This is a genomic window from Spirosoma aerophilum, assembly GCF_054782495.1.
Genome location: NZ_BAAGSJ010000013.1, coordinates 980,418 through 1,441,790 on the forward strand (window position 1 = coordinate 980,418; position 461,373 = coordinate 1,441,790).

The 461,373-nt window shown below is 49.5% G+C and carries 366 protein-coding genes, 6 tRNA genes, 1 other RNA gene and 1 pseudogene; 174 read left to right on the plus strand and 200 right to left on the minus strand.

The features are described from left to right. Nucleotides 1-122 precede the first annotated feature (122 nt). Complete coding sequence (locus tag ACYVK4_RS15530; RefSeq protein ID WP_461128436.1) at nt 123-1,706, plus strand: serine hydrolase; 1,584 nt, start codon at nt 123-125, stop codon at nt 1,704-1,706. Nucleotides 1,707-1,717: 11 nt separating this feature from the next. Here the strand turns inward: ACYVK4_RS15530 and ACYVK4_RS15535 are convergent, their stop codons facing one another. Continuing rightward, nucleotides 1,718-2,803 (minus strand): tetratricopeptide repeat protein, encoded by a 1,086-nt coding sequence (locus ACYVK4_RS15535; protein ID WP_461128437.1) that lies wholly within the window; start codon nt 2,801-2,803, stop codon nt 1,718-1,720. Between the two features lie 28 nt (nt 2,804-2,831). Between ACYVK4_RS15535 and ACYVK4_RS15540 the strand changes: the two genes are divergently transcribed. Next, nucleotides 2,832-3,080 (plus strand): hypothetical protein, encoded by a 249-nt coding sequence (locus ACYVK4_RS15540; protein WP_461128438.1) that lies wholly within the window; start codon nt 2,832-2,834, stop codon nt 3,078-3,080. Between the two features lie 189 nt (nt 3,081-3,269). On the opposite strand, the gene ACYVK4_RS15545 is transcribed toward ACYVK4_RS15540, so the two are convergent. Then, nucleotides 3,270-4,214, minus strand: coding sequence for a hypothetical protein (locus ACYVK4_RS15545; protein ID WP_461128439.1), 945 nt, complete (start codon nt 4,212-4,214; stop codon nt 3,270-3,272). A 271-nt stretch (nt 4,215-4,485) separates the two neighbouring features. Between ACYVK4_RS15545 and ACYVK4_RS15550 the strand changes: the two genes are divergently transcribed. Together ACYVK4_RS15550 and cobA are read left to right on the plus strand one after the other, a co-directional pair. Next, complete coding sequence (locus tag ACYVK4_RS15550; protein ID WP_461128440.1) at nt 4,486-6,645, plus strand: nitrite reductase; 2,160 nt, start codon at nt 4,486-4,488, stop codon at nt 6,643-6,645. 60 nt (nt 6,646-6,705) lie between these two features. Beyond that, entirely contained in the window at nt 6,706-7,464 is a 759-nt protein-coding gene (gene cobA / locus ACYVK4_RS15555; RefSeq protein WP_461128441.1) for a uroporphyrinogen-III C-methyltransferase, read from the plus strand. 57 nt (nt 7,465-7,521) lie between these two features. On the opposite strand, the gene ACYVK4_RS15560 is transcribed toward cobA, so the two are convergent. Continuing rightward, nucleotides 7,522-8,739 (minus strand): PQQ-dependent sugar dehydrogenase, encoded by a 1,218-nt coding sequence (locus ACYVK4_RS15560; protein WP_461128442.1) that lies wholly within the window; start codon nt 8,737-8,739, stop codon nt 7,522-7,524. 246 nt (nt 8,740-8,985) lie between these two features. Here ACYVK4_RS15560 and ACYVK4_RS15565 point away from each other — a divergent pair, with 246 nt between their 5' ends. Together ACYVK4_RS15565 and ACYVK4_RS15570 are read left to right on the plus strand one after the other, a co-directional pair. Continuing rightward, nucleotides 8,986-10,593 carry a Na+/H+ antiporter gene (locus tag ACYVK4_RS15565; protein ID WP_461128443.1) on the plus strand — a complete coding sequence of 536 codons (1,608 nt, stop codon included), beginning with the start codon at nt 8,986-8,988 and terminating at the stop codon, nt 10,591-10,593. A gap of 363 nt (nt 10,594-10,956) precedes the next feature. After that, complete coding sequence (locus ACYVK4_RS15570) at nt 10,957-12,051, plus strand: SDR family oxidoreductase (protein WP_461128444.1); 1,095 nt, start codon at nt 10,957-10,959, stop codon at nt 12,049-12,051. Nucleotides 12,052-12,398: 347 nt separating this feature from the next. Here ACYVK4_RS15570 and ACYVK4_RS15575 read toward each other — a convergent pair whose 3' ends face one another. The 11 genes from ACYVK4_RS15575 to dnaK all read right to left on the minus strand — a co-directional run bounded on the left by ACYVK4_RS15575 (nt 12,399) and on the right by dnaK (nt 28,312). Further along, nucleotides 12,399-13,796, minus strand: a complete 1,398-nt coding sequence (locus ACYVK4_RS15575) for an alpha-L-fucosidase (RefSeq protein WP_461128445.1) — start codon at nt 13,794-13,796, stop codon at nt 12,399-12,401. 54 nt (nt 13,797-13,850) lie between these two features. Then, the gene (locus ACYVK4_RS15580; RefSeq protein ID WP_461128446.1) at nt 13,851-15,362 is read right to left on the minus strand and encodes a sulfatase; all 1,512 of its coding nucleotides are present in this window, start codon (nt 15,360-15,362) and stop codon (nt 13,851-13,853) included. A 22-nt stretch (nt 15,363-15,384) separates the two neighbouring features. Next, nucleotides 15,385-17,058 (minus strand): alpha-L-fucosidase, encoded by a 1,674-nt coding sequence (locus ACYVK4_RS15585; protein WP_461128447.1) that lies wholly within the window; start codon nt 17,056-17,058, stop codon nt 15,385-15,387. 46 nt (nt 17,059-17,104) lie between these two features. After that, nucleotides 17,105-19,387, minus strand: a complete 2,283-nt coding sequence (locus tag ACYVK4_RS15590; RefSeq protein ID WP_461128448.1) for a glycosyl hydrolase family 95 catalytic domain-containing protein — start codon at nt 19,385-19,387, stop codon at nt 17,105-17,107. Between the two features lie 104 nt (nt 19,388-19,491). Beyond that, nucleotides 19,492-21,228, minus strand: coding sequence for an alpha-L-fucosidase (locus tag ACYVK4_RS15595; RefSeq protein ID WP_461128449.1), 1,737 nt, complete (start codon nt 21,226-21,228; stop codon nt 19,492-19,494). A gap of 36 nt (nt 21,229-21,264) precedes the next feature. Continuing rightward, complete coding sequence (fucP, locus tag ACYVK4_RS15600; RefSeq protein ID WP_461128450.1) at nt 21,265-22,539, minus strand: L-fucose:H+ symporter permease; 1,275 nt, start codon at nt 22,537-22,539, stop codon at nt 21,265-21,267. Beyond that, nucleotides 22,536-22,883: an L-rhamnose mutarotase gene (locus ACYVK4_RS15605; protein ID WP_461128451.1), complete on the minus strand. Its 348-nt coding sequence runs from the start codon at nt 22,881-22,883 to the stop codon at nt 22,536-22,538. Before ACYVK4_RS15605 ends, fucP begins: the two co-directional genes overlap by 4 nt. Nucleotides 22,884-22,915: 32 nt before the next feature. Then, nucleotides 22,916-23,680 (minus strand): SDR family NAD(P)-dependent oxidoreductase, encoded by a 765-nt coding sequence (locus ACYVK4_RS15610; protein WP_461128452.1) that lies wholly within the window; start codon nt 23,678-23,680, stop codon nt 22,916-22,918. After that, nucleotides 23,680-24,969, minus strand: a complete 1,290-nt coding sequence (locus ACYVK4_RS15615) for an enolase C-terminal domain-like protein (protein ID WP_461128453.1) — start codon at nt 24,967-24,969, stop codon at nt 23,680-23,682. Before ACYVK4_RS15615 ends, ACYVK4_RS15610 begins: the two co-directional genes overlap by 1 nt. A gap of 27 nt (nt 24,970-24,996) precedes the next feature. Beyond that, the gene (locus ACYVK4_RS15620) at nt 24,997-25,875 is read right to left on the minus strand and encodes an AraC family transcriptional regulator (RefSeq protein WP_461128454.1); all 879 of its coding nucleotides are present in this window, start codon (nt 25,873-25,875) and stop codon (nt 24,997-24,999) included. A gap of 505 nt (nt 25,876-26,380) precedes the next feature. Continuing rightward, nucleotides 26,381-28,312, minus strand: coding sequence for a molecular chaperone DnaK (dnaK, locus tag ACYVK4_RS15625; RefSeq protein WP_461128455.1), 1,932 nt, complete (start codon nt 28,310-28,312; stop codon nt 26,381-26,383). 272 nt (nt 28,313-28,584) lie between these two features. Between dnaK and ACYVK4_RS15630 the strand changes: the two genes are divergently transcribed. Then, entirely contained in the window at nt 28,585-28,923 is a 339-nt protein-coding gene (locus tag ACYVK4_RS15630) for a YrdB family protein (RefSeq protein ID WP_461128456.1), read from the plus strand. Between the two features lie 119 nt (nt 28,924-29,042). Here ACYVK4_RS15630 and ACYVK4_RS15635 read toward each other — a convergent pair whose 3' ends face one another. After that, nucleotides 29,043-29,582 (minus strand): hypothetical protein, encoded by a 540-nt coding sequence (locus ACYVK4_RS15635; protein WP_461128457.1) that lies wholly within the window; start codon nt 29,580-29,582, stop codon nt 29,043-29,045. A gap of 138 nt (nt 29,583-29,720) precedes the next feature. On the opposite strand from ACYVK4_RS15635, the gene ACYVK4_RS15640 reads away from it, so the two are divergent. Beyond that, nucleotides 29,721-30,149, plus strand: a complete 429-nt coding sequence (locus ACYVK4_RS15640) for a nuclease A inhibitor family protein (protein ID WP_461129607.1) — start codon at nt 29,721-29,723, stop codon at nt 30,147-30,149. Between the two features lie 97 nt (nt 30,150-30,246). On the opposite strand, the gene rplT is transcribed toward ACYVK4_RS15640, so the two are convergent. The 8 genes from rplT to ACYVK4_RS15680 all read right to left on the minus strand — a co-directional run bounded on the left by rplT (nt 30,247) and on the right by ACYVK4_RS15680 (nt 37,469). Beyond that, complete coding sequence (rplT, locus tag ACYVK4_RS15645) at nt 30,247-30,591, minus strand: 50S ribosomal protein L20 (protein WP_461128458.1); 345 nt, start codon at nt 30,589-30,591, stop codon at nt 30,247-30,249. Nucleotides 30,592-30,759: 168 nt separating this feature from the next. Continuing rightward, nucleotides 30,760-30,954 (minus strand): 50S ribosomal protein L35, encoded by a 195-nt coding sequence (gene rpmI / locus ACYVK4_RS15650; RefSeq protein ID WP_097125602.1) that lies wholly within the window; start codon nt 30,952-30,954, stop codon nt 30,760-30,762. Nucleotides 30,955-31,253: 299 nt separating this feature from the next. Then, a complete protein-coding gene (gene infC, locus ACYVK4_RS15655) occupies nt 31,254-31,811 on the minus strand; it encodes a translation initiation factor IF-3 (protein ID WP_461128459.1) in 558 nt (185 codons plus the stop codon). A 195-nt stretch (nt 31,812-32,006) separates the two neighbouring features. Beyond that, a complete protein-coding gene (gene thrS / locus ACYVK4_RS15660) occupies nt 32,007-33,950 on the minus strand; it encodes a threonine--tRNA ligase (protein WP_461128460.1) in 1,944 nt (647 codons plus the stop codon). Between the two features lie 153 nt (nt 33,951-34,103). Next, nucleotides 34,104-35,393, minus strand: coding sequence for a tetratricopeptide repeat protein (locus ACYVK4_RS15665; protein WP_461128461.1), 1,290 nt, complete (start codon nt 35,391-35,393; stop codon nt 34,104-34,106). Beyond that, complete coding sequence (locus tag ACYVK4_RS15670) at nt 35,390-36,283, minus strand: class I SAM-dependent methyltransferase (protein ID WP_461128462.1); 894 nt, start codon at nt 36,281-36,283, stop codon at nt 35,390-35,392. The genes ACYVK4_RS15665 and ACYVK4_RS15670 overlap by 4 nt, the downstream gene beginning before the upstream one ends. A gap of 76 nt (nt 36,284-36,359) precedes the next feature. Next, nucleotides 36,360-36,782 carry an EVE domain-containing protein gene (locus ACYVK4_RS15675; protein WP_461128463.1) on the minus strand — a complete coding sequence of 141 codons (423 nt, stop codon included), beginning with the start codon at nt 36,780-36,782 and terminating at the stop codon, nt 36,360-36,362. Between the two features lie 111 nt (nt 36,783-36,893). Continuing rightward, nucleotides 36,894-37,469, minus strand: coding sequence for a DinB family protein (locus tag ACYVK4_RS15680; protein WP_461128464.1), 576 nt, complete (start codon nt 37,467-37,469; stop codon nt 36,894-36,896). A gap of 370 nt (nt 37,470-37,839) precedes the next feature. Between ACYVK4_RS15680 and ACYVK4_RS15685 the strand changes: the two genes are divergently transcribed. Further along, nucleotides 37,840-38,100 (plus strand): hypothetical protein, encoded by a 261-nt coding sequence (locus ACYVK4_RS15685; protein WP_461128465.1) that lies wholly within the window; start codon nt 37,840-37,842, stop codon nt 38,098-38,100. 60 nt (nt 38,101-38,160) lie between these two features. Beyond that, nucleotides 38,161-39,372: a capsule assembly Wzi family protein gene (locus tag ACYVK4_RS15690; RefSeq protein ID WP_461128466.1), complete on the plus strand. Its 1,212-nt coding sequence runs from the start codon at nt 38,161-38,163 to the stop codon at nt 39,370-39,372. A 151-nt stretch (nt 39,373-39,523) separates the two neighbouring features. On the opposite strand, the gene ACYVK4_RS15695 is transcribed toward ACYVK4_RS15690, so the two are convergent. The 9 genes from ACYVK4_RS15695 to ACYVK4_RS15735 all read right to left on the minus strand — a co-directional run bounded on the left by ACYVK4_RS15695 (nt 39,524) and on the right by ACYVK4_RS15735 (nt 49,131). Further along, entirely contained in the window at nt 39,524-40,111 is a 588-nt protein-coding gene (locus ACYVK4_RS15695; RefSeq protein WP_461128467.1) for a CAP domain-containing protein, read from the minus strand. Nucleotides 40,112-40,427: 316 nt separating this feature from the next. Then, nucleotides 40,428-41,132 carry a SanA/YdcF family protein gene (locus ACYVK4_RS15700; protein WP_461128468.1) on the minus strand — a complete coding sequence of 235 codons (705 nt, stop codon included), beginning with the start codon at nt 41,130-41,132 and terminating at the stop codon, nt 40,428-40,430. Between the two features lie 4 nt (nt 41,133-41,136). Next, complete coding sequence (locus tag ACYVK4_RS15705) at nt 41,137-41,445, minus strand: VOC family protein (protein WP_461128469.1); 309 nt, start codon at nt 41,443-41,445, stop codon at nt 41,137-41,139. 75 nt (nt 41,446-41,520) lie between these two features. Next, nucleotides 41,521-44,238 carry a DNA gyrase/topoisomerase IV subunit A gene (locus ACYVK4_RS15710; RefSeq protein ID WP_461128470.1) on the minus strand — a complete coding sequence of 906 codons (2,718 nt, stop codon included), beginning with the start codon at nt 44,236-44,238 and terminating at the stop codon, nt 41,521-41,523. A 149-nt stretch (nt 44,239-44,387) separates the two neighbouring features. Beyond that, the gene (locus tag ACYVK4_RS15715; RefSeq protein ID WP_461128471.1) at nt 44,388-45,320 is read right to left on the minus strand and encodes a D-2-hydroxyacid dehydrogenase; all 933 of its coding nucleotides are present in this window, start codon (nt 45,318-45,320) and stop codon (nt 44,388-44,390) included. Between the two features lie 121 nt (nt 45,321-45,441). Beyond that, nucleotides 45,442-46,737, minus strand: coding sequence for an acetylxylan esterase (locus ACYVK4_RS15720; protein ID WP_461128472.1), 1,296 nt, complete (start codon nt 46,735-46,737; stop codon nt 45,442-45,444). Between the two features lie 68 nt (nt 46,738-46,805). Next, complete coding sequence (locus tag ACYVK4_RS15725; RefSeq protein WP_461128473.1) at nt 46,806-48,095, minus strand: Lnb N-terminal periplasmic domain-containing protein; 1,290 nt, start codon at nt 48,093-48,095, stop codon at nt 46,806-46,808. Beyond that, nucleotides 48,055-48,795, minus strand: coding sequence for a 16S rRNA (cytidine(1402)-2'-O)-methyltransferase (rsmI, locus tag ACYVK4_RS15730; RefSeq protein WP_461128474.1), 741 nt, complete (start codon nt 48,793-48,795; stop codon nt 48,055-48,057). Before rsmI ends, ACYVK4_RS15725 begins: the two co-directional genes overlap by 41 nt. A 93-nt stretch (nt 48,796-48,888) precedes the next feature. Next, nucleotides 48,889-49,131 (minus strand): 4a-hydroxytetrahydrobiopterin dehydratase, encoded by a 243-nt coding sequence (locus ACYVK4_RS15735; protein WP_461128475.1) that lies wholly within the window; start codon nt 49,129-49,131, stop codon nt 48,889-48,891. 643 nt (nt 49,132-49,774) lie between these two features. On the opposite strand from ACYVK4_RS15735, the gene ACYVK4_RS15740 reads away from it, so the two are divergent. After that, entirely contained in the window at nt 49,775-49,978 is a 204-nt protein-coding gene (locus tag ACYVK4_RS15740; protein WP_461128476.1) for a hypothetical protein, read from the plus strand. Nucleotides 49,979-50,186: 208 nt separating this feature from the next. Here the strand turns inward: ACYVK4_RS15740 and ACYVK4_RS15745 are convergent, their stop codons facing one another. Then, nucleotides 50,187-50,459, minus strand: a complete 273-nt coding sequence (locus tag ACYVK4_RS15745; RefSeq protein ID WP_461128477.1) for a hypothetical protein — start codon at nt 50,457-50,459, stop codon at nt 50,187-50,189. Nucleotides 50,460-50,936: 477 nt separating this feature from the next. Here ACYVK4_RS15745 and ACYVK4_RS15750 point away from each other — a divergent pair, with 477 nt between their 5' ends. Then, a complete protein-coding gene (locus tag ACYVK4_RS15750; RefSeq protein ID WP_461128478.1) occupies nt 50,937-51,185 on the plus strand; it encodes a hypothetical protein in 249 nt (82 codons plus the stop codon). A gap of 43 nt (nt 51,186-51,228) precedes the next feature. Here the strand turns inward: ACYVK4_RS15750 and ACYVK4_RS15755 are convergent, their stop codons facing one another. After that, the gene (locus tag ACYVK4_RS15755; RefSeq protein WP_461128479.1) at nt 51,229-51,540 is read right to left on the minus strand and encodes a hypothetical protein; all 312 of its coding nucleotides are present in this window, start codon (nt 51,538-51,540) and stop codon (nt 51,229-51,231) included. A gap of 137 nt (nt 51,541-51,677) precedes the next feature. Here ACYVK4_RS15755 and ACYVK4_RS15760 point away from each other — a divergent pair, with 137 nt between their 5' ends. Beyond that, on the plus strand, nt 51,678-51,926 hold the full coding sequence (locus ACYVK4_RS15760) for a hypothetical protein (RefSeq protein WP_461128480.1): 249 nt from the start codon (nt 51,678-51,680) through the stop codon (nt 51,924-51,926). 34 nt (nt 51,927-51,960) lie between these two features. Here the strand turns inward: ACYVK4_RS15760 and ACYVK4_RS15765 are convergent. The 8 genes from ACYVK4_RS15765 to ACYVK4_RS15800 form a co-directional block, all read right to left on the minus strand. Then, nucleotides 51,961-52,047 (minus strand) — tRNA-Ser (locus tag ACYVK4_RS15765). 34 nt (nt 52,048-52,081) lie between these two features. Continuing rightward, a tRNA-Ser gene (locus ACYVK4_RS15770) sits at nt 52,082-52,171 on the minus strand. Nucleotides 52,172-52,237: 66 nt separating this feature from the next. Further along, complete coding sequence (locus ACYVK4_RS15775) at nt 52,238-53,350, minus strand: asparaginase (RefSeq protein WP_461128481.1); 1,113 nt, start codon at nt 53,348-53,350, stop codon at nt 52,238-52,240. Nucleotides 53,351-53,383: 33 nt separating this feature from the next. After that, nucleotides 53,384-54,190 carry a TatD family hydrolase gene (locus tag ACYVK4_RS15780; protein WP_461128482.1) on the minus strand — a complete coding sequence of 269 codons (807 nt, stop codon included), beginning with the start codon at nt 54,188-54,190 and terminating at the stop codon, nt 53,384-53,386. A gap of 144 nt (nt 54,191-54,334) precedes the next feature. Beyond that, nucleotides 54,335-55,366 carry a glycosyltransferase gene (locus tag ACYVK4_RS15785; RefSeq protein WP_461128483.1) on the minus strand — a complete coding sequence of 344 codons (1,032 nt, stop codon included), beginning with the start codon at nt 55,364-55,366 and terminating at the stop codon, nt 54,335-54,337. After that, nucleotides 55,353-56,000, minus strand: coding sequence for a polysaccharide deacetylase family protein (locus ACYVK4_RS15790; RefSeq protein ID WP_461128484.1), 648 nt, complete (start codon nt 55,998-56,000; stop codon nt 55,353-55,355). The genes ACYVK4_RS15785 and ACYVK4_RS15790 overlap by 14 nt, the downstream gene beginning before the upstream one ends. A gap of 89 nt (nt 56,001-56,089) precedes the next feature. Next, on the minus strand, nt 56,090-57,211 hold the full coding sequence (locus tag ACYVK4_RS15795; RefSeq protein ID WP_461128485.1) for a glycosyltransferase family 2 protein: 1,122 nt from the start codon (nt 57,209-57,211) through the stop codon (nt 56,090-56,092). After that, a complete protein-coding gene (locus tag ACYVK4_RS15800; RefSeq protein ID WP_461129608.1) occupies nt 57,211-58,170 on the minus strand; it encodes a lysylphosphatidylglycerol synthase domain-containing protein in 960 nt (319 codons plus the stop codon). The genes ACYVK4_RS15795 and ACYVK4_RS15800 overlap by 1 nt, the downstream gene beginning before the upstream one ends. Before the next feature lie 45 nt (nt 58,171-58,215). Between ACYVK4_RS15800 and ruvC the strand changes: the two genes are divergently transcribed. After that, complete coding sequence (gene ruvC / locus ACYVK4_RS15805; protein WP_461128486.1) at nt 58,216-58,821, plus strand: crossover junction endodeoxyribonuclease RuvC; 606 nt, start codon at nt 58,216-58,218, stop codon at nt 58,819-58,821. Between the two features lie 8 nt (nt 58,822-58,829). Here ruvC and ACYVK4_RS15810 read toward each other — a convergent pair whose 3' ends face one another. Further along, nucleotides 58,830-59,654: a toxin-antitoxin system YwqK family antitoxin gene (locus tag ACYVK4_RS15810; protein ID WP_461128487.1), complete on the minus strand. Its 825-nt coding sequence runs from the start codon at nt 59,652-59,654 to the stop codon at nt 58,830-58,832. 135 nt (nt 59,655-59,789) lie between these two features. On the opposite strand from ACYVK4_RS15810, the gene ACYVK4_RS15815 reads away from it, so the two are divergent. Continuing rightward, nucleotides 59,790-60,215 (plus strand): secondary thiamine-phosphate synthase enzyme YjbQ, encoded by a 426-nt coding sequence (locus tag ACYVK4_RS15815; RefSeq protein WP_461128488.1) that lies wholly within the window; start codon nt 59,790-59,792, stop codon nt 60,213-60,215. Nucleotides 60,216-60,272: 57 nt separating this feature from the next. Here ACYVK4_RS15815 and ACYVK4_RS15820 read toward each other — a convergent pair whose 3' ends face one another. From ACYVK4_RS15820 to ACYVK4_RS15830, 3 genes are all read right to left on the minus strand, one after another. Next, a complete protein-coding gene (locus ACYVK4_RS15820; RefSeq protein WP_461128489.1) occupies nt 60,273-61,148 on the minus strand; it encodes a hypothetical protein in 876 nt (291 codons plus the stop codon). Nucleotides 61,149-61,348: 200 nt separating this feature from the next. Next, nucleotides 61,349-63,403 (minus strand): thioredoxin domain-containing protein, encoded by a 2,055-nt coding sequence (locus ACYVK4_RS15825; RefSeq protein ID WP_461128490.1) that lies wholly within the window; start codon nt 63,401-63,403, stop codon nt 61,349-61,351. 70 nt (nt 63,404-63,473) lie between these two features. Next, nucleotides 63,474-65,120 carry a T9SS type A sorting domain-containing protein gene (locus tag ACYVK4_RS15830; protein ID WP_461128491.1) on the minus strand — a complete coding sequence of 549 codons (1,647 nt, stop codon included), beginning with the start codon at nt 65,118-65,120 and terminating at the stop codon, nt 63,474-63,476. 95 nt (nt 65,121-65,215) lie between these two features. Here ACYVK4_RS15830 and ACYVK4_RS15835 point away from each other — a divergent pair, with 95 nt between their 5' ends. The 5 genes from ACYVK4_RS15835 (at nt 65,216) to ACYVK4_RS15855 (ending at nt 69,479) form a co-directional block, all read left to right on the plus strand. Further along, nucleotides 65,216-65,704, plus strand: a complete 489-nt coding sequence (locus ACYVK4_RS15835) for a hypothetical protein (RefSeq protein ID WP_461128492.1) — start codon at nt 65,216-65,218, stop codon at nt 65,702-65,704. Nucleotides 65,705-65,824: 120 nt separating this feature from the next. Continuing rightward, complete coding sequence (locus ACYVK4_RS15840; protein ID WP_461128493.1) at nt 65,825-66,712, plus strand: alpha/beta fold hydrolase; 888 nt, start codon at nt 65,825-65,827, stop codon at nt 66,710-66,712. Between the two features lie 107 nt (nt 66,713-66,819). After that, complete coding sequence (locus ACYVK4_RS15845; RefSeq protein WP_461128494.1) at nt 66,820-68,133, plus strand: MFS transporter; 1,314 nt, start codon at nt 66,820-66,822, stop codon at nt 68,131-68,133. 37 nt (nt 68,134-68,170) lie between these two features. Continuing rightward, a tRNA-Val gene (locus ACYVK4_RS15850) sits at nt 68,171-68,248 on the plus strand. Between the two features lie 316 nt (nt 68,249-68,564). Further along, nucleotides 68,565-69,479, plus strand: a complete 915-nt coding sequence (locus ACYVK4_RS15855; protein ID WP_461128495.1) for an oxygenase MpaB family protein — start codon at nt 68,565-68,567, stop codon at nt 69,477-69,479. Here ACYVK4_RS15855 and ACYVK4_RS15860 read toward each other — a convergent pair. Together ACYVK4_RS15860 and ACYVK4_RS15865 are read right to left on the minus strand one after the other, a co-directional pair. Continuing rightward, nucleotides 69,439-70,395, minus strand: coding sequence for a glycoside hydrolase family protein (locus ACYVK4_RS15860; RefSeq protein ID WP_461128496.1), 957 nt, complete (start codon nt 70,393-70,395; stop codon nt 69,439-69,441). The genes ACYVK4_RS15855 and ACYVK4_RS15860 overlap by 41 nt on opposite strands. A gap of 62 nt (nt 70,396-70,457) precedes the next feature. Continuing rightward, nucleotides 70,458-71,936, minus strand: coding sequence for a glycoside hydrolase family 30 protein (locus tag ACYVK4_RS15865; RefSeq protein ID WP_461128497.1), 1,479 nt, complete (start codon nt 71,934-71,936; stop codon nt 70,458-70,460). Between the two features lie 373 nt (nt 71,937-72,309). On the opposite strand from ACYVK4_RS15865, the gene ACYVK4_RS15870 reads away from it, so the two are divergent. The 4 genes from ACYVK4_RS15870 to ACYVK4_RS15885 all read left to right on the plus strand — a co-directional run bounded on the left by ACYVK4_RS15870 (nt 72,310) and on the right by ACYVK4_RS15885 (nt 75,561). Then, on the plus strand, nt 72,310-73,521 hold the full coding sequence (locus ACYVK4_RS15870) for a THUMP-like domain-containing protein (protein ID WP_461128498.1): 1,212 nt from the start codon (nt 72,310-72,312) through the stop codon (nt 73,519-73,521). Nucleotides 73,522-73,572: 51 nt separating this feature from the next. Next, nucleotides 73,573-74,256: a hypothetical protein gene (locus tag ACYVK4_RS15875; RefSeq protein ID WP_461128499.1), complete on the plus strand. Its 684-nt coding sequence runs from the start codon at nt 73,573-73,575 to the stop codon at nt 74,254-74,256. A 491-nt stretch (nt 74,257-74,747) separates the two neighbouring features. Continuing rightward, the gene (locus tag ACYVK4_RS15880) at nt 74,748-75,164 is read left to right on the plus strand and encodes a hypothetical protein (RefSeq protein WP_461128500.1); all 417 of its coding nucleotides are present in this window, start codon (nt 74,748-74,750) and stop codon (nt 75,162-75,164) included. 115 nt (nt 75,165-75,279) lie between these two features. Next, a complete protein-coding gene (locus ACYVK4_RS15885) occupies nt 75,280-75,561 on the plus strand; it encodes a hypothetical protein (protein WP_461128501.1) in 282 nt (93 codons plus the stop codon). Between the two features lie 22 nt (nt 75,562-75,583). Here ACYVK4_RS15885 and ACYVK4_RS15890 read toward each other — a convergent pair whose 3' ends face one another. Together ACYVK4_RS15890 and corA are read right to left on the minus strand one after the other, a co-directional pair. Continuing rightward, nucleotides 75,584-78,079 carry a bifunctional UDP-N-acetylmuramoyl-tripeptide:D-alanyl-D-alanine ligase/alanine racemase gene (locus tag ACYVK4_RS15890; RefSeq protein ID WP_461128502.1) on the minus strand — a complete coding sequence of 832 codons (2,496 nt, stop codon included), beginning with the start codon at nt 78,077-78,079 and terminating at the stop codon, nt 75,584-75,586. 8 nt (nt 78,080-78,087) lie between these two features. Beyond that, entirely contained in the window at nt 78,088-79,170 is a 1,083-nt protein-coding gene (gene corA / locus ACYVK4_RS15895; protein ID WP_461128503.1) for a magnesium/cobalt transporter CorA, read from the minus strand. 333 nt (nt 79,171-79,503) lie between these two features. On the opposite strand from corA, the gene ACYVK4_RS15900 reads away from it, so the two are divergent. Together ACYVK4_RS15900 and ACYVK4_RS15905 are read left to right on the plus strand one after the other, a co-directional pair. Then, nucleotides 79,504-80,556, plus strand: coding sequence for a glycoside hydrolase family 18 protein (locus ACYVK4_RS15900; RefSeq protein ID WP_461128504.1), 1,053 nt, complete (start codon nt 79,504-79,506; stop codon nt 80,554-80,556). 214 nt (nt 80,557-80,770) lie between these two features. Then, a complete protein-coding gene (locus tag ACYVK4_RS15905; RefSeq protein ID WP_461128505.1) occupies nt 80,771-81,409 on the plus strand; it encodes a DNA-3-methyladenine glycosylase family protein in 639 nt (212 codons plus the stop codon). A 5-nt stretch (nt 81,410-81,414) separates the two neighbouring features. Here the strand turns inward: ACYVK4_RS15905 and ACYVK4_RS15910 are convergent, their stop codons facing one another. The 5 genes from ACYVK4_RS15910 to purL all read right to left on the minus strand — a co-directional run bounded on the left by ACYVK4_RS15910 (nt 81,415) and on the right by purL (nt 87,253). Continuing rightward, nucleotides 81,415-82,809 carry a DUF4403 family protein gene (locus ACYVK4_RS15910; RefSeq protein ID WP_461128506.1) on the minus strand — a complete coding sequence of 465 codons (1,395 nt, stop codon included), beginning with the start codon at nt 82,807-82,809 and terminating at the stop codon, nt 81,415-81,417. A 51-nt stretch (nt 82,810-82,860) separates the two neighbouring features. Further along, nucleotides 82,861-83,016, minus strand: coding sequence for a FeoB-associated Cys-rich membrane protein (locus ACYVK4_RS15915; protein WP_461128507.1), 156 nt, complete (start codon nt 83,014-83,016; stop codon nt 82,861-82,863). A 133-nt stretch (nt 83,017-83,149) separates the two neighbouring features. Next, nucleotides 83,150-83,686 (minus strand): YfiT family bacillithiol transferase, encoded by a 537-nt coding sequence (locus ACYVK4_RS15920; RefSeq protein ID WP_461128508.1) that lies wholly within the window; start codon nt 83,684-83,686, stop codon nt 83,150-83,152. A gap of 289 nt (nt 83,687-83,975) precedes the next feature. After that, nucleotides 83,976-84,776, minus strand: a complete 801-nt coding sequence (locus ACYVK4_RS15925) for an inositol monophosphatase family protein (RefSeq protein WP_461128509.1) — start codon at nt 84,774-84,776, stop codon at nt 83,976-83,978. Between the two features lie 212 nt (nt 84,777-84,988). Further along, nucleotides 84,989-87,253, minus strand: coding sequence for a phosphoribosylformylglycinamidine synthase subunit PurL (purL, locus tag ACYVK4_RS15930; RefSeq protein ID WP_461128510.1), 2,265 nt, complete (start codon nt 87,251-87,253; stop codon nt 84,989-84,991). A gap of 177 nt (nt 87,254-87,430) precedes the next feature. On the opposite strand from purL, the gene ACYVK4_RS15935 reads away from it, so the two are divergent. From ACYVK4_RS15935 to ACYVK4_RS15945, 3 genes are all read left to right on the plus strand, one after another. Continuing rightward, nucleotides 87,431-87,515 (plus strand) — tRNA-Ser (locus tag ACYVK4_RS15935). A gap of 130 nt (nt 87,516-87,645) precedes the next feature. After that, nucleotides 87,646-90,831 (plus strand): HD domain-containing protein, encoded by a 3,186-nt coding sequence (locus tag ACYVK4_RS15940; RefSeq protein WP_461128511.1) that lies wholly within the window; start codon nt 87,646-87,648, stop codon nt 90,829-90,831. A gap of 421 nt (nt 90,832-91,252) precedes the next feature. Continuing rightward, nucleotides 91,253-91,675 (plus strand): hypothetical protein, encoded by a 423-nt coding sequence (locus tag ACYVK4_RS15945; RefSeq protein ID WP_461128512.1) that lies wholly within the window; start codon nt 91,253-91,255, stop codon nt 91,673-91,675. 51 nt (nt 91,676-91,726) lie between these two features. On the opposite strand, the gene ACYVK4_RS15950 is transcribed toward ACYVK4_RS15945, so the two are convergent. The 3 genes from ACYVK4_RS15950 to ACYVK4_RS15960 all read right to left on the minus strand — a co-directional run bounded on the left by ACYVK4_RS15950 (nt 91,727) and on the right by ACYVK4_RS15960 (nt 96,182). After that, nucleotides 91,727-92,773, minus strand: coding sequence for a DUF2278 family protein (locus tag ACYVK4_RS15950; RefSeq protein ID WP_461128513.1), 1,047 nt, complete (start codon nt 92,771-92,773; stop codon nt 91,727-91,729). A gap of 232 nt (nt 92,774-93,005) precedes the next feature. Continuing rightward, nucleotides 93,006-94,220 carry a DUF5009 domain-containing protein gene (locus tag ACYVK4_RS15955; RefSeq protein ID WP_461128514.1) on the minus strand — a complete coding sequence of 405 codons (1,215 nt, stop codon included), beginning with the start codon at nt 94,218-94,220 and terminating at the stop codon, nt 93,006-93,008. Nucleotides 94,221-94,325: 105 nt separating this feature from the next. Next, nucleotides 94,326-96,182, minus strand: a complete 1,857-nt coding sequence (locus ACYVK4_RS15960; protein ID WP_461128515.1) for a M61 family metallopeptidase — start codon at nt 96,180-96,182, stop codon at nt 94,326-94,328. A 176-nt stretch (nt 96,183-96,358) separates the two neighbouring features. On the opposite strand from ACYVK4_RS15960, the gene ACYVK4_RS15965 reads away from it, so the two are divergent. The 4 genes from ACYVK4_RS15965 to ACYVK4_RS15980 all read left to right on the plus strand — a co-directional run bounded on the left by ACYVK4_RS15965 (nt 96,359) and on the right by ACYVK4_RS15980 (nt 102,819). After that, nucleotides 96,359-99,430: a tetratricopeptide repeat protein gene (locus ACYVK4_RS15965; RefSeq protein ID WP_461128516.1), complete on the plus strand. Its 3,072-nt coding sequence runs from the start codon at nt 96,359-96,361 to the stop codon at nt 99,428-99,430. A 109-nt stretch (nt 99,431-99,539) separates the two neighbouring features. Continuing rightward, nucleotides 99,540-101,222 (plus strand): TonB-dependent receptor, encoded by a 1,683-nt coding sequence (locus ACYVK4_RS15970; protein WP_461128517.1) that lies wholly within the window; start codon nt 99,540-99,542, stop codon nt 101,220-101,222. A gap of 20 nt (nt 101,223-101,242) precedes the next feature. Continuing rightward, entirely contained in the window at nt 101,243-102,409 is a 1,167-nt protein-coding gene (locus ACYVK4_RS15975) for an HU domain-containing protein (RefSeq protein WP_461128518.1), read from the plus strand. 65 nt (nt 102,410-102,474) lie between these two features. Continuing rightward, the gene (locus tag ACYVK4_RS15980) at nt 102,475-102,819 is read left to right on the plus strand and encodes a hypothetical protein (RefSeq protein ID WP_461128519.1); all 345 of its coding nucleotides are present in this window, start codon (nt 102,475-102,477) and stop codon (nt 102,817-102,819) included. 228 nt (nt 102,820-103,047) lie between these two features. Here the strand turns inward: ACYVK4_RS15980 and ACYVK4_RS15985 are convergent, their stop codons facing one another. The 5 genes from ACYVK4_RS15985 to ACYVK4_RS16005 all read right to left on the minus strand — a co-directional run bounded on the left by ACYVK4_RS15985 (nt 103,048) and on the right by ACYVK4_RS16005 (nt 108,693). Next, nucleotides 103,048-103,911, minus strand: coding sequence for a sigma-70 family RNA polymerase sigma factor (locus tag ACYVK4_RS15985; protein WP_191040105.1), 864 nt, complete (start codon nt 103,909-103,911; stop codon nt 103,048-103,050). Nucleotides 103,912-103,986: 75 nt separating this feature from the next. Continuing rightward, nucleotides 103,987-106,113 (minus strand): polyribonucleotide nucleotidyltransferase, encoded by a 2,127-nt coding sequence (gene pnp, locus ACYVK4_RS15990; protein ID WP_461128520.1) that lies wholly within the window; start codon nt 106,111-106,113, stop codon nt 103,987-103,989. A 149-nt stretch (nt 106,114-106,262) separates the two neighbouring features. After that, a complete protein-coding gene (gene rpsO, locus ACYVK4_RS15995) occupies nt 106,263-106,538 on the minus strand; it encodes a 30S ribosomal protein S15 (protein WP_012926579.1) in 276 nt (91 codons plus the stop codon). Nucleotides 106,539-106,661: 123 nt separating this feature from the next. Beyond that, the gene (locus ACYVK4_RS16000; RefSeq protein ID WP_461128521.1) at nt 106,662-108,158 is read right to left on the minus strand and encodes an LptF/LptG family permease; all 1,497 of its coding nucleotides are present in this window, start codon (nt 108,156-108,158) and stop codon (nt 106,662-106,664) included. A 142-nt stretch (nt 108,159-108,300) separates the two neighbouring features. Beyond that, complete coding sequence (locus ACYVK4_RS16005; protein ID WP_461128522.1) at nt 108,301-108,693, minus strand: START-like domain-containing protein; 393 nt, start codon at nt 108,691-108,693, stop codon at nt 108,301-108,303. Nucleotides 108,694-108,809: 116 nt separating this feature from the next. On the opposite strand from ACYVK4_RS16005, the gene ACYVK4_RS16010 reads away from it, so the two are divergent. Beyond that, nucleotides 108,810-108,883, plus strand: a tRNA-Met gene (locus ACYVK4_RS16010). 141 nt (nt 108,884-109,024) lie between these two features. On the opposite strand, the gene ACYVK4_RS16015 is transcribed toward ACYVK4_RS16010, so the two are convergent. Next, nucleotides 109,025-109,420: a hypothetical protein gene (locus ACYVK4_RS16015; RefSeq protein WP_461128523.1), complete on the minus strand. Its 396-nt coding sequence runs from the start codon at nt 109,418-109,420 to the stop codon at nt 109,025-109,027. Between the two features lie 492 nt (nt 109,421-109,912). Then, nucleotides 109,913-110,179, minus strand: coding sequence for a hypothetical protein (locus ACYVK4_RS16020; protein ID WP_461128524.1), 267 nt, complete (start codon nt 110,177-110,179; stop codon nt 109,913-109,915). A 458-nt stretch (nt 110,180-110,637) separates the two neighbouring features. Between ACYVK4_RS16020 and ACYVK4_RS16025 the strand changes: the two genes are divergently transcribed. Together ACYVK4_RS16025 and ACYVK4_RS16030 are read left to right on the plus strand one after the other, a co-directional pair. Continuing rightward, the gene (locus ACYVK4_RS16025; RefSeq protein WP_461128525.1) at nt 110,638-111,201 is read left to right on the plus strand and encodes an RNA polymerase sigma factor; all 564 of its coding nucleotides are present in this window, start codon (nt 110,638-110,640) and stop codon (nt 111,199-111,201) included. Between the two features lie 237 nt (nt 111,202-111,438). Further along, complete coding sequence (locus tag ACYVK4_RS16030) at nt 111,439-112,107, plus strand: TetR/AcrR family transcriptional regulator (protein WP_461128526.1); 669 nt, start codon at nt 111,439-111,441, stop codon at nt 112,105-112,107. Between the two features lie 127 nt (nt 112,108-112,234). Here the strand turns inward: ACYVK4_RS16030 and ACYVK4_RS16035 are convergent, their stop codons facing one another. Both ACYVK4_RS16035 and ACYVK4_RS16040 read right to left on the minus strand, forming a co-directional pair. Beyond that, nucleotides 112,235-112,852, minus strand: coding sequence for an arginine-tRNA-protein transferase (locus tag ACYVK4_RS16035; RefSeq protein ID WP_461128527.1), 618 nt, complete (start codon nt 112,850-112,852; stop codon nt 112,235-112,237). A gap of 137 nt (nt 112,853-112,989) precedes the next feature. Continuing rightward, a complete protein-coding gene (locus ACYVK4_RS16040) occupies nt 112,990-114,195 on the minus strand; it encodes a DUF6371 domain-containing protein (protein ID WP_461128528.1) in 1,206 nt (401 codons plus the stop codon). Nucleotides 114,196-114,284: 89 nt separating this feature from the next. Here ACYVK4_RS16040 and ACYVK4_RS16045 point away from each other — a divergent pair, with 89 nt between their 5' ends. Further along, a complete protein-coding gene (locus ACYVK4_RS16045) occupies nt 114,285-116,639 on the plus strand; it encodes a hypothetical protein (protein WP_461128529.1) in 2,355 nt (784 codons plus the stop codon). Nucleotides 116,640-116,857: 218 nt separating this feature from the next. On the opposite strand, the gene ACYVK4_RS16050 is transcribed toward ACYVK4_RS16045, so the two are convergent. Further along, nucleotides 116,858-117,028 (minus strand): hypothetical protein, encoded by a 171-nt coding sequence (locus tag ACYVK4_RS16050; RefSeq protein ID WP_461128530.1) that lies wholly within the window; start codon nt 117,026-117,028, stop codon nt 116,858-116,860. Nucleotides 117,029-117,278: 250 nt separating this feature from the next. Beyond that, complete coding sequence (locus ACYVK4_RS16055; protein WP_461128531.1) at nt 117,279-117,917, minus strand: deoxynucleoside kinase; 639 nt, start codon at nt 117,915-117,917, stop codon at nt 117,279-117,281. 210 nt (nt 117,918-118,127) lie between these two features. Between ACYVK4_RS16055 and trhO the strand changes: the two genes are divergently transcribed. From trhO to ACYVK4_RS16070, 3 genes are all read left to right on the plus strand, one after another. Then, the gene (gene trhO, locus ACYVK4_RS16060) at nt 118,128-119,093 is read left to right on the plus strand and encodes an oxygen-dependent tRNA uridine(34) hydroxylase TrhO (protein ID WP_461128532.1); all 966 of its coding nucleotides are present in this window, start codon (nt 118,128-118,130) and stop codon (nt 119,091-119,093) included. Between the two features lie 303 nt (nt 119,094-119,396). Further along, nucleotides 119,397-120,050, plus strand: a complete 654-nt coding sequence (locus ACYVK4_RS16065) for a glycosyltransferase family 2 protein (protein ID WP_461128533.1) — start codon at nt 119,397-119,399, stop codon at nt 120,048-120,050. Between the two features lie 11 nt (nt 120,051-120,061). Continuing rightward, on the plus strand, nt 120,062-120,817 hold the full coding sequence (locus ACYVK4_RS16070) for a hypothetical protein (RefSeq protein ID WP_461128534.1): 756 nt from the start codon (nt 120,062-120,064) through the stop codon (nt 120,815-120,817). Between the two features lie 87 nt (nt 120,818-120,904). Here ACYVK4_RS16070 and ACYVK4_RS16075 read toward each other — a convergent pair whose 3' ends face one another. Then, a complete protein-coding gene (locus tag ACYVK4_RS16075) occupies nt 120,905-121,891 on the minus strand; it encodes a phytanoyl-CoA dioxygenase family protein (RefSeq protein WP_461128535.1) in 987 nt (328 codons plus the stop codon). 156 nt (nt 121,892-122,047) lie between these two features. Here ACYVK4_RS16075 and ACYVK4_RS16080 point away from each other — a divergent pair, with 156 nt between their 5' ends. The 3 genes from ACYVK4_RS16080 (at nt 122,048) to ACYVK4_RS16090 (ending at nt 125,505) form a co-directional block, all read left to right on the plus strand. After that, nucleotides 122,048-122,893: an AraC family transcriptional regulator gene (locus ACYVK4_RS16080; protein WP_461128536.1), complete on the plus strand. Its 846-nt coding sequence runs from the start codon at nt 122,048-122,050 to the stop codon at nt 122,891-122,893. Nucleotides 122,894-123,069: 176 nt separating this feature from the next. Beyond that, the gene (gene surE, locus ACYVK4_RS16085; protein ID WP_461128537.1) at nt 123,070-123,846 is read left to right on the plus strand and encodes a 5'/3'-nucleotidase SurE; all 777 of its coding nucleotides are present in this window, start codon (nt 123,070-123,072) and stop codon (nt 123,844-123,846) included. A gap of 114 nt (nt 123,847-123,960) precedes the next feature. After that, nucleotides 123,961-125,505, plus strand: coding sequence for a GH3 family acyl-acid amido synthetase (locus ACYVK4_RS16090; protein WP_461128538.1), 1,545 nt, complete (start codon nt 123,961-123,963; stop codon nt 125,503-125,505). Between the two features lie 80 nt (nt 125,506-125,585). Here ACYVK4_RS16090 and ACYVK4_RS16095 read toward each other — a convergent pair whose 3' ends face one another. Next, nucleotides 125,586-126,224, minus strand: a complete 639-nt coding sequence (locus tag ACYVK4_RS16095) for a LysE family translocator (protein ID WP_461128539.1) — start codon at nt 126,222-126,224, stop codon at nt 125,586-125,588. A 96-nt stretch (nt 126,225-126,320) separates the two neighbouring features. After that, a complete protein-coding gene (locus ACYVK4_RS16100) occupies nt 126,321-126,869 on the minus strand; it encodes an NUDIX domain-containing protein (RefSeq protein ID WP_461128540.1) in 549 nt (182 codons plus the stop codon). Between the two features lie 292 nt (nt 126,870-127,161). Between ACYVK4_RS16100 and ACYVK4_RS16105 the strand changes: the two genes are divergently transcribed. The 3 genes from ACYVK4_RS16105 to ACYVK4_RS16115 all read left to right on the plus strand — a co-directional run bounded on the left by ACYVK4_RS16105 (nt 127,162) and on the right by ACYVK4_RS16115 (nt 131,115). Continuing rightward, nucleotides 127,162-127,995, plus strand: coding sequence for an alpha/beta hydrolase (locus tag ACYVK4_RS16105; protein WP_461128541.1), 834 nt, complete (start codon nt 127,162-127,164; stop codon nt 127,993-127,995). 109 nt (nt 127,996-128,104) lie between these two features. Beyond that, nucleotides 128,105-129,916 (plus strand): M61 family metallopeptidase, encoded by a 1,812-nt coding sequence (locus tag ACYVK4_RS16110; RefSeq protein WP_461128542.1) that lies wholly within the window; start codon nt 128,105-128,107, stop codon nt 129,914-129,916. Between the two features lie 188 nt (nt 129,917-130,104). Beyond that, complete coding sequence (locus ACYVK4_RS16115; RefSeq protein ID WP_461128543.1) at nt 130,105-131,115, plus strand: cation diffusion facilitator family transporter; 1,011 nt, start codon at nt 130,105-130,107, stop codon at nt 131,113-131,115. Nucleotides 131,116-131,684: 569 nt separating this feature from the next. On the opposite strand, the gene ACYVK4_RS16120 is transcribed toward ACYVK4_RS16115, so the two are convergent. Next, nucleotides 131,685-134,795 carry a PD-(D/E)XK nuclease family protein gene (locus ACYVK4_RS16120; protein ID WP_461128544.1) on the minus strand — a complete coding sequence of 1,037 codons (3,111 nt, stop codon included), beginning with the start codon at nt 134,793-134,795 and terminating at the stop codon, nt 131,685-131,687. Nucleotides 134,796-135,045: 250 nt separating this feature from the next. Continuing rightward, nucleotides 135,046-135,642 (minus strand): MiaE family protein, encoded by a 597-nt coding sequence (locus ACYVK4_RS16125; protein WP_461128545.1) that lies wholly within the window; start codon nt 135,640-135,642, stop codon nt 135,046-135,048. A gap of 187 nt (nt 135,643-135,829) precedes the next feature. Here ACYVK4_RS16125 and msrA point away from each other — a divergent pair, with 187 nt between their 5' ends. From msrA to ACYVK4_RS16160, 7 genes are all read left to right on the plus strand, one after another. Beyond that, nucleotides 135,830-136,519: a peptide-methionine (S)-S-oxide reductase MsrA gene (gene msrA / locus ACYVK4_RS16130; protein ID WP_461128546.1), complete on the plus strand. Its 690-nt coding sequence runs from the start codon at nt 135,830-135,832 to the stop codon at nt 136,517-136,519. 179 nt (nt 136,520-136,698) lie between these two features. Beyond that, nucleotides 136,699-137,418: a hypothetical protein gene (locus ACYVK4_RS16135; protein WP_461128547.1), complete on the plus strand. Its 720-nt coding sequence runs from the start codon at nt 136,699-136,701 to the stop codon at nt 137,416-137,418. A gap of 102 nt (nt 137,419-137,520) precedes the next feature. Next, entirely contained in the window at nt 137,521-138,534 is a 1,014-nt protein-coding gene (locus ACYVK4_RS16140; RefSeq protein WP_461128548.1) for a hypothetical protein, read from the plus strand. 104 nt (nt 138,535-138,638) lie between these two features. Then, complete coding sequence (locus tag ACYVK4_RS16145; RefSeq protein ID WP_461128549.1) at nt 138,639-139,697, plus strand: hypothetical protein; 1,059 nt, start codon at nt 138,639-138,641, stop codon at nt 139,695-139,697. A gap of 142 nt (nt 139,698-139,839) precedes the next feature. Continuing rightward, entirely contained in the window at nt 139,840-140,343 is a 504-nt protein-coding gene (locus ACYVK4_RS16150) for a hypothetical protein (protein ID WP_461128550.1), read from the plus strand. 149 nt (nt 140,344-140,492) lie between these two features. Further along, the gene (locus ACYVK4_RS16155; RefSeq protein WP_461128551.1) at nt 140,493-141,125 is read left to right on the plus strand and encodes a hypothetical protein; all 633 of its coding nucleotides are present in this window, start codon (nt 140,493-140,495) and stop codon (nt 141,123-141,125) included. After that, a complete protein-coding gene (locus ACYVK4_RS16160) occupies nt 141,079-142,752 on the plus strand; it encodes a S8 family serine peptidase (RefSeq protein WP_461128552.1) in 1,674 nt (557 codons plus the stop codon). The genes ACYVK4_RS16155 and ACYVK4_RS16160 overlap by 47 nt, the downstream gene beginning before the upstream one ends. Before the next feature lie 72 nt (nt 142,753-142,824). Here the strand turns inward: ACYVK4_RS16160 and ACYVK4_RS16165 are convergent, their stop codons facing one another. The 4 genes from ACYVK4_RS16165 to ACYVK4_RS16180 all read right to left on the minus strand — a co-directional run bounded on the left by ACYVK4_RS16165 (nt 142,825) and on the right by ACYVK4_RS16180 (nt 145,485). Continuing rightward, entirely contained in the window at nt 142,825-143,730 is a 906-nt protein-coding gene (locus ACYVK4_RS16165; RefSeq protein ID WP_461128553.1) for a carbon-nitrogen hydrolase family protein, read from the minus strand. Nucleotides 143,731-143,864: 134 nt separating this feature from the next. Then, nucleotides 143,865-144,131 (minus strand): DUF983 domain-containing protein, encoded by a 267-nt coding sequence (locus tag ACYVK4_RS16170; protein ID WP_461128554.1) that lies wholly within the window; start codon nt 144,129-144,131, stop codon nt 143,865-143,867. 330 nt (nt 144,132-144,461) lie between these two features. Further along, nucleotides 144,462-144,866, minus strand: a complete 405-nt coding sequence (locus ACYVK4_RS16175; protein WP_461128555.1) for a hypothetical protein — start codon at nt 144,864-144,866, stop codon at nt 144,462-144,464. Nucleotides 144,867-144,945: 79 nt separating this feature from the next. Next, complete coding sequence (locus ACYVK4_RS16180; RefSeq protein ID WP_461128556.1) at nt 144,946-145,485, minus strand: NUDIX hydrolase; 540 nt, start codon at nt 145,483-145,485, stop codon at nt 144,946-144,948. Between the two features lie 65 nt (nt 145,486-145,550). On the opposite strand from ACYVK4_RS16180, the gene ACYVK4_RS16185 reads away from it, so the two are divergent. After that, entirely contained in the window at nt 145,551-146,453 is a 903-nt protein-coding gene (locus tag ACYVK4_RS16185; RefSeq protein ID WP_461128557.1) for a DUF2911 domain-containing protein, read from the plus strand. A 291-nt stretch (nt 146,454-146,744) separates the two neighbouring features. After that, on the plus strand, nt 146,745-147,146 hold the full coding sequence (locus tag ACYVK4_RS16190) for a hypothetical protein (protein ID WP_461128558.1): 402 nt from the start codon (nt 146,745-146,747) through the stop codon (nt 147,144-147,146). Between the two features lie 80 nt (nt 147,147-147,226). Here ACYVK4_RS16190 and ACYVK4_RS16195 read toward each other — a convergent pair whose 3' ends face one another. Continuing rightward, entirely contained in the window at nt 147,227-148,930 is a 1,704-nt protein-coding gene (locus ACYVK4_RS16195) for a sodium:solute symporter family protein (RefSeq protein WP_461128559.1), read from the minus strand. Nucleotides 148,931-149,442: 512 nt separating this feature from the next. Between ACYVK4_RS16195 and ACYVK4_RS16200 the strand changes: the two genes are divergently transcribed. From ACYVK4_RS16200 to ACYVK4_RS16215, 4 genes are all read left to right on the plus strand, one after another. Continuing rightward, nucleotides 149,443-149,748, plus strand: a complete 306-nt coding sequence (locus tag ACYVK4_RS16200; RefSeq protein WP_461128560.1) for a hypothetical protein — start codon at nt 149,443-149,445, stop codon at nt 149,746-149,748. A gap of 303 nt (nt 149,749-150,051) precedes the next feature. Beyond that, the gene (locus ACYVK4_RS16205; protein ID WP_461128561.1) at nt 150,052-151,032 is read left to right on the plus strand and encodes a c-type cytochrome; all 981 of its coding nucleotides are present in this window, start codon (nt 150,052-150,054) and stop codon (nt 151,030-151,032) included. A 157-nt stretch (nt 151,033-151,189) separates the two neighbouring features. Beyond that, the gene (locus tag ACYVK4_RS16210) at nt 151,190-152,227 is read left to right on the plus strand and encodes a sensor histidine kinase (protein ID WP_461128562.1); all 1,038 of its coding nucleotides are present in this window, start codon (nt 151,190-151,192) and stop codon (nt 152,225-152,227) included. A gap of 107 nt (nt 152,228-152,334) precedes the next feature. After that, nucleotides 152,335-153,843: a M28 family peptidase gene (locus ACYVK4_RS16215; RefSeq protein ID WP_461128563.1), complete on the plus strand. Its 1,509-nt coding sequence runs from the start codon at nt 152,335-152,337 to the stop codon at nt 153,841-153,843. Nucleotides 153,844-153,994: 151 nt separating this feature from the next. Here the strand turns inward: ACYVK4_RS16215 and ACYVK4_RS16220 are convergent, their stop codons facing one another. From ACYVK4_RS16220 to ACYVK4_RS16230, 3 genes are all read right to left on the minus strand, one after another. Continuing rightward, nucleotides 153,995-155,359, minus strand: a complete 1,365-nt coding sequence (locus ACYVK4_RS16220; RefSeq protein WP_461128564.1) for a coiled-coil domain-containing protein — start codon at nt 155,357-155,359, stop codon at nt 153,995-153,997. Between the two features lie 215 nt (nt 155,360-155,574). Next, a complete protein-coding gene (locus ACYVK4_RS16225; RefSeq protein WP_461128565.1) occupies nt 155,575-157,587 on the minus strand; it encodes an SUMF1/EgtB/PvdO family nonheme iron enzyme in 2,013 nt (670 codons plus the stop codon). Nucleotides 157,588-157,682: 95 nt separating this feature from the next. Then, nucleotides 157,683-158,318, minus strand: coding sequence for a TetR/AcrR family transcriptional regulator (locus tag ACYVK4_RS16230; RefSeq protein WP_461128566.1), 636 nt, complete (start codon nt 158,316-158,318; stop codon nt 157,683-157,685). Between the two features lie 153 nt (nt 158,319-158,471). On the opposite strand from ACYVK4_RS16230, the gene ACYVK4_RS16235 reads away from it, so the two are divergent. The 4 genes from ACYVK4_RS16235 to ACYVK4_RS16250 all read left to right on the plus strand — a co-directional run bounded on the left by ACYVK4_RS16235 (nt 158,472) and on the right by ACYVK4_RS16250 (nt 165,543). Beyond that, nucleotides 158,472-159,542: an efflux RND transporter periplasmic adaptor subunit gene (locus ACYVK4_RS16235; protein WP_461128567.1), complete on the plus strand. Its 1,071-nt coding sequence runs from the start codon at nt 158,472-158,474 to the stop codon at nt 159,540-159,542. Next, nucleotides 159,539-162,643, plus strand: a complete 3,105-nt coding sequence (locus tag ACYVK4_RS16240; protein WP_461128568.1) for an efflux RND transporter permease subunit — start codon at nt 159,539-159,541, stop codon at nt 162,641-162,643. Before ACYVK4_RS16235 ends, ACYVK4_RS16240 begins: the two co-directional genes overlap by 4 nt. Next, nucleotides 162,640-163,977: a TolC family protein gene (locus ACYVK4_RS16245; RefSeq protein ID WP_461128569.1), complete on the plus strand. Its 1,338-nt coding sequence runs from the start codon at nt 162,640-162,642 to the stop codon at nt 163,975-163,977. The genes ACYVK4_RS16240 and ACYVK4_RS16245 overlap by 4 nt, the downstream gene beginning before the upstream one ends. 174 nt (nt 163,978-164,151) lie before the next feature. Continuing rightward, on the plus strand, nt 164,152-165,543 hold the full coding sequence (locus ACYVK4_RS16250; protein WP_461128570.1) for a chloride channel protein: 1,392 nt from the start codon (nt 164,152-164,154) through the stop codon (nt 165,541-165,543). Between the two features lie 11 nt (nt 165,544-165,554). On the opposite strand, the gene ACYVK4_RS16255 is transcribed toward ACYVK4_RS16250, so the two are convergent. Continuing rightward, complete coding sequence (locus tag ACYVK4_RS16255) at nt 165,555-166,817, minus strand: cation:proton antiporter (protein ID WP_461128571.1); 1,263 nt, start codon at nt 166,815-166,817, stop codon at nt 165,555-165,557. A gap of 92 nt (nt 166,818-166,909) precedes the next feature. Between ACYVK4_RS16255 and ACYVK4_RS16260 the strand changes: the two genes are divergently transcribed. Further along, nucleotides 166,910-168,307, plus strand: a complete 1,398-nt coding sequence (locus ACYVK4_RS16260; RefSeq protein WP_461128572.1) for a TIGR00341 family protein — start codon at nt 166,910-166,912, stop codon at nt 168,305-168,307. A gap of 228 nt (nt 168,308-168,535) precedes the next feature. On the opposite strand, the gene ACYVK4_RS16265 is transcribed toward ACYVK4_RS16260, so the two are convergent. Together ACYVK4_RS16265 and ACYVK4_RS16270 are read right to left on the minus strand one after the other, a co-directional pair. Next, nucleotides 168,536-170,740, minus strand: a complete 2,205-nt coding sequence (locus ACYVK4_RS16265) for a bifunctional alpha,alpha-trehalose-phosphate synthase (UDP-forming)/trehalose-phosphatase (RefSeq protein WP_461128573.1) — start codon at nt 170,738-170,740, stop codon at nt 168,536-168,538. Nucleotides 170,741-170,882: 142 nt separating this feature from the next. Beyond that, nucleotides 170,883-172,046 carry an alpha-amylase family glycosyl hydrolase gene (locus ACYVK4_RS16270; RefSeq protein ID WP_461128574.1) on the minus strand — a complete coding sequence of 388 codons (1,164 nt, stop codon included), beginning with the start codon at nt 172,044-172,046 and terminating at the stop codon, nt 170,883-170,885. 582 nt (nt 172,047-172,628) lie between these two features. Between ACYVK4_RS16270 and ACYVK4_RS16275 the strand changes: the two genes are divergently transcribed. Both ACYVK4_RS16275 and ACYVK4_RS16280 read left to right on the plus strand, forming a co-directional pair. Then, the gene (locus ACYVK4_RS16275; RefSeq protein ID WP_461128575.1) at nt 172,629-172,877 is read left to right on the plus strand and encodes a hypothetical protein; all 249 of its coding nucleotides are present in this window, start codon (nt 172,629-172,631) and stop codon (nt 172,875-172,877) included. 384 nt (nt 172,878-173,261) lie between these two features. Beyond that, the gene (locus tag ACYVK4_RS16280; protein ID WP_461128576.1) at nt 173,262-175,220 is read left to right on the plus strand and encodes a KUP/HAK/KT family potassium transporter; all 1,959 of its coding nucleotides are present in this window, start codon (nt 173,262-173,264) and stop codon (nt 175,218-175,220) included. A 130-nt stretch (nt 175,221-175,350) separates the two neighbouring features. On the opposite strand, the gene ACYVK4_RS16285 is transcribed toward ACYVK4_RS16280, so the two are convergent. Continuing rightward, on the minus strand, nt 175,351-177,153 hold the full coding sequence (locus tag ACYVK4_RS16285) for a thiamine pyrophosphate-dependent enzyme (RefSeq protein WP_461128577.1): 1,803 nt from the start codon (nt 177,151-177,153) through the stop codon (nt 175,351-175,353). A 264-nt stretch (nt 177,154-177,417) separates the two neighbouring features. Between ACYVK4_RS16285 and ACYVK4_RS16290 the strand changes: the two genes are divergently transcribed. Then, complete coding sequence (locus tag ACYVK4_RS16290; protein WP_461128578.1) at nt 177,418-179,985, plus strand: GH116 family glycosyl-hydrolase; 2,568 nt, start codon at nt 177,418-177,420, stop codon at nt 179,983-179,985. Between the two features lie 81 nt (nt 179,986-180,066). Here ACYVK4_RS16290 and ACYVK4_RS16295 read toward each other — a convergent pair whose 3' ends face one another. From ACYVK4_RS16295 to ACYVK4_RS16310, 4 genes are all read right to left on the minus strand, one after another. Beyond that, nucleotides 180,067-180,267 carry a DUF6132 family protein gene (locus ACYVK4_RS16295; RefSeq protein ID WP_461128579.1) on the minus strand — a complete coding sequence of 67 codons (201 nt, stop codon included), beginning with the start codon at nt 180,265-180,267 and terminating at the stop codon, nt 180,067-180,069. Continuing rightward, nucleotides 180,251-180,496: a hypothetical protein gene (locus ACYVK4_RS16300; protein ID WP_461128580.1), complete on the minus strand. Its 246-nt coding sequence runs from the start codon at nt 180,494-180,496 to the stop codon at nt 180,251-180,253. Before ACYVK4_RS16300 ends, ACYVK4_RS16295 begins: the two co-directional genes overlap by 17 nt. 84 nt (nt 180,497-180,580) lie before the next feature. After that, nucleotides 180,581-181,234: a Crp/Fnr family transcriptional regulator gene (locus ACYVK4_RS16305; RefSeq protein ID WP_461128581.1), complete on the minus strand. Its 654-nt coding sequence runs from the start codon at nt 181,232-181,234 to the stop codon at nt 180,581-180,583. Nucleotides 181,235-181,274: 40 nt separating this feature from the next. Continuing rightward, complete coding sequence (locus ACYVK4_RS16310; protein ID WP_461128582.1) at nt 181,275-181,868, minus strand: methyltransferase family protein; 594 nt, start codon at nt 181,866-181,868, stop codon at nt 181,275-181,277. Between the two features lie 206 nt (nt 181,869-182,074). Between ACYVK4_RS16310 and ACYVK4_RS16315 the strand changes: the two genes are divergently transcribed. From ACYVK4_RS16315 to ACYVK4_RS16335, 5 genes are all read left to right on the plus strand, one after another. Further along, on the plus strand, nt 182,075-182,749 hold the full coding sequence (locus ACYVK4_RS16315) for a response regulator transcription factor (protein WP_461128583.1): 675 nt from the start codon (nt 182,075-182,077) through the stop codon (nt 182,747-182,749). A 2-nt stretch (nt 182,750-182,751) separates the two neighbouring features. After that, nucleotides 182,752-184,140: a sensor histidine kinase gene (locus tag ACYVK4_RS16320; RefSeq protein WP_461128584.1), complete on the plus strand. Its 1,389-nt coding sequence runs from the start codon at nt 182,752-182,754 to the stop codon at nt 184,138-184,140. An 84-nt stretch (nt 184,141-184,224) separates the two neighbouring features. Then, the gene (locus ACYVK4_RS16325; protein WP_461128585.1) at nt 184,225-185,664 is read left to right on the plus strand and encodes a TolC family protein; all 1,440 of its coding nucleotides are present in this window, start codon (nt 184,225-184,227) and stop codon (nt 185,662-185,664) included. 10 nt (nt 185,665-185,674) lie between these two features. After that, nucleotides 185,675-188,938, plus strand: a complete 3,264-nt coding sequence (locus ACYVK4_RS16330) for an efflux RND transporter permease subunit (protein ID WP_461128586.1) — start codon at nt 185,675-185,677, stop codon at nt 188,936-188,938. Between the two features lie 14 nt (nt 188,939-188,952). Then, nucleotides 188,953-190,086, plus strand: coding sequence for an efflux RND transporter periplasmic adaptor subunit (locus ACYVK4_RS16335; RefSeq protein WP_461128587.1), 1,134 nt, complete (start codon nt 188,953-188,955; stop codon nt 190,084-190,086). 85 nt (nt 190,087-190,171) lie between these two features. On the opposite strand, the gene ACYVK4_RS16340 is transcribed toward ACYVK4_RS16335, so the two are convergent. Next, nucleotides 190,172-191,104, minus strand: a complete 933-nt coding sequence (locus ACYVK4_RS16340) for a LysR substrate-binding domain-containing protein (protein WP_461128588.1) — start codon at nt 191,102-191,104, stop codon at nt 190,172-190,174. 119 nt (nt 191,105-191,223) lie between these two features. Here ACYVK4_RS16340 and ACYVK4_RS16345 point away from each other — a divergent pair, with 119 nt between their 5' ends. The 3 genes from ACYVK4_RS16345 to ACYVK4_RS16355 all read left to right on the plus strand — a co-directional run bounded on the left by ACYVK4_RS16345 (nt 191,224) and on the right by ACYVK4_RS16355 (nt 193,917). Continuing rightward, the gene (locus ACYVK4_RS16345; RefSeq protein ID WP_461128589.1) at nt 191,224-192,468 is read left to right on the plus strand and encodes a flavin-dependent oxidoreductase; all 1,245 of its coding nucleotides are present in this window, start codon (nt 191,224-191,226) and stop codon (nt 192,466-192,468) included. Nucleotides 192,469-192,493: 25 nt separating this feature from the next. After that, nucleotides 192,494-193,381: an alpha/beta hydrolase gene (locus ACYVK4_RS16350; RefSeq protein ID WP_461128590.1), complete on the plus strand. Its 888-nt coding sequence runs from the start codon at nt 192,494-192,496 to the stop codon at nt 193,379-193,381. A 74-nt stretch (nt 193,382-193,455) separates the two neighbouring features. Continuing rightward, entirely contained in the window at nt 193,456-193,917 is a 462-nt protein-coding gene (locus ACYVK4_RS16355) for a DUF3237 domain-containing protein (protein ID WP_461128591.1), read from the plus strand. A gap of 73 nt (nt 193,918-193,990) precedes the next feature. On the opposite strand, the gene ACYVK4_RS16360 is transcribed toward ACYVK4_RS16355, so the two are convergent. The 4 genes from ACYVK4_RS16360 to ACYVK4_RS16375 all read right to left on the minus strand — a co-directional run bounded on the left by ACYVK4_RS16360 (nt 193,991) and on the right by ACYVK4_RS16375 (nt 201,393). After that, entirely contained in the window at nt 193,991-196,924 is a 2,934-nt protein-coding gene (locus tag ACYVK4_RS16360) for a PQQ-dependent sugar dehydrogenase (protein ID WP_461128592.1), read from the minus strand. Between the two features lie 12 nt (nt 196,925-196,936). Then, a complete protein-coding gene (locus tag ACYVK4_RS16365; RefSeq protein WP_461128593.1) occupies nt 196,937-197,911 on the minus strand; it encodes a sugar phosphate isomerase/epimerase family protein in 975 nt (324 codons plus the stop codon). Nucleotides 197,912-198,127: 216 nt separating this feature from the next. Further along, entirely contained in the window at nt 198,128-198,727 is a 600-nt protein-coding gene (locus ACYVK4_RS16370; RefSeq protein ID WP_461128594.1) for a YceI family protein, read from the minus strand. Between the two features lie 59 nt (nt 198,728-198,786). Then, nucleotides 198,787-201,393, minus strand: a complete 2,607-nt coding sequence (locus tag ACYVK4_RS16375) for a TonB-dependent receptor (protein WP_461128595.1) — start codon at nt 201,391-201,393, stop codon at nt 198,787-198,789. Between the two features lie 44 nt (nt 201,394-201,437). Here ACYVK4_RS16375 and ACYVK4_RS16380 point away from each other — a divergent pair, with 44 nt between their 5' ends. From ACYVK4_RS16380 to ACYVK4_RS16410, 7 genes are all read left to right on the plus strand, one after another. Beyond that, nucleotides 201,438-201,632, plus strand: a complete 195-nt coding sequence (locus ACYVK4_RS16380) for a hypothetical protein (RefSeq protein ID WP_461128596.1) — start codon at nt 201,438-201,440, stop codon at nt 201,630-201,632. A 14-nt stretch (nt 201,633-201,646) separates the two neighbouring features. Then, nucleotides 201,647-202,714 carry a sensor histidine kinase gene (locus ACYVK4_RS16385; protein WP_461128597.1) on the plus strand — a complete coding sequence of 356 codons (1,068 nt, stop codon included), beginning with the start codon at nt 201,647-201,649 and terminating at the stop codon, nt 202,712-202,714. Beyond that, nucleotides 202,711-203,484 (plus strand): LytR/AlgR family response regulator transcription factor, encoded by a 774-nt coding sequence (locus ACYVK4_RS16390; RefSeq protein ID WP_461128598.1) that lies wholly within the window; start codon nt 202,711-202,713, stop codon nt 203,482-203,484. The genes ACYVK4_RS16385 and ACYVK4_RS16390 overlap by 4 nt, the downstream gene beginning before the upstream one ends. Nucleotides 203,485-203,697: 213 nt before the next feature. Beyond that, a complete protein-coding gene (locus ACYVK4_RS16395; protein ID WP_461128599.1) occupies nt 203,698-204,099 on the plus strand; it encodes a T9SS type A sorting domain-containing protein in 402 nt (133 codons plus the stop codon). A gap of 470 nt (nt 204,100-204,569) precedes the next feature. Further along, nucleotides 204,570-205,364 (plus strand): hypothetical protein, encoded by a 795-nt coding sequence (locus ACYVK4_RS16400; protein ID WP_461128600.1) that lies wholly within the window; start codon nt 204,570-204,572, stop codon nt 205,362-205,364. A gap of 553 nt (nt 205,365-205,917) precedes the next feature. After that, entirely contained in the window at nt 205,918-206,400 is a 483-nt protein-coding gene (locus ACYVK4_RS16405) for a hypothetical protein (protein ID WP_461128601.1), read from the plus strand. A 915-nt stretch (nt 206,401-207,315) separates the two neighbouring features. Next, nucleotides 207,316-207,504 carry a DUF4177 domain-containing protein gene (locus ACYVK4_RS16410; protein ID WP_461128602.1) on the plus strand — a complete coding sequence of 63 codons (189 nt, stop codon included), beginning with the start codon at nt 207,316-207,318 and terminating at the stop codon, nt 207,502-207,504. Between the two features lie 506 nt (nt 207,505-208,010). Here ACYVK4_RS16410 and ACYVK4_RS16415 read toward each other — a convergent pair. The 6 genes from ACYVK4_RS16415 to ACYVK4_RS16440 form a co-directional block, all read right to left on the minus strand. Next, the gene (locus tag ACYVK4_RS16415) at nt 208,011-208,946 is read right to left on the minus strand and encodes a phosphatase PAP2 family protein (protein WP_461128603.1); all 936 of its coding nucleotides are present in this window, start codon (nt 208,944-208,946) and stop codon (nt 208,011-208,013) included. Nucleotides 208,947-208,976: 30 nt separating this feature from the next. Beyond that, on the minus strand, nt 208,977-210,272 hold the full coding sequence (locus ACYVK4_RS16420; RefSeq protein ID WP_461128604.1) for a DUF4833 domain-containing protein: 1,296 nt from the start codon (nt 210,270-210,272) through the stop codon (nt 208,977-208,979). A gap of 19 nt (nt 210,273-210,291) precedes the next feature. Then, on the minus strand, nt 210,292-212,769 hold the full coding sequence (locus tag ACYVK4_RS16425; protein ID WP_461128605.1) for a DUF5686 and carboxypeptidase-like regulatory domain-containing protein: 2,478 nt from the start codon (nt 212,767-212,769) through the stop codon (nt 210,292-210,294). An 86-nt stretch (nt 212,770-212,855) separates the two neighbouring features. Then, nucleotides 212,856-213,233 (minus strand): GtrA family protein, encoded by a 378-nt coding sequence (locus tag ACYVK4_RS16430; protein WP_461128606.1) that lies wholly within the window; start codon nt 213,231-213,233, stop codon nt 212,856-212,858. A gap of 4 nt (nt 213,234-213,237) precedes the next feature. Further along, the gene (locus ACYVK4_RS16435; RefSeq protein ID WP_461128607.1) at nt 213,238-213,699 is read right to left on the minus strand and encodes a phosphatidylglycerophosphatase A family protein; all 462 of its coding nucleotides are present in this window, start codon (nt 213,697-213,699) and stop codon (nt 213,238-213,240) included. A gap of 196 nt (nt 213,700-213,895) precedes the next feature. After that, a complete protein-coding gene (locus ACYVK4_RS16440; protein ID WP_461128608.1) occupies nt 213,896-214,516 on the minus strand; it encodes a TetR/AcrR family transcriptional regulator in 621 nt (206 codons plus the stop codon). Between the two features lie 283 nt (nt 214,517-214,799). Between ACYVK4_RS16440 and ACYVK4_RS16445 the strand changes: the two genes are divergently transcribed. Then, a complete protein-coding gene (locus tag ACYVK4_RS16445) occupies nt 214,800-215,678 on the plus strand; it encodes a PfkB family carbohydrate kinase (protein ID WP_461128609.1) in 879 nt (292 codons plus the stop codon). 286 nt (nt 215,679-215,964) lie between these two features. After that, entirely contained in the window at nt 215,965-217,197 is a 1,233-nt protein-coding gene (locus ACYVK4_RS16450; protein WP_461128610.1) for a TlpA family protein disulfide reductase, read from the plus strand. Between the two features lie 91 nt (nt 217,198-217,288). Here ACYVK4_RS16450 and ACYVK4_RS16455 read toward each other — a convergent pair whose 3' ends face one another. Beyond that, nucleotides 217,289-217,507, minus strand: a complete 219-nt coding sequence (locus ACYVK4_RS16455) for a VF530 family protein (protein ID WP_461128611.1) — start codon at nt 217,505-217,507, stop codon at nt 217,289-217,291. A 409-nt stretch (nt 217,508-217,916) separates the two neighbouring features. Here ACYVK4_RS16455 and ACYVK4_RS16460 point away from each other — a divergent pair, with 409 nt between their 5' ends. From ACYVK4_RS16460 to ACYVK4_RS16470, 3 genes are all read left to right on the plus strand, one after another. Next, nucleotides 217,917-220,595, plus strand: coding sequence for an MGH1-like glycoside hydrolase domain-containing protein (locus ACYVK4_RS16460; RefSeq protein WP_461128612.1), 2,679 nt, complete (start codon nt 217,917-217,919; stop codon nt 220,593-220,595). A gap of 182 nt (nt 220,596-220,777) precedes the next feature. Next, on the plus strand, nt 220,778-221,770 hold the full coding sequence (locus ACYVK4_RS16465; protein ID WP_461128613.1) for an aldo/keto reductase: 993 nt from the start codon (nt 220,778-220,780) through the stop codon (nt 221,768-221,770). Nucleotides 221,771-221,840: 70 nt separating this feature from the next. Next, on the plus strand, nt 221,841-222,761 hold the full coding sequence (locus tag ACYVK4_RS16470) for a helix-turn-helix domain-containing protein (RefSeq protein WP_461128614.1): 921 nt from the start codon (nt 221,841-221,843) through the stop codon (nt 222,759-222,761). Between the two features lie 137 nt (nt 222,762-222,898). Here the strand turns inward: ACYVK4_RS16470 and ACYVK4_RS16475 are convergent, their stop codons facing one another. Beyond that, nucleotides 222,899-224,200, minus strand: a complete 1,302-nt coding sequence (locus ACYVK4_RS16475) for an amidohydrolase family protein (protein ID WP_461128615.1) — start codon at nt 224,198-224,200, stop codon at nt 222,899-222,901. Between the two features lie 92 nt (nt 224,201-224,292). After that, entirely contained in the window at nt 224,293-227,367 is a 3,075-nt protein-coding gene (locus tag ACYVK4_RS16480; protein WP_461128616.1) for an amidohydrolase family protein, read from the minus strand. Nucleotides 227,368-227,530: 163 nt separating this feature from the next. Here ACYVK4_RS16480 and ACYVK4_RS16485 point away from each other — a divergent pair, with 163 nt between their 5' ends. The 4 genes from ACYVK4_RS16485 (at nt 227,531) to ACYVK4_RS16500 (ending at nt 234,374) form a co-directional block, all read left to right on the plus strand. Continuing rightward, nucleotides 227,531-228,277, plus strand: a complete 747-nt coding sequence (locus ACYVK4_RS16485; protein ID WP_461128617.1) for a hypothetical protein — start codon at nt 227,531-227,533, stop codon at nt 228,275-228,277. A 127-nt stretch (nt 228,278-228,404) separates the two neighbouring features. Continuing rightward, nucleotides 228,405-228,800, plus strand: a complete 396-nt coding sequence (locus ACYVK4_RS16490) for a hypothetical protein (RefSeq protein ID WP_461128618.1) — start codon at nt 228,405-228,407, stop codon at nt 228,798-228,800. Between the two features lie 545 nt (nt 228,801-229,345). After that, nucleotides 229,346-232,597 carry a SusC/RagA family TonB-linked outer membrane protein gene (locus tag ACYVK4_RS16495; protein WP_461128619.1) on the plus strand — a complete coding sequence of 1,084 codons (3,252 nt, stop codon included), beginning with the start codon at nt 229,346-229,348 and terminating at the stop codon, nt 232,595-232,597. A 94-nt stretch (nt 232,598-232,691) separates the two neighbouring features. After that, nucleotides 232,692-234,374: a RagB/SusD family nutrient uptake outer membrane protein gene (locus ACYVK4_RS16500; RefSeq protein WP_461128620.1), complete on the plus strand. Its 1,683-nt coding sequence runs from the start codon at nt 232,692-232,694 to the stop codon at nt 234,372-234,374. Nucleotides 234,375-234,471: 97 nt separating this feature from the next. Here the strand turns inward: ACYVK4_RS16500 and ACYVK4_RS16505 are convergent, their stop codons facing one another. Both ACYVK4_RS16505 and ACYVK4_RS16510 read right to left on the minus strand, forming a co-directional pair. Then, complete coding sequence (locus ACYVK4_RS16505; protein WP_461128621.1) at nt 234,472-235,581, minus strand: Gfo/Idh/MocA family protein; 1,110 nt, start codon at nt 235,579-235,581, stop codon at nt 234,472-234,474. Between the two features lie 91 nt (nt 235,582-235,672). Further along, entirely contained in the window at nt 235,673-237,148 is a 1,476-nt protein-coding gene (locus tag ACYVK4_RS16510) for a DEAD/DEAH box helicase (RefSeq protein WP_461129609.1), read from the minus strand. Between the two features lie 251 nt (nt 237,149-237,399). Here ACYVK4_RS16510 and ACYVK4_RS16515 point away from each other — a divergent pair, with 251 nt between their 5' ends. The 9 genes from ACYVK4_RS16515 (at nt 237,400) to ACYVK4_RS16555 (ending at nt 249,993) form a co-directional block, all read left to right on the plus strand. Continuing rightward, complete coding sequence (locus tag ACYVK4_RS16515) at nt 237,400-238,497, plus strand: L-dopachrome tautomerase-related protein (RefSeq protein ID WP_461128622.1); 1,098 nt, start codon at nt 237,400-237,402, stop codon at nt 238,495-238,497. 133 nt (nt 238,498-238,630) lie between these two features. After that, nucleotides 238,631-240,745, plus strand: a complete 2,115-nt coding sequence (locus ACYVK4_RS16520) for a TonB-dependent receptor (protein ID WP_461128623.1) — start codon at nt 238,631-238,633, stop codon at nt 240,743-240,745. A 108-nt stretch (nt 240,746-240,853) separates the two neighbouring features. Continuing rightward, entirely contained in the window at nt 240,854-241,489 is a 636-nt protein-coding gene (locus tag ACYVK4_RS16525) for an ABC transporter ATP-binding protein (RefSeq protein WP_461128624.1), read from the plus strand. An 8-nt stretch (nt 241,490-241,497) separates the two neighbouring features. Then, entirely contained in the window at nt 241,498-242,556 is a 1,059-nt protein-coding gene (locus ACYVK4_RS16530; RefSeq protein ID WP_461128625.1) for a hypothetical protein, read from the plus strand. Between the two features lie 167 nt (nt 242,557-242,723). Beyond that, nucleotides 242,724-243,965, plus strand: a complete 1,242-nt coding sequence (locus ACYVK4_RS16535) for a saccharopine dehydrogenase family protein (RefSeq protein WP_461128626.1) — start codon at nt 242,724-242,726, stop codon at nt 243,963-243,965. Between the two features lie 248 nt (nt 243,966-244,213). Continuing rightward, the gene (locus tag ACYVK4_RS16540; RefSeq protein ID WP_461128627.1) at nt 244,214-244,786 is read left to right on the plus strand and encodes a gluconate 2-dehydrogenase subunit 3 family protein; all 573 of its coding nucleotides are present in this window, start codon (nt 244,214-244,216) and stop codon (nt 244,784-244,786) included. Between the two features lie 39 nt (nt 244,787-244,825). After that, a complete protein-coding gene (locus ACYVK4_RS16545; RefSeq protein WP_461128628.1) occupies nt 244,826-246,535 on the plus strand; it encodes a GMC oxidoreductase in 1,710 nt (569 codons plus the stop codon). 54 nt (nt 246,536-246,589) lie between these two features. After that, complete coding sequence (locus ACYVK4_RS16550) at nt 246,590-248,767, plus strand: alpha-amylase family protein (RefSeq protein ID WP_461128629.1); 2,178 nt, start codon at nt 246,590-246,592, stop codon at nt 248,765-248,767. A gap of 83 nt (nt 248,768-248,850) precedes the next feature. Continuing rightward, complete coding sequence (locus ACYVK4_RS16555; protein WP_461128630.1) at nt 248,851-249,993, plus strand: glycerate kinase; 1,143 nt, start codon at nt 248,851-248,853, stop codon at nt 249,991-249,993. Nucleotides 249,994-250,371: 378 nt separating this feature from the next. On the opposite strand, the gene ACYVK4_RS16560 is transcribed toward ACYVK4_RS16555, so the two are convergent. The 3 genes from ACYVK4_RS16560 to ACYVK4_RS16570 form a co-directional block, all read right to left on the minus strand. Beyond that, nucleotides 250,372-251,346 (minus strand): Gfo/Idh/MocA family protein, encoded by a 975-nt coding sequence (locus ACYVK4_RS16560; protein ID WP_461128631.1) that lies wholly within the window; start codon nt 251,344-251,346, stop codon nt 250,372-250,374. Between the two features lie 311 nt (nt 251,347-251,657). Beyond that, nucleotides 251,658-252,974: an aminotransferase class V-fold PLP-dependent enzyme gene (locus tag ACYVK4_RS16565; protein WP_461128632.1), complete on the minus strand. Its 1,317-nt coding sequence runs from the start codon at nt 252,972-252,974 to the stop codon at nt 251,658-251,660. Nucleotides 252,975-253,227: 253 nt separating this feature from the next. After that, nucleotides 253,228-257,304: a putative Ig domain-containing protein gene (locus tag ACYVK4_RS16570; protein WP_461128633.1), complete on the minus strand. Its 4,077-nt coding sequence runs from the start codon at nt 257,302-257,304 to the stop codon at nt 253,228-253,230. Nucleotides 257,305-257,883: 579 nt separating this feature from the next. Between ACYVK4_RS16570 and ACYVK4_RS16575 the strand changes: the two genes are divergently transcribed. From ACYVK4_RS16575 to ACYVK4_RS16615, 9 genes are all read left to right on the plus strand, one after another. Continuing rightward, nucleotides 257,884-258,897, plus strand: coding sequence for an FHA domain-containing protein (locus ACYVK4_RS16575; protein WP_461128634.1), 1,014 nt, complete (start codon nt 257,884-257,886; stop codon nt 258,895-258,897). A 150-nt stretch (nt 258,898-259,047) separates the two neighbouring features. Continuing rightward, nucleotides 259,048-260,499: a PP2C family protein-serine/threonine phosphatase gene (locus ACYVK4_RS16580; protein WP_461128635.1), complete on the plus strand. Its 1,452-nt coding sequence runs from the start codon at nt 259,048-259,050 to the stop codon at nt 260,497-260,499. Then, nucleotides 260,499-262,055 (plus strand): serine/threonine protein kinase, encoded by a 1,557-nt coding sequence (locus ACYVK4_RS16585; protein ID WP_461128636.1) that lies wholly within the window; start codon nt 260,499-260,501, stop codon nt 262,053-262,055. Before ACYVK4_RS16580 ends, ACYVK4_RS16585 begins: the two co-directional genes overlap by 1 nt. 6 nt (nt 262,056-262,061) lie before the next feature. Then, nucleotides 262,062-263,357 carry a serine/threonine protein kinase gene (locus tag ACYVK4_RS16590; protein WP_461128637.1) on the plus strand — a complete coding sequence of 432 codons (1,296 nt, stop codon included), beginning with the start codon at nt 262,062-262,064 and terminating at the stop codon, nt 263,355-263,357. A 22-nt stretch (nt 263,358-263,379) separates the two neighbouring features. Further along, nucleotides 263,380-267,351, plus strand: a complete 3,972-nt coding sequence (locus tag ACYVK4_RS16595) for an FtsW/RodA/SpoVE family cell cycle protein (protein WP_461128638.1) — start codon at nt 263,380-263,382, stop codon at nt 267,349-267,351. A gap of 26 nt (nt 267,352-267,377) precedes the next feature. Further along, nucleotides 267,378-268,265 (plus strand): FHA domain-containing protein, encoded by an 888-nt coding sequence (locus tag ACYVK4_RS16600; protein WP_461128639.1) that lies wholly within the window; start codon nt 267,378-267,380, stop codon nt 268,263-268,265. Between the two features lie 74 nt (nt 268,266-268,339). Beyond that, complete coding sequence (locus tag ACYVK4_RS16605; protein ID WP_461128640.1) at nt 268,340-270,121, plus strand: DUF885 domain-containing protein; 1,782 nt, start codon at nt 268,340-268,342, stop codon at nt 270,119-270,121. 333 nt (nt 270,122-270,454) lie between these two features. Then, entirely contained in the window at nt 270,455-271,531 is a 1,077-nt protein-coding gene (locus ACYVK4_RS16610; protein ID WP_461128641.1) for an SMP-30/gluconolactonase/LRE family protein, read from the plus strand. A gap of 339 nt (nt 271,532-271,870) precedes the next feature. Then, nucleotides 271,871-273,265, plus strand: coding sequence for an acyltransferase family protein (locus tag ACYVK4_RS16615; RefSeq protein WP_461128642.1), 1,395 nt, complete (start codon nt 271,871-271,873; stop codon nt 273,263-273,265). A 456-nt stretch (nt 273,266-273,721) separates the two neighbouring features. On the opposite strand, the gene ACYVK4_RS16620 is transcribed toward ACYVK4_RS16615, so the two are convergent. The 6 genes from ACYVK4_RS16620 to ACYVK4_RS16645 form a co-directional block, all read right to left on the minus strand. Then, nucleotides 273,722-275,104, minus strand: coding sequence for a RagB/SusD family nutrient uptake outer membrane protein (locus ACYVK4_RS16620; RefSeq protein ID WP_461128643.1), 1,383 nt, complete (start codon nt 275,102-275,104; stop codon nt 273,722-273,724). An 8-nt stretch (nt 275,105-275,112) separates the two neighbouring features. Further along, nucleotides 275,113-278,313, minus strand: a complete 3,201-nt coding sequence (locus ACYVK4_RS16625; RefSeq protein WP_461128644.1) for a SusC/RagA family TonB-linked outer membrane protein — start codon at nt 278,311-278,313, stop codon at nt 275,113-275,115. Nucleotides 278,314-278,525: 212 nt separating this feature from the next. After that, nucleotides 278,526-278,912 (minus strand): hypothetical protein, encoded by a 387-nt coding sequence (locus ACYVK4_RS16630; RefSeq protein WP_461128645.1) that lies wholly within the window; start codon nt 278,910-278,912, stop codon nt 278,526-278,528. A 1,227-nt stretch (nt 278,913-280,139) separates the two neighbouring features. Continuing rightward, entirely contained in the window at nt 280,140-281,180 is a 1,041-nt protein-coding gene (dinB, locus tag ACYVK4_RS16635) for a DNA polymerase IV (protein ID WP_461129610.1), read from the minus strand. A 115-nt stretch (nt 281,181-281,295) separates the two neighbouring features. Further along, nucleotides 281,296-281,730, minus strand: coding sequence for a response regulator (locus ACYVK4_RS16640; RefSeq protein WP_461128646.1), 435 nt, complete (start codon nt 281,728-281,730; stop codon nt 281,296-281,298). A gap of 77 nt (nt 281,731-281,807) precedes the next feature. Next, on the minus strand, nt 281,808-284,606 hold the full coding sequence (locus ACYVK4_RS16645; protein WP_461128647.1) for a PAS domain-containing sensor histidine kinase: 2,799 nt from the start codon (nt 284,604-284,606) through the stop codon (nt 281,808-281,810). Nucleotides 284,607-284,994: 388 nt separating this feature from the next. On the opposite strand from ACYVK4_RS16645, the gene ACYVK4_RS16650 reads away from it, so the two are divergent. Then, nucleotides 284,995-286,086 carry a DNA topoisomerase IB gene (locus tag ACYVK4_RS16650; RefSeq protein WP_461128648.1) on the plus strand — a complete coding sequence of 364 codons (1,092 nt, stop codon included), beginning with the start codon at nt 284,995-284,997 and terminating at the stop codon, nt 286,084-286,086. A 64-nt stretch (nt 286,087-286,150) separates the two neighbouring features. Here the strand turns inward: ACYVK4_RS16650 and ACYVK4_RS16655 are convergent, their stop codons facing one another. Further along, nucleotides 286,151-286,843, minus strand: coding sequence for a DUF421 domain-containing protein (locus ACYVK4_RS16655; protein ID WP_461128649.1), 693 nt, complete (start codon nt 286,841-286,843; stop codon nt 286,151-286,153). A 77-nt stretch (nt 286,844-286,920) separates the two neighbouring features. Further along, on the minus strand, nt 286,921-288,309 hold the full coding sequence (locus ACYVK4_RS16660; protein ID WP_461128650.1) for a TolC family protein: 1,389 nt from the start codon (nt 288,307-288,309) through the stop codon (nt 286,921-286,923). Nucleotides 288,310-288,415: 106 nt separating this feature from the next. Here ACYVK4_RS16660 and ACYVK4_RS16665 point away from each other — a divergent pair, with 106 nt between their 5' ends. Beyond that, nucleotides 288,416-290,062, plus strand: coding sequence for an amidohydrolase (locus ACYVK4_RS16665; protein WP_461128651.1), 1,647 nt, complete (start codon nt 288,416-288,418; stop codon nt 290,060-290,062). Nucleotides 290,063-290,113: 51 nt separating this feature from the next. Here the strand turns inward: ACYVK4_RS16665 and ACYVK4_RS16670 are convergent, their stop codons facing one another. Together ACYVK4_RS16670 and ACYVK4_RS16675 are read right to left on the minus strand one after the other, a co-directional pair. Further along, the gene (locus tag ACYVK4_RS16670; RefSeq protein ID WP_461128652.1) at nt 290,114-290,578 is read right to left on the minus strand and encodes a 3-oxoacyl-ACP synthase; all 465 of its coding nucleotides are present in this window, start codon (nt 290,576-290,578) and stop codon (nt 290,114-290,116) included. 51 nt (nt 290,579-290,629) lie between these two features. Further along, entirely contained in the window at nt 290,630-292,996 is a 2,367-nt protein-coding gene (locus ACYVK4_RS16675; protein WP_461128653.1) for a TonB-dependent receptor domain-containing protein, read from the minus strand. A gap of 521 nt (nt 292,997-293,517) precedes the next feature. On the opposite strand from ACYVK4_RS16675, the gene ACYVK4_RS16680 reads away from it, so the two are divergent. Next, nucleotides 293,518-294,615 (plus strand): GntR family transcriptional regulator, encoded by a 1,098-nt coding sequence (locus tag ACYVK4_RS16680; protein ID WP_461128654.1) that lies wholly within the window; start codon nt 293,518-293,520, stop codon nt 294,613-294,615. A gap of 135 nt (nt 294,616-294,750) precedes the next feature. On the opposite strand, the gene ACYVK4_RS16685 is transcribed toward ACYVK4_RS16680, so the two are convergent. Further along, nucleotides 294,751-295,206, minus strand: a complete 456-nt coding sequence (locus ACYVK4_RS16685) for a RidA family protein (RefSeq protein WP_461128655.1) — start codon at nt 295,204-295,206, stop codon at nt 294,751-294,753. A 44-nt stretch (nt 295,207-295,250) separates the two neighbouring features. After that, nucleotides 295,251-296,162 (minus strand): alpha/beta fold hydrolase, encoded by a 912-nt coding sequence (locus ACYVK4_RS16690; RefSeq protein WP_461128656.1) that lies wholly within the window; start codon nt 296,160-296,162, stop codon nt 295,251-295,253. A gap of 176 nt (nt 296,163-296,338) precedes the next feature. On the opposite strand from ACYVK4_RS16690, the gene ACYVK4_RS16695 reads away from it, so the two are divergent. Continuing rightward, nucleotides 296,339-296,728, plus strand: a complete 390-nt coding sequence (locus ACYVK4_RS16695) for a hypothetical protein (RefSeq protein WP_461128657.1) — start codon at nt 296,339-296,341, stop codon at nt 296,726-296,728. A 255-nt stretch (nt 296,729-296,983) separates the two neighbouring features. Here ACYVK4_RS16695 and ACYVK4_RS16700 read toward each other — a convergent pair whose 3' ends face one another. After that, entirely contained in the window at nt 296,984-298,258 is a 1,275-nt protein-coding gene (locus ACYVK4_RS16700) for a M20/M25/M40 family metallo-hydrolase (RefSeq protein WP_461128658.1), read from the minus strand. A 225-nt stretch (nt 298,259-298,483) separates the two neighbouring features. On the opposite strand from ACYVK4_RS16700, the gene ACYVK4_RS16705 reads away from it, so the two are divergent. Together ACYVK4_RS16705 and ACYVK4_RS16710 are read left to right on the plus strand one after the other, a co-directional pair. Beyond that, the gene (locus ACYVK4_RS16705) at nt 298,484-300,028 is read left to right on the plus strand and encodes a S10 family peptidase (RefSeq protein ID WP_461128659.1); all 1,545 of its coding nucleotides are present in this window, start codon (nt 298,484-298,486) and stop codon (nt 300,026-300,028) included. 174 nt (nt 300,029-300,202) lie between these two features. Further along, entirely contained in the window at nt 300,203-301,342 is a 1,140-nt protein-coding gene (locus ACYVK4_RS16710) for an amidohydrolase (RefSeq protein WP_461128660.1), read from the plus strand. A gap of 61 nt (nt 301,343-301,403) precedes the next feature. On the opposite strand, the gene ACYVK4_RS16715 is transcribed toward ACYVK4_RS16710, so the two are convergent. Then, nucleotides 301,404-302,906 carry a DUF952 domain-containing protein gene (locus tag ACYVK4_RS16715; RefSeq protein WP_461128661.1) on the minus strand — a complete coding sequence of 501 codons (1,503 nt, stop codon included), beginning with the start codon at nt 302,904-302,906 and terminating at the stop codon, nt 301,404-301,406. A gap of 158 nt (nt 302,907-303,064) precedes the next feature. Between ACYVK4_RS16715 and ACYVK4_RS16720 the strand changes: the two genes are divergently transcribed. The 4 genes and pseudogenes from ACYVK4_RS16720 (at nt 303,065) to ACYVK4_RS16735 (ending at nt 307,942) form a co-directional block, all read left to right on the plus strand. After that, nucleotides 303,065-304,954, plus strand: coding sequence for a CocE/NonD family hydrolase (locus ACYVK4_RS16720; protein WP_461128662.1), 1,890 nt, complete (start codon nt 303,065-303,067; stop codon nt 304,952-304,954). A 69-nt stretch (nt 304,955-305,023) separates the two neighbouring features. Next, nucleotides 305,024-306,082: pseudogene (locus ACYVK4_RS16725) on the plus strand (purine nucleoside permease). Between the two features lie 36 nt (nt 306,083-306,118). After that, nucleotides 306,119-306,871, plus strand: a complete 753-nt coding sequence (gene bla, locus ACYVK4_RS16730; protein ID WP_461128663.1) for a subclass B1 metallo-beta-lactamase — start codon at nt 306,119-306,121, stop codon at nt 306,869-306,871. A gap of 159 nt (nt 306,872-307,030) precedes the next feature. Continuing rightward, entirely contained in the window at nt 307,031-307,942 is a 912-nt protein-coding gene (locus ACYVK4_RS16735; RefSeq protein ID WP_461128664.1) for a nucleoside hydrolase, read from the plus strand. A 92-nt stretch (nt 307,943-308,034) separates the two neighbouring features. Here ACYVK4_RS16735 and ACYVK4_RS16740 read toward each other — a convergent pair whose 3' ends face one another. The 3 genes from ACYVK4_RS16740 to ACYVK4_RS16750 all read right to left on the minus strand — a co-directional run bounded on the left by ACYVK4_RS16740 (nt 308,035) and on the right by ACYVK4_RS16750 (nt 311,952). Next, on the minus strand, nt 308,035-310,161 hold the full coding sequence (locus ACYVK4_RS16740) for a S9 family peptidase (RefSeq protein ID WP_461128665.1): 2,127 nt from the start codon (nt 310,159-310,161) through the stop codon (nt 308,035-308,037). Between the two features lie 121 nt (nt 310,162-310,282). Continuing rightward, a complete protein-coding gene (locus ACYVK4_RS16745; protein WP_461128666.1) occupies nt 310,283-310,606 on the minus strand; it encodes a 2Fe-2S iron-sulfur cluster-binding protein in 324 nt (107 codons plus the stop codon). Nucleotides 310,607-310,950: 344 nt separating this feature from the next. Further along, on the minus strand, nt 310,951-311,952 hold the full coding sequence (locus ACYVK4_RS16750) for an NAD(P)/FAD-dependent oxidoreductase (protein ID WP_461128667.1): 1,002 nt from the start codon (nt 311,950-311,952) through the stop codon (nt 310,951-310,953). A 305-nt stretch (nt 311,953-312,257) separates the two neighbouring features. On the opposite strand from ACYVK4_RS16750, the gene ACYVK4_RS16755 reads away from it, so the two are divergent. The 6 genes from ACYVK4_RS16755 (at nt 312,258) to ACYVK4_RS16780 (ending at nt 321,757) form a co-directional block, all read left to right on the plus strand. Next, a complete protein-coding gene (locus ACYVK4_RS16755) occupies nt 312,258-312,650 on the plus strand; it encodes a hypothetical protein (protein ID WP_461128668.1) in 393 nt (130 codons plus the stop codon). Between the two features lie 167 nt (nt 312,651-312,817). Continuing rightward, nucleotides 312,818-314,404 (plus strand): glycoside hydrolase, encoded by a 1,587-nt coding sequence (locus ACYVK4_RS16760; protein ID WP_461128669.1) that lies wholly within the window; start codon nt 312,818-312,820, stop codon nt 314,402-314,404. Nucleotides 314,405-314,638: 234 nt separating this feature from the next. Further along, nucleotides 314,639-316,534 carry a 3-keto-disaccharide hydrolase gene (locus ACYVK4_RS16765; protein WP_461128670.1) on the plus strand — a complete coding sequence of 632 codons (1,896 nt, stop codon included), beginning with the start codon at nt 314,639-314,641 and terminating at the stop codon, nt 316,532-316,534. Between the two features lie 28 nt (nt 316,535-316,562). Then, entirely contained in the window at nt 316,563-318,725 is a 2,163-nt protein-coding gene (locus ACYVK4_RS16770; protein WP_461128671.1) for a plastocyanin/azurin family copper-binding protein, read from the plus strand. 158 nt (nt 318,726-318,883) lie between these two features. Next, nucleotides 318,884-320,686, plus strand: a complete 1,803-nt coding sequence (locus ACYVK4_RS16775; protein ID WP_461128672.1) for a glycoside hydrolase family 9 protein — start codon at nt 318,884-318,886, stop codon at nt 320,684-320,686. Between the two features lie 222 nt (nt 320,687-320,908). Further along, on the plus strand, nt 320,909-321,757 hold the full coding sequence (locus ACYVK4_RS16780) for a DUF2971 domain-containing protein (RefSeq protein WP_461128673.1): 849 nt from the start codon (nt 320,909-320,911) through the stop codon (nt 321,755-321,757). A 202-nt stretch (nt 321,758-321,959) separates the two neighbouring features. Here ACYVK4_RS16780 and ssrA read toward each other — a convergent pair. Continuing rightward, nucleotides 321,960-322,333: a transfer-messenger RNA gene (ssrA, locus tag ACYVK4_RS16785) on the minus strand. A gap of 174 nt (nt 322,334-322,507) precedes the next feature. Between ssrA and ACYVK4_RS16790 the strand changes: the two genes are divergently transcribed. Beyond that, a complete protein-coding gene (locus ACYVK4_RS16790) occupies nt 322,508-323,149 on the plus strand; it encodes a hypothetical protein (protein WP_461128674.1) in 642 nt (213 codons plus the stop codon). Between the two features lie 97 nt (nt 323,150-323,246). On the opposite strand, the gene ACYVK4_RS16795 is transcribed toward ACYVK4_RS16790, so the two are convergent. The 3 genes from ACYVK4_RS16795 to ACYVK4_RS16805 are packed head-to-tail and all read right to left on the minus strand — an operon-like array spanning nt 323,247 to nt 325,252. Beyond that, nucleotides 323,247-324,224: an alpha/beta hydrolase gene (locus tag ACYVK4_RS16795; protein WP_461128675.1), complete on the minus strand. Its 978-nt coding sequence runs from the start codon at nt 324,222-324,224 to the stop codon at nt 323,247-323,249. Between the two features lie 36 nt (nt 324,225-324,260). After that, the gene (locus ACYVK4_RS16800) at nt 324,261-324,923 is read right to left on the minus strand and encodes an SdpI family protein (RefSeq protein ID WP_461128676.1); all 663 of its coding nucleotides are present in this window, start codon (nt 324,921-324,923) and stop codon (nt 324,261-324,263) included. Between the two features lie 14 nt (nt 324,924-324,937). Then, nucleotides 324,938-325,252: an autorepressor SdpR family transcription factor gene (locus ACYVK4_RS16805; protein ID WP_461128677.1), complete on the minus strand. Its 315-nt coding sequence runs from the start codon at nt 325,250-325,252 to the stop codon at nt 324,938-324,940. 271 nt (nt 325,253-325,523) lie between these two features. Here ACYVK4_RS16805 and ACYVK4_RS16810 point away from each other — a divergent pair, with 271 nt between their 5' ends. Further along, entirely contained in the window at nt 325,524-326,066 is a 543-nt protein-coding gene (locus ACYVK4_RS16810; protein ID WP_461128678.1) for a DUF6580 family putative transport protein, read from the plus strand. A 9-nt stretch (nt 326,067-326,075) separates the two neighbouring features. On the opposite strand, the gene ACYVK4_RS16815 is transcribed toward ACYVK4_RS16810, so the two are convergent. After that, the gene (locus ACYVK4_RS16815; protein ID WP_461128679.1) at nt 326,076-328,445 is read right to left on the minus strand and encodes a PAS domain S-box protein; all 2,370 of its coding nucleotides are present in this window, start codon (nt 328,443-328,445) and stop codon (nt 326,076-326,078) included. A 663-nt stretch (nt 328,446-329,108) separates the two neighbouring features. Between ACYVK4_RS16815 and ACYVK4_RS16820 the strand changes: the two genes are divergently transcribed. Next, on the plus strand, nt 329,109-329,393 hold the full coding sequence (locus ACYVK4_RS16820; RefSeq protein ID WP_461128680.1) for a hypothetical protein: 285 nt from the start codon (nt 329,109-329,111) through the stop codon (nt 329,391-329,393). A gap of 37 nt (nt 329,394-329,430) precedes the next feature. On the opposite strand, the gene ACYVK4_RS16825 is transcribed toward ACYVK4_RS16820, so the two are convergent. Further along, a complete protein-coding gene (locus ACYVK4_RS16825) occupies nt 329,431-330,186 on the minus strand; it encodes a response regulator transcription factor (protein WP_461128681.1) in 756 nt (251 codons plus the stop codon). Nucleotides 330,187-330,466: 280 nt separating this feature from the next. Beyond that, on the minus strand, nt 330,467-331,249 hold the full coding sequence (locus ACYVK4_RS16830) for an NUDIX hydrolase (protein WP_461128682.1): 783 nt from the start codon (nt 331,247-331,249) through the stop codon (nt 330,467-330,469). A 168-nt stretch (nt 331,250-331,417) separates the two neighbouring features. On the opposite strand from ACYVK4_RS16830, the gene ACYVK4_RS16835 reads away from it, so the two are divergent. Then, the gene (locus tag ACYVK4_RS16835; RefSeq protein WP_461128683.1) at nt 331,418-331,801 is read left to right on the plus strand and encodes a hypothetical protein; all 384 of its coding nucleotides are present in this window, start codon (nt 331,418-331,420) and stop codon (nt 331,799-331,801) included. Between the two features lie 121 nt (nt 331,802-331,922). Here ACYVK4_RS16835 and ACYVK4_RS16840 read toward each other — a convergent pair whose 3' ends face one another. Together ACYVK4_RS16840 and ACYVK4_RS16845 are read right to left on the minus strand one after the other, a co-directional pair. After that, nucleotides 331,923-334,586, minus strand: a complete 2,664-nt coding sequence (locus tag ACYVK4_RS16840; RefSeq protein ID WP_461128684.1) for an MGH1-like glycoside hydrolase domain-containing protein — start codon at nt 334,584-334,586, stop codon at nt 331,923-331,925. Between the two features lie 139 nt (nt 334,587-334,725). Next, nucleotides 334,726-335,535: an SDR family oxidoreductase gene (locus ACYVK4_RS16845; protein WP_461128685.1), complete on the minus strand. Its 810-nt coding sequence runs from the start codon at nt 335,533-335,535 to the stop codon at nt 334,726-334,728. A 454-nt stretch (nt 335,536-335,989) separates the two neighbouring features. On the opposite strand from ACYVK4_RS16845, the gene ACYVK4_RS16850 reads away from it, so the two are divergent. Further along, nucleotides 335,990-336,595 carry a T9SS C-terminal target domain-containing protein gene (locus ACYVK4_RS16850; protein ID WP_461128686.1) on the plus strand — a complete coding sequence of 202 codons (606 nt, stop codon included), beginning with the start codon at nt 335,990-335,992 and terminating at the stop codon, nt 336,593-336,595. Between the two features lie 146 nt (nt 336,596-336,741). On the opposite strand, the gene uvsE is transcribed toward ACYVK4_RS16850, so the two are convergent. Then, on the minus strand, nt 336,742-337,638 hold the full coding sequence (uvsE, locus tag ACYVK4_RS16855) for a UV DNA damage repair endonuclease UvsE (protein WP_461128687.1): 897 nt from the start codon (nt 337,636-337,638) through the stop codon (nt 336,742-336,744). A 151-nt stretch (nt 337,639-337,789) separates the two neighbouring features. Here uvsE and ACYVK4_RS16860 point away from each other — a divergent pair, with 151 nt between their 5' ends. Then, the gene (locus ACYVK4_RS16860; protein ID WP_461128688.1) at nt 337,790-338,182 is read left to right on the plus strand and encodes a hypothetical protein; all 393 of its coding nucleotides are present in this window, start codon (nt 337,790-337,792) and stop codon (nt 338,180-338,182) included. Nucleotides 338,183-338,246: 64 nt separating this feature from the next. Here the strand turns inward: ACYVK4_RS16860 and ACYVK4_RS16865 are convergent, their stop codons facing one another. Further along, complete coding sequence (locus ACYVK4_RS16865; protein WP_461128689.1) at nt 338,247-338,699, minus strand: FKBP-type peptidyl-prolyl cis-trans isomerase; 453 nt, start codon at nt 338,697-338,699, stop codon at nt 338,247-338,249. A gap of 314 nt (nt 338,700-339,013) precedes the next feature. Between ACYVK4_RS16865 and ACYVK4_RS16870 the strand changes: the two genes are divergently transcribed. Further along, nucleotides 339,014-339,412, plus strand: a complete 399-nt coding sequence (locus ACYVK4_RS16870; RefSeq protein WP_461128690.1) for a PadR family transcriptional regulator — start codon at nt 339,014-339,016, stop codon at nt 339,410-339,412. A 38-nt stretch (nt 339,413-339,450) separates the two neighbouring features. Next, nucleotides 339,451-339,975, plus strand: a complete 525-nt coding sequence (locus ACYVK4_RS16875) for a hypothetical protein (protein ID WP_461128691.1) — start codon at nt 339,451-339,453, stop codon at nt 339,973-339,975. 95 nt (nt 339,976-340,070) lie between these two features. Here the strand turns inward: ACYVK4_RS16875 and proS are convergent, their stop codons facing one another. Further along, nucleotides 340,071-341,543: a proline--tRNA ligase gene (gene proS / locus ACYVK4_RS16880; protein WP_461128692.1), complete on the minus strand. Its 1,473-nt coding sequence runs from the start codon at nt 341,541-341,543 to the stop codon at nt 340,071-340,073. A gap of 317 nt (nt 341,544-341,860) precedes the next feature. Between proS and ACYVK4_RS16885 the strand changes: the two genes are divergently transcribed. Continuing rightward, nucleotides 341,861-343,174, plus strand: coding sequence for a hypothetical protein (locus ACYVK4_RS16885; RefSeq protein WP_461128693.1), 1,314 nt, complete (start codon nt 341,861-341,863; stop codon nt 343,172-343,174). 173 nt (nt 343,175-343,347) lie between these two features. Further along, entirely contained in the window at nt 343,348-344,928 is a 1,581-nt protein-coding gene (locus ACYVK4_RS16890) for an OmpP1/FadL family transporter (protein WP_461128694.1), read from the plus strand. A 60-nt stretch (nt 344,929-344,988) separates the two neighbouring features. Here ACYVK4_RS16890 and ACYVK4_RS16895 read toward each other — a convergent pair whose 3' ends face one another. The 3 genes from ACYVK4_RS16895 to ACYVK4_RS16905 form a co-directional block, all read right to left on the minus strand. Beyond that, nucleotides 344,989-345,495, minus strand: a complete 507-nt coding sequence (locus ACYVK4_RS16895; RefSeq protein WP_461128695.1) for a shikimate kinase — start codon at nt 345,493-345,495, stop codon at nt 344,989-344,991. A 101-nt stretch (nt 345,496-345,596) separates the two neighbouring features. Then, the gene (locus ACYVK4_RS16900) at nt 345,597-346,739 is read right to left on the minus strand and encodes a BT_3928 family protein (RefSeq protein ID WP_461128696.1); all 1,143 of its coding nucleotides are present in this window, start codon (nt 346,737-346,739) and stop codon (nt 345,597-345,599) included. Nucleotides 346,740-346,824: 85 nt separating this feature from the next. After that, a complete protein-coding gene (locus ACYVK4_RS16905) occupies nt 346,825-347,364 on the minus strand; it encodes a DUF1599 domain-containing protein (RefSeq protein WP_461128697.1) in 540 nt (179 codons plus the stop codon). A gap of 84 nt (nt 347,365-347,448) precedes the next feature. On the opposite strand from ACYVK4_RS16905, the gene folP reads away from it, so the two are divergent. From folP to aac(6'), 9 genes are all read left to right on the plus strand, one after another. Then, nucleotides 347,449-348,309 (plus strand): dihydropteroate synthase, encoded by an 861-nt coding sequence (folP, locus tag ACYVK4_RS16910; protein WP_461128698.1) that lies wholly within the window; start codon nt 347,449-347,451, stop codon nt 348,307-348,309. A gap of 61 nt (nt 348,310-348,370) precedes the next feature. After that, a tRNA-Lys gene (locus ACYVK4_RS16915) sits at nt 348,371-348,443 on the plus strand. 733 nt (nt 348,444-349,176) lie between these two features. Further along, a complete protein-coding gene (gltB, locus tag ACYVK4_RS16920; protein WP_461128699.1) occupies nt 349,177-353,751 on the plus strand; it encodes a glutamate synthase large subunit in 4,575 nt (1,524 codons plus the stop codon). Nucleotides 353,752-353,766: 15 nt separating this feature from the next. Continuing rightward, on the plus strand, nt 353,767-355,257 hold the full coding sequence (locus tag ACYVK4_RS16925; RefSeq protein ID WP_461128700.1) for a glutamate synthase subunit beta: 1,491 nt from the start codon (nt 353,767-353,769) through the stop codon (nt 355,255-355,257). A gap of 281 nt (nt 355,258-355,538) precedes the next feature. Then, complete coding sequence (locus ACYVK4_RS16930) at nt 355,539-356,027, plus strand: hypothetical protein (protein WP_461128701.1); 489 nt, start codon at nt 355,539-355,541, stop codon at nt 356,025-356,027. A gap of 39 nt (nt 356,028-356,066) precedes the next feature. Further along, the gene (locus tag ACYVK4_RS16935; RefSeq protein ID WP_461128702.1) at nt 356,067-356,816 is read left to right on the plus strand and encodes a helix-turn-helix domain-containing protein; all 750 of its coding nucleotides are present in this window, start codon (nt 356,067-356,069) and stop codon (nt 356,814-356,816) included. A gap of 24 nt (nt 356,817-356,840) precedes the next feature. Beyond that, entirely contained in the window at nt 356,841-357,650 is an 810-nt protein-coding gene (locus ACYVK4_RS16940) for an FAD-dependent oxidoreductase (protein WP_461128703.1), read from the plus strand. 54 nt (nt 357,651-357,704) lie between these two features. Then, nucleotides 357,705-358,001: an FAD-dependent oxidoreductase gene (locus tag ACYVK4_RS16945; protein WP_461128704.1), complete on the plus strand. Its 297-nt coding sequence runs from the start codon at nt 357,705-357,707 to the stop codon at nt 357,999-358,001. Between the two features lie 208 nt (nt 358,002-358,209). Further along, a complete protein-coding gene (gene aac(6'), locus ACYVK4_RS16950) occupies nt 358,210-358,650 on the plus strand; it encodes an aminoglycoside 6'-N-acetyltransferase (RefSeq protein WP_461128705.1) in 441 nt (146 codons plus the stop codon). Between the two features lie 13 nt (nt 358,651-358,663). On the opposite strand, the gene ACYVK4_RS16955 is transcribed toward aac(6'), so the two are convergent. The 4 genes from ACYVK4_RS16955 to ACYVK4_RS16970 all read right to left on the minus strand — a co-directional run bounded on the left by ACYVK4_RS16955 (nt 358,664) and on the right by ACYVK4_RS16970 (nt 362,022). Then, nucleotides 358,664-359,656, minus strand: a complete 993-nt coding sequence (locus ACYVK4_RS16955; RefSeq protein WP_461128706.1) for a glycoside hydrolase family 43 protein — start codon at nt 359,654-359,656, stop codon at nt 358,664-358,666. A 153-nt stretch (nt 359,657-359,809) separates the two neighbouring features. Further along, nucleotides 359,810-360,094, minus strand: coding sequence for a hypothetical protein (locus tag ACYVK4_RS16960; protein WP_461128707.1), 285 nt, complete (start codon nt 360,092-360,094; stop codon nt 359,810-359,812). Nucleotides 360,095-360,265: 171 nt separating this feature from the next. Further along, nucleotides 360,266-360,976, minus strand: a complete 711-nt coding sequence (locus ACYVK4_RS16965; protein ID WP_461128708.1) for a DUF2461 domain-containing protein — start codon at nt 360,974-360,976, stop codon at nt 360,266-360,268. A 110-nt stretch (nt 360,977-361,086) separates the two neighbouring features. Next, nucleotides 361,087-362,022 (minus strand): AraC family transcriptional regulator, encoded by a 936-nt coding sequence (locus tag ACYVK4_RS16970; RefSeq protein WP_461128709.1) that lies wholly within the window; start codon nt 362,020-362,022, stop codon nt 361,087-361,089. A gap of 117 nt (nt 362,023-362,139) precedes the next feature. On the opposite strand from ACYVK4_RS16970, the gene ACYVK4_RS16975 reads away from it, so the two are divergent. The 6 genes from ACYVK4_RS16975 (at nt 362,140) to ACYVK4_RS17000 (ending at nt 365,466) form a co-directional block, all read left to right on the plus strand. Further along, a complete protein-coding gene (locus tag ACYVK4_RS16975) occupies nt 362,140-363,654 on the plus strand; it encodes an aldehyde dehydrogenase family protein (protein ID WP_461128710.1) in 1,515 nt (504 codons plus the stop codon). A 108-nt stretch (nt 363,655-363,762) separates the two neighbouring features. Beyond that, nucleotides 363,763-364,071, plus strand: a complete 309-nt coding sequence (locus ACYVK4_RS16980; RefSeq protein WP_461128711.1) for an EthD family reductase — start codon at nt 363,763-363,765, stop codon at nt 364,069-364,071. Between the two features lie 22 nt (nt 364,072-364,093). Further along, nucleotides 364,094-364,483, plus strand: coding sequence for a DUF779 domain-containing protein (locus ACYVK4_RS16985; protein ID WP_461128712.1), 390 nt, complete (start codon nt 364,094-364,096; stop codon nt 364,481-364,483). Nucleotides 364,484-364,597: 114 nt separating this feature from the next. Further along, complete coding sequence (locus ACYVK4_RS16990; protein WP_461128713.1) at nt 364,598-365,032, plus strand: DoxX family protein; 435 nt, start codon at nt 364,598-364,600, stop codon at nt 365,030-365,032. A gap of 36 nt (nt 365,033-365,068) precedes the next feature. Further along, nucleotides 365,069-365,263, plus strand: a complete 195-nt coding sequence (locus ACYVK4_RS16995; RefSeq protein ID WP_461128714.1) for a hypothetical protein — start codon at nt 365,069-365,071, stop codon at nt 365,261-365,263. Between the two features lie 20 nt (nt 365,264-365,283). Beyond that, nucleotides 365,284-365,466 (plus strand): hypothetical protein, encoded by a 183-nt coding sequence (locus tag ACYVK4_RS17000; protein ID WP_461128715.1) that lies wholly within the window; start codon nt 365,284-365,286, stop codon nt 365,464-365,466. A gap of 36 nt (nt 365,467-365,502) precedes the next feature. Here ACYVK4_RS17000 and ACYVK4_RS17005 read toward each other — a convergent pair whose 3' ends face one another. The 11 genes from ACYVK4_RS17005 to ACYVK4_RS17055 all read right to left on the minus strand — a co-directional run bounded on the left by ACYVK4_RS17005 (nt 365,503) and on the right by ACYVK4_RS17055 (nt 378,117). Then, a complete protein-coding gene (locus ACYVK4_RS17005; RefSeq protein WP_461128716.1) occupies nt 365,503-366,555 on the minus strand; it encodes a spore photoproduct lyase family protein in 1,053 nt (350 codons plus the stop codon). A 111-nt stretch (nt 366,556-366,666) separates the two neighbouring features. After that, on the minus strand, nt 366,667-367,509 hold the full coding sequence (locus ACYVK4_RS17010) for a sulfate/molybdate ABC transporter ATP-binding protein (RefSeq protein ID WP_461128717.1): 843 nt from the start codon (nt 367,507-367,509) through the stop codon (nt 366,667-366,669). Further along, nucleotides 367,506-368,171: a molybdate ABC transporter permease subunit gene (gene modB / locus ACYVK4_RS17015; RefSeq protein WP_461128718.1), complete on the minus strand. Its 666-nt coding sequence runs from the start codon at nt 368,169-368,171 to the stop codon at nt 367,506-367,508. Before modB ends, ACYVK4_RS17010 begins: the two co-directional genes overlap by 4 nt. A gap of 9 nt (nt 368,172-368,180) precedes the next feature. Next, nucleotides 368,181-368,924, minus strand: a complete 744-nt coding sequence (gene modA / locus ACYVK4_RS17020) for a molybdate ABC transporter substrate-binding protein (RefSeq protein ID WP_461128719.1) — start codon at nt 368,922-368,924, stop codon at nt 368,181-368,183. A 106-nt stretch (nt 368,925-369,030) separates the two neighbouring features. Continuing rightward, complete coding sequence (locus ACYVK4_RS17025; protein WP_461128720.1) at nt 369,031-370,311, minus strand: sensor histidine kinase; 1,281 nt, start codon at nt 370,309-370,311, stop codon at nt 369,031-369,033. After that, nucleotides 370,308-371,693, minus strand: a complete 1,386-nt coding sequence (locus tag ACYVK4_RS17030; protein WP_461128721.1) for a sigma-54-dependent transcriptional regulator — start codon at nt 371,691-371,693, stop codon at nt 370,308-370,310. Before ACYVK4_RS17030 ends, ACYVK4_RS17025 begins: the two co-directional genes overlap by 4 nt. 104 nt (nt 371,694-371,797) lie before the next feature. Continuing rightward, nucleotides 371,798-372,952 carry an ABC transporter permease gene (locus ACYVK4_RS17035; protein ID WP_461128722.1) on the minus strand — a complete coding sequence of 385 codons (1,155 nt, stop codon included), beginning with the start codon at nt 372,950-372,952 and terminating at the stop codon, nt 371,798-371,800. 102 nt (nt 372,953-373,054) lie between these two features. Further along, entirely contained in the window at nt 373,055-374,302 is a 1,248-nt protein-coding gene (locus tag ACYVK4_RS17040; RefSeq protein ID WP_461128723.1) for an ABC transporter permease, read from the minus strand. 104 nt (nt 374,303-374,406) lie between these two features. After that, on the minus strand, nt 374,407-375,069 hold the full coding sequence (locus ACYVK4_RS17045) for an ABC transporter ATP-binding protein (protein WP_461128724.1): 663 nt from the start codon (nt 375,067-375,069) through the stop codon (nt 374,407-374,409). Nucleotides 375,070-375,162: 93 nt separating this feature from the next. After that, nucleotides 375,163-376,608: a TolC family protein gene (locus ACYVK4_RS17050; protein ID WP_461128725.1), complete on the minus strand. Its 1,446-nt coding sequence runs from the start codon at nt 376,606-376,608 to the stop codon at nt 375,163-375,165. Nucleotides 376,609-376,857: 249 nt separating this feature from the next. Then, nucleotides 376,858-378,117 (minus strand): efflux RND transporter periplasmic adaptor subunit, encoded by a 1,260-nt coding sequence (locus ACYVK4_RS17055; protein WP_461128726.1) that lies wholly within the window; start codon nt 378,115-378,117, stop codon nt 376,858-376,860. 400 nt (nt 378,118-378,517) lie between these two features. Between ACYVK4_RS17055 and ACYVK4_RS17060 the strand changes: the two genes are divergently transcribed. After that, nucleotides 378,518-380,806 (plus strand): GH92 family glycosyl hydrolase, encoded by a 2,289-nt coding sequence (locus ACYVK4_RS17060; protein WP_461128727.1) that lies wholly within the window; start codon nt 378,518-378,520, stop codon nt 380,804-380,806. Between the two features lie 59 nt (nt 380,807-380,865). Here ACYVK4_RS17060 and ACYVK4_RS17065 read toward each other — a convergent pair whose 3' ends face one another. Then, a complete protein-coding gene (locus ACYVK4_RS17065; protein ID WP_461128728.1) occupies nt 380,866-381,843 on the minus strand; it encodes an NADPH:quinone oxidoreductase family protein in 978 nt (325 codons plus the stop codon). Nucleotides 381,844-382,111: 268 nt separating this feature from the next. Here ACYVK4_RS17065 and ACYVK4_RS17070 point away from each other — a divergent pair, with 268 nt between their 5' ends. Next, nucleotides 382,112-382,756: an SDR family NAD(P)-dependent oxidoreductase gene (locus ACYVK4_RS17070; RefSeq protein ID WP_461128729.1), complete on the plus strand. Its 645-nt coding sequence runs from the start codon at nt 382,112-382,114 to the stop codon at nt 382,754-382,756. Between the two features lie 88 nt (nt 382,757-382,844). Here ACYVK4_RS17070 and ACYVK4_RS17075 read toward each other — a convergent pair whose 3' ends face one another. Genes ACYVK4_RS17075 through ACYVK4_RS17085 form a run of 3 tightly spaced genes read right to left on the minus strand, consistent with a single transcriptional unit; the run spans nt 382,845 to nt 384,676 of the window. After that, a complete protein-coding gene (locus tag ACYVK4_RS17075; RefSeq protein WP_461128730.1) occupies nt 382,845-383,789 on the minus strand; it encodes a winged helix-turn-helix domain-containing protein in 945 nt (314 codons plus the stop codon). 15 nt (nt 383,790-383,804) lie between these two features. Next, on the minus strand, nt 383,805-384,230 hold the full coding sequence (locus ACYVK4_RS17080) for a hypothetical protein (RefSeq protein WP_461128731.1): 426 nt from the start codon (nt 384,228-384,230) through the stop codon (nt 383,805-383,807). Between the two features lie 35 nt (nt 384,231-384,265). Continuing rightward, on the minus strand, nt 384,266-384,676 hold the full coding sequence (locus tag ACYVK4_RS17085) for a hypothetical protein (RefSeq protein ID WP_461128732.1): 411 nt from the start codon (nt 384,674-384,676) through the stop codon (nt 384,266-384,268). A 160-nt stretch (nt 384,677-384,836) separates the two neighbouring features. Between ACYVK4_RS17085 and ACYVK4_RS17090 the strand changes: the two genes are divergently transcribed. Further along, a complete protein-coding gene (locus tag ACYVK4_RS17090; RefSeq protein WP_461128733.1) occupies nt 384,837-385,355 on the plus strand; it encodes a heme-degrading domain-containing protein in 519 nt (172 codons plus the stop codon). Between the two features lie 6 nt (nt 385,356-385,361). On the opposite strand, the gene ACYVK4_RS17095 is transcribed toward ACYVK4_RS17090, so the two are convergent. Beyond that, on the minus strand, nt 385,362-386,282 hold the full coding sequence (locus ACYVK4_RS17095; RefSeq protein WP_461128734.1) for a pirin family protein: 921 nt from the start codon (nt 386,280-386,282) through the stop codon (nt 385,362-385,364). A gap of 198 nt (nt 386,283-386,480) precedes the next feature. Here ACYVK4_RS17095 and ACYVK4_RS17100 point away from each other — a divergent pair, with 198 nt between their 5' ends. Further along, nucleotides 386,481-386,984, plus strand: coding sequence for a heme-degrading domain-containing protein (locus ACYVK4_RS17100; RefSeq protein WP_461128735.1), 504 nt, complete (start codon nt 386,481-386,483; stop codon nt 386,982-386,984). Nucleotides 386,985-387,123: 139 nt separating this feature from the next. On the opposite strand, the gene ACYVK4_RS17105 is transcribed toward ACYVK4_RS17100, so the two are convergent. From ACYVK4_RS17105 to ACYVK4_RS17115, 3 genes are all read right to left on the minus strand, one after another. After that, nucleotides 387,124-390,366 (minus strand): efflux RND transporter permease subunit, encoded by a 3,243-nt coding sequence (locus tag ACYVK4_RS17105; RefSeq protein ID WP_461128736.1) that lies wholly within the window; start codon nt 390,364-390,366, stop codon nt 387,124-387,126. 119 nt (nt 390,367-390,485) lie between these two features. Further along, nucleotides 390,486-391,604 (minus strand): efflux RND transporter periplasmic adaptor subunit, encoded by a 1,119-nt coding sequence (locus ACYVK4_RS17110; RefSeq protein ID WP_461128737.1) that lies wholly within the window; start codon nt 391,602-391,604, stop codon nt 390,486-390,488. A gap of 65 nt (nt 391,605-391,669) precedes the next feature. Then, a complete protein-coding gene (locus ACYVK4_RS17115) occupies nt 391,670-393,010 on the minus strand; it encodes a TolC family protein (protein WP_461128738.1) in 1,341 nt (446 codons plus the stop codon). Between the two features lie 386 nt (nt 393,011-393,396). On the opposite strand from ACYVK4_RS17115, the gene ACYVK4_RS17120 reads away from it, so the two are divergent. Continuing rightward, a complete protein-coding gene (locus ACYVK4_RS17120) occupies nt 393,397-395,109 on the plus strand; it encodes a glutamine--tRNA ligase/YqeY domain fusion protein (protein WP_461128739.1) in 1,713 nt (570 codons plus the stop codon). A 203-nt stretch (nt 395,110-395,312) separates the two neighbouring features. On the opposite strand, the gene ACYVK4_RS17125 is transcribed toward ACYVK4_RS17120, so the two are convergent. Further along, a complete protein-coding gene (locus tag ACYVK4_RS17125) occupies nt 395,313-395,798 on the minus strand; it encodes a YybH family protein (protein WP_461128740.1) in 486 nt (161 codons plus the stop codon). 415 nt (nt 395,799-396,213) lie between these two features. Here ACYVK4_RS17125 and ACYVK4_RS17130 point away from each other — a divergent pair, with 415 nt between their 5' ends. Continuing rightward, complete coding sequence (locus ACYVK4_RS17130) at nt 396,214-397,806, plus strand: serine hydrolase domain-containing protein (protein WP_461128741.1); 1,593 nt, start codon at nt 396,214-396,216, stop codon at nt 397,804-397,806. A 111-nt stretch (nt 397,807-397,917) separates the two neighbouring features. Here the strand turns inward: ACYVK4_RS17130 and ACYVK4_RS17135 are convergent, their stop codons facing one another. Genes ACYVK4_RS17135 through ACYVK4_RS17145 form a run of 3 tightly spaced genes read right to left on the minus strand, consistent with a single transcriptional unit; the run spans nt 397,918 to nt 401,713 of the window. Beyond that, the gene (locus ACYVK4_RS17135) at nt 397,918-400,164 is read right to left on the minus strand and encodes a xanthine dehydrogenase family protein molybdopterin-binding subunit (protein WP_461128742.1); all 2,247 of its coding nucleotides are present in this window, start codon (nt 400,162-400,164) and stop codon (nt 397,918-397,920) included. After that, the gene (locus tag ACYVK4_RS17140) at nt 400,161-401,177 is read right to left on the minus strand and encodes an FAD binding domain-containing protein (RefSeq protein ID WP_461128743.1); all 1,017 of its coding nucleotides are present in this window, start codon (nt 401,175-401,177) and stop codon (nt 400,161-400,163) included. The genes ACYVK4_RS17135 and ACYVK4_RS17140 overlap by 4 nt, the downstream gene beginning before the upstream one ends. Next, nucleotides 401,174-401,713: a (2Fe-2S)-binding protein gene (locus ACYVK4_RS17145; protein WP_461128744.1), complete on the minus strand. Its 540-nt coding sequence runs from the start codon at nt 401,711-401,713 to the stop codon at nt 401,174-401,176. The genes ACYVK4_RS17140 and ACYVK4_RS17145 overlap by 4 nt, the downstream gene beginning before the upstream one ends. Nucleotides 401,714-401,938: 225 nt before the next feature. Between ACYVK4_RS17145 and ACYVK4_RS17150 the strand changes: the two genes are divergently transcribed. After that, nucleotides 401,939-402,904, plus strand: a complete 966-nt coding sequence (locus ACYVK4_RS17150; protein ID WP_461128745.1) for a YihY/virulence factor BrkB family protein — start codon at nt 401,939-401,941, stop codon at nt 402,902-402,904. Nucleotides 402,905-402,910: 6 nt separating this feature from the next. Here ACYVK4_RS17150 and ACYVK4_RS17155 read toward each other — a convergent pair whose 3' ends face one another. Next, nucleotides 402,911-403,954: a sialidase family protein gene (locus ACYVK4_RS17155; RefSeq protein ID WP_461128746.1), complete on the minus strand. Its 1,044-nt coding sequence runs from the start codon at nt 403,952-403,954 to the stop codon at nt 402,911-402,913. 273 nt (nt 403,955-404,227) lie between these two features. Here ACYVK4_RS17155 and ACYVK4_RS17160 point away from each other — a divergent pair, with 273 nt between their 5' ends. After that, the gene (locus tag ACYVK4_RS17160; protein ID WP_461128747.1) at nt 404,228-405,154 is read left to right on the plus strand and encodes a hypothetical protein; all 927 of its coding nucleotides are present in this window, start codon (nt 404,228-404,230) and stop codon (nt 405,152-405,154) included. A 6-nt stretch (nt 405,155-405,160) separates the two neighbouring features. Here ACYVK4_RS17160 and rhaM read toward each other — a convergent pair whose 3' ends face one another. From rhaM to ACYVK4_RS17185, 5 genes are all read right to left on the minus strand, one after another. Then, a complete protein-coding gene (gene rhaM, locus ACYVK4_RS17165; protein ID WP_461128748.1) occupies nt 405,161-405,475 on the minus strand; it encodes an L-rhamnose mutarotase in 315 nt (104 codons plus the stop codon). A 96-nt stretch (nt 405,476-405,571) separates the two neighbouring features. Further along, nucleotides 405,572-406,705: a glycoside hydrolase family 88/105 protein gene (locus tag ACYVK4_RS17170; protein ID WP_461128749.1), complete on the minus strand. Its 1,134-nt coding sequence runs from the start codon at nt 406,703-406,705 to the stop codon at nt 405,572-405,574. 24 nt (nt 406,706-406,729) lie between these two features. After that, a complete protein-coding gene (locus ACYVK4_RS17175) occupies nt 406,730-408,142 on the minus strand; it encodes an FGGY-family carbohydrate kinase (RefSeq protein ID WP_461128750.1) in 1,413 nt (470 codons plus the stop codon). A 105-nt stretch (nt 408,143-408,247) separates the two neighbouring features. After that, on the minus strand, nt 408,248-409,522 hold the full coding sequence (locus ACYVK4_RS17180; protein WP_461128751.1) for a sugar isomerase: 1,275 nt from the start codon (nt 409,520-409,522) through the stop codon (nt 408,248-408,250). A 105-nt stretch (nt 409,523-409,627) separates the two neighbouring features. Continuing rightward, a complete protein-coding gene (locus ACYVK4_RS17185; protein WP_461128752.1) occupies nt 409,628-411,733 on the minus strand; it encodes a bifunctional aldolase/short-chain dehydrogenase in 2,106 nt (701 codons plus the stop codon). A gap of 203 nt (nt 411,734-411,936) precedes the next feature. On the opposite strand from ACYVK4_RS17185, the gene rhaT reads away from it, so the two are divergent. Next, the gene (gene rhaT / locus ACYVK4_RS17190) at nt 411,937-412,974 is read left to right on the plus strand and encodes an L-rhamnose/proton symporter RhaT (RefSeq protein ID WP_461128753.1); all 1,038 of its coding nucleotides are present in this window, start codon (nt 411,937-411,939) and stop codon (nt 412,972-412,974) included. Between the two features lie 347 nt (nt 412,975-413,321). Beyond that, entirely contained in the window at nt 413,322-413,999 is a 678-nt protein-coding gene (locus ACYVK4_RS17195; protein ID WP_461128754.1) for an START domain-containing protein, read from the plus strand. Nucleotides 414,000-414,075: 76 nt separating this feature from the next. Here ACYVK4_RS17195 and metF read toward each other — a convergent pair whose 3' ends face one another. The 10 genes from metF to ACYVK4_RS17245 form a co-directional block, all read right to left on the minus strand. Further along, nucleotides 414,076-415,035, minus strand: coding sequence for a methylenetetrahydrofolate reductase [NAD(P)H] (gene metF / locus ACYVK4_RS17200; protein WP_461128755.1), 960 nt, complete (start codon nt 415,033-415,035; stop codon nt 414,076-414,078). Nucleotides 415,036-415,085: 50 nt separating this feature from the next. Further along, on the minus strand, nt 415,086-415,937 hold the full coding sequence (locus ACYVK4_RS17205; RefSeq protein ID WP_461128756.1) for a phosphatase PAP2 family protein: 852 nt from the start codon (nt 415,935-415,937) through the stop codon (nt 415,086-415,088). A gap of 30 nt (nt 415,938-415,967) precedes the next feature. Then, nucleotides 415,968-419,327, minus strand: coding sequence for a UvrD-helicase domain-containing protein (locus ACYVK4_RS17210; protein WP_461128757.1), 3,360 nt, complete (start codon nt 419,325-419,327; stop codon nt 415,968-415,970). Between the two features lie 157 nt (nt 419,328-419,484). Further along, nucleotides 419,485-420,015, minus strand: coding sequence for a hypothetical protein (locus ACYVK4_RS17215; protein WP_461128758.1), 531 nt, complete (start codon nt 420,013-420,015; stop codon nt 419,485-419,487). A gap of 81 nt (nt 420,016-420,096) precedes the next feature. Continuing rightward, nucleotides 420,097-421,242, minus strand: coding sequence for a histidinol-phosphate transaminase (gene hisC / locus ACYVK4_RS17220; RefSeq protein WP_461128759.1), 1,146 nt, complete (start codon nt 421,240-421,242; stop codon nt 420,097-420,099). 104 nt (nt 421,243-421,346) lie between these two features. Further along, complete coding sequence (locus ACYVK4_RS17225; RefSeq protein ID WP_461128760.1) at nt 421,347-422,129, minus strand: LytR/AlgR family response regulator transcription factor; 783 nt, start codon at nt 422,127-422,129, stop codon at nt 421,347-421,349. Next, complete coding sequence (locus ACYVK4_RS17230) at nt 422,126-423,292, minus strand: sensor histidine kinase (protein WP_461128761.1); 1,167 nt, start codon at nt 423,290-423,292, stop codon at nt 422,126-422,128. The genes ACYVK4_RS17225 and ACYVK4_RS17230 overlap by 4 nt, the downstream gene beginning before the upstream one ends. Before the next feature lie 149 nt (nt 423,293-423,441). Next, nucleotides 423,442-424,575, minus strand: coding sequence for a sensor histidine kinase (locus ACYVK4_RS17235; protein ID WP_461129611.1), 1,134 nt, complete (start codon nt 424,573-424,575; stop codon nt 423,442-423,444). A gap of 219 nt (nt 424,576-424,794) precedes the next feature. After that, nucleotides 424,795-425,232, minus strand: a complete 438-nt coding sequence (locus ACYVK4_RS17240) for a hypothetical protein (RefSeq protein WP_461128762.1) — start codon at nt 425,230-425,232, stop codon at nt 424,795-424,797. Between the two features lie 120 nt (nt 425,233-425,352). Beyond that, complete coding sequence (locus ACYVK4_RS17245; protein WP_461128763.1) at nt 425,353-426,144, minus strand: hypothetical protein; 792 nt, start codon at nt 426,142-426,144, stop codon at nt 425,353-425,355. Between the two features lie 344 nt (nt 426,145-426,488). Here ACYVK4_RS17245 and ACYVK4_RS17250 point away from each other — a divergent pair, with 344 nt between their 5' ends. Beyond that, nucleotides 426,489-427,835, plus strand: a complete 1,347-nt coding sequence (locus tag ACYVK4_RS17250) for a sensor histidine kinase (RefSeq protein ID WP_461128764.1) — start codon at nt 426,489-426,491, stop codon at nt 427,833-427,835. Here ACYVK4_RS17250 and ACYVK4_RS17255 read toward each other — a convergent pair. From ACYVK4_RS17255 to hisG, 7 genes are all read right to left on the minus strand, one after another. Beyond that, nucleotides 427,825-428,373 carry a GNAT family N-acetyltransferase gene (locus ACYVK4_RS17255; protein WP_461128765.1) on the minus strand — a complete coding sequence of 183 codons (549 nt, stop codon included), beginning with the start codon at nt 428,371-428,373 and terminating at the stop codon, nt 427,825-427,827. The two genes, ACYVK4_RS17250 and ACYVK4_RS17255, sit on opposite strands and share 11 nt — an antisense overlap. After that, nucleotides 428,373-428,873: a peptide deformylase gene (locus tag ACYVK4_RS17260; protein ID WP_461128766.1), complete on the minus strand. Its 501-nt coding sequence runs from the start codon at nt 428,871-428,873 to the stop codon at nt 428,373-428,375. Before ACYVK4_RS17260 ends, ACYVK4_RS17255 begins: the two co-directional genes overlap by 1 nt. A 104-nt stretch (nt 428,874-428,977) precedes the next feature. Further along, complete coding sequence (locus ACYVK4_RS17265) at nt 428,978-429,652, minus strand: hypothetical protein (RefSeq protein ID WP_461128767.1); 675 nt, start codon at nt 429,650-429,652, stop codon at nt 428,978-428,980. 77 nt (nt 429,653-429,729) lie between these two features. Then, nucleotides 429,730-430,914 (minus strand): aminotransferase class V-fold PLP-dependent enzyme, encoded by a 1,185-nt coding sequence (locus ACYVK4_RS17270; protein WP_461128768.1) that lies wholly within the window; start codon nt 430,912-430,914, stop codon nt 429,730-429,732. 35 nt (nt 430,915-430,949) lie between these two features. Further along, nucleotides 430,950-431,129 carry a PIN domain-containing protein gene (locus tag ACYVK4_RS17275; RefSeq protein ID WP_461128769.1) on the minus strand — a complete coding sequence of 60 codons (180 nt, stop codon included), beginning with the start codon at nt 431,127-431,129 and terminating at the stop codon, nt 430,950-430,952. A 206-nt stretch (nt 431,130-431,335) separates the two neighbouring features. Further along, nucleotides 431,336-432,625: a histidinol dehydrogenase gene (gene hisD / locus ACYVK4_RS17280; protein WP_461128770.1), complete on the minus strand. Its 1,290-nt coding sequence runs from the start codon at nt 432,623-432,625 to the stop codon at nt 431,336-431,338. Between the two features lie 141 nt (nt 432,626-432,766). Further along, on the minus strand, nt 432,767-433,627 hold the full coding sequence (hisG, locus tag ACYVK4_RS17285; protein WP_461128771.1) for an ATP phosphoribosyltransferase: 861 nt from the start codon (nt 433,625-433,627) through the stop codon (nt 432,767-432,769). A gap of 427 nt (nt 433,628-434,054) precedes the next feature. Here hisG and ACYVK4_RS17290 point away from each other — a divergent pair, with 427 nt between their 5' ends. The 6 genes from ACYVK4_RS17290 to ACYVK4_RS17315 all read left to right on the plus strand — a co-directional run bounded on the left by ACYVK4_RS17290 (nt 434,055) and on the right by ACYVK4_RS17315 (nt 442,047). Further along, complete coding sequence (locus ACYVK4_RS17290; RefSeq protein ID WP_461129612.1) at nt 434,055-434,639, plus strand: 7-carboxy-7-deazaguanine synthase QueE; 585 nt, start codon at nt 434,055-434,057, stop codon at nt 434,637-434,639. Beyond that, nucleotides 434,594-436,570: an OmpA family protein gene (locus ACYVK4_RS17295; RefSeq protein WP_461128772.1), complete on the plus strand. Its 1,977-nt coding sequence runs from the start codon at nt 434,594-434,596 to the stop codon at nt 436,568-436,570. Before ACYVK4_RS17290 ends, ACYVK4_RS17295 begins: the two co-directional genes overlap by 46 nt. A 156-nt stretch (nt 436,571-436,726) precedes the next feature. Further along, nucleotides 436,727-437,692 (plus strand): thioredoxin-disulfide reductase, encoded by a 966-nt coding sequence (gene trxB, locus ACYVK4_RS17300; RefSeq protein WP_461128773.1) that lies wholly within the window; start codon nt 436,727-436,729, stop codon nt 437,690-437,692. 144 nt (nt 437,693-437,836) lie between these two features. After that, nucleotides 437,837-438,907 (plus strand): peptidoglycan DD-metalloendopeptidase family protein, encoded by a 1,071-nt coding sequence (locus tag ACYVK4_RS17305; protein WP_461128774.1) that lies wholly within the window; start codon nt 437,837-437,839, stop codon nt 438,905-438,907. 210 nt (nt 438,908-439,117) lie between these two features. Beyond that, on the plus strand, nt 439,118-439,714 hold the full coding sequence (locus ACYVK4_RS17310) for a hypothetical protein (RefSeq protein ID WP_461128775.1): 597 nt from the start codon (nt 439,118-439,120) through the stop codon (nt 439,712-439,714). Nucleotides 439,715-439,833: 119 nt separating this feature from the next. Next, nucleotides 439,834-442,047, plus strand: a complete 2,214-nt coding sequence (locus ACYVK4_RS17315; protein ID WP_461128776.1) for a B12-binding domain-containing radical SAM protein — start codon at nt 439,834-439,836, stop codon at nt 442,045-442,047. Nucleotides 442,048-442,110: 63 nt separating this feature from the next. Here ACYVK4_RS17315 and ACYVK4_RS17320 read toward each other — a convergent pair whose 3' ends face one another. The 4 genes from ACYVK4_RS17320 to ACYVK4_RS17335 all read right to left on the minus strand — a co-directional run bounded on the left by ACYVK4_RS17320 (nt 442,111) and on the right by ACYVK4_RS17335 (nt 449,006). After that, nucleotides 442,111-442,668 (minus strand): hypothetical protein, encoded by a 558-nt coding sequence (locus ACYVK4_RS17320; RefSeq protein WP_461128777.1) that lies wholly within the window; start codon nt 442,666-442,668, stop codon nt 442,111-442,113. Nucleotides 442,669-442,711: 43 nt separating this feature from the next. Beyond that, the gene (locus ACYVK4_RS17325; protein ID WP_461128778.1) at nt 442,712-445,108 is read right to left on the minus strand and encodes a TonB-dependent receptor; all 2,397 of its coding nucleotides are present in this window, start codon (nt 445,106-445,108) and stop codon (nt 442,712-442,714) included. A 206-nt stretch (nt 445,109-445,314) separates the two neighbouring features. Continuing rightward, on the minus strand, nt 445,315-446,349 hold the full coding sequence (holA, locus tag ACYVK4_RS17330; RefSeq protein ID WP_461128779.1) for a DNA polymerase III subunit delta: 1,035 nt from the start codon (nt 446,347-446,349) through the stop codon (nt 445,315-445,317). A gap of 119 nt (nt 446,350-446,468) precedes the next feature. Beyond that, entirely contained in the window at nt 446,469-449,006 is a 2,538-nt protein-coding gene (locus ACYVK4_RS17335; protein ID WP_461128780.1) for a serine hydrolase, read from the minus strand. Between the two features lie 237 nt (nt 449,007-449,243). On the opposite strand from ACYVK4_RS17335, the gene ACYVK4_RS17340 reads away from it, so the two are divergent. From ACYVK4_RS17340 to ACYVK4_RS17355, 4 genes are all read left to right on the plus strand, one after another. Beyond that, on the plus strand, nt 449,244-450,308 hold the full coding sequence (locus ACYVK4_RS17340) for a DUF1611 domain-containing protein (protein ID WP_461128781.1): 1,065 nt from the start codon (nt 449,244-449,246) through the stop codon (nt 450,306-450,308). Next, entirely contained in the window at nt 450,298-451,365 is a 1,068-nt protein-coding gene (locus ACYVK4_RS17345; RefSeq protein ID WP_461128782.1) for a mandelate racemase/muconate lactonizing enzyme family protein, read from the plus strand. The genes ACYVK4_RS17340 and ACYVK4_RS17345 overlap by 11 nt, the downstream gene beginning before the upstream one ends. Nucleotides 451,366-451,404: 39 nt before the next feature. Further along, nucleotides 451,405-452,325, plus strand: a complete 921-nt coding sequence (locus tag ACYVK4_RS17350) for a heme-dependent oxidative N-demethylase family protein (protein WP_461128783.1) — start codon at nt 451,405-451,407, stop codon at nt 452,323-452,325. 89 nt (nt 452,326-452,414) lie between these two features. After that, nucleotides 452,415-453,800 (plus strand): APC family permease, encoded by a 1,386-nt coding sequence (locus ACYVK4_RS17355; protein ID WP_461128784.1) that lies wholly within the window; start codon nt 452,415-452,417, stop codon nt 453,798-453,800. A gap of 227 nt (nt 453,801-454,027) precedes the next feature. On the opposite strand, the gene ACYVK4_RS17360 is transcribed toward ACYVK4_RS17355, so the two are convergent. Genes ACYVK4_RS17360 through ACYVK4_RS17370 form a run of 3 tightly spaced genes read right to left on the minus strand, consistent with a single transcriptional unit; the run spans nt 454,028 to nt 455,627 of the window. Then, entirely contained in the window at nt 454,028-454,477 is a 450-nt protein-coding gene (locus ACYVK4_RS17360; protein WP_461128785.1) for a rhodanese-like domain-containing protein, read from the minus strand. Beyond that, nucleotides 454,474-455,094, minus strand: coding sequence for an acyl carrier protein phosphodiesterase (locus ACYVK4_RS17365; protein ID WP_461128786.1), 621 nt, complete (start codon nt 455,092-455,094; stop codon nt 454,474-454,476). Before ACYVK4_RS17365 ends, ACYVK4_RS17360 begins: the two co-directional genes overlap by 4 nt. Further along, nucleotides 455,091-455,627 (minus strand): deoxycytidylate deaminase, encoded by a 537-nt coding sequence (locus tag ACYVK4_RS17370; RefSeq protein WP_461128787.1) that lies wholly within the window; start codon nt 455,625-455,627, stop codon nt 455,091-455,093. The genes ACYVK4_RS17365 and ACYVK4_RS17370 overlap by 4 nt, the downstream gene beginning before the upstream one ends. 242 nt (nt 455,628-455,869) lie before the next feature. Between ACYVK4_RS17370 and ACYVK4_RS17375 the strand changes: the two genes are divergently transcribed. Further along, a complete protein-coding gene (locus ACYVK4_RS17375; protein WP_461128788.1) occupies nt 455,870-456,892 on the plus strand; it encodes a Gfo/Idh/MocA family protein in 1,023 nt (340 codons plus the stop codon). Between the two features lie 105 nt (nt 456,893-456,997). Here ACYVK4_RS17375 and ACYVK4_RS17380 read toward each other — a convergent pair whose 3' ends face one another. Next, nucleotides 456,998-458,323: an ABC1 kinase family protein gene (locus ACYVK4_RS17380; RefSeq protein WP_461128789.1), complete on the minus strand. Its 1,326-nt coding sequence runs from the start codon at nt 458,321-458,323 to the stop codon at nt 456,998-457,000. A 68-nt stretch (nt 458,324-458,391) separates the two neighbouring features. Further along, on the minus strand, nt 458,392-459,048 hold the full coding sequence (locus tag ACYVK4_RS17385; protein ID WP_461128790.1) for a TetR/AcrR family transcriptional regulator: 657 nt from the start codon (nt 459,046-459,048) through the stop codon (nt 458,392-458,394). A gap of 145 nt (nt 459,049-459,193) precedes the next feature. Between ACYVK4_RS17385 and ACYVK4_RS17390 the strand changes: the two genes are divergently transcribed. Further along, nucleotides 459,194-459,715: a hypothetical protein gene (locus tag ACYVK4_RS17390; protein ID WP_461128791.1), complete on the plus strand. Its 522-nt coding sequence runs from the start codon at nt 459,194-459,196 to the stop codon at nt 459,713-459,715. Nucleotides 459,716-459,878: 163 nt separating this feature from the next. Continuing rightward, nucleotides 459,879-461,324 carry a tetratricopeptide repeat protein gene (locus ACYVK4_RS17395; RefSeq protein WP_461128792.1) on the plus strand — a complete coding sequence of 482 codons (1,446 nt, stop codon included), beginning with the start codon at nt 459,879-459,881 and terminating at the stop codon, nt 461,322-461,324. The last annotated feature ends 49 nt before the right edge of the window (nt 461,325-461,373 follow it).

Genomic DNA, 461,373 nt, shown 5'->3' on the forward strand with positions numbered 1-461,373 from the left:
ATTTTATTGAACTATACCTGTAGTTATAGTTCAATACTTTTACAAGTATATATTTTACAGAACGCTACAACTCATTCAATTCATTAAAACAGTTTCTTTGTTTTTCTGTCTGTCAAGAAACCATGAAAAAGCATCTCATACCCCTCCTCACGGCTATCATCTTCGTGTTTACTCATTTCACTTGTGCGATCTACGGGCAGGTAATAACGCCCGGTCAGATTGACGCCGTTGTTGAACGAACGCGAACGACGTTCGATGTGCCGGGCATTGCCGTGGCCATCGTGAAAGACGGGAAGGTCATTCATGCCAAAGGGTATGGCATACGGTCATTAAAATCAGGGCAGAAAGTGGATGAAAACACCCGCTTCGGGATTGCCTCCAACAGCAAAGCGTTCACCGCTGCCGCACTTGGTATATTGATGGATGAGGGAAAGCTAACCTGGGATGATAAAGTGATCAAGTACATCCCGGAGTTTCGGATGTATAATGATTACGTAACGGAGGAGTTCACCATTCGGGACTTGCTCACGCACCGCAGTGGCCTCGGTCTGGGTGCCGGGGACCTGATGTTCTGGCCCGATTCGAGCACCTTTACCATCAAAGACGTAATCCATAATTTACGGTATCTAAAACCAGTTTCCGGTTTCCGGACCAAATATGATTACGATAATCTGCTGTACATGGTGGCCGGTGAAATCATCGAACGGGTGAGCGGACAAAGCTGGGAAGCCTTTGTTGAGGACCGTATAATGAAACCTCTGGGTATGCTCCATAGCGCAGGCACATACAGTCGTTTGACAGATAAAGTTAATGTGATCGATGCCCATGCCCCCGTAAACGGGACTGTTCAGGTAATTAGCCGGGATATGTTCCGTTTTGGCAATTCGGCAGGGGGTATCAATTCCAGTGTCTCGGATATGAGCAAATGGGTTATTGCACAACTGAACAAGGGTAAGTTTGGCGAAAACCTCAACAAACAACTGTTCAGCGAGAAAGTCCATGCCGACATGTGGAGTGCGCAAACCATTTTACCGGTTAGCCCTACCCCAACGCCCCCTTACCATACTCATTTCTCTGCCTACGGACTGGGCTGGGGACTCAGCGATGTGAAGGGGTATAAACAGGTAACTCATACCGGTGGACTGGCTGGAATGGTTACGCAGGTGACGCTGATTCCTGAACTCCAGTTGGGCATTATCGTGTTCACCAACCAACAAGTCGGGGCCGCTTTCAGCGCCATTACCAATACCATTAAAGACAGCTATTTAGGGCTTCCCCCAACCGACTGGATAACCGTCTATCACGAACGGGTAAAAGCGGGCCTGGCCGAAGCGGAAAAAATCACCAGGGAAACCTGGGATACAATCGAGAAAGTGCAGAAAACCAGCCCTGCCAAATTTGATCAATCCATGTTTACCGGAACCTACCGGGACAATTGGTTTGGGGATGTTCAGATTACACAAAAAGACGGTACCCTCTGGTTTCACGCTGTTCGTTCGCCGAAGCTGACGGGCCAGATGTATGCTTATAAAAACAATACATTTATTGTAAAGTGGAACAACCGAAGCTTCGACGCCGACGCATACGTTAATTTTCACCTCAACAGCAGCGGAAAGCCAACCTCTATTGATATGAAACCAATTTCTCCCCTTACCGATTTTAGCTTCGACTTTCAGGATCTGAACTTGGTGCGAGTAACGAACTGATCGGAGTTAACCTACCGACAATGGGTAGCCCGTTCACGTTTAGCCAGGGCATCACCGGCGGTTTCGCCCCGTTGCCAGGCCTCGCAAGCTTTGTCATTATGCCCTAGTGCGGCCTCGGCGGTACCGATGTAATAATAAAGTTGGTCTACCGAAGAGTTTAGGGTTTCTGCCTGGCGAAATTCAACCAGTGCCTTATCATACTGTTTCTGATTTAAATAATAAAGACCGAGCGTTTGGTGCGCCCAGGCATTCCGGTCGTCACGCTGGAGTGATTCCTGAATGAGTGGTAAAGCATCGCTCGGTTGGTTTAGTTTCAGCAATAAGAATGCTTTGTTATTCAGGTAATAGGGTTGACGGGGTTGAATAGCCAGGGCCCGCTCTACATACTTGAGTGCTTCTGCATAATTGCCATCGTGAGCCAGTAATAAACTCTGGTTGTTCAGGGCTGCATCCTGTTTAGGATTTAATTGCAGGGCTTGCTGAATATCCTGCTTTGCCTGGTCATACATTTTTTGGTTATAATATAGAGCCGCGCGATTCGTCAATGCCTCCACATTTTTGGCATCGAGTTGTAAAGCCCGGTCGTAAGCAGCCTGTGCCGGAGCCAGCTTATTCAATTGCACATACGCATCGCCCAACCGGGTCTGGTAGAACGTTGAATCCCGGTATTGCTTTTCGATCCGCTGTAGATCAGCCACACTGCCTGCAGCATCCCCCGTTTCTAAAAGAACTTCAGCCCGATTAAAATAGGCAGTACCGAAATCAGGGTCCAGTTCAATGGCACGGGTATAATCGATTAATGCTCCTTCCCGGTCATCGTTGCGAAATTTGGCCAACCCCCTGTTATTATAGGCATCGGCAAAGTCTGGTTTTTTGGTAAGTGATTCCGAATAAAAACGGATGGCTTCTTTATATTCGCGTTTCTGAAGCTGAACATTACCTCTCAGAAAAAACTGAGCCGCTTCTTCCGTGTTCGTGTCCCCACAACTTTCCAGCGAAACAGATAATAGACAACCAAAGAATACCCAAGTCAGGTATTGATACTGGGAGTTACTTACCTTTAACACCTTTAATAGTCTTTTCAATAAATTATTCATTCAGTATACATTATCTAAGAACGTTAACATGCGATTTGTTCAGGATATTCCCCATCCCCAGTTTCGAATAGGTTTGTATGCCTGGAATGGCAAATATATTGTCAAAATTGACGCTGGACCGTATGAGCAAACCTATAAGGTTAGTGAAATGGACCTCATCGACCCCGAAAACGTCCCTAAACTGCTGGATGAATCGTTTCTAAGCCGGGTCGCACTCCGCTTTCAGGAGATGGATTCGGACTGGCAGGCAACGGGTGATCGGAATGACATCTTTTAAATACATTCTTTCCCATACGCCGGTTTCGATCCGTCTGTTTAAAGCAAGGCGAAGCACTTTAATGATGCCGTTTTGCTGGTCACTTCAACCATCCGCAAACAAAAAAAACGAAGAAGCCGCGAAGCCTGACACTTGAGCCTGATGGTTTTGTGCATAGTGTGCCAGACATTGACCGGATTAATTTTCGACTCAGAAAGAGGCTGGTCTACGGTTAAATGTCGGTCTACCAAATAGATAGCAAAGCAGAAAGAAAAATAGCGGAACAACGACTTTCCAATAATCTGCCACGAAATCGCTGGACATATAATCATCGACCGACGAATCATATAAAGCGCTCAGGTTATCTCCGGGCTTTAGGGCAGTAAAGTCATCCTCGCTGATGGGAATGACCCGCTCCTTTTGCTGATGCACAATCGTCGCCCGATAGTCATACCAATGTGCTTTTGAGCTTCGTCCCTGTGAAATCCGATCGGTATTTACGACGCGTACCTTAACTTCTTTCCCCTCATGTTTCAGATGGTTGTAATACCTAATGTAGGCCCAGACATCATACGAAAAGAAAACACCACCCAGCAACAGCACAAAGACAAACAATAAACGAGCCATATTTGACAGAAGAGAAATAGGTATTACAGATACGATCACCCCGGAAATAAAGAAAAATGAAGCTGTCGTCAGCAGCAGGCATAAGAACAACAATCGATGAAGATTAGTAAAATCACGAATCGACGTCCAGTCGATTAACCTGGACGTCCGGGTTGATCGGTCAAATTTTACTTCCGAGTCCGGTTGGCGAAGTTTATCGTAGCCCGCATGGTACAACATGGCGACCCGATCGCCGTTCCCTACGTAGGTACTATCCATCACATATCGGCTAGTGTACGTCTTTCCAGCATAGGTTATGGTAAGATAGGCGCTATTGGCCAATATGTCACGCCATGATCGCTGGGTATGATCAGCTTCGGATACGCGTACAGACACAAGTTTGCCTTCCTTCACAAATTCGCTCTGCAGCACTGACTCCTGGTAATACTGCCAGCTTACCCAGGTTGACACCCCCAGAATGACCGCGACAATCAGTGAAATAAGGAAATTGTACATACGGCTGATCACCGCAAAAAAATTTTGGAGCATCAGGAAATTGGCTACAGGAAATGTAATATACACGGCTGAAGAGGACCTTCGGCAAGCCACTTCGTAAACGGTACGATTTTAGGTTGTGTAAAAGCTAGGTGTCAAATTTCCATAACCTGTTATTATCCACCATAACGATATGTTGGGCATAGGACGAACTAACTCAGCCGTAAAAACACTTATACTTGCATAGAAAATAAGACGCCGGGAGAAACCGGCGTTTAGTTTTAATAGATTAGTTGATAAAATCTATAGACTATAAGCTTTCACTATGTCTATCCAATTGACCGACCAAGTTAGCCAGGCCGCCCGGCGCGACATTCTGGACTTAGAGCAGAAAATCAGTTCTTTTCGCTCGGGCGATATAGCCGATGAGGCTTTCCGCAAATTCCGGCTCACTCGGGGTGTATATAGCCAGAGGCAACCTGGGGTGCAGATGATTCGTATCAAGCTGCCGCACGGCCGCATTACAGCCGATCAACTGGTGCGCATTGCCGACTTATCGGATAAATACGCCACGGGAAATCTGCATGCCACAACCCGTCAGGACATTCAGCTGCACTTTGTCAAACTAGCCGATTCTCCTCAGCTCTGGGCCGACCTGGAAGATGCCGGTATTACATTGAAGGAAGCCTGTGGCAACACGGTTCGGAACGTGACGGGTTCTGCCCGGGCGGGTATCGATCCGCTGGAGCCGTTCGATATTACAGCCCACGCCTATCATATTTTTGACTACTTCCTGCGGAACCCTATTTGCCAGGATATGGGTCGGAAATTCAAGATTTCGCTTTCATCGAGTGAAAAGGATTCGGCCTATGGCTACATGCATGATGTCGGCCTGATAGCCCGGGTGCAGGATGGCAAGCGTGGTTTTAAGGTGATGTTGGGCGGTGGCCTGGGTGCCCAGCCGTTCTCGGCTCAAACCGCCTTTGAATTTTTAGAAGAGGAGCGCGTCATTCCGTTTATTGAAGGGGTGATTCGGGTGTTTGACCGGTACGGCGAACGCCAGAAACGTCATAAAGCCCGGATGAAATATCTCCTCAACGACATCGGCCTGGAGGAGCTGTTGCACCGGGTAGAGGAAGAAACGCCTGCCCTTAAAAATAAACTCGTCACGGTAAACGAAGCGACGGCCTTCAGTAATGAGACCTACGCTGACCGGCCTGAAGTAAGTGGCTTTCAACTGAACACTGACAACGCAAAGCTAAAAACCTGGTTCAAAACCAATGTTTTTGAGCAGAAACAAGCGGGCTGGTATGCCGTTCAGCTGCGCGTATTACTGGGTGACATGCACTCTGACACCGCTCGCGCACTGGCACAAATTGTGAAACAATACGCGGCTGATGATATTCGTGTGACGGTGAACCAAGGCTATCTGCTGCGTTTTATCCGGCCGGAAGATCTACCTGCCGTTTTCGACGCCCTCGACGCCTTGGGTCTGGCCAATCCGGGTTTCGATACTACCGCCGACATTACGACCTGCCCCGGCACGGATACCTGCAACCTGGCCATTTCCAGCAGTTACGGCATCACCCGGGCGCTGGAGACGATGATGCACGAGGAATTCCCGGATCTGGTGTTTAATGATGACATCAAAATAAAGATTTCGGGTTGTATGAACGGTTGCGGCCAGCACTCGGTAGCAAACATCGGGTACCACGGCTCCTCGCTCAAGAATGGAGCCTATGTACTACCCGCCCTGCAGGTGTTGCTGGGTGGCGGTTTCAACGGTAAAGGCGAAGGTCTGATTGCGGATAAAGTGATCAAGATTCCAGCCAAACGCGGTCCACATTCGCTTCGGGCCTTACTTCGCGATTTTGAAGCCAATGCATTCGATGGCGAATACTACAGTGATTATTACGCTCGCCAGGGGAAAAACTATTTTTATCAGTTACTGAAACCCCTTGCCGATCTGAAAACACTGGTCGACAGTGATTACATAGACTGGGATCATACAGAACAGTATGTAACGGAAGTAGGGGTTGGCGAGTGCGCGAGTGTGCTGATCGATCTGGTGGCCACGACTTTAACCGAGGCTACTGAGAAATTAGGCTGGGCGCGGGAAGCCCTGGCCGATGGTCGTTGGGCCGATGCCCTCTATCACGCGTACAATGTATTTATTACGGGTGCCCGCGCGGCCCTGATGAGTCGTGATGTACCAACCAATACGCAACACGGAATTGTCAGCGATTTTGATAAGACCTTTGCGGGCAGTCCGGCAATCGGAGCGTATAGTTTCCACGAAGCCGAGGGCGATTTCAAGACGCTGGTGTTCAGCATAAATAAACAAGAACCCTCCGAAGCCTTTGCGCTACAGTTCGTTGCCCAGGCCGATTCGTTCCTGCAGACCGTACAGGCTTTCCGAAATCAACAGATTGATCAGGATGGCACTCCGGAACTCCAGGAGCTAACCCAGGCACAGGATAGTTAAACTATGTATGCTGTATGGTATATGTTATCGTATACCATACAGCTTTTCCTATACATCAGTATGAAATTGACACTAGTAGGAGCCGGGCCGGGCGATCCGGATTTAATAACGGTAAAGGGCATTAAGGCATTGCAACAGGCCGACGTGGTCATGTATGACGCGCTGGTGCATCCCGAGCTTCTTGATTACTGCCGTCCTGATACCCTGAAGGTGTACGTTGGAAAACGGCGGGGTGCCTACTCCTGCATGCAGGAAGACATCAACCCACTTATTGTCCATTATGCGCAGCAGTATGGTCACGTGGTTCGGCTGAAAGGTGGTGACTCCTTTGTTTTTGGGCGCGGCTATGAAGAAATTGATTTCGCCCGGCAGCATGGTATTGAGACGCACGTCATTCCTGGTCTTTCAAGTTCCTATGCTGTACCGGCCTCGGCCAATATCCCCCTAACCACCCGGGGTGTTTCTGAAAGTTTCTGGGTAGTAACGGGGACGACAAAAGCGGGGCAGCTTTCCAATGATCTGCAGCTGGCGGCTCAGTCGACAGCCACGGTAGTTATCCTGATGGGTATGCACAAACTTGCTGAAATCATGGCCGTTTTTACCCGGTTCGGCAAAGAACAAACGCCCGTTGCTATCATTCAAAATGGAACCCTGGCCGAACAGCAGCTTGTTACGGGTCGCGTTCAGAACATTTTTGAAAAAGTAACTGAATCCGGTATAGGCAACCCCGCCATTATCGTCGTGGGCGACGTTGCCGGTCTTTCTTTGACCGAGATTCAAACGGCACAAGCCCTAACAGAAAAGACGCTCATTGAATAATGAACGTCTTTTCTGTTAGGTAAATTAGTGTTCAATGCGTGCTTACGGGCAAAGCGTTTATTTTTTAAACACCCGATACAGTCTCCCCTGGTCGGTAACGGCATACAGAGCGCCATCTTTACCCTGGGTTATGTCGCGAAAACGCTGATAATCATTTGACAGCAAGCGTTCTTCCCCTACTACTTTACCATCTTTAATAACAAGCCTGAGGATGTGCATGCCGCTCAGCGCGCCAATAAACAGGTTATTCTTCCACTCAGGAATGGCATCGCTGTTGTAGAACGTCATACCGCTTGGCGACACCACAGGATCCCAGTAATAGACGGGTTGTTCGTATCCCTCTTTTTGTTGAATACCCTCCCCTACTTTTTCGCCACTGTACTCGATACCGTATGTAATGGTGGGCCAGCCGTAGTTTTTACCGGGTTTGATATGATTCAGTTCATCGCCCCCTCTTGGGCCAAATTCACCCTCCCACAAATCGCCCGTTACAGGATCGATGGCCAGACTTTGTACGTTGCGATGGCCATAGGAGTATAACTCCGGGCGGGCGCCGGCCTGACCTGCAAACGGATTGCCAGGAGCGGGTTTACCCTCTTTCGTAATCCGAATCACTTTTCCCAGCCCAGAAGTAAGCGACTGAGCCTGTGGGCGGGTTACTTTGTCCGACCGCTCACCTGTGCTTATCAGCAGATTACCATCGCTGGCGACCAGAATCCGCCCACCGTAATGAAGGTTTCCTTTATAGGCCGGTGTGGCGCGATAAATAACCATTGCCCCCTCGATCTTCTTCTCATCAGCCGATAGTTTACCTTTAGCTACCGCCGTAAGATTACCTTCTGCGCTGGGTTCCGAGAAAACCCAGTAGACCATCCGGTTCGTCTCAAACGCAGGATCGACTCGAATGCCTAACAAACCGCCCTGACCCGATGGATTGACTTTGGGAATGCCCGTAATCGCGTCGCTCACCTTACCAGCGGTGGTGACAATCCGCATCGTTCCTTCTTTTTCAGTAATGAGCAGGCGCCCATCCGGAAGGCTGGTAATGCCCCATGGACTTTTCAAGGCTTCGGTTAACACTTTACCCTCATAGGGAGTTGACGACTGTATACCTGCTATTCTGGTCTGGCCCGGAAAGGCCGGACGGTAACTGGGTGAATTAGGTTCTTTTGTTTCTACCGGCGAAAGGCTGGCTGTCTGAGCCATCGTCAGTTGGCTGAAAGAAGCCAGCAACAGCGATGTACCGGTAATGATTGAAGGTAATCGGGTCTTCATTTTAAGTGGTTATTTAGCTTTGAAACGCAAATTCAGTGTCAAAGATACATGCACTTATCGGTCTAATCCATATCATTGACTCTGCATGTCGGCATGGGTCCAGCAAACAGAATTAGAAGGGTTCCCGGTGCATGCCAGAACAAAACTATCCGGTATGCATGACCTATATATAGAATACTGCGGTAAGCTGGCGACCTTGCCGGAACCCATCTACTGATTTTCGTTTTTTTCACCGCGTCATTGACTATGCAGGGGTTATTTATAGAATATATTTTTCTCATCCTGATTATATTGGGACTGGTCATGCTGGCCAACAAGCTCCGGCTGGCCTATCCGATCGTTCTGGTGGTAGGTGGGCTGGCACTCAGCTTTACAGACGAGTTTTCATCGATCACCATCGACCCTGACCTGGTTTTCTTTATATTCCTGCCTCCTCTGCTGTTTGAGGCTGCCTGGCAAACATCCTGGAAAGAATTCTGGAAATGGCGACGCGTCATCACTAGTTTCGCTTTCCCCATCGTGATTCTTACTTCCTGCATAATTGCCGTAGTTTCACATGCCCTGATTCCGGGTTTTACCCTAGCATTGGGTTTCCTGCTGGGTGGGATCATCTCTCCGCCCGATGCCATTTCGGCGACAACAATTATGCGGCAGGTCAACGTACCCAAGTCGCTGGTGAGTATTGCTGAAGGCGAAAGTTTGCTCAACGACGCTTCCTCGTTAATTGTCTTTCGCTTTGCGTTAGCTGCGGTCATTACGGGTCATTTCAACTTTCAGGAAGCCGCCACCAGTTTCGGTTTGGTGGTTATAATGGGTATCGGCGTCGGCCTGTTGATCGGGGTCCTTTTTTATGCCATCATTCGCTGGCTACCCACCACACCCAGTATCGAAATCGTGCTCACACTGGTAACGCCATATTGCATGTATTACGGTGCCGAGCACTTGCACTACTCGGGGGTGCTGACAGTGGTCAGTGGCGGGCTGCTGCTGTCCAACAAGCGACAAAGTATGCTGTCCTATCAAAGCCGGATACAGGGCGTAAACGTTTGGACCAATATCGTTTTTGTGATGAATGGGCTGGTCTTTTTGCTCATTGGTCTTCAATTGCCGCCGGTCGTTGCCCAACTGGGAACGGTTAGCATCAGTAGTGCCATTGGCTATGGGCTGGCCATTTCGCTGGTACTGATACTGACCAGGCTCATCTGTACCTACGGCGCTGCGCTCTTTACCCGTTTCGCCAGCCGGTTCATTACGGTGGCCGACCCCAACCCTGATTGGCGGGGGCCACTCATTCTGGGTTGGGCCGGCATGCGGGGTGTTGTTTCACTGGCCGCTGCCCTGTCCATACCGTTGATTCTCAAGGCCGGTCAGCCCTTTCCTCACCGCAACCTGATTTTATTTATTACATTCATTGTCATTCTGGTGACCCTGGTCTTTCAGGGATTAACCTTGCCCTGGTTGATAAAAAGAGTAGACGTTAAAGCGTTAGCGAGTGCGATTCCGGAACAAAAACAGGAATTGCTTATTCAAAAGGCTATTTCCCAGACCTCCCTTGCGTTCTTAGAAAAGAATGAATCTCCCAACGAACATATCGCCAACCTCCACGAACGATTTACGATCGATCTACGCCTGATCAATCAGGAACTGTCCGAAACGAATGCCAAACGCACGAATGCCATTGTAACATTTCAACATACATACCTGGACTTGCTTCAGCAGCAGCGAGGTAAATTGATGGAAATGAATCACAAAATGGAGTTAGACGAAGAATTAATTCGAAAATACCTTTCGTTAGTGGACCTGGAGGAATTTAAAATTCGGGAAAAACTGGTACAGGAAACCGAAACGAAGTGAGTAGTAAACTAGACCTGTCATCCCACCAATAGGTGCCCAGGCAGCAGTTTATTCAGTAGAATGAGTCTCCGGTACTTTATTCCTGCCTTGACTTCAACAAACAGCCATCAGAAGCTGCTTAAATCCGCCATTTTCCCTTTTTTTAACCCGAGTTTAATTGGGTAGCCAGGTACATTCAATGTCTGGCGAATAAACTTGTCTGGCGAACGATCGTTTAGTGTTTAGTCAGGAGGCAGCGAATAATCCGTCAGCAGGACATTCTGTTTTTAGACGTCAGTTTCTACCAGTAGAGGTAATAGAAACACTTAGCGTCATTTGCGGATACCTTTTCAGCCCCAGATGGGACTTAACACATGTTTAAAAATGTCTAAAATTGCTTTAGTTGTTGGTGCCAGCGGAATCACAGGCAGCAACCTTGCCCAGGAATTAATTAATCAGGGATGGTTGACTTACGGGTTGGCCCGAAATCCCAATCAGGAAATAAATAATTTACAGCCCGTTGCCGCCGATCTGTTAAATCCCGATAGCCTTCAGGCCGCTCTTTTGCCGATCAATCCCACCCATGTCTTTTTCACAAGCTGGATGCGTAATGAAACCGAAGCCGAAAATATTCGGGTAAACGGTGCCATGGTTCGCAATCTGCTGACGGCTTTATCGCCTAAAAAATCAGTTCAGCACGTCGCACTCGTCACCGGGCTGAAACATTATCTGGGGCCATTCGACGCCTATGCGAAAGATGGCTTTTTGCCTGAGACTCCGTTGCGGGAAGAGCATCCACGCCTGGATATCGAGAATTTCTACTACGCCCAGGAAGATGAAGTGTATGCCGCTGCTGCTCGGGACGGCTTCACTTGGAGCATTCACCGCCCTCATACCGTCATTGGGAAAGCGGTTGGGAACATGATGAACATGGGCACTACGCTGGCTGTATATGCAACCCTGTGCCAGCACAGCGGGCGGCCTTTTCGATGGCCTGGCTCCAAAGCACAATGGAATGGTTTATCTGATGTGACCGATGCCCGGGTGTTGGCCAAACACCTGGTGTGGGCAGCGACAACCGAAGTAGCTCGTAATGAAGCCTTCAACGTAGTTAACGGGGATGTCTTCCGGTGGAGCTGGCTTTGGAAGCGGATTGCCGACTGGTTCGGGATTGAGGCCGTTGGTTTCGAGGGTAGCATTCATCCACTGGAAATAGAAATGGCTACCGATGGAGCCCTCTGGGAAAAAATCGTTCAGGAGCATAACCTCGCAGAACCCGATCTGAACCGGTTGGCCTCCGCCTGGCATACAGACCTTGATCTGGGAAGACCCATAGAGGTTATGACAGACATGTCGAAGAGCAGGAAACTTGGCTTCTCGGTCTTTCAATCAACAGAAGAGTCATTTTTTGACCTTTTCGAACAACTGATAGTTGATCGTCTGATTCCATCCGACGCTCATTCAAATAGGACCGTGTAACTGTCAAAACGTACGATTTGAACAAACAGTCCTACTGCTCATTTTATTTATTTAGTACGCGGATCAAAATGAAATCAGCGACTCGGTTCGCCTGGTGTTTAACGGGCAACCCGTTGAAAGATAAAGGTATCCAGTTGCTTAAACAAACCGCAGGTTACTCTCCTAAAGGTCAAATTCCTTTAGGAGAGTAACTGAATAGGTGAATTTATTAGGCTGAGGTTTCTTGTGAAAAGGTTCGGTGTGCGTTTTATTGATTCTGGGATTTTCCCTATCATAGAACCTTTAATAAAGAATTTTAAAACAGAGAAATACATTGCATCAGACTCATTCTATCACCTAAAGTGCGATTACCGAGTGGATGCCACATCATAAACAGCCACGTTTTTCAAGAGTGGCGGGGCGATGCTTTGTGTAATGGTAAGACGGAATTTTGCACCCTCAATCGGAACAACGGGCCGAATATGTTTGTAGCCGATTGTGGTTCCTTCGGCGATGGTTTTCCATTTTTTATCCCTTTCTAACTCCATCTTAAACCCCCTCACCCGCTCACCCTGGGTAATATCCTCTTGCAAAACGATGTAGTTGACGGACTGCTTTTTGTCTAATGTCAACTCAAAAACAGTACCTTCTCCATGGGCCGTTTTGAGGGGATTGGAAAAGAGGCTTTTGATTTCGCGCCCCCATTCGGATAGGCGTTGTACATCGGCTTCCGGCAGCAGGCCTCGGTCGTCGGGCGTTAAACCGATGATCAGGGTCGAATTATGCCCCACCGACCGCTCGTACATATCCATCAGATTTTTTAACGGGAAAATATGCGCGTCGTCATCGGGCTCCCAAAACCATTCATGGCGGCCCTTATACCCTCTCAGCGGTGCGTCCGACATGGCGGGCATCCAGTATTTCCCGTCTTTGTCGCCTTCTCTCAAGAGTTTAAAATCGTCTTTAAAAACAATTTCCTTCTGCGCGGCATGTGAAAACGGAAACGGAAACGTAGCCCAACACGGGTAAGGCACGGTGCCGGATTCGGAGCCCCCCCAGCGAAAATCGGCCCGCTGCGCATTGTGATAAAACAGACATTTGGGTTGGTATTTCTCCACAATCGGCAGTACATCCGCGCCGTATTTAGTGGGGTCGTCGGCACCGCCGTCAAACCAGATCATAAACAGATCGCCGTAGCGTGTACAGAGCTCTTTGACCATGCCTTCACACATTTTTTTGTAGGCCATTTGCCGATTTTTTACCAATGGACTTTCGCCGTCAATCCTGAAATCATGGACGCCCAAAAACGAATTCCACCGGATGCCCAGGTAAATACCGGGGGCAATGCCATATTTCCGACAGGAGTTAACAAAGTCCCGCACCAAATCTCCCTTTCCCTCCTGAAACTTCAGGGCCTTCATGCAATAGGGATTTACGTCGCTTTGATACAGCGCAAAGCCCGTTTCGTGGGTGGCCGTCAGAATGGCAAATTTCCCGCCCATTGCCTTCACGGCTTTGATCCATTGATCGGTATTCAGTTGGGTGGGGTTAAAAATAGTTATGTCTTCAATGGGCGTGATACGATTATAGGCCTGATTGTACTTTTTGCCGTCAAAAACGTGCAGATCATAATGAAAAACGGCCCCCAGCTCCGCTTCATGCCAGGCCATTTGCGAAGGTGTTGGTTTCGGATAATCATGAGCCTGAGCCTTAACGTTTACCGCTAAGCCCCAACTAATAAGAAGGAAAAGTAGACCATTTTTCATTGACTCGTGGCTAATTGGACAAAATGACGCTTACATTAAGAGCTATTTCAGGCTTTACTTCACTTCGTCAGGATATGGGATGGGTTGCCCTGTAGCTTTGAAAGCAGGAAGGTGCGCATTCCGTTTTTTGAGTTCATCGGTAAACAGGCGGGCCATTTGTTTCAGCTTGGCGGGCTGAGTTTTGGCCAAGTCGTTCAGCTCACCGATATCGTCCTTCAAATTGTACAATTCTACGGTTTGGGTTTTGTGCAGATAGACCAGTTTCCAGTCACCCCGGCGCATGGCGCTCCCCCACGAGGTGCCTTTAAACTGTACGTTGGTCCAGTTATTGGGATAATGCCACAGCAGGATTTTTTTGTCGTCACGTTTGTCCTTGTTTTCCATAAACGGCAGTAAATTTTTGCCATCTACCGTTTGGAGGGTCGTGTACCGAGCCACGCCGGCCATGCCTAATACCGTGGGAAAAAAATCGTCAATGCCTACGTACTGACGGGAGAGGCTGTTTGGCTCGATCTTCGGCCCCGACACCAGCATCGGTACCCGAATACCGCCCTCATACAGCGAGCCTTTCCCCTGTTTCAGGGGTAGATTTTGGGTATGTACCTCCCCGCTGCGTTGGTGAAGGCTATAGCCGCCATTGTCGGAAATAAATAAAATATACGTGTTTTTATCCAGGTTATTTGCTTCCAGGTAATCCATGATATCGCCCAAACTTTTGTCCATTCCCTCCACCAACGCCGAGTACCGTGCCTCGGTATCGGTCAAGCCCATGTCAAGGTATTTTTGGTAAAAACGGGCGTCTTTGTCGAAAGGTAAATGAACGGCATAATGCGACATGTACAGAAAGAAAGGCTTCTGACTTGGCTGATTTTCTTTAAGGGCAGCAATGGCTCCCAAGGTAAGGGCTTCGGTCAGGAATATGTTTTTTCCGTGGTATTTCTCTAAATCACGTACGCCCCAGGTGGTGTCGTTGGGGGTACGTCTGAAACTTTTTTCCCCCAAAAAACTACTTGGATGGCCCGCTGCCGTACCGGCAATGTTTTTCTCAAACCCAATGGCGAGTGGATTGGCCGCCGGGGTTCCGTAAGAGGCAAAGTGTGCCTTGCCGCAGTGGAGCGTAACGTATCCTGCCTGCCGCAGCAATTGAGGTAAAGGCGTAGCATGAACGGTGTTGGCAATACCCGCCACGGGACTCATGCCATTGTGATTCCAGCCGGGAGGACTCAGCAGACTGTCGGGGTAATCGGTCGGGGTGTTTTTTTGGGTGTTTGTCCAGTTGGTCACATTGTGTCGTACCACGTTCATACCGGTCATGAGGCTTACCCGCGACGGGGTACAGACGGGGTTGGCGTAGGCATTGGTAAACTTCATCCCTTTACGGGCCAGTCGTTCCATGTTGGGCGTATGGAAGCGCCGGTTAATGGCGGTCTTTTCCTGCCAAAAGGGGACGGATGTATCCTGCCAACCCATATCGTCCACCAGAAAAATGATGATATTGGGCCGCCTTTGCGCCATGACGAACTGACCACAGGCAGCCAATCCCAGAAGTATTAATAATCGTACCATTGCTGTTCAATGCCGACGTCGGCTACCGTTTTTTGATTTTTACAAACCCTTTATTCTGAAATGAACTGTTGTCTGAACTCATTACAACGTTCAGGACTGAACTTGTACCCTTATCAATCTGCCCGGTACGATTGATGAAAAACACATTTTCCTTCGGTTTTCGCTGAATGAATTCCTGAAGTGTATTGGGGTCTTTATCAAAAACGATTACGGCTTTTTCTACCCACATCCCGGTCACGCTGACCGCATTGGTAAAACTCACTTCGTATTGACCGGGGGCGGTAATAAAATTCCCTAAATCAATGCTCATTTGACCCTTGCCATTGACAAAATTTTTGGTGTCCCATTCCTGCACGATCGTGTACTCTTTGGCTTCTTTTTCGGATTTGGGGAGTTCGAACCCACTGACGTAATAGGCCGTCATGCTCCTGATGAGGGGAGTGCCTTTGGTTTCGGTGACTTTTAACTTCAGGGCCGTAAGTTCAACATCCTCAAAATAATCTATTTTGGTGACCCCTACCGAGCTGCCGTCGGTCAATTTTTCCCACTTGTTTTTTGTCAGCCCCCACACTTCGTATTTTCTGATCCGGTGCCCCTGCCGATAGTCTTCTTTCAGGATGAGGTGGTTTATCTTGGTTGGTTTTGTAAACGTCAATTCCACTTCATTGGAGGTTTTGTTTTTTACTTCAGCCAAAGGTTGCTTGAATCTTCGGTTGATCTCTGCCCCAAATTCGGCGTATCTTTTTACATCTCCCGCCGGGATAAGACCGGTAGTATCGGGGTTGGAATTGAGCAGCAGCGTGCCTCCATGCCCGACCGATTTGTAATAGATCTCCATCAACTCGTTCACTGAACGGCGTTTGGCTTCATTTTTAGGCGACCAAAACCAATTGTGGTTGTACAGCGTAACATCCGCTTCCAAAGGAGCCCAGACATCGCCGTCGGGATCATCATCGTATTGGGTCGCTACCCCTGACTTCAGCACCTCCCCTTTGAGCGAATTCCAAACGGGATAATGGAGAATGCCGCTTTCCGTACCGGGCCAGCGAATCGTGGCGTCTGAGCCTTGGAAGATGACGGCCTTAGAAGCATATTTTTGCAGTATATCACTGACCGGCACCTTGCAGGAGCCGTCAAACCACACTTCGAGCATGTCGCCATAGTTAGTCAACACCTCGGTGAGCTGCTGTCTGAAAATTTTATTGTAAGCCTCCTGTTTGGAAGGGTCTTTGGTGATCCCTCCGCTTCCGAGGCCCGCACCCCATTTGATATCGCCGGGATAAATATACACCCCAAGGTTCAGGCCCGCTTTTTTGCAGGAAATTGCCAGGTCTTTTATGACGTCGCCTTTACCGTTTTTCCAAGGGATATTTCTGACGCAATACTCCGTGGTGTAGGTGGGCCACCAGCAGAAACTGCCGGCATGTTTGGCCACAAAAATGATTTCTTTGGCCCTCCACGACTTGGCCACGCGGCACCATTGGTCGGTGTCAAGCTTGGTAGGATTCATTCTCGACATGTCAAACTCCCCTGTTTCGTCGTACTCCCGGCCGAGCCAGGTAGCCACCCCGAAATGAACAAACATGATACGGCCCTGCTCCTGCCATTTGTACTGAACAGCCGAGGGTTTAGCCAATTGTTGACCTGATGAATGCAGATAGGCCAGCAGGCAAACGATAAAAAGAATTTTCTTCATTGGTACAGGAATGATGGGTCAGTTAACGAATCCGAGAAGGGAGCACTTACTTTCCGGCGTCAATTTTAATTTTTCCATTTTTCTCAAAGGCCAACTCCATGTATTCGGAGTTTTGCGCCATTATTTTTACTCCTTTTTGAAACCCGACGGAAGGGGTTTTAAACGGCAGTTTTACTTTTGTTTTTCCGCCTTTCACGGCCGTTATCTCAATACTCGCCACCAAGCCGTTCGTTTTTTGGGCACTCACCAAAAATGCTCCTTCGGCCCGTAAATCTTTGAAAGAAACCTGCTGCCATTTTGGAGGAATGGCGGGAAAAACCTCAATTTGTCCTGCATAGCTTTGCAGGAGCATCTCCTGAATGCCCGCGGCATAGGCAAAATTTCCTTCCAGCGTAAAGGGGCGATAGGTCATGTTCGATTTACCGGACTTGGTTTGGTCGCCGTTGAGGTGAAAGGAGTTGACGGAGCAAAAGGCGGTGGCAAAATCGGTCAATGCAGCCGCTGCTCCTTCGCCGTCTTTGGCGCGGGCTTTTAGGTTGCCCTCCCACGCATACGAATAGCCGCACCACCAGGCAGGGCCGACTTTATCCAATAATTTAAGCGAATTGTTAATGATCTCTTGGTCTTTTGCGCCATTCTCCCAACGAATTTCACCGAGTGGATGGATGGCCATCAGGTGCGAAAAATGACGGTGCGATTGGTTGTAGGGAAGGTCTTTTGAAAATTTAAGTTCTTGATTATCCGACAAATGATACCCCTGAAATTGCTTTAGAATCTTCGCATAATGCTCAGCTTCGGCGGGCCGGTTCAGTTCCAGCGCCAATTCGTTGGCTTTGGCAAACAAAAACCGCATCAGCGACAGATCGTAGTTGGTATTTTCTGTAAACCAGGCGGATTTTTTATTGTCATTGATTTCAGGACTTGAACTTAAGGGCAACTGACGGTGGCCATTTTTATCAATGTAGGTGATCGTTTCGAGGTGTTGGGCTACTTCTTTAAACCAGGGATAGGCACGCGTTTTCAGGAAATCTTTATCCATACTGTACCGCCAGTGTAAATAATAATGCTGCGCCAACCAGGCCGATACCGTGGGAGAAAGCGAATATTGAATCCATCCGCCCATTTCCTCGCCCACAAGCGTAGTGACGCCGGGCACATTGAGACCGCCGGAACCAAAATACCACTGCGTATATTTTTTATACTGTTCCCGGTTTTGGTCAAGGTGGTTGAGATAGCCCATCGCTTCATCCAGGTGGTTGGCACTGTAGGCGGGCCAGTAGCTGAGCTGGGTATTCAGATCATGGTGAAAATCCCCTTTCCACGGGGGAATGCGCCCATTGTCGGCCGTCCAAACGGCCTGCAATGAAATCGGGGGAGTATTGCTTCGGGCTACACTTCCAAACTTATACAGCTCCAGATAATAGTGTTTTTCCAATACCGGATCAGGCAACGATACCGACGATTTAGCCCAAAAGTTGGCCCACCAATTTTGATGCGACTGTCGGGCCGCGCTGTAACTTAGGGCTGATGTTACTTTTTTATAGGCTTCGGGTTGGGGCTTGTTGGGATAATAGGCTGAGATAGCCCACTTTCCCTCAATCGTTTTGGCATCAGTTTTATTCCACTTCACATACACTTCATAATAAAACCCTCCCCATCCCTGCTGAATGTAGCGATAGGATTGGCCGCTTTGGGTTACTTCTCCCTGCTTATAGCCCAGCCTTGCCAGATCATCGCCGTCGACCGGACCGCCGACGGTACTGCCGGAACCGCCCTCGTACTTGGGAGCCAATAACGTAAGTGTCAGATCCGTAAGATTCTCAAACCTGAAGTACCCAATGTTTTGTTTGGCATGCACAAACGATGTCATTTTGACACCGTTTTGCCAGACAATGGCCGCTTCCGCCGTTTCGATATTGAGCGAGGTCTGTTTGACCCCACCCCACGCTTTGACCTCAAATTCAAGGGCAGCGCCGGGTATTTTGGTAGGTGCCGGCTCGCGGTCGTAGGGATGGTCGCCTATTTTCTGTACGGCCCCATAATTGTCGGCAAGCACCTGTTCTTTGACCCAGGCATAATTGAAGCCGGGGGTGTGCAGGTCTTTCATGGGACGCATATCCCAAAGCTCGGCGTGATCGAGCGAAAAGCGCAGTTTATCTTCTTTTTGCCAGATCAATTCGCCGATAAGGCCATTGCCCAGGGGCAGGCCTTCATCCCAGCGGGTAGGTATCTTATCAAATTGAAGCCCGATCTGATTGCGTTGAACTTGACCAAACGAATTCGTTAAAATTAAAATCTGTAGCGAGATGAATACAATTGTCTTTATCATACATGAGGACTAAATAATCGAAGCGATCCCTGCGCAATTTTTCTGGCTCTATCCTTTAGGTGGGCGTATAAGCTACCTTATAAGGGAGCAGACAGGCCAATCAATCAGCGATCACCGAACAACTGAAATTCCCGGATTCCGGGCAGACCCCTCGAATCTTCAATAAGCAATCGGAACTTGCGGGCCTTTATCGGACTGATGACTTTCGACCAGTTGCCCATTGCGGTATCCTGAGCTACCGTTATCCAGTTGCCAGCCTGTTCGTACTGAACTGAAAAGGCATTTATTTTTGACTTTTGGTATGGGAGCTCATGAACGACCAAACGGTTCACGGTTTGTTCTCTCCCCAGGTCAACTTCCAGCCAGCCGCTATGCTGAAACAAATTCATACAGGTATCCGACAGATAGTTCATTTGGCTACCGTAGTAGGTATCGAAGTTTACGTCGGTTCGGCGACCCATTTTCCAGTGCGTATTCGGATTGTCATCGACGGCCGCTGTGGCATCGTGCAAAAATTCACCCAACGCACTCGACGCCCGAACTTTCTGACCGTATGACAGGGCATGGCTCGTTGAAAACGGGATGATCGGTTTCAGTGTAGCGGCTGGTCTGTCGAGGGTTAGAGCTACAACCGTGGCCACAGAATCACGACTTTCCGATGGCAGGTCGATAAAAAGCCCATCAGCTTTCTGGGCCACATTTACCACCTTCCCGCTAAGCAGCCGGGCAGTTTTTACAGTGGCGGGCAGTACCGGCAATCGAATGCTGGCCGGGGCTGACGGGAATAGATACAGGTATACGGTATTTCCCCGGTAAGCACTAACATAGTCATTCCCTGGGGTGTAAGGTCCACCCCGTGTTTCGTACATCGCTTCACTATGTCGATTGATCCAGGCACCCATTTCGTTGGTACGCGTAACAAACGAAGGCGGGAACACACCGGTGCTGTCGGGGCCGATATTGAATAGCAAATTTCCATTGCCACCAATACACCGAAGCAGGGTTTGCATACATTCGGGAAGCGGGCGGGGCGTATCACCGAATTTCCAGGCCCATTGATGCCCCATATTGGTGCAGGTTTCCCAGGGTACGGCGCCGTAACCGGCCACGAAGCCTTCGGGCGTAGCGTAGTCAGAGTACGGACCTACCCGGGCGTGCGACTCATCGGGGTTGAATGGCTCCAGGCGGTTGTTAATGATGATTCCAGGCTGTAAACGGCGAGCCAGTTCATACACGGGTTTGGGATGCGTAGGGCTGGGTGCCCCTTCATAATCGATCCAGAGTACACTGATTTTACCGTAGTTGGTCAAAAGCTCACGCAGCTGATTCATCATACGTTCCACAAACACCCCGTTGGTTTTTGAATTCCGGCAGTCAGGGTCTTTCCAGTCGGCAACGGAGAAATACCACCCGATAGGTAAGCCCGCTTCGTGGGCAGCCTCGGCCAGTTCCTTGCAAACATCCCGGCCAAAAGGCGATTGCATGACGTTGTAGGATATGGTTTTGGTGTTCCAGAGGCAAAAGCCATCATGATGCTTAGCCGTCAGCACAATTTGTTTGAAGCCATTGTCCTTAGCCATCTTCACCCACTGACGGGCATTGAATTGGGTAGGGTTAAATTGCCGGTAAAGCGAATCGTAGCGGGCCGGGCCGTAGGCCTGCCGCGACCAGCTTATTTCCTTCCCGATTCGACTGACAGGTCCCCAATGAACAAAAAGACTAAGGCGGGAGTCGCGCCACCATTGCAGCCGCTGATCGGTAGAAATTGGTTGTTGAGCCAGGACCTGACAGGCGAACAAGCAGCCAAGAAAGACTATAAATGAGGTGCGAAAAGTAGCCATAAAGGTTTTTATAATGAGTTAGTGTCTGAAAGTCGTTTAATTGACAACTGAACGAACAGCAAGTCCGGGGCCGGAGGCTGATTGTACCTGGTGCCCTCGCCAACTATAGTATATGACGTAGCCATAGCACAGCACTGGAATAACAAAAGCCAGCCGTATACCCTGGGTGTCTGACAGCAAGCCCATGATGGGCGGAATTACAGCCCCACCTACCACACTCATGATGATGAGTGAAGAGCCCGTTTTGGTATGTGGGCCCAGATTTTTGATGCTTAACGTGAACAGAATGGGGTACATGACCGACGTACATAACCCAACAGAGGCCAACGCATACATAGAGTCGTATCCGCTTGTCAGCATAGCGACAACAACCAGCAAAGCTGCACCGCTGGCGCAGGTCGTGAGCAAACGTGATGGATTAAGCCGCTGCAAGAGCCAGGCACCTGCCAGGCGCCCCGTCAGCACCAGTGCCATAAACAGGGTAATGAACAGGGCTGCTTTCTGTTCAGTTAAGCCCGGAAGTTGCTGCGCTTTGGCGTAACGGATCAGAAAACTGACAATACCTACTTCGGCACCCAGATAACAAAAGACGCCCAAAGCGCCGAGCACCGTGTGCCGGAATCTAAAAATATCGGTCAGCCGAATACTGGCTTCATCAGGATCGGCAATTGTCGGGAGTTTCACTACCAGCAGCCAAAGTCCCAGCAGCACAAATACACCCGCCAATGTCAAATAGGGGCTTTTGACCAGTTGAGCTTCATGTTGAAGAAAAGTTTCCAGCTGCGCCGGGCTGAGCTGGGCCAGCGTCGATTCGGGCGTATCCTCAGTGTGGAGCAAAAATCGGGCACCCAGATATGGGCCGAGCGTAGCACCGATCGAACCCACCGCCGACGCCAGACTAAGTCGGCTCGACGCCCGTTCGGGCGCTCCCAACACCGATATGTAGGGCGTGGCCGTTACCTCCAGAAACGTAAAACCAGCGGCCATGACAAAGAGCGCTCCCAGAAACAACGGGTAATATCGGGTGTCCGCAGCGGGAAAAAACAGCAATGCACCCATCGCAGCCATCAGCAGGCCGGTAACCATGCCTGCCCGGTAACCAAAACGCCGGATAAACTGACCCACTGGCAAAGCCAGTAAAAAGTAACCGCCAAAAAACGCTGACTGCACCAGCGAAGACTGCAAGTCGGAAAGCTGGCAGGCCCGTTTCAGGTGCGGTATCAATACATCATTTATATTTCGGCTGAGGTTCCAGATAAACATCAGACTCATGACCACAAGCAGTGGCACAACAAAGCGGGATGATTTCATTTGACATGATCGGAAAGCAAAAAAACAGGAGTCATTTCAGCCCAGTGTTCTCCCGGCTGGGATTCGGGAAGGCGCTGCTGAAACTGCCCGATAAAATCGGCCCATTCGGCCTGACGGGGCAATTCCCCAATGCGTCGAAAGGCATCGGCGACCGTAATTCCGTCGGGCGTCTCCACAATCATAAAAAGATGATTACCGATGCGGTAAATCTGCATATCAATCACGCCCCCCGCCCGAATGCCCGCCGGAATCTCGATCCAGGCATGTTCAGGTTGATGAAAGTATTCGTACTGGGCAATTAAGTCGGGGTCGTTTTTCAGGTCAAGAGCTAAACAGGTACGCATACGTATCAGCGTCATTCAGACAGGTTTATCGGTTATCGTTTATACCCTAATTCAGCACCTCCACCAACCGGCATAATACAGCCGGTGATGAAACGGGCTGCCTCCGACACCAGAAAGACAGCGGTATCGGCAACAACGTCGCCTTCGGGGCAGTAACCCAACGCATGAATGTTATCCAGGTACGTGTCAATCAGGGCAGGGTCGGGTTGTTCGGCGGCCCAACTGCGTAACATGGGCGTCCAGACACCAGCCGGGCAGAGGGCATTGACCCGTATGCCAAAGGGGGCATAATCAAGTGCCATGGCTTTGGTCAGCGCATTCATGCCGCCCTTTGTTGGCACGTAACCCGCATGAATCGTTTGCCCCATCTCGCCAACCAGGCTGCTGGTGTTCAAAATGCAGCCTCTCGTTGCTTTTAGGGCATCCAGACCAAACCGGGTTGTCCAGAAAACGCTCTTTAAATTAACACTGAATAGCGCATCCCATTCCGCTTCGCTGGTTTCATGCAGGGGCAGCGAGGGATTGGCAATGCCCGCATTATTATGAATCACGTCCAGTTTGCCAAACTGTTCAAGGGCTGCGGCAATGGCTGTTTCTACGTCGGCACCTAGCTGCACATGGCCCACACAACCGCCGTGGCCTTCGCCCAACCGGCTAAGCAGCATCTGGAGGCTTTTTTCGTCTCGGTCCATTACGAACACCCGGGCCCCGGCTTGGACGTAGGCTTCGGCACACGACGCCCCGATGCCCGATGCGCCCCCGGTTAGAAAGATAACCTTATCGTGCAATGTATACATTAGCTGGTCGCGATTAAATCACTGCTGCTGCCCGGTTCCTGCGGCACCTGATAATATCCATCGACAATCTGAGCGGGCTGCCGGAAATAGTTCCGAAGGTGCGGAATATGCTCCAGAAACAGATTCTCGTGGTTTATGGCGATGTGGTTGAACAAGACCAGATGCTGATGAATCTGGCCCATGTCGCCCACATGAGGCACCACCGGAACGCCAAAGTGTCGGGCCAGTAAGCTAATGGTCAGGAATTCGGATATCCCCCCTACCCGCACGGCATCGACTTGACAGAAGGCCATAGCTCCTGCCTGTAAAAAGTTCTTAAAGATGACTTTGTTCGGGATGTGTTCGCCAGTCGCCACTTTGTAGGGGGCCAGGGCCTCGGCAATGGCTTTATGGCCCTGCACATCATCGGGATGGGTAGGCTCTTCGATCCAGAATGGGTTGATGCTACTCAGCTGAGGACAGATAGCGAGTGCCTGAGGTACGGTCCACCGCTGATTGGCATCGAGCATGAGGGTGGCCGAATCGCCTGCCGTTTCCCGGATCAGCGCTGCCCGCCTAAGATCCCGATTCGGATCATCGGAGCCTACCTTTAGTTTCATGGCCGTAAAGCCATTTGCCATTGCCTTTTTGGTGTTTGACACAAGCTGATCATCCGCGTAATTAAACCAGCCAATCGAGGTGTCGTAGCCCCGGTAACCCGTCTGAAGCACACCTGCCCGGTTGTGGCGGGTTGTGTATTCCTGCGCTAGCATTTCAATGGCTTGCTGCCGATTCATGACTTCATCCAGGTAGCTTAAATCCAGGGTGTTGACCAGTTCCTCGGGCGTGAGGTCAAGCAGCAGTTTCCAGAGGGGCACCTGCCGTGATTTAGCCCACAGATCAAAACAGGCATTAACTATAGCGGCCAATGCCAGATGGACCACCCCTTTTTGCGGACCCAGCCACCGAAGCGAAGGGGAATCGGCCATACTACGGTAGACAGGTGCAAAGTTGGCCATCAACTCTTCGATGTCGCGCCCGGCAAGCGGTTTGGCCAGGTAGTCAATAGCCCGACAAACCAGGTCATTTCCTGCGCCCAGGGTAAAGGCAAGTCCAACACCTTCGATAGCCGATCCCGTTTTTAACACACACACGGCATACGAATACTGGGGCGTTTGGTGAATGGCATCAGTACCCACCCCTTCGCCCAGCGAGAAACGGCGGTCTTGCGTCGTTACCCTGGTGATGTACGTACTGGCCGGTTGAGCCGCCAGGCGGGTTGCAGCCCGAAAAACTGGATTATTCATCATCGGTTTACTCTGAACGATTGTCTGTTTTTACGGAAATTCATTGAGTTGCTGACGGTAGTCGCGGGGGGTTAGGCCTTTGGTGCGTTTAAATAACCGATTGAAGTGGGTAATACTGTTAAAACCACTTTCAGTGGCCAGAACGTCAATGGTATGTTTCCGTTCCTGCATCAGTTTGCAGGCGTACCCTATGCGGAGTTCGTTCACGAATTGGACAAACGGTTTCTGGGTTCGGCTTTTGAAGTACCGACAAAACGAAAACTCGTTCATGTTGGCTAGAGCGGCAATTTCGCTTAATGGAATATCGCGTCTGAAATTGGCAATAATGAATTGAAACAGACGCTCCATACGCTGCTGGTCATTCTCGGAATAACTGTTTACGTACTCGGGACTCGATAAAAATCGGCAATCCGTAGCCTCCATCAAGCCATTCAACAAGTGTAGGAAGGCCACCAGCTTACCCATTCCTTCCTGCCGAAAGAGGGCCTTAAAGCGGTTGATAAGCTCGGTTTTAACAGCCCCTGCATAAACGATACCCCGGCGTGAGTTGGCCAGCCACTGTTCCAGCGCTTTTTTGCCGCCGAAACCCGCCAACGAATCCACCAGCTGGTCGGGGTCGATATACAGGGCCAGTGTATGAGCGCGCAACTGCTCACTCCCCTCGAAGTATTTTTTGTCATTGTACCAAACATGTGGCACTCCCGATCCCAGGAAAACCAATTCGCCATGCTCAAAGTATTCAACGTTGTCGCCAACGATCCGCTGTCCTGAACTGGCTACGATATAGGTCAGCTGGCATTCGTGGTGGAAATGAAACTCGGTCGAGTAATACGGCTGGACGATTTCCCTGGTCTGGAAAACCCGGTTTTCCGATGCGTTAATACCAAGTATTGCCTGAACAGGTTTCATGAAACAGAATTAATTGGACAATTTTAGGCTTATACAATTCCCTTATTGTCGTATTTATACAAATATATCCTTGATATCAACCTAAAATTTGCCTAAATTTGGCTAATATCAGTGCATTATTGACATTTCAGAAATTTAAACGGTTGAAATTGGGGGATAGAAACACGAATAATAAAAATGCCCTCAACTGTAGGATGAGGGCATTGGTGAAATTTACCTTGTAGTTTGCCTGAAAGCGGATTCAGAAAAAAGGGTATTATTATTCTTGAACGGGCGGTGTTGCCCTTAAAGCATTGGCCCACCATCCACCCCGTACAAGTGCCAACTTGACATTAACAGGAAGTTGATCACCCTTGTCGAACCAGCCGGACACTCCGACATACCCCACCAGGGCTACTTTCTCGAACCTGTTGTTAGGTTGTGGTCAATACAAACGAAGCCCCTGCTGGAAATAGCAGGGGCTTCGTTTGTATTGACTATGGAATAAAATCAGCAAATCCCGATTTTACTTCACTTCTTCGTAAGGCACATCCGAGACGTTGTCACCGGCGGGCTGACCCTGACCGTTGGCAGCGCCATCACCGTTTCCAGCGAAGCCGGCACCGTCCATTGGGTTGGCACCCGCGCCGTTGGTGGCATTGTACATTTCGGTCGAAGCCGTTGCCCAGGCTGCGTTCAGTCCTTCCAGTGCGCTATCAATGGCAGCCGCGTCACGAGCACCGTGGGCAGTACGCAACGTAGCTAAGGCTGTTTCAATAGCCGACTTGTTGCCTTCCGACAATTTGTCGCCGTATTCTTTCAATTGTTTCTCGGTTTGGAAAATCATCGAGTCCGCAGCGTTCACTTTTTCGACCGCTTCACGTTCGGCTTTATCGGCCGCTTCGTTGGCTTTCGCTTCTTCACGCATGCGGTTGATTTCCGCTTCGGTCAAACCGCTAGATGCTTCAATCCGGATCTTCTGCTCTTTACCAGTGCCTTTATCTTTGGCCGTTACGTGCAGGATACCATTGGCATCAACGTCGAAGGTTACTTCGATTTGGGGAACACCACGGGGTGCCGGTGGAATATCCGACAGGATGAACCGGCCTAGCTGACGGTTCTGGGCAGCCATTGGGCGCTCACCTTGCAGGATGTTGATTTCGACGCTTGGCTGGTTATCTGAAGCCGTCGAATACACTTCCACTTTCTTACTCGGAATGGTCGTGTTGGCGTCCACCATTTTGGTAAATACGCCACCCATTGTTTCGATACCCAGCGACAGCGGGATAACGTCGAGCAGAAGAACGTCTTTCACCTCACCCGTTAATACACCACCCTGAATAGCAGCACCAATGGCTACAGCTTCGTCGGGGTTAACAGCTTTGGATGGTTTCCGTCCGAAAAGTTTTTCTACTTCTTCCTGTACTTTCGGAATCCGGGTTGAACCACCGACCAGGATCACTTCATCGATCTGGCTGGCCGATAATCCCGAATTCTTCAGGGCCCGACGGCAGGGCTCCAAGCTGCGCTGAATCAGCGAATCCGATAATTGCTCGAATTTCGACCGGCTCAGTGTTCGCACCAGGTGCTTAGGAATACCATTTACAGGCATGATATAGGGCAGGTTGATTTCCGTGGAGTTTGAGCTCGACAGTTCAACTTTAGCCTTTTCAGCAGCTTCTTTCAACCGTTGTAGGGCCATTGGGTCCTGACGCAGGTCGATCGCTTCATCTTTCTTAAACTCATCAGCAAGCCAGTCGATGATTACCTGGTCAAAGTCGTCACCTCCCAGGTGGGTATCACCATCGGTTGATTTTACTTCGAACACGCCATCACCTAACTCCAGAATCGAAATATCAAACGTACCACCACCTAGGTCAAATACGGCGATTTTCTGATCTTTATTTGTTTTGTCCAGACCGTAGGCCAGCGCGGCAGCGGTAGGCTCGTTAATGATCCGTTTAACGTCCAGACCGGCAATGGCACCGGCTTCTTTGGTCGCCTGACGTTCTGCATCATTAAAGTAAGCAGGCACCGTAATTACGGCCTCTGTCACGGTCTGACCAAGATAATCTTCGGCCGTTTGCTTCATCTTCTGAAGAATCAGTGCCGACAGTTCCTGGGGAGTATATTGCCGATCTCCGATGCGTACGCGGGGCGTACTGTTCGGGCCGTTTTCAACATCGTAAGCGACGTTTTTAATTTCGTTTGTCACCTCGTTATAGCGTTTTCCCATGAAACGCTTTATAGACGAGATCGTATGTTTCGGGTTGGTGATGGCCTGGCGTTTAGCGGGTGCGCCTACTTTGCGTTCGCCGTTGCCGTTATCCATAAATGCGACCACCGAGGGGGTTGTCCGCGCTCCTTCGGAGTTGGGGATCACGACCGGCTCGTTGCCTTCCATCACGGCCACGCACGAGTTCGTGGTGCCTAAGTCAATACCAATTATTTTTCCCATGATTGGATTTAGTTTCTTTAAATGCTGTGGTTGTAAACTGACAGACACAACCTATCTAACAATACAAATGCCAGCCCGAAAGATTGTTCGATTTGCTGTCAGATTGGCAGAAGAATACAATTATATGGGCCAAAATGACGTCTATCGTCGGAACCACGCGCAGAAGTTGGCAGAGTTTTTTGGCTCGGAATCATTAGAAATAGGAGAATCGAGCCTCTGGACAGGAAAGCAAATTATTACCTGATTCGTCTCTTTCCGTAATTAACCCCGCTATGCTAGTTATCAAAACAGCTCACCAACTAGTCGCTTTTTTATTGGAAATTGCCATGCTGATCGTCATAGGTATGTGGGGTTTTCAACTTCGGCAGTCAACGATCGAAAAATACCTGATTGGCATTGGGCTTCCACTGCTGGCAGCCTGTCTTTGGGGTCTTTGGGCGGCCCCCCGATCCGCCTACCGGCTGGAACTGCCTTATCGTGTCTTGTTCAGTTCGACACTTTTTGGCGTAGCCGCTTTTTTACTACATCGCCTTGGTCATACAACACTGGGTATTTTATTCGCCCTTATTGCCGTTGTGAGCGCAATCCTTGAATTGATTTTCGAGCGGTAAACGGAGTCGGTAACGGATATTCCCGAATCCTCCTGTCGATTTGCTTTTTACACTGGGTAAAATAACGGAGGCAGGTCCATTATGGACCTGCCTCCGTTTAAACATGTATTGCTAGAAGCTTATTTGCCGCCGAACAGACCGCCCAGCATACCTCCTAAGCCACCGCCACCCTGCTGACCCGCTACGCGCAGCAAATCATTCATATCTAATTTTCCATCGGCCATGGCTGATCCAGCCATACCCATCCAGTCAATACCCTGTTTCCCCGTTGCTGCGCCCAGAATCGAGTTACCATCCACAGAAGGGTCATTCGGATCAGATGCTTTATTCATCAACTTGCCTAAAACCATAGGAACCACTGCTGATGCCACAGACATGGCAACTTGTGGCGAAATACCTAATTTTTCCATCAGGTTCTGCTCCACATGTTGCTGTACCCCCTGCGTTACAGGACTGCTTTGAACATTTCCACCGCCATTGACAACCATACCGAGCAAATTACCCAAACCACCACCCTGAGCCTGTTGACCCAGACCGCTCATGATGCTACCGGCAACGGTTTGCATAACGCTATCGTTCTGGCTGTTAGGGATAGCCGGATTGTTGATGACAGCCTGACCCGATTGCTGCTGAACCAGATTCATTAATGTTTCTAACATGGTTTTTTTGTATTTAAAAAGTAAATAGGAATAGGTTTGTAGGACGCCGTGCCTCAAAAGTAGACAAAATCGACAGCAAACTTTAGCTGGAATCGCTTAATTTTAAGCCGAATCTATTTTCCTCCTATGACGAACGAAATGCCAATAAGTAGCGGTGAAGAGCCTAAAGATACCCTTTTGAGTGAACAGCTAACCCCGTTGTTAACTGATTTGTTTTATCCAAGTGAATCCGATGAACCTATTGAACCGGTTACGTGCTATTTAAAACAGCCTGAACCACTTATAGTTAGCCAAATAAAAGATTGGTTAATGCTCCCGCCCTCCATTTATGTAGAAGAAACCCCTGAGAACGACTTTTGGCAGCCCGTTGTCCAGGACGAAGATTGGTTTACGGACGAAGAGAAAGCCCGGACGACTAAATTCCGGGTTGTGAAAGAACTTCTGGAGAAAGAATTAACGGTACGGCAGGTTTTCAAGGTGGGTGAGTCCGAAATAGACGTATACCTCCTCGGCCGTCAGGCGGACGGACAACGGACAGGCCTCAAGACAAGGATCATTCAGACCTAACCCACGTCACAAAAAGGAGCGGGGAGTAAGTAACAGGAGACCAACATGCGTCAGTCCCTCCTGTTACTTACTCCCCGCTCCTATTACTTATTTCTGTTTACTTCACTTGACCCACAACGGCGGCAAATGCTTCCGGATGGTTCATGGCCAAATCGGCCAGTACTTTGCGGTTGAGTTCGATGCCCGATTTGTGTAGAGCACCCATGAAAGCCGAGTACGACATTCCATGTAAACGCGCACCCGCGTTGATCCGCTGGATCCAGAGACCCCGGAAATCACGCTTCTTGGCACGGCGGTCGCGGTACGAATACCCTAAGCCTTTTTCGACAGCATTCTTAGCTACTGTCCAAACATTTTTACGCCGACCAAAATACCCTTTGGCCAACTTCATTACTTTCTTCCTACGCGCCCGTGAGGCTACGTGATTGACGGAACGTGGCATTGTATGTTACTTGTTTTTTGACGATCGGCGGAATTAAACGTGAAAAACGTCGAATGAAACGTGTAAAATAAATTAATCCTATTCATTCATAATTCTTCAATCTTCATTCGCTTTTTGGGCCGGGCATCGGGTGAAACTTAAACCAGACGCAACTGCGTCTTTTTTGTCTTAGACGTTCAATAACGCCTTGATGCGTCGCTCGTCTGGACCATCAACAAGAGCAGCATGCACCAGATTGCGCTTCTGCTTCGTTGACTTTTTCGTCAGGATATGACTGTGGAAGGCGTGCTTCCGCTTGATTTTTCCAGTGCCGGTCAGCTTAAAACGCTTCTTGGCCGCTGAATTGGTTTTTACTTTTGGCATTATAGTAAACCGCTTTGTATGGAAAATTAAGTAAACAGGCCGCAAAGATACAAAAAAAAGTAATACCCAGTGAGTGTATAGCTTAAATACCAGAGGTTTTACGTTTGAACAGGCAATCGGTCTGGCCATTGATTAAAAGAACACCTTAATCCACCAGACAACCGAATCCATATGAACTGGCAGTAACAAAAACTCCCTGAAAATATAGCCAGCTGGACTATTTCTTCAGGGAGTTTTACTCGTGGCCGATTGGAAGGAATGCGCCGTATCAGGAAACATCCAACCGGTTAATCACCACTTTATTTTTTAGGAACAACCACTTTCGGCGACAGGAACATACTCATCCGTTTACCCTCCAGTTTTGGTTCCGATTCGATCTTACCGTAATCTTCCAGTCCTTTGGAAAAACGTTCGAGTAGCTGAAAACCCCGATCTTTGAAAACGATAGCCCGTCCAACGAATTGAACATAAGCTTTCACTTTCGCTCCCTCTTTCAAAAAGTTGATGGCGTGTTTGAGTTTGAACTCAAAATCGTGATCATCGGTATTCGGGCCGAAGCGAATTTCTTTTATGACAACTTTCGTGGCATTCGCCTTGATCTCTTTCTGCTTTTTCTTCTGCTCGTATTTGAACTTGGAGTAGTCCACAATGCGACAGACGGGCGGCACGGCGTTAGGAGACACCTCAACGAGGTCAAGGTTTTGCGCTTTAGCCATGGCTTGCGCTTTGTTTGTCTCGTAGATTCCCTGCTCTACATTCTCACCGACCACACGCACTTCGCGAGCCAGGATACGCTCATTAACTTTGTAGGGTTCTTCAACCACGCGACGGGGTGGTCTCCGCTGGGGTAATGCCATAAATTGTGTTTAGTGTGCTATTTTATTCGTTTTGAAAACGTACTGTGGCTCAAAAAGTTCGGGAATCTATCGAAAATACTCGTCCGGTGCAAGTTTAATTCAGAAGTTGTAACTAGTAAGTTCATAAGTAGCAGGTACCGACAGAAAAGTATTACCAGGCACCTTGCCCTTATGAACGTACTACCTAAACGACGGCTACACCATCACTTCGGCCTGAAAGGTCTTAATGAATTCGGCAACCGGCATGCTGCCTAAGTCTCCCTGGCCCTTGCGTCGAACGGAAACCGTGCCTTCGGCAGACTCTTTATCGCCAACAATCAGCATGTAAGGCACTTTATTGACTTCGGCATCCCGAATTTTACGGCCAATTTTTTCGTCACGGAGGTCAACGAATCCACGAATGTCATTCTCCTGTAAGCTGAAAAACAGGTCGTTGGCATAATCTTCGTATTTTTCTGAAATCGGCAGTATGGCAATCTGATCGGGAGAAAGCCAAAGCGGGAAATTTCCACCCGAGTTTTCGATCAGGATAGCAATGAACCGTTCCATCGAGCCAAACGGTGCCCGGTGAATCATTACCGGACGGTGCTTTTGATTATCAGCTCCGATATACTCCAGTTCAAACCGGTTAGGCAGGTTATAGTCTACCTGAATCGTTCCTAATTGCCATTTACGCCCAATAGCATCGCGCACCATAAAGTCGAGCTTGGGACCATAAAAAGCGGCCTCGCCCAACTCCGTTACTGTTGGCAATCCTTTTTCGGCAGCGGCTTCGATAATAGCGGATTCGGCCTTCTCCCAAAGGTCATCAGAACCAATATATTTGGTTTTATTTTCAGGATCACGAAGGGAAATCTGGGCGCTATAATCTGAAAAACCCAGTGTATTGAACACGTAGAGTACCAGATCAATCACTTTCATGAACTCCTCTTTAACCTGGTCGGGGCGGCAAAAGATGTGCGCATCATCCTGCGTAAAGCCCCGTACACGGGTCAGTCCATGCAATTCGCCCGATTGCTCATAGCGATAAACCGTTCCAAACTCAGCCAGCCGAAGGGGTAGATCACGGTAAGAGCGCGGTTTGGTTTTATAGATTTCACAATGGTGCGGGCAGTTCATGGGTTTCAGCAGAAACTCCTCGTTCGGGTCGGGCGTTTTAATAGGCTGGAACGAGTCTTCGCCGTATTTATCCCAGTGCCCCGAGGTGACGTAAAGCTGCTTGCTGCCAATGTGGGGAGTCACAACGGGTGAGTAACCGGCACGCACCTGCGCTTTCCGCAGGAAGTTCTCCAGCCGTTCGCGCAAGACAGTTCCTTTGGGCAACCACAAGGGTAGCCCCGCTCCTACCTTTTCCGAAAACGCAAACAGTTCCAGCTCTTTGCCCAATTTACGGTGGTCACGTTTTTTGGCTTCCTCGAGCAGAAACAGATACTCGTCGAGTTCTTTCTGTTTGGGGTACGTAACTGCGTAAATCCGGGTTAACTGTTTATTTTTTTCATTACCACGCCAGTAGGCACCGGCTACGTTCATCAGCTTAGCCGCTTTGATAAACCCTGTGTTTGGAATATGGGGTCCGCGACAAAGGTCGGTAAACTCACCCTGGGTATAAAACGTAATCGTGCCATCAGCCAGGCCTTCCAGCAGATCAAGCTTATACGGGTCGCCCTTTTCTTCAAAGTAGGCGATGGCATCTGCTTTGCTCATGGGTGTCCGGATATAGGCCTGTTTCTGGCGAGCCAGTTCAAGCATTTTATCCTCTACCTTTTTAAAATCTTCCTGCGAGAACGGTTGTCCACCCAAGTCGACATCGTAATAAAATCCGGTTTCTATGGCCGGTCCAATGCCAAATTTCACACCCGGATAAAGCGCTTCGAGGGCTTCGGCCAGTAAGTGAGCGGAAGAATGCCAGAACGTCGCTTTCCCTTCGGCATCGTTCCAGGTCAGCAGCTGCACATTGGCATCTTCATCAATTGGCCGGGTAGCATCCTGCACGACCCCGTTGACTTTGGCAGCCAGCACATTACGAGCCAGACCTTCACTAATTTTTGTGGCAATATCCAACCCGGTGCTTCCCTTGGGATATTCCCGAACGCTGCCATCGGGCAACGTTACGCGGATTTGTTCGTCCTGCGCAATCATACGTTTACTAGTTAGTTAATGGGTACCCGCAGCTCACCTACAACTGTAAGCCACTTAATTTTATGTATGATGTATAGTTTAATGTCGTAAGATACTGAATCAGCATTTACCACATACATCATTAATCAACCATCATACATACAACATCCTGCATCAATTAATCGGTTTCACCGTTCGCTGGAGCGAATCGCCGGAACTGCTTGTTACACGGGCTTTCGGCTGAAGGGTCGAAATGTTTACCCGGGTGGTGTCAATTACGGTTCGGTTGCGCGCCTGCGATACAGGTTTGGCAACCGTATCCGGCAAAAATAAGGAGTTATACGAATTTTGTGCGTACTGTCTTCGTTGTGAGCGCCATAAACCGGCAGCAGCCTGCTGATCAGCCATATTTTGCTTCGTTGCTTTTGTATAGGCGGCAATGGCCAGATCGAATTGACCCATCTGCTCATGGCAGTAGCCTACATACGTATCAATACGCGGAAACTGGGGCCTAAGCTGCTGAACACGCTGATAATTAGCCAGAGCCGCATAATAATTACGAAACTTCTGATTGATCAGTCCCATTTGAAAATGCGCCTGGTAATAGGTCGGCTGGATCGCTATCGTCTGTTGGTAATACGTCATGGCACTATCGAGCTGCCCAACGGTATGATAAATCAACCCTCGCCCATAGGAAAGCCGGGCATTATTGGGAAAATAGCGAATGGCTTGTTGATTATAAGCCAAAGCCGAATTGAGATCGCCGAGTGTTCTGTATACCGAGGCCAGTTGATTATACGTTTCCAGATAACGGGGCTTTAAGCGAAGTGACTGCTGGTAAAGGTTTATCGCCTGTGCTGTATCTCCCTGGCGGGCTGCCATGAGGCCATTAAAAAAATAAGCTTCTCCGTCGTAGGGAGCCATTTGCAGGGCTTTTGCTACGTAAAGTTTCGCTTTATCAAACTGATTTTGCTGTTGCAGTAAATCGCCCTGTAAGGTATACAACTCAGGCGTATCAATACCCAGTATTTCGGCTCGCTGAGCGTTTTGCAGGGCTTTGGCGGGTTGTTGTAATGACCGCAGAATCTGGGCCTTGGTCAGGTAGTACGCGCCGGCATTGTCGTTCCGGCTGAGGGCTTCATCAATATCATCCAGTGCCTCCGTCAATCGGCCCATCGATAATAGAATAACAGCCCGCTTGGCATAAGCCGACGCGGGTGAGGATTGATTGATGGCGAGTGTCAGGGCACGTAGAGCCCCCTCTACCCGACTTTTATCGCCGGGTTTTGGAAAATCGGGAATATGAGCGGTCTGCCGGTCATCGCTGGTACAGGAAACCAAAAAGAGCGAAAGACTGAACAGAAAGACGAAAGAGGGCAAGAGCGAAAGAGCGAAGGAGCAAAATCCAGTTGAAGCAGGACGCTCTTTCACGATTTTACTCTTTCGCTCTTTTATACTTTTCATGACGAAAATCGATAGAATACCCCCAAAGGTAGCCTTTTTTGAAAGCTGTCCTGCATGGCTAATTCCCCCCATTCAGGGTTAGGTACTTCACCGAAAACCTGGCCGATAAGGTTATCCAGAATTAATGAGGAGAAACCAAGGGAATATAGATTAATGATAAAAAAGAAGTCAGTCCGGTCGAGTAAGTCAGCGCATGATTTCAGCAAGTCATTCAACTGCTCTTCCAACACCCATTTCTCCCCATCGGGTCCGCGGCCATAGGCGGGTGGGTCAAGAATAATGCCATTATAATGGTTTCCCCGACGTACTTCCCGCCGAACAAATTTTACGGCATCCTCTACAACCCAGCGAATGTTGTCCAGTTCACTGTGATCCATATTTTCCCGAGCCCAGCTAATGACGGGCTTAACGGCATCGACATGCGTTACATCGGCTCCGGCCTGCCGGGCAGCCAGCGATGCACCTCCCGTATAGGCAAACAGGTTCAATACTTTCGGCCGGGTCCCTTCGGCGGATATAGCCTTTATTTTTTCGTGAATATAAAGCCAGTTGTTAGCCTGTTCTGGAAAAAGACCAACATGCTTAAACGTAGTTAGGGCCAGTTTAAATTTTAACGCCAGTCCTTCCTGCTTGAACGACACATACCAGGGGTCTCGCATGTCGGATGAAATCTGCCAGTCGCCCCGTTCGGGCGATTGACGGTCCCGGCGAAAAGTAGCGTGTGCCTGATGAGCCCATTCATCTTCGGAAAGCGACTTGTCCCAGATTGCCTGGGGTTCAGGGCGGGACAAAATGTAGTCACCAAATCGTTCGAGTTTTTGAAAATTACCCGAATCGATCAATTCATAGGCGTCCCATTTTTCAGGGGTAATCAACTGAATATCATTCATAGTAGTGTATGAAGAATGATGAGTAAAGATTGAAGAGTCGGTGAGATTTTACTCTTCATTCTTCATGGAAGCGTATTCACCCTTCACTGTCTTTCTGTCCCATTTTTAAAATTAGCTCAAATTCGTCGACCCGAACGGGCATTACCGACAGCCGCGATTGTTTGATGAGGCTAATGGTAGATAACAGGGGCTCTGCCTTTATCTGCGCCAGTGTAACCGGCTTTTGCAGCGGCATAACCGGCTCCAGTTCAATGGCTACCCATCGGGTATCATCCGGTATGGTTGGATCAGGGTACGACTCCCGTACAACGGAAGCCAGACCTACAACGCAAGGATTTGTGACGCTATGGTAAAACAAAACCTGATCACCCAGACGCATGGCCTGCAAGTTGTTACGCGCCTGATAATTGCGAACACCGTCCCAGACAGCCCGTCCCTGTTCAATAAAATGATGCCACCCGTACGTTTCGGGTTCCGATTTAACCAGCCAGTAATTCATGTAGTGTAGTGGGTAAACGTAATTAAATGAGTGGAGTTACACGGAACATGACGTTGGCCAAGGGTTGAACGTCACTCCTTCCAATCCACTCACTCTGCAGCGGTCTTACCCTCAATAATAGTCGTCATGTTCGCTGCTGCTGCCAAAGGGTGAGCCGTATTCATCGATATCATCATCATCATACCGGGAACCAGCGCCTTTAACCGCCAACGCTTTCTGGATAATCATAATCTGACCGGTATGATACATGTCGTGGTTAATAATGCCATGCAACATATCGTAGTACGTATAGGTACGACCTGGGACAATGTCTTCCAGAAACTCATCATCATCCCGTTTATCGAGCTCGTTAATCAGTTCCTCCTGGCTTAGGCTCAACTCCATTTCCAGAGCTTCCCACTCAAAGTCATCAATTTTGTCGGGTAGCGCGCCAAAATCCTTGTTGGGGGTGGTAATATCAAACAGTTCATCACCCTGCATTTTCTTGACGCAAAAAATTCGCCAGCTGGTCATGTGAAAAACCAACTCGGCAATGCTATGCGTAGACGGAGCCAGTCGGCGACCCGCCATTTCGGGCGTTACGCCCCGCAACACATCAACGACTGACGGGCCATGCCAGGCCTCTTCCCCTTCATACGTCGTATTTAGTAAATCAATGATGCGGATGAGTTCATCGTTAGGGATCATAATCGATTCGGGTAGTATTGCCGTCAACTTGTCTGGTTAGTATCATAGGCTACCAGATCCGTTCGACGACTTAGGTCATCTAATTAATAGTTCGATAAATATTCCGGAACTGAATCAAAAATTGTGCTGCAATTGCTTCTCGACTTGTGGTTACATACCGACAGTTTTTTGAAGCAGAACCGTAAATAAGCAACAAAGTTAAGGTAATATCTTAGGGCTACCGAAAAAACCGGGAACACTTTACTTGAAAGTGCGGGAAGGGGGTTCAATGTAAAGAGGCTTACGAATATGCAGTTCAAAATGGCATGTTTTATGTAGTAAACAGTTTTATAACTTATGCTTACCAAAGCGTGACTATAAAACATTCGTCATGTCGGAAGTAAGGAATGTAATCCAAATGTGCCGATATACGCCTTACTATTTCTTCTTCATTACTATTCTGCTCGTTACAAAAGGATTGGGGCAGGCAGTCAAGCCGCTTCGTTACCGGACTGAACTCGGCAGCTACTTTGCGGCTTCTGGTGAAACACCCTTCTGGCTTCGTGCCAATCAATATGGTATTGTTCCACAGGAATCCGCCTTACTGTCTCTTCGGCATAGTATGCGGGTCGATTACCACGATACCCCTTAAACTAAACTGGATAGTCTGCGGGCAGTCAACCGTCGTGTTGACTGGGGTTGGGGAGCCGAAGTGGTTCTGAATGCCGGGTATAGCTACCAACTCTTAATTCCAGAAGCCTATGTTAAAGTTAAATTTGGACAAGCCATTGAAGTGTGGGCGGGTCGACGTCGGGAAGTAATTGGTCTGGTTGACTCGACCCTTAGTTCGGGCTCTTATAGCTGGTCTGGCAATACGTTACCAATGGCTAAAATCCAGGTAGCCATACCGGAGTATTTTCCGCGAAATAGTTTGTTTAGCTTCAAGGGATTTTATGCCCACGGCTGGTTTGAAGAGGATCGATTTATAAAAAATGTCTTACTACACCAAAAAGCCCTGTATGGCCGTTTCGGTAAACCGGGATGGCGTCTTAAACTCTATGGCGGGTTCAATCACCAGGCCATGTGGAGCGGCAATACGGAGCGGTTACCGGGAAGTGTTATAAAAAACAATCAACTGCCCAATCGATTCAGCGACTACCTCGATGTGGTTACGGCCAGTTCTCTGGGCAATCGAACAGATCTGGATACCAATCGAATCAGTAGCTTTGACCGGCAGAATCGGATAGGCAATCACCTGGGTTCTTTTGATGTTGGATTCGAGTACACTGCACGGAAATTTTCCGTTTTTGCTTACCGCCAGAGCGTCTATGAAGATGGCTCCCTATTTTATCTGACGAACATTCAGGATGGGCTTAATGGGCTGCGAATTCGGAATCTTCGGCCTGTCAATCCACATGGTGTTCAAATCCAAACAATCTTATTGGAATATTTGTACACACAGAGCCAGGGTGGAAAATTATTTCTGGAGAACGATCAACAACGCGGACGAGACAATTACTTTAACCATTCGCAATATATGGACGGTTGGTCGCGGTATGGATTAACCATGGGAACGCCTTTTATCACGCCATCGTCCGACAGTCAGGGGGACTTACCTAAATACGGATTCACCAATAATAACCGGGTGGCGGTAATGCACGTTGGGTTATCGGGCCAGGCCTATGATTTTTTGCGTTTTCAGCTCAAAGTTTCCTACAGTCAAAACGTAGGCACCTACGAAGTACCTTTTGAAAAACCCGTTCATCAATTCTCATCGGCACTTAATTTAACAGCGCCATTGCCTATCCTAAACGGGATTACGGCCACGACAGCCCTAGCCACTGATATAGGTGGACTGTACACCAACAATGTTGGGTTTTATGTAGGCTTTCGGAAGGAGGGGCAAAGCCGTAAACGTAATTAACCAGCCGCCCGGTCGTTTACAGGCAGCTGGTTAATTAAAATGGTTCTCCCCTATCGGCTAAGCTAACCATCCGTCTGATTATCCAAGTATTCGAACTTGAGGCCTCCCTAATACCTTTAAGGAGTAATCCATTTTGGGCAGGCCAGACTCGTTACCGACGAGTACCGAAATCCGTTACCCAGTAATGCTTGTATGTGCTGGTAGTGCTGTAACCATATCCGACGCCAACGTTTTTAAAATTGGCACTCATAATATTAGCGCAGTGACCCGGTGATTTAAGCCAGCCATCTACCACAGCCCTTGTCGTTGAGTACCCGGCAGCGATGTTTTCACCGGCAGCCCGCCATACGTACCCCTCTCGTGTCATTCGATCCCAGGGCAATGAACCATCCCGACCGGTATGGCTGAAATAATTGTATGTAGCCAGATCGACGGCAAATTTATTCGAAGCTGAATTGAGTTGCGTATCCAGCGTTAAAGCTGGTACGGCCGGATATACTTTTGTACCACATAGACAGGATTTCGACCGAGCCTGATTGATATATGTGAGTACTTCCTGCTGTTGAACAGTAGTGGCTAGCCTCGCTCCTGATGGATTGGGGGATAAACTTGACGGGCCAGTTCCCCCTTCCTTATAGACTGACGACATAACGGGCGCTGGCGTCTGGACGTTGTCTTTTTCTACCTGACACGAAATAAAGGCCCCAACCATAGCAGCGCAGCCCAATAGCTTTTTCATACTCATTTCTATATCTGATTATTTTTGATTGAACAATATCATATCTACCATTTTTGTAAATATAAGAATATATTATTAAACATATTATTTACGTTATTCTTAAATTGATAACTATATGCATAATAATATGTATATAAGCACTAAAAAATATTAATCTCGTTTTTAATGATCTTCACCGATTTAAGCCAAAATCAACTGCCTGATCGATTCAATTTCTACTTCACAGTATACTAGCATTACCGGGGGGGATAGCTTGGATACAGGTAATCCCTTTCACGAATTTGTGAAGAGGGATTACCTGTTAGACGCTGTATAATCAGGAATTTCGTTTGCGCTCCCAATTACCTTTTTCTGGCTTGGGGCGAATAAGGTAAACATCCAGCAGTGCATATGGGCGTGCCAAATACTCTCGAATCAGTGTGCGCAGAGAATATCCGTCCGGAACGTCCTGAGCAGCAAACGCAATGGCCTCCATTCCTTCGTGATTGCCAATATAGAGCGCGCGGGCGTTGTGGAAATTTTGAGAAATGATCGTGATTTTTTCCTGGTTGAAAACGTCTTTACAACGCACAACTGAATCAAAGGTCCGATAACCGGCGTAATCCAGTGTCATCACCGAAGCCGGAATACCAAGTTTAATCAGCGCGCGCTGCATGTCGACGGGCTCATTATAATACTCTGAGTCATTATTTCCGCTCAGAATTAAATACTTCACTTTACCTTCTTTCCAAAGTCGGGCGGTAGCCTCCATCCGGTACCGAAAAAACAGGTTCTCTTTTCCCGTTCGTACGAATTTGCTGGTACCAAGCACCAGACCAACATCATTGGCGGGCAACTCGTGAATATTAAAATAAATCTGATTCCGCGTATTATAAACAACCCAATAGTTACTAACTAACACGACCGTAGCACCGCCAAACAACAGGGCGATAGTCAGTTTAATGGTCCACTTTACGGCCCGGACTCCTGCCGCTTCGCGGGTTGAATCTTTGCTGTAGTCTGAAGCCAAGGTCGTGTTCATTTTGTTAACGGCTAAAATGCGGGTTTTCGATCAGTCCAACCACATTACCAAAAGGATCTTTCAGAGATGCCACGTAAATACCATCGCCCACAGCCTCCACCGGAGCCAGCAGAGTAGCACCCAAATCCAAAAAATGCTCAACTGACTTCTCTATGCTGGCAACACCCCAATAAGTCAGAGTGCTACCAGCAGCGATCTGTACGTTGGGGTCGAGCCCCAGTTCATAGCCCCCAACGTTAAAACCAACGTAAAATGGCTGGTCAAAATACGGTTCAATACCCAGCGCTTTCGAGTACCAAACTTTGGTTTGCATTAGATCCGGGGCGGCATAGATTACCGTTCTCAAGCCCAACAGTTTAGTCTCCATCATAAGCTATACCAATCAACTTCAGGAAAACAACCCTAGCTGGATTGACTCTTTTTCCTCCACATCCGTTGGCACAAGTGCAATTGGCTCGGCAGCAGGCGTACTCTTAATGGTTTCCGCTACAATTTTCGGTGCCAGCAACTTTACCTCTTTTACTTTTGCAAAAGGCAGTTTATTGCCTAATGCCTTCCAGCCCCGCACGTCAATAAATCCTTCAGGCTCTAAAATCATCTTTTCCAGCGGTCCCCGATCCTTTACCTGATGTATGATTTCGATACGCGGGTACCGGTCGTTGGTAACGACAAGATTTTTTGACCCTTTTATATCGCCGATAAAGCTGAATTTCTTGTCCAGCGATGTGGTCTCCACCTTAAACCGTTTCACATACCAGGCTTTTTGATTCGCTTCGTAATAGATGCATGACAGTACGGTTTCCGGGTCGAATTTCTGCAACAGGGTTATTTCACCCGGTTCATACCGGTTGGTCAGATCAAAACTGGTTAGTTCATACTGGCCTTCTTTATAAACGACGAGGATACTGTCTTTCGCATCGAAGTTACCCAGTAAACGACCTCGCTCATCCCGATTCAGCCTGCCCAGGTGCTCGTCGTACCAGATATCAACTCCACCGAGCGTCGACACACCGCCCGTTTTTTGAGTGATTTTCCTGACCGGATATTTGGTCAGGATATTTCCCTGTGCCGACCGGTTTTTAATGCCAACCGACGCAAAATCGTAATCGAACTGCTTGATCTTAGCCGTACACTGTGCCGTTAGGTTAATGGTGATCACCTCGGCTTCGCCGTTATCATTGGCACTGAAATAGGTCATCTTCGACTTGGGATTCCCCATCGTCAGATCGTATTCCCGATCGCGGGTGACCCCCGTTACGGGGAAACGTTTGGCCATCGAGATACCCGACTTACCATCCAGGTACACCAGGTTATAAATCTTGCGCTCGTCGTTTTTCTTGAATACCGATACGTATACAATATCCTTGCCGACAAACACCTTCTCAGCAACTTTTACGACCATGCACTTACCATCCCGCCGGAACACGATAATATCGTCGATATCCGAGCAGTCGCTCACATATTCGTCTTTCTTCAATCCATACCCAATAAACCCACCTTCGCGGTCGACGTAAAGCTTCTGGTTAGCCGCGGCCACCACACTGGCTGCAATGGTATTGAACGCCCGGATTTCCGTTTTACGCTCGCGGCCTTTGCCGTACTTCTTCTGCAGATCTTTGTAGTAGGCAATGGCAAAGCGGGTGATATTTGCCAAATTATCTTCCGTTTCGGCCAGTTCCTGCTCCAGCCGACGCATCAGCTCTTCGGCTTTGAACCCGTCGTACTTCGAAATCCGCTTTATCTTGATCTCCGTCAACCGGATAATGTCATCTTCGGTAATCTCCCGATAAAACAGTTTCCGGTGGGGTTTGAGAGCTTTGTCTATCGTGGAAATAACGGCTTCAAATGTTTCGCATTCTTCGATCTTTCGGTAAATACGGTTCTCGATAAATATCTTTTCGAGTGAGCTATACAGCAAGCGCTCCATCAACTCACTACGCCGGATTTCGAGTTCGCGTTGCAATAGTTGAACCGTCTGGTGCGTATTTACCCGCAGAATGTCGGTAACACTCACGAAATGAGGCTTGTCGCCAATGATTACGCAGGCATTGGGCGATATGGACACTTCGCAATCCGTGAAGGCATAGAGCGCGTCAATGGTGACATCGGGCGAAACACCCGGCTGTAGATGCACCAGAATTTCGACATCCTTTGCCGTATTATCGACCACGGCGGCTGTTGTCCGGTTGGGGGCCTTGATACGGATTTTACCCAACTCTGCCGCCTTCACAATCGAATCGATCAATTGGGAGGTAGTTACGCCAAAGGGCACATCCCGAATCGCCAGAATTTTCTTGTCGACTTCTTCAATTTTAGCCCGAACCCGAACCTTTCCGCCCCGGTGGCCATCGTTATAATTGCTTACATCAATATGGCCACCCGTTTGAAAATCGGGATACAGCGTAACGGGCTTATCCTTTAAAATATTGATGGATGCCTCAATCAGTTCGTTGAAGTTATGCGGCAAAATCTTGGTCGACAATCCGACCGCAATACCTTCGACACCCTGGGCCAGCAACAGTGGAAACTTGACAGGCAGGGTAACCGGCTCTTTTTTACGGCCATCGTACGACAATTGCCACTCGGTCGTTTTGTCATTGTAGATCGCATCGAGAGCGAACTTCGATAACCGAACCTCAATATACCGCGGAGCAGCGGCTCCGTCGCCGGTTCGAACGTCCCCCCAGCTACCTTGTGTATCGAAGAGGAGTTCTTTCTGACCAATATTTACCAGGGCCTCTCCAATTGATGCATCACCGTGAGGGTGAAACTGCATGGTTTGCCCGATCACATTGGCTACTTTATTGAAACGACCATCATCCATCTCCTTCAACGCGTGTAAAATTCGGCGCTGAACGGGTTTTAAGCCATCTTCTACGGCGGGAACGGCCCGTTCGAGAATAACGTAGGATGCGTAATCCAGAAAATAGTTTTCGTATAAGCCTGACACAACGGTTTGTTCGTGCAGGACTTCGCTGTTGGTGTTTTTAGGTGGCTCGTCCAGATCGAGAGATTCGATAGATTCAGTGCCTTCTCCAGTAAAACTGGCGTCTGGCAGCTGGTTGTCGTCCTCCTCTAGTGGCTGTTCATTTTCTTCGTTTATCATTGACTTGTTTCAGGAACTATTCCAGTGGATACGTACACAGGTTTACCGAGCGATTGTCATCATATTCGGCTCCTTAAATATACAAAGAAAAGTTGAAAATCGGTCAAATTGACCGGTAAAAGGCGTTTAAGCCGGTAAGGTTTTTTCGCTCAATAACCCCGTCCCAGTTCGACTTCGTTTTCCAATGGAAGCCCGGATCGGAAACGCTCCAGATTACGCAGGAGCTGATCCACTTTCCCGGCGTCTTCATCCGGTTGTCCGCCCCCCGTATGCTGGGTCAAAATCACCGTTGGCAATGTCCATAAAGGGCTGTCGGTTGGCAGCGGTTCCTTGGCTGTAACATCCAGCACTGCCCCCCCTAAATGATTGGATTGCAGGGCACTGATCAGGGCTGGTTCGTCGGTAGTAGTGCCCCTGCCTACGTTGGCGTATAAACTGCCTGGTTTCATGGCGGCAATCAGGTCAGCAGCAAAAAAACCGGTTGCCGTACCGGGCAGGCAGTTGATAACAATATCGGTTTGCGGCAATACCGCCTTTAGTTCATCGACCGTGTGCAGATCAGCTTTAGGATCCGTTCTGGCCAGCATTTTTATAGGGCATTCGAAACCTGACAGCATTTGTCGGACGGCGTGTCCGATGGTACCTGTCCCAAGTATAACGACGCTTTTCTGCCAGAGCGAACCCGTCCTCGCGCGAATAGGAGCACCCACCCATGTAGACTGGCTTTGTAGCGTTGTCAGCTCAGGAATGCATCGATAAAAAGCCAAAATGCCAGCCATCATCGTTTCCGCACAGGGACGAGCGAAGTAATCGCCCATATTGGCGATCTTAGCCTGTACCTGCACCTGCCTGAAGCCATCGAAACCGGCTGAGTCTAACTGCCAGAATTTAATCATTGGCAGTGGTTCAGAAAACCAGCTGACGGGAGGATTACCCAGCACAAAATCAGCCTGCCGAAAGGCGACCTGCTGCTCACCTTCCGGCAGGTCGTACCGAAAAATGGGTTGTACATCTGCTGGTAGTCGCTGTTTAAGTTCAGCTTTGAGCGTATCGTTGAGCGGGGGATTAATAAATAGCTGCATAAGTAAATTCTGACATGATTAATCGCAAAGAACGTAAGGTTAGCATAAAGTCCACTAGTTAGGCCGTTTGTTACCTACGGCTTACTTAGCGGACTTTATTATCTGCGTAAAGTGCCTCCCTTTATTTACTGCCCCCTTTCAGCTGACCCATCAGCCAGGTGGTCATTTTCTCCGTTTGTTCAGGATAAGTCCAATGCCCTGTATCGAGGACCAATTCCAGCCTTTTAGGGCCGGGAATAACGTTGTATGCAGCATACATGGACGTTGGCGGACAGGTTTCGTCGTTGAATCCCCAGGAATAGTAGCCAGGCACGTTTACCAGTCTGGCGAAATTCACGACATCGTAATATCCGGTGGTTTTGATGCGGTCAGGCTTATTGTTATAAGCGAGATTATCGCCCGCAAACAAATGCGGCCATCCACCCGCCCGGCCGCTTAGGTAGCCGGCTACATCAGCTAAAGCCGGATAATAGGCACCAAGCAATTTGATCCGGGAATCGAGTCCAGCGGTTACAATGCTCAGCGCTCCTCCCTGACTCCCACCGGTGACAGCCAGATTCTGTCCGTCATACTGCGGCATGCTGGTCAGGTAATCGACAGCCCTCAGGCATCCGAGATAAACCCGTTTGTAATAATAGCGGTCCCGGTCGTCGAGGTTCGCTGCCTGGTAGCCATTCAGGGGTCCCCGGCTCAGGTTATCGTAAACGCTGGCATCCATCGTTACCGGAATGCCATGAATGCCCACCTCCAAGGTAATAAATCCTTTGTCAGCCTCAGCTATCATGCCATTGTAAGGGCGAACACCTGCGCCGGGCACGCGTAGAATGGCCGGATATTTACCCTCTTTCTTAGGCACGCATAAAATACCGTAGAAACGGGAATTATTGATGTTCTGTACATTGAGCTGGTACACATTGGTCAGTTCCGTGCATCGCTCCGGCAACAATGTCATGCGGGCGTCGATGGGTACTTTGGCCAAGTCAGCCTTTGCATTGTCCCAGAATGCCTTAAAGTCGGCAGGATTGGCCACGGTAGGTTTGATGCTCGATGGATCAAAACCAACGGTTGTTAATCCTCGATATTCCTTACCGTCAACTTCCGCCGTGGCGATGCACCGAAGAAACCCGGCGGTCTTCAACGTACCGGCATCCAGGCCCAGTGTTCCGTCTTTTAGGGTAACGGTTTCCTTTTTGGTGGGCTCCATCTTTTCCGGACCTATTTCATACCGAAGCTTAACACCGCGCATCAGCACATTGCTTCGGAATACCGAGATGGTAAATTTGACAGGTTCGCCCGGTTTGTAGAGCCAGTCGGCATGGTCGGGGGAAACGATCACTTTAACGAGCCGCTCAACGGGTTGAGCCAGCGCGTTTGTTACCCAAATCAGCAGGAGTCCTGGTATAAGAAGTTTCTTCATGGATTTTAGAGCACAAATTTGATCTATCATCCAGACAAAGCAACCTGTTGCAGTTTTATAACCGGTCTTTATTCTGCAACTCTGGCCAGTGATTGCTGGCCTCGCCGAACGGTCTGTAGATTTACGATACACCGAACCAGCAATGTGAGTGGAAATACCACATCGAAACCGCCGGGCACTCTGGAGAGGAACATACCAATAATCAGCAGCAAAGCCGTGATACCAAAGTAAAGCGTGCGTTGTTTGGCCGTCACCGTAGACCTCGTTGCCCAGTAGATCAACGGCAGGTGGAACGGCATCAGGAATAACAACGAAGGATTCCAGGCGGTCACGCCATCATCCCTTATCAGCCAGAGAATCAGCAGAAACCAACCCATAAATCCGCAAATACCAAATAACAACCGGTCGAGCCAGCGATCAACTTTCCCATTAATTACATACCTGCGAATGGTAAAAGCGGCTACTAAAAAACCAAAGATTGTGAACACCACATCGGGATCGAAAAAGAATGGTACCTGTTTACGAAAGGTTTTTTGAGCTGCAAACAAGACCTGATCACTTTGCACCAGCGGAATCGGTTGACCATTTGCCTGAAGTAAGGTAGCCTGAGCAAACTGGTCGTGAACCTGATCGGGCAAATACATGGCTCGCCACCCATCAGTTTGCTCGTTGGCCGGCCAGCCAATGGCAATATTCATACCCAGCTGGTACCAGGGTTTTTCATTAAGGTAGTCATTCATCCAATCGCGGTAAGATTTACCGGTCATCCGTGAACGCGAAGGTATTACAAGACTGTCTCCACAAGCTTCAACGATCATATCGCGGGGGCGGGTGGCGCAGTTATCGTAATAGAATTTATACCGGTAGTTCCGGTTTTCGGGCAGATAATTCTTTTCAAGAGCGGCAAAAATACGCTGCCGCTGGGCAGGCGTCAGATTTAGCTGTTGCTCCCGAATGCTGCGGTTGGTCTGCTGATAGTAGTACGCCACCTGATACAGGTTGTGAACAGACAAGAAGTAAGGGAGCGTACCACGCAAAAATTTTAGGATGAAATAATCAGCCCGGTAGTCAAATCCGCCATAACTATAATCCCGATCGAGGCCCAGCGCCGGGTCGACGATGCGAATTTCGGTATGTCCGAACGACGAAGAAATGTCGTCGTCGCCTGGCCCATAGGTGATTAGGCTGATTCGTGCCGCCGGGGATAGTGTTTGACTAAAAGACGAAAGGGGGATAGTTAGCGATGCGATAAGCACCAACAACACGGTAATGGCCCACGGCTTACCGACTCGTTCCAGGCCACATACCTGCCGAAAATTATTCATCTTCCCCATCTTCTTCTGTATCATCCTCATCATTTGTGTACACTCGCTTAGCCTTACCCCGACTCGGCTCTTTTCCCTGTACGCAGATGACAATTTCACCTTTAATTGTTTTTTGAGAAAAATAAGCAATTAATTCCGCCAAAGTGCCCCGCTGATTTTCTTCAAACAGTTTGGTCAGTTCTCTCGACACACTCGCCTGTCGTTCTGCCCCAAATACTTCGGTAAATTGCTGAAGGGTTTTAAGGAGCCGATGGGGGGATTCATAGAACACCATTGTCCGCTCCTCCCCTGCCAACTCGGTCAGCCGGGTCTGGCGACCTTTTTTATGCGGTAAAAATCCCTCAAATGTAAACCGGTCGTTTGGCAACCCCGAGTTAACCAGAGCGGGTACAAAAGCGGTCGGGCCCGGCAAACATTCAACGAGGATATCGTTTTTTATACACTCCCGCACTAACAGAAAGCCAGGGTCTGATATGCCCGGCGTACCCGCATCAGACACCAGTGCCAGCGTTTTTCCTTCTTTCAACTGGTTTACCAGCCGCTGAACAGTTTGATGTTCATTGAAAATATGGTAACTGTGAAGGGGCTTGCTGATGTTCAGGTGCCGCAATAAAACGCCTGACGTACGGGTATCTTCGGCCAGGATCGTATCGACGCTTTGTAGAATTTTAATGGCCCTGAGGGTAATGTCGTCCAGATTTCCGATGGGCGTCGGCACGAGGTACAGTTTCATGTCGCAAGTTAACGCTTAGTATCTATCTGTACCAGCAAATGAGCAGCCCATTCGGCGTATTACCCAGACGATGTCGCTTAAAAGGGTTTCACTTTACCACTTTTCACCTACCAGTTTATCAATGGCCCCGGCCAGCTTACGGTCTTTATCTGTAATAGTATTACCTGAATCGTGCGTTGAGAGTTTAATCGATACCCGGTTATAGACGTTCGACCACCAGGGATGATGATCCATTTTCTCGGCTATCAGCGCCACCCGGGTCATAAAGGCGAAAGCTTCATTAAAATCGGCGAACTGAAATTCGCGGGTGAGTTGGTTTTCCTGCTCCTGCCACATAAAACGGTTATTTGGTGGTTTATTCTCCTTTAAACAGCATCGCGTTTAAAGAGTTTCAGTATGTTCAACCAGCTTTTACCCAATTTAAGTCGTTCTTTCTGATATAAATCTAAATTGATTAGTACACCGTATATACGAACAGGTATAGTTTTATGGATGATTAACAAGTGCCGGGCTACTTTGCATCGGCATTTGTGTTTTCATGAAGTCAACCTGATTTCAATAAATATATTTTAATTAAATGCATAGTTTAGCTTGACCATAAGGGCTTCAGATTACATACAAGACATTTTTGAGCCGATTATTGAATTATAACTGCGTGGTGATTAAGGTAAACTGTTTTAAAATAAAGAAACATAGTAAATTATTTTGCATAAAATTACTATATCAAAATACCACATTTAGGTTACTCTTATAGTCAATTTCAACTATTATCAATGGCAATAATTACTCATTATACTTTATATAAATTTTAAAAATTTAATTTTAACATACAACCTGTTTTTAGAAATATAAGGTATATTAGCACTCCAATTACATTATACAATTTTCCGTAACTTATATTTAACGAAATATGTTTTTGACTTTTACTTCCGTAGATATACTTGGAATCGAGAAAAAGTACTCATGGTGGTTTAATACCATGGAATATGCATTGGATGTGTTGAGCAACCTTACTGTTTCAGGCAGATGTATTCTTTCTGCGCAATTAATTGACAATAACAATTGCATACAGTTGCCTCTTGAGGCTTTTGATGGTTACTGCATGTCGGGATCAATCCGTGAACTGGAAATGCAGTGGCAGTTCTTGCTGAGCGAACCTGTTCAGTCCGAATTTATTGCTTAATTAAATGTTTATTTAGTCGGATCCTCAGTTCCTACTACAAGAACTACGGTCTATTCTAAAGACTGTTTAGAATTCATTTACACAACTTTTTTTTGCTTTTGCCTATAAATTAGGTGTGTTTGTCCTATAGTTTCGGTACAAGAACCATGACAAACACGCCTATTGTGATCAATACATTATTTGTGTCATTTGGTGTTAGATCGACTAGTTACTTCAGCAGAGGAAATTCAGGACGGTTCTGATCGAAAAAATCCTCCTCCTGATCAATTGCGATCAGGTGATTAAACGCGTCTTTACGATTCTCAACATCCGCTGAATCGAAACGCTTGTATGTTGTCCAGTCAACATAAGCGGTGTTGGTATTGATTATAAGATAGCCACCTCCCTCCAACTTTTTGTTATCCAAAGAAGGTATATATACGACTGTCAGAGTAATTGACTGACCCTCATATTTTGGGTAAAATGTCCAGGTAAGTGTCATCTTAATTAAATAATTAACCTCAATACTCAATATATCTGTACTGGCAAATATAAACTCTGTAAAATAAATTAATTTCCAAATAGTAATAAGCTAAGGAGAAAAATAAATATACATTTATGCGTTTAAAACTTACTAAATTTTCGCATGAAGTTAATAGTTTTATACTTTTCTAATATTAATTAAAAATAAATAAACTATTTATTAAAATAATATTTGGATTTTTTGGAGTCTAATTATTTAACACCATACTTTATAGACCTAAAAATGCAAATACTGCTTTATTCCCTATAAAAATACCCCCAATTTAACTACTTACCGAGATTGTACATTTTCAATACTTGTATGCTTAACACGTGGGTTGATTGGTTGCCTAAGCCAGCACTTTCGACCTGATTTGAATCTCGTTGTGGTATCTGAAGCAAGTTTTAATAGTCAATATTAGTTAAGTCAATTTTAATAAATAGTTTATATACGGTTATGAAACAACTCAACATTTTCTGTCTGAAAGGCCAACAAATCGCCTGCGGTATCTGGGAGGACAACAAGCTCGTGAATATTTTTGATCTAAAGGGAAACCAGATTGCTTACGGGATCTGTAACGATGGAAAAACTATTACCCTCTATAGTGTCATTGGTGAGTATATACAGTATGGCATAAACAAACAAACGGGTCCCATACACTTTTATACAGTCACCGGCGACTATATCTCATACGGTATAATGTAATGCCCCTGTTATACTCTCTATTTTCGGCAAAACCCGTCAAAATCTAAGCAGCCGGGACAAGATAAAGCGTCAATGTTGGCGTATACACCTCTTTTTTATCGGGATGTGGCATGTGTTCCAGAAAGGGTGGTTTGTCAACGACAACTCTATAGGAAGTAAACTTACCGTTTTCATTCACCATGGATACCCTGTGCTCTGTACCCATTTGAAAATCAGGCCCAAAAGCTGTATCAAAATTAATCCAGGCAGCCGGAGCAAACTGAGTGACTGTCTGTCTGCTCTGGTCCGTGTATAACATAAGCCGTAAAAGAACTTCTGGTGTCAAAAGGGATGCATTACTTGTAAAGCCGCTCATATAGTATAGTTATTATACAGTGCGACAAGTAAAACATAATTTGTGTGAAAAGCAAATGATTAATCAATAGACTTGCTCCATCTCCCGATTGGACACCTACAAATGAAAGAAGTCCGCACAACACGGTGCGGACTTCAATGCAGAGAGGAAGCGATTCGAAGTCGGGCGCGACCCCGGCTCGATTCGTTGGCCCACAGACACGCTTTCCCAGCGAACGCCTTCTCCCGATCGGACGCCCACAAATGAAAGAAGTCCGCACCGTATTGTGCGGACTTCAATGCAGAGAGGAAGAGATTCGAAGTCGGGCGCGACCCCGGCTCGATTCGATGGCCAATAGACATGCTTTTCTAACGAACGCCTTCTCCCGATCGGACACCCACAAATGAAAGAAGTCCGCACAACACGGTGCGGACTTCAATGCAGAGAGGAAGAGATTCGAACTCTCGATACGGTTGCCCGCATACACACTTTCCAGGCGTGCTCCTTCAACCACTCGGACACCTCTCTAAAAACGAAGTCAGCAAACCAACTTGCTGACTTCTGGCAGAGAGCGAGGGATTCGAACCCCCGGTACCCTTGCGAGTACTTCTGATTTCGAATCAGACCCATTCGACCACTCTGGCAGCTCTCTGTGTTTGGGAGTGCAAAGATGCACGATTGATACTAAAAACGCAACTCCCGCCTATCAAAAAAATTGCTATTCACTCATTTCACCGCTAATTGACTGAGCCATAAGCTCCCGAATTCGTGCTGGCTCGTTCTCTTTGCCGAGTAGTATCATCAGCTTCGTAATGGCTGCCTCGGTAGTTATATCGGCACCACTTACCACACCGATATGCAACAGCTGTTTACTCGTCTGGTACTGTCCCTGCGTAACGCGCCCGCCCTCGCATTGCGATACATTTACAATAACGACACCTCGATCAATTGCTTCTTTTAAGGTGTTCAGAAACCACTCATCCGTTGGTGCATTACCTGCTCCGAACGTTTCCAGAACCAAACCCCGTAGATTTTTAATGTTTACAATTGATTCGACAACGGGTTGCTGGATTCCGGGAAAAAGCTTTAAAATCGTAACGTTCGTATCAAAACTTGTACAAAGGGTAAGTGCCTGACGGTCTTGATAAGGACGTATATAAGGCCTGTTATAATCAATACTTACACCGGCGGTGGCTAAGTGAGGATAATTCTCCGAAGCAAATGCATTGAACTGAACACTCTCCTGCTTGGTTGACCGATTTCCCCTCAACAACAACGAATTAAAATACACGCAAACTTCCGGAACGATGGGCTTACTATTTTCTTTGGCTTCGTCCACGGCGGCCGAATCCACGGCGGCCGAATCCACGGCGGCAGCAATCTCCAGGGCGGTAATGAAGTTTTCCCGGGCATCGCTGCGCGCTACTCCTATGGGCAGCTGAGCCCCCGTCAGGATCACAGGCTTGTTCAGGTTAATCAGCATGAAACTTAACGCAGAGGCTGTGTACGACATGGTATCGGTTCCATGAAGTATGACAAAGCTATTATACTGCGCATAATTTACCTGGATGATTTCCGCTAACTCAACCCATATTTCGGGTTTCATATTCGACGAATCGATGATTTGCTCCAGGGTAATCAGAGTGATGTCAAAATCGAGTCGATTTAGTTCCGGCAACCGATCAAGCACCCGATCAAAGTCGAAAGGAACGAGCTGGCTGGCTTTGGGATCATATTCCATACCAAAAGTGCCCCCTGTGTAAATGACTAAAACAGATGCCCTTGCTTTTGGCGGGAAAACTGGATTTAAGTGTAAGGTTTTGTATGTCATGAAGTGTATAAAAGGTATACCCTGTACTGTTCACTACCCAGGAAGCAGGTTAGCGTACAAAACAGGCAATAGAGAAAGGGCGTTCGCGGTTGTATGACGCGCCACGTCATCCCGGTTAATATGCATTAAATCGGCTACCCGTTGGGCAATTAGCTGAAGATAAGCGGGCTCGTTTCGTTTGCCCCGGTACGGAACAGGCGCCAGATACGGGCTATCCGTCTCGAGTACCAGATGCTCCAGACTAATATGCGGAAGCACTTTATCCAATCCACCGTTTTTAAAAGTTGCTACGCCACCAATACCTAGTTTGAAGCCCATGTCAATGGCACGTTTGGCTTCGTCAAGGGAGCCGACAAAACAATGGAAGATTCCGGTTAATCCGGGCAACGCGAGTTTTTCAATTAAATCGGCGGCTTCCATAAACGCATTTCGGTCATGACCGGAACGTGTGTGCATGGAAACCGGTAATTTTTGCTCGGCAGCCCACCGCAATTGTGTCTCGAACGCAACGAACTGCTGGTCAACATAAGTCATATCCCAGTAAAAATCCAGGCCAATTTCACCAACAGCCATAAACGCATGTCGATTCAGATTATCTTCAACAGCTATCAACTCCTCATCGACGGTGTCATTGACATAGGCCGGGTGTAAACCCATCATCGGCAAACAACGATCCGGATATTGATCTGCGAGCGACATCATACCGGGTATGGTTTCGCGGGCACAGTTGGGCATCCAGATCTGACTGATCTGTTCCTGCTCGGCCTGACGGAGCATCTTATCCCGATCTTGCTCAAACTGTTCGTCGTAAATATGAGCGTGTGTATCTATTAAAGTCATTTTTGTAAGTGATAGTGGTCAGGTAAGTTGGTAAGTCGGTAAGTTAGTAAGTCAGTAAGTCGGTAAGTCAGTGAGCACTTTTTGCGTCAGCCACTTACTGACTTACCGACTTACCTGACTTACTGACTTACCTAACTTACCGACTCATTCATAACTCCTTCCTTTCCACTCAATTTTGATGGGCAATAAATAAAAAGCCACCGAAAGGGGGCCGATGATTAGTTGATAAACCTCAAAAAACAACGCGTAAGGCCATAACTTGGTTTGGTTCAGCCGACTTAATCCAAAGGAAAGGACCATTGTCTGGATAAGAAGTTTGATGATATAGACGCCAATTGCCAACAGGGGCGAGACCAGCCCAACCAGAATCAAAAGGGGACCGGCGAGGTATTGCGCATAGAGTCCGATGACCATCCAAACTGGTAGAGCGGAGGCCCCCCTCATCCAACGCTTACGTTGCTGCAGAAACGCAGATAGGGAATGAACAGGCAATGTTTCAGCTAACACACTCTCCGACAAAAGATTACCGAATCCAAAGCCTTTAGCTATAATAGTCTGAAAGAGTGTGTAATCTTCAACTACCGAAAATGGTATAGTTTCATATCCACCGACAGCATCGTAGGCTTCCCGTGAAACGGCCATGTTGTTGCCCATAGCGGTAACCGGTATTCCCAGGATGCCTAAAAGGTGAGTCAGCGTTAGGTTGTATAGCCAGTCTATTCCCTGTAGCTTATCAAAAAAGCCTGATCCTACCGGTAGCGTAACCCCTGTAACGATGCCTACTTTTTCGGTGAACTGTCGACTCATGTCCAATAGCCATCCGGTTGGAACCTGGGTATCCGCATCAGTGAAAAAAAACTGTTGCCCCTTCGCCTGTCTGGCCAACTGGGCCAACACATTCGCCTTCCCCCGTAGTTCGGTTACCGGCGAGGTTATATCAATTAAGCGAAAGTTGGATTTGTCGGCGATAAAGGCAGACACAATAGCTCGGGTATGGTCGGTTGACTGATCATTCCCAATGAGTACTTCGTAACATCCGAATGGATAATCGAGGTTTATTAAGGCGTTCAGGCAATCGTTTATCGTTTTTTCTTCGTTCCGTACGGCAACAAGAATGCTGATAAACGGATTGATGTCTGTGGCCGTCCGGGTATCAGGTGCATCAAAACCCAGCATACACAGGTTGTGGGACGGCCCGAAATGAGTAGCCACGGTTGGCAAAATAAGCGAGCATCCGGGGCAGCACATACCGCATGGTGGGCCAGGCTTTTAAACTATCGTGAAAAACCACAATGGACCCAGGCTTAGTGTATTGAATTGTCTTGCGAAGGCACACATCAGCCGGTAGGCTTCGGTCAAAATCGCCCGTTAGCACGTCCCACATGACAATCGAATAATTTTCCAGCACTTCTGCCACCTGTGTCTTCTTGATACGACCGTATGGCGGACGAAATAGCGACGTTTCAACGCCTAACTGTGATTGACATTTTTGGATATTTTCCAGATATGCCTTATCGTCAGTTTTCCAGCCATTGAGGTGATTGTAGGTATGATTTCCCACCATGTGACCAGCCTCCAATACGTTAAACAATATGTCCTTATGTTTTCGGACATTGTCTCCAATGCAGAAAAAAGTGGCTTGTGCGGCAAACTTATCTAATTGTTCCAGCACAAATTCCGTAACGTCCGGAATGGGACCGTCATCAAATGTCAGATAAATCGTGGGTTCAACCGCTTCATCAATCTTCCACCAGAACTCAGGATAGACCGTTCGGAGTAAAAAGTTAGACTTATGCAGAAAAAAAGGCAAGTTGCTAAACGTTTATGAAGTGAGTATATAATATTGGGTATATAATGTATCCGAAGGCAGGCTAGTTAACCTATATCCAACATCATATATCAATTAAGGTCTCGTCCTTTCCATCGGTAACCCTTCCCCTGCGCAACGATCCCGAAGAAAAGCACATAGAATGGGTATAAGAACTGGGTAAGTGGAATTACGCTCACTGACGATTTTTTTTGTAAAAAAACAAGAATCTGTCGTAAAAACAAAAACTCTGGCAGAAGCTTTAAACCAATAACGATTAGCGCAGCCTTTCCGTTTAAATTACCAATCAGCCAGCTTAATACGGCCAGTATCGGCACAGCATTACTTAGAAAAATAAAAACTGCCAGTAAAGACGGCAGATAGTTATCATACGCCCGCCATTTGCTGGCCCAACGTTTTCGTTGGTGAAAAAAGCCCTGCCATGACCGATGCGGATTGGTATGCACAATAGCTGACGAACTTTTCAGAAACTGTACCCCCTGCGGGTAACGAGCCGCAATCTTGTGCATCAATAACTCATCATCGCCCGAGGCCAGATGGTCGATACCAGAAAAACCATCTACTTCCAGAAAGACCCTCTTTTCATAACAAAGGTTGGCACCGTTACACATGGTCGGCCTACCGAGGGCTAAGGTACAGGCTCCCGTACCGATCAGGCTGGCAAATTCAACGATTTGAAGCGCATCGAATAGTGAATCGCCCTCCGTAAAGGTGACGGGACCGGAAATCAGCTTTGCCTTTGTCTGATGATAACAGTCAGCAATTGTTTCCAGCCACTTTGCATTTACTCGACAATCGCCATCGGTCGTCACGATCAATTCACCTGTCGATAGGGCTATGCTTTGGGCGATTGCCCGCTTTTTGGGCGACGTGGTCCGCGCATTGGTCAACGCCAACGGGTGAAGGGCAAACGGTGCTATCCGTGCATACTGTTGAACCACGGCCAAGGTTGTATCGGTCGACGAATCATCGGCTACAATCACCTCAAAGTGCTCGTAGGTTTGCTGGCTCAGGTCATCCAGCAGATTACCGATATTTTCGGCTTCATTCCGGACGGGAATAATAACGGTTATTTTGGGACCAGTTCCCCCTCGATTCTTGGTCCGAAAGGTTGGCATTCGCTGCCAGGTAAGCCCAAGCGTGATTGTGAAAAGAGCATATAACCCGCTGATCACGAGCAGAAAAATTGTCATCAAGCGGTTAATTTTAATTTATAAACCCAAATCAAGCCAACCAAAACAGGTGTCAACACATTTGCAAACCAAAGTAACAGGGTCGCTGTCAGCACGACGGACACTTCTACACCATAGGGTGAAAACACCCATAAAGAAGCCGCTTCCCGAACGCCCAGATCACTCAAAAGATTGAAAGCCGGGGTAATAGTTTTGGCGAGAAAAACCAGGCCAATCCCAGCGAAGGCTCTTACGGGTGGAATATCAAGTCCAACAACCTGCATCGCGATATAAAACTGCCCTGAAAAAATGAGGTAGCGGACGGCAGCTGCACCCAGCGCCAGGCTTATTTCCCGATCCGTGTACTCTCCGGCTACCCGTATATACTGACTGACTCGTTTACCGAAAGATCGACTGGCTAGAAATGAAATCACTCGCTGGCGAGTCGCACCAAGCAAAACGCCCGCCAGAGATAGTCCCAACAGAACACCGAGCAGCAGCATACCGGATTGCGTCTTTCGCTCGGGTACTTCCATCAGGTGATACAACCAGGCTAAGGTGCCAAAAATAATAGCGACATAAAACTGCATTCCTCCAGACATCAAGGATGCACCAATTGCACCAGCCCGGTTTCTTTCCAGCGACATGACGCGACCGGCCGTATCACCGAGTTGCGCCGGCAGGGCAAAGCCAAGCGAAACGCCCGCCAGGACCCCTTTGTAAGCAGCCCAAAAGGGTATAGGGTTCACCCGCCAGAGAAGTATCTGCCATTTCAGGGCTTCGAGTCCCCAATTTACCGGTGTCAGCAAAAACAGACAGGCGGCCCATCTTTCCGGATGTTCAACTTTTTTAAGTTGCTCTTTGAGAGCTGGCCAGTTGACTGGTTTTTGCGTCAAAACATAACCTATATAACAAAGCAATGCCACCAAAACTGCAATTTTGGCCCAAAAAATGATTTTTTTATGTGGTTTAAGCGACAAAACAGAGGAGAACACGTTACTTTGCAATAGACCCAACGCCCAATCATGCTGATCAATCCTACTTCATCCATCGTTACCCCGGACAACCGACTTCCTGAGAAAGTTATTCTGGGAGTCGATCCCGGTACACAGGTTGCCGGTTACGGCATCATATCGGTGAAGGGCGGAGTTATGACCATGATGCAGTACGGTGTGGTTCAGTTGAGCAAATATACAACCTACCAGCTGAAGCTCCAGAAACTCCACGAAACCATGCTTCGGCTGATTGACGAGTATCACCCTGATGAGATGGCTATTGAAGATCCATTTTTTGGCAAAAACGTACAGTCAATGCTTAAACTGGGCCGGGCGCAGGGGGTGGTTATGGCAGCGGGTTTATCGCGTAATATCCCCATTGTGGAGTATGCACCCCGCCGGATCAAGCAATCAGTTACCGGCAACGGGAATGCTTCCAAAGAGCAGGTGTCGCAAATGGTTGGTCACTTGCTGAAAGAAACACTTGATCCCAAGTTTTTTGACGCTACAGATGCCCTGGCCATCGCTATTTGCCATCATTTTCACGAAAACGCCTTGCCGACGGTCTCCACAAAAAAGACGAAAAAAGGAGCCTGGGGCGCCTTCGTCAGCGAGAATGCCAATCGGGTTATGTAGTCAGGCAGTTATAGCTGGAATGACAGCCGATATTGCAACTGTCCATACAGTTTATAAACCCAAAGCACGCAGGTAGATGAGGAAGCAATACCGTCATTCATGGCTGGTTTCCAGTTTAATTTATCGGTTGACCATTCGGGCATTGTTCGGATAACATTCTGAACATAATTAACGGCTTCCGGCATTTGTCTGCTTTCGGCCAGACTACCGTTCACCAGGGCTTTCACCATAACCACCTGCCCTATTTCGTTGATCGTGATGGCTGCCGATACGCGCCTGACTCGTTCACCGTCGATAACGGTATTTAATTTTTGTTTTAGATAGGCCGACAGCTCTTTGGACTCACCCTGAAACGCAGCTGCCTGATAAAACGGTGCACAGACCTGTTTCGTCCCATCCGGTGTGTAGCATTCGCTCTTACTCAACCGTCCCCCCCGGTAGTATTCACGTCGTTTGGTAGCCCCATCTTCATAAAGAACCATAAATGGGCCATTGAGCATGTTATCCTTGTACTCGCAGCTTATGTACACTTTACCGTCAGGGTAATAAATTTTCGTTGGGCCGTTCCGGATAATGCGGCTTAAACTGTCGAGCTGAAAACCATTCGGCAATGTTTGCGGCAGCAGCGTATAGGTATCCAGGCGAAATACCGCGCCACTTTTAAGCAAGGTACGAACCGTAAAGTATTGGTTTCGTTTCCCAAAAAACAGAATCTCCTCGTCATAGTCCGCATACCGGCGTCGTTTCAAATGCTCGTTATCGGTCGCGTTGTTCTGTGCCAGTACAGGCAGACTGGTCAGTAACACAAGCAGGAAAGCGTAAAGAGTATTCATGAGACTGTTTCACTACTCAAGTTCCTAAAGATTCTAAGAATTAATGCACTACTTGTGCAGTAACACCCAAAACGGAATTGTACCTAAGATAGTTATTTCTCCATATATCTTTACAGTTGCCCTTGATTTCGTTTTATGTCCATTTTCCAGCATACCCTGCACTTACCTGCCTATCCGCGGGGTTTTCATCTGATCACTTCACTGGTTGAGCGTGAGTTTACGGACCTTCGCCGAATCCGTACTGGCTTACTTCAGGTTTTCATTCAGCATACGTCTGCCAGTTTGACGATCAATGAAAATGCCGACCCGACCGTTCGAGGGGACTTCGAACGGTTCTTCAACCGGACAGTACGCGAAAATGAACCCTATTACCAACATGATTATGAAGGTTCCGATGATATGCCCGCTCACCTGAAAGCAGCCTTGCTTGGTCACTCGGTTACCATACCCGTCACCAACGGTCGCCTGAACCTGGGTACCTGGCAAGGTATTTATCTGGGAGAACACCGCAATAACGGGGGGCGCCGAACCTTAATCCTTACGGCCTGGGGAGACGAATGATGTATTTTCTGCCCATTCATTAAACCATAACTAACTCCCTAGACCAAAACACATTAACTAAAATGTTTCATACGCAAAGTGCAGGGTCTCAGTTACAGTACCGCCCCGGGTTGTGGTTCGACTGGTAGGCAGATTATCGCTATTATACGTGTAAGCAAATGTGCTGTTACCGTCAGAAAGTACATTATTCTTACTAAGCGTTAGCAGATTAGAAATCCCTCCGTAATACGTGTAATACGAAATAAGGGCGGAGGTAGGTATAAAGGCAAATACGGAGGGGGTGGGAATGACATAAACACCGTAGAACGGGTTTACCTGATTATCGTAGGTGAAGTTATCAGTGCGATTACCTGTTAGGACAGTTTGTTTCACATTTGCTGTTCCTGTCATCGTGGCCGTGGTTAAATCATCCCCGGTAAACGTATAAGAATCGGTCTCATGCGTTGTCAGACCACCCGTGTCAAACGATTTCTTGGCACCGGTCAACCGGTTTGTTGCATCGTACTCTGGGTTAACCAACCAGACTCCACCATTCCCATTATTGTTGGTATACCTGATCTGAGCAACCTGTCCTGCGGCATTATAGCTATAAGTGTATAGCTCCGTGTTGGTCCCGAATTGGCTTGCCCGACGGATTATATCCCGTTTAAGTTCGATGAGTCGATTTTGAGCGTCATATTGGTAAACGCTCCTCTCTACCTGGGCTGCGGTACTATCGGGCGTTTCGAAAGCCAGTATCGTGCTCAGCCGACCTTGCGTATCGTACTGAAACGCACTCACCTTAGCGGTGTTGTTCGGTTGATCCTGCGTAATGGATTTTATCCGAAGTTTATTTACACCCGGCGTCACTTCCGGAACCCGATGATCTGTGCATTGAAAAAGCCCTACCAGCAGCAAGCTGAAATGCCACAAGTACAATTTTCTGAGTTTCATTGCTTTATCCTGTTTTAGGGTGTGTGTAGACTTACCAATAATGAATCATTAGGTTTACTTAAATTAAGCAATAAACTACTTACGTATAAATAAACCAACATTTCAATATTGTTCCGTAAAATTAGTATTATCTAAACGAGAACACGATAAAACAAGTAAAATCCAAGATATTTTATGACTATATTGATTACTCGGTAATTCTACTTTACCAGTCGCCAAACTTCAGCTATACTTGTAACGGGCAATTGACAGGCGCGGTTGTAGCACACATATACTGCCGTTTGGCCATTTATCTGACTACGGTGCTGCAAAAGGGGAATGTCACTTTTATCGACCGTTCCACACATCACTTTGTTCGGAAAGAACTCAGCGTCGACCTGCGACCGAAACAGCTCAACATCAGGACCAACGATGGCTATTTCGGCAGTGGGACGGGCGCGGAGTGCTAATATTGATGCCCAGTTAGATAGATAATCTGTGTTTTGCTGCACTAAGGGTTGCACGCGGCCCAGCATCTGATCGGCCCGTTCAGCATAAGCTGGCCGTTCGAGCAATAAACTTAAAACATGAAGATTTTCGGCCATCATCGAATTTGATGATGGGATTACATTATCAAAAAGCTCTTTTCGCCGAGCTATAAGCTCCTCGCCATTTTTATCTGTAAAGAAAAATAGAGGGTCCTGATCCCCCGTTTCCTCTGGCTTATCATCAGCGAAATTTGTCAGCACATACTGCATCAGCTGGTCAGCTTCGATTAACCAGCTTTCCGTGAACGTTGCCTGATATAGACACAGCAATCCATCGATCACAGCGGCATAGTCATCCAGAAAACCGGCCTGCCGTGCCCTTCCCAATTTGTACGTGTGCCATAGTCGACCGTTGCGGCTGTCGCGCATTTTCTTCAGTAAAAAATAGGCAAGACGCAGGGCAAGGGTCAGAAACTCGGGCTCACCAAAAACGCGGTAGGCCGTTGCCAGACCTTTCAGCATAAGACCATTCCAGGAGCAGAGGATTTTATCATCCAGCCCCGGACGAATCCGCTCATTCCGTACCCGCATTAACCGAGTGTGTGTGGCATCCAGACGAACATTCAGATCGGCCATAGACCAGCCCATCCGTTCGGCAAATGACTCGTCGGATTCCACCCTGTGCAGGATATTCCGACCATGCTCCCAATTCCCGGTTTCAGTAAGATTATATAGTTCAGCAAACCAGCCATAATCTCCCCCCAGAATATCCTGAAGTTCGGGGGTAGTGAAGGTGTAAAACTTACCTTCTTCACCTTCGCTATCGGCATCAAGCGCCGAATAAAAGCCCCCTTCCGAACTCAAGAGCTCTCGTTGGGCAAAGCCAATTGTTTGATAGACAACGTGTTTGTATAACTTACTTTTAGTTAAACTGTAAGCTTCAGCATAAAGAGTTAAAAGCTGTCCATTATCGTACAGCATTTTCTCAAAATGAGGGGCAAACCAGTCAACATCGGTCGAATAGCGGGCAAAACCACCCCCTAATTGATCGTAGATACCGCCGAGTGCCATCCGGTCAAGCGTCAGTCGAACCTGATGAAGCGCGGCCTCATTCCCGGCGGAGTTCGACAGTGTCACATCGTAATAGTGCAGTAGAAACCGCCATACACTAGGCATTGGGAACTTTGGGGCCCTCCGTAACCCTCCTTTCTCGTCGTCAGACTTAACCGCAACTTTTCGGTAGAGAACATCGAGCGTTTCGGGAGCATATAACGGGTCGTTCTGGGTTAGTCCATATCGTTCAGCATCCGTCAGATTCAGTTCCCGGGCAAATCCCTCGGCCGATTGAGCCAGGTCGGCTCGTTGTGCGTCAAAAGCCGCCCGGATACTGTCCAGCAGGTTTATCCAGTTTCTCTGAGGCAAATAAGTTACCCCATAAAATGGTTTGGCATCGGGCATTAGAAATACATTGAGTGGCCAGCCACCCTGCACTCCCATTGCCTGGACCGAATCCATGTAGATCGCATCGACATCGGGACGCTCCTCACGGTCGACTTTAATGCACACAAAATGATCGTTCATCACCTGAGCCACATTTTCCTTCTCAAATGACTCCCGCTCCATTACGTGGCACCAATGGCAGGCCGAATAGCCAATACTGACTAAAATCGGTTTGTCTTCTTCAACCGCTTTTGTTAGAGCTTCCTCCCCCCAGGGGTACCAGTTTACGGGGTTCTCGGCATGTTGAAGCAGGTAGGGGCTGGTTTCGTATTGGAGTTGATTAGGCATAAGTGGTTTGCTATTGTTTACCGGAGATACACGGATAAACTAAAAACTCTATGTATCTCTGTGAAACAACTCATTTTGTGATAATGATTTTTTTAGTTTGAATGCCGGTTTCGTTTTGGAGACGGAGAATGTACAGCCCGGCTGGCAGCTGCTCTATATTTATCTCCTCCTTAACACTGTTAACCGGCCTACTGATAACGTATTGGCCTGTTTCATTTATTAAACTAAGTTCGGTTGCTGATGTAGGAATTTGGTTAAAAGTAACCGTAAGGGTCGTTTTAGATGGGTTAGGATAGATAGTTACACCTGCAAAAGCGGGTTCATTTGCGGTTACTGTTCCCATATCAAAACGGCACAAATAGACTTCTCGACCAGTCAATTCAATAACCTGCTGCCAGGATTTATAGCGGACAGTCAGGCTTGTTTTCTGCCCCTCGGCTGCATACGAATTCTGAGCCGCAATCAGGATTTTATTCTGGTTGACAACGCCCCGCCAAACGGGCTGCTGTTTATCCATCAGCTCTCGGGCGGGCGTAGTTAGAACGAGCTCATAGGTACCCTGAAACATATCGGCAAACCGTGACAGTCGGTAAAGCCCATGCGTAAAATGTTCATAAGCCGCATAGACGTCTGAACGGTTCGACGAAAGCGTTGGATCTTCCCACAGCCATAAACCAGCAGCTCCTGAAAAGAAGGGAAAGATCGCCGTTGCCTCCGCCATAAACGGCTGGATAAAATTCGGGTAGCTGCTGGAACTATCATGAAAGCGTAACCATACCCAGGGAACCACAGGCTTGTTGCTCCACGCCCGGTTCACTTCCACCTGAAAGAGTAAATAAGGCAGGTAATCTTTGGCCAGGGGACTTGGGTAATCATAAAAATAATATGCCGATGGCGACAGAGCATCCAACTGTTGGTAGTAAGGACCGCCAATCCCACGCCCTGTTGAATCCTGCACCAGATAGTTTGTTCGAGCCAGATTGGTGGTCCAGTCTGACCAGCTGAACGTGCCAACGTTCAGGTACGTGTTCAGCACGGGTGTATCCGCGTAACTGCTCAGGCTGATACCCGTAAGGTCGGCATGCTGACGAATATATCGGGCAGCTTCCGTGTACAGATTTCGAATGGCTAACTTATAAGCGGCAATAAAATCGGCATTCGGTAACTTCCGATAGTTCTCCGGTACCCGGTTATCCTGTTTAATACTCAGGATGCGATTATCCGTTTCAAGGATACGTTCATAGTCGAGCACCAGTCGGTTAATGGGAAGAATGTACAGACCGGCAGCATTTTTCTGCCCCCCTGCTATCCCCGAAAGGAAGCTGTCCCATTTGGCACGGTAGGCCCCGAGGTCATTGGCCCATGGACTTTCGATAGTTTCCCAAGGCTGGTTTAATCCCGTAGCAATGCCATAATAAACAACTGCGCGCTGCCTGGGCTGAACAAGGGTGCCAAACTCTGAATTGTTTATATCCACAAGGTGGCTAAACCCATGCCGCAAAGGACTAGCCTGATTGTCGGAAAAGCGAGGCCCACCGTAGATGATGGGAAACGGCAGGGTAAAATCCGGAAATTTACTCCATTCAATCAGATTGGGTTGGCTAACCGGCGTGAAAGTAAGTTTATCGGCACATTGCTGTTGAGCCGTTGCTTCCGGATAGCCATTCCCTAAAAATACCCCTATCCACACGAAGAAAATGCCAAATAGAACACGCATTGCTTGAAGTTTCGTCAAAACTACGGAATTTTAAGGGCGTAAAGCAGTCCTTATGGTAAACGAATACCTGATGGGAGTTCGTTACCATCCAGAATATGACAAACCCTAATCAACCCGATATTTCGATGAATACGCACCGGCTTTTTTTAGTCCTTTTCCTTTTTCTGGGTGCCTTTGCTGGCTGCAAAAGCGATGAAACAACGGACCCCACCCCTACGGCAACCTCTCAAACGGATTTGCTGGTAGCCACAAACTGGCAGATCTCCAGCATTACCACTGCCGATGGCCAGCTTATTAACCCGAGCCGACTCAATCTCGTCAGTCAGTTACTTCCCCAGTTAAAGTTTCAGTTCAGGGCTGACAACAGCGTCCGTGCCCTTGATCCGGCACAATCCAATTCGGTTAAAAATGCCGGAACGTGGTACCTGGCGCCAGACAATAAGTCGATGGATGTCGATGTGACCGGCTTTAAAGGGAACTTCCCGATTATTCAATTAACAAAAAACAAACTTATCCTTCGGCAGATTGCGCCCATCGATGGTAAAAATGCCGACATTAACCTGGTCTTCGATCCTACTTTATAAGAGATTGAGTTGCGGAGTCGGTGATGTAGTTGAATGGGTTGAGTAGAGTCATTCCAACTCTGTACGAATACCCCAACTTCATTCACATCATCATTTTACCCTTCCACAACGCCATACCGTATGAAATTTGAGACGGAACCGGGCTTCTTTATTGCGGCCGATACCTGGGGCGATCCGGCACTGCCACCCGTGATTCTGTTGCACGGGGGCGGCCAAACCCGGCACTCCTGGGGCGATACGGCTCAGCGGCTGGCCGATGCCGGTTGGTATGCGATCACCCTCGATGCCCGCGGACATGGCGACAGCGATTGGTCAACAGAAGGGCATTACAGTTTGGATTACCTCGCCAGTGATCTTCGCACTATCTCGGCAACACTTGCTCAAAAACCAGTCCTGATCGGCGCGTCGATGGGCGGCATGACGGCACTCATTGCTGCAGGTGAACAGTCTGTTGCCTCCGAGCCAATTTGTTCAGCGATTGTGCTGGTCGATATTGCGCCCAGAAACGAACAAAAGGGTATTGAGCGCATTTTTGCGTTTATGAGTGGTAATCAGCATGGATTTGGCTCCCTTGATGAAGCGGCAGAAGCCGTAGCGGCTTACCTGCCCAACAGACCACATCCATCAGACAATAGCCGGTTAGAAAAAAACCTTCGCCTTCGAAAAACCGTAAACGGCGAGGAGCGCTACTTCTGGCATTGGGACCCCACAATGCTGGCCCTTTGGCGTAACCATACCAGCCCGGAACAGCAACAGTATAATGAAGCCCGACTTTATCAGGCCGCCCGATCCCTGACCGTTCCAACCCTTATTGTTCGCGGAGGGATTAGTGACGTCGTGAGTGAAAAGGTCATGGTCGAGTTTCTGGATGCCGTTCCGCATGCCCAGAGCGTTAGCGTTGCCGATGCCGGCCATATGGTTGCGGGGGACTCCAATCATGCCTTTACGAATGAAGTAGTCAAATTTTTACGGGGAGTAAGTACGAGAAGTGAGTCGGTTAGTAAGTAAAAAGTGCAGCAAGTGATGTAAGTTTGTCTACCGCAAATAAGTACCTTGCTGACATTCCTGTACTTATTCAACTATCTACACCTACAGCACTTACCTGATCCTTTTCAATGAAAAACTCCCCCCGTATACTTACAGCCTGGACGTATTATGACTGGGCTAACTCGGTACACGCATTGGTTATTGTATCGAGCATCTTCCCGGTTTACTTCTCGGCAACTGCGCTCAATGAAAACGGTGGCCCCATCATTAGTTTTCTGGGGATGTCAATCAAAAACTCGGTTTTGTTTTCCTACACTATTTCAGCAGCTTTTTTATTCACTGCGCTTTTGTCGCCGATCTGTTCAGCCATTGCCGATTATAGTGGCCGCAAAAAGACATTCATGAAGGCTTTTTGCTATCTGGGAGCCATTAGCTGCAGTTTGCTCTATTTCTTTACGAAGGAAACCACCACGTTCGCGGTGATCTGCTTCTGGCTGAGCCTGATTGGCTGGAGCGGCAGCATCGTTTTCTACAATTCCTATCTGCCCGACATTGCCACCGAAGATCAGTTCGACCGGGTGAGTGCGCGTGGGTTTTCAATGGGTTACCTGGGTAGCGTTCTCCTGATGATTTTTAACCTGCTGGTCATTTTAAAACGCGAGTGGTTCGGCAACATTTCTGAGGGACTGGCCTCCCGTATTGCGTTCCTGACGGTTGGCGTCTGGTGGATAGCATTCGCCCAGATTCCCTTCAGCCGCTTACCGGATGGCGTCATAAAGGCCGGTCGAACCTCCGGAAACTACCTCCTGAATGGATTTAGAGAGTTGCGGGCAGTTTGGCATGATCTACAGGCACAACCCCTCGCCAAGCGTTTTCTGGTGGCTTTCTTCGTCTATAATATGGCCGTGCAAACGGTCATGTATGTGGCAACTTTATTTGGAAGGGACGAATTGAAACTACCCGGTGATAGCCTGATTATTACGATACTGCTTATTCAACTGGTTGCAATTCCGGGGGCTTATGGTTTTTCACGGCTGTCGGGTTGGTTAGGCAATACCTATGGGCTGATGGTTGCCGTTATTATCTGGATCGTTGTTTGTGCCGGAGCCTATTATGTCCAGACCCAATCACAATTTTTTATCCTGGCCGGGGTTGTCGGTTTGGTTATGGGCGGCATTCAGTCCCTGTCCCGGTCAACGTATTCCAAACTGATTCCACCCACTACCGATACGGCCTCGTATTTCAGCTTTTATGATGTTACCGAAAAAGCATCCATTTTTTTTGGCACGCTGATCTACGGGTTAATCGAACAAATTACCGGCAGCATGCGAAATTCAATACTCGCTCTGTTAGTGCTGTTTATAGTCGGATTGATGCTTTTGTGGCGAATTCCTTCACAAAAAGTTTATCATACCCATTTGGAAACAGAGGAAGTTTTGTAAGTTTGCAACCCAGTCGACGATCAATGGCCGGGCTCAAAGGAGGTTAGCTCAGTTGGTTCAGAGCGCTGCTTTGACAGAGCAGAGGTCAGCGGTTCGAGCCCGCTACTTCCTACCACTTAATTACAAAACCTCGAAAACCAGTCGTTTTCGAGGTTTTTTTATGCTTACAGCAACCGTTTCTAAAAACTTCATACCGCTGACAAGTTGATTGTATAATCGACGGTTAACGCTGATGATCAGCCACGCCCTGGTTGATTTACCTTTTTTCACTTCCGATCAGGCCGGTACGCACCGATTGATTTTCTAAAGTGTTGCGAAAAAAGGTGATCTGATAGATTTAGGGGCAGTATACATCGTAATGGAATGATCTGGCCTTAACTTTAAGCAACGTTTTGGACAACTCTTTTTAACGAAACCGACTTCATTCGCCAATGTCTACCCCCTATCGTAAACGCTTTGGCTTATTCCGCAACCCGGCCGTTCGGCAGGAGTTGGAGCGGCTCGATCCCATGCGCGACAACCAACGGATGGTCCACTTGCTATCGGCCTATGAATTTCCTTTCGATATTACCCGGGCGCTTGAATTAGCCCTTTTTCATACCTATGCCAGTCCACGGGTATCGGGTTTGCTGGCCCGAACGGGGGAGTTTGAACGACACGGGCAGAAACGCTACGATGACACCAGCCGTCTGATTGCCGAATTTCTGGAATCAGGCTACGACAGTGAAAATGGGCTTCGGGCAATCAGCCACATGAACCATATTCACGGCCATTACAAAATTGATAACGCTGATTTTCTATTCGTACTGGCCACATTTGTGTTCTATCCGATCGACTGGATACGGCAATATGGCTGGCGAAAATTGACGAAATCTGAGGAGCTTGCCTTCTTCTATTTCTTCAGGGAAGTGGGCCGCCGAATGCATTTACAGGACCTCCCCAACAATCCAGGCGAGTTGCAGCAGTTTACGGACGCCTATGAGGAGAAGTATTTCCGATTCACCGAAAGCAACCGGCGAATTGCCGATGCTACCGTAAAGATCGTGCAGGGATGGTTCCCGGGCTTTCTGCACCCCTTCGTCCAGCCTGCTTTTGCAGCCCTTATTAACGATAAGCTCCGGATGGCTTTCGGCTATAAACGGCCCGCAGGTTGGTTTATAGGGTTAACAAATGGCGCATTGTGGATTCGCAAATGGCCCCTTCGATGGATTACATGTAAACCTTATCCATCGATGATCGAAAAAACTAACTTTCGTTATTACCCCAAGGGGGTACCCGAGATTGAAGCCGTTGGCCCCGACCATATCAGGGCTTCCCGGCCGTCTCCCCCGGGAAATACACACTAACAGAGGGATGCATGGTGTACAGCCGAAACTGCCGACCTTCATTCACCACAATACCGCTTGATTTATTCTCTTTTACGAGGGGATTTTTGTCGTACTTGGTCCAGTGAATCAGATCGGTCGACCGGGCAATGTTCGTTGACCACTCGCGCCAGTCGGCAAAGGCAGATGCGTGGTAGTAGGCATAATAAACCCCTTTGTAGCGAATTACCTGGTTCATAGCTATGGCAAAGCGGTCATATTCGGCCGGGCCTTTTTCCAGTACCGGCTCATCCTGAACATTCGTCCATACCCTAAGGTCTTTCGAGGTCGCCAGCCAGACCGCCTGATCTTTCCGTTCATAAAACAGATACCAGCCATTCTTTTCTTTCCAGATCGTTGGTGTGCCGTAGGGTCCTTTGCTAAGGGGTTCGTGGTTAGTGTATCGTATATCGAGCGGTCCCTCCTCTTTCCAGTTTATTCGATCGGTAGAGGTCAGAAGATGAGCCACATCATCTTTCCCTTCAGCAAACATGTAATACGTGTTTCCATCCTTTACCACGCTCATATCCTCCACCCAGGTCGAAGCATGAATAGGATTCCCCTTATAGCGTGTCCAGATCAGGCCATCGACCGAGGTAGCATAGCCTAAGGAGCGAGTTTGATCGGCCCCTTCCCGGTAGCCGGTATACCACATGTGATACCCCCCTTTTTCCCGCAATATGTAACCCCGCTCCCGAATCTTCTGATCCCAGGTATTGCCTCCCGTTCCGGTAAATACGGGATTGGCGGCATAGGGTTTGAAGGTCGTTAGCTCAGTTGGAAATCCAGGCTCAACCGATTCAAGACGAGAAGATTTATCGGGTGAGGGCAAACGCACCTGTATCAGAGGCAGCATACCAGCGATCAGAATGGCAACCAGGGACATTGTACGGATCATTCGTCTACAGGATTCAGGGTAAACTTTATAGTTGTCAGACAACTTTAGCCCGGTTCGTTCGCTTATTTAAACACATAGGTTCCAACAGCGCCAGCCGGCAAAATAGCTTTTGCCTGATTGCCGGAATTTTCGATCACGAATCGTTGGGCTGACGAACTGTCATTAAGTACGATCAGGACAAGTTGACCGGCAGGTGTTTTAAACGCAACGTTGGGCAACGATTTGGGCAGGTTAGTGTCGATACGAACCGAACCCGGCCGCACGAATTTCGACGCAACCGCCACGTTATAATACCCCGGATTCCGCTGAACTGCGTTCCCGTTGATGGTTAGCGCCCCTAAACATTGATCGCAGCCACCGGGCGTATGCGGTTTCTGCTGCGGATCGGCGGCCATATTCCACTGTAATACCGTACGACTCCAGTTTCGGGTGGCTCCAATGATCAGTTCCCGGACGTGCCAGGCCAGGTCACCCTTCAAATTACCGGGAGCGCCAATCCACTGCTCGGTGAAGTACAAACTTTTGTCAGGGAAGGCATTATGAACCTCCGATAGGGCACTGATAGGCCCGGCATATAGGTGAAAAGCCGACCCATCCACATACTTGCGGGCCTCCGGATCATTCAGCACTGAGAGGGGGTAATCGGGACGGTCGGCATTATGGTCGTAAAGAATAATTTTGGATTTGATACCAGCCTTTTTGAACGCAGACCCTAGATTCTGTTTAATAAAAAGTGCCTGTTCCGCTGGCAGCATCAACAGGCTCGGATTATTTCCAGGATGAAGCGGTTCGTTCTGGATGGTAATGGCGTCGATGCGAATGCCCTGTTTCTGCATTCCCTGAATGTATTTAACAAAATAGCGGGCATAGGCATCGTAGTATTCAAGCTTAAGGCTCCCTCCTTTTGAATTTCCGTTAGACTTCATCCAGGTGGGTGGCGACCAGGGAGACCCCAGTATTTTTATAGCCGGATTAATGGCTAGAATCTGTTTTAAAATCGGAATTAAATGCTCCTGATCGGGGGCCAGGCTAAATTTTGCCAGCGTCGGGTCAGTCTCTCCCGCGGGCAGATCATTATAAGAAAATACACGCTCATCCAGATCCGAGGCCCCGATGCTAACCCGCAGGTAGCTAACACCAATTCCGTTTCCTTCCGTCGAGAACAATTCCTGCAGTAACACCTTACGGGCTGCAACGTCCATACGGTTAAGCAGCATGGCACTGCCCCCTGTCAGTGTATAGCCGAATCCGTCGATGGTCTGGAAGGTTTTTGATGCATCTACGTGAATGGTAGCGTTTGCATTTGCACTTGCATCCGACGAGAATTTAAGTGGGGCTTGCCTGACAAATAAGGCCAATCGATTTCCAGGATCCGTAAGCCAATAATCAATTTGGTCGGGGTCGGTTAAGCCTGACCCAGCTTTTATGTTGTTTTCCGGTTTCCCAGTCACTTTTTTTGTACTGGGTTGACCTTGACTGCCTGCTGCGCAGATCAAAACCAGTAAACTGATTAACGTACAATTATAAAACTGATAGACCATTCTGATGCCTGTCTGATTACTGTGTCTATTTACTGGATACTTTACACTGATACAAACGGAACAGACTATGTTAGAAAATAGCCTTTATTCATTTATACTGCCTATCCAGGATAATTGCCTACAACGGTAAGGCTTACGGAAAAGCGTCATTAACTTGCCACTTTACTGTATGATGTGCGATTAACCTTATTTCAGGGGCCTTTACAGCCAAATCAGCTCACTCTCTGCCTGATTCACTAATTTATCATCAAAAACCATAACCTTTCGATCCCGCTATAATCAAGCACCATATCATCTCTTTTTTTAGTCTAAACCGACAGGCTGTTTTTAGGTACTAGTGATAATGGATTAAAAATTAACTGATACTTACCTTGTGATCACACTTTCTTTAGCCGAACGTGAATTTGTACGTACTCACTTGTCCGATGACGCGCGGGAATTAATGCTTCGTACCCCACCTGCTGGATTGGATATAAAAAAAGTAGTTGCCCAGATTCTGGCCAGACAAAAAGCCAAAGAGAAACTGCCTGACTGGTATGCCAATTCAGCCCTTATTTTCCCTCCGGCCTTATCTGTCGAACAGGCCTCGTCCCAATTAACGGCAGAGTACAAGGCGTCACTTGTTAGCGGTATGCAGTTAGTAGATTTGACTGGTGGCATGGGTGTGGATACCCAGGCCTTTGCCTATCGGATGGAACAGGTTACGTACATAGAGCGTAAGGAAGAACTTGTTGAGTTGGCTGCTTATAATTTACCTCAACTAGGGGCAACTAACGTCACCTTTCTTTGTGGAGATGGGATGGCTTTACTCAAAAATCGGGATGAACCCGATGAGCAGATCGACTGGATTTACCTGGATCCCCACCGACGGGATTCTACCGGGGGGAAAGTGGTGAGACTTGAAGATTGTGAACCCGATGTATCTGAATCGGGCGTATTGGCCTTCTTACAAAATAGAACGAAGCATATCCTGTTAAAGACTTCCCCGTTGCTGGACATTGATCAGGCCATCAAACAGCTTCAGAATACCGTTGAATCTGTACATATCGTCGCCGTTCAGGGCGAAGTGAAAGAAATTTTACTCATCCTTGGTAATCAGCTGGTTAGCAAAGAAGATATTCGATTTAACACTGTTAACCTATTGAATAAACAGACTGTTTGCTTTTCTTTTGACTGGCACGAAGAACGGCAGACTTCTGTTACGTTTGGTAACCCGGGGAAGTACCTTTATGAACCGAACGCGGCCGTTCTAAAATCAGGTGCTTTTCGGCTGGTGGGTTCTCGATTTAACCTCAAAAAACTAGCTCCCAATAGTCATCTGTACACAAACGACACGGTTGAAACGAGTTTTCCAGGGCGCATTTTCTCTGTAATTGAGATAATCAAGCCAGAAAGTAAAGCTTTGAAGGCCAGCGTTCCGGATTTAAAAGCGAATCTCACCGTTCGTAACTTCCCCCAGACCGTTGCAGAGCTCAGGAAGAAATTGTCATTACGCGAAGGGGGCACAATTTTTATATTTGCGACAACGCTACTAAACGGTGAAAAGAGGTTAATCATCACAAAAAAGATTGAAGCGCCCACTTAAGTAATAATTTTGCTACATTTCGACACAACACTATATTACACGAAAACACAGATGAGAAAATCAGCAGCTATCGTATTGATTTTTTGGCAGTTAATACCCAGCCTTTCAACTTTTGCTCAAACTGTTTATGCCGGTGAAAATACCATAGATAAAGCCAAGCTCCCCGGGCTTTACGTGACAATTCCGGGTGATGGGAAGCAGGTTGAGAAAGAGTGGGCTGCTCAACTTCAAACATATGGCCGATCAATATCTTCCCGGGGAACCTACCGGGTTTCTAATGCGAGCATTCCATCAATTTCGTCAGAGCCGATCAACCTGGTCAGCACGGTAAAATCGTCCCGAACATCCTCCACCATTTTTGCTTCTTTCGATTTGGGAAACGGCACCTTTGTTACTCCCGGCGGCACCGGCTATTCAGCGGCAGAAGATCTTTTGAAGAATTTTGCCGGTAATACACTATACAACCAGGAGGTCCGTACGGTTGAAACCAGTTTCGATGAAGCCCAAAAAAACCACCAGAAACTAGTTCGGAATGGAGAACGCCTTCAACGCGAGATTGACCAAAATGCGAAAGAAAAAGAACGGCTTTTGAAACGTATAGACGATAATGCCAAAGAACTTGAGCAATTGACTAAAGACATTGCTACCAACAAAACCGATCAGGAAACCGCGTTGACCGAATTGGAAAACAGAAAAAAGAACGTGGAGGCTGTTAAACTAAAGAAGAGCAACTAACGCGACGAGTAACATAAATGAAACTATCATCGCATTTTAGATTATTTATTTATTCCTGATATTTCAAATCAATTCGTTTACGACAATTATTTTTTTTACTCTACTAATTTTATAGCTTATCAACTTATACTCAGGCAACAGCGGTCAGTTTTGCAGAAAAAGACTTTGTAATTTTTTTTAATAATGCAACAAATTGTCTTAACAGCCCGTTGAGGTCAATAGAGGGCGGTTCGCTGCCCTCGTAGGGGTTTTTTCAAGTTAGCTTGATGGACTCCTAGGTGTGGATAGAAAGCGGAAAGCCTGGTTACCTTGTAGCCGGGCTTTTTTGTTTGAGGTCCCTTTCACTTCCTCACCTATCCAACCGTTAACCGTAAATCAGTTTATAGGTGCAGAGCTTACAGTTTTGAGGACAAGTAGTATATTTAGTCAGGAATAAGCCTCTGAAATTTACGACCGTAAGGGTTTATCTTCACTCCCAATTGTAGACTTTATTGTTTAATCTGCGTAAAATGAGACGTATACTCTTCGCTTTTATTATAATTGTGGGGTTATCAACGGTTGGAGTTGCTCAATCCGGCTCAGTCGATAAAGAGAAATTCGTTCTGCTCAACAATGGAGCCACGGTAGGCATGATTATAAAATCGGCCCTTAAGGCCGACAAACAGCGGTTGTCATTAACAGAGCAACAGCTGCCTCAGGCCAGGGAAATTATTACCACTGCAGCTGTGAGTTTTAACGAGGGCGTTAAAAAGCTAAAAAAGGCCGGAATGAGTAATCAGAAATTGAGAGCCTTGGCCGTTGTGGTTGAAACTGATAAAGTCCATGCTTACAAAGCTATACTAACCCCAAAGCAATATGCTACGCTGGTTGCCAGTCACCTTAAAATTTATCCTGAAAGCAAAGTCTAATCGAGTACCCGCTATCAAGTAATCAGGCAACTGGCTCACCGGAGGGTACAGGACAGTATTGAGGTAAAACCAATTGAAATTTATCTGGTCACGAATTAACTAAAATCGAAATCCCATGGATGCAATTCTCTTAGTTATCGTCCTGCTAATTCCCCTGATCTGGTTCTCAACGGAAAAGATTCAGGCTAACCGCAAGGTAGTTGATACCCCCGGCGACTACATGGGATTTACGTTTGATTCCCCTACTGGAAATAACACTGACAACCCTGAAACCGATACAATAAGCCAATCTTCAAACAAACACGCACCTGATTACACAGGCAGGCTCTATTACAGCATACCGGGCAGGAGTTTTATCGGATACATCTACAACGGTCGAATATTGAGACGAAAATAGCTCAGCTTTTAACGTTCGCTGGCTAGTTGCCCTCCTTATAAAATATTCGTTTAACCCGTTCGCTTACACCAGTCAGGATTTCGTATGGGATCGTGTCGATTCGCTGAGCCAGCTCGGTAATGGGCAACTCAGCCCCAAAGATAATCACTTCGTCTCCTTCACTGGCCGAAGCGGCAGTAACGTCGATCATTGTCATGTCCATACAAATGTTCCCAACCGTCGGACATCGGGTGCCATTGACCCACACCTCCCCTACACCATTTCCCAGTCGGCGGTCATATCCATCGGCATAACCAATCGCCAGGGTAGCAATGCGGGCTTCATGATTTAAAATACCCCGTCGACTATACCCAATCGACTCACCGGCACTCACTGTTTTTATCTGGCTGATAACGGTGCGCAGTGTACCCACCGTTTGCAAGGCCGACTGGTCCGTTTGTGTCGCTTCTACCCCATACAGGCCAATACCCAACCGAACCATATCAAGTTTGTATTCCGGAAAACGAACGATGCCAGCCGAATTGAGCAGATGGCGCGTTGGCCGATAGCCCAGCTCCGATTCGAGTAAATCAGTAGCCCGGATAAACGTGTCATATTGCTGCCGGGAGAATAAATTGAACTGCGCATCGTCGGCACCTACCAGATGACTGAATACAGTCGCCACTTTCATTTCCGAACGGCCGGTCAAAAAATCGGCCACCCCTAACAGCTCATTTTCCAGAAAGCCCAGTCGGTGCATCCCCGTGTCAATTTTCAAATGCAGGGAGTGAGGTCCTGCTTTCGACGCGCTTCGCTCCTGCATGAAATGGCCCCATTCGTGAAGCAGGCGCATGCTGTAGATTTCCGGTTCGAGTTTGTACTCAAACAGCGTGGCAAAGGTTTCGGGCGCGGGGTTCATGACCATAATGGGCAAATCGATGCCGTTTTGCCGGAGAGATACCCCTTCATCGGCATAGGCGACGGCCAGGTAATCGACCCGGTGAAACTGAAGGAGTTGTGCCACTTCAGCACTTCCGCTCCCATAGGCAAAGGCCTTAACCATAACCATCAGTTTCGTGTCGGATGGAGGGTCGTTGCGGCTGATTCGTTCCCGGTAATAGTTTAAATTATGGGTCAGCGCATCCAGATTTACTTCGAGCACAGTGCCATGCACTTTACGCTCCAGCCGATGAACAATTCGCTCGAACGAGAATGGGCGTGCCCCTTTGACCAGTACCGTGCTATCGCGCAGGGAATTAAACGGGAATCGGGCCAGAAACTCATCCGTGGTTTGATAAAATAAACTTGTGTCCGAAAAATAGTGCGCGTTTCGGCTCAAAACGGGGCCAATACCAACGAATCCTTCCACTTCGTTCGTCTGCATAAGCCGACCAACCTGCGCATATAATTCATTTTCTGGCTGCCCAGATTGCAGGACATCCGACAAAATGACAACCCGGCGGCTTCGTGTACTTTGCTGGTTCAGAAACCGAAGGGCCAGTTGAAGCCCCACCATATCATTGTTGTAGGAGTCGTCAATGAGCACACAGTTGTTGATCCCCTCTTTCTGTTCCAGCCGCATGGACACGGGCCGCAACCTGTTTAACCGACTTTGTAATTCAGTGAATGTATAGCGCTGAAGCGACAGCATGGTAACGAGACAATGCATCAGATTTTCTACCGATGCCGGATCCGCAAAGGGTAGTGTCAACGGCTGTTCAAAGGCAATGTTTCGGCCCGTCAACTTTAACTGATTGCCGTTTACCCGCCCCTGATACAGGGCATCATGGCCATTGATGGACCAGGTAATCAACCGCATATCCGGATTGACGGCTTTAAGCAGCATGTTAACTTCTTCGTCGATATCTGGATAATCCGTGCTGTAGATCAGGGATGATGCATGGATAAAGAGCCGTAGTTTTTCGGCAACTTTTTGTTTACGGGTTCGAAAGCCTTCGTCGTGTGCCGTTCCGATATTGGTAAAAATTCCAATATTGGGCCGGATAATGGCTTCGATGGCCTGCATCTCCTGCGCTTTTGAGATACCAGCCTCGAAAATGCCAAGTGTATGACTTTCGGTCAACTCATGAACAGACAGGGGAACGCCTAGCTGGGAATTATAGCTTTTAGGGCTTTTCGCAATTACATACTCATCCGCCAGCAATTGTGCCAGCCACTCCTTCACGATCGTTTTCCCGTTGCTCCCCGTAATGCCAATGACGGGAATACGAAACTGTCGACGGTGCTCGGCGGCTAACGCCTGCAGGGTTTTCAGGCTACTGTCGACCTCAATGAATTCTGCATCCAAATAAGTGGCCAGTTCATCCCGACGTGCGGGACTGATTGCTGACCGTTCGACAACAAACTGGCGAACTCCTTTTTGATAAAGGTAGCCGATGAAATCATGTCCGTCGTGGTGTTCGCCCTGTATGGCAAAAAAAACAGCCTCTTTTATCTGCTCAGCTGATAGCAGGGCGGCAACCAACCTTGAATCGGTAAACCACTGTTTATTTATTAATTGACTCGTCTCTGTTACCATACTATTAACTACATCCACCGTCGCCGACGAAAGTAGGTTATCATTCCTACTGTAACCAAAATCATTACCCCCCACACAACAAAATAACCGTTGCGGGATTTCAATTCAGGCATATTCTCAAAATTCATTCCGTAAACCCCAACGATAAACGTAAGGGGCATAAAAATAGCCGAAAAGATGGTCAGCGTCTTCATGACCGAGTTCATCCGATTGTTGACGATGGAATAATACACATCCATCAGTCCGGCCACCAATTCGCGGTAGGACTCCAGCGTTTCAATGACCTGATTTACATGATCGGCAAGGTCCCGTAAATACGGTATGGTTGTGTGCTGGATCAAGTCAGACTCTCCCCTGAGCAGCGTACCCACAATGTCGCGAAGCGGATTGATTGTCCTTCGTATAAATGACAGTTCACGCTTTAGTTTATATAAGGTCGCCAGCGTCTGCTGGGTCGCTCTTTCCTCAACAATCTCTTCTTCCAATTCATCCATTTTCTCCCCGATTCGCTCAGTGATCAACAAATAGTGATCAACGATAACGTCCAGCAACGCATACAGGAGGTAGTCGGAGTCATTGCGTCGGGTTTTTCCTGCCGACGCTTTGATTCGGTCGATGACGGGCTCAAAAATGTCATTCGTACGCTCTTCCTGAAATGAAATAAGGAATTTTTTACCCATTACCAGGCTAACGTGTTCTACCTCTATCTCTTGCCGCTGGCGACTGTGATGAAGATTTTTGAGAGTAACAAACACCAGCGTATCGTCGTAGAGATCTATTTTAGGTTTCTGTTCTGTATTGACGACGTCCTCCAGCAAAAGCGGGTGCAAATGAAACTGCTGGCCAATAGCAGCTACAACTTTAGGCTCATGAATACCATCTACGTCGATCCAACTGACGAATGGGGCTTCGGTAGCTGGAATTTTGCAGGCACTCAGCTTCGTGCTTTCATCAACATGGTAATCCGTTGCGTTGTAGTCGATCCGCTTGATTTTGGTAGCGTGTTCAATTTCCTGTCCAACATACAGAAGAGTCCCAGGCGACGTGCCGAGGAGTTTCTCGGCGGAGCGATTGTGTCGGTGTCTCGACATAAAATAACTAAATAGACCATCCATCGGATGGTATTGTTTAAAGCAAAGATAAGTTAAGTTAACTACAGCAGCTGTCGCTGATTGTTCACAAGATCATACTCCCCCCTTCCCCAAAGTGCTCATAGAGTAAAATCGTTACTAATATGCCACAAACGGCATTAAACGTTCATTTACACCATCATCTAACAACGTCCTCTCCTTATATTTGCTTTCTGCCAACACGTTCGCTACGACAAATTCATGCAAACTATCGTTTTACGCACTGCTTTTCTTCTCTGTTTTTTCGGCAAGAGTCTTTTCGCCCAGTCAACCAAACCATCCCATCCATACGTAATGATTGGATACGTCACCGGAAATGGCTGGACAAAAGATCAGATTGAGGCCCAGAAGCTTACCCATATCAATTATGCCTTTGGCGTGCCCGACAAAAATGGGGTTATTGCTCCCCTGACGGCTAAAGATGGTGAAAACCTGGCAAAGCTTACTGCACTTAGAACGGTCAACAAAGACCTCAAGATTTTGCTGTCTATTGGGGGCTGGGGCGGCTGCAAGTACTTCTCTGACGCGGCTTTATCAGACGCTTCACGCCGTAAATTCACGGAAAGCGCCGTTGACCTGCTCAAAAAACACAAGCTGGATGGTATCGATATTGACTGGGAATACCCGGCACAGATCGGTGCAGGCAATATATTTCGCCCCGAGGACAAACAAAATTTCACGCTGTTTCTGAAATCTCTTCGCGATGGACTGGATGCACAGGGGAAACAGGATAAACGTACCGGTAAGAATCACTATCTGCTGACTGCTGCCACCGGGGGCGATACCGCTTTCGTAAACCATACCGAACTAGGCAACGCGCAGAAATACCTGGATTACGTCAATATCATGACGTATGACCTGTACCACGGCAATGATAAAGTGACCGGTCACCACAGTCCCCTCTATCAATCAGCCAAAGGCGACCATTCGCGAAATAGCTCTGCCGATGCCGTTGATGGTCATATTCGGGCGGGAGTGCCTGCCAGCAAAATAGTATTGGGGCTCCCCTTTTACGGCCGCGGCTGGGCAGATGCCCGCGATCAGGACAATGGTCTGTTTCAACCGGCTCCGGGTGCTCATTCGTTCATTAGTTATGATGAACTTATGGCGAAGTTCATCAACAAAAACGGCTTTACCCGGTACTGGGATGCAGATGCCAAAGCCCCTTACCTCTGGAACCCCACATCACGAACTTTCATTTCCTACGCTGACCCTGAATCGTTTATCTATAAAGTAGCCTACGTTAAGTCGAAGAAACTGGCAGGTGTCATGTTCTGGGAATACATCTATGACCTTCAGCAGAAAAGCGCGTTGCTAAATTCGTTGGTAACGGAGTTAGGGAAGTAAAAATAGTTATTAAGTCAGGGGCTCCAATAGTACCTAATATGGGTTGACGATAGTTTAGTTAGAAAAGCTATCTGTCCAATTATTTCCTATCGGTTAACGTACCCTCGTTTGAGTCTTCAAAAACCGCGATGTCTAAAGCTTTAATAATACGTTCAATGAACACTATAAACGAGGATACAGCCGGCTCAACTCAAAATCTACCAGATAATCAGCTATGATCGACTCTCACTCCCCTGCCCTGATTCATCTTTCCCAGGACCCGGTGATGGCGCGAATCATTGCTGAAACGCCAGTTCCCAAAATCTTTTCTGATTATGCCGATGATTTGTATTTAGCCTTGCTGGAAAGTATTGTTTCTCAGCAAATTTCGGTGAAAGCGGCCGATGCCATCTTTGGGCGTTTCCGGGCACTTTTCCCCAACAATTATCCGGCTGCCGACGCGTTGTTGCTAAAAACAACGGAGGAACTGCGAAGCGCCGGACTTTCCTTCCAGAAGATCAAGTACCTGCAAAGTGTGGCAGAGTTTTCATTAGAAAAGTCGGACGCAGCTCCGGCGCTGAGCCGGGCGAAGGTCGATGCGATGTCGGATGAAGAAATTGTACACTATTTGCTCCCCATTAAAGGCGTTGGCCGCTGGACAGTCGAAATGCTGCTGATGTTTGTTCTGGATCGCCCTGATGTGTTTCCTATCGACGATCTGGTGATTCGCCAGCGGATGATGCGGGCTTATCCCGAACAAACTAATGGCTTGACGGGCAAAGCCTTATACAAAGTGCTGCACGCCATCGCCGAACCCTGGCGCCCCTTTCGCACCACGGCCAGCCGGTATCTGTGGCGGTGGCAGTCAACCTAAAGCGCTTATAGCTTTTTGACTTTTACGGCCACTTTTGACTGCACTTTTATTAACACCTGGATGCCATCGGGCCGAACAACAATTCGTTGTGGTGTTAAGCGGAAGGTATCCAGATTCAAATCGGTCTTCTGACCAACTTTGGCTTTGGCAAAGGCCGTTTCTATTTTATCCGGAATCGATGTGATTTGCTGTCGTAACGGAATTACCATGGCCGCCTGAATCGTGTCGCGAAGGTGGTCGTGGAGTAGCCAGTCGGCCGTGGCAAACAACCGCTCTTTTGTATCGACATCAAAATCGACATTCTTTATCCGCAGCGTATTGGTTAACGTATCGTACTGTGGGCTGCCATGAAAGTACAGGTTTCCTTTTACCTTGCCGCCTACCTCCGCTTTTAAAATGATATTCCGCCCGCTCCCATAAACGGACGCATTCTTTATGGTGATATTGCCGCCAGCCAGGTCCAGCTTTTGTTTGATCAGCGTTCGAGCCAAAACCGTGTTGACCTCACTGTACGGAATGAACGCCAGTACTTCAATACGTGCCGAATCGGGGAGATTATTCCGGCGTAATAAACGAGGAAGCATGATCAGCGTATCCACCATAGGTCTGGGCCCCAGTTTCGTTTTCACCCGAAAAGCAATTTGCAGCGGAACGGTAATTTGTTTTTTGTTGCCATAAACGGGAGCCACCGCAATACTGAATGGACGGGGCATTAACCAGATGTTTTCGGGCACTTTCGCTATACGCAGGGGATTCTGCATATCCCGCCAGACTTTACTTACCTCCCGATCGAGTCGTAAACCGTCGTGTACGGCCTTGTCGATCGCCTGCTCAATATCAGCTTTTCGTTTATCCAGTATTTTTTCTGCCAGTTTTTTAACGTTTAGCTTTATACCCAGCAGCTGCACTTTGGGTTCCTGGGTCCACTGGTAGTTCTCGAAGGTAGACTTAGTCGCTAAACGCCAGTTTGTGCCAACCCCAACGGGACTGTTGAACGTGACAGATAGGGCACAGAGTGTACGGCGCGGGCGTTTGGCTCGCTTACGAAGACCAATTGGATTAGTATACCAAACTTGCAGGGGAGCTGAAAAATAAACCCGCCGGTTGGCGTACCGGATACGAATGGGGCCGGTACGTTCGACCCGGAACCGCCAGGCTTCTCCTTTACGCCCTTCAAAGGTTTCTTCAGGAACGAGAACAACCTTCAACGACTTGTTGATTTTCGTCTCCAGATCACTAATGTTGAAAGTGAGATTCCCGGCTACGAAGGAGACAGGATCGGTGATGGCAGGTTCAAACTCTTCCCGCTCGGGTGCTGCGGGCCGAACCCGCTTACACGCGTCCAGACTGACAACAAAAACGAGAAGGCACAAAAATCCGATGGTTCGCAGGGCATTCATTGTAACAACAAACTTCCTGCCTGCCAAAATGTTATTGGCAGGATCCTATTTTCATTTTGCGGTAGGTTTCACCGATAGTTTTGTGTCCGTAGCACAGCCGCAGCCTTTGCCACAACCTGCTTTTTTAGCGGAGAAACTTTGGTAGGCCCGATTACCTAAATAGGCCAATGCAACCGCAAAAACGAGGAAAATAATAAATTCCTGCATGAGACGAATTGTGTGATGTATTCATTAGGATGCAGGTACTTTGATGTTGATAAACGCTAACCGGCCGAAAGCCTGAACCTTTATCATACATCCAATATCCTACATCATACATCTCTATTTATTATACATCTTTTTAAACCCATCCGTTCCGTTCGGCCAGTCGAAAGGCGTGTTGGTAATGGTGTTCGCCATGCCAGGCATATATGGCCGCCACTTCCCGCAACGCTACTATTTTTTTACTACCGGGATGGTAATACGTTCGGGACAACTCGGCGTCGGTTAGGGAGGCCAGCACGGCCACCCAGCGCTGGTGCAGATTACGGAGAATGACCAGCGAGGGGGCAATATCAAGCATCGAATCCGGGAGTTTGGCCCACTCTCCTTCCTCATACGGAGATATGGTTGGATTCGTTTCTGTCAAAGCCAGTTTTGTCCGGACATACGCGTTGATGTGGCTGTCAGCCATGTGATGCACCAACTGCCGTACTGTCCAGCCCTCCGGTCGGTAGGGTGTATCCAGTCGATCGTCGCCCCATTTGCCAACCAATTCGGTTAGTTTGATCGGCAGTTCGTCGATGGCAACGATGTGTTGTTGAGTTTGGTCAGCCGTAAAAGTCTGTTCATAAATGAAATCGCCGATAGGGTAGCGAAGTGAATCAAGATCCTGCATGGTTTAGTAATTAGTTGAACACGCTTTTTTGAACAGCTTGTCCAAAATTTGCTCTCTCAACGGTATCCTGCAAAGATTGTTTTTTACAATCGTTATTAACCATCCGATTTTAAGAATACGGGTAGTCCGGAGTGATTACCTTCTGGCGAAACGTTGTTCCGCCCCTAACAGGAGTGACCATCCCCAACCCCCTCCTAAAACAGGAGGGGACTTTTTAACGGGGTACCCTTCTTTGAGCCCCCTCCTGTTTTAGGAGGGGGTTGGGGGTGGTAACTCCTGTTAAAGATATTTATTGCCAATACTGCTGAACCACCCTGATAAGCTCCGGATGCACACCCGAGCCAGCAATTACATCGCCCCGGAACAGGAATGCGTCGCCACCGTCGAAGTCCGTCACGACGCCCCCCGCTTCCCGAACGAGCAATACGCCGGCGGCCATATCCCAGGAGTTGAGGTTGTATTCGTAAAACGCATCGAAGCGTCCGCAAGCCACATACGCCAGATCAATAGCGGCCGACCCCATCCGGCGCAGTCCATGCGTTTGCTGCATGAGCGACTCCAGAATATGCAGATAAGGCTGCATTTTGTCGAAGGTATAATAGGGAAAACCGGTGGCGATCAGGCTTTCGCCCAATTGGGTTGCCAGCGAAACAGAAATGCGCTTGTCATTGCAGAAAGCTCCTCCCCCCTGCCAGGCCGAGAAGCACTCATCCCGGTTAGGATCATAGATAACCCCGGCAATGGGTGTATTACCCTGCGCCAGGCCGATACTCACGGAAAAGACGGGCAGGTCATGAATGAAGTTGGCGGTACCGTCGAGGGGATCGATGATCCAGTTCAAGGCCGACTGATCGGCGTCCTGCCCCGTTGTGCCCTCTTCGGTGATGAAACCGGCTTCGGGTAGCAGCTTACTCAGTTTGGTAACCAGTTGCTTTTCGGTCTCCTTGTCGACGTACGAGACGAGGTTGTTCAACCCTTTGTATTCAATGGCATCGCGGTCAAAGCGGCTGCGTTCCTGTAATAAAAACGCACCGGCCTCCCTGGCAATCGTGCCTATTTCGCTGGTAACTGCGGCTAAGTCAATGGCCATATAATGTTGATTCAGGTAAAACGGCCGATGAGAAACCATCAGGCAAAGCCTGGCGAATCATCGGCCGTTGAATTGGTTTTACAGTATGAGTTGACGTCTATGCTTTGGGCAAACAAATAGTTAACCACAGAGGCACGAAGGTCAAGTAGATGAAAGTTGTTGCTGGCGCGGAATAATGTATCACAAGCGACTATGCCGCACCAGTCTATTTCTTAGGCCATTATTTTGCCTAATGCATTATCGTACAGGCCTTTTGCTTCGTCCAGGGTCATCACCGTTGTGTTGTCGACAACAAACGCGGGCGATGCAGCCGTTACCGTACCCAACAGCATGAAGGGCATGATGGTATCGTGCAGATAGCCTTCCACTGTTTTCTGATGCTCAGGCGAAACGGTTACGACAACCCGGCTCTGGCTCTCGCCAAACAGGAATGAATCCAGCCGGTGCCGATCATCGGAAACGATCTGGAAACCGGTGTTACCCGCCATTGCCGACTCGACCAGAGTAACGAACAGGCCACCATCCGACACGTCGTGCGCTGATTCGATCCAGCCATTGCGAATCAGGGTTTTGATGCCTTCCTGCACGTGCCATTCATCGTCAAACTCAAAATAGGGCGCGGGCGACTCTTTAATTTCCAGGTAGGAATAGAGATACTCGGAAGACGCGATGTCGTTGGTCGACTGTCCGATCAGATAGATCAGGTCGCCGTCATTTTTAAAGTTGAGCGTCATCTGGTGGGCCGGATTTTCCATAAGACCCAGCATACCAATGGTTGGCGTCGGGAAAACGGGGCCGTGGTCTGAGCTTTGGTTGTAGAAACTCACGTTACCGCCCGTTACCGGGGTGCTGAACCGACGGCAGGCTTCACCCATGCCCTGAACGGCTTCGACAAAGTGCCAGTAAACTTCCGGTACGTAAGGATTACCAAAGTTGAGGTTGTTGGTAACGGCCAGCGGCTCACCACCCGTGCAAACGATGTTGCGGCAGGCTTCGGCAACGGCAATCATGGCACCCGTGCGTGGGTTGGCGTTTACATAGCGGCTGTTGCAGTCGACGGTAATTACAATGGATTTATCGGTGGCAGGAATGCCGGGGCCTTTTACCCGAACAACAGCTGCGTCCGAGGGTGCGTTGGTACTGCGGTTGCCGGTGCCCACCATCGAATCATACTGCTCATATACCCACTTCCGTGAACAGATATTAGGATGCGCCAGCAGGTGCTCGGCAATTTCCCGAATATCGCTCAGCTCAATGTCGTCAACGTCTGTAATATCAAATTTAGCAAACTCCTTAATATAAGCCGGTTCGGTGTATTCCCGGTGATAGACAGGGGCGCCCCCGCCCAATACCAGATCGTAGGCCGGTACATCGGCAACGAGTTCGCCGTAGCGGTAGAAATGCAGACGGCCGAGGTCATTTTCGCCTTTTGGCGTCACCTCACCGATCTGTGCACAGTTCAGGTCCCACTTATCAAAAATTCCCTGAATGATGTGTTCTTTACCTTTTTCGATCACCACCAGCATCCGTTCCTGTGATTCAGAAAGCAGAATCTCGAACGGAGCCATGTTGGGTTGACGGGTTGGGACATTGTCGAGGTCGATGATCATACCGTGTTCACCCTTCGCACTCATCTCTGAGGTTGAACAGATGATACCAGCGGCACCCATATCCTGAATACCGATCACGTAGCCTGTGGCAATGATTTCGAGCGTCGCTTCGAGCAGGAGTTTCTCCATGAACGGATCACCCACCTGTACCGCCGGAAGTTTGTCGGTCGATGCGGCCGATATATCTTCAGAAGCGAAGGTAGCGCCGTGAATACCGTCTTTACCCGTTGCCGAGCCGACGATGAACACCGGGTTGCCTACACCAAAGCTGGTGGCTTTGGCCGATTTGCCGACCTCAACGATACCCGCCGAGAAGGCGTTGACGAGGGGGTTGGTGTTATAACAATCATCGAAGAACAGCTCACCGCCCACGGTCGGAATACCGAAGGCATTGCCATAATCGCCGATACCCTTTACCACACCGCGCAACAGACGACGGGTTTTAGGCAGTGTCAAATCGCCGAAGCGCAGGGAGTTTAACTGCGCAATGGGCCGGGCACCCATGGTGAAAATATCGCGGTTGATACCACCCACGCCCGTAGCTGCGCCCTGGTAGGGTTCCAGCGCCGAGGGGTGGTTGTGCGACTCGATCTTGAAGGAGCAGGCCAGCCCATCGCCGATGTCTACCAGACCCGCGTTTTCGTCCCCAGCTTTCGCCAGCATACGGTCCGAATCGCGGGGCAGCGTTTTGAGCCAGACAATGGAATTCTTATAAGAACAGTGTTCCGACCACATCACCGAGAAGATACTCAGTTCAGTAAAATTTGGCCGACGCCCTAAAATTTCGGCGATGCGATCAAATTCTTCGGGTAGCAGGCCCAGTTTGCGGGCGGTTTCAAGCGAGGGTAGCGATTCGGTTGCGTCCATGTTAGCGAATTGTGACTGAGCGAATTAAGGAATAAGAAAACGGGAGGCTACACCTTCCGCTTATTCGTTGACTCACTTGTTCACTCATTGAAGAATGCTCAAAATTACGGTTTTTGGCTGAAACCGGGCTTTAAAGGTTGACAAATATCGAATCATTCGTATATTTGCACCCAAGAAAGAGAGATGGCAGAGTGGTCGATTGCGGTGGTCTTGAAAACCACTGACTGTAACAGGTCCGGGGGTTCGAATCCCTCTCTCTCTGCAAAAAAATATTAAAAGCGCTCAAAAATTTGATTTTGAGCGCTTTTTTATTTAATTTTTTTGAGAAATTTCTAATTTGAATGCTTTACGTCATGCTATGTTTTTATCACACCTAAACCTTCAATCTTAACATGTTAACTTTAGAACAACACCTAAATAATACTAGTATTAATAACGACTTTGAACTCTTAAAATCAATTTGGATATTAAACAAAAAATATTTAAAAAATGCTCAAAACGCAATTATATTTAACTTTCCTCACTACAGTTTACATGAAAGTAGTCATTCAAATACTATTATAAGAAATATTGAATCATTTCTTGGCGAAGAGCGAATATCGCAGTTAACCCCGACTGATACGTGGCTTATCCTCATGGCGGCACACACACATGATTTAGGGATGGTTATATTCAACAATGTATTAGAAAAGAAATGGGCTGGTGATGAATTTCAAAAATATCTAAAATTCTTAAGTAATAAATCAAGTGATAAAGATTTACGCGAATCTGCTCAACTGTTATCCAAATTAAATGATGTAGAAAATCATATTCCTAAAGATAATTTAACGATTGCCCTACAAATACGAAAAGCTGTTATATTAGTAACAGCTGATTTTTTTAGAGTAAATCATCATGTGAGAAGTAAAGAAATCATATTAGGTGAGGATATTGAATTTAATAAATATTTAAATGGTTTTAGTCTTACAGGAATCCCTAATCGATTTATTGTTGTATTAGCAGAAATAGGGTTTGGCCATGGCGTTAATTTCTATGAGGTTTTTGATCGTTTAGAATTTATTGCAGATGGATTTGGGGGCGATAAAATGCATCCAAGATTTATAGCTTACCTACTAAGACTAGGTGACTTACTTGATGTAGACGATAAAAGATTCAGTATTTTTAATGAAAAAGTCCTTGCAGATTCACTTCCAAATACATCAAAACTTCATAAGGAAAAACATGCATCTATTAAACATTTATTAATAGCACCAACGTCAATCGAAGTTACTGTTGATTGTATGAGTGACGAAGTTTATAGAATAGCTAGAGGCTGGTTCGATTGGCTTCAAGACGAAGTTAAAGACCAAAGTAAGGAGTGGGCAAATATAGCCCCAAAAAATCTTTCTGGCTTACCGCCAACAATTTCAAGGGATGGAATAAAAATTTTATATAAAAGTTCTGAGCCAAAAATTGGGTTAATGAATCTTCGTTTTGAAATTTCAAACAAAAAAGTATTTGAAATGTTCGAAGGTTCAGCAATTTATGAGTACACTGGTCTAGTCTTTATAAGAGAAATTGTACAAAACGCCATTGATGCTTCAAAAATTCAACTTTGGAAATTGGTTGAAAATGGATATTATGATAATTTAATTCGACGCGATCTAAAGTTATCTTGGGATTTATTACATGACGATTTAATTAATAATATTAAATTTTATTTTGATTTACCACTAGAAATATGGAGTAACTTTTTAATTGATCTTAATTTTTATTGGGATGGTGAAAGTTTAAGAATTACAATTCAAGATAATGGAACTGGAATTTCAGAAGAAGACTTAATAAGAATGACAAAAAAAGTTGGCGAAAGCAGGAGTTCTGACGAAAACTTCCAAAAACTTAAAAAGCAAATGCCTTTTTGGTTAAAACCCACAGGTGCTTTTGGAATAGGCTTACAATCTCTTTTTTTAGTTTCAAATACATTTATTATCCAAACAAAGAGTGAGTATGAAGAGGGGAAAGAAATACAGTTCTTTTCTGCTAAAAATGGCGAGTATTGTAGAATAACGCCAACTAAGATAGAAATGCGTAGAGGGACTAAAATTATAATAAATATCAACAAAGATGATTTTGATAACATTTTTGAAAATAAATTTCCTGTTCAAATAATAAATAGCTACGATTGGTTTGATGACGATTATAAAAATGTTCATATTCATAGATTAATCGCCTATGTATTGGAAGAGTTCCAGTACATTGATTTGTTAAATATATATGTAAACAATAAGCAAATAAAAAAATCAACCTTTTTGGAAGAGGATTACTTGGAAATACAAAGTTCAATTATATGCAAAAGAGAAAAAGACATTTCCGCGTATTTATACAAAAGAAACAATAACAGGCAATACAATCATTTTCGTTTATTTGAAGACTTAGGCATTGGCTCTGACTTTAGTATATTTTTTTACAACTCCCTGATTCAAGATGGGCAAAATCGACGTCATAGCTCTGGCCTTATAAATAAACAATTGGTCAGAGACATACCTTTAGAAGAGTCACCTCCTTCTTACTATAAAACATCATACTTCAAATATATATGGAACTTTGAAAGTCCTGAATCAGATAAAATATTAAATATTTCTCGAAGCAAATTCATAAAGAAGACAAAAAAGAAATTTGACAATATTTTTTTAGAGAAAGTCTTACCTAAATCTTTAGAATTAATAGTTAAATTATTTGAAGAAAATATTTTACCTGGAGAGGAAAATACTGCCATTGAATATTTTCATGTGCATCTGACTGCATCAATGAATAAAGTTACTATAAATCAGCCTGAAATTTTCTACAAGGACTTTAAACTTCCAAATTCATTTGCTACTAAGCATGATCTAAGTGAAGTTAAATATATAGATTTTTTTAAGGCCAATCGCTTACTATCAATAAGCGCTGATTATAGAGATCCAATTCTTAATATTGTTGGTGCAAAGCATGATACTTACAAAGAAATTACAATTACAAACAATTACGATATTGATTTAATATTATGGGATTTTGAATATTTTAGTCCATACCTTAAAGTTTTAGGGTTTAAAAAAGTGGAATATTATATATATGATTCCGATAAGCAATCGGTATCTATAAGTATTTTCGAAAAAAGTGCAGCTTATGTTCCTTTGAAATGTAATGAAGCATCTATTAAACAATTATTAACAAATTCTATTTATTCTTCAGAAGCTCACAAGAGGAGAGATGCGATCCCTCCCTTAGAGAAATATTGGAAGCAGCTTTCAGTGAATGAGTGGTTTGATGGATTTCTTTTTCATGACAACTTTACCGATAATTTAATCATTTCTCCATTTAGAAATTCTCAAGAATTAAAGTCTATTTTGAGCCAGATTGACTCCTCTGGAACTTTTGATACAAATGACCTATTAAGAGATAAATATTTATCAAGTTTAATTCCTAATTCTTTACTAGAATATGTTATCTCCAAATCACCATTTACAGATGTCAAGCGAAACCCCGAATCTGTAATGGAATCTTATTATTCGCTTATTTTAGATATAATCTCTGCAAACCGATCAAAAAATCTTCAATAAACTGATTACTAATTGGTTTACTAAGATTACATCTAATTTTAAAAGTCTCTGTACTGAGAGTGGCATTATCTTATGGAAAACCTACTACACCGAATCAAAAACGCCCCCTATACTAGCCACGGCAAGCCTATTAGTCATCGGTTGGATTATATTATTTAATTAATGACTTCTGATTTGACTCGTCGAAGAATGCTGGCGGTTCATGAAGACATATACGATATGGATTAGTGAACCTTCATTACTTTCGACGCTCAATTAGGCAAAATGTATATCTGGTTTAATGAATCGACATAAAAAGTTTGTAGTGTTTACTACTTCTCCTTCGCCACTTAAACCACCATTAAAAACACTTTTTATACGTTCATCCTTCCAACCTTTTATGTAGAATTGGGTCTTTAACTCTTACCGAAAAAGCTGCATCATGAAAAAGGTTGAGTTCGTTCTATACTTTTTTGGGGTTGCTCTCTTATGTGCGCTGATAAGTACAGACGCCTACGCACAGGTAAACCGCCCGGTTACCCGGATACATCTATTCAATGTACAGAACGGTTTTAGTTTAGCCGTAAAGACCACTACCACCGCGAATAGCCCTATTCAGATTAAGCGAAGGACCTGGGCTATCATTCAAACGACAGCCGATAGCGTTGGCTTTATCGTAAACAACAAGCCTTATTATGTTCACTTTAGCCCCGGCAAGCAACATTATTTTATAGCCACCCTGGGCAGTCTGCCCGGTTCCTATACGGTGGTGTCTGAAACGAATGAGCAGGAGTTTATTATGACAGTTTCCATTAACAACGCCAGAGGCCCGGAGGAGTACAATCTGGATAAATTGAATAATTGACTGATTTAAACCTATAAGGTTTTTGAAACCTTATAGGGCTTATCGAACTTCTTAAAACTGGATAACTTTTCCTTCCTCTTTAGCCTGCTGTTTGGTATACTGCACCCCGCTGGTCTTTATGCCTTTGCTATTTAGCAGGGAAATGGTACCGCCGTTGTTGCTCAGGTTAAAATTGCTGCTGCCCGTAATCTTTATCTCCACGGTACTGCTGGCGCCCATAGTTGTGCTCCTGATCACAAATTCATGTCGGTTGCGGTCAACCAGCTTCCATCCGTCAAGGGAAACGGCTTCGTCCAGGGTGTTCATCAGGATAACTTTTTCTTTCCCCGTTTCATTGCCTTTGGGGTTCACCAGCGCACCAACGATAACCACCTTGCCATCCACGGGTTTATTTCCTCCCTTGTCATCATCCTTGCCGGAGATGCGGTTGCCTGTCTGGTCATCCGTATGCAGCGTGGTTGGGTTCAGCGTGTTGAATTGGGTTTGGAACGCCAGTAATATGGCCGTCCAGCGATTCAGACTGGGGTAATAAATTAATAAGCCGCCGTCCTGAAAAACGCCATTATCCTGCTCATGAGAGCCCTTCGGGTTGCCCTGATTCATGTGAATATCATGCAAACCCTGATCCTTTATCTCCGGAAAATATTTGTCTTTATTGGCTGTTCCGGGCCACTTTTCGCCGAAAGCGAAGATACGGGCGTTGGGATCGACTTTGGATTTATCCAGTGCGAAGGTCAGCTTTTCCTCCAGATCGTTATCCAGCCCGGGCAGGTTATTGGGAAGCGGAACCATTTTGTTAAAATCTCCAATCAGGTTTCGCCGTAGGAAATCGAGCCCAAACTGTTGTCGATCAGCCCTGTCGTTGAGGTTAAAAATGCCGTTTTGCGGGAATGCGTTAAGCAAACGATCTAGCAACTCGTGCTGAAAATTCTCGTCAATAAACGTCATCAGCATGGAGCCATCCTGCGACCGGACATTGACGGCGATCCGGTAAAAATCGCTGCCGGTGTTAAGTTTTATCTCAAAGTGATTGGCATCGGATGCCATCAGACCGCGATCGTATCGGCCTGCAAACAGGTGGTAGTTGGAAAGTGACATGAGTATGGCGTTGATAGTTAACCCGACAAAGATGGATTGAACAACCCACCAACAACCTAAAACCCTATTAAGCGTGTATGACTTTTATCGAGTGGGAATAGACCCCACCCCAAACCCCTCCCCCAAAAAAAGGGGAGGGGCCAGAAAAAGGGAATGTTGTTACGTGCCCCTCCCCTAAAAAAAGGGAGGGCCGCGACGGCATACCGTTTGGGGTAGGTTGATTCTTCTCACTCTACAATTTCAACCGCACCCCTCTCCGATTCAGCAATCGGGTGATCCAGACGCACAGGAGCGCGAACAGGAAGGATTTTATCAGACCGATACCGCCCGTTAATAACCAATCAGGCAAATGAAGATCCAGAAGCGTAGTAAACGCATAGGCAAAATACGGGATCAGGTAGCAGAGCAGCGTATCGGTTCCAGCCGGTTTAATGGCCGCAAACCAGTTGGCTTTACCCGCCATATCCACCACCCAATAGATAGCCATGAAGACCAGAATCGTTAAGGCGCTGCACAGAAATAACCAGGCCGGTGTGGCCGCCAGTTTGCTCAGTCCCCAAAACGGTCGGGTATACATCGATAAGCCGATCAGCACCAGTGAGATGACAATAAAAACCAGTGTCATGCGCTGATTTTCTCCGCGTTGACGGTAATATTGGAACAGCGTCGCGATAACCACCCCTCCCATTGTCAGACCCACCATGGTGCCGTGGCTGATGGCTGAGGGGATATAAGAAACAGCACCAGGCAATAGCTTCGCGGCAGCCACCATGCTGAGGGCGCTGAAGCCAATCCAGGCCGCAACCAGTACCCAAATTCGGTTACGGGCCAGAACAGTCACCAGCGCAGCCGCCAGATAAGACCAGCCAATAAGCCCTAATATTCCCCACCAGTGGGTAGCAAACCGGCTTTCTTCTTCTCCCCGATAGATAACGGCCATGGTAATAAGCAAACCGATGGCCAGCAGCTTAGCGCCCAATACAACCCGTTTATTAGCAGCCTTCGGATAAGCGTTCCAGATCAGGATAAACCCACAGCAGGCTAGCACATTCCAGACCAGCCGGTACATACCCGTTGCCGTTTCGTTGATGGATTCGCCATTGACCAGAAAAACGCCCATCACGAGCAACGCCACCGAGCGCATGAGGCTATGACCAACAAGCGCCAGATCTGAATCCCCTTTTAAACGACGGGCATTTATCGCAAAGGGCAGCGACATGCCAACGATGAACAGAAAAGCGGGGAATACCCCATCGGCCAACCCCATTCCATCGACGCCACCGGGCACATGCTCCAGCCAGAGCGGTATATCGGTCAACGACCATAGATCATTGACAAAGATCATCAACACCATCGTCAACGCCCGAAGTACATCAATGGAGTCAACCCGGGTGGGTATTGTTAGGGGTCTTGTGCTGGCGGCAGCGACGGGTTCAGGCTGATTCATGGCAGGGGCGTAAAGGTCTGGCAGTAAAATTAAAAACAAAGCAGGCCCGATAATCTACCGGGCCTGCTTTTAGGAAGGGCAAAAGAAATGCCGCACTCTATCCGTTTACTTTATGTACAACCACTTGTTGTAAAGTGCTTTTTGGGCAGCAGTTGGGTTATCCACTGGCTCCAGTCGGTAGCTGGCGAGTGGGTTCTGGGTCAGGGTGACGGGAATTTCACGCAGGAAACCAGCCCGGTTAACCAGCACATTGATCTTGTCGCCAACTCGCCGACCACTCACAAACCGCAGAAGGTCATCGCCAACCCGAACGCCATCGATCGAAATAACCTCGTCGCCAACGTTCAGACCGTCTGTATAGGCGGCTGATCCACGGCGAACACTGGTAATAGTTGATTTTCCGTTGGCCGGTGATGAAGCCGCCCCCAGAAAACCATCTTGTGTTTTAGCCGCTACGTTCACCAATTTAACGCCTACTGGCTCAAAATAGGCATTGTAGTTAATGGGCTCTGCGGTGTTGACGCCAATGTTAAAAAAGTCATCGAGTTTGCGGCCCGCCACCTGCTCGGCCGCCTTCCGAAACTCATCGTCTGTAAAACCACGCTTCTGTTTTTTGTAGTATTCAGCATACAGGAGCCGGAGCAAATCGTCCATGCTGCGTTCGCCGTTGCTTCCGGCCAGTATCGCCAGATTTAACAGTGAGCCCAGAACGCTGCCCTTGCTATAGTACGAAATGGTTGTGTTAGCTGAATTTTCGTTGGGCCGGTATCCTTTGATCCACGCATCCCAGCTCGACTCAGCCGCCGACTGTACGCGGGTACCCGGCTGGTTTTCAATATCGGTAATGCTGCTGGCGACAAGGTTCAGGTAAGCCTCCGGCGAATGAAACCCCGCTCTCCGCAGGATATATTCCTGGTAGAACGACGTACAGCCTTCCGACAGCCAAAGCATGTGCGTGTAGTTTTCGTTCTCATAGTCGAACGGCCCGAGGGCTACGGGGCGAATGCGCTTCACATTCCATAAATGGAAATATTCGTGAGCTACTAGTGACAGAAAGCGTTTGTAGTTCGCTTCAGTAGCATAGGCGTTGCGCGTCGTTTCGAGGGTTGTAGAGTTTAGGTGCTCAAGTCCGCCCCCTCCCGGTGGGATATGGTGAACGATAAACGTATAGTGTTTGCAAGGATGTTCGCCAACCACCGAAGCGGCTGCTTCACACACCCGCTTGTAATCGGTGGCCAGCCGTTGCTCGTTATAGTCTACTTCGCCAAACATAGCTACCGTGTGCGGTATGTTGGACGCCGTAAAGGTAAACGTCTTGTGATTGCCGATCTCGATGGGCGAATCGACCAGCAAATCGAAATCAGGGGCTTCGTACGTGTAGGCTTGCCCCTCTACCGGATCGAGTCCCGTGGCCACGTTTTTCCAGGCTTTGTAGGGTTGAACTACCAGACGAAGGGGAATATTTTTCAGTGCATCGTGGTACATGAACATACCGGCCGGGGTTACGTAGCCGTGGTCGGCATCCACGAAACTGGTCCGTACGGTAAGTTCATTGGCATATACCCGGTACCGGACGGTTACGTTATCGTCGGATGTAAAGACCCGCCAGGCATTCTTGCGGATTTTATCACTGACAACGGTCTTACCACCGGCAGTCGCGGTAAAGCCTTCAACATTTTTGGCGTATTCGCGAATCAGGTAAGAGCCCGGTGTCCAAACGGGCATTTTGATGTCCAGATAGCCATTTTTTTTCGCATTTGTGGCAGCTGCCACATTTTTCAATTGCATTTCTACCTCAAAATAGTGGGTCTGTGGCTCGGGCATCGAGAGCACATACGTTACCGTTGGTGAGGGTGCCGGAGGGGTTTCCTCGTCGGCCGGGAGAGGGGTAGCAGTTGATGAAAATGGAATAAAAAATGTCCAGACAGTAAGTAAATACAGAAGCCGGGCGTTTTTTTTCATACGGAAACAGGAATACCTTCGTTTTTTGTCCAGAATTGACGTGATATTTGTCAATTTATCAGCGAAACTACGACGCATTCCAGACAAAAAGTAGTTTCAGGTTTAATGTTTCGTGTTTTTACCGGTACGGCAATTCATGGAACCAGTCCCCTGGAACATTGACAAATTATTTCTCTATGCCCTATTCATCCACCCAACCGGGTCATTATACCTTGCTCCGCCCCTCCTTCAGTCGGCTGCTCTTTTCCCTGACCCTTGGGTTGCTTACTATCCTGCCGGCTTTAGCCCAGCGTACGCAAAGCCATTCAGAACCTGATTATCATTATCGGAATGGCCTCGAGCTTTTTGAAAAGGCTAATTACGCAGCCTCGCGTTATGAGTTCCGGCAATACCTGGAACCCCGTCGGGGCGATGGCTCTCAAACGCTGCTCAACACAGGCGACCAGAATGCGGTGGAAGCCGAATACTATATTGCCCTGACCAGCCTGTATATCGATGAGCCGGGAGCGGAGCTGCTTGCCGATCGTTTTGTTAAAAACCACAGTCAGCATCCAAAAGCCGGACAGCTTTACGGGGATCTGGGTACGTACTATTATACCCGGCAGGATTACGCGAAAGCCATCGACTTTTTGGAAAAAGCAGTCGCCCAGGGAGGCAGCACGACTCAGCAAACGGCCTATAAATATCAGTTAGCCCTCTCCTATTACAATACTCAGGATTTACAGAAGGCCCTACCCTTGCTGAATGCGGTGAAAGTAGACCCTTCGTCGCCCGATGCGCCAGCGGCATCGTATTATGCCGGGGTGATCAACTTCCGCAACCGAAACTATAACGAAGCGGTTGCTGATTTCCGGCGGGTCGAAAACAATCCTATTTACCAGAATCAGGTACCGGGCTGGATTGCCCAGGCCCTGTACCGGCAACGTCGGTTCGATGAGCTGCTGAGCTACACCGAACCCCTGCTCAAACGGAACAATGGCGCTGGCATGAACGAAGTGGCCCTGTTTACCGCCGAAGTTTTTTACCAGGAAAACCAGTTTGCGAAAGCGATTCCGTATTACAAACAGTACATTAATTCTGCCGGGGCCAAAACGCCCGGCGCTGTTAAGTTCCGATATGGACAGTCACTCTTCCGCACCGGGGCCTACAATGACGCCATCACCCAGCTTAAATCGCTCTCGGGCGGCAAAGACACCACGGCGCAGTACGCGGCCTACACGCTGGGCGTGAGCTACCTGCAAACGCAAAATCCAACGTATGCGCTAACCGCCTTTGATCAGGCTGGTCGGCTGTCGTTTAACCGGGAAATACAGGAAGAAGCCCGCTTCAACCACGCCAAGCTTCAACTGGACCAGAATAACGGAGCCGAGGCCGTTAAAGAACTGACCGCTTTTCTGAAGCAGTATCCAGATAGTAAGTTTGAGAATGAAGCCAACGAACTGGTTGGAGAAGCGTATTATGCGTCCAATAACTACCCGGCCGCCATCGCCTACATTGAAGGCCTGAAACGCCGAACACCAAAGATCAACGCAACCTATCAGCGACTGACCTACAACCAGGGTGTCAATGATTACAATGCCGAGCGCTACCCGCAAGCCGTGGCAAATCTGGATAAGTCGCTAAAATTTCCCGTCGACAACGAGTTGCAACAGGCGGCTCAGTTCTGGAAAGCCGAAGCCTACTCGGCAGGAAAGCAATTCGATACGGCCATTCCGCTCTATGCGAGTATTGCCAAATCGGGCTCGGGAAACTACGCTACCAAAAGCCTCTACGGCCTGGGCTATGCCTACTTCAACAAAAAGGATTACACGCGGGCCATGCCATATTTCCGCGATTTTGTGAGTCGCGGAGGCACTTCCGACTGGCAGGCACAACTTTATGATGCAACGATCCGGCTTGCCGACACGTATTTTTCGGCCAAGCAATATGAAAACGCCCTCCGGAGTTACGATCAGGCTATCGCGCAGAATGCCCCGGACAAGGATTATGCTTCCTACCAAAAAGCGGTGATTCTAAGTTACGTTGGTCGCGATACCGAAGCAAAAGCGCAGTTTGATCAGGTACAGCGGCAATATCCGAACTCACGCTTCGTCGATGAATCTTTGCTTCAAAAAGCAAATGTCGACTTCGAGAAAGGGTCGTATCAGCTGGCCATTCAGGGATACACTAAACTCATTCAGGACAAACCCAACAGCGCGCTCATACCGGCAGCCTTGCTGAAACGGGCTATTGCTTATGGTAATGTTCAGCAATACGATCCGGCAGTGGCTGATTACAAGCGTATTCTGGACAATTACGGCAATTCTGATCAGGCACAGAGTGCGTTGCTTGGCATTCAGAACACCTTAAATGATGCCGGACGGCCAGAAGAATTCTCGCAGGTACTGGGCCAGTATAAAAAGGGTAACCCGGGTAGCACGGACGTTGAGCGTGTTCAATTTGATAACGCACGCGATATCTATTCAAACGGCAAGTACCAACAGGCCATTCAGTCGTTCCTGGCCTTTATGCAAGAATACCCAGCGAGCCCAAGCATCAATGAAGCCCGTTATTACCTGGCTGAATCATATCGCCAAACCGACGATGCCCCCAACGCACTCCGCTACTACAATATGGTGGTTGCCGACAACAAATCGGACTACCTGGTTCGGGCAGCTACCCGGGCAGCAGACCTGGAAGTAAAACAGAAAAATTACCCCAGAGCGGTTCGCAACTACCAGATCATTCAGAGCCGAGCCAGCAACAAAGCCGAACAGGTTACCGCCCAGTTGGGTCTAATGGATACGTACTATTTGTTTCCTAAACTCGATTCTGCCGCCACGATTGCCCGGGATATTGCTGCCGGGGGTAGTGTCGTTCCGGGTGCTCAGAACCGGGCACAGCTGATGCTGGGTAAAGTAGCGCTGGCTAAGAACGACTATAAAACAGCTCAGGCTGATTTTGAGAAAACTATTGCTCTTGCCAAAGACATTAGTGGTGCCGAAGCGCAATATTATCTCGGTGATATTTTGTACCGGCAGAAAAAGTACAAGGAGTCCGTCACGACCCTGCTCAAGTTCAACGAGCAGTTCAGCGATTTTGAATACTGGAAAGGCAAAGCCTTCATTCTGGTGGCTGACAACAACGTCGCCCTGAATGAACCCGCTCAAGCCAAAGCCGTTCTTAACTCCATTATCGAAAACTCATCCGACCAAACCATCGTTGCCGAAGCCAAACAAAAGCTGGCCACGCTGGAGTCTAAAAATTAATGAAGAGTGAAGAATGACTAATGACGAGTGGCCAGGTAGTCAATTTATTCAAGGGCTATTTATTTCACACTCTACAGGCTTCATTCTTCACTACTTTTCACGCTTCACTATGATCGTACGCCCCTTACTTACCCTCAGCCTGCTTTCCTGTTCGACGCTCTTGTTCGCTCAACAGCCAAAGCCAACACGTCCTGTTAAAGAAGGCGAGGTAGATAATCAGGAAATTACCGTTGAAAAGAGCCGAAAAATAGAACTGGCTCCCGCCAATCGGATTTTCAATAAAATACCTTCGATAAAACAATCGGCCGACCAGCGGAAATTGACCTATGAATTTGAGGATCGAAAATTAACCATCGGCGATCCTAAAATTACGCCCGGCGTATTGGCCCCGTCCACCACTCAACCGGACGAAACACCAGCCTACAATAATTACGTAAAGCTGGGTGCTGGTAATTACAGTTCGTTCCTGGGCGAAGGGTACGTCGGCATCAACAACTTATCAAATCTCGCCCTGGAAGGGTCCGTCCGTCACTTGTCGTCGGCCATTGGCCCGGTCGACGGAAAAAATTCGGCACAAAGCGATACGCGGGTGCGGGTAACGGGCAAGTACCTTGCCGATGCCTTCAAATTACAGGCGGATTTGGGTTTCGACCGGAACACCTATAATTTTTACGGATACAGCCGGGAATATGCCGCTCAGCCATCGTTTAACCCCGATCTGATCAAGCAACGACTCAATACGCTTAATGTCAAGCTGGGCATAGAAAATGCTAATTCGGAGAATGCAATCGACTATTCGCTTAAAACAGGCATCACCTCGCTGAGCGACCGCTTCAATGCATCCGAAACAGATTGGGGAACCAACCTGAACGCATCTGTAGGTATTTCGGATAACTTTTTTGCACTGATAGCGGCCGATGCTTACGTTACGCAGCGTTCTGACGGGTCCATCGTAGACAACCGGAACCTGTTCCGCGTGAAGCCCACGTTTAAGTACACATCCACCTTATTCACCATCACAGCGGGTATCAACGCGGTAAACCAAACTGACCAGCGCCAGAATATAAATGACACACGGGCTTTTCCGGTTCTCGATATTGATGTAGTGCCGACCGGAAACATTCACATTTTTGCCGGTGTTGATGGTGATATCAACCGAAACACACTCCGCACGTTACTAACTGAAAATAAGTGGCTTGGCCCGCAAGTGTTATTGGTTAACACTGTTAAGTCATGGGATATTTACGGTGGTTCTAAAGGTAATCTGGGTGGTGGATTCTCATACGAAGGAAAAGTTTCTTACGCTCGCTACCGTAACTTCTCGACCTTCAACAACACCTACCCGGACACGACAAAATTCTTCGTTTTGTATGATGGCGGCATTTCAAATGTCCTGACCGTATCGGGTCAGCTGGCTTATGCCCAAAAAGACAAATTTCGTTCGGCGTTGAAAGCTGACTACTTTACGTATGGGCTCGGCCGGCTTGAGGAAGCCTGGGGCCGTCCACAGGTAGCCGCTACCTGGAGCAATTCGTACATTTTGAACAAAAAATTATTTGTCACTGCTGATTTGTATTTTTATCAGGGGATAAAAAACAAGAATTTCACGTCTGGGGTTGTCTACACGCTAAAACCCATTTACGACGCGAACGTCAAAATTGACTATTTCTTAGGAAAACAGATCTCAGCTTTCGTTTCGCTTAATAATATCTTCGGGCAGAATTACCAACGGTATTTGTATTATCAGACACAAGGGCTTAACTTTCTCGGAGGAATCAGTTATTCGTTTTAATCTCACCACCGAAGCACACTATGGCTGCCGTAAAAGACTACCTCAAAAAGTTGCTGTATCAGTATGACTGTGTGGTTGTTCCTGAATTGGGAGCTTTCCTGACACATTACCAGCCAGCGTCTTTTACGGAATCCAACGCTCTGTACCTCCCCCCCCGTAAACGAGTTGCCTTCAATGAAGCTCTTCGTTTCGACGATGGTATTCTGTCGAATTATATCATGCTTCATGAGCCCGTTACCCGCGAGGCAGCTCAGAAACATATTAGTCAATTTGTGACAGAACTACGGCAGAACATTTCAGTGGAGGGCCGTTTTGATTTGGATGGTATTGGTACATTTAGCTACAATGACGAAGGTCGTTTACAGTTCGATCCCAGTCTTCGGCATAACTTTTTTGGCGAAGCGTATGGTATGAGCGCGTTGACTGCTCAATTAGTCAATCAGCAACCTAAGCTAGAACCATCGCTTGACGCCGTTCCGGTGACCGCCCTTGGCCCCGTTTTGGTTCGTGATGAAGACACAACCTTGACACCCTATCGTCCGGCGCGACCTTACTGGCGTGTGGCAGCCGCTGCGCTTTTGATCGGTTCGCTTGGTGTTTTCAGTTACTTTTCGGTTATTAATCCGGGGCAACCCCTCCAAAGCAGTCTTGATCCAGCCAATCTCTTTCATATTCCTGCTTCATTCTTTGCGAAGTCGGCACCTGTGGAGCAGATTAGCAAACCGGAGGCCGTTTCGATAAAACCACCTGTTGAGGCCGTTGAAGTGGTCCAGCCAGCAACAAAACCGGTGACTTCACTCCCTGCTCCTGTAGAAATACCAGCAGAAGCCGTTGCATCACCAACCGTAGAAAGTAAAACGAAGACCGAAGCAGCGCCTGTTTTAAAATTGGAAGCTGTTAAAGCAACATCCCCTGTTAACAAAGCAACCCCCGCTGTAAAGGCAGTTCGTACAACGCCCTATTTTACAGTTATTGCTGGAAGTTTCTCCAGCAAGCGGAATGCGTTGGGTTTACGTAGAAAATTAAAGAAGGCCGGTTATACGGACGCTTTTATTATCATGCCTGAGCAAAAAGGTCAGTTGTATAAGGTTGCTGCTTCCGGCTCTGCCGTACGGGAGGAAGCCGTTGCCAGTATGACGACCATCAGCGAGTTGATCGGTTCTGAGGCTTGGATCTATAAGAACTAATCTCTTTTTCCTATAAAAAAAGGACAGCTTGAGCGGCTGTCCTTTTTTGTTGTGTCGTTATCCGAATGAACTATTCAAAAATACTTACCGCAATTTTACTCTTCCTGATTGGGTCTGTTGGCCATTGGTACATCATGTACTGGCAATTTAAATCCGATAAATGGATTCGTTCCCCTATTCCTTATCTGCTGGCCATCGGGTGTACCTGGCTCTGGATAACCGCATCGAAGTATGGTGTGGAAGGGTTCAACGGTTCCATGTGGTCCAATCGGTTTTTGTTCTTCGTAACCGGTGTTTTTGTAGGGGCCATTTTATACCCGATTCACTTTGGTCAGCCCTTTACCGGTAAAGTGGCTGTTCAGCTACTACTGGCGATTTCAATTATTCTGGTATCAGTATTGTGGAAATAGAGCGGCTTTAACCTGAATGCCAGGGAAGGCAGTGAAGATTTGAGAAAAAATAATTTAACCAAAGAGGCACAAAGAGCACAGAGCTTAAATTTCGACAAATCAATCTTTTAAGCTATGTGTTCTTTGTCCCTCTTTGGTTAAAAACTATTTCTAATTCTACTTAAGCATTTAAAACAAAAAGGCTCCAACTTTCGAAGGAGCCGTTCTGCACACATACAAACAGGAATCTTAACCCAAATACGTCTTCAACGCTTTCGACCGTGAGGTGTGGCGCAGGCGACGAATGGCTTTTTCTTTTATCTGCCGAACCCGTTCGCGGGTTAAATTAAACTTTTCCCCAATCTCCTCAAGCGTCATAGCGTGCTCGCCATTCAGACCAAAGTAGAGGGTAATCACGTCAGCCTCACGCTGGGTCAGTGTGGAAAGTGCCCGTTGTACTTCCTTCCGCAATGAATCGTTGATCAGACCGGAATCCGGTTTGTCTTCGCCATCATTCTCAAGTACATCAAGCAGACTATTTTCTTCACCCTGCACAAATGGGGCATCCATCGACACGTGACGACCGGATATTTTGAGCGTATCAACAACTTCTGCTGCTGAAATCTCAAGAACGGCAGCCAGTTCTTCGGGGGATGGCTCCCGCTCAAACTTCTGCTCCAGATCCGAGAACGTTTTCGAAATCTTGTTCAATGAACCTACCCGGTTCAGCGGCAGACGAACAATACGGGACTGTTCGGCCAGCGCCTGTAAAATAGACTGGCGAATCCACCAAACAGCGTAAGAGATAAATTTAAATCCACGCGTTTCGTCAAATCGCTGCGCAGCTTTAATCAGGCCCAGGTTCCCTTCGTTGATCAGGTCGCCTAGTGAAAGCCCCTGGTTCTGATACTGTTTAGCTACGGATACGACGAAACGTAAGTTTGCTTTTGTTAATCGTTCCAGCGACAATTGGTCACCGTCCCGAATTTTTTGGGCCAGCGTTACCTCCTCATCGGGGGTAAGCAAGTCCACTTTACCAATCTCCTGCAAGTACTTGTCTAACGACTGGCTCTCGCGGTTGGTTATCTGTTTTGAAATTTTTAGCTGTCTCATAATCCGTTGTCCCCGGTGGAGTGACTATATAACGCAGTCGTATGACGTGGCATTACACGAAAAAGTAACAATGACTTACGCATTTTTGTTCTCTGGCTTCGGCAGCAAAACTTTACGCGATAAACGGTACTTTCCGGTCTTTTTGTCCACATCGATCAACTTTACAGTTATCTCCTCACCTACCTGCAAGACGCCATCCATGGTTTCAAGGCGCTCCCACTTAATCTCGGAAATGTGCAAAAGTCCGTCTTTACCCGGCATGAATTCAACGAAGGCACCAAAAGGCTGAATCGTTTTCACTTTGCCGACATACGTTTCGCCAACTTCCGGTACAGCCACGATACCTTTTACACGAGATACCGCTTTGTCCATGCTTTCTTTGCTGGTAGCAAAGATGCTGACCCAACCGGCATTGTCGTGCTCGTCGATGTTAACAACAGCACCCGAATCTTTCTGGATATCCTGAACAACCTTACCACCGGGTCCGATAACGGCACCGATTTGGTTAGTGTCAATCTTGATCACCATAGCACGTGGTGCATGTGGTTTCAGGTCAGCACGAACGTCAGCAATACCCTTTTTCATTTCGCCCAGGATATGCAACCGGCCAACACGGGCCTGCTCCAGTGCCTGTGCCAATACTTCATACGATAGACCATCTACTTTAAGGTCCATCTGGCAGGCAACAATACCTTTTTCGGTTCCTGTAACTTTGAAGTCCATATCGCCCAGGTGATCTTCATCACCCAGAATATCCGATAGAACGGCATATTTGTCTCCGTCAGAGATCAATCCCATGGCAATACCGGCAACGGGGGCTTTGATCTTGACACCGGCATCCATGAGGGCCATGGTACCAGCACAAACCGTAGCCATCGACGACGAGCCGTTCGACTCCAGAATGTCGGATACAATCCGGATGGTATAAGGGTTTTCTTCAGCCGGTGGCAACACCTTCTTCAGAGAACGGTGGGCCAGATTACCGTGACCAATTTCGCGCCGACCCGCCCCACGGTTTGGTTTAACCTCACCGGTTGAAAAGCCTGGGAAATTATAGTGCAACAGGAATTTGCTGTATCCCTGGAACATTGTCTGGTCAACAATCTGCTCGTCGGTTTTGGTACCCAGCGTAACGGTCGTCAACGATTGTGTTTCACCCCGAGTGAACAGAGCTGAACCGTGAGGGCCTGGCAGGTAACCAACTTCAGCCGAGATCTGACGAATCTGATCCAGCTTACGGCCATCCAAACGTGTGCGTTCATCCAGTACCAGACGGCGGGAAGCTTCCCACTCCAGATCGTGGAAGTACGTCTTGATCAAACCTACGTTTACTTCGGCTCCTTCAGGAAACGACGCCAGGTATTCATCACGAACGGCTTTGAATCCGTCCGAACGGCCTTTTTTGCTTGGATTTTGCCGAAGCGCTACCTCATATATTTTGTCGTACGTAGCGGCCCGAACAGCAGCCCGCAGATCTTCGTCGTGCGTTTCGTGGTTGTACTCCCGCTTTTCCGTCTTGCCAACTTTGGCTTCAAGCTCTTTCTGAGCCTGGCATTGTACTTTAATGGCTTCGTGCGCAACTTTAAGTGCTTCCACAACTTCGGCTTCTGAACATTCGTCCATTTCACCTTCCACCATACAAATATCTTTTGCTGTAGCGGCCACAATCAGGTCGATCGTTGCGCGTTCCAGTTCAGATGTTTTTGGGTTGATCTTGTACTGCCCATCAATTTTGGCTACGCGTACTTCGGAGATCGGTCCGTTAAATGGGATATTGGATACGGCAAGTGCTGATGAAGCGGCCAGGGCAGCCAATGCATCAGGCTGAACTTCGGGATCGGCCGAAATCAACGTGATCATCACCTGCGTATCGGCATGGTAATTATCGGGGAAAATGGGCCGCAAAGCGCGGTCAACCAGGCGACTAATCAGAATTTCGTGATCGCCCAGGCGACCTTCGCGACGTTGGAAGCTGCCCGGAATACGGCCAGCTGACGCAAATTTTTCCTGATAATCAACGGATAACGGGAGAAAATCAACGCCTTCCTTGGCGTCTTTACTGGATACTACTGTGGCTAACAGCATGGTGTCGCCTAAGCGAACAACCACCGCTCCGTCGGCCTGGCGGGCCAGTTTGCCGGTTTCGATGGTAATTTCCCGCCCGTCGGGCAGCGCAACGGATTGCGTGGTGATTTCAAACATACAGCAGATTTTGAATACGTCCTCTTACAGCTTTAAACCGCTCGGTAGCCTGTAAGCTTACCTTTGTTTATTTGTTATTTCTCTAGATAGAAACAACAAAAATGAGGGAATCTACTGTTAGCAGATTCCCTTTTTGTGGGGTTACCCAATTACTTCCGGAGACCCAGCGCGGCCAGAATAGCCCGGTAACGTGTGATATCCTTTTTAAGAAGATAGTTCAGCAGGCGACGACGCTTACCAACTAATTTCAAAAGACCCAGTTGAGTGCCGTAATCGTGCTTGTGAACTTTAAGGTGCTCAGTTAAATGACTGATCCGATAGGTAAAAAGCGCGATCTGGGATTCGGCCGACCCGGTGTCAGTAGCACTTTTGGCGTGACCCGAGGTGGAGAATATCTCCTGTTTTTTTTCGGTCGTTAGATACATCTGCAGACAGCTTATTGTTTAAATTAATGAATTCGGGTGCAAAGATAGTTAAAAATGTTTAAAGTTCGCAAGTTAGTCGGTTAGTGGCTGTAGTCTGGACTGCTCATGTACGTCAGCCACTTTCTAACTTGCCAACTTTCCCCCCTTGTCAAATCTTTTTTTCAATAGTTCCCAGGCGATAACATAGACATCTTTATCAAACAGCCGTGAATCGTGTCGGGCGCGCTGCATCAACAACAATCCGAGGGGAAACAGGATAATATTTGCCAGCCAGGCTCCAACAGGCACCCACAACAAACCATCTTTAGCGTATTTATCGCCAGCAATGGTTAGTACGTACAGGAAAATAAAGAAGACGATAGCAATCAGGACTGGTAGTCCAAATCCGCCTTTTTTGATGATGGCACCCATCGATGCGCCAATCAGAAACATGACGAAGACCGATATGGCCTGAGTGAACTTATGATGGCTTTCCAACTGATACCGCCATACGTTCTTTTCCTTTTCGTTAAGATACGTTACGTTGGACGTTGAATAGGATAGAATATTTTGTGCCTGACTCAGGGCGGCCTGTGCCAGTTCGGGCGTGCTGAATGTCTGCTTACTGAGCAGTGAGTCCAGCCATTTACCAGCCGTTACCTTCTCTTGTTTAAGGACAACATCCGATTTGAACTGGTAGTTATAATACTGGCGTGAGTTGCCTGCAACACTCAAACTTGTTGTTTTGTAATCTTTACGTAACGAGTCGGTCAGAGCAGACAGCTGCTTAAGATCTTTCATGTATTCATGATACTCAAACTGATTCTCATCCGTCCGTTTGATCCCAAACGACTCCAGACTAATTACGAGTCGATAGTCCTTAAACCCATTCCGCATGAATTGTGCTCCCTGGGCGGATGGTCCGTTTCCTGTACTGGCGTAGCTGATACTGTTGTCCGAGTATTCCTGATAATCGTTTCCGTTAAAGAGCTGGAATACAAGATATGTTCGGTCCTTATCCGTATACATACGCCCGGAGTCGGCCAGAATGATCTCTCGATTACCTGATTCGATACCGCTTATGGGGTGCTTATAGATAACAAGGCCTTTGAGCAGATCGCCCGTTGTACTGTTTTCACCCGCCTTCACTTTACGATCTACCTTAATACTATAGCCGGGTAAGTCATTATAGAAGATACCTTCCTTTAAATTTAAAGTCGCTTTTGCAGTTTTTATATCATACAGGAGACTATAGCCTTTAAGATTTGCCCAGGGAGCTACCGAGTTGTTAAACCAAAATGAGAAAGCGCTTATACCGACAGCCACAATAAGCAACGGTTGCATGGCACGAGTGAGCGAAATACCAGCACTTTTCAGGGCTGTCAACTCAAAGAACTCGCCTAAATTCCCAAACGTCATTAAGGAGGAAAGGAGAACGGCCAAAGGAAGGGCCGTCGGAATCGTTAACAGGGCAAAATAAAAAAGCAGGCGGCCAAACGTGGCCAAATCAAGATCTTTGGAAACGAACTCGTCAATATAAAACATGAGCAGTCGCATCAGAAATATAAAGATGACGACGCCAAGGGTTAAAAAAAACGGCCCCCAAAATGAGCCGAGTACTAGTTTGTCTATCTTCTTCATTCTTTTGTACCGCACAGGCGGAGCCGCTTGTATGAGCACATAGCGGGCCATCCAAATAGTCAATGAATTCCCTGAACTACGCTACACCTATTACGTTGGTTGGGCTGGCAGAAGTTCATTTCTGATTCGTCGTTAACTATTTTTAACTCCCAACGATCTCTTTGAGCTTATACATGAGTCCATCCCAGAGATCCTGAAGCTCCTCTTCGTCGTTGGTAGACGAGTAATCGGTTACCCGTAAAAAAGTTGACTGGGTAAGTTCGCTCTGATCGACCCGGAAGTCAACATAATTATTGTCATTACCGTTTTCAGCCGTATCGAGGAATTCAAATCGAACGCCTTTGTTTTGCCGCATGGATACTTGTCGGGCAATGTGACTCTCATTATCCCACTGGAAGTCAAACCGTTGCTCTGGCATTGTATTTACCTTACTGGCAAACCACTGCGACAAACCAGACGCTGTGCTGATGTAAGGAAATAGCATTTTGGGAGATGCACGAAGTTCGTATTCGGCAATAAACTTAAATTTCTCCATATTTCATCACCTTTTTAATAAGGGGGGACCTTGGCAAAGGTAAACGATTTTTTTTGCGAAAGTCAACGACTATTTTTGGTTTACGAGTAATCTTCACTACTTTTGTGAAATCAAACGGCGGGGTAGCTCAGATGGTTAGAGCGTAGGATTCATAACCCTAAGGTCGGCAGTTCGATCCTGCTCCCCGCTACGGTTAAAGCCGAATTAATTGTACATCAATTAATTCGGCTTTTTTTATGCCCTCCAAACGTAGGCATTAACGTTTTGCAAAGGATGCTATCCGGCAGACCCGGCTGTGGGAATCGTTACCGGCCGAACACTGAAATACCTTTTACAAGGCAGCCAGTTTTAGTTGATCATCCAAACAAACAAGCTTGATCCCCGGCTTCACTTCAGAAAATATATAAACAGTTTCCGGATTGTCCAGCAAGAGGTTCAACCGGTGCACGTAGGGGTGCTTGCCTGCATCTTCTGGCAGTAGCATCAACAGATTCGCCCATATGATCCAGTGAATGAAATAATCCTGAATCGGAAGAATAACCGGTTCTACGTGGTTGAAGACCCGCTGCTCCTTGTAGGCATTATCCAGCGTAGCGGCCATATACGCCCGGCATTTAAAATTGAATTGCTCTCGCTGATCGTTCGTCAGTATGTCCTGTTGATATAACCAGTTTGTAACGTCATTGAGGGAGTAATAAACATCATCTTTCGTTAAATAACGAATCATTATAAACTTATCTACGATGAATAAATATCTGCTAATCAGAATATTAACTATCGGCAAGATAGAGAGTAATATTTAGAGCTAGGTAATATAGGAGATGTGTTTTAATTAAATTTAGTCTGGATGAGTCAATTGTGAGTTATTTGAAAACTATTTAATTATCAATTTATAAGTAAGTTAACATGAACCGTTTTGTTAACTAATACATACTAAAATCAGATTTATTTTTTAAAAATGGAGAACAGATTTTGATTGATATAGGACTAGTAAAATCTTCGATCAATTACTACTTTCGACCTTATACTATTGAAAAAATTTAGCTACAAAGATAGTTTTAAGGTTGCTCCCTGCTCAAGTCCTCTTTTTTCCATCTCAACGTATAAAGCTTCACCAATAACGACTTAAGCCGTTATTGGTGAAGCTTTTCTTATTATTTTCCAGGAGATGACCTTACTTGGCCCCCTAAAAAACAAGGCAGGAATGAAATGAATGACATTAAGCGGCCTGTAAGGCTTCAACCGAATAGGTTTCGATTTCAGTTTGTGACGAATTCACGAGAACTAAAGTTGGCCCATCCCGATGCAGTAGTTTTGGAACTATTACTTCCAGAAAATGCATGAGTTGAGACTGCTGAGCCAATTTGACCAAACTCACAGAATCGAACCAGCTAAGTGGAACCAGTTGAGCTCTTTTTTTTGAACGCTGATCAAGATACGAAACAAAGGCATGTTGCTCATCGGCCGTGATAAAATGAACACTCATAAGTTGAGGTTTGTCAACAAAAGTGGGATAAGAATACTGATAAACGCCAGGTTGGGGATATGTAGATGTTATAATCATTTATTCTTCCATTTTAGGTTATAACAAATATACAAATTATATCTAAGATAAATTACCTATTTATTATTTGGCATATTAGGTTCATTATTAAAAGATTTCATTAACTTATAAGTGAATGTATTCATTTGCTCTTTTCTCGCTTTATTGGGATATTTTAGTCGATCACCTCCATATGAAGCGCTAATTTGTCTATTTTGTATCCGTCAAATGTGTATATTATAGTAGTAACCATACAAATAAATCTTAATACATATTACCAAAAAACGTGAAAAACATTCATTTCATCGAATTATGTTTACTTTATTTAATTTTTACTAACACTTTTGTTTTACTAGTGGGTAATCTAAAATAATTAACCAACTAATACCATTCAAACGGCTATGAAAGCACTACTTAACGACGAAGAACTAATTAGACAACACTTTAGCACCAATCCCAGCGTATGCTTTGAAACACTATACAACCGCTATGTAGGGAAGGTTTATAACCGGTGTTTATCCATTACTAAGGATTCAGAGAAAGCACAGGATTTCACGCAGGATATATTCATCCGGACGTTTGGTAGTCTGGATCATTTTCAGGAACGCTCTTCCTTTTCCACCTGGCTATATTCCATTTCATTTAATTACTGCATGGATCAGATCAAGCGGTCTAATCGGTTGCCAATGTCTTCACTTGACGACAAGCAGGCCGATCAACTCCTTGATTTGGATGAGAGCGAACCTCTTGAAGAACGGTTGCACATGCTTACCGAAGCGTTAAAACATCTTCCTGAGGGGGATGTTAATTTACTCCGAATGAAGTACCAACAAGGAATGAGTCTTGAGCAGATTGCCGTCAAACTCGATTTAAAACTTAGCACAGTGAAGATGCGGCTCAAGCGGTCACGCGAAAAACTCCAGCGTCTCTGTTCTCGGGTGACCACGTCAACTATAGTAAAGTGAAGCAGTTACGTTCGTTAGCGGGCTTGATGAAACGAATAGTATTGTTTTATTAATAAATACGTTTCTAAAACCAATAAATAGTTAAGCAGTCAGTAGGAAAGTTAAGTTAATTACTTGTTTCGAAAAATAATGTGATTGAATTCCTCAAATTTGGACAGGATTTCACATGTGAAACAACTATTTGGTCATTTATCAGTTTATTCTGGACTGGTATAATAAACGCTTTATCAACTGATTTTGGAAAAAAACAAACGTAACCGAGCCGAAACGACAGAGCGTATCATCACAGCTTTAGAGCAATTATTAGCTGAACAGGGTACTGACGGAATTAATATTACACTACTTGCCGAAAAAGCTAATGTAAGTAAGGTGCTGATTTATCGGTATTTCGGCAACCTGGATGGCCTTTTGGAGTACTATATAAAAATGGGGCGAATCATCCCTCATTACAACTCTGGATGGTTAGAACAAATTCGACCCACTCAGGAAAAAGACCTGGCAGCCACATGGTCCAATAACGCCCTGCAGTTATTCCGAACGATGAGAGCCTCTCCCACTGCCCGTGAACTACTTAAAACAGCCGTTCAGGGTGATAGTGTTATGGCCAATGTAGTGAGCAGTTCAATAGATAGCGAGCTTGCTAATCTGGTAAACCAACTTTCTTTTGTTGAAGGAAGCGACCATGATGCAATATCAGCCGTTGTGCTGGGCGGATTATCTTATTTAACTGTGCTGGCTCAACTTGATCGATCCGCGATTGGCCTTCATCTTCGTGATGAAACCGATTGGCTTAGAGTTGAAAAAGCTGTTAAAATGATCTACACGGCTCTGGCTAAGATGGCAGCAGACTCCCCCACCACGAAGTTTAGTTTAAAACCTGCCGAAGTAAAATTCCTGATGCAGTAATTAAGGCACTACCCATAAGAGGTACAATTCCTGTGCGTATCATTGCCCCCCCATATTGATAAAGGTCGGAGAAACGCTTCGACCTTTATTTTTTTATTGCACTTTTCATCTTCACCGGAAGCGGCATCTAATGGCCGGCCATAATCTCTTCAGAAAGAATATTTACGGTTTCCCAAGAGAATGGATACCATTTATCCCGGTTGGCATCATATACCTCAGTGGCTGCCACACATGGGAACAACTTGTAATCAAACTTAGCGTAATTACTCGCGAGATAGCCTGGATAGTAGTAGGTTTTATGCGCTGAACGGGCATAGTTTATTTTTACCATCATCAGGTATTTACCTAAACTGTGCTTTCGATAGGCGGGGTGATAAAAATTCATGATCCCGGCAATTGTTTGCGTACCTGCATCGAAAATACCGACTGCGATTAGAGTGTTTCCATCCCGAATTTCGACAGCATAGGTTTCGAACACATTGTAAGCGGCTCCATTGAGCAGACAGGATTCGACTGATTCGGGAGCGTCAAAATTTATCGCTTCTTTATATGTAGCATACAGATTTCGCATCTCTTCAGAGATGACCAGGCGCTTGACCGATGTTGAAAAATGGCCGTTAATTCGGAATAACCGCTGTTGCTCTTTTCCATAGGTGACATTCGCCAATGTAATCCGCAACCAGTGAACCGGGCAAACTTTATTCTCAAACAGCACAGCGAAGCAGGTGAAAACCTCCTGTTGCATTCGAAAATAGCCCTTACTCAGGTATAGATCTAACTTATTCCCTCTCATTATCCGGTTTTCTACTGACTAGATTCAGCTGCTAAAAATGGCGACATCAATAAAATTAATATCGAAAAATATACAGTCATAATCCTGACTTATTCATCCCAGCCGGGGGGATATTCCTTCCACTGCTCAAGCAAAAAATCAGCCAGATCTAACCCTGCCTCTCGTTCCTCAACGGTGGCATTATCCTCCAGATACGTTGATACGGTTATTTGGAAACCCTGAGATAAAAGGTCCCCCGCTACTCGATTCCATCGGTCAAAGGCACTGCCATCTTTTGACAGATCCGGAAACAATTCAATCTTTCGCCCTCGCAGCGGTGCCAGGCGGTCGGCATTAAGGTACGAAAGTGCTCCAACCGCAAGCCAAACGAAGCCCGGGAAGTAAGGAGTTGCGATGATAGCTGTTTTCGGGGCTTCAACAATGGCAACAGGCTGATCGGGGGGGGCAGTTAGTAATTGGGGTAGACCAAACAGACAGGGTGATTTCTGCACATCATTCCGCTCGTCCAGATACACAGTCAACCAATCAGGATACGGTAATTGCTGCTGGTCACAACGGCGGGCATATGCGGAATGAACCCACGTGGTCCGACTGCGCTTTTCGCCATCTTTCACTTCATACTTAACGGTATGAAAGGTGTCGTCAAACAGCTTGATTTGCCCTCCCCGTATGCGTTGATGTTCGTCGATAAACCAGAATACACACGCCCCAGGCCAACGACTGGACGTGCCAATATTAAATCGTTTCAGCAAGACATCGGCCACTGAAATACCAAAATGACGTCGTAATAACCAGGCAAGTTGGTTGTGTTCATAATGGCTTAGCGATTGATTCAGAACATCTTCCGGAATGGTAACCAGTGGGGTCTGCTGACTTAATGTTAAACTGACTGGCGGGGCAGTTCGTTTATCAAACAGGTAGTTGGCTACCCGTTCGGCTTGTTCCAGTGTTGCCTGTTCATTTTTCACTAAACTGGCTATAACGTCCTGCCTTGAATCACCGTTATACATTTGTTTAGCGGCAATCCTAAACCAACCTTTCGGAATGGGGCCGACGCTGTTTTGCGCTTTTATCTGGTCAACATACGATAAACCTGAAGCCTCTTTCTGATAGGGATTCAGATGGTAACCACAGTTACTTTCCCGATCACAACGGCCATATTGTTCGGGAAGTGGTTCACCGGTCAGGCTATCGATGTAACGGCTAAGTGTTTTGCGGTGCCTGGGTCCGCATTGGGGGCAATCTATTTTAATTGCCTTTTTCGGTAGCTGATAACGAAACGTTGTAGCGGCCATGTATCAAAAATATACCATTTGCGCTTAACAACTATATGTACCTGTATAATAAAAGCACTTAACATTCATTTAACGCTCACCCTTCAGCAATGACATCCATTCACGTCAAAGTCGTGCTATTTTTTTTAAGTTGCCTTTCGGTAACACCGTTTGCATTCTCGCTCTCAAACGTCCGGGCAAGTTTATTGCTGGAAACTGAACGTGATCGTACGGTTCAACTGTCTGGCCAGTCAACCACTACCAATACAGGTGATACGCTTCCCACTCCGTCGCGCAATCCGGCTTCTACCTCCCGAAATCCTAATTTGCTATATGATAAACAAGTCGTTGGCACCTTACAGGGTCATCCGCTCGTGGTGCGGTCGTTTAACAATAAACTGTATCTGACAGAGGAAGTTGGAGCAGGGCGATTTCTCCTGCGCGGGGCTAACCTCCTCACCCGGCCCGATGTTCAATCAGATTTTGTTCGACTGAGAGGGCAGCTATCTGGCGGGAACACAAACCTGGATGGTTTGTATGAACCGGAAGGGGTGGGTGTACCTGCAGGCTATGTCAGGAAAAACTTTCCGGACGGGGCAACTTATTACGAGCCAATCCACCCACTCACTCAACAACAGACACCACCTGGTCAACCGTCATTACCAACACAAAAGCCAGTTGCCCCCCCACCATCCGCTCCCCCCACCCTGCCCGCAGGAAAACCAGGAAGCCGCTCGGGCGTTCAGCTACTGAACGCTTACAGACCAGAACCCGCCGGTCAGTTTCACCCTGAGCAATTTGGGGAGAAAATCTATAGCGACAACTTCAAATTCAGCGTTGATTTTGCCGGTGAACGGGGTATTGCGGCCCGAAGAGCCGTAGGCGAAAACCTTTTTCAGCTGAGTAGTTTAAACGAGGCTCAAAAACAGGAATTGGCCTTTGGAGACGGGTTTTTATACATGACAGAATCCGGTATTCACGGAGAATTGGAAGGAGCTGGCTACTTTGAATCGTCCTTACAGGAGTACTATACTTACATTTACAACCGGATTCCGGCCTTAGGCGGCAATGGTCCGGATAATAGTGTCGGCATTGGTGCCTTCGACATTGAAACGAGCAATTACTGGAGTAAAAGCTCCTACACCGGCACTCGCTTTTTTCCCGCCTGGGAGTCCCGCAAAAAGAAACGAATCATTTGTGAGTTCGATGGGAAAACCCGCTCCCTCGAAGAACTTGATGCTCAAGGGCTAATGGAACGGGAGCAGAATGTCAGACGAGGCAACCGGGTTGCACTTCTGTTTGCTTTGGTTCGTGAACGGGCCCGACCGGGTGTGAAGCTTAGTTATGGCCCCAGCATGTATCAGGGGCAGCCCAATCTGGATGCCCTTACCAACATGACTCCCTTTCTAGAAAGCTTCCCTGATGTACGTTATATCGGGGGTAAGCCAGACGGCACAATTACCCTCAGGCGACCCAACGGCGGTACCGCTACATATGTCCTTAAGGGTAGCCAATACGAGAACGAAGATATCATGATGGGGTATTATTACCTCTTCCATTTTGATATATCGGGGGCTGATTTTAGAGAAATCTGGATGAAGAATCCAACAAAAAAAACATATTCCGACCTGTGGACAGCTATAAAACCATGGGATATTGTTGCCGACGAAAAAGGGTTTCTTCAAATGAACCGGGATTTTATGGTTCGGAAATATGGAAAGCCCCACCCGATCATACGCATGTGGGAACCCGTTTATGAAGACAACACGGCGGGCGTTGTTGACGGGGTGTTTGGCAACACAACGGCAGCCAGGGTACCCTTCCCTCACCTTAAAACGGAGCGCATAGCAAAAGAGAATGGCGATGTTCCCAAAGTTTGGCAGGCTCCCTATCTGGCCTATTCCCGCTACATGGTTACCCGTTTTTTTGCCGGAGATGAACCCGGATGGGGAGTTCATATTTTCCCATCGGGTTCGTCCGTGCGATTGTCAGGTGTTGACAGTTACCAGCATTTCCTCCATCCATATACGTCTGTTTACCAGGCAAGAGCGGATATGCAGCCCCTGGAATCCTGGTTTGCCGGGTCTACACTGATTGAAGACCCAGAAGTAAAAATGAACGGTTCTACTCAATGGGTAGCTTATACGGGGGCCCAGGCGCATGGCTACCATAGCGGCAAAATGGACCCGCCTAAACCCGCAGCTATGCTCCGCTGGAAAGCGAATGAAACCGGCGGACATACGGTATATATTCTGATTGGAATAAAACAGGGGTTTGGCGAATCGTCGACCCATTTAATTCGCGTGCCCAATGGTGGACTAAACGGAACCGTTTTTAAAACAACGATCTACGGACCGTCAGCCCACCTGTTTCGGTTCGATATACCGGCCTCTGAACGGGGCCAGATTTACATGGCCAGTTCTGTAAACCCGCCCGCCGGGTATGCAGGCCTTGTTCAAAAATAATGAGGATATCCGGTTCAAGTGAGTAGCGTTTCACCGAAAGGTATTTTCAAGATACAAATAAGCCCGGCTGGAACTTAACCAACCGGGCTTATTACATCAATGGGTTAAGTTAGCTTATGCTATAATAGACTTATGACTGCCTGAATCAATTATGGTAACGCGATTTCAGAGAATCAATGAGTGCAGTTTCCTCACATTAACCTTGTCTTGACTTACCCCTATTTTTTTTGCCGATAAAGCATTACCTGAATACCAACAGCGATTGCCGTTAGTATACCCTGCACAGCGAACGAAATGAAGTGATATTTTGCCAATCCAAACGCACCCAGAATCAGGAAAACCGAAAAGACAGTTAATACCATCGGGTGTTTATAAAATGGGGGTTTCATAGTTACTGTCGGTTCTATTATTACGGCAGTTGCCTGCCTGAAGATCATATACAAAGGCGATACCGGTTGAAAGGGTAATAGATCCTGCCTATCAATGATGGTATATTCAGTTGATTATTTTTTAAATCCAAAATACTCTACTAATCGTATATACTACTTTCCGCCCTCCACACCACTCGTCGCTTCTCTCTTATGGAGAAGCGACTTTTTTGTAATAGGAAGGATTTCAATGCTGCTTATTTTTAATCGTTTACAAATTTAACTGCTTCTCAATCAGACCAATGATAGCGGTAAAATCAGCATCGTTGGCAGCAAAATCAATTTCGTTTACATCGATGATCAACAATGGTCCCAATTGATAGGAAGCGGCAAATTCTTCATATAAACGATTTAAATTCTGAAGGTATTCATCGCTAATCGACTGCTCAAACACCCGGCCCCGCTTCTTAATTTGCTGGAGCAACTTGGGTAAACCCGCCCGCAGGTAAATCATCAAATCCGGTGGCCGCACTAAACTCGTCATGTTTGAAAACAGTTCGTGGTAAGTGTCGAAATCGCGGGCAATCATGTCGCCACTCTCAAACAAATTTCGAGCAAAGATGGCAGCATCCTCATAGATCGTTCGATCCTGAATCACGGCATGCTGATGCTTGTTTCCACGCTGGTTTTCCCGCTGGATATCAATGATGCGTTTTACCTGAGCAAAGCGACTGTTCAGAAAATACACCTGTAAATTAAATGCCCATCGGGGCATATCTTCGTAAAAATCAGCCAGATATGGGTTCCCATCAACAGCTTCGTACAAGACCTCCCAATGATAATGTTTGGCTAACTTTTCGGCAAGTGTCGTTTTGCCGGCACCAATATTTCCAGTAATCGCAATGTGCATAAAAAGGGTTTGGGACAGAAAAATAGAGGCAGGGCAGATAAAGGCTTATATGACTTTCTCATATATGTTCCAGTCTGTCTGCATTTCACCTTCTACCCATTAGAAAGCAAAAATTTCCGCAAATTGGGTTTAATTTTGTAACGAAGAACGATTAAGTGCTGTTTTTTCCCTGGCAGTGTCAGATCGAACTGATCTTTTGCTTTTGCACCTATGAAACCATACCGCGTCCTTTTATATTATATCTATTCGCCCATCGGGAACCCCGAACAATATCGGGAAGAACATCATTTGTTATGCCTGCAACTCAACCTTTTGGGCCGCATTATCGTCGCACCTGAGGGATTGAATGGGACAGTATCGGGGCTAACCGCCGACTGCGAAGCGTACATGGATGCGCTGCGGGCCGATCCCCGTTTTGCCGGTATTGCCTTTAAAATTGATGAAAGCGACGGACATACATTTCAGAAACTGCACGTTCGGGTAAAAGCCGAAATCGTTCATTCCGATCTGCCCGTTGATCCCCTCCGGCAAACAGGTATTCATCTCGAACCGGAAGATTTCCGTAAGCTGAAGAACGACCCTGATGTGGTACTGGTGGACATGCGGTCGAATTACGAACACGAGGTCGGTAAATTTAAAGGGGCCATCACGTTCGCTATGGAAAATCTTCGTGAGCTCCCCGACCATGTTCATGAACTTGATCATCTGCGCGACAAGAAAATAATTACCTATTGCACGGGCGGCATCAAGTGCGAAAAAGCATCGGCTTACCTATTGGCCCAGGGATTCGAAAATGTCTACCAGCTACATGGCGGCATTATCCGGTACGGCCTGGAAACCGGCGGGGAGGACTTTGACGGAGAATGTTACGTATTTGATAACCGCGTAACGGTTCCGGTGAACCACATAAACCCCGTTACAGTATCGGTTTGTTTCCGCTGCGGAACCCCTACCAGCCGCATGATCAACTGCGCCAGCCCGCTGTGTAATAACCACGTGACGATATGCGAAAACTGCGGCCATGAACATGGCGGTACCTGTACGGATGCCTGCAAAGAGGATCCCAATCTTCGGGCTTATGACGGTACCGGCTATTATGGAAAACAAACCCAGAGCTACTCTCCCATTCAGGGCTATAAAAGTCGACAGGGGCAACGAGTAGAGGTCAACATGTAAGTCTGCCTGCACAGACGCCCCTCCAGGCTGCTTTCCAGTTTCTGGGGAGTTGAATCCTTGAGTTAAAAGCCTGATGCCTCTCTTCAAGAGTAGCATCAGGCTTTTTTATGGATCTATCTTAACTAATCCTTTTACGAATTGTGAGAATGTTTTCGGATCTCTATCGGGCTGTTCGTTTTTGCCTGTTTCAGTTCAATTAACAAAGGATGTTTCATTTTCGCTTGTCATAAATTTACGATTTATTAAAGTTGATATACTATCAGGTAGCTATATTTGCAAAAGCTGTAAATAGCTACCCACCCGATGAAACATAGTGTCAAAGTGACGGTACTCATGGCCGTTTATAACACCGATTTCTTTTTAGTAAAAAGAGCCATCGACTCCGTACTTAATCAGGATTTTCAGGATTTCGAACTCATTATCATTGACGATGGCAGTCACAACGACCCACAAAACAGGCTCCTCAACTATTCAAGACGGTTCGAGGACAAAATAATATATCTGCGACATACCAACTGTGGACAGTCGAAGTCGATCGGACGGGGTATCTTAAACAGTATCGGAGAATTTATTACGATTCTGGACGCCGATGATGAATATAAGAGCAATCATTTGAGGGCCTGCCTTACGGAAATGGCCCATACCGATTTGATTGCCTCCACCACAGAAACCGTCGTTGATTCAGAAGATGATTTTTATGTGTCGGATAAACAGGATCATACAAAGTTTATCCATGTAGATGACTGTATTCTGTTCGCGACACTTTTTGGCAGAAAGGAAGTTTTCCGGAAAATCCCATTTCAGGATGAATATGCGGCTGATGCCCGGTTCTTTGAGCGGGCAGCGCAATCCTTCCGAGTCAGGAAGATTGATCTTCGAACGTATATCTACTACCGAAACATGCCCAACAGCATCTGTTCCACGCTGAAAAAACAGTACGCGCCAGTGGCTGCCTGATGCCCTTCGCTATGCTAACCTTCTCTGGGCAAAACAAACTCATTCTCTCCTGTCACATAACAGGTGTTTATGATGTGAACCGAAGAAACACCTTACCGGATGATTCCTTCGAACATGTAAAAGGCTGGGTCGAGTCGATTTCGTCCCTAAACCTTCATGGGGTATTGTTTCACAACAACCTCTCATACGCAACCTGCAGGCAGCACGAAAGCGAATACATCAAGTTTGTTCGGATCGCACACGACACACAGTTCAATCCCAATGTGTATCGGTATCTGGTCTACCGGGATTTCTTACAAACGTACGCCAGTTCGATAGACAGCTTTTTCGTTACGGATATTTCCGATGTGGTTGTCCTCAACAATCCCTTTCGTCAGCCGCTCTTTCTGGACAATCCGGGGGCGTTATTTTGTGGTGATGAAGACAAATGTCTGGACAATGAATGGATGACCGACCACGCCACTCATTTGCGCAGCCGCATAGCCGATTATGCAGCTTATGAGGCAACTTTCGCGAAATTTCCCCTGCTAAACTGTGGGATCATCGGGGGCAACACATCCATCATGTACCCCTTTATCAATGATCTCAGTTCCATTCATCAGGCATATAACACCGACAACGAAACCGCATATACGGGTGATATGGGGGCCTTTAACTACCTGATGCGTACCCGGTATAACGATCATCTATTTCACGGAACACCGGTGAACACCCTGTTTAAAGGGTATCAAAATGACCGAACTGATTGCTGGTTCAGGCACAAGTGAATCAGTTAGCTCGATTCATACCTTCTCCATAGCTTGATTCACTGGCAGGACTCGACCATCGAGTCCTGCCAGTAACAGTCACCACGTTCACTCCCACGTATCCATCCCCAGCAGTTTACGACCAAGTGGAGATAGGTCGGCCGTTTGGTAACGCTCTTTCTCCCAGTTACGCGGGTCTCCGGGAAAAGCGTACCCTTCGGGTGCCTGCCGGTCACGCCAAGACATGATGCGCCACTGCCTGAGCGCTTCGTTGTCTTCTTCAGCGGGCATCATCGAAATATACTGGGCAATCCGCACTTTGTCTTTAGACAGATTCGGGCGAATACCGTGGGGTTGGGTACTGTTAAATATCAGCAGATCGCCCGCTTCCATTTTTACTTTCACAAACTCAAATCCCGTAGTATCCGGTTTAAAGTGATCCCGATCGTCGGGTTGTGTTAATTTCCAGGTATCGTAGGTTCGAAACAGTTCGGGTATGCATTGAAAACCGCCCATGTTCTCGTCGGTCTGGTCAGCCAGTGCCAGGACTCCCTGCACATTCTGTGGACGCGTCTCGGGGTCATAATCCCAGTGGATGAACCCCTTGAACTCATGCCCCGGTCGGACCGGAAAATTCAGATTGGCCCGGTCTATTGTTACCCATAATTTTTCCGTCCCCCAGATGTCAACGAAAGCGTCATAGACTCGGGGATATTGCCGATTATCCCACTCAAACTGATGATTATAAAGTTCGACCATACCACTGTTGGCCAGTTCTTTCATTTTTATTTCGGCGCGGGGCGGGGCATACCAGGTGGTCGGATCTGCCGGATCTTTTTCTTCAAACTCCCAGATTAGGTTGGCAAGTCGTTCGGCATTTTCCTTTGGCACTGCCTGTTTAATGACGATGTATCCGTTCTCTTTCCAGAATTGCCAGTCATCGTCAGATAAGACCCGTAAGGGCTTGCTATCTGGTGTACGCACACTCAGCTTAAGCTTACTGCTGGTAGCAGTGGATGGATTTCCCGGAATGTCTTTATGCGCATTGTCAGGAATCCTAGTGGTGGGAGCCATCGTCGGCTGCATCGTTTCCATTAGACAATAGGATGATTAGGTGAATTTGTTGACTCAAAATTAGTGCCTTTTCAAAGAGCAGTGTTAAGACGAAACTGGCCTGTTTTTGCACTATATTGCTCTTGTATTCGATAAAAGGCGCTTGCTACGGTAGTTCACAGCAAAATTGACGAAATTATGAAAGTTGCCCTTGAGGAAATCAGCCCTGACGCCGACAGTTCTTTTCACATACTGGTAACACCCCGCTTGAGCGACGTTTTCCTTTGGCACTACCATCCCGAATACGAGATCGTTTACATTGAAGGAGCAAACGGCACCCGGCATGTAGGCGATCATATCTCCCGCTATGAAGGTAGCGACCTGGTGTTTATTGGACCAAATATCCCCCATTTGAATTTTGATTATGGTGTCAAGACCGATCATCAAAAAGTGGTAGTTCAGTTAAAAGAAAATTTTTTGGGCGAGGTATTGTGGCAAGCGCCCGAGTTTACAAAGATCTCGGCCTTGTTTGAACGTGCCCGCTCCGGTATTTCCTTTTACGGCCAAACCCGGCATACCGTTGGCGAACGACTCAAGCAGTTAGCCCAGCTACCCCCTTTTGACCGACTGCTGCAACTCCTCAGCATTTTCCACCAGCTGGCAACCAGCACCGAATATGAACCCCTGAAAGGAGAAGTTGCTACAAGCACCTATAATTTAACCGAACAACAACGACTGAAACGGGTCAATCAATTCATTGCCGAACACTATACGCGTCGACTGTCGATCCTGGAAGTAGCGAACATTGCCAACCTGACAGAAGCCGCTTTCTGCCGTTATTTTAAACGCATGACCCGCCTGACGTTTACCCAGTTTTTGAATCAGTACCGAATTAGCCAGGCTCAGAAATTGTTGTTGCGGGATAAAACTGTGTCGGACGCCTGCTTTGCTTCCGGATTTGAAAGCCTATCCTACTTTAACAAAATTTTCCGGCGGGTAACCGGCGAAAATCCTCTACAATTTAAGAAAAGGCATCAGGGATGACCAGACGTTTTTACTCCTGCAAATCGGCTAAAAAGATAAGTTTCAGCCATCCTTAAGGCGTATTTGTGTAGTTTAGCAGTCAGAAAAGCCGCGGTTTAATCGAGTGAAGTAGGCCGGGTATGTAAGACCCTGACCCACATGACCTCGAACCTGACGACTTTGACAAACCTGAATTTATGTCCGAGCAAAAACCACTGATTTTAATCACGAACGACGACGGCATTACGGCGCACGGTATTCGCACGCTCGTTGAATTAATGAAACAACTCGGCTCGGTTGTCGTCGTTGCTCCCAACAGCCCCCAGTCGGGTATGGGCCACGCCATTACGATTGCCAATCCGATCCGGCTTTATCCTTCCACTATTTTTGACGACGTCCCGGCCTACGAATGTTCGGGCACTCCGGCCGATTGTGTAAAGCTGGCCAAGAATCACATCCTGAAGGATCGCTCCCCCGACCTGGTGGTGAGCGGAATCAATCATGGCAGTAATTCTTCCATCAGTGTCTTATATTCCGGGACGATGTCGGCCGCTATCGAAGCGGCTATCGAGGGCATTCCGGCTATTGGTTTTTCGTTGGGCGACTTTACCCAGCAACCCGATTTCTCACATGCTCATGAGCATATCCTGACCATTGCCCGTACCGTTCTTGAACGGGGTATGGAACGCGGCACAGCGTTGAACGTCAACTTCCCGGCCCGGGCAGCAGAACCTCTGAAAGGCATCCGCATCTGCCGGCAGGCTAATGCAAAATGGCAGGAAGTCTTCGATGAACGACGCGACCCGCACGGACGACGCTATTTCTGGCTGGCTGGCGATTTCGTCAACTTCGACACGCATGCCGAAGACACCGACGAGTATGCCCTGTCGCAGAATTATACGTCCATCGTTCCCTGTAAGTACGACCTCACGGCCTATACTATGATGGATAAGCTGAAGGAATGGAAACTTTAAAAATGTGGGATATAGGATGTAAGATCTATGATATACCGGTGGTTGACACGACACACTTTATAGCCTATCCAGCATCTTACATGACATATCATACATTCTAGATCATACATAATTATGGCTTTATTAGGAAGTATGCTCAAAAATGGCATTCGGTTAACGAATGTTGTCCGGCTGAGGAAATTTAATGCACTTCGGTTACAACGGAAGGTCTTTCGGAAGCTAATTCGAAAAGCACAGTTCACAAAGTTTGGCGAAGCGTATCGTTTTGATGAGTTGCTGCGGGCCATCGAATTTGGTAATGAGCGTGAGTTTTATCAGAAATACAAGCAGAATGTGCCCATCCATGATTACAATAAGATGTTTGATGGGTGGTGGAAAAAAACACTGGCCGGGGAAGCAAATGTGAGTTGGCCGGGAAAAGTGAAATACTTCGCCTTAAGCTCCGGCACGTCCGAAGCGGCCACGAAGTACATCCCGGTGACAAAGTCCATGTCGAAAGCCATTCAGCGCACCAGCATTCGGCAGATTCTTACCCTGGGAAAATACCAAAACCTGCCGTCGACACTCTATGAGAAAGGTTGTTTAATGCTGGGGGGTAGTACCGACCTAAACGTTCGCGAAGGGCACTATGAAGGGGATTTGAGCGGCATTACGGCCAGTAAAATTCCGCTTTGGTTTGAGCGGTTCTACAAACCCGGCCGCGACATTGCCCAAGAACGTGATTGGGCGCACAAACTGGATGAGATTACCGAACAGGCGGCCAGTTGGGATATTGGTTATGTAGTGGGGGTTCCGGCCTGGATTCAGTTGCTCATGGAGAAAATCATTGCCCGGTATAATGTTAAAACCATTCACGACATCTGGCCGAACCTGATGGTGTTTTGTCACGGGGGTGTTTCATTTGAACCCTACCGACAGGGATTTCAGAAGCTTTTGGCACACCCGATCACGTATATTGAAACCTATCTGGCTTCGGAGGGCTTTATCGCTTACCAAACCCATCCCGATGCCGAGGGCATGCAACTGGTGCTTAATAATGGGCTATTCTTCGAGTTCATTCCTTTCAATGAGCAGAACTTCTCTCCCGATGGCGAACTGATCGAAAAGCCGGAAACCCTGATGATCGATGAAGTAGAGGAAGGAAAAGAATATGCGCTTCTGATCTCGACCTGTTCCGGCGCCTGGCGTTACCTCATTGGCGATACCATCCGGTTTGTCGATAAGAAACGGGCAGAGATCGTCATTACGGGCCGCACCAAGCACTTCCTGAGTTTGTGCGGGGAGCACTTATCGGTCGACAATATGAATAAGGCAATCGAAATGGTGTCCGACGAACTGGGCATTTCCATTCGGGAGTTTACCGTTGCCGGTGTTACCCACGAGACGCTGTTTGCTCACCACTGGTACATAGGCACCAATGACAACGTGAACGCCAACGACCTCCGTGACCGGCTAGATGCCAAACTTAAAGAACTCAACGATGACTATGCTGTTGAACGTCGGCACGCCCTTAAAGACATCAGTGTGACCGTGTTGCCGACAAAAACGTTTTATGACTGGATGGAATCCCGAGGAAAAATGGGTGGCCAGAATAAATTTCCCCGCGTTCTGAAAAAAGGCATGATCGCCGAGTGGGAGCGTTTTTTAACTGCTGTATGATATATGATGTTGGGTGTATGATATAGGCCATTCGTGGTAACCTAATCATACACCCAACATGTTACATCCAAAATCCCTCCTTACCAATTCAATGCCCTGGAAAGGGGCTCGAGCAATCGGGTATAGGCTATGTTGGCGGCTCCGATGAGAAAAACGACTCCGGTTGTGCGGTTGAAAATGAGTACGACCCGTGGTGTAAAAAGTCGTTTGAGCCGGTTGGCGTAGTACGCCAGCGCCGATTCAGTGGCAAAAACGCCCACCAGTGCAGCCGCCATAAACCCGTATTGCTGAGCCATGTTGTAATGCAGGTGTGAGCGAATATAGGCAACGATTGCCACCCACGACACAAAGTTGACGGGATTCAGCGCGTTCAGAAAAAAACCGGTCGTGAAATAATAAACGAAATTTCCGAATCGTGTTTTAGGGTAAGCCAGCCGGGGCGTTCCTTTCAAGATGTTTACCAGACCCATCGCGACCAGAAAAATCACGCCAATTGCGGCCATAATATTTTCAAACCCCTGCACTTTCGGAATAAAGGCTGTGCCTAGTAAGGCAGCCAGCACAAACAGGGTGTCGCCCGTTATCACGCCGAATACAATCTTCATGCCTGAACGAAACCCATTGTCGACACTATTCTGGATCAAGGCAAAAAACACCGTTCCAAATGTCAGGCAAAGAGCAACGCCAACCAGGAAGCCAAATAAAATGGGTAAAAACACAGGTAATTATGATTTATAGTTAAATTTTTACAGCTATCGCATCCAGGTCGGTTTGCCATAAACCATTACCTGTAAACCATAAACTGAAACCGGTGTTTAGATTCCCCGCAGCCGGGCAACAATTAATAAGCCACTTACACTAAGCGAATCCGTGATTTTGCTGGTCATGGCCATGTCAACGGCTTCGGCAAGGGGCAGTTTCCAGAGACGCAGATCTTCCGTTTCTTCGGGAGCATGCTCACCTTCCGTAAGCCCTTCGGCTATATACAGGAAACCTTCTTCGTCGGTGGCGGAATTGGAAGTATGAATTCGGGCAATTTTCGTCCAGGTTGCGGCCTCCAGGCCCGTTTCCTCTTTCAGCTCCCGTTTGGCCGATTCCAGTGGGTCGGTACCCAGTGGCGAACCGCCTTCGGGAATTTCCCAGGAATACTCATTCAGTGGGTAGCGATATTGCCCCACAAGGTACGTGTTGCCCGCTTCGTCAATGGGAATTACGCCAACTGCCTTGTTCTTGAAGCTAACGACGCCATAAATACCGGGCGTGCCTGCCGGGGTAATTACCTCTTCGTGGCGGATCGCCATCCACGGGTTTTCATATTTGACTGCTGAATTGAGTGTCTGCCAGGGGTTTTCAGTTGAGTTCATAAAAACGAATCTGTTCATTTGCCGGAGAAATGCAGTAAATCAGTGACGGCTTCCAAGATGCAGGAACCGATCATTTCCTCCAAAAGGCCGCTAAGTTATTACCTTTCAGCCAAACCCGGCGAAAATCTCCTGCTTTTAACCTTTCGTCATTTTCTGCAAGATTTATATGGTGACCCAAACAGTCGGACGCTTTCGGTAATTTACGGTCAACAAACTAAAAGCCCATATCGGTTTAACAACGCGTGCCCGAAATCGCTTATCTTCGGGCAAATACCCAATCTGGCCACTTTTAATGTATCAAAAACTAGTTTTAACCTGTCTTTTTATCGGATGTGCCCTTTTAACGCAGGGGCAGAAAAATAAACCAGCCAGCACGACGAAGCCGTTTGAGTTAGGACTGATTGAAACCATCTCCTCAAAGGAATTAGGCGAAACTCGAACCCTGAATATTTACCTGCCCGACGGCTATTCGAAAGACTCCCTCGCTAACTATCCGGTCATCTTCCTACTGGACGGCTCCGCCGATGAGGATTTTATTCATATAAGTGGCCTGGTTCAATATGCCAACTTTTCATGGGTTAATCTATTACCCAAATCCATTGTTGTCGGCATTTCCAATGTGGACAGAAGACGGGATTTCACGTATCCAACGACCATCGAGAAGGATAAAAAGGACTTTCCAACGACGGGTCATTCCACAAAATTCATTGCTTTTATAGAAAATGAACTTCAACCGTTCATTCGAAAAAAGTACAGCACTAATCCAAACCGGATGATCATCGGTCAATCGCTGGGCGGTTTGTTAGCGACCGAAATCTTATTCAAAAAACCCTGGTTATTTAACCAATACGTAATTATCAGCCCCAGTCTATGGTGGGATGATGAATCATTGCTAACCGTCAAGCCCGCGTTTTTACAGCCGGATTTCAGACAGAAAATAACGGCATTTGTTGGCGTCGGAAACGAGGGAAAAATTATGGCGAATGATGTCGATCGTTTGGTGACCATTCTCAAGCAAGACGCTGGCAAACCATTTTCCGTTAACTTCCACCACTTTACAAACGAGAACCACGCGACCATTCTCCACCTGGCTGTTTACAAAGCATTTGAATCGTTTAAAAAGTAGTTCCAGTTAACTTGACGTGGGCTTTGTCTCACCACCGTTTCCCTTTATACTCAACGTAACCGGGGTACATGCCCAAATCCAAACCCTATTATTTATATACTTTATCAACATGAAATTTTTCGGCATATCCCTCATTACGCTCTTCTTCCTCCATTCCCTTCACGCCCAAACGATTCGTTATGAGGTCTCATTTCCTAATGCCGTTCACCACGAAGCCGAGATACGTCTAACGGTTACACAACTGCCCAAACAAACAGCCACCTTCCGCATGAGTCGTTCATCGCCGGGACGGTACGCCACCCACGAATTCGGCAAGAATGTATATAATGTTCGGGCATCCGATGAACAGAACAAACCGCTGACCCTGATCCGTACCGAAGGAGACGTCTACACCGTTCCCTCCCACAAGGGTACAGTCAGCATAACCTATACCCTTTATGGCAATTACCCTGACGGCACCTACATGGGCATTGACCCGCAGAGTATTCACCTGAATATGCCCGCTACCTTCATGTGGGTGAAGGGCTTCGACAAACAGCCCATTGAGGTAAAATTCACGCTTCCCAGCGACAACATGGGGGTGGTTGCCACCCAATTGGTGCCCACTGCCGATCGGTATACGTTTACCGCTCCGGGTTTGCAGTACTTCATGGATTCACCCACTAAAATCGGGAAGCTGGCCGTCAATGAATGGAAACGAACCAATTCAGACGGTAAGTCTCTCACCTTTCGGGTAGCCCTGGAGGCTGCGGTTGCGGATTCTACCGCGGCTGGCTTTACGAAGAAAATTGAGCGCATTGTCGACCAGGCAAAGGCCGTTTTTGGCGAATTTCCTGATTACGATTACGGAAACTACACGTTTCTGGCCAGCCTGAATCCTTTTGTACGGGGCGACGGCATGGAACACCGCAATTCGACCATGATTACCGTTCCTGTTAACTTTACCGGTCCGGAGCCTGTGCTGGGTGTGTTTGCGCATGAATTTTTCCATTGCTGGAATGTCGAACGCATCCGCCCCAAAACGCTCGAACCGTTCAACTTCGAGAAAAGCAACATGAGTTACGAACTCTGGTTTGCCGAAGGATTTACACAATATTACGGCGAACTGATGCTGGTTCGGGCGGGCTTTACACCCGTTTCGGACTACACAAACACCTTGACAGGGATCGTTGCGGGCAAAGTGGCGACACCAGGCGGCAGGTACTATTCCCCGATCGACGCCAGTTGCCATGCCGTTTTTGTGGATGCGGGTGTTTCCATCGACCGGACGAATTACGGGAATATGTTCACCTCCTATTACACCTACGGGGCGGCCGTAGCCCTGGCGCTGGACCTCGAGTTACGACAGCGGAACCAGTCACTCGATCAATACATGCAAGCCATTTGGAAGCGCTTCGGCAAACCGGAACAACCGTATACAGTTGATGGGCTGCAAACTGTACTGGCTAGTTTGACTACCCCTGATTTTGCCAAATCGTTCTTCAGCAAATACGTTTACGGCCATGAGCCAATTGACTATACTTCGTTACTGGCCAAAGCAGGCATGACCATCAAAAAAACGATGGAGGGGAAAGCCTGGGTGGGTAATGTTCGCTATGCCGAAACCGACAAGGGACTGCAGATCACATCCAACACCATTCGGGATACGCCATTATACAAAATAGGGGTAGATATAGATGATGTGATTACATCACTGGATGGTCAGGTGGTGACGAAAGTCAATGATATGATAATGGCGCTTAACAACCATAAGCCAGGCGATACTGTATCAATGGTGTATAGCCATCGGGGTATTACAAAAACCGCATCGGTTACGCTCGAAGAAAACCCGGCCTTTTCGGTGCAGTTGGTTGAAAGCAATGGTCAGGCACTTTCTTCCGATAGGAAACAATTCCGTGCCAACTGGCTGGAGAAAAAGTAGTGGCCGACTGTACCCTATTGACAGGTCCTTCTTCCGGTTGACCACCTGTCAGCTTACCTATTACGTTTAAAAAGCTAGACCACCCGATTCTTTGAAAACCACTCAACCGGCGCTATTTCGGGCATTGACACGAAGAAACCGCCGGTAAATCGTTACTTTTGCCATCCCCAATCTAATTCTAAGCCTTTATGAGTGCCAGTCAACAAACGAAATACCGATGGATGGGCATCTCGCTTGGACTGAGCATTACGCTTCTGGCCATAAAGTTTACGGCTTACTTTCTGACTTATTCGACTGCTATTCTGAGCGATGCCGTCGAATCCATCGTCAATGTAATTGCCAGTGGGTTTGCCTTTTACAGCATCTATCTGGCGGGGCAACCCCGTGACCTGAACCATCCGTACGGGCACGGAAAAATTGAATTTTTGTCCTCAGGATTTGAAGGGGCCATGATTCTCTCTGCAGGTTTGGTCATCCTCTGGCAGTCTATTCTCAGTTTTTTTGAACCCAAAACTCTCTCCAACCTCGATTGGGGTTTTGCATTGATCGGCATCACAGCGCTGGCGAATGCCTTTGTTGGCTGGATGCTCGTGCGTTCCGGTCGTCAAACGGATTCGGCCGCCCTCACCGCCGACGGCAAGCACCTGCTCACCGATACCTTTAGCAGTGTCGTGGTTATGGCGGGGGTGGCGCTGGTTGGGCTCACCGGCAAACACTGGATTGACAGCAGTCTGTCGGTTATTTTGTCGATTGTGATTATTTATAACGGGTTCCAGATCACCCGCCAGTCCGTGGCCCGCCTGATGGATGAAGCTGATGTGCCAACATTGCACCGGGTGGTCAACCTTCTGAATGTTCATAAGGATCGCAACTGGATTGATGTCCATAACCTCAGGGTTCAGAAATACGGAGCTGATTTACACATCGACTGCCATTTAACCCTCCCTTACTACTGGCAGTTGGGACAGGTACACGAAGAGGTTCATCATTTTGAGGATACCTTAAAAGATGGCTTTACGGGCGAAGTTGAAATCTTTGTCCATACAGATCCCTGTGTTAATGAATGCTGCCACTATTGCCGGGTAACCAACTGCCCCGTTCGGGCATTTGCCTTTGTTAACGATGTTGACTGGAACGCTGAGAACTTACCTCTGAACCAGAAGCATTTTGTGCCCCTCAATACCCCAGAAGCCAGTTAAGGTCAGGGAAACCAGTTTGGTTTTTATGGTAAATGGATTGCATCTCATTTGCCGGCGCTTTGGCTTTCCTTGTACCTCATTAATACGCTTTCGAATTGATCTAGTATGGGCCCTGTCTGGTCTTGTGGTAATCTCTAGTAATGAATACGCTTAATCTCGCACAAGCGCCCTACCAAAAGTCAACTTCCTGTCTATTAATAAATTAAATAAAAAATATAGCACAGGTTACCTTGGTAAGGTGAAGCTGGTTATTGTCTTAGATCAGGGCGACAGTGTTTTACTAACACTCATCTTCCCTTTGAGCTTTTTTGATCTTTTGGAAGGATAATTCCTAAATATTCGCCGTTAAATTAAATTTTCGCTTTATTTTATCAAAATAGTTGAATTAAATCTTTTTATTGACCAATTTTGTTTCACTGCTACCGAGGTAGCGCCAAAATTGCTTTTTTCAATTCAGGTTGTATTCAAACAGGAAAGGCTGGTCGCACTACGACCAGCCTTTTTTATGTAACTTCCGATGAAAGAATACGAGTTAAGGGCTTGTATGCTGGCACCTTAAATGAACAGAATTAGCGTCCGCAAATTCCTTTATAGTCACAGAATTGACAGGTTTCAATTTGATCCGTCTTTTTAAAAGGGTGCTCAGGATCAAGTATTTGCAGGATCAACTGATGAAGTAAAGCCTCCGAATCATCGATGTATTGTTGGGGACTATCGTTTTCCCCGAATCGGACGGGGTTGGTTTTGAAGCCGCCGTTTATGTCCCGAAACGAGTAAAACCCAGCTTCAACGGGCATTCCATCCGCCTTGAAAATATCTTTTTTTGCCCGGTCTTTTGGTAACCCCCCGTGTTCGCTAATGTTCTTCAGGGCCAGGTACCGGTAAAGCCATAATTGCCGCATCTTGTCCTCTTTGCCGTCATGCAGCAGCTTATCGCTTAGGTCTTTGGGTGTTTTTTCGGAAAGATCGACTTTACCCGTTTTATAATCCACGATACGAATTGTATCGCCAAACCGTTCGATGCGGTCTACTTTCCCGGCAATTCGCACCCGAATTGGAGCACGCCCGGTAAGCGGAATAGTCAAAAACGTTTCGAGTGTCTGCTCGGTACCGATGACCGTTAACCCCGGAAGCGCATTCTGCTGCCTTTGAAAATCGAGCATCAGTTTCTGAGCCAACTCATAGAGCAGGAGGTTCATGCCCGACTCTATAACTCGACCTTTGTTGGAAATAGCAAATTCTTCTTCAAGGAGATTCTTAATAATCGACTCATCAATAGGGCGCGATTCCAGGCGGTATTCAAGGTCAAGGCGTTCCATTACTTTGTGCAGCCAGCTACCGAACTCAGCCGCCCCCATTTTTTCTTCTATATCTTCCTCTTCGCTGATGTTCACAATCCGGCTGAAATAGAACCGCATCGAACAGCTCACAAACTGATTCAGGTAGGACGGATACAGGCCTTTGGTGGTGAGCAGCTTGATAAGATCTTCCTGTATGCGTTCCGTTTTGGGAACCCTTAATTGCGTCAGGTCCGCTTCCACCGATTCGCCTGCCCGGCCAAACCGAACCGTTGGGTGACTGATGCGAACCAGCCCGTTCGACTGTGGGACCAGCTCATGTTCCAGCTGTCGGATAAACCGACTGGGTTCCCCTTTGCTATTGCCATACGCATCGGTTGACGTAGTGTAGAGCAAAACAACTTCGCTGGCCCGTTGCAACAAGCGATAAAAATGATAGGCCATGACAGCTTCCTGCTCCCGATAGGTCGGCAGTTTTAATTCAGAAGCAATGTCAAACGGAATCAACGAGTTTAGCTTTCGCGACTGCGGCAAAATTCCTTCGTTCACCGAAAGAATGATAACCCGGTCAAAATCCAGGGCTCGTGTTTCGAGCATCCCCATGATCTGTAACTGGCTCTTTCCTTCACTCGTAAAGGGAATGCTGGTTTGCCGGATCAATTCATAGAGAAACTGCCGAAAGCTACGGACGGTAACCATATTGGAGCCGTCACCCTCCCGTTGCAGCAAAGGTCCGGTCGAAGGGGCAATTGGGTCATAAACCCCACTTCCGGAACGTTGAACCTTGCTTCGGATAGGTCCTCTCCCCTGTCCGCCACCACTCTCACCCTGTCGCTCCAGCGTGGCTTCCAGTTGTTTCAGCAGCGTAAAAAACAGGTACAGGTATTCGATTTCGATGGCATCCTGACTGGCCCGATACACGTCACGGAGCAGTTCAATCAGCTCGTAAAAGGCATGAATTGCCTTCATTGGCTCCTCATTGGGCCAGCGAGTGAACAGCACCTGAACAAGCGGATCGTTCTGCCCCAACTCTCTGATTTCTTTCTCCGTTAGATAAACCCGCTGATTCCTGACAATTTCTTTGGCAATCCACTGAAAGAGCGGCTCGGGAGGCAGAACTTCCCCCGTTGGCAGTATTTCACCTGGCCACGTAAGTCCCCGAATACGCTCATATTGCTTCAGAAAGGGGTGATTCAGCAGCTTTACGACATGGCGATGGTGAAACTTGGGAATCTTCAGATCGCGCCCGTCCTTCGTTCTAAACTCATGGACGGTCCGCTGCATCTCGAACAACGTATCGACCAGCGTAAACATCAACGACGACCGAAGGGACAGCCCCATCGTAACGTTTAAATCGGTAACATCTTCATCCAGTGCATACAGTACGGGTACCAGCAGGGTTTCGTCGGCAAGCACAATAGCGGTTTTGGGGGGTCTCGCCCTAGAAACCACCTGATCTCGTTGCCCCGCTTCCTTTTGCCACTCGCTGTATATCTTACCGGCCACTTTAGTCTGCATACTGGCGTTGGGTACGCCAACCACCCGGATGTTTTTCCCGGAGCCGAGCAGGTTGTTGGACTGGCGGGCCAGGTCTTCGTGGTTTTGCTTAGAAAAAAACCAGCCATTGTCTTTGTACCGGCGCAGAAATTCACCCGCTTCCTGACGCCAGTCGTTCATGTAATACAGATCGGCATCCCAGATCAGTTCAGCTTTCTGCGCATCGACCAAAATTCTGATGATGTGTTCTTCGGCCCGGCTGAGGGCATTGAACCCCACAAAATACACCCGCTCATAAGCCAGATTATCCCGAATCAGCGATTCTACGTTTTGAGCGAGCAACCGGTAGGCCATTCCCCGATACGCCAGATGCTGGTCGTTCAACCGTTCATGCAGGGCATGGTAAGCCGTTTGCAGATTTTCGAAGAGCTTAAAATAACGGGTCGTACCGGGGGTTTCGGTGATGGGCTTCGCATTGGGCGGAAGATCCATATTCCACTGCTCAATCCGTTTGGCAGCAGTGAGGTAGCTGAATAATTCGTTTGGTTCAATGAGGTACTGATCAATCCGATCAAAGTCAGACAGTAGTATCGACGCCCAGCCAATGAACTGTTCAAATTCAACCAGCGGATCTATCTCTTTAAAAACATCGTAAAGTTCAAAGAGTAAGCTCACCGAATCGATGAGTTGAACACCCGCTGCCTGGGTAATAAAATCGTCGACGGCGAGGGCATGAGGAGCCAGAAACGGCCGATCTGAAAGGGACGCCAGTTCGTCTAAAAATGTCGACACAGCCCGGCGGGTAGGCAATATGACCCAAACGTCGTTCAGGCTCGGACCATGGGCCTCGAAAATTCGCTGGGCTGTTTGTTGAAGGAAAGTCAAGTTATTTCTGTTATTAACGTCGGTTAGCCATCATGGCCCCGTTTTAACCAGAAGCTGGCATACCAACTGGTTTTTGCTGTTATCAAAGTTAATGGATTACAGATGGATTTGAGCCCTATCCGTCATAACAATTGGCGGGAGCATTAAATTGATTGGGGCGAAGCTGCCACTGTCGTTTCTATCGGCCCAATCCATGGATGGAACGTTAAACCTTAATAAAAAAAGCGTTTATATAATTAAACCCTATGTATCAATGCATTCGGTCGCCCCGCACAGCGATTGTTGCCATAATATCTGCCTCCACGGCCAGAAACTCCTTCCACCGGTCGCGCACCCGACTTGCGGGAAGGTATAATTCCGCTAATTCGATAAACGTGCGGTAATGACCCGCTTCCGAGATCATTAATTCCCGGTAAAATTTCTGCAAGCTTTCATCGGCCAGATTTTCGGATAAAAGTTTGAATCGCTCACAGCTTCGTGCTTCAATCAGGGCATTGATGAGCAGGTTGTCCATCATCTGTTCGTTCTGTTCGCCAATGGAACGCCGAAGACGTGACCGCAGTTGATTGACATAATCGTCTTTCCGCTGCCTTCCGAGTTTGATGTTTCGCTTGCGCAGTTCTTTTAACACCCGTTGAAAGTGGCCCCACTCCTCAGTAACGATAGGCGTAAGCGTTTCTACTAATTCAACTTTATCGGTGTACATGACAATGAGCGAAATGCAGGACGAAGCTGCTTTCTGCTCACACCACGCATGGTCAATCAGGATTTCGCCGATATTCATTTCGGCAATATTTACCCAGCGTGGATCGGTAGGGAGTTCAAGACCTAAGGTCGTAAGCGACATAAGGCACAAAGGTTAGTCAGAAAAGAATAGGGTCTGTTTTACAAATATAGGCACGCCATTTCTTACAACCGACTAACCCTTCCAGACATACAGCCACGCCAGGTACTGAACAGTGGTTTTTGTTTTTATTATCCAGCAAATGACGAATACCAGGAATCCCGTAGCCTATTTCGTTGTTAATAATCAAATGACTTCAACCAGACACCCTCGACGCATGCCCCGGCTAATGGCTGGTTGGCTATTGGTTAGCTGCCTGATCGTGGCAGGCTGCGGGCAGCACCACGAAGCATCGAAAACCAGTACGGTTATGGATGTCAAGCCCGTTAAACTCCCAACACCTAAACCTGGCGAAGCAGTAGCCACATTTGCCGGTGGTTGTTTCTGGGCCGTTCAGGAAGAAATGAAGTCCTTGAAGGGCGTGCGGGAAGCCGTCTCCGGATATGCCGGGGGTGATTTAGCTTTCCCAACGTATGAGCAGGTGGGCACCGACCAAACGGGTCATGCCGAAGCGGTTCAGGTTTATTATGATTCGACGGTTATTTCGTACGATGTGCTCCTTGATGCTTTTTTTGCCGGTCATGATGCTACCCAGTTGAATCGGCAGGGACCAGACATTGGCAGGCATTATCGATCCGTGGCTTTTTACCGAAGCCCCGCTGAGAAATCCCGTATTGACGCGGCCATTCAGCGTGAAAATACGTCCGGCCATCATCAGGGGCGGGTTGTAACCCAGGTGGAGCCCTTCCAGGCCTTTTACCCGGCTGAAGGGTATCATCAGAACTATTACCGCCAAAATCCCTACAACATGTACATCCACCTCGTTTCGGCGCCCAAAGTCGATGCATTTAAGGAGCGGATGGAAGACTGGCTGAAATAATGGTGATCGTATAGTAGATGCCTGCTCATGTAAATCGTCCCGCCCAGTAGCATTTTGTCAAGTCCGGTAACCGTTCGGCCAAATCTGGTATTGTAGGAATGATAGGAACCTCGTAACATTGTTCAGTCTTTCACGGACGGGACACACAAAAACGGGTGCCCCTGCAACAACAGACAACTATGGCAGAACCTGACAAATCAATTGGTCGTAAAATTCTAAGCTTTTTCGTTAAAGAAGAGGAACCCGGAACCGCCACCGGCACGCCACCAACGACGGCCACGGTTACTCCGCGCCCTTCGGCAACCGTTCCAGCATCGAGTGCGCCAGCTACCGGTAGTTCACCGATGCCCACTAACACGGCAACGAGTTTAGGGGGAACGGTCGACCAGAAGTTTGCCGAGCATTTCGCCAATGTTCTGGCGCAGAACAATCCACCGGGACCGGACTATTTCGAATTTCGTGAGACGCTACGCAGCCTGGGTAACCTTGGCCTGCCCGAAGACAAGCAGTTTCAGGCCGCCTGGGCAAGCTTTAAGGCATTGGGCGGATCGAGTGATGCGGGGTTGCTGACCAACACAGCAAATGGGTATATTGCTGCCTTAAACAAAGATCGGGAAGGATTTAGCAAAAGCGTTGAAGCCGCTCTGGCTGAACGCGTGGGTGGCTTGCAGAACGAAGAGAAACGCCTGCAAACGGAAAACAATGCACTGGCGCAACAGTTAGTCGAAATTCAAAAACAGATCGATGCCAACGCCAATCGGTTAACGGCAATAACTGGAGAAATATCGGAGCAAAGTGCCAAAATCACGCAGAATCGTCAGAATTACGAAACAACGTTTGCGCACTTTGCCGACCAGATTAAACATGACATCGCCAAAATGGCGCAGTATTTAAAGTAAGCTAATGGCCTGCAAACTACCCATATTGTCGTTTCGGCAACAACAAGGGGCGTCCTGAACCTAAGACTGTGTATCACAACCAAAAAACCTTAAACCAACTAAATGGCAACTCCTGATTTTTCAAAACTTGGCGGCAGTACGGACGTGGAAAAGCGTTCATTCTGGAGCCGCCCCGAAGGTGTGCTGGGAATGATCGTACTGGCCGGAGTGGCCGGTATGGGCCTGGTCTACTTTAACCGAATCATCGAATTCCTGATTCGGGCTACATCCAATATCCTTGAACTTTCTCTGCTATTGGGCGCCCTGGGCGTACTGATATTTCTGTTCACCAGCAAAGATGTGCGAACCGCCGTTTTTTTCCTTTTTAAATCCATGATGCGGAGCATTACCGGTACGGTTATTCAACTGAACCCGATTGCGATCATGAAAATCTACATTGACGATCTGAGAGAGAAGCGTGAGAAAATGCAGGGCCAAATTAATATTCTGGCGGGACAACTGGTGAAGCTGAACAAGAAAATCAATGAGAACAATGATGCGATCAAGCAAAAATTTGCCGAAGCAAACAAAGCTAATTCGCTGATTGACAAACCTGGCATGCGGGAAACGGCCCAACTGGCAACCATTGAAGGCGCTGGCCTGCAGGAGATGAACGAAAAACTGCTGCCGCTTCAGCGGAACATGAAAAATGTACTGGCGTTCATGGAGAAAGTAAACCAGAGCGCTGATTACATCATTAAAGAAACCGAAATTAAAGTACGGCTTAAAGAAACTGAATATCAAATTGTTAAGGATAGCTCTAATGCCCTTAAAACGGCAGTGAGCATCTTCAAAGGAGATCCCGACAAGAAGTTTTACTTCGACCAGTCAATGGAGTACATTCAGGATGACATGAGCATGAAGCTCGGCGAAATGAAGCGTGCCATGGATCTTTCGATGGACTTTATCAACGGGGTCGATATTCAGAACGGTATCCTGTCCGATAAGGGGGAAGCGTTGCTCGAAGCGTACAACAAAGGAGAATTCAAAATGGTACAACTGGATGCCCCAGCCCAAACAGTGAACCTGGGCCCGGCCCCACAAAAAGACGCTGGCTATAAAAACCTGCTCGATTAAAAGCGCAAAAGTGAATACGTGAACGAACAACTTTACGTCCGTTGGCCCTTACACTCATTCACTTTTACACTCATTCATTCTTTCACTCTTTCACTCTTTTCATTATGCAACGATTAACCGTGGCCGGTCGGCTACTCATCACGGCACTTATTCTGGCCGCTGCTTTCTTTGCTTTCCGTTATTTTGGTGGCAATGCCGCTTTACGCAAGCTGGCACCTAAAGACAAGGAATATACTGAATCGGAAACAATGCCCCGCGCCGATAATAAAACGGCCGAAGGAGCCGTAGAAGAATCATCGGCTACCTCCTCAGAAGCATCTTCGGGCTCGTCGGAAAGTGAAGCGAGCGATCAGCCCCGGCAGAGTTTCACGTATACAGCCCCCGAGCCGCAAAACGGTCAGCTTAAGGGCGTTGTTGAACTGGGAGCCAGTGGCTTCAACTCGTTCATTGTCCGAATTGATGACCAGAAACGCTGGAAACTGGAGAAGGCTGAATTTGGTAACAGTCTTGTTATGGAAAATATGGCCAGTGATCAGGATATTCGGACGGGCTTGAAAAGCTACATTGGCAAAATGCTCGATTTTGGCGTAGGTGGCCGGAACATCCATTTTGTTGTCAGTTCAGGGGCGGTAAAGGCAGAGGGAACCCAAAAGATCATCAATGTTCTCAAATCCCTTAACTATTTCGTAAACACGGTAACACCCGAAAAGGAAGGCTCGCTGGCTTTGCAGGCGGTACTTCCCGCCGAGTATGCTGGCAATTCCTTTGTGACTGATATTGGCTCCGGCAACACCAAGATTTCCTGGAAAGAGGGCGAGTCGGTAAAGGCCCTTGAAACCTACGGAGCGAAATATTATGGGAATGGGACCAGCGATGACGTCGTAGCAACGGAAGTGAAAGCCAAGGCGAAACAAGTACCATCCGATCATCGCAAAACCTGCTTTATCATCGGGGGTGTCCCGTTTGAGCTGGCCAAAGCGGTTCGTAAAGACAAAGAGCGTTACACGGTTCTCGACGCGCCTTCGGCCTATAAACTGGAAAGCGCCAAGTCGAAAGCCGGTTTGAACATCTACAGATCCATCGCCGAAGCAACCGGCTGCAACCAGTTTGTATTTGACTGGGACGCCAACTTCACAATCGGTTATCTGTTGACATTGAAATAGTTCGTCTGATAACAAGCAGCTTCGCCCAAGTCGGTCAGTCAGTACGTGATTGATACAGTAGTATAATTTTCATCGATCCACAACTGACCGATTTAGGCGAAGCCGCTTACTGACTTACCGACTTCTTCCCTTACCACCCATTATGACACTCCGAGATGTATTTGAGGCCTTATCGGGCCAGCCTATTCTATTATTTTTGCTCCTGTCGGCGATCCCGGCAGGAGCTTTTTTAGTTAATGTATGGTCCGGCAATACCGCCGAAGATATCTGGAAATGGCGATACATCTATGCTGTCCTTGTCTATCTGGCCTGCATTCCCGGCATCTTCGCTTTTACGTTAAATGTCTATCTGTTTCTATTTGAGCGGCAAAGTATATGGGACATGAATCTGGCACTTCAAGTGCTTCCCATCCTGACAATGGTAGCGACGCTCCTACTCATTAAACGAAAAATACCCTTTGCTTATATTCCCGGTTTCGGTAAGCTATCTAGTTTTCTGACACTGATTGCGGCTGTGATGGGTATTTTGTGGTTCATTGACCGCACCCGCATCTATGCCATTACGTATGTACCTTTTACGTATATTGTTATCGGTTTCATTGGCCTGCTGCTGATCATCCGCTTTGCCTGGAGCCGAATTTTCTGAGTTCTACTCTCTGACCATGTCCATAAGGCACTCTCATACAGAAATTTGCCTAATGAAGGTCATTTTACCATGGCTCGTAGACCATACACGTGATAGTCCGTTTTATTTTAATTCTGTTCGTACTATTGACCGCTCTCTGCAGCTGTCGATTGATCCCTGATGCGTTACCTGAGCCAGACTACAGTTTCTTTCCGCTGGAGACAGGCCGATATATTATTTATGATGTTCAGGAGAGCCTTTATTCCTCGAACGCAACCCCCACCCTTCGAACATTTCAGGTAAAAGAAACCACAGGCCCGGCCTACACCAATGTAGCCGGGCAAACCGCTTATAAACTCATTCGCACTCGTCGAACAAATGAGACTCAACCCTGGCAGTCAGATTCAATTTGGTCGGCTCGGTTAATTGGCAATGAGGGGATTCGGGTCGAAAACGGTAAAGATATTGTTAAACTACTGTTGCCCATTGCCCATGGGCAACAGTGGAATGAAAATCGATATAATTTATCCGGTCTGTCCAACGTTGAGCTACGCAACGTTGGACAGACATTTAACGTATTGAATAAAGAGTTCAGTGAGACCGTATCGGTGGTTGGCCGGGATGATTCAACCCTGGTGGCTCAGGAGAAACGATTGGATGTTTACGCCCGGCAAATCGGGTTGATCTATAAAGAACGCACCGATCTCCACTTTTGCACCGACACCCCGGCTTGTATCGGGAAAAATCAGATTGAGTATGGCTTTCGACAGATTTATCGCATTAAGACAATTGGAAAGGAATAAACGTGGCTTGCTTCTGGTGCTGTTAATTTTCTGCCAGTTAACGGGATTTGGGCAAACAACGCGCAAATACCTCGTGTTGCTGCGCGACAAAGCAAATTCCCCTTATAGCCTAAACCAACCCGAGCAATTCCTCTCGCCGAGATCGGTGTTGCGTCGGCAGAAACAGAACATTCCGCTTCAGGAGCGCGATCTACCGGTCAATCCAACCTACGTCGCGCAGCTTAAACAGGCAGGGGCCAAAATCTGGTTTACATCACGCTGGCTCAATGCTGTCCTGATCGAAGCCACCGAATCAACTATTGCGGCCATCCAGAAACTCCCTATTGTGAAAGGCCTTGAATTTGGCCGTTCGCTGGCCAGTGCCCGCCAGAGCGCTGAAAGTCAGCGCAAATCGATTGGTAAGTTTCAGTCATCTGCGGGTGAAACTGACCTTCCTTTAGATTACGGGAGTTCTCAGACCCAGATCACTCAGCTAGGCGTCGACCAAATGCACCAGCAGGGTTATCATGGCGAAGGCATGCTTATTGGTGTGCTTGACGCCGGGTATCAGAACGCCAACAAAGTCAACTTTCTGAAACCGCTCTTTGACGAGAAACGGATAGTAGCCACCTACGATTTTGTTAAAAAGGAAACGAGTGTATACGAAGATGATTCGCACGGACTTTCGTGCTTATCGGCCATAGCGGCTACCGCCGACAAGCAACTGTATGGTACCGCATACAAAGCGTCGTTCATCCTGCTTCGCACAGAAGATGCCGCAACTGAAAAGCAAATTGAAGAAGCCAACTGGTTATTAGGTGCCGAATATGCTGATAGTACCGGTGTTGATGTCATCAGTTCCTCTTTGGGCTACACTGAATTTGATGACGCTACCACTAGCTACACATACCAGAATATGGATGGCAAAACCGCCCTGTCGAGCCGGGCGGCACAAATAGCCACCCAAACCGGCATGGTTGTGGTTGTGGCCGCTGGCAATGAAGGCAACAGCGCCTGGCGTTACTTATCGGCCCCTTCAGATGCCTCCGCGGTGCTGGCCATTGGAGCGGTTACACAAGCGGGCGTTCGGGCATCGTTCAGTTCGTTTGGGCCGTCGGCCGATGGCCGGGTGAAACCGGATCTGGCCGCTCGTGGGCAAGGAACGATTATTGGAAGTCCGGGCGGTTCGATCGTATCCGGCAATGGAACCTCTTTCGCGACACCATTGGTAGCCGGTTTAGCGGCTGGCTTCTGGCAGGCACACCCTACATTAACAGCCGCCCAGGTCACCCAGGCGCTTCGGCAGTCGGGGAGTCAGTATGGCAGTCCCGATAGCCAGCTGGGGTATGGCATTCCTAATTTCGAGCGAGCCTCTGTTATTTCTGATGCGTTCGGAAAGCTACTGATCTACCCGAACCCCTTTACTGACAGTGCTCCGGTTGGGGTTCTCTGGGGTGACATTGATCCCAACACGCCCATTGATGCCACGTTAACCAACGCAGCGGGCCGGGTGGTTTGGCAGCGTCAATATACCTTTCCCGGCCAAAGTGCCTTCACCCTGCCCGACTTGAATTTATCGGCAGGCCTGTATATCATGACGCTGGTTTCCGGCGATAAACGACGAACGGTAAAACTGATTAAACAATAATTCAGGGTGATGGTCTTCGGCTCACTTCAGCCAGTCAGAAGCTAAAAAATCAATCCCTTTATGAACAGAAATTCAGGAAAGATTGGCTTTGTTTGGGAATAAATCGGGGCGGCTGTAGTGGCCAATAACATCAAAATCGAGTTTACTCTTCAGGACTTCATCCAGCTCAAGTTCAGCGACGAGTATGCCTTCTTCCTCCCAGAGCGGTCCGGCAATAAACTCTCCCATGGGCGAAACGATGGCACTACCGCCCCGGCAAAGCCAATCGTCATCGTCGGAGAGTAATGCCTGATAAGCCGCCGGGTAGTCCTGGCGGGTAAATACCTGGTTGCACCCCAACACATAACAACGGCCCTCGCAGGCAATATGCTGAAGGGTGGCCGACCAGGTAGGCCGGGCATCGGCTGTAGGAGCCAGGTACAGTTGAGGAGCCTGCTCGTAAATACGCATGCGGGCCTGCGGCATATAGTTTTCCCAACAGATCAAGCCGCCCATCCGCCCAATTTCAGTATCGAAAACCCCCATCGAATGTTCGCCAGTTCCTTCTGCCCACACCAGTCGTTCGACGCCCGTTGGTTTAATTTTCTGATGTTTGCCAAGGTAGCCCTGCGTTGGCGAAATATAAATGAGGGAACAGTAGAGACTTCCGTTCAGGGAATCTTTTTCGGTTACACCAATGGCCAGAAAAACGCCATATTCACGGGCTATCTGTTCCAGCCGACTCAGTTCAGGAGCCGGAACCTGCAAGCTATTTTGCCAATACGTTTTGTAAAGTTCGCGACCGGCGTCGGTCCGTTGGCCAATGGATGCCCCGAATGTAAACTTACGGGGGTAGCCGGGGATGAACGACTCCGGGAACAGTAGAAACTGACACCCTTTCGAGGCACCTTCGGCTACTAAAGCTTCCAGTTTATCAATCGTTTTGTTGATGTCGAAAAACACCGGAGTCGCCTGCACAACGCCAACTTTAACTTTCATAACTTGCCTTTTAATAATCTGGCAAAGGTAATCAGGTAAATGGTTGACCACTTACCCCAACAGGAATTCAGGAGCCTGTCAACGAAAAAGGTTGGTCCAATCCGTTAAACATGCCAACCAGGCAACTATACTGTTTATAAGCTTGATGCGGGTTTGGGTTCAATAAAAATGGCTAACCAGGTTCTGCGTGCCAACCGGAAGAAATAAGGGGTCAACAGGATAAGCGTTGGTACCAGACCGATGAGGTAATAATCCAGATCAATCTCCATCCCTTTTACAAAGATGAAGAAAGTAAGCAGGATGTACAGCGTATACAGGGCGTAACTAACAAACATCGATGCCCAATAGAAACCGGGTTCGGGCATGAAATTTTCACCACAATGGGGACAGTGATCATGCATTTTGTCAAAATTGCGACTGAAAGCACTGTTCGACACAAAGAAATTTCCCTCCTGACACCGAGGGCATTTATTAAAGAGAATGCCGTGAAACCGGCTATGATTGGACATGATTCTGGTTTGTTTATCGCAATTAAATCGGTAGGTGGTCACCCCGACTATTGCCATTAATCGTTCACAAAGGTATCGTTTGGCACACATTTTAGTGAACACAAATCAAAGCGGCTCTGGTACAAATCAACGATCAGACGGTATTGTCAGGAAAGTTGATTTATCTAAAAAGCAAACGGGCCAACTGAAGTTCAGTCGGCCCGTTTGTCTAAAATTTGACAGTTAGTTTCCTATGGTCGTACTATCTGCCTGGCGTTTCTTAACGTAATAATCCTCTCCTGCTGAGGTAGCAGGTGTTGGTTCGCTTACGCGCTGTATTTTGTAATTCCGATTTACTAAACTAGCTGATGGTGTGTGGTCGACAGTAATACCACCCACAGGTTGCCGTGTGGGCATCTGGTTTTTATAATTAGCCAGGCGAGTATCGCCCGGATTTGGCTGTTGCACGGTTATACTGCTTTTACTTTCCCAACGATTCGCAGCAGCAGCCATATTAGGATGCTTATAATTGTGGGTCGAATACATCGGATTGTTGAGCGGTTTTTTTACCCCGCTATCCTGCGAGAACGCTTGCTCTGACACCGCCAGTAGGCTGATGCCAATAAGCAAAGAGAAGACTGATTTCATGGCTATTTCTGTGGTTTTGTTGTCTGACAAAGCTAATAACTCTTCAGATTAAAAAACAATTAAAATAGCAACTAGGTTTTTAGTTTTTCTTTATTTTGTCCAACATTCTTAATATTGAAGCTGAATTAATAACAGATTTGGCCATTTCTACAGTAAACCACTGAATATTTTCAATTTCATCTGAATAGCCGAACGCTTCTTTCGGGTCTGCTTCCAGCAAAAATCGAATATCGTAGTGCAAGTGTGTCGGCACCTCCTTCCGCTCGGGAATTTCATGGGTATCAACATCGAAGATTGCGTTCGATACCAGCGTTAATGAAGTTAATCCTGTCTCTTCCTGAGCTTCCCGCAGGGCTACGGCCGACACATCCGGATCACCATCGGCATGCCCGCCGGGTTGTAGCCAGCGGTCGAGCTTTCGGTGATGAATGAGTAACACCTGTTGCCTGTCGGGGCTGGTTATCCAGGCGGAACCAGTTATGTGGCCAACCCGCAGTGAGCGCTCAAAGCAGTCAGGCTGGGTGCGGACAAACTGAATTGTTGCTTGTGTCATCGCCTGTTCAGTCTCATCGGCCGGATGGTGTTGCTGAAGCAACGTAAGGAGTGGCTTGCGATACATACATTGGTTTTTTGGGTAAAAAAGTCGCAATTTGGTGCTGTTTTTTAAATAGTCTATAGACAATCATGCGCAAAATTTCGCTGACAGCGGCTACACTTTGTTTAGCCGCACAATTAACCACCGCACAAATAAAATTACCTTCACCCAGCCCCGGCGCTACCATCATGCAATCCGTGGGTACCACCGATCTGACAGTTTCTTATTCCCGTCCAAGTCTCAGAGGTCGCGAGCCTTTTTCTGGTTCTTTTGTACCAGCCGGTAAAGTATGGCGGACGGGGGCCAATGGTGCCACCTTATTCACAACCTCTACTGATTTGATGGTGAACGGCAAAACTTTACCAGCGGGAAGCTACGCCATCATGTCGATTCCTGCTGCTGATGCGTTTACGCTGATCTTTAACAAAGACAAAGCGGTTACGGAAGCCACGTACAAACAGGATCAGGATGTGCTTCGGGTCGATTTACAGCCGATGGAAAACAGCGAAAAGGTCGAAACATTTACCATCGCTTTTGGCGATCTGACGGACAGTACGGCCAAACTGAAATTCATGTGGGCAAATGCGAAAGCTATCGCTGATTTGCGGGTTGATGTCAATGCCAATGCGGCCGCAAACGTGGACAAGGCTGCCGCCGAGAAGCCCGATGATGCAGCTGTACTTCAGGCAGCCGCCAGCTACAATGTTTCGAAAGGGCGTAATCTCGATCAGGCGCTGAGCTGGATCGATAAGTCGATTTCTAAACAGGAAAATTTCCGCAACCTCTACATTAAATCCCAGGTTCTGGCCAAAATGGGTAAATATGTCGAAGCGTTGCCGCTGGCAGAAAAAGCCCTTTCTCTGGGACAATCGTCAAACGATCAGTCATTTCCATTCTTTAAAGAAGGCATTGAAAAAAGTGTTTCTGAGTACAAAGGAAAGCTTCCTGCTATGCCTGCCATGAAAGCCGGCAAGGGCAAAAAGAAAGCTTGATTAGGGCTGTAATTCTTAACTGCACAAAAAAAGGTGACCCACATGGGTCACCTTTTTTTGTGCGTAATCCAATCTGAATAAGCCTTGGAAGGGGTAGTCAATGGAGAGTCATCAGGGCATTAAGACAAACGGGTTTGGCAGGTCGCTTTCGCTGGATATGCCGAAAGATAAAATTGAAAAAAATTGACGTTATATCGACAATAATTTAATTTGTATATCTTTAGTTTTGACTCGAAAATTGCCTGATTAGTATGTAGGCGGTTCTGTATTTCCACAAGCTTTCTTAAAATAATGGATCAGGAGACACCCAATGCCAGCGAGCTGACGACCGAATTTTTAGGTGGCTTGTGGTTCTGTATTGGTCTGTCAATCCCCATCCTTATTTTCTCAACGGATATTCAGAATTTGTTAGAATACGAACTTGAGCTTCCAGCTCGTGATTACCTGCTGTTGCTCTGGAGTACGGTTCTTTATGCGTATGGGAGTTGGCTGTTTGGTATTGGTTTAGCGGTGGATTTGAAAAATCGAAAACTTTACTGGCAGATCGTCTGGAGGGTCATATCCATATCTGGCTATTGTATTCTCGTAGTTTATGTTCTGCTATTAGGAGTAGAATTATTCTGGCTGATAGCCATCTTTTTTGACCTGCTTCTTCTATATAATTACCTGAAAATGAAAGTCCGGCAGGACTGATCCCGTCAAGGAAAGGTGTTTTGGTAAAATTGACATTGAATGTGTTGATCAATCTCCAACAGCATGACGCTAAACGGTTTTTAGTCAACGCCAATGTCTACTTTTTCCTTAGTCACTTTCTGAATTACCCAGGCAATTCCTACGACCAGCAGACAACCAATCACATTCAGCCATAAAAAAGCGGTCAGGTCCAGATACCAGCTAATGATTACCAACACCTCCGCTATGATCGAAGCCCAGAACGTTGCCCGCCCCCCAATTGACTTCACATAAAAAGCAACGACAAAAACACCCAGAATCACCCCATAAAAAAGCGAGCCCAGGATATTGACGGCTTCAATCATGCTCCCCAGTCGATTGGCAAACTGCGCGACGAAGATGCAGAATATCCCCCACCCTACGGTTGCCCAGCGAGACACCTTTAGGTAGTGCGCGTCATCCGAATTGTCCTTGATGAGTCGTTTATACACATCCACTACCGTGGTCGAGGCTAGGGAGTTGTATGCCGAAGCGATACTGCCCATCGACGCGCTGAAAATAACGGCAATCAACAGGCCAATTAAACCATGTGGCAAGTAGTCGAGCACAAACCGAAGAAAAACATAGTTGACATCATTGGTATCAGCAGCCGGATTATTCTGTTTGATTAGCTTGGTCACGTCTGATTTAACGTCCTTCAAGGCAGCATCCGTTTCCCGAAGTACTGTCCCGGCGGCATTCTGGGCGGCTTCATTTTTCGTTTTCAACGCTACCTGCATATCCAGCACCGCCCGCTGCCGCTGGGCCGTCAAATTCTGATGTTTGATTTCGGCAACCTGGTAGGCCGGTGCGTATTTGCTCTGCTTTAACCGGTCGGTTTCCTGCTTGTTAAAAAAAGTCGGCGAAGGATTATACTGATAAAATACAAATACCAATACCCCAACCAGCAGAATCAAAAACTGCATCGGCACTTTCAGAAGGCCATTCATCAGCAATCCCAGCCGACTCTGGCCGATGGTCTCACCCGTCAGGTATCGCCCAACCTGCGATTGGTCGGTGCCGAAATACGAAAGCTGTAAAAAGAACCCGCCAATCAGCCCCGACCAGAGGTTATATCGACTGTTGGGGTCGAATTTTAGATCAATCAGGTTCATCCGTCCGGCTTCGCCTGCTACGTGGAGCGCATCCACAAAACCAACACTTTCGGGCAACATCTTTACGGTCAGATACCCCGCCAAAGCCATGGCAAACGTCACGATGGCCATTTGTTGAAGATGCGTATAGGAGATCGCTTTGGTACCTCCCGTTACGGTATATACGAGAACGATTCCCCCCATCAGCAAATTCGTCCAGTAGATGTTCCAGCCAAGAATTGTGGAGAGAATGATGGCAGGTGCATAGATCGACAGCCCCGTCGAAAGCCCTCGCTGAAGCAAAAATAAGCCTGCCGTTAACGTTCGAACCCGGACATTGAAACGGTTTTCTAAAAACTCGTAGGCCGTATAAATCTTAAGCTTATGGAAGATCGGAACAAACGTTACCGATAGTACAACCATGGCTAAGGGTAAGCCAAAATAAAATTGAACGAAGCGCATCCCATCCGAAAACCCCTGTCCCGGAGCTGATAAAAAGGTAACCGCACTCGCCTGCGTTGCCATAACGGATAAGCCGACATGGTACCAGGGCAGCGACTGACCCGCCAGCAGGTATTCATCCATACTTCGACTACCCCGGCTGCGAATGAGACCATATACGATAATGCCTGCCAGGGCTAATACTAATACACTCCAGTCAAGAATACTCATGAAAGCCAGCGCATTAGTATGTAGAATAATAAGATCTCAGCTACAAGGCAGCCAATGACAATCGCATAGAGTTGAGTCCACGAACGGGCAAAGGGAGGTAGATCGGCAGGGTTTTCGGGCATACAGAAATGTCTTATCTGACAATAACGGCGAAATTAGGGTAAATCGGTGTATAAAGGTTCAAACTGGCGGTCACTGTGTTAAGTAAATGACGAACAACGCGCCCTGTGTGGCTGCCTTACCAATCCCCCTTCCCGTTACCGCATGGTAAACGGTGGTACTGAGAGAAGCTTTGCAATTTACGGGCCAAAATAAGACGTTGACGCTAAGAGCACAAAGCGCTGACCATTGAACATCGGGGCCGGGTCATTACTACTCATTCGGCAAGAACAACAGTTCAGGGATTAGTCTGCCCAATTGATACATAGAACCCTTTCTGAAACGCCCGCCGTCGGCCAATTTCGACCTGTCATTTGCTGGACACTTCCTCTTTTTTAAATCCTTTACACATCATGAAATCAATCAGAAAATTCGCACTGATCGCCCTGGCGGGCGTGAGTCTTGTCAGTACTTTAACCAGTTGCGCTACGATACTCGGGGGCCGGGTAACGGACACTCAAAAACGAAGACCCATGCCGGGAGAACCACAACGACAAGTTCGGGCAGGGGCGCTCATAGCCGATATTATGCTGTTTCCGCTCATCAGCATTCCGGTTGATTTTGCTACGGGAGCCATTTACAAACCCAAACAGCAGGCTGTAAGCCAGATGAATCAGGCAACGCCATCGATAGCGACCAGGCAACACTCAAAACAGTAATTCACAGGTTAGGTTAGGCTGGAATCCCTGGCGCGTTTGTCGTACCAGGGATTTTTTCAATCCCGACGGATGAAGCCGTTGACGAAATTCAGGCAACATTCATTTTTGCCAGTTTGTCCCCCACTTCTTCCGTTTCACCAACATTTCACATAGACATACATCCAGAGTTCGGGAATTTTGCTTCGTCAGTAAAGCAGTGGTTTACAACCCAGGTCTGTGACTGACTCTCCAGAACAGTAAACAACAACTATTATTTTTCAAGAACCCTCCTCGGCCCTGCGGCCAATGTAATCCGTTAACCCCATGAAAAAGATCATGAAAATTACCGGCCTCGTTGTTAGTGGGATCATCCTGCTACTGGCTGGTTTTTGCACCTATATAGCGGCTGTTGGTGTACCCGCCTACGATCCACCGTCTATCCCCGACCTTAAAATAGACCACACACCTGCCCGCATTGCCCGAGGGGAAGTGATTGCCCAGATTCAATGTATGGAGTGCCACGCCAACAGCGAGAATCGGCTGACCGGAAAGTACCTGTCTGAGGTACCCGCGATATTTGGAAAGCTTTATTCAAAAAATATTACCCAGGACAAAGAAAAAGGGATCGGAAACTGGACCGACGGTGAGCTGATGTACTTTCTGCGTACGGGTGTTCGGCGTGATGGCTCCTACGCTCCCATGATGCCCCAATATCCGAACACGGCCGACGAAGACCTGAAAGCGGTCATCTCCTGGCTGCGTTCAGATCGTTTTCCGGTTCAGGCCTCAAAGGAAGAAGGCCCGGCTTCTAAATTTAGTTTCGTGTCGAAAGTCCTGACTCACACCTTGATCAAGCCCATGCCCTACCCCCAACAACTGATTGATCTACCCGACAGTACCGATCTGGTAGCCCTCGGCAAGTACACGGCCGATGCCATTGGTGACTGTTATGCGTGTCACTCGGGTGATCTGATTGACCAGGATAAACTGCACACGGAGAAAACGAAAGGCTATTATGGCGGAGGTATTCAGATGGTTGGCGAAAAAGGTGAACCCGTCATTACGGCGAACCTGACGTTCGATGAAAAAACGGGTATTGCTAAAAAGTATACGAAAGAGCAATTCATTCAGACCGTTAAAAGCGGTGTCAGACCTGACGGCAGTATTCTCAGGCAGCCTATGAATCCCAAGCCCATGCTGTCAGAGCGGGAAGTGGGCGCTATATACGAATATCTGAAAACGGTGCCGAAGATTCAGAATGATATTTCCCAAAAGAACATTGACCTTCAATTGGCGAATAAATAGCCTTCGTTTTCTAATCGGGAATCAATTATTTTGTGAACTGACTATATGGATATAGTATAACTTGTTTTCAGAACGAAACGGGCTTGTGACAGCAGGAAAACTAATGGTCTAGATCCTTTACTATCCGGTTACGATCGAGAAAATTTTGACATGAACGATGCAACAACTGAATGACAGGTGGATGCGAATCCTGGGGGTTCCCGTACTGGCGCTGGTGGGACAATGGGTGATGTACGGCTATACTAACCTGCCCTACCCCGATGATTGGCGAAATCCACTGTTATTTATGTTAGGCTCTATTCTGGTTTGGGAATGTAATCGGCGGGGCATTATTAGATCCCGAAAGCGTTATCCAGAGTTGGCGCAGACCGGCCAGCGGGTTCTGTTTCAACTAATCTGGTTCATTGTTTTTGCCAGTATCGTACGCGTTTCGCAGACCTTTATTTACCACCAGATCGGCCTTTTCCCCACAGAAGACTATTTATTGTTTAAGCCTTATTTTTTCAATACACTGGTATCCGTTGTGGGTACTATTCAGTTGGCTATCGTTTTTGAGGGGATCTACCTTTACGAACGCTGGAAAGTAGCCTATATGGAAACTGAAGAACTAAAAAAAGCAAATATTCAGAGCCAGCTTGACGCCCTGAAAATGCAGATCAATCCCCATTTTTTGTTTAATAACCTAAATTCTCTGTCCTCGTTAATTTCCATCGATGCCGAGCAGGCAGATATGTTCCTTAATGAACTTTCATCCGTGTACCGATATATGCTTCAGCAAAATAAGCGTGACCTTTGTCCGCTGTCCGACGAGATGAACTTCATCCATGCATACTTCCACTTACTCAAAACCCGGTATGGAAATGCCATTTATATGGAATCAAGCGTGGAGCCAAAATACCTTTGTTACCTGATACCAACCCTTACCCTACAACTCCTCTTCGAAAATGCGATCAAGCACAATGTCATTTTAGCCGACCGCCCGCTTACCATTCGGGTCTTTACGAAAGAGGGGCGACTGTTCGTAGAAAATAATCGTCAGGTAAAGAAAGTAGTCGTTCATTCAAACCGGATCGGTTTGCAGAATATTATCATGAAGTACAAATTACTCGGGCAGTTGTCCGTAATCATTCGGGACGAAGACAATATGTTCTCCGTCAGCTTACCCCTGCTCCCCCCCCTTGTCGACTCGATATAAAGTCTGTCGAAACAAAGCGAATGATGCCTCCCTGCTGATTCTTTCCGCTTCCTATCAAGTCTCTGCGTATATTTGTTTTGCTTCATTTGTCAACTTTATATACAACCATGAATCAAGTCAACAAGCAGAAAAATCGGCATTTGCTGGTTTTAGCCATTATTTTGTCGGTTTTCATATTCCCTTTTGCGGGATACAGTCAATCAAAAAGTGCTTCCAAAACCCCTAATGCCCTTTCTGCCATTAAAGAAAGCGACATCAAGCGAGACCTTTTCGCGCTTGCCGGGGATCATTTCCGGGGACGGGAAGGTGGCTCCCTCGATGAATTAAAAGCATCCGTCTGGATTGCCGACCAACTTCGGGCGATGGGTCTGCAACCCGCTGGCGATGATGGTACGTTCTTTCAGTTCTTCCACATACAACGAACCCGGATTACCGAAACCAGTCGGCTCAATATTGGCTCTCACCAGCTTCTACACGGTCAGGATGCGTTTATTCTGGCCCCGGCCATTGCATCGGTCGATGCACCGCTTGTTTTCGTGGGCAAAGGAACCCCCGAAGATCTGGCGAAAGTTGACATTAAAGGAAAAGCCGTAGCCCTGGAGTTTTCGGGCACCGGACCGGCTGAAATCAGCTACCGCCGGTATCTGTTCGGTACCATGAGCCGTCGGGCTTCGGAACTGGTAAAAGCCGGTGCGCTGGCCGTAGTATGGGTGTCGGATGCAGCCGCCCAATCTTACTATGAACGCTGGACAACGGGTCTCGAACGGGGTCGTTACGACCTGCCCGGTGGCCCCAACACCCGCGTTTTTTCGCAGGCCCCTACCGTTTGGCTACCGGCCGATGCGCTGGAATGGGTAAAGAAACCAGGGCAGCAGTTTACCAATGTCGTCAACGTCGAAAGCTTCAACTACCCCTCAGTGAATATCGTGGCTAAGGTGCCGGGCACCGACCCAAAGCTCAAAGACGAATATGTGCTGTTCAGCACGCACCAGGACCATGACGGCGTTCGGCGGGCGGTAGCCGGTGACTCAATCTGGAACGGGGCCGACGATAACGCCAGCGGCTGTGTGGCCACGATGGCCATTGGCCGGGCCTTTGCTCAGAAGCCCGGCAAGCGGTCAGCACTGATCGTTTTCCACGGGGCTGAGGAGCGTGGCCTGCTTGGCTCGCGGTATTATGTGGAACACCCTACCGTACCCAAAGGCTCGATTGTGGCTGTTCTGAACGCCGAAATGATTGGCCGTAACGCCCCCGATAGTGCCGCTATTCTGGGGCAGCAGCCTCCTCACCGCAATTCAACCGATCTGGTCAATGCGGCACTGGCAGTCAACCAAAGCGACGCTCACTTTAAGCTCGACATGTTGTGGGATAAACCCGATCATCCGGAAGGCTGGTATTTCCGGTCGGACCACCTCCCCTACGCGCGAGCCAATGTACCGGCCATTGCTTTTACAACCCTGCTCCACCCCGATTACCACACGCCGAAAGATGAACCCGACCGCATCAACACCGAGAAAGTTACCCGCATAGCGAAGTGGATTTACCTGACGGGCTGGGATGTCGCCAACCGTCCGGATCGGGTTCGGGTCGATCCCGGATTTAAGTTAGAACGATAGAACACTTCCCAAGAAACAGCCGTATCCCGGTATATTAACCAAAGCGGCCCGGAGGACACAAAGGGGTAAAACTCCCTGTGTTCTCCGGGCCGCTTTGGTTAATTGCTTTTACTTCGTCGCTTTGAACGAACAAGCTTTAGATTACTTACGCTTATCGGCGACCGCCCCCACCATGGAAACCACCACCGCCGTGAAATCCGCCCCCAAAACTTCCGCCCCCGAATGAGCGCATGCCCCCACCGAAACTCTGGGTACGGAAACCACCGCTATTCACGGAGGGGGCCGCTACCCGACCCCCGCTGAACCCACGACTGGGGGCGCTGTACTGTCGGCCATTCGTTACCCAGTTACCGCGTGATGACTGGAAACCGGCTGTAGGACCAAAAGCACGATGGGCCGCAGACATGAATCCTGCATTGGCAGGAATATAGCTTCGGTTCAGGCCGGAGTAACGGGTATAGAACTGATTATATCGGCCATATAGATGCGGATAGGCCGAGTACCCTCCCCTGAAGAACCAGTTCGAGAAGCCATAAGAGGGCAGCCCAAATACGACCGTATTCCCGCCTAATCCCGTATAGAAACCGGTGCCATACCACCAAGCCGATGGATACCACATGGCTGAGGTGTACCAATACGGATAACCGAACCAGAACGGATACGGATTCTGGTAGTAATTTGAGGTATTGACCCAGGCCGGGTTTGGGTTGATGCCGCCGGTTTTATAGCCGTTAGCCTGAGCATACGCCTGACTAGCCTGCTGCAATTCCTGACGCGCCTGCGGGTCCTGATTCAGCTGATTTTGATAGTCAGCCAGTTCTTGTTGTTTCTGGGCTTCCAGTTTATCGTGCAGGGTTGTCATTTCCTGGGTTATCTGATCGGGATTAGCCTGATACGCCTGTGCCAGCTGCGCCGTTTGATCGGGTTGATCGGTGAGAAGGGTCAGCACATCGGGCATCTGAATCAATTGCCGAAACGCCTGTTGCGTTTGATTGTCCAGCGGACTAATCAGATTTTCAAACGCTTGCTGTGCCTGTTGATTCAGGTTATCGACCTGAACCAGATCGTTGTGGTGGTGCCGATAGAGTTTCCAGGCCGACGTCTGAGAGTCGGCAGGCAGACTTTTGGTCAATGCCTGAATCTCCGGTTCGCTGGCTCCCGACGGCATGGTTGCCAGTTGGTGCAGAAGATCGGGGTAACGAGCCAGATCATAAAACCAGCCCTGCTTCGTCTGGCCGTATGACTGAATCAGGTTCGTAAACGCCTGCTGACTGTTGGCCCGTTGCTGCGCCAGGCCATTTAAAATCTGTGGCTGTGTACTGGCTAACAGAACCGACTGACGAACATCGTCCCGATACGAAGCGATGGTTGAAAAAAGGGTCTGTTCGTTGGATTGCGTAGTTTGCGGCTGTTCGACTTGTGGGTCTTGGGCAAAGGTGGGTTGCCATCCTGCCACCAACAGACCAAGGGAAAGCATCACTGCTTTGGCCGGGATACTGGGGATGAACGTTTTCATGTTTTACTCTCCTTACCGGAGTTATAATTGGTGAAATGAACGATAACAAATAAGTAGTCAGCAGGCTGGACAGGCCGTTAAGCATGCGTATTAACAGGGTCGGTCTGTTCTGTTTTCCTGACTGTATTAAGAACAAAAAAAGCCCTCTACTTGAGATAGAGGGCGGGTTAATGTTCAATTAAATAATCTGCGTCATCGCTTCCTGTCTGGCACAATCAGTTCTTTTTCCCCGGTGGAGGCTGTTTGAGCCACGCCAGATTGAACTGATAATGGACACTGCTGCTCAGGAGGTGAATCGTATTGTCGGGCGTTTGGGTCATGGCCAGATACCCCTTGGGTTCGGCGTGGGTAGCGTCCATTTGGAAAGCCCCTGTCCAGGCCCCTCCATTGAGGTAATGCTCGTTGCCATCCGTAACCAGTTTTTTGATGGGCCAGGTCTTGCCTTCATCGAACGAAACAGCTGCATACATACCGTACCCTTTATACAGCGTACCATTGGCCCCTTTAAATAACATACCGGCTTTAGGTCCCTCCCGTTCGTCGGGGTGGTGGGTGAAAGAGACCAGCAAAATCGGGCCCTCGTTGAGCCGGTACAACACCAGCCGCTGGCCGCTCCAGACTGGCGGGAACTCCGATGCCGAATACGTCCAGGTCTTACCCATATCGGCTGAGCGGCTCATCGGCATGCGCAGGCCAACGCTATCGGGACCCGGAATATCGTCTTTGCGGCCAAATGCCAGTAAACTTCCATCAGCCAGTTGAACGAGGCCCGTATGTATGCCCGCGATTAAACCCCCTGTCGCCCCTGATTTGAACACGGGTGTTTGCGGATCCGTATAGGGCTTCACCCATGTCTTACCCCCGTCTTTACTAACGTGGATGGCACTCCCCCCCGTCGGGCCCGGTTCAGCATCGGCGGGTTGGATGAGCCAGCCTTCCCGCGTCTGGATCATACCAGCGATCACCTGGTTGCGTTTCGTATGCTCAGGATTAGCCAGAACCGGTGCCGACCAGGTCGCGCCGTTATCCTGACTGGTCCGCAATACCACCGCCAGATCCTGCCAGTCGCCGTCTGTTTCAACGCCATTCATGTGATAGAGCGTACCTTTTTTATCATACAGCAGTGATGCTCCTGTCATGTTCCGGTCGGGCACTTTGAAAAACTCAGACGGGTCATCCCAGACCGGCGAGCCAGCCCGCAACCGACTGGCCAGCACGGTCATTTCCCGGCCCGATTCCTCTTCGGTAGAAAACCAGATCGCCAGTAGATCCCCATTCGGACACCAGGTAACCGCGGGTTGATGGTTGTGGCTGTAAAAAGGAACCGCTAGCTGGCAGTCGGGCTTGTGAATATACCGCTCGGGCTTTTTGAAAAAGGGTTGTGTAACAGGTACCCAGTTATACCGTTTCTGCGACACATTTTGCCCGAAATTGGGCGTTTTCAGGGCAGGCAGCGGCTTCGTGACGGGCATGGCGGCTTCAACTACCCGAAAGCCCACCATCCAGCTTTTGTCTTCCGGAATCATGGCCATACGGTTAGCCGATCGCAAAAACGAAACAGGCGTCCCGTGGCTTCCACCACGGCTTACCCGAAACAACCCACTCGCCCGGCCAACCGGGTCCGTCTGTTCGCCGGACTGGTACGGCCCGTACCAGTCCAGACACCATTCTTCTACGTTTCCATGCATGTCAAATAGCCCCCAGGGGTTAGCCGGACTCCGGCCAACCTCAAGAGAGACGACCACCGGACTTCGTTCCGTTTTCTGGCTTTTATGGAAGGCTGTCGGCAAACTTTGACCGGTCCAGAAATTACTGACCGTTCCGGCCCGACAGGCGTATTCCCATTCAGCTTCCGTCGGCAGGCGATAGAGTTTCCCTTCTTTTTTAGATAACCAGTTACAAAACGCAACAGCATCGGTATAGCTAACCTGAACAACGGCTTCATTATCTGCCGTGGAGAACCCATTTTTTCCCCGTAACGCTTTATGCCCTGGGTCGAAGGCTTCATATTGCGCATTGGTAATTTCTGTGGCAGCCATACGAAAGCTAGTCGTAATGTGCACCCGATGCACCGGGTTTTCATCCACATCCTTACCCTCTCCTTCTGAGCCCATATAAAATTTTCCGGCAGGAACTGTCACCAACGACATACCGATTGAATTGGTCTGCTGGGCCAGGGCATTCAGGGTAAAAAACGTAGTTATGGCAAGGGTACTGATAATTTTCATTTTGTGACTGAGCGTTTCATTTCACCTCCGGAAGGTTGTTGTCAAGTAAAATCAGCCTTCACACCAAGGCCGTTCGCGTTAATTAATATATGTCTCTATTCACTTAATGGATCCAGGGAAAAACCCGGCGTTAACACCCCCCGCAGCAAAATATTCACGACCTGTTCTACCCGCTGGGCACTGTCAAGCGGCACAGCGTCCGTAATCTCAGCCGGAAACTGAATCAAATAATCGGGATCCGTTAATTGCTGCATGGTGGCGATCAGCATCAGGATGGCCAGGTGCCGGGACGAGTCGTCGCGCAGGTATCCTTCCCGAACCCCATCGTCCATCAACTGACTAAAGTTCTTCAAGGGTATATCACGCCTGAATACGCATATCTTCTGCCAGGCTTCCGGCTCCGAACGCTTGATGTCGACCCAGAATTCCTGGGTGAAATTAGAAAAGCTGAGTCCGATCAATTCCAGATAGGCCGTCAGTTTCTGCCGTATCGGCAACTGCTTATCGCTGAGAATGGCGTCGGCCCGACGCTCATAATCCAGAGCAAACTGATCAATACAAGCCATTAGTATAGCCGTTTTGCCGCTGTAATGATTGTAGATCGTCTTTTTACTCATGCCTAATTCCCGAACAATATCATCGACGACAACCCGACTGTACCCATACTTCATAAACAGCGTTTGCGCAGCGCCTAAAATCCGTTGGGTTGTTTTTGCTTTACCTGATTCCATATTTTCTATATAATGGAAACTAATAATACGTTTTTAGTGTAATTTGTGAAAATAGGTTAAAAACCATTGGCTCAATAATTCACAAAAATCTAAACAAAGATGGCAGGAATCTTACTTCATACTAGCACATCTACTTACCATAAAGTTAGTCCTATGAAGACTATTTACACCCGATGGTTCATTGTCCTCCCTCTGGTTATCAGTCTGGTATCCTGCCAGTCGAAGACCGAAAAAAAAGAAAATCCAGAAACTGGTCCGATAGAAACACCCACCGCCATTCCGGTGGTGGTCAGCCGGGTTCAGAATGCTCAGGAAGGCGGGCAGTTTGTCCTGAGTGGTTCGACCGAAGCCGAGACGACGGTCAACCTAGGCTTTATGGTGGCTGGAAAATTGAACCGGGTCACTATCCAGGAGGGTCAAACCATCCGGGCTGGTCAATTAATTGCCTCCATTGAGCCAACTGATTATCAGTTAGGCGTAACCATTGCCAACGCCAATGTAGCCCGCGTTCAGGATGAATACAACCGACTCACCATATTAAAAGACCGGGGGAGCCTTACGCCCAGCGATTACGAAAAGGTAGTAACCGGCCTTGAAGAGGTAAAAGCCCGGCAGCAACTGGCCGCTAAAAATCTGCGCGAAACGAAACTTTACTCACCCATATCCGGAATTGTAGCCCGCAAGGGGGCCAACCCCGGCGAGATCATCCCGCAGGGTCAGCCGCTGTTTCAGATTGCCGACATTCAGCCCATTAAAGTACGGGTGTCGGTACCTGAATCGGAGGTGGGTCAGCTTCGACTTGGCCAGTCAGCGAAGGTGACGATCCCGGCTCTTAATCAATCCTATACAGGTAAAATTTCCCTGATCGGTGCCGTCGCCGACCCGGCTTCCCGTGCGTATTCGGTCAAGATCGACCTGCCTAACCCAGCCCTTCAGATTCGCCCCGGCATGATTGCCGATGCCCAGCTGGCGACGAAAACATCTAAGAAAGCGCTGGTCTTACCCGGCAATGTTGTCCTGCGGGATGATGACGGCTCAACCTATGTGTTTGTTGCTGATGGCCCAAAAAAGCAGGCCTTCAAACGAAAGGTAACAGTGGGTCAGGTGTTTGCCAGCGATGTAGAGATAACGTCCGGCCTGACCGCCACCGATCTGGTGGTTACCGGCGGTCAACAAAAATTACAGGACGGTGCGTCTATTCAATTTAACCAACCTGCCCAATGAACCCCATACAAGGCTCTTTAAAATTCCCGCAGGTCACGCTTAGCGTCGTTTTTCTCGCCGTAGCCGTCGGCATTTATTCCCTGCTGACCATGCCGCGCCGGGAAGACCCTAAGATCACCATCCGAACGGGTCTGGTTGTCGCATTTTTTCCCGGTGCCAACTCGGCCCAAGTCGAAGATCAGGTGACCCGAAAGATCGAGCAGTATCTGTTTGGCTATGCTGAAGTCCGAAAAGAAAAGACCTACTCCACTACCCGCGACGGGGCCGTCGTGATCAATGTCGAGCTGGAAGAGAATGTGAAGAATCCCGACGTTTTCTGGTCGAAACTGCGCCACGACCTAAACCAGGCTAAGGTGCTTGATCTACCGCAGGGCGTTCAGGGGCCCATTCTGAACACGGACTTTGGCGACACGGTTGCCTTGTTGATCGGCATTGAGTCCGACCAGCTTTCGTATACCGAACTCAGCGATTATCTCAAACGTATCGAAGACGGTTTACGAACCAATAAGGCGGTATCAAAAATCCGGCGTTACGGCGAACAAAAAGAACAGATTACCATTACGGCCAGCTCACAGCAACTGGCGCAGTACGGCATCAAGTGGACGCAGGTCGTGCAGGTCCTACAGGCCCAAAACGCCATAAAAGCCACCGGCAACGTCAAAACCGACCAGTCGCAGGTGCCGCTCTACGCGCAGGGTTTTTACAACACAGAACAGGAGGTATCCAATCAGGTCATTGGCACCACGCCCACCGGAGCCGTGATTCGTCTGGGAGAAGTGGCCGCCATTAAACGCGAATACGCTGAGCCGACGTCCAACATTAGTGTGAACGGACAACGGGCGCTGATGCTGTCGGTGGAGATGCAGGAAGGTAACAACATTGTTCAGTTTGGCGATCAGGTGGCAGCTAAACTGGCCGAAATTCAGCAGAATTTACCCAGCTCTATAAAGCTGACGACTGTTGTCAACCAGCCGCAGGTGGTGCAGCGAAGCGTCAGCGATTTTATTCGGGAGTTTTTTCTGGCCATCGTTTCGGTGGTTATCGTCACCATTATTTTGCTGCCATTCCGTATTGCGGCCGTAGCGGCTATGGCCATTCCGGTAACGGTAGCCGTCACGTTTGCCCTGCTGCACACCTTCGGCATCGAGTTGCATCAGGTATCGCTGGCGGCCCTGATCGTCGTGCTGGGCATGGTGGTCGATGATGCCATTGTCATTGCCGATAACTACGTTGAACTGTTGGACGAAGGCGTCGAACGGTGGACAGCCGCCTGGCGAAGTGCTTCTGAACTGGTCATTCCGGTCCTAACGGCTACGGCTACCATCATCGCGTCGTTTTTGCCCATGGTGATTTTAACCGGTTCCGTTGGCGAATTCATTTTCTCGCTGCCCATTACGGTGTCCATTGCGCTGGCTTCATCCTTTATTGTGGCCATGCTGCTGACGCCCTTTTTGTGCTACACCTTTATCAAGAAAGGGCTGCATCAGGCCGTGGGCAATGAACACCAACCGACCAAACGCAAGAAAAAGTCGCTGCTGGATTATATGCAGGACGGCTACGACCGTGCTATTGGCTGGTGCATTGATCACCGGACGGCCACGCTCATTTTTGCGGTGATGTCCATTGCCGCTTCGGGTTTGGTCTTTAAAGGTATCCGTCAGAAGTTTTTTCCGGCGGCAGAACGAAACCAGTTTGTGGTGGAAGTCTGGATGCCCACCGGTACCAAGCTTGATCGGACCCGGGAAGCGGTTGCCCGATTGGAAAACCTGATCAAAAAAGACAGTCGGGTTGAAAATTATGCGTCGTTTGTAGGTACCAGCGCTCCCCGATTCTACTACAATTTCTCGCCGGAGCCACCCGTCACCAACTACGGCCAGCTACTCATCAACACCCATACCGACGAAGAAACGGAATTATTGGCCGAAGAGCTGACCGCCAAAGTGGCGACGGTCGTGCCTGACGGAATCCCTCGGGTACGGCTGATGCAGCAGGGTGCGTTAACCATTGCGCCGGTTGAAGTGCGCATTATTGGCAGTGACCTGCGCGAATTGAAACGCATTGGCTCCCAAATTCAAGCCATCGTCCGGAAAACACCCGGCAGCACACTGGTCCGAACGGATTTTAAAGAGGACTATTATGGCGTTGGCATTAATCTGAAAGACGAAGCCAACCGACTGGGGTTCACGACCACCGGCGTGGCGACCAGCATTTACACCGGCTTTTCGGGTGCACCCATCTCCACACTTTACGAAGGCGACCAACCCGTGAACCTGGTGCTGCGGCTGGATGAAGAGAGCCGCCGTAACTTTTCCGATCTGGAGAACACCTATATCAACTCACCCGTTACGGGAAACAGTGTCCCTCTTCGTCAGATTGCTACGTTACAGCCCGAGTGGCAAACCGGCCGCATCATGCACCGGAACGGCGTTCGAACGCTGACGGTGCAAAGTGAAACCGACCAGAATACACTCCCCTCAGAAGTGCTGAAAGCTATTCAGCCACAGATCGCTAAAATTCCACTGCCCGTTGGCTATAGTATCCAGTATGGTGGAGAGGACGAGAACCGGAAAGCAACCTTTAGCCAGATGGTTGGTGCGCTGGGCATCAGTCTGGTGCTGATCTTCCTGATCCTGTTGTTCCAGTTCCGCAACCTAAAAGAGTCGCTGGTGGTGATGGCGTCCATTCCACTGAGTCTGTTCGGGGCCCTTCTCGGGCTATTACTGACGGGTAACCCCTTTGGATTCACGGCCTTTATGGGTCTCATCAGCCTTTCAGGGATTGTGGTGCGCAACGCCATTATTCTGGTCGACTACGCCAACGAATTGATCCGCAAAGGCATGGACATTCGAACAGCAGCCGTAGAAGCGGGCAAACGTCGCCTTCGCCCTATCTTCCTGACCACCATGGCAGCTGCTATCGGGGTGGTTCCCATGATCCTGTCCGGTTCGCCCATGTGGAGTCCGCTGGCAAGCGTGCTGGCCGTAGGGGTTATCTTCTCGATGGTGATGGCCCTGCTGGTGATTCCGGTGCTGTTTGTCATGACCGTCAAACCCAAAGAAAAAGAAATCGCCTATCAGGCAGCCCAAACCGTTCAGCCATGACTACCTATCAGAAAATAGCCATTTTACTGGGACTAATCAGTCAACCAGTTCTGGCCCAAACCAGCCAATCGCTGACGCTGGCACAGGCCCAACAGCAAGCCATCAACCAAAACCGGCGACTCAAGATCGCCCGGTATAAAGTAGATGAATCGAGCTATAAAATCACCGAAGCCCGCAGCCGACTTTATCCACTGATCGTAGCCAACGGTATGTATGCCTACAATGGCGTTACGCGCGACCTGACTTTGCCCCGTGGGTCGATAGGTGTTTTGCCCGGCACAACCCCAATTCCGCTCCCGCAGCAGGACTTAACCCTGTTTGAAGCCAAACACAACCTGTTTCTGGGGAATGTGCTGGCGTACCAACCAATCAGTCAGCTGGGTAAAATAAAAGATGGCGTTAAAGTCGCTCAAACGGATGTTGAACTAGCGCGTACGCAGGTGAGTCAGGCCGAACTGGCCATTCGGCAGGGTGTTGAAAAGCTGTATTATGGCTTGTTGATCGCCCAAAAACAGCAGCAACAAATTCAGACAACGATCGACCTCACCCAGGCTAAACTTTACGATGTAGAAAGTGCACTGCTCGCGGGGAAAACCGATCCGGTCAACAAAGTGGGGTTACAGGCCGATCTTGCCAACCAGCAACAGCAACTGCTGCAGGTAAGCAACCAGATCGAAGACTATACGGCCGATCTCAATGAATTACTCGGCCAACCATCCAGCACCCTGTTGACAGTCAATCCCGTTTCGGATTCACTCCCAATCCTTCGGCCGCTGGAAACCTATCTGGAGGGCGCTAAATCGGGCAACCTGGACGTTCGCCAGGCTGAACAGACCAGCCAGAAAGCCACATTGGGGGTGCAGGCCGCCCGTAAAGACTATCTGCCGAATGTTGGTGTGCTGGGTGGCTATCTGTTCCAGAATGTTATTTCAGATCTACCCCAGAGCAATTATTTCCTGGGCTTACAACTAAGCTATAACATTGTCGACTTCGGGCGCCGGCGATCCACGTTGAACCAGCGACTTTCCCAGCAGAAACAGGCCGACGAAAACCGGCAGTATACCGGCGAGCACGTTCGTAATGATGTGGAGAAGGCTTACAGAAAAGCACGGCAGGCGCAGTCGTTATTACCCATTGCCGGGCAAGCCGTTCAATATCGACGGGATGAATTGAAGCTAAAGAACGACCGGCTGGCAGCCGGGCTGGTTCTGAAACGCGATGTTCTGGAAACCCAGGCGGCTCTCACCAAAGCCGAAGTCGATTTGTATTCGGCGCAGATGGCGTATCGGCTGGCTCTGACAGAACTAGAGCAAACGACCGGAATGTCGCGATAAGCTTTACTGATGAAGGATAAAAATGTCAGGCCCTGCTTCTTAATATTCCTTAGAATTCGCTTAAATTTTACGGATTGACTAATAAGAAGTTAAATCTGGTGGTTAAGTAGAATATACCTATAGTCATTCGTACGGCACGACTATATATCTTCACTCACGATCCTTCTCCACTAAATGGCCGATAGACCGTCCAGATATGCTCAGGTTCTGGCCTGGCTTGATCAGTATGTTATCAAACGGTTGTACACCGAGCGTGTCCGGCGGGTTATTTTACAAAGCTTACCGTTTTGGGTAGCCTCTCTCCTAACGGGTCTGGTGGCGGTTGGCTACGAAGAGCTTTTTGTATGGGCTGAAGAGACCAGTTTCGACTGGATTCAGTCTCACCCCTACCTGGTGTTTATCCTCACCCCACTGGCCTTTGTACTTTCCTGGTGGGTGGTGGCCAAACTGGCTCCGGCGGCACGGGGCAGCGGTATTCCGCAGGTAATGGCCGGTATTGAGTTGTCCAGTCCAACCACGCACGGTCGAACGGCTTATTTATTAAGTTTGCGCGTCGGCTTTGTCAAGGTGATCAGCAGTGTGATTTTATTGATTGGCGGGGGCGTTATTGGCCGGGAAGGGCCAACTATCCAGATTTCGGCGGCTATTTTCCGGGCGATCAATCGTCTTCAACCGGCGGGCTGGCCTCAACTTTCCCGCCAGATCGCGCTCGTAACGGGTGGAGCCGCCGGCTTAGCGGCCGCGTTCAACACACCCCTGGGTGGTATCGTTTTCGTTGTCGAGGAGCTTACCCAAACACACATCACCCGCTTTCGAACGGCCGTTTTCACTGCCGTCATTATTGCCGGCATGACCGCACAGGCGATACAGGGGTCCTATCTTTACCTCGGTTTCCCAAAAGTCACTGCGTCGACCGGCTGGTTTCTGGGTATCGTCGTGCTGGTGGCCATGATCTGCGGCCTGGCCGGTGCTATCTTCGCGAAAACACTGCTCTGGATCAATGGCTACCGACGGCGATTCAAAACGCTGTCCGCTCAGGTGGGCTGGGTTGCAGGCTGTGGGCTGGCGCTGGCCTGTATAACTTATTGGGTGGGCATAGATGCAGCTGGCACGGGAAAGCCAATCATCAACCGACTGCTTTTTCTAAACGACCATAATACGCCCTGGTACCTGTTTCTTGTGCGCTTTGGCGGCATGGCACTCAGCTATAGCAGCGGTGCCGCCGGTGGTGTCTTCGCAACTTCGCTGAGTGCCGGGGCCATTCTTGGCGACGCACTTTCGCGCCTGGTTCGAGTTACCCCCAGCGACACCAACCTGGTTATTCTGGTGAGCATGGTCAGCTTTCTGACGGGCGTGGTGCGTTCCCCTTTCACGGCGGCAATTCTGGTTCTGGAAATGACCGACCGGCATTCAGCCATTTTCCAGTTATTGCTAGGCGGTTTAATGGCGCAGGGGGCTGCCTCGCTTATTGATCCGGTGTCTTTTTATGAGCACCTCAAATCAAGTTTCGTCCGCGAAGCCATGGCGCAACCTGTTTCAGGGGGGCGGAAGAGAGAGGAGGTATAGTGTTGTTGGCCTTATACGTCCTCTGCTTTGGTGGCCGGATACAGTCGCCGGATTAGGCGTTCCATGGTCAGTCCTTGCCCGATTACGGAGAACAGGACCACCGCATAGGTTATGGTGACGATGAAATCTTTTTGCGGCAATTCACTACTGATGGAGAGTGCCATGGCAATTGACAAACCACCCCGTAAGCCACCCCAGGTGAGCATGATGGGCGCTTTGTTATCCAAATCAAGCCATCGACGCGCCACTGTAAAAGGAATAATAATCGCCAGATACCGGGACGCTAATACAATCAGAACAACCAATACATAAATAGGCCATTGACGGAACTCGAAGTCAATGATCAAAAGCTCCAGGCCAATCAGAACGAAGAGCAGAGCGTTTAAAATCCCATCGACAACCTCCCAGAACTTGTCGACATACTCCTTCGTGGTATGGCTCATGGCATCTTTTCGGGTATCATGGTCACCCACCAGCAAGCCCGCAACCACCATCGCCAACGGGCCGGAAATATGTAATTGTTGCGCCAGTAAATAACCGCCCATAACTCCCGCTACCGTAATGATCACTTCGGTCTGGTAGTGGTTTATGGACCGAAGGAGCCAGTACATGACATAACCCAGGGCAATACCGAACACCACCCCGCCCCCGGCCTCTTCCACAAACAGCCAGGTAATCTCTCCGGCACTTACACTTGCTGAGCCATTGAGAACAATCTGGTAGATAGACGCAAATACCACTACTCCTACGCCATCATTAAACAGCGACTCGCCAACAATGTTGAGTTTAACGCTTTCCGGCAGCTTGAACTTGGATAGAATACCCAGCACCGCAATCGGGTCGGTTGGGGAGATCAAGGCGCCAAATAACAAACAAAGGGGGAAGGATAGATTGACGGTAAAGAATTTGGCAGCAAAATAAAGACCCGTACCTACCAGCGCTGTACTGAGCAATACACCCACAAACGCAAACAACATGACCGACCGACGTTCGACCTTCAGCTTGGCGGCATCGGTATGAAAGGCCCCCGCAAAAAGCAGAAAGCTTAACATTACATCGAATAGAGCTTTATTAAAATCAATACCGGCAACGGTTTCTCGAACCAGACGGAATGAATCGGGATAAATCGCATTGATACCGATCAATAAAATTGAAAAACTCAAGGAGACAACCATAATACCGATGGCGTCGGGTAGTTTGAGCCATCGGGCATTCAGGTACGAAAACGCAGCGGCTGCCACAATCAACAAAGTAATTAAACTTAATATATCCATAGACTAAGAGCAGTGTTGCACAAGATTACATTAACTTTCGATTAAAACCGCTTATTTAAACAAATAAGCCTTAGACCGTATTTTATGAATATATGACGGTAAATGATCAAAAATCCAATCGCACCAATCGGCCGGATCTAGTGTCAAAAATCGGGGTCATGTTGCGGGAGCGATTCAGTCTGGAGGAAGACAAAGAAGACGAAGGTGCTATCATTCAATCCATTAGCCGGGGTATTGAATTCAGGGGTGTTAATTTATGGACCTTGATATTTGCCATTTTCATTGCCTCCATTGGCCTGAACGTCAACTCAACGGCCGTTATCATTGGCGCTATGTTGATCTCCCCCCTAATGGGTCCCATCATGGGCATCGGTTTAGGCGTGGGCATCAATGACTTGCTGATGATACAGCGGGGCCTAAAAAATCTTAGCATTGCCGTTTTCATTAGCCTGCTGACATCAACTATTTACTTTTTTGTAAGCCCCCTTCACAATGCCCAGTCTGAACTGCTGGCCCGAACATCACCTACGGTTTGGGATACCTTTATTGCCTTCTTTGGCGGACTGGCGGGTATCGTGGCCAGTTCTCGCCGGGATAAAGTTACCAACGTCATTCCGGGTGTAGCCATAGCAACGGCACTGATGCCTCCGTTGTGTACGGCTGGCTATGGCCTGTCTACGGGTAATCTGTACTATTTCGCCGGGGCCTTTTACTTGTTTCTCATCAACAGCGTTTGCATTAGCCTCGCCACCTTCCTTATTGTCCGTTTTCTGGGGTATCAGCAAAAAGAATACCCCACGCCTGAAATCGAACGTCGGGTTAGGCATACGATCTGGTTTGCCGTATTGATCGTTATTGTACCAAGCACCTACCTGGGCTACCAGATCGTGCTTAAAACGATATTTGAGCAAACAGCCAAACGTTTTGTAGCCAGCGAATGTAATTTTCAATTCCGGCAGGTCATTAAGTACGATGCCCGTTTTAATCGTAAACAGAGTAAGCTCGAACTGACGCTGGTGGGTGAACCCTTACCCACCGACTCTATTAATTTACTCAAATCAAAAATGCCTGCTTATGGGCTCAAAGATGCGCAACTCGTTATCAGACAGGGTAGCTTTAAAGATGTCCCTCCCATTGACGTTGATGCGATTACCAATTCGGTTACGGATCAGGTGTACCGGTACAACCAGGCCGCCATTAGCCTTAAAGATCACACGATTGACTCGCTGCGCCGGTATATTGATGCCTCCCGAACGTATCAGCTTCCGGTTGCGGATCTGCGCAATGAGCTCAAAACACTGATGCCTGATGTTCAAACATTTACGGCAGCACAAACACTGGTTATGAAAGGAAACCGGGAGAAACCGGACACGATGACGCTGGTGTATGCCAAATTCTCACGAAACCACACACTGGCCGATCACCAGCGTATCGAACGGTGGCTGAAAACCCGTACAAAAAGTAAACAGATCAAATTATTGATAGAATAAGGGGGTTTAAAAGCCGGCTCAACGCGTCTGTAAGCTTAGCAAAATTCATAGATGGGTTTCCTTTACCATTCATCTGGTATGATGGCCACGTAACGTTTCCGTTTTACCGGGAAATAACTACGACCCTGGCGAAAGGTGTCAGCCCTTCTGTTCACACGTTAAACAATATTGAACCCGATACTTCTAAGAGACGTAACGGGTTCATCCAGGCAATAACTTATCAATCTTTCAGGCACTGACGAGCACCTCGTTCATGCGCTGCAACAGAGATTCGACATCCTGCTGGCGGGCCAGTCGATAGCGGGCAAACGACACGCCCGAGCCCACTTTTAAAGTATAGGCCCAGTTGGGTAACTGTCGAAACATATCCTCATCGGTGGTATCGTCGCCTATGCTCAGGACAAAATCATAGCTGGTCTGTTCCACAATCTTAATAGCCACCGTCCCTTTACTGTGTTGGGCAGGCTTCACTTCCACCACTTTACTGCCCTGAATGACGGTCAATGGAATGGTCGAGGGCAAAGCACGCAGCTGTGTTGCCAGTTCAATGGCTTTCCCCTCGATATCAGTAGCCTCAGCCATTCGATAGTGCCAGGCAATAGCGGTTTCCTTTTCTTCAATAAATGAGCCCGGGAATTGCCCGACAACCTGGTTCATGGCTGTCCGCACCGGGTCGACCCAATCGCTTTCCGATAAGTCGAGCCGCTCCCAGGGTTGATCTGGTTTTTTCAGAAAAGCCCCGTGTTCGGCCACGAGGTAAAGGGGTATTCCTACAAATGTCTTTTCCAGAAAGGCCCGGTTTCGACCACTGATCACCACCAGATCGCTGTGTTCAGCGATATTTTGCAACATGTCCCTCAATAAGTCCGACGGTCGGGCTTCGGCAGGATTATTCACAAGGGGGGCGAGGGTGCCATCAAAATCGAATAACAACAAGCGTTGTCTGGCTTCACCAAAGGCGGTGATAAATGGCTGAATGGGCAGGTCAGTTTCCAAATCAATCGGGTTGTCTAGTATTGTATCGAATGCGGTGAGAAAATCATGACTCCATCGAAACACGCTGTGATTTTGTACCTGCTTCCGCATCGTTAACATCCGTTTTTCCTGTTCGGCTAAGGGCATGTTCAATCCCTGCTTAATGGCGTCGGCCACCTCCTGCGTATCAGTAGGATTAATGATGAGGGCATCTTTCAACTCCTGTGCCGCACCGGCCAACTCACTAAGAATCAAAACGCCCTGATGATCGTGGCGACTGGCAACAAACTCTTTACAAACCAGATTCATCCCATCCCGAATGGGGGTGATGAGGGCAATATTGCAGCCGGTATATAAAGCCATCAGTTCCGTAAACGAGAGCGACGTATAGGAATACACAATGGGTCGCCAGCCAATGGTCCCGAACTGTCCGTTGATACGACCAACGGTCTCCTCAATCTCCCGCTTAAGCTCCTGGTAATGGGAAATCTTATCTCTCGACGGCACAACCGTCATCACGAATGTTACTTTATCGTGCCAGTCCGGGTTCTGATTCAGAAAGCGCTCATAGCCTTGCAGTCGGTAAATGATCCCCTTGGTGTAGTCAAGGCGATCGACCGAGAAAATTAGTTTGTTAGGCTGTAACAGTGACAGATAGTGGTTCCGTGTTTTGAGGACATCCGCATCCTGCGCCGTCCGGTCAAACTTGTTAAAATCGACACTGATGGGAAAATCTTTCACCATGACCGAGCGGTCGGGCAGTACGATTCTGGATTCAATGATGGGCGTTGCCAGTACTTCCGACACACTCTGCATGAAGTGCTGGGCATAATCGGCCGTATGAAAACCAACGACATCAGCCCCAAGGATACCTTTCAATAAGGCCTGACGCCATGTGCGTGGCAACAGTTTTATAATTTCGTAGGTCGGAAACGGAATATGAAAGAAGTATCCAATTGTGGCCGATGGCATAGCCTGCCTTACCATATCGGGCAGCAGCATGAGCTGAAAATCGTGAATCCACACCAGATCGCCGGGCTCGATCAGGGCATTCAGTTCTTCCAGAAAACGCGTGTTCGCCTGCAGGTAACTCTCAAAATCGGTTTCCCGAAACGACGCGTAAGAGGTGAAATAGTGAAAAAGAGGCCAGATCAAATCATTACTGAACCCCTCGTAAAAACCTTTATGAACAGATTCCTCCATAAAAACAGGATGGGCCACAAAGGTTTCATTTTCCAGAGCCGACGCATCGATGTTTTGCAGGGAAGCATCGCCATGACCAACCCAGTGAATTTTGGCGGCCACATCGCCCTGCTGATGTCCCATTCGCTCGGCCATCGACAGCACGGCCGATACCAGCCCACCGGAATTCTGGATTAACTCAGTTCCCTGCTCCGTTTGTTGAAGGGAGAAGGGTAAGCGATAAGAGACAATCAGTAAGCGTTTAAACGTATGCATGTAAGTTGCGTTTCCTGAACGCTCAGTGTTGTTCGACAAAGAACGGGGTGAAGACTTAAAGCGGACTTAAGCTGTCCTTAGAAACTCCTTAGAAAATAAACGCAGCCAAATTCGATCGGAAGCCGACCCCGACGGACAGAGGTTATGTAGGCACCTGGTTTAGGGTAAACGGGTGCCCGGAGTCCGATGCCCCCGGTCGGCCAAACAATTCCCGAAGCGTGGAAGAAAAGGGCTCATCGTAAACAATATCTTCCCGGTAGGCCCTTTCCTTTTGATTGCCTTTGTGGCCGAAGCAGTACCGGTCGTAGCCTTCACTGGTTTTATGCAGCTGAATGGGTTTCCCCAAACCGGCAATCCGCCCCTCTTCCGCTTCGTCCAACTCCTCGTCAGGCAGTCCAAACTCGACCAGCAAACAGTGATGACGACCTGTTATAGCCGTCAACTCATTCGTATGTTCTCTTATTTCGTGCAGCAGCTGCTCGGAATCGGGAAGCGCAAAAACATCGTTCAGCCGCAGTGCATCGACATGAAAATCCCGAAACCACATTAACGCATTTTCAATGAGGTATCGCCGATTGGCCACCCGTTGCGTTTCATCAACCTGACTCAGTTCTTTTGAAGGGCTATTTCGTTTTCGAACCAGGTAGGGCTTGGCATACTGATTTAATTCAGCACCCTTATTTACATTTTTGTAGCTCAGATCCATGATAATGGCAATCCCATCGTAGTGGCAGGCGTTGATAAATCGCTGTAACTGAGTGGGTCCGCCATAAGTTGACTGAACGGCAAAAAGAAAAACGTTGCCCGATTGCTGCGGGCGCGCATCGGGGAACGAGGTAATGGGCTGGATGACAATGGCCGTCACACCCAGTGACTTTAAGTAAGGCAGCTTATCAATCAGCGCTATAAATGTCCCCTCCGGTGTGAAGGTGTGGACGTCGATTTCATAGGTTTTGTATTCATCGAGGGGTGGATTGACCCAGCACGAATCCTCCCAGTAAAACGCATGGGTATCCACGGCCTGAGCAGGACCATATACACCCTGCGGCTGCAGCATGGAAACCGGGTCAGCAAATTCCTTTTCGTCATCGAGAACAAACGAATATAAATCGCCCGGCTTCAGTTCATGGGTTTTGATCTGCCAATAGCCCGGCTCATCATTAGACATTGGCAACTGTTTGCCGTCCTTATTCAATACAACGGCGACTTTTTTAGCAAATGGTGCCCAAACAACCGCAGTTGCTGTTTGGTAGGCGTCAAACGTAACCCCTAGTACTCGTTTGTTTATGTCTATCCGGCTTTTCATAATCGGGTCATGCTAAGCGGTTTTTGGCCCGGTTAATTAACAGAATCGGGCCATCTGCTTAGACTCTTCTTTAAAGGCATCTCCTGTATACAGCTGCCAATCATCCCTATATCGGTGGGCAGCACCCTATTTGGATCCTCCCACATCGCTCATTTGAGTGACTCCTGTTCAACGGGCAACAGATCGCCGATGGAAATTTTGGTGTATCAAAGAGAGATTCGGACATGCTGAAAGAAATGGTTCAGGTTGTTGCGTAGTCAGTATTTTAGAAGTGACCTTTCTGCCACACGCCTTTTAAAGTAGACTAACCCGTTTCGAGTAAAAAAGTCTTTTACTTTCGTAAAAGTTGGGCAACGCCACATCCTAAATCTCAAAATAGCACCTCACCTTTTAAAATTGGCTTAAGCAAACCTTAGAAATTCATTAGAGGCATACCCCTCCCCTAGTCGATCAGGTGTAAAAGAATTGCGGCCACAACAGGTAGGAAACCTGTTCAATCGCTATCTTTGCCCCGTGAAAACTGGTTGGCGTATTTGGCTTTTACACGTATTGACGATATGTCTGTTCATTTCTGCATTTGAAGTGAATACGCATCAGATCGTGAATACCCGAGGGGATTACTGTGAGGCCTATTTGCCGGTCAAGTATGTCGCTAATTCCGTTCACTCCTCAACGGTTTCCGCCATACGGTCCATTCACCGCACCAGCCCCGCGCAGCAACTAACCCGTTTAATTGCTCTTCCAACCCCCTTTTTTTGTGAGCATGGCAACTTCGATCTGTTCAGCCGGTTCGGCCGAATTTATCTCCGGTGTTGCCAATGGCTTAATTAGAAAATCTTCTTGATCACCTTCCGGACAACGCGCTCATTGTCTGTTTTCAAACTCATTTCAGGAAACCCGGTGGCTTGGCCGGGGCTTAGCTTGTCATCCTCCGACAATGCATAACTCGTGGCATAATCCTAAACAGCACTTCCTGGTAATCACTATACCGGTGACAATAAATCGTTACCAATCCATCATTGGAAGCTAGTCTACTACCCCGCTCGTTTTTAGCCTGTTAACGTGCTACGCTGGTGTTTACCAGCGTTCATTTTCCAGCGCGTCAAGATGGCACTACACTCCCCAAACACAGTACATTCAAACGGTAACAGGTTGGTTGTGGTCAACGGAAATCATTCGTATAAGACCATCCTTCAGCATTAATCAAACTCAATTATGAACAACAAACACAACCTCGATACGGTATCGGCAGCGGGGTTATTGGTCGCCATGGGTATCATTTATGGCGATATTGGCACCTCACCCCTCTACACCTTACGAGCCATCATCGGCCCCAATAATCGCATCGATGCGGAAGTAGTACGGGGTGCTTTATCCTGTGTATTCTGGACACTCACCCTACAAACAACGGTCAAATATGTTATCCTGATTTTACGAGCGGATAACCGGGGTGAAGGCGGTATTTTTGCCCTGTACGCATTGATTCGGCGGCATGCCCGGTGGCTAACCTTACCCGCTATCCTTGGCGGAGCAGCTTTGCTGGCTGATGGGATCATTACCCCACCGATCTCGGTTTCCTCCGCGGTAGAGGGCCTGCGCTTGCTGTACCCTACCATTACCGATGAGCTGATTATCAAAATCGTCATTGGCATTCTGACCGGGCTGTTCATGATCCAGAGTTTTGGTACCAGCGTAGTAGGTACTGCGTTTGGACCGATTATGCTGATTTGGTTCATCATGCTGGGAACATTGGGAGGTCTGCAAATAGCCCATGCCCCCGATATTCTTACCGCCCTGAATCCCTACCATGCCTGGTGGTTGTTAACCCAACATCCGGGTGGCTTTTGGCTGCTTGGGTCCGTTTTCCTCTGTACAACCGGGGCCGAAGCCCTGTACTCCGATATGGGCCACTGCGGCCGGGCCAACATCCGGGTAAGCTGGGCGTTTGTCAAAACCTGTCTATTGCTCAACTACTTTGGTCAGGGGGCCTGGCTGTTGAGCCAGACGGGGCAAACGCTTAATGATCGGATTCCTTTTTATGCCATTATGCCCTCCTGGTTTCTTACCATTGGCATCTGCATCGCTACGGCCGCCACCGTCATTGCCAGTCAGGCCCTGATTACCGGCTCCTTCACGCTAATCAGCGAAGCTATCCGACTGAACTTCTGGCCCAAGGTTCAACTCCGCTATCCGAGTGCCCAGAAAGGACAGCTTTATGTTCCCAGCATTAATTTCCTGCTGTGGGCCGGCTGTGTGGGCGTTGTACTTTACTTCCGGGAATCAGCGAATATGGAAGCCGCTTATGGACTGGCCATTACGTTGACTATGCTAATGACTACGTTACTCATGTCCTATTACCTGTATAGTCATAAGTATCAGGCCTGGTGGGTGGTTTTATTTCTGACTCTGTACCTGAGTCTGGAAGGTAGTTTCCTGGTAGCTAACCTAATTAAGTTTCCCCATGGGGGCTGGGTTTCCGTCCTGATCGGTGCGGCTATTGCGGGGGTCATGTATATCTGGCTGCAAGCCTTTCGAATCAAGCTACGCCTGACAGAATACGTCCGGATTGACCACTATGTTCCGGCCATCAAAGAACTCAGCCGGGATATAAGTATCCCCAAATATGCCACCCATCTTGTGTTCATGAGCAATGCGGCCCGGCAATCGGAAATTGAATCCAAGATTATCTATTCCATTTTTCAGAAACGCCCCAAACGAGCCGACATTTACTGGTTTGTACACGTCGACATAACGGACGATCCCTACACGATGGAATATAAGGTAAACACCATTGCACCCGATGATGCCTACAAAGTGACCTTCCGGCTGGGCTTTCGGGTTGAACAGCGGATTAATCTGTTTTTCCGAAAAGTCATCGAAGACATGGTACGGAACCAGGAGGTTGACATAACCAGTCGCTATGAATCCCTGAGTCGGCAGAATGTGATCGGAGATTTCCGGTTTGTGGTATTGGAAAAGTTTCTTTCTTTCGAGAATGAACTACCGGTTGTGGAGCGGTTTATTATGAACCTGTATTTCACCATCAAATCCTTTACGACACCGGAAGCCCAGTGGTTCGGTTTGGATAGTAGTTCGGTAAAAGTGGAAAAAGTGCCCCTGGTTATCCGACCGGTGGAAAACATTCAGTTAAAACGGATTGTCCCCGCACCATAGCGTTTTTTCTGCAGTCGATTGTGTGAAGAAAATACAGTCGTTGTGTCAAAACGATAACGATTTGAGTAAGTTGATCTTCAGCGAACGAATGGTTGGCATTCGCTGAAGATCAACTTATCCTGACGAGCCTCTACTTGCCAATACCCGGCAGCACGGTCAGCAGACTTCGGCCTTTCGTCGCTACAGCCTCCCGGAACTGATTGCTAATAATATTTTTGATTATATCCCCGGTATCCCGTTCTCCCCGGGCCAGCGCCTTCGTGAGTTCAATAGCCTGATCCGTGGTGATTTTTCCGGGCATGGGCGGCTCGTTCTGATCCACAATAGCATCGACAATAACGGGGCCTTCGTGGGCCATGGCTTTCCGAATAATCTCCTCGGCATCCTTCGGGTCGTCGATGGTGAAACCCGTGGCACCACAGGCCCGGGCGTAGGCCGCGAAATCAATCGGCTGAATATCGACCCCGAATTCGGGATTACCTTCCAGCACGATCTGCTCCCACTTAATCTGCCCGTATGAATTGTTATGGAAGATAAACACTTTTATGGGCAGCTTGTATTTGACAGCCGTCGCCATTTCGCCCATGAGCATCGTGAAGCCGCCGTCGCCCACCAGCGCCACCACCTGCCGACCCGGATAGGCGATGGATGCCGCGATGGCATAGGGAAGCCCCGACCCCATGGTGGCCAGCAAACCCGATGTCGAAAACTGCATGGTTCCGCGCATTTGAATATGGCGGGCCGCCCAGGTTGTGTTGTTACCGCAGTCGCAGGTGATAATCGCGTCGTCATTCAATAACGGACTCACCAGATGGGGAATCACCTGCGGTTTCATGGGTATGTCGGTTTGGGTGCCGCGTTCGGTCATCAACTGCCGCCAGAAGGTCATTCGCTCCTGTGCTTTTTCCAGAAAGCCCCGATCCTCTTTCCGGGTTATCAACGGCAATAGTGCTTGCAGGGTGGTTTTACTGTCGCCTACAAGTCCTACATCGACGGGTGTTCGTAGACCAATATGGGTGGCATCCAGATCAATTTGCACCGTTTTGGCCTGTCCCGGTTCCGGAAAATATTCGAGATACGGAAAATGGGTGCCGATCATGACCAGTGTGTCGCACTCCTCCATGGCATCCTGCGACGGGGCCGTTCCCAGCAACCCCAGGCCGCCCGTGGTGTAGGGGCTATCATCGGGCAAAACGCCTTTACCCAATAAAGCTTTAATAACGGGTCCGCCCACGGCTTCCGCCAGTTGAATTACCTCCTCCCGGGCGTGTAACGCTCCACGACCCACAAAAAGAACCACTTTACGCCCGGCATTAATGATCGTAGCCGCTTGCTGTAACTGATCCAGAGCGGGCATCAGGTGGTTACTGACCTTCAGGATGCTCGTATGCTTCGGGATATTGGGCATCGACCGGGTGTCGTCACCAGCGGTCCACTCCTGAAAATCTTTTGGAAACGACAAATGAGAAACTGTCCGCTGACCGAGGGCCGTTCGAATGGCCTGATCGACAGCATTCACAACATGGTCTGGCCCCATGATCCGTTCATTGTAGGGGGCTAGATCCATAAATACCTTTACCAGATCGGCGTCCTGCTGGTAGAACGACCCACTTATATCGTGGTAAGTATGTCCCGTGATGGCGAGCACCGGCTGTCCGTCGTACTTCGCATCGTAAAGGCCATTGAGCAAATGAAATCCGCCACAGCCTGAAGTGGCCATACAAACACCCAGCTTACCGGTGAACTTGGCGTATCCGGCGGCCATAAACGCGGCTGCTTCTTCGTGTCGCACCTGCACAAAACGAATCTGATCCTGATGGGTACGCAACGACTCAAACAACCCGTTGATACCGTCGCCGGGCAGTCCAAAAATGGTATCCACCCCCCACTCGATTAAGCGTTCAATTAAAAGATCTGCTCCTGTTTTTGCCATGAGTCTGTCAGGCGTTTGCGGTTTGATTTCGACTTTCGATTGCCTGTTGTAGCTTACAAGTCGCTGCCCACTGATATTGTTGGATAACGTATAGAGCCCAAATGAAAATTTTGAGCCTATGAACCCATTACTGAAACAGGGACCAAGGCTGCCCTCTTCCTGATGACTTCTTTTTCTACCTGCCTTTGAAACGGTAAGAAACTGATTGGCAGACGCTTTTAGGATGAGCCGGTGCGAACTGGTTTTAGTTAATCACAACAAAAAATGAAACATCTCTACCTTGTTGTTTTAATCCTGACGGCATTCAACGCCCAGTCTCAGTCCGCTATCTGGCGTCCACAACCGTGGCCCGTCTTAAAACGATACGACCAGCAACACCTTACCCGAATTGCACTACCGCTGGGAGGCATCGGCACCGGAACGGTTTCCCTCGGCGGGCGCGGTCAGTTGCAGGATTGGGAGATCATGAACCGACCGGCCAAAGGATACAGCACGGTGCTGACGGGTAATACCGCCCCTTTCTTCGCGATTCATTTGCTGGAAGAGAAGAAAACCAAAGCCTTACTCGGGCCGCTTGAAACCCACGAATACCAGCACATGGAAGGTAGGCCGGTCGATCATCATGGCCTTCCCCGCTTTGCCAATGCCAGTTTTGAGACGGCCTATCCCTTCGGACAAGTTAATCTCAGCGATGCGACCATGCCCGTTTCGGTCCGTATCAAAGGATTCAACCCACTCGTTCCCGCCGATGCCGACGCCAGCGGTTTACCTATTGCGGTGTTAACCTACGAGGTGACCAACACGAGTAATCAACCCATGACCGTATCCATTTGCGGGTCGATGCACAACTTTATCGGGCGCGATGGCAGCAGAAATAACAAATCCTGGAAAGGAGAGCTGGAGCCGCAGGGGGCCAAACAGAATCGCAATCGTTTCCGGCAGGAAAACGGCTTAACGGGGATCCATCTGTTTTCCGAAGGCGTTGACAAAGCCGACCCGGCCTGGGGCACCGTTGCTCTGACTACTGCCGAGTCGCAGGGAGTCAGCTATCGTACATCTTCCGTTACCAACGCCTGGGAAAACGCCCTGCTCGACTTCTGGGATGATTTCAGCGATGACGGCAAATTAACCGAAAAGACTTTTTCTGCCGATGAAGACCCGATGGCTTCCCTGGCGGTTCAGAAGAAAATCGGGCCGAACCAAACCCAGGCGTTCACTTTTTTCCTGACCTGGCACTTCCCCAACCGCTTTGGCTGGTCGAAGGAGCGGGTGGGCAATTATTACACTACCCAGTTCAAAGACGCCTGGACTGTGGCCGAAAAAACTGTACCGATCCTACCGAAGCTAGAGCAGAAAACCCTTCAGTTCGTCAACGCGCTGGTGCAGAGCAACTACCCCGACGAGGTGAAAGAAGCGGCTTTGTTTAACGTCAGCACGTTGCGATCACAAACGGTTTTCCGCACCGAAGATGGTCGAATGCTGGGCTGGGAGGGCGTGATGGACGATGTAGGCTCCTGCCAGGGGTCGTGTACCCACGTCTGGAATTACGAACAGGCAACACCCTTCCTTTTCGGCAATCTGGCGAAAACCATGCGGGATGTCGAGTTCAATTACGCCATGGATGATACCGGGCTTATGAGTTTCCGGGTGGGTTTGCCGCTGAAAAAGGGCGTTGGCGGGGGCGTAGCAGCCGCCGATGGGCAGATGGGTACAATCATGAAGTTTTACCGCGACTGGCAGCTTTCCGGCGATACGGATTTTCTGCGCCGGTACTGGCCGCAGGTAAAACAGGCACTGGCCTTTGCCTGGGTGCCCGGTGGCTGGGATGCCAACCGGGATGGGGTGATGGAAGGCGCTCAGCATAATACCATGGACGTCGAGTATTTCGGCCCCAATCCGCAAATGCAGCTCTGGTACCTGGGCGCGTTGAAGGCCGCTTCGGCCATGGCCACGGCGATGAATGACCGCTCGTTTGCTCAAACCTGCGACCAGATATTCCAGCAGGGAAGTACCTGGACGGATGCCAACCTCTTTAACGGCGATTATTACGAACAGCAGGTTATTTCCCCGGCGGGTCACCTCATTGCGAAAGGGACATTTTCGGGATTTAACAAAGTGGAACAGAACGACCCGGCCTACCAGCTCGCCAAAGGTTGCCTAGTCGATCAGCTGGTCGGTCAGTTTATGGCCCACGTTTGCGGACTAGGGTATCTGGTCAACCCGGACCATATAAAAACGACGCTGAAATCCATCATGAAGTACAACTACCGGGCCTCCATGACCGACCATTTTAACAACATGCGGTCCTATGCGCTGGGTGACGAAGCGGCCCTGCTTATGGCCAGCTGGCCCAAAGGACGACCCAAAGTGCCCTTCCCCTATTTCTCCGAAGTGATGACCGGCTTCGAGTACACCGCGGCCATTGGCATGCTGTACGAAAACCAGACCGAGCCGGGTCTGCGGTGCATCCGTAACATCCGAAACCGATTCGACGGCAGCAAGCGCAACCCGTTCGACGAAGCGGAATGCGGCCACCATTACGCCCGAGCCATGGTTAGCTGGGCCACTACCCTGGCTCTGAGTGGGTTTCATTATTCGGGCGTTAGCCAGACGATACAGTTCAATAAGCAGGAGGGCACGTACTTCTGGTCGAACGGTTACGCCTGGGGAACCTGTACCAAGACCAAAAAAGCCGATAAGCTACAGGTCACCTTATCCGTTTTACAAGGACAATTGCCGTTAAAAAATCTGGAAATTGATGGCAAACGACTGGCTGCTAAAAATCTGAAAGAAGGCGAAAGCTTTACAGGAGTACTGAGTGCGTTGAATTAACTGTAATGCCGATCGTCCCGGTCGGGTGTGTATTGACGTTTTATGGACGTTACACCCGACCGGGACGATCGGCACTACACCCTACTTACGTTTCAGAATAGCAGCCGCGAAGTCGGAGACCAGATAGCCCATGATCATTCCGTAGGGCAGCATAGCCTGCCAGTTTGATTTGATTGGGCAAGTGCCCGTTACACACCCTATTTCTTTCCAATACACAAGCCCGACAATACCTCCCAGGATCGTCCCCAATAGGATCCACTTGTGTTCAATGAACGTTTTCATACGCTGCTTCTTTACCGTTATCTGGTGTACCGGTTGATTGCCGCTTATCTATTCGGGGGCTGCAACCGGCCGCACTGCATCCCGTATTCATCAATACCTGCAACACAAAAAAGGCGCCCAGCAGCCCTATCCACGGCTGATTATTCAGGAAGGACTGGACCATGATCAAAACGCCCATGCACAGGCGCAATACGCGCATAAATCCCCAGGGGGCCAATAGTGCTTTCATAAGTTAGCTCCTGTTAAAACCGGGCAGATGCGTCCGGCATTCTGTAAATATGGAACAGCTCCCTTTACCGATCCGTGATAAATGTTACACAACCTCTCCACTGGTCAACATATCGATTTTGTTCCGCATCAGGTGAAGCTGCCCCTCCTTCTCCAGTTGCTTGAGCAGTCGGGAGATGACCTCGCGGGAAGTAGCCAGGTCCCGCGCTATTTCTTCGTGCGTGATGGTCAGCACCCGACACTGGCAGCTTTCCTGTTTCTTTTGCAGATACGTCAGCAGGCGCTCGTCCAGCTTATGAAAGATCACTTCATCAATCGTCGTCAGCAGATTATCGAATCGTTTCTGGTAAGTCTGAAAAACAAACTGTTTCCACGACGAGAACCGGCAGATCCATTCATCCACTTTCTCCACCGGAATGGCAATAAGATCGGTTTCCTCCTCCACCACCGCCGTGATTTCACTTTGCCGGCTCCCCATGCAACAGGTTAGCGACATGGCACAGGTATCGAGTCCGCCGAGGTAATACAACAGGGCCTCCCTACCCTCCTGATCGGGCCGCATAATCTTTACGGACCCACTCAAAATAATGGGCACCGAACGAATAAACTCACCGGGACGGATCAAATAATCACCCGACGAAACCCGCTTGAAGTGGCCATACCGGACCACTTCATCCAGCAGGGATAATTCAAACTTTCCAGCCAATGCTTTTTGTAAGTAATCCGTTGTCAGCTTCATGAATGTCGGGTAAGCGTTAAAAAGAGGTAGTATTGACAGGTCAATTTCTTCGAATGGTAAACGGCATCAGCATGGGTACGTTGCGTTGATAGTCGCGGTAGGGCTGACCAAAAACACGAACCAGCTTACGCTCTTCGTAGTAAATACCGATACGCATATAAATAAACGCAAAGCCACTGAACAGGAAAGTCCTCCAGCTGGGTTCCCGGACCAACAGCCCAATAAGGATCACCAGTGTGGCCAGATAGAGCGGATGACGGACGTATCGAAGAAGTCCATCCTGCCGTAATGAGTTACTTTTTGTATCGGGCTGCCGGGGTGGAAATCCCGAGAATTCGGCCAGGTCGTAACCAGCCAACGCAACAATACCCAAGAGCAAGCCTAAACCAATAAGCGCTATTCCAGTTCCAGCAGCCCCTGTCCAGACGCTAACGATCTGAACCGGAGCCTTCCGATAGGCCAGCCAAACGAGTCCAAACGTAAGCAGGGAAAGTCCATTGTACAGAAGCCGATAATACCGGGTTACCCAATCACTCCAGGACATAAGCCGTTGTTTAAACCCGGTAGCGGCCGTCAGGCTGTGGATGAATCCGAACAGAAACCAGGTTAAGCCTAGATATATGTGAGCAAGCATGACCTGTAGGTAATTTTTGTGACGGCCGGAAGACGATACCCGCTGAAGAACAATATACCACATTAACGGATTCCATATTTGTCAATCATCTTAAATTGTCCACCCTTTGTGGATAACGTGACTATCTCAGGCAGTCAGACTAAATTGGGCGTACTTTGTGAAACTACCCTGACAGTCTTCATCCGGGTTATGAAAATGCTTAACGAATGAAAATTTTATTGGTGGAAGATGAGGTGAGCCTGGCTTCTTTTATTCGAAAAGGAATAGAGAGCGAGGGCTACGAAATAGAACTTGCCTACGATGGCGCCGTCGGAAAACGCCTGGTCGACAACAACACCTATGATGTCATTGTCCTTGACATCAACTTGCCCTATATTAACGGGTTTGAACTTTGCCGGTATATAAAACAGGAAACGCCCCGACAGTCCGTACTCCTGCTTACCGCGCTGGATAGTTTATCGGATAAAGAAAGTGGGTTTGGTGCCGGTGCAGACGATTACCTGGTAAAACCATTCGTTTTTCGCGAACTTGTCCTGCGGGTTAAAGCCCTCGCCAGACGAAACAGCGACTTCGCCGGTATAAAAACAGTCCTGCGCGTTGCCGACCTGGAACTGGACACCGAAGCCCATCTGGTTACCCGCTCGGGCATCCGTATCGACCTCACCTCGCGGGAATATGCCCTTCTGGAGTACCTGATGATTAACCAGGGACGCACCGTCAGCCGGATAGACATTGCCGAGAAAGTCTGGGATCTGCACTTCGATACCAACACAAATGTCATTGAAGTCTATGTCAATTACCTGCGTAAGAAGATAGATAAGGACTTCGATCATAAATTGCTGCATACCGTCATTGGCATGGGCTACGTACTCCGGGGGTAAGCATGCAGATCAAACACAAACTCATCCTGTGGTTCTCTTCGCTGGTGGCCGGCATTCTGCTCGTTTTTTCCGTGTATGTGTTCATCACCTACACGAAATTCAGACAGCGGGCCATTGAAGACCGGCTTGAACGAAAGGCCCGCGTCACCGAGCAATTGCTTACCCTGCGGGGCTCGGTGGCGGGTAGTGTCATCACGTCTATGCCCGAACAGACCGAGTTTGTGTACTCACCTACCGATAGTTTGATCTATGCCAGTCAGGAGCAAAATGATTTTGTAGCAGACAAACCCTTTCGCGAACGAGTTCGGCGGGAACGGGTCGTTCGGTTCCAGTACAACAGCCCCGGTCACCTCTACCCCAAAGATGGCGTGGCGCTTACGTATGCCGGTGTGTCGCCCTCGCCCGATGGACGGGAGTACGTGGCCATCGTTACGGCGTATGATACGGATGGATATCAACGCCAGAATGAACTACGCGACCTGTTTATGCTGGGCAATGCCATGGCTGTCGGCCTGGTTATTTTGATGGGGTATATCTTCGCCCGGCAGGCGCTCAAGCCCCTTAACAGCCTGATTGAGCAACTTAATGAACCCGCTGCCGGGAGCTTAACGTTCCGTCTCAGGGCACATAACCCCCAGGATGAAGTGGGCGTTCTGGCGCAGGCGTTCAATGACTTGCTTACCCGACAGGAACGATTGGTCGAAAACCAACGCTCCTTCATTGCTCAGGCATCGCACGAATTGCGAACGCCGTTGACCACCATAAAAGGATGGCTGGAAACGTCCATGCAGTACGATGCCGACCCCGACGATCTGAAACGGGGCATGGCGCAGGCGGTCAACGAACTCGATAAACTGACAGCGCTTTCAAATGGTCTTTTACAGCTGGCGCGTATCGACGGGGTGGATGCTCAAATTGACCGCCAGCCCCTCGAACTGGTCGATATCGTGCTTGATGTGGCCGATACCCTCAGCCAGCAACGGGTTGGACAGGCCTTATCCGTGGAGGTGAGTGATGGTATCCTGGCCCAAACCACAACGGTCACGGTTTGGGGCAACAGCCATCTGCTCAAAACTGCTCTGCTCAATCTGCTCGATAATGCCGTTAAGTACTCCAACGGACAGGCTGTAGCGCTGCACCTGGAAATGGATACGGAAAACCGTGCCCGTATCCGAATCGAAGACCGGGGAATTGGGTTAGCCCCTGGCGAGGAAGAGCGGGTGCTGCTCCCGTTGGTACGAGGCTCCAATGTGCAGACCATCGACGGATTTGGCATTGGCCTGACGCTGGCTCACCGGATCATCACCCTCCACCAGGGGCAGTTACAACTCCTGCCACGTCCCGGAGGGGGTACCCTCACGGAAGTCACGCTGCCGCTTCAGGCGGTCTGATCCGTTCTAATATCTTCTAATCTGACCCTAATTTTGCTCTAATATCCTCCCCTTAGCTTTGTCCCTATTCAGACGAACAGGCTTATGCTCAGCGGAGAAAAACGATATTACTGGATACTGATGATCGTGGCCGGGTGCGGAGCCGGGCCATGCCTTGCTCAACTGACCAATGGCTCACTTCCGGAAACGAAGCAGCTAAATCTACCCCAGGCGCTGGATCTGGCCCGTTCCAACTACCCCCTCCTGCGCGGTAAACTGGCAACGATACGGGCTGCCGAAGCCGATGCTCAAGTACTCAATCTCGCGTTGCTGCCCCAGGCCGGTGTTCAGGCACAAGCCCTGAATGCTACTTCCAATCAGGTACGCGGGGCGTATGTATCCAACGGCGGCCTTCTATTGCCTATCTCGGGCGTTCGAACAGATGGGTTCAGCAATCAGGCGGCCTGGAGCAGTGGCGCATCGCTGGTAGTAGACTGGGAAGCCGTTACGTTCGGGCGTCGGCAGGCACGGCGCAGTCAGGCACAGGTAGCCATCGAACAGGTCAGGGCCGATTATGAGGGGGAGTTGTTCACCCATCAGGTGCGCGTCTGCGACGCCTATTTGCTGGCGCTGAATGCCCGTAAATCCGTCGATTTGCAAGCCGCCAACCTCCGGCGGGCGCAGGCCCTGCAGTTTATCATCAAAGCCAGCACTGAAGGCGGGCTCCGGCCCGGCATCGACAGTTCCATTGCCAATGCCGAGGTGGCGCGCGCCCGTTTACAGGTGCTCGAAAGTCAGCAGCAGGCCCAGCAACAGGTACTGCGGCTGACCGAATTAATTGGCCTGCCTAACCCGAACGCCCAACTTGACTCCATGGCGTTTTACAACCGGATTCCACAACTACCCTCTGCTCCGCCCACCGGGACGGCGCTTCATCCACAACTTCGAGCCTACCAGAAAACGATTGAATTGGGCAAAGCCAGCGTAACGCTGCTCAAGGCAACGGCCTTACCATCCGTTTCGATACTTGGTTCGCTTCAGGGACGAGGCTCGGGTATCCGTGAATCAGCCCAGCCGGATGGTACCTTCCTCATTAATCCGTCGCCGGGAGCCGGTTTACCCCTGAGGGCGTATAATTACATTCTGGGGGTTACGGCTGTCTGGCGACCCACAGATCTTTTTAGAACCAAATATATCCTATCGGCCCAGAAGGAGCGCATCAATGCCTCGCAGCAAGCCTACGACCAGCAGGCGTTAGCGATTCAGGCAGCCAGTCAGAATGCAGTGCTGCAACTCCAGCTGGCCCAGGCCCGCGCAGAACAGGCTCCGTTGCAGCTGGATGCAGCTCAACAAGCTTACATACAATCGCAGGCACGGTACGAATCCGGACTGGATAATATTCTGGCCCTTACGCAAACGACGGCGTTGCTCAACCGGGCCGAAGTCGATCAGGCATTGGTAACGAACAGTGTATGGCGGGCTTTGCTGCTGCGGGCTGCTACCGCCGGTGATTTAGACGATTTTCTTCAACAGCTTCCCCGCTAACGCAACGACTATGATCAAATCTGCCCTGGCTAAACCTATTACCGTAATCGTTGCACTGGCGGGTGTCGTCCTGTTTGCGGTGCTGGCCCTCCTTCAAATACCGGTAGACATTTTCCCCCGGCTCAACCTGCCGACGATTTACATTGCCCAGCCCTACGGCGGCATGACGCCCGCCCAGATGGAAGGGTTTATTGCCACGCGTTACCAGAACCAGTTGCTGTATGTATCGGGCATCAAGGCCGTTGAAGTCAAGAACATACAGGGGCTTTGTCTGGTAAAATGTACGTTCTACGAAGACGTGAACATGGCGCAGGTTTCGGGTGAAGTTGCCAATCAGGTGAGTCGGGTCATGAACTACCTCCCTCCCGGCACCGTGCCGCCAACGGTGGTGCGTTTCGATGCGTCGAGCCTGCCCGTGGGCCAGCTGGTGTTCAGCAGCCGCCGGGCGTCGCTGGGCGAAATGCAGGATTTGGCATCCACCCGTATCAGACCACTGTTTTCCCAGATACCGGGTGCATCGGCCCCACCCCCTTTTGGCGGGAACGAGCGAACCGTTGTGGTGAAAGTTGACCCCGAACGGATGCGCAGTTACGAACTGACGCCCGACGAGATCGTGCAGGCAGTGGTCAGAAATAACCAGATTTCACCAGCGGGCAGCGTCCGGATGGGCGACTATACCGTTATGACGCCCAGCAACACCGTACTCGATAAGGTCGATGAATTCCTGAACGTTCCGCTTCGGAAAGGGGTTGGGCCAACTGTTTTTCTGCACGATGTGGCCAGCGTGGAAGACGCCACCGACATCACGGTAGGTTATGCGCTGGTCAATGGAAAACGGTCGGTTTACATACCCGTCACCAAAAGCGCGGATGCTTCGACCATGAGCGTGGTGAACGCCCTGAAAGCCAAACTACCCGAAATGAAGGCGCTGCTGCCCGATGATGTACAACTCTCCTACGAATTTGATCAATCAAAATACGTAACCCAGGCGGTTCACAGTCTGGCCGTGGAAGGTGGCCTGGGTGCTATCCTGACGGGCCTGATGGTGCTGCTCTTTCTGGGCGATTGGCGCAGCTCGCTGATCGTTATCCTGACCATTCCGGTTTCTATTCTGACTGCCATTCTGTTGCTCAACCTGACGGGGCAAACCATTAACATCATGACGCTGTCGGGACTGGCGCTGGCCATCGGCATTCTGGTCGACCAGGCAACTGTCGTGATCGAAAATATCCACCAGCACCTGGAAATGGGCAAACCGAAAGCCCGTGCTATTCTGGATGCCTGCCGGGAGATGTCGTTTCCGCTGCTACTCATTACGCTGTGCATTCTGGCGGTTTTTGCCCCAGCCTTCCTGATGAACGGCGTGCCACGCGGCATGTTTCTGCCCCTCTCGCTGTCAGTTGGCTTCTCAATCATCGTGTCTTACATCCTATCTCAGGTGTTTGTGCCGGTAGTGGCCAACTGGTGGTTAAAGAATCACGTTCACGCCAGTCCGCATGCGTTGAGCATTTTGCCGGATCTGGAAAATGCCCCAGAAGCCAGGCAGGAGCAGTATGAAGAGAAACACCCTGAAAAAGTGAGCGGCTTCGAACGGTTCAAACTTGGCTATCTGCGTTTGCTGGATAAACTAATGGCTCACCGGGCCCTGGTCATTGGGGGGTACATCGTTGTGTGCTCGTTACTGATCGGCATTGGCTTTACCCAGATTGGTCAGGACATGATGCCCCGCCAGAACCACGCTCACCAGTTTCAGGTGCGGATCGTAGGGCCACAGGGCCTGCGAATCGAACGCACTGAAGAACTGACCAAGCGGGTCATCCGGCAGATCGGCGAGATTGTGGGGAAAAAGAATATTTCTATTTCTTCGGCCTTTGTAGGTATGACCCCCTCCAGTTACGGCACCAGTGCGCTCTACGTGTTCAACTCAGGCCCCCACGAAGCGGTTCTGCAGGTTACCCTCGCCGACAACTTTCCTGTGAAGTCAATGGATGGCCTGAAAGAGCAAATCCGCCGTCGGGTACGGCAGAAGTTGCCCAACGTCCAGCTTTCTTTTGAACCCATCGACCTGACGGATAAGATCATGAGCCAGGGCGCTCAAACGCCCATCGAAATTCTGGTAGGCGGTAAAGACCTCAAAGAAGGTCAGCATTATGCCAATCGGCTGCTGACCCGCCTGCGGGACATTCCGTACCTGCGCGATCTCCGCATCAACCAGCCGTTGAGCTACCCAACGGTAACGATTCAGGTAGACCGCGGACGAGCGGCTCAGCTGGGCCTCAGCATCGATGAGATCTCCAAATCGCTGGTGGCCGCTACTTCATCGAGTCGGTTTACAGCCAAAAACCTATGGCTCGACCAGACAAAGGGATTTGCCTACCAGGTACAGATTCAACTGGAACAGGACCAGATGAAGTCGGTGGCTGACATCCAGAGCATACCGCTGGTAAAAGGGCAGCTTCGACCAACGCTCGGCGATGTGGCGACCATAAAATCGACGACTGTACCGGGTCAGTATGACCGTATTGGTCCTCGGCGGATCATTACGGTATCGGCCAACATCAACCAGCAGGACCTGGGTACGGCTACACGGGATGTGCAGGCGGCCATAGCCGCGGCTGGCGACCCGCCCAAAGGGTCGGTCGTTGAGTTACGTGGACTGGCTCAACTGTTGCAGGAAACTCTAAGCAGTTTACAGGTTGGCTTGGGGTTGGCGATCATCGTTATTTTCCTGCTCCTGGCCGCTAATTATCAGTCCTTTAAAGTGGCCAGTGTGGTACTGGTCAGCATTCCTGCCGTGCTGGCAGGCTCCCTGACCCTGTTATTGACAACTGGCCAAACGCTCAATCTGCAATCTTACATGGGCATCATCATGTCGGTGGGAGTGTCAGTGGCGAATGCGTTACTACTGGTGACCAATGCCGAAACGCTGCGCTTACAATACCGCGATGCCCGGGCTGCAGCCCGTGTGGCCGGTGCTGCCCGACTACGACCCATTTTGATGACGGCCCTTGCCATGATTGCCGGGATGATCCCGATGGCGAGCGGCCTGGGAGAATCGGGCGAACAGACGGCCCCGCTGGGCCGGGCGGTTATTGGCGGGCTGTTCCTTTCTACCATTGCCGCGCTGCTGATTCTACCCGTTGTTTTTGCCGCCATCCAGCGAAAAACGGACTTCGATTCGCCGTCCCTCGACCCCGACGATCCCGATAGCACCGTTTACGATGGCACCCCAACGGACGTTTCCAGGACACCCGAAACCAGCCTTACCTACTAAACGCAAGATCGAACATGACTATATATTCTGTTTTCCGGCGAAGTGTCCTTCTGGCCACTATTGGCAGCACCGGTTTTCTGTTAAGTTACTGCGGCAACTCGTCGGCCGAGAAAAGTGCCATGAATGAAGCCCCTGCTGAAGAAGAAATTCAGTATGAAACGGTTAAGGTAGCCACATCCCGTCCAAGCTCAGAATTAAACTTGCCCGGCGAGCTGGAAAGCTACTACGAAACCGATCTGTACCCTCGCGTGAGCAGTTATGTGAAAGCGTTGTACGTTGATATCGGCGATCAGGTACGCAAGGGGCAGGTTCTGGCTGAGCTGGAAGCCCCGGAACTTACGGCCAATTTGACTGAAGCGTACTCAAAAGTCAAAGCCGCCGAAGCCATCTACAGCGCCAGCAAAGGCACTTTTATACGCGTTTTGCGAACAAGCCGGACACTGGGGGCTATTTCGCCCGTCGATCTGGATGCCTCTCGAACCAAAGCTATCTCCGACAGTCTGGCGGTCGTAGCGGCCAATGCGCATTACAGTTCAGTTCAGCAACTGGTCAGTTACCTGAAAATAACGGCTCCCTTTACGGGTGTTATTACCGACCGTCGGTTGTCGCCGGGGGCATTTGTCGGGCCGGGGGGTCAGAATAACGTACCCATGCTGAAGATCAAGCAACTCGACCGGCTCCGGCTTCGGATCGCCGTTCCAGAAGCCTATCTGGGCGACATTCACCGGGGCAACCCGGTTCAGTTTTCGGTACGGAGCTTCCCGAACCAGACGTTTACGGGACGTATTAACCGCGTCGCTAACAGTGTACGCCCGGAAACCCGTTCCGAACTGGTCGAGATCGACTTTCAAAATAAGGGTGGATTATTAAAGCCAGGCATGTTTGCTTCGGCCCGTTTGCCGGTCAACACCTCCGTTCAAGGGAGTCTGTACGTCCCTAAGTCGGCTGTTCTTAGCACCATGGACCGGACGTATGTGCTGAAACTGGTGAATGGCCAAGCCGTTCGAACGACGGTTCAGAAAGGAGATGAATCAGGCGGACAGATACAGGTTTTCGGTGAACTGAAGCCGGGCGATAGTGTCCTGAAAACTGCCAGTGAAGACATTGCCGACGGCGCTACAGTAAAGACACAGCCGGTTAGCCGTTGACATTTATTTGATCATCAGGTAATAAACGGGCAGGGATGCTGAAGGAAAATCTATAAGCCTGGAAAAACTACAGCGTTCCTGAATCCTATCCATTTATCAAAAGACTCTCCTTTTCAACGCCATTGAGTTGTAATTGCTGCCCTAACGCGACTATGGCCGGGGATGAATTGGTGGTTAGAAAGGCCACCACATGCTGAAGCTCCAGTTCTTTGTAGGGTTCATTCTCCAGATTGACCAACGGTATAGCCACCACGCCGACTAACTGACTCACATTGAGGTGAGCGGGAATCAAGGCTACCCCTTTCCCGAGCTGGACCAGCTCGGCCAGTAATTCCAGCGAGGTAACTTCCTGTACAATATGCCGCTGGTAACCCGCCTGTCGGCACAGCCACTCCACCGTTTCGAATACCGGATTGAGCGGGGGCGGAATCTCCACCCAGGCTTCGACCTGCAAGTGCGTGAGTGTCAGGCGCTCTGCCTGTGCCAGCCGGTGCTGCCGGGGAAGGAGCACCGAAATAGGACTTTTTGTAAATGGAACCGCCGATAAGCGGTCATGTTGCAAGGGTAGAATGGTAAGTCCCAGATCAATGGTATTGTCTATCAATGCCTGCTGTACCGCCAGAAACGAAGGTAGTTCGACCAGTTTGACGGTTGTTTGCGGCACACGCTCCGACAACAGGTTCATCACATCAATAATGCGGCTGCGAAGCAAGGTTTTAAACACCCCCATGCGAATCGGTTGCTGTAAGCCCGCCCGCCGGGTAGCCTCAATCGCCTGCTGACTCATCTGCAAAAGCTGGCGGGCTTCTTTTAGTAAAACCTGTCCCGCATCCGTCAGTTCTACTTTCCGCTGTATGGCTCGTCGGCTACGGATAAATAATTCCACACCCAGCTCTTCTTCCAGTAAATGTATTTGCTGGCTCAGGGCAGGCTGCGAGATAAACAGCCGAGCCGCTGCCCGCCGGTAATGCAACTCCTGCGCTACTTCAACAAAATAACGTAACTGACGTAATTCCATGTTTCTCTGATAACCTATACTTATCACAAAGTAAGAAAATAGGATTGGATAATCACAGCAAAAATTTGTCCTTTTGTAAGCAGTAGTGAATCAAGTTGCGTCGAGCGACCTAGTCAACCATGAACGTACTAATTATCGGTGGAGGCATCGGCGGGTTAACCACGGCCCTTTGCCTGCACAAGGCGGGTTTCGAGGTGAGCGTTTACGAATCGGTGCCCCAAATCAGACCTCTGGGGGTGGGCATCAACCTGTTGCCCCATTGCGTTCGGGTACTCACCAATCTCGGGCTAGTCGATAAACTAGCCAGCATTGCAGTTGAAACGCAGGACTTACAGTATTACAACAAACACGGACAGCTTTTTTGGGAAGAGCCGCGTGGTCGGCATGCCGGTTATTTGTGGCCCCAATTTTCGATTCATCGCGGCAACTTTCAGCAATTGCTATTTGAAGAAGTTCAGCGTGCTATTGGGCCTGACGCCATCCATACCGGACATCATCTGGCTTCGTTTCAACAAACAGCCGACGGTGTGACGGCCGCGTTTATCGACCGGGCCACGGGGGAACCCCTGGGTCAGGCTACCGGTGATGTATTGGTAGGTTGCGATGGTATTCATTCGGTGGTACGGCAGCAACTCTACCCTAAGGAAGCGGGGCCCTGTTTTTCGGGGAATGTTTTGTACCGGGGCACTACCCAAATGCCGCCTTTTCTTTCAGGTCGGTCGATGGTGATGATCGGCCATCTAAAGCAGAAAATGGTTGTTTACCCCATTGGTAACGTCGATGAAACGACGGGCCTGCAACAGATCAACTGGGTCGGTAATCTTCGGGAAGAAGACAACTCCCACGTGACCGTTCGGGACTGGAACCGGCAGGCGGACCAAAATCGATTGGTCAACATCTATAAAAACTGGCAGTTCGACTGGCTCGACGTACCCGCCATGATTGCCGGTGCGAAAGCCGTTTACGAATTCCCTATGTCGGACCGCGACCCGCTGACGCAATGGACCTTCGGGCGGGTAACACTCCTGGGCGATGCCGCCCATCCCATGTACCCCATCGGCTCTAACGGGGCTTCCCAGGCAATTCTGGATGCCGAAGCCCTCACCCAGGCGCTGATTGGAGAACCCAATGTGTTAACAGCGTTGGTAAACTACGAACGGCAGCGTGTTCCGGCCACTTCCCAGGTAGTGCTGCAAAATCGGCAGAAAGGTCCCGATCAGATCATGGATATGATGGAAGAGGCCGCCCCCGACGGGTTCCGGAATCCGTATGATGCCATTCCCTTTGCCGATTTAAAAGGTGTCATGGACCGCTACCGTCAAATTGCCGGGTTTGATAAAGAGACGCTGAATCAGAAAGCCTAACCAACCACCCTGATTACCAACCTAGATGAATACCACGATAAAAACCATTGGCTTTTTTCTGCTCTGCGGGTCAATAGGGCAGGCGCAGGACGTAATCCAACTCTATCCGGGGAAAGCGCCGGGGTCGGAAAATTGGAACTGGGAGGAAAAAGAAAGTACCAAGAACCTGTTCAACACGCGGGTGGTGTATAATGTGGCCACCCCAACCCTGACGGCTTATCTGCCGGACCCCGCTACGGCTAACGGTACAGCGGTCATCATTTGTCCGGGTGGTGCCTTTCATACGCTCTCCATCGACAGTGAAGGCATTGACGTTGCCAAATGGCTTAGCAAAAAAGGAGTTGCGGCCTTTGTTCTGAAATACCGGGTCGTGCGTAGTAATACCGATGACCCGGTGGCCGAGCTAATGCCCAAGATGAGCGACATCCCGAAGCTCAACATCGAAAATGCACCCGTCGTACCGCTGGCTATCAGCGACGGACGAAAGGCGATCGAATATGTTCGGGCGCATGCCAACCAATACCACGTCAACCCTGCCCGGGTAGGCATCATGGGCTTTTCAGCGGGAGGTACCGTAGCCGCCGGGGTTGCCTTTGAGTACACGGCCGCAAACCGTCCGGCTTTTGTCGCCCCGATCTATCCCTACATCGGTGCCCTTGAAAAAACGAAGGTACTTGCCGATGCGCCACCGCTCTTTGCCGCTGCTGCCACCGACGACCAGTTGGGTTTTGCCTCCCAAAGCAGCAATCTCTACAACAACTGGATTGCCGCCGGTAAACCGGCCGAACTGCATATGTATGCCAAAGGCGGACACGGATTTGGGATGCGCAAGCAAAACCTGCCCGTTGATAGCTGGATTGACCGGTTCGGCGAATGGCTCGGATTCCTGGGTTTATTGACAAAAACACCCTGATACAGGCAACTGGTTTTTGGCTAGTCGATCAATGTTTCTATAACCGATAAGTAGTACCCACTAACGAATTATCAATGATGGAGGCTATTCAGCAGGAGTTTGCGTTCGAGTTGCGGGTAAAGGTCGATGCCATTACCGAATTGGGGCAAACGGTCAAAGGCTTACGTCGGGTTATCCCCATCATGGGCGGCACGTTTGAAGGGCCGTCCATCCGGGGTGACATCGTTCCGGGTGGCTACGACTGGCAGATTGGCCGGTCGGATGGCGTGACCGAACTTGAAGCCCGGTACGTGTTACGCACCGATGAGGGAACCCTGATCACCATTGTCAATCACGGGTTGAGACACGGCTCCCCGCAGGTCATGCAACGGCTGGCGCAGGGCGAAGCGGTCGACCCCTCCGAGTATTATTTCCGGTCGATACCCGCTTTCGAAACAGCCGACCCGAACTACGAATGGCTGACAAAATCGGTATTTATCGCCACCGGAAGCCGCCAGGCCAATCAGGTTCTGATTCAGGTTTTTAGATTGATTTAATCAGTTAATATAAAAATTGAAGGGGTGCCACGGTTCAAAACTGTGGCACCCCTTCAATTTTTATATTAAACTGTTACTTATCCCGATTCATAAACTTGATGCTCGACAATGACATCAGGGGCTGAATAGCTTTGGCCTGATCGTTTTTAAAGACGAAATACACATCATGGACACCCTCCACATTTTTCAACGGGAGGAAGACGGGAGGACGGGCAAATGGATTCCGTGCCGGTGGAGTCGGACTGCCGGCGGCTGCAGGGCCACCAACTGCCGGAGCACCGGGTGCTGCCGGGGCACCTGCCCCCCCGGCGGGTGGCCTCGGTCCGGCTTCCATCTGGGCCATCAGTTTCTCCATATCCACTTCGGGGGCCAGTTCAACCATCGTTTCGCCAACGAGGGGGCCGGTGGGAGAATCCAGGTGCACTTCGATCGTGCCGCCCGAACTACCCTCCCGTCGCTGTGCGCTGGCGACGAGTTCGAGTTGTTTGATACCCGTGAGGTCAAGCTGCTTAAAGCCAATGTAGCTGTTTGCGTGCGGAATTACATTTTCACCTTTCCCCATGCCCTTGGCTTTCACGTCTGCACCCTTGATAATAGCCGCAGTCGATGCATCGATCTGCGGATTCCGGAGTATCAGCATTTTCTCGCTGGTTTGCGCGGGAACGGGTTTAGCGCCTTTCAGCACCCCGCCTTTGTCGGTATAGGCCGCCCGAATCAACACTGACCCGTTGCCTTTATCGCCTTCGGGTAGTTTGAGCGCGTAGGTACCCTGCATGGGTAAGCTGCTCAGGGTCTTCTCGTTGATGTGGAGAATGTAATTCACCAACGTTCCCGCATCAGCCACCGACATAGCCGGGTGTCCGGGCATGGCGACATCCCCCCAAACACCTACACCACCCTGCCGAATTTTGGCCACCAGACGCCCAGGAGCTTCGGCATCTCCTTTGTATTTGGTGGCAATGGCCGTAAAGGCAGGCCCCACGGACTTCGTCTCGATCTGGTGGCAGACTTTACAATCGCTCTGACTAATCAACGCCTGTGCCACCGCGAACTGGGTGGACGCATCGACGCTGCGCTGGCCCTGCATTACTTCGGCATAGTCGAACCCTTCGGAGGTGTAATCAATGCTCATGGCCACCCGTGCCGGACTTATTTTTCCCGGTGCCGAGCTGGATGTCGCCAGGCTTCCATCTTCTTTGTCCATTACGTTAACCGAATATTCAATGGGCTGATCGGGGAAGAAGAACGTCTTATTCCCCGTCAGGTTGACAGCGACTTCGGGGGCTTCGTTACCGGCAATAATCCGTACCGACTGGCTGTTCGCGGCTCCCTTTGCATCGGTAACCGTCAGCATGGCCGTATAAACACCCGCCTTATCGAAGGTAACGGTTGGATTAGCCGTCGTAAAGGTGCGGGTAGCCACACCCGGCGACGTTACTTTCCATTGGTAAGTCAGCGCATCACCGTCGTTATCTTTACTCCCATCGGCGGATAAGGTCAACTTTAGGGGCACTGTACCACCCGGCTTACTGGCCGACGCCTGCACAATTGGCTTCCGGTTTCCGCTGTTGTACTCGATCCGAACCAGACGGGCATTGTCGCTCTTGCGGAACCAGTTGCTGCCATATTCGAGCACATACATATCGCCATCCGGACCGAATTTCATATCAATCGGCTCGACAGGGTGATAACTTGGCAACACCCGTTCCATGGATTTGTAATTACCTTCGGCATCCATAGAAACGGCCATGATCCAGCCTCTGGAGAAATCGGTAATGATCCATTTTCCTTCATAATACGCTGGCCATGGGCGCTTGGCTCCTTTAAAATCAGCCTGGCGATACACCGGACCGCCCGTTGCCGAACGTGACCCCGTTCCCACCAGCGGAAACTCTTCCGACACCGCATACGGGTAATAAATGAACGAGGGTGCCGTAGGGGGCAGGTTCGTCAGGCCCGTATTGTTAGGCGAGTTATTGACCGGATTTTTCGGATCTTTTTTCTCCAACGGCTTCTTGTTGGCGTAATCATACACCGGAAACGCCTGATTGTTGCCCACGAACCACGGCCAGCCGAAGTTACCCGGCTTCCGGGCCTGATTCATTTCGTCATATCCGCGTGGGCCAATCTCCGAATCTTTGGTAGCATCGGGACCAATTTCGCCCCAATACACATAACCTGTCTGGCTGTCAACTGAAATGCGCCAGGCGTTACGATGCCCCATGGAGTAAATTTCAGGACGGGTTTTGGCCGTGCCTTTCGGAAACAGGTTGCCTTCCGGAATCGAGTACGTGCCATCGGCTTCGGGGTGGATACGCAGGATTTTTCCCCGCAGGTCGTTGGTATTCCCGGCATGCCCCTGATCGTCCCAGCTGCTGCGGTCGGGGCGTTCGTCGGTCTGGGCAGCCTGTTGGTTACCCGTGTTGTTACCAACCGTCAGGTATAAATTACCGGCCCGGTCCCAGGTCATGCCGCCACCCGTATGGCAGCAGACTTCGCGCTGAGTGGTCACTTCCAGCATTACTTTCTGGGAGTTTTCGACCAGCTTTTCATTGCGGTAATCCCAACGGGTGAGTATGTGTTTCTTCTCGGTTGGGTGCGCGTAGTATAGGTAAATCCAGTGATTCTGATCGAATTTCGGGTCCAGCGAAAGACCTAAAAGTCCTTCTTCGGCCTCCGACACCCGTCCCGCTGCCGAGGTGTATTTCGTGTTAACCGGAATGGTCGCAATGAGATCAACCGTTTTGGTAATGGGGTCGTATTTTTTCAGGGCACCTTTGCGTTCGATAATGAAAGCCGTACCGTCTTTGGCTACCTCAAAGGCCATCGGCTCATCGAGGTCTTCGGCCAGCACTACCGGTGTGAAACGGGTTTCATCGGGTTTGGCGGGGCCATCCTGCATCACAAACGATGCCAGACCCATAATTAGCCCGGCGTGCAGGGACATTTTGAAAAGCGCCGGAAAACGGATGCCCCATTTTGCGACTTGTGTTGTCGATTGACTCATATGAATGTCGGCTTAGGCCAGAATCTTTTTCAGATTGGTAATGCTGGTCGTGATGTTCTCAATTCCCTGCGGGGCCATATCCTGCTCCACGAAGAAATATTTCAACCCGGCTATTTTTGCGGCAGCGAACGTCTTTTTGAAATCGACCATCCCGTTACCCACTTCGGTAATCGTTTTGTTGTCATCCTTAATATCCTTGATGTGCCAGAGTGGGAACCGACCCGGCTGCTCCTTAAACAACGCAACGGGGTCTTTACCGGCTTTGGTCGCCCAGGCCAGGTCAAGTTCCATTTTTACCAGGTCTTTATCTGTCTGCGAAAGGATGAGTTCGTACGGTGTTTTGCCGCCTTCGACGGGGTCAAATTCGGTAGCGTGGTTGTGGTAGGCAAAGCCGATTCCGCCTTTTTTAGCCGCTTCTCCCGTTTTCTGAAAAACCTCGATCGACTTGTTGATCTCATCGACCGTGCTGACAGGTGTGCTGGAACAAACCAGATACGACAGTCCCGCTTCACCGGCTTCATCGACCAGTTGCTGGTAGTTGTCGCGCAGGTTGAGCATGGGCGGCATCTTGGAGAAATCCATAGCCGGACGGGCCGGAGCTCCGGCGGGTGGTGTTCCGGCAGCATTCGCTCCGGGCGCTGGGGCTGCCGCTGGCCGTGGACGGAAAGGCGCGCCACCGGCATGGTGCGCCCGCCAGGTCATGCCCAAATCGCTCACCAGTTTACGAAATTCTTTGGCCGTATAGCCATAATAGCCTCCGCGTGTGCTAAAGGCCGATTCCACTTCATTATAGCCCACGGCGGCTACTTTTTCGAGGGTGGTTTTGGGGTCTTCGTTCATCAACTTGAACAGCGTGAACAACTGAATACCGATCGGGTATTTGGTGGCTTCGGGCGAAAAACCAAATGCATCGGTGAACGATGGCAATGCCAGGCCGCTCAGGGTTAATACCCCCGCATCCCGAAGAAAATGACGTCTTGTTTTCATAAAGCAGGTTAGTTTTCTTTTTGAATTAGTTGGTTAGGTAAAAGACAAACGCCCCATCGGCTACTGTCAGCAGTTGCTCGAATCTTCCCTGCTTTCCAGGGAAAGCGTTTCCGAATCGGGTAACCAGTGTTGTTTTCGATGGAGCGTTTCAAGATAAATATCCACTGATTGATTCAGGTAAAACCATACACTATCGCTCAGCGGGCACTAAGTTGATTACTTCTTTTCAGCAACGGCAGCGTCCTGCTTGGTAAACTCGCCGTTTACTTTCAGTTCGATCTCGTCGCTCACGACGACCACCGGAATGGTGCCTATGCCGAAATCAGACCGTTTGATGGTACCACTCGCCTTGAAGCCAGCTTTTTCCTGCTCTTTGCCACCCATGCCTTTCATAGCAACGGGGCCAACCATAATCACATTCAGCGTGACGGGTTTCGTTACGCCGTGCATCGTCAGGTCGCCCACCAGTTTGTACTGCTTGCCTTCTACTTTCTTGAACGAGGTGCTCTTGAATGATAGGGAAGGAAATTTGGCGGCATCAAAAAAGTCGGGGCTTTTGAGGTGACCGTCCCGGCGCTCGTTATCGGTATTGATGCTGTTCACATCGGCCGTCAATTCAAACTGAGCATCCGACAGATCAGCTTTAGCCGACGTGATCTTGGCGTCAAACGTTTTGAAGTTGCCATCAACATCCGACAACAGGTTGTGCGTCAGGGTAAAGCCCACGCGCGAGTGTGATTTATCGACCGACCAGGATTGGGCGAAAGCAGTTGACAGGCTAAGCAGGGCAGCAACGGAGAATACGAGTGTTTTCATGCGTGTTTAGAATTGGATTTGTGAACGATTTATTGAATTGATAAGTACAGATTTTACGATCATCGGGGGCGACCACCACCCGCGGGAGCCGCCTGTGGCTGGCCTCCGCCATCGCCTTCGCCCTTCACATCATCATTGCTGACAGAACGACCCTTGCGACGGGGCTCTTCAAAGGTCATTTTACCGATACGGTAGGTGAAGGTCACTTTAACGTTTGAGTTGTAGAGGTGGGTGAAACTTGACTGCGACAGCGTGGGCGTTTTCAGCGTTGTCGTCATCATGACGCCACCGCCAAAATTCTCGGCAGCCAGCCCAATGCTTCCCCGTTTGTTGGCAATCTCTTTTCTGAAGCCAATCGAGTACATGTAAAAACTACCCATTGTGCCCTGAAGCTGCGGCATTGGGCCCCGGAAGAAGCTGAACACCTGAGCACTCCAGCCTTTATCGAGCTGCAGCTGGCTCATTAGGCGACCTCCAATATTTGTGCCAGTATTCGTGATCGTCACCGACTTACCGTCGGCTCCCGGCGTCAGGCCCTGCATGTATACATAATAGGCATCAATACCCCCGTTAAGCGTCCATCTGCCCGTAAGGCTGGTGTTGAAAAAGACGTTCGTCCCAACCGTGCGCTGAATACCAATGTTCTGGTAAGTGGTGATGATACTGCCCGCCAGGGTATCGGAGGGAATCCGAATCTGGGAGATAGCGTTGTTGGTCAGCCGCCCGTATACCGACGCGTTGAGATACGTTTTCTTGATCGATGTACTGAGACTCAGTTCGGCGTTATCCGTAAGTTCGGGGCTCAGGTTAGGATTACCCACCATGATCATCTGCGGGTTAGCGGCATTGACGTTCGGGTTCAGCTGCTGCAGGCCGGGCCGCTGAATACGGCGATTATAAGCGGCTTTGAGAGTGGTTCCGCCCTTCAGACTTTTCGATACATTTACACTGGGCACCAGGTTACTGTAGTCAGGAATGTTCAGTGCAGTTTTCTCGTTCGACGTTGCCGTAATGCCCGTATGTTCATAGCGCGTACCTACTTTAAACGTGTATTTGCTGGGTGTTACGTAGGTGTAGGAGATATAGCCCGCGCCGATGTTCTGATCATAAAGCAGTGAACCCGATGGGTTGTTGGGGTCGAAAACCAGATCGCCGGTGCTGCCACCAACCTGATACTGGAATCGACTGTCGACCTGCCGCATGATGGCCTTACCGCCAAACTCAAGCAATTGGTTTTTACGAATTGGCGTCTGGTAGTCGGTCTGTATCGTAAATTCCTTGTTCGTGTTGTTGTTCAGGTTGCGCTGGCGACCCGTTAACTCCCCCGTCTGACCGAGCAGATCGGCAAAGAAGTTATTGGTTAAACCGGTGCGGCTATACTGCGCCGAGATGGACCATTCCTGCTGTGGTTTGAAGGTGCGGATGTAGTCCAGATTCATGTCGACTGAATTTGACAGGTCCTTCCGGTTCACATTGCGGTTGGTCATGTTCAGCAACACCTCATTGGCGTAGGTATTCGTCAGCTGGGTTTGTTCCTGAATGAAATTGCGCGTGCCGAAGCGAACATTGCCCGACAGTGACTGATTTTTGGCGAGGTCATAATCCACGCCCAGCGTATACTGGCCGAAGATCGGGTTGTCGAAAGCGGTGCCCTGCTGGCTTGTCCGCAATAACTTTCCGCCCACGAGTGTCGTCTGGTCGAGTGTCGAAGACGCCCGGTTGTAGCCCGCCCGGCCAAAGCCGCCCAATGTGAGACCCAGTTTCCCCTGACGGTAGGAACCATTCAAACCGAGGTTAGAAGCCCGCAGACCGGCACCGGCATCAACGTTCAGGGTTAGCCCGTGCAAGGTATTCTTTTTGGTCACGATATTGATGATACCGGCGGCTCCTTCGGCGTCGTATTTAGCCGATGGACTCGTGATGACTTCTACCGATTTGATCATGTCGGCGGGAAGTTGTTTCAGGGCATCGGCCACGTTGGCGGCCACAATCGTCGAGGGCTTGTTATTGATCAGTACCCGGATGTTCTGGCTGCCGCGCAGGCTCACATTCCCGTCCAGATCGACCGAAAGCATGGGTACCTTTTTCAGCACATCGGAGGCATCGCCCCCTTTGGCCGTTAGGTCTTTGTCGGCGTTGAACACCAACCGGTCAACTTTTTCCTCAATCAGGGCTGCCTGGCCAGTCACGACCACTTCGCCCAGCGTCCGCACGTCGGCAGGGAGTTTAACCAGTCCCAGGTTCATATCCGTTCCCTTCACCACCGTAATGGGTTGTGAATCACGGGTCTTGTAGCCAATAAACGAGTACTGAAGCCGGTAATCGCCGGGAGCCAGTTTCGTCAGGGTAAACTGCCCTTTGGCATCCGACGTTGTCCCGTCGATGGGCTTGTTGGTTTTGACGTTGATGAGGGCGATGGTGGCAAACTCAACGGGCTTCCCCGATGTTGAGTCAATCAGGAGACCGGCTATTTTCCCATTTCCTTTCGGCAGATCTTCGGTAACGCCGGTAAATTCTTTTTTACGACGGGTATCCTGTCCGCCAAAACCACCGGGACCGCCAGGGCCGCCACCCGGAGGGCCAAACTGGGCTTGTGAAAAGGTGGGTTGAATCAGGATATTCCAGATTCCTAGGCAAAGGAGTACGAGAAGGAATCGTTTTTTCATAGGGGTTGTATTTCTAATTAACAACCCAAATCAACACCTAATCTATGTGTTCTAAAAACACAATAGACCGGATGGCTACAAACGTCGACAGAGAGCCGTTTTTAACCGACAGACGTATACGGGTGACCAAAACCCGACTGACTGAGCCATCTGTCGGCTGGATTGGCCTGACTATCGGTAAAATCACCGTAACCAGCGATTGCCGCATGGGGGGGATGGAATTTAATGTAAACTTGTAGCTTCTCGAACGCTTATGGCTGCTACCCCATTTTCACGCCGATACGTCCCGCTGCTGAGCCATGTGCTGGGCTGGGGGTTGCTGGGCTACCTTCTCTGCTTCTTTCCACCCTTCAATTCGGAGATTCGGATGCCTGATCTATTCTGGGTCAGGCAAACGATCTTCTTCTGTCTGTTAGTGGGCATCTTTTATTTGAATTCGCAGGTGCTGGTGCCCCGCTTTCTATTGCGGGATAAAACTAGTCGCTACCTCACCTCCCTGGTTGGCATTATCTGTTGCATTCTTCTCGTTTTATGGGGCGTCGAAACCTGGTTCAATTTGCCCGTGCTGGTTCACAAAGCGTTTCATCCGGATGGAAAGGGTACACCCCGGCTGTATGGGTGGATTCAGCCCAACGTCTTCACGATGGCGCTGGTTTTAGGCATCAGCACCAGTCTTACGCTCCTCCAAAAATGGCAGACTGACGCTAATTTGCGGCTGGCGCTGGAACAGGCAAAAACGACCTCCGAGCTGTCATTTCTGAAAGCGCAGATCAATCCACACTTCTTTTTCAACACCCTTAATAACATCTATGCGCTCACCCTGCTGGATGTGGAAACGGCCCGCGAGGCCCTACACCGGCTGTCCCGGATGATGCGGTATGTGCTCTATGATACCCAGTCCAGCACGACCCTCCTGAGCAAGGAGCTGGCGTTTGTCAATGATTATATTCAGCTCATGCAGCTCCGGCTTACCGATAAAGTGACGGTTACGCTGGTGCCCCCCAGCCCCCTCAACGACCGGCCGATCGCGCCCATGATTCTCCTGCCTTTCGTCGAGAATGCGTTCAAGCATGGCGTGAGCTCCCTGCATCCGAGTCAGATCCACATTGCCATTCAGCAGCAGCAGAACCAGCTTTTACTCGACGTCCGGAATACGCTCTTCCCGGATAAAACACCTTCACTGGAAGCGGGCAACGGCATCGGTTTGACCAATACCCGCCGACGACTCGATCTGCTGTATCCCGGCCAATATGACCTTCAGATCGAAGAGCGAAGTCCGGCTGGCGAATACCACGTACACCTAGCCCTCGACCTGCCATGACCCTTTCCTGCATAGCCGTTGACGACGAACCGCTGGCACTCGGACTGGTTTGCGCCTTCATTGATAAAACGCCCTTCCTCAAACTCGTTGGCCGTTATAGTAATGCCGTTGAAGCCCTGCAGGGGTTGCTGACCGGCCCGGCTGTGGATGTTATCTTTCTGGATATTCAGATGCCCGATCTGACCGGGCTGGAGCTGGCCCGCGTGCTGGAACGAAATAACCGGGGGGCACATACCACGCGTATTGTGTTCACCACTGCGTTCGACCAGTTTGCCCTCGACGGGTTTCGGGTCGATGCACTCGATTATTTACTCAAGCCCTTCAATTACGAAGAGTTTTTGCGAGCCGCCAGCAAAGCCCGTCACTATTTTGAACTGGTGCATCGGAGCGACACAACGCCCGTCCCTCCCCCCCTCACCCCAACAGCGGCTCCTGCCGAGGCCACCGACGATTACCTGTTCCTGAAAGTAGAATACCAGCTGGTTCGGGTGGCCTACAAGGATATCCTTTACATTGAAGGGCTCAAAGATTACGTAAAACTATACCGCCAGAGTGAACCCGATAAGCCGCTGCTATCGCTGACGAGCCTCAAGACCCTCGAAGAAAAACTACCTCCCAGTCAATTCATGCGGGTACACCGATCGTTTATTGTGGCCCTGAACAGCATCTACGCGTTCACCCGGAATTCCGTTCAGATTGGTTCGGCCATGATCCCCGTCAGCGATCAGTACAAAGATGTGTTCGGGCAGTTCATCAGCCGCTGGCTGTAAGTTGTCAAACTCAGCATAAACCCCGTTGCCTCATACGTGTTGCCAACCCGTTTCTGTCTTCTCGAAACGCGTTGGCAACACGTCTGAATTGGCAGTCCATTTATCAGTCGCAAAGACCTTTTATACAAATTCCCTGAACTGTTCATAACCTGACCGTCTTTGGACAAACCGGTTGATTCAGTCAATTTTTATAAACTTTTCCTCTCTACGACTATGAATACGATTATTTTCTCCCTGTTTCTCTCGTTTACGGCCAACGTTACCGAATTCGCACCACCCATTATCCAGTCAAGCCCAAAGCAGCGGGCCACTAAGTTGGCCCATTATCAGATGAGCGCCTACATAGCCGCAAAAGGGACAAAACTGCGCGTATACGTCGACAAGGAGCTCGGCGGTCAGGTATCTATCCAACTCATGGACATCAGCGGAAGGATTTACGTGACTCAGGTCATGAATCCAAAGGATACATCGGCACGTATCAGCATGGACATCAGCGAACTTACCGATGGCGACTACCTACTCAAAGTGTCCAACGGCCTTGAAATGGAAACCCGCTCCATTCAAATTTCGACACAACAGCCAACTACCCTAACCCGTGTCATTACAACCTTATAGAACTAAGCTGAACAGGGCGAAGCTGGATTCATTAGTTTTCGTACTTTCCGAAAATATTTGGAAAAACTATCGGATCTACCTAAGCTTGTATAACCTCCTAAGGCCGGTTTATTAACTAGCAAAAGCGTTGAAAATAAAATAGTACACTAAATGTTAAATTATTAATAATCAGGGTATTGACATTTAGTGTTGTTGCGTACAATGATGTGTTGGGTGACCCGGCCAAGATATGATTGTTTGCCAGCGTTTCGGCGACAGGTTGCACTGCTCGACAGGCAAGCTTTTTGGGCTTTCATTTTCAGCTTTCGGCTGACAGAGTAAACGCCCGATAGCCGGGCTTTAACAAGGTAGTCGGGTTGCGTTTGACACGAGAAACGTAATGATAAAGCAGGCTCAGTCGCAGCTTCAATGTAGATTCCGAAATATTTATTTAATCAGTAAGTTGTTTTCTAAAAAAACTGGTATCAGCAATGGCAGGAATGACCAAAGAAGAAGGCATTAATCAAGTTTATAGTGGGGGGGGACATGTAGTAATTTTGGGGGCAGGAGCCAGCATTGCTTCAACATATAGGAATGCGGAGCGAAATGGTAAACGCCTTCCTTCTATGGATAATTTTATTGACTTAGTTGGTCTTGACGATTTAGTCGAGGAAGTTCCTGCAAACTTACGTGCTAACAACTTTGAAAAACTATACGGTAATTTACATAGAGAAAGCCCAGATTCTGAAATTCTTGTAGAAATTGAAAACAGGATTAAAGAATATTTTGGTAATATGGAATTGCCAAATGAACCTACCATCTATGATTACATGGTATTGTCTCTAAGAAGTAAAGATTTGATTGCTACTTTTAATTGGGATCCTTTTCTTTTTCAGGCATGGTCAAGAAATAGAAGGTTCACAAAGGACATACCTCATCTTTCATTTTTACACGGGAACGTAGCAATTGGCTACAGTAAGGAGGATAAGCGTTGCGGCCCCGTTGGAATGCAAGTTAGAAGAGATGGCGGCTTGCTGGAACCCACAAAACTTCTCTACCCAGTTGAACAAAAGAACTATACGGACGATGAGTTCATAAATATCGAATGGGAAAGAGTAAAACACTGGCTCAGTAAAGATAGTGGAACTGTACGCGCAACAATTTTTGGCTATGGTGCGCCGGTTTCTGACGTTGAAGCTGTCAAACTTTTAAACTACGCATGGGGAACTCCAGATGATAGAGCTATGGAGCAGTTTGAAGTTATTGACATAACCCCAGAAGAATAACTCAGGCAGCGATGGAACGGGTTTATCCATTCACATCACTATGATATTACTGATAATTACTTTGGTTCTTCTTTAGCTTATAATCCAAGAAGAACAAGTGAAAGCTACTTCAGCCACTATCAACCGCTTTCACCGAAAGAAGCATTTAGAAAGAGTAACCCAATACCAAATAACTTTGAAACATTGGAAGAATTGTGGAAATGGCATGAACCGCTAATCGAAGCTGAAGAAAAAAAGAAAAATGACAATTGAGTTTTTCATAGAGAAACATAGCTTTATTACTGCCCAGATGGGTAGCAGTCCGGTGACAGGCAGCACGTCCCGAAGAAAATCTGGCAGCCCAACCAAACGGGTGTGTAAAGGTCAGGTACGTGTGTTCAGTCGAGTTTTGCACCCACCATCAGCCCTCGCGGTCGTTGGGTACGGGTCCACAATGGGGGTTAAAGGCGGGTTACGGGCGACATTGGAGCCACCCCGACAGGTAAACGATTGGGTTCATTGAGCAGGTTTCGTGTGATAAGCCAAGCGTCGTAGAAACGGTTTTATTTGAAGAATGATAAGATTTTTATTTGATTTTCAGACGACCGATATTATCATAATTACGGATAATTCAATTCAAAAATCGGATTTCTACTATGTTGCCGATTTTCTCGAAATTAAGAATAATGAGAATGGTGAATATGAATTATCAGTAAAGGATATTTTTAGGGATTTGCTGAATTATTGGAAGTCTCTTGTTGAAGAAGATACAAGTGAACTATTTTTAATCTATGATTTATCCGACCAATACATTTCAGCTTTCCACTTGGAAAGTTTCGAATTTAAAGGGCGGCAGTATATGAAAATCACCAAAGCACACACTCAAGACTTGTCTGGATGGACAGTGACAAAAAACACAAGTCTCTCCGAGTTAAAAAGTAAAAAATGGGAAGTTGCTTACAATTTTTCCAAGCCAATTAGTCGAGAGATTATTTTAAGGGGCATCAATTGGAGCTTAGAAAATTTACGAATTAATACTAACCTCATTAATCTGTAAAGTAAAAACGGGCAGTTTCCCGTCGACACGTAACGCGTCCCAGATAAGAATTTTCAGACCAACAAGCAAAGGGTGTTAAGGTTAACGTTACGTTTGTTGTCCAGCGTAATTTCCCACTACATCAGCCTTTGAAGCGTTGTGTAACGCGTTCAAGTCGATGGCTTGGGCGTGTTTCGGTCCACAGGGTAACGAATTTTTAATAAGCGTTCTTTGTCGATTTTCACGTACCTTTTGACAGTTTGATGCCCGGCTAACAGCGCGTTTTGTATGGCGTATCACGCCCGGCTGGACAGGTTGATCAATCGTGGACAGAACGAGAAAAGGGCCTGTTTTGATAAATCAAGGTTATTGATCACCTTAATCGCATTTTACAACTCAACTTCACATGAATATGCGGCTTCTATTAAATATTACGACAATAATAGCTTTGATCATCGGCTTTTGGTTAGCTATAAACACGGTGGTTCTCCTAATCAGCCACGTTAATATTTCCATTATTTCCAGGCTGTTCGTAGGTAGTATAGTCCTGTTAACGCTTTCCTACTTCTGCGCCAAAGGAGCGAAACGTGTTAGGTCGGCTTGACATCCTCGGCCGAATAAGCCAGAGCCTCTCACGGCTTGTTTGGTTGTATGCTTGTTTGATTAGCGCTGCGGGGTTCACTTACCTCTGACAGGAATCACTCGGCGCGTTCAATATGGCAGCCCAACGGAAAGGAGGTGCAAATGCTGTCACGTACCTGAGTTTGGCTTGTCTTGCGGTGCACCATCAGCACCCTGGGGCGTTGAGTGGCCCATGCAAGTAGTGCTTAGGTGACAGGTATTGGTCCATAGGTTGCAATCCCAAGTCGGGCGATTCTGAGACCGGGCAAGTACACCAAATAAACGAATGAACAGAACCAGTAAATTTGTAAGCAAATGAAAGAGTATAAAGTTGAAATCGTGCGTTACGTCCAATTAGGATTCGATTCAAATAAGGCTATCGAAGAAGCCAAAGCTGAAGCTCAAACAAAACTCGATGAATATGCATCAAAAGGGTTCAGGTTGGTCTCCACAGCGTCCTCGGATTCATCAACGATTTACCTGTTCTTTGAACGAGACATTTAGCAGGTCTTCGCTCCCCGTGGGCGGCTTTAGGAGCGACAAGTTGCCCGCCCCCGAAGGCCAGCATTTTATCCCATCACCCACAGGGGTATAAAGGATCATTCATATCCATAAACACCCGTAGTCGTTGGGTGCGGGTCCAAAGTGTGAGTACAAGGGCGGGTTGAGGGCGACGGCGACAGGCTGCACGCCTGGAAGTCAACCTCTCAGCCTAACGTAAACGGGTATGTTATGATCTTCAGCGACTAATTTACAGTAAGCTTTCGTCCCAACACCGTAATTGTGATCTAAAGCTGAAGCCCCTGACAAGATTGATAGTCAGAAATTCTTATTGGGCATTCGGGCAGGCTCCGACACCAACTCTGCGGCAACTATCTTTCTGAAATGTTGGTCGGGGTACACCAATACAAGCATGTAACTATAAACCGTGATGACTTAGGTTTCGTGTAGGTCTGGCTCTAAAATAAATAGCCCCACAGTCTTCGTTCAAGGGATAGGGTTTTCCTTCATTAAGACGTCATTACCATCAATCGTTGAATGAAGGCTGATAACCAGGCTGTTTTGCGCAGTTGATTGAAGAGTGTGATGCCGACCAGCGCCGACGTGATGCCGCCCAGCACATCCAGCGTATAATGATGACTGGTATAGATCGCCGAAAACCAGATGCCGACCATGACGACGAAAAAGAACAGGTTAACCAGCCCCAGGCGCTTCTTTATCCCGTAGTACAGCACAATTACCGGATAGGACGAGTGCAGCGACGGCATGGCGGCAAATACGTTTGAGCTTTTAGCGTAGATCGACTGGAACAGCCCAATCCCAAAATATCCGTCGAAGTTGGCTAATCCAGCGGTATGGCCCGGTGTAGCCGGGTGAAAGTCGAACCCATAGGCCTGCACGTACCAGGGTGGTGCGGCTGGATAAACGTAATAGACAACGAAGCCCAGCAGGTTGACCAGCACAAACGTCAGCGAGAAGGAAAAGAAAGAAGGCCGGTCTGTGAAGAAAAGATAAGTGGCAAACAGGAGCGGGATGGGCACCCAGGTCAAATAGAAAACTCCCGTCAGGATGTCAAGAAACGTTGACCGGTGCAGCAGCCAGAACTCGTTGGGCGTCAGAATGGAGGTTCCGGCAGAAATACCGAACAGTTTTTTTTCCAGCAAGTACAGCGATTCGATGTGAACGGTGTTGTAGCGGTAGTTCGGAAACGCTTTCATGTAATCGAAAACGATCCAGTACACGATAAAAATAGAGAAGCCGATCACGAACCGACGACTTTGGTGCGAGGCAAAATAGAGCCCGTTGACCAATGCGATCAGAAAGAGTTGATCCGACTTAAACCCTACCAGTAAAAAAGAGACGAATAAATAACCCAGCGAGATAAGGCTGAGGGTTACGATCTGCCTGAACAAGGATGGACTGGCAAAGGACGAATTGGGAGTCATGTTGTTTAGGCTCAGAAAACGGCTCCCGTTTTAGACCAGGATGCGTTCGATGGTATTTGCTCCGGTCGACACACTTATGCCTTCTACCTGAATGTATTTCACGTTGGGTGCCCAAAGGGTACCTCCTTCTTCTATGTGCACGTACAGCCGTTTCAGAATCAGCTTTTTCTGATTGACATTGGCATAGACATAATACCCCTGATCGCGGTCGGATTTGGCCAGGTAGAGGGGCAGTTTTTTGTATGACACAAAGTTTAATTCGTATTCGTTATTCTTGAGCGGCCGCGCCTTGATGCCATAGGCAAACGTGCGCTGGATGTACGAAAGCTCTTTTGCCTGGCTCTGTTCTGTATACCGAATCCAGAAAACGCGAACAGGGTCCTCTCTGTCTAACTGGCCATTTTTCAGGTTCAGGGTACAAATGATTGTATTGGCGTTAGGGTCTCGTTGCAGGTAAAATAACTGGTTGGGAATGTTTGACGGTACGGGAAAAATCAGTTTCGGCTTCTCCTGCCGGTGCGTGTCTGTCAACCCCTTAGCTTCCACCGAACTTCCCAGCGAAGCGCCTGCCAAGATTAATGCTACCAACAGCGTAGTTGGCCGCGTGGTAGCCGACTTCTCCTTTTGATCCAGTGCTTTTTTAGCGTCCATCAGCCGGTTGTATGCCGTTATATTGGTCATAAAGGCCATGATCGTTAGCGGCAGGGTAAAAATGGACATGGGTTCAAAAATGTGTACCGGAATACCGGGCAGATAAATATTGAAGTCCGTACCCAGCAAAGGCGCCAGGCATCCACACGCCAGTGCCGATACGCCAATGGTAATAACCCGCTCGGGCCGCTGCATGAGTCCTCCTTTGCATTCGATACCCAGTCCTTCGGCGCGGGCGCGGGTGTAGCTAACCATCATGGAGCCGATCAGCGCCATAAAGGCAAACAGTGACCCCAGAAAATAATGGTGGGAAACCAGGTAATAACAAATTCCCAGAAACATGATCAGTTCACTGTATCGGTCCAGGACGGAATCGAACAGTGCGCCGGAAAGCGAACTCATCTTGCCTAAACGGGCCACCTGTCCGTCGAGCATGTCGAACAGGCCGGCAAACAACACCAGCGCTCCGGCCCAGCCGATGTAGCTAAAATCGCCCCGGTTGCCCCGTTGAGCGCCCAAAATGAAAATAACGGCGACCCCGATGTTTAAAAACAAGCCAATGGTCGTGACCATGTTCGGCGTGAGCCCCAGCCGAATCAACAGCTTGACGAAGGGATTGATAACCGTATAGATCCCTAACTGAACTCTGGTACGAAATGAAATTGCCGGTTGCATGGTAGATAGGCGTAATGAGTTAAAAATCAAATGTGGCACGGGCCCGAATCCCCCATTGCGATACATTTGGATGATCTAAATAATTGAATCGTTTGACCAGATCGATCCGGAAAAACTTGAATACGTTGGCAACACCCGCACTGGCTTCGATGTAGGGCGTTTTGGTTAATGTATAGGTGGTTGGCATACCCAAAGCATTGACCGGAAACTGATACAACGATGGATTCTCTCGTGGGTTGTTCTGATCGCGTAGCCCACCGTAGAGCGCTTTGAACGAAACCGCTTCCCGCCATTTGAGCTTTTTCAATAACGGTACTTTGTTAAAGAAAAATCCATTGAACGAGTGATCGACACTCAGGCTGGCGTAATGGTCGCTGACAAATTCCAAAAAATTCATTAGGTTGTACGAATTCAGCTGATAGGCATACGTTTGGTTGGCCCGGTGGATGGTCAGCAAGGGAAACGGCACTTGCCCAAAGGTATAGCCCCCCTGAACCGTTACATTTGAATACCCCAACTGCGACAACATAAAGCGTTTGCTGATGCTGCCCGTTAAATTCTGATAGTTGTACTCCCCGTTGAGCAGTCCTTTCACCCCGGCCGTGAACCGCAGTGTATAGACCGGATAGCGCCCAACGATGGGAACCCGGTAAATTTTCCCCTGGAAGAACTGCTCGTTGGGTGCCCAGCGCGTTTCTACCGAGAATTCGGACGTTATGACCGAATGGGACGGTGTATTTTCGTTGTCATCAACCAGCTTAAACTGAAGCGCCCCGGCGGGTGCCTGCTGCCAGTTTTTAAAGCCTATACTGTAGGAAAAGTGGTTCTCGAACTCATGAACATAGTCGATCCGGTACGTATCATTGTACAGCCATTTGTCGTTGACACCCCGTTTGAAGGAAAGCAGAAAATTGTCTTCCTGAACAAACTGAAGCTCCTGCCCCGGAATTTTCGTGTCGCGCTGAAAACTTGCCCGAACGTAATTCTGCGGAAACTGATAGATAGACTTGTTGTTGATGGAATACGTACCGCTCAAAAAATACTTCCAGCGCTGGTCTCTAAAGCCATAAGCCGCGTAGGTCTCCGCATAGTATCGTTTGCTAAGTTCCGGGGTGGTACGTCCGCCCAGCCGTAACCGGAACCCCTCCACCGGGTTGAAACTATAGAACGTGTTGGCCGGACCGACTTCAAAAGCACCAAATGATTTATACCCGGCCAGCAGAAAGGTCAACGTTTCCATCGTTCGGCGGAACGAAGGCATCCGCTTCAGGCTGTCGATGTTCGTGTAGACCTTCGATTCGGCCGATGACAGCGAATCGTGGCGGCTGGTCTGCCAGAACTGGTCAGACTTGGTGGCGGCATCGGCCTGTACTACCTGCGGCTGCCCGCTGTAGAACTCATCCGGGTGCACCTCATCGGTTTTATAGTTTCGGTAGGATAACGTTCGCTGGCCAAAAATGCCTCCCCCCTTCCCTTTACTTATGCCAAAGTCGGCCAGCAGATCGCTTTTGCTGAGATAATACCGGCCATCACTGTTCTGTTCAAATTGCTGGCGAATCTGTAACTCCCGTACCCAGTTGAGGTTAATTTTTGGATTCACCGTCAAATTGATCCGCTGCACCGCAAAGTTACTGTCCAGCGTTACATACATTTTGCCCTGGAAAAGCATATCGGTGGCGTTGCGCGGTACAAAGGTCAGCCCTACCAGTCGGGTATTTCCCACCGTAACGGTATCACCCAGAAAATACTGGTAGAACGTAGGGGCACTGTTGGCAATGGGGCTAAGAAACTGGTTGGTCATCAGGAAGATCGAATTCGAATAGATATCGACTTTCGAATACATCCGGTTTAGGTACAAACTGAGGCCATTGTTATCAAAATACTGTCCAAAGTCGACGCGTTTCTTCGCCTTTACGATAACCTTTTCCTTTTCCGGGTTTCGGCGATAATAGTTGTCGGCTACTTTTTCCTCTAGGTAAACAGGCAGCAATGATTTTCCGGGCAGGGTCGTCGTATCCCGGTTATTCAACAGGAAACGATACTTCTGAAAGATTTTCCGCTCGGTTACTTTGCTGGATAGACTGCTGAGTGAGAATTGTAATTTGTCGTATTCTTCAAAAGAAGCATAGGCATAGTGCCCGATCTGGTTTTGCTCTTTATGGCTAATGACATTTCGGATCAGCTCCACGGCCGGATTGTTCTTGTTCCGGTAACGCTCCCGTTTGCCGCTTCGAATAACGACTTCATTTAATTGCTGGGAATCCGACTCCAGCCGAACATTCAACTGCTGCGAGGAGCCGGGTGTAATGTTTTTGGTGATGGTTCTGTACCCTATAAACGAGATGGCCACTTTCGAGTAATTCCCGCTGGCCGAAAGCGTGTAAGCGCCTTTATCGTTCGTGGTTGTACCGATGGTAGTACCAACGAAAACGATGTTGGCATACGGTAAAGGCTGATTGTTGGCCCCATCTATAATAATCCCGGAAACGGTAGTCATCTGCGCACGGGTTAAACCTGTACTTAAAAACAGTAACCCACAGAATAAGAGGACTGTTTGAAAAGTCGTGCAACGAAATTTATGATTCATGACATAGTGAAGACGAAGTCTTTCTGCAAAAAATAATTGTAACTCACACCGACCAGTATGCCTACGGCGGTTTTGGCAACCAGATACTGGATGCCCAGAAAATGCGTGGCAATGAACAGTCCGGAGGCATTAGCCCCGGCATTTCCCAGCCAGACAAGGACGAATCGCGAGAACTGTGAGCCAACGGGCTGATCACTGCTGGCAAACGTCCACTTTTTTGAAATCAGAAAACTGGCCACTCCTCCCCCAACGGCGCCACTGACACTGGCCGACATGTACCAGAAATGGAATAGCCTGACGCACATGATTGTGGTCAGGAAATCGACTCCGGTAGCCATGAGCGAGGTAGCCTGTACTTTAAGGAATGTCTGCATAGGTTTATAAAAAGCCAGCCAAAACAGCCAGCTGCAACAGTATGTTTGTGTAAAGACCCGCCAGGAGATCATCCAGCATCACGCCCCATCCCCCCCTGATTTTTTCAAGCTTTCGGATACCCAATGGCTTGAAAATATCGAACAGGCGAAACAGAATAAGACCCGCCAGCAGGCTTTTTTCGTTCACCGGAATAAAGAGCAGACTTAAGCACATCCCCGCTACTTCGTCAATCACCACCCGATAACTGTCTTTACCCCACTCCCCTTCAACCACGTTGGCCGACCAGATACCGACACCAGTAAGAATGAGGGTGAGCACGGCAGGCAAAAAGAAGGCGAAGCTATCGGGGCGGATGGCCGTTGGCTGAGCGAGGTACCAGATTCCACAACAGACCAGCGAAGCCACTGTACCCCCTCCTTTTCGGATGTAGCCAATCCCTAAGCCGGTAGCAATGAGTTTGTGCATAGAATCTGTCCCTTTTTACCAATCAGATATACGGATTGATTTACGTAATGGACTCTTTCGGTTGGTGAACTGTAACTGGAATACGAATCAGGGGAACGGTCGGGGAAATGTACTTAACACTCTTCTACACTTGTGAAGTGAATGTTACTTTACTAACCCAATGACCACCAATTAGTTTAACAACTTGTTTAAAGGCCTAAGGCCCCGGATCAGCCACAAATAAAAAGCTGATAATCATTTGGGTAATGAGCTTTTTATGTTCCTCCGCAAAGGTGTTAAAGGCGTCATCATCCATTTTCCAGTTATTCATCGTGATGCCTCTGCTCAAAAAAATGAACTGGGTATTTGACAACAAAAGACCCATGATATGCTCGGTTTTCACAGGCCGAACGCTGCCCTGTTGGATAGCCTCTTTAAGCTGCCGGTCAAACAGGGTTACCGATTGGTTTTTGGCGGCCAGCAGCACATTCATCAAATGATCCGGGTCACGGTGAAACTCATTCAAAACAAAGATGCATAAGCTGGGGTTACGCTTAAACATCTGAAAATCATGTTCAATCAACTCAATAATTTTCTCTTTCAGGCTAATGGGCTTATTGAGCACGGTGCTCATACCCTGAAAGAAAAGCTGAAGCATTTCTTCAAAAACTGTTGTGAACAACTTTTCCTTGGATCGGAAGTAGTAATTCATCAAGGCACAGTTCAGACCAGCTTCCCTGGAGATGTCGCGGGTTGTGGCACCACTAAAGCCTTTTTCCATAAAAACTTTACGGGCCGCTTCCTTTATTTTCTCTTCGGTTGAACTAACAGATTTCATCTTTACCGCACTAGTATGCTGCAAAGATACAAGGACTTAATTACATTTGTCAAATGTTTTAATCAATTGTTTAAATGACATGATTAAAACAACTCATTATATAATATTATTATGAACATGACCGGACCGAACACGTTACTCTAAACCAATATGCGCTAAACTAACGTTAGCCAATACATTTTTTCCACAAGAGGCCTTAACCACCATTCAACGGAATTTAAACTTCCTCGGAACACACTTTTCATCGTTTAAACGCAGTCTGTTTATAAGGCTAGACACCAATATGATCGACATTTGCACAATTGGCCATATCTCCCTGGACAAGGTTGTCACCCCCCAATCAGTCACCTACATGCCCGGTGGTACCTCTTTCTATTTTTCCAAAACGCTTTTACACGCTGACATTGAGTATAAACTTATTACCGCGCTGGCGCAGCAGGATCACCAGATCGTAGATGATCTGCGGGCTGAGGGCGTTGACATTTATACGCTGCCCAGTGAGCATACGGTTTACTTTCAAAATAGTTACAGCGCCGACCAGAACCACCGGGAGCAACAGGTTCTCCGGAAGGCCTCTCCATTCAGCTCCTCGCTTATGCCCCAGATAACCGCCAAGGTATTTCATCTGGGACCTCTCCTTTCTGATGACATCCCAGTCGGTTTAATCATTGAATTGTCTAAAAGAGGATTAATCTCGTTGGATATTCAGGGTTATTTACGGCGTGTATGGCATAAAAAAGTTGTTTATGAAGACTGGGCTGCCAAGAAGCGTGTACTCCCCTATGTAAGCATTTTGAAGGCCAATGAATCGGAGATGGAAGTCGTAACCGGTCGCACAAAACCCAGAGATGGGGCCATGTACCTGGCGGATCTGGGCGTTCGGGAAGTAATTATTACGCTGGGCAGTGAGGGGTCACTGGTTTACAGCGATGGTACTTTTTACGAAATACCCGCCTTCAAACCAACTGCTGTGGTTGATGCCACCGGGTGTGGCGATACGTACATGGCGGGTTATCTATGGAAACGGGTACAGGGCAGCCAGATTCAGGAAGCCGGAGAGTTTGGTGCCGCGCTGGCTACTTTAAAAGTGGGTTCTTCCGGTCCATATGCAGGCTCACCCGCCTTAGTAAACGCCCTGCTGGGACAGCCAGTATACAGTTAGATTTTTCATCGCTTGCCGCGTTTCCGGTTTTACGTTGAGAAAAGGAGGGACAAGCTAATCCCTGCAGGCCGTACCCTGGACATACGCTTATTGTACATACTTACTGACTGACCGGAATCTTAGTCAGCCTAAAAAGATAATGCGGAATTCCATGGATAAGCAAATGAGCTTTGGAACGATGTTTGCCCGTACCGAGTGTATGGAAACCACACCTGGCAGGCTGTATACTGCGAAGCACAACCCGTTTACAGCCTGCCAGGGAACATAAACTTTCTGTCCGAAACTCATGACGTTCCTCCGCATTACGCTTCTGCTTTTTTTATTGGGATCTGTACAGACATTCGCCCAATCCATCTATCAGGGACCACAACCTGAAGCGTTATTTACGGCGGAGGCCGACAGAGCGTTCCTAACCGAATTCAACGCAAAGTTCAAAGCCAACTTTGACCCAACCAGTCAGTACGCCAAATTGAGCACATCCGGCCTCGATGCCTGGGAAATGAATCTTTTTGATGCCCGGAAAGCTCAGATGACCTTCTACAAAGCTTACCCTAAGGCCGACCAGTTTTCAGCGGGTTTCAAACAATACGTTGAAGCCTGCATTCGCTGGAATTACTGGCATCTGCTACTGGCCTATCCGGTCATACGGGGTAATGCTCAAACTACTCAGGCCAGTCTCATGTCGCTCCCGTCCGTTATGACTGACGAGCTGACGACCATGAAGGTCAATGATGAATCGGCACTTCCTGCCGAACCGTACCAGAACTTTCTGTTCTTCTACGTCACTTATTTCAACTCTAAGGCCCGAAATTTCGCCAAGTACACAACTGCTGATATTCAGAATAGCCTGACCGACAAAGCGGCATTTGCCCGTCAGCAACTCAGCGGCAACACCTATCAATATGCGCTCGCCAGGGTATTGGTCGAAAACTGCGACAAAGCCACTCCTTCCTCCGTCCGGACGGTTTTTGACCTGTTGGGTAAAACACCTAACCCAACGGGCTATGCAAACGTGGTGAAAGCCCGGTGTGGTGACGTAATGGCTCGCCAAGATGAACCCGTTGTGGCAGCCGCGAAAAAACGGGATATAGACCCTAAAACATTTTCCTTTGCCAACCTGAACGGTGACCCCGTCACGCTCGATGACTTCAAGGGGAAAGTCGTGTATCTGGATGTATGGGCAAGTTGGTGCGGCCCATGCCGGGCTGAGTTTCCCTATTCAAAACAACTTCAGGAAAGGCTGACAAAGAAACAGAAAGAGCAGGTCGTTTTTCTGTATCTATCCATTGATGACACGGAAACCGTCTGGAAACGAGCGCTGAATTCGCTTCAGTTATCCGGAGAACAGGGTTTCTCAAAAGGAGGCTGGAATTCGCGAACTGTCCAGTATTTCGGCATTCAGAGCATTCCCCGCTATATTTTAATTAATAAGAAAGGGCAGGTTGCCGATGCCAACGCCAAGCGGCCAAGCATGACCGATGCCATTCTGGAAGACATTTTGAAATTAGTAGCAGAATAAAACAACCCACTGCTTTTTAAAAATTATACGAACAGATACTATTATTTAGAGCCATCCTTGAATCATACAACGATCAAAAAAATCATAATAATCAGCGTTCCGTTGTTTGGATATACAATTCTTCAACCTGCTTCCGGGCCCATTCGGTCTTCCGCAGAAACGTCAGACTTGACTTAATGCTTGGGTTACTCACAAAGCAGTTAATTCTAATTTTCTGTCCTAATCGCTCCCAGCCATAATGCGCGACTAATTCAGTCAGTATAGATTCAAGCGTTTTTCCGTGAAGCGGGTTATTGGGCTGTGCGTTCATGGTACAAAAAACGCAAATATATCGACGAACTTTATCAGAAATAATGCAATAATCCATGCCTGTTTGTAAACATACAGCAGGGCCAACCGTTAAGAAAGAGGATAATTAATTGATATACAGAATCAAACTAAGGCCTACAATCAATTTAATGTGGCTTGCTAAAAATATGGAGTCTAATGCATAACAGGGGGTATTCTTTTCATTTAACTGATATTATTAGAAACTACCATCTATGCGACCACAGCTATTGCTTGTTCATCAATTAATTGACCTGAAAATTTAGCTGCCTGATTCATGTAAATACACTATATTTTCCCTGTAAAACAGGGTGTTCACCTTATATTTGATGCTCGAATGAATCAACTATTATTCCTGCTCACCGTACAAGTTTACAATTACTGACTACCATATGCCTACTGCTGAACGCGAACGTATCTACGAACGAGCCGACAATAAAGGTTGGAAAAAATGGGGGCCCTATCTTTCTGAGCGTGCCTGGGGCACTGTTCGGGAGGATTACAGCCCCTATGGGGACGCCTGGAATTTCGTTAGCCACGACATGGCCCGCTCCCGTGCTTACCGGTGGGGAGAAGAAGGCATCGGCGGTATTTCTGATAACAAAGGCCATATCTGTTTTGCATTGGTCTTTTGGAACCATAAAGATAATATCCTCAAAGAAAGGCTGTTTGGGCTGAATGGCCCTGAAGGTAATCATGGTGAGGACGTGAAGGAACTGTACTATTATCTGGATAGTACGCCCACGCACTCCTACATGAAAATGCTGTATAAATACCCTCAGCAGGAGTTTCCTTACAACCGTCTGGTCATTGAATCGACCCGGCGTAGTCGGCAGGAGCCCGAGTTTGAGCTGACAGATACCGGCATCTTTGATCAGGATGAGTATTTCGACATTTTTATCGAGTACGCCAAAGATGCGCAGAACGGCTGGCTGGTGAAGATTACAGCGCACAACCGTTCTGCCAAAGAGGCTCCCCTGACCCTGCTGCCCACCATCTGGTTTCGGAATACCTGGTCGTGGGGTTACGAACAGTACAACGCCCGGCCAATGCTGAATGGGATTGCCAACAACCAGATTGAGGTCAACCATAAGCAACTCGGTAAATACAAGTTATACTGCGAAGAGGCTGACGCCTTACTTTTCTGCGATAACGATACCAATTCGGAACGGCTTTATGGGCGACCCAACGTGGCGAAATACCCAAAAGACGGCATTAACAATTACATTGTTTCGGGTGGCAAAAAGTCATTCATCAATCCAAACCAGATCGGAACAAAAGCCTCCGCCCAATATACCCGGAAAGTACCGGCGGGCGAGAGCGTAAGCATCCGGCTGCGTTTCAGTGACCAGACGACGCTGATTAGTCCCTTTGCTGATTTCGACGAAATCTGGGATAATCGCGTGGACGAAGCCAATGCCTTCTACGGCGAATTGCAAAAAAATGTGGCCGATGCCGAACTGCGGGCAATTCAGCGTCAGGCCTACGCAGGCATGTTGTGGAGCAAGCAGTTTTATTATTACAACGTCAACGAATGGCTCAAAGGCGATCCTAAAATGCCGGTCCCCTTCCAGGGGCGGGTATACGCCCGGAATGAAAACTGGCGGCATATGTACACTGCCAACATTCTGTCGATGCCCGATAAATGGGAATATCCCTGGTTTGCCGCTTGGGATCTGGCCTTCCACACGCTTACATTGGCCCGGCTCGACCCCCACTTTGCCAAGCGGCAGCTGGCGGTTATTCTGCGCGAATACTACATGCACCCCAACGGCCAGATTCCGGCTTACGAATGGAATTTTGGCGATGTGAACCCTCCCGTTCACGCCTGGGCGACCTGGAAAGTGTACGAGATTGATAAGGAGCAGAATGGCGTGGGCGATGTGAACTTTTTGGAGCGGGTTTTCCATAAGCTGCTGCTGAACTTTACCTGGTGGGTTAACCGCAAAGACGTATCGGGCAATAACATCTTTGGTGGGGGCTTCCTCGGGCTGGATAACATTGGTGTGTTTGACCGCAGCCAGCCCCTGCCCATGGGCGGGCGTATCGAACAGGCCGATGGCACCGGCTGGATGGCCATGTACACGCTGAATATGTTGCGGATTGCCTGCGAGATTTCACTGACGCGGCCCTCCTATCAGGACATGGCCAGTAAGTTCTTCGAGCACTTCCTGCACATTGCCTCCGCCATGAACAACCTCGGTCGGCAGAATATCAGCCTATGGGACGAAGTTGATCAGTTCTACTACGATGTGCTGCACATGCCCGACCATAATGCGCGTTTGCTGAAAATCCGCTCAATGGTAGGGCTGATACCCCTGTTTGCCGTAGAGATTCTGGATGAATCGCTCCTCTCGCAACTCCCCGACTTCAAACGCCGGGTGGAGTGGGTGCTCACAAACCGACCCGACCTGGCCTCGCTGGTATCGCGCTGGCATGAACCGGGAAAGGGCGAAACTCACTTGCTAAGTCTGCTGCGTGGCCACCGGATGAAGATGATCCTGAAACGAATGTTCGATGAGACGGAGTTCCTGTCTGATTATGGCATCCGGGCACTGTCGAAATACCACGAAAAGATGCCGTATCAGTTCGAGCTGAACAGCGAGATTTTCCAGGTTCGTTACGTAGCGGCCGAATCAGAAATGAGCATGTTCGGTGGTAATTCCAACTGGCGTGGCCCGATCTGGTTCCCGGTAAACTTCCTGCTTATCGACTCGCTTTTGAAGTTTTACCAATATTACGGCGATGATTTCGAGATCGAGTACCCAACCAACTCAGGCCACGTGATGAGCGTGAAAGATGCGACCTTACTCGTTATTGAGCGGTTGCTGAACATCTTCCGTCGCGACGAATCGGGGCGCATTGCCGCTTTCGGCGCTGATAAGAAGATGCAGAACGACCCGCACTTCCAGGGACTGTATCTCTTTTACGAATATTTTAATGGAGATAATGGGATGGGTCTTGGGGCCAACCACCAAACCGGGTGGACGGGGCTCGTTGCCGACCTGATCGAGTATTTATATAAATATCAGTCACAACCGCATGAACTGGCGGTGGGAACGGAAAAGTAAACGGAAAGCCGGGCTGAGAAGTCCGGCTTTTTTAAGTTATGCGCAGGATTGAAGAGCTTTCAGGATGCCCAATTCCGGCTACAACAATCCGAAGTTTGGCTACAGATTGACGTTCACCGTACCTGACCTTTGTCTCAGAAATTTTTGAACAATAGAGACAGGTTATGAAACGTAGTCAAACAATGAATTTAGGAAGTCAGGGTCTCATAGTGCCCACCGTCGGATTAGGCTGCATGGGTATGACCCCGATTGCCGGGTCCGATATTTACGGGAAAGCTGATGAAGCAGAATCCATCGCGACCATTCACCGGTCGCTGGAGTTAGGCGGCAATTTTCTGGATACGGCCGATTTGTACGGTCCAATGCTGAACGAACGGCTCATTGCCAAAGCCATCAAAGGCAAACGGGAACAGTACATCATTGCCACCAAGTTCGGCTTCGAGATCGACGATCAGGAGCAGCTGACGTGGCAATTTAACGGGAGACCGGACTATGTCAGAAAAGCCCTTGAACGGTCACTGAAAAACCTCGGTACCGATTACATCGACTTGTATTATCTGCACCGGCTCGACCCCAATACTCCCATTGAAGAAACCGTAGGGGCTATGTCCGACATGGTAAAAGAAGGCAAAGTTGGCTACATCGGCCTGTCCGAAGTGTCATCTGCCACCATCCGAAAGGCGCACCAGATTCATCCGTTGTCGGCCGTGCAAACGGAGTATTCGCTCTTTGAACGAGGTGTCGAAAATGCGGGCATACTGGATACGCTACAGGAACTAGGCATCGGGTTTGTGGCTTATTCACCTTTGGGCCGGGGGTTTATTTCGGGAGATATCAAAACCCCCGACGATTTTGCCGCCGATGATTTCCGACGAAGTATACCCCGTTTTCAGGGAGAGGCCTTTTATAAAAACATTGAACTCGTCAATGAATTAAAAAATCTGGCCGACGAAAAAGGAATCACTCCCTCCCAGCTAGCGATTGCCTGGGTTACGTCAAAAGGTTTTTTAGCCATTCCGGGTACCAAGCGTGTTCGTTATGTAGAGCAGAACATGGAGGCTGCCGGTATTATCCTGACAGCAGAAGAATTGGCTCGAATTGAGGCTATCGTCCCGCTGGGAACGGAAACCGGTGATCGCTATGATTCGGTAGGCATGACATGGATCGATCAATAGAATACTGAACGCGGGTGATCCGTTCACAGCTAAAGTGGCCCGTTCACCCTGTATAAACGTCATTACGCACATGAAAAAAGAGGCATCAACCCCGCACATCATCAATTCAATTTCTGAATTGCACCGGCTCTTACACCTGCCGAAACCGGAACATCCGCTGGTGAGCGTTATTGACCTCAGCGATGTGGCCTGTCATTTCGACGAGCGCATTAGCAGCTTTATCTACAATTTCTATTCCATCTCCATCAAGAAGAACTTTACGGGGAAACTGAGATACGGCCAAAGCTATTATGACTTCGATGAGGGAGTAATGACGTTTTTCTCCCCCGGGCAGGTGATATCGGCGGCAACCCCCGACGATATGGTTTTATCTGGCTGCTGGCTGGTCGTTCATCCCGACTTCATTCAAAATTACCAGCTTGCGAAGACCATTAAAGAATACGGCTTTTTTACCTACGCAGTTCACGAAGCCCTCCACCTGTCGGACAAGGAAGAAACGCTAATTTCGGGCATAATGGACCATATTAAACAGGAGTATCAGTCCGTGATCGACAGCTACAGCCAGGATGTGATCGTTTCTCATATGGACCTGCTGCTCAATTACGCCAATCGTTTCTACAATCGGCAGTTCATAACCCGAAAACAGGCAAGTCATGATCTTCTGACTCGCCTGGAAGAGCTGCTTACCGATTATTTTAATCAGGGAAGCGTGCAGGAATTGGGCCTGCCGACGGTTCAGTACATTTCGGAGCAACTGCATGTATCCCCAACGTACTTAAGTGATATGCTCCGGAAACTGACCGGGCAAAGCACGCAGCAGCACATCCACAACAAACTGATTGAGAAAGCGAAAGACAGCTTAACAACAACGTCGTTATCGGTTAGTGAAATTGCCTACCAGCTTGGTTTCGAATACCCACAGTCATTCAATAAACTCTTCAAGAGTAAAATGAATGTGTCGCCCCTGGAGTTCAGGCAATCGTTCAATTAAGCTGTGGCTGAGCTATTTTCTTATCGTTACATTACGGCCTGAACGCTACACGAAAGTAGGTTCATATAAAAACAGAAAACCCTCCTGATTCAGCGTTGAGCTACAATCAGGAGGGTTTTTCTGTTTATCTAAAATCCTTACTTCTGCTCGTATTTGTCCTTATAGGTCTTGTACAACCGTTTATGGCGGTCATCGAGGTTTACTTTACGCCCCTGAATGAACACCTGCTCAATCAGGTTGGTCCGCATATCCAATGCATCGCCCCTCGATACAAACAAGGTGGCCTGTTTGCCTTTTTCCAGGGTACCAATAAGGTTATCGACCCCTAAAATTTTGGCGGTATTGGACGTGACCATCTTTAACGCTTCTTCCCGGTCGGTTACGCCAAAGCCTGCGGCAGTGCCTGCCAGAAACGGCAGGTTGCGTGTCCGCCACCACTCGTCGGCATAACTCAGGCTGACCATCACCCCGGCTTTTTGCAAGATACCCGGCATCCGGTACGGTAAATCGACATCTTCATCTTCCCGGTTTGGCAGGCGGTGCAGACCACTGAGGATAACCGGAATGTTGTTCTCTTTCAAAAACGAAACGACGCGGTTGGCCTCTTCACCCCCTACGATCACCACCTTCGGCACACCCATTGCTTTGGCAAACGTAACCGCTTCGATGATGTCCTTGCCGTAGTCGGCCCGGATATACAAATTTTGCTTGCCCGAAAATAAACCCCGCATGGCCTCAAGCTTGAGGTTCATAGTGGCGTGGGTTGGCTGAGCGGCATAGGCTCTGGCATCGGCAAAGGTGGCCTGCAGGGCTTCGATGGCGGGTCCTCGCTTTTCGTTTTTCCGCACGATGGTGCTGAAATCTTCCAGGTTGAACTCGTTGGCAAAATAAGTGGGCCAGTTGAGCCAGATACCATCATCTTTCTTTAAAACGGCATCTTCCCAGTTCCAGCCGTCGGACATCATAATACTGGAACTTCCAGACACCGTGCCACCCTGAGGCATGGCCTGCGTGAGCAGAACCCCGTTGTTCCGAATGGTAGGTATCACCTCTGAATCGGTGTTATAAGCAATGAGCGACCGAATGTTTGGATTCAGGATACCGATTTCCTGCTTGTCGACAGTTGCCCGAACAGCACCCGTTTCCTGCAAGCCAACGGTCGATGCGGGCGAAATAATGCCCGGATAGACATGCTTCCCCGACACGTCGATCACCTCCACATCTGTCAGGTTCAGTTTCACCAGCGTGGCGTCGACAACATTGGTGATAACGCCATTCGTGAACAGCACGACCCCGTTGGGAATCACCTGTCCCGTTCCCACGTGCACCGTTCCGCCCATCAGCGCAATGGTCTTCGTCTGAGGCCTTGCCGGGGCAGGATTCTGGCCATAGCTCATCAGCGAGGCCAGCGTTAATATAGATATTAGTAGTTTTTTCATGTTTCGACTTGTTGTGGTTTTCAGCACTCGTAACTTGGTTTACAGCGAAAGAAAGCAGCCGTACCCTATTTATCGAATACTGACCCAATACCTTATTTTCCCTCCTGCCCTTCAGCCATAACGCCTTCGATATCCTCACAATGCCACATACGAGCCCGGCGTGGTTGGGGACGCGTGGTCGAAGCACCACCAGCTTTAGCTGTTAGCATCTTCTGAATGATACGGGCCCGCTCTGCCTGTAGCTGCTCGCGTTTCTGATCTTCGTCTTTCAGACTGAAATAGACGGCGCCATCAATCATGGTGATTTCAGGGCGGGCATAAATCGCCAGCGGATTCGCATTCCATAACACCAGATCGGCGTCTTTACCGGAACGGATACTGCCAAGCTGTTTGTCGAGGTGCAGCAGCTTGGCCGGGTTGAGGGTTACCATTTTCCAGGCATCTTCTTCGGTCATACCGCCGTATTCGATGGTTTTGGCGGCTTCCTGGTTCAGTCGACGGGCCATTTCGGCATCATCTGAATTGATCGATACAGTCACCCCCTGATTATGCATCAGCGCGGCATTATAGGGAATAGCGTCGTGCACTTCCATTTTATACGCCCACCAGTCGGCAAAGGAGGAACCACCGGCTCCGTGTTTGGCCATCTTATCCGCCAGCTTGTAACCTTCCAGGATGTGCGTAAACGTGTTCACTTTGAAGCCCAGCGAATCGGCTACTTTCAGCAGCATGTTGATTTCCGACTGAACGTAGGAGTGACAGGTGATAAACCGCTTATTGGCCATGATCTCGGCCAGCGCATCGAGTTCAATATCCCGTCGGGGTGCCAGGGCCGTGGCTTTTTCCTTGGCAGAAAGCTTGTTGTAGGTATCCCAGCTTTTAGCGTATTCTTTAGCCCGGGTAAAGTGATCAACGAACACCTGCTCAACACCCATCCGCGATTGAGGGAAACGGGTTAGCACATTCGGGTTCGGGTAATTGGCCTGCTTCACGTTTTCACCGAGGGCAAACTTGATAAAGCCATCCGCGCCTTTGATAAGCATATTGTCGCCCGACTCGCCCCACTTCAGTTTCACAATTGCCGACTGACCACCAATCGCATTGGCCGAACCATGCAGCAACTGCGACGTGGTAACGCCCCCCGCCAGCTGACGATATATATTGATATCGTCGGGGTTAATAACATCCGACATGCGCACCTCAGCCGAACTGGACTGGCCTCCTTCATTGATGGACAACAGGGCGATGTGTGAGTGCTCATCGATAATTCCGTTGGTCAGGTGTTTGCCCGTACCGTCGATCACCTTTACATCAGCCGGAGCCGTAAGGCCCTTACCCACTTTGGATATTTTACCCCCCGTAATAAATACGTCGGTATTGGTCAAAACACCATCTTTTTCATTTGTCCAGACGGTTGCATTCCGAATCAGAACGGTTTCTGCTTTGGGCTTTTGCGTATTCCCCATCCCAACAAAGGGAAACAAGACTGTTGCGGCCGTGGAACTGGCCGGTGACGTCGCCGTCGTGGAGGCAATGGCTGCCGTGGAGCTGATAGCTGTGGTTGAGGCCGGGGCATCGCCCGAACGAACCGCCGACCAGGTGATGGCTTTCCCATCCGGTGTTTGTCCATCGCCTTTCAGGTTCGTTGGCGACGTGCGGTAGCCCGTCAGGCGGGTGGTGCCGGGTTTTCTTTTGTCCAGTTGAACCTGCATCGAGATCAGATCGCCCGAAAAAGAGACTTTAGGCGTCAGCTTAAGGGTATCCGCTACAATCTGGTACTCTGGCTTATCGGGCGATTTACCCGTAATGTTCAGCTTAAGATTCGACTGCGAACCCACGGTCAGGTTCCAGACACCACGCAGATCGCCCGCGTCTTTGTTATTGACGATATACTGCTTACCCCGCATCCAGTTTTCAAAAATCACATTATCGGCGCTGAACAGGTTTCCCGAGGTGATAATGAAGTTGGCTAAATGACCTTTCTTCAGCGTTCCAATCTGGTCATCGGCCTTAATCAACCGGGCCGGAATGGTCGTCAGTGCTTCAAGGGCCGTTTGTTCGCTTAGCCCATTCTCAATGGCTTTGCGCAGATTGGCCCAGAAATCAGCTTTGTTGCGAAGTCCGGCGGTTGTCAGGGCAAACGGGATGTTGGCTTTTGCCAGCCGACCGGCATTCATGGGTGCCATTTCCCAGTGTTTCAGTTCGGCAAGGGCTACATTGTCGGCATCCCAGGCATCTTCCACATCATAGGGCTGTGGGTAATTGATTGGAACGATCAGCGAGGCACCAGTTGCTTTCACTTCATCGATCCGCTGGTACTCATCGCCTGAGCTACGAATGATGTACTGAACACCGAACTCATCCCCAATTTTATCGGCCCGCAGGATACCCAGTTTGTCATTGGCGTCGAAAATAGCGGGCAGGCTCTGGTTCCGGGTCAGGGCCTCCAGCGACAGGTTAGCCTGCTCTTTATTTCCCGACCGCTTATACCAGTCGGCATCGTAGAATGCCTGACGCAGCAGGGCCACAATTCCCATCATGGAGTTTGGGTACTGCTGGCCAGAGCTACCCTTGCTGAATGAATAGTGGGCCGTGGCATTGGGTTTGAGCACCAGCGTATTCTCCCGATCGTCGGCCAGAATAACGAGGGCGCCGGTTCCCCGGGCAATACCATCATTGGGGTGTGTCAACACAGCCCCAAAGCCTAACTTACGTAATTCATCGGCTTTTTTCGCATCGGCTTTGAACAGAACGCTGGCATCGTTTTCGGGCTGGATGGCCTGGTTCCAGTAGTATGCTCCCTTTTTGTTGGATTCATACTGAGGCACCCCTCCCCGGCCACCACCGGCACCGCGAGTCATTTCGGGCATGCCGTAATCCGAATCGATATCGACCAGGCCCGGATAAATTCGTTTTCCTTTAAGATCAGAAATGACAGTTCCGGCGGGTAAGTTTACCGATGTGCCAACGGCTTCGACACGACCGTTGCGAATCAGTAAGGTTGCATTGTTCAGCGTAGTTTGCGGATCGACGATGATCGTTGCATTGGTAAATGCATACAGACCAGGTCGCTCATCATAGACACCATTTCGCGGGAAGGTCGTCTGAGCTACAGCAGAATAAGCCAGACCAGCCGCCAAAAGTGCTGTCAAATAATGTTTTGTCATGAATTTTGTTGATTGGATGATAAGTAGGGTTAAGGCCCAAAAATACAAAAAATAAAGCCGCTTTAAGGCATTTATCCCAAATAATATTTTGCAACCTACGTCCTTAAAATAGGGATATTAAATGAAAAACCTGTACTTTGGAAAACAAAACTATCCGTTAGCTATGCGCTTAATTCTTATTTATGTCTGCCTGCTTTTATCAAGTCTTCCCGTATTCTCTCAGGAGCAGTCGGAGCTGATGAATCAGACTACCCGGGATCGAATCAATTTCAATAATCTGAATATCTCAAACAGCGCAACCCTTTTCACAATTAAAGGGCCGGCAGGTACATTACTGGGCAGTCCTTATCTGGATACAGCCTGGCAGGCAGGAAATGTGAAATTTTACCACAAATTAGGCGTCTCCCTAAAAGTTGACTCCCTAGCCGGTGTGCCAATTCGACTCGATCTGCTGGCAAATGAGCTGGAGGTACGAGCGGGCGCAACCGATATAAAAGCAATCAAGGCCCCCGACATTCGCTATTTCGACATGAATAATGCCTATAGCTCAGTTAGTCGGTATATTAATGTACAGGAATTTCAATCGGACGAGCGGCCAAAAAATGGTTTTCTTGAACAAGTCGTAGCGGGAAAACTGGGGCTGCTCCTCCACCCATCTGTACATCTTCAAAAAAGTAATTTTAATGTAGCTATGAATACCGGCCATAAAGATGATGAGCTACTAAAGAAAATGGACTGGTATGCCCTCCGGGGTAATCAGCTGGTAAAATTTTCGCCGGGCCGAAAAAGTATTCTTGAACTAATGGCTGATAAAAAAGAACCGGTTGACTTATTTCTAAAAAACAAGAAACCAGAACTAAAAACCCGGGAGGGACTTGCCATGGTATTTCTGTATTACAATACCTTATAAACCGACACTGATCACTTTGTACTAACTCTAAAACTCTCAAGCAAAAATATTCACTACTTTTGACTAATAATTGGTTACTAGAAGGGCTGGCTTTTGTTGCTTGATCGCTACAAATAGCCAGCCTTTTTTGTCAGATAACATACTCGCTTTCTGGTCCTATAATGCCTTCACATTAAGTGGGAACCCTCCCTTTCTGGATTTACCGAGCACCGGTCGGGATAATACGAAGAATGTGGGCAGAGGATTCATACAAAGTCGTTTCCGGGGCAAAAATCTATTATATACTGAAACGGAATACCGTTTTCATCTGACGACCAATCGACTGCTGGGCGGGGTCGTGTTTGCCAATGCCCAAACTGTAAGTGAGCAAAGCAACGGCCAGTTTGAGAAGGTTGTCCCGGCCATAGGAACAGGGTTGCCCATTAAAATGAATAAAGTGCCCCGGACCAACCTATCCATCGATTATGGTTTCGGCTTCGATGGGTCAAGTGGGCTGTTCTTCAATTTAGGCGAAGTGTTTTAACGGGGTACGCTACTACAATACCAATGAGACGCAAATATGCAAATTAGGGTACTTTTTCACTTTCTATACAGACTTCACTTACCGTTAGGTGCTTAAACTGGTTCTATTTCCTTATACAAGGTTAACTAATCAATTGCCGGAACAATATCATGATCCACTTAGGTAAAGCCAAAATTTATTCCGGCTAAAGGATTACTTATAGAATATTTATTAAACGGACAAGCCTTATCTACGTAAAAGTAATGTTATGTATAGTTAAAAAATTTACGTCAGGAAGTACGCATGAATAAATACCTAGATCAATTAATGAAACATAAGATTTTTACTCTTGTGTAAATTATATTAAAAATCATATTTAAAATTTGGTTAAAAATCTCATTTTGACAAAATATGATTTTTTCACAAAAGAATATTATTCTTCTATATTGTCAATAATTAAAATTATAATTTGCCATTTCAGCTTCTAGCCATAAATTTTTTATGATTTTCTCGTATCGTAGTTTTATGGAAAGAAACATGTTTTCTTAACCTAACACAAACAACTTATGAGAAAATTTATATGCCTGAGCATACTTTTTGTATGGTCTCTAAGCCTGACTGCCTTTGCGCAGGATCGCCGTATAATTGGTAAAGTAACATCAGCAGAAGACGGGTCTCCCCTGCCCGGTGTTTCGGTCGTTTTGAAAGGCACAACAAAGGGGACATCAACCGATGCCGGGGGTATTTTCGACATCTCGGTTCCAGCCACAAAGGGAACCACGCTTGTCTTTAGTTTCGTTGGCGTGGCCACACAGGAAATCCCCATTGGAAACCAGTCCGAATTAAATGTGAGCATGGTATCCGACTCCCGCTTGCTGACTGAAGTGGTCGTTACCGGTAGCGGGGTAGCCACCAGCAAGGCCAAGCTGGGAATTGCCGTTGAAAGTGTTTCGGCGAAAGATCTGCCCCAGACACCTACAGCCTCTATCGATCAGGCACTCGTTGGTAAAATTCCGGGGGCTCAGATTTCCTCCGTCAGCGGTAACCCCGGCGATCCGGTCAATATTCTCCTTCGCGGTATCAACAGCGTGCAGGGTGGCACTAAGCCGCTTATTATGGTAGATGGCGTGCAGGTGGCTTCCACCGACATTAACTCCCTCGATCTGAGCAACGTCGACCGGGTTGAGGTTGTCCAGGGAGCCGCTTCGGCGTCTATCTACGGGGCGCAGGGTGCCAACGGTGTTATTCAGGTCTTTACCAAAAAAGGTAAGAAAGGGCGAACAGCCATTAACTTCTCCTCCAGTTATTCGGCTAACCAATTTCTAAACACGGGTAACGTTCACAAAGCCGACTTACACCCGTATCTGACAGACGCCAATAACAACATCATCAATGTAACAACCGGGCAACCACTCGACTATACACAGTACGGGGCCATCGAGGGAATTTCGTACCAGTATGGCGGTGCCACCCGGTATGCCATTCAGGATATCCGGAACGTAGCCGATAAGCCCTACAATGCCAACCTGAAATACTACGATCACTTTAAACAGGTATTTCAAACGGGTAGTACGGTAAATAACAACATCAACATATCGGGAGCTTCGGAAAAAGCTGACTTCAACATTGCTGCATCGAACAACCATACTACATCGCCTATCATGACTAAGAATAACGGCTATGTTGACCGCAGCAACCTGTCGGCTAATATTGGTACGGAGCTATTCCGGGGGTTCACCATCCGTTCGACCACGCAGTTGGTGTACACTAAAAATACCCTTAAGCCGGGGCTTGGCGCTAATTTCGGAACGGGTAATGGCAGTGTAGGATCGGTTTACAGCTTTCTGAACACCTCCCCCTTCTTTGATCTGACACGCCGGTTGGCCGATGGCACCTACCCGGTTTACCCGACTGCCGATTTCCTGAGTATCAACGCCGGAAACCCGTACTATCAGGCAGCTTATACGGATGGGGTCAACAATAAAATTGATGTACTTCAGAATTTCAACGCCAATTACAAGATCAACAAGTTCGTGGAACTCGATGCCAAATACGGCATCAATTACCGCAACGAAACCGCCCGCTGGACTTATTATAATCAGACGCAGAACACCACCTCTGACTATTATAACTCCTGGTCAAGTAACTATGCGCCCGACAATAAGGGGGAGATCGACAACTTTCAGTACAATAACACTTTTCAGAACTTCCTGGGTACGGCCTTTATCCGCACCGATTTTCAGGACGATTTCCATTCAAAGCTACCCATCCAGACCAGCACTCAGATTTCATTCGACTACCGCAAGAACCGATCGAGCGAATATGATACCTACGGCCTGGGGTTGAGTACGGCACCACCATTCAATATTGCGGCTACCTCCTCACAGGCAGTGGCTTACGATAACGTAACGCCCTTCATTACCTACGGCTATCTGATTAACCAGAAAGTGGATTTTGGGGATTATGGCGGGGTAACGGCGGGTTTTCGCAGCGACTGGTCGTCGGCGTTTGGCGGGGGCTCAACGCCGTTCACCTTTCCGCACTTCGATGCGCACATTGCTCCGCTAACCTTCTTCAAGAACAGTAGTCTGGCGAATACATTACCGTATTTTAAACTGCGGGCGGCTTATGGGGAAGCAGGTATCCAGCCGGGGGCCTTTGACCGCTACCCGGTGCTAAGCCAGCGTAATTTAGGGTCAGGGCTGGTCTATACCGTTCCGACCACCACCCAAAACCCGAACCTGAAAGTGGAGGTTTCGAAAGAATTTGAAGCGGGGACAGATTTTACCCTGGGAGGCAGTGCGGGTCGTTCCTGGCTGAATTCGGTTTCGGGCTCCTTCACTTACTGGAAACGCTCCAGCGAAAATGTGATCTACACGGTGAGTGTACCGCCATCCTTAGGCTCGACGGGGCAGTTGACCAACGCCATCAATATGTCGTCGAACGGGGTTCAGTTTTCGCTGACCTTGCCGGTTTATAGCTCTAAGAACCTGAAGTGGGATTTCACAACCAACTTTGGGCATCAGATCTCGAAGATAGACGCCATTTCGGGCGGGGCCGATATTATTCTGACTTCGGCTGCGGGCAGCACAGCCCTGGTACTAACGCCCGGCCAGCCCATTGGCCAGGTATATGGCTACAAAACCCTAACCAGTCTGGATTTTACCAACCAGGAAGGGGTAAAATACATCACCGATGCCAACCGGGCCAACTATACGATGGTCGGCAAATATGTTGTGGATAAGACTACTTACCAGCCTCAATTCACCAATGAGACCTACCCGCTGATGAACCCAAACCCTAAGTTCAACGCATCGTTCATCAATGGCATTAGCTTCAAAAACTTTCTGACGCTGAACTTCCAGTTCGACTGGGTCTACGGCAGCCACCTGTACAACCAGACCAAAGAGTGGATGTACCGCGATGGGATTAGCGGTGATTTCAGCACGCCGATTACAATTGATGGCAAGACTGGGGCTTACACCGCCTATTACGCGGGTGCTTATTATGGCCTTTGGGGAAGCACACGGGGGGCCGGTAACAACGCGACCAAGGACTTCTTCGTAGAAGATGCCTCGTTCCTTCGGCTGCGGAACATTTCGCTGGCCTTCGACGTCGCCAAAGTGGTCAAACTCCCCTATTTCAACCGGGCGCAGATCGTTTTCACGGGCCGCAATCTATTGACCGTTACGAAGTATACGGGCTACGATCCGGAAATCAGTTCAGGATCATCGAACTCCTCGTTCGACCGGGGTGTCGATCACAGCACATTACCGAACATCAAGTCCTATCAGGTGGGTCTGAACTTCGGATTCTAATCACTTACGTTATAAGACGTAGTCTATGACGCTCTCTGACCGTCAACCAGGTACTGCTTTACGATTGACTACTGACAACTTAATTTCTTTTGAGATGAAACTTCTTTCTAAAAATAAAATTTTCTCCACGGTACTATTCTCGACCCTGATGCTGGCCGGGGTGTCCTGTAAGGAACAACTGGACGTAGGTAACCCCAACGCACCAACCGTTGCGGCCAACGTGAATACCGAAGCAGGGCTGATTGCCTTTGCGCAGGGCGGTGTGTATATCAATGGCTTTTTGAACGGCGACGGCTGGCTGGGAAACAGCTATTTTTCGCTGCCCATTGGGTATAGCGAACTGATGGCGGATAATGTAGGGGCCGATGCCTCCAACAACCAGATTACAACGATTGGCGTACCTGATTACATCATCCTGGACGACGGCACCAAGGTAACAAATCCAGCACCGCAGGTGAGCATTATTCGATCGTACAATAGCCGGGCCGCTACGGGGGCGGGGAACAACCCACTCTATTACCAATGGCTGAATATGTATGCCCTGAACAATGTCTGCAATCAGGTTCTTGATCTGGTCGGCACCATTCCGTTTACCGGAGATGCTCCCAGTAAAACCAATACCATTAAGGCCTGGGCCTATTGGTGGAAGGGGTATGCTTACGCGTCGATAGGTTCTATGTATTATGCCGGTCTGATTGAAGACAAATCCGGCGTGACAAATGGCGACTATGTCTTGCACGATGCGGTAATCAACCAATCGAATACCTATTTTAACCTGGCAGCCACAACCCTGACGGCTATTACCAACACCGCCGATTATCAGGAAGTGATCGGGCAATTGATTCCCACCTTCAACCAGGTTGGCAATGGCGGAGTACCCACAATCGACATGTGGAAACGGAATATCAATACGATGCTGGCCCGCAATCTCCTTGTCAATAAACTGGCGCCGTTCGTGAATGGTAATCCGTCTGCAACAATCGCTAAATCATCGACCACAACTATGACAGCCGCCGATTGGACCAGTGTGCTGACGCTGGCTACTGCCGGTATCCAGAAAGGGGACGTTGTTTTTACGGGTCGCAGTACGGCCTCCAATGCGTTCTTTTCACCGTCGGGTGGTACGGTTGCCTCGTTGGCAACAGGCGTTAATACGTCCACGACCTTCAAAATCAGCGAACGGTTCATTCAGGCGTTCAACGCAGGCGATAAACGACTGACGAATAATTTCAATACAGCCACGACGTACAAAAATAACTATACGTTTACCACCCGATACAGCATCACAGCCAATGGCAACGGGGAACCCGGTGTGTATGTGTACGGCACTAAAGACGTAGGCGCTTATGAAGTGTACATGGCGGGTAGCTACGAAGAAAACGCGCTGATGCTGGCCGAAGCCAACATGCGTTTGGGTAACCTGGAAACGGGACTGGGTTTTGTCGATGCTGTACGAACGTACCAGGGTGCCGGCGTGGCGGCTGTAAAAGGAACAGGGTTGAGCTTGCCGCAAGCCCTGACAGAGCTGACTAAGGAACGGCGGGTATCGCTGTTTGGCCGGGGTTTGTCTTATTATGATAACCGTCGGTGGGGATGGACCTACGACATAGCAAACGGGGGTGGCAGCTATGGGAACACCCTGGTTACAACCGCTGGCGCGATCAATAAGAATGTGACCATCAATTATAACTTCATGGATTATTGGGATGTGCCAGCCGATGAAGCCGTGCTGAATCCATCGACATCGGGTGTAGTGACCAAAAACCCGAATTACTAATCTTGTTGCAAAACTGAAAAGCGTGTTTCCGGGGGATACAGTACACGCCATGTCTTGAAGATATGGCGTGTACTGTATCCCCCGGAAACACGCTTTTTTAACTTCCCCAATTCATCGGGATTTTACGTCCCGTTTCGGCGGCCTGCAGAATAGCCCCGATAATCTTCATATCCTTCCAGCCTTCTTCGCCAGAGGCTTCGGGTTTGGTTTTCGATTGTATGGCCGTAGCGAAAGCATCGATCTGAGCGATTTGCTGGTAATGGGGCGACGGCACCTCCATGGGGCCTTTGCTGGTTATCCCTTGAGCACCCGTTGCATTATAGGCCGCTTCGAGTTTAACCCAACCTCGCTCGCAGGTTGCGTAAAGCCGGTCAACGTAAGAGGAATAGGTCGTACTGCAATGCGCGATGGTTCCACCCGGAAATTCAAACTGAAAGAAAACCGTCTCATGTATATCTTTAAAATGAACCTTATCAAACGTAAAGGCCTGTGCCGTTACACTAATCGGGTCAAGATTCAGCGTACGCCGGGCACCCTGAATGGCATAAATACCCAAGTCCATAATGGCTCCTCCCCCGCCGATCTTTTTGTCGAGACGCCAGGAATTTGGGCCCGGTACCGTAAACCCCAGCCCCGATTCAATCACTTTGACATGGCCGAACGTGTTCTCCGCAGCCAGTCGACGCATTTCGAGATGGTGGGGTTCGAAGTAGAGCCGGTATCCAACCGACAGTTGCACGCCCGCTGTTTCGCAGGCGTTTATCATCTGTCGGGCCTCATTGGCATTCATAGCCATTGGCTTTTCACAAATAACATGCTTACCTGCCTGAGCTGCGCGAATGGTGAATTCGGCGTGTAGGAAATTGGGTAAAACGACGTAGATGATATCAATATCAGGGTTGTTCCGAATTTGATCGAAGGTTTGATAATTGTAGATGTTCCTGGCTGGGATGGTATATTTCTCCGCCCAGGTTTTGGCTTTGTCGGGGGAGCCGGTCACGATGCCAGCCAGATAACAGTTCTGGCTTTCGAGCAGTGCCGGTGCCAGTTGATTGGTGGCGTAATTACCCAGTCCAACCAGGGCGATGCCCAGTTTTTTCGCGCGTGGACCCTGATGGGCCAGAAGGTGCGTGGGAGCGACTAAAGCGCCACCAACGGCCCGTGTAATCAGTTGAAGGGAGTTTCGGCGGGAGATCAGCGACGACATAAAGCTACTTTTTATACACCGTCATAAGGTAGCAAAAAAAGAGCAGGAAGTTAAACTTCCTGCTCCTGATTAACCGTCTATGAGAACTATGCTATTTGTCGACAACAGGTGCTGACTCAGCGGGTTGTTTCGCCTGTGATCTGGCTTCGCCATTTTGACGCCCTTCCTCCTTCGGACCCCGCCGACGTTTCTTCCGACGCTTTGGCTTATCAGCAGGCTGGCTTTCCCCATTGACCGTCTGAACGCGAGGGGTAGTTTCCAAATTAACGGGACTCGTTGTTTCGGTGGGCTGAACACCCCCTTCGGGCCGCGGTTTACGCTCGCCCGAACCAGTCCGATTATCTTCCCGCCGACCGTCACGACGACCGCCGTCCCGTTGACCGTTGCGGCCATCGCTCCGTTTTCCGCCGTCGCGTCCGCCCCGACCGGAACCCCCTTTACCCCGCAATCCGCTGAACCGTTTTGGATCGAACACCGGCGACTTACCCATGCCCAACTCTTCGGTAATGGAGTGTTTATCGACCTCGCGTTCGATGAGCTTTTCGATATTGACGATTCGGTTCTGATCCTGATCGCTAATGAACGTAATGGCCGTTCCGGTCGTGGCAGCCCTTGCGGTACGGCCAATCCGGTGGACATAATCCTCGGCATCACGCGGGATATCGTAGTTGACAACGTGTGTCAGGTTGTCGATGTCGATTCCCCGGGAGAGTACGTCGGTCGCAACGAGTATTGGGAACGCTTTGTTTTTGAAGTCGCGCAGCACCACCTCGCGGTCATCCTGTTCCAGATCGGAACTGATACCTCTGGAATCGTAACCCAGTTTGCTCAGCGCCCGAACAATGCTATTCACTTCCGATTTGCGGGAGGTGAACAACACCATGCTCTGTACCGGCTTTGTACTGTTTTTGATCAGGTGAGCCAGTAAAGGTAATTTCTGGTTATCGAAGGCCAGATAAAACTGCTGATCGATACCGGCGGCTGGCTTCGAAACTGCTAAGCGGATCTCTTCGGGATCGGTGAGTAGCTTTTTGGAGAACTCACGAATTTTATTGGGCATGGTTGCTGAGAAAAGCAACGTTTGCCGCTTGGCCGGAATTTTCTCGACGATGTTCATAATATCGTCCGAGAAACCCATATCGAGCATTTTATCGGCCTCATCCAGCACCAGGTAGTCAATTTTGTCGAATTTGACATAGCCCAGCTGCATGTGCGCAATCAGTCGTCCGGGGGTGGCAATGATGATATCGGCTCCGGTTTCGAGGGCTTTCCGTTGTTTGTCCCAATCGTCGCCTTTGCCTCCGCCGTAGATGGCGATGCTGTTGGCCTGAACAAAATAACCAAAGCCTTCCACCTGCTCATCGATCTGCTTGGCCAGTTCACGCGTTGGCACCAGAATGAGGGTACTGGTATGGTCGTGATCGGTATGGGAGATTTTGTCGAGGAGCGGAATGAGGTAAGCCGCCGTTTTGCCGGTGCCGGTCTGGGCACTGGCGATGAGATCTTTTCCGGCCAGAATGACGGGGATGGCCATTTCCTGAACAGGAGTGGCTTTTAAGTAATTCATGGCGTCCACGCCGGCCAGCAGGTCGTCGTGAAGATTAAATTCCTGAAATGTCAAGGTAACAGCTGAATGATGGTGAAAAACCGCTGACCTTAACGTCCTGGCCAGCAAACCGCTTGATTTGAAACAAATATAACGAATTAGCAGTAAAAATACTGCATTGACAGCCCTTTCTATCACGATAACTACCCGAAACAAACTCGTTCCTCCGGGAGTCGTTATAAGTGCACCAACGCACTCCTACCTGATACCTTATGCGATCAACCATTCTGGCTTCTCTTTTCCTCATGATTCAACTGCTGGCGAAGGGGCAGCAGAATCCCACTGCCAGGCTGGAAACGGTAGCCGAGTTTGGCAGGCACCAACCTATTGGTCTGGCCGTTTCAGGACAGAACCGAATCTTCGTAACATTCCCCAAAAACCCGGATCAGTACGATTATGGTCTGGCCGAAATTGTCCGGACGACTTCAGGAAAAACAGAACGACGCCCCTACCCGAATGCCGTTTGGAATCAATGGGATTCGCTGAAGCCCCAGGAGCGGTTCATCAATGTGCAGGCCCTTTTCGTTGATCAGACCAATGCCTTATGGGTACTCGACCCGGCCAGCCCGGCGGGTCAGAAAGCGCTGCCTCAGGGCATCAAGCTTGTTAAAATTAACCTGGCTACGAATCAGGTAGAGAAAATCTACCGCTTCGAGGATTTACCCCGCGAACGCACCGGCCTGAACGATGTACAAGTCGATGCGCAACGGCACGTTGCGTACCTATCCGACCCCGGACGGGCCGCTATTGTGGTACTCGACCTGGCAACCGGCAAAAGCCGGACGGTTCTGGAAAACGATAAATCGACCAAAGCAGACCCGAACTTTGTCCTGACCATCGACGGCAAAGCGGTTCGCGACAGCCGGGGCAATCCTTTCCGAAGCAACGTCAATGGCATAGCCCTGACCCACGACTATACTTACCTCTATTTCAGGCCCATTACCCAGACCCTATTGTACCGAATTGAAACAAAGTACCTCATTGATAGCGCGTTGTCGCCGGCAGACATCAGTTCCCATGTGGAAAATATGGGTGAAACGGGTGTTTCGCACGGTATGATTGCCGATAAAACGGGCAACATCTACCTGACCGATTCGCCCGATAAAGCCATCCGCTACCTCACACCCGACCGCCACCTCAAAACACTTGTTCAGGACGACCGGCTCCTTTGGCCCGACAGTTTTGGTATTGGCTCGGATGGCTATCTGTACGTCACTGCCGCCCAGATACACCGCACTAAACGGTATAATGACGGTGCGGATAAAGTTGATTATCCCTTCCGGCTATATCGGGTGAAGTTGCCAAAATGAGACAATCGTCGGCTCATCCAGTAAACGATTATCTCCTGCTTAAAGAATAGTCTCGTATCTGAATTAATACTTCCTCCATCCACGCCATTCTCAATCCTAAGGTTGTAATTTTACGCGAATTCGTCAAAACCACATGCCTCATCGTTTACTTGTTGTCAGTCTTTTTGCCTGTATTGTTTTTCCGGCACATCTTCACGCCCAAAGCACATCTCCTTCCCTGGAGGACACCCTTCAACTCAACGAAGTCGTTGTGCGCGGTTACGCCACGAACCGCCGGTTGCTGGAGACACCGGCATCCATCGGGCTGCTTTCCCGCCGGGACTTAAACCAGCGGTTTGGTACCCCCACGCTGGTTCCGGCGCTCAACACGTTACCGGGCGTTCGGGCCGATGAACGGTCGCCGGGGAGTTACCGGTTGTCTATTCGGGGAAGTGCCATCCGGTCGCCGTTTGGGGTACGAAACATCAAAACCTACTGGAACGAACTGCCGCTGACCGATGCGGGCGGCAACACCCCCCTCAACGCTCTCGATGTGCGGGCATTGGGACGAATTGAAGTAATAAAAGGCCCCTCCGGTAGTTTATATGGAGCGGGAACCGGTGGTACCATTCTGTTCAGTGGCCTGGGCGTTCCGGCGGGGAAAACAAGTGTCGAGTTGTCGGCACTCGGGGGCAGCTACGGTCTGTATGGCAATGGCATTTCCGTTCAGACGGGCAAAAACAATTCGGCAATCTCGGTCAATTACAATCATTTACAATCCGACGGATACCGTGACCAGAGTGCTGTGGTACGCGATAATCTGAGCCTGGTCGGTTCGTTTAACGTCAGTCCCAAACGAACCATTTCCGTACTGGGGTTATATTCCGACCTCCATTACCAAACACCGGGAGGGCTCAACGAGGCTCAGTTCCGTGCCAACCCTCGGTCATCCCGTTTAGCAACCGCCACCCTGCCCAGCAGTGCTGCCCAACAGGCGGGCATCTATCAGAAAGTCGGCTATCTGGGCTTTTCGCACGAATACCGTTGGAACGACCGGATTCAGAATACAACCGTTATATACGGCTCGACCACCGATTTTGCGAACCCGTTCATTACCAACTACGAGAAACGGACCGATCAGGGTATTGGCGGCCGGACAGTGACGCAGATTCGTTTCCCGAATGGACCTCTCCCAACGGTATTTACGGTTGGTGCCGAATACCTCCGAAACTTTACCATCGTCCGCAATTTCGGCAACCGGGGTGGTATTGCCGATACGATCCAAACGGATGAAGAACTTGTTGCCCGCCAGTCGACGGTTTTCCTGCAGTCAGAAACCGAATTGCCCGCCCGCATCCGGCTGACAGCGGGCTTGAGTCGCAATGATGTCCGGTATGGCTTCACCCGCTTTTCGACGCGGGCGGCCGGAGGAGCACCGGCTATCCCGTTGGCCAGAGATTTCACCCCGGTCTGGTTACCCCGGGTTGCGTTACTCCGCACTTTCGGCCAGAACGTGTCGGCCTTTGCCAGCATCAGCACCGGCTATTCGGCCCCATCAACACAGGAAGTCCGCCCCTCGGCGGGTGGTTTCAACACGACACTTAACCCGGAACGAGGAACGAGTTATGAAGTTGGCCTGCGCGGATCAGCGTTCAAAAGCCAGTTGCGGTTTGATATAGCCGTGTATCAGTTCCGGTTAACCGAAACAATTGTCCGACGGTCTGACGCAGCGGGTGCGGAGTTCTTCGTCAACGCAGGTCGCACCGACCAGCGGGGGCTGGAAGCGCAGGTGAGTTACGATTTCCTCCCCAGTTCCTATTACACCTCACCAACGAGTGTATTCACCCTGTTACGCCTGTGGAACAGCCTGACGCTAACCCAATATCAATTTAAAGATTACAAACAGGGCAACACAGATCTGTCGAACAATAAGGTTCCCGGCGTTGCGCCGACAACGAATGTGACCGGCTTCGATGCGGAAACGAAAATGGGGGTGTATGCCCACATCACGTACCAGTTTCTGTCGCCCTTTTACCTGAATGATGGCAATACCGTGTTGGCGGACCCCACGCAGTTGCTTCAGGCGACACTGGGTTTCCGGCACAGCCTCGGCAAAAACTGGTTAATCGACGTGTATGCCAGTGGCGACAATCTGCTGAACCGAACCTACTCTTTGGGTTATGACCTGAACGCCGTTGGTAACCGCTTTTACAACGCAGCCCCCGCCAGAAACGGAGTGGGTGGCGTTCGGTTACAGGTAAAATGGTAATGAGGAGTGACGAATGAAGCGTGATAAGTGAAGAATACATACGATCTATTCTTCACTTATCACGCTTCATTCGTCACTTTCTTTGCTTAACCCAATAAATACAAAGCTTTGCTTACCGTCGCTAACTTTTCCAAATCCTACAGCGGTCAACCCGTGTTGACAATACCGGAACTGCATTTGTCGCCGGGATTTCATTATTTTCAGGGCGGAAATGGGTCGGGAAAAACGACGTTTTTCCGGACGGTGGCCGGGTTGCTGCCTTTTTCCGGAACGATTGAGTTAGAAGGCAAATTTGACATAACCCGAGACCCGGTGGCGTATCGAATGCGGGTCAACTATGCGGAAGCCGAGCCGGTGTACCCCACCTTTCTGACGGCCCGCGATCTGGCAGGATTTGTGGGCAAAGCCAAGAAAGCCCCCGCCGGACAAATTGAAGCACTGGCCGAACTTCTGGGTGTCGATACCTTCTGGACTCAGCCTACCGGCCAGTTTTCGAGCGGTATGCTCAAGAAACTGTCACTGCTGCTGGCCTTCCTCGGAACGCCCAGACTGATTCTTCTCGACGAGCCTTTAACGACCCTGGATGTGGCCACTGCCGAAAAACTATTCGCGTATATCCGGCAACTTCACACCGAGCAACATGTCTCGTTTCTGCTTACTTCCCATCAGGATATCCGTTTAACGGGCCTCCCGTTAACCAGCATCTGGCAGGTTGGCAACGGTGTTATTGAACTAACTACGTAGGCCGGGCCATGCTGACATTACTGAACCGGATTTTTGTGAGTGCTTTTTATGCCAGAAATGCGGGTACGTTTCTGGTCCTACTACTGCTTGCCTTTGGGTTTCTAAGCGCCGTGGAGCACAAAGCTCTGATCACGGCGGCTTTGGGTTCACCCTTGCTGCTGGCCATTGTATTTGTGATGTGGGGGCTGTATCTCATAAAAACGGTGTCGTTCATATGGCAGGAGTTGACCGCTCCGGAGCACCTTTTCCTACAGACAATCTGGCTCCTGCCTGCGTTAACCCGATGGTCGTTCTGGTTGATCGTTCAGGTGGGCCTGCTTTCCCCGATTATCGCCTACGGCGGGTGGATGATTCAGATTGCCAGTATCTACCAGCGGTGGGATTCCCTGACGTGCATTGTTCTTATATTAGTCGTGCTGACCATTACGGGCGTTGCCCTGGCCGATTACCGGTTACGGCACCCAAACCCTGAGGCACTTCGGCTCCCGCACGTATCGGTTTCGCTTCGCTATGAGTTGTTTTTTCCAACCTACTGGCTGCGGCACGAACCCTTGTCGCTGGTGTTGACAAAAGCCTTTTCGTGCCTTTTGCTGGCGGGTGTGTGTCGGCTCTACCCCACCGATGACTACGACCAGCGGCTCCTGCTGATCGGACTTTTGCTGGCTGTACTGGGGCACTCGCAGGTAGGCACGCAGCTGAGTGCGTTTGAGCGTAAATACCTGCTTCTGTTGCCTAACCTGCCCTTCTCACGGGTACAACGTCTCAGTCGGTATGCGGTTATGTATGGGCTGATCTGGCTGCCGGAATTATTGATACTGTTACGCAACTGTCCCATAGAAATTCGGCTGGATTACATCTTCTGGCTCTGGCTGACGGGTTGGGGCTGGATTCTGCTGCTGCACGCCCTGGCTTATCCGCAAACGATCAACCCCGAACGCTGGTTGTCAGGCGTGTTAGCCAGTTTCATTGGTGGGCTGTTACTCATTATGTTCGGAATCCCCGTGTATATCTGGCTGATTACGGGTTGGTTAGGGGCAGCAGGGCTGTGGTTCAGATTCCGCACTTAAGCGTTGAACCTAGAATCACTCTTTTCACCTGCTGAATGACCACCGCTCTTTCAGCACTTGGGCGAAGTTCTTTCCGCCAATTCCAGTGTTTGGGAATCAAGTGGGTAAATCCTGTCTATTTTCGTAAATACAACGCGATGCGTTCCTATTTTACCTACAGCTAGTTCATGGCCGATTCACAAACCTTCAATATTATCGTATTTGGCGCTTCCAGTTTTGTGGGCCAGATTATTACCCGCTACCTGTTTGACGAATACGGTATTGATGGTCCGGTGAAATGGGCCATTGCGGGCCGCTCTAAAACGAAACTATTGGCCCTACGCGATTCGCTGGGTGAGTCGGCCTTAACACTTCCTATCCTTATAGCGGACTCACAATCAGCAGAATCCCTTACCAGCATGTGCCGGCAAACCAATGTTGTTCTGTCGACGGTAGGGCCTTATGCCTTGTATGGTGAGCCGTTGGTGAAAGCCTGTGCTGAAACAGGCACCGATTATTGCGACTTAACCGGCGAAGTTCATTGGATTAAACGCATGATTGACCGGTACGAATCTGTCGCCAAACAAACCGGTGCCCGAATTGTACCCTGCTGCGGTTACGATTCCATACCATCCGACATGGGGGTTTACTTCCTGCAACAACAGGCGAAAGCTCGTTTTGGTAGGTTTTGCTCAAGCGTATCGATGCGGGTGAAAGCGGCAAAAGGTGGAGCGTCGGGTGGTACCATTGCCAGCGTACTTAACCTGATAAAAGAAGCATCTGGTGATGCCAGCCTGCGCAAAGACTTGTCAAACCCGTACCTGATTTGTCCGCCAGCCGAAAGGAAACGACCCCGGCAAACGCCCGTACTTTCCGTAAGCTACGATGAACAGGCGAAGTCGTGGATGGCTCCTTTTATAATGGCTGCGGTGAACGAACGGGTTGTTCAACGCTCTAACGCCTTTTTACACTACCATCCAAATTTCACTTATAACGAAGCCATGCTGGTCGGAAAAGGTGCGTTAGGCTATCTTGGCGCTTCGGCCGTAACGCTGGGTATCGGAGGGTTTATGCTGGCGGTAGCGGTTCGGCCGCTCCGGTCGGTAATCGCCCGTTTTTTACCTAAACCGGGTGAAGGTCCCAGCCCGGAAGCGCAGCGATCTGGCTTCTTTGTACATGACGTATACGGCCAGACCGAGACGGGGCAAACTTTACAGGTTCGCGTTTCAGGCGACCGTGATCCAGGGTATGGTTCCACGGCAAAAATGATTACCGAGGCCGCGCTCGCGCTTGCGCTGGACACGCCCGGAGAGCGTGCACCCGGCGGCTTTTATACACCAGCCACCCTGTTTGGCAATCGGCTGCTTGAGCGGCTGCAAGCGCATGCCGGACTGAGCTTTACTGTAATGCCAACCACTCCGCAGGCTTAAGCAACCGGAAACACAACACGCTGAACTTCAACCCGTTTTAACAGGGGAATTTTGACCATTTCGTTTTGGTAGCAAACCCATGTATTGCCTTTGCAGCCGACAGGCGCTGGACGACCAAAATCCCAACATTTGCCTTAAAAAAAACGATATACAAAATCAGATTGCCATTAACAGGGAAATATCAATCGAAACCCCGGGTATTAAAGCCCGTAATCAGTCTTCTTACACTATACACAATTTATAAGCGAATGAACAGACGGGAAGCAGTATCACAGGTTGCCTGGATGCTGGGCGGAGTTTTTTCGGCCCCTACCCTCCAGGCCATGAATCGGTGGGAAGAACTTGGGCCAAACCGCAGCACAGGTACTAGTCATACCGGAAAGTTTCTGACAGAAACACAGCATGAAATTATGGGTCGGGTCGCCGAACTCATCATCCCCCGCACGGATTCGTCCGGCGTGGTATCACCCGGCGCCCTCGACGTGGGGGTACCTGATTTCATGGAAATTATGCTGCGTGACTGCTATAAAAAACCTGCGCAGGATACCTTTTTATCGGGCCTTGGCGAACTGGAAAAGAATGGCTTTTTAGCCCTCCAGCCTGATCAGCAAACCACGATCCTCAAAAAAATTGAAGCCGATGCCCAGAAAGCAAACGCGCCCACTTTCTGGCTCATCAGTAAAGAACTCACCCTGTTAGGCTACTTTACTTCGGAAGCGGGCATCAAAGCCTCCTTCGATTACCAGCCCATTCCGGGAAAGTTTGAGGCTATCAAAATCAAACCGGGCCAGAAGGATTTCATGTATGGCAATCAGGCCTGACCATCGTTTACCCATTCACTTTTTTGCTTGTTGACAACTATGTACCTAAATATAAAAGCAGCCAAAACCCAGACCTACGATGCCATTGTGGTTGGATCGGGCATGACGGGCGGTTGGGCGGCCAAAGAACTGACCGAAAAAGGCCTGAACGTGCTCGTCCTCGAACGGGGTTATGAACTGAAGCACGTTGAAGACTACAAGACAGCGTTCAAAGACCCCTGGGAATTTGAGCACCGGGGGAAAATCACCAACGTAGCGGCCGAAGAGCATTACGCTACGATGTACTTTTCGGCAAAAGAGGGTTCTCAGCACATGTTTACCAACGATAAGGAAAACCCTTACATTGAAAAACGGCCCTTCAACTGGATTCGGGCCTACCATACCGGCGGCAAATCGGTAGTGTGGGGCAAACATACCTACCGCTGGAACAATGAAGACTTTATGGCAAATGCCAAAGAAGGTCTGGGGGTCGACTGGCCCATTCGCTACCAGGATCTGGTTCCCTGGTATAACTACGTCGAGAAGTTCGTCGGCATCAGCGGTCAGGCCGAAGGGCTGGCCGTCTTACCGGATAGCCAATTTCAGCCGCCCATGGCCATGACGGCTCCGGAAATCCATCTCAAGAAATCGGTAGCCCAGAAGCTGAACCGCCCCATCACCATCGGGCGGGTTGCCCACCTGACCAAGCCCCAGCCAATGCATACCGCGGTGGGTCGAGCCACCTGCCAGTTTCGCAACCGCTGCACGCGGGGCTGTCCGTTTGGGGCCTATTTCAGCTCCCTGGCCGCTACCCTGCCCGCTGCCCGTCAGACCAATCGGATGACGATTGTGCATAATGCCATCGTGAAGGAAATTATCCTGGACGATAAAGCGCAGAAAGCCAAAGGTGTGCGGGTAATCGACCAGAACACCATGGAGGTCATGGACTTTTACGCCAAAGTCATTTTTCTGAACGCCGGAACGATTGGTTCGACCTCCATTCTGATGAATTCAAAATCGGCCCGTTTTCCGAATGGACTGGGCAACGACAGCGACCAGCTGGGCCGTAACCTGATGGACCACCACCTGGCCATTGGCGCGCGGGGCGACATCGACGGGTTCGAAAATGACTATTTCTTCGGCGCCCGACCAGGCAGTTTGTACATCCCCCGTTTCCGGAACTGGGGCAACGACAAGCGCAGCTACCTTCGGGGCTTCGGCTACCAGGGGGGCGCTACCCGTGCCGACTGGTCGAGGGGGGCGACGGAGACGGGCTTTGGTGCTGACTTCAAGAAGAAAATGACACAGCCGGGACCCTGGAAGATTAACCTGAGCGGCTTTGGCGAGGTGCTGCCCAACCCGAATAACCGCTTTTACCTGAGTGAAGACAAAACCGATAAATGGGGACTACCACAGGTAGTCTTCGATGCGGATTTTGGCGAGAACGAACTGGCGATGCGGAAAGACATCATGAACGATGGGGCTGAAATGCTCGAAGCAGCCGGATTCAAAAATGTGGTTGCCTACGATAATCCGGTTGCCCACATGGGCCTCGGCATCCACGAAATGGGAACCGCCCGGATGGGTAAAGACCCCAAAACGTCGGTGCTGAACAAGTTTAATCAGGTTCACTCCTGCAAAAACGTCTTTGTAACGGACGGATCAGCCATGACTTCTGCTTCGAACGTAAATCCATCGCTGACCTACATGGCCCTGACAGCCCGGGCGGCCAACTATGCCGTCGCTCAGCTAAAAGCACACAATCTTTAGGGCTGGAGAATACTCAACGGACCACCCTTCCCGGTGATTACGCTTACGTATAAAATGGAAAGACGAGATTTTATAAAGACGACCGGACTCCTCGGCGGGGCCTATGCCCTGCCGGGGTCGTCAGTCCTGGCCAATGCGGTTTCCGGGGCACTGGCTCCTTCAGAAACCTTCTGGCTCGATGGACCGATGCGGTGGGCCCAGCTGGCCTTTGTGGAGCGTGACCCCGGCCATTATGACCCCGATTTCTGGCTCAGTTACTTTAAGCGTATCCATGCCGATGGTGCCCTGCTCAGCGCCGGGGGTATCGTTGCGTTTTATCCGACCCAGATTCCACTGCACCATCGCAGCGATTTTATGGGCAATTCCGACACCCTTGGGTATCTGGTGGAGGGCTGTAAAAAACAGGGGATGAAAATCATGCTCCGCACCGATCCCCACGCGGCCCGGCAGAACGTTTATGACGCGCACCCCGACTGGATTGCCGTTACCGTCGACGGACAGAAACGCCGTCACTGGGCCAATCCTGACCTATGGGTAACCTGCGCCTTGGGGCCGTACAATTTCGACTTCATGACCCGGGTCAACCACGAGATCATGGAAAAATTCCAGCCCGAAGGAATTTTTTCAAACCGCTGGCATGGTCATGATATCTGTTACTGCGAGCATTGCAAAACCAATTTCAAGGCCTTCTCGGGACTTGAGTTGCCCCAAAAAGCGGAGAAACTGGATACGACCTACCGCAAATGGGCCGACTGGCGCATGAAGCGGCTCCGTGAGGTATGGTCCCTCTGGGATACCGACATTCGGAAGCAAAAACCAACCGCCCGTTTCATTCCCAACGGTTTTCCGGATAAAGTCATGACGGGTAAAGAAGCCGATCTCTTCTTTGCCGATCAGCAGGCCAGGCGCGGACTTACCGCTCCCTGGGCCAATGGAAAAGGGGCGAAAGAACTCCGGTCAACGCTCGGCATGAAACCGCTGATCGGCATTTTCAGCGTCGGGATTGAAGAGGAATATCGCTGGAAAGATTCCGTTCAGAACGACGCCGAAATTCGAATCTGGGCGGCTGAAGGGACGGCCAACGGCATGCGCCCCTGCTTCGTGAAATTCGGGGGCGACATTTACGACAAGCGCTGGATGGAAGCCGTAGCCAAACTGTATGAAGGCTACTACAAAAACGAAAAATACCTGCGTAACACCGCTCCTATGGCTCGTGTTGGCGTCGTGTATTCCGAACAAACCGATCGAAACTACGGCGGGAAGCCGTGGCAGCTGAAACCCGGTGACCACCTCGATGGCATGTACCACATGCTGGTAGAGAACCGCATTCCGTTCGACATGGTGAACGATCGGTTGTTAACACCCCAGGACCTGAAGCGGTTTAAATTACTGATACTGCCTAATATTGCAGCTCTTTCCGATGCACAGTGCCGGCAGATTCAGGCGTTCGTCAGCAAAGGGGGTAGTGTTGTAGCTACTTTCGAAACATCGCTCTATGATGAAGATGGAACACAACGCCCGGATTTTGGTCTCGCCAGCCTGTTCGGCGTTTCCTACGACCAAAAGGTGGAAGGACCCATGCGCAACAGTTACCTGCAACTGCGCCATGAGGTTAAAAATAGCCAGACCCAGCAAATTCTAAAGGGTCTCGACGATACCCCACGGATCATCAATTCCATTTTCAAAGTCAATGTAAAACCGACGGCAACCTTCCCCAGTCCAATAACTCTTATTCCCACCTACCCCGATCTTCCGATGGAAGACGTTTACCCACGCGTGGCCGAAACGGATACGCGGGAGTTGTACCTGCGTCAGGTAGGCAAAGGGCGGGTTGCTTACATTCCCGGTGATCTGGACCGGTCTTTCTGGCAGCTACTCGGTACCGATCATGGTCAATTACTGAGCAATATTATCAACTGGGCCCTTGATGAAGCCCCCATTACTACGATTGAGGGGCCGGGCGTCATTGATGTGAACGTCTGGCGACAGGAAAAATCAATGACCGTCCACCTGGTCAACCTGACGAATCCAATGATGATGAAAGGACCCTTCCGGGAACTGATACCGGTATCCGCTCAAGTTACGGTTCAGGTTCCTGCGGGAGCCAAAGTGACCGGGGTGAAGCTGCTCATGAGCGGTCAAGCACCAAAATTTGACCTAAAAGGGGGTAAACTCTCCGTGGCCGTCCCTAAAATCCTGGATCACGAAATTGTAGCCCTTGACTTGGCCTGATCAGGTTATTTGTCCTGGAGAAACGACCGGTCTTGTAGTAAGCCAACCGATCAATTCTCTCGTTTTCAGTTTTCTCCATATCTATGATGCCAACCCGTATCCTCATTGCGCCAAATGCCTTCAAACACAGTCTAAACGCGACCGACGTAGCGCTGGCGATTCAGGAAGGATTACAAAGCAGTCGTCTGGACTGCGTGTGCGAATGTTTTCCCGTTGGGGATGGTGGGGATGGAACGGGTGAACTGATGATCCGGAAACTGGCGGGCGAACGGGTTTCGGTCCACGTAAACGACCCGTTTAACCGCACAATATTTTCATCGTTTGGACTGGTCGATACCGGCGAAACGGCCATTATTGAATTGGCGAATGCATCAGGTATTCAACTGGTTGAACCTCAGGAACTGAATCCCCTGCGGGCTACCTCGTTCGGAACCGGCGAACTGATGAAGCAGGCGCTGGACAAAGGCGTAAAAAAAATGGTGCTGGCGATTGGTGGCTCCGCTACAGTAGATGGCGGCACCGGCATACTCCGGGCGCTGGGTATCCGGTTTCTGGATGCCTCCCAATACGAGTTAACCTTCCCTCAGGACTTGATCCAATTGACTCAGATCGACTTGTCGGCCATCGACCCGCGCGTGTTAGGTTGTGAGATAACTATACTTTGCGACGTGGACAATAAGTTGCTGGGTCCTGAGGGGTCGGCTGCTGTTTTTGGCCCGCAAAAAGGTGCCACCCCAGAAGGCGTCAACCAACTGGATGCCAGCCTGGCCACCTTTGCGAAAGTAGTTCAGCAACAAACGGGTATCGACATGGCCGCCGTCCGGCATGGGGGTGCCGCCGGGGGGGTGGCGGCCGGACTTTACGCCCTGTTAAATGCCCGACTTGTCCATGGTATCGACTTTTTTCTGGAGTTCACCAGTTTTGGGAAAGCCGTTGCCAGTGCCGACATTGTCATCACCGGCGAAGGCAGTCTTGACGAACAAACACTTCACGGAAAAGGGCCGTTTGGCGTAGCTCAACAGGCGAAGGCCCGTCAACTACCCGTCATCGGCATTGCAGGAAAAGTACCTCTTACCCAAAATGAGACAATGGGTCAGTACTTCGATGTACTCCTGGCGATCGGTAATGAACCGACCGACCTGAACACCGCGCTTGCACATACCCGCCAGAATCTGGTCCGCTTAGCCAAGCAGATCGGAACATTACTGGCGATGAAAGGCCGGTAATAATTGGGGATTAACCGCTGATTTTAATCAACCAGGCCGGACTACCCTTTTTACGAACATTCCCCCTAATAACATATACGAGCACAATCAGGAGAGATAGGCTTATCATGCCCACTAAACAGAACAAAAGTTCTTTCATTCCTATCGTGGTCGTCTCCAAAAAGATACAAGAAAGTACGACTAATAAGACCGTTAAAAGCTGGTTGTTTACTAGTAATCTCATCTCCGTTGACGTTTAAAATAGTTATGTGTTTATATATCATTCAAATATAAAATATATCTATAGTTTACGATATTAAATTTTCATATACATTTTTCCACTTGAACCAGGTAAAAATTTAATCTCTCTTCATACTGAAATGACTCTCAAACAAAGTTCTACCGGGCCGTAATAGCATCCAGGATTGACGTTATTCGGGCAGCCGTTTCTCCGGTGCTGGGACTCTTGCCTTCCCCCCGCAGCTCATTTACAATTTGTTCGATAAGGGGCTGCTGGACATGCTCGGGAAAGGGTATCGTGTATTCCTCAACACCGGCTTCGGTCTCGACACGGATGATAAATTTCTCAAAGAAGCAGAATGTAAGTTTGCCTTTTGACCCGATGAACTGTGTCTGGTCGATGCGCTGCGCTTTGTTGACGGTGAAACACCAGCTTCCACTCCCCAAGACGCCCGACTCAAATTCAAAATTGGCTACCACAAGATCATCAGCCGGGTATAATCCCGCCTGATTTCTGGCTATACCGCTGGCCGCTTTGATCGGACCAAGCACAAATTCCAGAAAATCGAACTGATGAGAAGCTAGATCGTGAAATAGTCCCCCTCCAGACACTTCGGGTGAAACACGCCAGTTTGGCTGACTATCCCCTGACTTAATTATAGGTTGTTGGTGTACCTGAATGATCACCGACCGAATGTCGCCGATAACGTGCTGATCGATGAGTTCTTTGACTTTCAAAAAATAAGGCAGCGACCGCCGGTAAAATGCGACGAACAAGGGGACACCCGTTTCGCGGCTGACCTGATTCATGGCTGCACACTCCCCGGCATTGAGGGCCATCGGCTTTTCGACATAAACCGGCTTTCCAGCGCGCATCGCCCGAATAGCGTATTCAGCATGGCTCCCGGGGGGCGTCGCTACATAAATTGCATTGACATTAGGATCATTGATGAGTGCATCGGCATCGTCGTACCAGGTCGGTACGTTATGGCGACGGGCATAATCGGCGGCTTTTAGGCCGTCTCTCCGCATCACCGCGACAAGCGATGAGTTAGGGACTTTGTTGAACGCAGGTCCGCTTTTCACTTCGGTTACGTCTCCACAACCGATTATACCCCATTTCAATTGGTTCATGATTTCTGGATCAAAACAGGCAAAAGCAGCTAAGCGTGAAATACTATCGACCTTATCGCTGTCGGATCTGTCAAATGTATGTCCTGTTCTTGGTAACGGAGATGACCAGTGAAACCCATACAGGCCGCTATGCAGCTCCTATTGCCACAGTTTTTAGGGTACCCGCGTAAGGTGGAAAGTAACTTAGCCCAACACATGTCGGGCTATTTATGGTGTGGATAGGAAGCGAAACGCTGGCCCTTTTGGAGCCAGCGTTTTTTATATCAATACGGTTAAACTCTGTTTTGCCCTAGGCCATCAGTTCTTCCCAATCAGCTTTTTTTCTGTTTTGCGGCCAGGGCCTGTTTCCCGGATATTTCGGTAATGGCCGTAACCAACCGGTCGAGGTCTTTGGTACTGTGGTAAATATGGGGCGTCACCCGAACACCGTGGATATTTTCCCAGTCGATTCCGGACGTGTGAATTTTGTACTTGTTCATCAGTTGGCTGTCGACCTCACTGGTCTTCATCCCATCGATGGAAAACAGGGCAACGGCTCCCGCATATTCGGGTTTAAATGAGGTGTGGAGTTTAACACCCGGCAGTTCACGCACCCGCTCCATCCAGTAATTTTTGAGAAAATGCGCTCGGGCAAACTTCCGGGCGGTGCCAATGCTATTGTGAAAATCAACAGCGGTACCAATAGCCATCTCGGAAGCAAAGGATCGCGTGCCCAGCGTTTCGAACTTGCGGATATCCGGCCCATCAGGTTCATTGCTCGACAGCAGGGCCCACACGTTCTTTATTTTGTTCTGTCGAATATAAAGCATGCCGCTGCCAAAAGGGGCGCAAAGCCATTTGTGTAGGGAGGTAGCGTAGTAATCCGCCCCAAGGTCGGGAATCTTGAAATCGAAAAGGGCGAACGAGTGCGCCCCATCGGCAATTACCTCGATTCCCCGTTTGTGTGCAGCATCGGCAATTTTACGAACCGGCATTACCTGCCCGACCCAGTTGATCATGTGTGTTACGTGCACCACTTTCGTCCGGGGCGTAAACGCCTTAATGTATTGTTCGGCAAGCGCATCGTCATCTTCACTCGGCAGTGTCAAGTCCAGATAAACCAGTTTGATACCATCCCGTTTTTCCCGTTGTTTCCAGGCATTGAGCATATTCGGGTAATCCTGTTTCGTCAGAATCACCTCATCACCCGGTTTTAAATTCAACCCAAAGATGACCGTATTCAACCCCTCGGTGGCATTCCGGTTGATCGCGATTTCCTCGGTTGAACAGCCACCTAAATCGGCCAGTTTTTCGCGCAGGGATTCGCGTCCCTGGTCCAGAATGCGCCACATGTAGTAGGATGGCGCTTCGTTACAATACTGGTAAAACCGAATGTGTGCATCCTGCACAACTTTTGGCTGCGGACAAACTCCGCCATTGTTGAGGTTAAGCAGATTGGGGGATACTGTATATTCTGATTTTACCCACGCCCAGAAATCTTCATCCTGTGCCCACTCGGTAGCCGATTTCGTCGAAGCATCTGCCATGGAAATAGGTTTGGCAATGGATTCAGGAAGGAACTGCGGAAGGGTGAGCGCACCGGTCGCTGCGGCTGCCGTTTGACGGAAGAATGTTCTGCGAGTTGACATACAGGGAAGACGATAGAGGTTCTGAAGATCGATACACAGTAAAACTATACCGTTTTCTACTCAATATCAAGCAATAACGATTTTCAATATTCTGTCCTTCCTTTCTCTCACCGGGTTTAATACACGAAGCCAAAGAGAAGAACGGTTAATAAATCGAGCCTGAGCTCATTACCGAACAGCTGGCGTTTCTTTACCGGTCGTTAAGTAATGAGTTCAGGCTCGAAAGCAGCTACCTCTTTAAATTCAGAGTTGTTTACAGCTTAAGCATCGAAAGCGTTGTCGCCGGTTGACCATTGGCTATAACCCGCACCAAATACTGTCCTGTTGGCAATCCTCCCATGTTCAGTTTGATCTGGCCATCACTAAACTGGTACGAGGGAGTAACCAGCGTTCGGCCATCTGCTGACATCAACGTTAATCCCAATGTCGCGTTGGTGTATTTTACAGGCACCTGAATCGTAACGTACTCGATAACAGGATTAGGAAACACTTGCCAAGACTGGGTAACTTCTTCCGCAGCAACAGCTGCTATCCGGCTACCCGAAGACTGGCAGGAAACAGTGGAGGTAAAAAACGGCGCCGGTGCCCCGGCAATTTGAATCGATACGGTATGCGTACCACTCGACCGCAACGTTGCCGGCACATCCCACTGAAAAGCGTGTTGCCCGTTATCACCAAAGGCGGTAGCTAAATCCTGCCGAAACTGGGATGCCTTTATCGTTGCTACGACCGTATTATCCCAGGACATGATCACCGAAACAACGCCATTGGCAACGGCAGCATCCCGCGCCCAGCCATATTGCCGCTCACAATCACTGATGTCCACCGACCCTACGGGCATCGTAACCGAAGCTACCGGCGTCGTAGGCGGGGTTGGCGTTGGAGGAGTCGGTGTGGTGGGCGGGGTGGCGGCATTAATAACCAGTTGAGCCGTGGTTTCCACCCACAGCCCGCCCGGGTCAGTCGCCCGGATGGTCACTGTCGTCGTGCCCGCACTGGCGGGCGTACCGCTAAGGGCCAGACCCGAGGCCGATAGACCCGCCGGTAATCCGCTGATCGTGTAAGTTAGCGTGTTGCCGTCAGGGTCCGAAAAACTAGCCGCTGACACACTGGCCGTGTAACCCTGACCGACCGTGCCCGCGGGCAAACTGACCGTAGCAGCCACCACCGGAGCCCGGTTGGCGGGCGTGGGGGGTGGTGAAGGAGTAGCACTGGCCGGGCAGTTGAGCGAGAAGCTGCCGTTGGTCAGCACATAGTTGCTGCCCTGCACCCGAACCGTCACGTTCACCGGACCGCCCGTTTTGAGAGCATCGGGCGTATTAAGGCTGTAACCATGGTTGCCGTTGCCGAAACCCGCGGCCTGCAGGTCATTCCGGTAGCTGGCTGCCGATTGGGTCAGCACGACGGCCCCGTCTTTGACCACCTCGATGGTGATGGGCTGGTCGGGTACGGAGCTGTTGAAGACCCAGCCGTTGATGCTTGAGCAGGACTTGCCATCCACAAAACCGCTGTAGTTGCCTCCACTCGGATTGGTCGTGGGGGTGGTGGGTGTTGTCGGAGTCGTTGGGGTTGGAGGGGTCGGCGTTGTGGGTGGGGTGGCGGCATTAATAACCAGTTGAGCCGTAGTTTCCACCCACAGCCCGCCCGGGTCAGTCGCCCGGATGGTCACCGTTGTCGTGCCCGCACTGGCGGGCGTGCCGCTAAGGGCCAGACCCGAGGCCGACAAACCCGCCGGTAATCCGCTGATCGTGTAAGTTAGCGAGTTGCCGTCGGGGTCCGAAAAACTAGCCGCGGGCACACTGGCCGTGTAACCCTGACCGACTGTGCCTGCTGGCAAACTGACCGTAGCAGCCACCACCGGAGCCCGGTTGGCGGGCGTGGGCGGTGGCGAGGGAGTAGCACTGGCCGGGCAGTTGAGCGAGAAGCTGCCGTTGGTCAGCACATAGTTGCTGCCCTGCACCCGAACCGTCACGTTCACCGGACCGCCTGTTTTAAGAGCATCGGGCGTATTGAAGCTGTAACCATGGTTGCCGTTGCCGAAACCCGCAGCCTGCAGGTCGCCCCGGTAGCTGGCCGCCGATTGGGTCAGCACCACGGCCCCGTCTTTGACCACCTCGATGGTGATGGGCTGGTCGGGTACCGAGCTGTTGAAGACCCAGCCATTGATACTCGAGCAGGACTTGCCATCCACAAAACCGCTGTAGTTGCCTCCACTCGGATTGGTTGTTGGGGTTGTTGGGGTTGGAGGGGTCGGCGTCGTGGGCGGGGTGGCGGCATTAATAACCAGTTGAGCCGTGGTTTCCACCCACAGCCCGCCCGGATCAGTTGCCCGGATGGTCACCGTTGTCGTGCCCGCACTGGCGGGCGTGCCGCTAAGAGCCAGACCCGAGGCCGACAGACCCGCCGGTAATCCGCTGATCGTGTAAGTTAGCGTGTTGCCGTCAGGGTCCGAAAAACTAGCCGCGGGCACACTGGCCGTGTAACCCTGACCGACCGTGCCCGCGGGCAAACTGACCGTAGCAGCCACCACCGGGGCCCGGTTGGCGGGCGTGGGGGGTGGTGAAGGGGTGGCACTGGCCGGGCAGTTGAGCGAGAAGCTGCCGTTGGTCAGCACATAGTTGCTGCCCTGCACCCGAACCGTCACGTTCACCGGACTGCCCGTTTTAAGAGCATCGGGCGTATTAAGGCTGTAACCATGGTTGCCGTTGCCGAAACCCGCGGCCTGCAGGTCGCCCCGGTAGCTAGCCGCTGATTGGGTCAGCACGACGGCCCCGTCTTTAACCACCTCGATGGTGATGGGCTGGTCGGGTACCGAGCTGTTGAAGACCCAGCCATTGATGCTTGAGCAGGACTTGCCATCCACAAAACCGCTGTAGTTCCCACCACTCGGATTGGTCGTCGGGGTGGTGGGTGTTGTGGGTGTGGTAGGCGTTGTTGGCGTCGTGGGTGTGGTGGGCGTCGTGGGGAATGGGTCATCCCCTGTTTTGTGCGCAATAAACACCTCGGACATCTCACCTGTTCGGGCGGGAGAGGTTGAGTTGATACGTACCCTTACCCGACCATCAGCCGCAACGGGGAGTTGAATATCGAGCATATTATCGCCCACCCGACTGCCCACACCTAAATCAGCAATCAGGTCGCCGTTTTCTTTCAGGAGCTGGACTTTATACTGGTTATCTTCCCGAACAGGTGCGGTTGCCATAAATGGGATCTGAATATGATCCCCACCGTTACGATTTAATGGAAAAATATATCCTGTAGTAATCGAGGGGGTAGACGAAGGCTTTGAGGGCTGACAACGAGCGAAAAAGTCATCAGATAACGCCTGATTCCATAAATCGGCAAACAATGGATAGGCACTATCATTAATATGCACATTATCAAACCGATACGTTGGACCGTTGTACTGATCGGTGGAAACTCCCGCAAACGCATTACTGGTTTGAGCAACGAGCTGGTTTTGCGCGTTGATTATGGCTTGATCCGTTTCGTGTCCCACGTTGACTCCATAGTAAGACACTTTGGAGATCATCCAGCCCAGGTTGCCAAGGCCAGTTTGCGATCGTGTTTTATTGATTAAGGTGGTAATGTTCGACACGTAGTCGCCCTGGGATGTAACGCCATTATCACTCTCTCCCTGGTGCCAGAGTATGGAACGAATGCCCGTGCGTTTAATAAAATACGAAAGCGTTATTCCCAGTGGACGATAAGGTGCCTGTTTATTTAAGGAACCAACATTTTCCACCCCATTGGCTGCATCCCGCCAGTTGGCCGACGATGTTCCGGGATAGGAAGCGCCCAGAAATAGGACCGGTACCCCCAACCGGGCAACCAGCTTGTCGCCCAGTCCACCCCAAACCAGCATCGCATTATGAGGGCCTATAGGCATACCAGCCCCCGCCTGAACAAAGGATTTAGGCAGGTTCTGCTCATCAACTGTTCCGGCCGGGAAATTGAAGTAATTCAGCGTCGACACGCGGTCATCCTGAGCCGTCAGATTCTGCGCGTAGGGGGAGCCGTATACATTCGATTGCCCCGCCACGACAAACACTTCACCAACACCAAACCGGTCCAGCGACCAGTTACCCACCTCAGAACTACCCGACATGGCACGAACCTGAAGGGAGTACCAGCCTCCTGACAAATTTACCGTCCCGGAAAAAGTACCATTTGATACCGAACCAAACGTTGCCCAGTCCCTCGACTCCCCTCCGTTGATAGCTGTTACACGAATCTGGACACGATCGGCTGATGTAGGGCAATTACCCTGAACGGGTACATTCGTCCGGTTATCCTGCCCCCGTTGGAAGACGATTCGGGAGAGCGGCATAGTGAGCTGAGAATAAGCAGCTTTGTGGACGAATAAGCCAAAAAATAGAAGGAGAAAAGAAGAGATTTTCTTCATAAAGTACAGTACAATCCCAGGAAACCTTTGTTATTAAGCGGATTAACTTATTTACAATCAATTAGTTTATTTACCCTATAAACTTACTAACATATTGACAACTAATTTAATTTTTAATATATTATTAATATATCATGTAAATATTTATACATTCGCCAGGTATGGCGTTTGAGGTAACGGTATTCTATTCAGTAATGGAAAAATAGCAGGGTAAAAAGGCCATTAGCCCTGATTGTCAAAATTTTAACATATCCTGTTTATAGCTGACTTCACTAAAAAGATTATTTGTAAGCGTTAGAAAAACTACTTTTTCCGCTTGCAGCACGATCGGATAATTGTTTAATTATTTATTCTGGAACGTAAATTAATTCTATCGATCAAGTCTGATTTTGCTTTTTTGAACAACGCTGTAGTTTACTACTTAAAAATAACCAGCCTCAAACTAAAGAAAGCCAGGAGAGTTGACGTTTATAGCAGTGAAATCCCTCCTTAAATTGTCCATACATGGCAAATCAGCCCGGTGGCTGGCTCGGTAAGTTGAGCAATCTGATCATTCCACCCAGTCAACCCAACACTAACCCAATATCGAACGTAACCAATAAACGTATTCTGGACGAACTCAAAGCCAGTTTCGAGGACTCCATTCAGCGCGAGTCCGTCGGGACAAGCATGCTGTTCAACGCGCACTTCCTGATTATTTTGCACCCGGATACGTACGAAGACCGTCAGAATGCTTTTCCGGTAGTGGTAAATGAATGTGTTCAGGCATTTAACGCCAGTATAGACCAGCACAGGAACGAATACGGGCGCGTGTCGCCGGTGGCAACCAGTTGGTTTTTTAAATTCGGTGCCGGACGGGAGTTTAACGGCGAAACAGTCAATCCCTCAGATATAAAAGTGATTGGTGCGTTAACGGGTATTTTGCCGGGAAATGTACAAACCCCGGCAGCGGGCGGCAAAGTGAACGTGACCCAACGGGTAAAACAAACCAACCGCTATGAAAAAGTGGATGTCGATCTGAACACCTTTCAGCATATTGATTTCCGGGAACCGGGGGCGTTTGTTGTAAAATTCAACTTTAATCAGCCCGTTAGCTCCGTCAATCAACCTCCACCGGCCGGTGCTACCCGAGTGGCCCCCTCCCCTTCCCCATTGCCAGCGAGCTTACAGGCCGGTCTGGCACAGGTCAGTTATTACATTGCCGAATTGAACAAAGAAGATACCTATCTCATGCGCGACCGGGAAATTGTGATCGCCCGAAAGGAGCCGGAGAACCAGCATTTCCCCAATTATTTGCTTCTTGAATCCGCCTATGTGTCGAACCCGCACGCCCGGATTCGGTACAACGATTCGACCCAGTCGTTTCAGATCGCTTCATTTAGCCGCAACGAGACCCGGGTGAATGAGCAGCTTGTTGAGCGCAGCGAACCGGCTAGTCCCCAGTGGGTTGAATTACCCGATCGTGCCCAGATCTTACTCAACAGCATGGTTACGCTTCATTTTCACCGCAACGTATAAGTTAATGATCGACTTCCTGCTTGTTCTTCTCCTGTTCATCTTTGTGCTGTTTCTGCTCATCAGGCATTTTCAGAATTTACCCCGATAAGGCCAAACCAACCGGCAAAGGATGAGTTAGCCTATCAGATACTACCCACTATCCCGTTTCGAATGAATGAATTACTAATCGCCGGGCTAACGGATGTTGGCCAACGTCGAAAGGATAATCAGGACACCTTCATCTGCACCCCAATCTGGTCGGAAGCCAGTGCACTGCTGGTGGTGATCGATGGCGTTGGCGGTTATGCCGGGGGCGACCGGGCTGCAGCTATTGCGCGGCAGTCTATCGAAAAATACATGGCAACCCCCAACGGCGACCCCCTCTCCATGCTGCGTGAAGCCGTGGTGTTTGCCAATAATCAGATCAACGAACAACGCCAGCAAGACCCCAAATTGGGCCAGATGTGTTGCGTGCTCACGGCCGCCCTCGCCGACGTAAGCACCGGCAAACTGTATTTCGTGCACGTGGGCGACACGCGCCTGTATCGCTACCGCCAGGGTGAACTGGCAAAACTGACGCACGATCACTCGATGGTAGGCATTCGGGAAGATGCCAACGAACTGACCGAGTCGGAAGCGATGGCCCACCCCCGCCGGAATGAGATACTGCGGGAAGTAGGCTCAACCACCCACCGGGTCGATGATCCAGATTTTCTGGAATCGGGGGAAACGTCATTTCTGCCCGGCGACCAGTTGCTGTTGTGCAGCGATGGCCTGACCGATATGATCACCCAGGCCCAGATAAAAGCGATCCTTAACCGACCCGTTTCGCTCGACAAGCAATTGTCTGAACTGGTACGCGTGGCCAATCAGCAGGGAGGCAACGACAATATCACCGTCGTGCTGGCCCTGAACCCTGCGAAAACAAGTGAACCCATGACTCCGGAAGCCGTTGCCAGTTCCAGGCCCGTCCGGAAGCAAAAAGTACCTATTGCTCCGGTATCAGCCCCCGCTATCAGCCCGGATCCGGTTGAACCGCAACCCGTCAAACGCTCATCAATGGGCCGCTGGATTGCCATGGCCGTTGTCCTGCTGTGTCTGGTGGGGGGTATTTTCTGGTACCAGTCGTGGCCATCCGGCAGTGGTATAGTCAGTAACGATTCGCTTTCCAGAGCCGATACGTCAGCGGATACTACCGAGTTAACCATAACTCCCTCTCGTGTCGACTCTCTCCTTCAAACAGCGTTTCGAAGCCCAGACCACCGGCTGGTTTTATCTGATGACACCCTGCGCCTGAACAAGCCAATTCTGCTGACAGACTCCCTTCTCGCCCTTATAGGCAGCAGCCGAATGACCGTGCTCATACCCAGTGATACGATCAATGCAGCCGTTGCCATTCGGGTGGACCGCCGGGGCCTGATCAACCTGGACAATTTGATAATCAGCGGGTTCACTACCGGTATTGAAACAACCGACCAGACGACCCTGCAACTTAAAAACGTGTTCTTTAAGCGTGTAGACACGCCCGTTAGGGCCGCTATTCAACAAGATAGCTGCGTAAATACCGTTATTTCGATAGCGGTGAAACAACAGCCTGTTCTGCCTAAACCTAATCGTCCCTGATGGCTACCGTTCGATTTAACTCCCGGTTTCCCGGCTACGAAATTCTGAGTGAGCTGGGCCGGAGCAATGCCCGGATTCTCAAGGCTCGACACCTCGAAACGGACGATCTGGTGGCGATTAAACATTTTGCCCTGAATACCGACGAAGAAACACTCCGCCGGTTTCAGCGGGAGTCATCGATCATGGCCAGCATTGCCCATCCTAACATTGTGAAGGTGCGGGAGGTGCAGCTGGAAGCCGAGCTGCCTTATATTGTTATGGAACTGATCGAAGGCGGAAGCGTTTGCGATCTGCTCAAAGCACAGGGCCATCTTGATGTGCCCACCACCATTCGGTTGGGATTGCAAATGGCCAGTGCATTCAAGGCGATACATTCCCAGGGAATCATCCACCGAGACATCAAGCCCGATAATATTCTGTATCGACCCTTGATAAGCGGTGAGCTGCATTTTCTGCTGACCGATTTCGGAGTGGCGCGGTTACATGACCAGTCGAATACCATGACGGGTCAGTCGCTGATGACCTATGAATATGCTTCCCCGGAACAGTTCAATGATCCGAAGGGAGTTGGACCCGCTACCGACTATTACTCGCTGGGTGTTGTGCTGTACGAATGTCTGACGGGTAAAGTGCCCTTTGCCATGACAGATCACGCGGGCATTGTCACCTTCATGAACAAGGTGCTTACCGATGCTCCGCCCCCGTTGACAGTCTCGGCAAAGGGCCAGTCACTGGGTCCGTTTACAAACTTGCTGGAAGGGCTCCTGAAAAAGAAAGCTTCGGAACGGCTAAGCGATCCGGACGAGTTGACCTGGCTACTTAAGCAAACAGAACTTGCCTACCTGGAAGCTGGCCGGGCTAACCGTTCTACAGACAGGCCGGTAACCGTCCCGGCGGCAGCCCCTGTAGCCGCTGATGTGAGTCAGGTTCCAGCTCCTGTCCCCGTGCCAGCCATAGCAGCACGACCAGTACCAATAAACAAACCTCAGCAACGGGTAAGTTCAGGGAAAGCTATAGCCTTTGTTGCGGTAGCGTTAGTGGTCCTGGGAGGCCTGTATTACCTCACGTCAAAGCCTGCTTCTGAACCCATTGGCGAAACTTCTTCGCTGGAACAGCCCATCGGCACCACCACCAGGGCAACATCGCAACCGGATACAGCTGCCGACCGAATCAGGCAGCAGCAGGAAGAGGTCCGGCGACGGGAGCGGCTTCGGAAGGAGGCTCTCGCAGCCGTTAACAGTGTTAAGGCAAAGGCTGTAAATTTTAAAGTGGGACTTTTTGGCGGGATCAAGCGTCTTCAGATTCAATTGAATAACCCAACCCGGCTGTCCTTTACCTATGTGGTGGTGCAGGTTAATTACTACAAGGACGGTGGTGGGTTATACAAGACGGAGAAGGTCTATTTTAATCAGGTACAGCCAAACTCAAAACCTATCCAATCGGCTCCGGACAGTGATCGGGGAACACGACTAACCTGTAAAATAGCGGGTTATGAGTCGCCGGATATTCCACCGGCTTCCGATTCACTGGCTTCATCAACTGAGCCATTAAACTAAGAATCGATGCCAACCGTAAGCGTCAATACGCAATTTCCTGGTTACGAAATTATCGGCGAAATAGGCCGCTCGAATGCCCGCGTGCTCAAAGCCCGCCATCTGGCATCGGGTGATCTGGTCGCTATCAAGCATTTTACACTCAACACAGACCCGGAAACCCTCCGACGATTTCGGGTCGAATCGGAAATCATGACCAGCATCCGCCATCCCAATGTGGTGCGGGTGCGGGAGGTGCAGCTGGATATGCCCCTGCCCTTTATCGTGATGGAATGGGTAGAAGGCGGTAGCCTGCGAACGCTTCTGGAGGAACAGGGCCACCTGTCCATTGCCACTACCATTCGCCTGGGGTTACAAATGTCCGAAGCCTTTCACGCCATTCATCCACAAGGCATTATTCACCGCGATATTAAACCAGAAAATATTCTGTTTCGTCCGTTGCCGAGTGGCGAACTCCATTTTCTGCTCACCGATTTTGGGGTGGCCCGTCTGCGCGAACAAACCCAGACCATGACGGGGCAATCGCTGATGACGTACGAGTATGCCTCGCCCGAGCAATTTGACAACCCAAAGGGTGTGGATGTAGCCACTGATTACTATTCACTCGGAGTTGTTTTTTATGAATGTGTGATGGGCCGGGTGCCCTTCTCCATGGCCGAAACGGCTGGTATCGCCACCTTCATGGGACAGGTGCTGCGCACGCCCGCTCCACCCATCATACTCTCGGATAGTCAGTATCTGCCGCCGAGTCTGGCTACGCTCATTGACTGGGCACTCGTTAAAGACCCCACCCAACGTCTGAACGATGTAACGGAGCTGGCCTTATTACTCGGTCAGGCAAACGTGGAATTATTACAGGCCAATCGGTCCGGGAACCGTCCGACTCCGGTGGCTCCACGTTCACAAACAATGGCGGCTCCCCGGCCCGTCGCACGCCCTGTCGAAACCTATGAACCCGTTTACGAGGAGACGCCCGAACGATCAACCAACTGGATGATTGCGGTTGCTGTGCTGGCTGTCGGACTGCTGATTGCCTTTGCAGTTGTGTATAAGATGCGGCATAAAGAGTCGACACCATCCTCGTTTGTCTCCGATTCTACCGCTGCTCCTGCGGATTCTTCCCTGATAGGTGACATCCCTTTGGCTTCCGATTCCGCCACAACGACCCCACCCGAATCAGAAGAAGAAACGGTTACAGACTCAGTAATAACAACTCCCGTGCCTGCCGCCGAAACACCGCAACGAAGCGCAACGGCAACACCAGATACAACGACCGTCCGGGATTCGACAGGCACCCCTAATTGATTTTTTCACCAGCCATTCCTCTATGAAAGTTTCCTCTGACCGTATGTATTTACCAGTTGCATCGGTCATGCTGTTGCTGTTGTTTCTACGGCTCTATATTACTATACAACCCACCCTCAATCAGACAAAAGAAGGGTATGCGGCCGGACAGGCCCTTGACCTGAAACCGGGTCTGACGTCCGGGGCCATTCAACGGCTGCTAACCACGGGCAATTATTATTCTGATCCCAAAGACATTGCCCTCGTGGCTGATTCACTACCGGCAAAGCTTGTCGCCATCGGAGCGCCTGATAACCTTGGAGCGTTGAATAAACGACAATATGCCATTGCCGCTCCCCTCAGTTGGCGCAGCCGGGTTGGCGGTGCCGACTTTCAAACGCGCTTGCGGTTATCCCGCCAGCAAATGGGCTTCGATTCCATCCTGTATAATCGCGAGCTTTCCAACCCGAAAACCTATCCGTCAGAAGTAACTACCGGCAGCGGAACGGTGGCCTTTCAGGGTCGCGTGGTGAAGGAAGACCAACCGATGCCGGGGGTACTGATTCAACTGAAACGCCACCCGGCTACGGCTCAGCCCGATACCTTACAGGATCGATACATTTACGCCCGCACCAATGCCGATGGACAATTCAAGTTCATGGGTCTTCGTTCGGGGGCAGGTTACAGCGTTGTGCCCCTCAAGCCTGGCTTTGAGTTTGGCAGTCGCAAAGGAACGGCTCACCTGACAGGCGACCAGAGCGTTTCCTTTTCGGCCCGCCCCCATCAGCTTCGCCTGATCGGGTCAACCGTGTATGGCCAGCTTAAGACCGACCATGCCTTGACGGTACGCACCCCAACCACTTTCTTCTGGGAATTCTGGGGTATTGTTGGCGGACTGTTTCTGGCCTTTTGGGCCGTACAGTTCTTCTGGACCCTCCGGCGTTTCCAACCCGACCCCTTGTTATTACCCATTTTGTTTTTGCTGACTGGTTTGTCGGTGCTCATCCTGCTCGCCATCCAGGATCCCCTGCAGGACACCCTGTTTGCCGCACAGACCGTCCAGGGCATCGGGCTGGGCTTGCTGGGCATGACCCTCGTATCGCAACTGAACATCGGACGTTTTTATGCCAACTGGCAGTATGACTGGCTTTTTTCGTTCAAAAACCGCAACGCCGTCCGGCTTTCGGGCTGGACCTGGCTCGTTCTGGCCGTTGGCCTGGCCACCCTGACCCTATTGGCAGGTTCGGGACCGGAAGGCAGTGGCGTCCGGGTAAATTTATCATTTCTGGGCCTGACGTTTCAGCCGAGCGAAATAACCAAATACTTGTTGCTGCTTTTTTTTGCCGGATTCTTTGCCGCCAACGAGCAGCAACTTCGGCAGCTCCCCGATCTGCGCTGGCGGTTTGCCGTCAGCTTTGGTGCGCTGGCCGGTGCCGGGGTTTTGATGTTACTGTACCTTTTGTTAGGCGACATGGGCCCGGCTCTGGTGGTCTGCTTCACCTTTTTGCTGTTTTATAGTATCGCGCGGGGTAATCTTCCCGTTACACTGGCAACAGGAATTCTCTACGGCCTGGCGCTTTGGCTGCTTCCCGGCTGGATCGCTACGGTGTTGTGTTTCCTACTTGTGATCGGTTACCTGTTCTGGAAGGGCGATGCCCGCTCGAAAACCGGTCTGGGTTGGGTAGCCCTGCTGGCCGAAGCTCCGGTGCTGTTGCTGCTGGTGCTGTCGATGTTTGCCTTCGGCGATCTGCTTCCTTTTGTTGGTGACCGGCTTGCTGATCGGAAGGCGATGTGGCTCAACCCCTGGAACAACGATGTATACGGGGGCGACCACCTGGCACATGGTTACTGGGCACTGGCCTCCGGCGGCTGGACTGGACAGGGTTTGGGCAAGGGCTTTGCCAATGCCATTCCGGCGGCCCATACCGACATGATTCTGCCAAGTCTGGGCGAAGAGTTGGGTGGGCTGGGTGTCGTTTGTGTGTTTCTGCTGTTTGGCATCCTGCTGCACCGGTTGTTTCTTCATGCCCGCCGGGCGGGTCAGCCGTTTAGCTTTTTTCTGATCGCCGGTATTGCCATTGCTACCGGCGTACAGTTTTTAATCATTGCGGGCGGATCTATTGGTCTGTTACCCCTCACGGGCATCAGTGTCCCGTTTCTCAGCTACGGCAAAATCTCGCTTATCATTAACCTGACAGCCATGGGGGCCGTATTCAGCGTGGCGAACCGGCCGGGACAGGCCACCCAACGGGAATACCTCGAAACTCATTACGATGTCGTGTTGATGGCCGGCATAACCGGTTTCCTTGCCGGAGTTGTCGTTTTGTGCAGTCATTTGCTACCCATTATTGGCTGGCGGGGGCGCGAGTACGTTGTTCGGCCAGCGCGGGTGGCTACCCGAAACGGCGACCCGGTGTACAGCTACAACCCCCGCATCGAACGACTGACGCGAGCGCTGGCGGCTGGTACGATCTACGACCGTAACGGACTGGTACTGGCGTCCAGTTCACCCGACCTTGTCACTCGTCAACTCGGGAAACTCCGGCAAAGCGGCCTGAATGCCGATCAGGTTGCCAGCCTGACCCGCAAACGACAGCAACGGTATTACCCCTTCGGTAACCAGCTGTTTTTTTGGCTGGGCGATCTGAATACCCAACTATTCTGGGGCCAAAGCAATGGCTATTATGCCGAAGCCACTCACCTGAGCGAGCTGCGGGGGTTCAACAGCCGCCCCCGTAAAACAGAACTCGTAACCACCGACTTCCGGGCCGACCGTTTCAGCCCCGAGGTTGAGCAAACCCGTACCTTGTCGGTGTATGATTACAGTGAACTGGCACCGGCGCTGCGGGCCGGACTCGATAGCCGGGAAGTTGCCGAACGCAAAGCCAAAAATCGGGATATACACCTCAGCGTCAATGCCGAACTTCAGGTGGCCATTCAGAACGCTCTGGCAAAATCGGACTTTCGGACGAAGCGGGTATCCGTTGTTGTGCTGGATGCGAGCTCGGGCGATGTGCTGGCTTCTGCCCTGCACCCGCTGCCAAATCTGCAAACGCCCGACGCTATGCTGCTGTCTGACCGCGACCGGATGAAACTACCCTACCTGGTGACGGAGCGGGACCTGGGAATGGCCTATCCAACGGCTCCCGGCTCAACGGCCAAAATTCTGACGGCAATGGCAGCTTTCAATAAACTGGGCTCCACAGCGTCGGAGATCAGTTACCGTATTTCGTGCGATGAGATTATTCGCCGGGGTGCCCGCGAATCTGAGCCCTGCAACGAGTCGGTGGATATGCGAAAGGCCATCGTCCGGTCGAGTAATGTCTATTTCATTCGTACTGCCAATGATCATAAGCTGGACAATGAACTGGCGGAGCTATACCTGGCAACCGGCATGAATGTAGACTATGTGGGTGGTTACTCGTTTACCGATACCCGCACAGCCCCGGAACGGGAGCTGATTCGCCGACACTGGCGGGACTCGTCCTTTGTAATTCGTCGGAGCCTCTATACTATTCTCCAGTATCCGAAACGGTACCGAAGCGAATTCTCGGGATTAGCCTGGGGCCAGGGACAACTTACTTCCACGCCCGCAGCCCTCGCCCGAATGGCGGGTGCTATAGCAAACCAGGGGGTTTTGCAACCATCCCGTTACGTGCTCAACATAGGCGGTAAGAGCCAGCCGATCCCGGACGGGAAACGGATAGCACGTCAGGCTGACTACGCCCGGCAGTTGGAATCATTCATGATCGACCAGTCAAACCCCTCCGAGGGACGGTCCAAGATCAGCATCGCCAGGGTGGCGGGAAAAACCGGCACGCCCGAACGAATGGTACAGGGTGTGCGTGAGAATGACGGCTGGTATGTATTTTTCACCCCCACACCCGATGGCCGATCGCATACGGTCGTGTGTGTGCGCATCGAGTTAGGCGAATCGTCCGCCGAAGCCGTTCAATTAGCGAATACCCTTGTGGCACCCATCCTGAAACAGCGGGGCTATTTAGGAAGTTTTTGACCCAGTTCTCCTTACCATCAGACATCATGAGCCTTATTGATAGCGTCAAACATCTGTTCGGATTCAGCCCGGCACAGCCAACTCAGCCGGTCAAGCCGGAAGCATCATCGGAACTCATTTCCGAACCTCCACTTCAGGTTCCGCAAGGTCCTCCACCAGCCGGGCAGCAGCGGGACCGTTTGCTTCGGTTTATTGTGGACAAACTCCGCCCCTACCAAAACGAGCCGGAAACAACCCCCGTTGGCGTTAAGCTCTTTATCCTAAGTCCAAATGCGGAAGAAGAGGAAGTTTACAAAGTAGCCCTATGGGCCAGTCAGCCGGGAAAGTTTCAGCGGGAACTCAGCCGACAACTGGCGGACAACTACATTAAGCTTCCGTCAGACTGGCGGTTCGAGTATGCCATTTATAGAGATGAGTTACCTGATGTCACGTATCGGGAGGGATCGTTTGGGTTAGTAGTTCAGGACAGTTCAAAGCCGGACACCTCACCTCTTTTAGCCCGAATTGTTGCGCTGGTGGGTCAAACAGAACAGGCCGAATATAGGCTCGATCCGGGGCAGAAAACCACCTTTTGCGTGGGTCGGGGTCATTCTTCGCAGACTACGTCGGGACGGGTTCGCACAAATGATATCATTATTCTGAATGACGATGATCCGGGCTTTGATCCGCAGCGAGGGGCAGGCAACGGCGCTGTCAGCCGGGCCCACGCGTCCATCCGCTACGATGCTATTCGGCGGCAATATTCCTTGCTGGTCGATGCCGGTGGCTTACCATCCAGTGGCAACAAAACCAAGCTATTTCACCCCGATGAACGAATGGAGCGGGCCGACATACCGGGTATGGGTTACCCCCTCCAGTCTGGCGACCAGATTGAGTTAGGCGGAGCGGTTACTCTACTTTTCGAACTGGTATAGCACTGACCCAGAGCACCCGGTTAACAATTCCTTAAAAACTCATACCTTTCTCCTTTCTCTACACACATTATCCCATGACTAAAACAATTCTTCTTTCCATTGTTGTCGCCACCATGCTTAGTTGTAGCTCCAAAAAAAACGATCAGCCTTCAAACCAGTCGAATGTCGACTTCGCCAAGGTTTTGGATGACTATTATGAGCAGCGACTAAAGCTGTTCCCCATTGAGGCCACTCAGCAGGGAGATAACCGCTATAATGATCAACTGCCTAACGATATTTCGCCGGCTTTTCTCGATCAAACCCGGTCGTTCTACACAGGCACCCTCGAAAAGCTGAACACCTTCGATCGGGAGAAACTCTCTGACGAAGACAAGATCTCGTACGACATTTTGACACGCGAGATGGCTCTGCAGCTGGAGCAGTACCCGTTTCATTTGGAACAGATTCCCTTTAACCAGTTTACCGGTCTTACCCTGGCTTTCGGCCAACTGGGCAGTGGTGAAGGATCCCAACCTTTTAAAACGGTGGCCGACTATGATAACTGGCTAAAACGGGTATCGGCGTTCACGGTTTGGGGCGATACGGCCGTTGCCGCCTTTCGAAAGGGCATGGCATCGAACAATGTACTCCCCAGGAGTCTGGTGGTCAAAATGATCCCGCAAATGACCGATCTGGTCGTGAGTGATCCTACCAAAAGCCTTTTTTACGGACCTATTACAAAACTCCCATCGACGTTTAGTGCAGCCGATAAGGAGCGTTTGACGGCAGCTTACAAAAAAGCCATCAGTGAGCAGATCGTGCCCACCTACCGAAAACTGGGCGCTTTTCTTAAAGATGAATACCTGCCAAAAGCCCGGACCACATCCGGCATCGACGTGTTGCCAAAGGGCCCTGAACTGTACGCTCATCTCGTTAAAACCTGGACCACAACCAACGACACTCCGGACCAGATCTACCAGATCGGTCTGAAGGAAGTGGCCCGAATCCGGGGTGAAATGGAAAAAGTAAAGACGCAGGTTGGTTTTAGCGGTAGTCTCGATCAATTTTTTACACACCTCAAAACAGACAGGAAGTTTTATCCTTATAAAAGCCCGAAAGAGGTACTTTACGCGTTCCAGACCATCCTGGCGAAGATCGAACCTAATCTGAAAAAAGATTTCATAAACACCCCCAAATCGAAATTCGAGATACGGCAAACCGAGAAATTCCGGGAAGCATCGGCCAGTGCCGAATACAATCAGGCGTCGGCCGATGGCAGTCGACCGGGGATTTTTTATGTACCCATACCCGATGCAAAGGCGTTTAACGTAACCTCGGGCATGGAGTCACTTTTCCTCCACGAAGCCATTCCGGGTCACCATTACCAGGTGTCGCTGCAACAGGAAAACACCAACTTGCCCAAGTTCCGGCGTTTTGCGTGGTACGGTGCCTATGGTGAAGGCTGGGCGCTCTATTGCGAATCCCTGGGCAAAGAACTGGGATTATACACCGACCCTTATCAATACATGGGTGCTCTCGGCGACGAAATTCACCGGGCCATTCGGTTGGTAGTCGATGTAGGTTTGCACACCAAACACATGACCCGCGAGCAGGCGATTAAATACATGATGGACAATGAGCCCATTTCTGAACAGGGTGCTACCGCAGAGATCGAACGTTACATGGCGATTCCCGGTCAGGCCCTCTCCTATAAGATTGGCGCGCTAAAGATTCGGTCGTTACGCAGTAAATATGAAGCTCAGCTTGGGAGCAAGTTTAGCCTGGCCGCTTTCCATGATGAATTTCTGAAAGATGGCTGTATGCCGCTTGATGTGCTGGAAAACAAAATGGATGCCTGGGCTGAACGGCAAAAATAAGCACCTGCTGAAACGGCATTTTTCGTACCTACCTATAACATGTTTTTAAAATGAGCTGGCCGGTAGGGCTGGGGTAAACCCCAGCCCTACCGGCCAGCTCATTTTCCAGTTAAACATATATTCACAGCTTGGCCCAAATCCAATCACATTTGGCCTAAAACCAACGGTTGATTCGAAGGTAGTATTGGCATATTGCAAACGAGTTCAAAACGACGTATATACCCATCGGTGCGCAGGCAAACCGTTAAGCCCTTACCACCCTTACACCTGTAATCCGGGCATTTTAATTGTCTTATCACCCGTACACCAGAAGCCACCTTAACTTAAAAAAATATGAGAAAGCGTGTTAATCAAGTTGTTTTAGTATTAGTGGGTGTGTTCCTGGCTTACATATTGTTTTATCCGGTACCAATAGATCCTCAAGGCTGGACGCCACAAGCGGATGTTGGTTTGACAGGACAATTTGCTCCCAATCACGCACTGGGTGCCTTACACAAAATGGCGAATGGGCAATGCAATCGATGCGAAGATGTAGCGGTCGATAGTTTAGGGAATGTGTATGCCGGTGACGTTGATGGAAATATTCTGGCCTTTAGCACTGATTTTAAAAACCGACGGGTACTGGCCAAAACAGGCGGACGGCCTTTGGGGATGATCGTAGACAAGCAAGGGAACGTATACACGGCAGACTCACCCAAAGGGTTGCTCAAAATATCACCCACAGGCGTATTGACTGTGCTGACTAATTCCTGTAGTGGTCGACTTATTACATTTGCGGATGACCTGGATTTTGGCCCTGACAGCACCATTATTTTCTCGGAGGCTTCCGATAAATTTCCAGACGCCATTCATATGCTGGATGTTTTTGAGCATGGGGCAAATGGAAATCTGTTTCGCTATTCCCTAAAAACAGGAAAAACAGAGCAATTACTGGATGATTTATATTTCGCCAATGGCGTTGCCGTATCGCGGGATGGCTCTTATGTTCTGGTCAATAACATGACAAAGTACCAGGTATTGAAATACTTTTTAAGCGGAGCCAAAAAATGGAAGTCCGAAGTCTTTCTGGATAACTTGCCAGGCTTTCCGGATGGGGTCAACATCAGCCCGGAAGGAACGATCTGGTTAAGTATGCCATCGCACCGATCAGAAGCGCTCGACAAACTACTTCCCTATCCGTTCCTGCGTAAAGTGATATTTATGCTTAACCTGACTCCAGAAAAGCCAAAGCACTATGGGCTCATTCTTGGCTTTGATGAATCCGGTAAACTGGTGTATAATCTGCATGACCCTTCGGGAAGTTATTCTGATATCACCAATACCGTCCCCTTTCAGAACAAACTGTATTTGGGCAGCATTTACCAGACAAGCATAGGGGTTTATGAATTACCGGCGTCAACAGGTCAATAAGATGAGTTCAAATCCGCAACGTATATACACGCACGGTTAACACGAAGCGATCCACACAGTCGTGTATGGATCGCTTCGTATATTAAGGCAATCATGCAGATAAGAAGGCTCCCAGGCTGTTATAACCTAACGGGCCAGTGCACTTGGTTAAGTAAGGGTGAGGTTTCATTTATTTTTAGAATTTTTCGTTGAAACAGCCTGATAAATAGGCTTAATGGCCGGTATGTCCAAATAACGATCACATTTGACCCAAAACCAACATTCACTTCGGGGTAAGTATTGGAATATTGTATGGTCGCCCACAAGGACAGTATCTCTACTTTTTTCCACCTCGAAAACATGAAAGCCATCCAATCAAACGTACTAAACATTGGCCAGGAGCCATCTACTCTGGTTCAAACCCCTTTTACCGAGTCCACCCATGATGGTAGTATCCTACCCCTTCCATTTATTACAAGTCAATCGCTAAGCGATCCATTTCCTCAATCTGCACCATCCCTATCCACACAGTCGGATCGTTTTCATGCGCTGGATGCCGTTCGGGCATTTGCCCTGATTCTGGGAGTCTTTTTTCATGGGAGTCTGTCTTTTGTCTCCTACATAGGCTATTTCTGGGCCGTTCGCGACTCACAACCCAGCGTTTTTATGGATGGATTCTTTTACCTGTCCCACACCTTTCGTATGCAGGCCTTTTTCGTGATTGCCGGGTATTTTGCCCATTTCATTTACCACCGACAAGGGGCAAAAGGCTTTTTCACGCATAGGGTTCGTCGCATTCTACTTCCTTTTCTGCTGTTCATGCCACTTATATATATGCTTGCAGTAACCCTTTGGGTGTGGGGACAGCAGCGAATGGGAATCTTCTTTCCCAATACGCCAATGGCAAAAATAGCTCCCTGGTTGATCATGAAAGATAATGTACTCACCCTGAAGTGGTTCAATACAAACGTAACCACGGTTCATCTTTGGTTCCTGTATGTTTTGATGATTTTCTGCCTTACGGTTTCTGTAACAAGACCTTTATTTATAAAACTCGATCGGTCGCACCGAATCCGAATTGCTTTGGACAAAGGGTTGGCTAAACTGGCCCGAAATTCATGGGGTGGAGTAGCACTTGGTTTGATTCTGGTTTTACCCATGTTCAATGGGCCCAGTTGGGTTGGTGTAGAAGCCATGAAAGGTGTTATTCCGGTTCTGAGCGGACTGGGTACCTATGGGCTTTTTTTTACCGTCGGCTGGTTTTTTCATCGGCAACCCGCGCTTATAACAGAGCTGAAACGATTCTGGAAACTAAATCTGGCCATTAGTATCGTCTTATTGGGCGGGCTCACGTTTTTCCTGCTGAGACTGACTTATCTTCAGGCGGCTCCCCCAAATTTGCCCGCTATTGACCCTAAAATTGTCAGTGGCTTTCTGCCGGTTACAAATGTCATTTATGCAGTTGGATCCATGACGGCCGTATTTGCCTTCATAGGTGTCATTCTTCAGTATTTTGATACCCCCAGCAAACGCATTCGCTACCTGTCCGATTCAGCCTACTGGATCTACCTCGCTCACTTGCCCATCGTTGTCTTTTTTCAGATTCTGGTGGCTCCGCTTCAGCTTCACTGGCTGTTGAAAATGCCGCTCATATTCGTGCCCACGTTTGCCATCCTCTTCCTGACCTATCACTTTGGCGTTCGGAATACCTGGCTGGGAACGCTGCTCAATGGCAGGCGGTATCCGCTTAAATAACGTGAATAATGGGTTGATTAGCTTAAAATCTAGCTTATACGCAGTTATCACCCACGTTATACAGCGATTAGATCAAAAAGATTTCACCACAGAGGCACAAAGAACACAGAGGTTGATCAGGAAATAAAGTTTCCTGATCAACCTCTGTGTTCTTTGTGCCTCTGTGGTGAAATCTTTTTGATCTAGCCTGGATTCTGATCTTCAGTTAAACGAATGCTAACCTGCATTTAGCCATTATTCACGTTAAATAAGTAGCCGTTCACGGTAAAAAGCTGATCGATGATAGGAAAATCGTCTCTATGCACGTTAAACCAATTTTAAACAATAAATACCATATCCTGACGATATGGCATTTATGTTTTAACCAGGCCCTCAAGCGTATCAAGCCGATTACTTATTTACCTTACCGGATAAACGAAGACTAAGCTATTTACCGGATGACAACCGCTTTACACCTTAATATCCCTGATTTTGCGGGAATGTCGAGCTGTTGTTGTACGTGTCAATTTCCGATTGCGGAACGGGATAAAGTGTTCGATACGCAGGCATGGTGATGCCCGTCACTTTAATGGCGTCCACGGCCGTACCGGTACGAATTAGATCGAACCAGCGGTCGTTCTCCAGCGCCAGCTCCAACCGACGTTCATTGATTATTGCCGTCCGAAAAGCCTCTTTTGTTGGCAGTTGGGCACCCGTATAGGTGGGAACACCCGCCCGCGTGCGCACCAGGTTCAGGGTTCGGAAGGCTTCGCCATCAGACTGATAGCTAACTTCGTTCAGGGCTTCGGCATACAGGAGCAGGACGTCGGCAAAACGCAGCACCGGGAAATCGTTGCCGACATCATTGGTGCCCGACAACTCATCGTAAAACTTACGCGGTACAGCATTGATACTGGTCGGCACGGGTACCTGAACGGTTAATGGGAGCCGTTTATCCGTTGGCAAATAAGCGGCCCGCAACGAAGGTTCGATATTGTCGCCAATGCTGGTACCGTACCAGGAACCATGTCCTTCACCCTGCAAACCACCTTTTTTGAACTTAACGGCAAACAAAATTTCCGCATTATTCTTGTTGGTGACCAGGAATACATCAGCTACATTGGGCAGCAATCGATAGGTTGTGCCATTCACGACATCTCGCAGGGTCGACACCGCCAGGTCATATTTCTTCTCCGTTACATACACCTTACCGAGCAAGCCCTTGGCCGCGCCCGAAGTAGCCCGACCAACATCAACGCCTGTATAGGCAGCAGGTAAACCGGCAGCCGCATCGGTCAGGTCTTTTTCGATGGCTGCGTAGATCTCGGGCACTTCATTCCGAACAAACGAGCGGGCTTCGGTCGTTGTACCTGCTTTCAGCACCAGCGGCACCCGCCCCCACAACCGAACCAAATTGAAGTAGGACAACGCCCGGATAAACTGCGCTTCGCCTTTATAGCGGGCTTTGAGCGCAGCATCCATGTTGACCGCATCGATCTTGTCCAGAATCAGGTTGCAGCGGTTGATACCCGTGTACAGACTTCCCCAGGTATCCCGCAGGACCGAGTTGGTCGTTGGCTCAATAAACCGGTCGATGTTGTACCGGAGGCCGGCGCTGGAAGACGGATCATTATCGAGAACATTATCGCTTCTGGCCTCGACGATTGTGTTGTAATCACCACCATATTGGCTCGGACTCTGGAGCGCATCGTACGCACCATTTACCGCATTACCGAAATCATTGGCGGTTTTATAAAAATTGTCAGCGTTGGGCTGCGACAGGGGTTTTAAGTCCAGAAAGTCCTTCCGGCAGGCCGACAGCCCGATGAGTAAGGCAACGACTAAAGTTATTTTTTTCATGACGGTTTCTAGAAAGACAGGTTGAGGCCAACGGATGTGGTGCGGGGTAACGGATAAGTACCGTAGTCTTCACCCGACGAGAGGGCACTGTCGGGCCGACTGTTCACTTCCGGATTGTAGCCAAGGTATTTAGTGAACGTGAACGGATTTTGCGTGGTCACATACAATCGGGCGCGGCTCAGCTTTATCTTTTGCAGCAGCGTCGTTGGCAGCGAATACCCGAGCGTAATTGTACGAATGCGGACGTACGAGCCGCTTTCGATATGCCAGGTGGAGATTTCACCGTTGGAGCCCGAAGCCAGCCGGTTGGCCCGGTTGACCAAACCATTGCCCGGATTATCGGCCGATTGCCAGCGGTCGAGCGCCCCCCTGAAGAGGTTGCCGTTGCCTTCCATGTTATAAATATAGCGCCGGATGAGGTTCAGGATCTTATGCCCCTGAACACCCTGAACGGCCACCCCCAGATCGAAACCCCGATAAGCGAAGTTGTTGGTAAAGCCAAAGGTGAACTTGGGAAAATAGCTGCCCGTAACAGCCCGGTCGCTGCTAAAGTCAATCTTCCCATCGCCATTGTTATCTCTGAATTTAAAATCGCCTGGCCGGGTAGTTGTGGTATGCGGATAGGCGTCAATTTCAGCCTGATTTTTAAAGACACCGTCATTAATCATCGTATAATACTCGCCAATCGGGTGTCCAATCTGGGTAATAAACTGCGCCCCGGCCACACCACCGGCCACAATGATCGGGTCGCCGGACGGTCCGAGCGCGATCACTTTATTTCGGTTAGCGGCTATGTTGGCACTGGCATCCCAGCGGAACCGACCAAATGTCTGGCGTGTACCCAGTGTGAGTTCCAGACCCTGGTTGTTCACTTTACCGATGTTCTGTAACTCGGTGCTGAAGCCTGACGCACGCGGAACGGGTACATTCAGCAGCAGGTCGGAAGTATTGGCATGGTAATAATCGACGGTCATATTCAGGCGATTCCGAAAGAAACTGACATCGAAGCCAATATCGAACATAGCCGTTTTTTCCCACCGGAGCTTATCATTGGCCGAATTTGTCGGGGCCAATCCGCTCACGATGGTCTCGGGGCCGAGGATGTAGTTTTGATAGCCAAGCAGACTGACAGACCCATAGTTTGGTATCTGGAAGTTGCCGGTTAGTCCGTAGCTGGCCCGCAGTTTCAAATCACTGAGCCAGGTAGCCGATTTAAGGAACGACTCCTGCGATAGATTCCAGCCGGCCGATACAGATGGAAAATACCCCCAGCGATTGGCTTTTCCGAAGCGTGACGAGCCATCGGCCCGAATAGCTGCCGACAACAGGTACTTTCCATTGTAATCGTACTGCACCCGACCAATGTAGGAAAGCAGCGACCACTCCTGAACATCGGAACTTCCGGACGATACCTGACCCGCGTTGAGCGTCTGCACCAGGTCGTTGGGGAAGTTGGTTGCCGTCAGTTCATTCGCTACACGACGATCTTTCTGCGACGAGAAGCCCGCCAATGCCGATAAGTTATGCACCCCGAAAGACCGGTTGTAATTCAATGTGTTCTCCACGATCCAGTTCACAAAGTTCTGTGCTCTGGAAAAACCGGTGGGTACAGATGGGCCTTTGCGGTCCCTGATTTCGAGCGTCGATGGCCGGTAGTAATCCCGCTGGAAACTGTTAATATCCGTTCCCAGACTCAGCCGGTACGAAAGCCCCTTCAAAATCTCGTATTGAGCATACGTATTGCCCAACACCCGTAACTGACCCAACTTATCGCTCACCTGATTGGCGATAGCTACCGGATTCAGGATCGAAGTAGCCCCATAACCCCAGCCATTGTTCCCGAAATTGTAGGAGCCGTCGGCGTTATACACCGGAAAGATCGGTGCCATTTGCAGGGCCAGTCCAATAACACCTTCGCCCAGATACGGGCCTTCTGCCTTGATCAGATCGTGATACGAATACGTTGGGTTCAGGTTTGCCCCCACCGTGAGCCGACCACTCTTCACATCGACGTTGGCCCGGGCACTATAGCGCTTAAAACCGGAGTTAATGACCACACCCCGCTGATCGAGGTAGTTGCCCGACACGTAGAACTTTACGTTTTCCTTCCCGCCTGAAATCGAAATGGTATGGTTCTGGATCGGTGCCGACCGGAAAATGGCGTCCTGCCAGTCCGTATTTGTCAACCCAGGCTGACCGGATAAATACGGGACAATTTCGGGCTGAATAAGCGTGCTGGGCGCACCCACGCCAGTACTCCGGATGGCGTTGGCATCGGTAGGCTTACCCGTTGGATTGCGGTCGAGGTACGCATTGTTCTTGGCTTCATAGCTCAGTTGCGCATATTCATAGGCATTGAGCATGTCGATCTTTTTCGACACCTGCTGAACGCCAACGTACGAATCATAGCTGACAATAGTTTTCCCTTCCTTCCCCCGCTTGGTGGTTAGTAAAACCACGCCGTTGGAACCTCTGGAGCCATAGATAGCGGCTGCCGAAGCATCTTTGAGCACTTCAATGCTTTCAATATCATCGGTATTGAGTGTACTCAGCACATTAATGGGATTGTCCGGAAATTGCGTGTTGGTACTTCCCGTCGCAAACTTGGTATCGCGCGAAAGCGGGATTCCATCTACTACATACAGCGGATCGTTTCCGGCGCTGATGGAGCCCGTTCCCCGCACCCGTACCGACAGTGCGGCACCCGGGGCTCCCGATGTCTGGGTTACCTGAACACCCGCAATTTTAGCCGCCAGCGCCTGATCAAAACTGGCTACTGGCTGGTTCGCTAAATCCCTGGCCTTAACTGAGCCAATGGCCGTTGTCACATCCCGCCGATTCTGTACCCCATACCCGACCACAATGATTTCGCTGAGCGCATTATCTGAACTACTCAGTTTCGCATCGACAACACTCCGATTACCTACGGTAATTTCGAGGGGCTGATACCCTATAAACGAGAAAACCAGCACGGTACCACGGGCAGGTAACGAAATCTGGTACTTCCCGCTGGCATCGCTGGTGGCTCCTACGTTGGTCCCTTTAACCTGTACGGTGGTCCCCGCCAGTGCCTCGCCTGTTGCTGCATCCGTCACAGTACCCGTAATAGCCGACTGGGCAAACGAAAACTGAAACGCAAAACATAAAAGTGGGATAAGAAGCCATTTTTGACCACCTATCCTGACATAATCCGGTAATGAATTTATCATATTGGGTAAGTTTGATAAAATATTTACACACTACTGATTAGCCCCAATAAACGACAATAGGTTAATGGGTGCCAACCAGCGATATGCAATTATATTCATTACTGAACGATTATCGGGATATTTCCCACTTAAATTATAGCTTTAGTATTTTATTTAATTATTGATAGAAATAATTGCAATAAACTTTCACTATCAGCCTTACTGATTGACCCTCAAGCATCTTGCGCTGGTGGAAATGAAACCTCCCCAGCAGCCCCCCCGGGCTCAACAACCCAAAGGCGGATACCCGACGCGGTATTTCCAGCCGATCCGTTTTTCACCTCACCTGTAGCCAGATAATGAATAACCGCTTGCTCATCAGCAAGCTCAACCGGTTGCGAATGGGCCTCCCCTGAGGATAAACCGCTAATGTTTTCCAGAGAGTCCACCTTGCTCTGACCCCCTAAAACCATATTCAGGACCTTAAATTCCTTCGTTCTGGCCATCACCCGGATGTATTCGTCGAGCTCGGAGGCTTCGGAACGCTGACAATTCAGGATCGTATAAAAATTGGCTTCATTTCCAATATTGTGCAGAAGCCACTCGTAGATCGTTTTCATTAATTTCAGTTCAACCGTTAACAAAACACTTAAATCTCCAGGAGCTGCTCGGGCTATAGAATCCTACTCTGTTTTTCTAATTATCCTTTGCTTTACAGAAAAGAATGACCGAAGCCACCAGCCCGGCGTTTCAGCAACCTTACTTTGTATCCGTTAAAATTGTTCAATGAAATTTGTTGAGAAGAACTGGGGAGCAGTTTATTACGAACGTGAAAAAACACAAAAATCCCTGGTGAGCCATTTTAGTGCACCAACACAGTTATGAAACGGTGTAATTTAATGGTCAGAAAATATCTGATAATTAACGTTTACATATAAACGTCTGAGTTACTTAGCAATATAGGGACGTTAGACGGGGTGAAGCTTGCTGACGCTTAGTCAGGCTTTCTATGTTGAAACCTGGTTGTACTCAAAGAAATAATAATCCGTTTGATCCTGCTTCAGGGCAGCAGACTATTGCCCACCCGAAATTATCGTTTACGCGCATGCCTTGCCATCAGGAGTAATAGCACCATAACACACAGTCCTACCAGAATGAATGAATCAATATAACCTAAAAGACAAAACGGCGTTATAACCGCAGCCACCAATATAGATATTAGCAAGGGTTTACGCATGACGAAAATCACCAACGTTTGGATAGCTATTAACCAAAGGTAAATCTTTCAAAAAGTTGATAAAGGATATTTGGGACAGACGGTAAAGGTGTTGGTTCTCTAAATGGTCAATGACAAGGTATAGTTTTATCAGGAAAAACATATTGTAACTATAATACATTTTTCTGAATAAATAAGATACTTTCTTATCCCATAGAATCATTTTTATCTTTCAAAATTCGCATATAGATGTACAAACATTTATCTTTGAGCTTTCTATAACCCTCTGCACACCTTTTGATGAGTAAGCGAAAACAAACAATTGAAAAAGACCACTCAAGTAGTAACGTCTCCTTATCGATGTTGGCTTTCGAGCAATTGTTAGGTAACTACAGAAAAATGGTTTGGGAAGTTAAAATTGCGCCTACGCTTATCTCCCCCAACCCGCTATCCAAGTTATTTTAATCGTGAATTTGCCGGGTGCGACTATTACCCGGTCATTTACTCTGGTCAACAGCCCGACACCTTCGGCGTCAAAACAAGCGCTTTCTTCCCTGATTTCTCACGGCCGGTTTATAATCAGAGAGTATTGCAGACTACATTCTAATCTTCAGCAAGACTGATGAACAGGTTACAGATCAAGGCTCAACTGACCGTTGGCAGGTAGATCACCTGTCTGAAGACTTGACAAAGAAACTCCCAGCAACCGAATCCCCTTAGGGATCGGAAACGTAGCCTCAACCAATTCTACCGCCAGTTGACTAAACGTAGTCTTGCTGGTAATCAGTCGGACAGCTGTCCGACTTCGGGTGATCTGGGTAAAATCAGCGTATTTTATCTTAAGCGTAACGGTTCGGCCCAACACGGAAGTTCGCTCGCAATAACTCCAGACTTTACTTACGATCGGGGCCAGTTCCCGCAGTACCGCTTCGGGTTCGTTTAAATCGTGTTCAAATGTCGTTTCTGATCCAACCGATTTGCGTAAACGATTTGCCTGTACCGGCCGATGGTCAATAGCCCGGGCAATGGAATAGTAATACTGGCCTACTTTTCCGAAATGTTTCGTTAGGAATTCTGCAGACTGCTGGCGAAGATCAAGGCCCGTAAAAATACCGAGCGCATTCATTTTTGCCGCCGTAACATGGCCAATACCGTGAAACTGGGCCACAGCGAGTTTCTCAACAAATGGCAGTCCCTGATGTGGCCTGATCACGAATAAGCCATCTGGCTTCCGGTAGTCGGAGGCAATCTTGGCCAGAAATTTATTATAGGATACACCTGCCGATGCGGTCAATAGGGTTTCCTGCCTGATCTCTGCTTTGATGGTCTGAGCAATTTGAGTGGCAGACATACCGTTTGTTACGGAGCTGCTGACATCCAGGTAAGCTTCATCCAGCGATAATGGCTCAATGAGATCGGTATAACGCGCAAAAATGGCTTTTATCTGAGCAGAAACCGCTTTATAAACCTCAAATCGGGGCTTCACGAAAAGCAACTCGGGACACTTTCGAAGAGCTACTGAGGAAGCCATGGCAGAGCGGACGCCATATTGTCGGGCTTCGTAGCTTGCCGCAGCCACCACGCCCCGATTACCCCCACCACCAACTGCCAGCGGCTTGTTACACAATTCCGGATTATCGCGCTGTTCGACGGAGGCATAAAAGGCGTCCATATCGATGTGAATTATTTTCCTGTCGATGGGCTGGTCCACAAGTAATTGCGCAGGGTTATTGTCCGGCTACGACCGGGATCCCCTGTTTATAAGTTCTTCAAACGGGTTAAGTGGCTTACATCGTATGCCGAACATCCGGCAAGGTGACCGTTTCAAACCAGTACATTCGTAATCGGGAGAGATACTGTTTCCAATCCTCAAAGCTAAAGGGCTTCAGCGTAAATGAAGACGCCCCAAATGTATAGGAGCGCTCTACAAGCTGTGGCGTATCATTGGCCGAAAGGACGACAACAGGTAATGCCCGGCCTTTGGGGTGTACCCGAATTAAGGCCAGAAAATCAAGTCCATCGACCCGGTCATGTAAATCGACATCCAGTAATACGATTTTTGGTACTTTACCTTCCAGTTCTTCAATATACTTTTTTGCCTCTTCAAAACGGTTCACTTGTATAAAAGAGGCTTCCGGAAAATTGTTTTGCGCGGCTCTGTCTAGTATGTCTTTAAGCAACGGATCATCATCAACTACCAAAATAAGAAAAGAAGTAAGCATATTAGGTCAACGTTGAACATTTAGAAAAAGATAGATGGATTGAAAAATTTTATTCGTGCAACTGCCTATTAATTGGTTTAAAATCCATCCACCGGAAGATAAACGGTAAACGTAGCTCCCTTTCCGGGTTTGCTCTGTGCGGTGATGCATCCCCCATGATTGGCCACCACTTTTTCGCAGATCGCCAGGCCGATTCCTGTACCCGTAAACTCGTTTTTTGCGTGAAGACGCTGAAACACCTGAAAAATCCGGTCTACGTATTTCTCATCAAACCCAATCCCATTATCAACAACATCGATACAATGATACGCGCCAACCATTCGAACGGGCTTGATGGAGCGGGGCAGATTGGCCGCCAGTATTCGTTTTGACGTAATCGTTATAACCGGGGCTGTTGCAGGCTGACGGAACTTCAGGGCATTACTGATCAGGTTCTGAAAAAGTTGCCCTAGCTGAGACGAATCGCCCTGTATGGTAGGCAGCGCCCCAACGGTAACAGCAGCACCTGTTTCATGAATAGCCAGTTCCAGGTCGATAAGAACTGAGTTAACCACATCCATTAACGAAACAGCTTCCGTGGCATCCTGCTGAATTGAAATCCGGGAGAAAGCAAGCAGATCTTTGATTAGACCAGACATTCTGCTGGCGGCCGACTGCATACGTTCCAGGTAGTACGTTTCCTCTCCAGGTTGGGAAGCAAACTGCTCCTTTAAAATGTCGCCATAGGACTGAATTTTTCGAAGAGGCTCCTGTAAATCGTGGCTGGCAACGTAAGCAAATTGCTGCAGGTTGTCATTCGAGCGTATTAAGTCCTGATTGGCCAGCATCAAGGCCTGGGTTCGCTGTTGAACTTCCTGCTCCAGCCGCACCTGTGCTTTCCGCTGCTCTGTCACATCCCGGGCAGTGCCCATCATTTTGTAGGCTTTCCGCTCGTCGGTAAAATACGTCTTGGCCTGTGCATGTAAAATCCGTTCGATACCTGTTCGATTATTTACGACGGTAAACTCGGCCTCATAAATACCTCCCGATTCAGGCTTAAGTGCATAAGCAATCGCTTTTTTAACGCGTAACCGATCTTTTTTGTGCACTGGTTCAAATGCCATGTCGATCACTTCGCTGTCTTCGTAGCCAAACCAGTTACGGAGCCGCTCAGAATAAAACACCGCGCCTGTTGCCGGATCAATGCTCCATGTACCCAGTTCAGCCAATTCAATAGCGCCCCGAAAACTTTCTTCCGCTTCGGCGACTTTCTGCCGGTTTACCACCCGTTCCGTAACATCCTGCGCTATTTCGAGGATTGCATAAACTTCATTTTCTGCATTCAGGACCGGGGTGTAACTAAAGTCGTAATAGCCGGATGTCAAGACACCGTTATGCATCACATTGACCTGCGCGTCGAATGTCTGAAAAGACTTTCCGGCGGTGAATACATCATCCAGTATTTGCAGAAACGGTTGATCTTCCAGTTCCGGCATGGCCTCCCGCAGCGTTTTTCCTACAATCGTATCGCCTTTGCCAACGAGATCGATAAACGCCTGATTGGGCGATTCAATGACCAGATCGCGCCCAACAAATAACCCGATGGCCACCGGAGCAGCCTGTAATAAGGTACGGAAACGAGCTTCGCTGGCTTCCACTATCTTCCGGGCTTTGATCTGTTCAGTCACTTCATTGGCTACCTGAATAATACCCGTAAGCTGACTACCTTCGAAATAGGGCGTATAATTCAGGTTGAAATAGGCAGTTTCAAGCACGCCATTGCGCACGAGCGGAATCTCCACAGCCCACCCGTTATAGGATTCGCCCGTTTCGTATACCCGTTTCAATATGTCCATTATGGGCTGACTGGCCAGTTCAGGCAGGGCTTCCAGAGCCGACTTGCCAATGATTTCTGTACCTCGGCTCAGCAGCGAAAGCATCGACTGGTTGACGGTATCAAACACAAAGTCGGGCCCTTTTACCAGGAGCATAGCGACAGGAGTTTGCTCAATCACCTGGCGGAAACGGGTTTCACTTTGCTCTACTTTTTTACGACTGGCGACCGAGTTGGTTACGTCGATGACGAGACCCATGACGCCCATAGCTTCTTCTTCTGCGTAATATATCGGCTGGTAGATAAAATCCAGATAGAGCAGTTCAGTTTTTCCCCGGCGGTTTAACGTAACGGGCGCTTCCCGGGCAATGTAAGGTATGCCCGACGTCATGACCTGCTCCAGTACGGTGTCGAAACCCTGACCCTTAATTTCGGGGAGCACTTCCAGCAACGGTTTCCCAATTATCTCATCCAGTGGCCGACCGATAAATTCAGCATAAGCCGGGTTTGCCATCTGGTACACAAAATCGGGTTGCCGCCCCATGATGGAAAGTACAACTGGTGCCTGATCAAAAAGAAGTTTTAACCGATCAGACTGGGCATAAAAAGGCTCAGCATTCTCCCTATGGGAAATCGTTCCTTCTAATTGTTTTTGCCGTTGCCCAACCAAATGGGTTATATCCTGCACTACGCCCGAAAAACGCTGGAGAATCCCCTCTGCATCAAAATAGGCGGTACCTCTGTTGTCAAGCCAGCGGTTAGGCATTGACCGGGTGCTGAACTTACCCGAAAACTGACCAGCCTCCGGATTTATCAACGCCTGTTGCACTGCACTCCCGAAAACCTCCCGGTCATCCGCATACAGGCAGTCCAGTAACTGATCTATTGCAACGGGGCCATCAGTCGGTAAATCAAACAGGGTCTGACACTGCTCATCGAGATAAAACGCCTTTTTACTCAAATGATATGACCAGGTGCCTATGCCTGCATCCTGAAGGGTAAAAACTAACCGTTCAAGTTCGGCACCATACTCCGGTAAGACTGATTTGTTCTCATTCTTCATTAAATATGTGTGGATAAATCGTTCTACAATTAAACGAATAACCGGGACAGTTTGACACGCTGACTTGTCGGATAGGAGCCCAAAGTGAATTCAAAAAATGGCTTTGACTGCCCAAAGATTTAACCTCAAGTTTTAAAAAAGCTATTTTTAGCTAATTTAATTGCAATATAAAACTGTATTGAAATCAATAGGTAATTTCTTTGATTTGATTTTGCAATAATGTAAACTACTAACAACCTTCAATAACGTGTTGAAAGGCAAATCGGGTAAAGTCCATTTACCTGAATTTACCCGGCAGAATGCATGAAGATAATTTGGGGTTTTCATTAACCAATTCCCTACTCTACCCGTTTATCATCTACTTAATTTTTTACACGACTCAACGAACGTGAATTTAGTAGAAATAGCCCACGATCCAATCGAAACAGCCCGGGCTGCCCGTTTGGTTTATATGAGCGATACCATGCCCGGTATTCGTCGTCAACGCAGCTCCGACCAGTTTGTATACGTCGATGCGCGGGGACATGAAATTGACGACTCTGACACGCTTGCCCGCATTCGTAGCCTAATTCTGCCCCCGGCTTGGGAAAATGTCTGGATCAGTTCGAAAGCAAATGGCCATTTACAGGCTACAGGTATTGACACAAAAAACCGAAAGCAGTACCGCTACCACCCCAAGTGGAATGCCATTCGCAGTCAGACTAAATTCTTCCGGATGGTGGCTTTTGGCGAAGCCCTGCCCCTACTTCGGGAACGTCTGGAAAACGATCTGAAAACACGGGAATTGACCCGCGAAAAAGTTATTGCCATTGCACTGAGCGTTATGGAGCAGACCCTCATTCGGGTAGGCAACGCGGCATACGAAAAAGAGTATGGCTCCTATGGACTGACAACCCTCAAAGACCGGCATGTGAAGCTGGAGGGGCCCGACGTGCGTTTCAGCTTTAAAGGGAAAAAAGGCATCTACCATGATATTACCCTGCACGACAAGCGACTTTCCCGTTTGGTGAAAGCCTGTCGGGATATTCCCGGAAAAGAACTGTTTCAATACTTCGATGAGCAAGGCGAACGCCATGCCATCGACTCCGGCATGGTCAATGCCTATTTACACGAAACTATGGGGGAAGACTTTTCGGCCAAAGATTTTCGTACCTGGGCGGGTACAGTAAATGCGCTTCGGCTCCTGGCCGAACTGGAACCCTGCGAAACGGAGAAGGAGTTAAAGAAAAACGTAAACACGGTTCTGGATGAAGTGTCTCATCGGCTGGGAAACACCCGCACAGTCTGCCGCAAGCACTACGTACATCCACAGATTCTGGAAGCCTACGAGTGTCAGGACCTGAATCCCTACATCAAACAAAAGGCACGCTTCCGGCAAACCAGTCCTTATGGATTGGATGGTATTGAAAAACTATTGCTTAAATTTTTGAAGGACGAAATTAAGTCGGTTGTCAATGACAAGAAAGTTGCCAAGCGTTAGTCGGCTTTACCCGGTCAGCCTTCGTTAGAACAGGATGCTGACCGGCTCTTACTCCCATCGGCACTTATTTGACTGCTTTGACCCAGTTCGTTTTCGAACATTGCTGACAGACAGCCGGGCTATTTCCCTCCTGCAGCGACTCCACTTTACCACAGCCACAGCAGGCATAGTGTCCGGCTGCGGAAATCATGTCTGTTCCTTCTTTCAGCTCTCTGGGCAAAATCGGCAATCCTGGTCGGATGTCTTCTTCCTCAAATTGGAACACACTCAGCTGACCGTTTGGCTCCAGAATGGCGGTTCGTACCTGACCAAGATGTTCGATCCCCGCCACGCGTAAATCGGAGAACAGTTCTTCCAGCCCTAAATCTTCCTGATCAAAATTCTGGACAAGGATACATCCATTTTCTATGACATAAACGGGTTGGCCTTCGAGAACATCACGAACCTTTTTGCTCTTGTCGCTGATGTAGGTCGCCAGTTTGTAGCAACTCATCATCACGATAAAAACAACGACTGCCGACGAAAGGGGCACATCGTCATAGAACATGGGATCGCCCGCAGCGGAGCCTAAACCAATCAGCAAAACAAGTTCATAGATCGATAACTGCCGCACTTCCCGTTTCCCCGAAACGGTCAGAGCCGTTAGCAGGATAATAAACATGAAGGCCGTTCGAAAGGCGACCTCCCCCAGGTAGGTCCAGGGTAGATCGTGAATCAACATGCGGGCCCAATCGAAGGGCTCAACAGGCTCTGGCATTTTGTAGCGCTGAATAGAGAGGTATAGCTACACAACACCATGACCGGCAAACTGTTTTGTATGCGGCCAGTTAGCCGCTACTGACCAAGCTCCTGCGTTATGGTACTACTCAGGCGCAGCAATTCAATTTCGGCCGCTTTGGCGTTGTATTCCGCTTCGATCAACCGGGTTTGTGCGTTGATAGCATTGCGCTGCACGTCCCTGAATTCAACGAAAGTCGAGTTACCGATCCGATAACGGTCGTAAGCAATATCGACGTTTTCGTTGGCAAGTTGATTATTCTGCACCTCCAGGTTCAACAACCGTATGCTGGTCTGGTAAGCCTGGTAGGTTTGTACCAGAGCAAGCTGCAGTTGAATACGCTGATTATTTTCCTGATTCTGGGCGATGATCGTATTGACGCGGGCATTCTGGATCTGCCGTTTCAGGTTGTAGCCGTTAAAAATGGGTATCGTCGCAATGACGTTGTATGTCATGGCACCCGTTCGACCCGTAGCTACCCCAAAGCCGCCCTGATTATCCTGAAACTGATAGTTGTACCCCGTTTGGGCAGTTATCAAAGGCAACTGGGCAGCGTTTGCCAGCCGCACATTTACGTCGGCGAGGGTTCGGTTTAATACGGCCGCTGCGAGCAACGGGTTGTTGGCCGTTAGCGATTGCTGCAGGTTGGGCAAGTCCAGGGTAGGCCGAACAATAATGGTGTCGCGCAGGGAGAACTCTGTCTGCGGGTCACGCACCAGCAAGGTGTTGAGCAGTGTTTTGGCATTTCGAAGCTGCTGCTCCTGGGAGATCAGTGCGGCACTATCGGTATTATAATCGACCTGAGCACTCAAAAAGTCAACTTTCGAGCGGGTACCCACTTCATAGTTGGCCCGCGCCAGTTCAAGTCGCTCGCGCGAAATATCGAGTGCCTGGCTAAAGGCAATGAGCCGCTGGAGTTGACGGACCACATCGTAATAACTGGTGGCCACACTGGCAACGGTCGCTTCGACGTTGGCACGCGTATTAACCGTTCCAATTTTTACCAGTTGCTCCAGCTGATTAAAAATTGAGGAACGGGCATACCCATTAAAAACCGTATAATTTAAGTTAATACCTAAATTAGACGTACGGTTAAAAATCCCTCTGGCTTCCTGAGGAGGCCGAATGTTATCGATGAATGTCTGCCGGAAATATTGTAATCCTCCGCTGGAGTTCCCGTTAAAGGTTAGGGTGGGCAGGTAGCCTGCATTTCCTTTGGTGAAATTGTTTCGGGCAATATCTTCCTGAGAGCGGTTTATCTGAATTTGATAGTTTTTCTCAACTGCCTGAGAAACAGCCTGCGGGAGTGTCAACAGCTCTCCGGTCTGAGGTATGTTCCCTACGTTAAAAGTCCGTTGCTGAGCACGTTGAATAGCATTGGGAGTTTGTTGAGCGAAGGCCGAAAAGGAAATACAGGTAAAAAAGATCCAACTACTGAGCTTCATTGATTTAAGGTTAACTAGGACATTTAGGACAAAAATACAAGAATCTGCGATTAGCTGGCTGGCTTATTAACTTTCTCCTAAATTGCAGCTTTCCCAACCGTCCAATATGTACCGACCCCAACTTCTGTTTTTTGCCTTACTGGCTATCCTTACAGGCTGTTCCACCAGGAAAAAAGCCGATCTGCTCGTCAAAAACGCGGTCATTTACACCGCCGATTCCAGCTTTGCCGTAGCAGATGCCTTTGTTATTAAAGATGGAAAATTTCTGGCCGTCGGCAAAGCCGGTTCCCTCGAAAACGATTACGATGCCGATAGTACAGCCGATCTGAAGGGCCAGCCTGTTTACCCGGGATTTTATGACCCTCACGCCCACTTTCTGGGACTTGGCCAGGTGCTCACCCAGGCTGATCTGGTAGGGTCGACGTCTTACGATGACCTGCTGGACCGCCTGAAGGCTTTTCGCCAGAAACACCCCGATGCCATGTGGTTAACCGGTCGGGGCTGGGACCAGAATGACTGGCCCGAAAAAACCTTCCCTACCAAAGAGAAACTGGATGCCGCCTTCCCCGACGTTCCCGTTGCGTTGATGCGGGTGGATGGGCATGCTCTGTTCGTCAATTCCAAAGCGTTGCGGCTGGCACAGGTAACAGCTGGCTCCAGACTACCCGGCGGGGAGGTTCTTTTAAAGAATGGACAGCCAACGGGCGTTTTGGTAGATAATGCCATGCAGTTGATCAAGCGCGTTATCCCCCAGCCTGACCTGAACGACAAAGCCAGCATGCTGCTCGAAGCGCAAAAGGTTTGTGTGTCGCTGGGGCTGACGACCGTTTCGGACGCCGGCATCAGTCCCGACGAAATTAATCTCATCGACAGCCTTCAAAAAGCCAGCAAACTGAAGATCCGCGATTATGCGATGGTCAGCCTGGGCGAGCCGAATTTGAATTACTTTCTCAAACGTGGCCCTTTCCAGACGGACTGGCTCACCGTTCGTTCGTTTAAACTATATGCCGATGGTGCGTTGGGGTCTCGGGGTGCCTGCCTTCGTCGGCCCTACAGCGACCGCCCCGAAACCGGTGGCTTTCTGCTGCTTGGCCCATCGGAACTGGAACGGGTAACCAAATTGCTTTATGCCTCTAACTTTCAAGCCAATACCCACTGCATCGGCGATTCAGCCAATCACCTCATGCTTGACCTGTATGGAAAACTGTTAAAAGGAAAAAACGACCGTCGCTGGCGTATCGAACACGCGCAGGTCGTATCGGCCGACGATTTCTGGAAGTTTGGTAAATACTCGATTATTCCATCTGTGCAGCCAACCCACGCCACCTCAGATATGTACTGGGCCACCGAACGGCTGGGCCCCATCCGGGTGAAAGGCGCGTATGCCTTTAAGGATCTGATGAAGCAGAATGCAGCCTCCACCGGGGGCCTGATTGCCTTCGGCAGCGACTTCCCCGTCGAAGCCGTCAACCCCCTGTTTGGGTTTCATTCGGCTGTGGCGCGACAGGATGCGAAGAATTTTCCGGCGGGTGGCTACCAAATGGAAAATGCCGTCGATCGTAAATCGGCCCTGCTGGCCATGACACGCTGGGCGGCTTATGCCTGTTTTGAAGATCACCTCCGCGGTAGCATTGCCCCCGGCAAACAGGCCGATTTTGTGATCCTGGACCGCGATATTATGACCGCTCCCAATCCCCAATTACGAGGTATCAAAGTGAAACAGACCTGGATTAACGGTGAGCGGGTATTTTAACTCGCTCACTAATGCTGGTGGTAGGGACGGCGCTCGTCCCTACCACCAGCATTAGTAAACTTCCAGCACCTGATAAATCATTTTGTTGAACGTTACGGTATCATTGGCTTTTCGTCCCGCCAGTGCCGTACCAATGGGCGATGCGGCCGATACAGCGAAGTAATCGACGCCATCAACGGAGAGTTTACCGGCACCGACACTGATAAAGAACAGCCCCCGATTGGTAACGGCCAGACTACCGGGCTGAACGGTCTCGAATGCTTTCTCGATGGTCAGTTGTTTCAGTTCCCGCTCAACCTTGGTGGCCTCAGCCAAAAGCTGAGCATGACGGTCCCGCTCAAGTTGAGCCATGGCTCTCCCCGTTTCGTACTTATCGCCCGCGCTGCTCTTCGACTCAGAATTGGCCGCTTCCTGAGCTTCCTCCATCGCCTGTTTGGCCGTAGTGATACGTTTCTGTACGTAGGCTTCACACAATGCCAGTAAGGCTGCTTTTGTTTGTTGGTGTGTGTTGATCAACTTGATTTGGATTAGTAGGCTTTCCCCTAACGCATAAACCCAAAGAAACGGTTAAAATTCCCCCTCTCCCGGCTCTTTCATTTTCTTTTTGGCCTGATGCAGCCGATAGTTGAACGTCAGATTAATCTGCCGCAAACGTCCCTGAGAGGTGCTTTCAGTGTAAAAGTTAGCGCCCTCCGTAACGGAACGATACCGGCGGGAGTTGAACACGTCAAGCACATTCAACACCAGTGTCCCGTTGTTATTAAGTATATCCTTACTCAATGAGAGATCCAGGGTGGCTATGGCCTGACGGGTTCCCTGCGGTGTTTTCTGGGGGGCTTCATAATTCCCCCGAAGCTGAAAATCGGTGCTTTTTAAGACCGTCAGACGAGACGTCAGCCGGGTGTACCAGCTGTAAGTATCGCTCTGGTAACTTGCGTCGAGGTTACCGCCGTTGGTAATGGCACGGAAGAAATTGACACTACCGTCAAGCTTCCACCATTTGTAGAGAGCGTAAGAGCTTGTGAACTCAGCACCATACGAATCTTCCGTAGCCAGATTTTCCGGGCGGGTCGTAGAATACCCCTGCTCGTCGACCCGGCGAATCCGGATGATTTTACCCGTGGTATGCCGATAGTAAACAGACGAACTCATCGACCCTTTCTCAACGTATTTGATGTGCCCAATTTCAAAGGCATTGGTAAACTCAGGGTTCAGGTCGGGGTTGCCGCTGAAAAAGTTACGGTTGTCGCTAAACGTCATGAACGGGCTCAAATCGTTGTACTGCGGCCGACGAACCCGGCGGCTGTAACTGATTTGCAGGGCATGCTGGCGCGGCAGATCGTAGGTCGCATGAACACTCGGAAACAAATTGGCGTAACTGCGCGGGTTAACATCGTTCGTTTGTTTCAGGGTCGTTGTCACATCGGTCCATTCGGCTCTGAGTCCCATCTGGTACGAGAACTTCCGCACCTTATTGCCCACAATGCCATAAAGTGCGTTGATTTTTTCTTCGTAGAGAAAGTCATTGGTCAACCCCGGCAGCGGAGTCGACGTGTTGTCCGGATTCTGCTGCGTAACGGCATAGTTGTTTGTCATATCCCGTGAACTCAGGCGAAGTCCGCCTTCCAGCTTCCCATCTTTGGCGAACGGCCGAACATAATCGACCTGAACCAGCAGTTGCTTTTCGGTTTCGTCGTTGATCGCCCGTTGCAGGATCGGCGGTATCCCGGATGGTAAATCGTTTGGCAGAAACGTATTCTGGGTAAAAATCTGATCTGACTTCTCCCAGTTATCCAGATACCGCACATCGGCGGTGAGCTCGTGACCTTCCCGGGCAAACGTTTTCCGATAACTGAGGACATATTCCGAATTGGGTTCTGTTTCGGTTTCGTCCTGTGTGCGGTAGGTACGGCTTTTCAGAAGATCATTCGTGTTAGGGCTGTAGTCGAGATACTGAATATCCGAGAAGCGTTTTCCCTTGCTCAGTCGCCAGGTGTACGAAGCGGTCAGAATGCTTTTAGGGCTAAAATAATAGTCAATACCGGCGCGGGCGTTGTTGTTCTGGCCTTTCTGACTGCTCGTTGAATTCTGCCGGTACACAAAAGTTGTGTCGTTGCTATACACTTCCTGATACAGGGAACTCCGGCCGGGCGTGTTCCGGAATGAAGCGGTATAATTGACGAAGAAATTGAGATTTTTCCGCCGGTAGTTAATGTTGGCGGCACCTCCAAAATTCGCCGGATAGCCCGTAATAACGTCGAAGGAGCCATTAAACCCTTCCTTTCGCTCTTTCTTTAGAACGATGTTAATGATGCCACCCATTCCTTCTGCCTCGTAACGAGCCGATGGGTTGGTGATCACTTCTACCCGTTCGACCATACTTCCCTGCAACTGCTGCAACCCGCTCCCCCCTTTAAAACTTACCAAACCAGATGGTTTTCCATCAATCAGAATCCGAACACTGTTACTTCCGCGAAGGCTCACATTACCTTCCCCATCGACCGCCACCGACGGTATGTTTTTCAAAATATCCGACGCCGTTCCGCCTGCATTGGCCAGGTCTTTCCCAACATTGAAGATGCGTTTGTCGAGGGCTAACTCCATCTGGCTCTTCTCTCCCACCACCACAACTTCGTCCAGCCGTTTGGCATTGGCCGCCAGCACCAGCGTACCCAGTTGCTGATCCTGTCCATTTATTGTGAACGATGGTATGATCAATTGCCGATAGGCTACGGCACTAATCTTTAGGTAGTAGCGGCCGGGCCGGGCCTGTACCGCAAAAACACCGGCTTCGTCGGCCACGACGCCCGTGACCAGCACCGAGTCGGCGGTGCGATGCAGCGCAACCGTCGTGAAAGGAACGGGGACTTTTTTATCATCGACCAGCGTACCCCTCACCCATGCAGGACTGGATCCGGCCGTTTGCGCTAACATCCGGAAAGGGCCTAAAAAAAGAGAAAAAAGAAGAACGTTTGTAAAAGTTCGCAGCATAGTTGAGCACTGAAATTGACACATAACCCGGATCACAGATAGACGCAGAGTAAATTCTCCATACTACGTAAAGGAAACAATTCAGACCATCTACCAACTACTTTACCGTTTTATTTAATTATATATGATAGAAGTTTAAATTGTCATATTCTCCCCGGCACAATCCACAAAACCTGCTGGTTTGTAACGGCTTCGGTCTTATTAAAATACAAAACCTTACCCTTGGTTTGATCAAACCTGTGTTCTACACCAGGAAAAGTAACCCATGGTTTTCCCTTTATTTTTTACAACAAAATCTGGTATTGATTACTTTTGCAAAGGCTCCCGGTAACGTTTGCATTAAAAAAAGTCAAAATTCCCTTCTTTTTATCCGTTATTATTAGGAAGCTTGTATAAATGATCAGCGATTTAAAATCCATACAAGCGTCGCCGTCCTCAAAAAAATACATAAAACACCATGAAGTATGATTGCTAAACTCACCTCTTCGGGAAACGGTCGTCGTCCAGTCTATGGCGATCTTGTTGATGTTTACTGCAACTCGCTTTCACCCGTTTATAAACTTCAGTTCAACCCAAAAGACAAAACGCCTAAGTATAAGCAGATTGTCCAATCCGTGATCACGGATATTGAGCGAGGGGTTTTGAAAAATAATGAGCAGCTTCCATCCATTAGTGAGTTAAGCGTCGAGTACTACCTGGCCCGCGATACCGTCGAAAAAGCTTACCGCGAACTTCGCGAGCGCGGCTACATCACCTCGGTTCAGGGTAAAGGGTATTATGTGCAGACCAACACGACGACAAAACTTAAAATACTGCTGGTTTTTAATAAGCTTAGCTCCTACAAGAAAATAATCTATTACGCATTCCTGAAAGCCCTTGGTGATAAAGCAACGGTCGATCTCCAGATTCATCATTACAATGCGCGTCACTTTCAGGAGATCATTGAGAAGAACCTGGGCAAGTACAATTATTACGTGGTGATGCCCCACTTCACGCAAGACCTCGACAAAGCCGACTACTTAAAAGTACTGGAGTCCATTCCGACCAATGAGCTGGTTCTGCTCGACAAGGATGTTTCGGAGCTGGCGGGCTCTCCCCTGAGTGTTTATCAGAACTTTGACAAGGACATTTGTGAAGCGCTGGAGAACGCGCAGGATCTGCTAAACAAGTATAGTCGCATGGTGCTGATCCTTCCGAGCGATGGCAATTACCCATCTGAAATTGCCCACGGTTTCCGGTCATTCTGCATTAACTACCGCAAGGAGTTCAGCATCAAAGAGAACGCCATTCACGAGAGTCTGCAGCCAGGCACAGCCTATGTGGTGGTCGAAGAAACCGATTTATCGGAACTCGTCAAAAAAGGTCGCCAGTCCTCCTATGAACTCGGTCATGAGATCGGCATCATTTCGTTCAATGAAACGACGCTTAAGGAACTGCTGAATATAACGGTCATTACCACCGATTTTGAAGCCATGGGCTACACGGCTGCTTCCTTGTTGCTGGACAATAAGCGCATAAAAGTAAAAAACCCCTTCTACATGATCCGCCGGGGGTCACTGTAGTTTAATGGAGTGTCTGTTTGGCGGATCTTAAGTGAATTTAGGAGTGGATTGGCGGTTATAAATAGATCTAAAAAAAGGGGAACCTGGTTTTAAGTCTATTTATTACCGCCAATCCGCTCATTACAGCCAATCCCCTTACTTCTTTTTCACCGGTATGGCGGCTGTCATGGTCATTTCAACACTGGACCCAAACACGAGCTTGGCCGCTCCAATGGTGGCGCGGGCCGGGTAGGCACCTTCCTTAAAATACGTCTTGTAAACGGCGTTCATCTTTGGAAAATCGTCCATGTTCGTCAGGTAAACCGTTACGTTGACGACATCATCGAGCGAAGCGCCGGCATCTTCCAGTATAATTTTGATATTCTCAATGGTCCGGGCCGTTTCGGCCTCCAGACCTCCTTCGACCAGCTTATTCGTTTTCGGGTCCGTTCCTACCTGACCCGATACAAACACGAAACCGTTACTGATAACCCCCGGACTAAACGGATAGGGCGTTGCGGGCGCTACCCGGGCTTTTACGATCTGCTTATGCTGACCGGACACAGAAAGGCTCACACCGACAGCAAGGAAACAAAGGAGAAGATACTTCATAGTTAAGTGATTAAACAGGTTGTTATATAAATTAAGTACGCTCTTTACTTTGACAAAAACGCCCGCAACACCGTGTTGTACTCGTCTTTTGCATTTAAATACGGAAAATGACCTTTTGCATGAAACGTGTGCACCTGGGCCGTTTTGTAATATTGTTTCAACGCTGTGCGAAGTTCGGCTGGAACGAGGGGATCATTATCCGATTCCAGAATGAGCACCGGGATTTTGGTTTGAGTACCGTCCATCGGCACAAACTTATCGACGACACACTGGTAGCGAGCCAGAAACTGCGCCTTCGACATACGCCCATACGTGTTTTCAAGGAGTTGCGCCCCGGCAAGCGGGTTGTTTTCAGAAGCGGGAATGACGACGTCGGTCAGATTTTGGCGCAGCCCACCCATGACCAACCATTCGGGTAACCAGGCTGCCACGGCCACTTTGCCTTTATTTTTTTCTTCCAGTACATCGTTCTTTGGAAAGGTATTGCCAAGAACCGCCTTCGTAACCCGCTGGGGATAGGTTGCGGCCAGATACTGAGTCAGGTAACCACCCAGCGAACTTCCCACCACGATCGTTGAATCGACCTTTTCCTGGTCGAGAATCGCCATTATTCCTTTCCCAAGGGCGGTGAGATTGTCGACGGGTGGGTAAGTAACACTGATGACCCGATACTCGGGGCTGAATTCGTTCATCTGCTGCCACCAAAAGTCATATCCGCCCGTCATGCCGTGCAGAAACAGAATCGTTTGGGGCCCTTTTCCCAGCGCTATATACGTCCAGTCGTAGCCTTGGGTGTTTATGGTAGAAATGGGCAGTTTGCGAAAAGCGGCCAGGCCGTTAACAGGCGCTTTATCCGTTCCGGTATATAGGTCGAGCGCGTCTTTTTTAGGAACGGGATACAGGTAAGCGGCAGCAATTAAGAAAACAGGCAGTAGCCAGAGAAACCGTTTTTTCATGGTAGGTTCAGGAAGGTAAGACAAGGTACGTGGGTAAAAATAAACACTTTAGTGTAAACCAAACGGATTTCGGGAATTCTTACCTTTTTTGTTTCGGTAAAGTCATGCTGTAAGTTTTCTAAACCTTGCAGCGCCGATGTAGTAATACAAAAGTTAACCCCAATCAAGCAAAGATCATGGTAAAACGCATCCTCTTACTCAGTATCGCCTGCTTTAGCGGGTACTTTTGCCAAGCGCAGGCTACACAACCCACCCAGGCATCATCGGACAGTATCATGATCACAATTTTCCTGAAGCATCAACAGGACAAAAGCCTTAAGCAGATTCAGGAAATACAAAATCAAAACAAGTTTCTGGAGAATTTTCCACCCAAAGAAGCCCGGGTTATTTCGTGGTACGTCATGATGGGCATTGGGCAGGTCGTTACGGTGCGCATCCCGGCAAAAAATTTGCGAACCCTTAATCTGATTATCGAAAATGGAGCCTGGGGTGCCTACAACACCGAATTTTACCCCACCTACGACTTTGTACCGGTCTGGCAAAATGCCATAAAGGGTAAGAAATGAAGGATAATTTTGTATGGATTACCGGAGTAGTTATCATCGGTGCCTCCATTTGAAACGGGGCACCGATGACAACAGTCTCTTCCGTCGGAGCGAGCGCCCTTGCTTCTAGCAGTCCCCAAGCAAAACGAATACGCATCAGGGTAAAGCTATCTCAGCCACTCCAAATGTTGACTCCCTGATCAGTTTGACCTCAACAAAGACAGGCTTTCACAAAGCGAGTTCGTTAGTCCATACCACGGATTTCGACTCCTCCACTTACCGAGTCAGCCGGTAAATGAACAGGGCGGTGCGCTGGATCAGCGAGGGATATTCCTTCAGGTTCATGGTTTCTTCGATGCTGTGAGCCCCCTTGCCTGAGGCACCCAACCCATCCAGGCACGGCATGTACTGGGCGACAAACGATACATCGCCGGCACCACGGGCTCCAGGATCAAAGGCGCTTACAGGCCCAAACCCCATGTCGCGGCTGAGTTTATCCAGTTGTTTCCGCAATTCGTCATTAGCCGCCGAGGGCTCCATACCCGGAATCCCATCGGAGAAGGAGATAGTGGCTTTGGTTAAGGGGAGGCTTTTATCGACGATCTCCCGCATTTTGGCGCGGGCATTCTCTTTCTGGGTCTCCGTCAGAAAACGCAGATCACCTTTTACCAGCGCCGTTCCGGCAACGATGTTGGTCTTACCAATAGTTTCGGCTTTCGCCGTTTTATCATCGTAATGAACTTCGGAACCACCCACAATTAAGCCGGGATTGAATGTCAGGTACTGCTCCTGCCCGAGCGTTCTACGAAACTCGTTCAGAATCCGAACGGCTTCATAAATGGCTCCATATCCCAGATCACTAAAAACCCTTGACGAGTGACCCGTGCGGGCTTTTACGTTGAGCGTCCAGCTACTCGCCCCCCGCCGACCAGTGGTTACGCTGCTTAATCCCTGTGCCGTTTCAAACGCCAGGGCGAGATCACATTTACGGGCTCGTTCAATAAAGTCTACCCGACTGGCCGCTCCACCCCCACTCTCTTCGTCGCCCGTAAAGTAGACGGTGATAGATGTATCGTCGAGCAGTTTCTGGGTATGTAGAGCTTTCAGTGCGGCAATGATCAACACATCGCCCCCTTTCATGTCGTTCACGCCCTGTCCCGTGGCGGTCGAGTCATTGATTCGCGTGAAGGGCTCCATGGGTAAACTCTTTTCGAATACCGTATCCAGGTGACCGATCAGGAAGAGTTTCTTTCCTTTTTTACCCTGTCGGGTCGCAACCAGATGCCCGGCCCGGTTGAGTGAATCGGGCAGCGTAACCCATTCCGTTTTAAAGCCCAGTTTATCGAGCTCTTCGGCCATTAATTTCCCGACGGTTCGCACGCCCTCGATGTTGAGCGAGCCGCTGTTGATGTTAACAACTTTTTCCAGAAACGCTTCGGTTTCGGGCATTTGCTTTTTGACGGTCGCCACTACGCTGGCTTCAGGTTTTGACAGGGATTGGGCCGAGACGCCGGAACTGGCAATAAGGAGTAGTATGATGAGTTTTTTCATATTCAGGCTTTAACAGGCTACCGGGCTAAAATACGGAAAGTTACCTGCCAACCATTGATTCGATCGATTATGTCCAACTTATCCTTCATTCTGCGCAACTACGGACTAAAATGAAGCCGGTTATCCGCTACGTCCAAATACTATTCTGCTATTCTTCCTATCTTCGGTCGAAAATGCACCGTTTGTCGGTTTACCGGCCTCATTCATCACTTCTTCCAATTCCAAATGAAACAGATTTTCCTTGTACTGCTTATGAGTTGCCTGACTCTGACAGGCACACTCGCCCAAAAAACCACCACCGAAAAACCACAACCCAAAGAAGACAAACCTGCGTCGCTCTCCCGCACCCTTAACCTCGACGCACAGGTAGTAACCAACGGGCAGGTAACGATCAAAGGCCAGCGCGTTCCCTACAAAGCCACGGCGGGTACCATTCCCGTTTGGGATGAAGAAGGCAAACCCGTTGCCGGGGTGTTCTTCACCTATTTCGAGCGGTCCGATGTGGCCGACCGCACCTCCCGTCCGTTGGTCATCTCCTTCAACGGCGGCCCCGGAACGGCATCTGTCTGGATGATGATCGGCTATACGGGTCCCCGTATTTTGAAGGTCGATGATGAAGGCTACCCCGTTCAGCCCTACGGCATCAAAGACAACCCCAATTCCATTCTGGACGTCGCCGACATTGTGTACGTCGACCCCGTAAACACCGGTTTTTCGCGCCCGGCCAACAAGGACGTGCCAGCCCCAAAGCTGTTCTTTGGCGTCAACGCCGACATTAAGTACCTGGCCGACTGGATCAATACGTTCGTGAGTCGCTACAACCGCTGGTCATCACCCAAGTACCTGATTGGCGAAAGTTACGGCACCACCCGCGTATCGGGGCTGGCACTGGAATTACAGAATGCGCACTGGATGTACTTGAACGGCGTCATCCTGGTATCGCCCACCGATCTGGGCATCGAGCGGGATGGCCCGGCCAAAGGTGTGCTGAAACTACCCTATTTTGCCGCTACCGCCTGGTACCACAAAGCGTTACCTGCCGATCTGCAAAAGAAAGACCTGATCGACGTACTGCCCGAAGTGGAGAAATTCACAATTCAGGAATACCTTCCTGCGCTGGCACTGGGTGGTTCACTCCCCGATCAGAAGCGCAAAGAGATAGCCGCCAAAGTAGCGCGGTATTCGGGTTTGTCGGAAACGGTGGTTATGCAGCAGAATCTGGACGTACCCACCAATTTCTTCTGGAAAGAACTGCTCCGCGACAAAAGCCAGACCGTTGGGCGACTGGACTCACGGTACCTGGGTCTGGATAGTAAAGATGCGGGTATCGCTCCCGATTATAATTCAGAGCTGACTTCGTGGCTGCACTCGTTTACACCGGCTATCAACATGTTCATGCGCGAAGAGTTGAATTATAAGACCGACCTGAAATATTATATGTTCGGTCCAACCTTCCCATGGGATAACAGCAACAACAAAACCGGCGAAAACCTGCGGCAGGCGATGGCCCAGAACCCGTATCTGCATCTGTTGGTACAGTCGGGCTATTATGACGGTGCCTGCGATTATTTCAATGCCAAATACAACATGTGGCAGATGGACGCCAGTGGCAAGCTCAAAGACCGTATGGAATGGGAAGGCTACCGCAGTGGGCACATGATGTACCTTCGCAAAGAAGACCTTGCCACCAGCAACGAACACCTCCGCAAGTTTATCCAGAAGAGCACACCTAAAAACAGCGAACCGGCCAAATATTCAGGAAGTCGGTAGTGGGCTAATTGGTTGAGGGCACGGGCATATGCCCGTGCCTTTTACTTAACAAGCCGGTCCGGAGTCCCCGTTCGCTTGGGTCAGTGAATACTGACTTCATTAAAAGGCACGGGCAAACGCCCGCGCCAGCAACAGTTTTCTAACACCATTCAACTTCAAGAGGTTAGTTACCGGATGATTACAGATACGAACGACATTTTCACGCAATTCAGGCACGAACTTCACCAATTTCCCGAAGTGTCCTGTCGGGAAGTGGAGACCCAGAAACGAATAAAACGATTCGTCAGCCAGTTTCATCCGGCCAGCATTAGGGAAGTAGCGCAAACGGGGTTGCTGCTTGAATATGGCGATGATTCGATTGGGCCGGTCACGCTGATTCGGGCCGATATCGATGCTTTACCCATTCAGGAAGTCAACACCTTTGCGCATCGATCAACGATCGACGGTGTCTCGCACAAATGTGGGCACGATGGCCACGCGGCAATTCTCGCCCGCCTGGCATCTCTCCTGATGGAAAAACCACCTGTTCAGGGTCGGGTTTTTTTACTCTTTCAACCGGCTGAAGAAAATGGTAAAGGTGCGGAAGCGGTACTGAACGATCCTGCTTTTGCCGGTATTCAACCGGACCGCGTTTTTGCCCTGCATAATTTACCAGGCTATAAACAAGGCGTTATCGTGTGCAGGCCGGGCTCGTTTACGGCATCGGTGCTCAGCCTGATCGTATCGTTCACGGGTAAAGTTTCCCATTCTGCAGAACCCGAAAAAGGCATGAATCCCGCCTATGTGATGGCCGATTTTGTTCTCATGACCCGGCAGATCCAGCAGCCAGATCCGCAATCGGATGACTTCGCCCTGATTACGCCGGTTTATACGACCATGGGCGAAAAATCATATGGGATATCGGCTGGCTACGGCGAAGTACACCTAACACTTCGAACCCGAAACGCAAACCGGATGGCTATGTTGACGAACCAATTGCTGGGGTTGCTTTCCCAATTAGCAGCAGACAGTGGTATAGACATAGAAACGGCTTACACCGAAGCGTTCCATGCCAACGAAAACGATCAGAAGGCCGTTGAGCTCATCAGGCAAAGTGCCTTGACACTGGGTTATCCGTACATCGAAAAGGCGGAACCATTCAAATGGGGTGAAGATTTCGGCCTTTTTACGCAAAAATTTAATGGGGCTATGTTTGGCATTGGCAACGGTGAGGACTCTCCTGCCCTGCATAATGACGACTACGATTTCAATGACGCCCTCATCGAACCGGCCGCCCGTTTATTTCTTGACCTGATCGCCCTTACGCATGCGTAGCTATCCTGCCTAGCGTTAATTCTGATCAACAGCCAGTGGTGTGCACTCATCGATCAGGACCTCAATGCCCTTTTCTTGTTTCCCACGAACAGGTTTCCAGGAATATTCGCCCCGGAACGGTTTTCTGTTCATCCCCTTCCGAAATTGACAGCGTAGCCTCCCCACCAACCGTACCCCATACCTCCGTTGGCTTGGTCGCGGAAGCATAACACACCAGCGTTTTGGTCGTTGCAGGGCTTACATTCAGGCGAAATGTGATGTTCTCATGGCGAAAAAATATTTGGCCTCCAGTCAGGATTTTAGCGTGATCAGGACTGGCGAACGTCCGGTTGGTCAGCGTATATTGACTGGAAATCGCGTGAAATCCGGCCCGTATAACCCAGTCTCCGCGCTGAAGGTAAATGTAGCTGCCGGGACTACCGAAAATCGACCAGCCTTCACCGCTAAAGTGATACCACATCCAGCTTCCACCCTGCCGTTCGGGAGTGTCGTCAATACGGCCCTGTTCATGATAGCCTATCCCACTTAAGTTGGTATGGTATTCCCCCCAGGTCAGCGATCCGGAAACCTGGCTGTCCGGAATCTGCGATACATAGCTAAAACGGGGGCTGCCCCAGTCGGCCCCGCTCATCAGGGTCATCAATATACCGGGCATGGCCCCCGTTGGGAAAGCTGCAAACGGCGGACGGGTAGGCATCATGGTAAACGCCCCGGTTATCCCGTCGAAGTTTACCTGAATCGTATACCGTCGATCGGCACCGGAACCGACCGATTCAATCACCAAACGGGAAGGAATTTCCAGCCGGTCATTGGTGACTGTCATCTCCGATTGCGGGATAACCTTCGTGAACCGTTTCACTATTCCGGCTTTGGTCTTTAACGCCATCGTAAACATCGACTGTTTCTCAGTTCCTGCCTTGACGTTGTCCCACCAGCGCTGCGGGATAAAGGCCAACACCACGGAGCTGCCATCGGCCAGAAAGAAATCAAAATACCACCACTGTAGCTGCACTTTAGGACCGCCAAAATTATTCTTCTGCAGCTTATACAGTCGCCTGGTATTTTGCCAGGAGGGATAATCCAGAAAGTGACCAACCGTCGCATCAGGAATTAGGCCGGTAATCAGGCGTGACACAAACGGAGCCCTGGGCAGCGTAAACCGGCCTTGTCGATTCGGCTTCAGGCTGTAAACATGGCTGACCAGTGCCCTGGGCAGTTCACCATAATAACGGGGCACAGAAGCTTCGCGACCGGGGATATTGTCCCAGTGTAAAAGGGAATCCGTAAACGGGACGTCAATCTTCAACAACAGCAAGTCCTTTTGCCCCGGATACAGCTTGTTGGCGTTTAGTACAACCTGCTCGCGAGGTACTAATTCAATGAATCCATCCCGGGCAAAAGACGCCGTCCGAAAGCTTGCTTTTTTATCCAGACTTTCCCAATTATTCTTTTTGACAAGGTAATATAGGGTTTCACCGGCCAGAGCAGCGTTTATGGTGAACAGGTTCAACAGGACAAACAGACAAACTGATATTTTACTGGTACGTTTTTGAGGATAACCCATGTCTACTTGAAGAACCGGCTTGAGCAAATGATAACCTGGGGCGATGGATACCGCACAACAACCGTCAGGTCATTTAAAGGAAATTGATCGACAGCCACCTTGGCCTACGCAATTAGAGACTATTTTGCATCAAAAAACAACTTCACTCCAACAAGCTGTTGAAAACGTTCCTTTTCTTTCTACTACTGCTGCCCGGTCTAATCAGCGCTCAGTCGACGCCATCGACCAATCCGTACCCTTTCACAACTTCGCAGGATTCAACGTATGTGCGTGAGAACTATCAGAAGTTTGAATTTATGGTACCCATGCGCGATGGCACGAAACTGTTCACGCAGGTGTATGCACCCAAAGACCAGTCGGTAAAGCACCCGATCCTGATGCAGCGGACGCCCTACAGCTGTCAACCGTACGGCACGGACCGGTTCCGCCGACGTGTCAGCCCAAATCCGTTTATGCTTCGCGACAATTACATCGTCGTTTATCAGGACGTTCGGGGCCGGTGGGCCTCGGAAGGAACGTTTATAGAAATGACCCCTCACCTGGATGCAAAGAAAGGGACCGGCGATCATGACGAATCGTCCGACACCTACGATACCATCGACTGGCTCCTGAAAAACATACCGGCCAACAACGGAAACGTCGGCCAATGGGGCATCAGCTATCCCGGATTCTATGCGTCGGCAGGAGCCCTATCGGGCCATCCTGCGTTGAAAGCATCTTCACCGCAGGCGCCTATGGCCGACCTCTGGCGCGACGATGCGTTTCATAACGGGGCGTTTATGATTGCGGCTAACTTTCTCTTCTACAATTACTTTCAGGAACAAAAACAACCGACGAAACAAAATCCCCCTCAGCTGTTCGATATGAACGACCCCGACGGCTACCATTTTTACCAGAACATGGGCCCGACGGCCAATTCGGAGAGCCAATTCTTTAAAGGCCGCAACAAGTATTACCACGAAAACTTCGAGCATCCCGAATACGATGAACACTGGAAGAAACGCAATATCCTGCCGCATCTGAAAAACATCAAACATGCAGTTATGGTGGTGGGTGGCTGGTATGACGAACAGGATTTGTACGGCACCTTTCATACGTACAAGGCTATCGAAAAGCAGAACCCCGGTATCCGGAACTGCTTTGTCGTAGGCCCGTGGGTTCATGGCGGCTGGGCGGGCCCGTCGGGACAGACACTGGCCGATCTTGACTTCGGCTCCGCCGTTTCCCCGTATTACCAGCAGACCCTGGAGGCAAAATTTTTCAGGCATTACCTTTTCAACGAGACAACACCGCTCGACTTACCCGAAGCCACCCTGTTCGAAACGGGCACCAATCGCTGGCGTACTTTCGACACGTACCCTCCTGCCGGAACGGTGCAAAAACAAGTATATCTGGGCGGGCATGGCAAGCTTAGCTTTACCCCCCCTAAAACAGGAGCGGCTTTCTCGGAATTTGTATCGGACCCGGCCCACCCGGTCCCTTTTTCGAGTAAGATCAACGAAGGCTTCTCACCGGACTACATGGTCGAAGATCAGCGATTTGCGTCGGCCCGCCCGGATGTGCTGACCTTTCAAACCGACGCCCTGACCGATAATCTGACGCTGGCCGGACCCATCCTGGCTCATCTGACCGTTTCGACAACGGGCACCGATGCCGACTGGGTGGTGAAAGTTATCGACGTCTACCCACCGGATGAACCCCAGGACCCCAAACATACGGATGTTGTATACGGCAATTATCAGCAGCTGGTACGGAGTGAGATCATTCGCGGACGATATCGGAACAACATCAGCAAGCCCGAACCTTTCAAACCCAACCAGCCAACGCCCGTTTCGGTGGAGTTGCAGGATGTGCTGCATACATTTAAAAAAGGGCACCGACTGATGGTTCAGATCCAAAGTTCGTGCTTCCCCTTCAGCGACCTTAATCCCCAGACGTTCGTGCCGGTTTTCAGCGCCAAAGAATCCGACTACAAAAAAGCCACCCACCGCGTATATCATGGCCAGGCGGGCACCAGCTTTCTACAAGTTGGGACGTTGACTCAATAACAATTTTACCATCTACCCTGCTGCGTGCATCGGCTGATAGATCGATGCACGCCAGCGACTACTGTACCTATGAAACAGATCGCCCTTTTTGTTTTGCTGCTTGTCGGTGTTAAAACCTTTAGCCAGCCCGTTACTCCCATTCCCGTTAAGGTCGTTATCGTCACCATGTTCGAAATTGGGGCCGATACCGGCGATCGGCCGGGCGAGTTCCAGTATTGGGTAGAACGGCTACCCTTGTCGCAAACGCTTCCATTTCCACAGGGTTACCGGAACCTTCGCTATAATCCCGACAAACAGGTCCTCGGTATTTGTACAGGCATGGGCACAGCCCGCTCGGCAGCCTCCATCATGGCGCTTGGTATGGACCCCCGCTTCGATCTGTCGCACGCATACTGGCTGGTGGCGGGTATTGCCGGTATAGACCCCAAAGATGGAAGCGCCGGGTCAGCGGTATGGGCGGAGTGGTTGGTGGATGACGATTTAGCGCACGAAATTGACCCGCGCGAGATGCCCAAAGACTGGTCAACCGGCTATTTGCCCCTGCGACGGGCCAAACCCTATGAGCAACCCGTTCAGGAGAATGATTTCACCGTGGCCATCCACCTGAATCCGGATCTGACCGCCTGGGCATTCGACCTGACCAAAGACATAAAGTTGACGGATACGGAAACATTGCAGAAAATGCGGGCTGTTTACCGTGATTTCCCTGAAGCCCGCAAACCACCCCGCGTCATGCTGGGCGACCATATTGCAGCCATGACCTTCTGGCACGGCAAATACCTGAATGATTGGGCTAATGACTGGGTAAACTACTGGACCAAAGGGAAAGGGAATTTCGTCACCTCTGCCATGGAAGATACCGGCACCGGACAGTCGTTGGAATGGCTGACCAAGGCGGGGAAAGCCGATATAAACCGGTATATGGTATTGTGAACGGCCAGCAATTACACCATGCAGCCATCCGGTGTAACGGCCGCCCAAAACCTGACCAATGGCGGAAAGGAGGTTGGCGAACGCTATACCGCGTATCTACCCGCCCTCGAAGCCGCTTATCAGGCTGGTTCGGTCGTTGTCGACAAGCTCATTACCAACTGGTCCCTCTACAAGGATAAACTGCCCCGGAAATAACGAACGACGTTTTCTCATTTGACTTTACCTATTCTCATGAAAAAGCTGTTACGGCTATCGCTGGCTTTACTCATTAGCACGGGCATTCAGGCCCAACCCGCCAAACGGCCCGGTCTTAGCGTTACTCCACTCAATAAGCAGGTATTTGTTCATACTACCTACGGTATGTATGGCGGGACGCCCTTCCCCTCCAACGGTCTGATCATCAAGACGAAATCGGGAGTTGTGCTGGTCGACACTGGCTGGGATACAGACACGAATACCGACAACACGCGCGAGCTGCTCGAATGGGTCAGCAAAAACCTTCACCAGCCCGTACGCCTGTGTATTGTTACCCATGCCCACGAAGACCGGGTGGGCGGCATCAGCGAATTACGCAAAGCTGGCGTTCGGGTTGTTAGTACCCCTTTAACCGCCAGAAAATCCGTAAAGCTGGGCTTCCAGGCCCCGGACGGCATTTTACCCAACGATACCACCTTCACGATTGGGAAGGAGTCCATTCGCTGCTTTTTTCCCGGAGAGGGCCATACGGCCGACAACATTGTGGTCTGGTTGCCAGGTCAGCAGATTCTGTACGGTGGCTGCCTGGTGAAAAGCGTGGCCGCTTTCGGAATGGGCAATCTCGCCGATGCCAACCTGAACGAATGGGCTGGTTCCATTAAAAATGTGATGAAACACTTTGGAACTGCACGTGTAGTGGTTCCCGGCCATCAGGACTGGACGGACACCAAATCACTGGAGCACACGCTGACTTTGCTGAAGAAACATGCCCAGGCCAAAAACAACTGACTAGATCATCCCTAAACGGCAAATTTGTTTAGGGATGATTATCAAATGCATGTTTTGCCATCCCCACAAAGGACCGGGTCTATGCGTTTATTTGAAATTATTTAAAGTTAGACCCTTAAACACCCAAAACCAGTGTCCTTAAAGTCGAGACTCCTTTTAATGGATCATGACGGAGCGATTGACGATCTGTTATCGCAATTACTCGTCCTGACCATGCCCGACATTGACCTCATCGGCGTGACCGTAACACCCGCCGATTGCTACATCGAACCCGCCCTTGAATCGGCGTACAAACTGCTTCAACTGATGGGGCAGGAACGGATACCTCTGGGACGGGGTGATTATTATGGCATCAATGCGTTCCCGAGCGAATGGCGGGCACGGCCGGAGATCATCAACGCCTTGCCGATGCTCATCAACCTGCCCGAAGCTCCCGATCCGTATGGATACGCCAGCGCACCCGATTTGATTATCGACAAGCTATCCTCAGCCACCGGGAAAGTTACCATTCTGATGACCGGCCCCTGCTCCAACCTGGTGCTGGCGTTGGAAAAAGCACCTGAGCTGCGAGCCAACATCGCTGAGATTGTCTGGATGGCCGGTGCGTTTCGGGTACACGGAAATGTGCAAACATTTCAGCACGACGGCACCGCCGAATGGAATGTATTCTGGGACCCGGTCAGCTCACAAAAGCTGGTTTCGTATGAGTTACCCCTCACGCTGATTCCGTTGGATGTGACAAACCATGTGCCCGTTACTAAAAAGTTTCTGTCCTCCCTGGCGAGCCAGATAGACCATAAGCTGTCCAATCTTACCGGCCAGCTTTGGGCGCTCACACTGGACACCATTCCGAGTTATCACTACACGTATTTTATGTGGGATATATTGGCAACCAGCTACCTGGCTATGCCTGAACAATTTACCCTGGAGACGGCCAGCGTGAATGTTAGCACCCGCCCACCCAATGCCGGTCAGACCTACCTGGATGAGGCTGGTTACTCCCTTCAATTTGCGACAGACGTGAATGTTGACTATTTCTACGCGTATCTGTTGGCTCAGTTCAGGCAATAGGAATTTGCTCTCTTACTGCCCTCCTACGCAGCGTATACCCAGTCAATAACAAAAAAAGAAGCGGTACAACTTGTACCGCTTCCTGTTTCAAACTACTGCTTTGGCTTCATCAGTTTCCGCTTAAAATAGTCGGCGGTGGCGGCTCCCATTTTCAGGGCGTTGCTGTGCTTCATCCAGTGGTGGGTATCATCGACAATAACGAGCGTTTCCATCGAAACCCCCTGCTTGTCCAGCCGCCGGACGAGGTCGGTACTTTGCGAAAAGCGAACGTTGCGGTCATCGTCGCCGTGAATAATCAGTACGGGGGATGTCCAGTTGCTGACCGACGATACCGGCGATGACTCCCAAACTATTTTAGCGGCCAGGTCGGCATCGGGAATCTTCTCCACCCGATCAGTTTGGCCTCCTCCGTATCGCTGCTGGCTCCAGTCATGCACGCCGTGAATATCGACACCGGCAGCAAAAAGTTTTGAGTCGCGGGCGAGGGCCAGCGCCGTCAGGTAGCCGCCGTACGAACCACCGTAAATACCAATTTTAGACGCGTCAACCTGCGACTGTCCAGCCAGCCATACGGCCGCAGCGCGAACATCCTGGTATTCCGAAGCCCCCGACGCTCCTCCGTTGGCAGGTTGGTGGAAGTCGAACCCGTAGCCAATGCCCAGCCGGTAATTCACCGACAATACCACAAATCCCTGACTGGCCAGGTACTGATTCATTGCGTATGAATTGGCATAATAGTCCGAGTAATTCCAGCCCAGCAACATCTGGCGGGGTGGCCCTCCGTGTACGTAAATAAGAGCGGGTTTCTTCGAAGGTCCCCCGGCAGGTTCAAACAGCTGGCCGTGTACGGTCATCCCATCGGGCGCTTTGAATACTACCTGTTTGGGGGTTACCAACTGATTTGTCGGGAAATTAGCAGGGATCAGATTTTGGCCAAGCACCTTCGGCGCTCCTTTTGTAAATGCCATAACCGTAGGTAAAGGAGGGCGTTGGGCTGTGGCACTGATCATAGCCACGGTAGCGCCGTCGCCGGTGACAACAGGGGTCCATTCGAGCCCGGTGCCGGGGGTGAGCACTTCCATGGCTGCCTTATCGACGGGAACGCGTACCACATGCCGACGGTCGATATCCAGCTTATCGGGACCAGTGTTTCCACTAAATAACAGCCATTTGCGATCGTGACTCAGGGTAATATGCTCGGCCATGAAGGGAGCGGGTGTTAACAACAGGGGCGTTCCACCGGCCGATGGCATGGAGTAAAGATGAGGCCAGCCATCCTGATACGACAGAAATACGATCCGGTCGTTGGCAGCCCAGTGGAGGTTAAAGCCACCGTGGGTAGTCGGTTGCGACCCGGCCAGCGTTTTAGGTGCCTGCCAGATCGGTGTTGCATTACCCGAAGCCACATCGGCGGTCCATATGGACCAGGCACGATGTTTACGCGCCAGCAGCGAATCGGGGGCACCACCGGAGCCGGGCGTACGGACAAAGACCAGTTGTTTACCGTCCGGCGACCAGCGGGGCGACTCGTCCTTCGAGAATGATGGCGCAATCCAGGTGATGGGCGTCGATTCGTTGCGATAAACACCCACAAAGGCATGATCTTTCCGATCGCAGACGAAGGCCAGCTTCGACCCGTCGGGCGACCATTGGAGTGAACCGTTCGTACCACGTGCCGTAAACAGTGCTTTAGCCGGAGATGATCCGTCGACCGGAGAAATCCAGACTTGTCCCCCTTTAACAAAAGCAATCCTGACTGGCACACCCCCAACGCTATTTGGCGACATAACCGGCGCATCCCCTTCAGCAATGGCTTTGGGTTCGCCACCGGCAAACGGCACGCTCCAGATCTGAACTTTGGGCGCTAAAGGGGATGACAGCGTATTGACCGGCAGTTCATCGTCCCAGTTGGATCCATGATCACCCCCGCGGACATATACGACCCATTTTCCATCATTGGAAATTGATAGGCTGGACAGCTCCTGTCCGTCGTCTTCATTGTAATTGGTAAGTTTCCGGGGCGTAAAATCGGGGCCTTCGGCAACGTAAACATTCCGTTTGCCCTGTTCACTAAATGCCCACGCAATCCGTGCGCCTTGTGCGGAGCTGGTCAGTTCAGTCGGAAAGGGGTAGCTTTTTACAGATTCCAGGGTAAACGTTTGTGCCGGAGCGAGCTGGCATACGCCCAAAAGCAGGTATAGGAACAAAAACTTCTTCATGCGCTATCAGCTAGGATATAAAAAGGCAGTATGGTGAAACAAATTCAAATAAGCCTTTTATTTCCTATTCTAATAGAATGAACAAATAAAATGTCAACAATTGCCCCTTTTGTACAATAAATCAAACAGGCACCTCACTTTTTATTCGGAACACTGCCCCTTCTACAGCGTCATCAATACGAATCTGGCAAGCCAGCCGACTGTCTGATTCGGCATCGGGCAGGGTGTCCAGCATATCGAGTTCAGCATCCTGAGCTTCGGGCAGGGCATCGAATCCATCAAGTACCTGTACATGGCAGGTTGCACACAGAGCCATGCCCCCGCAAGTCGCCAGAATATTATAGTCCGATGCTTTCAGAACTTCCATCAGGCTCAAGGTTATCCCTTCAGGAATTTCCAAACTTTCCCGTTCGCCGTTGCGGTCTTCAATAGTGAATGATATCATAGTTGGTTAGCGGCTTTGCCTAAGTCGGTAAGTTGATAAGTCGGTAAGTTGGTAAGTTGGTAAGTCAGTAAGTTGGTAAGTTGATAAGTCAGTAAGTTGGTAAGTTGGTAAGTCAGTAAGTCAGTAAGTCAGTAAGTTGGTAAGTTGGTAAGTCAGTAAGTCGGTAAGTTGGTAAGTTGGTAAGTTGGTAAGTCGGTAAGTTGGTAAGTAGCTTTGCTAAGTTTGTAAGCGATAGCAAAACGCATGCGTCAGCCACTTACTGACTTACTGACTTACCGACTTTGGCGAAGCCGCTTACCAACTTTCCGACTTTGGCGAAGCCGCTTACCAACTTACCAACTATTCTAAAAAGCAGGCACACCGTTAACGGTTGTGTATTTGAAACTTAATTTCTGGTTGGGATGAACGTGGCGGAAGGCGCTCTGGCACATCAGGGCCGCTTCGTGGAAGCCACATAAGATAAGCTTTAATTTGCCGGGATAGGTGTTGATATCACCAATCGCGTAGATCCGCTCCACATTGGTCGAATAATCGGTTGTATCCACATGGATGGCCGATTTGTCGATGGTCAGACCCCAGTCGGCGATGGGCCCCAGTTTGGGCGTCAGACCAAAAAGAGGAATCAAGTTATCGGCTGCCAATGTCGTTACGGATTTATCTTTGGCAGTAATGTTTACCTCCTGCAAATGGCCGTTCCCGTTGATGCTGGTGATGGTCGACTGGAGAACCAGATTAATACGTCCCTGTTTGGCCAGCTCTACAACTTTTTCGGCCGAGTCGGGCGCTCCCCGGAAATCACTGCGGTGTACGAGGGTCACTTCTTTCGCGACATTGGCCAGAAAAATTGTCCAGTCGAGGGCGGAATCGCCCCCACCCGCCAGCACCACCCGTCGATCGCGAAGTTGCTCGGGATTTTTCACCATATAACTAACGCCTTTCCCTTCAAACTGCTCCAGATTAATAATCTCGGGCTTACGCGGTTCGAAACATCCCAGCCCACCAGCAATAACGACCACTTGGCAATGTACCACCGTTCCATCGCTCGTTGTCAATAGATATGATCCATCTTCCTGCCTGAGCAGGCCATCCACGCGCTCACCAAGGGTGAAGCCTGGATTGAACGGCGCAATCTGCTCCATCAGATTATCGACGAGCACCTGTGCATTGATAGCTGGATAGCCAGGAATGTCATAAATCGGTTTCTGCGGATAAATTTCTGAAAGCTGACCGCCCACCTGGGGCAGGGCATCGATCAAATGGCAGCGCATCTTCAGTAAACCCGCTTCAAAAACGGCAAAGAGGCCCACCGGACCAGCGCCTATTATGCAAATATCTGTCGTTATCATTGGCTTATCGTGCGCAAATTGCACCAGTTAAAAACGGGGTGTTTATCTCCAACCCCGCCCTGTATAGCGTAAAGGTAGTGGCACGGAACCGCCGTATTAAATCAAAAAATGGAATGTGGGATAAGCAAAAGGAATAAAGCTCCGTGTACCCTGACACTCGATTGAGAGTCAGTAACCGGGATAAAAGGAATATAAAGTTACCTTTAAATCAATTATTAGCGACAAAATTTAAATGATAACATTCGAATTAACTTTTGTTTATCTTTTTATTATATATTTTGCCTAAAGTTTAAACAACTACCACTATGGGCGGCCTATTCACAAAAAACGTAGCGTTGAATTCTGACATAGACAGGCATGAAGCTATCCTATTTGACTGGGTTACGGCAGCCTTCAACCTTCACCAAAATTATACAAATCTGGTAAGCTTTTTCCAGTCGAATCAGCCCGATGCTGCGGATTCACGGAAACAGAAGCAGTATGTAGGGCAGTGCCCATCCGACCAGTTTTTGGTTCTGATTACGCGAATGGAGGTTGAATTACAGAAGTTAATCCAAGACCTGGATTCGGTGAACAAATTCGATTCCCCTGCGGCTACCGGAAACTACAATAAGCTGGCTGCTCATACCCAAATCCTGAACAAATTAAACCAGGAGGCCCAAACGCGGCTGCTGCTCGCCACGTGCCCAACGACCTGATTGGCTCTGTGTGTATCACTACTCAGAACAGACCGGTATCAGGTTTGGCCCAGTTCCACTACTTTCGTTCAACTCTCCTAACAGTAATTTAGGGTAAAATCGGGCTTTACCCGTAACAAACAAAAAGGGCCGGAAACCTCACAGGCGTCAAAGCCCATCGTCTTTATATGCGCTTTACTGCCAAACCAACCCTGCTTATTCTTATTTTTACGGTAACAGTGAGTTGGGTAATCATTGCCGCCAAAAGCCCCACCAACGGCAATCAGCCCGTAACAGTAAAGATTGGACGTGAATTTCAAACGATTCATAGTTTCGGCGCATCCGACTGCTGGTCGGCCAAGTTCATTGGAAACTGGCAGGATGAGACGAAGAAGAACCATGTCGCCGATCTTTTATTCAGCCTGGATACCCTGCCTACGGGTCAGCCAAAGGGAATTGGTTTATCCCTGTGGCGCATGAACATCGGCGCAGGTAGTTTCGAGCAGAAAGACAGCAGCCGCATTACGGATGAGTGGCGTCGGGAGGAATGTTTCCTGCAACCCAACGGCCAATATGACTGGGGCAAACAAAGCGGGAGTCAGTGGTTTTTGCAGGCGGCCCGTCGTCGGGGCGTTCGCTATACGCTGGGGTTCACCAACTCGCCCCCCGTTCAAATGACCCGCAACGGCAAAGCATTTTCGCCGGGCGGTAAGGCCGTCAATCTGAAACCTGAAGCCATCGACCCGTTCGCCGATTTTCTGGCCACGGTTGCCAACCACTTCAAATTCGATTACCTGAGTCCACTGAATGAACCACAATGGGATTTGACAGCCGGCAAAAATGGCAACGCCGGACAGGAAGGTACCCCCGCTGAGAACTCCGATATAGCCGCTGTTACAAAAGCATTGTCTGCGAAACTGGCTGCGAAAAAGTCGAAAACGACCATCGTTACCGGAGAAGCCGGGCAACTAAATTTTCTCTACGAACGCGCCGAGAGCGGCCGTGGAAACCAGCTCGACTATTTTTTCAGCCCCAAACAACCTACCCCGATCAGTAAACTTCCGAAGGTGGAGCCGATCTGGGCTTACCATAGCTATTTCACAACCTGTTCCGATTCAACACTGGTAGCCATCCGCCAAAAGGCCGCCCGGCAAGCCGCCGAAGTTGGCAATCCTATGCTCTGGCAAAGCGAGTTTGGTGTCCTTGGCGATATTTGCGGCAAATACAATGGCTACCCCCGCCATACCGATATGGAGTACGGTCTGTATGTTGCCAAAGTCATTCACAATGATCTGGCCGTTGCCAACGTAACCTCCTGGCAATGGTGGCTGGCCATTAACCCCTATAATTACAGCGACGGGCTGGTGTATATTAACGGACCCGACGGTACTTTTCAGCAACACAACAACGCCCGACTCGACGGCCAGGTGATCGACTCCAAACAACTGTGGGCGTTCGGCAACTACGCCCGCTTTGTGAGGCCCGGCATGAAACGGGTAGCTGTTCGCGTGGGCGCGGTTAGCAATCCTGTAGCCGAAGCGAGCCAATATATGGTGTCGGCTTATAAAGATACGGCCCGAAAACAGATTGTTCTGGTGTGTATCAACATGACCGATCAGCCTGCGTCGCTACCGCTGCAGGGCCTGACCATAAAGAACAACCGATTTGCCTGTTACACGACAACCGCGAGCAAGGCCCTTGCCAAATCCACCGTTTCGGCCGGTCAAATCCAGCTGGAACCCAAGTCGGTCATTACCCTCGTTGGGAACTATTAAACAGCTGGCATGACAGACAGGCCAAAGTCCTTCAATCGTTATCATAAATAATGAAGAGATTCAACTATTTTTGATCTGCCGTTTCGCTAATCAACCGGTCCGGTGTTTCCTCAATTCATCTTTTTCATATACAACATGCTTTCATTCCGTTGAATGCGCTGAATGCTGCCTTCTGCGTTTAGGCTCATGTAGTGTATTTGCCCTTTTACTCGTACATATCCCTTGTTTCTACCTATGCAACGCAACGTATGTTGTTCACTTTTATGTATTCTGCTATGCACCCTGGGTGTTTCAGCGCAACCTAATGTCATTCCCGCCGTACCCGTTAATCTCCAGAGCTTAGCCGATTTCAGGCCCACCGGCGGAAACTGGAAAATTGCCGGCGATGCGTTCTACGATCTCAACAAAGACGGAAAAGGCAGTTCAAAATCCGGTACGGGCGTTGTGATCAACGACCCATCGGGGAAGGCGAAAGACCACCTCTTCACCAAGATGGAACATGGTGACCTCGACCTCGACCTCGACTTCATGATGGAAAAAGGCTCCAACTCGGGGGTTTATCTGCAGGGCCGTTACGAAATACAACTGTTCGACAGCTGGGGGGTGAAAGTGCCTAAGTCCAGCGACTGTGGCGCCATTTACGAACGCTGGGATGATAGTCGTCCCGACGGACGGAAAGGCTACGAAGGGCACCCGCCCGTTCAGAATGTAAGCCGGGCACCCGGCCTGTGGCAGCACCTGACGATTGCGTTCCGGGCTCCCCGTTTTAATGAAAAAGGTGAAAAGACAGCCAACGCCCGCTTCCTTAAAGTGATCCTGAATGGAGTAACGGTACAGGAAAACATCGAAGTTCTGGGACCGACCCGTTCAGCCGCTTTTCAGGACGAAAAGCCTACAGGTCCGCTCATGATCCAGGGTGATCATGGCGCGGTTGCCATTCGGAACATCACCTATAAGTCATACGGTATTGAGCCGGTAACGTTGACCAAGATGAAGCTTAGCGCTTACGACGGCAAGTTTGCCTCGGTCAATGATTTCAACGCCCTCAAACCTATCCGGGAAATGAATATTGATGTACTGGCGCATGCCGCCCCCGGCAGTCGCGATAAATTCGGCGGCAAAATAACCGGCACGCTGCACATTCCCCGCACGGGCGAGTATTTCGTATCCTTACTATTGCCGTGGATCCCTGCCGAAGTGAACAAGAATGTTCGCAACGGCGCGGGCGAACTGACCATTGCGGGTAAAAAGATCTTTTCCATTGAACCGGAAGATGGCGGCAAAGCGTCCGTTAAAGTGCAGCTGAACGCCGGTGACCTGCCGCTGGAGCTTTCCTACTACAAAAATTTCGGTTTGTGGTACGCCCGCGGCAACGATATTACGCTGGCCATCGAAGGCCCCGGTGTTCAGTACACAACCCTGAATCCGGTGATACGAGCCGAGGAACCGGTGGGCGAAATATCCCTGCTGGCTACGAGCGAACCGGTTATGCAGCGGGGCTTTGTCAATCACCGCGGAGTTAAACACACCCACACGATTTCGGTTGGCGAACCGGGGCAGGTGAACTATAGCGTCGATCTTCGCAAAGGTGAATTCCTCCAGATCTGGCGGGGCGATTTCCTGGAAACGACACCTATGTGGCACGGTCGGGGCGAAACGCAGTTGTCTGCTCCTTTAGGCAGCGTGATCGAGCTGTCGGGCAAACCATCGCTGACTTACCTCGCCGATCAGAATGCGGCCTGGCCTGACTCCAACGCAACGTACACCAATCTGGGATATGATATCGATCCGTCGGGCCGCCCCATTTTCAAATACACGCTGGGAGCCGCTCAGGTACGGGAGTCGTTTGCCGCTGAAGACAACGGACACAAACTGGCCCACACCTTTACGGTTACGCCCGCATCCGGCACGTCCGTTCCCGGTACGATCTACTGCCTGGTGGCCGAAGGAAAAGACATCACTCAATTACCTAATGGCCTGTATGCCGTCAATGACAAACAATATTTTATTGAGCTGCCTGCTAAAGAGAAACCGATTATTCGGGAAACGGCCCAGCATACAAAAGAGATGCTGATGCCGGTGAAAACAACCAACGCCCCCGGTTCGGTAACCTACTCCATTATCTGGTAATCGCTCAACTTCCTGACCGCATTTTCTCATGAATATCAACTCGCATACCTTATATATTTTAGCCCGAACCGCCCTGCTGGCGTCTGGCATTGTCTGCATCAGTCATCTGTCCGTACAGGCACAAATTCAATCGAAGACCGGCCTGCCCGTAAGCTCCAGCAGCAAGCAACCGGCACCCGCGCCTAAAGGCCTGGCCAAAGTAGAGGCTGACCCCGAAAAGGAGGACGACTTTTATAAGCTGATCTCCCTGCCCGTACCCGAAGATATCATTCTGGAAGTGGGCGGTATGGTCACCTTGCCCGATGGCAACCTGGCCATCTGCACGCGCCGGGGCGAAGTCTGGATCGTCTCCAACCCTTACGTTACCGGGTCGGTCCGCCCGACGTACAAGCGGTTCGCGTATGGCTTGCACGAACCACTGGGTCTGGCCTATAAAGACGGCGATATCTACGTGACGCAACGCAGTGAAGTGACCCGATTGCACGACGCTGATGGCGACGGCCGCGCTGACTCGTACGACAAGGTTTACTCCTGGCCGCTGTCGGGCAATTACCATGAATATTCCTACGGGCCAACCTTCCTGCCAAACGGCAACATGCTCGTTACCCTCAACGTAGGCTGGAGCAACAGTCTGGGGCATGGGATCAGCCTGGTACCCTGGCGCGGCTGGACACTGGAAATTACGCCCGATGGTAAAATGACACCCTTTGCCGCCGGCATGCGTTCACCTGCGGGCTACGGCATGAATGCCGAAGGGGACTACTTCTATACCGAAAACCAGGGCGACTGGGTTGGCTCTGGCCGTATCTCGCGGGTGGAGCGGGGCGACTTTCTGGGTAACGCCGAAAGCCTACGCTGGACCGATATGCCGGGATCACCCCTCAAAATAAAGCCGCAGGATGTGCCAAATACCGGCGAGCCGCTGTACGATGTGTCAAAGAAATTCACGGCGTTGAAAGCCCCGGCCGTTTGGTTGCCCCACGGCATTTTGGGTATTTCGACCTCCGGCCTGATCACGGATAACACCAAAGGAAAATTCGGTCCGTTTGAGAACCAGCTGTTTGTTGGCGACCAGGGCCAGAGTATTCTGTCGCGTGTTGACTTCGAAAAAGTAAAAGGCGTCTATCAGGGGGTGGTTTTCCCGTTCCGCGAAGGCTTCTCGTCGGGGGTGCTTCGTATGGTTTGGGGTCATGATGCCTCTATGTTTGTCGGAATGACGAGTCGGGGCTGGTCGTCGACAGGGAAGGAACTGTTCAGTTTGCAGCGCGTGGTCTGGACGGGCAAGATGCCGTTCGAGATGAAGACCATCCACGCAATGCCTGATGGCTTTGAGATCGAGTTCACTGAGCCGGTGGATGCCGAAGTGGCCGTCGATCCGGCATCTTATAAAGTGACGGGCTTCAACTATAAATACCACGCGACCTACGGCAGCCCGGTTATCAATCGGGGCGGTTGCCCAATCAAAGGAATCGTCGTTTCGCAAGATGGGATGAAAGCCCGTTTGGTGGTCGACAGCCTGCGGTTGGGGTATATTCACGAAATTACCACCGCCGGTGTCCGGTCGAAAAGCGGTCGTGCCCTGCTGCATAACGTAGGCTACTACACCCTTAATAACATTCCCGATGGCGAAAAACTGAATATCGCCAGTGTGGCTCCTGCACACGACCACGCGGCTATGATGGCCTCCACAGCTACGACCCCGCCTGTAAACGCAAAATCAACGCTGAAAAAAGGAACGGCGGCAAAATCGGCCATGACAAAAGCTTCGGGCAGTTCGATGGCCAAACGCATAACCGAAATGCCTGCCGCCTGGGGCCAGCCCGACTACACCATCAATATGGGCACCAAGCCCGGTCTTAAGTTCGCACCCGATCAGTTTCAGGTGAAAGCGGGGAGCAAGGTTCGGGTGGTGTTTAATAATGAAGACGACATGCTGCACAACTTTGTCGTGGTGGCACCTGGTTCAGCTCTTCAGGTGGGTGAATTGGCGATGAAGCTGGGATTGGAAGGTCAGGAGAAAAATTACATTCCCCAAACGGATAAAGTGCTGCACCACACCAATCTGCTCCAGCCCAACACCAACGAATCGATCTATTTCATAGCGCCTGAGAAGCCCGGCGATTACACGTACGAGTGTTCCGTTCCGGGCCATTTTTACGTCATGCAGGGTACCATGAAGGTGGTTAAATAATATAACTCTTTGTATCTGAAACCCCTAAATCCCCTGAAGGGGACTTTGCTCGACCAGGAACAAAGTCCCTTTCAGGGGATTTAGGGTTTATCGAGGGTATTAATCTTCATATTAGACATAATCTTCCCGTTTCAATTTCTCCTAAACCAACCTCAATCATGACCTTTCAACAAAGCAAGAGTGCCTTAACAAAGGTTTTCCTGTTTCTTCTACTGACTTCGAGCGTATTTGCCCAATCTCAACCCCTTTCCGAAGCGATCCGGCTCAACCAGATCGGCTTTTATCCTAACGCAGTTAAAATCGCCGTGGTTGTTGGCGAAGCTCAAGGCCCCTTTCAGGTGACGACGGCCGACATGAAAACGGTTGTCTTCTCCGGCACTTTGGGGGATAAGCGGACAAACGCGATCTCGGGGAAGATCACCCGATCGGCCGACTTCTCTGCCCTCACCAAACCGGGTACGTATGTGGTGGTTATTCCCGGCATGGGTCACTCCTACCCGTTCGATATTCGTCAGGATGTGTACCGGGATCTGGCCATTGGGTCTATCAAGGGTTTTTATTACCAACGCACCGCCATCGACCTGCCCGCCAAATTTGCCGGCCAATGGGCACGCCCGGCTGGCCACCCTGATACGAGGGTGCTTATTCACCCATCGGCCGTGTCGGCAACTCGCCCGGCCGGTACGGTGATCTCCTCGCCCAAAGGCTGGTACGATGCTGGTGATTACAACAAGTACATCGTCAACTCCGGCATCACGATGGGAACGTTGCTCTCCCTTTGTGAAGAATTCCCGGACTACGTGAAGAAACTGAATACCAACATCCCTGAAAGCACCAACAAAGTGCCCGATGTACTGGACGAAGCGCTCTGGAACCTCCGCTGGATGCTGACCATGCAGGACCCCGCCGATGGGGGGGTGTATCACAAACTCACCAACCCAAGTTTCGATGGGATGGTTATGCCCGACAAAGCCACGAAAGACCGGTATGTGGTCGCCAAAGGCATTACCGCAACGCTCGACTTTGCCGCTGTCATGGCGCAGGCCAGCCGCGTGCTAAAGCCCTATAATTCAGAGATTCCCGGACTAGCCGACTCCTGTTTATCGGCCGCGGTGAAAGCCTGGGGCTGGGCCAAAGCGAACCCGAATGTGGTGTACAACCAACGGACCATGAACGACGCCTTTGACCCCGACGTCGTGACGGGCGGATATGAAGACCGCAGCGCCGTTGATGAGTGGATCTGGGCGGCTGCCGAGCTATATGCCACCACTAAAGAGGATACGTATTATTCAGCCGTCAATCTGTTTCCCGACGCGAAAACACCACTCCCCTCCTGGGCTCAGGTTCGGATGCTTGCCTATTATACCCTCGCCCGGACGGGTAACTACGCCACGGCTGCGGGCAAAAAAGATTTGCCAAAAGTAAAGCAATACATCACCGCCCTGGCCGATTCACTGATCAACGGAGCCGACCGGCAGGCGTTTCAGACGGTTATGGGAAAGTCGGCGAAGGATTTCATCTGGGGTAGCAGCGCCGAAGCGGCCAATCAGGGTATTGCGCTAATTCAGGGGTATCGCTATACCACTTCCGCCAATCGCAATCTGTATCTGCATTACGCGCTGGCTAACCTCGATTATTTGCTGGGCCGCAACGCCGTTGGGTATTCATTCGTGACGGGTTTTGGCGACAAAACGCCCATGCACCCACACCACCGTCCGTCCGTGGCCGATGGCATCGACGCGCCGGTACCGGGCCTGCTCTCCGGCGGCACCAACGCCAATGCCGCCCGGCAGGACAAATGCGCCGGGTACACCGCGACCATCGCCGACGAAGTTTACCTGGACGCCGACTGTTCGTATGCCTCCAACGAAATCGCCATCAACTGGAACGCCCCGCTCGTGTACCTAACCGCAGCCCTGGAAGCCTTACAGGGCAGTCAGAAAATAAGTGTGTATCGGTAAACGGGCAATAAGACGAGTCAGATTTCTTTAAATCAAACAGGGGAATCTAATCTTGGAGAATACATGAAGCCGTTTAATGACCGCGTAGCGGCTTGACGTTTATAGCCAGGATGTCCCCCTCTTACTCAAGGGACAAATTGGCTACAAACATACCGTGCCTATGGCACTTGTACCCGTGGATTCAACAGTTGGAACCTATAATTCACATCAATTAAATTCTTCATGCAAACACCAATACCACCAGTTTTATATCCTAGAAATTACAGCGAAGAAAATGCCTCAGAATCGGTCCAAAAGAAAGATGAAGGCTCTATTATTTATCCTTTACCACCTGCCATAATTTACCATTACACCTCATGCAACTCAGCAGAAAAAATTCTCGAAGGTCGAAGTTTAAAGTTCGCTTCCCCTAGCTCGTTCAACGATCCTTTTGATATGTACACTGGCCTACTCGACTTTACTTCAACAAAAGAGCAGTCAAGATCATGGACAAATAAGGTTATGGAAGGTAAGCCTAGAAAAGATAGAAGAAAAATGTATCAATATATAGATAACAATAAATTCAATTTTTTAAAATCGAGCAGAAACAGCTTCGATCGAATAAAAGACCAAGCTGGTGTATGTTGTTTTAGTAAATATCAAGATATTCACCTTATGTGGAGTCATTATGCCAACAAACATGATGGTATATGCTTTGGCTTTGATTTTCACCCGATTAATCAACGGCAAGATTACGCCCTAACTATTAGAGAGGTACAATATAAAGCTGTTATCGAACCCATAAATTTTGGGATAGATAATAATGCAGCTGTACATCATTGGATAACGACAAAATCAACAGTCTGGGAGTATGAGAACGAAATACGTGCTATTATAAATAATCGAAAGGGTAAAGACCTTTTTGAATTTGAGCGGGCTTGTCTAAAGAAAGTATACTTTGGCTGCCGAGTTTCACCACAAAAAATTGATTACATTTTATCATTAATCAAAAAGTATAATTATCAAGTTAATTCAAAAAAAATGATCATTGACGATCAAACTTTCAGCATCAAACCTGTTGACTTACCTTAGCGACTTAACTCACTTTAATGTCGATAGCAAATAATCACTTGGGCAGGGATTAGGCTATTAGTGAACAAAAAATGAAAATCAAGTTAGAAGATTTTTAGTATTCTAAGTATTACATTTTTATTTCCCGACCACTTTCCTGTCATTAGAATCACAACAACAAACAAAAAGCCCTGTAAGCTTTTCAACTTACAGGGCTTTTCAAAAGTGGAGACGGAGAGATTCGAACTCTCGTCCAGTCAAGGAACCCGTCGTGCCTTCTACATGCTTAGGTATACTTAGGATTGTCGGGAATCGGCCCGGTGTATACCAAACCAAGCTTCATCCGTAGGTACTTGTGTCTTACTCAGCCGTTAATACCATAAACTGAGCCAGCGCTGCGAGTCGATGCCTCCTGATCCAGCCAGCAGCACGTAGGCCGGGGAGACAATGGCTATTGCTTAATCCTCCGGATTAGGCAGCCATGGCGTAGTTATATTCGCCAGTTATTGTTTTGACGATTTGTTTGGGCGGGAAATACCGTCAACTCCCGGCATGCTTACACGCGACCTCAGCAAGCTGTCAATTCCGGTCGTCCCCAGACTGACACGCCAAAGCGAGTCTGCGAAAATAACAACCGGAAAACATCACATTTGGTTCGACGACCGTACCCTAGCTTTTGACTTTTTTATTGGCTATCTATTGGGCAAATCCAAAATAAAGCCGTAGTATTACTATATGTCAGCCTGACCCTGCCGTCAGGTCGCTTCGCTCATGACGTCTACCTCTTTCGAAACCACTCTATATCAGCAGCTGACGCCTTTTTTTGAACGGCACCAGTTTTTGTTGATGCCCGAAAAAAAACAATACCGAAAAATTACGGAAACGGGCTTCCAACTGGTCATGCTTTCCCCGGCTTATTCTGACGACGAAATAACTCTGGACATTCGGTTTGGCTGTCGAAATGAGCAGGTAGAGCAGATAGCCCAGCAATTTCTATCCAGCCAGGCTAGTAGTCAACAGGATGCCAACACGATCCTGATCTCCATTAGTCAGTTTAGTGAGTACACATCCGTTCGATTCCGTATTCACTGTGAAGAGGAGTTGCTTCTCGTTTGTAAGCAGATCGAACAGTTTTTCGATTCAAGAGGCCTTGATTTTATTACGGCTTCCTCTACGCTAACCGCCCTGGACCGACTGCTGAACGGAAAACCCGAACAGGCCTGCCCCTATGTGTACAACCAGATACACCGCTTTTACAAGGGGCTCATTTCTGCCAGCCTGAACCACAACAGGCAGTTCAACAGTCTGATTGATCGGTACCGGCAACTGCTTATCCAACAGACACAGAACCGGTATGAACTCATTCGCTTTGAGCGACTCATTGCCTTTCTACAACATTACTCTCCCAATTGAGACGCGTAGTATGAAAAAGCGAAAGGTTTTCAGGGTGGGGAATGGCTTCAACTACAGCCCATCTTTCACCCTCTCGGTCGTTTACTCGTTCACCTTTTTACTTCACTTTCACGAACCGGGCAATGGCCGTCGCCAATCCCGGGGTTAGCGGCAGAGTTGGGTCATTGTAAGCGGTAGCCGCTTCGGACATGGAGTTTGAGGATACATTTTTGAACCCATGATTCATCTCATCAAACAATTGATATTGAGCCGAAGGCAGGGCTTTCCATAGCTTTTCGGCATCGGAGACGAACACCTGAACATCCCGTTTTCCCTGAATAATCAGCACCGGCACGGTTAGTTGTTTTAACTCTGCCGCCGGGTCATATTTCATCCAAGAAATCATGTAAGGCTGAACGCTGGGGCGAAACAACGAATGGATTGCCGGATATTTGGTAGGTAGGACGCGTAATGTCTGCCCCATTTTTAACGTATCCAGGGCGCTGAACACGCTCTCCCTGTCGGCGTCTGGTAGCTGGGGTTTCAGCTGCGCTTTTAGTTTACTGGCGATATCGTCTCCCGATCCCGACAGCGATACATAAGCATCAGCTTTTGCCTTACGCGTCGCGACCATTCCTACCAGAGAACCTTCACTGTGTCCGGCCACGACTACTTTAGAAAACCGTTTGTCGGCTTTTAACTGATTGATCCAGCCTTCAGCATCCTCAATATAGGTTTCAAAGGTCATGTCCTGTTCTGTCATACCCGGCGCAACGCTTCGGCCAATCCCGCGCTTATCGTACCGAAGGGCGGCTATCCCTAGTTTTGCCAGACTATCGGCGAGGAGTTTATAAGAATTGGCTTTTACACTCCCCATCTGTCCGGATGGGATCGGATTATTCCCGTTGCGGTCTGTTGGACCAGACCCTGCAATGATGAGTACGACAGGAACAGACTTTGCCGCAGAAGCAGGCATCGTTAACGTCCCATCAATGGAGAGGGCAGCTGTTTTCAGCTGCATCGGCTCCTCTGACTGGGCCAGAGCGGTCAGGCTGAAAAAAGTGAGTAGTAAGGTGGTGATGAATGCGTATTTCATATCTGAAAAGGCTTAAACTAGAGAGTCCAGGGTTGATTAGTTGAGCTGATGCGATTTCTCCTGCCGGAAAAAGATGTAGGAGTAAACGGTGGGAATGATCGCTACCAGGCCCGCCAGACCCAATATGCAACTAATCAGGTATGCACTGGGTAGAACAAACGCCAGGACCATACTCGCCAGACCACCCGCCACCATAAGACGCCCCGCCAACCGATGGGTTTTCCGCCAGACCGTTTCATTGGCGAGTGTCCAGGGAGTTCGGATGCCAACAAACCAGTTTGGCTTAACGGTCGTCAGGTAATTACCCAGACCGGCGAATAAGAAGCCAACCAGTCCCATTAGGATACGAATAACGGGCAGATCAGCACCCTGATGACCAGCCATATAAAAGACCAATCCAATGGTAATCCCCCAAAACAATCCGACGACTAATCGGAGTTTCTGGTAGTTGCCGGTTTGAAGGGTTCCGTTAGGCGTTAGCCGCGTAACAAAACGAAGTATCAGATACATAAACCCGGTTAAACAACCCATGGATAAGGCCGCCGTTTCCTTCATCTGCCAGCCATTCGGGCTACCCTGCATATCGTAATGAACCGGTAACTGATCCGGTAACTGATTCCAGACAATGGCCAGATAAATCATCGGAGCCAGCATACAGGCAACGATTAGAAATTCGATTGATGTAGAATTCGTTTTCATGCGTGAAAGTTGTGTTAAGCGTTATCACTAACTTTTTTTTCGGTTGCTATTGGATGCGTATCGGGTTGGGACTCCGGCTTCTGGAAGCTCATCAGCCAGGAAAGCAGCTCGTCGAACACGGTCGTGTTGAGGGAATAGTTGATAAACTGCCCCTGTTTGGTGGCTTCAACCAGACCCGCCTGTCGCAGCAGGTCGAGATGGTGCGAAATGCTGGGCTTCGTCATATTGAACCGCTCGGCAATCTCACCGGCATTCAGGTCGCTCTCCCGCAGTAGGTCCAGAATCTGTCGGCGGGTAGGATCATTCAGGGCTTTAAAGAGGTTGTTCATGCCAGAAGCGTTAAATAATTAGACAAACATCTAACTATTCATTTAGACGTTTGTCTAATTATTTAACAGTGGTTGTATTTCGTGATGAATGGTATTCGACCGTTGGAAACCCACGGCACAGGTTCAGATCTTGTTCCTGAACAGAAATAGACTTTGCCGTAACTATTTATGGAGTTACCTTTGTTGAATAAACAGGGCACTACCGGCAGTTTTTGACTCTTTCCAAGAACTGGAGCATAATGCCCCCGCAGTACATTACTACTTGATAACCATGAAGCCGCTTCAAATTCGCTTAACGACGCTTACTATTCTTGTTCTGGCAGCCGCCCTGTTTCGTTTAGTCCCTCACTGGCCAAATTTTACACCCATTGCAGCCATAGCGCTTTTTGGCGCGGCTACATTCGAACGTAAATGGCTGGGGTTAGCGGTACCTTTTGCCGCCATGCTGTTGAGCGACTTTATCATTGGGTTCCACGGCAGCATGAATGCGGTTTATGTAAGCTTCGCCCTTACCTGGCTGCTGGGATTATGGGCGTTGCAGCGCCCTACAGCCGTTCGAATTGCGGCAGCCTCAGTTACCTCTTCTGTCTTGTTTTTCCTGATCACCAACTTTGCCGTGTGGTTTGGCAGTACGTTCTACCCCCAAACAGCAGCCGGATTAATGACCTGTTACGCGGCCGGGCTGGCTTTTTATAACGGCTCTAACTTTTTCCTGAACGGGCTTTTTGGCGATTTGTTTTTCAGCGGTATCCTGTTCGGCGGGTATTACCTGCTGCAGAAACGGTACCTGGTGTTACGCCCAAGCCGAAGCTAATCACAAAGATTAAACGATGCTGATCGGTATCGTAACGATAATGGTGGTGCCCTGATTTTCTTTACTGGTCACCGTGAATACCCCGCCATGAAGCTCCACAAACTGGCGGGAAATAGCTAACCCTAAACCCGTTCCCTGAACGGACGTCGCATTTCCAGCCCGAAAAAAGGGCTGGAAAAGTGATGAAATGTCCTCTGTGGGTATGCCTATCCCCTGATCTTTAACCGAGATCACCAATTTTCTCTCTTCGAACAGAATAAACAGTTCCGGATTTTCAGAAGAAAATTTGAAGGCGTTGGTCAGCAAATTGATCAGGACGTGCCTCATCAGTTTATCATCGATAAACGTTTTGACTGGTTTACCCTGTATCGATAACTGTACCCGGCGGGAATCCCGGTATTCGCTGAAGTTGGTCGATATAACCTCCTGGCTCAAGGCGACAAAATCTACCTGACGGGGATTGAATGATATTTTCCCCTCCTCCATCTTACCAATCGTTAGTACATCGGTCAGCAGATTACTAAACGCAACAATCTCCTGTTCGATAACAGCCAGATGCCGGCGCATGGCTGGCAGATCGATTGGCTCGTTACGGTTCATGTACAGACCAATCAGATCAACGCTGGACTGAATCGTTGCCAGGGGCGTCCGGAACTCGTGAGACGCAATGGCGACAAACTGCGATTTTAACTTGTTCAGTTCTTTCTCACGCGCCAACGATTGCTGCAGTACGATTTCTTTTTCTTTCTGGCTGGTAATATCGCTCGCTACACCAATATACCGCAATGGTTTGTCCTGGCAGTCTTTCATCACAAACGTGCGAACCGTAAACCAGCGAGTGATATTGTTGCCCTCCTTCAGCCGGTATTGGCCGGTCAGCTCTTTCCCCAGTCGGTATTCGGTAAAAATATCTGTCAACCGGGCCTGATCTTCTTCAACAATGGCTTCCAGCAGCAACTGGGGGTTTTGATTCAACTGCTGGGCAGAATACCCAACTACCCGTTCGAAGGCCGGGTTTACATAGATCAATTCGAGTGAATCAGCCGAATGAATCCAGAACGCATCGCTCACATTCTCGGCTATTTCCCGGAATCGCTGTTCGCTTTCCCGCAGCGCGTCTTCCCCCCGTTTCTTTTTGGTTATATCCCGCCCTTCCGGAATCAATAAAACCACTTGCCCATTGTCATTAAAGATGGGCTTGATGCTTAAATCCAGGGCAATGCGGTTATTTTGAGCATCCAGAACGTCTACTTCATAGGTGACTAATTCGCCACTGGCTGCTTGCTGAATGGCCTGCCTGAGTCTCTGTTGCTCGTCCGCAGAATTATTCCACTTGATAGTCTCCCAGAGTGGCTTTCCAATCACCTCGCTCAGTTTTTTCCCACCTGCCTTTAACGCCGTTTCATTGACTTCCAGCAATACACCATCCGGGCGCATCAAGCCGATGTACTGATAACTTAAGTTGAAAATAGCTTGGAATCGCTGCTCGCTCACCCGCAGTGCTTCCTCAACCAGCCTGCGTTCTTTTTTATCCCTTTCTGAATCAACATACGTCAGGCGATCGGTCAGGAGATTGACCTCATCAGCATGTTCTTCGGTGATATCCGGGTACTCGGTGATTTCACGACCGGATATATACTGTCGGTCTTCGGTGCAATCGCAATGCCACTCGACAAACGCATAGGAACCCCTCTTTTTGCGAATACGTATGCATTTTCGGAGCGTTGGGTGCGGATCATTCAAATAAGGGGTTCCGGACAAGGCAAAAACTTTGTCATCCGGATGAATCAGCTCTACATAATTACGGGTCATCAATTCTTCCTCGGTGTAGCCCAGCATTGTTTTCCAGGCTGAATTGACTTTGAGGAAATTGCCATTCCGATCTGTAATGCAGTGCAGTTCAAGGGAAAGGGCAAAAAACAGGTTCAGCTCCCGGTTTTCGCGGAGAAGATCGTCCTGCTGATCCGACGTTGTTACCGTTTTCGCCCCGGCCCGTTCGATTCTTCTCGAATTGGCAGCTACCGGTTCAACAACGGCCATATATCCCACCTCAAATGCCGTTAATCGGCATTGAACGGTTTCCGTGTTGTTTACAGGAATGTCGAACAGCACAACACCTTGATTCGTCAGCTGATTCAGGAATTTAGGTAAAGAATCGCTTTGATCACCTAACAACTGAGTCAGGCTGCTACCGACAACTAAACCCTGCCCCATCGACCCATAGTTGGAAAGGACCCATTCATTTGCCCATCTTATCTGTAAATCCACGACTGCTCCGTGCTGATCCCGGACAGGGTCTAACGTAAGCACACCGAAGGACGAATGTTCCCTCTCATCAATCAAAGCAGTTGGCACATTTTCGTGTACTGAAGAATTCATCAGGCTCTGGTAGATGGTAAATGGCACTAATTACTAACTCGTTAATAATAACTATTCGTTTCAACCCCTACTTGAACAGACCGAAATTCTAATCTTTTCAAATTTACATTCATTTATCTCATGAAATTTCAAGGGATTGGAAATCACAAAAAACAGACGTGTAATCAAAAAAAGTCAGCTATACTTTTGTCTCAGTAACCGTAACAGGTATCCCGAAGACTTTTTCCCCTACTCAACGCGCTATATTTTTAATTGATTGGTATTAACAACAACATATAATATGGCCACTACCAAGCGTTCACAAACCTCCGAATTTGCTACCTGGCAAACCGAAATCAGTCAGTTGTATAGAAATTACCACCAAATTGGTTTGATGTTAAGTCAACCGATATCCTTATCCATTGAAACACGATTAACACTTCAGTATCTAAAAAAAGAGTTGGTAAAAGCAGTGGAACGCTTTAATAATGATTTCGATAAACCAACCGACTGCACCGCCAAGAGCCAAACAACTGTGCTAAAGAAGCATGCGAACACCATGCACTATTTAAACAGGTCCATTGAGGATCTTGTCACGAAGCATGCGTACTGTTAAGAACATTGATCGAACATAAAATTTACCCCACCGTCATTATTTCCTCACCGTAATTTATACTTACCGTAATGATGAATGTCCCTCTGTTTAATCAATTGACTCTACCTGAGCAAGTGGTGCTGATTCCGTTAAAAGGACGCTTCATTGCCCAGCGCCAATGCAACAATGATCAAGTTAAATTGTATTACTGGTCAGATCATTTTGTTGAAATCTATTTTCGTTGGCCTACTCGAAGGGGAATGGGTGCAAACTGGGAACCCTACGAAGTGGTCACATTTATAGATCAAACGGGTTGTTCAGAACAACTGATGAACTACGTAGATCATTTAAATCTGGACGAACTTCTCGCCTGACACGCGCGCTCCATATCGATTGTCTTTACTACGTTCACTACGATATGGTTATATCCGGCCGATTGTTCGTTCTAAATCGGAGAGGAGCTATCTGATAAGCTTTCTTAAAGCAGTACGAAAAATAAGACAAACTGCTAAAGCCGCATCGATCGGCAATCCATTGAAGACTTTGATCCGTTTGCGTTAGATAGAGCATCGCTTTCTTCAGGCGATGCTCTCTTAGTATTTCATTAAAGTTCCTCGGAAAATAAGCTTTTATGTGCCGCTGAAAAGCAGAAAGACTCATATTCATGAGTTCAGCAACTTTATTGGCAGTTAATGAAGAGTCATCAAAATGAGCCTCCAGTGAAGCCGTTAATTGCCTGACAAACTGAAAATCAGCCCCCTCGGTTGCCGGGTCCATCAATTGATTTAGAATGAAATCCGAGCGCTGCGTAATAATATTATTGACCTTTAACAGGAGTTCCCGACGCAAAAAGGGCTTTGACAGATAATCGATAGCTCCTTCTTCAAGCCCTAATAATTTATCTTCCTGAGCTACTTTGGCAGTAAGAAAAATAAACGGCACATTTCGAAATTTCCGGTCATCCTTCACGGCTCTTATAAAATCAATACCGTTCATCTCCGGCATCAGGACATCACAAAGAATTAGATCTGGATAAAAAGAAGGCAGCAGGTCAAGTGCCATTAGTCCATTGCCAGCAACCTTCACCTCATAATTATCCAACTCGAGTTGTTCGCAAATATTCTGCCTTAATTGTTCATCATCTTCAACTACTAAAATTTTTGCCATGTTGAAATTGGTCAGAGGATCATGCAACTCATAGGAAGCATGGCGAATAGCTTTCTGGCACGCTTTACTATTTTTACAAGCTACTTAGTATTTAATACAGCAGTAAATATACTCTTTGCTTATTAAATTTCTAGGATTGGTAACATAAAGTACTGTTGCACACACAAGTTTTTTTTAGAATTTACAGATTATCAGCTTGATCGATAAACCAGTTCATCCGGTTACGATACTGATGTAAAAACAAGAATTCAGCGGCTACCCGTTAACTACCGTTTAACAACTAATACGTATGTACAAGCCCCTGTTTCAGGGCTTCCTGGTAGGCTTCTTTCTCAAATTGATATAAATAGGGCGATCGGTGGGGGCCAATAGACCGTTGCTCATCCAGTTTTTTTATTAGCCCCAGCGTCACAAGCTTCTTGGCAAAGTTGCGCTGGTCCAGTTCTTTCCCTAAAATGGTCTCGTAAAGTTTATGGATTTCGGGCAGCGTAAATTTTTCCGGTAAGAGGTTATAGCCGATCGGTTGGTGGTAAATCTGCTGCCGAAGCGTGGTCAATGCCTTATCTACGACCTCATTTTGATCGAACAGAAGTTCGGGAATGGCATTTACATCACACCACTGGTGTTCATTTGAGAAGAAATCACTCGTTACAGTAACTTTTGAGTAATCGACCAGGGCGAAATAGCCAATGGATAACGTCCGCTCAAAAAGCCAGTTGTCAGCTTCAATATCTAGGACGAGGCCATATTTTTCGGCAAACTCACGAGTGCTCCGTTCTTTAAGACGATACGGTGAATCTCCAAAAGTATGGAACTGCTGAAGAAATAGCTGATCAAGCCCGGTTCGCTCCTGAACAACTCGATTGGCCGCCTGGCTCAATGGCTCTCTCCGCTGAATAAATCCACCCGGCAGTCCCCAGCCGTTATACCCTATCCATTTGAGAAGTAAAATCTTTAGCTGTTGATCGTGGTAACCAAAAATAACCGAGTCAATACTGAGATGGGACAGGTACTGCTGATAGCCGTATTTAACAAAGTTTGTTACGTCTTCCTCCGAGTTCATGACCAAAGTTAAAAAACGATTCTGTAAATTTTACCAATTAGAAATAATACCTTATCTTTATTCCGTAAAAATTACGCTATTAACTTTTATTAAATTATTACTCCGAATAATATAATTTGGCAACGGAGGTATGAACCCTAAAATTTCACGTTTAAATCAATTCCAACAATGAAAAAAGTAAGTCTATTTCTGTTCATTTTTCTGCTCGGCGTTTGCGTCAAAGGCTTTTCTCAGGCAACTCCACCTGCCGACTTTTTTGCCGGCAAATGGGAAATCACTGTCATGGGCACCCCTAGTGGAGACGCGAAAATGGTTACTGAGCTGGTGCGTAAAGACGGCAAGCTGACTGGCCAATTGAAAGATCCAACGGGAACTAACCCCGCTATGCCCATCACAAAAATTGAAGAAGATCCAGGCAAAAAACTCACCATTTACTTCGATACGGCTCAGGCCGGCGAAATCGGTGTTGAATTAAACAAAGTAGACGACGACCATTTGAAAGGGCAACTGATGAATATGTTCGACTCGACTGCCCTGCGGGTTAAGAACTAATTCCTCAACAGGAAAAGAACCAATTGGCGCCCTTATTGAAAGAAGACGATTACTTTTCAATCGTCTTCTTTCAATAAGGGCGCCAATTGGTAATTATTGATTGTAGATTGTTTTTCAGGAGTCAATTTTTTGAGCCCTTCCCCCACTTTTTATATTTACGTTCGATAAGCTCGGCTACCAGGCCGGTCCAGCCTGTTTGATGACTGGCACCAACACCACGACCATTGTCGCCATCGAAGTACTCATAAAAAAGCACGTAATCCCGAAAATGCGGATCTTGGTATTTGGGGTGCTGGCCGAAGGCAGCGCGTTTTCCATCTTTATCGATCGTAAAAAGACTGATCAGTCGATTTGTTAATTCCTGGGCGACAGCTTTTAAGGTGATTTGATTGTTGGTTCCGACGGGGTATTCCACCGTGAAACTATCCCCAAAATAATGGTAGAATCGCTCCAGACTTTCTACTAACAGATAGTTCACCGGCATCCAGACCGGGCCTCGCCAGTTGCTATTGCCCCCAAACATGTTGCTGTCACTTTCAGCGGGCGTGTAGGTCAGTCGAAAGGTGGTGTTGTCGAGGGTAAATTCGTATGGCTGGTCTTTATAAACTTTCGACACACCCCGGATACCGTGCGGACTTAAAAACTCATTTTCATCCAGTACTTTCAGCAGCAAAGATTTAAGCCGAAATCCCCGCAGCAAGCTGAGTAAGCGTTTTTCGTCGACGCCTATTTCCGAATAGCGGGAAACCTGGTTGTATAAATCAGGTCTGTGTCCCCGAAACCATTCCATTCGCTCCACAAAGGCAGGATTGGCCCGTAGCAATTCATCATCCAGCACTTCCACGGCAAACATTGGAATCAGACCAACCAACGTCCTTACTTTCAGCCGCTGCACGGTCCCATCATCCAGCCGAAGCTGATCATAGAAAAACGCATCTTCCTCGTCCCATAGCCCCAGGGAGGTGTTCCCAATGTTAGTGATTGCGCCCGCGATGTACAGAAAATGATCAAAGAATTTGGTGGCCAATTCATCATAAACAGAATCGTGCTTTGCCAGTTCAAGGGCAATACGCATCATATTCAGGGCATACATGGCCATCCAGCTGGTCCCATCGGCCTGCTCCAGATGGCTGCCATCGGGAAATACGGTGTTCCGATCAAACACCCCAATGTTATCGAGGCCCAGAAATCCTCCTTCGAATATATTATTTCCCGACTGATCCTTTCGATTTACCCACCAGGTAAAATTGAGCATCAGTTTATGGAAAATGCCCCGCAGGAAAGTCAAATCCTCTTCCCCTGCTGGTTTTCGCTCCAGCTCAATGTGGTAGATACGCCAGGCAGCCCACGCCTGAACGGGCGGGTTGACATCCGAGAAATTCCACTCGTAGGCAGGAAGCTGACCGTTAGGGTGCATAAACCACTCATTCGTCAGCAACATAAGCTGCTGCTTGGCCAAACCTGGGTCAATAACCGAGAGGGTTACGCAATGAAACGCCCAATCCCAGGCAGCATACCACGGATATTCCCATTTGTCGGGCATAGAAATAACCCCCGCATTGATCAGCTGCAGCCAGGTATGGTTCCGCCCTTTCAGGCGTTCAGGGGGTGGCGGTGGACTATTCTCATCACCGGCCAGCCAGCGCGACACGTCATAATAGTAGTATTGTTTACTCCACAACATTCCGGCAAATGCCTGCCGTTGAACCATTTTTTCATCCGGTGTCGCCTGATGGGGGTGAATTTTAGCATAAAACTCATCGGCTTCCTGCTTTCTCATTGAACAGATCCGATCAAAATCATCGAACGGCTGCACCAGACCGGTACCCACGGGGCCCGTGGCTTCCAGCCGTAACCGAATCACAGTCGACTCTCCGGCCGGGACGGTAATTTCGTAATGGGCCGCTGCCTTCGTTCCGATATGGCCCGGATTTACCGTTTGCGTACCGTGAATGATGTAGTCGTTGATCCCATCTTTAGGGTATCTGGCACCAATATGAATATTGTAAAGCCGGGAGGCATTCGGTTCGTTATCGCAGAACAACCATTCGGGCTGGCCTTCGGCATGCAATATATACCGGCCCAGGGCGGAGTCCTCTACAGAAACAGTCTGGTCGGGTTGCAGTACCAGCGATGGGCGATAATTGGGAACGCCATCGGAGTCATCGCCAAAGGCCCAGGTATTCCGAAACCAGAGAGTTGGCAACAAGTGAAGGCTGGCCGCTTCAGGTCCCCGATTATGCACCGTGATGCTCATCAGAATATCCTGCGGACTCGCTTTGGCATACGCCACAAATACATCAAAATACCGATCCTCATCGAAAAGGCCCGTGTCGAGCAATTCAAATTCGGGATCCAACCGACCACGACGCCGATTTTCGGCCACTAACCAGTTGTACGGATAAGCCGCCTGTGGATATTTGTACAGCATTCGCTGGTAAGAATGCGATGGTACATTGTCCAGGTAATAGTATAGTTCTTTAACGTCCTCGCCATGGTTGCCTTCGGCATTGGTCAGGCCAAAGTAGCGCTCTTTCAGAATAGGATCGTTTCCGTTCCACAAGGCAAGCGCGAGGCATAGCTGCTGTCGGTCATCCGAAAAACCGGCAATACCCTCCTCGCCCCAGCGAAAGGTGTAGCTCCGGGCCATGTCGTGCGTCGTGTAGTTCCAGGCATCGCCGTTCGAACTGTAATCTTCGCGCACGGTGCCCCATTGGCGATCAGACACATAGGGTCCCCATTGCCGCCAGGCTGGATCATGTAAACGATGTTGTTCGGTGGTCACGGCAGTATTGATAAGGTGGCACTGGGGAAGCAGGATGTAGGGATGTATGATATATGATATAAGCTGTAGGGTTGACTCTCATTAGCACTCGCGCGAGTCGTATATCATACATCCTACATCCTATATCCTGCATCTTCTTTTATCCATTATCGGCAAATCCTTCAAAAACGGTCATACCGCCGTCGATGAAGATACTGGCGCCGGTTATATAGTCAGATAAATCTGATGCCAGAAACACGGCCAGATTGCCAATATCAGACGGCTGACCAATTCGATTGTAAGGAATCAGCGTCATCAGGCTGTTAAGGGCCTGAGGAGTTTCCCAGGCACCCCGGTTAATTGGCGTTTGAATAGCCCCCGGACAAATACTATTCACCCGGATTCGTCGATCGCCGTACTCCTGGGCCAGCGACTGCATCAACATTTTAATAGCGCCTTTTGAAGAGGCATAATTGACGTGGCCACCCCATGGAATAATTTCATGAACGGAACTCATACAGATGATCTTACCAGTGGCAGCCGATACTTCCGGTTTTGGACCTCGCCTTAAAAACTCACGAATCGCTTCACGGGCGCATAGAAACTGCCCTGTCAGGTTCACATTTATGACGGTATTCCACTGGTCGAGTGTCATTTCATGGAACTTCGCGTCCCGCTGTAAACCTGCATTATTAATGAGAATATCGACCGTACCGAACGTTTCCACCGTATCGGCAAACATCTTTATAACCTCATCTTCCTTGGTCACATCGCATTGGGCGATCATACCCGCCCCCCCTGCATTGGTAATCTCCGTTAAAACAGCTTCGGCCGATGGCTTAGATGACGCTGACGGGTAATTAACGACAACCGATGCGCCGGCGGCAGCCAAAGATTTAGCCACTCCTGAACCAATGCCGCTACTGGCACCGGTAACGATAGCTGTTTGTCCTTTTAATGATTGTTCCATGAAATTCAGTATTGAATTGATAGTAAGCGTCTACAGGGATTGCTTCCTGACAGGAGCATCGAAATAGATGATGCACCGAAAGCGGTGGCAAAGTAGCGTTCATACGTCGCCCATCCTATTCATTAATCAACTGTTAATTTCCCAAAAGGGACTGGAAAATATAGTTTCCGGTCTGACACAAAATGAAACCAATTATAGCAAATAGGATTATTAGGCAGAAAATTATACATCGACATGTGTTAAGTCCTAAAAATTAGAATTATTAGAAAAATACAATTGATAAGTCATAAATAGGGACTTGTTGTACTTTTCCAATAAACGCCCTAATTTGCTTAGAAAGAATATAATTTTAAAATGAACATTTCGTAAAAGCCTGATTTCCAGCAATCGCGCTATTGCATTGAACCGTGTTCCTGCCACACCTTTGTCCCGGTAAAACAAAAATTTCAAACCAATGAAAAAATTCCAATTAACAATCGCTGTTCTATTATCAGCAATGAGTCTGGCCGGCATGGGAGATGCTAAAGCTGACACAGGATCAGGAATGAATGGTGTGAAAGTTGAGAAGTCCGAGCAAAAGAAAGTACGCATTTATACACAGCCGGGAGCATCGGTTGACGTGGCATTGATCGATGTCGACGGCAACGTTCTCTATCGGGGAGTCATTGGCAAAAACGACAAACGGGCTACTTCATTCAACCTGAACAACCTGCCCGATGGTCAGTATTACCTGACAGCCGGCAACAACGCCTGGTGGATGTCGCAGGGTCTAACGATCAAAGCGAATGCGCTTAATGTTGATGAACGCAGTCTGCAACAAGTTACCCAGCCTACGCTGACCGCCTACGAAAAGAACAAAATTGAAGTTGTTCTGCCCGCCAAGAATATCGACGAGGCCAATGTAGCGATCTACGATGCTCAAAACGTGTTAGTGCAAACCGACACCTTTAAAGGTTCCGTTCGCCGATTCGATTTGTCAGCGCTTCCATCCGGTGCCTATACCTTCGTTGTTGGGCCTTCGGAGAAGAAATTTACCACACACATTGACATTCAACACTAAGAAAACGGGTTGTGGCATTCCACCCACCGCCTGACCAATTCACCATTCTCAACTTGCGCGTGGCCAGCCTTTTCGGACAAGTCTAGTCACCACACCATCTGAATGAATCCTGCCCGCTGCTTTCCAGAGAAAGCAGCGGGCTTTTTTTATGAGTGAATGACAGCCCGACGCTTCAGGAGAGCCAGTTCTTTCATTTTCGATTCGAACACAATATCAATGTCTTTGCCATAGGTGTTCACCGGCGAATACAGCCAGTCAGCATGGGCTTCGCGTCGGGCTTTTGGATCTTCATGCTCCCGGCGCGAATCTGAAAAATGGAACACTGGGCGGACATCCCAGCTGTTGAAAGCCATCATAAAGGCCTCCTCTTCCGTTTGGGTACCCGGATTGAGTGAATGATGAAAGTAATCAAAAACGATGGGGATGCCAATCGTTTCGTGCAGGGAATTGAGGTCCGCTACTGTATAAAGATTGACCCGATCGTCGTTTTCGACAGTAAGGCGAGCCCTTAAGTTTTCGGAAAGCAGGGTAAAATTTTTGGCAAATCGGGCCAGGGTTGAGGTTTTATCGCCATAGGTACCCCCAACGTGGAAGTTTATTTTATTCCAATGAGATGGCTGGAGGCCCATCAGGTCAAAAACCTCCGATTGAGACTCAAGATCCTTTATCGTGTTTTCCAGGACCTTTCCCTGTCCGGCCAGTTGATTGAACGGACCGGGGTGGGCGGTGAGCCGAATGGGGCGGCTGCCTATTTCTTCGAGTGTTTCGCGTATTTCAGGGTAATCGGGCAGGTTGGGGATTCGGTATTCCGACGACCAGGGGAAAAGATCGGATGATATTCGAAAAATCCTGAACCCGTTTTCCAGATTCCAGTCTACTACTTTTAATAGATCCTGCACATTTTTAAGCGCCAGTTCCGACGCATAAGACAGACCTTTTTCGGTAAATGTCTTTTTGATCATGCCCCGATTGGTCGTGATTTTACTGGCCTGCAAACTCAAATTTATACAGGCATATCCGGCGTTTACTGATCCTAATTCCATGCTGACTTAACGCTAATGACCGCTTTCAGGTTTTGACGAATTGACCGTTCGTTCAAAAGTCGGACAAACAGACCAAAAATCGAGTAGAAGGGGCTTATCTTACTCGCTACTTCCACCCGTTAGACATGCCAACCTCAGCTCACCACTTCTTATGGAGGATTTTACGGTAGAACAACTCGAAGATATTGCAAAGGCTTATATTGATATGGCCCGTTCCCTGAATGAATTTCAGGGCAATCATTGGTCAGAATTGACCTTTGAGCAGCAACTGGACCTAAATGCCTACCAGAATAGCTTACTTAACAGAGCTCAGGACATCCAACGACGCACAACCCGACCCGCCTTTATGAATACCGAACGCATGACGACTCGGATAAAAGAAGCGACAACTAAAGCAAAAATGAGTTTAAAACGGCTCGACAACCTGCCCATCGCCCTAAACATTGGCGCTATAACGGTTGCGCTGGCGGCTTACACGGCAAGGGCTAATTTGCGGGGCGTTGACATTGCGCTGAGAGAGCTGGATAACCTGGCCGGAACATAAAAAAACGGGTATGCGACGTTAGATAATCAACGTCGCATACCCGTAAGCAGTTTACTGAGCAGTCTTATAGGATCAGGCCTGATGGCGACTTAACGCCTACCAGTTCAATATCGAATGTCAAATCCTGGCCTGCGAGAGGGTGGTTGGCATCAAGCGTCACGTTGGTTTCGGTGAGCGAGCGAATGATTACCGGAATAGGCCGTGGATTACCATCTTCGTGCATATTGAGGGTCATACCTACCTCGAGCGGAATATCGGCCGGAAGGTCGGAACGTTCCAGCGTAAAAATCATGTCTTCGTTAGCTGGCCCATAAGCGTCCTCAACGGGAATGCTAATGGTTTTTTTCTCGCCCTGATTCATGCCGGTTACGCCATCATCAAAGCCTTTAATCACCTGACCACTGCCAACAGTGAACTCCAGGGGCGTACGGCCTTCAGATGAATCAAATACCGTTCCATCACTCAGGGTTCCGGTATAGTGCACCTGAACAGTATCGCCAGATTTTGCTTGTGCCATTTTGTTATGTGGTTTGTTGTAAAACGTGCCGTAAAAGTACCGGATCTTCCGGCAGTGATTGGGCTACACGCTAACTTTTGACCAACTACCGACTAACCCCAAAAGTTCACGATTCGTCATTTTCAGAAATCCCTGGCGCTAAAAAACCAAACAGAAAATTCAGCCTCCTGCCCTGTTTTAACTGACCAGAAACTTATTTTTTGACTAAAATCAGGTCAAAAACTCGAAAAAAAATTCACTTCAATTGATTGCATATATCGCTTACTTATATATATTTACATCACTTGCTGACCAATTAATCTTTTTTTACGGCCATGGAATCATCGGGTAGTGAGTTTCTACGAGGAACACTGAAAACCATCATACTAAAGCTGCTGTCCGAACAAATGCAGACCAGCACAGGCTCCTCCAAACAATCTGGCATCCGGCCGGGGCGAATGTACGGCTATGAGATCACCCAGGCGGTGAAAGATCGGACAAATGGTGAGATTATCCTGTCATTTGGCGCCCTTTATCCGGTTTTGCATAAACTGGAGCAGGAAGGTTTACTAACCACGGAAACCGAAGAAGCGGAGGGTCGCTTACGAAAGTATTATACACTTACACCACAAGGCACCGAAGTTGCCGTTCAGAAACTGTCGGATTTTGAGCGGTTTATGGAGACGATGCGTCATTTGCTGCAACTACCTGTCAACTTAGTATCTAGTCATTAAGCAACTCTTATCCCAATGATTTAAACGGAACGCGTGTCATGAAAAAACTCAGCCCGCAACAATTGGCAACGTTGCAAAAACACCTTATTCAGAATGGCTCCACAGATGTCCTCGTTGAAGAACTGCTGGATCACCTTGCCTGCGAAGTAGAGCATTACCTGTGGCGTGGTTTTTCGTTCGAAATGGCCCTTGCCAAAGTTCTTGAAGAAGCCAACGTGAAGGCCGTACGGCACCTGCGGGAAACCTATCAGGTTGAATTAGCCATGACCGACGCACAGCTTAGGGAAGCCAGCCTGGATGATATTGTGTTTGAATTCAGGAATAAAGCCTATGGCGCTTACGATCTTCGAAGAAACTACCCCACTACCCTGCGAAATGCATTTATTATGGCGCTGGGCTTAGTGATGATGTTAATGGCCATGATGGATGGTCTGAGCCGGGGAACCTGGTCGTATGTGAGTTTGAGTGGACTGGTTTGGCTGATTGGTTTGAGTGCTGTAACCTTTGCCGTTGTGAGCTGGTACATTCAATACCAACGGCAGCAGCAGCTTTATGCGCGATAAAAAACGTTTTTAGTGAAACGTTCAAGGCGAGCCAACTATAGATTTAATCATATAGTTGGCTCGCCTTGAACGCTCTTTATCAACTTGATTCCGGATTAATAAGCCCGGGCAAATACGACACGTCCTTTTGAGGGTTTACCCGAAAAAACATCGACGCCCTCTTCTGCCTCCTGATCAAACGGAATACACCGGATCGTGGCTTTCGTGGCCTCTTTGATCGCTTCTTCGGTTTCGCTGGTACCATCCCAGTGTGCCAGCAAAAAGCCACCTTTTTCGAGCTGCTCCTGAAACTGCCCGAACGTGTCGACCTTGAAGGTGTTGTCCTGCCGGAACATATGCGCCTTTTTGTAAATCGTTTCCTGAATATCGTCGAGCAGAGCTTTGATCCGCTCCGTCAGGCCATCGAAGGGCACCGTTTCCTTCGTTTTCAGGTCACGACGCGCGATCTCGACCGTTCCATTTTCCAGGTCACGTCCACCCATTGCCAAACGAACCGGTACGCCACGAAGTTCGTATTCAGCAAATTTCCAGCCGGGTTTATTGGCATCCGAATCGTCGTATTTCACCGAGATCCCGGCTTTTTTCAACTCTTTTACCAGCGGCTGGATTTTAGCCGACAGTGATTCGAGTTGTTCTTCAGTTCGATAGATTGGCACGATAACCACCTGAATGGGAGCTAGTTTGGGAGGTAATACCAGCCCATCGTCATCGGAATGGCCCATGATCAGGGCACCCATCAACCGCGTCGATACACCCCATGACGTTCCCCAGACATAGTCAAGCTGGTTTTGCTTGTTCAAAAACTGCACATCGAACGCTTTGGCAAAATTTTGCCCCAGAAAATGCGACGTTCCGGCCTGAAGTGCCTTGCCATCCTGCATCATGGCTTCTATACAGAGTGTATCGTCAGCACCGGCAAAGCGTTCATTGGCGGTTTTTGTCCCTTTTATGACCGGTAAGGCCATCCACTCCTCGGCAAACTGCGCGTAGATGTCGAGCATCTGTCGGGTTTCAAACTGAGCTTCTTCGGCCGTTGCGTGGGCGGTATGACCCTCCTGCCACAGGAACTCGGTGGTACGCAGAAAAATCCGGGTACGCATTTCCCAGCGAACAACGTTGGCCCATTGGTTAATAAGGAGCGGCAGATCGCGATACGACTGAATCCAGTTTTTATAGGTACTCCAGATGACTGTTTCGGAGGTAGGCCTGACAATAAGCTCCTCTTCCAGTTTTGCTTCCGGATCGACGATCACACCCGAGCCGTCTTCAGCATTTTTCAAGCGGTAGTGTGTTACAACGGCACACTCTTTGGCAAAGCCCTCTACGTGTGAGGCTTCTTTACTCAAAAATGACTTGGGGATAAACAGCGGGAAATAGGCATTCTGGTGGCCCGTTTCCTTAAACATATCATCCAGGGCCCGTTGCATCTTTTCCCAGATTGCAAAGCCATAGGGCTTAATAACCATACAACCCCGAACCGCCGAATTCTCGGCCAGATCAGCTCTTTTAATTAACTCATTATACCACTCGGAGTAGTTTTCACTACGGGAAGGAAGTGCTTTTGCCATGCGTGAACGAGCCAAAAAAAATACGGATCAACATAAACATCTAATAGTGAACATATTACACAGAAATAATTTTAGACGAGCCGTCCAACGCTAACTGACTTCTGTTTGATCGCTTCAAAAGTGTCGGGGTTTCTCCAGTATTTCTTTCAACTTTATTTTAAATGGGATTAAACCTTTGTAAACAAAATGGAATCTAATACGTGTGAACTTGCAAAGATAGGTTTTTAGTCTATTTTTGTAATCAAACACACCTTTCCTGTGTTATATATTGAAAGAGTTCTCAATATGAGCCTTTATTACATCAATTCCCTGGCCAAATGAAAACGCAACCCTTATATCGCTATTTATCGCTAGCTGCGTTGCTGGGCATCTGGAGCTGTAGTTCCAGCCAGAAAACGGCGCAAAACGCTGGCGAAGTAGACGATTTGTATGGCAATTCCGGCAACGCTGCCGTATACGCCAGCAACTCGTCTGACTATTCTTCGGTTGCTCCGCAAAATTCGCGGCAGCAGCAGCGGTTTGACCGGCAACAGCGGTCGTATCGCAACGCTAACCCCGATTACACTGACGATCAGCAATATGGTTCAGCCGGTGGTACCAACACCGATGAATACTATACGGAGCTGAGCGCTCGTAAATTAAACCGGGGTCTTTCGCCTGATCCGGGCTGGAACGACACGGATGCGTATACCACGGGCTTTGGCAATGGGTATAACACAGCTATGACGTCGGCCTACAGCTGGAATCGCTGGGGCTTTAACAACACTGGCTTTTATAGCGGTCTGGGCTTAGGTCTAGGGTTGGGAGGCTTTAACCGGTTTGGTTTTGGCTTTGGCAGTCCGTTCTACTCGCCCTTTTACGGCAATTCGTTCGCTTATTCGCCATTTGGCTACTCCCCTTTCGGCTACGATCCCTTCTATAGTTCGTATGCCTACGGTGGTTTTGGTGGATACAGTCCATTTTACTCGCCGTTCTATTCAAACTATTACGGTGGCGGATTTGGCGGTTACTATGGCAACCCTGTCTACGTAAACAATGTGTATATAGCTGGTGCCGATCCTTACCGCGCCCGGACGTACAATCGGACCACGGAGCGTTCGTCAGGCCGTTACAATTCGGCTTTCGACAACTCCCCCCGTTCATATAATCCCAACGGTGGCCGTACGGCGGCTGGTTCAGCCAGCACCGCTACCCGCAACAGCGACAGTTATTATGCTCGTCCGAGCAATGGCAGCAGCCGGGGTTCGTATTATTACGACAACAGTGGCAGCAGCAATGGTCGGTCGGGTGCCAGCACGGCCACTGCGCCATCCTATAACAGTAATTCGGGCAATGAGTATTATGCCCGTCCGCGCGAAAGCAGCCGTGGCAGCTATACGCCTTCCAATGGAAACAGTGGCTACAGCAGCGGTGGACGTGGAAGTTACCAGCAGTCACAGCCTAGCTACCAGCAGCCCGCTTACCAGAGCCAAAGCCGTTCGTACAGCCAGCCTTCTTACCAGAGTCAGCAGCCTACTTATAGTGCGCCAAGCCGGACGTACAGTGCACCCGCTGCCCCTAGCTACAGTGGTGGTGGTGGTGGTGGAGGTGGTGGCGTCTCTTCAGGTGGCGGTGGACGCGGTCCACGATAGTTTTTATAATTAATTACGAAAAAATCCCTGCTGATTAGGACAATTAGCGGGGATTTTCGTTTTGTAGTAGATGTGTAGCGTGCGAAAATGTTGAGGGCAGATTAAACGTTCGGTTCTTTAATTGTTCTAAACCTCACAAACCCGTAGTGCACACCACCAATCGCTTTATAAACATGAACAAACTGTTCCTCCTTTCGGGAGCGCTAGTGCTCCTTTCCCCAGTGGCCTTCGGCCAGGGGGCAGCCTTTGACTATGCCGACGATGCCTTTCGCTTCTCCGAATTTACGCAGAGTGGAACCGCTCGTTTTCGGGCCCTTGGCGGCAACCATGCTGCCCTTGGTGGTGATGCCAGTAACCTCTTCGGCAATCCGGCTGGTTTGGCATTTTACAACCGCTCAGAGTTTAGTATCAGTCCAACATTTACGTCGGTAAATAACCAGAACTCGTTCTTGGGTCAGCAGACAAACAGCACCGGCAGCAAAGTCAGCATTGGCCAGCTAGGTCTTGTGCTGGCGGGTAGTTCTAACAATAACCAACGATGGCGCCGGACAGCTTTTGGGGTGACCTACTCCCAATCGGCAAATTTCTTTAATTATACGGACGCCAGTGGCTTGAACAACAATCCTAATTCGTCGATCGCCCAAACGTATATCAACGCAGCCAACAATGCCCGATACAGCGAGGCTGAACTGAGCGATTCATTTTTTCCAGGAAACCGGAGCGCCGATTTCAGGGAAGCTGCTGCTTATGGGTTGTTTCTTATCAATCCAACCGATTTAGGAACGAATGGATCTGGCCCGCCCTTCACTCGTTTTGATGCGACCAAGCAAAAAGATCAGCGGGCTACGCTAACCCGCTCGGGTGCTCATTCCCAATGGACAATTGCCTATGCCGGTAATCTCGATGACAAACTGTACATTGGTGGTTCCGTTGCTCTGACCCGACTTAAATATTCGTCGGAATACGTTTTTCTGGAACGACCGGTAGGTGGTGTCGTTTTTGACAACTATGGTCAGACGAATAACTTCAGCGTGACGGGCAACGGCATAAATGCCACCCTTGGTCTGATTTACAAGCTGAGTCCTCAATTGCAGATTGGTGCTACCGTAGTGACCCCTACCTTCAGCAGCGCCAATGAGGTGTTTGCCCAAACCCTGACAGCCGTCGTTAAGAGCCCGAATCCGGAAGGCATTTCGCTCAAAACGAACAGCGTAGATGTAGTGGACCCCTCCAATGAATTCCGCTACTCCCTCCAAACGCCATTGCGGGCTTCGGGTGGTGCTACCTATTTTCTGGGTAAAGGAAAAATCGGTTTCATTACGGCTACGGCCGAGTACGTGGGCTACGAGGGCATGCGGGTGCGCACATCTGCGTTCTCGAACCAGCAGGATAACACCGACTTCAGAAACGATGTAAAAGGCTTTGTGCAGGAAACATACCAGAGTGTTGTCAATGTTCGGGCAGGTGCCGAGATCCGGGCGGGTTTATTGCGGCTTCGGGCTGGTGTCGGATATTTACCAAGTGCGTACAAGCTCGATCTTGACCGGGTAGCTAAAACCGACCGCGACAAACTTTTATTCTCGGCAGGTCTTGGCGTTCGCAATGACCGCTACTTTGCCGATCTGTCGGGAACCTATCTAACGTATAAATCGGGCTTTACACCGTTTGAATTGCCAAACGCTGTCGATACACCGAGCTTGGCATCGACGAATAAGAACACAAGCGTGATGCTTTCGGTGGGTGTGTTTTTCTAACAGAACCATATTTGATTGCTCTAACAAGAAAAAGGCGGCCCCAGGGTCGCCTTTTTCTTGTTAGAGCAACTTTCCTATTCGTCGCAGGATTTCATCTTCACTCGTCTCGCCCGAAACTATAACCTGAGCTTGCGAATAGATGGGCAGGCGACTTTCGTGCCGTGCTTTCAGCACAGCGGCTAACTCGGGATCTGTCGGATTATTCAATGGCCTGTCTTCCTGAGCATGGGCGGTTATGCGTTGTACAAGCACGTCAACAGGCACATCTAGGAATACAGAAACCCCCGTGGCATTGATGTAACTCATGTTATCGTGGAAGCAAGGCATTCCCCCACCCGTAGACACAACCAGACTGCCACCCGGCTGAATTTTTCGAAGCACACGTCGTTCGGCCTCCCTAAAGTAGTCCTCACCGGATTCTGCAAAAATTTCGGCAATCGATCGTCCCTCCTCCCGAACAATCAATTTATCCGTATCCACGAACCGATAATGCAGGGCATCAGCAACCCGCTTACCCAACGTACTCTTGCCAGACGATGGCATGCCTATTAGAAAGATATTTTTCAAGGTTAAAAGGTAGGAGTTAGACGCGAGTAATGAGGAGCGAAGAGTTGCTTATGCGACAAAACTACTTGCCTAAGCAATTCCTCGCTCCTCACTTCTCACTCCTATTTACTTAATGAAATCACTTCAGTCGCATCCGGCGTTGTATTGTAATGCCATTTGCCTTTCACGACGCCGTTGCTCATAAGCCACGTACCGGGGTTCGAACGCATAATGGTTTTAAGTACCGTGGCATCGGCCTTGTAATACGGAATGGATTCAAGCTGAAACTCTTTTTGGAATGCCTTTATTTCGTCGTCGCTTGTCGACGTCAGGATGTACGGTTTTACCGTCGATCCCTTCAACCCTTCAACCAGTGCCCGAATCGCTGGCAAGCTGCCCGCATCAATATCCTTTATGGTCTTTACAATTATAAATAGCTTGTTGCCCACAAAAGTCTCCTGTGTGAAATCGCCCGTGTCGTCCCAGATTCGGTAGTCGGTGATTTTGGGTTTGGCATTCTGATTCACCAAAATCATCTCTTTGAACTTATAGGTCGTATCGGATGGATACTGCTCGAACTCGGTCGTTTTACCTCCTTTTTCCATCAAATATTTGTACCGCAACGGTTCTGAGGGTTTCATACCGGCGGGAATGCTCTTGCCAACGGCATAGGGCAGCATATCAATGGGTGGAAGAAACTCGACGGCATAAATACCCAGACCAATGGTCAACACGATGGTTAAGCCCACCAGCCAGCCCGTGTTGCGGGAACGAAGCCGGTTCCGATGACCGATAATAAACAAAATGAGCACCATCAGCACAATGTCTTTGCCGAAGGAAGTCCATGGTTTGAGCTTGATGGCATCGCCAAAACACCCACAATCGGTCACCCGGTCGAAGTAAGCGGAATAAAATGTCAGGAAAGTGAAGAAGGTAATCAGGAAAAACAGAAGCCAGACGGTCACTTTGGGTTTATACGAAGCCAGCAAAGCCACGCCAAGGATTATTTCTGCCGCGCAGAACAGCACCGACATAGCCAGTGTAAACGGCACCAGGGCCATAAAGAAATCGTGCAGAAATGGTAAATCCTGTGCAAAGACTTCAAAATACTCTTCAAACTTGATCTGCGTGCCGACCGGGTCATTCAGTTTGATAAGCCCCGAAAATATAAACACGATACCGACCAGAATTCGGGCGATTCGAGCGGCAATCAACATGGGTGGTGTCCCAGTTTTAACTTTAGGCTGCGATGTTATTGGGTTCATATTTTACAGGCAAGAAAGAAGCGTATACTATAGGATAAAGTAATCGGGTCGCTAACCTTATACGTCACGTTTAACGCTTCTATCTTTACTCAATAGTTAGTTTTATCAAACAGAAGACAGCGTAATTGATCATATCCATGTAATTGGCATCAACGCCCTCCGAGACCAGGGTATTGCCCTGATTATTCTCAATTTGCTTGGTCCGCAGGAGTTTCATCAGAATAATATCGGTCATAGAGCTAACCCGCATTTCACGCCAGGCTTCTCCGTAATCATGGTTTTTGGCAAACAGAAGATCAATAACCCGGCCAATTTCCAGATCGTACAGTTTCTCGAGTTCGTCGGTGGGAATTTCCGTTCGTTTGTCATCGGCTAATTGCATCTGAATCAGGGCCATCACGCTGTAATTGATAATGCCCACAAACTCTGGCTCGATGCCCTCCCCTACGCGACTAACGCCCGTTTCCTGCAACGTCCGAATACGCTGGGCTTTAATATAGATCTGATCGGTGATACTCGGAAGTCGTAAAATACGCCAGGCAGTGCCATAGTCCTGGTTCTTTTTCAGAAACAAATTTTTGCAGCGTTGGATAACCTGCCGATATTCGGATTCGGTATTGTGCACGGTTGTCGGTTTACGGTCTTCGGTTTATCATCGATTGAAGGCTCGTTTATTGAGACCCCCAACCCGTAAACCAAAACTGATTTTATGCCGAAAGTTACGAAAAAAACGCTGAACTGCCGGGGCAGGCTGGTCGATTTAGCGCAGCCTGCCGTTATGGGGATTCTGAACATTACACCTGATTCCTTCTTTGCGAATAGCCGTATTTCGCTCGACAATACGATTTCTACCGCCGAGCGAATGTTGAATGACGGGGCTACGTTTCTGGATATTGGCGGCTACTCGACCCGTCCCGGTGCCGCCGACATAAGTCCCGCGGAAGAAGCTGACCGGGTACTTCCCGTTATTGAAGCGATACTGAAGCGTTTTCCGGATGCCCTGATATCCATCGACACGTTTCGATCATCGGTAGCGAGGCAGGCGATTGGGGCCGGTGCCGCCCTGGTTAATGACGTGGCCGGCGGAACCCTGGACCCAGCTATGTTTGGTACGGTGGCTGAACTGGGCGTCCCTTATGTACTCATGCACATGCGAGGCACTCCCCAAACCATGCAGACAATGGCTGCTTACCAAAATGTATCCAACGAAGTGATCGATGAATTAGCCGTCCGTCTCGCCGAACTTCGTGCCCTGGGTCAAAAAGACATACTTCTCGACCCAGGTTTTGGCTTTGCCAAGACACCTGCACAAAATTTTGATTTACTTAGTCACCTTGATGATTTCAGGCTATTTGATGAGCCGCTTCTGATTGGGCTTTCCCGAAAAACAACAATCTGGAAAACGCTGAAAATCAATGCTGATGAAGCCCTCAATGGCACCACTGTTCTGAACACAGTTGCCCTCCTGAAAGGAGCCTCTATTTTACGTGTACATGATGTTCGGGAGGCTGCTGAAGCCATAAAATTAACCAGTCAGCTAACTTTTTTTAATATTCGCTTGCGTTCATAAAAACAAAACCCTACTTTTGCATTCCCAAACGACGAACAGCTGGTTTGTTGAAACGGGTGCCGATCTGGTAGCTCAGCTGGTAGAGCAATACACTTTTAATGTATGGGTCCTGGGTTCGAATCCCAGCCGGATCACAAAATACCGAAGCCGCTCAACTGAGCGGCTTTTTTTATGCCTTTTAAAGTCTCACTTTAGGCTATTTAAACTCGTTACTTGTTAACGCCGGGGATGAAAAGGCAGGCATTACTGCCGTAGCTTTATGGAATCATTATGGTTTGCCGTCATCTGCTACTAATAATGCCAGTCACGTTTTATAGAAGGGCCAAAGGTTTGTGCTTACCAATTACTAAATCATACTGACCGTAGCGAATTACAACCGAAAAGCCTTCCGCTCCTTGGCTTGGTAAGGCAATGTATCTGCTATCATTTAAGATTTACAACGCGATAACTTTAGCAGACAATTTCGGGTAAAACAATCAGGCATTTTGACAAGTACAAAAAGTTGGCTTTCTACCTAAAAAACGATCGTTTGAGAGTTCAAAATGATCGTTTTGAATCTAGTTTGTTTGCTGAATAAAAAGTCGGATAAGTTAGTAAATTGTCATTTCCCAAGAAGATTTATAACCAAAATGACAATTAAGGCCGTTTACTATTAAATTCCGACAAAGGCTGTTTTTGCCAAATTTTTTTAGTAGTATATTGCGTGACTTTGTCACAAACGCCCGTCGGTCTGGCTGTATCTTCTGCTTTAGTTTAACGCCAGACTACCCTGTTAATTTAGATTTTCTTAATTTTCGCTCTAGTTTTTTACGATTTTGGCAATCAAAGTCGAAGAGAACAACGGCCTTACCCAACACTGTTACGACCATGTCTGATCAGGTTGACCAATTGGCGGGGCTCTACCGCCCCGAGTTTGAACACGACAACTGCGGTATCGGCTTTGTGGCCCATATCAAAGGCCGCAAGTCCCACAAGATTGTTTCGGATGCCCTCCAGATGCTTCGGCGTATGGAGCACCGGGGTGCAGTTGGTTCCGAGCCGAATTCCGGCGATGGTGCCGGTCTGCTCATCCAGATTCCGCACGAATTCTTTGTGGATGAAACCCGTAAACTGGGCGTTCACCTCCCTCCCGCACTCGAATATGGTGTAGGCATGGTCTATTTTCCAAAAGATGTCTGGCTTCGCGAAGAATGCCGGGCGGTGCTCAACCGGAAAATGAAGATGCTCAATCTTGAGCTTCTTTGCTACCGGGTTGTGCCCGTAAACAACAGCGATCTTGGCAACGGATCAAAGTCTGCCGAACCGCAGATGGAACAGGTGTTTATCAAACGCCCGGCCGATATCACCAACGCAGACGATTTTGAGCGTAAACTTTACATTCTCCGGAACTACAGCACCCGCATCATCAACGAGACGATCGCTGGTGTCGATACGTTCTATTTTTCGTCGCTCTCCTGCCGGACCATTACCTACAAAGGGCAGCTGACGACTTTACAACTGGAACCCTATTTCCCCGATCTTCAGAACGAAGAGGTCGTGTCGGCGCTGGGGGTTGTTCACTCGCGCTTCTCGACCAATACGTTTCCCTCCTGGAAACTGGCGCAGCCGTTCCGGTACATCGCTCACAATGGCGAGATCAATACCGTACGCGGAAACGTAAACTGGATGAAGGCTGCTGAAGGACTGCTGGAATCGTCTAAGTTTACGAAAGATGAAATGGACATGCTGCTGCCCATCTGCGACCAGCGCCAGTCCGATTCGGCCAACCTCGACAACGCCATTGAGTTGCTGGTCATGAGCGGTCGGTCATTGCCGCACGTGATGATGATGCTCGTTCCGGAAGCCTGGGATGGCAACGAACACATGGACCCTATGCGGAAGGCGTTCTACGAATTCCACGCAGCCTTAATTGAGCCCTGGGATGGTCCGGCGTCGATTTCCTTTACCGACGGACGTATCGTTGGTGCTACCCTCGACCGGAATGGCCTTCGCCCCTCGCGGTTCTGGGTGACGAATGAAGATGTCGTTATTATGGCGTCGGAAGTGGGCGTACTCGACATCGATCCGGCAACGGTCGTATCGAAGGGCCGGTTACAGCCCGGCAAGATGTTCCTGGTCGATATGGAGCAGGGACGGATTGTGGCCGACGAAGAAATAAAAGCTGAAATGGCTGGTCGTCAACCGTATCAGCAATGGCTGGACGAGAACAAAGTCCGCATTCAGGACCTCGAAGCACCCATCCGGCAATACAGCAATTACGATCCGGCTAAGTTACTCCGGATGCAGCAGGCCTTTGGTTTCACTTCCGAAGACTTGCGTATGATTCTGGCCCCGATGGTTGAAACGGGAAAAGAAGCCCTCGGATCCATGGGTACCGATGTACCGCTGGCAATACTTTCCGAGCAAAGCCAGCACATGAGCCACTACTTTAAACAGTTGTTTGCTCAGGTAACCAACCCGCCGATCGATTCGATCCGGGAGCGGTCGATCATGTCGCTGATTTCGTTCGTAGGCGCAACTTATAACCTGCTGAGCGAGTCGCCCAAGCACTGCCGTCAGGTTGAGCTGGACCAGCCGGTGTTGACCACGAAGGAATTCGACAAACTCCGGTTTATTGACAAGCCGAACTTCCAGGCCAAGACCATCAACTGTCTGTTCACTGCCGACGGGGAAGGTAAATCGCTGGAGCGGGCGCTCGACCGGATCTGCCGCTATGCTGAAGATGCCATTCAGGATGGGTACTCGATTCTGGTACTCTCCGACCGGGCCATTGACTCCAGCCACGCGCCTATTCCATCGCTGTTGTCAACGTCGGCCATTCACCACTACCTGATTCGTCAGGGCTTACGGGGTAAAGTAGGTATCGTTGTCGAAGCGGGCGATGTGTGGGAAACGCATCACGTCGCTACGCTTATTGGCTATGGTGCATCGGGCGTAAACCCTTACATGGCGTTCGAGACCATTGCCAATATGAAGGAGAAAGGCTTGCTGGGCGTGGATTACGACCTCGATAAGCTCTTTAAAAACTATATCAAAGCGGTCAATGGCGAGTTGCTCAAAATCTTCTCGAAGATGGGTATCTCCACGCTTCAGTCGTATCAGGGTGCCATGATCTTCGAGTGTCTGGGCCTGAATGAGGAAGTGGTCAGTCGTTATTTCACCGGTACCGTTTCGCGCATTGGCGGCATGGGTCTGGACGAAATTGCCCGCGAAATTCTCGTACGGCACTGTGTTGCCTTCCCGGACATGCCGGTTTCGGCACCTCGCCTGGAAGTGGGTGGTATCTATCAATGGAAACAGCGGGGCGAAAAGCACATTTTCAACCCGGATACCATTCACCTGCTACAGCAGTCGACCAAGAAGAACGATTACTCGATCTTCAAGAAATACTCGAAACTGATCGATGATCAAACCCAGAAGGCCATTACGCTACGCGGGCTGTTGAAATTCAAAAAAGGATCATCTGTCCCGCTTGAGGAGGTGGAGCCTATCGAGAGCATCTTCAAACGCTTTGCAACGGGTGCCATGTCGTTCGGGTCGATTTCGTGGGAAGCGCACACCACGCTCGCCATTGCCATGAATCGCATCGGCGGTAAAAGCAATTCGGGCGAAGGTGGTGAAGATGAACTGCGCTACACCCCACTCGAAAACGGTGATAGCATGAACTCCGGCATTAAGCAGGTAGCCTCAGGCCGTTTCGGCGTCACGAGCTATTATTTGACCAACGCCCGCGAGCTTCAGATCAAAATGGCCCAGGGTGCCAAACCCGGCGAAGGCGGTCAGCTGCCCGGCTTTAAAGTCGATGACTGGATTGGCCGGACGCGTCACTCAACCCCCGGCGTGGGTCTGATTTCGCCCCCTCCTCACCACGACATTTACTCGATTGAGGATCTGGCTCAGCTCATTTCCGATCTTAAGAATGCCAACCGGGCCGCCCGCATCAGCGTGAAGCTCGTGTCGGAGGCCGGTGTCGGTACCATTGCCGCGGGTGTTGCCAAAGCACACGCTGACCACATCCTGATTTCGGGACATGATGGCGGTACGGGAGCCTCTCCCCTGTCGTCGATTCGTCACGCGGGCTTACCGTGGGAGCTGGGTCTGGCCGAAGCACACCAGACGCTGGTTCGCAACAAACTGCGCGGTCGCGTAACGGTACAGGCCGATGGCCAGATGCGTACCGGTCGGGATCTGGCAATTGCCGCTCTGCTCGGTGCGGAAGAGTTTGGTGTGGCCACGGCGGCACTGGTCGCAACGGGTTGTATCATGATGCGGAAATGTCACCTGAACACCTGCCCGGTGGGCGTGGCGACGCAGAACAAAGAGCTTCGCGCCCTGTTTACCGGCAAGCCTGAGCATGTGGTAAACATGTTCACCTTCCTGGCCATGGAGCTGCGGGAGATCATGGCTGAACTGGGTTTCCGGACCATCAACGAAATGGTGGGTCAAGCCCAAATGCTCGAACTCCGCGACAATCTGCCGCACTGGAAATACAAGAAGGTTAATTTAAATGCCCTCCTTTATAAAGAGCCCACCAACCTCGATGTGGCCCTTTACAAACAGGAAGAGCAGAATCATTACCTGGACGATGTCCTCGATCGTAAACTAATCGAACTGGCGCAACCCGCGCTGGCATCGGCAGAGGCCGTCTATGGCGAGTTCACGGTTCAGAACATCGACCGGAGCATCGGCACGATGTTATCCAACGAAATCTCCAAAGTGTACGGTGGACCGGGTTTGCCCGACAGCACCATCCACATCAAACTACGGGGTACGGCGGGCCAGAGTTTTGGTGCCTTCGCTACGGCGGGTATCAAATTGGAGTTGGAAGGGGATGCGAACGACTACTTCGGTAAAGGTCTTTGCGGGTCTCAACTGATCGTTTACCCGGACCGGGCGGCCCAGTTCAAACCGGAAGAAAACAGCATTGTCGGCAACGTATCGTTCTACGGCGCTACTTCTGGCGAAGCGTTTATCCGGGGTATGGCAGGCGAACGTTTCTGCGTGCGGAATTCCGGTGCCAAAGTTGTCGTAGAAGGCGTGGGTGACCACGGTCTCGAATACATGACGGGTGGATTAGCCATCATTCTCGGTCAAACAGGACGCAATTTCGCGGCCGGTATGTCGGGAGGAGTTGCCTATGTCTTCGACAAGGACGGCACGTTTGCCTCGAAAGTGAACCCGGAAATGGTTAACCTGGAGTCGCTCAACGACGAAGATCAAAGCATTATTCGCGAATACGTCGAGAAGCACTTCCAGTATACAACGAGCAATTTGGCGCTGGCACTTCTTGAAAACTGGGATGACCAGATTGGCCGGTTCGTGAAAGTGATGCCTACCGACTTTAAGAAGGCACTCGCCGGACGGGGGATCTCGCTGGCCGATCAGATTCGCGACAAAAATATTGTTTATCAGGACATAACCGTAGATGTGACGCACGGGTAATTGCGAAGTAATAGTATGGGAAAACCTACCGGATTTTTAGAATTTACGCGCGAACTACCAAAAAAGCGCGACCCGCAGGAGCGGATTCACGATTACAAAGAAATTGAGGTTCAGTTTTCTGAACAGGATTCGCAGCGCCAGGCTGCCCGTTGTATGGACTGCGGCACGCCGTTTTGCCACAGCGGTTGTCCACTCGGAAATATTATTCCCGAGTTCAACGATGCGGTGTACGAACAGAACTGGGCTTATGCCTACGAAATTCTGTCCTCGACCAATAACTTCCCGGAATTTACAGGTCGTATTTGCCCGGCTCCGTGCGAAGCGTCCTGTGTGTTGGGCATCAACAAGCCTCCCGTTGCCATTGAATTTATTGAGAAATCAATTGCCGAGGTAGCGTTTGAGCGCGGGTACATTACGCCCAAACAACCGAAAGAACGCACCGGCAAACAGGTGGCCGTTGTTGGTTCGGGGCCTGCCGGTCTGGCAGCCGCTGCCCAGCTGAACAAAGCCGGTCATACGGTCACCGTTTTCGAACGGGCCGATCAGATTGGTGGACTGCTGCGTTACGGTATCCCTGATTTCAAACTTGAAAAATGGACCATCGACCGTCGACTGGCAGTGATGGAAGCGGAAGGGATCACCTTCAAAACAGGTGTAAACGTGGGCGTCGACATGAAAGCCAGTGCGCTGCTGGATCAGTTCGATCTGATCATGCTCACCGGAGGTTCGACTGTTCCCCGTGACCTGCCGATTCCGGGCCGGAACCTAAAGGGCGTTTACCCGGCAATGGAGTTCCTGAGCCAGCAGAATAAGCGCAACGCGAACTTACCCGTTGAAGTCGATCATCAGGGTGCCAAATACGGCGATGGCGAGTTGTGGGCTACGAACAAAAATGTAGTCGTGATTGGTGGTGGCGATACGGGTTCTGACTGTGTGGGTACGTCTAACCGGCATGGCGCGGCCAGCGTTACACAAATCGAGCTGATGCCAATGCCCCCTAAAGACCGGGCAGAAAACACGCCCTGGCCGAACTGGCCCATGATGCTCCGTACCAGCACCTCCCATGAGGAAGGCTGCGACCGGCACTGGTCCATCAATACCAAAGAATTTATCGGCGACGAGAACGGTAATCTAAAAGCCCTGCGCATCGTTGACCTGACCTGGAAAAACGAAAACGGCCGCATGCAGATGGTGGAATTGCCCGGCTCCGAGCGCGACATCCCCTGCGAACTGGCCTTGCTGGCTGCAGGTTTCCTGCACCCACAGCACAACGGCTTGCTGGACGACCTTGGCGTTGAATACGACGAGCGCGGCAATGTAAAAGCAACCAACTACCAATCGACGGTGAACCCGAAGGTATTTGCCGCCGGCGACATGCGCCGGGGTCAATCGCTGGTGGTGTGGGCAATCTCGGAAGGCCGCGAAGCCGCCCGTGCCGCTGACTGCTACCTCATGGGCGAAACCCGACTTGAAGCGAAGGCTGTCTCAATGATTGCGGTGGAGTAATCAAAAAATAAACCTATAAGGTCTTTAATACCTTATAGGTTCGTTAAAAAAGCCCGGTGTCGAAAGATGCCGGGCTTTTTTAGCTAAATTCAATTGTTACGAATCAGTTTATATAAAATCTGTTAACGCGACGTAGCAGCTATGCACCCGGCAATAAAAAAACCAATGAATTATGGTCCGTCAAATAACTGGTTTCTTTAGGCCAGTTATTAACATGCCCCGGACGTAAAAAATCTGTGAGAAGACGTTACAGTTAACTGAAAGGCGATAACATATAGACAATGAATGGAATAAAGAAAGCCAGAGGGCTTAGACGGTATTATAAAAATCTTGCGTTAGCAAATGACCTTGACAAGGCAACATGGCTTGATTTTGACAACCCCGAAACCTGGTTTGATAATTGGCATTTACACTTCGACTGGAAAGGTTATGGAAATCACAGTCCTAAAAAACGGAAGCCTCACTTAGATAAATTATTCAGGCATTTTGAGCTACTGATTGATCGTACAAAAAAACTAAAAAACGACTTTCAACTATATACAATTTTACTTGATTTCGATAGCTCTAGCGACGCATTGTTTTTACATACACCAAACCCAAACAAGAGTCCCTTTCCGTTTGAGATGTCAAACTTACAATTGACCACAACATTGACCAACAGACAGCTAAATGATTATATAAATACGTTGGATGGTTATGTGAAGCTTTATGGGCAAGCGGACGAAGCTTTCTGTTTACTCTATAAGAAGAACATTGGAATACCTTTTTGATTAACTATCCACTACCAATTAACATGAATTTCCTTTCAAATGGACAGTTCTTTAACTTATAAACTCATCAAACCTGACGAATCATTAGCTGATTTTATTTATTGCTATTCATCTTTACAAAACCTGTCTGCCAGCCACGAAGCGGTCATTATTCCGAACGGAAAAATTGATTTGATGTTTTCAAAAACTTCGGATAATCTGTTGCGCATTTCGGTGTTGGGTTTAGAAACGAAGCCTAAATATGCCAAGCAGGAGGTGTCAAATTTCTTTTCAGTAAGCTTTAATCCACTCGCGGTCGAGTACATCCTTCAATTTTCGATTGCCGCCATTGTCAATAGCGGTCAATCTTTGCCTGGTGACTTCTGGGGTTTTACCATTGATGACATGAGTAACTTCGATGCCTTTTGCCAAAAGGCATCCCAAAAAATCCAATCGCTGGTACCAGCCAAAATTGACGACCGAAAACGTAAACTATTTACTTTAATTCAGAAGACCGACGGAGAGATAACCATTAAGGAAATTGCCCGGGAAGTAGCCTGGAGTGAACGGCAAATCAACCGCTACTTCAATCAGCAGTTCGGACTGTCACTCAAAGCCTACTGCAACATCCTTCGTTTTCAGGCTTCGCTGCCCCACATCCAGGAAGGCAGGCTCATTCCGCAACTCAACTTCACCGACCAATCCCATTTCATCAAAGAGATCAGGAAGCTCTCCGGGGTTTCGCCAAAAGAATTATTCAAAAATAAAAACGACCGATTTTTACAATTCCTGGTTTTCGATAACCAGTAGGTTTGCCTCATAAAACTCAAATTTATGATGCTGCAAAATAAACACGTCGCCATTGTCGGGGGTGGCCCCGGTGGCCTTACATTGGCAAGACTGCTACAACTTAAGGGGATACAGGTCAACGTATATGAAAGAGATATTGATCAGCACGCACGTGTGCAGGGCTCCCCGCTTGACTTGCACGACGATTCAGGGTTAGCTGCGTTAAGAAAGGCAAACTTACTGGAGGAATTCAAAAAGAATTTTCTTCCGGGGGCTGATAAACTGGTCATCACCAATGAGCATGCAGAGGTACTATTCAGCGACCATGAAACCAAAATCCCTGAAAATTTCGGCCATGAGCACTTTCGTCCCGAAATTGACCGGGGTGTCTTACGAAATATACTATTCCAATCCTTACAGGCCGATACAGTAATATGGGACAGCCATTTTATGGCTATGGAAAAACACAACGAAGGCTGGTTGATGCACTTCCACAATGGAACCAGTTGCTACGCCGACATTGTCATTGCCGCCGACGGTGCCAATTCAAAAATTCGTCCGTACCTCACGACTATCAAGCCGTTCTATTCAGGTATAACCATGCTTGAAGGGACTATTTATGATGCCCAAAGAACAGCTCCCCAAATCTCGGCCCTGCTACGTGGCGGAAAAGTAATGGCTTTCGGCAATAGAAAGGATATTATGATAGGGCAAAAAGCGAATGGGGAAATCGGTTTTTATATAAGCTTCAAAGCGGAAGACCAATGGGCATCAAAAAGTGGCTTAAATCTCTCGGATAAAACACAATTACTACGCTGGTTTAGGGAAGAATATTTCGAGTGGAGTTCCTTCTGAAATGACTTGATTGAGCATGCCGAAATTCCGCTTATTTCACGACCAATCTATTGTATGCCTCTGGATCAATCCTGGGATGCGTTACCCAATTTGACCATGCTTGGTGATGCGGCTCATGTTATGCCGCCCTTTGCCGGCGAAGGTGTAAATATGGCAATGCTCGATGCGCTGGAATTGAGCGACTGTCTAACATCCGGCAAGTACTCTACCACACAGGAGTCCATCTCTTTTTACGAACAACGAATGCGCCAACGGGCGGCTGTTGTCGCTCAGGAGTCATTGGAAAACGGCGAACGGATGCACAGTTATTCAGCCTTGTCGACCATGCTGGCATTCTTTAGCGGGCAATAATGTATCAGCTTACTGGAGTATTCGTTTTTAAGGAAATGTAAGATTTATGAAGCATTGGGACAAAGAGTGAGCAGAAATTAAATAGGTAATCTATTTATATTTATCCCTATGCCTTGCTTGTCTCAGTGTCATACATTTTGCCTGTTATCTTTAATGATCAGGTTTGATTGTACTTACGGCTTGGCTTAACAAAATTTTTATCCTCAACATGTATATTGAATTACTGTCAACATACACCCTCGACGCGGTGGTTGACCTTGTTCTGGAACTATGGCCGGACTGTACCCGTGACGAAGAACTGGAGAATTATGCCCAACTCCTGGACTCTGCCAATGAGGCCTGTTATCTGGTAAAAGCTGGGGATGACTATATCGCATTTGTGCATGTAAGCTGCCGACATGATTATGTAGAAGGGGCTGATGAATTACCGGTGGCTTACATTGAAGGTATTTATGTAAAGCCAGCTTTTCGAAAACAGGGTATTGCCGATAAACTAATTGCGGTATCGGAGGACTGGGCCAGACAAAAAGGGCTGACACAAATCGCTTCCGATACTGACGTGACGAACACTGCGAGCATTGCGTTTCACAAAAAAGTGGGGTTTGAGGAAGTTGAACGAATTGTCTGTTTTATCAAAGACCTGTCCTGACGACCCCATCCGATCAGGGCACGTAAGGCTTTCCAACAATCAGTTTGCCGCCCGAAAAGTCGACCTCGAACAAATGAGGATTTCGGATATAACGGCCGTTGCTGTTTCGATGACTATGGACAGACATCAGCCACTTGCCGGTCAGGGTTTGAAATAGCATGCCGTGGCCATAATTGGGGGGCGTGATTGGCTCCTTTTCGTGCATCCAGGGGCCATCCAGCGTGCCGCTTTTTGAATAAACAACACCCTGGGTATATACGTCATCAATCCAACTGGTCCAGATCATGCCGAGCCTGCCGGTACCCGTGCGAAATAGAAAAGGCCCATCCGTAACCTTATTTGGGCCTCCGTTCTTTTTTTCGCGGCTCCAGGGACTATCACTGGCCCGAAAAAGTAACTTCCCCTCCCCGATCGAACCACTTAAATCCGGTTTGAGCGCTATTTTTTCCATCGTTCCGTTCAGGTTCTGCAGCCATTCATAACAGTAGACCATATACGGCTTTCCGTCAGTATCTACCCAAAACGTACCATCCAGCGTTGGTTTGTCGGCGGGTAAGTAAGTTGGGTCTTTCATGGGCACATACGGTCCCTCGGCTTTATCGCTGACTAAAATATGGCTGGCCCGGCGTTCGATGACATTCTCACCGACGGTATCAATTTTGACGTCCCGGTTCGTGAACGTGGCAAAATAGTAATATTTGTTTTTATACGCGTGTAGTTCAGCGGCCCAGATCATCGGGTTCTTACCCATCCAGGATTCAGGATCGGTTTTGGCAATGCTGAACGGGCCGGTCCAGTTTTTCAGGTCTTTGCTTTTCCACAACATTCCCCCCGTACCCGTCATGTAGTACATTGAAGTAGGCTTATCCGCAAGAATGAACGGGTCACTCAGCCGAATGGAATCCAGGGGTATGTTTTCCCGGATGACCGGCGTTCTGTTTTGCGAAAAACCCGAGGTCATCTGAACGCTGATCAATGTAATGAGTAAGACTGCCTTCGCTACCATTGTATGACTGGATGCTGCTTTGTTAAAACGTCAACTTTAATCATACTTTAAGCGTCTCCGACACGGATGCTACTGCCCAAAAAGTTTAATTTTTAATCGATCACAAATCATTCGCTCAATTATAGAGCAGTCTGCCAATACAGCGTCGACAAACTAGCTCCCGGCAAGCGGTGAGCCAAATATACCCACAGCCAGTTCTATCCAGATGAGGGCCAGCATCACCAAAATCACACCACAGATGGCGATTCGATAATCAGACCTTTTCACTGTCCTCAGGACAAACTCAACCAATAAACCTGTTCCAAGCAGTAACACCGCAGCTACAATAAAATCAAATAATGACCAATTCACCTCATTCGTAAACTGCATAGCAATTAGCGGAACAGATAATACACCCGCTACAGTGAGCACAATACCGATTAGTCGTTTATTTTTCATGGTGATCGTCGTTTATAATTTATGTGAATCTGATTATGAAGCAAATCTAACATAAAGTACTTTGTATTTCAAAGTGAATTAAGAAATTTTTTTTTACCTATTTCGCCCGCTTATTCAAAGGTTCAGCATAGACCTTTTCAGTGCGTATGCTGAACCTTTGTTTACAAAAAGCTAGAGTGTCACTTGTTCCTCTTTTTCATCGAAGAACAGGTAATTTAACAAATCGCAGTAGGGTTTGATGATTCGACAGCCACTTATAATCTCGTCGGCGAAGTTCGGTTTGAGGACCTCCTTATCCGTATAGCGGTGCAGAAAGAACAGCTCTTTCCGACGCAGCAGGTCAATTTCAGGGTGGTCGGCGGAGTACCCTTTCGGTGATGTTTTCATCGACTCGCCGGAAGCCTCCGGAAAATAGGCTTTGAAGTCAGGTGCCTCAATGATATCCTTCAGCTCCTGTACATTGTAATCGATCTCCTGCCGAAACTTGGCCAGATTGGCGGGTGTTGGCTGCCACATGCCGGCCCCCAGAAACGATTGATTGCCGGGCTGAATATGTACGTAATAATCAATTCGCCCCGATTGCCGGCCGCCGGGGCCAATGGCAAACGCCAGATTGGATTTATAGGGAGCTTTGTCTTTGGAGAAACGGATGTCTCGGTTGATTCGGAAGATGCAGTCTTTAACGGCTGTATTCGCGAGTGGTTCAAACGGACTCAAGCCTGTCAGTACCCGCTCCACCACCCCTATCAATTCGGATTTAGCCGCATCGTATCGAGGTCGATTAGCGTGAAACCATTCCCGGTTATTATTTTCAACGAGTTCGCGCATGAACTCTAGCGTAGGTGCTGTAAAGCCAGCTTTTGAAGCAGTTTTTGTTGTCATAACTACTCCAAAGATAAGAAATGATGCAGGATATTACGTACCTACGGGCTTCAGCCCGTATAGGACATTCCTTCAAATTTCGGGCTGAAGCCCGCAGGTACGAATCATTCTTAGTTTAGTCCGGCAAGCTGTCGCTTGAATTCACGCGGGCAAATATGTTCAATGGACCGGAACGCATTACTAAAGTGCGTCACACTGTTGAACCCTGATTCATAACAGGCATCTGTAACACTTTTAGCGGGATCGCTTAATATGGTTTTGGCCCGGCGGATGCGTTCAGTCAGGATAAATTGAGCGGGAGAAATGCCCAATTCACTTTTAAAAAGACGGAAGAAGTGCGATTGTGACAGGCAAGCCTTATCACTCAGCTCATCAACAGACAGGTTACGGGTGATATTGTCCCGAATATACGAGACGATGTAGGCCAACCGATTTGTGTTAATGTGCTGACTGGTTTTGTGCAGGAGCCCGGTTCGAACCTGTGTCTGCGACAACCGAATAATTAACTCACGAAGGGTATTCTTAATGAAGAAGGTCTTGAACGGGTTATTTTCCCGGAAAAGCCGAATAAGTTTATCGGTCAGAGAGCTGATTTCCGGGTCATTCTGTAAGAGATAATTGTCAGTATTTAATTGCCACTCATCGGCCAGTTCGACTCTTGGCACCTCTTCGTTGAGTTCGGCAATGGTTTCGCGGATGAATTCGTCAGAAATCGTTAGGGCCAGACAGCGTGTAGGGTCGTTCGTCGTTGCATCGGGAAAATCAATTTGCATCAGCCGATCAGACGGCAATAACAACGATTCGCCGGGCTGGTAGTTGAACGGCTCCATCTCCCGAAGGTGCATCACCTTGCGTCCGCTCAACATACTGGTCATGACGGGCGCATTAAATCGCAACTGAATTAACTGAGCCTGCTGGAACGTTTCATACAGATGCAATTCTGCTGCATCGTGGCTTAGTGTCAGTTTGTTCTCGACCAGTGTATCCAATCGGGCTCCCCAGGCACTAACTGCTTCGTGCTTGACTAATTTCCCTAGTTTTTTCATACGACTCAATGATGGGAGGATTTCGTAAGTATTTGAGAGGATAACGCAAAAATACTTGGACAATTTCGGCAAAATTTGTGAAGAAGCTAATTAAATAACTTTAAATCCTTTTCAAACATGCAAACTGCTGAAGCGCCGAGCAAGATTATGCCCCGGCCTATGTTCAAAACTCAATACGAAAACTATATTGGCGGCAAGTGGGTACCACCCGTCGGAGGTGAATATTTTGACAACACATCGCCGGTAGATGGCAGCCTGATCGCCAAAATGCCCCGGTCAAAAGCAGCCGACGTAGACCTGGCAGTGGCTGCTGCCCAAAAAGCGTTTGAGACCTGGGGGAAAACATCAGCCGCCGAACGCAGCAAAGTATTGCTTCAGATTGCTGATGTCATTGAGCAAAATCTGGAGTTTCTGGCGCGTGTCGAAACAGTAGAAAATGGCAAAGCTCTCCGCGAAACGATGGCGGCTGACCTACCCCTTTGCGTCGACCACTTCCGATATTTTGCCGGTGTCATCCGCGCTGAAGAAGGCTCCGCCACTGAATTGAACGCCGACACGCTTTCATTAATCATAAAAGAACCGGTAGGCGTTGTGGGGCAGATCATCCCCTGGAACTTCCCCCTCTTGATGGCAACCTGGAAACTGGCTCCGGCTCTGGCTGCCGGCTGCTGTGTAGTCATCAAACCGGCCGAGCAGACACCAACGTCGCTGACGATCCTGTTCGAGTTGCTGGAAGGTATCGTACCAGCGGGTGTAGTCAACATCATTCAGGGCTTCGGTCCGGAAGCCGGTAAGCCGCTGGCCCAACATAAAGGTATCAACAAAGTGGCCTTTACGGGGGAAACCACCACCGGACGATTGATCATGCAGTATGCGTCGGAGAATCTGATTCCGGTGACGATGGAATTAGGTGGCAAATCGCCGAACATCTTCATGAAGTCCATTGCCGATCATGACGACGAGTTTTTCGACAAGTGCGTAGAAGGTGCCGTTATGTTTGCGTTGAACCAGGGCGAAATCTGCACCTGCCCATCGCGTCTGCTGGTCCACGAAGACATCTACGACAAGTTCATGGAGCGGGTCATTGCCCGTACCAAAGCCATTAAACTCGGTCACCCTCTGGATCCGGACACCATGATGGGTGCTCAGGCCAGCAACGATCAGTACGAAAAGATCCTGTCGTACATCGACATCGGTAAGCAGGAAGGTGCCGAGGTGCTGACCGGTGGTGGTCCGGCCGATACCATTGATGGCGGTTTTTACATCCAGCCAACGATCTTCAAAGGCAACAACAAAATGCGGATTTTCCAGGAAGAGATCTTCGGACCCGTATTGTCAGTGACGACGTTTAAAGACGCCGACGAAGCTGTTGCCATTGCCAATGATACGCTGTATGGCCTGGGAGCCGGTTTCTGGTCCCGCGATGCGCATGAGCTGTATACCATTCCCCGTCAGATTCAGGCCGGTCGTGTTTGGGTAAACTGCTACCATGATTACCCGGCTCACGCACCGTTTGGCGGCTACAAGAAGTCAGGCTTCGGTCGGGAAAACCACCTGATGATGCTGAACCACTATCGCCAGGTGAAAAACCTGCTGATCTCGTACAGCAAGAATAAGCTTGGGTTCTTTTGATCACAACAATTGGCGAAAGAATGAACGAATTGGCGAGTGAAAACCCCGGCAAATAGCTACCTTTCACTTTCTCACTCGTTCATTTTTTCGCTATTTACTTATTTCGCTATGGTTCGTCAAACTGTTCTTTACCCAAAAACACAAGATAGTCAGTTTGATCTGACCTATTACCTGGAAAAACATATTCCTCTGGTGAAAGAGCGGCTTACCCCGTTTGGCCTGATTGGGGTGGATATGAATGAAGCTGTAGTTGTAGGCGACGCCCTCCCTCCCTACGCCATGATCACCGGACTAACCTTCAACTCTATCGAAGAACTGAATGAAGGCATGGGCACCCAGGGACCCGAGTTGATGGCCGATATTCCCAATTTTACAGATGTGCAGCCCCTGGCTCAGGTATGTCGGGTTTTAGAGTAAAAAACGTTTTTAATTTCCGTTTATGACGACTCAAACAACTTCACGCGTCGATGTAACCCCGGCGGCTCTGGCTATTATCAATAAAGTCCGGGCGGAACATGGTCCGCTGATGTTTCATCAAAGTGGTGGCTGCTGTGATGGCTCATCGCCGATGTGCTATGAAGAAGGTGAATTTATCATAGGCTCGTCGGATGTATTACTGGGGCAGATTGACGGATGTAATTTCTGGATGTCGAGCGACCAGTTCGAGTACTGGCAGCATACACACCTGACCATCGACGTCACCCCCGGCCGGGGAGCCAGTTTCTCGCTCGAAATACCGATGGGCGTTCGGTTCATGATCCGTTCCCGTTTGTTTGAACCCGACGAAGCCAGGCACATGGCACCGGTGCATGTCGGTCCGCTGGAATAGAGAAGGACGCTGGCACGGATAAATGCCAGGGCCAGTCTCAATCCTAATTAACACCTTGACAATCAAGTTCATTTCGCTTATATTCGGTTCGTATTCACTAAACCGCTTACAGCTATGAACCTGTTGAATCGCGTTGAACACTGGGGCGACACACATCACCCCGCGTGGACGGATGGTTTGCGGATTGTGTTAGGGATCATTCTCTTTCTTAAAGGTGTGAGTTTCATTAGCGATACGGCCTATTTGACCAATCTGGTCGGTGGGCTTCACTTTGGGCTTTTCCCGGTTATTCTGGTTCACTATGTAGCGTTTGCACACTTAATGGGTGGTTTCCTGATCGCCCTTGGCTGTCTGACCCGCCTAATGGTCATCCTTCAGCTTCCCATTCTGGTTGGTGCGTTATTCTTCGTTAATATTCGTCAGGGACTTTCTTCCCTGAATTCAGAATTGTGGCTTTCTGTCATCGTTCTGCTGCTCCTTGTGGTGTTTCTGGTGATCGGTTCCGGTCGCTTTTCCATGGATGAATACGTAAAACAACACGCCCGTTGATGGGTTATGGGTTTTATTACTAAACGCATCATCGTTATGGCAAACAAAACCCTGGATAAAGTCGAAGAATCCTACGAAGGTCAACGCATTACAGATAATCAGGACAACGGTACCGGGCACGGTGAAAAAGGCAACGGTCGCAGTTCAACATCGCACAAGAGTTCATCGAAAGGCGGCCGCAGTGCCGGTGGCTCATCGGGGGGCAGTAAAGGGGGGAGTAAAAGCAACTAAACCCGCCAATCGCTACAGTTATGAACTTGTTTATCAAGTACTATTCGCCACAGATTGGTGGGGCCAATAGCTCGAAGAATCAGAAAGAAGAAGGCAAAGCCGGTAAAAGCGGGAGCCATCAACGGTCGACAAAGAAGAGGACGGAGAAAAACGATCCGGATAAAGTGGAGCAGCGTAAGAAGAACGCCAACAGCGTTGATTAATCAAAAAGAAGGCCCGTTAGTAGCGGGCCTTCTTCATTAAAAAATATATCGAATGTCACACCAGGGTATTTCGTCGTGGACCATATCCTCAAAAACGGCAATCATTTTACGCTTCAGCTGGTGCTCATAGCGGATATTCCAGCCGCCAAATTGACTCACTTTGCTCTCCTGCAATTCGGGCACCCAAAGTAGTTCTTCGGCCTTTGGGTTAATAGCCAGATTGGCCTGATGCTGCCGTTGGTTATGCGTCAGGAAGATGACCTCGCACTTAAGCTGCTGACGAACTTCCGGGCGAAGGGATGCGTCGAGTTGACGAAATAACTCCCGGTAATCGTTTCGCCAGGCTTTCTTATCCCCATCAGGACCGCTGTAAACGATAACGGGGGAGAAATTAACATGCACCTCATAACCGGCGTCGTAAAAATCGTTGATAGCCGCTATTCGCTTCTCAATCGAATCAGTCCGCACATCAACCAGCTTGCTGACATGAGCAGGCATCAGACTGAACCGGATCCGTATTTTGCGCTTCGGGTCGAAATCGAGCATGGCTGGATTCACAAATTTCGTGGCGAAAGTGGCTTTGGCTTTAGGGTGATCGCGGTAAAATTCGAACACCTGCTGAATACCGGGTGTCAGGTCGTAGTCAACGGAGATATCGGAGTTACAGCCAATGTCGTAGGTCCAGAAAATCGAGTCGGTTTGGTTGATGGGTTTAGGCCACGCAAGCGAGTTAACGTGGGTGTCGATACTCGCCAGGTTCTCGTCGATGTTGGTAAAGAGCGTGATGGGATTCACGTTCTTGTGCCGGTCGACATAGCAATACGTACAGGCCCCGAAGCAGCCATTGGCCAGACTTGGCGCAATATAATCCGAACTCCGGCCGCTCCATTTGATGTCCTGCGTTTTGAGTTTACCCAGCACCAGCACGTCGGATTTCACCTTGAAGTGGTTCATTCCCAGCTCCGGTAAGCGGTTATGCTGCTTCACTTCGAGCGTCTCGGCCTGAGGGAATTGAGACAAAACCGCTTTTCCCCTATCATTGAGCGCGTCGGCAGTATACAGGATAATTGACGGATTGAAATCGGGCATAAATGGCGTTTGCAGATATAATTAATTAACATTCGGAAGTGGGGTTTGGTTCAGAACGTCATTAGCACAACTTACTGTATTTCTGATAGTTATCAAAATAAAATGCAAATTTCAAGTCATTCTACCCCACCCCAGCCCCTCCCCGACTATCCGAATTAAATCACCTGCCTTCCACTGTTCCCAGACCGGATTTGAAGAGCGAATTTGTGTGGTTGCGGTGTCAATGACCCACAGTTTCAGTTGTTCATCAAACGTAATGCTCGTTATGGGTTCGGTTACCGGCGAAGTAGACAACCGCTCTTTCCTTAGCCTGTCGGTTTGTATGCGCCCCTGCACGAGTTGAATGACCCGATCGGCCAGAGCCTCAACATCCGCTTCGTGATGGCTCACCAGGAGGGTTGTTGTGCCCCAACGGGTATGTAATGACTGAAGCACCTGTCGAAGCTGCTGACTTGACTCGGCATCCAGAGCCGCGAACGGTTCATCGAGCAGCAATAACGTTGGCTGGCGGACAAGAGCACGGGCGAGGGCTACCCGCTGGCGCTGCCCGCCCGACAAGGCGGCAGGCTTTGTATTGATAAAAGCGTCTAAACCGGTTGCGTTGATCAATTCCTGAATAAAGTCCGACTGGCCTTTTGGGGCAGCAAACTGAATATTTTCCAGAACGGTCATGTTCGGAAACAGGGCTGTATCCTGAAAAACAAAGCCAATTGACCGTTTCTGGGGGGGTAGATTTAGCTTCTCTTCTTTATCCAGCCAAACCTCCTCCCCGACCGTAATCCGGCCCTGGGATGGGCTCTCTAGTCCAGCCAGCAAGCGCAACAAGGTCGTTTTCCCGGAGCCGGACGGACCGATCAGAGCGGTGAGCGTGCCGGGTTGGATTGCCAGCTTGACTTGTAAGTCGCGGGTGCCTTCGGTAAATAACCGTGGCATGACAACGTCGATGTGAATCATACCGTTACCCGTTTATTAATGGCATACACGAGCAAAAGTATCGCAAAGGAAATTCCCAACAGGAGTGCCGCGTAGGCGTGGGCCGTCTCGAAATGAAGCTGTTCTACTTCATCATAAATAGCAATAGAAGCCACCCGAGTTTGTCCCGGCAAATTCCCGCCAATCATTAAAACGAGACCAAATTCGCCGATGGTGTGCGCAAATGTCAGCACGATCCCGGTGAGCAAAGCCGGTTTACAATTGGGCATCAACACCCGCCAGAATGTTCGTATGGGTGATTGACCGAGGGTATAAGCCGCTTCACGCCACGAAACAGGCAGGTTTTCAAGTCCCGCCTGTATCGGGTGAACCATAAACGGTAAACTATAGAGTAACGACGCAATGACCAGTCCCTCGAATGAAAAGACAAGTTGAATATTAACCGTTTGCAAGAGCCAGGAACCCAGCCAACTCGTTGGGCTGAACGTTAGCAATAGATAAAAACCAACGACCGAAGGGGGCAGCACCAGCGGCAGGCTGATGAGTGCTTCGACCACCGGTTTAAGTTGAAACCGGCTAAGCGCCAGCCATCCGGCCAGCGGCACACCGATCATCAGGAGTAAAACGGTGGTAATTCCGGCCAGGCGCAAAGTCAGCCAAATGGGTTCCCAGTCGATGGGCATGAGAAAAAATCAGGAAGCGGGTGAACGGTAACCAAACTGCTGCAAAATACGCCGGGCATCCGGGCTACGCAAAAACTGAACGAATTGGCGGGCGGCTTTCACCTGATTTGTTCGTTTCAAAATAACTACGCCTTGTGCAATGGGCGAATAGCCCGTTTGCGGCAAATCGACCCAGTGCCCCCGCTTCGTCAGGCTGGGATCGAGCACCACCGATTTGGCTGTAAATCCCATTTCGGCTGCGCCCGACAACACGTATTGGTTGACCTGCGCAATGCTTTCGCCGTAGACTAGCTTGGGTTTTATTTTATCAAACAGTTTTTTGTATTTCAAATATGAAAGGGCCGCTTCACCATATGGAGCCATTCCGGGATTGGCGACTGCTATATGACGAACGGCGCTATTAGCCAGCACGGCCAAATCAGCCGTTACGGGTAAGTCGCCCATCGTCCACAGTACCAGCGACCCGTAGGCGTAAATCACAGGCGCTTCAAGCGTTAGCCCGGCTTTGTGCAGCGTTTGCGGGTACTGCATATCCGCCGACAGGAACACATCATAGGGAGCGCCTTGCTGAATTTGGGTAGTGAGTTTGCCGGACGAGTTAACGATCGTTTCAATAACCGCTCCTGTTTTCCTCTTGTATTCCGTCTTCAGTTGCTCCATCACAAACTGCGCATTTGCGGCCACCCCCACCCGGAGCGTCTGAGCAATCAGGCTTAATGGACAGAGAAGAAGCCAGAGAATTAGTTGTTTCATAAACCGAAATGGCAATCGTTGTATTCACGCAAATATAACGATTACCAGGTAGATTTAAACGGGATGGATTGATGGCATGAAACAGGTCCCTCGTGCTATCAGGCCATCACGCAAACTCAATCCGGAATTCCGTCCAGCCTTCTCCGTTTGTTTTGAGCGAAAACGCAAATTGATGGCTGAGCAGAATTTCCCGGGTGAGCGTTAAGCCTATCCCCTGCCCCTCGGGCTTGGTGCTGTAAAACGGATTAAATAAGTTGAGGGCAACTTCGGCAGCGATGGGCTGCCCATTGTCGCGAATCATTAGAGATGCTGGTGTGTCGATGACTTCCACACGCTGTCCGGCGGTGCAGGCGTCGATGGCGTTTTTGATGACGTTGATCAATACTTGCTCTATTTGTTCCGTATCGATTAGCTGCCAGTTCGTTTTTGCCGAGACGGCCTCCAATGCAACCCCTTTCCCTGTGGCCTGGGGTTGTAACAACTGTACCACATTACGAACCAGTTCATTTACATCGACAGATCGTTTTTGCGGTTGAGGGAGCCGAACAACATCAGCGAAGCGGCTCATGAAGCGATTAAGCCGGTTATTTCGCTCAATAGCGACCTGAATGGCGTGTTTTACATCCGGCTCATTTACGTAGGACGTCGTTACATCGAGGATGGAGTTGACGGCCCCGATGGAGTTGTTCACCTCATGGGCCATCATACGAATCACTTTGCTATACGACTTCCGTTCTGTGGCCAGGATTTCGGGGGTTAGTTCTTCGATGATTAGAAACGACCGCCGGAAGCCACGATCCATGAAGTTGGACCGAAGCACTTTGAACGTTTCAATGCCGTTTGGCCTCATCACCTTCGACTCCCCGTCAGCCAGATCGGCCATTTGAGCCAGCAGCGAAAAGCCAATCTCCGACAGTTGTTTACCAACCACCTGATCGGGCAGAACCGACAACAGTTGACTGGCCCGGGGATTGATGGAAGCTATATTCCCGTCAAAATCAAAGATTAAGATGGCAATAGGAGCCGCTTCAATGAGCTTGTTCAGGAAAAACTGCTGTTCAACCTGCCGGGTACGCTCCTGCCGCAGCTGGTCGATCATGAGGTTATAAACCGTGATGAGTTCATCGACCTCCTGATTGCCCGTTTGGACGAACTTGACGGTAAAATCTTTATCCCGGATAGCCTCAATACCGGACGCAATAAACTCCGATGGCTGTTGGAACGCCCGGTAAATGCGGATGGCCACATAACCCGATATAAGAATCAGAACTTCCGACGCAATGAAAAGAAGCTTATTTTCCCGAAGCTCCCAGCCAATCAGCCCCACGAGCAGGAGGTGCAGCAGGGTGATGTAAATCAGGTAACGCGTTCGCAGGGGTAGTCTCATTCCTCTGTGGTGTAGGGAATGCCAAATTTCTCCAATCGGCGGTAGAGTGCAAAACGCGTAATGCCCAACGCCCTCGCTACTTTAGACACCCGATTCTGGTGAAACGCCATCGCCCGCTGTATCATCTGGTATTCCATTTCCTCCAGAGTCATACTCCCAACCTGGGGTAATGTTTGAACAACGTTGCGGTTTGTGGTAGCAGATGCAGGTCCGGACGTCAGGTTTTTTTCAAAATCATCAGCCTGTAATTCATCATTGGCCGACAGGAGAACGGTACGCTCCACCACGTTTTTCAGCTGACGGATATTTCCCGGCAACGCCAGATTCGTTAACCACTTCTGCGCCACCGAACTCACCCGGAGATCGGGCCGACCGTAAATCGTTCTCAGGTTATTAACAAAATAAGTGACTAATAAAGGAATATCGCCGGGACGTTCGCGAAGGGCAGGGAGCCGCACCGAGATCAGGTTAATTCGGTAAAATAAATCCTCCCGAAATTGCCCCTTGCTGACCATCTCTTCCAGATTTCGGTTGGTCGCGCAGATCACGCGTACATCTACCGTACGGGATTTGCTGCTGCCTAGCGGCTCAAAGGTCCGGTCCTGCAGCACCCGCAGTAGTTTTACCTGACTGGCGGGGTCCAAATCGCCAATTTCGTCCAGAAAAATAGATCCTTTGTTAGCCAGTTCAAAGCGCCCCACCCGGTCGGTTTTGGCATCCGTAAAAGCCCCGCGCACATGCCCGAACAATTCGCTTTCGAACAAAGTCGATGAGATGCCGCCGAGGTTCACTTTTACGAACGGCTGCCGATGGCGTCGGCTGTTTTGGTGAATGGCTTCGGCAATGAGTTCTTTGCCAGTGCCACTTTCGCCGGTAATGAGCACAGGGGCATCGGTGGGAGCCACCCGCCCGATGGTTGTCAGGATGTCGAGCAGCGTCGGGTCTTCACCCACGATGTTATCAAATCGAAACTGCTGGTCGAGCTTCCGGCGATTGGGGGACGAGACCAACGGCAGCGCCAGATTGAGGGCCGTCCGCACCGACTGCACGAGATGGTCATTCTGCCAGGGTTTTGTGATAAAATCTTTTGCTCCTGCTTTCATGCCTTCCACTGCCAGGTCGATGCTCCCCCAGCCCGTTATCAAAATGACCGGCACAGTGGGTATCCGCTCCCGAAGCCTACGCAGTAAACGCATACCATCATCGCCGGTGGTCGACACCGAGAAATTCATGTCGAGCAGTATCAATTCAGGCGTTTCCTGATCCAGCACCTCGAACGCGTCGAAGGGACCATCGGCTACGCGAACGGTGAATCCCTCTTTCCTGAACAATAAGGAAAGGGAAGTTTGAATGGCAATATCGTCGTCTATGATGAGGAGCATGTTACTAGGTGTGTACAACGGAAAGGGTTTCCGTTGGGCCGTCAGGCCTGGAAGATCCAACTAATTAGCCTGACGGCTCAACGAAATACCATTCCGTTGTACATTTATTCTTCATGTAAAGCCGTGGCCGGTTGGATGCCTGCTGCCTGCCGACTGGGGAATAAGGCACACAGGGTGACTATTCCGTAAATGATCAGCATGGCAATCAGAATGGCCGTTACATAGGTGCCCGATTTTACATCAAATACATTGAGTAAAGGAAACTGAGCGGCAAACAACAACCCGATTAACAGCGCGAAGGTAGCTAATACCCATATTTCGCCGATGAACTGAGTAGAGATTCCGTTCCCCGTAGCACCCAGGGCCCGACGCAATCCAATTTCGCCCCGGCGTTTGGCAATGCTCAGGTTCAACACACCGAACAGGCCCAGCGCGACATTGATCAGCAGGAAGCTGCAGACAATCAGCGCAATAATGATGGGCACGAGGACGAGGTTGTGCTGATTTTTCCGTGAATCTGTCAGGTAATCGACCTCTACGTTCCAACCCGTCATCATGGCGGCAATTTCCTTCACCAGTTTAGCCTCAAAGACAGCATCGGTACCGGGTTTCACTTTAATAAGCATCGTATCGTTCCAGGTGGCGTTGGGCTTAAACAGCTCAAAGAGAGCGGGTTTATCCGACATAAATTCACCTTTTGATTTAAAGGTATTGACAACGCCCACCACTTTAAAACGATCGCCGATGATTTTACCCAGTGGGTTTTCATTCTCGAACAGCTCTTCTTTTACCTTCTGGTTGATGACAACCGGCGTGTATTTTCCGACACTATCGGCATACTGGTACCACTTCCCTTCTAGGACGGCCATGTCGAGTGTTTTGGCGAAGTTTTCGTCGGTTGCGTAAAAGTCGGCCAGCACTTTCCGTTTTTTGTACTCAATGCCATTGTTCATGGTATTGGCTGAAAACGGAAAATTACTGCTCATGCGCGACACCGATACGACTTCAGGGTACGCTTTCAATCGTTGCGTCGCCCGCTGAAGTTTCTCGGCGATAGCAACCGTGTCCTGATTGCTTTTCAGCCCGATGGCCCACACGTTTTCGTAGGTAAATCCGATTGGCTCGCGGTAATTTTTCACATTAATAACAATGAGCGTTGCCAGCCCGAAAAGCACCATAAACGAAGCCCAGATCTCAACAATGAGCAGCGCGTGGGCTTTCTTTTTATTCCAGATTAATTTTAGCAGATGAGGGATCATGAGTGAAAGAGCGAAAGTGTGAAAGAGAGAATGAGCGAAAGTAGGGAAGAGGGAACGGTGATCGTGCATGTTCGCGCTTTCACTCTTCCACTCTTTCGCTCTTTATGCCTTAAGCGCTTCAGCGATGTTTAGTTTCGACATGCGGAGGGCGGGCAATACGCCGGACAGGAGGCCAAAGAGTAGGCATACGACTATGCTGATTCCGAACACATACAGATTTATTGTCAGGTCGGCATAGGCAATCCAGCCGCTGGTATTGATCAGCTGAATGACGATGAAAGTCAACACCAGGGCGATTGCTCCACCAATGAACGTGATGAAAATATTCTCGACAATAAACTGCCACATGAGTGTTCGGATGGGTGCCCCAAAGGCTTTTCGAATACCGATTTCAGATGCCCGTTCCATAATGCGGCTCACATTGATATTCACCAGATTGATGGCCGGTAATCCCATCAGCATAAACAGGACAAAGAAAATGATACCGAAAAAGATGGCTTTCATGCCCGGATTTCCATTCAGGATCGACCCCAGAAAATTGTCGAGGTATGGCTCACTATCCACGTCAAGTGTTGCGAATTTAAACCCATCCTGAACGCCGGGCCGTGGAATTCGGCCAATGTTGCTTTGAAACTCCTCCCGAATAGCCGGTAAGTCACCTTTATCTTTTCCCAGAATCATGGCCACATAACCACCCCGCATGCCGGTGCCCTGATAGTTACTTTTGGGAGCCGTGTATGGAAAGAAAACATCGGCGTAGGTAAACGGCCGGGTGACCGGACTGGCTTTCACCACACCAATCACTTTGTAATGAATGTTTTCAATTTCAACATCCTTTCCTACGACAGATTCACTGGCACGCTCAAAATAGTGTTTCTTAAAATCATCGGTAATCACCGCTACATAGTCGCCGTTGGCAATATTCTGCTCGTTGTAGGGCTTACCTTCCAGAAAATCAAAGTTGGTCACCTGCCAGAAATCGGCATCGGTAAACTTGGTATTGAGCTTGATTTTCTGCGAGCCGACGTAAGCATTCGAGCTATTGATAAAGGTGGTGATCGTGACCCGCTCAGCGGACTTTACTGATTTGGCATAATCCGTCAAAAACTTAAAACTCATGGGGCCATTGCTATTCGAAGTTCGGCTCGAATCCCGTAGATGCATTTGCATGACATAGAGGGTTCTATCCCGGTTTGTTTCGGGATAATGACTCCCGATCAGGTGATCCAGAAACGAGGTCAGCACCATCAGAACGGTCAGCGTGAGACTGATACCGAAAAGCGTGATGAAGGTGTAAAACGGATGCCGCAGCAATACCTTCCAGGCGATTTTTATGTAGTTCAGTAGCATGATTAAAGAGCGAAAGAGTGAATGAGCGAAAGAGTGGTTGACGAAAGAGTGAAAGAGCGGTTAGCGTGTCAGTCCACTCATTCACTCTTTCGCTCTTTCACTTTTTAAAGTACCTGTGTCCCGTCGAAAAGGCGAATGAGTCTATGGGTGCGTTTGGCCATTTGCTCGTCGTGGGTGACCATGACGATGGTGGCGCCCTCTTTGTTGAGGTCCTGAAGGATGGTCATGATCTCGTTGCCCATGGCACTGTCGAGGTTGCCGGTGGGCTCATCGGCCAGAATAATATCGGGATTCCCGACAATGGCCCGGGCAATGGCCACACGTTGCTTCTGCCCCCCCGACAACTGCTTCGGGAAGTGCTTCATGCGGTTACTCAGTCCCACTTTGGCGAGAGCTTCTTTAGCGTACTCCTGCCGGGGTTTCCCGTTCGTGGCCCGATACAGCAACGGAATTTCGACGTTATCGAGCACCGTCAGGTCGTTGATGAGGTGAAAGCTCTGGAAGATAAAGCCGATCTTCTGGTTTCGAAGTTTGGCGAGTTCCTTGTCGGTATATTTCATGACCGGCTGGCCGTCGAGTTGCACGGTTCCACTTGAAGGTTCATCGAGCAGGCCCATCACGTTGAGCAGGGTACTCTTGCCACAGCCCGACGGTCCCATGATCGAGACGAATTCGCCTTTTTTGATGTCGAGGTTGATGTTGTTCAATGCCAGCGTTTCGATGGTGCTGGTACGGTAAACTTTTTCGATGTTCTGGAGCGATATCATAAGTTGTTATAGTGAAGAATGAAAAGTGATCAATGAGGAATAAAAGGAAGAGAAACAGTTAGTAGCCACTTGATAGCTATTCTTAACTATTCATTATTCCCTCTTCACTCCAAGTTTCTGGTTCGATTCAAAATCATATAAAGTCAGCAAACGAAGCGTGTAATAAGCCTGCCAGTAATCACGCAGGGCCAAAATGGCATCGCGACGGGCGCGGTCTTTTTCCTGGGTCGCAATACCCAGATCGGTTACGCTGAGGTCGCTCAACTTGAAACGGTCCTGCGCAATCTGGTACCGGCTCTGGCCGATTTCATCAGCTTTGGCCGTGAGCGTCACCTGCTGGCGAAGCATTTGTAAGAGCGTTACCTGGGTAAAAATCTCCTGTTCAAACGTGAGCTTATCCTGCTCTACCGTTTGCTGGGCCAGTTCGCGGTTGGCTTTTGCCGTTTCGACAATCGCCTGTGTCCGGCCCCAGGTCATGATCGGGAGGGTGAACTGAAGCGCTAGATATTCGCGATTTTGGGGTCGAACGTAGATGTCGCCGAAGTTCGGCCCTTGATTGGACAAGCCATACCCAGCCGTCAGCGTAGCGTTCAGGCCATTGTTTTTGCGGGCTTTCTCCAGATCGCGTTCCGCTTCCAGCAGCCTCCGCCGGAAACCAATGGCCCCCGCCCGATTGGCAACCGCTTCGTCAATAGCCCGCTTCACATCGACGGTAAAGGCTGGAATCTGATTTGGAATCGCCAGTTCGAGCGGAGCCAACTGCCCCGAACTCTCATTTCGATAGCCGACAAATGTTTTCAATCTCAGCGATGCCACTGCCGCCGTTTGCCGTGCCGACGCCAGGTCTTTTTCGGCGTTCAGCACACTGAGTTGCAATTGCAGCAGGTCGTTTTGTGATATTTTACCCAGATCGAGTTTATGCAGGGCGATTCGATAAAGGGTGTCGTTATTTGCCCGGTTCGTTTCGGCAATTTGCAGATTGACCTGCGCCACCAGCAGGTCGAAATATAACGTCGTAGCCGACAGCGACACCTGTTCGAGCGATTCAATCAATTGCTGGTTTCCCTCTGCAAACAACAGGGGCTGAATCTTCTTTTCCCACCGCATGGGATTGAACTGAAATAGCGGTTGGGCCAACCCGATGCCAAACGGTATACCATTATAGAGCGTGTTATTCTGGATGAAATTATCAAATCGCTGGATTTGCTTCTGAACGAAAATGGTCCCTCCTGTTGGGGCAATCGTTTGGCTCAGCGACAGATTCAGAATCGAGTTGTTGTACGAAACCGGCTCAAAGCGGATGTTCCCGTCAGGCTGGGTCACTTGAATGTACGACCGCGTAAAATTGGGTAAACTCCCATCCAGACTCAATTGCGGCTTGAACTGCGCCAGGTAAGACCGGTACGCCCATATGTTTGTTCGCTGTTGTGTGTTCGCCCGTTTGGCCGCTACCGATTGGGCCTGCGCCAGTTGAATAACATCGGTCAACGTTGTCAATTGGGTAGGTTGGGCCTTTAACTGACCAACAATCAACAACATACTGACAATTTGATAAAGGTAGAGTCGTTCCCAAAGCGAGCTTTTGACCACCCCTAACCCCCTCCTAAAACAGGAGGGAGCTACGCAGTAGGGTTGCCTTTTTAGAGCCCTCTCCTGTTTTAGGAGGAGGTTGGGGGGGGGCAAAAGCTTCCCTTTTTCAAAAAAGTCCAACAGCTGAGTCTGTAAAAGCATTGACCTAGAGTTTAGAGACATGCTTCTATCATTCATACAAGTCTTAACCATCTGGATTTAACGTTTGGGGTCAACAGTGATTTCTTCCAGATTCTCATACTCGCTCAGATCCGTCAGGATGACCTGCTCACCTGCCTGCAGCCCCGACTTTATCTCCACAAAATCGAAGTTCGAAAGACCTAAAGCCACCTCCCGGCGAAGCGCAACCTGACTCCCCTTTTGCAGGACGAACACATATTGCTTTCGTTTGCCTTTGAACGCCGGGCCGTTGGCGACCCGCACTGCTTTATCCACCCGGTCCGTAATGACGAACACCTCCACTTTCATATTCGGGCGCAGGGACGCGTGGTGGCTGTTGTCCAGTTGTATAACAAACTGGATGATGCCGTTTTTTACGGCAGGCTTCACTTGGGTAATCAGCCCCCGCAAACTGGTTTCGTTCATTTTGATGGTAACCGGCAAGCCCACCTTCACCTGGTCCGCGTACACATCCGAACAAGACCCCTCCACCCGGAAACTGGCCAGGTCAGCCAGTTTGGCCAGCATTTCTCCCTCGTTCACCGACGAACCGATGTTTTCATTCACCCAGGTCAGCACACCGGGACGGTCGGCAATGATGTCGGCCTGTTTGAGTTTATGGGTCAGCTCTTTCAGGTTTTTCTCTTCGATCTGGGCTTGTAAAGTCGTTTCGCGGAGGCTGGCGCTCATTGACTGCCGGTTGTAGCTGAGGTCGTTTTCCAGTTGTTTCTTCTCCAGTTCGGCCACCCGCAAGGCATTTTCGGCGCGGGTTACATCTTCGCCGGTGCTCCCTCCTACTTTTTGTAATCGTCTGGCACCTTCCAGATCAGCCCGGAGCCGATTGATATTTAGCAGTTTTATCTGGTCGTTTATTTCAGCATCGTACAGGCTTTTGTTCAGCTTCATCCGTAACTGGTCGATGCTATTCCGTTTTAGCGCCAGTTGGTCGTTTAATTTTTCAAGTTCAATTTCGGTGAGCGACTTGTCGAGGTCCAAAATAGGCTGGCCGGGCTTTACTGCTGTACCGGGCGTGAGAAGCACCCGACGGATGCTGGCCCGAATGGGGCTGGTATAAATCTGTTCGTAAGCCGGAATAACTTCGCCAGTGGCGTTAAGTGAATTTTCGACTGACCCAATCTCCGCCGTTGCCGTCCTGATTTTGTTGGCATCGACAGACGTCTTAAGTGCGTTTCGCGTCCAGGCAATCAGCAATACCAGCGCAGCGACGACCGTAATCCCAACGATCAGATTTCGCTTTTGGCCACGATTGGCAATTTCCGGGGCAAGTTCCTTATCCATTTTCTGTGTAGTTTCTCACAGATAAACAGCCAAACAGCGTGCCAGTAGCTATTTGTTTGATAATCAACATAATACTAAAAGCTAACTAATGGAAAGTTGTGCGTTTTCGCACAGTTGGTTGTGATTTCGCACAACCATTAAGTATAAAAAAAAGGTAGATAACCACAGAGGCACAGAGAGCACAGAGGAGTCTAGTAGTAAAACTCTGTGCTCTCTGTGCCTCTGTGGTTATCTACCTTTGTTAGCTTGTTCAAGAATAGGCCAATACTAAGCGTTATTAGCGCCTTAGCTCATGTTTTTGTAGTTTTTAGCCCTTAGCTTTACAGACTGAGTCCGTTTTCCAGAAAATCCTCAAAACGCTGTGCATCTTCTTATTCTCCGTGTTTCTATACGGCAAACAATGATGAAAATTAGTTTAGTTTTCCTTCTCCAGTTCCTCGCTCTCCTATCCTTCGCACAACAGAACTTCGTCCGGTTCGTACACCCGCTCATTGGCACCGAAAAAATGGGGCATACCTTTCCGGGCGCTACCGTTCCTTTTGGCTCGGTACAGCTGAGTCCTGATTCCGACACCCTTTCCTATGAACTCAATGGCAAGTACAATGGCAAGGTCTACAACTACTGCGCGGGGTATAAGTACGAAGACAAAACGATCGTCGGCTTTAGCCATACGCATTTCAGCGGCACCGGCCACTCCGACCTGGGCGACTTCCTGATCATGCCCACGCAGGGAACTTTACAGCTTAATCCGGGTGTAGCCTCCGATCCAAAAACCGGTTACCGATCCGCATTTTCCCATGCCAATGAAGTGGCCGAAGCGGGTTATTATAAAGTTAAACTTGATGACCATGCCATCACCGCTGAATTGACCGCTTCCAGCCGGGTTGGTTTTCATCAGTACACCTTCCCCAAGTCCGACCAATCGCATGTTATTCTGGATTTGACGCACGGCATTTATAATTACGAAGATAAGGTGGTCTGGACGTATGTGCGCGTTGTGAACGACACGCTGATCACGGGTTACCGGCAAACAAACGGCTGGGCCCGCACCCGAACGGTCTACTTCGCGCTGTCTTTTTCCAAACCTTTTAAATCTTACGGCCAGAAGAACCTGGATAAGCCGCAGGTCTACAAAGGTTTCTGGCGCAAGTTCGACCAAACAAAGAATTTCCCGGAGATCGCGGGCAAGCGGATTCGGATGTACTTCGACTTCGATACTGAAGCGGGAGAGAAAGTGAAACTAAAAATGGCCCTTTCGCCGGTAAGTCAGGAGAATGCGCTGGCGAACATGCAAACCGAAATTCCCCACTGGAACTTCGAGCAGACCAAAGCCAAAGCACAAGCTGACTGGAATCGGGAACTCAACAAGATTCAGATCGACGCGTCGGAAACGGATAAAGTGAATTTCTATACCTCGCTCTACCACACGTTCATCAATCCGACCATGTACATGGATGCCAACGGCCAGTACAAAGGGCTCGATCAGGGTGTGCACACCGCCAACGGCTTTACCAATTACACGACCTTTTCGCTCTGGGACACCTACCGGGCATTGCATCCGTTCTTCAACCTCATTCAGCCGGGCCGGAATAACGACATGGTTCAATCCATGATGAACCATTACGACCAGAGTACCTTGAAAATGTTACCCGTCTGGTCGCATTACGCGAACGAGAACTGGTGTATGAGTGGGTACCATAGCGTATCGGTCGTGGCTGATGCGGTGATCAAAGGCGTGTACAAAGGGGATGCTAACAAAGCTCTTGATGCTTGTATAGCTACTTCCAACCACCGAAGTTATGAGGGAATCGGCGACTACATCGACCGGGGCTACATCCCGTCTACCGCAAACGGAACGTCAGTATCGAACACACTTGAATATGCGTATGACGACTGGTGCATAGCCCAATTGGCGAAGAAACTGAACCGGCAGGATGTGTATAATACCTATCTGAAACGGTCCGAAAACTGGAAGAACGTGTATGATAAAGCAATCGGCTTTATGCGCCCTAGATTGGCCGACGGTTCATTCAAAAAGGAGTTCGATGTTTATAAGACAGACGGTCAGGGTTTTATTGAAGGCAATTCCTGGAACTTCAGCTTCTTCGTTCCTCAGGACCCCAAATCGCTGATGGAGACAATGGGCGGCCCTAAAAAGTTTAGCACCCGGCTGGATAGTCTGTTCTCGATGCACCTGCCCGATGAGTTTTTTGCCGAAACAGAAGACATTACTCGCGAGGGCATCATAGGCGGCTATATTCACGGCAACGAACCCGCACACCACATTGCGTATTTGTACAACTGGGCCGGTCAGCCCTGGAAAACGCAGGAGCGCATTCGAATGATCCTGAACATGCAGTATAAGTCGACGCCCGACGGCCTGGGTGGCAATGACGATTGCGGCCAGATGAGCGCCTGGTACATGTTTTCGTCTATGGGTTTTTATCCGGTGGCTCCGGGTTCTGAAGTATATTCACTGGGCAGCCCATCCGTAAAAAGCGCGCGACTGAATCTGGAAAACGGCCAGACATTCACGGTTGAAGCCATCAATCAGGGCGACAAAAATGTGTATGTGCAGAAGGTGCTGTTAAATGGCAGACAGCTAACAGAACCAACCATCACCCATTCAGATATTATAAAAGGCGGCAAATTGACGTTTTACATGGGCTCCAGGCCGGTAAAGAAGTAAGGGGCTGCTTCCTTATTTTTAGCCCCCTCCTCGAAAAAGGAGGGGGTTGGGGGTGGTCGTCACGAAATGACCACCACCGACTTCCCGATTACTTTGCGCGACATCATATCCGACAAGGCCTGCGGGGCTTCAGCCAGCGAATACAGATTTTCGACGTGGGGGGCTATTTTTCGTTCCATAGCCCATTGGGCGATTTCCTGCATGTTTTTGATGCTGAGTTCCGCTTCTTTTTGCGTGAACGCTCCCCAGAACACGCCAACCAGTGAACTGCCTTTCAAGAGCGCAAGGTTTAGTGGGATTTTTGGTATTTCGCCACCGGCAAAACCTACAACCAGATACCGCCCTTTCCAGGCCAGTGATCGAATCGCGGGTTCTGCCCACTTGTCGCCAACAGGGTCATACACCACGTCCACGCCCTTGCCATCGGTAATGTCGTTGATACGCTCCCGGATGTTCTCGGTGGTGTAGTTAATTAAATGCGTAGCGCCTTTCGCCTGACAAACGGCCATTTTTTTATCAGTAGAGGCTGCAGCAATAATGGTAGCACCCATTAACTTCCCCAACTCGACAGCAGCCAGGCCAACACCCCCGGCAGCCCCTAGCACCAGCAATGTTTCGCCGGGTTTGAGCTGCCCGCGATCTTTCAGCGCATGATACGAAGTACCGTAGGCATACATCGTTGATGCACCCGTTATGAAATCCATGCCTTCTGGAAGTAATACGGTGGCCCGCGCATCCGAGATCCGCTCCTCGGCCAGCCCGCCGTGGGAGCCGAAAGTAAATACCGGATCGCCGGGTTTAACGTGGGTGACACCCTCGCCCACGGCCTTTACGATTCCCGACGATTCACTCCCCGGCGAAAATGGCAGGGGCGGTTTAAACTGGTACATGTTCCGGATGGTCAATGTATCAGGAAAGTTCAGGCTGCAGGCTTTCACCTGCGTCAGCACTTCACCGGGGCCGGGTGTGGGTGAAGGAACTTCTTCCAGCGTTAAGGTATCGGGTAAACCAAAGGTACGGCAGAGAATAGCTTTCATTGGGTAAATAACGCGATTATTGGGAGTTTAAGGATGAACGAATCGTTCTTCATGAGGCTAATCTGCCTGCCCGATGCCTATATAGTTTCAGGCAATACAACCACTAGTGAATACACGCTCAAAAACCAGAAATTTGGTTATTTAAGAAAATTAAGCAGACAGACACCCGTTTGAACCAGGAACCGCTTAATGGCTATTTGTTGACGAATTAAGGAACGATGTTTTACCTTATATTCGGGGGTTAACTCGAACATTAATTCAAGACCAGATGCAACGAAGTATACTCATTATTGGCATGGGGCCGGGACTCAGTTACGGCATTGCCGAACGATTTGGCCGGGAAGGCTTTCGGGTGGGAATGATAAGCCGCACCCGCGAGAAGCTCGAATCCTATCAACACAAGCTTCAACAAAGTGGTATTGAATCCGTATTCGCCGTCGCTGATGTTTCCAGCGAGGCTCAACTCATTGCGGCCCTCGACTCGCTGACTGAACAGCTGGGCGGAGTTGATGTACTGCAATACAATGCCGTAGACTACCGGTACAAATTCATTCTGGACGAAACACTCGATGAACTGACCACTGGCTTCCGAACGAGTGTTGGCAATGCGTTGGTGTCGGTTAAGCATCTGCTGCCAAAACTAAAAGAAGCAAAAGGTGCCGTTTTGATGACGGGTGGAGGCACGGCCAACTACCCTAGTCCCGACATGGGCTCCATCTCGCTGGGCAAGGCCGGCATAAAAAACCTGACTTATCAATTGAATAGTGCCTTATCGTCGATGGGTGTGTTTGTAGGCACGGTTACCATAAGCGGAGCTATTTCGCCGGATAGCCCGACCCACTCGCCTGCTATCCTCGCCGAGAAATTCTGGACGCTATATCAACAGCGAAATCCGGTTGAAGTAGTGTATTAAGGGCTGGTGCGGTTATTAATAGGTAAATGGTTGACTAGTCCATTCAGCAGTTACGCAGCTATTGACATATCAAAACTCAGTCAACCATTTACCTCTTTTCTGAACCGATCGCTCCTATTGAATTGACTTCTATTTCCAGCCGATAACCAACCCCGTGAACAGCCGCAATCTTTACGGTCGTGTCAGGCTGCAACAGTTTTCGTAAGCGTGAAATGAACACATCGACGCTTCGGCCAACGATAATACCTTCGTCCTCCCAGACCAACTTCAGGATCTGGTCGCGTTCGAGTACCTGATTGGGATGGCTCACCAACAGATTTAACAGCTTGGCTTCGCGATACGTTAGTTTGTGCTGGTCCTTATTAGCCACAAGCATCAGGTTGGCCACATCGAGCGAAGACCGGCCGAAGTACAAAAGCGATGGATTAACGGTTGGCAAGGGAGCGCTCGAATTAACCTCTACTGAACCCTCTTTTTGGCTCCAGCTAACCACGAGCAAACCCACCAGCATCCCACTTAAGGTTATAATAGGCCAAATGGGTACCCGTTGATCAGCGGGAGGAGAAGCATTAAAGGCAACCTGCAACACATAGCAGCCCGCGCTGATGGCACGCCCCACACAAGGGATGGAGTTGCCATTCAGCAGGTCGCTAAAGGAATAACCAAGCTGAAATTCACCCCGCTCACAGTCCAGCACGGCTACGTCGTAGTCGCTTGTAATGTTATGCAACTTCAATGACGCTTGCAGCAGGCCAGGCAACTGATCATAATCGAAAGTAGGCCCGAGTTGAATCTGGTATGTGTTTGAATTTATTTGCTGAACAGCCGGAATTTTGGATGTCGAATCACCAGCTGCCCGTAACAGATGATGCGCCGTTCGGCGGAGGGCCAGGTTGACTTTACCGGAAGCGTACGGGCTTTCTGAACGCGTATTTCTCCCAACAAAACGAACGAACAGCAGCCCCGTCAACAGCAGACAACAGCTGACGATCAGTACACGCAATCCCGTAACGAAGCCCCTTTTTACTTCCATAGCAGCCAACAGTTACTAACATTTATTCCAGGTAAACAAATTAATAATCCCGAGCTTAAAGACTCGTTTGCCCGGCTTATACACGTCATTCGGGCCATAAACCGGCTCTATGACCAGTTCATCGCCTAATTGAACGGACGGCCAGATTTCATCGAGTTGAACAGAATAAATACCCTTCGCCCCCTTATCAGGCCATTGCTGTATAGCTGCCCCGGACCGGCGGAGCGATGCCCGAAACAGCATAGGCTTATGCCTGGTTGACTGCGGGTCACCGGCAACGAAAGCCAAAACACCCCGACTATACATCGGCAACGCATCGTACTGTATCGGATGACCGTTCATTGTCACGGCATAGTCAGACACGTTTGGTTTGTTCTTCGTATTACCGGAAGGGGCAGCCGCCAGTAACAGGCAAATCAGAATAAAGCTTTTGTAGATCATGAGTCTTTTCACTTAAACGTTTGTTGGGCAGAAACTTACTGTACCAGAATCGTATTATGGGGTAGTGCATACCGACTATTGGTGGTGAGCAGCAAAATCTGATCCCCTTTTTTGCAGTGGCTCAATACCCGCTGAACCGGAATCTGCCGGTATGTCTTGTCCGAAAACAGGTGCACGGTTTTGGTTTCCTTATCGCAGATGGCCAGTTTAAAGTCAATCCTGTTCAGGGCTTTCGTTTGCGTGGGCGTAAGGGCAACGGTCGAAACGCTTAAATTTCCTTTGGCATTAGCCGATAGCCGACATTGCCCGGTTGGGGTATAGTGGTCAACCAATAGTTTGCTACTCACAAAAGCGGCTGAACAATTGGAAAATTTCTCCTGCGCCAGACTCATCGTTGACAGGCAGCAACCCAGTCCAACCAGCCCTAACTTCATTGATTTCTTCATGACATTGGCTTGTTAAGTGATGAAGCAAATGTAAAGAGCGAGAACTGCGGCATCTGTCAAACGCCTGTAAAACAATGTAAAGGAAATGTAAAAGTGTTGTATTGGGGCGATACAATAGCTCGTTGACCCGCCAATCTCAGCTTTTACTTATGTTTGTCGTATGAATTCATCAATTGATACCGACTTAACGCTGTTAGCGCTACAGGAAGAGCAGTTACAGTTCGACACCTTTAATGCCGATACGGCCTGGCAGTTGGGTATGCGTCTGAAAGAAGCTGTCGAAGCGCGGGGGAAAGCAGTAGCCATCGACATTCAGCTGTTCGGCCATCCTCTGTTTTTCTACGCCATGCCCGGCACTACACCCGACAACATCGATTGGATTCGTCGTAAACGCAATGTCGTCGAACGCTTTCACCAAAGTTCGTACGCCGTGCGGCTGACGTTAAAGAAAAAACAGACCACCCTCACCGATCAGGCGGGTCATTCCTTACGGGACAATGCCGCTGCGGGCGGTGGTTTCCCGATCCGCCTTCGTGGGTCAGCCTGTATTGGCGCCATCACCATCTCGGGCGTACCGATGCGCGAAGACCACGGCATCCTTGTCGAGGTGCTGGCGAACTGGCTCGGTTTGCCAATTGGCGATTTAGCCCTGCCACCGGCCGACGATATAGATGATTAGTCAGCTTCAGGATAATGCCTGAGGCTGCGGACTGGAACTGGCCGGGCGGGATTTATCATCGGGCGGTATCGGCACAAACTCAGTGTTGTCGTTGGGTGGCAGCGGAATACGCCCCGCCTGCCAGTCAGCTTTTGCCTGCTCGATACGCTCCCGGCTCGATGAAACGAAGTTCCACCAGATAAAGCGCTCACCCAGCGGCTCACCCCCCAGCAGCATCAGTGTGCTGGGTTCTTTGGCGATCACGATCGGATCTATGCCTTTACTGAACACCAGCAGTTGCCCCACGCCATAAGTATGCCCGTTGACTTCCACACTACCCTTCGCCACATACGCCCCTCGTTCGGTGAAGCCCGTAGGCGGACCGAAACGGGCGCCGGGTTGCAGAACAACATGGGCATAGAAAAGCGGTGAATCGATGGCCACACCGTTTTTGAGGCCATACGCATCCCCGGCAATCAGCCGCATCCAGACGCCGGTATCCGTAAAAATAGGTAATGCGTCGGGTTGATAGTTGGTAAAGGTGGGGGCTTTGTCTTCAACAGCTTCGGGCAGGGCCACCCACGTCTGGACCATCTCGAAGGCAGTTGCCGCCAGCAAAGCCGGGTCTTCGAACCGTTCGGAATGAGCGATGCCCCGGCCAGCCGTCATCCAGTTTACCTCACCAGGCCGAATGACCTGCTGCACCCCAAGACTATCCCGATGGGTCACCTGCCCATCGAAAAGGTAGCTCACCGTCGACAGGCCGATGTGCGGATGAGGCAATACATCCATCTGCACCAGTTCGGCGGGTGTTTTGCTGACCGGTCCGGCATGATCCATAAAAATGAACGGACCGAGCATGCGTCGCAGCCGATAAGGCAGTATTCGTTTAACATCAAAACCATTACCGATCGATGCGGACCGTGCTGTAATCACCTGATCTAACATAGTTGGTCGATTTGGGGAGGTGCTCCCGGCTATTGCGTAAGTTAAGAACGGTTTTGGCTTTCTGTTATGCGCGCCTGGCAATTCACCCGTTACCCAAAGCCGACACGCTGTTTGTAAAACTAACACACCCAAAAAGAATCAGCAACGGCAGCACTGTTTTCGTTTGGCATTCAAAACTGGATTTACCATTCACTCTTTATGGATTCTACAATCGATCAGGATTTAACACGGATTGCGCTCCAGGAAAAGCAATTACAATTTGAAACGTTCACTGCCGACACTGGGTGGCAACTGGGCGTAAGGCTTAAGGAAGCCGTTGAAGCACGGGGCAAAGCGGTGGCCATCGATATTCAGTTGGCAGGGCATCCCCTCTTTTTCTATGCCATGCCCGGCACCACGCCCGACAATATTGACTGGGTACGACGGAAGCGAAACGCCGTTCTTCATTTTCACCGCAGTTCTTACGCCATCGGGCTTGATCTGAAACAGAGACAGACCTCCCTGCAGGAAAAGGCCGGACTTAACCCGCGCGATTACGCCACGCATGGTGGTAGTTTCCCCATTCGGCTGATGGGTACGTTTGTTGGCACCATCACCATTTCCGGCCTACCCCAGCGCGAAGATCATAACGTGATTGTTGAAGTTTTGGCCAACTGGCTTAACCAGCCTGTAAGCGAGTTGGCGCTGGACATTGTCAACTAGTGGATTTGTCGAGTCGTTCATTCGAGAATTGACAAAAATGTCGACTACTTCCCAAATAGGTCTATTTCCCTGGATTATTAATGAAACAGGCCATTCCTTAAGGAATGGCCTGTTTCATTGACAGAATAATGATTGGGCATTACTGGCGGACTTTATCGCCGGCGTGTCCGTTGGATGCAACCGGCTGCGGTTTTAACTCAGCCTTCCCATCTGGACTCTCATCCCGTTTCGCCTTTTCACCCTTTTCTTTCAAAGCGGCTAATCCTTTTTTACCGTAGGCCAGTCGGGTAATACCCACATACAGAACCGGCACGACGAAAATGGCGAGCGAGGTAGCCGCCAGCATACCACCCAATACGGTCCGGCCAATGGTAGCCCGGGCAACGCCACCCGCTCCACTCGCCAAGGCCAGGGGAAACACACCCAGAATAAATGCCAGCGATGTCATCAGAATAGGCCGCAGACGTAAGCGAACAGCTTCGATGGTCGATTCGAGTAAGTCTTCCCCTTTATCCACGCGCTCTTTAGCAAATTCCACGATCAGAATGGCGTTTTTAGCGGCCAGACCGATGAGCGTAATCAGACCAATCTGCGCATAGACGTTATTGGTCAGATATGGGAAAATAATCAGGGCTGTAATGGCACCCAACGCCCCAATCGGCACGGAGAGCAACACAGAGAACGGCACTGACCAGCTTTCGTACAAGGCGGCCAGAAACAGGAAGACGAAGCCAATCGACAGCATGAAAATGTAGATCGAACTACTACCGGCGTTAATCTCTTCACGGCTCAGGCCGCCAAAATCATAAGCGTAACCAGCAGGCAGTACTTTAGCCGCAACTTCCCGAAGGGCATCGTTGGCCTGACTGGTGCTGTAGCCCGGCTTGGCCCCACCATTTACCTCGACCGACCTGAACAGGTTGAAGTGGGAAATTAACGGGGCATTTTCAATCACACTCGTCTTGATAACGGTACTGATCGGCACGAGTTGACCGCCACTATTTCGAACGAAATAATTATTGAGCGCCTTAATATCGGCCCGATACATGGTATCAGCCTGCGCTACGACCCGGAACTTCCGTCCGTAAATAATGAAGTCGTTGACGTATTGGCTACCCAACAACGTTTGCATGGTGGTATATACCGAGCTGACCGGAATACCCAGCTTCTTGCATTTATCCCGGTCAACATCGACCCGGTATGCGGGTGATTTGGCCGTAAAGTAGGTGAAGGCGCGGGATATTTCGGGACGCTTATTGGCTTCTGCCAGGAAGTTCTGCACCACGTTATCAAACGCCCGCACATCGTCGTTGGATTCCCGCTGCTGAATTTCGAAGGTAAACCCGGAGGACTGCCCCAGACCCGGAATAGCGGGTGGTTGCAGCACCTGCGGGCGGGCGTCATTAAGAACCGATAATTCCTTCTGTAGTTTGACCACCAGCGAATCGGCCTGCATGTTGCGTTCCTTTCGCTCATCCCAGGGCTTCAACTGCATAAATACCGTACCACTATTCGACTTGGAAGCAAACGTAATGGCGTTCAGACCACCCAAAGCCGCAAAGTGGTTGACATAAGGCTGCTTTTTCAGAATCGTCATGATCCGGTTCAGCACCTCAAGGCTACGCGTCGTTGAAGCGGCTTCGGGAATTTCGTAAGTGATGATTAACCGGCCTTCATCTTCCGTCGGAATAAAACCCGTTGGTTTGGCCCGGAAGAGTAAACCCGTTCCGATATACAACACGACAAGACCCACAATAACCAGCGGAGTGGCTTTAATGAGTCGCTGCACCCCGTTTGAGTAGGCATTTGTGACCCGCTCAAACCATTGGTTAAACTTGTAGAAGAACTTGTTCAGACCCTTGGCATTCTCGTCGATGTGCATGGGCTTCAGCAGCAACGTACACAGGGCGGGAGTCAGCGACAACGCGACAAAAGCGGAGATCAACACCGAAACGGCGATGGTAATGGCAAACTGCTGATACAGTCGCCCAACGATACCGGGAATAAAACCTACCGGAACGAACACGGCTGCCAGAATCAGAGCGATGGCAATGACCGGTGCCGATATTTCGCGCATGGCTTCCTTCGTCGCATCCTTTGGCGTCATTCCCTTATCGATATTTACCTGGACAGCTTCCACCACCACAATGGCATCATCGACAACAATACCGATCGCCAATACGAAGGCAAAGAGGGTAAGCGTATTGATCGTAAAGCCCAAAGGCACAAACAGGGCAAACGTTCCGACAATGGACACCGGAATGGCCAGCAGGGTAATCAAGGTGGCCCGCCAGCTTTGCAGGAACAGGAACACGACCAGAATTACCAGCACCAGCGCTTCGGCAAGCGTTTCGACCACTTCAGAAATTGACACCTGAATAACGGAGACCGACTCAAACGGCACTACGTACTCAATATCTTTCGGAAACGTCTGTTTCAACCGATCCATGGCAGCATAAACCCCTTTCGCTGTCTCGAGTGCGTTACTGCCGGGCAACTGATAGACCAGCAGGTACGACGCCCGTTTGCCATCGACGAAAGAGTTACTGGCATACGAGAATTTACCCAGTTGCACCCGGGCAACATCGCTCAGACGAACCAGCGATCCTTTGGCGGGGTCGCTCCGAACGATGATCTTCCGAAAGTCATCTTCTTTACTGAGTCGGCTATTGGTAAAGACCGAATATTCAAATGCCTGCGACGCGGGCTGGGGGGACGCCCCTACTGAACCACCGGCTACCTGTAAGTTCTGTTCCTGCAAAGCCCCGACAACATCGTCCGGCGTCAGGCCCAGCTGCGCCAGCCGATCCGGCTTGAGCCAGATCCGCATACTGAAGTCATCAGCCCGACTGAAAATATCACCGACCCCCGGCACCCGCAAAAGCGCATCCCGGATGTATATGTTCGTATAGTTATCCAGGAAGGAAACATTGTGCGTACCCTTCGGCGAGTACATAGCCACGAGCATAAACAGCGACGGGTTTCGTTTCCGAACCACAACGCCAAGCCGGGTAACCTCCTGTGGCAACTGTGGCTGGGCGATACCCACCCGGTTCTGCACGTCCAGAGCCGCAATGTTTACGTCGGTCCCAACCTTAAAGGTCACGTTCATGCTCATGCGGCCGTCATTGGTCGCGTTGGTCTGGACATAGTCCATTCCGGGTGTCCCATTCACCTGTGTTTCGATGGGAGTCGCTACCGTTTGCTCCACCGTCTGGGCATCCGCACCCGTATAGGTACCCGTAACCTGAACCACAGGGGGTGTAATATCAGGATACTGGCTGACAGGTAAACTCAGCAGCGCCAGCACACCCAGCATCACGATCACAATTGATGAGACGATCGCTGTAACGGGTCGATTTATAAAAATTTCTGCGAACATATTTTTTAGGAGTGAGGAGTTAGAAGCAGAAGCTGTGCCTACGGGTTATAACCCGTAAGTCATGTTATGGACATGTACGGGTTAAAACCCGTAGGTACAGCCTCCGCTTCTGGCTCCTATTACTGACCATTGCTAACCTTCACTTTTGCGCCTTCCCTAATTTTTTGGGTTCCTTCCGTCACCACCACTTCGCCCTCTTTCAAGCCATCTTTCACGATTACCTTATCGTTAATACGAGCCCCTAACGTCACTTTTTTCTGCGTTACCTTACTGCTATCACCCACTACAAACACAAAGTATTCGCTCATCTGCTCCGTTACGGCCTGATAAGGAATCAGCAACTGAGGCTGCCCAGTACTGTTCTTCACCCGTACATTCGCGTTTATACCCACTTTTAACTCCTTATCCGGATTAGGGAAAGCAACGCGAACGCGCAGTGTTCCCGTTTGCGGATCGACGGCCCGGTCGACGATACGAACGGAACCCGGATACTTATAGATCGACCCATTTGGTAAGACTAACAACAGGGTTGAGTCGCGGGCAGCGTTTTTTTGACTCTGCAATCGAACGAAGCGCGGAATTTCAGACGCGTCGACCTGTAGATCAGCCGAAATCGGATTATCCGACGAGATGGTATTCAGGGGCGTTGAACCCGGTGCCACCGCGGCTCCCAGACGCACCTGCGAAATACCGATCGTGCCATCCAATGGGGCATAAATGGTGGTATACTTCAGATTTGTAGCCACCTGACGAATGGATGCCTGCGCGGCCTCCACCTGCATTCGGGTCGCTTCCAGAGATGCATTGGCATTATCGACCAGTTGCTTGGCGACGGCGTCCTGCTGCGCCAGCGTATTGTACCGGTCGGCATCTTTCTGCGCTCGGTTCAGGTTAGCTTTCTGGACGTTGAGGTTTGCTACCGCCTGATCGTAACCCGCCCGGTATTGCTGCGGATCAATCGAGTAAAGCTTCTGACCTTTTCGTACCTGCTGGCCATCCTGAAAGAATATCCCGGTAATGTTGCCCGCTACCTGTGGCTGAATTTCCACTTCAACCAAAGCCGTTACCGTGGCGGGAAACTCGTCATAATAGGTGGCATTGCCTTTTTCCGCCTTTATGGCCGAAACGGCGGTAGGCGGTGGCGGGGCCTGTTGCTGTTCATCCTTCTTACCACCGCAAGCGGAGAGCGAAAGGGCAATGACAGAACTTATAATTGACAGATTTATATATTGTTTCATAGTTTCTGAACACATATGTTATGCCTGGTCATCATCTTTCCGGATTCCCGACACAACCGAAAAAATTAGAATTGAATAGCTCCCAAGGCCTGTTGAACATCTAACTTACTGATCAACACCTGATACAAAGCGTTAAATACATTTAGCCGGGCCGTTCGAAGGTCGGCTTCAGCAATGGTCACATCGAGGTAGGTTTTTATACCCGAACGATATTGAAGATTAATAATTCGGTAGACATCCTCTGCCAGTAGCTGATTCTCACGCAGGGCAAGATAGTTTGCCAGATTACCTTTATAATTAGCCAACGCCTGGGCATATTCGGCATCGACAGCGCTAGTCAGAGCGGCTAAGTCCCAGTTTAATCGCTGCACTTGCAACTCGGCGATTTTCGTCTGCTGAATTCGTCGCCCTCCCTGAAATATGGGTAAGGAGAGGGACAGGCCGATCAATGAGTTGGGGAATGTCTGGTTGTAGAGTTGACCAAATGCGTTATTCTGATAGAGCAGGTTATAGTTTGCGTTGGCATTTACCGTTGGCAGATAGGCCCATCGGTTATACCGCACGTTTGCCTCCAGCAAGCGCCCCTGCGATTGCAGAAGCTGGTACTCGATGCGGCTTTGTGGGTTGGCCAGCAAGGTTGTATCCATTATAACTTCGTTGGCCAGCTGAAGCGTATCGTACGTTAAATTCAAATTCATGTTGGGCGGGTACCCCATGAGCTGCTTAAGGGTCTGCACTTTCGCCCCCACCAGATCCCGATACTGTTTTTGCTGGGCGCGTGAGTTGTTTAGGGCAATTCGGGCACGCTGGGGGTCCGTTCGGTCTACGATACCACCCTGGTACTGATTCGTGGCATCCTGCAAACTACGCTGCAGACGGGCAATGTCTTCACTCAAAATCTCCACCTGCCGCTGGGTCAAAATGACGTCATAAAACGCTTTACTGACATTGACAACGACGTCAATTTTGTTGCGAACCGTAGTCTGAGCAGCCTGAGCCCGGTAGGTATCCGCCGTTCGGCTTGCCAGGAGCAGGTCACGGCTAAAAATACTTTGCGACAACGAAAACGACGCCGTCGATGTGTTCTGAGCACCCAGGGCAACCGGTCGGCGCTCGCCGGTAGTGGCATCCGGAATGAGCGTTACGGGTAATTTGAGGTAGTGCAGCACATTGTACCCGGCTGCTATTTGCGGATACCAGGCTGCCAGTGAGCTTTGAACCGTTCGCTCCGCGATTTCCTGGTCAATGACTGACTGTCGAATAACGGGCTGATGCCCCAGGGCGTATTGTATACAATCGGGAAGGTAGGCCTGTCTGGCTAACGAATCGGTCGTTTTTTGCGCAAAAACCGTTCCCGTAAAGGCACTGAAAGCCCCAATCAAGAGGATAAACCAACAATTCTTCATAAAATAATGAGTGGCAATGATACACACCTGCAACAGATAGTCAACAGCGTGTACTATCCCACAACTGTTTCTAAATACCCTTTTGTTCGCTATCGATAATAAATTAATTAAGGATTTTTGACTACTTAAGTAAATTTCTTAATAACCCTTTCAACAATTAACTAGCTTGATGTAACTGATGTTCAGTTAGTTCTGCGAATATTGCAAAAGTCAGCGAATCAACATTCCGTTAGTTTACCTGAACACTCAACCATTTCAGCAATTGGTTTAGCATCTTCCCCGGAATTACTCCCCCATAGGCTCATTTCGGAACAACTCGCTGTCATGTTTGCCAAACCCAGTCAAAGGCCGTAATTTCGGGGCTTTACCAGTAGCGATTAAGCGACATGACTGAAGTAACCAAAGACGCTGACGAACCCAGCCATGGCGGTAGTTCGTTAAATTTTATTGAGCAAATTGTTGAAGAGGACCTGGCTTCCGGAAAAAATGGAGGTCGTATTCATACTCGATTTCCCCCCGAGCCAAATGGCTATCTGCATATTGGCCACGCCAAATCCATTTGCCTGAATTTTGGGTTAGCCGATAAATATGGCGGGCAGACGAACCTCCGCTTCGACGATACCAACCCCGTTACTGAAGACACGGAATATGTCGATTCCATTAAGAACGATGTACGCTGGCTCGGTTTTGAGTGGGAAAATGAGTTCTACGCGTCCGATTACTTTGATCAGATATACCAGTTCGCCGAAACCCTGGTTCAGAAAGGGCTGGCCTACGTAGATGACTCTACGGCAGAAGAGATAGCTGCCCAAAAAGGCACTCCAACCGAACCCGGCCGATTAAGCCCCTACCGGGACCGCTCTGTGGATGAGAACCTGGATTTGTTTCGGCGCATGAAAGCCGGTGAATACCCAGATGGCGCTAAAGTGCTGCGTGCCAAAGTAGACATGGCGTCGCCAAATATGCAGTTGCGCGACCCGATCATTTACCGCATCAAACATGCACATCACCACCGTACGGGCGACACCTGGTGCATCTACCCGATGTACGATTTTGCCCACGGGCAATCGGATGCCATTGAGCATATTACCCATTCGCTGTGTACGCTGGAGTTTGAAGTCCACCGGCCGCTGTACGAGTGGTTTATCGACAAACTGGAGATTTTCCCCTCCCGCCAGATTGAGTTTGCACGGCTTAATTTGACCTACACGGTCATGAGCAAACGTAAACTCAAGCGGCTGGTTGAAGAAGGCCACGTGAATGGTTGGGACGATCCACGGATGCCCACTATTGCGGGCATTCGTCGGCGCGGCTACACCCCCGCCAGCCTACGCGAATTTGCCGACCGGATTGGCATTGCTAAACGGGATAACCTGATTGATGTTGGGTTGCTGGAGTTTTGCCTGCGCGAAGAGTTAAATAAAACCACCCACCGCGTAATGGCGGTACTCGACGAAAAACCACTCAAACTCGTCCTGACCAATTACGAGGTGGGCCGTGAGGAGATCATGTCCATCGAAAACAATCCCGAAGATCCATCGGCGGGTGAGCGCTCCGTGCCGTTCAGCCGAGAGGTATTCATCGAGCGGGACGATTTTCTGGAAAATCCGCCGAAGAAATTTTTCCGACTATTTCCCGGTGGCATGGTTCGCCTGAAAGGTGCTTACATTATCAAGTGCGATGAAGTTGTAAAAGATAACGCGGGCGAAATTATTGAGCTGCGGTGTTCGTACATTCCCGAAAGCCGGAGCGGTTCCGATACGTCGGGTATCAACGTGAAAGGCACCATTCACTGGGTATCGGTCCCTCACGCCGTTGAAGCCGAAGTGCGATTGTACGACCGGCTCTTCTCTGTAGAGAACCCTGCCGCCGATGATCGGGATTTCAAAGAGTTACTCAACCCGAACTCGCTGGAGATTGTGCGTGCCTTTGTTGAGCCAGCGCTGGTTGAAGCCGCTCGCTCGGGTGAGCAGACCAATTTTCAATTTATGCGAAAAGGCTACTTCATCCTCGATTCCGATTCCACCGCCGATCGGCCCGTTTTTAACCGGACCGTTACGCTGAAAGACGCCTGGGCGAAGGAACAAAAGAAGGGGTAACGATAGGACGAAAAGCTAATTTATTAGCAGAGAGTGTAAGGGTTTGTTCGCAAGTGCATCTCAAAGGGCAGAGCGAACAAGGTCTTACACTCTTTTTATTGTCTTCTCATGACCCTGACCTTAGTTCCCCCCAAACAGGCACCTGGGCGTTCACAAGCCCTGGACGTTCTTGACTTTTACCTAACTACTAAACGAACGGTTGATCATTTCCCACAGGCGGCACTGCCCGAACAAGCCAAACTCACAAAGAGCTCGGAACGAATTTTCCAGCCCTGTTCGGTCTTGCTCCACATGGATAAATACGTCCCCGTTATCGTTTGTATACCATCCGGGCGTTTGAACCGACCAGTCCAGTGGCCATGCTCTGCCGCAAGAGGGGCTATTGTGCTTACCTGAATGCTATCTGTGAACCGGACGTATCCTAGAAAAGTCGGGTCTTTAAACTGAATAGCTACCGATGCCAGCACTGAATCACGCCCCGATACGTGAGATCCACTACCCCTTGTGACCTCAATGGATGGCAACATAGTTTGGCCAAACCCGCTCAGATCGTGAGCCAGTATAGCTTTATTTGACTCGGCTCGTAACGTTCGTATCGAAGCTTCATCGGAAGTCTGAGCAGAGACTGAATTGCTTAGGAGAAGAATAAGGCAACTAGCCCTACTGAAAATAAGAAACAATCTTTTCACAACAGTTCGAAGGAGCAAATATGAATGCAGTTGTCAGCCAGTTAAAGGGTAAGTCTGATCTCACATACTTCAATTTAAACGTCAATTTAGCGGCCAGACCTGTACACTCATCTCTAAACATCACCGAAACGGGTGCTCAGTAACCAAGGTTAAATCGATTAATCTATTCATTTAATAATTATAAAAAACCTCAGGTTCTTATTTAGCAAGCACTCGTACTCCTGTATTTTAACATACAGTCTGATACGCATATACGTTAATTAATGGCCTGGACTGGTTGGGAAGGTAGCACCAATAGTAGGCCCTTTGTATTTTGCAAAAACAGGCAACCACAGTAATTATTTATTCACCAAATCTTAAAGAATCAAATATCCTTTCAATATCATATATTTATCTAAAAATCTTCTTAAACCAAATGAACCTTAACCGTAGAAATTTTCTCCGGCAGCTCGGCTTCGGTGCTGCTGGTCTAACCATAGCGTCCTCGCTCCCGGAATCGGCATGGTCGTTTCCCGGCAAAACCGGTAAGCTACCTCGTAGTCTGCCGGAAACACAAGGGGTGGCCCCCAGTGGCTTACTCGATTTTGTCAACACCATCGAAGCCAAAAAATTGAATGTTCACAGTGTCATGGTGCTTCGACACGGACAGGTAGTTGCCGAAGGCTGGTGGGCACCTTATGCACCCCAGCTCAAGCACACGCTTTACTCCCTGAGTAAGAGTTTCACATCGTCGGCGGTTGGGATAGCCGTAGCTGAAAAGCGGTTGTCGGTCGACGATAAGGTTGTCTCTTTCTTCCCCAAAGATCTACCCGCAACCATCAGCGAAAATTTGGCGTCTATGCGGGTGAAGGATCTGTTGACTATGTCCACGGGGCATGATAAGGATACTACCCCTGCTTTGCGGGAAGGCTCGAATACAAACTGGATTAAGGCCTTTTTAGCGCAGCCTGTCGAGCATAAACCAGGCACATTCTTCGTTTACAACAGCGGGGCTACCTATATGCTTTCCGCCATTGTGCAGAAACTTACCGGGCAACCCGTGGTCGAATACCTGAAACCACGCCTGTTCGGCCCATTGGGTATCGAAGGGGAGGATTGGGAAGTGGACCCGAATGGCATCAATACCGGCGGCTGGGGTCTTCGGCTACGGACTGAAGATATCGCCAAATTCGGACAGCTATACCTGCAAAAAGGCATCTGGAACGGCAAACGACTCATCTCTGAAAGCTGGATTGCCGATGCCACCCGGGCAGAAGTCCAATCAAAAGGGGGAAAAGGCGATGCCAGCGTCAACGACTGGATTCAGGGCTACGGCTACCAGTTCTGGCGGTGCCGCCATGATGCTTACCGGGGTGATGGCGCTTTTGGCCAGTACTGCATCGTGCTACCGAAAGAAGACGCCGTCATTGCCATAACGTCCGAAACGGGAAATATGCAGGCTGTTCTCGATGCCGTTTGGGATCATATCTTACCCGCCATTCAGGGCACGGGCTTGCCAGCCGAAAAAATCAAGCAGGCGGCTTTAACCCAAAAACTTGCGTCCCTGACGCTGCCCCCCGCCACATCTCAAACGAGTACATCAGTAGCCAGTCAGATTAGCGGGAAGACTTTTTCTGTTGCCGATAACGCATCCCACGTTAAGGATGTCTCCCTTACGTTTGGCAAAGATGGCTGCATCTTTAAACTGAAAGATGATCAGGGTGAGCACCAGGTACTGTGCGGCATGGGTCGCTGGCGGGAAGGCACAACAACCTTTTCAGTTGCCCCCCTCTCCCTTACACCAACGGTGGTACCGGGCGGTAACATCAGGAAAGTGGCAGGTAGTGGTGGATGGCTGGACGCCAATACCTTCGAGATGATCTGGCGCTTTACCGAAACAGCGCATTACGACACAGTCACCTGCAAATTTGGCAAGGATGGCGTTGATGTGGCCTTTAAAAGCAGTCTGAGTATCATTAACAACACCAAAGATAAACGGCCAGTACTGGAAGGGAAAATTGTTGCCTAACGCTATTCGTATTGATCTAATTAAAAAAGAAAGGGTTGTCAAACGCCATAATTTTGAGATATGGCGTTTGACAACCCTTTCTTTTTTACACGTTACCTGATGGAAGAATCCCTATAGCAACGCATCCAACCGGATTGGCAGATCCCGCACCCGACGTCCCGTGGCGTGGAAAATAGCATTGGCGATAGCGGCTGGCATGCCCACGATACCTATTTCACCCAGGCCTTTTACACCGAGTGGATTGACAATATCATCGTGTTCCTCAACAAAAATAACATCGAGGTCATGAATATCGGCGTTGACGGCGACATGATACTCAGCCAGATTATGGTTCATGAACCGACCGAAATTATGGTCCATTACACTTTCTTCCTCCAGCGCTTTGCTGAGCCCCCAAACCATACCGCCTAATATTTGACTTCGGGCAGTTTTCGGGTTGATGATTCGGCCGGCGGCCACGGCAGTTACAGCCCTTGTTACCTTCACCGTTCCCAGATCTTCGTCGACCATCACTTCCACAAACACAGCGGAGTGGGTAGCCCGAGCGAAATTTTTCTGCTTCAGCATGTTTGGCAACGCACCCGACGTTTCACGAACGGCTTTCCCTCCATTTTGATCCACCAGTGTTTGCAGTGGAATAGCCACCATTGGGTCGTTCTTCAACTGCAATTGCTTATTGGCAAACGTGACATCCTCCCACTTGGCCCCTTTGAATGGCGAGTCAGGCATTTTTTTTGCCAGTTTCAGGAGCGATTTTCCCACTTCCTCACAAGCCGCCTTCACCGCCGAGCCAATCGTTGCAGCCGTCCAGGAGCCCCCTGAAATAGGCGCAACCGGCATATCGGTGTCCCCCAACTTAAACATCACATCGCTTACCGGCATCCCCAGGCAGTCGGCAGCTACCTGCGTCATGATCGTGTACGTTCCCGTCCCAATATCGGCGGTAGCACTGCTCACGCGCAGTTTTCCATTGACCATCAGTACGGCTTCTGCCCGGGCGGGCATCTGGTTGGCCTCCCACATACCGGTGGCCATCCCCCACCCGATCAGGTTATGGTCTTTCTTCATGGAACGTGGTTCCGGATTTCGGCTACCCCAGCCGAATCGTTCAGCGGCCTGACGGTAGCACTCCCGCAACTCTTTGCTGGAATACGGTATGTTCAGGTTATGATCCTGGTCGGTGTAGTTTTTAAGCCGAAACTGCAAAGGATCCATACCCAGATCATAGGCCATTTCGTCCATGGCTATTTCCAGAGCCGACATGCCCGTTACGCCACCCGGTGCGCGCATATCCAATGGTGTGTACACATCGAGCGGCACCAGTTTATAGTCCAGCTTAACATTAACAGGTGGGTAAAGCTGTCCGCCCCAGTTCACGACGACTTCGGTATAGTCTTCAAACTGAGATGTTTCACTCATGGCATCGTGGTAAAGCGCGTTCATTGTCCCGTCCGGCAGCGAGCCCAGGGCAACATTCTGCACCGTTGCCGGGCGATGACCAAACGTAAACATCTGTTGGCGAGTCAACGACACCCGCACCGATCGCTTCAATTCCCGAGCTGCCAAAACAGCCATGAACAACTGATATTGAGGCCGTAGACCTGATCCGAACCCTCCACCCATATAGGGTGAAAGCACACGAACATCTTTGAAGGGAATGTTGAAGATCTGCGTAACGTAGAGAATACTGTTGGTTACGCCCTGCGTTTTGTCATAAATAGTCAGTTTGCCATTCTTCTCATAGGAGACTGTCGTGGCAAAAATCTCCATCGGATTATGGTGTTCAGCCGAGTGTACGTATCGACCCGCTATCTTGTTTGGGTCTTCTTCATAGACTTTATCAAAGTCACCTCTTGGTTTTGGCGGTGGTGGTTTGAGCAGATCGGCCACGCCATGTTTCGGCTTCCTTGCCCGATGCGAATTGGCCTCCAGATCAGTCACGGGTGTTTCTTCGTCATACTCCACCTCGACCAACGTTGCCGCATAGCGGGCTACTTCAAACGTTTCGGCTACGACCAGTGCGATAGGCTGGCCACTGAATTTGATTGTTGCGTTATGCAAGGGCCGAAAGGGTGAACCGGGCGGGGCATCCTGATCTTTATAGCTCATATCAAACCAGGCTAATTTAGGCCGGTTCTCATGCGTAAAGACCTCCAGGACACCGTCGAGGCTCAGGGCAACGCTCGTGTCGATTCGCTTAATTTTTCCTTTGGCAATAGCACTGGACACGACAACACCATACGCTAAATCAGGTACGTTGAACTCAGCGGCATATTTAGCCTTGCCGGTTACTTTATCGACGCCATCGACCCGATTGATGGGCTGTCCAATTGATTTGGTGATTAGTGGTGCGCTCATTCGGTTGGTTCGAGTTTAGCGGCCTGTCCCAACGCCCGTACAATGGCGCGCTTAGCCAGTTCTATTTTAAATGCATTATGTTCATAGCCCTGAGCACCAGCCAGCAGGATCTCAGCAGCTGCCTGGAAGTTCTCCTTCGTGGCAGATTTACCGACAAGTGCTGTTTCGGCTTCGGGTTTGCGCCACGGTTTGTGGGCCACGCCACCAAGGGCAATGCGGGCTGTCGTGATCGTGTCGCCGTCCATTTCCAGACCAACGGCTACCGAAACCAAGGCAAAGGCATAGGATGCCCGGTCGCGGAGTTTTAGATAGGCGTGGTATTCCGGAAATCCTTTGGCAGGTAAATCAATGGAAGTAATGAGTTCGTCGGGCTCAAGTGTATTGTCAAGTTCCGGACGGTCGCCGGGCAGTCGATGAAAATCGGCAAAGCGAATGGTTCGCTCGCCGTTAGGCCCTTTCACCTGTACCTCTGCTTCGAGTGCCGCCAGGGCAACGCACATATCGGAGGGATGCGTAGCAATGCAGGACGGTTCACCGTTGTGGCTCCGATCAGTGGCCCCCAAAATGGCATGAATCCGGTTGTACCCGTTAATGGCCGAACACCCGGAACCCGGCTCGCGCTTGTTACAGGGTGTTGCGGTATCATAAAAGTAATAGCAACGGGTCCGTTGCAGCAGATTACCGCCATCGGTGGCCATATTCCGCAACTGGGGCGAGGCACCAGCCAGAATAGCCTGCGACAATAACGGGTAACGCTCAATAACCTGCTCATTATAAGCCGTATCAGCATTTTTCGCCAGCGCACCCAGCCGCAAACCGCCATTTACCGTATCGGAAATATCGGCTAACGGAAGGCGTGTTATATCGATCAGGTGTGATGGGTGTTCCACATTCTCCTTCATCAGGTCGATGAGGTTTGTGCCACCCGCAATAAATTTGGCAGTCCGTTCGGAGGCCCGCTCCTGCACAGCCGTATCGACCGTATCGGTTCGGAAGTAGGTGAAGCTGTTCATGCGTTTTTCTGGTTCATGACGTCCTCAATCGCATCCACAATATTTGTGTAAGCCCCACACCGGCAGATATTTCCGCTCATCAATTCCCGAATGTCGGCTGTTGTTTTTGCTTTCCCTTCATTCATCAGCCCTACTGCCGAACAAATCTGCCCCGGAGTGCAATAGCCACACTGAAAGGCATCATGTTCAATAAAAGCCTTTTGTAAGGGGTGCAACTGGTCAGAACCTGCATTTTCCCGACTGGCGATTCCTTCGATCGTGGTGATTTCGGCACCTTCCTGCATAATAGCCAGCGACAGGCAGGAGTTTATGCGTTTGTTGTTAACCAGTACAGTACAAGCTCCGCACTGACCATGATCACAGCCCTTTTTGGTGCCGGTTAAGTCCATGTACTCCCGCAACGCATCGAGCAGGGTTGTCCAGGGAGCTATCTGTAACTCAGTCTCTTTACCATTTACCATCAGCTTCACCGACTGGACAGGTGGCAGAGAAGGTGGCCGCTTCTCCAGCGGGTACGATTCTACAGCAGTGTTCATAACAGTTTGAGTAAGTCTATGTATATAGTCGGAACACCTATTCAGGCTGGTTGTTTTAAAAATCTAACCGAATGGGAAAAGCGTCTTCATTCATATAATAAGGGATATATGAAGCTCAATTGCTAACAACTGGACCGTTATCTGGTTAATTCGTTACGTATATAGATAGTACAAATAGCACCTGGAGAAATCTGTAGCTGTAGGCCAATAAACAACGTAACGATTATGACTGCCAAGACCGTCAAACTGTTCTTTTCAAACTTTTGGATCGTCATTAAAGATGCTTTCAGTGGTTTTCTGGCCGACCGGTGTTTGAAACTAAGCGCAGCTCTGGCTTATTACACGGTTTTTTCACTGGCACCGCTGTTAGTTCTGATTATTTCGGTCGTAAGTATCTTCCTGGGCCCGGATGCCATTCAGGGACAAATATTTTCTCAGATCAATGGGTTGGTTGGTAACGAAGCTGCCAAACAAATTCAGGACATGATCAAAAGTGTTAGTCTGTCGGGGAAAACAAACACTGCCCTGGCAGTGGGCATTATCACCCTGATCATTGGCGCGACCAGTATTTTCGTGGAGATTCAGGATTCGGTAAACCTGATCTGGCGGGTAAAAGCCAAACCCAAGCGTGGCTGGGTAAAATTATTGAAAGACCGGCTGCTCTCCTCGTCACTGGTTGTCAGTCTGGGATTTCTGTTGCTCGTATCCCTTATTATCAACGGGCTGGTGCTGGCGATGAGCGATTTTCTGACCCGTTATATTCCGGGTATTGGTGTCTATTTAATCAGCGCTTTTAACTTTTTGATCAGTACATCGGTAGTAGGCGTATTATTTGCCATTATTTTTAAGGTGCTTCCCGACGCGAAAATCTCCTGGAAAGATGTTCGGGGGGGTGCCTTGTTTACGGCAATTTTATTTACGCTGGGGCGCTATCTGATCGGTATTTATGTAGAAACAACCAGCACCAGTTCAACCTACGGAGCCGCCGGGTCACTGATCGTCATTCTGACCTGGATTTATTACACCGCAGCCATCCTGTATTTTGGCGCCGAATTTACCCAAGCTTACGCCAATCATTTCGGTATCAAAATAGAGCCCGCCGATTACGCCGTTTATGTTGAACAAACCGAGCGCGAACGGGATGTAGCTGTCATACCGATTGAAAAGAAGGTGGCAGAAAGCAAAAAGTAAATGCCCCTACCCTTTCTTTAGGTCTAAAACGACGTGTTTAATGCGCTGACGCTTCCAGGTATAAGTTATATGCACGAGGCCATCGGCAGACTGAATAACCGCCGGATAGGAGTATTCGCCCGGTTCGTTTTCGAGAACGGCCAGGGTCTTCCAGCTTTTTCCATCAGTGGAGATCGCTACGTCGAGGGGGGTACGCGGCCCGCCGAACTTACCCGGTGTGGGTGGCACGGGGTTATACACCAGGATCTGCCGACCATCTTTCAGCGTAACGGCGTCGGTACCGGAATTTGGATTTGGCAGAGACGTTTTCTGTAAAGGCGACCAGGTTTTACCACCATCTTTCGACCAGGTTTCGGCGATGTACCCGCTTTTCTGACTCCGGCATAGGGCCTGCAATTGACCGCCGGGATGGAACAGAATACTCGGCTGAATGGCTCCGTCCTGAACACCCTCATTAATAGCCTCCGTCCGCTGCCAGGTTTTTCCCCAGTCGCTGGTTTGCTCGAAATGTACCCGCCAGTTGTGGTCTTCTGAGCTGGTAGGACACAACAAAACACCCGAAGGCAGCAAGACCGGCTTGTTCTTGATCGGTCCAACAATTCCATCCGGCAATCGCTCGGCCTCCGACCAGGACTTGCCGCCATCTTTTGATCGTTTTAACAATCCCCACCAGGTTGAGGGACTCGGACCGACTTTATAAAACAGAATCAATTCACCCTTCGGTACCTGAAAAAGAACTGGGTTCCAGCAAGGCAACCGTTTCCCATCCGGCTGCACGCCCGTTGCCACCTCGACGGGTGCAGTCCAACCCGTTGGGGTTCGATGGCTTACCCAAATTCCAACGTCGGGATGGCGCTCGCGGGTTCCGCCAAACCAGGCAGCCATCAATCCATTGGGTGTTTCAGCAATGGTGGACGCATGGCACTCCGGGAACGGAGCTTGTTCATAAATGAATTCGCTTTTCTGAATGGCTGAATTAGTTGTCTGGGCCAGCAGATTCGGGAGATAAACGAAAAGGAACGCGGTGAGGCAGAGGGCGGATGGCTTCATATCAGTAAAATACGGTACACGCTAAAAATTACTCACAAAACACCCACTTTCAGGTTAGTAGTTTTCAGTTTATCCGGCCCCTCTTTCACTTCATGAGCATCTTTTTCCGGTTGATTAATCTCCCGGTGGGTGAATCGTCTCACCCGGTATAGCTTTGTTCCATCAGTCTGCCAGGGCACAAGCAGCCACTTTCATAAAGCGATCATGACCGTGAAGGCTAACTAAATTTTAAACACCACAATTTATCGTTTCACACTTCCTCTTTTAACCCATATGAAATCTGGTAAACAACTGTCTGCATTGACTTTAGTCATGGCCGGGTTTGGTCTGATGGCTGCCCGCACCAGCGATATTATGTCCGATCTTCATATCGAAGCACCCAAGCTCCAGCAGGACATAATTTTGAATTTAAAGGAACCCCGCTGGTTTTTCTTTAATCCAACGGCGTCGATGCGTCAGCTTGCCAAACGCGTTCCGGAATCCTCGCGAGCCACAACGGTAGCTGCTTTGGGTCATTCGGTGCGGACTTTTGTGGAATCGTCGGCATTCAGGCAAGCCTGGCTACAGGATGTTCGCTATAGATATCCCTATGACGATACCTATAGCGAGGAGAAACAAGCGCAAAAGGCCCGGGATGGTCAGGCGACTAAAGCAGCTATGAATCAGCAACTGGCAGCCATGGATCAGGCTTTCGCTCAAATGGACCCGACAATGCTCCAGATGGCGATGCGGTCACAAATTGCCCAACAGGAACAACAACTGGCCTCTGAAACGGGCAGTGAGAAAGCCAGACTGACCCAGCAAATAGCCGCTCTGAAAAAAATAGTCGCTCTGCCACCTGCCGAGAGCAAAAAACAATACCTGGCCTATTTGAAGCAACAGGCAAACGGCGAACTAAACAAATCGGTTGACGAGGAAGTCGACCCGGAGAAACTGGCCCAGTACCGCCGTCAACGAGCTGATTTCGACGCCCATGCGGATTTCAAACCTTTATTAAAACAGCGGTTAAAAGACTTCATCACCCTAACGGAAACGATCGACTTTCAGGCTAGACTCGTGCCGATGGGCTACAAACAGGAGTTTGCCAATCCAGTATACCAGCGCAAACCCGCCGAATGGAAGTTCTTATATCGACTTGGAAAGGAGCCGGTTATGGAAGCGCGCTCCTTTGCCCAGAAATGGCTTGTCGATCTGAACTAAAGCGAATCAATCCTGATGAAACACCCGCTCCAGTGAACTGGTCACCGGTGAATTATCCGGGTTCGTTTCCATCAGATCGGCCATATACGCCCACCATTTCTTCATAATGGGTAAGCCGGGCAAAGCATCCACCGTATGCCCGGGAACACGTTTCTGAACAGCAAACAGAGTACCCGTTGACCGATCGAGGTAGATGGAGTAATCACGAATGCCCGCTTCGATGAGCGTTGCCGTTAGTTCCGGCCAGATCTCATCATGACGGCGTTGGTACTCAGCCTCAACACCGGGCTTCAGCTTCATGGTAAAGGCTATTTCTTCCATATACAGTTAAGAGGAACACCGATTGTACAGATTGTACGGATATATTAGGAATGAAAAATCAGTTTCATTCCTAATATATCCGTACAATCTGTGTGCTTATTTCATTTTATATAACTCAGTCCCGGCCAGCAGAAAACAGCCCAAACCATAATCCTCAAAATCCGGCTTACTATCGTAGGTGACCGGCTGACCATCTTTAGGTTCTTTACCCGTTCCCTGCACATAGCCTAAAAACCCGTTTGAATGCAGTGACTCGGTGGCCATCGCATTCCAGGCTTTCGCAATGACGGGTTTATACGTTTTACTACTCAGGAGGCCGTGGTTGATGCCCCAGGCTATACCGTAAACGAACAAAGCCGTCCCGGTGAGTTCTTTTCCACCGAAATGCGTAGGATCGTGCAGACTCACGTTCCAGTAGCCATCCGGGCGCTGCAAAGGCAGCAGGGCTTTCATCATCTCAAGGTACGTTTTTTCATACTCGGCCCGATGGGGTGCATCGGTGGGCATGATATCCAATACCCGAACCAGAGCCGCCACCACCCAGCCATTTCCCCGCGACCAGTAACAATCTTTACCGTTCGGTTCTTTGTACGGTGGCACAAAATCCTTATCACGCCACCACAAACCATCTTTCGGGTTATATAGCCCATTGCCGCCATGTTTGGTCTTCGAGTACAGATAAATCTGGTACATCTTCTCGAAATAAGCCTGATCTTTCTCCAGAACACCCAGTTGGGCAAACACCGGCATGGCCATCTGAAGCGCATCGACCCAGCTCCAATCATCAACTTTGTCACTGGCGACCATCGCATCGATCGACGCTTTTATATCTCGAATACGATCAGGCTGGCGGTCAATTCGATACAGGTCAATGTAAGTCTGGCCACAGCACTGGTCATCGGCATTACGCGTTTTACTGCCACTCCGCAGAGACCATTGATGTTTGGTACCCCAATCAACAGCATAATCATAATACGGCTTCTTTTTATCAATACCGTAAAGCGCCATCAGGCCCTCATAGTAGACAGCCCGTGTCCAGATGTTGCTGGGCCGTGTTTTATTCGTCACGATCTCTTTGCCGGGATCGGGCCAGGATTGCATAAAATACGCATTTGCCACCGTCATACTTGCCAAGATTTCCTTTTTAGGCGGGAGCTTCTGTGCGTGTATGGTTAGCGTTCCTGCCAAAAGCAAAAGCCAAAGGGTACCACCCAACTTATTCGTTGTCATTCGCATTCCAGTAAGTTTGACGGATCAGGCAATCACCAACGATGTGTATTTTTTTAGTTCAACACAATCGCCGGGTAGCGGATGGGTATTCCAGTGCTGGTGTATGGCCAATGCAGCCCCCAGGGCCGACGCCTGGGCCACAGATGCGGCATAGACTTCAATATCTGGGAAAGCTCTGGCCAGGAGACTCATATAAATGGGATTTTTACCAAAGCCCCCATCCACGAAAATCCGTTTTACCTCAGCCCGATTGGGCGTCGTATCAGTCAGAACCAGATTGGTTGAAATCAGTTGCTGAGCCACAATGTCGAGTATCAGCTGATGATAGGCCTCATCATAGCTGGCGAAATCCGACAGGGCACGCTGAGCGAACAATGACCCCTGCATCGACAGTAACTGCTTTCCTTTCGCATCGTCGCCGGTAGTGACCTGAACCGCGTTCAACCGCAATGACTCAATCAGCGCGGGGTTGTATTTTACCTGGATGTATTGATCGACAGGTAACTGAAAATGGTCTGCCAGTCGCTTCACCTGCTGCTCATGTTCGTAGCCAGCAAACAGGCGCGACGCTTTAACCGGCTGGCCCCTGTAATGCATGAAGTTCAGGCAATCATATTGTAACTCTTCAGCGGTGAGGGGACTGCTGTTAAATGGATTCATGCTGACGCACCAGGTACCGGTTGAGATCAGCACAAACGGCTCATGGAAGGACGCCAAATAGGGAATCAAAGCCGCTGAGCTATCGTGCAGACCCACGCCAACCTGAACTGTCGTATCATTGATGGTCACCTGACGGACAGAATCAGACGGAACGATCGGCGCTAACCGCGTGTCCAGCTTTTCCTCAAGCACCCATGTGTGATACCCCTGCCGATCGAAATCCCAAAGCATGGTGTGGCAACCAATGCTGGTCAGTTCCGAAACCGGCCACTGACTAATCAACGAACTTACGTATTGAGGTAAATGGAGGGCAAAGGCGAGGTTCGCAAAAACAGCAGGCTGCTCATGCTTAAAGCGATATAGCTGAAGCCCAGAGTTTAAACTTCTCAGGGATGGCGAAGCCGTTTCCCGGGTAATGGATGATTCCGCACCGTAGGTAGCAAAAAACTGGCTTAACAACGCTTCCGGGTAGATTTTCAGATAGTTATACAGATGACTGAGGGGCTTCAGAGTTTGATCAACAAACACCATACTCGCCCCATACGTCGAGAAATTAACCGCTTTAACCGAGAAGTCAGGCAAGCGCATCACTTCGTCCAGAGACGACAACACCCAGTTTGTCAGTCGTTCCAGGTCTTCACATAACTCACCATCCTCGTCCGTAATTTCGACGAACTGCTCCGACTTTTCCCAAACGATCTGGTAGTGTTCATCGAAGAGAAACAGTTTTTTGTTAGTCTTGCCGATATCGAAGATGGCAATCGTGGGAGTTATCATAGAAAAAAGAGTGAAAGAATGAAAGAGCGAAAGAGTGGTTCAGTGGGTAGGTTCGCAATAGCCCCAACGGTCCAACTTCACTCTTTCGCTCTTTCACTCTTTAGTTTAAAGTCCTGTCGCTACGGTTTTGGCACCGCGTTCGCCGATAAGCTTCTGACGAACATCCAGTTGCCGGTATAAACCAAGGGGGTTTAAGGAAGCCCCCGCCCGCCGACGGGCTTCCGCCACGAGGGGGCGTACATCGGTACGGAACGCATCCTGCAGGATCTCCTGCGCCCGAACAGCATCATTGGCTTCACGGGCTTCTTCCAACGCTTCACGATCCACCAGCAGGGCCTGTGCATAGGCAAGCTGAATCGCTTCGACCGACTGAAGCAGGTCTTCAAGCGGGTCTTTTACGTTATGGCTGGCGTCGATCATCCAACCCAGGTCTTTAGCGTGGTTCATTCCTTTGGCATCCAAACCATCCACCAGCTCGGTGAAAATCAGGAATAACTGATAGGGTTTAATACTACCCGCCGTCAGGTCATCATCGCCGTACTTGGAATCGTTGAAATGGAAGCCGCCCAATTTGCCCTGATGCAACAGGATCGCCACAATCTGCTCGATGTTCGCATTGGGCAGGTGGTGACCCAGATCAACCAGCGTGTACGCTTTGGGGCCGAGCTTGTTGGCGTACAGGAAGCTGCTGCCCCAATCGCCAACGGTCATCGAATAGAAATTAGGCTCGAAGGCTTTGTATTCCACGAACATCTTCCAGTCAGCGGGCAAAGCGGCATAAATCTCTTCCAGGCTGGCGAGCGTCCGGTCAAAGGCCTTCCGGAAGTTCAGCTGGCCGGGAAAGCAGGAGCCATCGGATAACCAAACGGTCAACGCATCGGAACCCAGGGCAACGCCATGCCGGATAACCTCAATGTTATGGTCGATGGCCTGCTGGCGAACGGCGGGGTCAGTATGCTGCAACGAACCAAATTTATAGCTCTGTTCAGCATCGGGCTGATCCTGAAATGTGTTAGAGTTAACCGCATCGAAACGCAATCCGTGCTGAGCCGCCAGTTGCTTGATTGCCTGAGGGTCGGTTGGGATATCCCAGGGAATGTGCAGCGAAATAGCCCCACTGGCACGGTTCAGGGCATGAAGCAGTCCTACATCGGCGATCTTCTCCTCCAGACTGCGAGGCTCTCCCCCACCCGGAAAGCGCCCGAAACGGGTACCGCCCGTTCCCAACGCCCAACTGGGAATAGCAATCTGAAAATCAATGAGTTTTTGGATAACCGGCTCGGCCTTGGCGACCTCCTGTGTCCAGTATGATAATTTACGCTGATGGCCTTCCAGTAACGTTTGGTTATAAGCCGCGATATGTTCAGGTTCGAGTTGCATGAGGGTTTAAGCGAAAATGGATCGTATAAAATGTAAAATGAATAATGGATAATGAATGAGAGATAACCATTATTCATTTTACATAATCCATTATCCATTAAATATTTACCGGACGAACGCCATGGCGACGCCACCATCCACGTTCAGGACGTTGCCGGTTGATTTGGCCAGCAAACCGTTCGTGAACGCCAGACAGGCATTGGCGATATCGTCGGGTAAAATAATCTCGTTCAGCAAGGTGCGCTTGGCGTAGTAAGCAGGTAGTTCAGGCACCGTAATGCCGTAGGCTTTGGCGCGACCCTCAGCCCAGGCACCCGCCCAGATTTTCGAGTCGGAAATTACCGCATCGGGATTGACAACGTTTACCCGGATATGGTCTTTCCCCAGTTCAGCTGCGTTCAGTCGGCTCAGATGCAGTTGGGCGGCTTTTGCCGATCCATACCCGGCATTATTCGGTCCCGAAACCAGGGCATTTTTACTGACAATGTTCAGGACATCGCCCCCCAATTTCTGCTTCCGCATGATCTCTACGGCCTGTTGGGTTACCAGGAACTGCCCTTTCACCAGAACGTCGTACAGCAAATCCCAGTCTTTTTCAGTATGCTCTTCAATGGGCTTGGAGATACTTAGTCCGGCACAGTTGACCACAATATCAACGCCACCAAAGGCCAGTGCAGCGGCACTAAATGCGTTAGCGATGGTCTCTGAACTGGTTACGTCCAGCAATGCCGCCGTATAGGCATCCTTACCGTATTGCTGTTGAAACTCTTCTTTGGCACCTGCCAGCCGGTCAGCGTCGTTGTCGTTGATCACCACAACGGCTCCTTCGGCCAGAAATGTTTTGGCAATGGCTTTACCTATCCCTCCTGCGCTGCCCGTAATGAGGGCAATTTTACCGGACAACGGTTTTGGCTTGGGCATCCGTTGAAGTTTTGCTTCTTCGAGCAGCCAGTATTCGATATCAAAGGCTTCCTGCTCGGGTAAACCCACGTAGTCTGAAATGGCTTCAGCGCCCTTCATTACGTTGATGGCGTTGGTATAAAATTCAGCAGCTACCCGCGCCGTTTGTTTGTCTTTGGCGAAGGTGAACATACCCACGCCCGGCAGCAGAATGACAACCGGATTCGGGTCGCGAATGGCGGGACTATTATCATGCTTACACCGCTCGTAATAAGCCGTGTAATCCGCGCGGTAATCGGCAAATGCCTTGTCCAGATAGACACCACTTTCTTCAGAGGACAACTGGGCCGGGTCCAGAACCAGCGGGCGAATTTTGGTGCGCAGAAAGTGATCCGGACAGCTGGTACCCAGGCGAGCCAGACGGGGCAAGTCATTCGAGTTGACGAACTCGAGCACCCGCTCATCGTCGGTAAAATGCCCAATCATCCGGCGATGTCCGGACGCCAGTCCACGCAGTGTAGGCATCAGCGCAGCCGCTTGCTGCTTGCGGGCGTCGGCATCCGTATTTTCGCGGGCCGGACCACCAAAAACGGGCCTTTTTGTTCCGTAGTTTTTATTGAGGAATTCAGATGCCTGCTCAATCACTTCGAGCGTATTCATATACGACTCATACGACGTATCGCCCCAAGTAAACAGACCGTGTCCGCCGAGGATGACACCCCGCAGGTTCGGATTATTCTTGACGGTTTCTTCAAGCTTCAGGCCCAGGTCGAAACCGGGGCGCTGCCAGGGGAGCCAGGCCATTTTATCTCCCCATATCTCATGCATAATGGCTTCACCATCCCGGCTGGCGGCAATAGCAATCAGCGCATCAGGGTGAAGGTGATCAATATGTTTGAAGGGCAATAAGCCATGCAACGGCGTATCAATGGAGGGAGCGGCACATTTTGGATCGAACAGGCAATGATCGAAAAGACCAACCATCTCATCTTCGAAGGCAAGTCCCCGGTATCGGTTTTTTAACGCATGCAGACGATCAACATACAGGTTAGCACAGCCTTTTTTGGTCAATGTGCCAATGTCGCCCCCTGAGCCTTTCACCCACATCACTTCAACCGGTTCGCCCGTAAGTGGATTGGTTTCCAGCAATTTAACAGATGTATTTCCACCGGCATAGTTCGTCAGGCGCAGGTCAGCTCCAAGCAGATTAGAGCGATAAATAAATAAAGCGACTTCGTCACCTGCCAATTCTGCCGCCTTTTGATCATCCCAGAGGTAGCTAACGTAGTTGAACGCTTGCGTCGTATTCATAGAAATTTAGTAAGTAGTATCTATCTGCAATCTTGTTTTAGACAAAGTAAGCTTTTTTTGTTTTCTCCTGCTTCATGTACTCTCCTGTTAGACTTATTAAAAAATTGGGTCATCTACGAATCGCTGGATTTACCAAATTAAACAGGAGGGAGCAGGTAAGTTGACGGAGCTTTAGACGATAAATTTGAAAAAACGAAGAAAAAGTGGCTGTATTCCTTGGTGTAATTTTTCATGCGCTGGGCGGCTTTGCCTCCGGCAGTTTCTATCTACCCTACAAAAAAGTTCGAGGCTGGGCCTGGGAAAGTTATTGGCTGGTTGGCGGCCTATTCTCCTGGTTGGCAGCTCCCCTGATATTGGGGTCCCTTACTGTTCCAAACCTGTTTGGTGTGCTAAAGCAAGCGTCCAGCGACACCATTTTCTGGACCTATTTATGGGGGGTTCTTTGGGGCTTCGGCGGTTTAACGTTTGGACTGGCGATGCGCTATCTGGGCCTTTCACTAGGTATGGCTGTTACACTGGGCCTCTGTGCAGTTTTTGGCACGTTGGTGCCGCCTATCTGGCAGGGTCAGTTTGGTCAACTGGTCAGCACGACGTCCGGGCAGGTTATTATGCTCGGTCTGGCAATTTGTGTACTGGGCATTTCCATTTGCGGGGTCGCCGGTATGATGAAGGAACGCTCGTTATCGGATGAGCAGAAAAAGTCAGTCATTGCCGAGTTCGACATTCGCAAGGGGCTGATGGTTGCCGTTTTTTCGGGGATCATGAGCGCCTGCTTTTCGTTCGGACTGACGGCCGGGCAGCCCATTGCTGACCTGGCGGTCAAAAACGGAACGGATCCGCTGTATATGAACAATGCCGCGCTGGTCATAATCCTGCTCGGTGGCCTGACCACAAACGCCATCTGGACGATCTATTTGAATATCAAAAATCGTACGTATACGGATTACAGTAACATTAGCACGCCGATTCTTACGAATATTATTTTCTGCGCTATGGCTGGGTTCTGCTGGTACTTCCAGTTTTTCTTTTACGGCATGGGCGATAGTAAAATGGGCGAGTATCGCTTTTCGGGCTGGACCCTTCACATGGCTTTTATCATTGCCTTCAGCAGTTTTTGGGGACTCTACCTGCACGAATGGCGGGGCGCAAACAAATCAACCATGCGCACCATCTCACTGGGCATTCTTATGGTTGTTCTGTCGACCGTAGTCGTCGGGGTGGGTAATTATCTGGCTGAATAATCGGACGAAAGAATCTAAGTTGAGGGGGTAAAAGGGTAGCCATCTGTTTTATTGGCTACCCTTTTACCCCCTCAACTCATTTTTGACAGATGCAGACCAAGAACTGTTAATTCAACGCTTTCTCTTAATACTTGACATGAATAATGGGTTGATTAACTTAAAATCTAGCTTATACGCAGTTATCACCCACGTTATACAGCAATTAGATCAAAAAGATCTAGCCTGGATTCTGATCTTCAGTTAAACGAATGCTAACCTGCATTTAGCCATTATTCACATTACTTACTAACTTTCTGGAAAGTTAGTATCCTCATTTTTTAAAGAATCACTTCGTTCGGGTCAACTCTATGTTTAGACAAGCCGTCTTCTTTTTGTTTTTAGTGATTTTTCTGCCGTTCCATCGCACGGCAAATGGCCAGGGTAATCCGGCCCAAAAACAAAATGACGAATGGAAGCTGGAGAAAGATAAAAACGGAATTCAGGTCTATTCAAGACATTTAGACAACTCCAGACTGAAAGAGGTAAAAGTTGTGTGTGATATAAAGGGTACCCTTAATCAGCTTGTAGCCTTTATATTTGATATTGATCGGTATAAAGAGGTTGTGTACCGGGTAAAAGACTCCTATCTGGTTCGTAAGGTAAGCGACCGGGAATTTTACTATTACAATGAAACGTCCATGCCGTGGCCCGTTCAGAACCGGGATCTGGTGCTCCACATGACCCTCCAGCAGGAAAAAGATACCCGAATCGTTTATATACATGCCGATAATGTGCCCGGCATGTTACCCGAAAAGAAAGGTAAGGTCCGGGTACCGAGTTGGTACTCGTTATGGACAGTGCAGGAGACGGACAATCATCGACTCAAGATCAATTATGTTTTTCAGGTAGATCCGGGTGGCGAATTACCCGTATGGTTAGTGAACGCAACCGTAGCTGTTGGCCCTTATCAATCCTTCTCCATGATTGAGGAAACCCTTAAACAGCCTCAATATCAAGGAAAAACGTTTAGCTTTTTAAAACCCTGAACCCTAAAAACCGAAATCCGGCGGAGCGGGCTGCTTACGTTGCCCACTCCGCCGTATTCCGGTTCATAAAAACTCTTTAGAATAACTCCTGTCCTATTTTCATCACGTTGTCAGCCTTGCCCATGGTGTAAAAATGCAGGACGGGAGCACCGGCCGCAATGAGTTCGCGACCTTGCTGAATACACCACTCCACCCCCACCTGCCGGGCCTGCTGGTCATTCTCACAGGCTTCAACAGCCCGAACTAAATCATCGGGCATTTCGAGATGGAATAACTTCGGTAATATCTGGAGCTGCTTGCGGGTGCTTAGTGGCTTGAGACCGGGAATAATGGGCACTGTAATACCCTCCTGTCGACAACGATCGACAAAATCAAGGTACTTCTTATTATCGAAGAACATTTGCGTTACGATATAATCAGCCCCTTTGTCGATCTTTTGCTTCAGGAACTGAAAGTCGGTATCGTGGTCGGAAGCTTCAAAATGTTTTTCGGGATAAGCCGCAACACCGATACAGAAGTTACTGGGTGCCAAGGCGGTATCTTCTTCGTGGAGGTAGATACCCCGATTCATGTTGGCTACCTGCTCTACCAGCTCACTGGCGTACATATACCCGTTTTCTTTCGCTTTAAACGTTGAAAAAGGTTTGGCCGGGTCGCCCCGGAGCACCAGCGCATTGTCGATACCGAGGTAATGCAGGTCAATCAGAAAGTCTTCGGTTTCTTCGCGCGAAAACCCGCCACAGAGCACATGAGGGACCGCATCGACACCAAAGCGGTGCATAATGGCCGCACAGATCCCCACAGTTCCCGGCCGTTTCCGGGTCACGATCTTCTGAATGGTTCCGTCGGGCAAAGGCCGCTCTATGTATTCTTCGCGATGGTAAGTAACATCAATGAACGGCGGCTTGAACTCCATAAGCGGCTCAATATTATCGAGCAGACTTTTCAGATTGTCGCCTTTGATAGGCGGGATTACTTCAATCGAAAAAATGGGTTTGCCGTTAGCGGCCTTGATGTGATCGGTAATTTTAGTCATCAGTCAGTAAAGGCAGCCCCAGAATGGAGCCAGGCAATAGTGGGTCAAAGTTAACGGGAAAACACGGCTAACCGCATGTAAATTCCATTGGCAGCGCCGTTGCTCCAGGGTTGCACATCGAGCCGACGGCCTAACGCAGTTTGGTTTTTCACCTGATGCAACTTAGGAATCCCCCAGCCGACCAGCGATCCATACAAGGCGCCGGTAATCAGGTCTGTCGGGTAATGCAGGCCGGCTTCGTAGCGGAGGGCCGACGTGGCCGTTGCCAGTCCAAGCGACCCTATCCAAACGTAGGGCTTCAGGCGGGAATGCGGAAAATAGTGACCAAACACTTCACCCGTAAAAACAGCCGTAGCAAAGCTGATAGTAGCATGACCCGAGAAAAACGACTGACTGGCATCACGGGTGAGTTTTTCGTCGAGTGGGGCTATTTCATTGTAGACAAACGGGCGGGGCCGCTGGGTGATGGCTTTTACCGTTCGTTCAATACCGCTGGATAAGGCCAGCGTTTCAATGAACATGACCGCCACGGTTTTAACATCCTGCCGCATGGATTTCCCTCCAATCGTAACCAGCCCCAGCAGGGCAGCATTACCGGCCAGCGTCACATCGCTCAGCCGGTCGGCGGAGGTAGACCAGTGATAGGTGGCCTGACGGTCAAAGCTGTTTACATCGGCCCGGCTAAGTCTGGACACTTCCGTAGGCGTCAACGGATCAACCGTGGTGCCAAGAGCAATCGACGTTCCATAGGCCAGCGCACCTGCACCCAGCAGGGTCAGTTCACGACCGGTCTTTAATTCATAGGGCGATTGGCCAAAAGAAACAAGGAAGGAGGACTGAAAAAGGATGAACGAGAAAATAAGGGAACAACTTTTTTTATGCGTGAATTGTAAGAATACCATACTCCTGTTCATCCGTTTAATTCAGAAAGTTTACACCACTTTTACTACTTCCGGTTCGTTTGCCAGATATACCATAACACCTTCCACCTCCGGAAAGCCCATTTCGCGATACAGATTCGTGAAATACTTTAACGAATCAGCGGGGTTATACGTTTCAGATGGCTCCGGCAATGAATCGTCTACTGGTGACGCAACGAGTGCAGGCACCGACTCATATTGCACCAGCACGATGTGTCCATCGGGAAAATGAACGACCCGATGCGGAGCCCCATGCATGCGTCGACTGCTCAATATTGTCCGATCTGTGTCGATGCGAAGAGTCGAGTCGAACAGCGAAGTAAGCGACGGGTGTGATACAATGGCAGTAAGGGTTTGCTTTAACTCACCAGACTCCATCTGACGAACCAGTCCCTCGCTCACCAGTTGACGAAGAACTTTGTCGATACTTTCCGGCCCTTTGATCAGGCTAAGCGCAGCACATAATTTGCGATCCCGCTCGCGGGTACGCTCAAACGTGGCGACGTCAAACATCCGGTCGGCCTGTCGGCGGAGTTGCAGATCCTGACTCCGATGGCCGCTGACAATCTCTTCCAGAAAAATTTCATCCGTGACACCGCTGTCTTTCTGATGCGTTTCTGAATCCGAACACAGGCTGATCTGGTAGCTGAACTGGCCATCCTGCCACGCACAGCCGCAGTTACGGGCTACATCACTGTCGCGCAGGAATGCATGCAACCAGTGGCTAATGGTATTGGGTTGCCCTTTGGTAAAATCCTTCGCTTCACTGATCACATAGAGCCTGTCGGTCGGGCGGGTAAAGGCCACGTAGAGCAGGTTCATATTTTCCAGAAAGGTGCGGGTATACTCATTTTCGTACTGATCGGCTATGGACCGGGGGGTACTTTTCAGTTTACTGGTCGTATTGGCCGGAGCCGATAACAACCGGGTAATCTCGCCCGTACTATTTTCGTGAGCCAGCGCATCGGTACGAATGCCGGTCAGATCGAGCCAGATCGTACTGTCATTGATCGGCTCCACTTTCCAGTTGGCAAACGGGATGATCACCACCGGAAACTCCAGTCCCTTCGAGCGGTGAACAGTCTGGATACTAACGGCATTCCGGGCGTTACCCTCCACGGAAATCTTTTGCCTGACACCCTCCCAGTACAGCAGGAAATCACTGAGGTGACCGCTGCGTTTCTGATTGAACGCCAGCACTTCATCCAGAAACCGGAACAGAAACGGGTTATGTTCCGACTGGTTGAAAAGCCCGAACTGGGCCGTCAGTCGCTCGGCGAGTTCGTAAGGATTCAGTTGGCCCATGGCATACGGGTCGAGCGGATAACCTTCTTCGGCCAGGTAGGCGTAGGTCGCATCAATATCGCCCTCCGCAATGGTCCGGAGTTTACCGGTTAGGGCATCGTCCGGGAAAATACCCCGCACCACCCGGTGAAACAGGTACAGCAGTTCATAGCGCAGGAGCCGCTGGTCTGGACGCTGGAGAAGTTGCATCAGCGTCACCAGCCACTTGACCGGGTCAGAAAACTCCAGCGACAGAGAATCTGCCGAAACCAGTGGAATTCGCTGCGCGTTCAGTTCATTGGCTAAGGCTTTGGCATGTGATTTTTTGCGGCAGAGAATGGCGATGTCGCCGTAGTTATACCCCTCAGCCAGGGATTTTTTTAAATGCTCGATTGTTTTATCAAGCATCTGGGCGGTTAGGTCAGCATCGGCTTCTTCATCTTTGGCCACGAAGTCGATCTGTACATGCCCGGCTTTTTTGGCTTTAGGCTGGGCCTGCTGGTGAAACAGCTGCTCGGTGTCAAAAACGTCGGCAAGCTTTGGGTGCTGATTTTCGAATTTTCGGGCAGTAAACTCGAAGAAGTCATTGTTGAACCGAACAATAGGTTCGGCACTTCGCCAGTTGGTATTCAGCATTTCCGGTTCCAGATGCCCATCGAGCATGTCGATCCGGTCTGCTGTCCAGGAGCCGGGGTTATGCGCCTGTTTCAGGCTGTCAAGATCTTTCCGGTGCAACGACACGATCTGATCCATATCGCCCCCCCGGAAACGATAAATAGCCTGCTTCCCATCCCCTACCGCCAGGTTAAAATGCTCGGAGCCAAGGGCGTTTTCGATCAATGGCAGAAGATTGGCAAACTGAAGCCGGGAGGTATCCTGAAACTCGTCGATCAGAATATGATTGTACTTCGTGCCCAGTCGCTCGTAGAGAAACGGCACGGGTTCAGTGGCAACGATATTCAGGATTTTCTTATTAAACTCGGAAATATGCACCCGCCCGTCTTTTCTGAGCAGATCATCAAACTCAACGCGTATCTGTTTCAGCAACGCCAGCTTCTGCAAATGCGGCAGCAGACACTCGAACAACGTGACCTGATTGCCCTGTTCACTCCGAATGGTCAGTATCCGGGAAATGCAGTCACCCAGTTCAGCAGCCATGCTATCGATCATAGCCTGAACGGGCTTAGGCGCTTTTTTTGTGTACCAGTCCCCGTTATTCAACGCGTTGAGCACCCGGGCACCCGCATCGCGCTGGGCATTCCCCTCCGCGATAGCTTTAAAAAAACCACCCACGCCACTGGCGCCGAAGCTAAAATCCGTTTCATCGAGCCCAGCCTCCGTAATGAGCTTCCAGGCCCGTTTCCCCTGACTGACAATGTCAGCTTCAACCTGTTGATTATGCGTTAGGAGTTGGTTTCTGATGGCCCGCAGCGCCGTCGGCGACAGCTCCTGCGCGGCATTCACCGCTTCGTAAAACTGGTCGGAGGTGAGGTTGCGACCAAACTCTTTCAGCAATTCGGGGAGTTGGTTCCAGCTTTTTCCTTCGGCGGCCGTGTGGGTGTAGTACTCGCTGAGGATGGTCGTAATTTCGTCCATTTCATCGGTACCCGCTTTCTCAATGAGGTTGTCGATGGCCAGTTCGAGGACTTCATCCGTTTCCAGTTCAACTTCAAACGAATAAGGCAAGCCCAGTTCGTCGGTAAACGCGGTGACGACTCGCTGGGTGAACGAGTCGATGGTAGTGACGCTGAAATCGGCGTAGCGGTGCAAAATCGTCCTGAATACGTTGGAAGCTTTTTGCCGCAACTCGCTTTTGGCGACAGCAAAGGCATCGGTCCCTGGCTCCTCCCCAAACAGTTCAACGACAAGATCATTCAGCAACGGCGACTCCTTCGTTCCGGCAATACCTGACAGGTTTTCCAAAATCCGGTTCTTCATCTCATTGGCAGCCGCATTCGTAAACGTAACCGCCAGGATCCGCCGGAAATAGTCCTCCTTTTCCTTCGGCCGTAATGCCAGTTTGAGGTACTCCTTCGTGAGCGTGTATGTCTTCCCCGACCCAGCCGAGGAACTGTATATTTTGAACATGGTCGTTGAGGAGTTAGTCGGTAAGTCAGTAAGCGGCTGCGCCTAAGTCGGTAAGTGGCTGACGCTAGAGTATTGCTTTCACCAATTCACTGACGGGCTGCGGTGCGGTCAGCCACTTACCGACTTAGGCGCAGCCGCTTACTGACTTGCCAACTAGTTAAAAATTATACCTCAACCCTATCCCTGTATTGAGGCTTAGGAAAAACGGCGACTGGAGGAGTTCCACGTACGCGCCCGTTTCCAGAAAGAATGAATAGGGTTTGTTGACCGGAAAAAACTCCAGCCCGCCAATTCCCGATCCACCCAGAGATAAGGTACTCTGGTAATCGCCGTTGAGCCGAAGCGGATACGTTTTGCGGTTGTTAATCTGACCGCCAAAGCCATAATAAGCCCGTAAACTTTCGCTTTTGGTAAGGGCTTTATGCCAGAGGTAATGACCCTGAACGGTCAGCCCAAGCGTTTTGTAATCACCCGGGCCATAACTGCGCTTTGTGCCGTACAAGCCACCGTAGGTCCCGATATTCAGGTCGAATGCGTGATTGTTGCCAAAATACTTTCGAATATTTACCCCCGATGGTTCACCCAAACGGAAACCTACCGACCAGTTGTTGTATTGTGCCCAGCCTGCAGTTGATGTGATGAACCCAATAAACAAAACCAGTACTGAGGTTATCAAGGATTTTTTCATAGAGATTATTTATGTTCGTCCTACTTAGACCACCCGCCTAGATGGATGTAACACAGCGGCTTATCCGTTCCTGGTGTTTATTTAAGCATTCGATACCAACTCCGGCTTCGTAGCTTCGTCGCCCGTGCCCAGCGGCAGGTTTGTTGGCGAAGGAGCTTCAGGCATTTGCCGAAGTACGGCCATTAGCCGTTCGTTCTCGGCCGAGGTACCCACCGAAATACGCAGACAGCCGTCGCATAGTTTCACTTTGGAGCGATCCCGAACAATTACCTGCTGCTCGATCAGATACTCGAATGTCGCTTTGGCATCAGCAAACTGAACCAGCAAAAAGTTCGCGTCAGAAGGATGTACCCACTGCACAGTAGACAATGAACGAAGGCTTTCTGCCAGGTGCAGCCGTTCGGATAAAATTTCGGCAACCATCTGGTTCTTGCGGGCTTCGTGGGTTAGGGCTTCCAGTGCCAGTGCCTGCGTGGGCGCCGAAATGTTATAGGGCGGTTTGATTTTATTTAACACGCCAATAAGCTCCTCCGATGCGAAACACATACCTAACCGCAAAGCGGCCAGCCCCCAGGCTTTCGAGAAGGTTTGCAGCACCACCAGGTTCGGGTAGTTGTCCAGCTCACTCGTCCAGGAAGGCGTATCGGCAAAGTCGATATAGGCTTCATCGACAATCACAAGCGACTGATCGGTGGCGTCGAGGATAGTCCGAATAGCGTCGGCATGAAGCAGATTACCCGATGGATTATTCGGCGAACAGATCCAGATGAGTTTCGTCTTTTCCGTAATGGCCGACAACACGGCATCGGTATCCAGCTGAAAATCGGGGGTAAGCGGGACTTTAATGACAGTAACATCATTCACGGCTGCCGACACCTCATACATGCCATAAGTTGGCGGCATAATCAGAATTGAATCCGTTCCGCCGGGTGTGCAGGTAGCCCGAACCAGTAAGTCAATGGGCTCGTCGGAGCCGTTACCCAGAAAGATCTGATTGGGTCGAACGCCCTTGATGGGGGCCAGCCGTTGCTTGATGGCGCCCTGGTGCGGGTCGGGGTATCGGTTATAACTCCCCTGGGTGGTATTGTCCGTCGACACGGCAGAGCCCAGCGGGTTTTCGTTTGCATCTAAAAATACGCCCTCTGTACCGGTATACTCGTCACGGGCGGACGAATAGGGCGTCAGGGTCAGAATGTGCGGGCGGAGGAGGTTGTTGAGACTGAACATTGGTAACTAGATCACGTAAAAATCACGTAAATATACCGCCTTCCCGCCGACCTAACCAGTTTCCCAATTAAAACAACCTCACCCTACCCGACGAATCGTATACTTTATTTTCCCATCCATTGCTTGAAGTCACTCACCTTCTCACGGCTCACGAGGGCTTCTTTTTCAAATACCGGTCTCAGCACCAGGGCCAGCCGATTACCAAAATAAGGCTGAATCTGCTCTACGGCCTGATGCGTAACAATAACACCCCGGTTTACCCGAAAGAAGCGCGACGGGTCGAGGGCATCCGACAGTTCATCGAGCGTGTAGTCGACTAGAAACTTCTGTCCATTGTGCATTGTAAAGAAGCTATACCGCTCATCTGTAAAGAAATAGGCGATATCGCTCACCTCTACCGACAGCATCCGCTGCCCCTGCCGTACCAGAAAACGCTGCCGGTAGTCCCGGGCAGTTTGAATCTGAAGTTGCTGCAATAGTTTTTCGATATTAAAGCTCGGCGACTCGACTGAGCGGGTGCGCAGATCTTCGTACTTTTTGAGACTACGCTGTAAGTCTTCCCGCTGAACGGGTTTTAGCAGATAGTCGATGCTGTTAACTTTAAACGCCTGTAACGCATACTCGTCGTAGGAAGTGGTGAATATAACGGTACTGCGCACCGTCGTTCGCTCGAAAATTTCGAAACTTTGCCCATCGGCCAATTCTATATCCAGGAAGATCAGGTCGGGTTCAGGTTCTCCTTTTGACCGGCGGTTTTCCAGCCAGTTTACGGTATCGTCAATACTGGCAGTTACGCCAGCTACTTCCAGTTCGGGGGCGACCTCCTGAAGCAACTTCCGGAGTTTCCGAACGGCTAATTCTTCATCTTCAACCAATAGGGCATTCATACGTTGATTTGCGTTTTTGTCAGTAGAGGTAAGGTAACGGTAAAAAAATCGGGCCCGGCTTCAATGGCGATCTCCGGACAACCCAACAGCCGGTATTTGGCCTGTATATTCATCAGTCCGACCTGTCTGGACTCAAACCGGTTCAGACCCGACCGAATGTTTTTTCGCTGGAGGTTATTTCGGACGATCAGCTGGCCCCGGTTGGTTGTCAAAATGTCAATCTGTAAGGGTTGGCTCTCCAGAATTACGTTGTGCTTGACGGCGTTTTCGACCAGTAGCTGAAGGGTTAGCGGGGGAAGTCGATGCTGGCGAAACTGCTCATCGACCGCAATTGTCAGGCGTAATCCCTCCGCGTGGCGGGTCTTCAGCAAGTGGAAGTACGACTCAATGAATGCCAATTCCTTACTCAGTTCGGTCAATGAGTCACCATACCCTTCGTCAAAAGCAGCATCAATAGCCTGACCATTCGTACCCTTAGCAGACGCTTGCTGCACTGGTGGACAGTCCGGCTGAAGCATATACCGATACACGCTGGCCAGTTGATCGACAAAAGCCTCCGCTCGCTGCGGTTCATCGGCAATAAGCGACGAAAGGGAGTTCAAACTATTGAACAGAAAATGGGGGTTGACCTGATTTCTCAATCCATGCAGTTGTCCCTGCAAGGTTTCTTTTTTGAGTTTTTCGGTATTGATCTGGTGCTGCTGCCACCGGTGAAGTGAATAAGAAATCTCGTAAATACCCACCAAGAGAAGAATGGCAATAAAATCGAATCCATATACCGAATGGACAGTGTCGTAGGTAAGTTGCGATCCAAACGGACGATACCGAATAAAGAACCAGATATATACCAACAAGAATGAGCCCGACAAGGCCACAAATGCCAACACCATCAGACCAGCCCGAATAACCGTTTGCCGCAGATCGGGAAAGCGATTGGCAATGGCATTTGCCGCCCAGTCGTGCGATATGAACGCCACCGTCGATAACAGCCAGACAAACAGGGTGGCACCGACAAACGTCTGAAGCCGTTGCAGATATGCCGGACCGACGAGCAGGTAACTGATCAGGGGTACGAACCACGGCATCAGCAATAGGTACGACCAGCCCCCACGAGTCGTCAGGCGTAGCCAACGGCGAATATGGTCAAAATAGGTCGTTTTCATGGGGACAATCTTTTCTCTCAGCTACGACCTGAACAGGCCGAACAGTATTGCTTTTTCCGCTGAATAAATATAGGTATCACGTGGTCAACCTGGCCAGTACAAACTGGTTCAACCGGGCAAATCAGGGGATGAATTGAGGTACTGATCGGTTAGTTTGATGCACAATCTCTTGCCGTTAGTAAAGGGATAGCCACTTGAAAGCCGGTCTCTTTGGCCGTAACCAGAATTTGTTTTTCACTTAAAAAGCGGTATTTACCGGTCAACTCCTCCAGATGTGTCTGCCGTTTCTCAAATCTGTTGCTCTCTTTGTACCGGTTGTTCGACATCAATAACCAGCCGTCGTCGGTTATGTCGAGCTGCACTCGTAACGGCTTTTCGTCCTTGATTCCATTGAATTGAATAGCATTATCGAGCAGGATCTGAAGACTGAGCGGAGGCAGACTAAAAGCTGATGAAAGGGTTTTATTCAGGGAAGGCCACTCGATTTGAAGACCACGACCGTAGTGTATTTGAAGGAGATCGACATACGCCTTCATGAACGCAAGTTCGGCATCAAGGGTAACCAACTCCCCCGGACTGGTGATGGTCGAGGGATCGGCCCGTCGCCCGGGTTGCAGCATGTAGCGGTAAACGAAGGCGAGTTTGTCGACAAACGCTTCGGCCTGTTCGGGTTCCTTTTTAATGAGCGCCTTCAGGGAATGGAGGGAATTGAACAAAAAGTACGGATTTAACTGCCCTTTCAGGGTGTCGTATTGACGCTGAATAACTTCCTGCTGCATCTGCTCTTCCTCCTTTAAATCTTTGTACCACTGCGTATACGTATACCCCAGCCCTAGTGCCATACACAGGAAAACGTCGAATATGAGCCCCAGTACCCAAATTGGCCGGAGGGCCGCCCAGCTAAACCGAACTCCGGTTGCTGGAATCAGGCTATACATCCAAACGTCGAATGCGGCCAACCCGATGGTGAAGGTGCTAACTAAGGTGAGCATAACCAGCATTCGGATCAAAGTTTGACTCGGTCTGGGAAACCGTTGAATCACTTGCCGAATGGTGATCGTAAGTATAACGACGGACAGCCAATAGAGACAGAAGACAACAAAAGTGCCGACCCCAAACAGGAATGGACTGGAAAAGTAGCGAGGCCCGATGAAGTAATAATTACCAACCGGAAAAAGAACCGGCATCATAAGCCAATGATACCACCACTCGTATTTTGAAAAAAAACGAGGTCGGCGGATCGGCCAGGTCAGTTGGTTAAGCCAGTCGGGATGGTTGGTCATTTTCAATCGAATCGACAAAAATGGACGTCATTCCCTCATATCTGATCCGGCAATTGCCCGGACCGTTAAAAAATCTGCCTGAAATGCGAAAAATAATGGATGAAGTGTCATTCAAAAAATGGACTTATTTACTCCAAAAGCGCCAAGCCCCCGGCAGAACCTGCCGGGGGGATTTGACTTGACGTATCGGTTAAGGGTCCAGGAAATGCAGTATCGGTTTTATTTGGTTGCCATCAGGGTAAACGAAGTACCGGCATCATCTTCACCGTCAATGCTGATTTTGCTTCCTTTTATTTTAGCGATAACATTGCCGTTGTAGCGCAATTCAATGTTTCCGTTATTGACCTCCGCAACCGTCACATCATCAGCCGAATCGTCGGCGAAGGCTTCGTTGGTCGACTTATTTACGATGGCCAACTGAATAGCAACCGTTGTGGCGGTTTGTCGGCTGAGGGTTATGGTCCCCTTCAGGTTGGTTTCACTGGCCGGATAAGTTTTACCACCGGCAACAATTTCGGAATACGTATAGGTACCAGCGACACGGGCAGCCAGGTCCGGCGCAGGATCTGAATTATCGCCCTTTTTACAGGAAGCAAGCGATACGGAGACCAGGAGAACAAGCCAAGCCGAAAAACGGAAGTAAGATATTGTTTTCATTTGTAGTTGTTGTTTATTGTTAAAAAAGAGGAAGGTTGTTGACAGCTCATCGGGTCAGTCAGGTCCCATGGCCACTGTCCGGTATTGGTTTTAAAAGACAATCGTGTTGTTTTCTGGAAATTAAAACTTCGCTGTCAGACCCACTTTAAGGGCCGAAACGCCATAACCAACTTCGGCAAAGGCCCCTACTTTAGGGCTGAACAGGTAGCGCGCACCGGCATGAATACCCAGCCAGATACCGCTATTGTAGCCATTGCCGTAATCGCTGTAGCTGTACCCGTAGGAGTCATGATAGCTGGCGTGACGGAAACCCAGGGATGCGCCTATATACGGGTCAAAACTGGCATTCTGCACATTCAGCGCGTCGCCCAGATGATAGGAAGCGCGGGCACCGGCATAAATGAAGGTGTATCCACCGGAATAGTAGCCGTAGTTGTAGCGGAAGTAATCAATGGAACCGCCAACCGAAACGTTGTTTTTTACATCCACTTCGGCCGATACCCCCAGTGGCAAACCGCCCCCATAGTAGGCTGCCAGACCAACACCGGCGTTCAGATACACATGTTTACCGCCACTTTGACGGCCTGTCGATGTTGGCCGACTGCGGGATGGCGCGGGTTGGGTTGTTGGCTGCGCATGGGTTTCCGTTTGACGGGCCACCACCGGTGCCGGAGCGGGTCTGGTAACGGGTGCCTCCTGCTGTGGTTCCTGTTTACCATTGGCCGTAGTTGTCGGAGCCGCAACGGCTGGTTTCTTTGCCGGGTTGGCAACCGGGCGAGTGGTTTTCGTCGCTGTAGTGGTACGCGTGGCTGATTTTACGGGTGCCTTTCGTACGGGTTGCTGGGCCAGAGCAGAACCAACCGAGAGTGTGAAGGCAAGCGCCAGGGTAGCTAATCGGGTAATCGTTTGCATGATTGATAGTCTGTTTTTAGTTTTTTTCAGAGGAACGATGCAAACCTACGATGACCGATAGGAGGCAAACCAGACGGGATTGCGTGAACTGAGGAATGAGCCGCATGAACTGGAAAATGTTCTCGCTGAAGCGATGCTCTTTTGAGCACAAAACCGGCTAAGAAAGTACCATTGGAGAAGAACCTGAAGCTGGTCAGGCCTGAGTTTCATGGCGGAAATTGTGCGGCTCAACCCGGCTATTGACCGTCCACATAATTGATACTCCACTAAATAGAGAGATCAAATGATTGCTAATGAGTTTTTTTATATTTGCTTATCCTCTTGAGAACCTTTCTATCCGATCAATGACGTACGAAGCCCTGTCTCCGCTCTTTCTGGGTATGGTCCTGGCAATGCTGCTGACGAACACCGTTCAGTGGTTTATGTATCGAGAGCGTATCTATGGCATTTACTCCGTATACACGCTCACCTGGGCACTTTATTTCACCGTCAATTTTTTCTACCTGCCCCCCAACATTGCCAATTTTGAGAAGTTGCTTCTCTCCTATTCGGGGTACATACTCTATCTGGAACTGGCTAAAATTTTTCTCAACCTGCAGGACCGCCCCAGGTTTCTGAGCTGGGTAACGCGGGTTCAATGGCTGCTGGTTTTCTATTGTGTTGTCAAAACGTATATCTACCTGTTCACCGATTTCTGGGAAACGTCTTTACATCAACTACTGCTGCAACCCGTCCGATTTGCCCTCCTGGGTGTGGGTAGTTACATTGTCTATTCTTTTTTCCGATCGAAGGATATGGTGGCCCGTTTCTTTGTAGCGGGCACTGCTTCCCTTTTGATCAACCATTCCGTAACGACCTTTTTACTCATTCGGTCCACCAACCTCGATACGCAGCTTCCCTTCTGGCAGCACCCCGACCTGTTCGTCCAGACGGGTGTGGTGCTTGATCTTATTTTCTTCGCTTTAGGCATTTCTTATCGACATCGCCGGGAAGCCGTCAATAAAGCGGTTATCGAAAAAGATCTGGAGCGCGAACGCGAACAGCGGCACCGCGAATACCTCGAAGCCGATCTGGCACTGCAACGGATGCAACAGGAAAAGACCGACATGCAGATGCGGGCTCTGCAAAGCCAGATAAACCCCCATTTTCTGTTTAACGGCTTAAATACGCTCTCGTCGTTAATTGATGAAAACCCGGTTCAGGCAGGCGAATTTGTCGATGAGTTATCAAAAGTGTACCGGTATCTGTTACGCAGTAACGAAAATGAGTTGACGACGCTACATGTGGAACTACGATTTATCAACTCGTACTTCCATCTGCTTAAAACCCGTTTTGGCACTTCGGTTAGTCTGGATATACAAGTCGATGAGACGTATAGGGATGCGCTGATTCCGCCCCTTACCTTGCAGTTGCTGGTGGAGAATGCGGTGAAGCATAATGTGGTGATATCCCAGAAGCCGCTGCACATTCGAATCAGAACAACGGGCGATAAACTCCTGATCGTGGAGAATAGTCTGCAACGCAAAACCCTGCGTGTAGAGTCGAATGGGGTTGGCCTGTCGAATATTACAGTCAAATACCAGCTTCTGAACCAACCACAACCCATCATTCAGGAACATGAAGGCTGGTTTCAGGTGAAACTTCCCCTATTGATGCATCAGCCCGTTTCGGCCAGCGTGTTCAATTATTAAGCGGCAGTTCCAGTATTACCATTCCCCGAACCTCTTCCAACATGACTGCAAACGACAGTCGATCGGTCCCGCAAGGCACAAAGCCCATGCGCTGGTAAAAGGCCAGCACCTTATGGCTGGTATCCATGGCCTTTAACCAGACAAGTTCTTTATTTAATGCTCTGGCGTGTGCAACCACAAATTGCATGGCCTGCTCTCCAATGCCCCGGCCAGTGGCGGCTTTCCGGAAATAAATTCGCTCCAATTCCAGCGCGTCGGCATTTGGCTGACAGGGGGATTGCTGGTTTTTATTGATCTTGATAAACCCAATCGGTTCTTCCTCATCGTGCACCAGGTAAAATTGAGCATTGGCATCGGCTAATTCCCGACGCAACACATCGGGCGAGAAGGAGCGCTCCATATACCAGACCCCGCCATCATGCCAAAGGTGCAGATAATGATCTGCATACGCCCGTTTTGCCACCGCTGCCAGCAACTCAGCATCGTCTATGGATACTAAATCAAACCGAAGTGTTGGTTGAATATGTCTGATTTGCATTAATTCCCGGGCGTTGGACGCCATTGAAAAGATCGTTCATCAATAGCCCGCATGGTACACAATACGCCGTTCAGGTGATCGTATTCATGCTGAATCAACTCCGACAGTCGCCAATCGGTTACGTCCCACGTTTGAGGTTGCCAATATTCATCCAGAAAGTGAAGGGTAAGCTGTTTATGCCTGCGTACATGCACCAGCAAGTTTGGAAAGCTCATACAGTCATCCCAGAGTTCATCGGTTTCGTCGCTCACCGTCACAAGTTCAGGGTTTATGATGATGGTGGGGCGATCGATATTCAGGTAGATCAGTCGTTTCATGATACCCAGTTGTGGGGCAGCAATGCCCCGCCCAAATTGATACTTCGCCCGTATTTCTTCCATCACGTTGTGCAGATCAGCCACCCAGTCGGCCACCAGCGGCAGCTCACTTTCCAGAACCGGTTCACAAGTTTCGTATAGGCGCGGGTCGCCCAGCAGCAAAAGATCGGCGAGGTGTTTCATGATTTTTGGTGTAATGAACGCTGTTTTGAAGACCGCTTATACCCAAGCCAAAGCAGAGCAACGAGACCTATCAGTACATATTTGAGCGTAGGTCTGAACCACAATCAGTAGGCTCGGGGTGGTTTGAAGGTTAGAGCTTCTTCTGCTATAGGCCTATTAATGACTGGTTGATAGCTGATACTTGTTTTAAAGGTCTCTTTCCCTGAAACATGTTCTTCATCGACCCGAATCAGCAAAAAAGTATGCCGATCAATCCAGAGCGTAGCTACATTCTTTTTCAAATAAACACCCGAAAGACGATAACACGATCTGTCACCCTGGGTATCGGTCCCCATCAACTTGACATTTTTTAACGAGTCGATACCCCATCCAGCACCAATGGGTTCAGACAGTAGTAAACCCGGAATTTTACGGGAGGATGTACCAGACACCCCCGTTGCCGATCCAAGTGCGTCTGTTAGTGTTTCTTGCTGACTTATTGATTCATTCATTGTCCACCACTGATGAACATTACCCCCCTGACGCCAGATAACCCGCTTATCAGGCAGGTCAAAAAAAGACTCGTTTTGGTTTTCATACCCGAACTTAAATTGGCCCGTAGCGCGATTGTAGGCCGTTTCGAACAGTTTTATCTGTATTCGTTCAGGATAAACCCGGTCTTCTTTGTAGAAACCGGTTTGCAAACGCCCTTGATCCTGGTATGTTTTTCCTTCCGCATACACCCGTAACATCCGCTCAAAAATCTGATTTCCAGAAAGCGTTTGGCTTAACGCAGGCATACACGTAAATAGCAGTAATGCGACGAACAGACTTGGGAAGATTCGATAATCCTGTTCCTGGTCCTTCGGTTCATCATTCATTTGAGTATTTGCTTTAAGGACTCGAGAACCGTGCTGATCTCTTCATCCGTATTGAAATAATGCGGAGAAATACGAATAGCCGCCGTTTTCATGCCCTTTCGGTCATAATCCAGAATAGCAGCTCCGTGTGTGCTGATGGACACGTTGATCTTTTTGGCCGATAATGCAACCTTAAGTTCAGCCGCCGGTTTGGTTTCGCTGATTAACGTAATGATACTGGACAGTTGCTTACCCTCATCCAGTAACCGCACACCCGGCAACTGGCTCAGTTGTCCACGGAGCGAAGCGCAGAGCACTGCATTGCGTTCGGCAATGGCTTCCAGACCAACGGCCAGGGCGTACCGGTGCGCTTCGGCTGCTCCCAATACCAGCGCATATGGGAACTCCCAGTCTTCAAACCGTTTGGCCGTTGGTTCCAGTTTATAGGTATCGGCCGTTTCCCAGGATGCCCCGTGAAGGTCTATAAATAACGGCGCCATGTTGGCCGTTAAAACTTTATCAGAAACATAGAGAAAACCCATCCCGCGCGGTCCACGCAGAAACTTGCGGCAGGTAGCGGTCAGAAAATCGCACTGAATCCGGCTCACATCAACCGGTAACTGCCCTACCGACTGACAGGCATCAACCAGATACAAGACATCCTGTTCGCGGCAAAGCTGCCCGATAGCTTCGACCGGCTGCACCAGACCCGAATTCGTTGGCACATGGGTAACGGCCACCAAACGCGGACGAAGTGCCTTGATCTTATCGGCCATATCCTCCACCGACACACCACCCGCTGGCTCATCGGCAGCCCGCACGATCTGAATACCAAAGCGGTTTTGCAGGGACAGAAATGCGATCTGGTTAGATACGTAATCATTGATCGTGGTCAGAATCACATCGCCCGGCTGAAACGGAATCGAAGATAAGGCACGGGCGTATGAGTCAGTGGCGTTTGCTGTGGCCGCTATATTGTCGGCGGTGGTATTCAACAAATCGGCCGTCGACACATAGAAATCCTGAATGGCATTTTTCCGAACCTCAGCGGCTTCATACCCGCCTATTTCCGCTTCGAGGATTATGTGCCGGGTGATGGCATCGATCACTGGCTGCGGCATCAGGGATGCACCGGCATTATTGACATGCAAAACGTGCTGAACACCGGGCGTTTCGGCGCGTAGAGTAGAGACATTAACCATAAACGGCAATAAATAGATTTATAGCACCGACTCCATCAAGATGACCTCCAGGCATTAACTGTCATCCCGCTGAAGTCGGGTAAATTATTAATCAGGATGGGAAGGTTATACAGTAAGCCTTTAGCGGCAATGATCAAATCGCCTAGCGAGCGTTTAGGCTGTTGACGCAAGCGAATGGCTGATTTGATGATCGTATTGGTAATTGGTAGAATCATTGTAATGATTCACCTACCTACCATAAGCAGCTATTTTTCTCGCCATCTCAACGAGTGTTAGCGTCTGGGCTTCCTTTTGCCTCTCTATTAGTCTGGCATTCAGCTTAGGCAACAACTTCATCAGCGAGGCTTCATCTTCCGGCCTATCTACTTCAATCAATAGCCGACTCATGACTTTTGAACCTTTAGCTAACAAGATAACAAAATCAAACCGGACTAACCTCCGTCAGACTGGCCAGCCGCAGGCTAACTGCCCGTTTGTGCGCGTCGAGTGATTCGGCCTCAGCCATCGCTTCAACGACGGGACCGAGCTGTTGAATACCTTCCTGTGTGATGTGCTGAATGGTAATCTTTTTGACAAAACTATCCAGCGATACGCCACTGTAGGCCCGGGCAAAACCGTTTGTTGGCAACGTGTGGTTCGTCCCGGATGCATAATCGCCAGCCGATTCGGGTGTGTAGTTGCCCAGGAAGATGGACCCGGCATTCACGATTTTCTCTGCTACCGATTCCGCGTTTTCGACGCTTAATATCAAGTGTTCGGCGGCATAGGCATTGAGCAGATCAATGGCATCGGCTTCGTTCTCAACCAGAATTGCTTTGCTGTTTTCGAGCGCTTTAGCGGCCAGTTCGCGTCGGGGTAGCTTGCTCAGTTGGGTGGGCAATACCAGATTGACCATAGACACTAGCTTTTTGCTGGTCGTCACCAACAGCACCTGACTGTCGGCACCGTGTTCGGCCTGCGAGAGCAGATCAGCCGCCACAAACGCCGGAATGGCTGAGTCATCCGCATAAACGGCGACTTCACTTGGGCCAGCGGGCATGTCGATCGCTACGCCTTCCTTCGCGACCAGCATCTTTGCCGATGTAACATACTGGTTACCGGGGCCAAAAATCTTGTAAACCTGAGGTACCGACTCGGTTCCATAGGCCATAGCCGCAATGGCCTGAGCCCCTCCTATCCGGAAAACCTTGGTAATACCAACGAGTTTGGCGGCAAAATAAATAGCGGGGTGATTACTGGGTGTACACAGAACCACTTCCCGGCAACCCGCCAGTTGTGCCGGAATACCCAGCATGAGTACCGTACTGAAGAGTGGTGCCGTACCACCGGGAATGTAAAGACCTACCTTCTCAATCCCGACACTTTTGCGCCAGCACATTACCCCCGGCATGGTTTCCACTTTCTCGATCGGTTGTTTTTGCCGCTCGTGAAAGAGCCGGATGTTCTGATACGCCTGCCGGATAGCCGACTTCAGTTCATCACTGAGTTGACCGTCGGCTTCATCCAGCGCCGACAACGGCACCTCCAGTCCGCCGTTAGACAGATCGACTTTATCAAACTTAAGCGCCAGTTCAAACAATGCCGAATCGCCCCCGGAACGCACCTGCGCCAAAATGGGTGCTACGGCAGCTTCAATCTGCTGTGTCGACTGCACCGGGCGGGCTAATAAAGCCGGCCATTCAGCACGGTCCGGAAATGGGATGATGTTCATGGAAAAAGTTGGTAAGTGGCTGCGCCTAAGTTAATAAGTCAGTAAGTGGTTTCGCTCGGGTCAGCAACAACCCCAAAAGCACGTTGACATATTGGGTACTTACTGACTTAGGCGCAGCCGCTTACCGACTGACTGACTCTTTTAATAGATCATTTTCTCAATCGGGATCACGAGAATGCCTTCGGCACCGGCGGCACGGATGGCTTCAATGTTTTCCCAGAACTCATTTTCATTTAATACCGAATGCACTGAACTCCAGCCTTCGGTAGCGAGAGGTGTCACTGTCGGGCTTTTCATACCGGGCAGCAGCGACGTTATCTGGTCGAGGGCGTGGTTCGGCGCATTCAGCACAATGTATTTATTGTTTTTTGCCGCCTGTACCGATTTGATGCGAAACAGCAGCTTGTCCAGTAACGCCTGCTTGTCGGCGTCGAGTTCGGGACGGGCAATGAGGATGGCTTCGGAGCGAAAGATCGTTTCCACTTCCTTCAGACCGTTGCTCATGAGCGTACTTCCCGAGCTGACAATATCACAAACGGCTTCGGCCAGACCGATGCTGGGTGCAATCTCTACGGAACCACTGATTTCGTGAATCTCGGCCCGCACTCCCTCGCCCGCCAGGTAATTACCCAGCAAATTCGGATAAGAAGTCGCAATGTTTTTACCCTCCAGATCCTGAATTCCGGTCCAGTCGGTACCGCGTGGGATGGCAATAGACAGGCGGCATTTCGAGAAGCCAAGCTTATGAACGGTCGATACCGGGCGACCGGTTTCAACGGCAACATTCTCGCCCACGATGCCCAAATCGGCTACACCATCTTCGACATAACCGGGAATATCATCGTCCCGAAGGAACAGAAATTCAGCGGGAAAATTTGACGATACCGATTTGAGTTTACCCGTACCATAGTCGAAACGGATGCCACACTCTTTAAAAAGCTGATACGAATCTTCGCTCAACCGACCGGATTTTTGAAGGGCAATGCGTAATACAGAAGACATTTTAGGATGTATTAAGTATGATGTATGTCATACAGTTCATGACCCCAATACTGTCGGTGTCAGGAAGTAGTGAATTGAATTAGGGAACAAAAGTACGCGAAAAACGGGGATGGACGCGTCCATAACTTGACACGTTGGCTTTGGAGCCTCAATGATGTCGACGATGTCGAAAAGGAGAATGGGTTGCCCGTTGGGAAATCATGGCGCAAAGGTAAGGAGTTCACTCGGCATGACCTACAACGTATCAAAAAACCTTACCACGCTACTCCTACCCCCTGCGAAGAACTTCTTATCTTTGTGAATGCTTTTGACACAGGAACAACAAACTATAAAGATTAATACTGAATCTACGGCCAGTACGCCGGAGCGGGCCGAATCCACGGGGGCCGAATCCACGGCGGCCGAATCCACGGGGGGCCTCCCCGTTATGGAAGCGTTTTATACGATTCAGGGGGAAGGGGCACACACGGGCCGGGCCGCTTACTTTATTCGGCTGGGCGGGTGCGACGTGGGCTGTCATTGGTGCGATGTAAAAGAGTCGTGGGATGTAAACGCCCATCCCAAACAGTCGATCGACAGCCTTGTAGAGGGGGCCCTGCACTACCCCGGCCGGATGGCGGTTATCACGGGTGGTGAGCCCCTCATGCATGACCTTACGGAGTTGACAGCCGCTTTGCAATTAGCTGGCTTTAAAACGAATATCGAGACCTCCGGTGTTTGCCAGGCTGTTACGGGCTCATGGGACTGGATCTGTTTTTCGCCCAAGAAATTCAAGAAGCCTAATCCGGCTATTTTTGACCAGGCCGATGAGTTGAAAGTCATTATTTACAACCAATCAGATTTTGCCTTTGCCGAGTCGTTTGTGCCGTTTTTACGACCCGATTGCAAACTCTTTTTGCAAACAGAATGGAGTCGTTCCAATGAAATGCTACCTCGCATCGTTGATTATGTAAAAGATCATCCGCAATGGCAAATTTCGTTGCAGACACACAAGTATCTGGATATTCCATAAAAGCTTTCCGGGCGCAGCGCATTGGGTATTGGGCTAAACGACTGCCTGTTTTTGCGTTATTCCTTACCCTTTGCCCCACCCTCCATGCTCAGGACACCAAAGCCAAAGAACTGTACGCTCAGTCCATAAAACTGTTTGGCGAACGAAAAGCGGGCGAAGCGATTCCGTTCATGGAACAGGCTATCAAACAGGACCCTAAATTCACAGATGCCTACATTAAACTGGGTCAGCTTTATGAATTTACCCGCCAGTTCGAACCAGCCCTCAGTGCCTACAGAAATGCGATAAAGCTGCAACCCGACAGCCCGGCAGCCAGTGCGGCCTATCAGTCATTGAGCAATACGTTGCTGCGACTTGGCCGATACAGCGAAGCACTCCCTTTTCTGGAGAAATACCAGGCTCAATTTGCCCCACAATCTGCACAGGGTAAACGAATTGCCCGCCAAATCGAAACTGCGCGCTTTGGTCTGGAGGCCATGCAACACCCCCAGGCGGTTGATCCCAAGCCCTTATCTTCCGTCGTTCAAACGACTCCTTCCCAGTATTTCCCGGTTCTTACGGCCGACGAGCAAACGCTGGTGTTTACGGCCCTGAAACCGGAAGGCGACGAAGACCTGATGATATCCACGTTCAACGGCGAAACCTGGTCTCCCCCCATCTCCTTGTCGCCGAATATCAACACCCTTGAAAATGAAGGTACAGCCAGTCTGTCGGCCGATGGGCGAATGCTGGTTTTTACCGCCTGTCAGGGTCGTAAAGGGTTTGGCAGCTGCGATTTATACCTGAGTCACAAAACAGGCAATGACTGGTCGAGTCCCGAGAATCTGGGGGCAACGATCAATACCCGGTATTACGAATCACAGCCTGCCCTGTCGGCCGACGGGCGACAATTGTACTTTGTTTCGGACCGACCGGGGGGTAAAGGCCGTCGGGACATCTGGCGCAGCGACATTGGGGCCGACGGCTCATGGGCTGAACCCGTTAACCTCGGCGAACCTGTTAATACCAATGCAAACGAGGCATCACCTTTTATTCACGCCAACGGGCAGAGTCTGTTTTTTGCTTCGGAAGGCCATGTGGGCTTGGGAGGTTACGACCTGTTTGTGGCAGACAACATTGGCACCGGTTGGTCGGAACCGACAAATCTGGGGCATCCCATCAACACGTCCGAAGATCAGGCATCGCTCTTCGTGACCGCTAACGGTACAAGGGCTTTTTACTCCTTTGAAGAGCAAAAAGAGGGCATATCCCAGAAATCCCGGCTCTATACGTTCGACTTGCCCGAGTCATTACGGGAGCGCGTCAAACCCGTCAGCTTTCTGAAAGGCATTGTAGCCGATGCGAAATCAAAAAAGCCACTGGCAGCCACCGTCGAACTGGTCGATTTGAAAACGAACCGGATTGTTTCGCGGGTTCAGGCCGATGTACAGACGGGGCAATATACGGCCGTGTTGCCGAGCGGGGGCGAATACGCGCTGTATGTGAGCGTTCCCGGTTATCTTTTTAAAAGCCTTTCCTTCGATTTTACCCAGAAAACAAAGGGCGAAGGGCTGTCGCTGAGTGTTCCCCTGGAACCGGTTTCGGGTGGCACATCGGCCAATGAGACGTTAAATAATCTCTTTTTCGAGTCGGGGCGCTATGACCTGGCCGAAAAATCCCAGACGGAATTGAATCGACTATCCGCCTTTATGCAAACGAACCCGGCGGTTAGGGTTGAGATCTCCGGACATACTGACGATAAAGGGGATGCGGCTGCCAATCAGGCTTTATCGCAGAAACGAGCGCAGGCCGTCGTGGCTTTCCTGACAAAAGCCGGTATCCGGCCAGACAGGATAAAAGCCGTTGGCTACGGAAAAACCCGCCCCTTAGTCCCCAACACAACAGACGAAAATCGACGACTAAACCGCAGGATTGAGTGGAGAGTACTTTGACGATGTAGGATATATGACAATCTACCATACATCCTACAATATTGCCATCCTTTGCTTTACGAGGGATTTTTTTCAATTTTGTGTATGTTGTCAAGATACTCCCGCTTTTAAACGGAGTTTTTCATTTAGTTACTAGTCGACTTCGCTCCCATTGCAATGACTTCCGAACACGTAAAGTGCTTAATTATAGGTTCCGGCCCGGCCGGTTATACAGCAGCGATCTATGCCTCACGGGCCAACATGCAACCCGTTATGTATCAGGGCCCTCAGCCCGGTGGACAACTCACAATCACGACCGAGGTAGATAATTTTCCGGGCTATCCGGATGGTGTGCAGGGCCCACAGATGATGCAGGACCTGGAAGCACAGGCCCGACGGTTCGGAACAGACATTCGTTATGGGATGGTTACCCAGGTTCAGTTCTCCGACCAGGCCGGACATGGGGTGCCCCACCGCGCGATTGTCGATGATAAGCACGAAATCACGGCCGACTCGGTAATTATTTCAACGGGTGCCTCGGCAAAATGGCTTGGCTTGCCCTCCGAAATGCGGCTCAATGGCCGGGGAGTTTCGGCTTGTGCCGTTTGTGATGGTTTCTTTTTCCGTGGACAGGACGTTGCTATCGTAGGCGCTGGTGATACAGCCGCTGAGGAAGCCAGCTACCTGGCTAACCTGTGCCGGAAAGTGTATATGCTGGTTCGCCGTGACGAAATGCGGGCTTCGCAGTTCATGCAAAAGCGCGTAAAAACAGCAGCCAACATCGAAATTCTGTACAACACATCAACCGAAGAAATTCTGGGTGATGAAGAAGTATCAGGTGTTCTGGTGAAAAATGCGGTAACCGGTGAAGAGCGCGTGTTAGACGTGACCGGCTTTTTTGTCGCTATTGGTCACAAGCCTAACACCGACATTTTCCGCGAATACCTTGAATTAGATGAGAGCGGTTACATCCTGACAGAAAAGGGAAGTACCCGAACGAACATACCTGGCGTATTTGCCTGTGGCGACGCTCAGGATAACATTTACCGTCAGGCTGTAACAGCCGCCGGAACGGGTTGTATGGCTGCCCTCGACGCTGAACGGTATCTGGTCACGCTGGAAATGCAGGCCGAAGAAATTTGATTACTAACTTAAAATATAAGTAGTAAGTAGCCGGTTAAAAGTAGTAAGCAGTAAGTCTGTAAGTGTTCGATGGCGGAAAGGCTGTCGATTGCTTATCACTCACTGCTTACTACTTATTCACGTTCTACTTATTACTCATCTACGATGAGAGAAACCGCTACACGGTGGCTATTGGCCATTGGGTGCTTGTGTTTGACCGTAACAACACAAGCCCAGGAGCGCGGGCGATTTAAAAATAACCTGCGTATTACTCCAAAAAATGGGGCAAACCCAAATTCACCGGTCGTCGAACAGCCGCAAAAAGCGGACGACCAATATGAACAGGAGGCAACACAACTTCGATTCAATAATCAGTTTGAGCCCAAAAAGGAATTAAATCCGGTTGTAAGCGAAGACACCAGCCAGATCGATCAGGGAGAAACCAGTGTTGTTGAAGTCATTGATTCCGTGCTTGTTGGCACCGAATGGGTCAAAATTGCTGATTACTATGCCGTATGGGACTCCCGGACCATTGACCCCTACAACATCGATCCGCTCGAATTTGACGAAGCCATCGATATAAAATTATATGACCCGCCTGCTAACCGGTTCTGGTCGGCCCCACTGAATGAGGGCAAGATGACCTCAAATTTTGGCTTTCGCTGGGGACGCTGGCATACCGGCACGGACCTCGACCTGGACACCGGCGATCCGGTTTACGCTGCTTTTGATGGAATTGTTCGCATTGTCGGCTGGAATGGCGATGGCTACGGCCGCTATGTGCTGGTTCGGCATTATAACGGTCTCGAAACCCTTTATGGTCACTTATCCAAACAAACCGTTGAACAGGGCCAGTTGGTGAAGGCAGGTGACCAGCTTGGTTTGGGTGGCAGCACAGGACGCAGCTCGGGCCCTCACCTTCATTTCGAGACCCGCTATGAGGGCAACCCGTTCAGCCCTCTGAATATTTACTCATTCCCGGATAACACAATCAACTCAGACCACTTTCTGCTGACGGGTTCTGTTTGGGATTACCTGCGGGGAGGCCGCTCCTCATCGTCGGAGAGCAGTGCCAAGCCCCGGTTCAAACGCACCGTCCTTCACCGGGTACGGTCGGGTGAAACCCTCAGCTCCATTGCCGATCGGTATGGTATGTCACTTTCGGCGTTGACCCGAAAAAACCATATGTCGTCCCGTTCCCGGATCCGCCCCGGTCAAAAGATTCGGGTTCATTAAGGCAACATCAATACAGGGACAACCGCTATATCTGACAGGTATGACGTTTGCCCCTTATTTAACGTGAATAATGGGTTGGCTCAATCAAAATTCAGCTTATACGTACAGCTAATAGATCGAATTTTGATTGAGCCAACCCATTATTCACGTTATTTACTAAATACAACCAGATTTTCAGCCATTTGACGAGCTGAGCAGCCCGCTTCCAACATGAAGAATATTCTTTACGTACTATCGCTGCTATCATTCGGCTATAATCTGGTGAACGGGAAGTTGACTAGCCTACCTGATGCTCATCTGACGCTGGTCAACAATAGCGAACAATCCCAACAGCCACAACAGGCATCTTCCAAAAAACCCACAGCGTCTTACACGCTGCCGCCCTCTGCCGGTAAGTGGCTCTATGAGAAACGGGTCGACAAGACCGGAAGCACGGTCTACAAGGCATCGAACACCTCATTGAATGTGCTGAATTTTCGGTTTCCATACGAGGGTGGTTCTTCCGCCACGTTGACATTACGGCACAAAAATGACCTGACATATCTTTATCTGGAAGTATCCAGAGGGCAATTTAACCGAACGTTTCAGGGCGGTACGGCCCGCATTGCGTTTGACAGGAAACCGGCCAAAAACTATTCATTTTCTGCCGCTGAAAACGGCCGGGCGAACATCATTTTTTTCGATAACGAAGCGACATTGGTCTCTCAGATGAAGGGGGCTCAGAAAATGGCCATCGACATAGAGTTCTACGCTCAAGGGCGCCGAACGATCGAGTTCAGCACGGCCGATTTATCGTGGAATCACTGATAGGCTATTTCTTTTCCAGTAACCCATAACGGCTGCCCACCCGACCGAACCATTGCCGGAACCGAAAGGTTATTTCCTCTCAGGATGAGTACAGGCCTTATCCATGAATGTATACGCCCGTGGATCAGACCTTATTACTCATTACCCCGCCCTTTACCCAGCTGAATACCCCCTATCCGGCAACGGCTTATCTGAAGGGGTTTCTTCAAACAAAGGAGGTTACTTCCTATCAGGCAGATCTGGGAATTGAGGTTATTCTGAACCTGTTTTCGGCGAAAGGGCTGGCCGCTATGTTTGATGAACTGGAGGCTGCCGATGCCGAACTATCCGACAATAGTTACCGCATTTGTCAACTACAGAACGACTACATCAGCACAATTGGCCCTGTCATTCGGTTTCTGCAAAACAAAAACCCGACGCTGGCGCACAGCATCTGTGATCGAACCTATCTGCCTGAGGCCTCACGGTTTGCCCAGTTGGAAGAACTGGACTGGGCATTTGGTACGATGGGCATTCACGACAAGGCCCGCCATCTGGCCACCCTGTACCTTGAAGACCTCAGCGACCTGATCCAGGAAGCCGTGGACCCTCACTTCGGCTTCAGTCGATACGCCGAACGTCTGGGTCGCTCAGCCACTCACTTCGATGAGCTGCATGAAGCCTTACAAGCACCTTATACCCGTATTTCCTCCATATTAGTCGACTTGCTGGAGCAGAAAATTCAGACGTGGCAACCCGACGTTGTCTGCCTGACGGTGCCGTTCCCCGGTAATTTATACGGTGCCCTCACCTGCGGGCATTACCTGAAAAATCACCACCCCAATATTAAAATTATTATGGGTGGCGGTTATGCCAATACGGAATTACGCTCGTTACAGGAACCTCGGGTTTTTGACTATGTCGATTACATCTGTCTCGATGATGGTGAAGCTCCACTCATTACCCTGCTGGAACACCTGAACGGCCAACGGGATATCAGTCAGTTAAAGCGGGTCTTTACAAGAATCAATGGCGTCGCTACGTATTACAATGGTGCCCCGGAAAAAGATGTACCTCAGCGCGAAACAGGAACGCCAAACTACCGTGATCTCCTGCTGCACGACTACCTGTCCGTTATCGAGGTTGTCAACCCAATGCATCGGCTCTGGAGTGATGGACGCTGGAATAAACTGACACTGGCCCACGGTTGCTATTGGGGTAAGTGTTCATTCTGCGATGTGACGCTGGATTACATAAAACGGTATGAACCCGTTACGGCCTCGCTTTTGTGCGATCGTATCGAGGAAATCATTGAGCAAACCGGCCAGACGGGTTTTCACTTTGTGGATGAAGCCGCCCCACCGGCGTTGATGCGCGACCTGGCCATCGAAATTATCCGACGAAAAATTACGATCACCTGGTGGACCAATATTCGGTTTGAAGTTCGCTTCACCCCCGACTTGTGCACCTTATTGAAAGCCTCGGGCTGTATTGCCGTATCGGGAGGGCTGGAAGTAGCCTCCGACCGACTTCTGGAACGCATGAAGAAAGGAGTTACCGTTGCGCAGGTTGCCCGTGTGGCAGACGCGTTTACGCAGGCGGGCATTATGGTACACGCATACCTGATGTATGGTTTTCCAACCCAAACGATGCAGGAGACTGTCGACTCGCTGGAAATGGTGCGTCAGTTATTCATGAATGGTGTGGTTCAGTCCGGTTTCTGGCATCGGTTTGCCATGACGGCCCACAGCCCGGTTGGCGTTGATCCGGCGGGCTTTGACGTCATGCGGATCGACCCTACTGGTGGGGAGAATACCAGGCCGCTTTTTGCCGATAACGACCTGGACCATCTGGACCCTACCGGGGCGGATCATGATCTGTTTGCCGAAGGACTGCGAAAATCGTTATTCAACTTCATGCACGACGTAGGATTCGACTTACCCCTACAATCCTGGTTCACGTTCAAGATACCAGTCACCACCATCCCACCCCGGTACATTGAAAAAGCAATCAGCCAGCATCCTGATGCCGAATCCCGGGGCAATGCTCTTGTGATCTGGCTGGGCAACTTGCCGACTATCGAGGTGTTCGAGTTGCAGAAAGGGCCTAAAGTGGTGGAAATGGCCGAGCTTGAGTTTTACAGCAAACAGGGACAATGGCTCCTGGAAGCCCCTGTCCCTGTAGGTCACTGGATCATGTCATCGCTCGCCGACCTGCAACGGAAAGACCAGGAGCCGACCTCCCTGGCCCGGTTAAAAGCCGATTACGAGTCCAGTGGACTTGGTCGTTTCGACGCGTTCATGCAGTCTACCACCTGGACTCAACTTCGGGAGCATGGGCTATTGATTGTGTAGGGTAACCCCTTATCTCAACCGAAATTAAGATTCGGCCTTGCCCTACACAATTACCCTATTGGTTTACTGAATTTGCACGTTGAAGTCAACATCCAGATCCGTAGTCCCCGGCGCAGGGGTGCCATTTTTAACATTAGGCTGGTGCCGAAGTACTACTTTCAACTTACCACTTCCGGCAGCACCCGTTTTCATTTCGGTAGCCAGTCCAACCGGATAAGGGCCGGGGGCGGGATTCGTATCCTTATCCGTCAGCGATATAGTCAGGGCCAGGCCTGTGCTCGGTGTATAAACAAAGAGGTGTTCGTTGTTTTTTTCCCGGATTTCTTCCGTAGCATCCAGCGTGGGCGTCTTCGTTTTATCAAGCAGCGTAATCGCTCCCGTATAGGTTGTATTGGCTTTTAACGCCAGAGTGGCCTTGCTAAAATCAGCGGTAGTATTGAGGTTGTCAATGGTGGCAGTGACAACTTCTGAAGGCGTTGCTGTATTCCTTAACGTGAGCGTCGCCGTTGTAATGGCCTCATTATCATCCGTAGGGGCCACATTTTCCTCCTCTTTCTTACAGGCGCCTGCCAGCAGGGCAATCAGACAAAATACGAATAAAGGCTTCTTTGTGTAATGCATAGAATTTGAGAGTTAACAGGTAAACAGGTTGTTGATAAAGCTATTAATGACGTTTAGCCAGCGTGAAAGGCATTCTAATCTTAAGCATAAGGTTACGCCCGGGCTCATCGGCGAAATAGCGAAATCGGTTCAGGTAATCGCGGTAGGCTACGTTGGCCAGATTTGTACCACTCAGAATAACGCTGAGGGGCTGAGCCCCCAGCCGTGCCTGAAACCCAACTTCAGCACCCAGCAGGAAATAGGCGGGTGGTGGCGGGGCAAAATCGCCGGTAAAAATCAGTTGTCCATTTTCCTGCCGGGTTGTCACAGAAGGAGCGCGATTTTGCCTTGAAACGTACAATCCGCTCACGGCCACATACGGCTTCGACAACCGGCCCCACTCCGACCATTCGTACCGCAGGCTGTTGTCTGAACGATTGGCCGGAATAAAGACCAGATAGTCGTTATCGGTTTGATTATAGGCAAACAGCAACGAGTTCTTCGATGTCAGCGTAAGTTTATCCGTCAATTTGTAATCAACGGATGCGTCGATGCCCCGAAATGTTGCCCGCACCTGTGTGTAGGTGTAAGACGGAAACGCCCCCCGCTGCCTGACAACGGGGACAGAATCCGGCTTGAGGTAGATATAATTATCAATGCGGTTATTATATATGCCAATCTCGCCACTCAACCGTTTTCCGGCATAGGCCAGCACCACATTACTGTTATAGGCTTGCTCCGGCTTTAAATTGGGGTTACCCCGTTCGTAGGCGACCGCACTCTGGTGCAGCCCGTTCGAGTACAGGTCGGCCACATTGGGGGCCCGCCAGGCCGTGCTCAGGTTAGCCGTTACTGTCAGATTCGGCTTTAGCTGATATGCCGCTCCCAGCGAACCATTGGCATTTTGCCAGACATTGGTTTTAAAACTGGTCTGTCTCGTAACTTCATCCAGAAAGTAGGCCCTCAACCAGCGATAATCATACCGAAGACCGCCCTCCAGCGTCAGGGCGCCAACGGCGTATCGTTCGATAGCGAATAGGCCTGCACCATAATTTCGGAAGTTGGGAATCAGGAACAGGTACTGCCGTACATTTCCCTGCGTCATTCCGTTGACCCCCGCACTTCCCGACCATTGCCCGCCCGTTTTACTTTTGACAGGTGCGTGTTCCCAAACCAGATCCGCCGTGTGAGACACTAATTTTAGGGATAGCTCGGGCGTTGTGATACCGCTGAACGAAACAAAATCGAACTCCTGCCGGGTATTTTGCTGGCGGGCGAACGTTGCCGTCAACGTGCCACCCCCATGCAGATGCAGATGCGCCCGTGCTTTGAACAGATCATGCCGAACGTTTTGATAGGGCCGGTTCAGGGCGTAGGAAAAGCCAGGTTGAGTGATTGGTTCAGGACGGGTAATAGCCGCGTATAAATCCGCCAAACTCCCCACCTGTGCCCCGGTAAACAGGCCCACTTTCGTATCGAACTGACTATAAAATAACTCTACCCCGAAATTCTTGTGGTCGTAATGCAAATCGCCCGAGAAGTTGGTCTCATGGTAGCTGGTGTTTTCCAGGTAATAATTGGGCGTTTTGACATAGCCAGACCGTTTTACGGTACCCTGTAACCGCCAGCTGAGACCGGTTAATTTCCGGTCAAACGCCCCTTCAACCAAACCCGAAACAACTCCCATTCTTCCATTGGTAGCCCCAACCAGGTTGACTTCGCCGTCGATACCGGGCTGTGTCGGCATGGCTTTGGGTTCAACCAGGATAACACCCCCAATGGCATCGGAGCCGTATCGGATACTGGCAGCTCCTTTTATGACAGTCAAGCGCGATGCCAGAAACTGGTCGACTTGCGGAGCGTGTTCTGCCCCCCATTGCTGATCTTCCTGACGAATGCCGTTATTCAGAATGATAATGCGATTACTATAGAGACCATGAATGACTGGCTTCGAAATACTGGGCCCCGTCTGGATCGAGTAAAGTCCGGCCAGCGTCTTCAAACTTTCGCCCAGCGACTGCCCCCTCGTTTGGTCGAGAGCCGCCCCGGATAGACTGACCTGTGTCTGAAGCAACTGCTGGGCTTCGGAACGGTGCTCTGTCACAACAACCTCCTGCAAGGTCTGGTTATCAGGCACCAGTTGAATAGGGTCGATTGTTACGACGGGTTGCTGATCGACTACAATCGAGCGGGTAATCGATTTATACCCCACAAACTGAAAGTCGAGGGTGTAGCTGCCCGCGCACAATTGGTTAATTTGAACGTTACCGATCGAATCGGCTACGGCACCGGCCTTTAGCTCACGGACGTAGACGGTTGCGCCCGGCAGAGCTTCCCGGGTATCCTGCCCCAGAATTCGCCCCTTCACTACCGTTATGCAGGAGTCTGATTGAGCAAGCCCCCACGAAACCGCCGATAGCCACAAACCAACAACGAAACCTATCTTCCTGATTTGACTCATTGACCAAACGTCTCTCACCGGCACTTTTTTACAAACATCATTTATGCAACAATGTTGCAATATTAGACAAAACGGATGATAGTACCTAATAGACGGCATTTTTATCAGTATAAAATCAAAAAAGCCGCCCCAGGATCAGGGCGGCTTTTTTGATTTTACGAGTAGGATACTGAAAGAGGCTAACAGAATAATCCATGAATTGAAAGCTAGTGAAGCACTTCAAATACCAGATCACGCAATATATCGCTTTCGTTCAGGGTGGGCGCATCGATGCCTTTGCTTCGGGCATCGGCCCGGCGGATGGCGTTAATAATACTTGCGACTTTGGGGAGTGGAAACGTCCGGGCGGCCGTGAGGTAGTCTTTAACGAAGTAGGGATTGACACCCAACAAAGGGGCAAGTCCTTTGTCGGTCTGGTCTTTTGATGCCTGTACAAGAATAACTTTGCTAAAGTACCCGAACAACTGCGCCAGAATGACCACCAGAGGGTTGTCTTTGGGATTACGACCGAAGTAATCGACGATCTGATTTGCTTTCACCACATCGCGCTGGACAAGGGCTTTCTGGAGTTCAAAAACGTTGTATTCTTTGCTGATGCCAACCAGCCGCTCGACAGTTGCGGCCGAAATCTCTTCACCAACATGCAGGTTGATCAGAATTTTGTCGATCTCACTGGCCAATCGTTTCAGATCGTTTCCGATGTGGTCAGCCAGAAGCTGACAAGCTTTAGGACTTACTTTGGCCCCCTGTTCGCGGCAGTACTCCCCTACCCAATCAGGAATTTTATTGTCGTATAACTTCTTGACGCCTAATAGTTTCCCTTTCGAACCGAAGGCTTTCACCCAGGCCTTCCGCTCGTCGAGTCCCGGTTTTCCATCTTCTTTTACGTAGCAAAGCATCAGAATGGTACTTGGCAACGGATTCAGCGCATAGTCTTCGAATAGGGTCTGTGCCGACTTATCGTTGATACCGTTCATCTGCTGGGCTTCTTTGACGAGTACCAGCTGCCGTTCGGCCATGAAGGGGTAACGCCGGGCATAGTTGAGTACGGCACCGGCATCAGTATCTTTCCCGAAGAGCACAAACTGGTTAAACCCACGCTCAGCTACCGGAACGGCAACCTTTTCCAACTCTTCGGCAATGCGGTCGAGGTAATAGGGTTCATCGCCATGTATCAGGTAAACAGGCGCAATCCGTTTGTTACGGATGTCTTTTAATAAGGCGTCAACGGCTGGAATCAAAACAAAAACTGGTTAAACTTTCGCATTCAAGGCTTCTCACTTCTTATTCCGGTTTCCGATCATAAACAGAAATAATCCGTAATGCTGAAGCTGGCACGTACAAAAATAACGATCGGCGTTCACTTCCGACGAATTAATACGCCGGGATGTGCACCCGTTGCCTTCTGTCCCTGATAAACTAGCTGCCCGGCCACCCAAACGGATTCGATGCCCGATGAGAGGGCTTTATTATCGCCAATGCGGGCGTTGTCATGTACCGTTTCAGGGTTAAACAACACCAGATCGGCAACGTAGCCGGGGGCAATCAATCCCCGATTCCGAAGGCCCAGATGCTCGGCGGTCAGGCTGGTCATCTTTTGGACGGCGGTTTCCAACAGCATAATTTTCTGATCGTGCACGTAGCGTCCCAGTACCCGCGTAAAGGCCCCATACCCGCGCGGGTGCCCCCCATTGGCACCGTCGGAGCAGATATTCGTGTGTGGCCAGTTCAGAAAATTCGCGACGTCCGGTTCGTCCATCGACTTTCCCATGATGGCTTCTACCCCCTCGGCTTCAGGATTCTTTCGGGAGTATTCTGCGGCTTCGGCCACCAAACCCATGAGTGTCTGCGCTGGTTTCTCCCGGCGTAATGCCGCCACCTCGCCAACAGTCTTACCCGCATAAACCGGGTTGGCAGCATACCGAACCAGCACCGATTTGGCGGGATCGAAGAGCTGACTGGTGGCAAACTCGGCACTGGTCAGGTTCGTGTAGTCCCGTTTGGGAAACAGCACCCGAAGTGTCGAATTCCAGTAATCATAGGGGTAGCAATCGGCAGTAATATTTATACCCTCGGCGCGGGCTTTGTCCAACCGCGCAAGCAAGTTGGCCGACTGCCCCCATTTTTCCCGCAGCGCAATTTTAAGGTGCGAGATCAGCACCGGCATTTTAGTGATCCGGCCAATCTGAATGATCTCATCCACGGCATCGTCCAGGGAGATATCTTCACTTCGGATATGACTCATGTAGCGGCCACCCGAATCGGCGGCCACCTGCGCCAGCTGGATTACCTCGTCGCGACTGGAGAAAAAAGCCGATTCGTATTCCAGCCCGGTCGATAACCCAAGTGAACCCTTCCCTAATTCGGTTCGTAAAATGGCTTTCATCCGGTTTACTTCCTCAGGCTTTGCTGTTCGGTAAAGCCCATTCGCGCCCATCACCTGTTGCCGGAGCGTTGCCTGACCGGTGTAGGTGGCGATGTTCACGGCCACGGGTTGGCGTTTCAACATGGCCTGCAACGTGTCCATCGCATAACTGCCGCCGTCCTGTCCCGATACAATCGTGGTTATACCCTGATTGACCAGGGCCATTGCGTCGGGCTGTTCGCTCAACCCGGACACATGATGGCTATGACTGTCAATAAAACCGGGAGCCAGCACCAGACCACGTCCGTCCGTCACCGCTTCGTTGGCAAAAGGCGTCAGGTCGCCAATCTCCCGGATTTTTCCATCCTGAATCCGGACAGCCGCTTTTCGGGCTGCGACGCCCGTTCCATCGACGAGTCGAATGTTGGTGATGAGTTTAGTTTGCGGGACCACTGGCGTCTTACCGGATATGATCTCACGAGCGATTCGGCGAGCCGATCCATCACTCCCGTTGCTTAAAACGATCAGGGTTTCCTTTTTTTCGGTGTCGTAAACGACCACATTCAAAAACCCCACCCAGCTTCCGGTATGCGCCAAAACCTTACCGCCGTCTTCGATAAACCAGCCAAAGCCGTAGGGGTAGGCACTTTTGTCGTTAAGCGTTACCGGTGTGACAGCCTCCCGAAAAGTAGCTGGTTTGACAAGCTTTCCCCCATGCAAGGCCTGCTCCCAGATCAGCAGGTCGTCCACTGACGAATAGATATTACCATCTCCAATGACCCCATCGACCCGGATCAGGTCGTTGGATACGCTTCGTCCATCCGCCCGCTCGAACCCAAATACCCGATTTCTGGGCGTTGTGGTGCTGTTGAGATAATACGCGTAGGTATTCTTTAACTTAAGCGGCTTCACGATCTGCTGCTCAAAAAACTGCTCGACCGACATGCCCGAGAGACTGGAAATGATCGAGCCTAACAGTACATAGCCCGTATTATTGTATTCCCAGCGGGTACCCGGTCTGAACAGAAGCGGTGGTTTGTGTTCGATGAACAGTTTCAGCATGCCCGCATTGGTCAGCGTATCCAGCGGCCCGGTGTATTGCTGTGCCAGCTCGATATACTCAGGGAGGCCCGAGGTATGCGTCAGCAAATGCCTTACTGTAATGGTATCGTAGGGAAAGGTGGGCAGGTAGCTTCTGACCGGAACGTCATACTGCATCTTCCCCTGCTCTTTTAACTGCATGATCATTGTAGCCATGAACTGCTTGGAAATAGACGCCAGGTTAAAGGCTGAACTCGTACTGAGTGGCTCGTTTGTCCTGATATTGGCCGTGCCAAAAGCTTTTCTGTATCGCACCGTTCCATTTTCGGCAACCAGCACCACCCCATTGAACAGGGCACGTTCATGAAGCCGGGTCAGCGTTGAATCAAGTGTTTTTAGCCGCGTTCCCAGGGGCTGGATACGGGTTTGGGCCCGAATGGGTAAGTAGCTTATCAGACCAATAAGCAGAAAGAACAGGAAAAGTTGACGCATAGAGGAACGGTGGTTTTACAAATAAGTAGCGATGACGCTAGGGATGGTATCAGTGAATGTGTTAACGAACTTACCCTTCGTAATCAATAACTTCATCGTGAATACGGCTGAAAACAGCAGCCTGAACACCCAAATATTACCAGTCATATTTTAAATATGCTCACATAATCTTTGGTAAACACCTCAATTATACGGATAAAAATATACTTTTAACGCACAATTAAGTGTACTCTCAACATGAATAACAGAGCCATTCTGCTCACCGATGGATTATTGACGACAACCGATGCCAAAACGGCTCATGGTCTTATACGAGGCACCGACCGCTACACGATCGTCGGGGTAGTTGATGCACCCACGGCCGGACAGGACGCGGGGACTCTCCTTGACGGACAACCCCGGAACATTCCCATATTTGGAACGGTTGCCGATATACTGGCAGAAGTAGACCCTATCTCCTACGCGATTGTCGCCGTAGCGACTAACGGAGGTGTTCTGCCTGCCAACATGCTTGCCGACATTAAATTATGCCTTCAAAATGGCCTGTCGGTGGTGAACGGCTTACATGAGTTCCTGACCGACAAACCCGAGCTTGTGTCCCTTTCCAAACAATATGGTGGCCAGTTAATTGATGTTCGACGACCAAAATCGCGTCAGGAACTGCATTTCTGGACGGGCGAGATCAATGAGATATCTGCCCCGATTATCGCGATAATCGGTACTGACTGCGCCTTGGGTAAACGAACAACGACGCGGCTTATCCGTGAAGCCTGCGAACATATTCAGCTGAACGCCCAGATGATCTATACGGGTCAGACCGGCTGGTTGCAGGGGGTCAAATATGGGTTCATCTTCGATTCGACACTGAATGATTTTGTTTCGGGGGAGCTGGAGCATGCACTGGTTTCCTGCTGGCGCGAAACCGGGGCCGATGTGCTGCTGATTGAAGGACAGGCAGCCCTCCGGAATCCGAGTGGTCCCTGTGGCTCCGAGTTTCTGGTATCGGGTAATGCCCGGCATGTGGTACTGGTACACGCCCCCAAACGAACGTACTACGATCACTTACCGGCGTGGGGGAAAATTCCTTCGGTAGATTCTGAAATTGCCCTGATTCGTTGTTATGGCTCCACCGTTATAGCCCTGGCGCTGAACACAGAAGGCTGCACCCGGGAGGAAGCGTTCGCCTTTCAGAAACAATATGCGGAACAACTTGGGATCCCTGTTCTCCTGCCCCTGGAAGAAGGAGTAGCTCCTATTTTACCCGTTATTCAATCGCTAACTCCTTCGGCCCATGCGCATTAAGTCCATTCGCGCATATCGCCAAAACCTGGCCCTTACCCGGCCATATACCATTGCTTACCAAACGACTTCCGAGGTCGAAAACGTTTTTCTGGAAGTCGAACTTCACAACGGAATCATCGGCCTGGGTGCCGCCAACCCCGATCCCGACGTAGTGGGCGAATCGCCGGAGCAGACGTACCAGCATTTAACGAGCGACTGGGTATCGAACCTGGTCGGTCGGGACATCCGCCATCTTTTTGCCTGCATCGACGAGGCCCGTCAGCATTTTGCGCAGGCACCGGGCACGCTGGCGGCATTGGACATCGCGCTGCATGACGCCTTTGGTCAGTTTCTGGGCATTCCGGTCGTGCAGTTTTATGGACAGAAAATTCAGTCGTTGCCCACTTCCGTAACCATTGGCATCATGAACGTGGCCGACACGCTCCATGATGCCAATGATTACTACCGGCAGGGATTTCGCGTACTCAAAGTCAAAACGGGCCTCAATGTGGAAGAGGACAGCGAGCGAATCCGTAAACTGAGGGAGGTATTTGGCGATAAAATGACGATTCGGGTTGATGCCAACCAGGGGTATTCGCTGGCGGAGCTAAAGCGCTTTCTTGAGTTGACCCGCAAGGCTCATGTTGAGCTTATTGAACAGCCGTTGCCCGTTGGACAGGAGACTGACTTGCTGGCCTTGCCCGATTCCACCCGTCGGCTGCTGGCGGCCGACGAATCGCTGAAAGGGCCTGAACTGGCGTTGATGCTGAGCCAGCACCCACAGGCCTTTGGTATCTTTAATATCAAACTGATGAAAAGCGGAGGCATCCGGGCGGCCCTCGAGATGGCGACGATCGCTCGAACCGCTCAGATTTCGTTGTTCTGGGGCTGTAATGACGAAAGTCGGGTCAGCATAGCGGCAGCGCTACATGCCGCCTTCGCCAGTTCAACGACCCGCTACATCGACCTGGATGGTAGTCTGGACCTGGCCGAAGATGTGGTTGCGGGTGGCTTCATTCTGGAAAATGGTCTCATGCGCCCAACCGAAGGCAGTGGACTGGGCCTAACGCGTTTATAATCCGAACCACTAACCTACCCTTCTTCATACAACTCAGGCATGCTTCCATATTTTCCGTTCGGTCAGCAATTCAACGATAAGATGGGAACCGTTTTTCTGTCTGAAAGCGATCCGCTTATCGAGGTTGACGAGCATTACGAACGTGAAGTCGACTTGAAGCGGCAACTCTTGACTGAATTGCCCGATTATTATTACAAGGCCCTACCCGGCTATGAAGTATCCCAATGGGAGGTTGTCAGCACCATTTTAACGACCCTTGCCCGCTTCTTACCCGACCGGTTTTCTCTCAGGCAGTCAGATGATCGGTGGCATTGGCGCAACCGGATACTGGATGAAGAAACAGTTTTCACCTTCGGCGATGCCACGACCCTTCCTGCTGATCCGCTCGATTGGGTCGGTCGGCAGGTGCAGGAAGATCTTATTTTGCTATCGGGCGACCAGGCCGCATTGGTCGCCGGGCAACTCTGTTTCGGAAACGACTGGTGTCTGGACGAGAAAATGGGACTCCCCTTCTGGCAGATACACGCCCCCATAGTCCCCATTGTTGAACCCATGATTCGGGCAGCGACCCATCTCATGGAACGCTTACCCGTTGGCCGCCCAATGTGGCGGCTGAACTGGAGCGTGAAAGTGTCCGACCAGCTGGACATGACAAGTCGGCATTTGCCGGCGTTGAAGCAACAGCTTGCCGACCGGCTACCTTATCTAACCCAGGAAACTGTTGGAGAAAAGCTATTTATCCGGATCGAACGGCAAACCCTCACCCGGCTCCCCCGCTCAGGGGCCATTCTTTTTACCGTGCATACCTACCAAAATCGTCTGGCCGATGAAATAAAGTCCCGCCCCGACGCAGCCCGCCGAATGGCAAGTGTACTTAAATCAACACCCCCGGCCATGCTTGCCTATAAAAGTATGACAGATTACTTACCGGCGTTACTTGAATACCTGGACAACCAGTAGGCCCGGGAATATTTTTACCATCTATTATTTGGCCAGTGATCGGTCTAGCCAAATGTTTCTGTAACTTTTCGAGCTTCTTCTAAGACTACATGACAAAACTAGCCCGTTCACTTGGCCTTCGTTCCGCAATTTTATTAGTCGTTAGTGGTATCGTCGGTTCCGGCGTTTTCAAAAAAGTGGCTCCAATGGCGGCCGAATTAGGTTCGCCCATGCTGGTGCTGGCCTGCTGGATTATGGCTGGCGTAGTCAGTCTGGCAGGTGCCCTGACCTATGCCGAGATGGCGGGTATGTTTCCGCAATCGGGGGGTGAGTATGTTTACTTTAAGAAAGTTTATGGCCGGTTATTTGCCTTTCTCTACGGCTGGGGGGCGTTTACGGTCATGCGAACGGCCACGATTGCCGCTCTGGCATTCGTTTTTGCACAATCGCTTCTCATTTTAATCGATGTGCCGGGGGAGTCTTCCGAGCTACTTGTCAAATTAATTGCCAGCTCGCTCATCATCTTTTTGAGTTTAGTCAATTACCGGGGTGTATCGTTTGCGGAGGGCCTTAGCCGTTTTCTTATCTACCTGACCTTCGTGGCCGTGCTGATCATAGCCGTTCTTGGCTTTCAGGCTGCGTCGGGGAGCTTTAGCCATCTAACCCAATCCGTTCAACAGCACGCCACCAACGCCCACGGCAGTTTGCTGGGCTCGCTGGTGGTTGCTTCGCTCGGTGCCTTCTGGGGGTATGAAGGCTGGAATCAGATTGGTTATATTGGCGAGGAGATAAAGAACCCTCAACGAAATCTACCCATTGCTCTTGGTGTTGGTACCAGTATCGTCGTTGCCATTTATGTGCTGCTTAATACCGTATACCTGTATGTACTTCCCATCGACAGTCTGGCTCAGTTAGCGGGTACACCTTCTAAGATTGCCGCCGTTGAAGTCGTGCGTGAAGCTGCGGGTTGGGGCGGTGCCCTGTTTATTTCGGTATTGATCCTGGTGACCACTTCCAATTCAACCAATGCCTCTATCCTGATGCCAGCCCGGATTTTCTTTGCCATGGCGCGGGATGGTCTGTTCTTCACATCCGTTTCGGTCATTCATCCAACCTACAAAACACCATCGGTGGCAATTTTACTACAAGGACTTTGGTCGATCGTGCTGGTCTGGACGGGCAGCTTCGACCAGTTGACCGATATGCTGGTGTTTGCCTCCTTTATTTTTTACGGAGCTACGGCCCTGGGTGTCATCCTGCTGCGCATCAGGCAGCCCCATCTCGAACGGCCTTACCGGGTTATTGGTTATCCTCTTGTACCCCTGTTTTTTCTGGTTTGCTGTACGCTGCTCGTCACCATGACGCTGATCAATCAACCCCGCGAAGCCTTAACGGGCCTTGGTCTGATTGCCACCGGGCTGCCCTTCTACTGGTACTGGAAGTCGAAGCCACCCATCAGTGAAGCGGACCGAAAAGATGCTGTAGACACGCTTTAAACGGCACGTTGCTTTTACTGCCGGGCTCCTTGCTCTCATTCCATTTAGCCGCCGGGCCAGCCTTCCAGCAAGGATGAATAAAGTAGAGCGCCTTACCCCTCGACTGACCGGCGGCTTTGCTCCTGCTAAACGGGTGGTAGAAAAGCTGAACGGTATATCATAGAAATGCCGACCGGGACGGTTTTACGCATCAACGGTCGGCATTTCAATAAAAAACTGTACTTGCTTTACTCAATGGCCGGGTACCCTTTATCGAGCCAGTCGGTCTTAAGGTTTTTAGCCAGGTTCAGGAGTTTGTGGTTCTTGAAACCCAGTTCATTTAGTTTCGTAAAGGCAGGTCGGACGTTGGGGCAGTTCTTGAAAGGACAGCAACCGCAGTAAATGACGATCTCCCGATTTTTTGGTTCTTTACTCAGCAATTTTTCGAGCTTAGCCAGGTTTTCGGCTTCACTGCCCGGCCCGACGCCCACCGATGTCTTGATAGAGGCCGCGGGTCCAATACTGATGATGAGCGGCTTTTTCGCATTGGGCGTGTTGATGGTTTCGGCAAGATCGGCCGGTTCCAGTAACTGGTCCGGGCGCCAGGGCTCGGCTTTATTCCAGCCGACCTGTGCCATCACCAGACAAAGCACAACAACGACGCCAAGAAGTGATGAAATAATTCGTTTCTGATTCATGAGAACGGGGTTAATGTAGAACGTACCTGTTGGATGTGATCCACTAAGGTGGGCCAAAAATAAGTGAAATGTCTTGCAATCAATTCGTAATATCGCTCTAAATCCTCAATCGCAGTATCGAGCCCCGACGGGAAAGCCGTTCGTCGGGAAACCCCTTTCAACGACCGATCGACACCTTCAGTAAACTGATAATTCGTTAGCCAGTCCTGCTGAATCATATAGTCGGCCATTCGGGCCGCACCGGTTGGCAAACGAACTGAATTCTGCCGTAATGTCTGGTAAAAATCGTTCACGAAAACGGTCAGCGACTCACCCGTAAGCGGGTGGAAGTTGACCGCGAGAAAATGGTCGAAGAAAATATCGACGGCAGCCCCGGCATACTTATGGCAGCGCGGGTGCAATAAATCGCGCACGGCGGCAACGTCAGGATGCGCGTCGGTGAACGAGTCGATTTCGCGATGGATACGAACGCCGATGATCTCATCGGCTAACAGATTATGGCGCGGACTGGCGGGGTCTCCTTTAACGAAATCGCCAATAAAATTGCCGATCAGCAAACCTGTATACTGGTTCGACGTGCGTGGACCCGACAAATACCCATGCGCCAGAATATTCATGACGCCTTTTTCGAAATAGGTGGCTCCGACTCAATCGTTACGCCCTCCGTTGGTATATAGCGCTCTACATTCACCCCGAACCGGCGCAGAAAATCAACGCCTTCGTCGGACGGAATCCCTTTATACTCGGCATACGAATGCAGGAAAACGACCCGGGCAATTTTCATGCTGTAAATAATACGGGCACAGGCAATGCAGGGCGACAGTGTCACATAAATCGTGGAGCCTTCAATTTCAGAGCCGTTTTTAGCCGCGTACAGAATAGCATTTTGCTCGGCGTGTAAGGCCAGCGAGCACGACCCTTTGGAGTCGCGGGGACAACCTACTCCAGGGAATTCCTCATCGCAGTTGTGGGTCCCGGCTGGAGGACCATTATACCCAATGGAAATGATGCGGGTATCGCGGGTCAACACGGCGCCCACCTGCGCTTTGATGCAATGCGACCGTTTGGCCAGATTAACGGCCAGGTCCATATAAATATCGTCGAAGCGCGGTTTGGTATGAGAGAGCGGTGTATCGGTGGTACGTAACATGCTGTAAAGATACGGATTGAACAGGCCAAATGGAACGTGTACTGACACTTGCCAGGCAAACTAACCGCTTGTTTCTACCTCGTGCTTCGCTTACCATTTCCCATTCAGGAAGCAAAAGGGATTCATCGTCACTAGTGATCGTTGAGACTACTCTTTTCATATTCTTCAGAAGAAGCCATTGTGTCTCCTCCGGGAAGTGAGTAAGTTGGCAGCGAAATAGGCTAATTGACAACGTCTTCCTTATGACCTTACTGAAAGCTGCCATTATTGGCGGGGGCAATATTGCCGACAATAACCATATTCCTGCCTTAAAGCAGTTGTCGGACCAGGTTGAATTAGTAGCGGTTTGTGGTCGTGAAAAAACCAAAGCCCGCGCCCTGGCTGATAAGCATGGAATAGCTCTCGCTTTTGACAATACCAGCGACATGTACCAGACGTGTTCACCTGATCTGGTAGTCATCTGCACACCCAATAACCTGCATTACCCCCAAACGATGGAAGCGCTGGAGCAGGGCTGCCACGTCTTCTGCGAGAAGCCCCCGGCCATTTCCGGCCAGAACGCCAGCGCTATGGCCAATCTGGCCGCAGCCAAAGGCCTGACCCTGGCGTATAATTTTCAACTTCGGCAAACCAGCGAATGGAGCTTACTGACCCGTTGCCAGACGGATGGCCTTATGGGCGATATATACCACATCAAAGCGCATTTTCTTCGTAGACGGGGGATTCCCGGTTGGGGTTATTTTACCGATAAGACTATGCAGGGCGGTGGGGCACTGATGGATCTGGGCGTTCATGTCCTTGATCTGGCCTTATGTGCTCTGGGCTACCCAACGCCCGATCAGGTACTTGGCAATACCTATGACTTCATCGGTAAAGCAGGCGGCAAGGGGTTAATGGGCAGCTGGAATCCCGAAACCTTTGGCGTAGAAGATGCGGCCATGGCTTACCTCACCTTTCCGAACAAAGCGTCTATCATGCTGTCAGCTTCGTTCGCCCTGAACACCCAGGTCGACAAAGACCGGAATCTGGAAATATTCGGAAGTAAAGGCGGGGTCAAACTGTTTCCGTTTACCCTGCACACTGAAGTGGCGGGCGAACTGGCCGATATTCAGTTTCCTTATCTGGAAGAAGTGGATATTCAACTAAAGAATACGGCGGCTTTTCTGGACGCGTGTCAGGGAAAAAACTCCAACGTTTGTACCGCTGATCAGGGAGCTATTCTACAGGAAATCGTTGAACGAATTTACCAGTCGGCAGAAAAGTGACGTGGGTAGCAACTCATGAAGCAGAAGGCTGGTTATCGCTCGAACTTTTAGCCTTCTGCTCCACAGGTTGTCACCCACGCATCAAGTAGTCTTTAAAATCAACCGCTACACCAGCACTTTGGCCGATTTCAGCCAGGCAGGTTTGGTTGTCACAACCCGGGCTTTCAGTTCGTTGAGCATGGCATAGAGTCCATAATACGTTCTATTTACGTACAGGCCATCCTGCGAACCGCGGGCTACCTTGGAATTTTTCAATTCTTCCACCTGTGTCAATCCTTCTGCAAAGGCATACACCCGGCTGAAATAGTCATCGTTTCCAAAATCAAAGGAATCAACTGCGAAGGGTTCAGCCAGCATCCGGGTCATATCGATGAACAGGTCGGAGAAGAACTTACGCTCCTTCGGCGAATCAGCATCGGTGATAAACTCCAGATTCTCGAAGATTTCTTCCGTTAAGACGGGGTCTTCCAGCGTATCAGGATTGACAAGTTTGAAGTAGTTGTCGTAGTAAAAATCCGGGATTACTTTCACACAACCAAAGTCGATGACGCCCATGCTGCCATCGGCCCGCATCAGGAAATTGCCCGGATGCGGATCGGCGTGAACCTGCCGGAGCGTATGGATCTGAAAATCGTAGAAGTCCCATAACGCCTGACCGATCTGGTCACGCACCGCCTGTGAGGGATTCATTTTCATGAACTCTTTCAGGTGGAAACCATCCAGCCAATCCATGGTCAGAATACGCTTCGAGGAGAATTCAGGGTAGTATTTTGGAAAAATCAGGCCCGGAATATGGGCGCAGGCTTCTGAAATCTCAATAGATCGCTTCAGCTCCAGTTCATAATCCGTTTCCTCCAGCAGTTTGGATTCCACTTCACCCATATAACGGTCAATATCGCGTTCATTCAGGTTCAGCAGTCGCACCGCGAGCGGTTTGGCGATTTTCAAATCAGAGCTGACGGCATCGGCCACACCCGGATACTGCACCTTAACGGCCAGCTTTTTACCATCTTTCCAGGCCTGGTGCACCTGCCCAATGCTAGCCGCATTGACAGCGTCGATCGTGAATTTATCGAAAAGCTGCGTGGGTGTTTTGCCAAAGTAGGTTTTGAATGTTTTAACCACCAGCGGGCCCGACAGCGGGGGGGCCGAATACTGAGCCATGGTAAACTTATCAGAATAAGCCACCGGCAGCAGTCCCCGGTCCATACTAAGCATTTGGGCCATCTTCAGGGCAGACCCTTTCAGTTCACTCAGTGCATCATATATATCGGCGGCATTATCCTTATGCAGCTCCTCTTTCGATAAAGAAGGGTCAAGGAGCTTTTTGCTGTAATGCTTTATGTAATTTCCACCAACCTTTACTCCGGCCTTCATGAACTGGCTGGCACGCGCAACTTTCCCTGTTGGAACGGATGTTTGGATCTTCATTTGTGATGAGTGAAAACGTGAAAAAGCGAACGGGCGGTCTGTTAAAAGCCGCTAAAATGCTCTTTCACTCATTTATTTTGGTACATGAACTTGGCAAAATCAAAAAGCGTATCCAATGGCGAACGGCCAATGAGGTCGAAGGTAGTATTGACCGATTTCTCGATGGCCGAATCTGTTTTCTCGAAGTTCTTGCTTACGTCACGAATCCAGAAATCCAGCAAATAGAGCGTTTGGCCCCATAGGGCATTCGGATAACGGTCAGTAATAAACGGACGAGGCTCAACCTCTTTACTCTCCCTGCCTTCGGCGAGAAGATCACGGGCAAAGTCAAAGAACTCGTCTTTAAATGAATTGAAAATTGGGGTCTTCGGGGCCATAGCACCTAACCCCTTTCCCCGGCTTTCAGCCTTCAGTCGACCAAAGCTATAGACGACGAAGCTGCGCTGTGCCTTTAGCAACTCAATCCAGGTGTAATAAAAAGCCAGCAGCTTTTCCCGTACTGAATACCCCTGATACGTGTCGTCTGACTCGACCGTGGCTTTGGCATCATTGAAAAACGCAAGCCAGATATCGGCTTCGATGGCATCGAAGGACGTGTAGTGGTTGTAGAAATCGGCCTCGGCAATTTTCAGTTTCTTGGCAAACTGAAAAACGGAGGTGGGTTGTTTACCATTTTCGAGAACGTACTCCGTGTACGCTTTGCGGATTTTTTCGAGCATTTCCATACAAATTGACAACGGCAGGTTTATGAAAAAAGTTTAGTGGTTTTTCAGAAGTAAAAGCCCGATAACTTCCTGTATTTTTGTATTGTAGTACCTGAATATTTGAACGTGCCATAACCTTTTAAACAACTATTTTACTGTAACTGACATGTATAACATAAAGATGTTTTTTTGTAGTCTTTTCTTACTAATCAGTATCCATAGTTTCGGCCAGTATGGCTATGGTGGTGGATACGGTGGTGGCGGCTACGGAGGCAGAATGGGCGGCATGGGGCAGAATATGCCGAGTAGCCCTCCCCGCGCTTCGGTACCAAACATCGCCGGAGACATGGCCCAGAAAGAAACAAAATGGCTGAAGGAGAACCTGGACCTGTCGAAGGACCAACTCAAGTCGATCAAACAGCTCAACAACGAGTATGCCAGTCAGCAACAGGATGCCATTAAGGATATTATTGGCACCGGCGGTGGCCGTCCTTCTCCCGAAGCCATAAAGCAGGTCAAGGATGTTATGCTCATGTTTAACGAGGAAAAGGAAGAAAAGCTAAAAACCATCCTTACGCCGGAACAGTGGACGCTGTATCAGTCGAAAAAGGAAGCTATGCAAAAGGAAATTGGCGGCTGGCGGCCAGCTCCACCCAAAAAAGATTCCCTGACACGGGCTTCTAATTAAGGCGTCTCTGTTTAGGAATCACTTTCCATAGGTCGTCCATAAGGTCAACCGTTTTTCACTAAATTTTCTGCGTAAGAATAAGTCTAAGCATTGAGTAATAACGTAAGGGTAGTTATAAGAATTGGCTTGTCAAAGCGACGTCTAACCCTACCCCGTTATGCTCATGAAACGATTATTCTGTATCCCCCTGTTAATTCTTAGCTGGTCGACCCTCACAATTGCCCAGCCCGCCCGGAATGTAACGCAGGCCATCCAGTACATAAAACTGGCTAATACACTGCGGGAAGTCGAGAAATCAGACGAGTCGATCAAGTTGCTCAAACGAGCGATGCCTGCCGTAAAGTCGACCCACCCCTACTGGGAGGCCGTTGCCAACGAGGTGCTGGGACTCTCTTACAGCGATTTACGGGATAGTACAACCGCTCTACAATACCTGGAGACCGCCCGGAGCCAATACCTCAAACTCAAGTACGTGGCCAGTGCCTGGGGTGTCAATGAGATTGTCCGCAACCTCTCCAACAAAAACCTGTATGCCGGTATTCAGATCGGTAGCTCGACCATAAAGCTGGCTATCCTCAAAACAAAGTACGAAACAGATTTCTACGAAAAGGAAATCAAATCGACGGTTGACATTGCCAATCCAACCATGACGCTGTTTGCCGACGCATCCGGCTCGCTGAGACCCAGTCAGAATGCGCTAAAAGTCTGCCTCGACTCCATTCAACAGTATAACATCCCCAACGAGCGTGTTTTTGTGGTGCTCAGCAACGACGTTCGGGAAGAGATGGCCAGAAATCCGCAGAACCGCCGAAAACTGTACGATCAGCTATCGCAATTGCTGCCGAACAGCAACCTTAGGATCGACACATCCATGACTTCCGGTCGGGAGGCCGAGCTTTTTACGATTGGAGCAATACCCCGTAAAGTATGGCCATCCACAACGGCCCTGTACATAGGCAATACCAGTACGCTCGGCGGTTATTTTGATCAGAACGGCGGTCCCATGACCAAAACCTTCCATGGGATCAACATTCCAACAGGCCTCAACTCACTCGTCAGCCAGATCGACAACAAGCGCTCGCTAAACCTGGAAGCTTTTAAACGGGAAGCGCAGCGGGTGATCAAAACCGAGGCAGAGAACGAACTCTCCCGGCGACTCAACCCAACAGAAAAAGGGTTACAACAGCGAAAAACCGTTGGCGTAGGGGGCGACATTGTTTGGGCACTTGTCACGTATCTGCATCCTGAGAAAGCGGGTGTAACGGCTGTAGCGGTCACGATGGATGATGTCGAGCGGTTCAAACGCCTGGCCTTGACCGATTACCGCGATTTGACCCGGCCCGGCTTGAGCACCATTGCCAATGCCAGCATTCGGGCGCAGGCGGAAAAGGATGTATCGACCCTTCAGAACCAGTTCGATGAGAAACAACTCATTGCCGGGGCCTTGTGGCTCGAAGCCATTATGAAGGCCTACTCAACCCCCGCTTCCCCAAAGCGGTTCGTATTTATCCGAAATGCCAATGTTGGCTGGGTCACCGGTAAGTTTCTGGAGACGATAAATTACGAATATGAATCCACTATTGCCAAGGGTTCGTTGTATACACGCTAAAGAGTCAATGAAATGCACCGGGTTACGGAGTCAGATTGCCTACCTTTAC

Bases quoted from the DNA above. Each gene is read 5' to 3' on its own strand.
- ACYVK4_RS17195 (WP_461128754.1), top strand. From the start codon at position 413,322: ATGTTTAGACAAGCCGTCTTCTTTTTGTTTTTAGTGATTTTTCTGCCG.
- ACYVK4_RS15955 (WP_461128514.1), bottom strand. From the start codon at position 94,220: ATGAATCAGCCTGAACCCGTCGCTGCCGCCAGCACAAGACCCCTAACA.
- ruvC (WP_461128486.1), top strand. From the start codon at position 58,216: ATGCTGATCAATCCTACTTCATCCATCGTTACCCCGGACAACCGACTT.
- ACYVK4_RS17290 (WP_461129612.1), top strand. From the start codon at position 434,055: ATGGAAGCGTTTTATACGATTCAGGGGGAAGGGGCACACACGGGCCGG.
- ACYVK4_RS15915 (WP_461128507.1), bottom strand. From the start codon at position 83,016: ATGCAGGAATTTATTATTTTCCTCGTTTTTGCGGTTGCATTGGCCTAT.
- ACYVK4_RS16875 (WP_461128691.1), top strand. From the start codon at position 339,451: ATGAAAAAACTCAGCCCGCAACAATTGGCAACGTTGCAAAAACACCTT.
- ACYVK4_RS15855 (WP_461128495.1), top strand. From the start codon at position 68,565: ATGTCTACCCCCTATCGTAAACGCTTTGGCTTATTCCGCAACCCGGCC.
- ACYVK4_RS15615 (WP_461128453.1), bottom strand. From the start codon at position 24,969: ATGATGAATAATCCAGTTTTTCGGGCTGCAACCCGCCTGGCGGCTCAA.
- ACYVK4_RS16065 (WP_461128533.1), top strand. From the start codon at position 119,397: ATGAAACATAGTGTCAAAGTGACGGTACTCATGGCCGTTTATAACACC.
- ACYVK4_RS16205 (WP_461128561.1), top strand. From the start codon at position 150,052: ATGAAAAAGATCATGAAAATTACCGGCCTCGTTGTTAGTGGGATCATC.
- ACYVK4_RS16745 (WP_461128666.1), bottom strand. From the start codon at position 310,606: ATGATATCATTCACTATTGAAGACCGCAACGGCGAACGGGAAAGTTTG.
- ACYVK4_RS16365 (WP_461128593.1), bottom strand. From the start codon at position 197,911: ATGAAAACAAGACGTCATTTTCTTCGGGATGCGGGGGTATTAACCCTG.
- ACYVK4_RS15630 (WP_461128456.1), top strand. From the start codon at position 28,585: ATGCTAGTTATCAAAACAGCTCACCAACTAGTCGCTTTTTTATTGGAA.
- ACYVK4_RS15545 (WP_461128439.1), bottom strand. From the start codon at position 4,214: ATGCTCCAAAATTTTTTTGCGGTGATCAGCCGTATGTACAATTTCCTT.
- ACYVK4_RS15775 (WP_461128481.1), bottom strand. From the start codon at position 53,350: ATGACATACAAAACCTTACACTTAAATCCAGTTTTCCCGCCAAAAGCA.
- ACYVK4_RS15900 (WP_461128504.1), top strand. From the start codon at position 79,504: ATGATTGGATACGTCACCGGAAATGGCTGGACAAAAGATCAGATTGAG.
- ACYVK4_RS17060 (WP_461128727.1), top strand. From the start codon at position 378,518: ATGATGAAAATTAGTTTAGTTTTCCTTCTCCAGTTCCTCGCTCTCCTA.
- ACYVK4_RS15595 (WP_461128449.1), bottom strand. From the start codon at position 21,228: ATGGCTACTTTTCGCACCTCATTTATAGTCTTTCTTGGCTGCTTGTTC.
- ACYVK4_RS15575 (WP_461128445.1), bottom strand. From the start codon at position 13,796: ATGAAAAATGGTCTACTTTTCCTTCTTATTAGTTGGGGCTTAGCGGTA.
- ACYVK4_RS17120 (WP_461128739.1), top strand. From the start codon at position 393,397: ATGACTGAAGTAACCAAAGACGCTGACGAACCCAGCCATGGCGGTAGT.
- dnaK (WP_461128455.1), bottom strand. From the start codon at position 28,312: ATGGGAAAAATAATTGGTATTGACTTAGGCACCACGAACTCGTGCGTG.
- ACYVK4_RS17240 (WP_461128762.1), bottom strand. From the start codon at position 425,232: ATGAAAACAATATCTTACTTCCGTTTTTCGGCTTGGCTTGTTCTCCTG.
- ACYVK4_RS16970 (WP_461128709.1), bottom strand. From the start codon at position 362,022: ATGAAAAAACTAGGGAAATTAGTCAAGCACGAAGCAGTTAGTGCCTGG.
- ACYVK4_RS16815 (WP_461128679.1), bottom strand. From the start codon at position 328,445: ATGAATTCTTCAGTACACGAAAATGTGCCAACTGCTTTGATTGATGAG.
- ACYVK4_RS17295 (WP_461128772.1), top strand. From the start codon at position 434,594: ATGGCAAATTTCGTTGCAGACACACAAGTATCTGGATATTCCATAAAA.
- ACYVK4_RS16665 (WP_461128651.1), top strand. From the start codon at position 288,416: ATGTACCGACCCCAACTTCTGTTTTTTGCCTTACTGGCTATCCTTACA.
- ACYVK4_RS16590 (WP_461128637.1), top strand. From the start codon at position 262,062: ATGCCAACCGTAAGCGTCAATACGCAATTTCCTGGTTACGAAATTATC.
- ACYVK4_RS16255 (WP_461128571.1), bottom strand. From the start codon at position 166,817: ATGGATATATTAAGTTTAATTACTTTGTTGATTGTGGCAGCCGCTGCG.
- ACYVK4_RS16690 (WP_461128656.1), bottom strand. From the start codon at position 296,162: ATGAAAAAACGGTTTCTCTGGCTACTGCCTGTTTTCTTAATTGCTGCC.
- ACYVK4_RS15605 (WP_461128451.1), bottom strand. From the start codon at position 22,883: ATGCGTACCTGTTTAGCTCTTGACCTGAAAAACGACCCCGACTTAATT.
- ACYVK4_RS16315 (WP_461128583.1), top strand. From the start codon at position 182,075: ATGAAAATTTTATTGGTGGAAGATGAGGTGAGCCTGGCTTCTTTTATT.
- ACYVK4_RS15715 (WP_461128471.1), bottom strand. From the start codon at position 45,320: ATGCAGCTATTTATTAATCCCCCGCTCAACGATACGCTCAAAGCTGAA.
- ACYVK4_RS16115 (WP_461128543.1), top strand. From the start codon at position 130,105: ATGAGTGCCAGTCAACAAACGAAATACCGATGGATGGGCATCTCGCTT.
- ACYVK4_RS16570 (WP_461128633.1), bottom strand. From the start codon at position 257,304: ATGCCGCTCTCCCGAATCGTCTTCCAACGGGGGCAGGATAACCGGACG.
- ACYVK4_RS17185 (WP_461128752.1), bottom strand. From the start codon at position 411,733: ATGAATACGACGCAAGCGTTCAACTACGTTAGCTACCTCTGGGATGAT.
- ACYVK4_RS17225 (WP_461128760.1), bottom strand. From the start codon at position 422,129: ATGAATGCCCTATTGGTTGAAGATGAAGAATTAGCCGTTCGGAAACTC.
- ACYVK4_RS16830 (WP_461128682.1), bottom strand. From the start codon at position 331,249: ATGAACTCGGAGGAAGACGTAACAAACTTTGTTAAATACGGCTATCAG.
- ACYVK4_RS16545 (WP_461128628.1), top strand. From the start codon at position 244,826: ATGTACCTAAATATAAAAGCAGCCAAAACCCAGACCTACGATGCCATT.
- ACYVK4_RS17210 (WP_461128757.1), bottom strand. From the start codon at position 419,327: ATGTTCAAAATATACAGTTCCTCGGCTGGGTCGGGGAAGACATACACG.
- ACYVK4_RS16350 (WP_461128590.1), top strand. From the start codon at position 192,494: ATGAATACCACGATAAAAACCATTGGCTTTTTTCTGCTCTGCGGGTCA.
- ACYVK4_RS17005 (WP_461128716.1), bottom strand. From the start codon at position 366,555: ATGCCCGATTTCAATCCGTCAATTATCCTGTATACTGCCGACGCGCTC.
- ACYVK4_RS16890 (WP_461128694.1), top strand. From the start codon at position 343,348: ATGAACAAACTGTTCCTCCTTTCGGGAGCGCTAGTGCTCCTTTCCCCA.
- ACYVK4_RS16195 (WP_461128559.1), bottom strand. From the start codon at position 148,930: ATGAGTATTCTTGACTGGAGTGTATTAGTATTAGCCCTGGCAGGCATT.
- ACYVK4_RS16860 (WP_461128688.1), top strand. From the start codon at position 337,790: ATGGAGGATTTTACGGTAGAACAACTCGAAGATATTGCAAAGGCTTAT.
- ACYVK4_RS17205 (WP_461128756.1), bottom strand. From the start codon at position 415,937: ATGGTATTCTTACAATTCACGCATAAAAAAAGTTGTTCCCTTATTTTC.
- ACYVK4_RS15590 (WP_461128448.1), bottom strand. From the start codon at position 19,387: ATGATAAAGACAATTGTATTCATCTCGCTACAGATTTTAATTTTAACG.
- ACYVK4_RS15670 (WP_461128462.1), bottom strand. From the start codon at position 36,283: ATGAATGATATTCAGTTGATTACCCCTGAAAAATGGGACGCCTATGAA.
- ACYVK4_RS16960 (WP_461128707.1), bottom strand. From the start codon at position 360,094: ATGAAAAATAAACGACTAATCGGTATTGTGCTCACTGTAGCGGGTGTA.
- ACYVK4_RS17040 (WP_461128723.1), bottom strand. From the start codon at position 374,302: ATGCTACTGAACTACATAAAAATCGCCTGGAAGGTATTGCTGCGGCAT.
- ACYVK4_RS16460 (WP_461128612.1), top strand. From the start codon at position 217,917: ATGCCTACTGCTGAACGCGAACGTATCTACGAACGAGCCGACAATAAA.
- ACYVK4_RS16740 (WP_461128665.1), bottom strand. From the start codon at position 310,161: ATGAAGAAGTTTTTGTTCCTATACCTGCTTTTGGGCGTATGCCAGCTC.
- ACYVK4_RS16210 (WP_461128562.1), top strand. From the start codon at position 151,190: ATGCAACAACTGAATGACAGGTGGATGCGAATCCTGGGGGTTCCCGTA.
- ACYVK4_RS16485 (WP_461128617.1), top strand. From the start codon at position 227,531: ATGCGCTTAATTCTTATTTATGTCTGCCTGCTTTTATCAAGTCTTCCC.
- ACYVK4_RS16320 (WP_461128584.1), top strand. From the start codon at position 182,752: ATGCAGATCAAACACAAACTCATCCTGTGGTTCTCTTCGCTGGTGGCC.
- ACYVK4_RS16390 (WP_461128598.1), top strand. From the start codon at position 202,711: ATGACCCTTTCCTGCATAGCCGTTGACGACGAACCGCTGGCACTCGGA.
- ACYVK4_RS15585 (WP_461128447.1), bottom strand. From the start codon at position 17,058: ATGAAGAAAATTCTTTTTATCGTTTGCCTGCTGGCCTATCTGCATTCA.
- hisG (WP_461128771.1), bottom strand. From the start codon at position 433,627: ATGTCTTCTGTATTACGCATTGCCCTTCAAAAATCCGGTCGGTTGAGC.
- ACYVK4_RS15875 (WP_461128499.1), top strand. From the start codon at position 73,573: ATGAGAAAATCAGCAGCTATCGTATTGATTTTTTGGCAGTTAATACCC.
- ACYVK4_RS17150 (WP_461128745.1), top strand. From the start codon at position 401,939: ATGACTGCCAAGACCGTCAAACTGTTCTTTTCAAACTTTTGGATCGTC.
- ACYVK4_RS16325 (WP_461128585.1), top strand. From the start codon at position 184,225: ATGCTCAGCGGAGAAAAACGATATTACTGGATACTGATGATCGTGGCC.
- ACYVK4_RS16070 (WP_461128534.1), top strand. From the start codon at position 120,062: ATGCTAACCTTCTCTGGGCAAAACAAACTCATTCTCTCCTGTCACATA.
- ACYVK4_RS16340 (WP_461128588.1), bottom strand. From the start codon at position 191,104: ATGGAATTACGTCAGTTACGTTATTTTGTTGAAGTAGCGCAGGAGTTG.
- ACYVK4_RS16695 (WP_461128657.1), top strand. From the start codon at position 296,339: ATGGTAAAACGCATCCTCTTACTCAGTATCGCCTGCTTTAGCGGGTAC.
- ACYVK4_RS17345 (WP_461128782.1), top strand. From the start codon at position 450,298: ATGCGCATTAAGTCCATTCGCGCATATCGCCAAAACCTGGCCCTTACC.
- ACYVK4_RS15780 (WP_461128482.1), bottom strand. From the start codon at position 54,190: ATGACTTTAATAGATACACACGCTCATATTTACGACGAACAGTTTGAG.
- ACYVK4_RS16900 (WP_461128696.1), bottom strand. From the start codon at position 346,739: ATGAACCCAATAACATCGCAGCCTAAAGTTAAAACTGGGACACCACCC.
- ACYVK4_RS16045 (WP_461128529.1), top strand. From the start codon at position 114,285: ATGACATCCATTCACGTCAAAGTCGTGCTATTTTTTTTAAGTTGCCTT.
- ACYVK4_RS16615 (WP_461128642.1), top strand. From the start codon at position 271,871: ATGAAAGCCATCCAATCAAACGTACTAAACATTGGCCAGGAGCCATCT.
- ACYVK4_RS16175 (WP_461128555.1), bottom strand. From the start codon at position 144,866: ATGAAATCAGTCTTCTCTTTGCTTATTGGCATCAGCCTACTGGCGGTG.
- ACYVK4_RS16260 (WP_461128572.1), top strand. From the start codon at position 166,910: ATGACGGTAAATGATCAAAAATCCAATCGCACCAATCGGCCGGATCTA.
- ACYVK4_RS16305 (WP_461128581.1), bottom strand. From the start codon at position 181,234: ATGAAGCTGACAACGGATTACTTACAAAAAGCATTGGCTGGAAAGTTT.
- ACYVK4_RS15760 (WP_461128480.1), top strand. From the start codon at position 51,678: ATGCAGAGAGGAAGCGATTCGAAGTCGGGCGCGACCCCGGCTCGATTC.
- ACYVK4_RS17250 (WP_461128764.1), top strand. From the start codon at position 426,489: ATGACGTACGAAGCCCTGTCTCCGCTCTTTCTGGGTATGGTCCTGGCA.
- ACYVK4_RS16595 (WP_461128638.1), top strand. From the start codon at position 263,380: ATGAAAGTTTCCTCTGACCGTATGTATTTACCAGTTGCATCGGTCATG.
- ACYVK4_RS16845 (WP_461128685.1), bottom strand. From the start codon at position 335,535: ATGGAACAATCATTAAAAGGACAAACAGCTATCGTTACCGGTGCCAGT.
- ACYVK4_RS16555 (WP_461128630.1), top strand. From the start codon at position 248,851: ATGATGCCAACCCGTATCCTCATTGCGCCAAATGCCTTCAAACACAGT.
- ACYVK4_RS17100 (WP_461128735.1), top strand. From the start codon at position 386,481: ATGGATTCTACAATCGATCAGGATTTAACACGGATTGCGCTCCAGGAA.
- ACYVK4_RS17155 (WP_461128746.1), bottom strand. From the start codon at position 403,954: ATGAAGCCATCCGCCCTCTGCCTCACCGCGTTCCTTTTCGTTTATCTC.
- fucP (WP_461128450.1), bottom strand. From the start codon at position 22,539: ATGAAATCATCCCGCTTTGTTGTGCCACTGCTTGTGGTCATGAGTCTG.
- ACYVK4_RS16435 (WP_461128607.1), bottom strand. From the start codon at position 213,699: ATGCACAAACTCATTGCTACCGGCTTAGGGATTGGCTACATCCGAAAA.
- ACYVK4_RS15840 (WP_461128493.1), top strand. From the start codon at position 65,825: ATGAAATTTGAGACGGAACCGGGCTTCTTTATTGCGGCCGATACCTGG.
- ACYVK4_RS16965 (WP_461128708.1), bottom strand. From the start codon at position 360,976: ATGACAACAAAAACTGCTTCAAAAGCTGGCTTTACAGCACCTACGCTA.
- ACYVK4_RS15975 (WP_461128518.1), top strand. From the start codon at position 101,243: ATGGCTGCCGTAAAAGACTACCTCAAAAAGTTGCTGTATCAGTATGAC.
- ACYVK4_RS15540 (WP_461128438.1), top strand. From the start codon at position 2,832: ATGCGATTTGTTCAGGATATTCCCCATCCCCAGTTTCGAATAGGTTTG.
- ACYVK4_RS17095 (WP_461128734.1), bottom strand. From the start codon at position 386,282: ATGTTAGATCAGGTGATTACAGCACGGTCCGCATCGATCGGTAATGGT.
- ACYVK4_RS15740 (WP_461128476.1), top strand. From the start codon at position 49,775: ATGGAATATGCATTGGATGTGTTGAGCAACCTTACTGTTTCAGGCAGA.
- ACYVK4_RS17115 (WP_461128738.1), bottom strand. From the start codon at position 393,010: ATGAAGAATTGTTGGTTTATCCTCTTGATTGGGGCTTTCAGTGCCTTT.
- ACYVK4_RS15665 (WP_461128461.1), bottom strand. From the start codon at position 35,393: ATGAAAAGTATAAAAGAGCGAAAGAGTAAAATCGTGAAAGAGCGTCCT.
- ACYVK4_RS17045 (WP_461128724.1), bottom strand. From the start codon at position 375,069: ATGATATCGCTCCAGAACATCGAAAAAGTTTACCGTACCAGCACCATC.
- hisD (WP_461128770.1), bottom strand. From the start codon at position 432,625: ATGAACATCATCCCATTTCCGGACCGTGCTGAATGGCCGGCTTTATTA.
- ACYVK4_RS15535 (WP_461128437.1), bottom strand. From the start codon at position 2,803: ATGAATAATTTATTGAAAAGACTATTAAAGGTGTTAAAGGTAAGTAAC.
- ACYVK4_RS16630 (WP_461128645.1), bottom strand. From the start codon at position 278,912: ATGAAAACGATCTACGAGTGGCTTCTGCACAATATTGGAAATGAAGCC.
- ACYVK4_RS15750 (WP_461128478.1), top strand. From the start codon at position 50,937: ATGAAACAACTCAACATTTTCTGTCTGAAAGGCCAACAAATCGCCTGC.
- ACYVK4_RS16300 (WP_461128580.1), bottom strand. From the start codon at position 180,496: ATGAAAGCACTATTGGCCCCCTGGGGATTTATGCGCGTATTGCGCCTG.
- ACYVK4_RS17105 (WP_461128736.1), bottom strand. From the start codon at position 390,366: ATGTTCGCAGAAATTTTTATAAATCGACCCGTTACAGCGATCGTCTCA.
- ACYVK4_RS16775 (WP_461128672.1), top strand. From the start codon at position 318,884: ATGACCTTTCAACAAAGCAAGAGTGCCTTAACAAAGGTTTTCCTGTTT.
- ACYVK4_RS16165 (WP_461128553.1), bottom strand. From the start codon at position 143,730: ATGAAAGTTAAAGTTGGCGTTGTGCAGGCGACTCCGGTGTTTTTCGAC.
- rpmI (WP_097125602.1), bottom strand. From the start codon at position 30,954: ATGCCAAAAGTAAAAACCAATTCAGCGGCCAAGAAGCGTTTTAAGCTG.
- ACYVK4_RS16985 (WP_461128712.1), top strand. From the start codon at position 364,094: ATGACGACTCAAACAACTTCACGCGTCGATGTAACCCCGGCGGCTCTG.
- ACYVK4_RS17390 (WP_461128791.1), top strand. From the start codon at position 459,194: ATGTATAACATAAAGATGTTTTTTTGTAGTCTTTTCTTACTAATCAGT.
- ACYVK4_RS15785 (WP_461128483.1), bottom strand. From the start codon at position 55,366: ATGCTGGGTTTTGATGCACCTGATACCCGGACGGCCACAGACATCAAT.
- ACYVK4_RS16450 (WP_461128610.1), top strand. From the start codon at position 215,965: ATGACGTTCCTCCGCATTACGCTTCTGCTTTTTTTATTGGGATCTGTA.
- ACYVK4_RS16020 (WP_461128524.1), bottom strand. From the start codon at position 110,179: ATGAGTGTTCATTTTATCACGGCCGATGAGCAACATGCCTTTGTTTCG.
- ACYVK4_RS16125 (WP_461128545.1), bottom strand. From the start codon at position 135,642: ATGTCGCTTACGACCTTAGGTCTTGAACTCCCTACCGATCCACGCTGG.
- ACYVK4_RS15910 (WP_461128506.1), bottom strand. From the start codon at position 82,809: ATGAATGCCCTGCGAACCATCGGATTTTTGTGCCTTCTCGTTTTTGTT.
- ACYVK4_RS16700 (WP_461128658.1), bottom strand. From the start codon at position 298,258: ATGAAAAAACTCATCATACTACTCCTTATTGCCAGTTCCGGCGTCTCG.
- ACYVK4_RS17175 (WP_461128750.1), bottom strand. From the start codon at position 408,142: ATGATAACTCCCACGATTGCCATCTTCGATATCGGCAAGACTAACAAA.
- ACYVK4_RS17050 (WP_461128725.1), bottom strand. From the start codon at position 376,608: ATGTTGTTGATTGTTGGTCAGTTAAAGGCCCAACCTACCCAATTGACA.
- ACYVK4_RS16160 (WP_461128552.1), top strand. From the start codon at position 141,079: ATGGCTTTCGACAGATTTATCGCATTAAGACAATTGGAAAGGAATAAA.
- ACYVK4_RS16000 (WP_461128521.1), bottom strand. From the start codon at position 108,158: ATGAAGAAGATAGACAAACTAGTACTCGGCTCATTTTGGGGGCCGTTT.
- ACYVK4_RS16535 (WP_461128626.1), top strand. From the start codon at position 242,724: ATGGCCGATTCACAAACCTTCAATATTATCGTATTTGGCGCTTCCAGT.
- ACYVK4_RS16190 (WP_461128558.1), top strand. From the start codon at position 146,745: ATGGATCAGGAGACACCCAATGCCAGCGAGCTGACGACCGAATTTTTA.
- ACYVK4_RS15950 (WP_461128513.1), bottom strand. From the start codon at position 92,773: ATGTCACTTTCCAACTACCACCTGTTTGCAGGCCGATACGATCGCGGT.
- ACYVK4_RS17395 (WP_461128792.1), top strand. From the start codon at position 459,879: ATGAAACGATTATTCTGTATCCCCCTGTTAATTCTTAGCTGGTCGACC.
- ACYVK4_RS15725 (WP_461128473.1), bottom strand. From the start codon at position 48,095: ATGATGAGGATGATACAGAAGAAGATGGGGAAGATGAATAATTTTCGG.
- ACYVK4_RS15940 (WP_461128511.1), top strand. From the start codon at position 87,646: ATGTTAACTTTAGAACAACACCTAAATAATACTAGTATTAATAACGAC.
- ACYVK4_RS16050 (WP_461128530.1), bottom strand. From the start codon at position 117,028: ATGAAACCCCCATTTTATAAACACCCGATGGTATTAACTGTCTTTTCG.
- ACYVK4_RS17260 (WP_461128766.1), bottom strand. From the start codon at position 428,873: ATGAAACACCTCGCCGATCTTTTGCTGCTGGGCGACCCGCGCCTATAC.
- ACYVK4_RS16105 (WP_461128541.1), top strand. From the start codon at position 127,162: ATGTATCAAAAACTAGTTTTAACCTGTCTTTTTATCGGATGTGCCCTT.
- bla (WP_461128663.1), top strand. From the start codon at position 306,119: ATGAAAAAGCTGTTACGGCTATCGCTGGCTTTACTCATTAGCACGGGC.
- ACYVK4_RS17375 (WP_461128788.1), top strand. From the start codon at position 455,870: ATGACCTTACTGAAAGCTGCCATTATTGGCGGGGGCAATATTGCCGAC.
- ACYVK4_RS15695 (WP_461128467.1), bottom strand. From the start codon at position 40,111: ATGAAAAAGCTATTGGGCTGCGCTGCTATGGTTGGGGCCTTTATTTCG.
- ACYVK4_RS16235 (WP_461128567.1), top strand. From the start codon at position 158,472: ATGAAGACTATTTACACCCGATGGTTCATTGTCCTCCCTCTGGTTATC.
- ACYVK4_RS16675 (WP_461128653.1), bottom strand. From the start codon at position 292,996: ATGTTAGCGCAAACGGCCGGATCCAGTCCTGCATGGGTGAGGGGTACG.
- ACYVK4_RS16025 (WP_461128525.1), top strand. From the start codon at position 110,638: ATGAAAGCACTACTTAACGACGAAGAACTAATTAGACAACACTTTAGC.
- ACYVK4_RS15580 (WP_461128446.1), bottom strand. From the start codon at position 15,362: ATGGTACGATTATTAATACTTCTGGGATTGGCTGCCTGTGGTCAGTTC.
- ACYVK4_RS17085 (WP_461128732.1), bottom strand. From the start codon at position 384,676: ATGAAGAAATCAATGAAGTTAGGGCTGGTTGGACTGGGTTGCTGCCTG.
- ACYVK4_RS15985 (WP_191040105.1), bottom strand. From the start codon at position 103,911: ATGAGACAGCTAAAAATTTCAAAACAGATAACCAACCGCGAGAGCCAG.
- ACYVK4_RS17170 (WP_461128749.1), bottom strand. From the start codon at position 406,705: ATGACAACGAATAAGTTGGGTGGTACCCTTTGGCTTTTGCTTTTGGCA.
- ACYVK4_RS16415 (WP_461128603.1), bottom strand. From the start codon at position 208,946: ATGACTCCCAATTCGTCCTTTGCCAGTCCATCCTTGTTCAGGCAGATC.
- ACYVK4_RS16565 (WP_461128632.1), bottom strand. From the start codon at position 252,974: ATGTCAACTCGCAGAACATTCTTCCGTCAAACGGCAGCCGCAGCGACC.
- thrS (WP_461128460.1), bottom strand. From the start codon at position 33,950: ATGATTGCGCAGGACGAACAAATCCGCGTAACGTTGCCCGATGGCAGC.
- ACYVK4_RS17035 (WP_461128722.1), bottom strand. From the start codon at position 372,952: ATGATCCCTCATCTGCTAAAATTAATCTGGAATAAAAAGAAAGCCCAC.
- ACYVK4_RS16035 (WP_461128527.1), bottom strand. From the start codon at position 112,852: ATGCAACAGGAGGTTTTCACCTGCTTCGCTGTGCTGTTTGAGAATAAA.
- ACYVK4_RS16295 (WP_461128579.1), bottom strand. From the start codon at position 180,267: ATGAAAACGTTCATTGAACACAAGTGGATCCTATTGGGGACGATCCTG.
- ACYVK4_RS16420 (WP_461128604.1), bottom strand. From the start codon at position 210,272: ATGCAACCGGCAATTTCATTTCGTACCAGAGTTCAGTTAGGGATCTAT.
- ACYVK4_RS16755 (WP_461128668.1), top strand. From the start codon at position 312,258: ATGGGCGGCCTATTCACAAAAAACGTAGCGTTGAATTCTGACATAGAC.
- ACYVK4_RS15920 (WP_461128508.1), bottom strand. From the start codon at position 83,686: ATGCAGGATCTTGATTCACTTCGCTACCCTATCGGCGATTTCATTTAT.
- ACYVK4_RS16360 (WP_461128592.1), bottom strand. From the start codon at position 196,924: ATGAGTCAATCGACAACACAAGTCGCAAAATGGGGCATCCGTTTTCCG.
- ACYVK4_RS17145 (WP_461128744.1), bottom strand. From the start codon at position 401,713: ATGAACACTGCTGTAGAATCGTACCCGCTGGAGAAGCGGCCACCTTCT.
- gltB (WP_461128699.1), top strand. From the start codon at position 349,177: ATGTCTGATCAGGTTGACCAATTGGCGGGGCTCTACCGCCCCGAGTTT.
- ACYVK4_RS17070 (WP_461128729.1), top strand. From the start codon at position 382,112: ATGCAACGAAGTATACTCATTATTGGCATGGGGCCGGGACTCAGTTAC.
- ACYVK4_RS15835 (WP_461128492.1), top strand. From the start codon at position 65,216: ATGACAAACCCTAATCAACCCGATATTTCGATGAATACGCACCGGCTT.
- ACYVK4_RS16765 (WP_461128670.1), top strand. From the start codon at position 314,639: ATGCAACGCAACGTATGTTGTTCACTTTTATGTATTCTGCTATGCACC.
- ACYVK4_RS16345 (WP_461128589.1), top strand. From the start codon at position 191,224: ATGAACGTACTAATTATCGGTGGAGGCATCGGCGGGTTAACCACGGCC.
- ACYVK4_RS16240 (WP_461128568.1), top strand. From the start codon at position 159,539: ATGAACCCCATACAAGGCTCTTTAAAATTCCCGCAGGTCACGCTTAGC.
- ACYVK4_RS16200 (WP_461128560.1), top strand. From the start codon at position 149,443: ATGAAATCAATCAGAAAATTCGCACTGATCGCCCTGGCGGGCGTGAGT.
- ACYVK4_RS16600 (WP_461128639.1), top strand. From the start codon at position 267,378: ATGAGCCTTATTGATAGCGTCAAACATCTGTTCGGATTCAGCCCGGCA.
- ACYVK4_RS15755 (WP_461128479.1), bottom strand. From the start codon at position 51,540: ATGAGCGGCTTTACAAGTAATGCATCCCTTTTGACACCAGAAGTTCTT.
- ACYVK4_RS16140 (WP_461128548.1), top strand. From the start codon at position 137,521: ATGGCAACTCCTGATTTTTCAAAACTTGGCGGCAGTACGGACGTGGAA.
- ACYVK4_RS16620 (WP_461128643.1), bottom strand. From the start codon at position 275,104: ATGAAAAAAATAACTTTAGTCGTTGCCTTACTCATCGGGCTGTCGGCC.
- ACYVK4_RS16540 (WP_461128627.1), top strand. From the start codon at position 244,214: ATGAACAGACGGGAAGCAGTATCACAGGTTGCCTGGATGCTGGGCGGA.
- ACYVK4_RS16810 (WP_461128678.1), top strand. From the start codon at position 325,524: ATGAAGCCGCTTCAAATTCGCTTAACGACGCTTACTATTCTTGTTCTG.
- ACYVK4_RS15925 (WP_461128509.1), bottom strand. From the start codon at position 84,776: ATGGCCATTGACTTAGCCGCAGTTACCAGCGAAATAGGCACGATTGCC.
- ACYVK4_RS16685 (WP_461128655.1), bottom strand. From the start codon at position 295,206: ATGAAGTATCTTCTCCTTTGTTTCCTTGCTGTCGGTGTGAGCCTTTCT.
- ACYVK4_RS16185 (WP_461128557.1), top strand. From the start codon at position 145,551: ATGCGCAAAATTTCGCTGACAGCGGCTACACTTTGTTTAGCCGCACAA.
- ACYVK4_RS16375 (WP_461128595.1), bottom strand. From the start codon at position 201,393: ATGAAAAAACGATTCCTTCTCGTACTCCTTTGCCTAGGAATCTGGAAT.
- uvsE (WP_461128687.1), bottom strand. From the start codon at position 337,638: ATGGAATTAGGATCAGTAAACGCCGGATATGCCTGTATAAATTTGAGT.
- ACYVK4_RS15685 (WP_461128465.1), top strand. From the start codon at position 37,840: ATGTCGGAAGTAAGGAATGTAATCCAAATGTGCCGATATACGCCTTAC.
- trxB (WP_461128773.1), top strand. From the start codon at position 436,727: ATGACTTCCGAACACGTAAAGTGCTTAATTATAGGTTCCGGCCCGGCC.
- ACYVK4_RS16005 (WP_461128522.1), bottom strand. From the start codon at position 108,693: ATGGAGAAATTTAAGTTTATTGCCGAATACGAACTTCGTGCATCTCCC.
- msrA (WP_461128546.1), top strand. From the start codon at position 135,830: ATGACTTCAACCAGACACCCTCGACGCATGCCCCGGCTAATGGCTGGT.
- ACYVK4_RS16465 (WP_461128613.1), top strand. From the start codon at position 220,778: ATGAATTTAGGAAGTCAGGGTCTCATAGTGCCCACCGTCGGATTAGGC.
- ACYVK4_RS16820 (WP_461128680.1), top strand. From the start codon at position 329,109: ATGATGAATGTCCCTCTGTTTAATCAATTGACTCTACCTGAGCAAGTG.
- ACYVK4_RS15620 (WP_461128454.1), bottom strand. From the start codon at position 25,875: ATGAAACCTGTTCAGGCAATACTTGGTATTAACGCATCGGAAAACCGG.
- ACYVK4_RS16520 (WP_461128623.1), top strand. From the start codon at position 238,631: ATGCCTCATCGTTTACTTGTTGTCAGTCTTTTTGCCTGTATTGTTTTT.
- ACYVK4_RS17000 (WP_461128715.1), top strand. From the start codon at position 365,284: ATGAACTTGTTTATCAAGTACTATTCGCCACAGATTGGTGGGGCCAAT.
- ACYVK4_RS16395 (WP_461128599.1), top strand. From the start codon at position 203,698: ATGAATACGATTATTTTCTCCCTGTTTCTCTCGTTTACGGCCAACGTT.
- ACYVK4_RS16355 (WP_461128591.1), top strand. From the start codon at position 193,456: ATGATGGAGGCTATTCAGCAGGAGTTTGCGTTCGAGTTGCGGGTAAAG.
- ACYVK4_RS16455 (WP_461128611.1), bottom strand. From the start codon at position 217,507: ATGAACGCACAGCCCAATAACCCGCTTCACGGAAAAACGCTTGAATCT.
- ACYVK4_RS15720 (WP_461128472.1), bottom strand. From the start codon at position 46,737: ATGAAGAAACTTCTTATACCAGGACTCCTGCTGATTTGGGTAACAAAC.
- ACYVK4_RS16080 (WP_461128536.1), top strand. From the start codon at position 122,048: ATGAAAGTTGCCCTTGAGGAAATCAGCCCTGACGCCGACAGTTCTTTT.
- ACYVK4_RS16180 (WP_461128556.1), bottom strand. From the start codon at position 145,485: ATGTATCGCAAGCCACTCCTTACGTTGCTTCAGCAACACCATCCGGCC.
- ACYVK4_RS16135 (WP_461128547.1), top strand. From the start codon at position 136,699: ATGGCAGAACCTGACAAATCAATTGGTCGTAAAATTCTAAGCTTTTTC.
- ACYVK4_RS16380 (WP_461128596.1), top strand. From the start codon at position 201,438: ATGTGTTCTAAAAACACAATAGACCGGATGGCTACAAACGTCGACAGA.
- ACYVK4_RS15570 (WP_461128444.1), top strand. From the start codon at position 10,957: ATGTCTAAAATTGCTTTAGTTGTTGGTGCCAGCGGAATCACAGGCAGC.
- modA (WP_461128719.1), bottom strand. From the start codon at position 368,924: ATGAAACAACTAATTCTCTGGCTTCTTCTCTGTCCATTAAGCCTGATT.
- ACYVK4_RS16580 (WP_461128635.1), top strand. From the start codon at position 259,048: ATGAATGAATTACTAATCGCCGGGCTAACGGATGTTGGCCAACGTCGA.
- ACYVK4_RS16425 (WP_461128605.1), bottom strand. From the start codon at position 212,769: ATGACTACCGTTTCCGGGATTATTATAGATGGGGCCAACAATCAGCCT.
- ACYVK4_RS16780 (WP_461128673.1), top strand. From the start codon at position 320,909: ATGCAAACACCAATACCACCAGTTTTATATCCTAGAAATTACAGCGAA.
- ACYVK4_RS15530 (WP_461128436.1), top strand. From the start codon at position 123: ATGAAAAAGCATCTCATACCCCTCCTCACGGCTATCATCTTCGTGTTT.
- ACYVK4_RS16645 (WP_461128647.1), bottom strand. From the start codon at position 284,606: ATGAAGAATGAGAACAAATCAGTCTTACCGGAGTATGGTGCCGAACTT.
- proS (WP_461128692.1), bottom strand. From the start codon at position 341,543: ATGGCAAAAGCACTTCCTTCCCGTAGTGAAAACTACTCCGAGTGGTAT.
- ACYVK4_RS15960 (WP_461128515.1), bottom strand. From the start codon at position 96,182: ATGAAAAAAAACGCCCGGCTTCTGTATTTACTTACTGTCTGGACATTT.
- ACYVK4_RS17075 (WP_461128730.1), bottom strand. From the start codon at position 383,789: ATGGAAGTAAAAAGGGGCTTCGTTACGGGATTGCGTGTACTGATCGTC.
- rhaM (WP_461128748.1), bottom strand. From the start codon at position 405,475: ATGGAAGAAATAGCCTTTACCATGAAGCTGAAGCCCGGTGTTGAGGCT.
- ACYVK4_RS15890 (WP_461128502.1), bottom strand. From the start codon at position 78,079: ATGGTAACAGAGACGAGTCAATTAATAAATAAACAGTGGTTTACCGAT.
- ACYVK4_RS16660 (WP_461128650.1), bottom strand. From the start codon at position 288,309: ATGAAGCTCAGTAGTTGGATCTTTTTTACCTGTATTTCCTTTTCGGCC.
- ACYVK4_RS16290 (WP_461128578.1), top strand. From the start codon at position 177,418: ATGAAACATCTCTACCTTGTTGTTTTAATCCTGACGGCATTCAACGCC.
- infC (WP_461128459.1), bottom strand. From the start codon at position 31,811: ATGGCATTACCCCAGCGGAGACCACCCCGTCGCGTGGTTGAAGAACCC.
- ACYVK4_RS16560 (WP_461128631.1), bottom strand. From the start codon at position 251,346: ATGAACCAATTGAAATGGGGTATAATCGGTTGTGGAGACGTAACCGAA.
- ACYVK4_RS16945 (WP_461128704.1), top strand. From the start codon at position 357,705: ATGCCTCTGGATCAATCCTGGGATGCGTTACCCAATTTGACCATGCTT.
- ACYVK4_RS17335 (WP_461128780.1), bottom strand. From the start codon at position 449,006: ATGCGTCAACTTTTCCTGTTCTTTCTGCTTATTGGTCTGATAAGCTAC.
- ACYVK4_RS16990 (WP_461128713.1), top strand. From the start codon at position 364,598: ATGAACCTGTTGAATCGCGTTGAACACTGGGGCGACACACATCACCCC.
- ACYVK4_RS16955 (WP_461128706.1), bottom strand. From the start codon at position 359,656: ATGGTAGCGAAGGCAGTCTTACTCATTACATTGATCAGCGTTCAGATG.
- ACYVK4_RS16480 (WP_461128616.1), bottom strand. From the start codon at position 227,367: ATGACAAAACATTATTTGACAGCACTTTTGGCGGCTGGTCTGGCTTAT.
- ACYVK4_RS17130 (WP_461128741.1), top strand. From the start codon at position 396,214: ATGAACCTTAACCGTAGAAATTTTCTCCGGCAGCTCGGCTTCGGTGCT.
- ACYVK4_RS17265 (WP_461128767.1), bottom strand. From the start codon at position 429,652: ATGCCTGCGTTAAGCCAAACGCTTTCTGGAAATCAGATTTTTGAGCGG.
- corA (WP_461128503.1), bottom strand. From the start codon at position 79,170: ATGTCGAGACACCGACACAATCGCTCCGCCGAGAAACTCCTCGGCACG.
- ACYVK4_RS17275 (WP_461128769.1), bottom strand. From the start codon at position 431,129: ATGATTCTACCAATTACCAATACGATCATCAAATCAGCCATTCGCTTG.
- ACYVK4_RS16655 (WP_461128649.1), bottom strand. From the start codon at position 286,843: ATGCCAGAGCCTGTTGAGCCCTTCGATTGGGCCCGCATGTTGATTCAC.
- ACYVK4_RS17305 (WP_461128774.1), top strand. From the start codon at position 437,837: ATGAGAGAAACCGCTACACGGTGGCTATTGGCCATTGGGTGCTTGTGT.
- ACYVK4_RS15560 (WP_461128442.1), bottom strand. From the start codon at position 8,739: ATGAAGACCCGATTACCTTCAATCATTACCGGTACATCGCTGTTGCTG.
- ACYVK4_RS16605 (WP_461128640.1), top strand. From the start codon at position 268,340: ATGACTAAAACAATTCTTCTTTCCATTGTTGTCGCCACCATGCTTAGT.
- ACYVK4_RS17135 (WP_461128742.1), bottom strand. From the start codon at position 400,164: ATGAGCGCACCACTAATCACCAAATCAATTGGACAGCCCATCAATCGG.
- ACYVK4_RS16760 (WP_461128669.1), top strand. From the start codon at position 312,818: ATGCGCTTTACTGCCAAACCAACCCTGCTTATTCTTATTTTTACGGTA.
- ACYVK4_RS15710 (WP_461128470.1), bottom strand. From the start codon at position 44,238: ATGATAAACGAAGAAAATGAACAGCCACTAGAGGAGGACGACAACCAG.
- ACYVK4_RS16930 (WP_461128701.1), top strand. From the start codon at position 355,539: ATGAATGGAATAAAGAAAGCCAGAGGGCTTAGACGGTATTATAAAAAT.
- rsmI (WP_461128474.1), bottom strand. From the start codon at position 48,795: ATGAAACTGTACCTCGTGCCGACGCCCATCGGAAATCTGGACGACATT.
- ACYVK4_RS17230 (WP_461128761.1), bottom strand. From the start codon at position 423,292: ATGAAAACGACCTATTTTGACCATATTCGCCGTTGGCTACGCCTGACG.
- ACYVK4_RS16995 (WP_461128714.1), top strand. From the start codon at position 365,069: ATGGCAAACAAAACCCTGGATAAAGTCGAAGAATCCTACGAAGGTCAA.
- ACYVK4_RS16870 (WP_461128690.1), top strand. From the start codon at position 339,014: ATGGAATCATCGGGTAGTGAGTTTCTACGAGGAACACTGAAAACCATC.
- ACYVK4_RS16800 (WP_461128676.1), bottom strand. From the start codon at position 324,923: ATGAAAACGAATTCTACATCAATCGAATTTCTAATCGTTGCCTGTATG.
- ACYVK4_RS16940 (WP_461128703.1), top strand. From the start codon at position 356,841: ATGATGCTGCAAAATAAACACGTCGCCATTGTCGGGGGTGGCCCCGGT.
- ACYVK4_RS15965 (WP_461128516.1), top strand. From the start codon at position 96,359: ATGCCCTATTCATCCACCCAACCGGGTCATTATACCTTGCTCCGCCCC.
- ACYVK4_RS16040 (WP_461128528.1), bottom strand. From the start codon at position 114,195: ATGGCCGCTACAACGTTTCGTTATCAGCTACCGAAAAAGGCAATTAAA.
- ACYVK4_RS16250 (WP_461128570.1), top strand. From the start codon at position 164,152: ATGGCCGATAGACCGTCCAGATATGCTCAGGTTCTGGCCTGGCTTGAT.
- ACYVK4_RS16705 (WP_461128659.1), top strand. From the start codon at position 298,484: ATGAAACAGATTTTCCTTGTACTGCTTATGAGTTGCCTGACTCTGACA.
- ACYVK4_RS15705 (WP_461128469.1), bottom strand. From the start codon at position 41,445: ATGCAAACCAAAGTTTGGTACTCGAAAGCGCTGGGTATTGAACCGTAT.
- ACYVK4_RS17370 (WP_461128787.1), bottom strand. From the start codon at position 455,627: ATGTTACGTACCACCGATACACCGCTCTCTCATACCAAACCGCGCTTC.
- ACYVK4_RS17245 (WP_461128763.1), bottom strand. From the start codon at position 426,144: ATGCAAACGATTACCCGATTAGCTACCCTGGCGCTTGCCTTCACACTC.
- ACYVK4_RS15830 (WP_461128491.1), bottom strand. From the start codon at position 65,120: ATGCGTGTTCTATTTGGCATTTTCTTCGTGTGGATAGGGGTATTTTTA.
- ACYVK4_RS16585 (WP_461128636.1), top strand. From the start codon at position 260,499: ATGGCTACCGTTCGATTTAACTCCCGGTTTCCCGGCTACGAAATTCTG.
- ACYVK4_RS17325 (WP_461128778.1), bottom strand. From the start codon at position 445,108: ATGAGTCAAATCAGGAAGATAGGTTTCGTTGTTGGTTTGTGGCTATCG.
- ACYVK4_RS16610 (WP_461128641.1), top strand. From the start codon at position 270,455: ATGAGAAAGCGTGTTAATCAAGTTGTTTTAGTATTAGTGGGTGTGTTC.
- ACYVK4_RS16750 (WP_461128667.1), bottom strand. From the start codon at position 311,952: ATGATAACGACAGATATTTGCATAATAGGCGCTGGTCCGGTGGGCCTC.
- trhO (WP_461128532.1), top strand. From the start codon at position 118,128: ATGAAACCATACCGCGTCCTTTTATATTATATCTATTCGCCCATCGGG.
- ACYVK4_RS16475 (WP_461128615.1), bottom strand. From the start codon at position 224,200: ATGAAAAAACTACTAATATCTATATTAACGCTGGCCTCGCTGATGAGC.
- ACYVK4_RS17320 (WP_461128777.1), bottom strand. From the start codon at position 442,668: ATGCATTACACAAAGAAGCCTTTATTCGTATTTTGTCTGATTGCCCTG.
- surE (WP_461128537.1), top strand. From the start codon at position 123,070: ATGTCCGAGCAAAAACCACTGATTTTAATCACGAACGACGACGGCATT.
- ACYVK4_RS16280 (WP_461128576.1), top strand. From the start codon at position 173,262: ATGAACAACAAACACAACCTCGATACGGTATCGGCAGCGGGGTTATTG.
- ACYVK4_RS16330 (WP_461128586.1), top strand. From the start codon at position 185,675: ATGATCAAATCTGCCCTGGCTAAACCTATTACCGTAATCGTTGCACTG.
- ACYVK4_RS17025 (WP_461128720.1), bottom strand. From the start codon at position 370,311: ATGAGACTACCCCTGCGAACGCGTTACCTGATTTACATCACCCTGCTG.
- ACYVK4_RS17030 (WP_461128721.1), bottom strand. From the start codon at position 371,693: ATGCTCCTCATCATAGACGACGATATTGCCATTCAAACTTCCCTTTCC.
- ACYVK4_RS16400 (WP_461128600.1), top strand. From the start codon at position 204,570: ATGGCAGGAATGACCAAAGAAGAAGGCATTAATCAAGTTTATAGTGGG.
- purL (WP_461128510.1), bottom strand. From the start codon at position 87,253: ATGGACGCAACCGAATCGCTACCCTCGCTTGAAACCGCCCGCAAACTG.
- ACYVK4_RS15700 (WP_461128468.1), bottom strand. From the start codon at position 41,132: ATGAACACGACCTTGGCTTCAGACTACAGCAAAGATTCAACCCGCGAA.
- cobA (WP_461128441.1), top strand. From the start codon at position 6,706: ATGAAATTGACACTAGTAGGAGCCGGGCCGGGCGATCCGGATTTAATA.
- ACYVK4_RS16220 (WP_461128564.1), bottom strand. From the start codon at position 155,359: ATGAAAACGTTCATCCCCAGTATCCCGGCCAAAGCAGTGATGCTTTCC.
- ACYVK4_RS16835 (WP_461128683.1), top strand. From the start codon at position 331,418: ATGAAAAAAGTAAGTCTATTTCTGTTCATTTTTCTGCTCGGCGTTTGC.
- ACYVK4_RS17090 (WP_461128733.1), top strand. From the start codon at position 384,837: ATGAATTCATCAATTGATACCGACTTAACGCTGTTAGCGCTACAGGAA.
- ACYVK4_RS16170 (WP_461128554.1), bottom strand. From the start codon at position 144,131: ATGCATGATCACTGTCCCCATTGTGGTGAAAATTTCATGCCCGAACCC.
- ACYVK4_RS16265 (WP_461128573.1), bottom strand. From the start codon at position 170,740: ATGCATACGTTTAAACGCTTACTGATTGTCTCTTATCGCTTACCCTTC.
- ACYVK4_RS15640 (WP_461129607.1), top strand. From the start codon at position 29,721: ATGCCAATAAGTAGCGGTGAAGAGCCTAAAGATACCCTTTTGAGTGAA.
- ACYVK4_RS15565 (WP_461128443.1), top strand. From the start codon at position 8,986: ATGCAGGGGTTATTTATAGAATATATTTTTCTCATCCTGATTATATTG.
- ACYVK4_RS17055 (WP_461128726.1), bottom strand. From the start codon at position 378,117: ATGGATAAGGAACTTGCCCCGGAAATTGCCAATCGTGGCCAAAAGCGA.
- ACYVK4_RS15550 (WP_461128440.1), top strand. From the start codon at position 4,486: ATGTCTATCCAATTGACCGACCAAGTTAGCCAGGCCGCCCGGCGCGAC.
- ACYVK4_RS16515 (WP_461128622.1), top strand. From the start codon at position 237,400: ATGCGATCAACCATTCTGGCTTCTCTTTTCCTCATGATTCAACTGCTG.
- ACYVK4_RS16865 (WP_461128689.1), bottom strand. From the start codon at position 338,699: ATGGCACAAGCAAAATCTGGCGATACTGTTCAGGTGCACTATACCGGA.
- ACYVK4_RS15970 (WP_461128517.1), top strand. From the start codon at position 99,540: ATGATCGTACGCCCCTTACTTACCCTCAGCCTGCTTTCCTGTTCGACG.
- ACYVK4_RS16285 (WP_461128577.1), bottom strand. From the start codon at position 177,153: ATGGCAAAAACAGGAGCAGATCTTTTAATTGAACGCTTAATCGAGTGG.
- metF (WP_461128755.1), bottom strand. From the start codon at position 415,035: ATGACTAAAATTACCGATCACATCAAGGCCGCTAACGGCAAACCCATT.
- ACYVK4_RS16370 (WP_461128594.1), bottom strand. From the start codon at position 198,727: ATGAAAACACTCGTATTCTCCGTTGCTGCCCTGCTTAGCCTGTCAACT.
- ACYVK4_RS15825 (WP_461128490.1), bottom strand. From the start codon at position 63,403: ATGCCTAATCAACTCCAATACGAAACCAGCCCCTACCTGCTTCAACAT.
- ACYVK4_RS16625 (WP_461128644.1), bottom strand. From the start codon at position 278,313: ATGATAAATTCATTACCGGATTATGTCAGGATAGGTGGTCAAAAATGG.
- ACYVK4_RS16270 (WP_461128574.1), bottom strand. From the start codon at position 172,046: ATGAAAAGCCGGATAGACATAAACAAACGAGTACTAGGGGTTACGTTT.
- ACYVK4_RS16790 (WP_461128674.1), top strand. From the start codon at position 322,508: ATGACGTCTACCTCTTTCGAAACCACTCTATATCAGCAGCTGACGCCT.
- ACYVK4_RS16795 (WP_461128675.1), bottom strand. From the start codon at position 324,224: ATGAAATACGCATTCATCACCACCTTACTACTCACTTTTTTCAGCCTG.
- ACYVK4_RS17160 (WP_461128747.1), top strand. From the start codon at position 404,228: ATGAAATCTGGTAAACAACTGTCTGCATTGACTTTAGTCATGGCCGGG.
- ACYVK4_RS16310 (WP_461128582.1), bottom strand. From the start codon at position 181,868: ATGCTTGCTCACATATATCTAGGCTTAACCTGGTTTCTGTTCGGATTC.
- ACYVK4_RS16015 (WP_461128523.1), bottom strand. From the start codon at position 109,420: ATGATTCGTTATTTAACGAAAGATGATGTTTATTACTCCCTCAATGAC.
- modB (WP_461128718.1), bottom strand. From the start codon at position 368,171: ATGCCCATCGACTGGGAACCCATTTGGCTGACTTTGCGCCTGGCCGGA.
- ACYVK4_RS15680 (WP_461128464.1), bottom strand. From the start codon at position 37,469: ATGATCCCTAACGATGAACTCATCCGCATCATTGATTTACTAAATACG.
- ACYVK4_RS17140 (WP_461128743.1), bottom strand. From the start codon at position 401,177: ATGAACAGCTTCACCTACTTCCGAACCGATACGGTCGATACGGCTGTG.
- ACYVK4_RS16850 (WP_461128686.1), top strand. From the start codon at position 335,990: ATGAAAAAATTCCAATTAACAATCGCTGTTCTATTATCAGCAATGAGT.
- ACYVK4_RS15885 (WP_461128501.1), top strand. From the start codon at position 75,280: ATGGATGCAATTCTCTTAGTTATCGTCCTGCTAATTCCCCTGATCTGG.
- ACYVK4_RS17360 (WP_461128785.1), bottom strand. From the start codon at position 454,477: ATGAATCAGAAACGAATTATTTCATCACTTCTTGGCGTCGTTGTTGTG.
- ACYVK4_RS16470 (WP_461128614.1), top strand. From the start codon at position 221,841: ATGAAAAAAGAGGCATCAACCCCGCACATCATCAATTCAATTTCTGAA.
- ACYVK4_RS16975 (WP_461128710.1), top strand. From the start codon at position 362,140: ATGCAAACTGCTGAAGCGCCGAGCAAGATTATGCCCCGGCCTATGTTC.
- ACYVK4_RS16430 (WP_461128606.1), bottom strand. From the start codon at position 213,233: ATGCAGACATTCCTTAAAGTACAGGCTACCTCGCTCATGGCTACCGGA.
- folP (WP_461128698.1), top strand. From the start codon at position 347,449: ATGCCGAAAGTTACGAAAAAAACGCTGAACTGCCGGGGCAGGCTGGTC.
- ACYVK4_RS15845 (WP_461128494.1), top strand. From the start codon at position 66,820: ATGAAAAACTCCCCCCGTATACTTACAGCCTGGACGTATTATGACTGG.
- ACYVK4_RS15735 (WP_461128475.1), bottom strand. From the start codon at position 49,131: ATGTGGCAGGAGCAGGAAAACCAACTCACCCGCGAATTTCAGTTCGCC.
- ACYVK4_RS16075 (WP_461128535.1), bottom strand. From the start codon at position 121,891: ATGGAAACGATGCAGCCGACGATGGCTCCCACCACTAGGATTCCTGAC.
- ACYVK4_RS16510 (WP_461129609.1), bottom strand. From the start codon at position 237,148: ATGAATTACTTAAAAGCCACTCCTGTTCAGGAAATGGCCATCCCCGTC.
- ACYVK4_RS17010 (WP_461128717.1), bottom strand. From the start codon at position 367,509: ATGATTCACATCGACGTTGTCATGCCACGGTTATTTACCGAAGGCACC.
- ACYVK4_RS16090 (WP_461128538.1), top strand. From the start codon at position 123,961: ATGGCTTTATTAGGAAGTATGCTCAAAAATGGCATTCGGTTAACGAAT.
- ACYVK4_RS17270 (WP_461128768.1), bottom strand. From the start codon at position 430,914: ATGGTTAATGTCTCTACTCTACGCGCCGAAACGCCCGGTGTTCAGCAC.
- ACYVK4_RS16550 (WP_461128629.1), top strand. From the start codon at position 246,590: ATGGAAAGACGAGATTTTATAAAGACGACCGGACTCCTCGGCGGGGCC.
- ACYVK4_RS17235 (WP_461129611.1), bottom strand. From the start codon at position 424,575: ATGACCAACCATCCCGACTGGCTTAACCAACTGACCTGGCCGATCCGC.
- ACYVK4_RS16230 (WP_461128566.1), bottom strand. From the start codon at position 158,318: ATGGAATCAGGTAAAGCAAAAACAACCCAACGGATTTTAGGCGCTGCG.
- ACYVK4_RS16500 (WP_461128620.1), top strand. From the start codon at position 232,692: ATGAAACTTCTTTCTAAAAATAAAATTTTCTCCACGGTACTATTCTCG.
- ACYVK4_RS17180 (WP_461128751.1), bottom strand. From the start codon at position 409,522: ATGCAACTCGAACCTGAACATATCGCGGCTTATAACCAAACGTTACTG.
- ACYVK4_RS16410 (WP_461128602.1), top strand. From the start codon at position 207,316: ATGAAAGAGTATAAAGTTGAAATCGTGCGTTACGTCCAATTAGGATTC.
- ACYVK4_RS16575 (WP_461128634.1), top strand. From the start codon at position 257,884: ATGGCAAATCAGCCCGGTGGCTGGCTCGGTAAGTTGAGCAATCTGATC.
- ACYVK4_RS15610 (WP_461128452.1), bottom strand. From the start codon at position 23,680: ATGTATACATTGCACGATAAGGTTATCTTTCTAACCGGGGGCGCATCG.
- ACYVK4_RS16980 (WP_461128711.1), top strand. From the start codon at position 363,763: ATGGTTCGTCAAACTGTTCTTTACCCAAAAACACAAGATAGTCAGTTT.
- ACYVK4_RS17255 (WP_461128765.1), bottom strand. From the start codon at position 428,373: ATGCAAATCAGACATATTCAACCAACACTTCGGTTTGATTTAGTATCC.
- ACYVK4_RS16405 (WP_461128601.1), top strand. From the start codon at position 205,918: ATGATAAGATTTTTATTTGATTTTCAGACGACCGATATTATCATAATT.
- ACYVK4_RS16335 (WP_461128587.1), top strand. From the start codon at position 188,953: ATGACTATATATTCTGTTTTCCGGCGAAGTGTCCTTCTGGCCACTATT.
- ACYVK4_RS16225 (WP_461128565.1), bottom strand. From the start codon at position 157,587: ATGAAAATTATCAGTACCCTTGCCATAACTACGTTTTTTACCCTGAAT.
- ACYVK4_RS17110 (WP_461128737.1), bottom strand. From the start codon at position 391,604: ATGAAACAATATATAAATCTGTCAATTATAAGTTCTGTCATTGCCCTT.
- ACYVK4_RS17340 (WP_461128781.1), top strand. From the start codon at position 449,244: ATGAATAACAGAGCCATTCTGCTCACCGATGGATTATTGACGACAACC.
- ACYVK4_RS16885 (WP_461128693.1), top strand. From the start codon at position 341,861: ATGAAAACGCAACCCTTATATCGCTATTTATCGCTAGCTGCGTTGCTG.
- ACYVK4_RS16145 (WP_461128549.1), top strand. From the start codon at position 138,639: ATGCAACGATTAACCGTGGCCGGTCGGCTACTCATCACGGCACTTATT.
- pnp (WP_461128520.1), bottom strand. From the start codon at position 106,113: ATGTTTGAAATCACCACGCAATCCGTTGCGCTGCCCGACGGGCGGGAA.
- ACYVK4_RS15675 (WP_461128463.1), bottom strand. From the start codon at position 36,782: ATGAATTACTGGCTGGTTAAATCGGAACCCGAAACGTACGGGTGGCAT.
- ACYVK4_RS16110 (WP_461128542.1), top strand. From the start codon at position 128,105: ATGAAATTTTTCGGCATATCCCTCATTACGCTCTTCTTCCTCCATTCC.
- dinB (WP_461129610.1), bottom strand. From the start codon at position 281,180: ATGGACGCCTTTTATGCCTCCGTCGAACAGCGCGATAATCCGGAATTG.
- ACYVK4_RS16245 (WP_461128569.1), top strand. From the start codon at position 162,640: ATGACTACCTATCAGAAAATAGCCATTTTACTGGGACTAATCAGTCAA.
- ACYVK4_RS15860 (WP_461128496.1), bottom strand. From the start codon at position 70,395: ATGATCCGTACAATGTCCCTGGTTGCCATTCTGATCGCTGGTATGCTG.
- ACYVK4_RS16150 (WP_461128550.1), top strand. From the start codon at position 139,840: ATGACACTCCGAGATGTATTTGAGGCCTTATCGGGCCAGCCTATTCTA.
- ACYVK4_RS16215 (WP_461128563.1), top strand. From the start codon at position 152,335: ATGAATCAAGTCAACAAGCAGAAAAATCGGCATTTGCTGGTTTTAGCC.
- ACYVK4_RS17065 (WP_461128728.1), bottom strand. From the start codon at position 381,843: ATGAAAGCTATTCTCTGCCGTACCTTTGGTTTACCCGATACCTTAACG.
- ACYVK4_RS15905 (WP_461128505.1), top strand. From the start codon at position 80,771: ATGATCGACTCTCACTCCCCTGCCCTGATTCATCTTTCCCAGGACCCG.
- ACYVK4_RS15945 (WP_461128512.1), top strand. From the start codon at position 91,253: ATGAAAAAGGTTGAGTTCGTTCTATACTTTTTTGGGGTTGCTCTCTTA.
- ACYVK4_RS15745 (WP_461128477.1), bottom strand. From the start codon at position 50,459: ATGACACTTACCTGGACATTTTACCCAAAATATGAGGGTCAGTCAATT.
- ACYVK4_RS15820 (WP_461128489.1), bottom strand. From the start codon at position 61,148: ATGAAACTCAGAAAATTGTACTTGTGGCATTTCAGCTTGCTGCTGGTA.
- ACYVK4_RS15815 (WP_461128488.1), top strand. From the start codon at position 59,790: ATGTCCATTTTCCAGCATACCCTGCACTTACCTGCCTATCCGCGGGGT.
- ACYVK4_RS16935 (WP_461128702.1), top strand. From the start codon at position 356,067: ATGGACAGTTCTTTAACTTATAAACTCATCAAACCTGACGAATCATTA.
- hisC (WP_461128759.1), bottom strand. From the start codon at position 421,242: ATGTTCAGTCTCAACAACCTCCTCCGCCCGCACATTCTGACCCTGACG.
- ACYVK4_RS17215 (WP_461128758.1), bottom strand. From the start codon at position 420,015: ATGAAAAAATCCTTGATAACCTCAGTACTGGTTTTGTTTATTGGGTTC.
- ACYVK4_RS16530 (WP_461128625.1), top strand. From the start codon at position 241,498: ATGCTGACATTACTGAACCGGATTTTTGTGAGTGCTTTTTATGCCAGA.
- ACYVK4_RS16640 (WP_461128646.1), bottom strand. From the start codon at position 281,730: ATGCTTACTTCTTTTCTTATTTTGGTAGTTGATGATGATCCGTTGCTT.
- ACYVK4_RS16770 (WP_461128671.1), top strand. From the start codon at position 316,563: ATGAATATCAACTCGCATACCTTATATATTTTAGCCCGAACCGCCCTG.
- ACYVK4_RS15810 (WP_461128487.1), bottom strand. From the start codon at position 59,654: ATGAATACTCTTTACGCTTTCCTGCTTGTGTTACTGACCAGTCTGCCT.
- ACYVK4_RS16385 (WP_461128597.1), top strand. From the start codon at position 201,647: ATGGCTGCTACCCCATTTTCACGCCGATACGTCCCGCTGCTGAGCCAT.
- ACYVK4_RS16680 (WP_461128654.1), top strand. From the start codon at position 293,518: ATGATTGCTAAACTCACCTCTTCGGGAAACGGTCGTCGTCCAGTCTAT.
- ACYVK4_RS16440 (WP_461128608.1), bottom strand. From the start codon at position 214,516: ATGAAATCTGTTAGTTCAACCGAAGAGAAAATAAAGGAAGCGGCCCGT.
- ACYVK4_RS16735 (WP_461128664.1), top strand. From the start codon at position 307,031: ATGGATCATGACGGAGCGATTGACGATCTGTTATCGCAATTACTCGTC.
- ACYVK4_RS16825 (WP_461128681.1), bottom strand. From the start codon at position 330,186: ATGGCAAAAATTTTAGTAGTTGAAGATGATGAACAATTAAGGCAGAAT.
- ACYVK4_RS16715 (WP_461128661.1), bottom strand. From the start codon at position 302,906: ATGGGTTATCCTCAAAAACGTACCAGTAAAATATCAGTTTGTCTGTTT.
- ACYVK4_RS15980 (WP_461128519.1), top strand. From the start codon at position 102,475: ATGAACTATTCAAAAATACTTACCGCAATTTTACTCTTCCTGATTGGG.
- ACYVK4_RS16445 (WP_461128609.1), top strand. From the start codon at position 214,800: ATGATCGACATTTGCACAATTGGCCATATCTCCCTGGACAAGGTTGTC.
- ACYVK4_RS16495 (WP_461128619.1), top strand. From the start codon at position 229,346: ATGAGAAAATTTATATGCCTGAGCATACTTTTTGTATGGTCTCTAAGC.
- ACYVK4_RS15865 (WP_461128497.1), bottom strand. From the start codon at position 71,936: ATGGTCTATCAGTTTTATAATTGTACGTTAATCAGTTTACTGGTTTTG.
- ACYVK4_RS17350 (WP_461128783.1), top strand. From the start codon at position 451,405: ATGCTTCCATATTTTCCGTTCGGTCAGCAATTCAACGATAAGATGGGA.
- ACYVK4_RS17310 (WP_461128775.1), top strand. From the start codon at position 439,118: ATGAAGAATATTCTTTACGTACTATCGCTGCTATCATTCGGCTATAAT.
- ACYVK4_RS16100 (WP_461128540.1), bottom strand. From the start codon at position 126,869: ATGAACTCAACTGAAAACCCCTGGCAGACACTCAATTCAGCAGTCAAA.
- ACYVK4_RS15795 (WP_461128485.1), bottom strand. From the start codon at position 57,211: ATGACAATTTTTCTGCTCGTGATCAGCGGGTTATATGCTCTTTTCACA.
- ACYVK4_RS16805 (WP_461128677.1), bottom strand. From the start codon at position 325,252: ATGAACAACCTCTTTAAAGCCCTGAATGATCCTACCCGCCGACAGATT.
- ACYVK4_RS17385 (WP_461128790.1), bottom strand. From the start codon at position 459,048: ATGGAAATGCTCGAAAAAATCCGCAAAGCGTACACGGAGTACGTTCTC.
- rpsO (WP_012926579.1), bottom strand. From the start codon at position 106,538: ATGTATCTAACGACCGAAAAAAAACAGGAGATATTCTCCACCTCGGGT.
- ACYVK4_RS15635 (WP_461128457.1), bottom strand. From the start codon at position 29,582: ATGTTAGAAACATTAATGAATCTGGTTCAGCAGCAATCGGGTCAGGCT.
- rplT (WP_461128458.1), bottom strand. From the start codon at position 30,591: ATGCCACGTTCCGTCAATCACGTAGCCTCACGGGCGCGTAGGAAGAAA.
- ACYVK4_RS16505 (WP_461128621.1), bottom strand. From the start codon at position 235,581: ATGTCGTCGCTGATCTCCCGCCGAAACTCCCTTCAACTGATTACACGG.
- ACYVK4_RS17365 (WP_461128786.1), bottom strand. From the start codon at position 455,094: ATGAATATTCTGGCGCATGGGTATTTGTCGGGTCCACGCACGTCGAAC.
- ACYVK4_RS16710 (WP_461128660.1), top strand. From the start codon at position 300,203: ATGATTACAGATACGAACGACATTTTCACGCAATTCAGGCACGAACTT.
- ACYVK4_RS16925 (WP_461128700.1), top strand. From the start codon at position 353,767: ATGGGAAAACCTACCGGATTTTTAGAATTTACGCGCGAACTACCAAAA.
- ACYVK4_RS17380 (WP_461128789.1), bottom strand. From the start codon at position 458,323: ATGAAGATCCAAACATCCGTTCCAACAGGGAAAGTTGCGCGTGCCAGC.
- ACYVK4_RS17355 (WP_461128784.1), top strand. From the start codon at position 452,415: ATGACAAAACTAGCCCGTTCACTTGGCCTTCGTTCCGCAATTTTATTA.
- ACYVK4_RS17080 (WP_461128731.1), bottom strand. From the start codon at position 384,230: ATGATCTACAAAAGCTTTATTCTGATTTGCCTGTTACTGGCGGCTGCC.
- ACYVK4_RS16055 (WP_461128531.1), bottom strand. From the start codon at position 117,917: ATGCACATTGCGATTACTGGAAATATTGGTGCCGGCAAAACGACACTT.